This is a genomic window from Streptomyces sp. NPDC058145, from assembly GCF_042884245.1.
GTDB lineage: Bacteria > Actinomycetota > Actinomycetes > Streptomycetales > Streptomycetaceae > Streptomyces.
The window spans coordinates 90,496-513,771 of record NZ_JBHVUH010000005.1; the positions used below are offsets into that span (position 1 = coordinate 90,496).

Annotated in this window: 374 protein-coding genes, 5 tRNA genes, 3 pseudogenes and 2 riboswitches; of the genes and pseudogenes, 225 read left to right on the forward strand and 157 right to left on the reverse strand. The window is 71.8% G+C overall.

The window, feature by feature from the left end; translation table 11 throughout:
• The 5 genes from ACFVVO_RS12875 to ACFVVO_RS12895 form a co-directional block, all read left to right on the forward strand.
• On the forward strand, positions 1 to 2,555 hold a 2,555-nt coding region (locus ACFVVO_RS12875), incomplete at its 5' end, for a HEAT repeat domain-containing protein (RefSeq protein WP_390054293.1).
• 72 nt (positions 2,556 to 2,627) lie between these two features.
• The gene (locus ACFVVO_RS12880; protein WP_390054295.1) at positions 2,628 to 3,089 is read left to right on the forward strand and encodes a hypothetical protein; all 462 of its coding nucleotides are present in this window, start codon (positions 2,628 to 2,630) and stop codon (positions 3,087 to 3,089) included.
• 169 nt (positions 3,090 to 3,258) lie between these two features.
• Positions 3,259 to 4,086 (forward strand): GAF and ANTAR domain-containing protein, encoded by an 828-nt coding sequence (locus ACFVVO_RS12885; RefSeq protein WP_390054297.1) that lies wholly within the window; start codon positions 3,259 to 3,261, stop codon positions 4,084 to 4,086.
• Positions 4,083 to 4,283: a hypothetical protein gene (locus ACFVVO_RS12890; protein ID WP_390054299.1), complete on the forward strand. Its 201-nt coding sequence runs from the start codon at positions 4,083 to 4,085 to the stop codon at positions 4,281 to 4,283. The genes ACFVVO_RS12885 and ACFVVO_RS12890 overlap by 4 nt, the downstream gene beginning before the upstream one ends.
• Before the next feature lie 159 nt (positions 4,284 to 4,442).
• Positions 4,443 to 5,636 carry a GAF domain-containing protein gene (locus ACFVVO_RS12895; RefSeq protein WP_390054301.1) on the forward strand — a complete coding sequence of 398 codons (1,194 nt, stop codon included), beginning with the start codon at positions 4,443 to 4,445 and terminating at the stop codon, positions 5,634 to 5,636.
• Between the two features lie 395 nt (positions 5,637 to 6,031).
• Here the strand turns inward: ACFVVO_RS12895 and phoU are convergent, their stop codons facing one another.
• Entirely contained in the window at positions 6,032 to 6,721 is a 690-nt protein-coding gene (gene phoU, locus ACFVVO_RS12900) for a phosphate signaling complex protein PhoU (RefSeq protein ID WP_390054303.1), read from the reverse strand.
• Positions 6,722 to 6,956: 235 nt separating this feature from the next.
• Here phoU and ACFVVO_RS12905 point away from each other — a divergent pair, with 235 nt between their 5' ends.
• Entirely contained in the window at positions 6,957 to 8,258 is a 1,302-nt protein-coding gene (locus tag ACFVVO_RS12905; RefSeq protein WP_390054305.1) for a sensor histidine kinase, read from the forward strand.
• Positions 8,255 to 8,935 carry a response regulator transcription factor gene (locus ACFVVO_RS12910; protein WP_010358452.1) on the forward strand — a complete coding sequence of 227 codons (681 nt, stop codon included), beginning with the start codon at positions 8,255 to 8,257 and terminating at the stop codon, positions 8,933 to 8,935. The genes ACFVVO_RS12905 and ACFVVO_RS12910 overlap by 4 nt, the downstream gene beginning before the upstream one ends.
• A 72-nt stretch (positions 8,936 to 9,007) precedes the next feature.
• Here ACFVVO_RS12910 and ACFVVO_RS12915 read toward each other — a convergent pair whose 3' ends face one another.
• Complete coding sequence (locus tag ACFVVO_RS12915) at positions 9,008 to 9,712, reverse strand: DUF461 domain-containing protein (protein ID WP_390054306.1); 705 nt, start codon at positions 9,710 to 9,712, stop codon at positions 9,008 to 9,010.
• 636 nt (positions 9,713 to 10,348) lie between these two features.
• Here ACFVVO_RS12915 and ACFVVO_RS12920 point away from each other — a divergent pair.
• The 7 genes from ACFVVO_RS12920 (at position 10,349) to ACFVVO_RS12950 (ending at position 17,156) form a co-directional block, all read left to right on the forward strand.
• Positions 10,349 to 10,831, forward strand: a complete 483-nt coding sequence (locus tag ACFVVO_RS12920; protein ID WP_003953493.1) for a CarD family transcriptional regulator — start codon at positions 10,349 to 10,351, stop codon at positions 10,829 to 10,831.
• A gap of 306 nt (positions 10,832 to 11,137) precedes the next feature.
• Positions 11,138 to 11,890, forward strand: coding sequence for a 2-C-methyl-D-erythritol 4-phosphate cytidylyltransferase (gene ispD / locus ACFVVO_RS12925; protein WP_390054308.1), 753 nt, complete (start codon positions 11,138 to 11,140; stop codon positions 11,888 to 11,890).
• On the forward strand, positions 11,880 to 12,374 hold the full coding sequence (ispF, locus tag ACFVVO_RS12930) for a 2-C-methyl-D-erythritol 2,4-cyclodiphosphate synthase (RefSeq protein ID WP_390054310.1): 495 nt from the start codon (positions 11,880 to 11,882) through the stop codon (positions 12,372 to 12,374). Before ispD ends, ispF begins: the two co-directional genes overlap by 11 nt.
• 55 nt (positions 12,375 to 12,429) lie before the next feature.
• Positions 12,430 to 12,834: a PPOX class F420-dependent oxidoreductase gene (locus tag ACFVVO_RS12935; RefSeq protein ID WP_390054312.1), complete on the forward strand. Its 405-nt coding sequence runs from the start codon at positions 12,430 to 12,432 to the stop codon at positions 12,832 to 12,834.
• A gap of 44 nt (positions 12,835 to 12,878) precedes the next feature.
• Positions 12,879 to 14,279 carry a cysteine--tRNA ligase gene (gene cysS, locus ACFVVO_RS12940; protein ID WP_390054314.1) on the forward strand — a complete coding sequence of 467 codons (1,401 nt, stop codon included), beginning with the start codon at positions 12,879 to 12,881 and terminating at the stop codon, positions 14,277 to 14,279.
• 96 nt (positions 14,280 to 14,375) lie between these two features.
• Positions 14,376 to 15,317 (forward strand): 23S rRNA (guanosine(2251)-2'-O)-methyltransferase RlmB, encoded by a 942-nt coding sequence (gene rlmB, locus ACFVVO_RS12945; RefSeq protein WP_390054316.1) that lies wholly within the window; start codon positions 14,376 to 14,378, stop codon positions 15,315 to 15,317.
• Between the two features lie 153 nt (positions 15,318 to 15,470).
• Complete coding sequence (locus tag ACFVVO_RS12950; RefSeq protein WP_390054318.1) at positions 15,471 to 17,156, forward strand: DoxX family membrane protein; 1,686 nt, start codon at positions 15,471 to 15,473, stop codon at positions 17,154 to 17,156.
• A gap of 71 nt (positions 17,157 to 17,227) precedes the next feature.
• Here ACFVVO_RS12950 and ACFVVO_RS12955 read toward each other — a convergent pair whose 3' ends face one another.
• From ACFVVO_RS12955 to msiK, 3 genes are all read right to left on the reverse strand, one after another.
• Entirely contained in the window at positions 17,228 to 17,959 is a 732-nt protein-coding gene (locus ACFVVO_RS12955) for an NDP-sugar synthase (protein WP_390054319.1), read from the reverse strand.
• Positions 17,960 to 18,095: 136 nt separating this feature from the next.
• A complete protein-coding gene (locus ACFVVO_RS12960) occupies positions 18,096 to 18,557 on the reverse strand; it encodes a hypothetical protein (RefSeq protein ID WP_390054320.1) in 462 nt (153 codons plus the stop codon).
• 230 nt (positions 18,558 to 18,787) lie between these two features.
• Positions 18,788 to 19,927 (reverse strand): diacetylchitobiose ABC transporter ATP-binding protein MsiK, encoded by a 1,140-nt coding sequence (gene msiK, locus ACFVVO_RS12965; RefSeq protein WP_390054321.1) that lies wholly within the window; start codon positions 19,925 to 19,927, stop codon positions 18,788 to 18,790.
• Positions 19,928 to 20,147: 220 nt separating this feature from the next.
• Between msiK and ACFVVO_RS12970 the strand changes: the two genes are divergently transcribed.
• Positions 20,148 to 20,224: transfer RNA gene (locus tag ACFVVO_RS12970), tRNA-Thr, on the forward strand.
• Between the two features lie 53 nt (positions 20,225 to 20,277).
• On the opposite strand, the gene ACFVVO_RS12975 is transcribed toward ACFVVO_RS12970, so the two are convergent.
• A complete protein-coding gene (locus tag ACFVVO_RS12975; protein ID WP_390054322.1) occupies positions 20,278 to 21,918 on the reverse strand; it encodes an FAD-dependent oxidoreductase in 1,641 nt (546 codons plus the stop codon).
• Between the two features lie 201 nt (positions 21,919 to 22,119).
• On the opposite strand from ACFVVO_RS12975, the gene ACFVVO_RS12980 reads away from it, so the two are divergent.
• The 7 genes from ACFVVO_RS12980 to ACFVVO_RS13010 all read left to right on the forward strand — a co-directional run bounded on the left by ACFVVO_RS12980 (position 22,120) and on the right by ACFVVO_RS13010 (position 27,344).
• Positions 22,120 to 23,205 (forward strand): SchA/CurD-like domain-containing protein, encoded by a 1,086-nt coding sequence (locus ACFVVO_RS12980; RefSeq protein ID WP_390054323.1) that lies wholly within the window; start codon positions 22,120 to 22,122, stop codon positions 23,203 to 23,205.
• 89 nt (positions 23,206 to 23,294) lie between these two features.
• Complete coding sequence (locus ACFVVO_RS12985; protein ID WP_390054890.1) at positions 23,295 to 23,735, forward strand: cupin domain-containing protein; 441 nt, start codon at positions 23,295 to 23,297, stop codon at positions 23,733 to 23,735.
• On the forward strand, positions 23,732 to 24,991 hold the full coding sequence (locus ACFVVO_RS12990; RefSeq protein WP_390054324.1) for a beta-ketoacyl-[acyl-carrier-protein] synthase family protein: 1,260 nt from the start codon (positions 23,732 to 23,734) through the stop codon (positions 24,989 to 24,991). The genes ACFVVO_RS12985 and ACFVVO_RS12990 overlap by 4 nt, the downstream gene beginning before the upstream one ends.
• 7 nt (positions 24,992 to 24,998) lie before the next feature.
• Positions 24,999 to 26,243: a beta-ketoacyl synthase N-terminal-like domain-containing protein gene (locus tag ACFVVO_RS12995; RefSeq protein WP_390054325.1), complete on the forward strand. Its 1,245-nt coding sequence runs from the start codon at positions 24,999 to 25,001 to the stop codon at positions 26,241 to 26,243.
• Between the two features lie 21 nt (positions 26,244 to 26,264).
• Positions 26,265 to 26,519 (forward strand): acyl carrier protein, encoded by a 255-nt coding sequence (locus ACFVVO_RS13000; RefSeq protein WP_366913104.1) that lies wholly within the window; start codon positions 26,265 to 26,267, stop codon positions 26,517 to 26,519.
• A 1-nt stretch (position 26,520) separates the two neighbouring features.
• A complete protein-coding gene (locus tag ACFVVO_RS13005) occupies positions 26,521 to 27,000 on the forward strand; it encodes an SRPBCC family protein (protein WP_390054326.1) in 480 nt (159 codons plus the stop codon).
• Between the two features lie 20 nt (positions 27,001 to 27,020).
• Positions 27,021 to 27,344 (forward strand): TcmI family type II polyketide cyclase, encoded by a 324-nt coding sequence (locus ACFVVO_RS13010; protein ID WP_390054328.1) that lies wholly within the window; start codon positions 27,021 to 27,023, stop codon positions 27,342 to 27,344.
• Positions 27,345 to 27,435: 91 nt separating this feature from the next.
• On the opposite strand, the gene ACFVVO_RS13015 is transcribed toward ACFVVO_RS13010, so the two are convergent.
• Positions 27,436 to 28,464: a methyltransferase gene (locus tag ACFVVO_RS13015; RefSeq protein WP_390054330.1), complete on the reverse strand. Its 1,029-nt coding sequence runs from the start codon at positions 28,462 to 28,464 to the stop codon at positions 27,436 to 27,438.
• A 59-nt stretch (positions 28,465 to 28,523) separates the two neighbouring features.
• Positions 28,524 to 29,690, reverse strand: coding sequence for a nitrous oxide reductase family maturation protein NosD (locus ACFVVO_RS13020; RefSeq protein ID WP_390054331.1), 1,167 nt, complete (start codon positions 29,688 to 29,690; stop codon positions 28,524 to 28,526).
• A 277-nt stretch (positions 29,691 to 29,967) separates the two neighbouring features.
• On the opposite strand from ACFVVO_RS13020, the gene ACFVVO_RS13025 reads away from it, so the two are divergent.
• Genes ACFVVO_RS13025 through ACFVVO_RS13035 form a run of 3 tightly spaced genes read left to right on the forward strand, consistent with a single transcriptional unit; the run spans position 29,968 to position 32,575 of the window.
• Positions 29,968 to 30,633, forward strand: coding sequence for a rhomboid-like protein (locus ACFVVO_RS13025; protein ID WP_390054333.1), 666 nt, complete (start codon positions 29,968 to 29,970; stop codon positions 30,631 to 30,633).
• Between the two features lie 10 nt (positions 30,634 to 30,643).
• Positions 30,644 to 32,050 carry an NAD(P)/FAD-dependent oxidoreductase gene (locus tag ACFVVO_RS13030; protein ID WP_390054335.1) on the forward strand — a complete coding sequence of 469 codons (1,407 nt, stop codon included), beginning with the start codon at positions 30,644 to 30,646 and terminating at the stop codon, positions 32,048 to 32,050.
• A 42-nt stretch (positions 32,051 to 32,092) separates the two neighbouring features.
• The gene (locus ACFVVO_RS13035) at positions 32,093 to 32,575 is read left to right on the forward strand and encodes a GNAT family N-acetyltransferase (RefSeq protein ID WP_390054337.1); all 483 of its coding nucleotides are present in this window, start codon (positions 32,093 to 32,095) and stop codon (positions 32,573 to 32,575) included.
• Here ACFVVO_RS13035 and ACFVVO_RS13040 read toward each other — a convergent pair.
• Positions 32,564 to 34,078: a DHA2 family efflux MFS transporter permease subunit gene (locus tag ACFVVO_RS13040; protein WP_390054339.1), complete on the reverse strand. Its 1,515-nt coding sequence runs from the start codon at positions 34,076 to 34,078 to the stop codon at positions 32,564 to 32,566. The two genes, ACFVVO_RS13035 and ACFVVO_RS13040, sit on opposite strands and share 12 nt — an antisense overlap.
• Positions 34,079 to 34,195: 117 nt before the next feature.
• Between ACFVVO_RS13040 and ACFVVO_RS13045 the strand changes: the two genes are divergently transcribed.
• Positions 34,196 to 34,879, forward strand: coding sequence for a pentapeptide repeat-containing protein (locus tag ACFVVO_RS13045; RefSeq protein WP_390054341.1), 684 nt, complete (start codon positions 34,196 to 34,198; stop codon positions 34,877 to 34,879).
• Positions 34,880 to 34,883: 4 nt separating this feature from the next.
• Here the strand turns inward: ACFVVO_RS13045 and ACFVVO_RS13050 are convergent, their stop codons facing one another.
• Positions 34,884 to 35,384: a hypothetical protein gene (locus ACFVVO_RS13050; protein ID WP_390054892.1), complete on the reverse strand. Its 501-nt coding sequence runs from the start codon at positions 35,382 to 35,384 to the stop codon at positions 34,884 to 34,886.
• Between the two features lie 71 nt (positions 35,385 to 35,455).
• On the opposite strand from ACFVVO_RS13050, the gene ACFVVO_RS13055 reads away from it, so the two are divergent.
• Complete coding sequence (locus tag ACFVVO_RS13055; protein ID WP_390054343.1) at positions 35,456 to 36,847, forward strand: M1 family metallopeptidase; 1,392 nt, start codon at positions 35,456 to 35,458, stop codon at positions 36,845 to 36,847.
• Between the two features lie 36 nt (positions 36,848 to 36,883).
• On the opposite strand, the gene ACFVVO_RS13060 is transcribed toward ACFVVO_RS13055, so the two are convergent.
• The 3 genes from ACFVVO_RS13060 to ACFVVO_RS13070 form a co-directional block, all read right to left on the reverse strand.
• Positions 36,884 to 38,473 carry a M4 family metallopeptidase gene (locus tag ACFVVO_RS13060; RefSeq protein ID WP_390054894.1) on the reverse strand — a complete coding sequence of 530 codons (1,590 nt, stop codon included), beginning with the start codon at positions 38,471 to 38,473 and terminating at the stop codon, positions 36,884 to 36,886.
• Positions 38,474 to 38,773: 300 nt separating this feature from the next.
• The gene (locus ACFVVO_RS13065) at positions 38,774 to 39,718 is read right to left on the reverse strand and encodes a GNAT family N-acetyltransferase (protein ID WP_390054345.1); all 945 of its coding nucleotides are present in this window, start codon (positions 39,716 to 39,718) and stop codon (positions 38,774 to 38,776) included.
• 117 nt (positions 39,719 to 39,835) lie between these two features.
• Complete coding sequence (locus ACFVVO_RS13070) at positions 39,836 to 40,411, reverse strand: TerD family protein (protein ID WP_390054347.1); 576 nt, start codon at positions 40,409 to 40,411, stop codon at positions 39,836 to 39,838.
• 169 nt (positions 40,412 to 40,580) lie between these two features.
• Between ACFVVO_RS13070 and arfB the strand changes: the two genes are divergently transcribed.
• Positions 40,581 to 41,018 (forward strand): alternative ribosome rescue aminoacyl-tRNA hydrolase ArfB, encoded by a 438-nt coding sequence (gene arfB / locus ACFVVO_RS13075; RefSeq protein ID WP_390054349.1) that lies wholly within the window; start codon positions 40,581 to 40,583, stop codon positions 41,016 to 41,018.
• A 598-nt stretch (positions 41,019 to 41,616) separates the two neighbouring features.
• Here the strand turns inward: arfB and ACFVVO_RS13080 are convergent.
• Positions 41,617 to 42,189, reverse strand: coding sequence for a flavin reductase family protein (locus tag ACFVVO_RS13080; protein ID WP_390054351.1), 573 nt, complete (start codon positions 42,187 to 42,189; stop codon positions 41,617 to 41,619).
• Between the two features lie 342 nt (positions 42,190 to 42,531).
• On the opposite strand from ACFVVO_RS13080, the gene cdgB reads away from it, so the two are divergent.
• Together cdgB and ACFVVO_RS13090 are read left to right on the forward strand one after the other, a co-directional pair.
• Positions 42,532 to 44,190 carry a diguanylate cyclase CdgB gene (gene cdgB / locus ACFVVO_RS13085; RefSeq protein WP_390054353.1) on the forward strand — a complete coding sequence of 553 codons (1,659 nt, stop codon included), beginning with the start codon at positions 42,532 to 42,534 and terminating at the stop codon, positions 44,188 to 44,190.
• Positions 44,191 to 44,308: 118 nt separating this feature from the next.
• Positions 44,309 to 45,244: a carbohydrate-binding protein gene (locus ACFVVO_RS13090; RefSeq protein ID WP_390054354.1), complete on the forward strand. Its 936-nt coding sequence runs from the start codon at positions 44,309 to 44,311 to the stop codon at positions 45,242 to 45,244.
• Positions 45,245 to 45,730: 486 nt separating this feature from the next.
• Here the strand turns inward: ACFVVO_RS13090 and ACFVVO_RS13095 are convergent, their stop codons facing one another.
• The 3 genes from ACFVVO_RS13095 to ACFVVO_RS13105 all read right to left on the reverse strand — a co-directional run bounded on the left by ACFVVO_RS13095 (position 45,731) and on the right by ACFVVO_RS13105 (position 48,943).
• Positions 45,731 to 46,702 carry a 1-phosphofructokinase family hexose kinase gene (locus ACFVVO_RS13095; RefSeq protein ID WP_390054356.1) on the reverse strand — a complete coding sequence of 324 codons (972 nt, stop codon included), beginning with the start codon at positions 46,700 to 46,702 and terminating at the stop codon, positions 45,731 to 45,733.
• A 118-nt stretch (positions 46,703 to 46,820) separates the two neighbouring features.
• Positions 46,821 to 47,990: an N-acetylglucosamine-6-phosphate deacetylase gene (nagA, locus tag ACFVVO_RS13100; protein ID WP_390054358.1), complete on the reverse strand. Its 1,170-nt coding sequence runs from the start codon at positions 47,988 to 47,990 to the stop codon at positions 46,821 to 46,823.
• The gene (locus ACFVVO_RS13105; RefSeq protein ID WP_390054360.1) at positions 47,990 to 48,943 is read right to left on the reverse strand and encodes an ROK family protein; all 954 of its coding nucleotides are present in this window, start codon (positions 48,941 to 48,943) and stop codon (positions 47,990 to 47,992) included. Before ACFVVO_RS13105 ends, nagA begins: the two co-directional genes overlap by 1 nt.
• A gap of 139 nt (positions 48,944 to 49,082) precedes the next feature.
• Between ACFVVO_RS13105 and ACFVVO_RS13110 the strand changes: the two genes are divergently transcribed.
• The 3 genes from ACFVVO_RS13110 to otsB all read left to right on the forward strand — a co-directional run bounded on the left by ACFVVO_RS13110 (position 49,083) and on the right by otsB (position 51,489).
• The gene (locus ACFVVO_RS13110; protein WP_390054362.1) at positions 49,083 to 50,324 is read left to right on the forward strand and encodes an extracellular solute-binding protein; all 1,242 of its coding nucleotides are present in this window, start codon (positions 49,083 to 49,085) and stop codon (positions 50,322 to 50,324) included.
• A gap of 36 nt (positions 50,325 to 50,360) precedes the next feature.
• Positions 50,361 to 50,588: a DUF3263 domain-containing protein gene (locus tag ACFVVO_RS13115; RefSeq protein ID WP_390054364.1), complete on the forward strand. Its 228-nt coding sequence runs from the start codon at positions 50,361 to 50,363 to the stop codon at positions 50,586 to 50,588.
• 67 nt (positions 50,589 to 50,655) lie between these two features.
• Positions 50,656 to 51,489, forward strand: a complete 834-nt coding sequence (gene otsB / locus ACFVVO_RS13120; RefSeq protein ID WP_390054366.1) for a trehalose-phosphatase — start codon at positions 50,656 to 50,658, stop codon at positions 51,487 to 51,489.
• 18 nt (positions 51,490 to 51,507) lie between these two features.
• Here the strand turns inward: otsB and ACFVVO_RS13125 are convergent, their stop codons facing one another.
• A complete protein-coding gene (locus tag ACFVVO_RS13125) occupies positions 51,508 to 52,926 on the reverse strand; it encodes a trehalose-6-phosphate synthase (RefSeq protein ID WP_390054368.1) in 1,419 nt (472 codons plus the stop codon).
• 107 nt (positions 52,927 to 53,033) lie between these two features.
• Positions 53,034 to 54,005, reverse strand: coding sequence for a glucosyl-3-phosphoglycerate synthase (locus tag ACFVVO_RS13130; protein ID WP_390054370.1), 972 nt, complete (start codon positions 54,003 to 54,005; stop codon positions 53,034 to 53,036).
• Between the two features lie 161 nt (positions 54,006 to 54,166).
• Positions 54,167 to 54,308, forward strand: a riboswitch (SAM riboswitch).
• Positions 54,309 to 54,325: 17 nt separating this feature from the next.
• Between ACFVVO_RS13130 and thrC the strand changes: the two genes are divergently transcribed.
• The 5 genes from thrC (at position 54,326) to ACFVVO_RS13155 (ending at position 59,850) form a co-directional block, all read left to right on the forward strand.
• Positions 54,326 to 55,609, forward strand: a complete 1,284-nt coding sequence (gene thrC, locus ACFVVO_RS13135; protein ID WP_390054372.1) for a threonine synthase — start codon at positions 54,326 to 54,328, stop codon at positions 55,607 to 55,609.
• Positions 55,606 to 55,881, forward strand: a complete 276-nt coding sequence (locus ACFVVO_RS13140; protein ID WP_390054374.1) for a MoaD/ThiS family protein — start codon at positions 55,606 to 55,608, stop codon at positions 55,879 to 55,881. The genes thrC and ACFVVO_RS13140 overlap by 4 nt, the downstream gene beginning before the upstream one ends.
• Positions 55,882 to 56,324: 443 nt before the next feature.
• The gene (locus ACFVVO_RS13145) at positions 56,325 to 56,528 is read left to right on the forward strand and encodes a cold-shock protein (RefSeq protein ID WP_004929928.1); all 204 of its coding nucleotides are present in this window, start codon (positions 56,325 to 56,327) and stop codon (positions 56,526 to 56,528) included.
• A 375-nt stretch (positions 56,529 to 56,903) separates the two neighbouring features.
• Positions 56,904 to 58,526 (forward strand): chaperonin GroEL, encoded by a 1,623-nt coding sequence (gene groL, locus ACFVVO_RS13150; protein WP_390054375.1) that lies wholly within the window; start codon positions 56,904 to 56,906, stop codon positions 58,524 to 58,526.
• Between the two features lie 199 nt (positions 58,527 to 58,725).
• Complete coding sequence (locus ACFVVO_RS13155) at positions 58,726 to 59,850, forward strand: NADH:flavin oxidoreductase (RefSeq protein WP_390054376.1); 1,125 nt, start codon at positions 58,726 to 58,728, stop codon at positions 59,848 to 59,850.
• A gap of 35 nt (positions 59,851 to 59,885) precedes the next feature.
• Here ACFVVO_RS13155 and ACFVVO_RS13160 read toward each other — a convergent pair whose 3' ends face one another.
• The 3 genes from ACFVVO_RS13160 to ACFVVO_RS13170 form a co-directional block, all read right to left on the reverse strand.
• Entirely contained in the window at positions 59,886 to 60,461 is a 576-nt protein-coding gene (locus ACFVVO_RS13160) for a hypothetical protein (RefSeq protein ID WP_390054377.1), read from the reverse strand.
• Positions 60,462 to 60,572: 111 nt separating this feature from the next.
• The gene (gene murQ, locus ACFVVO_RS13165) at positions 60,573 to 61,496 is read right to left on the reverse strand and encodes an N-acetylmuramic acid 6-phosphate etherase (RefSeq protein WP_390054378.1); all 924 of its coding nucleotides are present in this window, start codon (positions 61,494 to 61,496) and stop codon (positions 60,573 to 60,575) included.
• 35 nt (positions 61,497 to 61,531) lie between these two features.
• Positions 61,532 to 62,437, reverse strand: coding sequence for a MurR/RpiR family transcriptional regulator (locus ACFVVO_RS13170; protein ID WP_390054380.1), 906 nt, complete (start codon positions 62,435 to 62,437; stop codon positions 61,532 to 61,534).
• A 55-nt stretch (positions 62,438 to 62,492) separates the two neighbouring features.
• On the opposite strand from ACFVVO_RS13170, the gene ACFVVO_RS13175 reads away from it, so the two are divergent.
• Positions 62,493 to 62,876, forward strand: coding sequence for a hypothetical protein (locus ACFVVO_RS13175; RefSeq protein WP_390054382.1), 384 nt, complete (start codon positions 62,493 to 62,495; stop codon positions 62,874 to 62,876).
• 7 nt (positions 62,877 to 62,883) lie between these two features.
• Entirely contained in the window at positions 62,884 to 63,162 is a 279-nt protein-coding gene (locus ACFVVO_RS13180; protein ID WP_390054384.1) for a DUF4031 domain-containing protein, read from the forward strand.
• Here the strand turns inward: ACFVVO_RS13180 and ACFVVO_RS13185 are convergent.
• Positions 63,144 to 64,220 (reverse strand): GNAT family N-acetyltransferase, encoded by a 1,077-nt coding sequence (locus ACFVVO_RS13185; protein ID WP_390054386.1) that lies wholly within the window; start codon positions 64,218 to 64,220, stop codon positions 63,144 to 63,146. The two genes, ACFVVO_RS13180 and ACFVVO_RS13185, sit on opposite strands and share 19 nt — an antisense overlap.
• A 168-nt stretch (positions 64,221 to 64,388) precedes the next feature.
• Between ACFVVO_RS13185 and ACFVVO_RS13190 the strand changes: the two genes are divergently transcribed.
• Positions 64,389 to 64,793 (forward strand): VOC family protein, encoded by a 405-nt coding sequence (locus ACFVVO_RS13190; protein ID WP_390054388.1) that lies wholly within the window; start codon positions 64,389 to 64,391, stop codon positions 64,791 to 64,793.
• A 40-nt stretch (positions 64,794 to 64,833) separates the two neighbouring features.
• On the opposite strand, the gene ACFVVO_RS13195 is transcribed toward ACFVVO_RS13190, so the two are convergent.
• Positions 64,834 to 65,484, reverse strand: a complete 651-nt coding sequence (locus tag ACFVVO_RS13195; protein ID WP_390054390.1) for a hypothetical protein — start codon at positions 65,482 to 65,484, stop codon at positions 64,834 to 64,836.
• 50 nt (positions 65,485 to 65,534) lie between these two features.
• Here ACFVVO_RS13195 and ACFVVO_RS13200 point away from each other — a divergent pair, with 50 nt between their 5' ends.
• The gene (locus tag ACFVVO_RS13200) at positions 65,535 to 66,212 is read left to right on the forward strand and encodes a maleylpyruvate isomerase family mycothiol-dependent enzyme (RefSeq protein ID WP_390054392.1); all 678 of its coding nucleotides are present in this window, start codon (positions 65,535 to 65,537) and stop codon (positions 66,210 to 66,212) included.
• A gap of 91 nt (positions 66,213 to 66,303) precedes the next feature.
• A complete protein-coding gene (locus ACFVVO_RS13205) occupies positions 66,304 to 67,014 on the forward strand; it encodes a copper homeostasis protein CutC (protein WP_390054394.1) in 711 nt (236 codons plus the stop codon).
• Here ACFVVO_RS13205 and ACFVVO_RS13210 read toward each other — a convergent pair.
• Both ACFVVO_RS13210 and ACFVVO_RS13215 read right to left on the reverse strand, forming a co-directional pair.
• Positions 67,011 to 67,688: a hypothetical protein gene (locus ACFVVO_RS13210; protein ID WP_390054395.1), complete on the reverse strand. Its 678-nt coding sequence runs from the start codon at positions 67,686 to 67,688 to the stop codon at positions 67,011 to 67,013. The two genes, ACFVVO_RS13205 and ACFVVO_RS13210, sit on opposite strands and share 4 nt — an antisense overlap.
• A gap of 278 nt (positions 67,689 to 67,966) precedes the next feature.
• Positions 67,967 to 70,045, reverse strand: a complete 2,079-nt coding sequence (locus ACFVVO_RS13215) for a HelD family protein (protein WP_390054397.1) — start codon at positions 70,043 to 70,045, stop codon at positions 67,967 to 67,969.
• Positions 70,046 to 70,352: 307 nt separating this feature from the next.
• Between ACFVVO_RS13215 and ACFVVO_RS13220 the strand changes: the two genes are divergently transcribed.
• Together ACFVVO_RS13220 and ACFVVO_RS13225 are read left to right on the forward strand one after the other, a co-directional pair.
• On the forward strand, positions 70,353 to 70,535 hold the full coding sequence (locus ACFVVO_RS13220) for a hypothetical protein (protein ID WP_390054399.1): 183 nt from the start codon (positions 70,353 to 70,355) through the stop codon (positions 70,533 to 70,535).
• A 75-nt stretch (positions 70,536 to 70,610) separates the two neighbouring features.
• Positions 70,611 to 71,903: a glycosyltransferase 87 family protein gene (locus tag ACFVVO_RS13225; RefSeq protein WP_390054400.1), complete on the forward strand. Its 1,293-nt coding sequence runs from the start codon at positions 70,611 to 70,613 to the stop codon at positions 71,901 to 71,903.
• Here the strand turns inward: ACFVVO_RS13225 and ACFVVO_RS13230 are convergent.
• A complete protein-coding gene (locus ACFVVO_RS13230) occupies positions 71,855 to 73,504 on the reverse strand; it encodes a DNA repair helicase XPB (RefSeq protein WP_390054402.1) in 1,650 nt (549 codons plus the stop codon). The genes ACFVVO_RS13225 and ACFVVO_RS13230 overlap by 49 nt on opposite strands.
• 149 nt (positions 73,505 to 73,653) lie before the next feature.
• Between ACFVVO_RS13230 and ACFVVO_RS13235 the strand changes: the two genes are divergently transcribed.
• Complete coding sequence (locus ACFVVO_RS13235; RefSeq protein ID WP_390054404.1) at positions 73,654 to 74,223, forward strand: hypothetical protein; 570 nt, start codon at positions 73,654 to 73,656, stop codon at positions 74,221 to 74,223.
• 212 nt (positions 74,224 to 74,435) lie between these two features.
• Here ACFVVO_RS13235 and ACFVVO_RS13240 read toward each other — a convergent pair whose 3' ends face one another.
• Positions 74,436 to 76,967: a helicase-associated domain-containing protein gene (locus ACFVVO_RS13240; protein WP_390054406.1), complete on the reverse strand. Its 2,532-nt coding sequence runs from the start codon at positions 76,965 to 76,967 to the stop codon at positions 74,436 to 74,438.
• 123 nt (positions 76,968 to 77,090) lie between these two features.
• Between ACFVVO_RS13240 and ACFVVO_RS13245 the strand changes: the two genes are divergently transcribed.
• Positions 77,091 to 78,125, forward strand: coding sequence for a hypothetical protein (locus ACFVVO_RS13245; protein WP_390054408.1), 1,035 nt, complete (start codon positions 77,091 to 77,093; stop codon positions 78,123 to 78,125).
• 216 nt (positions 78,126 to 78,341) lie between these two features.
• On the forward strand, positions 78,342 to 78,974 hold the full coding sequence (locus tag ACFVVO_RS13250) for an HAD family hydrolase (RefSeq protein WP_390054409.1): 633 nt from the start codon (positions 78,342 to 78,344) through the stop codon (positions 78,972 to 78,974).
• On the opposite strand, the gene ACFVVO_RS13255 is transcribed toward ACFVVO_RS13250, so the two are convergent.
• On the reverse strand, positions 78,935 to 79,201 hold the full coding sequence (locus ACFVVO_RS13255; RefSeq protein WP_390054410.1) for a hypothetical protein: 267 nt from the start codon (positions 79,199 to 79,201) through the stop codon (positions 78,935 to 78,937). The two genes, ACFVVO_RS13250 and ACFVVO_RS13255, sit on opposite strands and share 40 nt — an antisense overlap.
• Before the next feature lie 163 nt (positions 79,202 to 79,364).
• On the opposite strand from ACFVVO_RS13255, the gene ACFVVO_RS13260 reads away from it, so the two are divergent.
• Complete coding sequence (locus tag ACFVVO_RS13260) at positions 79,365 to 79,748, forward strand: cold-shock protein (protein WP_143630994.1); 384 nt, start codon at positions 79,365 to 79,367, stop codon at positions 79,746 to 79,748.
• Positions 79,749 to 79,797: 49 nt separating this feature from the next.
• Here ACFVVO_RS13260 and ACFVVO_RS13265 read toward each other — a convergent pair whose 3' ends face one another.
• The 4 genes from ACFVVO_RS13265 to ACFVVO_RS13280 all read right to left on the reverse strand — a co-directional run bounded on the left by ACFVVO_RS13265 (position 79,798) and on the right by ACFVVO_RS13280 (position 83,318).
• On the reverse strand, positions 79,798 to 80,643 hold the full coding sequence (locus tag ACFVVO_RS13265) for a 1,4-dihydroxy-6-naphthoate synthase (RefSeq protein ID WP_390054412.1): 846 nt from the start codon (positions 80,641 to 80,643) through the stop codon (positions 79,798 to 79,800).
• Complete coding sequence (locus tag ACFVVO_RS13270) at positions 80,633 to 81,382, reverse strand: futalosine hydrolase (protein ID WP_390054414.1); 750 nt, start codon at positions 81,380 to 81,382, stop codon at positions 80,633 to 80,635. Before ACFVVO_RS13270 ends, ACFVVO_RS13265 begins: the two co-directional genes overlap by 11 nt.
• Positions 81,352 to 81,852, reverse strand: a complete 501-nt coding sequence (locus ACFVVO_RS13275; RefSeq protein WP_390054415.1) for a DUF2771 domain-containing protein — start codon at positions 81,850 to 81,852, stop codon at positions 81,352 to 81,354. Before ACFVVO_RS13275 ends, ACFVVO_RS13270 begins: the two co-directional genes overlap by 31 nt.
• Before the next feature lie 62 nt (positions 81,853 to 81,914).
• The gene (locus ACFVVO_RS13280; protein ID WP_390054417.1) at positions 81,915 to 83,318 is read right to left on the reverse strand and encodes an MFS transporter; all 1,404 of its coding nucleotides are present in this window, start codon (positions 83,316 to 83,318) and stop codon (positions 81,915 to 81,917) included.
• Positions 83,319 to 83,723: 405 nt separating this feature from the next.
• On the opposite strand from ACFVVO_RS13280, the gene ACFVVO_RS13285 reads away from it, so the two are divergent.
• Both ACFVVO_RS13285 and ACFVVO_RS13290 read left to right on the forward strand, forming a co-directional pair.
• On the forward strand, positions 83,724 to 84,650 hold the full coding sequence (locus ACFVVO_RS13285; RefSeq protein ID WP_390054418.1) for a DUF3027 domain-containing protein: 927 nt from the start codon (positions 83,724 to 83,726) through the stop codon (positions 84,648 to 84,650).
• A 10-nt stretch (positions 84,651 to 84,660) separates the two neighbouring features.
• Complete coding sequence (locus ACFVVO_RS13290; RefSeq protein WP_390054420.1) at positions 84,661 to 85,131, forward strand: DUF3592 domain-containing protein; 471 nt, start codon at positions 84,661 to 84,663, stop codon at positions 85,129 to 85,131.
• A gap of 25 nt (positions 85,132 to 85,156) precedes the next feature.
• On the opposite strand, the gene ACFVVO_RS13295 is transcribed toward ACFVVO_RS13290, so the two are convergent.
• From ACFVVO_RS13295 to ACFVVO_RS13305, 3 genes are all read right to left on the reverse strand, one after another.
• On the reverse strand, positions 85,157 to 85,750 hold the full coding sequence (locus tag ACFVVO_RS13295; RefSeq protein WP_390054422.1) for a Uma2 family endonuclease: 594 nt from the start codon (positions 85,748 to 85,750) through the stop codon (positions 85,157 to 85,159).
• A gap of 49 nt (positions 85,751 to 85,799) precedes the next feature.
• Entirely contained in the window at positions 85,800 to 86,648 is an 849-nt protein-coding gene (locus tag ACFVVO_RS13300) for a helix-turn-helix domain-containing protein (RefSeq protein WP_390054424.1), read from the reverse strand.
• A gap of 155 nt (positions 86,649 to 86,803) precedes the next feature.
• Entirely contained in the window at positions 86,804 to 87,331 is a 528-nt protein-coding gene (locus ACFVVO_RS13305; RefSeq protein WP_390054425.1) for an ATP-binding protein, read from the reverse strand.
• Positions 87,332 to 87,457: 126 nt separating this feature from the next.
• Between ACFVVO_RS13305 and ACFVVO_RS13310 the strand changes: the two genes are divergently transcribed.
• The 5 genes from ACFVVO_RS13310 to ACFVVO_RS13330 all read left to right on the forward strand — a co-directional run bounded on the left by ACFVVO_RS13310 (position 87,458) and on the right by ACFVVO_RS13330 (position 93,897).
• The gene (locus ACFVVO_RS13310; protein WP_390054427.1) at positions 87,458 to 88,303 is read left to right on the forward strand and encodes a helix-turn-helix domain-containing protein; all 846 of its coding nucleotides are present in this window, start codon (positions 87,458 to 87,460) and stop codon (positions 88,301 to 88,303) included.
• Entirely contained in the window at positions 88,300 to 88,554 is a 255-nt protein-coding gene (locus tag ACFVVO_RS13315; protein WP_390054429.1) for a DUF397 domain-containing protein, read from the forward strand. The genes ACFVVO_RS13310 and ACFVVO_RS13315 overlap by 4 nt, the downstream gene beginning before the upstream one ends.
• 69 nt (positions 88,555 to 88,623) lie before the next feature.
• The gene (locus ACFVVO_RS13320; RefSeq protein ID WP_390054431.1) at positions 88,624 to 91,752 is read left to right on the forward strand and encodes a sacsin N-terminal ATP-binding-like domain-containing protein; all 3,129 of its coding nucleotides are present in this window, start codon (positions 88,624 to 88,626) and stop codon (positions 91,750 to 91,752) included.
• 146 nt (positions 91,753 to 91,898) lie between these two features.
• Entirely contained in the window at positions 91,899 to 92,843 is a 945-nt protein-coding gene (locus ACFVVO_RS13325) for a hypothetical protein (protein WP_390054432.1), read from the forward strand.
• 223 nt (positions 92,844 to 93,066) lie between these two features.
• The gene (locus ACFVVO_RS13330; protein WP_390054434.1) at positions 93,067 to 93,897 is read left to right on the forward strand and encodes a hypothetical protein; all 831 of its coding nucleotides are present in this window, start codon (positions 93,067 to 93,069) and stop codon (positions 93,895 to 93,897) included.
• Between the two features lie 3 nt (positions 93,898 to 93,900).
• Here the strand turns inward: ACFVVO_RS13330 and ACFVVO_RS13335 are convergent, their stop codons facing one another.
• Together ACFVVO_RS13335 and ACFVVO_RS13340 are read right to left on the reverse strand one after the other, a co-directional pair.
• The gene (locus ACFVVO_RS13335) at positions 93,901 to 96,297 is read right to left on the reverse strand and encodes an HAD-IC family P-type ATPase (protein WP_390054438.1); all 2,397 of its coding nucleotides are present in this window, start codon (positions 96,295 to 96,297) and stop codon (positions 93,901 to 93,903) included.
• Positions 96,298 to 96,399: 102 nt separating this feature from the next.
• On the reverse strand, positions 96,400 to 96,669 hold the full coding sequence (locus ACFVVO_RS13340; RefSeq protein WP_390054440.1) for a DUF2530 domain-containing protein: 270 nt from the start codon (positions 96,667 to 96,669) through the stop codon (positions 96,400 to 96,402).
• Between the two features lie 150 nt (positions 96,670 to 96,819).
• Here ACFVVO_RS13340 and ACFVVO_RS13345 point away from each other — a divergent pair, with 150 nt between their 5' ends.
• On the forward strand, positions 96,820 to 98,271 hold the full coding sequence (locus ACFVVO_RS13345) for an NCS2 family permease (RefSeq protein ID WP_390054442.1): 1,452 nt from the start codon (positions 96,820 to 96,822) through the stop codon (positions 98,269 to 98,271).
• Between the two features lie 10 nt (positions 98,272 to 98,281).
• Here ACFVVO_RS13345 and ACFVVO_RS13350 read toward each other — a convergent pair whose 3' ends face one another.
• On the reverse strand, positions 98,282 to 98,464 hold the full coding sequence (locus tag ACFVVO_RS13350; RefSeq protein ID WP_199210976.1) for a ribbon-helix-helix protein, CopG family: 183 nt from the start codon (positions 98,462 to 98,464) through the stop codon (positions 98,282 to 98,284).
• A gap of 155 nt (positions 98,465 to 98,619) precedes the next feature.
• On the opposite strand from ACFVVO_RS13350, the gene ACFVVO_RS13355 reads away from it, so the two are divergent.
• Positions 98,620 to 99,057 carry a MarR family transcriptional regulator gene (locus ACFVVO_RS13355; protein ID WP_359548596.1) on the forward strand — a complete coding sequence of 146 codons (438 nt, stop codon included), beginning with the start codon at positions 98,620 to 98,622 and terminating at the stop codon, positions 99,055 to 99,057.
• A 52-nt stretch (positions 99,058 to 99,109) separates the two neighbouring features.
• Positions 99,110 to 100,447: an MFS transporter gene (locus tag ACFVVO_RS13360; protein ID WP_390054444.1), complete on the forward strand. Its 1,338-nt coding sequence runs from the start codon at positions 99,110 to 99,112 to the stop codon at positions 100,445 to 100,447.
• 19 nt (positions 100,448 to 100,466) lie between these two features.
• Here ACFVVO_RS13360 and ACFVVO_RS13365 read toward each other — a convergent pair whose 3' ends face one another.
• Complete coding sequence (locus ACFVVO_RS13365) at positions 100,467 to 101,054, reverse strand: Uma2 family endonuclease (protein WP_390054446.1); 588 nt, start codon at positions 101,052 to 101,054, stop codon at positions 100,467 to 100,469.
• 104 nt (positions 101,055 to 101,158) lie between these two features.
• Between ACFVVO_RS13365 and thpR the strand changes: the two genes are divergently transcribed.
• Complete coding sequence (gene thpR / locus ACFVVO_RS13370; protein WP_390054448.1) at positions 101,159 to 101,731, forward strand: RNA 2',3'-cyclic phosphodiesterase; 573 nt, start codon at positions 101,159 to 101,161, stop codon at positions 101,729 to 101,731.
• A 250-nt stretch (positions 101,732 to 101,981) separates the two neighbouring features.
• Here thpR and ACFVVO_RS13375 read toward each other — a convergent pair whose 3' ends face one another.
• The 3 genes from ACFVVO_RS13375 to ACFVVO_RS13385 form a co-directional block, all read right to left on the reverse strand.
• Positions 101,982 to 102,974 (reverse strand): aldo/keto reductase, encoded by a 993-nt coding sequence (locus ACFVVO_RS13375; protein WP_390054450.1) that lies wholly within the window; start codon positions 102,972 to 102,974, stop codon positions 101,982 to 101,984.
• A 61-nt stretch (positions 102,975 to 103,035) separates the two neighbouring features.
• On the reverse strand, positions 103,036 to 103,629 hold the full coding sequence (locus ACFVVO_RS13380) for a Uma2 family endonuclease (RefSeq protein WP_390054452.1): 594 nt from the start codon (positions 103,627 to 103,629) through the stop codon (positions 103,036 to 103,038).
• Positions 103,630 to 103,717: 88 nt separating this feature from the next.
• Positions 103,718 to 104,401, reverse strand: coding sequence for a GDSL-type esterase/lipase family protein (locus ACFVVO_RS13385; protein WP_390054454.1), 684 nt, complete (start codon positions 104,399 to 104,401; stop codon positions 103,718 to 103,720).
• Between the two features lie 88 nt (positions 104,402 to 104,489).
• Between ACFVVO_RS13385 and ACFVVO_RS13390 the strand changes: the two genes are divergently transcribed.
• Positions 104,490 to 105,455 carry a WD40 repeat domain-containing protein gene (locus tag ACFVVO_RS13390; RefSeq protein ID WP_390054456.1) on the forward strand — a complete coding sequence of 322 codons (966 nt, stop codon included), beginning with the start codon at positions 104,490 to 104,492 and terminating at the stop codon, positions 105,453 to 105,455.
• 136 nt (positions 105,456 to 105,591) lie between these two features.
• Positions 105,592 to 107,103: a cellulase family glycosylhydrolase gene (locus tag ACFVVO_RS13395; RefSeq protein ID WP_390054458.1), complete on the forward strand. Its 1,512-nt coding sequence runs from the start codon at positions 105,592 to 105,594 to the stop codon at positions 107,101 to 107,103.
• Positions 107,104 to 107,208: 105 nt separating this feature from the next.
• On the opposite strand, the gene serC is transcribed toward ACFVVO_RS13395, so the two are convergent.
• Positions 107,209 to 108,327 (reverse strand): phosphoserine transaminase, encoded by a 1,119-nt coding sequence (serC, locus tag ACFVVO_RS13400; RefSeq protein ID WP_390054459.1) that lies wholly within the window; start codon positions 108,325 to 108,327, stop codon positions 107,209 to 107,211.
• 157 nt (positions 108,328 to 108,484) lie between these two features.
• Between serC and ACFVVO_RS13405 the strand changes: the two genes are divergently transcribed.
• Positions 108,485 to 111,331, forward strand: a complete 2,847-nt coding sequence (locus ACFVVO_RS13405) for an FAD-binding and (Fe-S)-binding domain-containing protein (protein ID WP_390054461.1) — start codon at positions 108,485 to 108,487, stop codon at positions 111,329 to 111,331.
• Between the two features lie 281 nt (positions 111,332 to 111,612).
• Positions 111,613 to 112,560, forward strand: coding sequence for a DMT family transporter (locus ACFVVO_RS13410; RefSeq protein WP_390054462.1), 948 nt, complete (start codon positions 111,613 to 111,615; stop codon positions 112,558 to 112,560).
• 27 nt (positions 112,561 to 112,587) lie between these two features.
• Here ACFVVO_RS13410 and ACFVVO_RS13415 read toward each other — a convergent pair whose 3' ends face one another.
• Complete coding sequence (locus ACFVVO_RS13415) at positions 112,588 to 113,328, reverse strand: class I SAM-dependent DNA methyltransferase (RefSeq protein WP_390054464.1); 741 nt, start codon at positions 113,326 to 113,328, stop codon at positions 112,588 to 112,590.
• Positions 113,329 to 113,447: 119 nt separating this feature from the next.
• Here ACFVVO_RS13415 and ACFVVO_RS13420 point away from each other — a divergent pair, with 119 nt between their 5' ends.
• The 10 genes from ACFVVO_RS13420 to ACFVVO_RS13465 all read left to right on the forward strand — a co-directional run bounded on the left by ACFVVO_RS13420 (position 113,448) and on the right by ACFVVO_RS13465 (position 125,414).
• Positions 113,448 to 114,242 (forward strand): TIGR03084 family metal-binding protein, encoded by a 795-nt coding sequence (locus tag ACFVVO_RS13420; protein ID WP_390054465.1) that lies wholly within the window; start codon positions 113,448 to 113,450, stop codon positions 114,240 to 114,242.
• The gene (locus tag ACFVVO_RS13425; protein WP_390054467.1) at positions 114,239 to 115,915 is read left to right on the forward strand and encodes an acyclic terpene utilization AtuA family protein; all 1,677 of its coding nucleotides are present in this window, start codon (positions 114,239 to 114,241) and stop codon (positions 115,913 to 115,915) included. The genes ACFVVO_RS13420 and ACFVVO_RS13425 overlap by 4 nt, the downstream gene beginning before the upstream one ends.
• Entirely contained in the window at positions 115,912 to 117,510 is a 1,599-nt protein-coding gene (locus ACFVVO_RS13430; protein ID WP_390054469.1) for an acyl-CoA carboxylase subunit beta, read from the forward strand. The genes ACFVVO_RS13425 and ACFVVO_RS13430 overlap by 4 nt, the downstream gene beginning before the upstream one ends.
• A gap of 5 nt (positions 117,511 to 117,515) precedes the next feature.
• Positions 117,516 to 119,372, forward strand: coding sequence for a biotin carboxylase N-terminal domain-containing protein (locus ACFVVO_RS13435; protein ID WP_390054470.1), 1,857 nt, complete (start codon positions 117,516 to 117,518; stop codon positions 119,370 to 119,372).
• Positions 119,369 to 120,559, forward strand: a complete 1,191-nt coding sequence (locus ACFVVO_RS13440; RefSeq protein ID WP_390054472.1) for an acyl-CoA dehydrogenase family protein — start codon at positions 119,369 to 119,371, stop codon at positions 120,557 to 120,559. The genes ACFVVO_RS13435 and ACFVVO_RS13440 overlap by 4 nt, the downstream gene beginning before the upstream one ends.
• A 28-nt stretch (positions 120,560 to 120,587) precedes the next feature.
• Entirely contained in the window at positions 120,588 to 122,156 is a 1,569-nt protein-coding gene (locus ACFVVO_RS13445) for a 4-coumarate--CoA ligase family protein (RefSeq protein WP_390054474.1), read from the forward strand.
• Positions 122,153 to 122,926, forward strand: a complete 774-nt coding sequence (locus tag ACFVVO_RS13450; RefSeq protein ID WP_390054476.1) for an enoyl-CoA hydratase family protein — start codon at positions 122,153 to 122,155, stop codon at positions 122,924 to 122,926. Before ACFVVO_RS13445 ends, ACFVVO_RS13450 begins: the two co-directional genes overlap by 4 nt.
• Entirely contained in the window at positions 122,914 to 123,519 is a 606-nt protein-coding gene (locus ACFVVO_RS13455; RefSeq protein WP_390054478.1) for a TetR/AcrR family transcriptional regulator, read from the forward strand. The genes ACFVVO_RS13450 and ACFVVO_RS13455 overlap by 13 nt, the downstream gene beginning before the upstream one ends.
• 33 nt (positions 123,520 to 123,552) lie before the next feature.
• Complete coding sequence (locus tag ACFVVO_RS13460; RefSeq protein WP_390054480.1) at positions 123,553 to 124,134, forward strand: hypothetical protein; 582 nt, start codon at positions 123,553 to 123,555, stop codon at positions 124,132 to 124,134.
• Positions 124,135 to 124,382: 248 nt separating this feature from the next.
• A complete protein-coding gene (locus ACFVVO_RS13465) occupies positions 124,383 to 125,414 on the forward strand; it encodes an isopenicillin N synthase family dioxygenase (RefSeq protein WP_390054481.1) in 1,032 nt (343 codons plus the stop codon).
• A 66-nt stretch (positions 125,415 to 125,480) separates the two neighbouring features.
• On the opposite strand, the gene ACFVVO_RS13470 is transcribed toward ACFVVO_RS13465, so the two are convergent.
• The gene (locus ACFVVO_RS13470) at positions 125,481 to 126,581 is read right to left on the reverse strand and encodes a citrate synthase 2 (RefSeq protein WP_390054483.1); all 1,101 of its coding nucleotides are present in this window, start codon (positions 126,579 to 126,581) and stop codon (positions 125,481 to 125,483) included.
• A 165-nt stretch (positions 126,582 to 126,746) separates the two neighbouring features.
• Between ACFVVO_RS13470 and pdxH the strand changes: the two genes are divergently transcribed.
• The 3 genes from pdxH (at position 126,747) to ACFVVO_RS13485 (ending at position 129,793) form a co-directional block, all read left to right on the forward strand.
• Positions 126,747 to 127,433, forward strand: coding sequence for a pyridoxamine 5'-phosphate oxidase (gene pdxH, locus ACFVVO_RS13475; protein ID WP_390054485.1), 687 nt, complete (start codon positions 126,747 to 126,749; stop codon positions 127,431 to 127,433).
• Positions 127,434 to 127,778: 345 nt separating this feature from the next.
• Positions 127,779 to 128,234: a GNAT family N-acetyltransferase gene (locus tag ACFVVO_RS13480; protein ID WP_390054487.1), complete on the forward strand. Its 456-nt coding sequence runs from the start codon at positions 127,779 to 127,781 to the stop codon at positions 128,232 to 128,234.
• Between the two features lie 113 nt (positions 128,235 to 128,347).
• Positions 128,348 to 129,793 carry a PAS domain-containing protein gene (locus ACFVVO_RS13485; RefSeq protein ID WP_390054489.1) on the forward strand — a complete coding sequence of 482 codons (1,446 nt, stop codon included), beginning with the start codon at positions 128,348 to 128,350 and terminating at the stop codon, positions 129,791 to 129,793.
• 15 nt (positions 129,794 to 129,808) lie between these two features.
• Here ACFVVO_RS13485 and ACFVVO_RS13490 read toward each other — a convergent pair whose 3' ends face one another.
• Positions 129,809 to 130,564 carry an SIS domain-containing protein gene (locus ACFVVO_RS13490; protein WP_390054491.1) on the reverse strand — a complete coding sequence of 252 codons (756 nt, stop codon included), beginning with the start codon at positions 130,562 to 130,564 and terminating at the stop codon, positions 129,809 to 129,811.
• A 236-nt stretch (positions 130,565 to 130,800) separates the two neighbouring features.
• Between ACFVVO_RS13490 and ACFVVO_RS13495 the strand changes: the two genes are divergently transcribed.
• Together ACFVVO_RS13495 and ACFVVO_RS13500 are read left to right on the forward strand one after the other, a co-directional pair.
• The gene (locus ACFVVO_RS13495; RefSeq protein ID WP_020940714.1) at positions 130,801 to 131,493 is read left to right on the forward strand and encodes a metal-dependent transcriptional regulator; all 693 of its coding nucleotides are present in this window, start codon (positions 130,801 to 130,803) and stop codon (positions 131,491 to 131,493) included.
• 303 nt (positions 131,494 to 131,796) lie between these two features.
• Positions 131,797 to 132,657: an alpha/beta fold hydrolase gene (locus ACFVVO_RS13500; protein ID WP_390054493.1), complete on the forward strand. Its 861-nt coding sequence runs from the start codon at positions 131,797 to 131,799 to the stop codon at positions 132,655 to 132,657.
• A 12-nt stretch (positions 132,658 to 132,669) separates the two neighbouring features.
• On the opposite strand, the gene ACFVVO_RS13505 is transcribed toward ACFVVO_RS13500, so the two are convergent.
• From ACFVVO_RS13505 to ACFVVO_RS13515, 3 genes are all read right to left on the reverse strand, one after another.
• On the reverse strand, positions 132,670 to 134,256 hold the full coding sequence (locus tag ACFVVO_RS13505; protein ID WP_390054495.1) for a transporter: 1,587 nt from the start codon (positions 134,254 to 134,256) through the stop codon (positions 132,670 to 132,672).
• 8 nt (positions 134,257 to 134,264) lie between these two features.
• Positions 134,265 to 135,041, reverse strand: a complete 777-nt coding sequence (locus tag ACFVVO_RS13510) for an ABC transporter ATP-binding protein (RefSeq protein WP_390054496.1) — start codon at positions 135,039 to 135,041, stop codon at positions 134,265 to 134,267.
• 62 nt (positions 135,042 to 135,103) lie between these two features.
• Entirely contained in the window at positions 135,104 to 135,757 is a 654-nt protein-coding gene (locus tag ACFVVO_RS13515; protein ID WP_390054497.1) for a bifunctional DNA primase/polymerase, read from the reverse strand.
• A gap of 276 nt (positions 135,758 to 136,033) precedes the next feature.
• Between ACFVVO_RS13515 and ACFVVO_RS13520 the strand changes: the two genes are divergently transcribed.
• Both ACFVVO_RS13520 and ACFVVO_RS13525 read left to right on the forward strand, forming a co-directional pair.
• Positions 136,034 to 137,419 carry a transcriptional regulator gene (locus tag ACFVVO_RS13520; RefSeq protein WP_390054498.1) on the forward strand — a complete coding sequence of 462 codons (1,386 nt, stop codon included), beginning with the start codon at positions 136,034 to 136,036 and terminating at the stop codon, positions 137,417 to 137,419.
• A gap of 292 nt (positions 137,420 to 137,711) precedes the next feature.
• Entirely contained in the window at positions 137,712 to 139,355 is a 1,644-nt protein-coding gene (locus ACFVVO_RS13525) for a hypothetical protein (RefSeq protein WP_390054500.1), read from the forward strand.
• Positions 139,356 to 139,385: 30 nt separating this feature from the next.
• On the opposite strand, the gene ACFVVO_RS13530 is transcribed toward ACFVVO_RS13525, so the two are convergent.
• Positions 139,386 to 140,714: an ABC transporter substrate-binding protein gene (locus tag ACFVVO_RS13530; protein ID WP_390054502.1), complete on the reverse strand. Its 1,329-nt coding sequence runs from the start codon at positions 140,712 to 140,714 to the stop codon at positions 139,386 to 139,388.
• A gap of 117 nt (positions 140,715 to 140,831) precedes the next feature.
• Here ACFVVO_RS13530 and ACFVVO_RS13535 point away from each other — a divergent pair, with 117 nt between their 5' ends.
• On the forward strand, positions 140,832 to 141,332 hold the full coding sequence (locus tag ACFVVO_RS13535) for a hypothetical protein (protein WP_390054504.1): 501 nt from the start codon (positions 140,832 to 140,834) through the stop codon (positions 141,330 to 141,332).
• A gap of 113 nt (positions 141,333 to 141,445) precedes the next feature.
• Positions 141,446 to 142,327, forward strand: a complete 882-nt coding sequence (gene purU, locus ACFVVO_RS13540; RefSeq protein ID WP_390054506.1) for a formyltetrahydrofolate deformylase — start codon at positions 141,446 to 141,448, stop codon at positions 142,325 to 142,327.
• 15 nt (positions 142,328 to 142,342) lie between these two features.
• Here the strand turns inward: purU and ACFVVO_RS13545 are convergent, their stop codons facing one another.
• Together ACFVVO_RS13545 and ACFVVO_RS13550 are read right to left on the reverse strand one after the other, a co-directional pair.
• Positions 142,343 to 143,623, reverse strand: coding sequence for a maleylpyruvate isomerase N-terminal domain-containing protein (locus ACFVVO_RS13545; protein WP_390054508.1), 1,281 nt, complete (start codon positions 143,621 to 143,623; stop codon positions 142,343 to 142,345).
• Complete coding sequence (locus ACFVVO_RS13550; protein ID WP_390054509.1) at positions 143,620 to 144,201, reverse strand: RNA polymerase sigma factor; 582 nt, start codon at positions 144,199 to 144,201, stop codon at positions 143,620 to 143,622. The genes ACFVVO_RS13545 and ACFVVO_RS13550 overlap by 4 nt, the downstream gene beginning before the upstream one ends.
• A gap of 333 nt (positions 144,202 to 144,534) precedes the next feature.
• On the opposite strand from ACFVVO_RS13550, the gene ACFVVO_RS13555 reads away from it, so the two are divergent.
• The 3 genes from ACFVVO_RS13555 (at position 144,535) to ACFVVO_RS13565 (ending at position 146,753) form a co-directional block, all read left to right on the forward strand.
• Entirely contained in the window at positions 144,535 to 144,915 is a 381-nt protein-coding gene (locus ACFVVO_RS13555) for an STAS domain-containing protein (protein ID WP_358930876.1), read from the forward strand.
• 179 nt (positions 144,916 to 145,094) lie between these two features.
• Positions 145,095 to 145,607 carry an EF-hand domain-containing protein gene (locus ACFVVO_RS13560; RefSeq protein ID WP_390054511.1) on the forward strand — a complete coding sequence of 171 codons (513 nt, stop codon included), beginning with the start codon at positions 145,095 to 145,097 and terminating at the stop codon, positions 145,605 to 145,607.
• A 558-nt stretch (positions 145,608 to 146,165) separates the two neighbouring features.
• Positions 146,166 to 146,753 (forward strand): ATP-binding protein, encoded by a 588-nt coding sequence (locus ACFVVO_RS13565; RefSeq protein ID WP_390054513.1) that lies wholly within the window; start codon positions 146,166 to 146,168, stop codon positions 146,751 to 146,753.
• Positions 146,754 to 147,067: 314 nt separating this feature from the next.
• Here ACFVVO_RS13565 and ACFVVO_RS13570 read toward each other — a convergent pair whose 3' ends face one another.
• Positions 147,068 to 148,063 (reverse strand): GlxA family transcriptional regulator, encoded by a 996-nt coding sequence (locus ACFVVO_RS13570; protein ID WP_390054515.1) that lies wholly within the window; start codon positions 148,061 to 148,063, stop codon positions 147,068 to 147,070.
• Positions 148,064 to 148,134: 71 nt separating this feature from the next.
• Between ACFVVO_RS13570 and ACFVVO_RS13575 the strand changes: the two genes are divergently transcribed.
• Together ACFVVO_RS13575 and ACFVVO_RS13580 are read left to right on the forward strand one after the other, a co-directional pair.
• A complete protein-coding gene (locus ACFVVO_RS13575; RefSeq protein WP_390054516.1) occupies positions 148,135 to 149,448 on the forward strand; it encodes an MFS transporter in 1,314 nt (437 codons plus the stop codon).
• A 61-nt stretch (positions 149,449 to 149,509) separates the two neighbouring features.
• Positions 149,510 to 150,421, forward strand: a complete 912-nt coding sequence (locus ACFVVO_RS13580; RefSeq protein ID WP_390054518.1) for a hypothetical protein — start codon at positions 149,510 to 149,512, stop codon at positions 150,419 to 150,421.
• Positions 150,422 to 150,456: 35 nt separating this feature from the next.
• Here ACFVVO_RS13580 and ACFVVO_RS13585 read toward each other — a convergent pair whose 3' ends face one another.
• Positions 150,457 to 151,650, reverse strand: coding sequence for a flavin-containing monooxygenase (locus ACFVVO_RS13585; protein ID WP_390054520.1), 1,194 nt, complete (start codon positions 151,648 to 151,650; stop codon positions 150,457 to 150,459).
• Positions 151,651 to 151,949: 299 nt separating this feature from the next.
• Between ACFVVO_RS13585 and ACFVVO_RS13590 the strand changes: the two genes are divergently transcribed.
• Positions 151,950 to 152,831, forward strand: a complete 882-nt coding sequence (locus ACFVVO_RS13590) for a GNAT family N-acetyltransferase (RefSeq protein ID WP_390054522.1) — start codon at positions 151,950 to 151,952, stop codon at positions 152,829 to 152,831.
• Between the two features lies 1 nt (position 152,832).
• Here ACFVVO_RS13590 and ACFVVO_RS13595 read toward each other — a convergent pair whose 3' ends face one another.
• The gene (locus ACFVVO_RS13595; protein ID WP_390054524.1) at positions 152,833 to 153,501 is read right to left on the reverse strand and encodes a pyridoxal 5'-phosphate synthase; all 669 of its coding nucleotides are present in this window, start codon (positions 153,499 to 153,501) and stop codon (positions 152,833 to 152,835) included.
• 107 nt (positions 153,502 to 153,608) lie between these two features.
• Positions 153,609 to 154,226, reverse strand: a complete 618-nt coding sequence (locus ACFVVO_RS13600; protein ID WP_390054526.1) for a LysE family translocator — start codon at positions 154,224 to 154,226, stop codon at positions 153,609 to 153,611.
• 82 nt (positions 154,227 to 154,308) lie between these two features.
• On the opposite strand from ACFVVO_RS13600, the gene ACFVVO_RS13605 reads away from it, so the two are divergent.
• The 3 genes from ACFVVO_RS13605 (at position 154,309) to ACFVVO_RS13615 (ending at position 159,321) form a co-directional block, all read left to right on the forward strand.
• Complete coding sequence (locus ACFVVO_RS13605) at positions 154,309 to 154,770, forward strand: Lrp/AsnC family transcriptional regulator (protein ID WP_390054528.1); 462 nt, start codon at positions 154,309 to 154,311, stop codon at positions 154,768 to 154,770.
• Positions 154,771 to 154,885: 115 nt separating this feature from the next.
• Positions 154,886 to 155,275: a CU044_2847 family protein gene (locus ACFVVO_RS13610; RefSeq protein WP_390054530.1), complete on the forward strand. Its 390-nt coding sequence runs from the start codon at positions 154,886 to 154,888 to the stop codon at positions 155,273 to 155,275.
• Positions 155,275 to 159,321 carry a trypsin-like peptidase domain-containing protein gene (locus tag ACFVVO_RS13615; protein WP_390054531.1) on the forward strand — a complete coding sequence of 1,349 codons (4,047 nt, stop codon included), beginning with the start codon at positions 155,275 to 155,277 and terminating at the stop codon, positions 159,319 to 159,321. Before ACFVVO_RS13610 ends, ACFVVO_RS13615 begins: the two co-directional genes overlap by 1 nt.
• Positions 159,322 to 159,369: 48 nt before the next feature.
• Here the strand turns inward: ACFVVO_RS13615 and ACFVVO_RS13620 are convergent, their stop codons facing one another.
• Positions 159,370 to 160,017: a TetR family transcriptional regulator gene (locus ACFVVO_RS13620; protein ID WP_390054533.1), complete on the reverse strand. Its 648-nt coding sequence runs from the start codon at positions 160,015 to 160,017 to the stop codon at positions 159,370 to 159,372.
• A gap of 122 nt (positions 160,018 to 160,139) precedes the next feature.
• Here ACFVVO_RS13620 and ACFVVO_RS13625 point away from each other — a divergent pair, with 122 nt between their 5' ends.
• The 3 genes from ACFVVO_RS13625 (at position 160,140) to ACFVVO_RS13635 (ending at position 164,064) form a co-directional block, all read left to right on the forward strand.
• Positions 160,140 to 160,874 (forward strand): VOC family protein, encoded by a 735-nt coding sequence (locus tag ACFVVO_RS13625; protein WP_390054535.1) that lies wholly within the window; start codon positions 160,140 to 160,142, stop codon positions 160,872 to 160,874.
• Between the two features lie 191 nt (positions 160,875 to 161,065).
• The gene (locus ACFVVO_RS13630; RefSeq protein WP_390054537.1) at positions 161,066 to 163,408 is read left to right on the forward strand and encodes a PQQ-binding-like beta-propeller repeat protein; all 2,343 of its coding nucleotides are present in this window, start codon (positions 161,066 to 161,068) and stop codon (positions 163,406 to 163,408) included.
• A gap of 80 nt (positions 163,409 to 163,488) precedes the next feature.
• On the forward strand, positions 163,489 to 164,064 hold the full coding sequence (locus ACFVVO_RS13635; RefSeq protein ID WP_390054538.1) for a hypothetical protein: 576 nt from the start codon (positions 163,489 to 163,491) through the stop codon (positions 164,062 to 164,064).
• Positions 164,065 to 164,746: 682 nt separating this feature from the next.
• Here the strand turns inward: ACFVVO_RS13635 and ACFVVO_RS13640 are convergent.
• The 4 genes and pseudogenes from ACFVVO_RS13640 to ACFVVO_RS13655 all read right to left on the reverse strand — a co-directional run.
• Positions 164,747 to 164,926 (reverse strand): annotated as a pseudogene (locus ACFVVO_RS13640) (DUF397 domain-containing protein); the annotation flags it as partial.
• A gap of 145 nt (positions 164,927 to 165,071) precedes the next feature.
• Positions 165,072 to 165,257, reverse strand: coding sequence for a sigma-like protein (locus ACFVVO_RS13645; protein WP_390054540.1), 186 nt, complete (start codon positions 165,255 to 165,257; stop codon positions 165,072 to 165,074).
• A 205-nt stretch (positions 165,258 to 165,462) separates the two neighbouring features.
• Positions 165,463 to 168,426, reverse strand: coding sequence for a BTAD domain-containing putative transcriptional regulator (locus ACFVVO_RS13650; RefSeq protein WP_390054542.1), 2,964 nt, complete (start codon positions 168,424 to 168,426; stop codon positions 165,463 to 165,465).
• Positions 168,427 to 168,611: 185 nt separating this feature from the next.
• On the reverse strand, positions 168,612 to 169,007 hold the full coding sequence (locus ACFVVO_RS13655; protein WP_390054544.1) for a nitroreductase family deazaflavin-dependent oxidoreductase: 396 nt from the start codon (positions 169,005 to 169,007) through the stop codon (positions 168,612 to 168,614).
• A gap of 229 nt (positions 169,008 to 169,236) precedes the next feature.
• On the opposite strand from ACFVVO_RS13655, the gene ACFVVO_RS13660 reads away from it, so the two are divergent.
• The 3 genes from ACFVVO_RS13660 to ACFVVO_RS13670 all read left to right on the forward strand — a co-directional run bounded on the left by ACFVVO_RS13660 (position 169,237) and on the right by ACFVVO_RS13670 (position 173,113).
• A complete protein-coding gene (locus ACFVVO_RS13660) occupies positions 169,237 to 169,677 on the forward strand; it encodes a hypothetical protein (protein WP_390054546.1) in 441 nt (146 codons plus the stop codon).
• 189 nt (positions 169,678 to 169,866) lie between these two features.
• On the forward strand, positions 169,867 to 172,479 hold the full coding sequence (locus ACFVVO_RS13665; RefSeq protein ID WP_390054548.1) for a bifunctional FO biosynthesis protein CofGH: 2,613 nt from the start codon (positions 169,867 to 169,869) through the stop codon (positions 172,477 to 172,479).
• 70 nt (positions 172,480 to 172,549) lie between these two features.
• Complete coding sequence (locus ACFVVO_RS13670; RefSeq protein WP_390054550.1) at positions 172,550 to 173,113, forward strand: hypothetical protein; 564 nt, start codon at positions 172,550 to 172,552, stop codon at positions 173,111 to 173,113.
• Here the strand turns inward: ACFVVO_RS13670 and ACFVVO_RS13675 are convergent.
• Complete coding sequence (locus ACFVVO_RS13675; RefSeq protein WP_390054552.1) at positions 173,106 to 173,642, reverse strand: DUF2165 domain-containing protein; 537 nt, start codon at positions 173,640 to 173,642, stop codon at positions 173,106 to 173,108. The two genes, ACFVVO_RS13670 and ACFVVO_RS13675, sit on opposite strands and share 8 nt — an antisense overlap.
• 257 nt (positions 173,643 to 173,899) lie before the next feature.
• Between ACFVVO_RS13675 and ACFVVO_RS13680 the strand changes: the two genes are divergently transcribed.
• A complete protein-coding gene (locus ACFVVO_RS13680; protein WP_390054554.1) occupies positions 173,900 to 175,015 on the forward strand; it encodes an ADP-ribosylglycohydrolase family protein in 1,116 nt (371 codons plus the stop codon).
• 16 nt (positions 175,016 to 175,031) lie between these two features.
• Here the strand turns inward: ACFVVO_RS13680 and ACFVVO_RS13685 are convergent, their stop codons facing one another.
• The 3 genes from ACFVVO_RS13685 to ACFVVO_RS13695 all read right to left on the reverse strand — a co-directional run bounded on the left by ACFVVO_RS13685 (position 175,032) and on the right by ACFVVO_RS13695 (position 181,610).
• On the reverse strand, positions 175,032 to 176,591 hold the full coding sequence (locus tag ACFVVO_RS13685; RefSeq protein WP_390054555.1) for a sodium:solute symporter family protein: 1,560 nt from the start codon (positions 176,589 to 176,591) through the stop codon (positions 175,032 to 175,034).
• A gap of 179 nt (positions 176,592 to 176,770) precedes the next feature.
• Positions 176,771 to 178,726, reverse strand: a complete 1,956-nt coding sequence (locus ACFVVO_RS13690; protein ID WP_390054557.1) for an MFS transporter — start codon at positions 178,724 to 178,726, stop codon at positions 176,771 to 176,773.
• A gap of 184 nt (positions 178,727 to 178,910) precedes the next feature.
• Entirely contained in the window at positions 178,911 to 181,610 is a 2,700-nt protein-coding gene (locus ACFVVO_RS13695; protein WP_390054559.1) for a D-alanyl-D-alanine carboxypeptidase, read from the reverse strand.
• 358 nt (positions 181,611 to 181,968) lie between these two features.
• Here ACFVVO_RS13695 and ACFVVO_RS13700 point away from each other — a divergent pair, with 358 nt between their 5' ends.
• From ACFVVO_RS13700 to ACFVVO_RS13710, 3 genes are all read left to right on the forward strand, one after another.
• On the forward strand, positions 181,969 to 182,724 hold the full coding sequence (locus tag ACFVVO_RS13700) for a GPP34 family phosphoprotein (protein WP_390054561.1): 756 nt from the start codon (positions 181,969 to 181,971) through the stop codon (positions 182,722 to 182,724).
• Between the two features lie 261 nt (positions 182,725 to 182,985).
• Positions 182,986 to 183,843: a helix-turn-helix domain-containing protein gene (locus tag ACFVVO_RS13705; protein ID WP_390054563.1), complete on the forward strand. Its 858-nt coding sequence runs from the start codon at positions 182,986 to 182,988 to the stop codon at positions 183,841 to 183,843.
• Positions 183,844 to 184,032: 189 nt separating this feature from the next.
• Positions 184,033 to 184,224 carry a DUF397 domain-containing protein gene (locus tag ACFVVO_RS13710; RefSeq protein WP_390054565.1) on the forward strand — a complete coding sequence of 64 codons (192 nt, stop codon included), beginning with the start codon at positions 184,033 to 184,035 and terminating at the stop codon, positions 184,222 to 184,224.
• A gap of 161 nt (positions 184,225 to 184,385) precedes the next feature.
• Here ACFVVO_RS13710 and ACFVVO_RS13715 read toward each other — a convergent pair whose 3' ends face one another.
• The 5 genes from ACFVVO_RS13715 to ACFVVO_RS13735 all read right to left on the reverse strand — a co-directional run bounded on the left by ACFVVO_RS13715 (position 184,386) and on the right by ACFVVO_RS13735 (position 192,264).
• Entirely contained in the window at positions 184,386 to 184,895 is a 510-nt protein-coding gene (locus ACFVVO_RS13715; protein WP_390054567.1) for a glutathione peroxidase, read from the reverse strand.
• Positions 184,896 to 184,950: 55 nt separating this feature from the next.
• A complete protein-coding gene (locus tag ACFVVO_RS13720; RefSeq protein ID WP_390054568.1) occupies positions 184,951 to 185,856 on the reverse strand; it encodes a slipin family protein in 906 nt (301 codons plus the stop codon).
• A gap of 149 nt (positions 185,857 to 186,005) precedes the next feature.
• Complete coding sequence (locus ACFVVO_RS13725) at positions 186,006 to 188,888, reverse strand: glycosyl hydrolase (protein WP_390054570.1); 2,883 nt, start codon at positions 188,886 to 188,888, stop codon at positions 186,006 to 186,008.
• Between the two features lie 297 nt (positions 188,889 to 189,185).
• Positions 189,186 to 191,519, reverse strand: a complete 2,334-nt coding sequence (locus ACFVVO_RS13730) for a heavy metal translocating P-type ATPase (RefSeq protein WP_390054572.1) — start codon at positions 191,517 to 191,519, stop codon at positions 189,186 to 189,188.
• 181 nt (positions 191,520 to 191,700) lie between these two features.
• Positions 191,701 to 192,264 (reverse strand): fasciclin domain-containing protein, encoded by a 564-nt coding sequence (locus ACFVVO_RS13735; protein WP_390054574.1) that lies wholly within the window; start codon positions 192,262 to 192,264, stop codon positions 191,701 to 191,703.
• 313 nt (positions 192,265 to 192,577) lie between these two features.
• On the opposite strand from ACFVVO_RS13735, the gene ACFVVO_RS13740 reads away from it, so the two are divergent.
• Positions 192,578 to 194,092: a DUF1254 domain-containing protein gene (locus ACFVVO_RS13740; protein WP_390054575.1), complete on the forward strand. Its 1,515-nt coding sequence runs from the start codon at positions 192,578 to 192,580 to the stop codon at positions 194,090 to 194,092.
• A gap of 117 nt (positions 194,093 to 194,209) precedes the next feature.
• On the opposite strand, the gene ACFVVO_RS13745 is transcribed toward ACFVVO_RS13740, so the two are convergent.
• The 4 genes from ACFVVO_RS13745 to ACFVVO_RS13760 form a co-directional block, all read right to left on the reverse strand.
• Entirely contained in the window at positions 194,210 to 194,755 is a 546-nt protein-coding gene (locus ACFVVO_RS13745) for a hypothetical protein (protein WP_390054577.1), read from the reverse strand.
• A 1-nt stretch (position 194,756) separates the two neighbouring features.
• On the reverse strand, positions 194,757 to 195,113 hold the full coding sequence (locus ACFVVO_RS13750; RefSeq protein ID WP_390054579.1) for a PadR family transcriptional regulator: 357 nt from the start codon (positions 195,111 to 195,113) through the stop codon (positions 194,757 to 194,759).
• A gap of 355 nt (positions 195,114 to 195,468) precedes the next feature.
• Positions 195,469 to 196,242 carry a calcium-binding protein gene (locus ACFVVO_RS13755; protein WP_390054580.1) on the reverse strand — a complete coding sequence of 258 codons (774 nt, stop codon included), beginning with the start codon at positions 196,240 to 196,242 and terminating at the stop codon, positions 195,469 to 195,471.
• Positions 196,243 to 196,569: 327 nt separating this feature from the next.
• Positions 196,570 to 196,758 carry a hypothetical protein gene (locus ACFVVO_RS13760; RefSeq protein ID WP_199209125.1) on the reverse strand — a complete coding sequence of 63 codons (189 nt, stop codon included), beginning with the start codon at positions 196,756 to 196,758 and terminating at the stop codon, positions 196,570 to 196,572.
• Positions 196,759 to 197,227: 469 nt separating this feature from the next.
• On the opposite strand from ACFVVO_RS13760, the gene ACFVVO_RS13765 reads away from it, so the two are divergent.
• Positions 197,228 to 197,986, forward strand: a complete 759-nt coding sequence (locus ACFVVO_RS13765; RefSeq protein WP_390054582.1) for a DUF899 family protein — start codon at positions 197,228 to 197,230, stop codon at positions 197,984 to 197,986.
• 267 nt (positions 197,987 to 198,253) lie between these two features.
• Here ACFVVO_RS13765 and ACFVVO_RS13770 read toward each other — a convergent pair.
• From ACFVVO_RS13770 to ACFVVO_RS13780, 3 genes are all read right to left on the reverse strand, one after another.
• Positions 198,254 to 198,329: transfer RNA gene (locus ACFVVO_RS13770), tRNA-Arg, on the reverse strand.
• A 45-nt stretch (positions 198,330 to 198,374) separates the two neighbouring features.
• Positions 198,375 to 200,000: an IclR family transcriptional regulator C-terminal domain-containing protein gene (locus ACFVVO_RS13775; RefSeq protein WP_390054584.1), complete on the reverse strand. Its 1,626-nt coding sequence runs from the start codon at positions 199,998 to 200,000 to the stop codon at positions 198,375 to 198,377.
• A gap of 255 nt (positions 200,001 to 200,255) precedes the next feature.
• Positions 200,256 to 201,533 (reverse strand): M6 family metalloprotease domain-containing protein, encoded by a 1,278-nt coding sequence (locus ACFVVO_RS13780; RefSeq protein ID WP_390054586.1) that lies wholly within the window; start codon positions 201,531 to 201,533, stop codon positions 200,256 to 200,258.
• 258 nt (positions 201,534 to 201,791) lie between these two features.
• Here ACFVVO_RS13780 and ACFVVO_RS13785 point away from each other — a divergent pair, with 258 nt between their 5' ends.
• Together ACFVVO_RS13785 and ACFVVO_RS13790 are read left to right on the forward strand one after the other, a co-directional pair.
• Positions 201,792 to 202,436, forward strand: a complete 645-nt coding sequence (locus tag ACFVVO_RS13785; RefSeq protein WP_390054587.1) for a TetR/AcrR family transcriptional regulator — start codon at positions 201,792 to 201,794, stop codon at positions 202,434 to 202,436.
• 209 nt (positions 202,437 to 202,645) lie between these two features.
• Positions 202,646 to 204,184, forward strand: a complete 1,539-nt coding sequence (locus ACFVVO_RS13790) for an MFS transporter (RefSeq protein WP_390054588.1) — start codon at positions 202,646 to 202,648, stop codon at positions 204,182 to 204,184.
• Positions 204,185 to 204,224: 40 nt separating this feature from the next.
• Here ACFVVO_RS13790 and ACFVVO_RS13795 read toward each other — a convergent pair whose 3' ends face one another.
• Positions 204,225 to 204,734 (reverse strand): MarR family winged helix-turn-helix transcriptional regulator, encoded by a 510-nt coding sequence (locus ACFVVO_RS13795; protein ID WP_390054590.1) that lies wholly within the window; start codon positions 204,732 to 204,734, stop codon positions 204,225 to 204,227.
• Between the two features lie 127 nt (positions 204,735 to 204,861).
• Here ACFVVO_RS13795 and ACFVVO_RS13800 point away from each other — a divergent pair, with 127 nt between their 5' ends.
• The gene (locus ACFVVO_RS13800; protein ID WP_390054592.1) at positions 204,862 to 205,674 is read left to right on the forward strand and encodes a dioxygenase; all 813 of its coding nucleotides are present in this window, start codon (positions 204,862 to 204,864) and stop codon (positions 205,672 to 205,674) included.
• A gap of 19 nt (positions 205,675 to 205,693) precedes the next feature.
• Here ACFVVO_RS13800 and ACFVVO_RS13805 read toward each other — a convergent pair whose 3' ends face one another.
• Entirely contained in the window at positions 205,694 to 206,248 is a 555-nt protein-coding gene (locus ACFVVO_RS13805; protein WP_390054594.1) for a GNAT family N-acetyltransferase, read from the reverse strand.
• Between the two features lie 207 nt (positions 206,249 to 206,455).
• Between ACFVVO_RS13805 and ACFVVO_RS13810 the strand changes: the two genes are divergently transcribed.
• Positions 206,456 to 207,454 (forward strand): RNA polymerase sigma factor RpoD/SigA, encoded by a 999-nt coding sequence (locus ACFVVO_RS13810; protein WP_390054595.1) that lies wholly within the window; start codon positions 206,456 to 206,458, stop codon positions 207,452 to 207,454.
• 473 nt (positions 207,455 to 207,927) lie between these two features.
• Positions 207,928 to 208,590: a TetR/AcrR family transcriptional regulator gene (locus ACFVVO_RS13815; protein WP_390054896.1), complete on the forward strand. Its 663-nt coding sequence runs from the start codon at positions 207,928 to 207,930 to the stop codon at positions 208,588 to 208,590.
• Positions 208,591 to 208,838: 248 nt separating this feature from the next.
• Here the strand turns inward: ACFVVO_RS13815 and ACFVVO_RS13820 are convergent, their stop codons facing one another.
• Positions 208,839 to 209,813, reverse strand: coding sequence for a helix-turn-helix transcriptional regulator (locus tag ACFVVO_RS13820; RefSeq protein ID WP_390054596.1), 975 nt, complete (start codon positions 209,811 to 209,813; stop codon positions 208,839 to 208,841).
• A gap of 62 nt (positions 209,814 to 209,875) precedes the next feature.
• Between ACFVVO_RS13820 and ACFVVO_RS13825 the strand changes: the two genes are divergently transcribed.
• The 5 genes from ACFVVO_RS13825 (at position 209,876) to ACFVVO_RS13845 (ending at position 216,056) form a co-directional block, all read left to right on the forward strand.
• The gene (locus tag ACFVVO_RS13825) at positions 209,876 to 211,399 is read left to right on the forward strand and encodes an MFS transporter (protein ID WP_390054598.1); all 1,524 of its coding nucleotides are present in this window, start codon (positions 209,876 to 209,878) and stop codon (positions 211,397 to 211,399) included.
• 190 nt (positions 211,400 to 211,589) lie between these two features.
• Positions 211,590 to 212,351, forward strand: coding sequence for a DeoR/GlpR family DNA-binding transcription regulator (locus tag ACFVVO_RS13830; protein WP_390054600.1), 762 nt, complete (start codon positions 211,590 to 211,592; stop codon positions 212,349 to 212,351).
• Positions 212,348 to 213,295 carry a 1-phosphofructokinase gene (gene pfkB / locus ACFVVO_RS13835; RefSeq protein WP_390054601.1) on the forward strand — a complete coding sequence of 316 codons (948 nt, stop codon included), beginning with the start codon at positions 212,348 to 212,350 and terminating at the stop codon, positions 213,293 to 213,295. Before ACFVVO_RS13830 ends, pfkB begins: the two co-directional genes overlap by 4 nt.
• A gap of 253 nt (positions 213,296 to 213,548) precedes the next feature.
• A complete protein-coding gene (locus ACFVVO_RS13840) occupies positions 213,549 to 215,663 on the forward strand; it encodes a fructose-specific PTS transporter subunit EIIC (RefSeq protein WP_390054603.1) in 2,115 nt (704 codons plus the stop codon).
• A gap of 111 nt (positions 215,664 to 215,774) precedes the next feature.
• Positions 215,775 to 216,056, forward strand: a complete 282-nt coding sequence (locus ACFVVO_RS13845) for a hypothetical protein (protein ID WP_390054604.1) — start codon at positions 215,775 to 215,777, stop codon at positions 216,054 to 216,056.
• Positions 216,057 to 216,110: 54 nt separating this feature from the next.
• Here ACFVVO_RS13845 and ACFVVO_RS13850 read toward each other — a convergent pair whose 3' ends face one another.
• From ACFVVO_RS13850 to ACFVVO_RS13865, 4 genes are all read right to left on the reverse strand, one after another.
• Positions 216,111 to 216,857, reverse strand: coding sequence for a DUF6227 family protein (locus tag ACFVVO_RS13850; protein ID WP_390054606.1), 747 nt, complete (start codon positions 216,855 to 216,857; stop codon positions 216,111 to 216,113).
• Between the two features lie 158 nt (positions 216,858 to 217,015).
• Entirely contained in the window at positions 217,016 to 218,236 is a 1,221-nt protein-coding gene (locus ACFVVO_RS13855; protein ID WP_390054608.1) for an Ig-like domain-containing protein, read from the reverse strand.
• 175 nt (positions 218,237 to 218,411) lie between these two features.
• Entirely contained in the window at positions 218,412 to 219,455 is a 1,044-nt protein-coding gene (locus ACFVVO_RS13860) for a P1 family peptidase (RefSeq protein ID WP_390054610.1), read from the reverse strand.
• A 64-nt stretch (positions 219,456 to 219,519) separates the two neighbouring features.
• Positions 219,520 to 220,758, reverse strand: coding sequence for a low temperature requirement protein A (locus ACFVVO_RS13865; protein WP_390054612.1), 1,239 nt, complete (start codon positions 220,756 to 220,758; stop codon positions 219,520 to 219,522).
• 91 nt (positions 220,759 to 220,849) lie between these two features.
• On the opposite strand from ACFVVO_RS13865, the gene ACFVVO_RS13870 reads away from it, so the two are divergent.
• Entirely contained in the window at positions 220,850 to 221,026 is a 177-nt protein-coding gene (locus ACFVVO_RS13870) for a hypothetical protein (RefSeq protein WP_390054614.1), read from the forward strand.
• 79 nt (positions 221,027 to 221,105) lie between these two features.
• On the opposite strand, the gene ACFVVO_RS13875 is transcribed toward ACFVVO_RS13870, so the two are convergent.
• From ACFVVO_RS13875 to ACFVVO_RS13900, 6 genes are all read right to left on the reverse strand, one after another.
• A complete protein-coding gene (locus tag ACFVVO_RS13875; RefSeq protein ID WP_390054898.1) occupies positions 221,106 to 221,531 on the reverse strand; it encodes an MscL family protein in 426 nt (141 codons plus the stop codon).
• Between the two features lie 189 nt (positions 221,532 to 221,720).
• A complete protein-coding gene (locus ACFVVO_RS13880; protein ID WP_390054616.1) occupies positions 221,721 to 222,326 on the reverse strand; it encodes a hypothetical protein in 606 nt (201 codons plus the stop codon).
• Between the two features lie 166 nt (positions 222,327 to 222,492).
• The gene (locus ACFVVO_RS13885) at positions 222,493 to 223,326 is read right to left on the reverse strand and encodes an S-methyl-5'-thioadenosine phosphorylase (RefSeq protein ID WP_390054617.1); all 834 of its coding nucleotides are present in this window, start codon (positions 223,324 to 223,326) and stop codon (positions 222,493 to 222,495) included.
• A gap of 100 nt (positions 223,327 to 223,426) precedes the next feature.
• Positions 223,427 to 223,732, reverse strand: coding sequence for an FmdB family zinc ribbon protein (locus ACFVVO_RS13890; protein ID WP_390054619.1), 306 nt, complete (start codon positions 223,730 to 223,732; stop codon positions 223,427 to 223,429).
• Between the two features lie 67 nt (positions 223,733 to 223,799).
• The gene (locus ACFVVO_RS13895; RefSeq protein ID WP_390054621.1) at positions 223,800 to 225,098 is read right to left on the reverse strand and encodes an MFS transporter; all 1,299 of its coding nucleotides are present in this window, start codon (positions 225,096 to 225,098) and stop codon (positions 223,800 to 223,802) included.
• Between the two features lie 279 nt (positions 225,099 to 225,377).
• Positions 225,378 to 226,889 (reverse strand): potassium/proton antiporter, encoded by a 1,512-nt coding sequence (locus ACFVVO_RS13900; RefSeq protein WP_390054900.1) that lies wholly within the window; start codon positions 226,887 to 226,889, stop codon positions 225,378 to 225,380.
• Positions 226,890 to 227,091: 202 nt separating this feature from the next.
• Between ACFVVO_RS13900 and ACFVVO_RS13905 the strand changes: the two genes are divergently transcribed.
• The gene (locus ACFVVO_RS13905) at positions 227,092 to 229,902 is read left to right on the forward strand and encodes a penicillin acylase family protein (protein ID WP_390054623.1); all 2,811 of its coding nucleotides are present in this window, start codon (positions 227,092 to 227,094) and stop codon (positions 229,900 to 229,902) included.
• Positions 229,903 to 229,970: 68 nt separating this feature from the next.
• Here ACFVVO_RS13905 and ACFVVO_RS13910 read toward each other — a convergent pair whose 3' ends face one another.
• Positions 229,971 to 230,591: a 5-formyltetrahydrofolate cyclo-ligase gene (locus ACFVVO_RS13910; protein WP_390054625.1), complete on the reverse strand. Its 621-nt coding sequence runs from the start codon at positions 230,589 to 230,591 to the stop codon at positions 229,971 to 229,973.
• Between the two features lie 95 nt (positions 230,592 to 230,686).
• On the opposite strand from ACFVVO_RS13910, the gene galU reads away from it, so the two are divergent.
• From galU to ACFVVO_RS13945, 7 genes are all read left to right on the forward strand, one after another.
• Positions 230,687 to 231,598, forward strand: a complete 912-nt coding sequence (gene galU, locus ACFVVO_RS13915) for a UTP--glucose-1-phosphate uridylyltransferase GalU (protein WP_390054626.1) — start codon at positions 230,687 to 230,689, stop codon at positions 231,596 to 231,598.
• Positions 231,595 to 232,917 carry a gephyrin-like molybdotransferase Glp gene (glp, locus tag ACFVVO_RS13920; RefSeq protein ID WP_390054628.1) on the forward strand — a complete coding sequence of 441 codons (1,323 nt, stop codon included), beginning with the start codon at positions 231,595 to 231,597 and terminating at the stop codon, positions 232,915 to 232,917. The genes galU and glp overlap by 4 nt, the downstream gene beginning before the upstream one ends.
• A gap of 115 nt (positions 232,918 to 233,032) precedes the next feature.
• Positions 233,033 to 233,545, forward strand: a complete 513-nt coding sequence (gene moaC, locus ACFVVO_RS13925; protein WP_390054630.1) for a cyclic pyranopterin monophosphate synthase MoaC — start codon at positions 233,033 to 233,035, stop codon at positions 233,543 to 233,545.
• Positions 233,542 to 234,057, forward strand: coding sequence for a molybdenum cofactor biosynthesis protein B (locus ACFVVO_RS13930; RefSeq protein ID WP_390054631.1), 516 nt, complete (start codon positions 233,542 to 233,544; stop codon positions 234,055 to 234,057). The genes moaC and ACFVVO_RS13930 overlap by 4 nt, the downstream gene beginning before the upstream one ends.
• Before the next feature lie 20 nt (positions 234,058 to 234,077).
• Positions 234,078 to 234,704 carry a GNAT family N-acetyltransferase gene (locus tag ACFVVO_RS13935; RefSeq protein ID WP_390054633.1) on the forward strand — a complete coding sequence of 209 codons (627 nt, stop codon included), beginning with the start codon at positions 234,078 to 234,080 and terminating at the stop codon, positions 234,702 to 234,704.
• A 185-nt stretch (positions 234,705 to 234,889) separates the two neighbouring features.
• Entirely contained in the window at positions 234,890 to 236,158 is a 1,269-nt protein-coding gene (glpR, locus tag ACFVVO_RS13940) for a gephyrin-like molybdotransferase receptor GlpR (RefSeq protein ID WP_390054635.1), read from the forward strand.
• A gap of 93 nt (positions 236,159 to 236,251) precedes the next feature.
• Positions 236,252 to 236,325 (forward strand) — tRNA-Ala (locus ACFVVO_RS13945).
• Positions 236,326 to 236,374: 49 nt separating this feature from the next.
• Here the strand turns inward: ACFVVO_RS13945 and ACFVVO_RS13950 are convergent.
• Positions 236,375 to 236,851 (reverse strand): GNAT family N-acetyltransferase, encoded by a 477-nt coding sequence (locus ACFVVO_RS13950; protein ID WP_390054637.1) that lies wholly within the window; start codon positions 236,849 to 236,851, stop codon positions 236,375 to 236,377.
• A gap of 67 nt (positions 236,852 to 236,918) precedes the next feature.
• On the opposite strand from ACFVVO_RS13950, the gene ACFVVO_RS13955 reads away from it, so the two are divergent.
• Positions 236,919 to 237,722 (forward strand): exodeoxyribonuclease III, encoded by an 804-nt coding sequence (locus ACFVVO_RS13955; RefSeq protein ID WP_390054639.1) that lies wholly within the window; start codon positions 236,919 to 236,921, stop codon positions 237,720 to 237,722.
• An 18-nt stretch (positions 237,723 to 237,740) separates the two neighbouring features.
• Here the strand turns inward: ACFVVO_RS13955 and ACFVVO_RS13960 are convergent, their stop codons facing one another.
• Positions 237,741 to 238,361, reverse strand: coding sequence for a MerR family transcriptional regulator (locus ACFVVO_RS13960; RefSeq protein WP_390054901.1), 621 nt, complete (start codon positions 238,359 to 238,361; stop codon positions 237,741 to 237,743).
• Positions 238,362 to 238,550: 189 nt separating this feature from the next.
• On the opposite strand from ACFVVO_RS13960, the gene ACFVVO_RS13965 reads away from it, so the two are divergent.
• The 4 genes from ACFVVO_RS13965 (at position 238,551) to ACFVVO_RS13980 (ending at position 242,274) form a co-directional block, all read left to right on the forward strand.
• On the forward strand, positions 238,551 to 240,110 hold the full coding sequence (locus ACFVVO_RS13965; RefSeq protein ID WP_390054641.1) for a flavin-containing monooxygenase: 1,560 nt from the start codon (positions 238,551 to 238,553) through the stop codon (positions 240,108 to 240,110).
• Positions 240,107 to 241,063, forward strand: a complete 957-nt coding sequence (locus tag ACFVVO_RS13970; RefSeq protein WP_390054642.1) for an alpha/beta fold hydrolase — start codon at positions 240,107 to 240,109, stop codon at positions 241,061 to 241,063. The genes ACFVVO_RS13965 and ACFVVO_RS13970 overlap by 4 nt, the downstream gene beginning before the upstream one ends.
• Entirely contained in the window at positions 241,060 to 241,944 is an 885-nt protein-coding gene (locus ACFVVO_RS13975) for an SDR family oxidoreductase (protein WP_390054644.1), read from the forward strand. The genes ACFVVO_RS13970 and ACFVVO_RS13975 overlap by 4 nt, the downstream gene beginning before the upstream one ends.
• 87 nt (positions 241,945 to 242,031) lie before the next feature.
• Entirely contained in the window at positions 242,032 to 242,274 is a 243-nt protein-coding gene (locus tag ACFVVO_RS13980) for a hypothetical protein (RefSeq protein WP_390054645.1), read from the forward strand.
• Positions 242,275 to 242,627: 353 nt separating this feature from the next.
• On the opposite strand, the gene ACFVVO_RS13985 is transcribed toward ACFVVO_RS13980, so the two are convergent.
• Positions 242,628 to 245,957, reverse strand: a complete 3,330-nt coding sequence (locus ACFVVO_RS13985) for a S41 family peptidase (protein WP_390054647.1) — start codon at positions 245,955 to 245,957, stop codon at positions 242,628 to 242,630.
• A gap of 220 nt (positions 245,958 to 246,177) precedes the next feature.
• Here ACFVVO_RS13985 and ACFVVO_RS13990 point away from each other — a divergent pair, with 220 nt between their 5' ends.
• From ACFVVO_RS13990 to ACFVVO_RS14020, 7 genes are all read left to right on the forward strand, one after another.
• Positions 246,178 to 246,777, forward strand: a complete 600-nt coding sequence (locus ACFVVO_RS13990) for a TetR/AcrR family transcriptional regulator (protein WP_390054648.1) — start codon at positions 246,178 to 246,180, stop codon at positions 246,775 to 246,777.
• 122 nt (positions 246,778 to 246,899) lie between these two features.
• Entirely contained in the window at positions 246,900 to 249,119 is a 2,220-nt protein-coding gene (locus ACFVVO_RS13995) for an MMPL family transporter (RefSeq protein WP_390054649.1), read from the forward strand.
• A gap of 151 nt (positions 249,120 to 249,270) precedes the next feature.
• Positions 249,271 to 249,783 carry a YbaK/EbsC family protein gene (locus ACFVVO_RS14000; protein ID WP_390054651.1) on the forward strand — a complete coding sequence of 171 codons (513 nt, stop codon included), beginning with the start codon at positions 249,271 to 249,273 and terminating at the stop codon, positions 249,781 to 249,783.
• Positions 249,780 to 250,625: an EamA family transporter gene (locus ACFVVO_RS14005; protein ID WP_390054652.1), complete on the forward strand. Its 846-nt coding sequence runs from the start codon at positions 249,780 to 249,782 to the stop codon at positions 250,623 to 250,625. Before ACFVVO_RS14000 ends, ACFVVO_RS14005 begins: the two co-directional genes overlap by 4 nt.
• A gap of 100 nt (positions 250,626 to 250,725) precedes the next feature.
• Positions 250,726 to 251,616: an NAD(P)-dependent oxidoreductase gene (locus ACFVVO_RS14010; RefSeq protein WP_390054654.1), complete on the forward strand. Its 891-nt coding sequence runs from the start codon at positions 250,726 to 250,728 to the stop codon at positions 251,614 to 251,616.
• Positions 251,617 to 251,671: 55 nt separating this feature from the next.
• On the forward strand, positions 251,672 to 252,097 hold the full coding sequence (locus ACFVVO_RS14015; RefSeq protein WP_390054655.1) for a PPOX class F420-dependent oxidoreductase: 426 nt from the start codon (positions 251,672 to 251,674) through the stop codon (positions 252,095 to 252,097).
• A 63-nt stretch (positions 252,098 to 252,160) separates the two neighbouring features.
• On the forward strand, positions 252,161 to 252,436 hold the full coding sequence (locus ACFVVO_RS14020) for a DUF1876 domain-containing protein (RefSeq protein ID WP_390054657.1): 276 nt from the start codon (positions 252,161 to 252,163) through the stop codon (positions 252,434 to 252,436).
• A gap of 222 nt (positions 252,437 to 252,658) precedes the next feature.
• On the opposite strand, the gene ACFVVO_RS14025 is transcribed toward ACFVVO_RS14020, so the two are convergent.
• The 6 genes from ACFVVO_RS14025 to ACFVVO_RS14050 all read right to left on the reverse strand — a co-directional run bounded on the left by ACFVVO_RS14025 (position 252,659) and on the right by ACFVVO_RS14050 (position 257,538).
• Positions 252,659 to 253,825: a serine hydrolase domain-containing protein gene (locus tag ACFVVO_RS14025; protein WP_390054903.1), complete on the reverse strand. Its 1,167-nt coding sequence runs from the start codon at positions 253,823 to 253,825 to the stop codon at positions 252,659 to 252,661.
• Positions 253,826 to 253,898: 73 nt separating this feature from the next.
• Positions 253,899 to 254,369, reverse strand: coding sequence for an organic hydroperoxide resistance protein (locus ACFVVO_RS14030; protein WP_390054658.1), 471 nt, complete (start codon positions 254,367 to 254,369; stop codon positions 253,899 to 253,901).
• Positions 254,370 to 254,497: 128 nt separating this feature from the next.
• Entirely contained in the window at positions 254,498 to 254,974 is a 477-nt protein-coding gene (locus tag ACFVVO_RS14035; RefSeq protein WP_390054660.1) for a MarR family winged helix-turn-helix transcriptional regulator, read from the reverse strand.
• A complete protein-coding gene (locus tag ACFVVO_RS14040; protein ID WP_390054661.1) occupies positions 254,971 to 255,735 on the reverse strand; it encodes an energy-coupling factor ABC transporter ATP-binding protein in 765 nt (254 codons plus the stop codon). Before ACFVVO_RS14040 ends, ACFVVO_RS14035 begins: the two co-directional genes overlap by 4 nt.
• On the reverse strand, positions 255,723 to 256,484 hold the full coding sequence (gene cbiQ, locus ACFVVO_RS14045) for a cobalt ECF transporter T component CbiQ (protein ID WP_390054662.1): 762 nt from the start codon (positions 256,482 to 256,484) through the stop codon (positions 255,723 to 255,725). Before cbiQ ends, ACFVVO_RS14040 begins: the two co-directional genes overlap by 13 nt.
• A 1-nt stretch (position 256,485) precedes the next feature.
• On the reverse strand, positions 256,486 to 257,538 hold the full coding sequence (locus ACFVVO_RS14050) for an energy-coupling factor ABC transporter permease (RefSeq protein ID WP_390054664.1): 1,053 nt from the start codon (positions 257,536 to 257,538) through the stop codon (positions 256,486 to 256,488).
• Positions 257,539 to 257,686: 148 nt separating this feature from the next.
• Between ACFVVO_RS14050 and ACFVVO_RS14055 the strand changes: the two genes are divergently transcribed.
• The gene (locus tag ACFVVO_RS14055; protein WP_390054665.1) at positions 257,687 to 258,025 is read left to right on the forward strand and encodes an SsgA family sporulation/cell division regulator; all 339 of its coding nucleotides are present in this window, start codon (positions 257,687 to 257,689) and stop codon (positions 258,023 to 258,025) included.
• 25 nt (positions 258,026 to 258,050) lie between these two features.
• Here ACFVVO_RS14055 and ACFVVO_RS14060 read toward each other — a convergent pair whose 3' ends face one another.
• From ACFVVO_RS14060 to ACFVVO_RS14075, 4 genes are all read right to left on the reverse strand, one after another.
• Positions 258,051 to 259,706: a penicillin-binding transpeptidase domain-containing protein gene (locus ACFVVO_RS14060; protein WP_390054667.1), complete on the reverse strand. Its 1,656-nt coding sequence runs from the start codon at positions 259,704 to 259,706 to the stop codon at positions 258,051 to 258,053.
• 93 nt (positions 259,707 to 259,799) lie between these two features.
• On the reverse strand, positions 259,800 to 261,431 hold the full coding sequence (locus ACFVVO_RS14065) for a penicillin-binding transpeptidase domain-containing protein (RefSeq protein WP_390054669.1): 1,632 nt from the start codon (positions 261,429 to 261,431) through the stop codon (positions 259,800 to 259,802).
• Positions 261,432 to 261,594: 163 nt separating this feature from the next.
• Positions 261,595 to 262,128 carry a chloramphenicol phosphotransferase CPT gene (gene cpt / locus ACFVVO_RS14070; RefSeq protein WP_390054671.1) on the reverse strand — a complete coding sequence of 178 codons (534 nt, stop codon included), beginning with the start codon at positions 262,126 to 262,128 and terminating at the stop codon, positions 261,595 to 261,597.
• Positions 262,129 to 262,263: 135 nt separating this feature from the next.
• Complete coding sequence (locus tag ACFVVO_RS14075; RefSeq protein WP_390054673.1) at positions 262,264 to 262,536, reverse strand: GntR family transcriptional regulator; 273 nt, start codon at positions 262,534 to 262,536, stop codon at positions 262,264 to 262,266.
• 160 nt (positions 262,537 to 262,696) lie between these two features.
• Between ACFVVO_RS14075 and ACFVVO_RS14080 the strand changes: the two genes are divergently transcribed.
• Together ACFVVO_RS14080 and ACFVVO_RS14085 are read left to right on the forward strand one after the other, a co-directional pair.
• Positions 262,697 to 263,026 carry a hypothetical protein gene (locus ACFVVO_RS14080; RefSeq protein ID WP_390054675.1) on the forward strand — a complete coding sequence of 110 codons (330 nt, stop codon included), beginning with the start codon at positions 262,697 to 262,699 and terminating at the stop codon, positions 263,024 to 263,026.
• Entirely contained in the window at positions 263,026 to 263,331 is a 306-nt protein-coding gene (locus tag ACFVVO_RS14085) for a hypothetical protein (RefSeq protein WP_390054676.1), read from the forward strand. Before ACFVVO_RS14080 ends, ACFVVO_RS14085 begins: the two co-directional genes overlap by 1 nt.
• 61 nt (positions 263,332 to 263,392) lie before the next feature.
• Here ACFVVO_RS14085 and ACFVVO_RS14090 read toward each other — a convergent pair whose 3' ends face one another.
• The gene (locus ACFVVO_RS14090; protein WP_390054678.1) at positions 263,393 to 265,141 is read right to left on the reverse strand and encodes a dolichyl-phosphate-mannose--protein mannosyltransferase; all 1,749 of its coding nucleotides are present in this window, start codon (positions 265,139 to 265,141) and stop codon (positions 263,393 to 263,395) included.
• A 106-nt stretch (positions 265,142 to 265,247) separates the two neighbouring features.
• On the opposite strand from ACFVVO_RS14090, the gene rsmI reads away from it, so the two are divergent.
• The 10 genes from rsmI to ACFVVO_RS14140 all read left to right on the forward strand — a co-directional run bounded on the left by rsmI (position 265,248) and on the right by ACFVVO_RS14140 (position 278,046).
• Positions 265,248 to 266,099: a 16S rRNA (cytidine(1402)-2'-O)-methyltransferase gene (gene rsmI / locus ACFVVO_RS14095; protein ID WP_390054679.1), complete on the forward strand. Its 852-nt coding sequence runs from the start codon at positions 265,248 to 265,250 to the stop codon at positions 266,097 to 266,099.
• Positions 266,100 to 266,511: 412 nt separating this feature from the next.
• Positions 266,512 to 266,916, forward strand: a complete 405-nt coding sequence (locus ACFVVO_RS14100) for a hypothetical protein (RefSeq protein ID WP_390054680.1) — start codon at positions 266,512 to 266,514, stop codon at positions 266,914 to 266,916.
• Positions 266,917 to 266,964: 48 nt separating this feature from the next.
• Positions 266,965 to 267,846: a TatD family hydrolase gene (locus ACFVVO_RS14105; protein ID WP_390054682.1), complete on the forward strand. Its 882-nt coding sequence runs from the start codon at positions 266,965 to 266,967 to the stop codon at positions 267,844 to 267,846.
• A 132-nt stretch (positions 267,847 to 267,978) separates the two neighbouring features.
• Entirely contained in the window at positions 267,979 to 269,349 is a 1,371-nt protein-coding gene (locus ACFVVO_RS14110; RefSeq protein WP_390054683.1) for a ubiquitin-like domain-containing protein, read from the forward strand.
• A gap of 49 nt (positions 269,350 to 269,398) precedes the next feature.
• A complete protein-coding gene (rsmA, locus tag ACFVVO_RS14115) occupies positions 269,399 to 270,304 on the forward strand; it encodes a 16S rRNA (adenine(1518)-N(6)/adenine(1519)-N(6))-dimethyltransferase RsmA (protein WP_390054685.1) in 906 nt (301 codons plus the stop codon).
• Positions 270,301 to 271,194: a 4-(cytidine 5'-diphospho)-2-C-methyl-D-erythritol kinase gene (locus tag ACFVVO_RS14120; protein WP_390054687.1), complete on the forward strand. Its 894-nt coding sequence runs from the start codon at positions 270,301 to 270,303 to the stop codon at positions 271,192 to 271,194. Before rsmA ends, ACFVVO_RS14120 begins: the two co-directional genes overlap by 4 nt.
• Before the next feature lie 91 nt (positions 271,195 to 271,285).
• Positions 271,286 to 273,094: an ABC-F family ATP-binding cassette domain-containing protein gene (locus tag ACFVVO_RS14125; RefSeq protein ID WP_390054689.1), complete on the forward strand. Its 1,809-nt coding sequence runs from the start codon at positions 271,286 to 271,288 to the stop codon at positions 273,092 to 273,094.
• Between the two features lie 269 nt (positions 273,095 to 273,363).
• Positions 273,364 to 275,139 carry a PQQ-binding-like beta-propeller repeat protein gene (locus ACFVVO_RS14130; protein ID WP_390054690.1) on the forward strand — a complete coding sequence of 592 codons (1,776 nt, stop codon included), beginning with the start codon at positions 273,364 to 273,366 and terminating at the stop codon, positions 275,137 to 275,139.
• A gap of 67 nt (positions 275,140 to 275,206) precedes the next feature.
• Positions 275,207 to 277,129, forward strand: coding sequence for a PQQ-binding-like beta-propeller repeat protein (locus ACFVVO_RS14135; RefSeq protein ID WP_390054692.1), 1,923 nt, complete (start codon positions 275,207 to 275,209; stop codon positions 277,127 to 277,129).
• A 230-nt stretch (positions 277,130 to 277,359) separates the two neighbouring features.
• Positions 277,360 to 278,046, forward strand: coding sequence for a LuxR C-terminal-related transcriptional regulator (locus ACFVVO_RS14140; protein WP_390054694.1), 687 nt, complete (start codon positions 277,360 to 277,362; stop codon positions 278,044 to 278,046).
• A 132-nt stretch (positions 278,047 to 278,178) separates the two neighbouring features.
• Here ACFVVO_RS14140 and ACFVVO_RS14145 read toward each other — a convergent pair whose 3' ends face one another.
• Positions 278,179 to 278,532 carry a hypothetical protein gene (locus tag ACFVVO_RS14145; protein WP_390054696.1) on the reverse strand — a complete coding sequence of 118 codons (354 nt, stop codon included), beginning with the start codon at positions 278,530 to 278,532 and terminating at the stop codon, positions 278,179 to 278,181.
• A gap of 21 nt (positions 278,533 to 278,553) precedes the next feature.
• Positions 278,554 to 280,245: a sodium:solute symporter family protein gene (locus tag ACFVVO_RS14150; RefSeq protein ID WP_390054698.1), complete on the reverse strand. Its 1,692-nt coding sequence runs from the start codon at positions 280,243 to 280,245 to the stop codon at positions 278,554 to 278,556.
• Positions 280,246 to 280,455: 210 nt separating this feature from the next.
• On the opposite strand from ACFVVO_RS14150, the gene galT reads away from it, so the two are divergent.
• The 8 genes from galT to ACFVVO_RS14190 all read left to right on the forward strand — a co-directional run bounded on the left by galT (position 280,456) and on the right by ACFVVO_RS14190 (position 288,370).
• Positions 280,456 to 281,517, forward strand: a complete 1,062-nt coding sequence (galT, locus tag ACFVVO_RS14155) for a galactose-1-phosphate uridylyltransferase (RefSeq protein WP_390054700.1) — start codon at positions 280,456 to 280,458, stop codon at positions 281,515 to 281,517.
• Positions 281,514 to 282,491, forward strand: coding sequence for a UDP-glucose 4-epimerase GalE (gene galE, locus ACFVVO_RS14160; protein ID WP_390054701.1), 978 nt, complete (start codon positions 281,514 to 281,516; stop codon positions 282,489 to 282,491). The genes galT and galE overlap by 4 nt, the downstream gene beginning before the upstream one ends.
• A complete protein-coding gene (gene galK / locus ACFVVO_RS14165) occupies positions 282,491 to 283,645 on the forward strand; it encodes a galactokinase (protein WP_390054703.1) in 1,155 nt (384 codons plus the stop codon). The genes galE and galK overlap by 1 nt, the downstream gene beginning before the upstream one ends.
• A gap of 70 nt (positions 283,646 to 283,715) precedes the next feature.
• Positions 283,716 to 284,396: an adenosylcobinamide amidohydrolase gene (locus tag ACFVVO_RS14170; RefSeq protein WP_390054705.1), complete on the forward strand. Its 681-nt coding sequence runs from the start codon at positions 283,716 to 283,718 to the stop codon at positions 284,394 to 284,396.
• 252 nt (positions 284,397 to 284,648) lie between these two features.
• Positions 284,649 to 285,095 (forward strand): hypothetical protein, encoded by a 447-nt coding sequence (locus ACFVVO_RS14175; RefSeq protein ID WP_390054707.1) that lies wholly within the window; start codon positions 284,649 to 284,651, stop codon positions 285,093 to 285,095.
• A gap of 5 nt (positions 285,096 to 285,100) precedes the next feature.
• The gene (locus ACFVVO_RS14180) at positions 285,101 to 287,272 is read left to right on the forward strand and encodes a hypothetical protein (protein ID WP_390054708.1); all 2,172 of its coding nucleotides are present in this window, start codon (positions 285,101 to 285,103) and stop codon (positions 287,270 to 287,272) included.
• A complete protein-coding gene (locus ACFVVO_RS14185) occupies positions 287,265 to 287,912 on the forward strand; it encodes a hypothetical protein (protein WP_390054710.1) in 648 nt (215 codons plus the stop codon). The genes ACFVVO_RS14180 and ACFVVO_RS14185 overlap by 8 nt, the downstream gene beginning before the upstream one ends.
• The gene (locus ACFVVO_RS14190; RefSeq protein ID WP_390054712.1) at positions 287,912 to 288,370 is read left to right on the forward strand and encodes a hypothetical protein; all 459 of its coding nucleotides are present in this window, start codon (positions 287,912 to 287,914) and stop codon (positions 288,368 to 288,370) included. The genes ACFVVO_RS14185 and ACFVVO_RS14190 overlap by 1 nt, the downstream gene beginning before the upstream one ends.
• Positions 288,371 to 288,377: 7 nt before the next feature.
• Here ACFVVO_RS14190 and ACFVVO_RS14195 read toward each other — a convergent pair whose 3' ends face one another.
• Positions 288,378 to 288,833: a GNAT family N-acetyltransferase gene (locus ACFVVO_RS14195; RefSeq protein ID WP_390054905.1), complete on the reverse strand. Its 456-nt coding sequence runs from the start codon at positions 288,831 to 288,833 to the stop codon at positions 288,378 to 288,380.
• Between the two features lie 263 nt (positions 288,834 to 289,096).
• On the opposite strand from ACFVVO_RS14195, the gene ACFVVO_RS14200 reads away from it, so the two are divergent.
• A complete protein-coding gene (locus ACFVVO_RS14200) occupies positions 289,097 to 289,864 on the forward strand; it encodes a LuxR C-terminal-related transcriptional regulator (protein WP_390054713.1) in 768 nt (255 codons plus the stop codon).
• Here the strand turns inward: ACFVVO_RS14200 and tamR are convergent.
• Positions 289,823 to 290,320 carry a MarR family transcriptional regulator TamR gene (tamR, locus tag ACFVVO_RS14205; RefSeq protein ID WP_358928808.1) on the reverse strand — a complete coding sequence of 166 codons (498 nt, stop codon included), beginning with the start codon at positions 290,318 to 290,320 and terminating at the stop codon, positions 289,823 to 289,825. The genes ACFVVO_RS14200 and tamR overlap by 42 nt on opposite strands.
• An 88-nt stretch (positions 290,321 to 290,408) precedes the next feature.
• On the opposite strand from tamR, the gene ACFVVO_RS14210 reads away from it, so the two are divergent.
• Entirely contained in the window at positions 290,409 to 291,224 is an 816-nt protein-coding gene (locus tag ACFVVO_RS14210) for a trans-aconitate 2-methyltransferase (protein WP_390054715.1), read from the forward strand.
• Between the two features lie 3 nt (positions 291,225 to 291,227).
• Positions 291,228 to 291,587: a VOC family protein gene (locus tag ACFVVO_RS14215; RefSeq protein ID WP_390054716.1), complete on the forward strand. Its 360-nt coding sequence runs from the start codon at positions 291,228 to 291,230 to the stop codon at positions 291,585 to 291,587.
• Here the strand turns inward: ACFVVO_RS14215 and ACFVVO_RS14220 are convergent.
• Positions 291,584 to 292,261: a TetR family transcriptional regulator gene (locus ACFVVO_RS14220; protein WP_390054717.1), complete on the reverse strand. Its 678-nt coding sequence runs from the start codon at positions 292,259 to 292,261 to the stop codon at positions 291,584 to 291,586. The two genes, ACFVVO_RS14215 and ACFVVO_RS14220, sit on opposite strands and share 4 nt — an antisense overlap.
• Positions 292,258 to 293,265, reverse strand: coding sequence for an acyl-CoA desaturase (locus ACFVVO_RS14225; protein WP_390054718.1), 1,008 nt, complete (start codon positions 293,263 to 293,265; stop codon positions 292,258 to 292,260). Before ACFVVO_RS14225 ends, ACFVVO_RS14220 begins: the two co-directional genes overlap by 4 nt.
• A 307-nt stretch (positions 293,266 to 293,572) precedes the next feature.
• Between ACFVVO_RS14225 and ppc the strand changes: the two genes are divergently transcribed.
• Positions 293,573 to 296,305: a phosphoenolpyruvate carboxylase gene (ppc, locus tag ACFVVO_RS14230; RefSeq protein WP_390054720.1), complete on the forward strand. Its 2,733-nt coding sequence runs from the start codon at positions 293,573 to 293,575 to the stop codon at positions 296,303 to 296,305.
• Between the two features lie 72 nt (positions 296,306 to 296,377).
• On the opposite strand, the gene ACFVVO_RS14235 is transcribed toward ppc, so the two are convergent.
• The 7 genes from ACFVVO_RS14235 to ACFVVO_RS14265 form a co-directional block, all read right to left on the reverse strand.
• Positions 296,378 to 297,079 (reverse strand): hypothetical protein, encoded by a 702-nt coding sequence (locus ACFVVO_RS14235; RefSeq protein ID WP_390054722.1) that lies wholly within the window; start codon positions 297,077 to 297,079, stop codon positions 296,378 to 296,380.
• Positions 297,080 to 297,215: 136 nt separating this feature from the next.
• Positions 297,216 to 297,719: a hypothetical protein gene (locus tag ACFVVO_RS14240; RefSeq protein ID WP_390054724.1), complete on the reverse strand. Its 504-nt coding sequence runs from the start codon at positions 297,717 to 297,719 to the stop codon at positions 297,216 to 297,218.
• A 52-nt stretch (positions 297,720 to 297,771) separates the two neighbouring features.
• On the reverse strand, positions 297,772 to 298,374 hold the full coding sequence (gene pth, locus ACFVVO_RS14245) for an aminoacyl-tRNA hydrolase (RefSeq protein ID WP_390054726.1): 603 nt from the start codon (positions 298,372 to 298,374) through the stop codon (positions 297,772 to 297,774).
• 70 nt (positions 298,375 to 298,444) lie between these two features.
• The gene (locus ACFVVO_RS14250; RefSeq protein ID WP_390054728.1) at positions 298,445 to 299,044 is read right to left on the reverse strand and encodes a 50S ribosomal protein L25/general stress protein Ctc; all 600 of its coding nucleotides are present in this window, start codon (positions 299,042 to 299,044) and stop codon (positions 298,445 to 298,447) included.
• 203 nt (positions 299,045 to 299,247) lie between these two features.
• Positions 299,248 to 300,228: a ribose-phosphate diphosphokinase gene (locus tag ACFVVO_RS14255; RefSeq protein WP_390054730.1), complete on the reverse strand. Its 981-nt coding sequence runs from the start codon at positions 300,226 to 300,228 to the stop codon at positions 299,248 to 299,250.
• Positions 300,229 to 300,369: 141 nt separating this feature from the next.
• Positions 300,370 to 301,818: a bifunctional UDP-N-acetylglucosamine diphosphorylase/glucosamine-1-phosphate N-acetyltransferase GlmU gene (glmU, locus tag ACFVVO_RS14260; protein ID WP_390054732.1), complete on the reverse strand. Its 1,449-nt coding sequence runs from the start codon at positions 301,816 to 301,818 to the stop codon at positions 300,370 to 300,372.
• A gap of 131 nt (positions 301,819 to 301,949) precedes the next feature.
• Positions 301,950 to 302,025: transfer RNA gene (locus ACFVVO_RS14265), tRNA-Gln, on the reverse strand.
• 368 nt (positions 302,026 to 302,393) lie between these two features.
• Between ACFVVO_RS14265 and ACFVVO_RS14270 the strand changes: the two genes are divergently transcribed.
• Positions 302,394 to 303,695, forward strand: coding sequence for a sensor histidine kinase (locus ACFVVO_RS14270; protein ID WP_390054733.1), 1,302 nt, complete (start codon positions 302,394 to 302,396; stop codon positions 303,693 to 303,695).
• 64 nt (positions 303,696 to 303,759) lie between these two features.
• On the opposite strand, the gene ACFVVO_RS14275 is transcribed toward ACFVVO_RS14270, so the two are convergent.
• Positions 303,760 to 304,254 (reverse strand): SUKH-3 domain-containing protein, encoded by a 495-nt coding sequence (locus tag ACFVVO_RS14275; RefSeq protein ID WP_390054735.1) that lies wholly within the window; start codon positions 304,252 to 304,254, stop codon positions 303,760 to 303,762.
• Positions 304,255 to 304,333: 79 nt separating this feature from the next.
• Positions 304,334 to 304,846, reverse strand: coding sequence for a YwqJ-related putative deaminase (locus ACFVVO_RS14280; RefSeq protein WP_390054737.1), 513 nt, complete (start codon positions 304,844 to 304,846; stop codon positions 304,334 to 304,336).
• A gap of 261 nt (positions 304,847 to 305,107) precedes the next feature.
• Between ACFVVO_RS14280 and ACFVVO_RS14285 the strand changes: the two genes are divergently transcribed.
• The 3 genes from ACFVVO_RS14285 (at position 305,108) to ACFVVO_RS14295 (ending at position 310,235) form a co-directional block, all read left to right on the forward strand.
• On the forward strand, positions 305,108 to 306,133 hold the full coding sequence (locus ACFVVO_RS14285; RefSeq protein WP_390054906.1) for an SMI1/KNR4 family protein: 1,026 nt from the start codon (positions 305,108 to 305,110) through the stop codon (positions 306,131 to 306,133).
• Positions 306,134 to 306,143: 10 nt separating this feature from the next.
• Positions 306,144 to 309,098, forward strand: coding sequence for an SUKH-4 family immunity protein (locus tag ACFVVO_RS14290; protein WP_390054739.1), 2,955 nt, complete (start codon positions 306,144 to 306,146; stop codon positions 309,096 to 309,098).
• A gap of 201 nt (positions 309,099 to 309,299) precedes the next feature.
• The gene (locus tag ACFVVO_RS14295; RefSeq protein ID WP_390054741.1) at positions 309,300 to 310,235 is read left to right on the forward strand and encodes a cellulose-binding protein; all 936 of its coding nucleotides are present in this window, start codon (positions 309,300 to 309,302) and stop codon (positions 310,233 to 310,235) included.
• A 30-nt stretch (positions 310,236 to 310,265) separates the two neighbouring features.
• Here the strand turns inward: ACFVVO_RS14295 and ACFVVO_RS14300 are convergent, their stop codons facing one another.
• Both ACFVVO_RS14300 and ACFVVO_RS14305 read right to left on the reverse strand, forming a co-directional pair.
• Positions 310,266 to 311,846 (reverse strand): cation acetate symporter, encoded by a 1,581-nt coding sequence (locus ACFVVO_RS14300; protein WP_390054908.1) that lies wholly within the window; start codon positions 311,844 to 311,846, stop codon positions 310,266 to 310,268.
• Positions 311,847 to 311,899: 53 nt separating this feature from the next.
• Positions 311,900 to 312,307 carry a DUF485 domain-containing protein gene (locus tag ACFVVO_RS14305; RefSeq protein ID WP_390054743.1) on the reverse strand — a complete coding sequence of 136 codons (408 nt, stop codon included), beginning with the start codon at positions 312,305 to 312,307 and terminating at the stop codon, positions 311,900 to 311,902.
• A gap of 604 nt (positions 312,308 to 312,911) precedes the next feature.
• Here ACFVVO_RS14305 and ACFVVO_RS14310 point away from each other — a divergent pair.
• The 5 genes from ACFVVO_RS14310 (at position 312,912) to ACFVVO_RS14330 (ending at position 321,855) form a co-directional block, all read left to right on the forward strand.
• Complete coding sequence (locus ACFVVO_RS14310) at positions 312,912 to 313,700, forward strand: ABC transporter ATP-binding protein (protein ID WP_390054745.1); 789 nt, start codon at positions 312,912 to 312,914, stop codon at positions 313,698 to 313,700.
• Positions 313,697 to 316,279 carry an ABC transporter permease gene (locus tag ACFVVO_RS14315; RefSeq protein ID WP_390054746.1) on the forward strand — a complete coding sequence of 861 codons (2,583 nt, stop codon included), beginning with the start codon at positions 313,697 to 313,699 and terminating at the stop codon, positions 316,277 to 316,279. The genes ACFVVO_RS14310 and ACFVVO_RS14315 overlap by 4 nt, the downstream gene beginning before the upstream one ends.
• Before the next feature lie 313 nt (positions 316,280 to 316,592).
• Complete coding sequence (gene mfd / locus ACFVVO_RS14320; protein ID WP_390054748.1) at positions 316,593 to 320,126, forward strand: transcription-repair coupling factor; 3,534 nt, start codon at positions 316,593 to 316,595, stop codon at positions 320,124 to 320,126.
• Between the two features lie 216 nt (positions 320,127 to 320,342).
• Entirely contained in the window at positions 320,343 to 321,062 is a 720-nt protein-coding gene (locus ACFVVO_RS14325) for an HNH endonuclease family protein (RefSeq protein WP_390054750.1), read from the forward strand.
• A 49-nt stretch (positions 321,063 to 321,111) separates the two neighbouring features.
• The gene (locus ACFVVO_RS14330; protein WP_390054751.1) at positions 321,112 to 321,855 is read left to right on the forward strand and encodes an N-acetyltransferase; all 744 of its coding nucleotides are present in this window, start codon (positions 321,112 to 321,114) and stop codon (positions 321,853 to 321,855) included.
• Positions 321,856 to 321,879: 24 nt separating this feature from the next.
• Here ACFVVO_RS14330 and ACFVVO_RS14335 read toward each other — a convergent pair whose 3' ends face one another.
• Together ACFVVO_RS14335 and ACFVVO_RS14340 are read right to left on the reverse strand one after the other, a co-directional pair.
• The gene (locus tag ACFVVO_RS14335) at positions 321,880 to 322,632 is read right to left on the reverse strand and encodes a hypothetical protein (RefSeq protein WP_390054752.1); all 753 of its coding nucleotides are present in this window, start codon (positions 322,630 to 322,632) and stop codon (positions 321,880 to 321,882) included.
• Between the two features lie 120 nt (positions 322,633 to 322,752).
• A complete protein-coding gene (locus ACFVVO_RS14340) occupies positions 322,753 to 323,454 on the reverse strand; it encodes a hypothetical protein (RefSeq protein ID WP_390054753.1) in 702 nt (233 codons plus the stop codon).
• 189 nt (positions 323,455 to 323,643) lie between these two features.
• On the opposite strand from ACFVVO_RS14340, the gene ACFVVO_RS14345 reads away from it, so the two are divergent.
• The 16 genes from ACFVVO_RS14345 to ACFVVO_RS14420 all read left to right on the forward strand — a co-directional run bounded on the left by ACFVVO_RS14345 (position 323,644) and on the right by ACFVVO_RS14420 (position 343,614).
• Positions 323,644 to 325,713 (forward strand): N-6 DNA methylase, encoded by a 2,070-nt coding sequence (locus ACFVVO_RS14345; protein WP_390054754.1) that lies wholly within the window; start codon positions 323,644 to 323,646, stop codon positions 325,711 to 325,713.
• A gap of 147 nt (positions 325,714 to 325,860) precedes the next feature.
• Positions 325,861 to 326,490, forward strand: coding sequence for a hypothetical protein (locus ACFVVO_RS14350; protein ID WP_390054755.1), 630 nt, complete (start codon positions 325,861 to 325,863; stop codon positions 326,488 to 326,490).
• Between the two features lie 38 nt (positions 326,491 to 326,528).
• Complete coding sequence (locus ACFVVO_RS14355) at positions 326,529 to 328,022, forward strand: protein kinase (RefSeq protein ID WP_390054910.1); 1,494 nt, start codon at positions 326,529 to 326,531, stop codon at positions 328,020 to 328,022.
• Positions 328,023 to 328,145: 123 nt separating this feature from the next.
• Entirely contained in the window at positions 328,146 to 328,973 is an 828-nt protein-coding gene (locus ACFVVO_RS14360; protein WP_390054756.1) for a glycoside hydrolase domain-containing protein, read from the forward strand.
• A 197-nt stretch (positions 328,974 to 329,170) separates the two neighbouring features.
• Positions 329,171 to 329,818, forward strand: a complete 648-nt coding sequence (locus ACFVVO_RS14365) for a SurA N-terminal domain-containing protein (RefSeq protein WP_390054757.1) — start codon at positions 329,171 to 329,173, stop codon at positions 329,816 to 329,818.
• A gap of 141 nt (positions 329,819 to 329,959) precedes the next feature.
• A complete protein-coding gene (locus ACFVVO_RS14370) occupies positions 329,960 to 330,928 on the forward strand; it encodes a nucleoside triphosphate pyrophosphohydrolase (protein WP_390054758.1) in 969 nt (322 codons plus the stop codon).
• Positions 330,929 to 331,010: 82 nt separating this feature from the next.
• Positions 331,011 to 332,885 (forward strand): sel1 repeat family protein, encoded by a 1,875-nt coding sequence (locus tag ACFVVO_RS14375; protein WP_390054759.1) that lies wholly within the window; start codon positions 331,011 to 331,013, stop codon positions 332,883 to 332,885.
• On the forward strand, positions 332,882 to 334,171 hold the full coding sequence (locus ACFVVO_RS14380; protein ID WP_390054761.1) for a cytochrome P450: 1,290 nt from the start codon (positions 332,882 to 332,884) through the stop codon (positions 334,169 to 334,171). Before ACFVVO_RS14375 ends, ACFVVO_RS14380 begins: the two co-directional genes overlap by 4 nt.
• A 148-nt stretch (positions 334,172 to 334,319) precedes the next feature.
• A complete protein-coding gene (locus ACFVVO_RS14385) occupies positions 334,320 to 335,351 on the forward strand; it encodes a transglycosylase family protein (protein WP_390054762.1) in 1,032 nt (343 codons plus the stop codon).
• 176 nt (positions 335,352 to 335,527) lie between these two features.
• A riboswitch (cyclic di-AMP (ydaO/yuaA leader) is annotated at positions 335,528 to 335,700 on the forward strand.
• Between the two features lie 4 nt (positions 335,701 to 335,704).
• Positions 335,705 to 336,397, forward strand: coding sequence for a transglycosylase family protein (locus ACFVVO_RS14390; RefSeq protein WP_390054764.1), 693 nt, complete (start codon positions 335,705 to 335,707; stop codon positions 336,395 to 336,397).
• 362 nt (positions 336,398 to 336,759) lie between these two features.
• The gene (gene eno / locus ACFVVO_RS14395) at positions 336,760 to 338,067 is read left to right on the forward strand and encodes a phosphopyruvate hydratase (protein WP_390054766.1); all 1,308 of its coding nucleotides are present in this window, start codon (positions 336,760 to 336,762) and stop codon (positions 338,065 to 338,067) included.
• Positions 338,068 to 338,189: 122 nt separating this feature from the next.
• Complete coding sequence (locus ACFVVO_RS14400) at positions 338,190 to 338,666, forward strand: septum formation initiator family protein (protein ID WP_390054768.1); 477 nt, start codon at positions 338,190 to 338,192, stop codon at positions 338,664 to 338,666.
• Between the two features lie 82 nt (positions 338,667 to 338,748).
• On the forward strand, positions 338,749 to 339,288 hold the full coding sequence (locus tag ACFVVO_RS14405; RefSeq protein WP_390054770.1) for a DUF501 domain-containing protein: 540 nt from the start codon (positions 338,749 to 338,751) through the stop codon (positions 339,286 to 339,288).
• Positions 339,285 to 340,241, forward strand: a complete 957-nt coding sequence (locus tag ACFVVO_RS14410; protein WP_390054772.1) for an exopolyphosphatase — start codon at positions 339,285 to 339,287, stop codon at positions 340,239 to 340,241. The genes ACFVVO_RS14405 and ACFVVO_RS14410 overlap by 4 nt, the downstream gene beginning before the upstream one ends.
• A gap of 490 nt (positions 340,242 to 340,731) precedes the next feature.
• The gene (locus ACFVVO_RS14415; RefSeq protein WP_390054773.1) at positions 340,732 to 342,114 is read left to right on the forward strand and encodes an NAD(P)/FAD-dependent oxidoreductase; all 1,383 of its coding nucleotides are present in this window, start codon (positions 340,732 to 340,734) and stop codon (positions 342,112 to 342,114) included.
• A 210-nt stretch (positions 342,115 to 342,324) separates the two neighbouring features.
• A complete protein-coding gene (locus ACFVVO_RS14420; protein ID WP_390054774.1) occupies positions 342,325 to 343,614 on the forward strand; it encodes a class I SAM-dependent methyltransferase in 1,290 nt (429 codons plus the stop codon).
• Positions 343,615 to 343,679: 65 nt separating this feature from the next.
• On the opposite strand, the gene ACFVVO_RS14425 is transcribed toward ACFVVO_RS14420, so the two are convergent.
• Positions 343,680 to 346,208: an ABC transporter permease gene (locus tag ACFVVO_RS14425; RefSeq protein WP_390054776.1), complete on the reverse strand. Its 2,529-nt coding sequence runs from the start codon at positions 346,206 to 346,208 to the stop codon at positions 343,680 to 343,682.
• Positions 346,208 to 346,978 (reverse strand): ABC transporter ATP-binding protein, encoded by a 771-nt coding sequence (locus ACFVVO_RS14430; protein WP_390054778.1) that lies wholly within the window; start codon positions 346,976 to 346,978, stop codon positions 346,208 to 346,210. Before ACFVVO_RS14430 ends, ACFVVO_RS14425 begins: the two co-directional genes overlap by 1 nt.
• Positions 346,979 to 347,369: 391 nt before the next feature.
• On the opposite strand from ACFVVO_RS14430, the gene ACFVVO_RS14435 reads away from it, so the two are divergent.
• The 3 genes from ACFVVO_RS14435 (at position 347,370) to ACFVVO_RS14445 (ending at position 349,778) form a co-directional block, all read left to right on the forward strand.
• A tRNA-Leu gene (locus ACFVVO_RS14435) sits at positions 347,370 to 347,456 on the forward strand.
• Between the two features lie 155 nt (positions 347,457 to 347,611).
• Entirely contained in the window at positions 347,612 to 348,787 is a 1,176-nt protein-coding gene (locus ACFVVO_RS14440; RefSeq protein WP_390054780.1) for a 4-hydroxybenzoate 3-monooxygenase, read from the forward strand.
• Positions 348,788 to 348,932: 145 nt separating this feature from the next.
• Positions 348,933 to 349,778 carry a Bax inhibitor-1/YccA family protein gene (locus ACFVVO_RS14445; protein WP_390054782.1) on the forward strand — a complete coding sequence of 282 codons (846 nt, stop codon included), beginning with the start codon at positions 348,933 to 348,935 and terminating at the stop codon, positions 349,776 to 349,778.
• A gap of 111 nt (positions 349,779 to 349,889) precedes the next feature.
• On the opposite strand, the gene ACFVVO_RS14450 is transcribed toward ACFVVO_RS14445, so the two are convergent.
• Positions 349,890 to 350,120, reverse strand: coding sequence for a DUF4287 domain-containing protein (locus ACFVVO_RS14450; protein WP_390054784.1), 231 nt, complete (start codon positions 350,118 to 350,120; stop codon positions 349,890 to 349,892).
• Between the two features lie 99 nt (positions 350,121 to 350,219).
• Between ACFVVO_RS14450 and ACFVVO_RS14455 the strand changes: the two genes are divergently transcribed.
• A complete protein-coding gene (locus ACFVVO_RS14455; protein WP_390054785.1) occupies positions 350,220 to 350,531 on the forward strand; it encodes a hypothetical protein in 312 nt (103 codons plus the stop codon).
• A gap of 25 nt (positions 350,532 to 350,556) precedes the next feature.
• On the opposite strand, the gene ACFVVO_RS14460 is transcribed toward ACFVVO_RS14455, so the two are convergent.
• The 3 genes from ACFVVO_RS14460 to ACFVVO_RS14470 form a co-directional block, all read right to left on the reverse strand.
• Positions 350,557 to 351,348 carry a hypothetical protein gene (locus ACFVVO_RS14460; protein WP_390054787.1) on the reverse strand — a complete coding sequence of 264 codons (792 nt, stop codon included), beginning with the start codon at positions 351,346 to 351,348 and terminating at the stop codon, positions 350,557 to 350,559.
• 273 nt (positions 351,349 to 351,621) lie between these two features.
• Positions 351,622 to 352,842 carry an acetyl-CoA C-acetyltransferase gene (locus ACFVVO_RS14465; protein WP_390054788.1) on the reverse strand — a complete coding sequence of 407 codons (1,221 nt, stop codon included), beginning with the start codon at positions 352,840 to 352,842 and terminating at the stop codon, positions 351,622 to 351,624.
• 228 nt (positions 352,843 to 353,070) lie between these two features.
• The gene (locus ACFVVO_RS14470) at positions 353,071 to 354,090 is read right to left on the reverse strand and encodes an SGNH/GDSL hydrolase family protein (RefSeq protein ID WP_390054790.1); all 1,020 of its coding nucleotides are present in this window, start codon (positions 354,088 to 354,090) and stop codon (positions 353,071 to 353,073) included.
• Between the two features lie 161 nt (positions 354,091 to 354,251).
• Between ACFVVO_RS14470 and ACFVVO_RS14475 the strand changes: the two genes are divergently transcribed.
• Complete coding sequence (locus ACFVVO_RS14475) at positions 354,252 to 355,643, forward strand: cystathionine beta-synthase (RefSeq protein WP_390054791.1); 1,392 nt, start codon at positions 354,252 to 354,254, stop codon at positions 355,641 to 355,643.
• A 441-nt stretch (positions 355,644 to 356,084) separates the two neighbouring features.
• Here ACFVVO_RS14475 and ACFVVO_RS14480 read toward each other — a convergent pair whose 3' ends face one another.
• On the reverse strand, positions 356,085 to 356,516 hold the full coding sequence (locus tag ACFVVO_RS14480; protein ID WP_390054793.1) for a hypothetical protein: 432 nt from the start codon (positions 356,514 to 356,516) through the stop codon (positions 356,085 to 356,087).
• Positions 356,517 to 356,691: 175 nt separating this feature from the next.
• Between ACFVVO_RS14480 and ACFVVO_RS14485 the strand changes: the two genes are divergently transcribed.
• The gene (locus ACFVVO_RS14485) at positions 356,692 to 357,555 is read left to right on the forward strand and encodes a MurR/RpiR family transcriptional regulator (RefSeq protein ID WP_390054795.1); all 864 of its coding nucleotides are present in this window, start codon (positions 356,692 to 356,694) and stop codon (positions 357,553 to 357,555) included.
• A 97-nt stretch (positions 357,556 to 357,652) separates the two neighbouring features.
• A complete protein-coding gene (locus tag ACFVVO_RS14490; RefSeq protein WP_390054797.1) occupies positions 357,653 to 358,237 on the forward strand; it encodes a hypothetical protein in 585 nt (194 codons plus the stop codon).
• Positions 358,238 to 358,449: 212 nt separating this feature from the next.
• On the opposite strand, the gene ACFVVO_RS14495 is transcribed toward ACFVVO_RS14490, so the two are convergent.
• From ACFVVO_RS14495 to ACFVVO_RS14515, 5 genes are all read right to left on the reverse strand, one after another.
• Complete coding sequence (locus ACFVVO_RS14495) at positions 358,450 to 358,824, reverse strand: hypothetical protein (RefSeq protein WP_199210808.1); 375 nt, start codon at positions 358,822 to 358,824, stop codon at positions 358,450 to 358,452.
• Between the two features lie 10 nt (positions 358,825 to 358,834).
• A complete protein-coding gene (locus ACFVVO_RS14500; RefSeq protein ID WP_390054798.1) occupies positions 358,835 to 359,335 on the reverse strand; it encodes a roadblock/LC7 domain-containing protein in 501 nt (166 codons plus the stop codon).
• 34 nt (positions 359,336 to 359,369) lie between these two features.
• Positions 359,370 to 360,188, reverse strand: coding sequence for a transcriptional regulator (locus tag ACFVVO_RS14505; protein WP_390054799.1), 819 nt, complete (start codon positions 360,186 to 360,188; stop codon positions 359,370 to 359,372).
• Positions 360,185 to 360,574, reverse strand: coding sequence for a hypothetical protein (locus ACFVVO_RS14510; RefSeq protein WP_199210805.1), 390 nt, complete (start codon positions 360,572 to 360,574; stop codon positions 360,185 to 360,187). The genes ACFVVO_RS14505 and ACFVVO_RS14510 overlap by 4 nt, the downstream gene beginning before the upstream one ends.
• A 179-nt stretch (positions 360,575 to 360,753) precedes the next feature.
• Positions 360,754 to 362,127: a diaminopimelate decarboxylase gene (locus ACFVVO_RS14515; protein WP_390054801.1), complete on the reverse strand. Its 1,374-nt coding sequence runs from the start codon at positions 362,125 to 362,127 to the stop codon at positions 360,754 to 360,756.
• A 138-nt stretch (positions 362,128 to 362,265) separates the two neighbouring features.
• Between ACFVVO_RS14515 and hutU the strand changes: the two genes are divergently transcribed.
• From hutU to hutI, 4 genes are all read left to right on the forward strand, one after another.
• Positions 362,266 to 363,930, forward strand: coding sequence for a urocanate hydratase (gene hutU / locus ACFVVO_RS14520; RefSeq protein ID WP_390054803.1), 1,665 nt, complete (start codon positions 362,266 to 362,268; stop codon positions 363,928 to 363,930).
• Positions 363,931 to 364,118: 188 nt separating this feature from the next.
• Positions 364,119 to 365,321 (forward strand): allantoate amidohydrolase, encoded by a 1,203-nt coding sequence (locus ACFVVO_RS14525; RefSeq protein ID WP_390054805.1) that lies wholly within the window; start codon positions 364,119 to 364,121, stop codon positions 365,319 to 365,321.
• Complete coding sequence (locus ACFVVO_RS14530; RefSeq protein ID WP_390054807.1) at positions 365,318 to 366,670, forward strand: formimidoylglutamate deiminase; 1,353 nt, start codon at positions 365,318 to 365,320, stop codon at positions 366,668 to 366,670. Before ACFVVO_RS14525 ends, ACFVVO_RS14530 begins: the two co-directional genes overlap by 4 nt.
• Positions 366,671 to 366,723: 53 nt before the next feature.
• Complete coding sequence (hutI, locus tag ACFVVO_RS14535; protein ID WP_390054809.1) at positions 366,724 to 367,899, forward strand: imidazolonepropionase; 1,176 nt, start codon at positions 366,724 to 366,726, stop codon at positions 367,897 to 367,899.
• A gap of 22 nt (positions 367,900 to 367,921) precedes the next feature.
• Here hutI and ACFVVO_RS14540 read toward each other — a convergent pair whose 3' ends face one another.
• The gene (locus ACFVVO_RS14540) at positions 367,922 to 369,460 is read right to left on the reverse strand and encodes an RICIN domain-containing protein (RefSeq protein ID WP_390054811.1); all 1,539 of its coding nucleotides are present in this window, start codon (positions 369,458 to 369,460) and stop codon (positions 367,922 to 367,924) included.
• Between the two features lie 274 nt (positions 369,461 to 369,734).
• Complete coding sequence (locus ACFVVO_RS14545) at positions 369,735 to 370,628, reverse strand: RNA polymerase sigma factor SigF (protein WP_390054813.1); 894 nt, start codon at positions 370,626 to 370,628, stop codon at positions 369,735 to 369,737.
• Positions 370,629 to 370,876: 248 nt separating this feature from the next.
• Between ACFVVO_RS14545 and ACFVVO_RS14550 the strand changes: the two genes are divergently transcribed.
• The 3 genes from ACFVVO_RS14550 to ACFVVO_RS14560 all read left to right on the forward strand — a co-directional run bounded on the left by ACFVVO_RS14550 (position 370,877) and on the right by ACFVVO_RS14560 (position 372,883).
• Positions 370,877 to 371,254: an STAS domain-containing protein gene (locus ACFVVO_RS14550; RefSeq protein WP_390054815.1), complete on the forward strand. Its 378-nt coding sequence runs from the start codon at positions 370,877 to 370,879 to the stop codon at positions 371,252 to 371,254.
• Positions 371,255 to 371,536: 282 nt separating this feature from the next.
• A complete protein-coding gene (locus tag ACFVVO_RS14555) occupies positions 371,537 to 372,097 on the forward strand; it encodes an ATP-binding protein (protein WP_390054817.1) in 561 nt (186 codons plus the stop codon).
• 426 nt (positions 372,098 to 372,523) lie between these two features.
• On the forward strand, positions 372,524 to 372,883 hold the full coding sequence (locus ACFVVO_RS14560) for a hypothetical protein (protein ID WP_390054818.1): 360 nt from the start codon (positions 372,524 to 372,526) through the stop codon (positions 372,881 to 372,883).
• An 85-nt stretch (positions 372,884 to 372,968) separates the two neighbouring features.
• Here the strand turns inward: ACFVVO_RS14560 and ACFVVO_RS14565 are convergent, their stop codons facing one another.
• Positions 372,969 to 374,507, reverse strand: a complete 1,539-nt coding sequence (locus ACFVVO_RS14565; RefSeq protein ID WP_390054820.1) for a peptide MFS transporter — start codon at positions 374,505 to 374,507, stop codon at positions 372,969 to 372,971.
• 491 nt (positions 374,508 to 374,998) lie between these two features.
• Here ACFVVO_RS14565 and ACFVVO_RS14570 point away from each other — a divergent pair, with 491 nt between their 5' ends.
• Both ACFVVO_RS14570 and ACFVVO_RS14575 read left to right on the forward strand, forming a co-directional pair.
• Positions 374,999 to 375,676, forward strand: a complete 678-nt coding sequence (locus tag ACFVVO_RS14570; RefSeq protein WP_143631351.1) for a response regulator transcription factor — start codon at positions 374,999 to 375,001, stop codon at positions 375,674 to 375,676.
• A 42-nt stretch (positions 375,677 to 375,718) separates the two neighbouring features.
• Positions 375,719 to 376,990 (forward strand): ATP-binding protein, encoded by a 1,272-nt coding sequence (locus tag ACFVVO_RS14575; RefSeq protein ID WP_390054822.1) that lies wholly within the window; start codon positions 375,719 to 375,721, stop codon positions 376,988 to 376,990.
• A gap of 44 nt (positions 376,991 to 377,034) precedes the next feature.
• Here the strand turns inward: ACFVVO_RS14575 and ACFVVO_RS14580 are convergent, their stop codons facing one another.
• On the reverse strand, positions 377,035 to 377,544 hold the full coding sequence (locus ACFVVO_RS14580) for a GtrA family protein (protein ID WP_390054824.1): 510 nt from the start codon (positions 377,542 to 377,544) through the stop codon (positions 377,035 to 377,037).
• 182 nt (positions 377,545 to 377,726) lie between these two features.
• Between ACFVVO_RS14580 and ACFVVO_RS14585 the strand changes: the two genes are divergently transcribed.
• A complete protein-coding gene (locus ACFVVO_RS14585; protein ID WP_390054826.1) occupies positions 377,727 to 378,887 on the forward strand; it encodes a 5-(carboxyamino)imidazole ribonucleotide synthase in 1,161 nt (386 codons plus the stop codon).
• Entirely contained in the window at positions 378,884 to 379,411 is a 528-nt protein-coding gene (gene purE / locus ACFVVO_RS14590; protein WP_390054828.1) for a 5-(carboxyamino)imidazole ribonucleotide mutase, read from the forward strand. The genes ACFVVO_RS14585 and purE overlap by 4 nt, the downstream gene beginning before the upstream one ends.
• Here purE and ACFVVO_RS14595 read toward each other — a convergent pair.
• A pseudogene (locus ACFVVO_RS14595) lies at positions 379,326 to 379,633 on the reverse strand (zinc ribbon domain-containing protein); the annotation flags it as partial. The gene purE and the pseudogene ACFVVO_RS14595 overlap by 86 nt on opposite strands.
• A gap of 362 nt (positions 379,634 to 379,995) precedes the next feature.
• Between ACFVVO_RS14595 and ACFVVO_RS14600 the strand changes: the two are divergent.
• Positions 379,996 to 381,183 carry a dipeptidase gene (locus ACFVVO_RS14600; protein ID WP_390054912.1) on the forward strand — a complete coding sequence of 396 codons (1,188 nt, stop codon included), beginning with the start codon at positions 379,996 to 379,998 and terminating at the stop codon, positions 381,181 to 381,183.
• Positions 381,184 to 381,419: 236 nt separating this feature from the next.
• Positions 381,420 to 381,623 (forward strand): annotated as a pseudogene (locus ACFVVO_RS14605) (membrane dipeptidase); the annotation flags it as partial.
• Positions 381,624 to 381,665: 42 nt separating this feature from the next.
• On the opposite strand, the gene ACFVVO_RS14610 reads toward ACFVVO_RS14605, so the two are convergent.
• Together ACFVVO_RS14610 and ACFVVO_RS14615 are read right to left on the reverse strand one after the other, a co-directional pair.
• Entirely contained in the window at positions 381,666 to 382,067 is a 402-nt protein-coding gene (locus tag ACFVVO_RS14610) for a VOC family protein (RefSeq protein WP_390054829.1), read from the reverse strand.
• A 27-nt stretch (positions 382,068 to 382,094) separates the two neighbouring features.
• Positions 382,095 to 382,451 carry a VOC family protein gene (locus ACFVVO_RS14615; RefSeq protein ID WP_390054831.1) on the reverse strand — a complete coding sequence of 119 codons (357 nt, stop codon included), beginning with the start codon at positions 382,449 to 382,451 and terminating at the stop codon, positions 382,095 to 382,097.
• A gap of 114 nt (positions 382,452 to 382,565) precedes the next feature.
• On the opposite strand from ACFVVO_RS14615, the gene ACFVVO_RS14620 reads away from it, so the two are divergent.
• Positions 382,566 to 383,099, forward strand: a complete 534-nt coding sequence (locus ACFVVO_RS14620) for a CGNR zinc finger domain-containing protein (RefSeq protein ID WP_390054833.1) — start codon at positions 382,566 to 382,568, stop codon at positions 383,097 to 383,099.
• Positions 383,100 to 383,190: 91 nt separating this feature from the next.
• Here the strand turns inward: ACFVVO_RS14620 and ACFVVO_RS14625 are convergent, their stop codons facing one another.
• A complete protein-coding gene (locus ACFVVO_RS14625) occupies positions 383,191 to 384,534 on the reverse strand; it encodes a UDP-glucose dehydrogenase family protein (protein ID WP_390054914.1) in 1,344 nt (447 codons plus the stop codon).
• Between the two features lie 180 nt (positions 384,535 to 384,714).
• Here ACFVVO_RS14625 and ACFVVO_RS14630 point away from each other — a divergent pair, with 180 nt between their 5' ends.
• From ACFVVO_RS14630 to ACFVVO_RS14640, 3 genes are all read left to right on the forward strand, one after another.
• Positions 384,715 to 385,872 (forward strand): acyl-CoA dehydrogenase family protein, encoded by a 1,158-nt coding sequence (locus ACFVVO_RS14630; RefSeq protein ID WP_390054835.1) that lies wholly within the window; start codon positions 384,715 to 384,717, stop codon positions 385,870 to 385,872.
• Between the two features lie 160 nt (positions 385,873 to 386,032).
• Positions 386,033 to 386,395, forward strand: coding sequence for a four-helix bundle copper-binding protein (locus ACFVVO_RS14635; protein WP_359551995.1), 363 nt, complete (start codon positions 386,033 to 386,035; stop codon positions 386,393 to 386,395).
• A gap of 71 nt (positions 386,396 to 386,466) precedes the next feature.
• Positions 386,467 to 387,315 (forward strand): class I SAM-dependent methyltransferase, encoded by an 849-nt coding sequence (locus ACFVVO_RS14640; RefSeq protein WP_390054837.1) that lies wholly within the window; start codon positions 386,467 to 386,469, stop codon positions 387,313 to 387,315.
• On the opposite strand, the gene ACFVVO_RS14645 is transcribed toward ACFVVO_RS14640, so the two are convergent.
• Positions 387,312 to 388,604: an LCP family protein gene (locus tag ACFVVO_RS14645; protein ID WP_390054838.1), complete on the reverse strand. Its 1,293-nt coding sequence runs from the start codon at positions 388,602 to 388,604 to the stop codon at positions 387,312 to 387,314. The genes ACFVVO_RS14640 and ACFVVO_RS14645 overlap by 4 nt on opposite strands.
• 119 nt (positions 388,605 to 388,723) lie before the next feature.
• On the opposite strand from ACFVVO_RS14645, the gene ACFVVO_RS14650 reads away from it, so the two are divergent.
• Positions 388,724 to 389,272, forward strand: coding sequence for an acyl-CoA thioesterase (locus tag ACFVVO_RS14650; protein ID WP_390054840.1), 549 nt, complete (start codon positions 388,724 to 388,726; stop codon positions 389,270 to 389,272).
• Between the two features lie 96 nt (positions 389,273 to 389,368).
• Here the strand turns inward: ACFVVO_RS14650 and ACFVVO_RS14655 are convergent, their stop codons facing one another.
• Positions 389,369 to 390,754, reverse strand: a complete 1,386-nt coding sequence (locus ACFVVO_RS14655) for an LCP family protein (RefSeq protein WP_390054916.1) — start codon at positions 390,752 to 390,754, stop codon at positions 389,369 to 389,371.
• Between the two features lie 295 nt (positions 390,755 to 391,049).
• On the opposite strand from ACFVVO_RS14655, the gene ACFVVO_RS14660 reads away from it, so the two are divergent.
• Positions 391,050 to 392,078: a glycosyltransferase family 2 protein gene (locus ACFVVO_RS14660; RefSeq protein ID WP_390054842.1), complete on the forward strand. Its 1,029-nt coding sequence runs from the start codon at positions 391,050 to 391,052 to the stop codon at positions 392,076 to 392,078.
• Between the two features lie 70 nt (positions 392,079 to 392,148).
• Here the strand turns inward: ACFVVO_RS14660 and ACFVVO_RS14665 are convergent, their stop codons facing one another.
• The 4 genes from ACFVVO_RS14665 to ACFVVO_RS14680 form a co-directional block, all read right to left on the reverse strand.
• On the reverse strand, positions 392,149 to 393,738 hold the full coding sequence (locus ACFVVO_RS14665) for an LCP family protein (protein ID WP_390054918.1): 1,590 nt from the start codon (positions 393,736 to 393,738) through the stop codon (positions 392,149 to 392,151).
• 193 nt (positions 393,739 to 393,931) lie between these two features.
• Entirely contained in the window at positions 393,932 to 395,701 is a 1,770-nt protein-coding gene (locus tag ACFVVO_RS14670; protein ID WP_390054844.1) for an LCP family protein, read from the reverse strand.
• 233 nt (positions 395,702 to 395,934) lie between these two features.
• Positions 395,935 to 397,113, reverse strand: coding sequence for an LCP family protein (locus tag ACFVVO_RS14675; protein ID WP_390054846.1), 1,179 nt, complete (start codon positions 397,111 to 397,113; stop codon positions 395,935 to 395,937).
• Between the two features lie 184 nt (positions 397,114 to 397,297).
• Positions 397,298 to 398,053, reverse strand: a complete 756-nt coding sequence (locus ACFVVO_RS14680; protein ID WP_390054848.1) for a TIGR03089 family protein — start codon at positions 398,051 to 398,053, stop codon at positions 397,298 to 397,300.
• Positions 398,054 to 398,181: 128 nt separating this feature from the next.
• Here ACFVVO_RS14680 and ACFVVO_RS14685 point away from each other — a divergent pair, with 128 nt between their 5' ends.
• Both ACFVVO_RS14685 and ACFVVO_RS14690 read left to right on the forward strand, forming a co-directional pair.
• Entirely contained in the window at positions 398,182 to 399,516 is a 1,335-nt protein-coding gene (locus ACFVVO_RS14685) for a peptidoglycan recognition protein (protein WP_390054850.1), read from the forward strand.
• Between the two features lie 169 nt (positions 399,517 to 399,685).
• The gene (locus ACFVVO_RS14690) at positions 399,686 to 400,768 is read left to right on the forward strand and encodes a sugar phosphate nucleotidyltransferase (RefSeq protein WP_390054852.1); all 1,083 of its coding nucleotides are present in this window, start codon (positions 399,686 to 399,688) and stop codon (positions 400,766 to 400,768) included.
• 282 nt (positions 400,769 to 401,050) lie between these two features.
• Here ACFVVO_RS14690 and ACFVVO_RS14695 read toward each other — a convergent pair whose 3' ends face one another.
• From ACFVVO_RS14695 to ACFVVO_RS14710, 4 genes are all read right to left on the reverse strand, one after another.
• The gene (locus ACFVVO_RS14695; protein ID WP_390054854.1) at positions 401,051 to 402,073 is read right to left on the reverse strand and encodes a DNA-3-methyladenine glycosylase family protein; all 1,023 of its coding nucleotides are present in this window, start codon (positions 402,071 to 402,073) and stop codon (positions 401,051 to 401,053) included.
• Positions 402,074 to 402,157: 84 nt separating this feature from the next.
• Positions 402,158 to 403,465, reverse strand: a complete 1,308-nt coding sequence (locus tag ACFVVO_RS14700) for a coenzyme F420-0:L-glutamate ligase (RefSeq protein WP_390054856.1) — start codon at positions 403,463 to 403,465, stop codon at positions 402,158 to 402,160.
• Positions 403,462 to 404,421 carry a 2-phospho-L-lactate transferase gene (cofD, locus tag ACFVVO_RS14705; protein WP_390054858.1) on the reverse strand — a complete coding sequence of 320 codons (960 nt, stop codon included), beginning with the start codon at positions 404,419 to 404,421 and terminating at the stop codon, positions 403,462 to 403,464. The genes ACFVVO_RS14700 and cofD overlap by 4 nt, the downstream gene beginning before the upstream one ends.
• 33 nt (positions 404,422 to 404,454) lie before the next feature.
• Positions 404,455 to 404,961 (reverse strand): cysteine dioxygenase, encoded by a 507-nt coding sequence (locus ACFVVO_RS14710; RefSeq protein WP_390054859.1) that lies wholly within the window; start codon positions 404,959 to 404,961, stop codon positions 404,455 to 404,457.
• Positions 404,962 to 405,629: 668 nt separating this feature from the next.
• On the opposite strand from ACFVVO_RS14710, the gene ACFVVO_RS14715 reads away from it, so the two are divergent.
• The 3 genes from ACFVVO_RS14715 to ACFVVO_RS14725 all read left to right on the forward strand — a co-directional run bounded on the left by ACFVVO_RS14715 (position 405,630) and on the right by ACFVVO_RS14725 (position 411,235).
• Positions 405,630 to 405,893: a WhiB family transcriptional regulator gene (locus tag ACFVVO_RS14715; RefSeq protein WP_003975777.1), complete on the forward strand. Its 264-nt coding sequence runs from the start codon at positions 405,630 to 405,632 to the stop codon at positions 405,891 to 405,893.
• Positions 405,894 to 406,106: 213 nt separating this feature from the next.
• Entirely contained in the window at positions 406,107 to 409,730 is a 3,624-nt protein-coding gene (locus ACFVVO_RS14720; protein WP_390054861.1) for a glycosyltransferase, read from the forward strand.
• Positions 409,727 to 411,235: a DUF5719 family protein gene (locus ACFVVO_RS14725; RefSeq protein ID WP_390054863.1), complete on the forward strand. Its 1,509-nt coding sequence runs from the start codon at positions 409,727 to 409,729 to the stop codon at positions 411,233 to 411,235. The genes ACFVVO_RS14720 and ACFVVO_RS14725 overlap by 4 nt, the downstream gene beginning before the upstream one ends.
• A gap of 298 nt (positions 411,236 to 411,533) precedes the next feature.
• On the opposite strand, the gene ACFVVO_RS14730 is transcribed toward ACFVVO_RS14725, so the two are convergent.
• Positions 411,534 to 411,986: a metallopeptidase family protein gene (locus ACFVVO_RS14730; protein ID WP_390054920.1), complete on the reverse strand. Its 453-nt coding sequence runs from the start codon at positions 411,984 to 411,986 to the stop codon at positions 411,534 to 411,536.
• A 365-nt stretch (positions 411,987 to 412,351) separates the two neighbouring features.
• On the opposite strand from ACFVVO_RS14730, the gene ACFVVO_RS14735 reads away from it, so the two are divergent.
• The 8 genes from ACFVVO_RS14735 to ACFVVO_RS14770 all read left to right on the forward strand — a co-directional run bounded on the left by ACFVVO_RS14735 (position 412,352) and on the right by ACFVVO_RS14770 (position 420,773).
• On the forward strand, positions 412,352 to 412,729 hold the full coding sequence (locus tag ACFVVO_RS14735; RefSeq protein WP_390054865.1) for a DUF3499 domain-containing protein: 378 nt from the start codon (positions 412,352 to 412,354) through the stop codon (positions 412,727 to 412,729).
• Positions 412,730 to 412,885: 156 nt separating this feature from the next.
• A complete protein-coding gene (locus ACFVVO_RS14740; RefSeq protein ID WP_390054867.1) occupies positions 412,886 to 414,250 on the forward strand; it encodes a phosphomannomutase/phosphoglucomutase in 1,365 nt (454 codons plus the stop codon).
• A 153-nt stretch (positions 414,251 to 414,403) separates the two neighbouring features.
• Positions 414,404 to 414,574 carry a Trm112 family protein gene (locus tag ACFVVO_RS14745; protein ID WP_007382472.1) on the forward strand — a complete coding sequence of 57 codons (171 nt, stop codon included), beginning with the start codon at positions 414,404 to 414,406 and terminating at the stop codon, positions 414,572 to 414,574.
• A gap of 112 nt (positions 414,575 to 414,686) precedes the next feature.
• A complete protein-coding gene (locus ACFVVO_RS14750; protein WP_390054869.1) occupies positions 414,687 to 415,814 on the forward strand; it encodes an SIS domain-containing protein in 1,128 nt (375 codons plus the stop codon).
• A gap of 135 nt (positions 415,815 to 415,949) precedes the next feature.
• Positions 415,950 to 417,101, forward strand: a complete 1,152-nt coding sequence (gene manA, locus ACFVVO_RS14755; RefSeq protein ID WP_390054871.1) for a mannose-6-phosphate isomerase, class I — start codon at positions 415,950 to 415,952, stop codon at positions 417,099 to 417,101.
• Positions 417,102 to 417,233: 132 nt separating this feature from the next.
• A complete protein-coding gene (locus ACFVVO_RS14760) occupies positions 417,234 to 418,214 on the forward strand; it encodes a cation diffusion facilitator family transporter (protein ID WP_390054873.1) in 981 nt (326 codons plus the stop codon).
• Between the two features lie 309 nt (positions 418,215 to 418,523).
• Entirely contained in the window at positions 418,524 to 419,981 is a 1,458-nt protein-coding gene (ahcY, locus tag ACFVVO_RS14765) for an adenosylhomocysteinase (protein ID WP_390054875.1), read from the forward strand.
• A gap of 177 nt (positions 419,982 to 420,158) precedes the next feature.
• A complete protein-coding gene (locus ACFVVO_RS14770) occupies positions 420,159 to 420,773 on the forward strand; it encodes a hypothetical protein (RefSeq protein WP_390054877.1) in 615 nt (204 codons plus the stop codon).
• Between the two features lie 15 nt (positions 420,774 to 420,788).
• Here the strand turns inward: ACFVVO_RS14770 and ACFVVO_RS14775 are convergent, their stop codons facing one another.
• Positions 420,789 to 421,799, reverse strand: coding sequence for an RDD family protein (locus ACFVVO_RS14775; RefSeq protein WP_390054879.1), 1,011 nt, complete (start codon positions 421,797 to 421,799; stop codon positions 420,789 to 420,791).
• A gap of 143 nt (positions 421,800 to 421,942) precedes the next feature.
• On the opposite strand from ACFVVO_RS14775, the gene ACFVVO_RS14780 reads away from it, so the two are divergent.
• Entirely contained in the window at positions 421,943 to 422,950 is a 1,008-nt protein-coding gene (locus tag ACFVVO_RS14780) for a stage II sporulation protein M (protein ID WP_390054881.1), read from the forward strand.
• The last annotated feature ends 326 nt before the right edge of the window (positions 422,951 to 423,276 follow it).

Consider the following 423,276-nt stretch of genomic DNA (forward strand, 5'->3'; position numbering starts at 1 on the left):
AGGCCGGTGTTCGGGGTTCGGCGGCGAACGCGCTCGGTCAGATCGGTAATCCTCAGGCGGTGCCCGCGTTGGTCACCGCTCTGGCGGGTGATGGGGGGGTCAGTGTTCGGGGTTCGGCGGCGAACGCGCTCGGTCAGATCGGTAATCCTCAGGCGGTGCCCGCGTTGATCACCGCTCTGGCGGGTGATGGGGAGGTCAGCGTCCGGGGTTCGGCGGCGAACGCGCTCGGTCAGATCGGCAACTCTCGGGCGGTGCCCGCGTTGATGACCGCCCTGGCGGGCGATGAGGAGGCCGGTGTCCGGGGGACGGCGGCCAACGCGCTCGGCCGGATCGGAGACCCCGGCGCCCTCGACGCGCTCATCACCGCTTTCACCGACCGCGACTCCAACGTACGAGGATCGGCGGCCAACGCACTCGGCCTCATCGGCCATCCTGCCGCGCTCGATGCGCTGAGCATCGCTCTCGCCGGGGACATCGACAGCTACAACAGGGGTTCGGCGGCCAACGCACTCGGCCGGATCGGAGACCCCGGCGCCCTCGACGCGCTGACCACCGCTCTCACCGACCGGGACGCCATCGTCCGGGGGTCGGCGGCCAACGCCCTGGGCCTCATCGGCCATCCTGCCGCGCTCGATGCGCTGGCCATCGCTCTCGCCGGGGACATCGACAGCTACAACAGGGGTTCGGCGGCCAACGCGCTCGGCCGGATCGGAGACCCCGGCGCCCTCGACGCGCTCATCACCGCTCTCACCGACCGGGACGCCATCGTCCGGGGGTCGGCGGCCAACGCACTCGGCCTCATCCGCCGCCCTGCCGCGCTCGATGCGCTGACCATCGCTCTCACCGGGGACATCGACAGCTACACCAGAGGGGCGGCCGCCCACGCCCTCGGCCGTATCAACGCGCCCGATGCCCTGGCCCCGCTCACCGCCGCGCTCATCCGCGACCCCGTCGACAAGGTGCGCGGTTCGGCCGCCAACGCCCTCGGGTACCTCGGCGATCCGGCCGCGGCGGACGTCCTGCGGGCCGTCATCGACAACCCCGAGGAGACGTACCTGACCCGGCGCGCCGCCGTGGGCTCGCTCCGCCACCTGGACACCGGGGACGAGGCGTGGATCACGAAGGTCGCCGACCGGCTCAGGTTCACCGCCGGCGACCGGCACGGACGCGCCCTGCGTGGGGCCATCGTCGACCTGATCGCCCGCCGGGAGATCACACCGGAGACGAAGGACTGGCTGGACGGGGTGATCCGCAGGGACAGGGACCCGTTGAACCGTACGGCGGCCCTCGAAGGGCTGGCCCGGGCCGGACAGGCGGACCCGGACCTGATCAGGTTCACCATCGCGCCCGAGAGCCCGCGGCCGGACAAGCGGCCCCGGGACAGCGACGCGGGCGTACTGGGCGTCGCGGCGGCCGCCGTCGTGCGGGCCGCGGCCGACCACTACGACTACACGAAGTCGCTGCTGCCCAGCGTCGTCCACCTGCTCGTGCAGAAGAACACCTTCCGGGCGACGGTCATCGCCCCACTCACCCAGCTGCGCCTGCTTCCCCTGCCCGTCGCGGAGCGGGTCTTCTCCCGCATCGTGGAGCTCGTGGGCGACGACCCGCCGGAGAACCCGCACCTGGCGGTGGCGCTGGACGCCGAACGGGAGTTCCTGGCCGAGCGCAGGCGCACGCAGGCCGATGTCGAGTCGTTCACCGGCAACCCCGCGGCGGTGCTCGCCGGGTTCCGAGAACAACGGAAGTCGAGGTTCGAAGTGACCGTGTCCGAGACCGGGGGCGACGAGTACCACGTCGCCCTGCTCACCGCCGTGCCCGTCGAGACCAAGGCGCTCTTCCACGCCCTCGACGAGCGCGGCATCACCGCGACCGAGATGCAGCGCGACGGGCGGTACTACGACGTCTTCGAGCTGGTCCCCGAAGGGCAGCCCCCCGTCCGGGTGGTCACCACGCAGGCCACCGACCAGGGCGGCCAGTCGGCGGCAGCGGTGACCCGCGACCTGCTCTCCGCGTTCCGGCCCGACCTGGTCTTCCTGGTCGGGGTGTGCGGCGGTTTCGGTGAGCGCGGGGTGTCGCCGTACGACGTGCTGCTGGCGCGGGAGGTCTTCGACTACGGCCCGGAGAAGGTGCGGCCGGACGGTGGCGGCCTGCGGCCGCAGGTGTACCGGACGGACGAACAGGTGCTGCGGCTCGTCACCCGGCTGGACGTCCGGGGCAGGCTGGACGCGTCGCTGGACGGCGGCGAGCTGCTGGTGAAGGACTTCGCGAGCGGTGAGAAGGTGATCGCCTGGCGGGATTCCGGACTGCGCGCCCAACTGCTCGACCTGTCCCCGGACATCGCCGGGGTGGAGACCGAGGCACACGGGGTGCTGCACGCGATCTGGGAGGCGTTCAAGGCGAAGGACTTCGTGGGCGGGGCGATGCTCAAGTGCGTCAGCGACCTCGGCGACGAGGAGATGTCCGTCGACAAGAAGGCCAAGCAGACCGAGGCGGCGCGGCGGGCGGCGCGGGTCGCGCTGGACGTGGCGGCGGCCTTCCGCCGCGCGGACGCCTGATGCTTGACCCGCTTCGGTGACGGTGGGGCCGGCGGTGATTCGGCCGCGCGGGTTCTGGAAACGTGTAGCGGCATGTTCCGAAGCATCGTGTGGGGGTGTGCCGCGGGGGCTGCCGGTACCACCGCGCTGAACGCCGTGACGTACGCGGACATGGCGCTGCGGGGGAGGCCTTCCAGCGGGACCCCGGAGACCGTGGTGGACAAGGTCAGCTCGGGCCTGGGGCATCCGGTTCCGGAGTCGGAGGGGCGGGAGAACCGGCTGACCGGCCTGGGGGCGCTGTCGGGCATCGCCGTGGGTGTCGCGGCCGGGGTGGCCGTGGCGCTGGCCCACCGGGCGGGTGCGCGCGTACCGGTGTGGCTGGGCGGCCCGCTCACCGGGGCCCTGGCGATGGCGGCGGCGGACGCGCCGATCGCCGGCCTCGGGGTGAGTGACCCCCGGACGTGGTCCGCGGCGGACTGGGCATCGGACCTGGTCCCGCACCTCGTCTACGGCCTGGTCACCTACGGGGTCGTGGCGGCGTCCGCGGACCGGTGATCCCCGCGGGCCGGCCTTCGGGCGGCTCCGGAAAGTGGTCGTCCCGATTTTCCGTGCTACTTCCCCCAGGCTGGGAACTCGGCCCCCGTAGCGCCCCGGGCAGCGACCCGGGGACGGGATGCTGAGGAATCATGTCTGCTGACCGCTTGGCCCGACGGGGGTGATGACCATGCCGCCCGAGCAGCCCGAGCAGCCGGACGGTGGTGGTACGCCGCCCGATGTGCGGGGCCGACTGCATGTCAGTGACGCGCTGGCCGCCGCCGCGCGCGAGGTGCGGAACGACCCGCAGCGGATGCCGGAGGCGCTGTGCGCGGCGTGCGCGCGGCTGCTGCCGGTGACCGGTGCCTCCGTGTCGATCTCCGGCGGACGCGGGATCCAGATGACCTGGTGCGCCAGTGACCGGGTCGCGGCACGGCTCGCCGAGCTGCAGTACACCCTGGGCGACGGGCCCTGCCATACCGCTCTGGAGCAGAGCGCGCCGGTGATCGCCGCCGATCTGACCGGAGGGCGTGACACCCGGCGCTGGCCGGTCTTCGCGCACGAGGCGGCCGGGATGGGTGTGCTCGCGGTGTTCTCGCTGCCCCTGGGGGTCAGCGGCGCCGCCGTCGGCACCCTCGATCTGTACTGCGACCAGGCGGGCGGGCTGTCCGAACCCGACCTGCGGACCGCGCTGTGGGTGCGCGACGCGGTCACGTACGCCCTGATGAGCATGCAGCCCGCCTACGACGGCGCCGATGACGAGGTGGAGGAAGCGGTGGCGTCCTGGGTGGAGGCCTCGGAGGCCGACCACACCGAGGTCCACCAGGCGGTGGGCATGGTGATGGTGCAGATCGACGCGGACCCCGAGCAGGCCCTGGACCGGATGCGTGCCCGCGCCTTCGCCGAAGGTCTTACGGTCAGCCAGGTGGCCCGGGACGTCCTGGCCCGCAGGCGCCGCTTCCAGTTGGAGCCGGACGACCGCGACGACGAGCAGGGAAGGGACGGTGACCGCTCATGAGCCGGGAACAGCGGGTCGCCCAGGCGCTCGTCGGGCCGGCCGGATCCATCGCCGACGACATCGACCCCGTCGTGCTCGTGGACCGGCTCGCGCAGCACTGTGTCGAGATCACCGTCGCCGACGCGGGCGGCATCATGGCCGTCACCGCCCACGGCGACCTCCCACACCCGGAGCTGACTCCCCACACGCGGAGTTGACGCGTCACACCTGGAGCCGACGCCTCACAGGCGGGACTGACGCTCCGCACGCGCCACGGATCTGCCGTCCCACGCGCACGCGATTACGCTGAGAAGTGTCGGGAAGTGCCCGGCAGCGAGACCCGCAGGTCCCGTGGCCCCCCAGCGCAGGGAGCGGCCATGCAGCAATTCTCCTGCGAGACCGTGGCCGACCTGGCGGTCCCCGGACTGGCCACCGGCAGGCTGACGGTACTCGCCGTGCAGGGCGTCGCCGACGCCACGACCGGTGCCACTCTCGCCGCCGCCCTCGCCGCGCCGGGCCCCGCCCAGCTCGTCGTCGACCTGACCGGGCTGTACCGGCTGGAGCCCGCCGGCGCCGAGATCCTGTACCGGTTCGCCGAGGAGTCGGCCGCCCGGGGCCGCCCACTGCGCCTGACCGGCTGCACCGCCCAGGCGGCCGCCGCGCTCGCCCGGACCGGGGCGGCCCACGAGCTGGACAGCGGGCCCGAGCTGTACGCGTCGGTGCCCGAAGCGCTCGCCGCGGTGATCGCCGCGGCCGCCGCGGCACCGGAGCCGCCGCCCGGGCCGTCGTTCGCGCGCACCGACGCGTTGGAACTGCGGCACCGCCTGCTCACGCACGCCCTGGAGGCCCGCGCGCAGGGCCTGCTCATGGAGCGCTACGGCCTTCCCGGTCCGGACATCGCCGACACGCTGCTGCGTACGGTGGCCGGGCGGCACGGGATGCGGACGGTCCGGCTGGCCGTGGCCCTGGTGCAGGCCGAGGCGCCGCGGCCCGGCGAGGCGTGGTTCCCCGGCCGCGGGCATCCCGCCGAGCCCGTCGTCGGCTTCCTGCCCCCGCCCGTCGGTCAGGCGCTGCCGCTGTCCGTGTTCCTCGACGCGCTCCGCGACACCGTCTGCGCGATCACACACACGCACATGGGCAACGTGCAGCTCCTGGACCCCAGCGACAACACCCTGTGGCTGGAGTCCCACTGCGGCTTCCCCGCCGAGTTCGTGCACTTCTTCGCGGTGGTCGACGGCACCACCACCCCGTGCGGCCACGCGGCCCGCAAGAGAGAACGGATCGTGGTGGACGACGTGGCCAGCGCCCCGGACTTCGACGAGCCCTCACGCGCCACGACGCTCGCCGCGCACATCCGCTCGGTGCAGTGCACGCCCATCCCCGGCCCCGCAGGCCGTGCGCAGGGCATGTTGTCCACCCACCACCCGCAGCCGGGACACGACTTCACCGGCGCCCAGTTGGCCGCTCTGGACAAGGTCGCCCGGGAGGCGGGGGTCTGGCTGGACTGGTACCGGACGACCACGGTCCTGGACGCGCTGGAGGATCTGCACCGCGGCGCACAGGGTCCCTGAACGCCGTCGCGTGGGCACCGTGAACGCCGAAGGGCCGGTGTGAAACGGGTTCACACCGGCCCTCGGGGTTCGTTCAGGGTCAGCCGCACTGGCAGGGAGCACCCGACTGGCACCCGCAGCCACAGCCCGACCCGCAGCCGCACGCGGCGACGAGCGGGAGGTGCCTGCTCTCGGTGGGCTGGTCGGACTCGCGCGCTTGCGTGGGATCGGGCGTGGTGCCGGGGGATTCGGCCATGGGTCCCCTCCTCAGAGGCTCGGCAAAATGCCTTCGCCCATTGCATGCCCGTTCCGCCGGGCGCATCAACGGCGCATCGAGGCGTCCGCCCGCCCGACCGGCCTCCCCGCGAGCCGGGCACGAACCGGCCGGGAGCCCGGCTCGATCCGGTCGCGAGGCCCTACGACCCCTCGACCTTGGTCACGGGCTGGATGTCCTGCTGCAGGTCGTCCGCGTGCTCGCCCGTCACGAGGTAGACGACCCGCTTGGCGACGGCCACCGCGTGGTCGGCGTACCGCTCGTAGTACCGGCCCAGCAGGGTGACGTCGACGGCGGTCTCGATGCCGTGCTGCCAGCGGTCGTCGATCAGGTGCTGGAAGAGGGTGCGGTGCAGCAGGTCCATCTCGTCGTCGTCCTGCTCGAGCTGCATCGCGAGGTCGACGTCCTTGGTGATGAGCACCTCGGCCGCCTTCGCCATCAGGCGCTGGGCGAGCTGGCCCATCTCCAGGATCGTGGCGTGCAGGTCGTACGGGACCGCGCGCTCGGGGAACCGCAGCCGGGCCAGCTTCGCCACGTGCTGGGCGAGGTCGCCGGAGCGCTCCAGGTCGGCCGACATGCGCAGCGAGGTGACGACGATCCGCAGATCGGTCGCCACAGGCTGCTGGCGGGCGAGCAGGGCTATGGCCCGGGCCTCCAGGTCGTGCTGGAGCTCGTCGACCTTCTTGTCGGCCTCGATGACGTTCTCGGCCAGCTTCAGATCGGTGTCGAGGATGGCGGTCGTGGCGCGCCCGATCGCCGACCCGACCAGCCGTGCCATCTCCACCAGGCTGTCGCCGATCGAGTCAAGTTCCTCGTGGTACGCGTCCCGCATCAGAGATTCCCTCTCGTACGTTCTTCCTTCGGGGTTCCGGGGGCCGTGACACCAGGCGCCCCGTGGCGTGACCGGCGGTATGAACCCCACGCTCCCACGTTCTGCCCCGTACGCGTCCGTTTCCGCCACCCCAAATGAACCAGTCCTGGCTCCAAGGTGAACTCTGGGCGACGAGTGTTCGAGGTCGCACCTTGACGGCTGTGGCCATGTCGTACGCCATGCCTAACCTTGTGGCATGGACGTGAACGCGGCGGTCGCCGCAGCGGCAGCGATCGCCGGGGTGCTCACCGGCGTCATCGCCATGCTGGCGTTCCGCTGGAGCGAACGCGACCAGAAGCGACCCACCAGGACTTCCTTGCACACCGATGCCGTACTCCCGCCCGGCGTGGACACCGTGCTGTCCGTGCTCCGCTCCTCGGCCGTCGTCCTCGACGAGGCCGACGCCGTCGTCAAGGCCAGCTCCGCCGCCTACGCCCTCGGGCTGGTCCGCGGCGGCAAGCTGTCGGTCGAGCCGATGCTGCAGATGGCCCGGGACACCAGACGCGACGGCGAGATACGCCAGGTCGAACTGGACCTGCCCCGGCGTGGCACGGGACGCGGTGAGGCGCTCGCCGTCTCCGCGCGCGTGGCCCCGCTCGGCTCCCGGCTGGTCCTGCTGCTGGTCGAGGACCTCACCGAGGCCCGGAGGATCGAGGCCGTAAGGCGCGACTTCGTGGCCAACGTGAGCCATGAGCTGAAGACACCCGTCGGCGCGCTCTCCCTGCTCTCCGAAGCCGTCATGGACGCCTCCGACGATCCCGAGGCGGTCCAGCGCTTCGCCGGCCGCATGCAGATCGAGGCGACCCGGCTGACCAACCTGGTCCAGGAGCTCATCGACCTGTCGCGGGTCCAGAACGACGACCCCCTCGAGGACGCCGAGCCGGTCCGGGTGGACGAACTGGTCGCCGAGGCCGTCGACCGCTGCCGCCACCAGGCGGGCGCCAAGCAGATCACCATGGCCTCGAATGTATGGGCGCCCGAAGGGCTCGATCAGGGTGGTGGGCGACGGGAGGGCGGCAGCGCCGACCTGCACGTCTGGGGCAACCGCGGCCAGCTCGCCGCCGCCCTCGGCAACCTGGTCGAGAACGCCGTGAACTACTCCCCGGCCCGCACCCGCGTCGGCATCGCCGCCCGAAGGATCAGCGCTCCGGGCGGCGACCTGATCGAGCTGGCCGTCACCGACCAGGGCATCGGCATCTCCGACAGGGACAAGGAGCGCATCTTCGAGCGCTTCTACCGCGTCGACCCGGCCCGCTCCCGGGCCACCGGAGGCACCGGTCTGGGTCTCGCGATCGTCAAGCACGTGGTCGCCTCGCACGGCGGGGAGGTCACGGTGTGGAGCGCCGAGAACCAGGGCTCCACCTTCACCCTCAGACTGCCGGAGGCGGGCGCGGCCCGCGACCGCGCACAGCAGCACCCCGACCTCGATGACGAGGCCGGCGGCGCCACCGACTCATCTCCTTACGAACCGCTTCCTGCCCCGGAGGTCCTTCCGTGACCCGAGTGCTCGTCGTCGAGGACGAGGAGTCCTTCTCCGACGCCCTGTCGTACATGCTCCGCAAGGAGGGCTTCGAGGTCGCCGTCGCGGCCACCGGCCCCGACGGACTCGACGAGTTCGAGCGCAACGGCGCCGACCTCGTCCTCCTCGACCTGATGCTGCCGGGTCTGCCCGGCACGGAGGTGTGCCGTCAGCTGCGCGGCCGCTCCAACGTCCCCGTGATCATGGTGACCGCGAAGGACAGCGAGATCGACAAGGTCGTGGGGCTCGAGATAGGAGCCGACGACTACGTCACCAAGCCCTTCTCCTCCCGCGAGCTGGTCGCCCGCATCCGCGCGGTGCTGCGCCGCCGCGGCGAGCCGGAGGAGGTCACCCCGGCCGCCCTGGAGGCGGGCCCGGTCCGCATGGACGTCGACCGCCACGTGGTGACGGTCTCCGGCTCCAAGGTCGACCTCCCGCTGAAGGAGTTCGACCTGCTGGAGATGCTGCTGCGCAACGCGGGCCGCGTCCTGACCCGCATGCAGCTCATCGACCGGGTCTGGGGCGCCGACTACGTGGGCGACACCAAGACCCTCGACGTCCACGTCAAGCGCCTGCGCGCCAAGATCGAGCCCGACCCGGGTGCGCCGCGGTACCTGGTGACGGTGCGGGGGCTGGGCTACAAGTTCGAGCCGTAGGCCTGACGGCGGGCAACGTACGACGAAGGGCGGCACCCCGTGCGGGGTGCCGCCCTTCGCGTGTACGGCTGCTCAGTTCCCGGCGGCCGACTGCGACGCGGAGTCGCTCGGGGTGGCGCCGGTGGCGTCGGCGCCGGAGGCGTCCCCGCCCGAGACGGTCGCGGCGCCCGAGGCGGTCGCCGAGGCGCTCGCCGTGCCGTTCTTGCCCGGCTTGCCCTTGCCGGAGGCGGTCGCGCCCGGAGCCGCGGAGGCCGAGGCGGACGGGACCTCGCTCGGGCCCCAGCCGCTGAAGTAGCTGGTGGCCGGCACCACGAAGGCGCGCAGGCTCACGTCACCGGTCTTGTCGAAGGTGAAGGTGACCTTCTGGGCGTTGCCGTCCCGGACCGCCTCGCGGCTGCTCTCCAGCACCGCGGAGGCGTTGTCCTTGCCGCCGAGGATCAGCGAGCCCTGCGGCGGGATCGTCAGGCTCTGTCCCTTGGCGGGGTGCAGCGTGGCGGTCTTGCCGGTGCCGGGGACGGCGATCGACTGCAGGGTCTGAGCGGTCCTGCCGGTGTTGAAGATGGTCGCGGACACGACGGCCGGCCCGGTCGACGTCAGGTCGGGCTGTGTGATGACCGTGGCGTTCTGGACCCTGATGCTTCCGACGCTGGTCGCCGCGTTGTCCGGCTTGATCTGCAGGGTCTGGGCGTCGTTGCCGGAGCCGCACGCGGCGAGCGAGGCGACCGAGAAGGCGATGGCGGCGGCGCCGAGGGCGCCGCGTCGAAGGCTGCTGCTCACGGCGGCGGCATCTCCTTGAACGCAGGGGCGGCTCCGTATAAAGCCGCCCTAAGTGTCTGTCAGCGGCCTCAGGTTACCGAGCCGTTCCCGCGCGCCCGCACCCGACCCTCCCCCAAGCGCCCCGCTTCCCTCCGGGTGGGGGTACCTCGGGGGCCACAAGTGACTCACCGGTCACATTGCCGGAGCGGTCGTCCGCATTCGTATAACGCGCCCGCAACGCCGCGGTCCGCATCCCGGCAACACGGTGCGCGAAATTTCCGTGAAGGAATGCGCGACCACCCCGGATATTGATCACCCACCGTCCTTCCGGGGCCTTGTGATCAATTCCGGATTCGTCTCGGACCCGACCTCCGCCGCCGAACGGAGTAGCGGAAGTCGTACGCTTGGGAGCGGACATATCGGGATGTTCAACCTTCTGGAGGCGGCTCGGCGCGTGTGTGGCACATGTGTCGCGCCTCGCCCGAAGAGCCCCTCCGACCTGCGAATTCCCGCCGCCTTCCGGCTCGGCCGACCGCCTCGCAGCACGTTCCGGTTGCTGTTGTCAAGCCCCGAGATATGCCCTGACCTGCGAAAACGCCATTCAGAACACGCCGTATCCGTGTTACTCTGGATAGCCACGGAAGGGGTACCTGTCACATGACGTTCAAGGTTGGCGACACCGTGGTCTATCCCCATCACGGGGCCGCGCTGATCGAGGCCATCGAAACTCGTCAGATCAAAGGCGTGGACAAGACCTACTTGGTGCTGAAGGTCGCCCAGGGTGACCTCACGGTGCGTGTGCCAGCGGACAATGCGGAGTTCGTCGGCGTGCGTGATGTGGTCGGTCAGGACGGGCTCGACCGGGTCTTCGAGGTACTGCGCGCGCCGTACGCCGAGGAGCCCACGAACTGGTCCCGTCGCTACAAGGCAAACCTGGAGAAGCTCGCCTCCGGCGATGTCATCAAGGTCGCGGAAGTCGTGCGTGACCTGTGGCGTCGCGAGCGCGAGCGTGGACTCTCGGCCGGTGAGAAGCGCATGCTCGCCAAGGCCCGCCAGATCCTGGTGAGCGAACTCGCCCTCGCGGAGAACACCAACGAGGACAAGGCCGAGGCCCTGCTCGACGAGGTGCTCGCCTCCTGACGCGTGACAGGCGGCATGCGCTGCCGTCAGCACGCTCAGCACACTGAAAATGCCGCGGTGCCCGATGACACTGAACCTGTCGCCGGGCGCTGCGGCATGTTCGTTCCCGGACATACCGGCCGCCATGCCGGCCGGGCCGCCGCGAGCGCCTGCCGTTCATCTCGGGGGAGAGCCCCCGATACTTGGTGTGCCGGGCCCGGGCAGATGGCTCGACCAGGGTCACGGAAGGGTCCGGTCGAGCGGTCGTGCCCGGCACTCTCCAGGCCATACCCACCTAGGTCGAGCACACAAACCTGACAGGAACCGATGTCTGACGATTCGCGCCCCTCACCCGCGCAGATTCCCGTCGCCGCCGTGATTCCCGCCGCCGGCCGCGGCGTACGCCTCGGCCCGGGCGCCCCCAAGGCGCTCCGCACGCTGAACGGCACGCCCATGCTGATCCACGCGGTGCGCGCCCTCGCCGCGTCCCGCCATGTCTCGCTGGTGATCGTCGTCGCGCCGCCCGACGGCGCCGCCGAGGTCAAGTCACTGCTCGACGCGCACGCCCTGCCCGACCGCACCGACTTCCTCGTCGTGCCCGGCGGGGACAGCCGCCAGGAGTCGGTCCGGCTCGGCCTCGCCGCCCTGCCGCCCGAGTACGGCGTCGTCCTCGTCCACGACGCGGCCCGCCCGCTGGTACCGGTCGACACCGTGGACGCGGTCATCGAGGCCGTGCGCGACGGAGCGCCCGCCGTCGTCCCCGCGCTGCCGCTGGCCGACACCGTCAAGGAGGTCGAGCCCGCGGCCGTCCCCGGCGACCCCGAGCCGGTCGTGGCCACGCCCGAGCGGTCCCGGCTGCGCGCCGTGCAGACGCCCCAGGGCTTCGACCGGGAGACCCTGGTCCGCGCCCACGAGACGGTCACCGAGGACGTCACCGACGACGCGAGCATGGTCGAGCAGCTCGGCCTGCGGGTCGTCACCGTCCCCGGCCACGAGGAGGCCTTCAAGGTCACCCGCCCGCTCGACCTCGTCCTCGCCGAGGCGGTCCTGGCCCGCAGGAGGCTGAACGATGGCTTCTGACGCTCCCGTGCTGCCGCAGGTCGGCATCGGCACCGACATCCATGCCTTCGAGGACGGCCGCGAGCTGTGGTGCGCCGGCCTGAAGTGGGAGGGCGAGGGGCCGGGCCTGGCCGGGCACTCCGACGCCGACGTCGTCGCCCACGCCGCCTGCAACGCGCTCTTCTCCGCGGCCGGTCTCGGCGACCTCGGGCAGCACTTCGGCACCGGCCGCCCCGAGTGGTCCGGTTCCTCCGGCGTCACCCTGCTCACCGAGGCCGCCCGGATCGTCCGCGAGGCGGGGTTCACCATCGGCAACGTCGCCGTCCAGGTCGTCGGGCCCCGCCCGAAGATCGGCAAGCGGCGGGACGAGGCGCAGAAGATCCTCTCCGAGGCGGCCGGGGCGCCGGTGTCGGTGTCCGGCGCGACGACGGACGGGCTCGGCTTCCCCGGACGCGAGGAGGGCCTGATGGCGGTCGCCACCGCGCTCGTGGTGCGGGTGCGCTGAGGGCGTGCGAGGGTACCCGCACAGTCATCGCCGACTCGAGGTTGTGGAGGTACCCATGCCCGCCGCCCTGTCCGACCGGCTCAAGTCCCTGCTCGACGGACCCGTCTTCATCGTGGTCGGCACGATCCAGCCCGACGGCAGCCCGCAACTGTCCCCGGTGTGGGTGAAGCGGGACGGCGACCAGATCCTGTTCTCCACCACCGTCGACCGCCGCAAGAAGAAGAACATGGACCGCGACCCCCGGGTGAGCGTGGTCGTCCAGGACCCCGAGATGCCCTACCTCTACGGGGAGATCCGGGGCACCGCGGAGTTCACCACCGACGGTGCCGACGACCTCATCGACGAGCTGTCGGTGAAGTACACCGGCAAGAAGTACGCCGAGTTCAATCCGGCCTCGGTCGACGACGCCGATCGGGTGGTCGTCCGGATCACGCCCGAGAAGGTCGTGGGCATGTTCTAGCCAACCGGCACGAGGCACCACTCCGGGCCCACTACCCTGGAGTGGTGACCATTCGCCTGTACGACACCAGCGCCCGGCAGATCCGTGACTTCAACCCGCTCAAGCCGGGTTGTGTCTCGATCTACCTCTGTGGCGCCACCGTGCAGGCGGCCCCGCACATCGGGCACATCCGCTCGGGCCTGAACTTCGACATCATGCGCCGCTGGTTCGAGTACCGCGGCTACGAGGTGACGTTCGTCCGCAACGTCACCGACATCGACGACAAGATCATCATCAAGGCGCGCGAGCAGAACCGGCCCTGGTGGTCCATCGGGTACGAGAACGAGCGCGCCTTCAACGACGGCTACGCCGCCCTCGGCTGCCTGCCGCCCACCTATGAACCCCGGGCCACCGGCCACGTGCCCGAGATGGTCGAGATGATGCGCGGCCTCATCGAGCGCGGGCACGCCTACGAGGCCGACGGCAACGTCTACTTCGACGTTCGGTCCTTCCCGCGCTACCTGGAGCTGTCCCGGCAGGAGCTGGACAACCTGCTCCAGCCGTCCGCCGAGGGCGAGACCGGCAAGCGGGACCCGCGCGACTTCGCCATGTGGAAGGCGGCCAAGCCGGGGGAGCCGACGTGGCCCACCCCGTGGGGCCCCGGCCGGCCCGGCTGGCACCTCGAGTGCTCCGCCATGGCCCACAAGTACCTGGGCAGCGCCTTCGACATCCACGGCGGCGGCCTGGACCTGATCTTCCCGCACCACGAGAACGAGATCGCCCAGGCCAAGGCCTACGGCGACGACTTCGCCCAGTACTGGGTGCACAACGCCTGGGTCACCATGGCCGGCGACAAGATGTCCAAGTCGCTCGGCAACAGCGTCCTGGTCTCCGAGATGGTCAGGCAGTGGCGCCCCGTCGTCCTGCGCTACTACCTCGGCACCCCGCACTACCGGTCGATGATCGAGTACAGCGAGGAGGCGCTGCGCGAGGCCGAGTCGGCGTTCGCGCGCATCGAGGGCTTCGTGCAGCGCGTGGTCGAACTGGCCGGGGGAGTGGTCGAGCCCGCCGCCGAGGTCCCGCCCGCGTTCGCCGACGCCATGGACGACGACCTGGGCGTCCCGCAGGCCCTCGCCGTGGTGCACACCACAGTCCGGCAGGGCAACAGCGCGCTGGCCGCCGACGACAAGGAGGCCGCCGTCGCCCGGCTCGCCGAGGTGCGGGCCATGCTCCGCGTCCTCGGCCTCGACCCGCTCGACCCGTTCTGGGCCGGCGAGAGCGACCGGGGCGAGGACCTCCACGGCGTCGTCGACAGCCTCGTACGCCTCGTCCTCGAGCAGCGCGAGTCCGCTCGCGCCCGCAAGGACTGGGCCACCGCCGACGCCATCCGGGACCAGCTCAACCAGTCCGGACTGGTCATCGAGGACAGCCCGCAGGGCCCGCGCTGGAGCCTCGGCCCGCGCTGAACCCGCGGGCGATCCGGTGATCGATTGTGCCGTCCGGCCCTCCGGGCGGCACACTGCATAGACGTACGAACACTTCCGTCAGAGAACAGGTAGGTCATGGCCGCGAACAACCGCCGCATGTCCGGCAAGAAGGGCGCGCAGGTCGGCAGTGGCGGCCAGCGGCGCAAGGGCCTGGAGGGCAGGGGCCCGACCCCGCCCGCCGAGATGCGCAAGGGCCACAAGAAGAACCGCGTCGCCAACGCGAAGGCGAAGCAGGCCGTGCGCCGCCCCGTGGCCCGGGGCCGCGGCGGCAAGTCCGCGTCCGAGCTGGTCGTCGGCCGCAACCCGGTCGTCGAGGCGCTGCGCGAGGGCGTGCCCGCGTCCACGCTCTACGTGCAGCAGTTCATCGACAACGACGAGCGCGTCCGCGAAGCCCTCCAGCTCGCCGGCGAGCGCGGCGGGATCAACCTCATGGAGGCCCCGCGCCCGGAGCTGGACCGTATGACCAACGGCCTGAACCACCAGGGTCTGGTCCTGCAGGTCCCGCCGTACGAGTACGCGCACTCCGAGGACCTCACCGAGGCGGCCTACGACGCGGGCGAGGACCCGCTGATCGTCGCCCTCGACGGCGTCACCGACCCGCGCAACCTCGGCGCTGTCGTCCGTTCCGTCTCCGCCTTCGGCGGCCACGGCGTGCTCGTCCCCGAGCGCCGCTCGGCCGGTATGACCGCCGGCGCCTGGAAGACCTCCGCCGGTGCGGCCGCCCGCACCCCGGTCGCCCGCGCCACCAACCTCACCCGCGCTCTGGAGGCCTACAAGAAGGCCGGCATCACGGTCGTCGGCCTCGCCGCCGACGGCGAGATGGAGATCGGTGACCTGGAGGCGCTGGGGGGACCGGTGGTCATCGTGGTCGGCTCCGAGGGCAAGGGCCTGTCCCGCCTGGTCGGCGAGACCTGCGACTTCCGGGTGCGCATCCCGATGCCGGGCGGCGCGGAGTCGCTGAACGCCGGCGTGGCGGCGGGCATCGTGCTGTACGAGGCGGCGAGCCGCCGGAGCTGACGTGACGTCACGCGGACGGGGCTGAACACCCGTCCGCAACTTCACCCACACGGGGGAATTCCGGTGCCCATGGGGTGTTCGGGACACCTTTGACGGGGTCCGGACACATCGACCTCGTCACGGCAGTGTCCTAACTCCACGTCACTCGGTTAGATGAGTGTGGACACCAGAACACCCCGCACACCCACGGGGGACCGCTCGTCGGGGTACGACGAAGCTCCCGCGCTGAGCATGGTGAAGGTGCCGAGCGATCCGGCGCAGGTCATCGTCACCCACGCCAGCTTCCGCGTGCAGCTGGGCGCGTCGTCGAGGCGCAGCCAATCCCCGCGGATCGCCCGGCACCCGAGTGCCGCCCAGGACACCGCCCACATGCCGTCCATGGGCGCGGCGGGCGGGGCGGCCGGCCGCCGCCGGCCCGTCGTGTGGAGCGGCAGGTCCGCCCCCGACGACACCGGCGCCCACCGGCTGCTCCAGGCCGTGCGGGGCAGCAGCGTCCGCCACGCCGAGGAGACCGGCCGCGGGGCCGGCGCCACCCAGGTCATCCGGCGCGTCGGCGGCGGCGGGTACCCCGGCGCCTACGGCGGCCTCGACGGGACCGTGGAGACCCCCGTCGTCGGCCACCAGCGCACCTCCTCCGACGACGGCACCCGGCTGCTGCCGCCCCTGCGCGGCGGCGGCAGCGTCTACGACGAACCGGGCTACGCCGAGTCGGCGTACGGCGACCCCGGCTACGACGAACCGCCTTACGGCGTCGACGAGTTCGACGACTACGAGGAGTCCACCGAGGCGGCCGGCGACCGCCCCCGCCGCGGCAGGCGCCACGGTGACGACCCGGCCCGGCACGCCTACTACCCGGGCCGCCGGATGAACCTCGGCGTCGTCCTGCTCCCGCTGCGCATCTTCCTCGGCTTCATCTCCATCTACGCCGGCATGGGCAAGCTGTGCGACCCCGTCTACTTCGACGGCGGCAAGCGCGGCTCCATGGTCACCTGGCTCAACACCCTGCACCCGTGGGAAGTCGCCGAGCCGCTGCGCCAGTTCGCCCTGCACCACCCCATCGGCTCCGGTCTGGTCATCGCCTTCCTGCAGGTGGTCGTCGGTGTCCTGACCATCGCCGGCTGCTGGCAGCGTGTCGCGGCCGTCGTCGGCGCCCTGCTCTCCGCCGCGCTGATCGTCACCGTGAGCTGGAAGACGGTCCCGGCCTACGACGCGCCCGACATCATCTACCTGGCCGCCTGGTCCCCGCTGATCCTCGCCGGCGCCCCGGTCTACTCGGTCGACGGCCGCCTCGCCGGCGGCGCCTGGCGCAGGCTCGGGCCCCGCTCCGACATCTGGGAGCTGCGCCGCTACGTCCTGCGCCGCGGCGCCCTCGTCACCGCCGTCACCGTCGGCCTCACCCTGCTCGTCGGCTCCCTGCTGGGCGGCGCGGTGCGCGACTCCAGCCGGGTGGTCGTCCCCGGCCCCGGCGAGGCCCCCCGCAACAACGTGCCCGGCTCCCCGCTCCCGAAGAAGCCCGGCCAGGGCCGGCGGACGTCCCCGCCGGCCTCCAGGGCGCCCAGCGGCAGCGCCACCACCGGCCCGTCCGGTGCGGCGACGACACCCGGCGCGAGCCGCAGGAGCGCCGGCACCACCACCACGACGCCCAGCCAGACCCAGGGCACCACGGGCCGGGTCCCGCCCCGCCCGACCTCCCCGACCGGCGGCGCGCCGAGCACCACGGCGGGCCCGACCGGCACCGGCGGCAGCTCGACGGGCGGCAGCGGCTCGACCGGCGGCACCGGTTCGGGCGGCAGCACCTCCTCCGGCCAGCCCGGCCTGGTGGGCGGCCTGCTCGGCTAGTGCCGACGCCGAAGGGCCCGTACCACTGAGGTACGGGCCCTTCGGCGTGTTCGGCGTACGGGGGGGGTGGGTTACCGCCCCAGAGCCGCCAGTTCCTTGGCCGCCTCGGCGAGGTCCTTGGCGGTGTCGATGGCCCGCCAGTAGGCGCCCTGCGGGATCGGGAAGCCCGCCAGCTGCTGTTCCCGGGCCAGCCGCGGGAACGTCGTCCGCTCGTGGTCGCCCCGCTCGGGCAGCAGACCGGCGAACTCGGGCGAGAACACGTAGACACCCGCGTTGATCTCGAACGTCGACGGCGGGGCCTCGATGAAGTCGGTGATGTGCCCGAAGCCGTCGGTCCGCACCGCGCCCCAGGGGAGCCGCGGCCTGGCCAGCGCCAGCGTGGCGACGGCGTCCCGCTCGGTGTGGAAGTCGGCCATGTCCCGCAGGGAGAAGCGGGTCCAGATGTCGCCGTTGGTGGCGTACCAGGGCCGGTCGGGGTGGGGCAGACGCGCGGCCGCGTACTTCAGGCCGCCGCCGCGGCCGAGGGGCTCCGTCTCGACGACGGTGGTGACGGACACCGGCAGATCGGCCGAGTCCAGCCACTTCTGCAGGACCTCGGCGAGGTGGCCGCAGGAGACCACCACGTCCGTCACGCCCTCCTCGGCGAGCCAGGCCAGCTGATGGCCGATGATCGGAGTGCCCGTGCCCGGGATCTCGACCATCGGCTTGGGCCGGTCGTCGGTGTAGGGGCGCAGCCGTGAGCCCTGGCCACCGGCCAGGACGACGGCTTGAGTGGGGCGCGACGCCGCGTTCGGATGGGTCATGCCCCGAACTGTACGTGGCGCCCCGGCCGGGGTTCGGACCGCGACCTGCTCACGGGCAGCACCCGCTCACGGCCAGCGCCCGCTCACAGGGAGCACCGGCTCCGGGTGGAGCCGGTGCCCGCCTCCCGGTCGCCGCTCAGCCCTGCGCGGTCAGCACCCCGGAGGCGAAGGACGTGTCACAGACCGGGCGGGCGTACGACTGCGCGCGCGAGGGGCCGTAGATGCGCACGGCGGCCTTGCCCAGGGCGCGGGCGATGGAGCCGCAGTGCCTGGCCAGTGACGGGTGCCCGTTCACCGCCTGCTGGAGGTGGGTCAGGACCACGCCAGGGTTCTTGTCCTGCAGCTCGGTCATCAGCTGGTCACGGAGCACGTCCTGCGGGGCGCGGGAGACGGCCTTGGAGGAGACGGACGCCGAGGAGACGTCCGAGGCCATGAGTACCGAGCTGGATGAGCTCCCCGTCCAGTTGACCCGGGTGACCGCGAGGGTTCCGGAGAGCACCAGGAAGACGGGCAGGACGAGGGCGAGAGTGCGGCCGATCCGGCGGGCAGGGCCGCCCCGGTGGCCGCGTCGCGTCTGAGGGATGGTGGAGTGCTTCACGCGTGTGAGGGTAGCGCCCGGTAATGATTTGGCGACATTTAGTCACCCCTATGGGGGATGAAGTGCCGCCACTTTCTGGGTAAGGGGTTGACGCCTATCGCCCGAAATGATCGCTCTGCCGGGGTATATCTCCGCAACGGAAGAGGCCCCGCGGCAGTTCGCGGGGCCTCTTCCGTCAACCTGACCGGTTCATCCCGGATTCACCCGGGGTTCCGCGGCCGGGGCGCGGCTCAGTCGGAGAGACGCTCGCCCGTGGAGGTCGAGAACACGTGGGTCTCGCCCGGACGCGGCACGACGTGCAGCGTGGCGCCCTTCTCCGGCACCTGGCGGCCGTTGACCCGGACCACCAGGTCCTTGAGCTCGCCGCTGACCTCGGCGGTGCCGTAGACGTAGCCGTCGGCGCCCAGCTCCTCGACGACGTTCACGGAGACGGCGAGACCGGCCGGGGCGTCCTCGGAGTCCTTGGACAGCGAGGTGGCGGCGGCGCCGCCGCCCAGCTCGACCACGTCGAAGTGCTCGGGCCGGACACCGACGGTGACCGTGCGGTCGCCCTTGTCGGAGGCGGCCTTCAGCGCGTCCCGGTTCACCGGCACCACGCTGTTGCCGAACTTCACACCGCCGTCGGTGATCGGCACCTCGACCAGGTTCATGGCCGGGGAGCCGATGAAGCCGGCGACGAAGAGGTTCGCGGGCTTGTCGTACATGTTGCGCGGCGAGTCGACCTGCTGGAGCAGACCGTCCTTGAGCACGGCCACCCGGTCGCCCATCGTCATGGCCTCGACCTGGTCGTGGGTGACGTAGACGGTGGTGATGCCGAGGCGGCGCTGCAGCGAGGCGATCTGCGTACGGGTGGACACGCGGAGCTTGGCGTCCAGGTTGGACAGCGGCTCGTCCATGAGGAAGACCTGCGGCTCACGCACGATGGCGCGGCCCATGGCGACACGCTGGCGCTGACCGCCGGAGAGCGCCTTCGGCTTGCGGTCCAGGTACTCCGTGAGGTCGAGGATCTTCGCGGCCTCCTCGACCTTCTGCCGGATCTCCGCCTTGTTGACGCCGGCGATCTTGAGCGCGAAGCCCATGTTGTCGGCGACCGACATGTGCGGGTAGAGGGCGTAGTTCTGGAACACCATGGCGATGTCCCGGTCCTTGGGCGGCAGGTGCGTGACGTCGCGGTCACCGATGCGGATCGCGCCGCCGTTGACGTCCTCCAGGCCCGCCAGCATGCGCAGGGAGGTGGACTTGCCGCAGCCCGACGGGCCGACCAGGACGAGGAACTCGCCGTCCTCGATCGCGATGTCGAGACCGTCGACGGCGGGCTTGGTGGAACCCGGGTAGATCCGGGTCGCCTTGTCGAACGTGACAGTGGCCATGGTGAATGGGCCCCCTTCTACCGGCAGGAACGTGCCGGACGATCCGTTGTAGGAAGGTGGTTGGTGTAGTCCACCGAAGTGAACTGGCTCAGGACCGTACCTGGCCAGCACGCCGTCTGTCAGTACCCGGACCCCTGTGAACTTCGCGGAAATTCTCTCCGGGGCCCGGCCGGGACCTGGGTACACTGCACAGGCACGGACGCGCCACGCGCGCGTGCAGGCCTCCTTAGCTCAGCTGGTCAGAGCGCCGCTCTTGTAAAGCGAAGGTCGTCGGTTCGAATCCGACAGGGGGCTCCACACGACAGGGCCACTCGCGCGACGGCGCGGGTGGCCCTGTCCGCCGTCTCGGGTCAGCCGGTTCGCAGCAGCGCCCCGAGCACCTCGCGCAGCACGCCCTCCGGGTCCGGTACGGCGCCCGTCGCGCGCCAGGCCACGAAGCCGTCCGGGCGGACGAGGACCGCGCCGTCGGCGGTGACGCCGTGCAGCTCGGCCCAGTCGGCGGCGTCGTCCTCGTAGGTCAGGTCCGCGTCCGCGCCCGGGCCGATGCGGTAGGCGTCCAGGCGCACGCCGTCCGCCTCGGCGATCCTGCGGGCCGCCGTGTGCCAGCCCGCGTCGTCCGGGGCGTCGCTGAGGAGGACGAGGGAGCGCTCGTAGAGGTCCAGGGTGGACAGCCGGCGGTTGGCGCGGCGCAGCCAGAGGTGCGGGGCGCGGGTGCCGGGACGGCCGGTGAGGTCGAGGGCGTCGGGGACGATCGGCCGGTCGGGATCGGCGCCGAGGACGGCACCGTGGGGGTAGTGGTAGCCGAGGACGACGTTGAGGATGCCGCCGCGCTTGCCGCCGCCGACGCCGGGGGCGGGGGCGAAGCCGGGGTGGCTGTGCTCGACGGAGCGGGCGGAGGCGCGGGCGCTGGTGGCGATCGCGACCGGGCGGCGCTCGGTGTCGTAGGTGGCGAGGAGGGCGGGGTCCGCCCAGCCGTCGAGGACGGCGGCGAGTTTCCAGGCGAGGTTGTGGGCGTCCTGGATGCCGGTGTTGGAGCCGAAGGCGCCGGTGGGCGACATCTCGTGGGCGGAGTCGCCGGCGAGGAAGACGCGGCCGCGGGAGTAGCGGTCGGCCACTCGTTCGGCGGCGCGCCAGGACGCCTTTCCGGTGATTTCGACGTCGAGGCCGGGGACGCCGACGGCCCGGCGGATGTGGCGCTGGAGGCGTTCCTCGGTGAACTCCTCGAGGGTCTCCCCGTGCTCGGGGTGCCAGGGGGCGTGGAAGACCCAGTGCTCCTTGTTGTCGACGGGGAGCAGGGCGCCGTCGGCCTCGGGGTCGGTGAGGTAGCAGCAGATGAAGCGGCGGTCGCCGACGGTGTCGGCCAGCCGGGTGGAGCGGAAGGTGACGCTGACGTTGGCGAAGAGGTCGCCGGGGCCGCTCTGGCCGATGCCGAGGGCGCCCCGGACCGGGCTGCGGGGGCCGTCGGCGGCGACGAGGTAGTCCGCCCGCACGGTGTAGCGCTCCTCGGTGCCGCGGTCGAGGATCACGGCCGTCACCCCGTCGGCGTCCTGTTCGAAGGACTCCATCTGGTGGAAGTAGCGCAGGTCGCCGCCGAGTTCGCGGGCGCTGTCGACGAGGACGGGTTCGAGGTCGTTCTGGCTGCACAGGCACCAGCCGGAGGGGCTGAACCTGGCGAGTCCGCCGCCGGGGTCGATGTGCTTGAAGAGCCATTCGCCGGCGTCACCCACAAGGGTGGGCGTCTGCAGGATGCCGTGGTTGTCGGCGAGGAGTGAGGCCGCCGCCTTGATGTCCGGTTCGATGCCGGCCACCCGGAGGAGCTCCATCGTGCGGACGTTGTTGCCGCGTCCGCGTGGGTGGATGGAGGTGCCGGAGTGCCGCTCGACGAGCATGTGCCGGACACCGAGACGGCCCAGGAAGACGGACGTGGACAGGCCCACCAGGGAGCCGCCCACGATGAGGACGGGGACCCGGTGGTCGGCTTTCTGATGCATCGAAGCCTCCAGAGGCAAGGGGGGCGCGGGTGTGGGGGGCCTGTGTGTCTTCTTGCCCGGTGGCGGTGGCTCCGCGTGCCCAATCACCCGCGTGGTTCATACGAGTCGCGGGCGTGAGGGGTCCGGCACAGGATCAAGGAACGCTGCCGTCGCGTCAGTCGCGCGGCATCGACTCTGCCCCGCGAAGGAGATGTGTACAGGATGACCACGACGTCTGAACGTCCTTCAGCAACGCCGGACCGTGAGGTGTCGAAGCGTGTCTCGCAGTCCGTCTTCGACGGCTCGCGGCTCCGGGTGGTGCTGCTGGTCGATGTCCACGACGGTGCGCAGCAGCAGTTCCTGGAGGCCTACGAGCAGCTGTGCAACCAGGTCGCGTCGGTGCCGGGCCATGTGAGCGACCAGCTCTGCCAGTCCATCGAGAACCCGTCCCAGTGGCTCATCACGAGCGAGTGGGAGAGTGCGCCGCCGTTCCTCACATGGGTGAACAGCGAGGAACACGTGCGGATGGTGGAGCCGCTGCACAGCTGTGTCCGTGACACCCGGTCGCTGCGGTTCCACGTGGTCCGCGAGACCGGTGGCGCCGCGCCGCAGGCCGAGCCGGGACAGCGCCGGCTGCAGGCTCACCCGCGCATCGGTGACGGTCTGATCCGGCACGCGCTGACCTTCACCGTCAAGCCCGGCAGCGAGGAGAAGGTCGCGGAGCTCCTCTCGGACTACGCCTCGCCCGAGGCCCGGGTGGACGACACCACGCGGCTGTGCCGGACCTCGCTGTTCATGCACGGCAACCGGGTGGTGCGGGCCATCGAGGTGCGGGGCGACCTGCTCGCGGCGCTGCGGCACGTGGCCCGGCAGCCCGAGGTGCGGGCCGTGGAGGAGGCGATCAACCCGTATCTGGAGCAGGACCGGGATCTCGACGACCAGGAGTCGGCCCGGATGTTCTTCACCCGTGCGGCGCTGCCGGCCGTGCACCACGTGAGCGCGGGCGACCACCAGGAGGGGCTGCGCCAGGCCCTGTACTACGCGGCGCGGCCGGGCCGCGGGATGCGGCTGGCGGAGCTGCTCGCGCAGGCCGACTCGGAGTCCGCGGACGACCCGGCGAGCCCGGTGCTGCGCAGCACGGTGTTCCAGCGGGACGACGTGGTGGTGCGGCTGGTCGACGTGCGTCCCGAGCAGGGTGCCGAGGCGGTGCCGCTGCGGGCGCGGGTGGCGGCCGAGGTGCGTGAGCTGCTGGACGCCGAGGCCACGCGCATGGACCTGATCACCGACCGCCGTTCGCCCGAAGCCTGATCCGGCGCTGCGGCTCCTTCCAGCACCGAGCGCCGTACGCGGCACAGACACCGGAGGATACGTTGTCCATCAAACCCCGTCCGAAAATCGTGGACCTCAGTGAGGTCGAGCCCAACGTCCGGCGAGGTGGCGACCTGCGCGCCATGCTCACCCCTGCCACGGTCGGCTCCACCAGCGGCTTCATGGGCGTGGCCATCGTGCAGCCCGGTGACCGCATCGGCGAGCACTACCACCCGTACTCGGAGGAGTTCGTCTACGTCGTCTGCGGTCAGCTGGAGGTGGACCTGGACGACGAGCCGCACACGCTGCGGCCCGAGCAGGGCCTGATGATCCCGGCACACATGCGGCACCGGTTCCGCAACGTCGGGAACGTGGAGGCGCGGATCGTCTTCCACCTGGGTCCGCTGGCGCCGCGTCCGCAGCTCGGTCATGTCGACACCGAGGAGACGGAGATCATCGGCGCCGCCGCGGTGCTCACGGAGCCGGCCGCGGCGGGTGCCGCCCACGACCGAGGTCAGGTCCGGTCATGACCCGGCGCGTGGCGGTCACTGGCATAGGCATCGTGGCTCCGGGTGGTATCGGCGTACCTGCTTTCTGGGATCTGCTTGCCAACGGCCGGACCGCGACGCGGGGCATCACCTTCTTCGATCCCTCAGGGCTGCGGTCGCGGATAGCGGCCGAGTGCGACTTCGACCCGGCGGCGCACGGCCTGGACGAGGAGCAGGCCGCGCGCGCGGACCGGTACATCCAGTTCGCCCTGGCCGCCGGGCAGGAGGCGGTCCGGGACTCGGGTCTCGACCTGTCCGCGGAGGACCCGTGGCGCGTGGGTGTCTCGGTGGGCACCGCGGTCGGCGGCACGACCCGGCTGGAGCACGACTACGTCCTGGTCAGCCACCGCGGTGAGCGCTGGGACGTCGACCACCGGGAGGCGGAGCCGTATCTGCACCGGGCGTTCTCACCGAGCACGGTCGCCTCCGCGGTGGCGGAGCGTTTCGGGGCCCAGGGTCCGGTGCAGACCGTCTCCACCGGCTGCACCTCCGGCCTGGACGCCGTCGGATACGCCTTCCACACGGTCGAGGAGGGCCGGGCCGACATCTGCATAGCCGGGGCGTCGGACTCGCCGATCTCCCCGATCACCATGGCCTGCTTCGACGCGATCAAGGCCACCTCCCCGAACAACGACGACCCCGCGCACGCCTCCCGGCCCTTCGACAACAACCGTGACGGGTTCGTCATGGGCGAGGGCGGCGCGGTGCTCGTCCTGGAGGAGCTGGAGCACGCCCGGGCCCGCGGCGCGCACGTCTACTGCGAGCTCGGCGGCTACGCCACCTTCGGCAACGCCTACCACATGACCGGCCTGACCAGCGAGGGTCTGGAGATGGCCCGGGCGATCGACACGGCCCTCGACCACGCCCGGCTGGACCCCACGGCGATCGACTACGTCAACGCCCACGGCTCCGGCACCCGGCAGAACGACCGCCACGAGACGGCGGCCGTGAAGCGGGCGCTCGGCCACCACGCCTACGACACCCCCATGAGCTCCATCAAGTCGATGGTGGGGCACTCCCTCGGGGCGATCGGGGCGATCGAGGTGGTCGCGTGTGTGCTGGCCCTCGCCAAACAGGTCGTACCCCCGACCGCGAACTACGAGATCCCCGACCCCGAGTGCGACCTGGACTACGTCCCGCGCGTCGCCCGCGACCGGAAGCTGAGCAGCGTCCTGTCCGTGGGCAGCGGGTTCGGCGGCTTCCAGTCCGCGGTGGTCCTGACCCGTTCCAGGGAGTGAGGACACGATGAGTGCTCCGCATGAACGGCGCGCGGCCGTCACCGGCATCGGGGTGGTCGCGCCCAACGGAACCAGCACCGACACGTTCTGGAAGGCCACCCAGGAAGGCCTCAGCGTCCTCGACCGGGTCACCCGCGAGGGCTGTGAGCACCTTCCGCTGAAGGTGGCCGGCGAGGTCCGCGGCTTTGAACCGGCGGCGACCATCGACGAGCGGTTCCTCGTCCAGACCGACCGGTTCACGCACTTCGCCCTGGCCGCCGCCGACTTCGCGCTGGAGGACGCCCGGCTGGGGCAGGCCGACATCTCCGCGGAGCCGTACTCCATCGGGGTGGTCACCGCGGCCGGTTCCGGCGGCGGTGCGTTCGGCCAGCGCGAGCTGCAGCAGCTCTGGGGCAAGGGCAGCCGGTTCGTCGGCCCGTACCAGTCCATCGCCTGGTTCTACGCCGCGAGCACCGGCCAGATCTCCATCCGCCGGAAGTTCAAGGGCCCCTGCTCGGTCGTCGCCTCCGACGAGGCGGGCGGTCTGGACGCCCTCGCGCACGCCGCCCGGGCGGTGCGGCGCGGCACCGACGTGATCGTGGCCGGTTCCACCGAGGCGCCGCTGGCGCCGTACTCGATGGTCTGCCAGCTCGGTTACGAGGAACTGAGCACCGACCCCGACCCGTCCCGCGCCTACCGCCCGTTCACGGACGCCGCCTGCGGCTTCGTGCCGGCCGAGGGCGGCGCCATGCTCGTGGTGGAGGCGGAGACGTCGGCCCGCGAGCGCGGTGCGGACGTGCGGGCCTACGTCGCGGGCCACGCGGCGACCTTCACCGGTGCCTCCCGCTGGGACCGGTCCCGGGACGGTCTGGCGCAGGCCATCAGGCAGGCGCTGGACGAGGCCGGCTGTGCTCCCGAGGAGGTCGACGTCGTCTTCGCCGACGCCCTCGGGGTGCCGCAGGCGGACCGGGCCGAGGCCCTCGCGCTCGCCGACGCCCTCGGCGCGCACGGCACCCGGGTACCGGTCACCGCGCCGAAGACCGGCATCGGCCGGGGCTACTGCGCGGCACCGGTGCTGGACACCGCGGCGGCGGTGCTCGCGATGGAGCACGGCCTGATCCCACCCACCCCCAACGTCGCCGACGTCTGCCACGACCTCGACCTCGTGACCGGCCGCGCCCGCGTCGCCGAGCTGCGTACGGCGCTGGTGCTCAGCCGCGGACTCATGGGGTCGAACTCGGCGCTCGTGCTCCGGCACGGCGCCGCGCAGTGAGGACAGCAAAGGAGGAGAGCAATGCCTCAGATCACCGTGGAAGAACTCGCCGCGCTGATGAAGAAGGCTGCCGGGGTCACCGTCAGCCCGCAGCAGCTCCAGGACATGCCGGACACCGGCTTCGACGTCCTCGGCATCGACTCGCTCGGCCTGCTCGGCATCGTCGGCGAGCTGGAGAACGCGCACGGCACCCCGATGCCGGTCGACGCGGAGCGCTGCAAGACACCCCAGCAGTTCCTCAACCTCGTCAACAGCACCTTGATGGCAGGAGCCTGAGATGGCAGGACACACGCAGAACGAGATCACCATCGCCGCGCCGCTCGACCTGGTCTGGGACATGACCAACGACCTGGAGAAGTGGCCGCACCTGTTCAGCGAGTACGCGTCCGTCGAGATCCTCTCCCAGGAGGGGAGGAAGACGACGTTCCGGCTGACCATGCACCCGGACGACAACGGCACCGTCTGGAGCTGGGTCTCCGAGCGCGAGCCCGACCGTAAGGCCCGCACCGTGAAGGCCCGCCGGGTCGAGACCGGCCCCTTCGCCCACATGGACATCCTCTGGCAGTACGAGGAAGTCCCGGCCGGTACCCGGATGGTCTGGACGCAGGACTTCGCGATGAAGCCGGACGCCCCGGTCGACGACGACTGGATGACCGACAACATCAACAAGAACTCAAAGGTCCAGATGGCCCTCATCCGGGAGAAGATCGAGAAGGCGGCCGCCGGACGGCGTCCCGCCCCGGCCCTCGCCGACTAGCCGGAGGAAGGACCGAGCCCATGCACCAGGCACTGATCGTCGCGCGCATGGCCCCGGGCTCCGCTCCGGACATCGCCAAGGTGTTCGCGGAGTCCGACCGGGGAGAGCTGCCCCACCTCGTCGGTGTGGTGCGGCGCAGCCTCTTCCAGTTCGGCGATGTGTACATGCACCTCGTCGAGTCCGAGCGCGATCCCGGGCCCGCCATCGCCAAGGTGACCGGCCACCCCGAGTTCCGTGACATCAGCGAGCGCCTGACGGCGTACGTCAGCGCGTACGACCCGGAGACCTGGCGGTCCCCCAAGGACGCCATGGCACAGCGCTTCTACGTCTGGGAGCGCGACTGAGCCGTACGGCAGCACCCCCGGACGGCCACCGGCCGCCGGGCCCGCAGCGTCGCGGGCCCGGCGGCCGGTGGCCTGTGCAGTCGCGTCCGCGTCACGCGGGCACGTGGCAGTCGAACGCGTGCAGATACGGGTTGACCGGACGGATGTCGCCCACCTTCAGGCCCGCCGAGGTCAGTCGGCTCACCATGGAGTCGGTGGTGTGCTTGGCCCCGCCGACGTTGAGGAGCAGCAGCAGGTCCATGGCGGTGCTGAAGCGCATCGAGGGGCTGTCGTCCACCAGGTTCTCGATGACGACGACCCGGGTGCCCGGACCGCCCGCCTCGACGACGTTGCGCAGCGTGCGGGACGTGCTCTCGTCGTCCCACTCCAGGATGTTCTTGATGACGTAGACGTCGGCCTGGACCGGGATCGCGTCCCGGACGTCACCGGGCACGATCCGCGCGCGGTCGGCGAGGTCGCCGCCCTCACGCAGCCGCGGCAGGGCGTTCTCCACCACCCGGGGCAGGTCGAGCAGGCTGCCGCGCATCGCCGGGTACTTGTCCAGCAGACAGGCCACCACATGCCCCTGGCCGCCGCCGACGTCCGCGACCGACTTGGCCCCGGACAGGTCGAGCAGGGCCGCTACCTCGCGCGCGGACTGCTCGCTGGAGCGGGTCATGGCGCGGTTGAAGACGTCCGCGGACTCCGGGGCGTCCTCGTTGAGGTAGGTGAAGAACTCCTTGCCGTACAGGCCCTCCACGACGTTGTCGCCGGTGCGCACGGCCTCGTCCAGCTTGGGCCAGGCGTCCCAGGTCCACGGTTCGGTGCACCACAGGGCGATGGCGCGCAGGCTGTTGGGGTCGTCCTCGCGCAGCAGCCGGGACATGCCGGTGTGCGCGAAGGTGCCGTCCGGCCGCTCGGCGAAGACGTCGTAGCAGGACAGCGCCCGCAGCAGCCGGCGCAGCGGCTTCGGTTCGGTCTTGACCGCGGCGGCGAGGTCCTCGGCGGTCATCGGGGTGTCGCCGAGGGCGTCGGCGACACCCAGCCGGGCGGCGGCCCGGACGGCGGCGGCACAGGCCGCGCCGAACACGAGTTCGCGCAGCCGCATGGGAGGCGGTGGTGCTGTTTCAGCGGACGTCATCTGCCGTCCTCTCTCTTTCCTTGGCCTTCGTCGGTCCAGCAGTGGCAGCGCCCGTGCGGTCAGCACAGGCCCGCGGGCTTGGAAGCCCGGCAGGAGTTGCGCTCGAAGGAGTTGGTCCTGCCGGTCTCGGTGCTCACCAGGTCGGCGGGGGAGTTGTCGGCGAGCACGTTGCCGTCGACGCGGTTGTCGGTGCCGGCCACGCCCACGAAGCTCTTGAACAGCACGATGCCGCCGGACAGCGGGGACTTGCCGGAGTTGCCGGTGACCCAGTTGCGGGACACCCGGGCCTGCTCGGTGCCGGTCAGGACGATGCCGGAGCCCTTCAGGGCGGGCAGCCGCTCGGTCTTCGGGCAGGACCTGTTGTTCGCGACGACCTGGTTGGCCGTGACGTCCAGGTGACCGGCCTTGGGCTTGTTCTCGTCACCGACCACGAACACCCCGGCGCAGTTGCCGGAGACGTAGTTCCGGGCGACGGTCAGGTTCCGCAGCCGGCGCACGGTGACGCCGATCCGGTTGCCCTCCAGCCAGTTGTGCGACACCAGGGTCTGCCTGGCGTCGTAGGCGCCGGCCTCCTCCTGGATGGTGTTGGCGAGGAACACGCCCGCGTCACCGTTGCCGTGCGCGTAGTTGTCCCGCAGCAGGCTGCGCACCGACCGTTCCGCGGCGATGCCCCACACGCCGTTGTTCGCGGCGTTCACCCCGCGCACGGTCAGGCCGTCGGTCGCCATGCCGAACACCCCGGTGCGGCTGAACCTGGTGACCTTCAGGTCGGCGACGGTGACGCCCTTGACGTCCTTGGTCTTGGTGCCCAGCACACAGATGCCGTTGCCGCCCTCGGCGCAGCTCTTCACGAACTTCTTGGCGGGCTTCTTGGAGGCCTTCTTCGCAGCCTTCTTCGTGGCCTTCTTCGTGGCCTTCTTCGTGGCCTTCTTGGCGCTCGCCCTGGCGGGCTTCTTGGTGGCCTTCTTGGCGGCGGGCTCGATGACCGTCCCGGAACCCACGCCCCGCAGGGTCACGTGGGGGGTGCGGATCGTCACGCTCTCGTGGTAGGTGCCGGCGAGCACGAGAACGGTGTCGCCGGCCTTGGCGGCGTCGACCGCCTTCTGGATCGACTCGCCGGGGCGGACCACCAGGGTCGAGTGGGCGGCCACCGCAGGGGCCGCGCCCAGGCCGGTGCCGAGGAGGGCAACGGTGCACGCGAGATACGCGATGTGACATCTCTTCATATCGCGTACGGTATGGCTGGTTTATCCTTCTATGGTCGGATAGGCCATCCGGCGGCGTGTCAGGATCGGCGCGGGCGGCGGACCGGAACCGGGAGGGCCGGCCGAGGGCCCGGGACCGGTGGTGACCCGTTCGGCCCTGCCGGGCACCGCCCGCGCGATGTCACCCGGACGGCGCATCCCGCGATGAGGCGGGGACGGCCCTGCGCCGGGCCCGGCGCAGGGCCGGTGGCCGGACTCGTCAGGCGCCCCTGACCCCCTCGCGACCATACTGTCGGTTGTGAACCGGGTCATCCGCGCGCCGCGAGGGCTCCGGGCGGTCGCGGCCTATGTGCGCAGCGCCCCGGGCACCTACGTCTGGCTCACGATCCTGTTCTTCACCACCGTCGCCCTGCACCACATGTCACCGGCGTTCGAGCAGGACTTCCTGCGGCAGCGCTCGACCAACATCCACGAGCTGTCGCATAACCCCGTGCGGGTGCTGATCACCAGCGCGATGTGGATCGACAGCGGGCACTGGCTGCCGTACGCCGTGCTGTACACCGTCTTCCACGCCCAGGCCGAGCGCCGGCTCGGCACCCTGCGCTGGCTCGCGGTGTGCGTCGCCGCGCACGTGCTCGCCACGCTGATCAGCGAGCTGGCCCTGCTCCAGGCGATCCACGACCACCACGCCCCGCTCTCCGCCGTCAACTCCCTCGACATCGGCGTGAGTTACGCGCTGGCCGGGGTGATGGCGGTGCTCACCTACCGGTTCGCGGCGCCCTGGCGGTACCTGTACCTCGCCTTCCTGCTCGCCTTCTACGCCGTGCCGCTGGTCGCGAGCCGTACCTTCACCGACTTCGGGCACTTCCTGTCCGTCCTGGTCGGTCTCGCGTGTCGTCCGCTGGTCGGGGGCCGCGGAAAAGCATGGAATCCGAAGGAGACACTGGCCGCTCCCAGGGGTTAACGTCCCGGCCATGAGCAGCTCGGCAACCAGTGTCGTCAACGGTGGGATCTCCTTCTGGTACGCGGACGACGGCCTCCCCGCGGTGCGGGAGCCGCTGTCCGGGGACGCCTCGGCGGACGTCGTCATCGTGGGCGGTGGCTACACGGGACTGTGGACCGCGTACTACCTGAAGAAGGCCGCCCCCTTCCTGCGGATCACCGTCCTGGAGCAGAAGTTCTGCGGATACGGTGCCTCCGGCCGCAACGGCGGCTGGCTCTACAACGGGATCGCGGGCCGCGACCGGTACGCGAAGCTGCACGGCCACGAGGCCGCCGTACGTCTGCAACGGGCGATGAACGACACCGTGGCCGAGGTGGTCGCCGTCACCGAGGCGGAGGGCATCGACGCCGGTGTGCACCAGGGCGGGGTGATGGAAGTGGCGACCACCCCGGCCCAGTTGGCACGGCTGCGGGCCTTCCACGAGCACGAGCTGTCGTACGGCGAGAAGGACCGCGAGCTGTACGGGGCCCGGCAGACCGCCGAGCGGATCAGGGTGGCCGGCGCGGTGGGCTCGAGCTGGACCCCGCACGGCGCCCGGTTGCACCCGGTGAAGCTGGTCAAGGGGCTCGCGACGGCCGTGGAGGCGCTGGGTGTGGTCATTCACGAGTCGACCCCGGTCACCGAGATCCGGCCCAAGCACGCCGTGACCCCGTACGGCACGGTCCGCGCGCCCTACGTGCTGCGCTGCACGGAGGGCTTCACCGCCTCGCTCAGGGGTCAGCGGCGGACCTGGCTGCCGATGAACTCCTCGATGATCGCCACCGAGCGGCTCACCGACGAGCAGTGGGCGGCGATCGGCTGGGACGGCCGGGAGACGCTGGGCGACATGGCACACGCCTACATGTACGCGCAGCGCACCGCCGACGGCCGGATCGCGCTGGGCGGGCGCGGGGTGCCGTACCGCTTCGGCTCGCGCACCGACAACGACGGCCGCACCCAGGCCGAGACGGTCGAGGCCCTGCGGGAGATCCTGACCCGCTTCTTCCCGGCCCTCGCGGGCGTGCGCGTCGAGCACGCCTGGTCCGGTGTGCTCGGCGTGCCGCGCGACTGGTGCGCCACGGTCACCCTCGACCGGGCCACCGGGCTCGGCTGGGCGGGCGGCTACGTCGGCTCGGGCGTCGCCACCGCCAACCTGGCCGCCCGCACCCTGCGCGACCTCGTGCGGCAGGACTCGGGCCAGGCCGGCCGCACCGGGCTGACGGACCTGCCCTGGGTGAACCACAAGGTCCGCAAGTGGGAGCCGGAACCCTTCCGCTGGCTCGGCGTGAACGGCATGTACGCCACCTACCGCGCCGCCGACCGGCGCGAACTGCTCCGCCCGGGCACCGGTTCCTCCCGGCTGGCACGGGTGGCCGACCGGGTGGCGGGCCGTAACTGACCGGCGTGACCGGGCCGGACCCGCCCGGTTAGCCTCACCCACATGATTCGCTCCGCGACCCCCGCCGACGTCCCCGTCATCCACGCCCTGATCCGTGAACTGGCCGAGTACGAGAAGGCCCCGCAGGAGGCGCGGGCGACCGAGGAGCAGTTGCGTGAGGCGCTGTTCGGGGAGCGTCCGGCGGCGTTCGCGCACATCGCCGTGGACGAGGGGACCGGGGAGAGCGTCGGCTTCGCGCTGTGGTTCCTGAACTTCTCCACCTGGCGCGGTGTGCACGGCATCTACCTGGAGGATCTGTACGTCCGGCCCTCCGCCCGGGGCGGCGGGCACGGCCGGGCGCTGCTGACCGAGCTGGCGCGCATCTGCGCACAACGCGGTTACGAGCGCCTGGAGTGGTCGGTGCTCGACTGGAACCGGCCCGCGATCGGCTTCTACGAGGCGCTCGGCGCGCGCCCGCAGGACGAGTGGACGGTGTACCGGCTCACCGACGGGGCGCTGGCGGAACTGGCCGGCTCAGCCCACTGACTCCGGCACCGGTGTCTCGGCCGGTGCCCCGTGGCCCGGGGCCCGGGCGGTCACCATCAGCCCCGCCACCAGGCCGGCCAGCAGCATCACGCCCGCCGCCCACCAGATCGCGACCGTGTAGCCGTGCACCACGCCCGCCGGGACGACCGCGGCCTTGGACGCGGGGCCGCGCAGGTGGGCGGTGATGTAGGCGGCGCTGCTGGTGGTGGCGATGGTGTTGAGCAGGGCCGTGCCGATCGAGCCGCCCACCTGCTGGGAGGTGTTGACGGTCGCCGAGGTGACGCCGGCGTCGCGCGGGGCCACACCGGCGGTGGCGGTGGCGAACACCGGCATGAACGTCAGGCCCATGCCGAGGCCCATCAGGATCAGCGCGGGCAGGATCTCGCCGGTGTAGGAGGAGCCGACGGTCATCCGGGTCAGGAGCAGCAGCCCGGACGCGGCCAGCAGCATGCCGGGCACCATGAGCAGGCGCGGGGCCACCCGCTGCAGCAGCCGGGCCGAGATCTGGGTGGAGCCGATGATGATCGCGGCGGTCAGCGGCAGGAAGGCGAGGCCCGCCCGGACCGGCGAGTAGCCGAGGATGACCTGCAGGTAGTAGGTCATGAACAGGAACAGCCCGAACATGCCGATCACCGCGAGCATCATGGTCAGGAAGCAGCCCCCGCGGTTGCGGTCCCTGACGATGTGCAGCGGGAGCAGCGGGCTCGGCGCCCGGGTCTGCCACCAGACGAACACCGCGAGCAGCGCCGCGCCGGACGCGAACAGGGCGAGCACCAGCGGGTCGGTCCAGCCGCGCGGCTCGGCCTCGGCGAAGCCGTAGACGATCGCGACGAGTCCGCCGCAGCCGAGCAGCGCGCCGGGCACGTCGAGTCGGGCCTCGCGGTGGCCTGGGCGGTCGTGCAGCAGGGCGAAGGCGCCGAGCACCGCGACGACGGCGATGGGCACGTTGACGTACAGGCACCAGCGCCAGTTCAGGTACTCGGTGAGCAGGCCGCCGACGATGAACCCGATGGCCGAGCCGCTGCCGGCCAGGGCGCCGTAGATGCCGAAGGCCTTGCCCCGCTCGTGCGGGACGGTGAACGTCGTGGTCAGCAGGCTCAGCGCGGAGGGCGCGAGCAGGGCGGCGAAGACGCCCTGCAGGGCGCGGGCGCCGAACAGCATGCCGGAGCTGCTGGCCGCGCCACCGAGCGCGGAGGCGGCCGCGAAGCCTATGAGCCCGATGACGAAGGTGCGTTTGCGGCCCACGAGGTCGGCGATCCGGCCGCCCAGCAGCAGGAGTCCGCCGAAGGCCAGCGTGTAGGCCGTGATCACCCACTGCCGGTTGGCGTCGGACATGTGCAGGTCGTGCTGGGCCGAGGGCAGCGCGATGTTCACGATCGTCGCGTCCAGGACCACCATCAGCTGGGCGAGGGCGATGACGACCAGGCCCCACCAGCGGTGGGGATCGGCTTGTGCGGCGCCGGCGGACGCCGGCGGATCCTCACCCTTTCGGCCGATATCCATCTGGTCAGAACACCATGAATCGGTGGGTACCGCATCCGGGTGTGCCGGGGCTCCGTTGCGCGGGACCGGTTCCCGCAGGTCAGCTCGACTGTCAGTGGCACGGTGCAGCATGGGGGCATGGCGAGGAGAGCGACGGGCGCGGACGGCACACGGGTGAAGGGAGCGCGGCGGCCGGAGGTGCGGCTGCCGCCCCTGGAGCCCTGGAACGGCGGGGAACTGGAGCCGGACGGCGACTACGACGGTCTCGAGTTCCGGGCGGCGGACCTGGCCCGGCAGGACGGCGCCGGCGCCCGCTTCATGGACTGCGCGCTGACGGACTGCGCGGTGGACGAGGCGGTACTGCGCCGCGCGCGTGTGCTGGACTCGGTCCTGCGCGGCCTGCGGGGCGTCGGCACGGACCTCGCCGAGGCCACGTTCCGGGACGTGGAGCTGCTCGACCCCCGGCTGGGCGGCACCCAGTTGCACGGCGCCGTGCTGGAGCGGGTCGTGATCCGTGGCGGCAAGATCGACTTCCTCAACCTCCGCGAGGCCCGGCTCAGGGACGTGGTCTTCGACTCCTGCGTCCTGGTCGAGCCGGACTTCGCCGGGGCCCGCCTGGAGCGGGTGGAGTTCACCGGCTGCGCCCTGAAGGAGGCCGACTTCGGCGGCGCGACCCTGAAGGACGTCGACCTGCGCGGGGCCGCCCCGCTGGAGATCGTCCGGGGCCTGGACCGGCTGGCGGGGGCGGTGATCAGCACGGGGCAGCTGCTGGACCTGGCTCCGGTGCTGGCGGGTGAGCTGGGGATCAGGGTGGAGGACTGAGGGCTCAGACCACGCGGGGGAAGCGGGCCTGCAGCGTCCAGATCGCCGGGTTCTCCGACAGGTCCTCGTGCAGATCGCTCAGGTCGGCGATCAGGTCGTGCAGGAAGTCGCGCGACTCCCGGCGCAGTTCGGTGTGGGAGAAGGACAGTGGGGCCTCCTCGGCCGGCATCCAGTCGGCCTCGATGTCCACCCAGCCGAAACGGCGCTCGAAGAGCATCCGGTCGGTGGACTCGGTGAAGTCCAGCTCCGCCTGCTGCGGCCGGGAGGCACGCGAGCCCATCGGGTCCCGGTCCAGCCGCTCCGCGATGTCGCACAGCGCCCACGCGAAGTCCAGCACCGGCACCCATCCCCAGGCTGTGGACAGCTCGCGGTCCGATTTCGTGTCCGCGAGATAGACGTCCCCGCAGAACAGGTCGTGCCGCAGCGCGTGGACGTCCGCGTGGCGGTAGTCGGTCTGCGGCGGGTCCGGGAAGCGGTTGGAGAGGGCGTAGCCGATGTCGAGCACGCAGGAGATGGTGTCACGCCCCGCCACGGCACCCCCGCTCCGGTGTACGCCGCCGCCGTAGGATCGCTGACATGTCCAGATCCGCACGCCTTGTCCCGGCCGTCGCGGCCCTCCTCGCGCTCGCGCTCACCGGCACCGCGTGCGACGGCGGCGTCCGCGGCACTCCGGGCGGCTCGGGCGTGCACGACCCCTACTTCCCGAAGGCGGGCAACGGCGGCTACGACGTCACCCACTACGCCCTGACCCTCGACTACACACCGGACACCCGCCGGCTCGCCGGCAAAGCCGTGATCACCGCCCGCGCCACCCAGGACCTGACCGCCTTCGACCTGGACCTCGACGGACTGGACGTCGGCTCGGTCACCGTCGAGGGCAAGGACGCCCGCTGGAACCGCGCCGGCCGGGAACTCACCGTCCGCCCCCATGACGACCTGCGCGACGGCGAGACCTTCACCGCCACCGTCCGCTACTCCGGCACCCCGCGGACCCTCACCGACCCCGACGGCTCCAAGGAGGGCTGGCTGCCCACCGCCGACGGCGCGCTCGGCCTCGGCGAGCCGGTCGGCTCGATGGCCTGGTTCCCCGGCAACCACCATCCCTCGGACAAGGCGGCGTACGACATCACGGTCACCGTCCCCGAGGGGCTGCAGGCCGTCTCCAACGGGGAGCTGACCGGCCAGACCAGCAAGGACGGCCGGACGGCGTACTCCTGGCACACCGCCCAGCCGATGGCGAGCTACGTGGCCACCGTCGCCGTCGGCCACTACGACATCCGCCGCACCACCGGGCCGCACGGCCTGCCCGTCCTCACCGCCGTCGACCCCGGCCAGGCGAAGGCGAGCAAGGACGTCCTGGCGAAGATCCCGGAGATCCTCGACTGGGAGGAGTACAACTTCGGGCCGTACCCCTTCTCCTCCGCCGGCGCGATCGTCGACCGCCCGGGGGACGTCCAGTACGCCCTGGAGACCCAGACCCGCCCCGTCTTCCCCGGCGCCCCCGACACCGGCACGCTCGTCCACGAGCTCGCCCACCAGTGGTACGGCGACTCGGTCACCCCGCGGAGCTGGCGGGACATGTGGCTCAACGAGGGCTTCGCGACGTACGCGGAGTGGCTGTACCGGGAGGACCACGGCGGCAAGAGCGCCCAGCAGACCTTCACCGACCTGTACGACGGCGACGACGACGCCATCTGGGACTTTCCGCCGGCCAGGCCGGCCGGCGCCGCGCACATCTCCGACACCCCGGTCTACGAGCGCGGCGCGATGGTGCTGCAGAAGATCCGCCGGAAGGTCGGCGACGACACCTTCTACGACATCCTCCGGGGCTGGGCCGCCGCCCACCGCCACGGCACCGCCGACACCGCCCGGTTCACCGCGTACGTGGAGGAGAAGGCCCCGGACAAGGACTTCGGCGAGATCTGGAAGGACTGGCTCTACGGAGACGGCAAACCGGACCGCCCGTGACGGACGGTCCGGCTGCCGGAAACTCGCTTGGCGGGACTAGTTGACGTTGACCGCCTTCCAGGCCGCCGCCACCGCGTTGTACTCCGCGCTGCCCGAGCCGTACAGGGCGGCCGCGGCCTGCAGGGTGCCGGTGCGGGCGCCCGCGTAGGTGGTGGTCGAGGTGAAGTACGTGCTCAGGGCCTTGTACCAGATCTGGATCGCCTTGTCCCGGCCGATGCCGGTGACCGTGGAGCCGTCGTACGTCGGGGAGTTGTAGGACACCCCGTTGACCGTCTTCGCGCCGCTGCCCTCGGACAGCAGGTAGAAGAAGTGGTTGGCGACACCGGACGAGTAGTGCACGTCCAGGCGGCCGACGGACTTCGACCAGTAGTCGGCGGAGCCGCCGTCCTTGCTGGGCTTGTCCATGTAGCGCAGCGGGGTGCCGTTGCCGTTGATGTCGATCTTCTCGCCGATGAGGTAGTCACCGGTGTCGGAGGAGTTGTTCGCGAAGAACTCCACCGCGGTGCCGAAGATGTCGCTGGTGGCCTCGTTCAGACCGCCGGACTCGCCCCGGTAGTTGAGCTTCGCCGTGGCCGCGGTCAGACCGTGGCTCATCTCGTGGCCGGCCACGTCGAGCGAGGTCAGCGGGTCGGCGTTGTTGGTGCCGTCGCCGTACGTCATGCAGAAGCAGCTGTCGTCCCAGAAGGCGTTGACGTAGGCGTTGCCGTAGTGGACGCGGGAGTAGGCGGCCCTGCCGTCGCCCGCGATGCCGTTGCGGTTGAACGCGGACTTGTAGAAGTCCCAGGTGACGGCGGCGCCGTAGGCGGCGTCCACGGCGGCGGTCTGGCGGTTGGAGACGGTGCCGTTGCCCCAGACATCGTCGGCGTCGTGGAAGAGGGCGCCGGTGCCGCTGGTGCCGCCGTTCAGGTCGTAGGTCTTGTGGCCGCCGCGGCCGCCGTCGATCAGGTCGTAGCCGCCGGAGGCGGAGGCGGTGGTGCCGATGGTGACCGTGCCGCTGTACTGGCTGGTGCCCGTGCCGGTGTCGACCGCCTCGTAGGAGTAGATCTTCTTGCCGGTCCGCGCGTCGGTGACCACGTGCAGTTCGCTCGGGGTGCCGTCGTGCTGGACGCCCTTGACGACGGACTCGTAGGCGAGGACCGGCTTGGCGCCGGCCGCCCAGACCACCTTGCGGGAGGACGAAGCGGTGGCCTTGGCGGTGTCCGCGGCCTTGACGGCGGTCTTCTTCGCGCTCGTGGCGGAGACGGCGGCCGTGGTGGTCGGCACGGATATGCGGGCCTTGGCCGCCTTGCTGACGCCCTCGAGCGAGCCGTTCTTCGCCACATGGGTGACCAGGTCGCCGCCGAGCACGGGAAGACCCGCGTACGTCCGCTCGTAGCGGGTGTGGACGGTGCCGTTCGCGTCCTTGACCACGTCCCGGACGACCAGCTTCTCCTTGGCGCCCAGCCCGAGCTCGCGGGCCGCGGCACCGGCGTGCCGCTGGGCCGTCTCGATGGCGGCGGCGTGGGCCGGGGCGCTGAGGGGGACGGCTGTGGCACCGGGGGTGTGCGTGGGGGCGGCGGTGGCGGAACCGTTCTGCAGCGCGAGGACGACCATCGCCGCCGAGCCGGCCAGTGCGGCGGCGCGCATGGCGGTCCTGCGGGAGGAGCGGGGGTGCTGTGTCACTCGATCTCCTTATGGCTGGCCTCCGGTGGGGCCGGAGACACAGTTGGGGCACAGGGGACGTACAAGCTGCGGCGGGTGCGGAGAGAGTGACACTGGAAAGGCCCTGTTTGACAGAGCGCCGACAAGACTTTACGTGTTCGTATCCGAATTCCGTATCCCGGGAACCGCTATCCGGACGGGTGTCGAGTACTCAACTCGCCACTTGTCAAGCGGACTTGAGCCCTCTGGCGTCACACCTCGCGGGCCGGCCGGTCCACCGCGCCCTCAGCCCTCCCACTCGTCCAGCAGCCGGGCGAGGGCGGGCGGCCAGACCGGCTCCGGCTCCTCGGCCAGTTCCCGCCTGCTCCACCAGCGCCAGGTGAGGATGCCGTCGGCGGCGTGCGCGGCGGCCAGATCGGGGCCGGCCGGTTCGCGGTGCGGCCCGTGGGTGACGTAGACGTGCTCGTGCTGGTGGACGGGGACGCCCGTGTGCGTGAAGTCGTGTTCCCAGGTGCACAGCAGCGGGCCCGGGCGCAGGTCGGTCCAGCCGGTCTCCTCGGCCAGTTCCCGCAGGGCGCCCTCGCGCGGGGTCTCGCCCGGCTCCAGCCCGCCGCCGGGCAGCGCCCAGTGGACGCCGACCTCGACGTTGTCGTACCGGAAGAGCAGCACCGCGCCGTCGGGGTCCACGACGGCGACCCGGGCGGCCTGCCGGGGTGTCCGCAGCACCTTGCGCAGCACGGCGCAGGGGCGGCCGAGGGCGTGGTCGGGGCGGTGGTCGACGACCTCGTAGCCGAGGGCGGTCCAGAAGGCCAGCGCGCCGGGGTTGTTGTCGAGGACGGCGAGGCGCACGGCCCGGCGGCCGGCGGCCCGGAAGCGCTCCTCGACCGCCGCGGCGACCCGGCGGCCGTATCCCTTGCCCCGTTCGGCCGCGTTCACCATCAGCAGCCCGATCCACGGATCGGGGTCGGCCGGGTCGGGGTGGCGGGCCAGTGTGATCACGACCGCGACCAGGCGCCCCTCGGACCGGGCCAGCAGCACCTCGGCGTCCGGCTGGACCAGCTCGTCGGCCAGCGCCGCCGCCACCTGATCGCCCCGGATGTCGTCCGGGTCGGGGAAGTCGCCGCTGAGCGCGTGGAACGCACCGTTGGAGGCGTAGAGCGCCGTCAGTTCGGTGAGCAGCGGGGCCGGGAGGTCATGATCGGCGGTGAGGGCGAGGGGTTCGAGGATCACCCGGGCAACGTATCGCGCGGGGTGACGGCGCCTCCGCCGGATTTCCGGGTGTCCGTGGGCAGCGGCAGGAGAGCCCCCTGCCCGCAGGCCGGGGGCTTCCGCTCGACGCGGCGTGCGTCAGACGTTCACACCGAAGTCCTGGGCGATGCCCACCAGGCCCGAGGCGTAGCCCTGGCCCACCGCGCGGAACTTCCACTCCGCGCCGTTGCGGTACAGCTCGCCGAAGACCATGGCCGTCTCGGTGGCGGCGTCCTCGGAGAGGTCGTAGCGGGCGATCTCGGCGCCGCCGGCCTGGTTGATGATGCGGATGTAGGCGTTGCGGACCTGGCCGAAGTTCTGGCCGCGGTTCTCGGCGTCGTAGATGGAGACCGGGAAGACGATCTTGTCGACGTCGGCCGGGAGCGCCGCCAGGTTGACGTTGATCGCCTCGTCGTCGCCCGCGCCCTCACCGGTGCGGTTGTCACCGGTGTGGACGATGGAGCTGTCCGGCGTCTGCTTGTTGTTGAAGAAGACGAAGTGGGCGTCCGAGTAGACCTTGCCCTGCGTGTTGACCGCGATGGCGGAGGCGTCCAGGTCGAAGTCCGTGCCGGTGGTGGTGCGGACGTCCCAGCCGAGGCCCACGGTGACGGCGGTCAGGCCCGGAGCCTCCTTGGTGAGCGAGACGTTGCCACCCTTGGACAGGCTTACAGCCATGATTGGGAGTCCCTTCCCTAGATATTCGTGCGCATCTGCCGACGAAGCTACCGTCACCGGGGAGAACGTCGAGGGGGGTCCCGGTGGTTCCGGATCCCTTTACCTTTTTTACCCATGTGGCCGTCACCCGGCGAAAACCGGGTGACGTGGGACGGGTCGGGCCGGGAACATGGGAGGCATGTCCGGTCCCCATGTCATCCGCGGTTCGGTCTCGCTGCCCGAGGCCGAGCTGATGTGGCGTTTCTCGAGGTCCTCCGGGCCGGGCGGGCAACACGTCAACACCAGTGACTCGCAGGTCGAGCTGCGTTTCGACCTGGCGCGCACCGAGGCGCTGCCGCCGGTGTGGAAGGAGCGGGCGCTGCGCCGGCTGGCCGGGCGGCTGGTGGACGGGGTGGTCGTCGTACGGTCCTCCGAGCACCGCTCCCAGTGGCGCAACCGCGAGGCCGCCGCCGTACGCCTGGCCGCCCTCCTCGCCGAGGCCACCGCGCCCCCGCCCAAGCCCCGCCGCCCCACCCGCATCCCCCGCGGCATCAACGAGCGCCGGCTGCGCGAGAAGAAGCAGCGCTCGGACAGGAAGCGCGGCCGCTCCGGGCGGGACTGGACCTGAGAGCAGAACCTCATACGGCCAGGGTCCGCCGGGTAGGGGGTGGTGATCCGTGCAGGGGACGCTCGGGATACCTCCTGGCCCGCACCACGCGTATCAAGGTGATCAGGCACCACAGGAAGGCCGCGCCGGAGGTGAACAGGCTTGCTGTGATCGAGTTGGCATTGGGGGTCGCCGCCGCCGCGAACGCCACCAGGGTGTTGCTCTGACGGAGTCGTCGGAGCCGTCTGCCCGCGAACACGTGCAGTGGCTCGTTTCCCGTCGTGGTGGAAGCCGTCTTTGGGTGTATCCCGCCATCATCAACGTGCCTCCCCCGGGCCGTCGTGTTACTGGCGGCCTATGAGAACAATCCCGCAAATGAGCTCTGAGGTAGGGGAGTTGTGCGGATTCGCATATCCCGGATTCCGGAGTTCCGCTCTTCGGCTTCACGTATCTGTCATCGATTTCCCCCGCGGTCGCGACACGACGGAAGCGCAGCCCGGCCGATCGGTCACCGGGCAGTTCGGGGAAACGGGCAGTCGGCCGGTTGCTCCCGCGTAGCCGAGTCTCGGCACTCACCCGTTCGGCGTTCCGACGGTTGGAAGTGAATGTGGTCGGCGGGTCAGCCCAACTGCCGGTAGCGACCGCGGAAGTACATCAGTGGGCCGCCCTCCGCGCCCGGTGCCCGTGCGGTCAGTACCCGGCCGATGACGAGGGTGTGGTCGCCGGCCCTCACCCGCTGCTCGGTGCGGCACTCCAGGGTGGCCAGCGAGCCGCCGACCAGCGGGGCGCCGCTGACCTCACCGCGCACCCGCGGCAGGTCCTGGAAGAGCAGCCGGTCGCTGATGCGGCCCTTCATGGCGAAGCGCCCGGCGACGTGGCGCTGGCCCTCGGCGAGCACCGAGACCGCCCACAGCGGCTGTTCGTCGAGCAGGTCGTCCATGCGCGAGCCCTCGCGCAGGCTGACCATCACCAGCGGCGGGTCCAGCGAGACGGACATGAAGGCGGTGGCGGTCATGCCGACGTCCTCGCCGCCCGGCGCGTCCGGGTCGTCGGGGTCCAGCGGTGGTTCCTGCGCGGTCACCAGGACCACGCCCGCGGCCAGCCGGGACATGGCGGCCCGGAACTCGTCGTTGCTCACCCCCTCAGCATGCCCGGTGACTGCTGCGGCGGTGGGGGAGGAGGTGTTCAGCACGCCGTGAACGCTAATCTCCGCCCCGGACGGGCCGCATCGGGCCCTGGGCCGAGCCGGGTCCTAGGACCGGGGACCATGAGGTGACGGTTCGTGCATCATGTGCACACAACGACAAAGCTTGCGTTCAGTAAACGCACAAGGAAAACGCAGAAACTCCACTCAATTGTTCACGTTCCCCTGTGACTTGAGTCACAAGGGACAGATATTGTTGACCCTGTGTACCGAGTGGGCAGCGCGCTGTGATTCAGTGGCTGGAGACCACTGAGAGACGACGGGACGCACTGTAAGGAAGCGCCGACGACAACCCTTGATTCGCTGCGAGGTCTCGGGGGGAGGGCGAGCATGGAGACCGAGTCGGAGCCGTATGTCCGCCTTGCGTCCCTGCGACAGCTGCACCAGGTCATGGCCGACATGAACACGGCACGCAGCCTGGCGGACACACTGCAGACGGTCGCCGACGGCGCGGTCAGCGCTCTCGGGTACGAGCTGGCGTGCGTGAACCTCGTGCGCCCCGACGGGGATCTCGTCATCGCCGCCTTCTCCGGCAACTCCGCCGCCGAGGCCCTGATCACCGGCCGGGTCGGCTCCCGCGACTCCTGGGAGCGGCGGCTGGGCATGGGCGAACAGTGGGGCGACCTCGTGTTCATACCCCACACCGAGGGCTGGGTGCTGGACGACGACGACGTCCCGCAGTGGTACACCGACGGTCCCGCCCCGCGCTTCGAGGACGAGTGGCACCCTTCTGACCGCCTCTTCGCCCCGATGTACGCGCCCGGGGCGCAGGGCGGCGGCTCCTCCGGCGAGCTGCTCGGCGTCATATCCGTCGACCGGCCGCGCAACGGCCGTCACCCCGGCGCCTGGGGCCGCGAGGCCCTGCAGATGTACGCCTTCCAGGCCGCCATCGCGATCAGCAACGCGCGTCTGCGTTCCAACATGCAGCGCGCCCTGGTCCGCCTCGAGCGCGAGCAGCAGGCGCTCAGGGCCAGCGAGGAGAGCTTCCGGCAGGCCTTCGAGTACGCGCCCTCCGGCATGGCGATCGCCGAGATGGGCGGCGATCAGCACGGCCGCATCCTGCGCACCAACGACGCCCTGTGCCGGCTGCTCGGCCGTCCCGCCTCCGCGATGCGCCGCTACTCCTTCTCCGACCTGGTCCACCCCGAGGACATCGGCACGCTGCTCCGGACGTCCGCCGAGGGCGGCCGGGCCGAGCTCCGCCTGGGCCGCCGCGACGGCAGCTACGTCTGGGTGAGCCTGCGCAACAGCGTGGTCGCCGACGCCGCCGACGGGCCCCGCTTCCTGCTGACCCACGTCGAGGACATCGAGGAGCGCAAGCGCCGCGAGCTGCAGCTCGCCCACCGCGCCTCCCACGACTCCCTCACCGGGCTGCCGAACTCCGCCGAGCTGCGTTCCCGGCTCTCCGCGCGCCTGTGCCACCGCCCGTCCCACGCCGGCGCCCTGGAGTCCCTGGACGCGGCCTACGGCCACCCCGCCTTCGACGCCCCGCCCGGGCACGGCTTCGACTTCGCCCAGGGTGTGGAGGCGTTCGACGGCTACGACCACCACGTCCACACCGTCGCCCCCGAGGACGGCCACGACGACGGCGCCAAGGGCCTCGCGGTCCTCTTCTGCGATCTGGACGGCTTCAAGTCGATCAACGACAGGTTCGGCCACAACGCGGGCGACACGGTGCTCATCGAGGTCGCCCGGCGGCTGACCCGCGGGGTGCGCGACGGCGACACGGTCGCCCGGCTCGGCGGCGACGAGTTCGTGATCCTCGCCGACGGCCTCGGCAAGGCCGACGCCCAGGACCTCGCCGTACGCCTGCGCAACGAGATCATCCAGCCCATCCGCGCCGAGGACCGGGCCGTCCGGGTGGGCGCGAGCTTCGGCATCGGCTGGGCGCACTGCGGCATGACGGCGGACGAAGTGTTGAAGTCCGCCGACGAACGGATGTACGTAGAGAAACGATCTCGTCCCAAACAGCACCGGCGTGCGGGATGAATCGCAGGTCAGCGAGCTGATGCGATACGAGTCACCCGTTTGGCTCAGTCGGAGCGGGTAGGCTCGCCATTCCACACCCGTATCGCAATCACCCGCACCTGTTGAGGAGTACCAAGGGATGACGCCCGGCGACAACGGCGCGAGCACGCCCGAGGACGACGACCCGTTCGGCTACCTGTACGCCGACGGCCAGGCCCGAGGAGCCCAGCCGCCGTCGGGTGGTGGCTACGGCTATCCGAACTCGGTCAGCAGAGTGCGTGCGGTCGGCGAGCGCCAGTACGCCCAGCCGCAGGCGCCCTATGGCCAGCAGCAGTCCACGGTCCCGCAGCAGGGTGCCTACGGGCAGCCGAACGCCCACTACCAGGCCCCGGAGACGCTGCCCGGCGGCGCATCGACGGGCAGGCAGTCCATGCCGCCCGCCGGCGGTGGCGGCGGGCGCCGCGGCCCGAACACCAAGGGCCTGCTGATCGGCGCGATCGCGGTGGTCGCCGCCGTCGTCATCGGTATCGGTGTGGCGATGATCAACGGCAACACGGACGACAAGTCCGGCAACCAGGCGGACGCCTCCCCGGCCCAGTCCCAGAGCGGCAAGCCCAGCCCGTCGAACAGCGCCTCGGCACCGTCCGGCGAACTCCCGAAGACGGACGCCTCCGCCCTCCAGTTGGTCGGCGGCGCGACCAAGGCGACGGACCTACCGGGCGCGCGGGCGGCTGGTGGCACCTATGTGGGCGGTCTGAGCACAGTGGGCGCTTCGGTGACCTGGACCGTGGACATTCCCGAGGATGGCGCGTACACCCTCCTCGCGCGGTACAACAACCCTGGTGAGGACCAGTCGATGACCCTCACCGTCAATGGTCAGAAGTACGGTAGCGGGTTCAACTTTGCCAACTTCACGCATCAGTCCAACCCGAAGCTCGCCTGGACGGAGAGCTTCGCCTACCCGACCCTGAACAAGGGATCCAACTCGATCTCGCTCTCCTGCGTGCCCGGCGACAAGTGCGACGTCCTCCTGGACCAGCTCTGGCTGAAGAAGGGCAAGGTGGGACGGAACTGAGGCGTGCTGGCTTCACCCTTGACGTGGAGCCACGCGGTTGAATCGGGCCGCCGGAGAAGCAGGGTCCGGCGGCCATTGGGTTATGACTAAGCTATGCGCCCGACATCGACGCACATGGCGGCCACCCACCCTGTTTTCTGAGCCCACCGCACCTTGAACCAGTCGTTGTCGTGCGGGCCCCCGGACCAGCAGGTGTACGAGCCTCCGTTGTTCTCGCGAGTGCAGGGGGCGTCAGTGGTGGTGCACGGAACATTCACGCGCGGATCGCTGATCACGGCTATCACCGATGCTGAAGTGCTCGGCTTGGTGCGAATGGTGAAGGAGTGACCCTGCTTCATCGAGACACCTCCTTGATCTGCGGATGCAGGAGTGCCCAGCGAGACCACGAGTCCCAGTGAGGCCACGCAAAGCGGCATGAGTCGCTTTACGGTTGTCAGGTTGAGCATGCGTTCCCCCAGCGAGTTATGGATCTTGGTCGCTGGCAGCCTACCTTCGGCGGACTGACTCCGGTGAGTGGCTTCGCGCCAAGTTAGGCTGCGTCGACCACTCGGTCACTGCCACCCGCCCCCGCAGCTTCTCGTACGCCTCCCTATCGAACTCGCCCGCCCCGGGCGCCCGTACCGTCGCCGCCGACAGGGCCGCCGCGCGGGCCAGGCGGTCCGGCCAGGGGAGTCGCTCCACGAGCCCCGACAGCAGGGCCGCCACCGCCGAGTCGCCCGCGCCCGTCGGGTTGCCGTGGACGCGGGCGGGCGGGACCGCGCGCCAGCGGCCCTCGGGGGTGGCCGCGAGCAGGCCCTCCGGGCCGAGGGAGGCGACCACCGCGTGGGCGCCGCGCCTGCGGGCGTCCTGGGTGGCGCGCAACGGCTCGTGGGAGCCGGTGAGTTCGGCCAGTTCCTCGGAGTTCGGCTTGATGATGTCGGGGCGGGCCGCCACCCCGCGGCGCAGCGGCTCCCCGCCGGCGTCCAGCAGCACGGGGACACCGTGGGCGCGGGCCGCGCGTATCAGCCCCGCGTACGCGCCCACCGGCACGCCCGGCGGAAGGCTGCCGGAGAGGGCCACCGCCGTGGCCCGGCAGAGCAGTTCCGCGTACCGGTCCTGGAAGGCGCCCCACTCGGCCGGGGCTATCTGCGGGCCCGGCTCGTTGAGCTGGGTGGTGTCGCCGGTCCGCTCGTCCACGACGGCGACCGTGCGCCGGGTGGCCCCGCCGATCGGCACCAGCGCGTCCGTCACCCGGGGTGTGTCCGCGAGGTGTTCGCGCAGCACCCGGCCGGTGGCGCCGCCCGCGAAGCCGGTGGCCGTCACCTCGTGGCCGAGGGCGGCCAGGACCCGGGCCACGTTCACGCCCTTGCCGCCGGGCCGTTCGAGGACCTGGGAGACCCGGTGCGAGGTGTGCGGCCGCAGGGACCGTACGCGGTAGGTGATGTCGAGAGCGGTGTTCAGCGTGACCGTGAGGATCACCAGGTCCGACCTCCCTCGAAGTCCGTCGCGCCATCGGTTTGCGGGGACCCGATCATGCCAAAGAGACGGCGGCCGGCCCAGTCTCGGGTCGGTCGCCGTCTCTCGACGCCGGGACGGATCAGGGCAGTTGGGGCGTGACGACCCATTCCCCCTGGCGCAGCACGCCCTTGAGGTCGAAGTCCGCGTCCAGCAGCACCAGGTCGGCGTTCTTGCCGGGCTCCAGAGAGCCGATGCGGTCGGACAGGCCCAGCAGCCGGGCCGGGGTGACGGACAGGGCGGTGACGGCGTCCCGCACCGGCAGCCCGTCGACCGTCACCGCCCGCTTGAACGCGCGGTCCAGGGTCAGCGTGGAGCCGGCGATCGAACCGCCGTGCACCAGCCGGGCCACGCCCTCGCTGACCTCGACCTCCAGCGGGCCGAGCATGTAGCGGCCGTCGCCGATGCCGGCCGCGTCCATCGCGTCGGTGATGAACGCCACCCGGTCGGCGCCCGCGTGATGGAACGCCAGCTTCAGCGCGGCGGGGTGCAGATGGGTGCCGTCGTTGATCAGTTCGACGGTGACCCGCTCGTCCTCCAGCAGGGCGGCGATCGGGCCGGGGGAGCGGTGGCCCAGGGTGGGCATGGCGTTGAAGAGGTGGGTGGCGACCGTGGCGCCCGCGTCGATGGCCGCGACGGTCTGCTCGTAGGTGGCGTCCGTGTGCCCGACCGCCGCGATCACCCCGTGCTCGGCGAGCAGCCGTACCGAGTCGATGCCGCCCGGCAGCTCCGTCGCCAGCGTGACCATCCTCGCCCGGCCGCGCCCGGCGTCGATCAGCTTGCGCACCTCGGCCGGCTCCGGGTCGCGCAGCAGTTCCTCGGAGTGCGCGCCCTTGCGGCACGGCGAGATGAACGGCCCCTCGAAGTGGATGCCCGCGATGTCACCCTGCTCGGCCAGCTCGCTCAGCAGCCCGGCCTGCCGGACCAGCAGGTCCATCTCGTCGGTGACGGTGGAGGCGACCAGCGTGGTGGTGCCGTGCCGCCGGTGGGTGCGGACGGCGGTGAGGATCTCCTCGGCCGTGCCGGAGAATGACGCCCCGCCGCCGCCGTGGTTGTGGATGTCCACGAAGCCCGGGACCAGCCAGTGACCGCTCACGTCGATCACCTCGGCACCGGCCGGGGCCGTGGTGCCCCCGGTGTCCGGCGCGCCGGCCGCGGTGATCCTCGTGCCCTCCACGGTCACGTGCCCGTCGTCCACCACCCCGGTGGGCAGCACCACCCGAGCACCTGCGAGTACCAAGCTGGGAGCCATCAGGCGGTTACCTCCGAGGGGTCGGTCGTGGGGTCGGTGGAGTCGAGGAGATCCCGGGCGAGAAGTCCCGCGCCCAGGCAGCCGGCGGTGTCGCCGAGGGCGGCGGGGACGATGGACGGCAGCTTCTGGAAGGTGACCCGGCGCCGGACGGCGTCCCGCAGCGGCTGGAACAACACTTCCCCCGCCTCGGCCAGACCGCCACCGATGATCAGCGTGCGCGGGTCCAGCAGGGTGAGCGCGGTGACCAGCCCGTCGGCCAGCGCGTCCACCGCCTCCTGCCACACCCGGACGGCGTTCGGGTCACCGGACGCGACGGCCTTGGCGCAGTCGGCCGCGTCCGCCTCCGGGTCCCCGCAGGCCGCGGCCCACGCCTCGCTGACGGCGGACGCGGAGGCGTACCGCTCCAGGCACCCGTGCTGCCCGCAGGGACACGGGGTGCCCCCGGGCCGTACGACGATGTGCCCGATCTCGCCGGCGAAGCCGTGCGCGCCCGCCTCCACCCGGCCGTCCACGCCGATGGCGCCGGCGATCCCGGTGCCCAGCGGCACGAACAGGAACCGGTCGGCGCCCTTGCCCGCGCCGATCCGTCCCTCGGCGAGCCCGCCGGTGCGCACGTCGTGGCCGAGCGCCACGGGGACGCCGAGCCGCTCGGCGAGCAGGGCGCGCAGCGGGACGTCCCGCCAGCCGAGGTTGGCGGCGTACACGGCGATTCCGTGCTCGTCGTCGACGATGCCAGGGACCGCGATGCCGGCCGCCGCGGCCGGCTCGCCGTAGGTCTCGACGCCGTACGCGCGCAGTTCGGCGGCGAAGTCGAGGATCGTCTCGACCACCGCGTCCGGCCCGCGCTCGCGTCCCGTCGCCCGGCGGGCGCGGTGCAGCAGCTCGCCGTCGTCTCCGACGAGGGCGGCCTTCATCCCGGTACCGCCCACGTCCAGGGCGATGACATGTCTCACGGGGGACAGTGTGGCCCCCTGACCCGCAAGAGGTCTAGTCCACTCACGTGGTGTAGACCTTATGCGTCCACATATTGAACGGTCAGACAGCAGGGTTGGGGCTTTGAGGGTGCGTCGGCGTACGGCAGGAACGATCGCGGTGGTGTCCGCACTGGGCATGACGGCGGTTCTCGGCGGCTGCGGGAGCACGGACTCCTCCGACGTGACCCTCAGACTCGTCGCGGCCGACTACGGCGACTCGACGGCGAACGGCTCCAAGAAGTACTGGGACGAGCTGGCCAAGGAGTACGAGGCCGAGCACGGAGTGAAGGTCGAGGTCAGCGTCTACTCCTGGAACGACGTCGACCGCAAGGTCAAGGAGATGGTCGACGCCGGGCACGCCCCCGACCTGGCCCAGATCGGCGCCTACGCCGACTACGCGGCCGCGGGCAAGCTGTACCAGGCCTCCGACCTGCTCTCCATCCGCACCCAGGCCGACTTCCTCGCCCCGCTCTCCGACGCCGGCCAGTGGAAACACGTGCAGTACGGCATCCCCTTCGCGGCCTCCACCCGGGTGCTCTTCTACAACAAGACCCTGTTCAGCCAGGCCGGCATCACCCCGCCCACCACCTGGGACGAGCTGGCGGCCGACGCCCGCGCGCTCAAGGACAAGGGCGTGAAGTACCCCTACGCGCTGCCGCTCGGCCCCGAGGAGGCCCAGGCCGAGACCATGCAGTGGCTGCTGGGCGGCGGCGACGGCTACACCGACGACATCGGTGCCTACAGCATCGACTCCGCGAAGAACATCGAGACCTTCACCTGGCTCAAGGACGACCTGGTCGGCAAGGGCCTGACCGGCCCGGTCGCCCCCGGCAGGCTGGACCGCGCGGACGCCTTCACCGCCTTCGCCGACGGCCAGGTCGGCATGCTCAACGGCCACCCCACACTGATCCAGCAGGCGGCCAAGAAGGGCGTCAAGTTCGGCACGGTCCCGATGCCGGGCCGCACCGGCCGGGCCAAGGCCTCCATGGGCGTCGCCGACTGGATGATGGGCTTCAAGCAGAACGGGCACGCCCCCGAGATCGGCGACTTCCTCGACTTCGTCTACGAGAAGAAGAACGTCCTCTCCTTCTCCCGCGAGTACGGGCTGCTGCCGGTCACCGACTCCGCGTCCAGCGCCATGTCCGACTCGGACGCGGCCGGCGACAAGGTCCTGCGCCCCTTCCTCGACGAACTTCCGCTCTCCCAGCTCTACCCGGTCGGCAAGACCTCGTGGGCCTCGGTCAGCGCGGCCGTGAAGAAGAACATCGGCCAGGCGGTCACCCCCGGCGGCAGCCCCGCCGACGTGCTGTCCCGGCTGCAGTCGACGGCGTCGGCGGCGGACAGCGCCGACGTGAACTGAGACCGGCTGTCGGTGACAGGCTCTAGGGTTGCCCCCATGGAGGAACTGGGCAGCCGCGAACAGGCCGTCCTCGCGCTGGAACGCCGGGGCTTCGCCGGCCCCGGCGCGAAGGAACGGGCCATCCGCGAGGAGCTGGGCCTCGCCCCGGTGCGCTACTACCAGCTCCTCAACGCCCTCCTGGACGACGCGCGGGCGCTCGCCCTGGACCCGGTCACGGTCAACCGCCTGCGCCGGGTACGGGAGGCCCGCCGCGCGGAGCGCTGAAGGCGCGACGCGGACCGGGGGAAACGCTCCAGGAGTGACCCGGGCCCGCGCCGGATACTGTCCCTGTATGGACCTCCTGCCGACCCCGGCGACCCAGGCCGGCCGCGACGGACTGCACGTGCTGCTGGCCAAGCCCCGCGCGGCGGTGATCGGCCTCGATTTCGACGGCACCCTCGCCCCGATCGTCCCCGACCCCGAGCAGGCCCGCGCCCACCCCGACGCCGTTCCCGCGCTCGCCGCGCTCGCCCCCGAGGTGGCCTCCGTCGCCGTGGTCACCGGGCGGCCCGCCGAGGTCGCGGTGCGGTACGGCGGCTTCGCGGACGTGCCCGGGCTTGCGCACCTCACCGTCCTCGGCCACTACGGCGCCGAGCGCTGGGACGCCGCGACCGGCGAGGTCACCGCGCCCCCGCCGCACCCCGGTGTGGCCGCGGTCCGCGCCGAACTGCCCGGGCTGCTGGAGCGCGTCGGCGCCGGGCACGGCACCTGGACCGAGGACAAGGGCCGGGCCGTCGCCGTGCACACCCGCCGCGCCGACGACCCCCAGGCCGCCTTCGAGGCCCTGCGCGGGCCCCTCACCGAACTCGCCGCCCGGCACGGCCTGATCGTCGAACCCGGCCGGCTGGTCCTGGAACTGCGCCCGCCCGGCATGGACAAGGGCGTCGCCCTCCTCGACCACGTCCGCCGCACCGCCGCCGGGTCCGTCCTCTACGCGGGTGACGACCTGGGCGACCTGCCCGCCTTCGCGGCCGTCGAGGAACTCCGCTCCGAGGGCATCCCCGGCCTGCTGGTCTGCAGCGGCAGCACCGAGGTCACGGAACTGGCCGAACGGGCGGACCTGGTGGTCGACGGCCCGGAGGGCGTCGTCGCGCTCCTGCGCGCGCTGGCGGCGCGCCTCGGCTGACGCGGCGCCGCCGGCCCCTCAGCCGGTCAGCGCGCCCAGCTGGTCCAGGAACCACTGCGCCGGCGGCAACGCGGTGGCGGCGGCGGCCAGCCGCTTGGACCGCTCCGCCCGCTCGCCCTGGGGCAGGCTCAGCGCGGCGTGCAACGCGTCCGCCGTCCCCACCACGTCGTACGGATTGACGACGATCGCGTCCTCACCCAGCTCCTCGTACGCCCCGGCCTCCCGCGACAGCACCAGCGCGCACCCCTCGTCGGAGACGACCGGCACCTCCTTGGCGACCAGGTTCATGCCGTCCCGGATCGGGTTGACCAGGGCCACGTCCGCGAGCCGGTAGGCGGCCAGGGAGCGGGCGAAGTCGTCCTTGACGTGCAGCACCACCGGCGTCCAGCCGGGCGTCCCGTAATGGGAGTTGATCTCGTCCGCGACCCGCCGCACCTCGGCCGTGTAGTCGCGGTAGACCGCGAGGTCCTGCCGCGAGGGGTAGGCGAACGCGATGTGCACCACCCGCTCGCGCCACTCGGGGTGGTCCTCCAGCAACTGCCGGTACGCCAGCAGTCCGCGCACGATGTTCTTGGACAGCTCGGTGCGGTCCACCCGGACGACGGTCCGGCGCCCCTCGCCGATCTCCGCGCGCAGGGCCGCCATCCGCTCGTCCACGTCCGGCCGGTGCGCCCGCTCGCGCAGGAAGTCCGCGTCCGCGCCGAGCCCGTGCACCCCGATCCTGGTCCCGGACGGGATGCCGGGGCCGAGCACCGCGTGGCAGCAGTCCGTGAACGCGTCCGCCCAGCGCTTGGTCAGGAACGCCGCCCGGTCCGCGCCGAGGATGCCGGTCAGCAGCTCGGCGGCGATGTCGTCGGGCAGCAGCCGGAAGTAGTCCGGCGGGGCCCACGGAGTGTGCGAGAAGTGGCCGATGCGCAGGTCGGGACGGAGCTGCCGGAGCATCCGCGGGGCGAGGGCCAGGTGGTAGTCCTGGATGAGCACCGCGGCTCCCTCGGCCGCCTCCTGCGCCAGCGCCTCGGCGAACGCCCGGTTGTACGCCTGGTACGAGGCCCACTGGCGACGGAACTCCGCGTCGAGGATCGGCTCCAGCGGGGTCTGGTACAGCATGTGGTGGACGAACCAGAGCACCGAGTTGGCGATGCCGTTGTAGGCGTCGGCGAACACGGTCGCGTCGATGTCGAGCATCCGCACCCGTTGCCCGCCGGTGTCCTCGGCCGGCAGCAGACCGCCGCCCGCCCGCCGTACCGCCTCCCGGTCGCCGTCGCCGAGCGCGGCGCAGACCCACACGGCGTCGGTGTCCGGCCCGATGGCCGACAACCCCGAGACCAGCCCGCCCCCGCCCCGTTTGGCGCTCAGCGAGCCGTCCTCGAGCACCGCGTACGAAACCGGGCCGCGGTTGGACGCGACCAGCACCTCAGCACCCTGCGTGGAAGCCATGATTCTCAACCTAGCCCGGCCCGGAAACGCTCAAACGTGCGCTCCGCCCCGGAAGAGGGCTGTATACGGCCGTTCTTCCTCGTTCACCGCACAGCTCACCGGGCCGCTCAGGCCACCTTGCGGTGCGCGTACTCCGCGATCTCCACCATCGGCGGCCGCTCCTCGGTGTCCACCGAGTAGGTGCGCGGCTCGAACCCGTCCTCGCCCCGCTCGAACTGGGTGAGCGAGGGCCGTACGAGGTGGCCGCGGGCCAGCCGGAGCTGGGCGGTGCGGTAGATCGCCGCCGCCATCCGGCCCAGCGCCTGCCCGTCCTGGTGCCGGTGCCTGCGCACCCCCACGTCCACCTGGGCCAGCGCGTCCAGGCCCACCAGGTGCAGCGCGTCCACCAGCATCCCCAGCTCCACGCCGTAGCCCACCGGGAACGGAAGCTGCTCCAGCAGCGAGCGGCGGGCCGCGTACTCCCCGCCCAGCGGCTGCACGAAGCCGGCGAGCTGCGGCCAGTGCATGTTCAGCAGCGGGCGGGCCATCAACTCGGTGACCCGGCCGCCCTGTCCGGCGGCGGTCGTGCCGGAGGCGCGCCCGTCGGGCACGGTGAGCGGGCGGTCGTACATCGCCTTGACCAGGTCGACGTCCGGGTCGGTGAGCAGCGGGCCGACGATGCCGAGGACGAAGTCGGAGGAGAACTCCCTCAGGTCGGCGTCGATGAAGCAGACGATGTCCCCGCTCGTCACCAGCAGCGAGCGCCACAGCACCTCGCCCTTGCCGGGGACCGCCGGTATGCGCGGCAGGACGCTGTCGCGGTGCACCACCCGGGCACCGGCCGCGGCGGCGACCTCCGCGGTGCGGTCGGTGGAGCCGGAGTCGACGACGACGATCTCGTCGACCAGCGGAGCCTGCCGCATGAGGTCGTGACGGATGACGGTGACGATCTCGCCGACCGTCTCCTCCTCGTTGAGCGCGGGCAGGACGACGGAGACGGACTGCCCGGTGCGCTGCTTGGCGGCCAGGACTCCGTGCAGCGGGCGGTCGGCCACGGACCAGGAGCGGGTGGCCAGCCAGCGCTCGACTTCTTCCAGCACGGTCTGCGGCTCCTCACTGTCGTGATCACATTTGGTGCGTGGGGGTGATGCATCTCGCGGTTCGGACGACTATCTCAACTGTCCCGGCCTTCGGTTACAGTCTTGAACAACGCCGATGACCATCGCATGTCGGGGGTCGCCCGGCGTTCACAACTGCATACCGCTCATCCAGAGGGGCAGAGGGACACGGCCCGATGAAGCCCCGGCAACCCCCCTGAGCCGCACTCGTTTCGCGCGAGGCTCCCGGCCAGGGAAGGTGCCAAATCCGTCTCACGGCGAGATGCGTCGTGAGGAAGATGAGGAGAAAGGGCCTCGCCTCCATGGCTGTGCAGACAGTTGCAAGCACCAGTAATCCCGCCGTCGATCTCGGCCCCGCCGCTGCCCTGAGCTGTCGCGAGTGTGGCCACCGGGTACCCCTCGGACCGGTCTTCGCGTGCGAGGAGTGTTTCGGCCCGCTGGAGATCGCCTACGACTTCTCCGCCTACGACACCGAAGAGCTGCGCCGGCGCATCGAGGCGGGCCCCGCGAACATCTGGCGCTACGCGCCCCTGCTGCCCGTCCCCGCCGACGTGGCCGAGAAGCCGAACCTCAACCCCGGCTGGACCAAGCTCGTCAAGGCCGACAACCTGGCCCACGAGCTGGGCGTCACCGGCGGGCTGTACGTGAAGGACGACTCAGGCAACCCGACGCACTCCTTCAAGGACCGCGTCGTCGCCCAGGCCCTGGAGGCCGCGCGCGCCTTCGGCTTCACCACCCTGTCCTGCTCCTCCACCGGCAACCTCGCCGGTGCCGTCGGCGCCGCCGCCGCCCGGGCCGGCCTCCGCTCCTGCGTGTTCATCCCGCACGACCTGGAGCAGGGCAAGGTCGTCATGGCCGCGGTCTACGGCGGCGAACTCGTCGGCATCGAGGGCAACTACGACGACGTGAACCGTTTCTGCTCCGAGCTGATCGGCGACCCGGCCGGCGAGGGCTGGGGCTTCGTCAACGTCAACCTGCGGCCGTACTACGCCGAGGGCTCCAAGACGCTGGCGTACGAGATCTGCGAGCAGCTCGGCTGGCGGCTGCCGGACCAGATCGTGGTCCCGATCGCCTCCGGCTCCCAGCTCACGAAGATCGACAAGGGCCTGCAGGAGCTGATCAGGCTCGGCCTGGTCGAGGACAGGCCGTACAAGATCTTCGGCGCCCAGGCCGAGGGCTGCTCGCCGGTGTCGACCGCGTACAAGGCGGGCCACGACGTCGTACGGCCGCAGAAGCCGAACACCATCGCCAAGTCCCTCGCCATCGGCAACCCGGCCGACGGGCCGTACGTCCTGGACATCGCGCGCCGCACCGGCGGAGCGGTGGAGGACGTGACGGACGAGGAGGTCGTGGACGCGATCAAGCTGCTGGCCCGGACCGAGGGCATCTTCGCGGAGACGGCGGGCGGGGTGACCGTCGGCGTCACCCGCAAGCTGCTCAAGGAGGGCGTGCTGGACCCGGCGAAGACCACGGTCGTCCTCAACACCGGCGACGGCCTCAAGACCCTCGACGCGGTGGCCGGCACCGGCCTCACCGCCACCATCCGCCCGAACCTGGGCTCCTTCCGAGAGGCTGGCCTCGCATGAGCGTGACCGTTCGCATCCCCACCATCCTGCGCACCTACACCGGCGGGCAGGCCGAGGTCGCCGCCGACGGCGCGAACCTCGCCGAGGTCATCGAGAGCCTGGAGAAGAACCACACCGGGATCGCCGCGCGGGTGCTGGACGACCAGGGCAAGCTGCGCCGCTTCGTCAACGTGTACGTCAACGACGACGATGTCCGTTTCGAGCAGGGCCTGGAGACCGCGACTCCGGACGGCGCCGGTGTCTCCATCATTCCGGCCGTCGCCGGCGGCTGACAGAATGACCGATCATTACCTTCGGTAACGTCGGTTACCGATTGTTCATTGAATGGCCTCCCCCGCGAGAGAAACGGAGGGGGCCATTCTGTGTGATTGAGCGCGGTAGAGTTGGGGAACACGCTCCCGGACCGTGGGTCAGGAGCCTTGGATTCACCGCGGTGCACCCGACAAGAAATAGCCAAAGTGCGGGTACTTTCCGCGGCTTTTGCGCATTTTATGGGGCCCGACTTGCCCTGAATTCAGGCGAATTCACGCTACATTCCGGACCGTTCGCGTCCATATTTCTCGTCCGATTGACCTGTTGCAGACGGCAGTTGGGCAGATACATTCAGCGGCGGTCGACGCGTTCCGGCGCACGCCCCCGGCCAATGGGGGGTGAGGTCTGACCCGGGTCCGCGAAGTGCGGATCTGTGCAAGGGCCAGTAATAGGGGAGTTAGGCATGGCTCAGGGCACCGTCAAGTGGTTCAACGCGGAGAAGGGGTACGGCTTCATCGCGGTCGACGGTGGTGCGGACGTATTCGTCCACTACAGCGCCATTCAGATGGACGGCTACCGCACCCTGGAAGAGGGCCAGCGGGTGGAGTTCGAGATCTCGCAGGGCCAGAAGGGCCCGCAGGCCGACATGGTTCGCCTCAGCGCCTGAACGTTTTTTGTACGAAGGGCCCGCACCTCGCACAGGGTGCGGGCCCTTCGCCGCGCCCGGCCCCCTGTTCGCGGGTGGCTGACGGGGGCGCCCGTACCCCGGGAGGCGCTCGCCAGGTGCTGGACGGCGCGCTGCCCACCCGTCACCCGGCCACCACCCCGCAACGAGCCCGCTACGCGGGCGCAGCCTTGCACTCGGGCATGCCGAGTGCTAATCATTGCGTTAGCACTCTGAAGGTGAGAGTGACAGTGAGGACCGGGTCGGTGAGGCCCGCAGGCCAAGTGGGGCAAGGAACCACGCGGCCGGCGAGCCGTCCGTCGCGGGCGCGGGCGCGGTCCGAAGGAATCACCCCCAGTCCTGGAGGGACCACTTCACATGGCCAAGATCATCGCGTTCGACGAGGAGGCGCGGCGCGGCCTCGAGCGCGGCATGAACCAGCTCGCGGACGCCGTCAAGGTGACGCTCGGCCCCAAGGGCCGCAACGTCGTCCTCGAGAAGAAGTGGGGCGCCCCCACGATCACCAACGATGGCGTCTCCATCGCCAAGGAGATCGAGCTCGAGGACCCGTACGAGAAGATCGGCGCCGAGCTGGTCAAGGAAGTCGCCAAGAAGACGGACGACGTCGCCGGTGACGGTACGACCACCGCGACCGTGCTCGCCCAGGCCCTGGTCAAGGAAGGCCTGCGCAACGTCGCCGCCGGTGCCAACCCGATGGCCCTGAAGCGCGGTATCGAGAAGGCCGTCGAGGCCGTCTCCACCGCCCTGCTGGAGCAGGCGAAGGACGTCGAGACCAAGGAGCAGATCGCCTCCACCGCGTCCATCTCCGCCGCCGACACCCAGATCGGCGAGCTGATCGCCGAGGCCATGGACAAGGTCGGCAAGGAAGGCGTCATCACCGTCGAGGAGAGCAACACCTTCGGCCTCGAGCTCGAGCTCACCGAGGGCATGCGCTTCGACAAGGGCTACATCTCCGCCTACTTCGCGACCGACATGGAGCGCATGGAGGCGTCGCTCGAGGACCCGTACATCCTCATCGCCAACTCCAAGATCGGCTCCGTCAAGGACCTGCTCCCGCTGCTGGAGAAGGTCATGCAGTCGGGCAAGCCGCTGCTGATCATCGCCGAGGACGTCGAGGGCGAGGCCCTGTCGACCCTGGTGGTCAACAAGATCCGCGGCACCTTCAAGTCCGTCGCCGTCAAGGCCCCGGGCTTCGGTGACCGCCGCAAGGCCATGCTCGGCGACATCGCCATCCTCACGGGCGGCGAGGTCATCTCCGAGGAGGTCGGCCTCAAGCTGGAGAACGCGACCCTGGACCTCCTGGGCCGCGCCCGCAAGGTCGTCGTCACCAAGGACGAGACCACCATCGTGGACGGTGCCGGCTCCTCGGAGCAGGTGCAGGGCCGCGTCAACCAGATCCGCGCCGAGATCGAGAACAGCGACTCGGACTACGACCGCGAGAAGCTGCAGGAGCGCCTGGCGAAGCTCGCCGGCGGTGTCGCGGTCATCAAGGCCGGTGCCGCCACCGAGGTGGAGCTCAAGGAGCGCAAGCACCGCATCGAGGACGCCGTCCGCAACGCGAAGGCCGCCGTGGAGGAGGGCATCGTCGCCGGTGGTGGCGTGGCCCTGCTGCAGGCCTCCCAGGTCTTCGAGAAGCTGGAGCTCCAGGGTGACGAGGCGACCGGCGCCCAGGCCGTGAAGCTCGCGCTCGAGGCCCCGCTGAAGCAGATCGCCATCAACGCCGGCCTCGAGGGCGGTGTCGTGGTGGAGAAGGTGCGCAACCTGACCCCGGGTCACGGCCTGAACGCCGCGACCGGCGAGTACGTCGACCTGGTCGCCGAGGGCATCATCGACCCGGCGAAGGTGACCCGTTCCGCGCTGCAGAACGCCGCCTCCATCGCCGCGCTGTTCCTCACCACCGAGGCCGTCATCGCCGACAAGCCGGAGAAGGCCGCCGCGGCCGCTCCGGGCGGCATGCCGGGCGGTGACATGGACTTCTGATCCCACGCGGATCGGCCTGTCCTTTCCGAGGGCGGCACCCCCTGTCCATGGCAGGGGGTGCCGCCCTCGGGCGTGTCCGGGATCACAGCGCTCGCGGGCCGCGAGTGGAATGCGCGACAGCCCCTGGGAGGTTGCTTAAGGAGCTGCAACAATGCGTGCGCACATACCAATCGGTCTACCGTCCCCGAGGAGTCCCCACGTGACCGTCACGCCGCCCCCCGCCTCCCGCGCGGCCCAGATCCTCTCCCGCCCGATCACCCTGGGCGGCCTCACCGTCCCCAACCGCATCGTGATGGCGCCGATGACCCGGATGTTCTCCCCGGGCGGCGTCCCCGGCGAGGACGTGGTGTCCTACTACGCCCGGCGCGCCGCCGCCGGCGTCGGCCTGATCGTCACCGAGGGCACCTACGTCGGCCACGAGTCGGCCGGCGGCAGCAGCCGCGTGCCCCGGTTCCACGGCGAGGAGCAGCTGGCCGGCTGGGCGAAGGTCGTCGAGGCGGTGCACCAGGCGGGCGGCACCATCGTGCCGCAGCTCTGGCACATCGGCACGGTCCGCAAGCAGGGCCAGAACCCCAACCCGGACGCCCCCTCCCACGGCCCCTCCGGACTGCGGGTGGACGGCACCGAGGACGCCACCGCCATGACCCAGGACGACATCGACGCCGTCATCGGCGCCTTCGCCGAGGCCGCGGCCGACGCCGAGCGCATCGGCTTCGACGGCGTGGAGCTGCACGGCGCCCACGGCTACCTGCTCGACCAGTTCCTGTGGGACGGCACCAACCGCCGCACCGACGCCTACGGCGGCGACCCGGTCGCCCGCACCACCTTCGCCGCGCAGATCGTGGCGGCCGTCCGCGCCGCGGTCTCCCCGGACTTCCCGGTCATCTTCCGCTTCTCGCAGTGGAAGCAGGAGGCCTACGACGCCCGTCTCGCCGAGACCCCCGAGGAGCTGGAGGCGATCCTCGCCCCGCTGGTCGCCGCAGGCGTCGACGTCTTCCACGCCTCCACCCGCCGCTACTGGCTCCCCGAGTTCGAGGGCTCCGACCTGAACCTCGCCGGCTGGACGAAGAAGCTCACCGGCAAGCCGGTCATCAGCGTCGGCTCGGTCGGCCTCGACGGCGACTTCATCAACGCCTTCCAGGGCGAGGGCTCCCCGGTCAAGAGCATCGACAACCTGTTGGATCGCCTGGAGGCCGACGAGTTCGACATGGTCGCCGTCGGCCGCGCCCTGCTCCAGGACCCCGAGTGGGCGGCCAAGGTGCTCGGCGACCGCTTCGACGAGCTGAAGCCGTACGACGCGGCGGCGCTGCAGACCCTCATCTGACGTATGGACGGGGGGCGTCCACGGGCCGAGGGCGGCTACAGATTGCCCATCGGCTCGATGTCGACCTGGACGGGCGTCCCCCACACCCGCAGCACCTCGTAGTCGGTGAACTCGTGCACCAGCCGGTACGCCATCGCCGGCCGGGACCCGCGCCGCTGGGCGGCGAGATACGCCTCGGCCTCCTGCCGGTCCCGCCGGGGCGTCCCGCAGAGCTGCCACTCCCGCCCGTTCCACGCCTCCGGCAGCCACCGCTGCTGTGGCTGGGGACGGTCGGCGCGCACGCCGTAACGCGAGGGCGCGCCGGCGGGCGCCTCCCCGGCCTGCGCCCGGCCCCCGCTCTGGTACTCCGAGCGCCGGGCGGCCCGTCTGCGGGTCTCGCACAGCAGGCACAGATCGGGCGCGCTCTTGTCGACGGGCCCGTGCGGATGCTCGGGACACCGGGTGCTGGGCGCGCCCGCCTCCACGGTCTCGTCCAGCAGGACGAGGGCGCGCCGCAGGTCGGCCTTGACCTCGTGCAGCCGGGCGTCCGGGGTGTCGGCGGAGAGGGTCTCCCCGTGCTCCCCGAGCAGCCTGAGGGCACGTCCGAGGGCGGTGAGCTGGGCGTGGTTCATGTCGGTCCGCGCAGTCCTTCGGCTTCTCCGGGTCCAGGGTGGTGCCGGCCGGGGCCGGCAGTTCGACGGTAACGCCCCGAGGGCAGCGGCACGCCCTCCGCGGGGCGCCGGTCAGGTCGTCGTCGCCCCCAGCGCCGCGCGCAGATGGCCGGCGGAGTCCGCCAGGCGGCGGGCGGCCGTGGGGCCGTCGACACCGGCGAGGACGATCAGGATCGCGTTCTTCACCTCGCCGCCCGCCTCGGTGAGCGCCCGCTCGATCTCCTCGTCGGGGGCCCCGGTGGCCAGGGACACGATGCGCCGGGAGCGGGCCCGCAGCTTGGCGTTGGAGGCACGGACGTCGACCATCAGGTTCCCGTACGTCTTCCCCAGCCGGATCATCGTGATCGTCGACAGCATGTTGAGCACCAGTTTCTGGGCCGTGCCGGCCTTCAACCGGGTGGACCCGGTGAGCAGTTCGGGCCCGACGACGACCTCGATGCCGTGCTCGGCGGCCGCCGCGAGCGCGCTGTGCTCGTTGCAGGACAGGCCTACGGTCAGGGCCCCGACCGCGCGGGCGTGCTCGACGGCACCGACGGCGTACGGGGTGCGGCCGGAGGCGGAGATGCCGACCACCGTGTCCTCGGGCCCGATCTTCAGCGCGTCCAGGTCCTCGCGGGCCAGTTCCGCCGAGTCCTCGGCGCCCTCGACCGAGGTGACCATCGCCTCGGGGCCGCCCGCGATCAGGCCGGCGACCTGACCGGGCTCGGTGTTGAAGGTCGGCGGGCACTCGGAGGCGTCGAGGACGCCGAGCCGCCCGGCGGTGCCCGCGCCGGCGTAGACCAGGCGCCCGCCGCGGGCCATGCGCTCGGCCACGGCGTCGATCGCGGCGGCGATCTGCGGCAGGCGCGCGGCGACGGCGGCGGGCACGCCCGCGTCCTCGCCGTTCATGAGGCGCGCGATGTCGAGGGTGGGCAGCCGGTCGATCTCGGCGAGTTCCGGCCGGAAGGCTTCGGTGGTGAGGGACTCCAGCTGGTTGCGCAGGTCATGGGAGGTCATGGGGGGTGGCTCTCTCCGATTCGCGTGCTTTCAACTCACCTGGGGGTGGATCGGTGCCGGTGCGCCAGCGCCTCGTAGGACGCGGCCAGCGCGGGCGCCGCACTCTCGTACGTCCGCTGTGCCACCCCGACGAACAGGCAGTCCACCACCAGCAGCTGACTCGTCCGGGAGGACATCGCGGCGGGCCGCAGCTCCGTCTCCCGCGACGTGGACGTCGTCAGCACGTGGTCGGCGTACTGCGTCACCGGCGAGTCGGGCCTGCCGGTGATGGCGACGGTGGTCGCCCCGCGGTCGAACGCGACCCGGAGCGGCTCGATGACGTCGCCGGTGGAACCCGAGTGGGTGATGGCGATCGCCACGTCACCCGAACGCAGCTGCACCGCGTTGGTCACGGCGAGATGCGGATCGCTGTGCGCGTGGGCTATGAGCCCTATCCGCAGCAGCTTCTGGGTGAGGTCCTGGGCGACGAGACCGGAGGCGCCGATCCCGTACACATCGGTGCGGCGGGCGCCCGCGAGCGCGGTGACGGCCGCGCCGAGCTGCGCGGTGTCGAGTCCGGCGGCGGTGTCGGCGAGGGTCTGCTGCTCCTCGTAGGCGAGCTTGGTCACGACGTCGGCGATGGGATCGTCCACCGCGATGTCCGTCGTGATCGCGGGCGCGCGGCCCGACTGCTGCTGGGCGGCGAGGCCGGCGAGGGCGAGGCGCAGATCGCGGTAGCCGGGATAGCCGAGCAGGCGGGCGGTGCGGACGACCGTCGCCTCGCTGGTGCCGGTCAGCTCGGCGAGGCCGGTGACCGTGAGGGCGGCGCAGCCGGCCGGGTCGCCCGCGACGGCCTCGGCGACGCGCTGCATGGAACGGGTCATGGAGGGGGCGAGGGTGCGCACCTTCGCGGCGAGAGATCCGCCCGGACTGCCGAAAATTTCCTTCACGTCCTGGGTCACCAATGAAAGATATTTTCGGTTCGGTCGCGCGGTCAAGAGTGCGCACAATGGGACCATGGAGTCACTTACCCCGCTCGAGCAGGCGCTGCACGCGGCCCGCGCGCTCGTGCTCGCCGACCTGGTCGCGGGCCGGGTCGCCGAGGCCGACGTGGTCTCACTGGTGGAGGACTCCGTCGCCGAACGGCGCTGGTGGGTCGAGCAGTGGCCGGACGGCGTGCCCTTCCTGCCCGGGCTGGTCGCGCAGGACGTCCAGGACGCGCTGCTGGAGCGGTACGGCCGCTGGCCGTTGTGCCCGGTGTGCGGCTCGGGCGATCCGCACGCCCTGGACGTGGAGCCGGAACTGGGGCCCGACCCGCACTGGGTGTGCCACAAGGCGGGCGTCCAGGTCGCCTCGGTGGGGTCGCTGGGGCGGGCCATGGGTGGGACGCAGTCCTCGTGAGGCGCCCGTGACCGTCTACATCGACCCGCCGGCCTGGCCGGGCCACGGCCGCATGTGGTCGCACCTGGTCAGCGACGCGTCCTACGACGAACTGCACCTGTTCGCCGCCGGGTTGGGCGTGCCCCGGCGGGCCTTCGAGCGCGACCACTACGACCTTCCGTCGCACCGGTACGCGGACGCGGTGGCCGCCGGGGCGGCGGAGGTCAGCAGCCGCGAGGTGGTGCGACTGCTGCGTGCCTCCGGGCTGCGCCGGCCCAAGGGGCTCGCTCAGCGCCGCAGTTCGTAGGCCAGCTCCGTGCCGCTGCCGTCCTCCTCGCTCACCCGGGCGAAGCCGGCCCGGGCCAGCACGGCCTGGGAGGCGGTGTTCTCCCGCTCGACGGTCGCGAACAGGGAACCGACGTCGTCCCGGGCCAGCGCCCAGTCCGCCAGCGCGCGCACGGCCTCGGTGACGTAGCCCTGCCCGCGGGCGCCCTCCACCAGGTCGTAGCCGATCTCCACCCGGCCGTCCTCGTCCGGCGCGCTGTGGAAGCCGATGCCGCCGACCGCGCGGCCGTCCTCCTTCCGTACGAGGGCGAAGACCCCGAACTCCGGCCGGTGCACGCCGCCTTCGTACGCCTTCACCAGGAAGCCGGCGGCCTCCCGCGTGCCCTCGTAGGGGCCGCCCTCGATCCAGTCCAGACCTCCGTCGCCGCCCAGCCGGAGATCCCGTGCGACGGCCGGCCGCAGCCCGACCAGATCGAGCCGCTCGGCGGGGAGGACGAGGTTGTTGCGCCAGCGCCACTCGGTGACCGGCGCGCGCCCCGGCAGCTCACCCCGGCCGGTCGCCCAGAGCAGGGTCGGCCAGGCCGTGGGACCGGGCTGCACATGCGGGAAGAGCCAGCCGAGCACGGCCTCGGCGAGACCCTCCTCCGGCACGTACTCGATGCCGAGTCCCTGGGCGACGTCATGCGTGTGCAGTACCACCTCGGCGACACCCATCGCGGCGAAGCCCTCGCGGTCGGCGCTGCGGAAGGGGTAGGGGTGGAAGGCGCGGACGTGCGGCGGGGTGGTGCGCACGGCGGCGGCGAGCAGCACACCGCCCGCCCGCACGACCTCCAGCAGCCCGGCGTTGTCGGTGCCGTCGTCGAGCTTGATGTAGAACGGGACATAGGCGTCCTGCGGCTGCCCGGCCAACTGCCCCGCGTAGGCGATCAGATCACTCGCGATGTGCTCAACGGTCTCCTGGCAGCTCCACTCCAGCCCGGCGCCCCGCACCCCCTCCCAGTCCCGCCCCACGACAGGCCCCAGCACCGCCAGGCACCCCTCGACGGCCTTCATCACGTCATCCCCGTTTATAGGTCGCATGGGGCGAACCCTAGGGGGGCGCTCCGCGGGGGGCGACAGTATTTCCGGTTGTGTGGTGACGAAGTGGGTGGTGCTGTCTAGGATCACGGCCACGGCATCGCGTGTCGGTCACCGGCTGGGTGAGGCATGGAGGTGCCTGTGAGATTGCCCTGCGGAGGCATTCCACACATGTCAGTCGAGTTGAATCACACCATCGTCCATGCCCGGGACAACCGGGAGTCGGCCGAGTTTCTGGCACACATCCTGGGTCTCGAGGTCGGAACCGAGTGGGGCCCGTTCATTCCCCTGGCCACCAGCAACGGGGTCACCCTTGACTTTGCCACCATTCCGGCGGAGTCGATCGTCATGCAGCACTACGCGTTCCTCGTCTCCGACGAGGATTTCGAGGCGGCCTTCGCGCGTATCCGACAAGCCGCGATCACGTTCTATGCCGATCCGCATCTGAAGCAGCCGGGAGAGATCAACCACCATCACGGTGGGCGCGGCCTGTACTTCATGGATCCGGCCGGGCACGGCATGGAGATCATTACGCGCCCCTACGGCGATCACGAGCAGACACCGTCGGAGCAGTGAGCCATCGGCAGGTCAGGGAGCGCCCTGACCTGCCACGCCCTCACCCGCCGGTCGACAGCAGATCCAGTTCGCTCGTGAGGTTGTAGCGAGCCGTGCGTTCCCAAAGCTCCCGGCCGTACGGGGTGTGGAACAGGCTTGGCAGATCCAGGAGTTGGCGCAGGATCGCGGCTCGGCCCGCGCGGAAGGCGTCGTTGGGGATGAAGTGGTATTCCTCGCGGACCTCGGCCGTGTAGTGGGCGTACGCCGACGGGGATGAGGCGAGGATCGCCAGGTCGGCGTCGCAGAGGACCTGGCCGTCGGGGTCGTCGTCCGCGGGGTCGTGGGTGATGGTGAGGCGAACCAGGCGGGCGACCTCGGCCGTCCTCGGTGCCGGTACGCCCGCCTCGGGCAGGGCGCGTTCGGCCAGGGCCGCGGAGCGTTCCTCGTTCTCGGAGCGGTCGGGCAGGTAGACCGCGTCGTGGAACCAGGCGGCCAGCCGGACCGCGTACGGGTCGGCCGCGTACTTCTCCAGCACGTCGATGTGGTCCAGGACCGCCGTGAGGTGGGTCAGCGTGTGGTAGTGGCGCTGTGGCTCCTGCCAGCGGCCCAGGAGGTTGTCGGCGTAGGGGGTGGGATCGGGGCCGCCGCCGGGGCCGCGGGCTCCTTCCAGGGCGCGGGCGAATCGGGCACGCAGGGCGTCGAGGTCGGCCATACCCCCATTCTTCCGTGACGTGTGCCGATCGGCCCCCTAGCGTGACCTCCATGACGACTCCTGCGGATGTGCACGACATACGGGACCCCGAGCTGCCCGGTCGGCTGCTGAGTGCCGAGAGGGACGTGTTGATACCGCTGTTGCGGGCGCGGGCGGACGCGGACTTCGCGTTGCCGACCGTCGCGTGTCCGGGGTGGACGGTGCGGGACGTGCTGGCCCACTGTTCGGCCGCGTTGACGCGGGTGGTGGAGAGCCGGTTCGAGAAGGGCGTGTTCTCGCCCGAGTCCAACGACCGGGACGTCGCCGAACGCGCCCAGTGGACGAACGCCCAGGTCGTGGACGAGCTGGAGCGCGGGTTGACCGGGGCGGGACCGGTGATCGCCAAGGCCGGCGGGGCGCTGGACGTGATCGCGCTCGGGGAGTGGGTGCACGCCGGGGACGTGCGGGAGGTCCTGGGCGAGCCCGGGGCGTACGCGGGCGCCGGGCTGCCTGACGCGCTGACGCTGCTGGCCCACGTCACGCGTGAGAAGGAGCACCTGTCGCTGCACGCCGACCTCGACGACATGGACGAGCCGCTGCGGCTGGGCGCCGTGGCCGGGGACGCCCCGCCCGCCCGGTACATCGGCGACGGGCCCACCCTCGTACGGCTGTACTCCGGGCGGCCGGTGTCCGGGGCGGACTACGAACTGGCGGGGGCGCGGGAGGAGGAGCTGAACATCTTCGGATGAAGGGCCTCCCCGGATCGGCGTAGTCTTGGATTGGACTAGACCTGTAGCCGTCGATGAACCGCCGACGCATACCGCCGATGAATGGGGTGCCATGAGCAAGCGTGCAGTCCTGGAGGTGATCGCCCTCGACATCGAGGACGCGGTCGCCGCCCAGGCCGGAGGCGCGGACCGCCTGGAGCTGGTCACCGAGATGGCGGCCGACGGACTCACCCCGCCGGCCGCCACCGTCGCCGGGATCCGGGCCGCCGTCGACCTCGACCTGCGCGTGATGCTGCGACTGGCGGACGGGTTCGCGGCCGGTGACGTGGACCGGCTGGTCCGGGCCGCGCACGAGATGCGGGAGGCGGGTGCCGACCAGTTCGTGCTCGGCTTCCTCGACGCGGCGGGCGGGGTGGACCTGGTCGCCGTGGAGCGGCTGGTGGCCGCGCTGGACGGCTGCCGCTGGACCTTCCACCGGGCGATCGACCGTACCGCCGACCGCGACGCCCTGCGCCGCCGGATGGCCGACCTGCCCGGCCTGGACACGTATCTGACGGCCGGAGCCGCGGCGGGCGTGGACGAGGGGCTGCCGACGCTGGTCGCCGAGGCGGCGCTCGGCGGGAAGCCCGGCTACGAGCAGCAGATCATGGTGGGCGGCGGACTGCGCCTCGACCATGTGCCGCGGCTCCGGGCCGCCGGGATCGACGCGTTCCACATCGGCGGAGCGGCCCGCCCCGACGGATGGCTCGGGCCCGTCTCGGCGGCGGCGGTCGAGCAGTGGCGGTCGGTGCTCGACGAGGACGTGGCCCTGGTCCGCTCCTAGGGCGTCCCGCTCTTCAGCGGGCGCAGGCAGAAGGATGTGCCGTCGTCGCTGTACCGCGAGTAGGCGGCGTAGTCCCCGGCCGCGCAGGAGCCGCTCTTCGGGTCGATGACGCGGTACTGGGCGTCCGGTGAGCCGCAGTCCACGGGCTTCAGCTCCTGTGCGGGCCAGGAGGCCTCGTTGCGCGCGCACGAGCCGGCCTTCAGGGTCGCGCCGACGCTCCCGAAACCCGCGTCGTCGCTGCCGCTGTCGCTCGGTCCTGCCACTAGGCCGATGACGATGAGGGCCGTGACGGCGAGGACCAGCAGGCCCAGTACGGCGAGCGGGATGAGGGCGAGGATGCCGGCCGGGCGCCGGAACACCGGCCGGCCCGGGTCCAGCGGCGGCCGCCAACCGGGCGTGACCGGCGCCGGGATCCGCCGGATGCCGGACAGGGCGCTGAGGTTGGCCAGCAGGGTGACGGGCGTGATGAACACCGACAGCGGGCCCCACCAGCCCAGGATCAGGGTGTCCGCCTGCATGTCCCGGAAGACGGCCAGCGCGCAGGTGTGGCAGAACACGCCCTGGCGGCGCAGGAACCGCATGATCACCAGCATGCCCTGGTGGCCGCGGACCGTCACCGGCGCCGCGGGAGCCGCCCCGCACACCTGGCACCCCGCCGCCGGCCCTCCGCCCATGTACGGTCCCGGCGCCTGCGGGTACGGCCCAGGCGCCTGCTGATACGCCCCAGGAACGGGCTGATACGCCCCCGGCGCCGGCTGAGGCTGCGCGTACTGCCCGGCAGGCTGCGCGTGCGGCCAGGACGGATGACCGTATGGCCCGGAAGGCTGCCCGTACGGCCCCGGCCCCGGCGGATAGGGCCCCGGCGCCTGCTGGTGGGCGGGGTGCGACGGCGCTGGGGTGCTCAACTGGGCGCCTTCCGGGGGGAGGTGACGGAGCCGGACGGCACAGGAGCCTAGTCGGCGAGCTGCCCGGGCAGCGGGGCGGTGTGCGTCACGGTCAGGCCGGACACCGCACGGGTCAGGGCCACGTACAGGCGGCGCAGTCCGGTCCGTTCGTCCGGTTCGCCGTCCACCACCGCCTGCGGTTCGTCCAGTACGACGTAGTCGTACTCCAGGCCCTTGGCGAGGGAGGCCGGTACCAGGGTGAGCCGGGTCTCGCGGGTGGTCTCCTCACCCGGGGCGAGATGGGTGATCCCGGCCGTGGCCAGCGCCTCGGCGAGGACCGGGATGCGGGCGTCCGCGGCGATCAGGCCCGTCGAGCCCTCGTGCCGCAGCAACTCCTCGCAGGCGGAGACCACTTCGGCCGGTCCGGCGATCGTGCGGACCTCGAAGAAGCCCGGATTCTCCCGGACCGAGGCGACCGGGGTGAGGCCCGGAGCGATGTGCGGGAGCAGCCGGGAGGCGTACGTGATGACGTCCGTGGGGACGCGGAAACCGGCCGTCAGCTCCTCGATGACCCCCTCGCGCTTGCCGAGATGGGCCAGCGCCTCGTCCCAGCTCCGGGTCGCCCATGGCGTGGTGCCCTGCGCCAGGTCGCCGAGGACGGTCGCGCTGCCGGTGGTGCAGCGGCGCCCGACGGCCCGGTACTGCATGGGGGACAGGTCCTGCGCCTCGTCCAGGACGACATGGCCCAGCGAGTGCGTGCGCTGGATCAGGTCGGTCGCCTCGTCGATCAGCACCGCGTCCGCCGCCGACCACTTCGCCGCCTTCACGCCGCGCACCGGCTTGGCCCACAGGATCGTCTTCTGCTCGTCCTCGTCCAGGATCCCCTCGGCGTGCTCGGCGAGGAACTCGGCGTCGCTCAGCAGCCGCAGGACGAGCTTCGCCGGTTCCACGGCCGGCCAGACCGCCTTCACGGCCGCCTTGACCGCGCTGTTGCGGGCGACCGCGTCCTGCACCCGGTCGTCCGGCGCCTCCCCGGCCCGCTCCATCTGCACCAGCACCGCGTGCGCGATCCGCTGCGGCAGGGCCTCGCGCGCGGCGCCGTAGCGGATGTCCCGGTCCAGCAACTCGCGGACCAGCTCCTCCAGTTCGTACGCCGGGACCCGCCAGCGCCGCGAGCCGCGCACCACCATGACCGGCTCGGTGGGCATGCTCACATGGGAGTACAGGGCCCGGCGCAGTACCTCGGCCAGCCGGGCGTCGCCCTTGACCACGGCGGCCGCCGCGTCGTCCGTGCCGCGCACCTCCACCTGCGCGACCAGGTCGTCGACGGTCGCCTGCTGCACGGCCAGCTCGCCGAGTGCCGGCAGGACCTGCTCGATGTAGTGCAGGAAGGAACGGTTCGGTCCGATGACCAGCGTGCCGGTGCGCGCGAGCCGCTCCCGGTGGGCGTAGAGGAGATAGGCGACCCGGTGCAGGCCGACGGCCGTCTTCCCGGTGCCCGGGCCTCCCTGCACACAGACGGTCCCGCCGAGCCCGCTGCGGACGATCTCGTCCTGCTCGGGCTGGATGGTGGCCACGATGTCGCGCATAGGGCCGACGCGCGGCCGCTCGATCTCCTGCTGGAGCAGTTTGCTGGTGGTGGCCGCCTCGGCCGGGTCGGACAGGTGCTCGTCCTCGTACGCGGTGAGGTCGCCGCCGGTGTAGCCGAAGCGGCGGCGCAGCGCGATGTCCAGCGGGTTCTTCTTGGACGCGCGGTAGAACGGCTGCGAGACCGGGGCACGCCAGTCGATGACCATCGGGTCGCCGTCGGCGTCGTGCACATGCCGCCGCCCGATGTAGAACTGCTCGCCCTCCGCGCCCTCGGCCTGCGAGGCCCCCGGGGCGTGCAGATAGTCGAGCCGGCCGAAGAACAGCGGGGTGCCGCTGAGGTCGGCCAGTGCCTTGATGCGCTCGTCGATCTGTTGGGCGAGCACCGCGGCGTTGACCCAGTTCGCGGTGACGTCGCTGATGTCCAGCGCCTCGACGTCCTCGCGCATGGCGCGCAGGGCCGACCGGGACGAGGCCAAGTGGGAGCGCTCTCGGGCCAGCGGGTCGCCGAGGGAGCCGTCGAGTGGGCCGGCGAGCTGTTCGTGGGCGGGCGTGGACAAGGGAGTGCCTCCGGATGGGCCTGCTGCGTGGCTACGACGAATGCCGTCGGTTTCGGGCCGGCGACGATGCCGTCCGGTTTCCGGCCGGGCGGCGGCACTCCGAGAGGGAGGCGGGCAAGAGCGGAGATTTTAGGTGAGGGCGGGGGGATGGGGCCAATGGATTTTGCCTTCTCCGAATTCTGCTCCCCTAGGGGACGGGGTCCGCCCGGTGTAAGGGAGCGCTCCACCCGGAGGGCTATGCGCGAGCCCCGGGAATTGGACCCGGAGACCGATTCCGGACACGCGCCCGAAGTTCCACCATGGAGACATGAGCGCAGCGACCTTCTCTTCATCCCCTGTCCGGCCACCGTCCGGCGCCACGGCCATGGACGGCCCCCATCACCACCTCCTCGGCAACGCCCTGCGCGCCGTCAAGGTGTTCGTGGAGGCCGCGTTCGGGGTCGTGATCCTCGGCGAGTACGGCGAGGAGGCGGGCATACGTCATAAGTGACGGCATAGGGTCACCTTCGTGCGGAAACGGACGGTGAAGCCTCTCCTCCCTGCCCTGCCACCTCGTCTCCCCTCGTTGATCCCCCCGCTTCTCCTGGCGGTCTCCCTCTGCTCCTTCGCCGCCCTGTGCCTGCTGCAAGGCGCCCCGATGGCCGATCTGCTGGTCTACCGGGCCGAGGGCGCCGCCGCTTTCCACGGCGGCGACCTGTACGGCTTCGCGGCCACCCGCTGGCGGCTGCCGGCCACCTACCCGCCCTTCGCGGCGGCGCTGTTCATCCCGACGGCCTGGATGCCGGTACCGGCCCTGAAGGCGGCGTTCCTCGCGGGCAACGCGCTCCTGCTCGCCGGGCTCGTCTCCCTCTCCGCCCGACTCGCCTCCAAGCCCCCACCCCTGCCACCACGCCGTTCCCCGCCACGACACCGGCTCCCGCCACGACACCGGCTCCCGCCACGACACCGGCCCCCGCCACGACACCGGCCCCCGCCACCACACAGGCCCCTGCTTCCGCCCGGCCCGCTGACGCCGGCCTTCCCGCACCGGTCCCCGCTGCCGCCGTCCCTCCTCTGCACGGCCACCGCACTGGCCCTCTGGCTCGAACCGGTCTTCCAGACCTTCCTCTTCGGCCAGATCAACCTCGCCGTCACCTGCCTGGTCCTGTGGGACCTGACCCGCCCCCCGGGCGCCCGGGGAAAAGGCCTGGTCCTCGGCCTGGCGACCGGCGTCAAACTCACCCCGGCGATCTTCATCGCCTACCTGCTGCTGAGGGGCCGTATCCGCGAGGCGGCCACGGCGACGGTGGCCTTCACCGCCACCGTCCTGCTCGGCACCCTGCTGCTCCCCGCCGCGAGCGCCGAGTACTGGACGCGGCGGCTGTACGAGACCGGCCGGGTGGGCAAGGTGTGGATCGTGGACAACCAGTCCCTGCAAGGGCTGATCGCCCGCGCGCTGCACGACCCGGCGCCGGGGCCCTGCTGGGTCCTCCCGGCGGTGGCCCTGGGCGCGGCGGGCCTGTTCCTGGCGGCCCGCGCCCGGCAGGACAGCCACGGCATCCTGCTGACAGCGTTCACGGCCCTGCTGATCTCCCCGATCAGCTGGTCCCACCACTGGGTGTGGTGCGTGCCGCTGCTCGCGGTGCTGCTGGCCGACGGCCGCCCGCGGCTCGCGGCCGCGACGGCGGCCGTCTTCACCGCCCGCACGTTCTGGCTGGTCCCCCACCAGGGCGACGGCGACCTGCGCCTGCCCTGGTGGCAGCAGCCACTGGCCTCGCCGTACCCGCTGCTGGGGCTCGCGCTACTGGCGGGCGCGGCGCTGACCATCGCTCAGCCGGTGCCCTCGGCCAGGATGTCGTCGGCGTCCACGATCCGGTAGGAGTAGCCCTGTTCCGCCAGGAACCGCTGGCGGTGGGCGGCGAAGTCCTGGTCGAGGGTGTCCCGGGCGACGACCGAGTAGAAGTGGGCCTGGTGGCCGTCGGCCTTGGGACGCAGGACGCGGCCGAGGCGCTGGGCCTCCTCCTGGCGGGAGCCGAAGGTGCCGGACACCTGGACGGCGACCGTGGCCTCGGGCAGGTCGATGGAGAAGTTGGCGACCTTGGAGACGACCAGCACGCTGATCTCGCCCTCACGGAAGGCGTCGAAGAGCTTCTCGCGCTGGGCGTTGGAGGTCTCGCCCTTGATGACCGGGGCGTCCAGGTGCTCGCCCAGCTCGTCGAGCTGGTCGATGTACTGGCCGATGACGAGGATCTGCTGCCCGGCGAACCGGCGCACGATCGCCTCCGTGACCTTCCGCTTGGTCGCGGTGGTGGCGCAGAAGCGGTACTTCTCCTCCGTCTCGGCGGTCGCGTACGCCAGCCGCTCGGAGTCGGTCAGGTTGACGCGGACCTCGACGCAGTCGGCCGGCGCGATGTAGCCCTGCGCCTCGATCTCCTTCCAGGGCGCGTCGAACCGCTTGGGCCCGATGAGCGAGAACACGTCCGACTCGCGTCCGTCCTCGCGCACCAGGGTCGCGGTGAGCCCCAGTCGCCGCCGCGCCTGGAGATCGGCGGTGAACTTGAAGACGGGGGCGGGCAGCAGGTGCACCTCGTCGTAGACGATGAGCCCCCAGTCCCGGGAGTCGAAGAGCTCCAGGTGCGGGTAGACGCCCTTCCGCCGGGTCGTCAGCACCTGGTAGGTGGCGATGGTGACCGGGCGGATCTCCTTCTTCGTCCCGCTGTACTCGCCGATCTCGTCCTCGGTCAGCGTGGTCCGCTTCACCAGCTCGTGTTTCCACTGCCGGGCCGAGACGGTGTTGGTGACCAGGATCAGGGTGGTGGACTTCGCCTGCGCCATCGATCCGGCGCCGACCAGCGTCTTCCCGGCGCCGCAGGGCAGCACGACCACACCGCTGCCGCCGTGCCAGAAGTTCTCCACGGCCTGCTTCTGGTACGGGCGCAGCGCCCAGTTGTCCTCCAGCAGCTCGATCGGGTGCGCCTCACCGTCCACGTACCCGGCGAGGTCCTCGGCCGGCCAGCCCAGCTTCAGCAGCGTCTGCTTGATCTGCCCGCGCTCGGAGGGGTGCACGATGACGCTGTCCGGGTCGATGCGGGCGCCGACCAGCGGGGCGATCCGCTTGGACTTCAGCACCTCCTCCAGCACCGGCCGGTCGGTGGTGGTGAGCACGAGTCCGTGCGCGGGGTCCTTGGAGAGGGTGAGCCGGCCGTACCGGTCCATCGTCTCGGCGATGTCCACGAGCAGCGCGTGCGGCACCGGGTAGCGGCTGTACTGCACCAGCGCGTCCACGACCTGCTCGGCGTCGTGCCCCGCGGCCCGCGCGTTCCACAGGCCGAGCGGGGTGACCCGGTACGTGTGGATGTGCTCGGGGGCCCGCTCCAGCTCGGCGAAGGGCGCGATGACCCGACGGCACTCGTCGGCCCGCTCGTGGTCGACTTCCAGGAGCAGGGTTTTGTCCGACTGGACGATAAGCGGTCCGTTCACCTACGCACTTCCCTTCCGCACGGCCAAACGTCCAGTGTGCCCTACCGGCGGATGATCGCGGCGGGGCCGCCTGCAACCCCCGGCGGTCGCCGCGGGTCTTCACGTGCGGGTGCGGCGCGGGGGCGCGGCTCGCGGAGGAGGTCGGGGCGATGTCGGTGGGCAGGTGGGGGACCGGTCTGGCGGCCACGGGGGTGCTGGTGGCGGCCGGGGTGTGGGCGATGGGGCCGGGCGCCGACGGCGCCCACGGCCGGGCGGGCGTCGACGAGCACCTGTGGAGCGAGGTGCGGCCGGTGATCGAGGCCCGGCTGGTGGCCGATTCCCGGGGCGGCGGGTACGGGGAGGCGGTGCCTGGGCTCCGGGCGGGGTGGTTCTGCCGGGCGCAGGCGCGGGACCTCGAAGAGCGCGACGGCCTGGTACGGGCGGGCGTGAGCACGCTGTGCCTGGAGTACGGGGTGCGGGCGGGCGCGCTGCTGGAGTGCGGCGGCGCCCAGGGCCCCCAGGTGCTGCGGCTGCGGCGGGACACGGGCGCGGACGGCGGCTTCCGCGTGGTGTCGGCGCAGCGCCCGCCGGACGGCGCGGGATACGGGCAGTGGGTGGACGCCCACTTCGACCACGACGCGGACGCGGACACCGGCGACGCGGTGCCGACCGACGCCCTGGAGGCCACCGCCCGCGACCACTTCGGTCTGCCCGCGAGTGCTCCCGTACGGGGCTGCTGACCAGCTCGGCGCCGCCCGTGGGTGGGCGCCCTCCTCGACAGTCAGGCCGACGCGGGCCTCCGGCGCCGGCGCGGATACCGGCGCCGGCTCCGATTCCGGCTCTGGCGACTCGGTGCGGGTCCGGTGCCGACCGGTGTCCTGGAGGCCGCCGCCCCCACCACTTCCACCTGCCCGCGAGTGCTCCCGCCCGGGGCCGCTGACCGGTCCGCGGGTTAGTCCTCCAGTTCGGCGACCCCCGTGATGCGGTGCAGCGGATACGTCCGTACCTCGTCGGCCGTGTGGTCGTAAGCCGTGACGAAGCCGCCCTCGACCCGGATCGGGGCGATCACCCGCTGGCTGGCGCTGCCCTCCGCGTTGACGTAGCCGATCCACAGGGCCCCGCCGGTCAGCACGGCGGCCTGCACGGTGGCCAGGGTGTCGGCGGAGCCGGTGCGCGGCAGCTCGCCCCGGGCCGGAGCGGCGCCGGTGGCCTTGCGCGGCGCGGTGGCGGCCAGGTCGCCCGCCCGGATCGCCCGGATCGCCGCCGTGAGCAGCGTGGCGTCGGGCGGCGGCGGGCCGTCCGGCACCGGCTCGGGCGCGGTGCGCGGCGGAGTGCGGTGGGCATGGGCGCGGGCGATGAGCACGTCCCCCTCGGCGGACTCCGCCGCCGGCGCGTACCCCATCGCGCGCAGCCCCTCCAGCAGCGTGGCCGGGTCCGCCTGGGTGGCGAGGACGGTCGGCGCCAGCCGGCGCAGCCGCAGGGCGGCCGACCGCTTGTCGGCGACGATCTCGTTCAGCAGGGCGTCGTCGTCGCAGCGCACGTACGCGGAGGCCGCACCCACCCGCAGATGGCCGTGTCTGCGGGCCACGTCGTCGATCAGGTAGGCCAGCGGCTGCGGGACCGGCGTACGGGAGTGCGCGGTGAGGAAGGCGTGCAGGTCGGTGGCGGCCCGCCCGGCGTCGAGTGCGCGGCGGACCGAGGCCGGGGTGAAGCGGTAGACGGTCGCCCCGCCCTTGGACTCGACGTCCGCGAGGACCCCGAGTGTCTCGGCGAGCGGCCGCCGCAGCGGGCCCGGGGCCACCGCCGTCAGGTCGGCCTGGAGCAGCACGTGGTCCAGGGGCTCGGGCAGCAGCGGCGCGAGGAGCCGGGCGGCGGCGCCGGCGGCGACGGCCTGCTCGGCGGCGGTCAGCGGCTCGGCCGGGGCGGCCGGGCGGTGGTGGACGGGCAGCTTGTCACCAGGACCGGCGGACTCCGTCCCGGCCGCCGCCTGCTCGGCCGCGGTCGCGCCCAGCAGCGCCCGGCCGTGCGCGGAGAGCGCCCCGCGCCCGGTGATCCCGAGCAGTTCGGCCTCCGACAGGGTCCAGCGGGCGAGGCGGGAGCGCAGATCCTCCTCGTCGTCCGGCCGGGCACCGCGCAGCGGCCGCTCCCAGCGCAGCCGGGCCAGGATCGCCTGGGCCGCCGGTGCCGCGCCGGCCGGGAGCCCGGCCAGCAGGGTCAGCACCCGGTGCCGTACCTCGGGCGCGGCGGACCGGTCGAGCCCCGGGCCCAGCGTGGACAACGTTCGGTCCTTGGCGTCCCGTCCGCCGATCAGCCCCGGCGTCCGGGTGGCCGTCAGCCAGGCCCGGGCCAGCAGGGCCCAGCGTTCGGCGGGGGGCTGTTCCAGCCACTCGTCGTGGGCGGGCGTCGCCGCGTACCGCTCGTCGGCCTCGCCGTCGGAGGCGAGCAGCCCGGCCGCGTAGGCCAGCTCGATCCAGAAGGCGGCGACCGGTTCGGACACGTCGAGGGCGACGGCGGTCCGCTTCAGGTCCCGCACGCTGAGACCGCCGGCCCGCAGCACGGCGGGCCCGCCCTCGTCCCAGTCCTTCAGCAGCTCCTCGACGGTGGCCAGCGCGGTGTAGGCCTGCGCGGCCGCGGTGGCGTCCACCACCTGCGCACCGTGCGTGGCGGCCGGCTCCACGGCGGGCGGCCGCGGCTCGGGCGCGCGGTGGGCGCGGCCCTCGCGCAGATGCAGCGCCACCTCGCGGGGCAGCACCACGGTGCCGGGCGCGGTCGGCAGCAGCAGGCCGCGGTCCAGCAGCCAGCGCAGATGGGCCGCCGGTTCCGGGGTGACCTGCCCGTAGGGCGGCCCCCACACCAGCCGGGACAGCACCTCCCGGGAGGCGTCCGGCGCCTGGGCGAGCAGCTTGGCCATCTTCCTGCGGTCGCTGAACAGGGCGGTCAGCGCGGTCACCGCGGAGACCGAGTCGTGCGTGGAGGGCAGTCCGGCGCAGGCGACGATCTCCTGGATCCGTCCCGGCGACATGCCCGAGGTGGCCTCCTGCACACTCGGGCCGAGACCGGTGGGGGAGGGGTGCTGCGCGGAGGGCGCGAGCACCTCCTGCGCGGTGCGCACCAGCCGCAGTCGGTCGTCGTCGCCCCACACCAGCGCCTGTTCACGCAGGACGGCGACGGCGCGGGGCAGCGCGGCGGCCACGGCCGCGTCTCCCGCGTCCCCCGCCATCAGGCCGAGCAGCGTCCCGTACGAGGCCGGATCAGGGGCCACCGCCAGCGCCTCCGCCGTCTGCAGGGCGAGCCGGTCCAGCCGTTCCAGCGCCCGCAGCACCGAGGCGCGGGTGCCGGCGCGGGTGGCCAGCTGGGTGAGGTCGGTGGGGACGGGGGTGATGAGATCGGGGCGGCTGCGCAGCAGCGCGGCCAGCGAGGCGTCGTCCCTCATGCGGAGCGATTCGGCGAGGGAACGGGGGGCTGAATTGGCCTCGGGGCTCATCTGACCCACGTTAGCGGGTACCGTGCCGAACGCCGGGCGGGCTGTTCGATGCCGGTCTGCGCTACCTTCCTCAACGGGTTTCATCGGCAAGGGGTTTCATCGGCGTCGCCCCGGAGGGGTTCCGTGGGGATCGAGAGCGATCAGGTCGTCTACGAGTATCTGAGCCGCGTCGGGGACGTCGCTCAGCAACGGCAGCTGCCGTCGTCCACCCGGATGCGGCTGGTGTCGCACCTGCGCGACGAGATCGACCGGCACCGCGCCAGGACGGCGGTGGACAGTCCGGCCGCCGTGCGCCGCATCCTGGACCGGCTCGGCACGCCGGACGAGGTGGTCGAGGCCGCGGGCGGCACCGCGGCGGTCCCGCAGCCGCCGGTCACCGCCGTGCCCGTGCAGCGCGAGCCGGAGCCGGAGGAGCGGCCCAAGGGGCTGCGCCGGGTCGTGCCGCGCCCGCGCCCCGCCGAACCGGAGCGGCCCGCCCCGCGCGCGGGAGCCTCACCGCCACACCTGGCCGCCGCGCACGAACTCGGGGACAGCGCGACGCGGCCCGACTGGATGGGGGTGCCCCCGGTCGAGCGCATTCGAAACTGGTGGCGGGTGGAGGACAGTCCGTTCGGCACGGCGGCCGGTGACGCCATCCCGGGCTTCGTGGGCGGTGTGGAGATCCCCGACCTGCTCAAACGCCCTCCGAAGGACCTCGAAGAGGCGGAACGACCCGCCTCGGAGGAGCCGACAAAGGCGAAGGAGGCGAAAGAGGCGAAGGAGCGGGCCGAACTGGTCCCGGCCCCCGCGCGCCGTCGCCTTCCGTTTCCCCGCCCGGCCGCCGGCTGGACCAACCCGCTCCTGCTGCTGGCCGCCGCCGCGCTGGTCGCTGGCGCCGTGCTCGGCAACTGGTTCGCGCTGCTCCTCGGCTGGCTGATCGCCTACGGCTCCCGGCGCCTGACCCCGGCCGAGACCAAGTGGGCGGTACTGGTCCTGCCCGGCTCGGCGGCGGTGGCGGGCCTGGTCTGGCTGTGGGGGAGGAACACCGGCCGCTGGGGCGACCCCATCGCCCAGGGCCACCTGAACGACGCCCTCACCCAGACCTGGCCCTGGGTGGTCCGAGGCGCGGCGGTGGCCTCAGCCCTGTACCTGGTCTGGCGCTCCCAGCGAACCCGCTGAGACCAGAAACCACGCACCCGCACCCCCACCCGCAAAATCGGTCCCGCGCTCGCCGACGGCGAGAGGCCCCCAAGGCCCCCACAGGGGCCACCCGCACTCGACCACGGAACCCGCACGGGCGGTGCGGGTGCGAACGCCGAACCCGGCCGAAGGCCCCGGGTGCCCCCCACGCACCCGCACCAGAAAGGCCGCGCACGCCCAGGCACAATGGCCCCCATGACCCTCACCGTCGGCTTCGACCTGGACATGACCCTCATCGACTCCCGCCCCGGCATCCGCGCCTGCTACCTCGCGCTGTCGGAGCGGACGGGCACGTACATCGACGCCGAGCTCGCGGTGACCCGGCTGGGACCGCCCCTCGCGGAGGAGCTCGTCAACTGGTTCCCGGCGGAGCACGTCGCGGAGATGGCCGACCTGTACCGGGCGATGTATCCGACGACCGCGATCACGACGACCCCCGCCATGGCCGGGGCGCGGCAGGCGATGGAGGCGGTGCGGGCGGCCGGCGGCCGGACGATGGTGGTCACGGCGAAGTACGAGCCGAACGCCAAGCTGCACCTCGCCCACCTGGGCCTGGAACCGGACGTGGTGATCGGCGACCTGTGGGCCGAGCAGAAGGCGCGGGCCCTGCGCGAGCACGGCGCGCGTGTGTACGTCGGCGACCACGTGGGTGATGTCCGCGGCGCCCGTACGGCGGGCGCGCTGTCCGTGGCCGTGGCCACCGGCCCCTGCGACGGCGACGAACTGCGCGCCGCCGGGGCGGACGTCGTGCTCGACGACCTCGCCGCGTTCCCGGCCTGGCTGGCCGGCTACCGCGAGGCGCCCGGCGCCGCCGCCTCCCTGGCCTGACGCCGCCCGGCGGCGACGGAGCGCAGTATCCCCGCGCCGGCGATCAGGAAGCCGACGGCCATGAGCATGCTCAGGCCGAACATGAACGTCGGCAAGGGCTTGGTGCCGAGGAGCAGTGGGGCCACGGTGACGAGAGTGGCCAGTGCCCCGATGAAGAACACGATGACACCGGCGCGGATCAGTCGGTCACCGGGTCCGGCGGAATTCGGTTGGGTTTTGTCACGCACCGGACCAGGGTAGTTCCCAGCGCGAGAGAACAACCGGGGGACGTCTTGTCACCCGCCCGAAGACCATTAGCCTTGGTAGCGGCGGGTCACGGTCGACCCGCTCTCTGCTGTCAGAAGCCGTTTCCGAGCAGTTTTCCCGACAAGTACGAGGACGAGGACAGACGTGCCCACCGGCAAAGTCAAGTGGTTCAACAGTGAGAAGGGCTTCGGCTTTCTCTCCCGCGACGACGGCGGTGACGTCTTCGTCCATTCCTCGGTCCTTCCCGCCGGAGTGGATGCGCTCAAGCCGGGACAGCGCGTGGAGTTCGGTGTCGTCGCCGGTCAGCGCGGCGACCAGGCGCTCTCGGTGACCGTGCTCGACCCGGCGCCCTCGGTCGCGGCGGCCCAGCGCAAGAAGCCCGACGAGCTGGCCTCGATCGTGCAGGACCTGACGACCCTCCTCGAGAACATCACGCCGGGCCTGGAGCGGGGCCGCTACCCGGAGAAGACCTCCGGCAAGAAGATCGCCGGCCTGCTGCGCGCGGTCGCCGACCAGCTCGACGTCTGACCCCGGACCCAGGGCCTGCCGAGCAGACCCTGGTCCCACGGGACACGACCTAGGGAAAGGCGAGCGCGTCCGGACCGAGGGGCGGTACGAGCCCCTCGGCCGCCGCACGGGTGAGCAGCCCGCGCACCGCCGCGTAGCCGTCCTCGCCGAGAGCGGCGGTGAACTCGTTCACGTACAGCCCGATGTGCTGGTCCGCGACGGCCGGGTCCATCTCCTGGGCATGCTCCATCACGTACGGCCTGGACGCCTCCGGGTCGTCCCAGGCGGCCTGTACGGAGGCGCGCACGGACTCGGCGAGCCGGTCCAGCGTGTCCGCGCCCAGCGACCGCTTGGCGATGATCGCGCCCAGTGGGATCGGCAGGCCGGTCGTGTGCTCCCAGTGCTCGCCCATGTCGGCGAGCTTGTGCAGCCCGTAGTTCTGGTAGGTGAAGCGCGCCTCGTGGATGACGAGCCCCGCGTCGACCTTGCCGTCCCGTACGGCCGGCATGATCTCGTGGAACGGCATGACGACGATCTCGCCGACACCGCCGGACAGGGTGTCCGCGGCCCACAGCCGGAACAGCAGGTAGGCGGTGGACTTCTCGCTCGGCACCGCGACCGTACGGCCCGTCAGGTCCGCCCCCGCCTCGCGGGTCAGCACCAGCGGACCGCAGCCCCGGCCCAGCGCCCCGCCGCACGGCAGCAGCGCGTACTCCTCGAGGACGTACGGCAGCACCGCGTACGACACCTTCAGCACGTCGAACTCGCCGCGCTCGGCCATGCCGTTGGTGATGTCGATGTCGGCGAAGGTCACGTCCAGCGCGGGCGCGCCGGGGACGCGGCCGTGCGCGAGGGCGTCGAAGACGAAGGTGTCGTTCGGGCAGGGCGAGTACGCGATCTGCAGCTCAGCGGTCATGCGGGTTCCAACTCTCCAGTACGGGCGTGAGCTTCCCGAAGCCCTCGGTGAGGGCGGCGAGGGCTTCGCCGATGCGCCAGGCGGCGCGGTCGCGCGGGCCGACGGGGTTGGACACCGCGCGGATCTCCAGCACGGGCACGCCGTGCGCGGCGGCCGCCTCGGCCACGCCGAACCCCTCCATGCCCTCGGCGAGCGCCCGGGGATGACGGGCGCGCAACTCGGCGGCGCGGGCGGCGGTGCCGGTCACGGTGGAGACGGTGAGGACGGTGCCGGCGCGCGCTCCGGTGGCCTGGGAAATTCCTCGTACGAGTGATTCCGGCGGCCGGTGGGTGACGGTTCCGAAGCCGAGTTCGGTGACCGGGAGGAAGCCGTCGGCGGTCTGGGCGCCCAGATCGGCCACCGTGATCTCGGCGGCGACGACGAGTGAGCCGAGCGGCGCCTCGGGCAGGAAGCCCCCGCCGATCCCGGCGGACACGACGAGGTCGTAGGGCGTGCCGGCGAGTGCGGCCGCGGTGAGCGCGGTGGCCGTGGAGGCGGCGGCGAGGGCCGGTCCGACGCCGGCGGCCAGCAGGCCGTGGCCGCCCGGGACCCGGACGAGTCCGGCGCCCGGCAGCCGTACCGCGACCGCCTGGCCGGGGAACGCGCCCGCCACCGCGTCCCGTTCGGCCGGGACGGCGGTGGCGACGAGGACGCGTGCGGAAGGCGTGGTCAGCCCGCCTTCTTCACCTTGAAGGACCACAGGCCCTTGGGCGGGTTGCTGCCCATCTGGACGGACACGGTGTTGGTGTCGCCCTGGGTGCCGTACTGCTGGTTGAAGAACGCGTTGTACGGGAGGGTGCGGGTGGTCAGGTGGCTGGACTCGGAGAACGGGTTGCCGTTCACCAGGATCGTCCAGCCGGCGTCCGCGATCTTGGGGTCGACGCCGAAGCGGACCTCCTGGTCCTGGCTCACCTCGATGGACTTGATGTCCTTGGCGTTCTTCGCGCACTTCGCCACCGACTTGGCGTCCAGCGCCTTGCCGTCGTTGTAGCAGAGCGCCTCCGAGTTGACCGAGTTCCGGCCGACGGTGACGGTCGCGACGGGCGTCGGCTTGTCGCAGGCCGACAGGACGAGCAGTCCGGCGGTAACGGCGCCGGCGGCGGCGACGGCGCGGCGGCGTCGCACAGCACGTGTTACATCAGCGGCTTCGCCGCGGGGCAGCGTGGTCATGGCCGAAGGCTATCGGGCACCCGTGGCCGTCCGCCCACGTGGGGTACGGCGTGCCCGGTTCGTTACGCCACTCGCGCCCTGGTCCGGCCGCCGTGCCGGGCCGAGGCGAGCAGCCCGCGCAGTGTGCTCAGCCAGCCGACGGCCACGAACGCGGCGGCGACGGTGAGGCCCAGGGTGCCGTTGAGCGGCATCACGATGCCGACCGCGCCGCCGAACACCCACGCCATCTGCAGCAGCGTCTCGGACCGGGCGAACGCCGAGGTGCGCACCTGCTCCGGCACGTCCCGCTGGATCAGCGCGTCCAGCGACAGCTTGGCCAGCGCCTGGGCGAACCCGGCGACGGCGGCGAGGCAGGCCACGAGGAACGCCCCGAAGAACACGGCGGCCACGATGGCCGTGCCGAGCGCCACCGCGACGACCGTCACGATGATGATCTCGGGCGCCTTCGACTTCAGCCAGGCGCCCACCGCCGTGCCGAGCGCGTTTCCCGCCCCGGCCGAGACGCCGACTATCCCCAGCGAGACCGCCGCGCTCTCACCGGTCAGCGGGTGCTCGCGCAGCAGGAAGGCGAGGAAGAAGATCAGGAAGCCGGACAGGCAGCGCAGCGCGGCGTTGGCGGCGAGGGCGTGCGTGACGGCGGGCCCCACGGTCCGCAGCCCCGGCCGCTTGGCCTGCTGCTTGCGCCGCGGCCCGTGCAGATGCTGTTCGTCGGCCGCGAGCAGCGCCACGTCCTCGCCCTTGGCGGAGTCGACCTTGGGCGGCAGGGAGAAGGACAGAAACGTCCCTGCGACGAAGATCACGAACGCCCCGTACAGCGGCCAGGGATCGCCGAGGGCGTGCAGGCCCGCCCCGATCGGCGCGGCCACCCCGGTGGCCAGCAGCCCGGCCAGGGTGACCCGGGAGTTCGCCTTCACCAGGGAGAAGGCGGGTGGCAGCAGCCGGGGCACGACCGCGCTGCGGACCACTCCGTAGGCCTTGGACGCGACGAGCACCCCCAGCGCCGCGGGATACAGCTCCAGACTTCCGCTCGCCACGGCCCCCGAGATGATCAGCGCCAGCAGCGCCCGGGCCAGCATCGCCCCGGCCATCGCGGCCCGCCGCCCGTGCGGCAGCCGGTCCAGCAGGGGCCCGATGACGGGCGCCAGCACGGTGAACGGGGCCATGGTGATGGCCAGGTAGAGCGCGACACGCCCGCGGGCCTCGTCGGTCGGCACCGAGAAGAACACGGTCGAGGCGAGCGCGACCGTGATCATGACGTCCCCGGCGCCGTTCACCGCGTGCAGTTCGATCAGCTTGCCAAGACCCGACTCGCCCGCGCCGTGCGCGTGCGTGACCTTCCGGATGCCGCGCGCGGTGCCGGTCACCGGGAAGTGCAGGGCACGGCCCACCGCGCGGACGGCACCGCCGACCCGGCCCGAACCGCCACCCCGAACGCTGCCCCTGTCCGTGGCTGCCACGTCGTTCATAGTGCCCCGAGACCCCGCCCGATAGTGCGGTTTGAATTCAAGCGAGTCGGCCGACCTCTTGGTGGCGGGCCGGCGCGGGCCGACTCGCCACCCGATCACCCCATGACGGACACCAGCTCCCGGACTGGTCGATTTTCGGCCAACCGGGCCGTTCGACGGGGCCGGTTCTCGGCCAACCGGCACGCGTGACCGCTCGGGAATCATCGCCGGGCAGCGGCGGACTGTCCCCGACCACCGGCGACCGGGTAGCGTGCGTATCTCAGCCATAACGCAGAATGGATGGCAGAGGTGCGCCCGAGCGCGATCGGATGCGGACGTCGATGCGGCCCCCTGGTCCGCTCCGTCCCCCCAACCGCCGGAGGCAGCCGCACTCATTGCAGACGGCGTAGGAGAGAAGCGATACCTGTGAGCGCAGCGACAACGCGAAGCCGCACCCCCGACCGTCTGTGCGCCGAGGCCATCGACCTCGCCCGCACCGCCGCCGAGGAGGCTGCCGCACCCGGAGTGGTGGGCGAGCACGTCGGGCTGGTGTCGGAGGGCGACCGTGTTGTCACGCACTTCTTCGAGTGCAAGGAGATGGGCTACCGAGGCTGGCGCTGGGCCGCGACGGTCGCCCGAGCCTCCCGTGCCAAGATCGTGACCTTGGACGAGGTGGTCCTGCTCCCCGGCGCCGACGCCCTCCTGGCCCCCGAGTGGGTGCCGTGGAGCGAGCGCCTGCGCCCCGGCGACCTCGGCCCCGGCGACCTGCTCCCCACCGACCAGGAGGACCTGCGCCTGGAGCCCGGCTACACGGGCGAGGAGGAGCCTCTGCCGAACTCGGTCGTGTCCGGGCAGATGGCCGAACTGGCGGAGGCCGAGGACGCGGAGGTCTCTCCCGGCGCCCCGGCCGTTCAGCCCACGACGCCCGTCCGCGGCTCGATCGCCTCGGTGGCGGAAGAGCTGGGCATGCGGCGCGCGAGGGTCCTCTCCCGTTACGGCCTGCATGTCGCGGCCGACCGCTGGGAGGAGTCGTTCGGCCCCACGACCCCGATGGCTCAGGCTGCCCCCGCCACCTGCATGACCTGCGGGTTCCTCACCCCGATCGGCGGCTCGCTCGGCCAGGCCTTCGGTGTCTGCGCGAACGAGTTCTCCCCGGCCGACGGCCGTGTGGTCTCCCTGTCCTACGGCTGCGGCGCCCACTCCGAGGCGGCCGTCATGCCGAAGACCCCGCAGCCGCCCCCGCCGGTCGTCGACGAGACCCGGATCGACGTCTTCCCGCTCCGCCCGGCCCGCGACTCGGGCTCGGTCCCGGAGTCCGGCGACGCGGAGACCGCGGAACTGGGCCACTCCTGAGGGCGGCGTCGTGCGGGTGGGGGTGCGCGGGCGTGCCGTCCGGTGGATCACGTTCGGGGCGATCGCGTTCGGTTCGCTGTTCCTGATCGTCGGGCTGATCCTCACCGGCGTGTCGGTGTCGTTCCTGTCGGACGCGAAGCATGCCCGGGGCACGGTGGTCGCGCTGGAGTGGCGCGAGGACCACACCGGCGGGTCCCGCCGGAAGCGGGCGCACGACGATCCCGTGGCGTACCCGGTGGTCGCGTTCACTTCGGCGGACGGCGTGCGGCGGACGTTCCGGAGCTCCTTCGGCTCCAATCCGCCGTCGTACGAGAAGGGCGAGCACGTCGAAGTCCTCTACGACGCCGATTCCCCCGGCGACGCGCGGATCAAGGGCTTCGCCTCGCTGTGGCTGCTGCCGCTGATCTTCGGCGGTATCGGCCTGGTGATCGCGGGGGTAGGCACGACCGTCGCCCTGGTGACGCGGCGACGCTCCCGCTGAGTATCCGCCGCGGGCCCGGTGCGGGTCAGTCGCCGTAGAGCGGCAGGTTCTCCGACGAGATGGTCCAGTCGCCGATGGTGACGTCCTCGCCGTAGACGAAGTCCTTGCGGGTCGCGTAGCGCGGCCCGTCGGGGGTGGAGTGGATGTCGGTGAGGACGGTGCCGGTGCCGGTGCGGGGGTCGAAGATCGCGTAGACGGGGATGCCGAGAAGCGGGTAGTCCCGCATCTTGCCGACCCAGTCGTTGTCCGGGTTGGAACGCGACGCGATCTCGATCGCGGCGATCAGCGCGCGCGGGTCGAACGACCCGCCACCTTCCATGTCCGCCTCGGCGATCACCATGACGTCGGGGCGCCGCATGATGCCTTCCGGCTCGTCCTCCACGTCCGGTTCACCGGTGTGGGCCACGATCTCCTCGGGCATCACCTTCTCCAGGCGTTTCCGAAGACGCAGCACGGTGAGTTCGTGCGGCCTGCCGGGCGCCATCATGTCGTGGACGATCCCTTCCTTGGTGATCTCGAACTTGCCGGGGATGGTGTCGTCCATCGACTCGATGAGGTCCCGCATGGCCCGGTAGACGTGGTCGGCACCCCGTCGCTCGCTGTCCGGTGCGATGGTCATGGCGCTCGCTCCTCGTCTGTGCCCAGGGGCAAGGATCGTCGCTTTCATGCTAGGCGGCCTCCGGGGGACCTGGGCGGCAGGTGGAGCAGAGTCCTGGGGTCGGGGAGCGGTAGGCGCGGTCGCAGCCCTCGCAGTTCTGGAGCGGGTGCCGGACCGCCGGCGGGGGTGCCGGGGCGCGGAACGGGGGCGGTGGCGGCAACTGGGCCGCCAGGCGATGGGCCAGCAGGGCCGCCGGGCGGCACAGGGGCTCGTTGGGCAGGCCCGTGGTCAGCGCGTGCCGTACGGCCGCCGGTGTCGCGTCCCGTTCCAGCCAGGCGGCGACTCCCGGCGCCAGATGGGCGGTGTCCTGGGCCGACAGCAGCAGGCGGGAGTCGTGGCGGCGGAGGTCCGCGAGCAGGTCCGTGGCCCGCTGCACGAGGGCGGGGGAGGGCTGGGCCGGACGCGGTACGGGCGGCAGCGCCCTGCTCGCGGCCTTCTTCTTCCGGGGCGGCGGCGCCGAGGGGGCGTCCTCGCCACCTCCCGGCTGGTTGCAGGAGACCGTGCGCGTGACGATACGGCCGTCGGACCCGCGTTTCCGCTCGCGCCGCAGATAGCCGTGGGCCTCCAACTCCCGCAGCGCGGCAGCGATCCGGACCGCGCCCTCGGGGAAGCGGGCGGTCAGGGTCCGGATGTCGACGCGGGACCCCGCGGGCAGCGACTGGATGTGCACCCCGAGCCCGATCGCGAGACCGGAGAGCTCCGGGTGCTGGGCCAGGTGGTTGCCGACCACCGTGAAGCGGGCGGAGTGGCGGGTGTTGTCGTGGATCAGCCCGCCGGCGGCCGACCGCCGGTTCGGGTGGTTCTTGGCGACAACTCGGGACTGGGCGCGCACGGGCGCGCTACCGTTCTGGGTATCCATCGGGAAGGGTTTGCTTCCTAGGTGGTCAGGCCCTCGATCGGGATCGCTAGTCCCGGCCGGGGGCCGTATTTTTTGCCGGTTTGCCAATGTGCTGGGCTTGCTGAGCAGAGCGTAGAGCGATCAACAGGGCGCCACGCCAGCCGTGTTGCCGATGTTCACTCTGGCGAGTGAGCGTGCGCCCTCGTGGGCGGGAGGGGTGGGGTTTGGCGGGGTTCTTTCTGCCTCGTGGTCCTTTGGGAAAGAGCGTCACTCGCACCGCAGCACGAGATCCCGGGTCGCGGTGGCAGAGCGATCTCCGCCCACACCGTCTTGCGGGGCGTGAGGCCCGGAGTGACGCCCCAGCGGTCGGCCAGCGCGTCGACCAGCAGTAATCCGCGCCCCGAGTCGCCGTCCGGGTCGGCATTCCCGACGCGGGGGAGCCGGTCGCCGCGGGTGTCGGTCACCTCGATCCGCAGGACGTCCGCGACGACGTAGAGCGTGAGCCGGAAGTCCCGGCCCGTCACCCGCCCGTGCGTGGCCGCGTTCGCCGCCAGCTCGGCCACGATCAGCGCCGCCGGATCCGACGGCACCTCCCAGGAGATGAGTTGCTCCGTGGCGAGCAGCCGGGCCAGACGGGCGCCGCGCGGCGTGGGGGAGAGCCGCACGCTGAAGTTCGGGACACGGGTGGAGATTCGCTGATTCACGTCACTCAGCGTGGCGGCGTGTGCCTACCGTGAACAGTGACGATGTCGGTACGTAGGGTCACTGTCCGGCGCTTGTCCGGTGGTGTCCGGTCTGTCGGGACGGCGGGGACGGGAAGGGGGCGCGCCATGGGCGAGGAAGAGGAACCGGGCTGGGAGGTCGACCCGGACGACGACTGGGGAGTCGCCGTCATCACCACGGTGGGACGGCAGCTCAGGCTGCGCCGCGAGGCGGTGGGCATGCGGGCGGCCGAGTTCGGCAGGGTCGTGGGCTACGGCGAGGACATGGTCTACAAGATCGAGAGCGGCAGGCGGATCCCGCGCCCGGAGTTCCTGGACAAGGCGGACGCGGTGCTGAGCGCGGGTGGGCTGCTGGCGGCGATGAAGGAGGACGTGGCCAAGGTCCGGTATCCGAAGCGGGTGCGGGAGCTGGCGCAGCTCGAGGCGAAGGCGGTCGAGCTTCAGCTCTACGACCCCTTGAACGTCCATGGGCTGTTGCAGACGCCGGAGTATGCGCGAGCTCTGCTGGAGATGCGGCGGCCTGCTTACACCGAGGATGTGGTGGAGCGAGGAGTCGCCGCGAGGGTGGCGAGAAAGTCCGTGTTCGAGCGGGACCCAGCACCGGAGATCAGCTTCATCCAGGACGAATGGACGCTGCGGCGGCCTCTCGGGGGCAGGGAGGTGCTGCTTCGGCAGCTCGAACACCTGCTGATGGTCGGGCAGTTACGGAATGTCGAGATCCAGGTCATGCCGATGGACCGCGAGGAGCATGCGGGAGTGGCGGGAGGGATCGAGGTTCTGAAGTTCGAGAACGGTTCGGCAGTAGGACGCTCCCCCGTGGTGGCCAACGGCCGACCGGTCGACGAGCCGAGGCAGCTCCGTATCCTTGAGCTGCGGTACGGCATCATTCGCGCGCAGGCGCTCACACCACGTGAGTCGACGACCTTCATCGAGAAACTGCTGGGGGCAACATGATCCGCACTACCGATCTGGCGTGGTTCAAGAGCAGCTACAGCAGCAGTAGCGAAGCCGACTCCTGCGTCGAAGTGGCCCTGGACTGGTTCAAGAGCAGCTACAGCAGTAGCAGCGAGGGCGACTCCTGCCTCGAAGTGGCTCCCACCCCCTCCACCATCCACATACGCGACTCCAAACAGGACGCCGGCCCCCTGCTGACCGTCACCCCCGCCACCTGGGCGACCTTCGTCGCCTACGCCTCCCACCGCTGACGCCGGGGCCGGACGGCCACCCGCTCACGGGGCTGTACCTTCGTCCTCACGCAGACGAGGAGAGTGAACGTGAGCAAGTACGTGCGGCCGGCGACCGAGGGCGCCGACCCCTTCGGCACCGCCCGTCTTCGCCGCGGTGTCCTCGACGCCTGGGCCACCAGCCCTGCCCGGTTCCGCGAGGACGCCAACGCCGAGGAGGACCTGGTCCTCGGCGGCTACCGGGACCGGCTCGTCATCGAGCTGGCCCAGAACGCCGCCGACGCCGCCGCCCGGGCGAAGGTGCCGGGACGGCTGCGTCTCACTCTCCGCGACGGAGTACTGGTCGCCGCGAACACCGGCGCCGGCCTGGACGCGACCGGTGTCGAGTCGCTGTCCACCCTGCGCGCGTCCGCCAAGCGGGACGCCGATGACACCCACGGTGCCGTCGGCCGGTTCGGCGTGGGCTTCGCCGCCGTACTGTCCGTCACCGACGAGCCGGCGATCGTCGGCCGGCACGGCGGGGTCCGCTGGGCGCTGGCCGAGGCGCGGGAGCTGGCCGCCGACACCGCCCGGCACAGCCCCGGACTCGGGGACGAGGTCCGGCGCCGGGACGGGCACGTGCCGCTGCTGCGGCTCCCGTTCGCCGCCGAGGGCTCCGCCCCCGACCCGTACGACACCGCCGTCATCCTGCCCCTGCGCGACGCGGCCGCCGCCGACCTCGCCGAACGTCTCCTCGACGCCGTGGACGACGCCCTGCTCCTCGCCCTGCCCGGGCTCGAGGAGGTCGTGGTCGAGGTCGACGGCGATGCCCCGCGCACCCTGCGCCGCCGTACCGAGGACGCCGTCACCGTCGTGGAGGACTCACGCGACGGCGTCACCCGCTGGCGCACCGTCGCCTCGCACGGGCCGCTCACCGCCGAGCTGCTCGCCGACCGGCCGGTGGAGGAGCGCCTGCGCCCGCACTGGTCGGTGACCTGGGCCGTACCGGCGGACGAGCAGGGCCGCCCGGTCCGGCCGCGCACGGCGGCGGTCGTGCACGCCCCCACCCCCAGTGACGAACCCCTCGGCGTCCCCGCGCTGCTCATCGCGTCCTTCCCGCTGGACACCACCCGCCGGCACGCGGCGCCCGGTCCGCTGACCGACTTCCTGGTGCGGCGGGCGGCGGACGCCTATGCCGAACTGCTCGCCGAGTGGCGTCCGGTGACCGACGGTGCCGTCGATCTCGTACCCGGGCCGCTGGGCAAGGGCGAGCTGGACGGCGCGCTGCGCCAGGCGATCCTGGAGCGGCTGCCGCGTACCGCCTTCCTGCCCCCGGCCGCCGACCACAAGGAGGACGACGACCTCCCCGAGGCGCTGCGGCCGAGGGACGCCGAGCTCGTGGAGGGCGCCGGGACGGACACCGTGCGGGTCCTCGCCGAGGTGCTGCCCACCCTGCTGCCCGCCGGGCTCGAGCGCCGCGTGGAGCTGCGCACCCTCGGGGTCGCCCGGCTGCCCCTCGCCGACGCCGTCGACCGGCTCGCCGGGCTGGAGAAGGACCCCGACTGGTGGTGGCGGCTCTACGACAGCCTCGCCGGGGTCGACCCCGACCGGCTCTCCGGGCTGCCGGTGCCGCTGTCCGACGGACGCACCACCATCGGCCCCCGGCAGGTGCTGCTGCCCAGCCCCGACGCCGCCGCCCTGGACCCGGACGTGCTCGGCCGGCTCGGGCTGAAGGTCGCCCACGAGGACGCCGTCCACCCGCTGCTGGAGAAGCTGGGCGCGCTGCCCGCGACCCCGCGCGCGGTGCTGACCACGCCGCAGGTGCGGGCCGCGGTGGCGGCCTCGCTGGACGACGGGGGCGGGGTGCTGTGGGAGGAGGACGCGCCGGACGCGGAGGAACTGGCCGACACCGTCCTCGCCCTCGTCCGTGACGCCGCCCTCGAACCCGGTGACGAACCCTGGCTGGGCGCACTCGCGCTGCCCGACGAGGAGGGCGAACTCGCCCCGGCCGGCGAACTGGTGCTGCCCGGCAGCCCGTTCGCCCGCGTGATTCGTGAGGACGAACTCGCGGCCGTCGACCGTGACTTGGCCGACAAGTGGGGCGAGCAGCCGCTCACCGCCTGCGGGGTGCTCGCGAACTTCGCGCTCGTCCGCGCCACGGACGTCGTCCTCGACCCGGACGAACTGGAACCCCGCGAGGGCGACTTCGCCGAGCCGGACGACGCGGGTCTGCTGGACGTCGTGGACGTGTGGTGCGAGGACATCCTCGACCGCTTCCCGGACACGCCCGTGCCGCCGGTCGCCACCGAACTGGTCGCCGTCCGCGACCTCGACCTGGTGGACGACGACAAGTGGCCGCAGGCGCTCGCGCTGCTCGCCCAGCCGCCGCTGCGCGACGCCCTCACCCAGCCGGTGCGCGTCCTGCTGCCCGACGGCACCCACGAGGTCGTACGCCCGTACACCGCGTGGTGGCTGCGCGGGCACCCGGTGCTCGACGGCCGCCGCCCGGCGGGCCTGCTCGCGGCCGGCGGCGACCCACTCCTGCACGGCCTGTACGACGAGGCCGACGCGACCGGCTTCGAGGACGAGCAGGTGCTGCGCGCGCTGGGCGTACGGACCTCCGTCGCCGCCCTGCTGGACGAGCCCGGCGGCGCCGCCGAACTGCTGGACCGCCTGTCCGACCCCGAGCGGCCCATGAGCCCGGCCCAACTGCACGGCCTGTACGGCGCGCTGGCCGAGCTGGACCCGGAGCGGGTGACCCTGCCGGACGAGCTGCGGGCGGTCGTGGACGGCCGGGTCGAGGTGGTGGACGCGGCCGACGCGGTGGTCGTGGACTCCCCGGACCTGCTCCCCTTCACCTCCGGCGTCCCGCTGCTGCCGGTCCGACCGGCCCGGGCCGCCGAACTGGCCGAACTGTTCCAGGTGCGGCGGCTGAGCGAGTCCGTCACCGGGTCGGTCGACTCCGAGGGCACCGAGCACGACGTACCGGACGCGGTGCGGGTGCTGCTCGGGCCGCGCACGCCCGGCACCTATGTGGAGCACGAGGAACTGGTCGTGGACGGCGTCGAGATCGACTGGCGTCTCACCGACGACGGCACGCTGCACGCGGCCACCCTGGAGGGCGTCGCGGCGGGCCTCGCCTGGGCGGCCGGCCAGTGGCCCCGCCGCTTCGAGGTGGCGGCTCTGCTGGAGGACCCGTCCAGGACGGGGGAGCTGGCCCGTGACCGCTGGTTCGACTGAGGTTCACCGCTGATTTCGTAAGCCGTTCGCAAAACCTTCAACTTTCCTACAACCGTTCCCCTGGGTGGCGGGTCTGATCAGCGAGTCGACTGACTCCACGATCATTTGGGCACCTCCGTGCCCACCCTCTCCACACAGGGGAACGCATGCGCATACGTGCCACCGTGGCCGCCGTCACCGGCGCCCTGGCCCTCTCCGCCTTCGTCGTGCCGGCCGCCCAGGCCGCCGACGGCTCCTCTTACAGCCCCGCCGACCTGGTGAAGGACGCCCGCGCGCTCCACGCCGCCTCCGGCACGTCGGCGTTCAGCTCCTCGGCCGCCGCGGCCACCGACGAGCCCTACACGCTGAACCTGAGCTTCTCCGGCGTGAAGATCAACAACGGCAAGCCGATCGTCGTCGGCACCACCAACCGCGTCTCCGTGCCGGTCACCTACACGGTCACGCACGGCGCGGACGTCGACATCCACGCCGATGACTTCTTCATGGACGTGGACATCTACCGCGGGGCGTTCGACGACCCGAACGCTCGGTTCCAGGTCGGCGACAACTGGCCGTCCTGCACCGACACGTCGGCGACCGTGGCCTCCTGCAAGGCCACCATCGACATCTACCCGCAGGACCCGGACTTCGGGCTGATCAACGCGGACGCCACCACCTGGAAGGCCGAGGGCTACGCCTACGCCTTCAACGGCCAGGACCCGAGCTCCACCGACTTCGACCCCAGCAAGGTCGGCTTCGTGGCTCAGGACGGCCTCGGCACCACCAAGCTGCAGCGCTACTCCAAGCTCACCGTCAACGCCTCCCCGGAGCCGGTCACCAAGGGCAAGACCATCACGGTCACCGGCAAGCTCTCCCGGGCCAACTGGGAGGACCACCTGTACCACGGCTACACCGGCCAGTCGGTGAAGCTGCAGTACCGCAAGAAGAGCTCCAGCACCTACACCACGCTGAAGACCATCACCACCAACTCCACCGGCAACCTGAAGACCACGACCACGGCCACGGCCGACGGTTACTACCGCTTCTCGTTCGCGGGCACCTCGACCACCCCGGCGGTCAACGCCGCGGGCGACTACGTCGACGTGCGGTAAACAGCACCGCTCACCGCTCCGGCCCCGGAAACCCGCCGTTTCCGGGGCCGGAAGCTTTCCTCTCACTTGTGCCAAGGGGCCGCCCCACCTGGGTAACGGGACGGCAATCGGAGCCCAAAATCTGGCCGGAAGACGCTCTCGCCCTACAACCAGCGCCCTGTGTCGCGGATCTGATCGCGTGAGTCGACCGACTCCGATCACTTCTCCCTCCAAGGGAACGCACATGCGTATACGTGCCACCGTGGCCGCCGTCTCCGGCGCCCTGGCCCTCTCCGCCCTCGTCGTTCCGGCCGCGCACGCGGCCACGTCGAGCGGCACGCCGTACACCCTCGACGCCGGCTTCTCCAGCGTCACGATCGCCAAAGCGATCAAGGTCGGCACCACCAACGAGGTCAGCACCAAGTACACCTACACGCTGACCCACGGCGCCGACGTCGACATCACCGCGGAGGACTTCTACACCGACGCGTTCCTCTACCGCGGCTCTTTCGACGACCCGAGCGCCGAGCTGTACGGCGACAACGGGGCGACCTGCACCGCCACCTCGGCGACCACCGCCACCTGCACCGGCACGATCGACATCCACCCGGCCGACGGCGACCTGACGAACGCGGGCGCCGGCACCTGGACCGTGGCCGCCGAGGCCATCGCCTTCAACGGCCAGGACCCGAACAACCCGGACATGAGCAAGGTCGGTTACAAGGACCAGGACGGCCTCGGCACCACCCTGGTGCAGCGCTACTCCAAGCTCACCGTCGACGCCTCACCGGAGCCGGTCTACAAGGGCAAGTCCCTCACGGTCACGGGCAAGCTCTCCCGCGCCAACTGGGAGGACCACCTGTACCACGGGTACACCAACCAGCCGGTCAAGCTCCAGTTCCGCAAGGCCGGCACGAGTACGTACACCACCGTCAAGACGGTCTACTCCGACTCGGTGGGCAACCTGAAGACCACCACCACGGCCTCCTACGACGGCTACTGGCGCTTCAGCTTCGCGGGCACCTCGACCACCCCGGCGGTCACCGCCGCGGGTGACTACGTCGACGTGAAGTAAGCCTCAGGCCGGAAAGCGGCGGCCGACCCATTTCCACAGGAGTTCCAGGGCGGCCGCCGCCACCGCCGCGATGGCCACCGCCGTCCACGGCATGGTGACGCCCACCAGTTTGAGGGCGAAGAAGTCCTGCAGGGCCGGTACGACGAGGACCAGCAGGAAGGCCGCACCCATCGCGGCCACCAGGGCGATCCGCCACCAGGTGTACGGGCGGGCGATGATCGCCAGGACCCACATGGAGATCAGGAACAGCGTCAGGGTGGCCGCGCTTGTCTCCGCCTCCAGGGAGCCCGGGCCGGTGTAGTAGTGCCGGGCCAGCAGGTACGTCGCGAAGGTCGCCGCTCCCGCCAGCACCCCGCCGGGCACCGCGTACCGCATGACCCTGCGGACGAAGTGGGGGTGGGCCCGCTCCTGGTTGGGGGCCAGGGCCAGGAAGAAGGCCGGGACGCCGATGGTGAGGGTGGACAGCAGGGTCAGGTGACGCGGCAGGAACGGGTACTCCACCTGCCAGCACACCACCAGCAGCGCCAGCAGCACCGAGTACACCGTCTTGACCAGGAACAGCGTCGCCACGCGCGTGATGTTGCCGATCACCCGGCGGCCCTCGGCGACCACCGAGGGCAGCGTGGCGAAGCTGTTGTTCAGCAGCACGATCTGCGCCACCGCCCGGGTCGCCTCCGAGCCCGAGCCCATGGAGACGCCGATGTCCGCGTCCTTCAGGGCCAGCACGTCGTTCACGCCGTCCCCGGTCATCGCGACCGTGTGCCCGCCCGACTGAAGCGCGCCGACCATGTCCCGCTTCTGCTGCGGGGTGACCCGGCCGAACACGGTCCCCTCGTCCAGTGCCGTCGCCATGCCCTGCGGGTCGGCCGGCAGCCGGCGCGCGTCCACCGCCGTACCGGACAGTCCCAGCTTGGCCGCGACCGCGCCGACGGACACCGCGTTGTCACCGGAGATGACCTTCGCGTGGACCCGCTGGTCGGCGAAGTAGCGCAGGGTGTCGCCGGCATCGGGGCGCAGCCGCTGCTCCAGCACGACCAGCGCGGTCGGGCGGGCGTCGTGGGCCGGCTCGGGGTCGTCCAGGTCGCGGCTGGCACGGGCCAGCAGCAGGACCCGCAGCCCCTGTTCGTTCAGGCGCTCCGTCTCGGACAGGGCGGGGTCGTCCCGGGTGAGCAGTACGTCGGGGGCTCCCAGCAGCCAGGTGCTGGCCTCGCCGTCGCCCTCGCTGAACGCGGCGCCGCTGTACTTGCGGGCGGAGGAGAAGGGCAGCGACTCGACGCAGCGCCACTCCTCGCTGTCCGGATAGGCGTCGATGATCGCCTGGAGGGAGGCGTTGGGGTGCGGGTCGGACTCGCCGAGGGCGCCGAGCACCTTGCGCACATACGGCACGTCGGCCCCGTTCAGCGCCCGCAGCTCGGTGACGTCCATGCCGCCCTCGGTCAGCGTGCCGGTCTTGTCCAGGCAGACGGTGTCCACGCGGGCCAGGCCCTCGATGGCGGGCAGCTCCTGCACCAGGCACTCCTTGCGCCCGAGCCGGATGACCCCGATGGCGAAGGCCACGGAGGTGAGCAGCACCAGCCCCTCCGGGACCATCGGGACGATGCCGCCGACCGTGCGGGCGACCGCGTCCTTGAGGTTGTCGTTCTTCACCACCAACTGGGTGATGACCAGGCCGATCGCTGCCGGGACCATCATCCAGGTCACGTACTTCAGGATCGTGGAGATGCCGGAGCGCAGCTCGGAGTGGACGAGGGTGAACCGGGACGCCTCCGCGGCGAGCTGTGCGGCATACGCCTCCCGGCCCACCTTGGTCGCCCGGAACGCGCCACCGCCGGCCACGACGAAGCTGCCGGACATGACCTGGTCGCCGGGTCGTTTGAGCACGGGGTCGGCCTCACCGGTGAGCAGCGACTCGTCGATCTCGAGGCCGTCGGCCTCCGCGCACACCCCGTCCACGACGATCTTGTCGCCGGGGCCCGTCTCCACGAGGTCGTCGAGGACGATCTCGTTCGTGGCCACTTCGACGGCGGCCCCGTCGCGCCGGACGGTGGGCCGGGCCTCGCCGATCACGGCGAGCGAGTCCAGGGTCTGCTTGGCCCGCCACTCCTGCACGATCCCGATACCGGTGTTGGCGAGGATCACGAAGCCGAAGAGGCTGTCCTGGATCGGCGCGACGAACAGCATGAGCAGCCACAGCACACCGATGATCGCGTTGAACCGGGTGAAGACGTTCGCGCGGACGATCTCGCCCAGGGAGCGGCTGCTGCGTACCGGGACGTCGTTGACCTGTCCCCGTGCGACGCGCTCGGCGACCTCGGCCCGGGTCAGGCCGGCCGACCGGGCCACTGGCAGAGCCACTGGGTGCACCGGGTCGAGTTCGGCCCCCGCGTCGATGTGCGTCATGCATTCGACGGTACGTGCGGATTTGCGGCTTCACCTGCCGAGTGGGGGGAAGATCCGACCTGGGGAGGAGGGACGTCCTGCGCTGGTTGGAGAGGCCGGCCGCTACCTGCCGGTGGTGGCCGCCTTCAGCGCCGCGTCCCGCTTGATCGCCGCGTCCCGCCTGCGGACGTACCAGATGCCGATCAGGCCAAGACCGCCGCCGGCCAGACAGGTCCACACCCACCACAGGTGGCCGTGGGCGTCGAACCAGCCGTAGAAGGGGAGCTGGACCAGGAAGAGGACGAACCACACGATCGTGCCGCCGGTGATGGTGGCGACCACGGGCCCCTCCAGGGGCTCCGGCGCCTCGTGCTTCGGGGTCCACTTCGTCATGGGGGACAGCTTACGAGGCGGTCAGGTCTACGCGCGGAGATGGCGATTTACCGCTCATACGTTCATACTGAAACCGTTTGTCTTTGGCCGCTTCTGTTCGTATGAAACTCCAACGGGGCTCGGGGGAACCCCGCTGGTGATGAGGTCCTCATGTCCACCTCGGCACCTGCCAAGGTCCCCGCCCCCGAGCAGCCGGGCGGCACGCCCGCCTACGGCGCTCTCGACCGCTACTTCCGGATCTCCGAGCGCGGCAGCACGCTCGGCCGCGAGATCCGGGGTGGTCTCGCCACCTTCTTCGCGATGGCGTACATCATCGTGCTGAACCCGATCATCCTCGGCAGCGCGAAGGACATGTACGGGCACCACCTGGACAACGGCCAGCTGGTGACCGCGACCGCGCTGACGGCCGCGTTCACCACGCTGCTGATGGGCGTCATCGGCAACGTGCCGATCGCGCTCGCCGCCGGCCTCGGTGTGAACTCCGTCGTCGCGCTCCAGCTCGCCCCCCGGATGTCCTGGCCGGACGCCATGGGCATGGTCGTGCTGGCCGGCTTCGTGGTCATGCTGCTGGTCGCGACCGGCCTGCGCGAGCGCGTGATGAACGCCGTGCCGTTCGGTCTGCGCAAGGCGATCGCGATCGGTATCGGCCTGTTCATCATGCTGATCGGCCTGGTCGACTCCGGCTTCGTCACCCGTATGCCGGACGCCGCGCAGACCACCGTCCCGCTGCAGCTCGGCGTCGGCGGCCACCTCAACGGCTGGCCGGTGCTGATCTTCGTCCTGGGCGCGCTGCTCACCTTCGCGCTGATCGTCCGCAAGGTGCCGGGCGCGATCCTGATCTCCATCGTCGGGATGACCGTCCTCGCGCTGATCATCAACTCGGTCGCCCATGTCTCCGCCTGGGGCCTGACGGTCCCGAAGTGGCCCGGCAACCCGGTGGCCACGCCCGACTTCGGCCTGGTCGGCCAGTTCAGCCTCTTCGGCGGCTTCTCCAAGGTCGGCGTGCTGACCGGCGTCCTCTTCGTCTTCACGGTCCTGCTGTCGTGCTTCTTCGACGCGATGGGCACGATCATGGGCATCGGCGACGAGGCCAAGCTGACCGACGCCCAGGGCTACATGCCGGGCATCAACAAGGTCCTCTTCGTCGACGGCATCGCGGTCGCGGCGGGCGGCGCCAGCTCCTCCTCGGCCACCACCGCGTTCGTGGAGTCCACGGCGGGTGTCGGCGAGGGCGCGCGCACGGGTTTCGCGAACGTCGTCACGGGCGCCCTCTTCGCGGTGGCCCTCTTCCTCACTCCGGTCGCCACCATGGTCCCGTCCCAGGCGGCCACGCCGGCCCTGGTCGCGGTGGGCTTCCTGATCCTCTCGAACTCCGTCAAGGAGATCGACTGGGCGGACTACACCATCGCCATCCCGGCCTTCGTGACCATGATGATGATGCCGTTCACCTACTCGATCACCAACGGCATCGGCATGGGCTTCATCACCTTCGTGGTGCTGCGCCTGGCCGCCGGGCGGGCCCGCGAGGTCCCGGTCGCGATGTACGTCGTCGCCGCGGTGTTCGCCTTCTACTACCTGATGCCGGCCCTGGGTCTCAGCTGAGGCGCGGGCGTCAGGTGACGCCGTAGAACTTCTCCGTCTCCTCGACGGCGGTCTGGAACCGTTCGTCGAAGTCGTCCCGAATGAGCGTGCGGACCACATAGTCCTGCACGCTCATTCCTCTTCTCGCCGCGTGATGCCGGAGCCGTTCGAGCAGCTCCCCGTCTATCCGCAGGCTGAGCACAGTGGTCCCCATGCGTATGAGGGTCGCCACATCCGGCCGTCCCATGCGTCACTTTCCGCATTCGTCTCACTCTTACGGGTGATCAATAGGCCGAGTGGCGGGCGTCACGGGCAGCCGGCCCCCTCCCCGGTGGTCCTTAGCGAGGGTAATGAGTTACGCTAATGAACATGCCGGACCTCAACCATGGCGACGACGCCGCCGCCGTGAACTCCCTGCGCTCCGCCGTGATGCGGCTGTCCCGTCGGCTCAAGCACCAACGGGTCGACGAGTCGCTGAGCCCCACCGAGATGTCGGTGCTGGGCACCCTTTCCCGTTGTGGCACCGCCACCCCGGGCGAACTCGCCCGCAAGGAACACGTGCAGCCGCCGTCGATGACCCGCATCGTCGCGCTGCTGGAGGCCAAGGGGCTGGTCCGGCTCGAGCCGCACCCCGAGGACCGTCGCCAGAAGGTCGTCACCAGGACCGAGCAGGCCGAGGCGATGCTCGAGGAGAGCCGCCGCAAGCGCAACGCGTTCCTGGCCGGCCTGGTCGACGCCCTCGACGAGGACGAGTGGGCCAAACTCCGCGCCGCCGCCCCGGTGCTGGAGAAGCTCGCGCATCTGTAGCTCGCGCGTCCGTGAAGCAGCCATAGCAGTCACCGCAAGGAGGCGAACTCGTTTGAGTACGGGATCCGGAGCAGCTTCCGCCCCCGCACCGATCACTACTACCCCCACCGCCCGCAGGACCTCGATGTTCAGCTCGCTGAGGGTCCGGAACTACCGCCTGTTCTTCGCCGGCCAGGTCGTCTCCAACACGGGCACCTGGATGCAGCGCATCGCCCAGGACTGGCTGGTGCTCAGCCTCACCGGTTCCTCCGCTGCCGTCGGCATCACCACGGCCCTGCAGTTCCTGCCCATGCTGCTGTTCGGCCTGTACGGCGGCGTCCTGGTCGACCGGCTGCCCAAGCGGCCCACCCTCCTGGTCACCCAGGCGGCCATGGCCATGACCGGCCTCGCGCTCGCCTTCCTGACCCTCTCCGGTCACGTCCAGGTCTGGCACGTCTACGTCGCCGCCTTCGCCGTCGGACTCGCCACGGTGGTCGACAACCCCGCCCGGCAGTCCTTCGTCTCCGAGATGGTCGGCCCCGGCCAGCTCCAGAACGCGGTCAGTCTGAACTCCGCCAACTTCCAGTCCGCCCGGCTGGTCGGACCCGCCGTCGCCGGCCTCATGATCACCGGTGTCGGCACCGGCTGGGCGTTCCTCGCCAACGGCCTGTCCTTCGCCGCGCCCATCGCCGGTCTGCTGCTGATGCGCTCCCGCGAGCTGCACGTCGTCGAGCGCGCGCCGCGCGGCAAGGGCCAACTGCGGGAGGGCCTGCGCTACGTCGCCGGGCGCCCGGAGCTCATCTGGCCGATCGTCCTCGTCGGCTTCATCGGCACCTTCGGCTTCAACTTCCCGGTGTGGCTGTCGGCCTACGCCGACGACGTCTTCCACTCCGGCGCCGGCGCCTACAGCCTCTTCAACACCCTGATGGCCGTCGGCTCCCTCGGCGGCGCCCTGCTGGCCGCCCGCCGCGGCACGGCCCGGCTGCGGCTGCTGATCGCCGCCGCGCTGGCCTTCGGCACGCTGGAGACGCTGGCCGCGCTGGCCCCGTCCTACTGGCTGTTCGCGCTGCTCATGGTCCCGATCGGGGTCTTCGGTCTGACGGTCAACGTCACCGCGAACACGGCGGTCCAGATGGCCACCGATCCGGCCATGCGCGGGCGGGTGATGGCCCTGTTCATGATGGTCTTCATGGGCGGTACGCCGCTGGGCGCACCGGTCGTCGGCTGGATCACGGACACCTACGGCGCCCGGGTCGGCTTCGCCCTCGGCGGTGTGATCTCGGCCGTGGCCGCCGCCACGATCGGCCTGATCCTGGCCCGCATCGGCGGGCTGCGCCTGTCGGTGGTCTGGCACCGCGGCCACCCGCAGGTGCGGTTCGTGCCACGGGAGCAGCTGGCACCGGCGGCCTGACGCCCGGGAGGAGCGGGACTCAGTCGCGGGGGAACTCGTCGGTCTTGAGGACGAGGCCGAGGGGGGTGTCCGTGAGGTCCAGCTCCTCCCCGAAGTCCGCCTTCACTTCGCGAGCGTACTTACCGCCCCTGGGGTGGGTGAGGACACGGCACTCACCCCGGTAGGGGTCGGCGATGACGTAGACGGGAACCTCGGCCTCGGCGTAGGCGGCCTTCTTGGGCCCGTAGTCGTTGGCGGCGGTGCCCCGGGAGATGACCTCGGCGACGAACTCGACGTCACCGCAGTGCCAGCGGCCGTCCTCGGTCCTCGCGGCGCCCTCCGTCATCACCGTGACGTCGGTCGCGAACCCGTTGAGGTGACCCGGGTAGTCGATGCGCACATCGGACTTCACGCGCTTGCGCGGGTACTTGGCACGCAACTGCTCGACGATGTCCAGGATGATCTCCCAGTGGCTGTCCCGCTGCGGCGACATGAAGACGGTCCCCTCGACGATCTCGACCTTGTATCCCTCGGGGACGGGCATCTTCTCGAGCCGCTCGAACATCTCGTCGAGCGTGATCGTGTTGTCGCTCTCGGCCATCGCGATCCTGTCTTCGAGGACGGTCATCGTGGCGCTCCTCCCCGGCTGCCTCACGAGCGAACGCAGCCGCGCGGTACAACGATACGCACGGTCATCCGGACACGCCGGGGCGTGCGCGGGAGACTGGCGGCATGAGACTCTTCGCCGCCCTGCTGCCCCCGGACGACGTCGCCGACGCGCTCGCCCGGGAGGTGGCCGCGCTGCGGAAGCTGCCCGGTGCCGACGGGCTGCGCTGGACCGGGCGTCCCGGCTGGCACTTCACGCTCGCCTTCTACGGCGAGGTCGACGAGGAGCTGGTACCGGAGCTGCGGGACCGTCTGGAGCGCGCGGCGGGCCGTACGCCGGCCTTTCCGCTGGCGCTGAGCGGCGGAGGCCAGTTCGGGCGCGGTAAGGCGCTTTGGACGGGCGCTGACGGCGATCTGCGCGCCCTGGGACTGCTGGCCGGACGCGCGGAGGCGGCGGCGCGCAGGAGCGGCATCGAGATGGGGGAGCACCGCCGCTACCAGGCGCACCTGACGGTGGCCCGCAGCCGGTCGACGGTGGACGTACGCCCGTACGTGACGGCACTGCACGACTTCGGCAGCCGTACCTGGACGGTGGACGATCTGGTCCTCGTGCGCAGCCACCTGCCGAAGTCCGGCGTGCCCGGCGAGCAGCCCCGCTACGAGCCGGTCGCCCGCTGGGCACTCGGCGCGGCCGGTTAACCTCGATACGTGGACCCGAAGACCCGTAACCAGATCATGGCCGTCGCGCTCGTGCTGATGTTCGCCGTCGTCGCCCTGGCGGCCGCGCTCGGCAGGTGACGCCCGGGCGCGGCCGCGGAGGGGCTGTCCGGCGGATCGGGCCGGTTCCAGGTGACGGTGTCCTGTCAGTGCTGGTGAGCGGGGCGTGCCACGCCCCGTGATTCCGGCATGGTCCGCCGGCCAGGCCCTGAGCGATCGGTGGTGGCGTGGCTCACCAGGCGAAGGCCTCCGGGGACGGCCCCGGGCCCGGGAAGACCTCGTCGAGGCCGGTCAGCAGTTCCTCGCTCAGCTCCAGCTCCACGGCCCTGATCGCCGACTCGAGCTGCTCGGCGGTGCGCGGTCCGACGATCGGGCCGGTGACGCCGGGCCGGCTCAGCAGCCAGGCCAGGGCGGCCTCGCCGGGCTCCAGGCCGTGCTTGTCGAGCAGGTCCTCGTAGGACTGGATCTGTGCGCGGGCGGTGGGGTCGGCGAGGGTGTCGGCGGCCCGCCCGGAGGCGCGGCGCCCGCCCTGCACCTCCTTCTTGATGACTCCGCCCAGCAGACCGCCGTGCAGCGGCGACCAGGGGATGACCCCGAGGCCGTACTCCTGCGCGGCCGGGATGACCTCCATCTCGGCGCGGCGCTCGGCGAGGTTGTACAGGCACTGCTCGCTGACGAGCCCGATGGTGCCGCCCCGCCGGGCGGCGATCTCGTTGGCCTGGGCGATCTTGTAGCCCGGGAAGTTGGAGGAGCCGGCGTAGAGGATCTTGCCCTGCTGGACCAGCACGTCGATCGCCTGCCAGATCTCCTCGAAGGGAGTGTTCCGGTCGACGTGGTGGAACTGGTAGAGGTCGATGTAATCGGTCCGCAGCCGCTTCAGGCTGGCGTCCACGGCGCGCCGGATGTTGACCGCGGAGAGCTTGTCGTGGTTGGGCCAGGCGGCGCCCTCGGCGCCCATGTTGCCGTACACCTTGGTGGCGAGAACGACCTTGTCCCGGCGCTCGCCGCCCTTGGCGAACCAGTTGCCGATGATCAATTCCGTACGGCCCTTGTTCTCGCCCCAGCCGTAGACGTTGGCCGTGTCGAAGAAGTTGATGCCCGCGTCCAGCGCCGCGTCCATGATCGCGTGGCTGTCAGCCTCGTCGGTCTGCGGGCCGAAGTTCATGGTGCCGAGGACGAGTCGGCTGACCTTGAGTCCCGTGCGTCCTAGCTGCGTGTACTTCATGGTGTCCTAGCCAACGGCTTGGAGTGCGCTCGAAGCAAGGGGAGCCGGCCGGCCGGGGCCTTCAGTCGCGGGGGAAGGCGTCCGTCTTCAGGACGAGGTCGACCACCGTGCCGGTCAGGTCGATGTCGGTGCCGAAGTCCATTTTCCTGGGCTCGGCGTAGTCGCCGTCCTTGGGGTCGGTGAATACGAGGCAACGCCCCTGGTAGGGATCGGCGATGACGAAGACGGGGACCTCTGCGACCGCGTACGCGGTCCTCTTGGGGCCGTAGTCGTTGGCGGCGGTGCCCGTTGAGATGACCTCGGCGACGAACTCGACGTCCTGGTGACGCCAGTGGCCCGTGTCGTCCTTCTTCGCCGAGTCCTTGAGCAGGGCGATGTCCGGGCAGAAGCCGTTCTCGTGGCCCGGGAAGTCGATCCGGACGTCCGAGAACACCTTGACCTCCCTCCCGAACCTGTCCTCGAGAGCCCAGAGGAACGCGCGAATGATCAGCCAATGAGTGTCCCGCTGCGGCGTCATGAAGACGTTGCCCCCGACGATCTCGACCCTAAATCCTTCGGGGACGGGCATCCGCTCGAGGCGCTCGAACCAGTCGTCCAAACGCTGGGTGTTTGCGTCGGCGTCGGCCATCGCGATCCTGTCTTCGAGGACGGTCATCGTGGCGCTCCTCCCCGGCTGCCCCATGGACAGGTGCAGCCGCGCGGTTCAACGATACGCACGGTGACGGGGAAACGACGGAATCAGGTCAACCTGTTCCAGTCGCGTACGCCTGTCCGATTCCCCAGGCCTCCCACATCGCACCGGCGAAGGCCTCCGCGATCCGGTGCTCGCCGCTCGCGTTGGGGTGCGTCCCGTCGTAGGTGTCCGCGTGGACGTCGTACGCCTTGGGCGGCGAGGCCAGCAGCAGTGGGGAGCGGGGCTCGTCCAGGTCGGCCACCGTCTTGGCGAGCAGCACGTTGAACCGATCGACCTGGGTCGCGAAGACCTCGTCCGCCTGGGCGCGGATGTTAGGGATCACCGGCAGCATCACCATGCGAATACCCGGCCGGGTCTCCCGGGCGCCCGCGACGAACGCCCGTACGTTCTCCGCCGTCTGCTCGGCGTTGGTGTAGAAGCCGAGGTCGATCAGGCCCAGGGAGACCAGCAGCACGTCGGCCCGGTGCTTTTGCACCGCCCCGCCTATCAGCGGCGCCATGTGCAGCCAGCCCTCGCCCCAGCCGGCCAGATGGGCCCGGGGGAACTCCGGCTCCGCGTACGCGTACGACACCGGCGCCTCGGCCACCTTGTCGTACAGCTCCTCGCGCGGGCCCACGAGGGTGAACGGGCCGCCGTGCGAATCCCGCAGATGCTGCCACAGACGGTAACGCCACGTGTGTTCGCCCGCGCTCCCGATCGTCATCGAGTCCCCCACGGGCATGAACCTGAGCACTCGCTCATGATGGACGATCACCGCGGCCGGTGGGATGTGAGGCCCGACACGTCCACCGGACCCATGGAGCGAATGGCAGGCTTGGGGCATGCGTCGACCGTTCGCCCTGCTTGCCGGGGCCCTGCTCGCGGGTGCCTGCGCGCTGCCCGCCTCCGCCGCCGACGGTGATCAGGGATTCACCATCAAGGACCCGAGGATCACCGAGTCCAGCGGCCTGGCCGCCTCCCGGCTGCACCCCGGCATCTACTGGACGCACAACGACAGCGACGACGGGCCGTACATCTACGCCGTGGACAGCGCGACCGGCAACACCGTCGCGACGGTGACCCTGCGCGGTATCGGCTCCCCGCGCGATGTGGAGTCCATCTCCATCGGCCCGCACAACGAGATCTACGTCGGCGACATCGGGGACAACTTCGACGGCAGATGGCCGTACGTCTGGATCTACCGGCTGCCCGAGCCGAAGGTGCTGAAAGACCAGACGGTCACGGCCAAGCAGTACGTGGTCAAGTACTCCGACGGGCCGCGCGACGCCGAGTCGCTGCTCGTCCACCCGGAGACGGGGCGCGTGTACATCATCGACAAGAAGGAGGACGGCGGGCACCTGTTCGAGGGACCCTCGACGCTCTCCACCTCCGGGGCGAACATCTTCCGGCCCGTCGCCGCGGTCGACCTGTGGGCCACCGACGCCGCCTTCTCCCCGGACGGCCGGCAACTGGCGGTGCGCGGGTACTTCGGCGGCATCTACTACGACTGGAACGGCGGGCGGATCAAGCGCGCGGGCCGGCTCGACGTGCCCCTGCAGGGGCAGGGCGAGTCCCTGACGTACTCCACCGACGGGACCAGGCTGATGTACGGCAGCGAGGGTGCCGGCAGCTCGGTCCAGGCGCAGGACGCGCCGGGGGACCACTCCGCGAAGTCCCCTGCCGGAAACGGTGGTTCGGCGTCCGACGGGGCCGGTGGCAGCGCCGGGCGCCTCAAGGTCGGGGCCGCCGTCGTCGCCGTGGGCGCGGCCGTCCTCCTCGGGCTGCGGCTGCTGCGCCGGCGCGGCTGAGCGCCGCCCCCGCGGCGGAGTCCGACCGCCGGCCATCTTGACGTGGTCATGGCGTCCCAGTTTCCTGGAGGTGCGCGGTACATGGGAGCGCTCCCATCTGTTCCGGGGCCGCGCCTCCCGAGAGGAACCGAGGCCCATGTTCCGCAGCTTGCGAAGAGCGCTGTGTGCTGCCGCCGCCGCGCTCCTGCTGCCCCTGGCGGGCGCACACCAGGCGCACGCGGCCGCCGCCCCCGGAGCCGGCTACTGGCACACCAGCGGCCGGCAGATCCTGGACACGGCCGGACAGCCGGTGCGCATCGCGGGGATCAACTGGTTCGGGTTCGAGACCGGCAACCACGTGGTGCACGGCCTCTGGTCGCGCGACTACAAGAGCATGATCGACCAGATGAGGTCGCTGGGCTACAACACCATCCGGCTGCCCTACAGCGACGACGTCCTCAAGTCCGGCACGATGCCCGAGAGCGTCGACTTCTCCGGCGGCAAGAACGCCGATCTGCAGGGCCTCACCTCGCTCCAGGTCATGGACCGGATCGTGTCCTACGCCGGCCAGGACGGCCTGAAGGTCATCCTCGACCGCCACCGGCCCGACTCCGGCGGCCAGTCGGCCCTCTGGTACACCGCGTCCGTGCCCGAGTCGACCTGGATCGCCAACCTGAAGGCGCTGGCGGCCCGTTACAAGGGTCAGGACACGGTCATCGGCATCGACCTGCACAACGAGCCGCACGACCCCGCCTGCTGGGGCTGCGGCGACCAGGCCACCGACTGGCGGCTCGCGGCCGAGCGGGGCGGCGACGCGGTGCTCTCCGTCAACCCCGATCTGCTGGTCTTCGTCGAGGGCGTGCAGACGTACAACGGCGTGTCCGGCTGGTGGGGCGGCAACCTGATGGGCGTCGCTCAGTACCCGGTCCGCCTCGACGTGGCGAACCGCGTCGTGTACTCCGCCCACGACTACGCCACCAGCGTGGCCCAGCAGAGCTGGTTCAACGATCCGTCCTTCCCCGCCAACATGCCCGGGGTCTGGGACAAGTACTGGGGCTACATCTTCAAGCAGAACATCGCGCCGGTGTGGGTGGGCGAGTTCGGCACCACCCTGCAGTCGGCCGTGGACCAGAAGTGGCTGGCCGCGCTGGTGAGTTACCTGCGGCCGACGTCGACGTACGGCGCGGACGCGTTCCAGTGGACCTTCTGGTCGTGGAACCCCAACTCCGGTGACACGGGCGGCATCCTCAAGGACGACTGGTCGACCGTGGACACGGTGAAGGACGGGTATCTGGCGAGCGTGAAGGCGCCGTTGTTCCCGGGCACCGGGGGCGGGAGCGGTGGAGACGGTGGCGGTGGCGGCGATTCCGCCGCCTGCGGCGCCTCCTACGCCGTCAGCAGCGACTGGGGGAGCGGCTTCAACGCCCAGGTGACGGTGACGAACACCGGGACCGCCGCCCTCAAGTCCTGGAAGGTGACGTGGACGTGGAGCGGTTCACAGCAGATCACGTCCATGTGGAACGCCACGTACACGCAGAGCGCGACCGGTGTCACGGCTGTGAACGCCGCTCACAACGGCAGTGTGCCGGCGGCCGGTTCCACGAGCTTCGGCTTCGGCGGCGCGCCCGGTGGCGGGGCGGTGCCGTCGCTGACCTGCACGGCGACGTGAACGATCCGGCCCGTACGGCGGCATGAGAGCGGCCGGTACGACGGCATGAGAAAAGGGCGCCCGGTGCGACAGCCGCCGGGCGCCCTCCCGCTCGTACCCGGAGGGTCAGAGCTTCTCGATCACGTAGTCCACGCACTTCGTCAGCGCCTCGACGTCCGCCGGGTCGATCGCCGGGAACATCGCGATCCGAAGCTGGTTGCGGCCGAGCTTGCGGTACGGCTCGGTGTCCACGATGCCGTTGGCGCGCAGCACCTTGGCGACGGCGGCCGCGTCAATCTCGTCGGAGAAGTCGATGGTGCCGATGACCTGCGAGCGCTTGGCCGGGTCGGTGACGAACGGGGTGGCGTACTTGGACTCCTCCGCCCAGCCGTACAGGCGGGTCGAGGAGTCCTTGGTGCGGGCCGTGGACCAGTCCAGGCCGCCCTGGCCGTTGATCCACTCGAGCTGCTCGTTCAGCAGGAAGAGGGTGGCGAGGGCCGGGGTGTTGTACGTCTGGTTCTTGCGGGAGTTGTCGATCGCCGTCGGCAGGCTGAAGAACTCCGGGACGTGCCGGCCGGAGGCGTGGACGCGCTCGGCGCGCTCGATGGCGGCCGGGGAGAAGACGCCGATCCACAGGCCGCCGTCGGAGGCGAAGGACTTCTGCGGGGCGAAGTAGTAGACGTCCGTCTCGGCGACGTCGACCGGGAGACCGCCCGCGCCGGAGGTGGCGTCCACCAGGACGAGCGCGCCCTCGTCGGCGCCGGCCACGCGCTTGATCGGCATGGCGACACCGGTGGAGGTCTCGTTGTGGGTGAACGCGTAGACGTCGACACCCGCCTCCGCGTGCGCCTCGGGGTGGGTGCCGGGGTCGGCGGCGACGACGGTGGGGTCGGCCAGCCAGGGGGCGAGCTTGGCGGCCTTGGCGAACTTCGAGGAGAACTCACCGAAGTTGAGGTGCTGGGACTTGTTCTCGATCAGTCCGTGGGTGGCGATGTCCCAGAAGGCGGTGGAGCCGCCGTTGCCGAGGACCACCTCGTAGCCCTCGGGGAGGGAGAACAGCTCGGAGATGCCCTCACGGACCTTGCCGACCAGGTTCTTCACGGGCGCCTGGCGGTGGGAGGTACCCAGGAGGGACGTGCCAGTGGCGGCGAGGGCGTCCAGCGCCTCGGTCCGCACCTTGGAGGGGCCAGCGCCGAAGCGTCCGTCGGCGGGCTTGATGTCAGCGGGGATCTGGATGTCGGCCACGCTTCGGAGGGTATCCGCTGCGCGAAACGGCACGGAAACCGTGTCCGTCCGATGAGACGAGTCCGCCGGGTCATGGACTTGTGCGGTTGTACGACGAAACGGGTGCGGCTGTGGAAAAGTTTCGGTGACTGTAAGTGATCGCATGCATCCTGGACCCATGACGGATCTCTCGGGTCTTGCGGCGGAGCTTCGCGGGGCCGTCCGGGGCGAGGTCGGCTTCGACATCACCTCCCGGGCGCTCGTGACGATGGACGCGTCCAACTACCGGCGCGTGCCGGCGGGGGTGGTGGCCCCGCGGGACGCCGCCGACGTCGCGGCCGTGCTGGAGGTGTGCCGGGCACGCGGGGTCCCGGTGGTGGCGCGCGGCGGGGGCACCTCGATCGCGGGGCAGGCGACCGGCACGGGCGTGGTGCTGGACTTCACCCGGCACATGAACGGGCTGCTGGAGCTGGACCCGGGCACGCGCACGGCCGTGGTCCAGCCGGGGCTCGTCCTCGACCGCCTCCAGGAGGCCGCCGCTCCGCACGGACTGCGGTTCGGCCCCGACCCCGCCACGCACAGCCGGTGCACGCTCGGCGGGATGATCGGCAACAACTCGTGCGGCTCCCACTCCGTCGCCTGGGGCACCACGGCGGACAGTGTGCGGGAGCTGTCCGTCATCACCGCGCGCGGGCAGCGGCTGCGGCTCGGGCGGGACTGGGCCGGGGCGCCGGAGGGGCTGCGCGAACTGGTGGCGGGCGAGCTGGGCCGGCTGCGCACCGGCTTCCCCGAGCTGCCCCGCCGTATCTCCGGGTACGCGCTCGACGCCCTGCTGCCCGAGAAGGGCGCCGATGTCGCCCGCTCCTTCTGCGGCTCCGAGGGCACCCTCGGCATCCTGACGGAGGCGGCCGTACGGCTGGTGGAGGTTCCGCGCGCGCGTGCGCTGGCGGTGCTGGGGTACGGCGACGAGAGCGCGGCCGCCGAGGCCGCGGCGGGACTGCTCCCGTTCGGGCCGCTGACCGTGGAGGGCATGGCGGCCGACCTGGTGCCCTCGCCGGCCGGGCTGCCCAGGGGGGACGCATGGTTGTTCGTGGAGACCGGCGGCGGGACGGCGGCCGAGGCACGCGCGCGGGCTGAGGCGATCGTCCGCGCGGCGGACGTCGTCGACTCCCTCGTGGTCACCGACCCGGCGGCGCAGCGGGCCCTGTGGCGCGTCCGCGAGGACGCGAGCGGTACGGCGACCCGGATGCCTGGGGGCACCTCCCGGACGAAGTCTGGGGGAGGGGGGGAGGCCTGGCCCGGCTGGGAGGACTGCGCGGTGCCGCCGGACCGGCTCGGCGCCTATCTCCGGGACTTCCGGGCCCTGCTGTCCTCCCACGGCCTGCGCGGCACTCCGTACGGCCACTTCGGTGACGGCTGCATCCACGTCCGTATCGACTTCGACCTGCTCACCGAGGCGGGCGTAAGCCGCTTCCGGCGCTTCTCCGGCGAACTCGCCGACCTGGTGGTGGCCCACGGCGGCTCCCTGTCCGGGGAGCACGGCGACGGCCAGGCCCGCGCGGAGCTGCTGCCGCGGATGTACGGCGAGGAGATGGTGCGGCTCTTCGAGCGGGCCAAGGCGGTCTGGGACCCCGACGACCTGCTCAACCCCGGGATGCTGGTCCGCCCGGCCCCGCTGGACACGAACCTCCGCTTCTCCGTGCTGCCCCGCCGCCCGGTGGACGTCGCCTTCGGCTATCCGGCCGACGGCGGCGACTTCCGGGCCGCCGTCCGCCGCTGCGTCGGCGTCGCCAAGTGCCGTACGACCACGGCGTCCGGGCCCGCCGTGATGTGCCCCTCGTTCCGGGCGACGGGCGAGGAGGAGCACTCCACCCGGGGCCGGGCCCGGCTGCTGCACGAGATGCTCGCGGGCGAACTGGTCACGGACGGCTGGCGCTCCACCGAGGTCCGGGACGCGCTGGACCTGTGCCTGTCCTGCAAGGGCTGCCGCTCGGACTGCCCGGTCGGCGTCGACATGGCCACCTACAAGGCGGAGTTCCTGCACCACCACTACCGGGGCCGGCGCCGACCGGCCGCCCACTACACCATGGGCCGGCTGCCGGTGTGGCTGCGCTGGGCGGCCCTGACCGGCACCGCGCGGCTGCTCAACCGGCTCGCCTCGCTGCGCCTGCCGGCCCGGATCGGCAAGCGGCTGGCCGGAATCGCCCCGGAGCGGGACATCCCCAGGCTGGCGCCGCGGACGTTCAGCCGCTGGTGGCGGCGGCGCGAGCGGCGGAGTACGGGGGACCTGGTCGTGCTCTGGCCCGACACCTTCACCGAGCATCTCTCGCCCTCGGTCGGACAGGCGGCCGTGCGGGTGCTGGAGGCCGCCGGGCTCAGGGTGGTGCTGCCACCGTCCCGGCCGGCCGGCGGCGGGGTCTGCTGCGGCCTGACCTACGTCTCCACCGGCCAGCTCGACCGGGCGCGCACGGTGCTGCGCCGCACCCTGGACCTGATGGAACCGGTGCTGAGCAGGGGCACTCCCGTCGTCGTCCTGGAACCGAGCTGCGCCGCGGCCCTCCGCGCCGACCTGCCGGAACTGCTGCCCGACGACCCGCGCGCAGCCCGGCTGTCGTCGGCGGTCCTCACCTTCGCCGAGACGCTGCGGCGGCACGCCCCCGACTGGACCCCGCCCGCCGTCGGCCGCCCCGTCGCCGGGCAGACCCACTGTCATCAGCACGCGGTCCTCGGTGACGGCGCCGACCGCGCGCTGCGCGAGTCCGCGGGCCTGACCGGCGAGCTGAGCGGCGGCTGCTGCGGCCTCGCGGGCAACTTCGGCTTCGAGAAGGGCCACTTCGAGGTCTCCCGGGCCTGTGCGGAGGAACAGCTCCTGCCGTCGATGCGGGCGGCCGCAGAGGGGACGGTGATCCTGGCGGACGGCTTCTCGTGCCGGACCCAGCTGGAGCAGCTGGCCGGGGTGCGGGGGCGGCATCTGGCGGAGGTGCTGGCGGACGCGCTGGACGCCGGGACGGGAGCCGCGAAGTGACGGCGGAGACGGAACACGGCCGTGTGGCGGTCCTCGATCCACGGTCACGGTCCAGTCGTAGGAGCCGGCTGCACGCACAGGCGCTTTCCGGCCGGTCGGAGCACGATGGGAAGGCGAGGCGGCTCATCCGCGTGTCCCGCCGTCGGGTCCCGCGCACGCGGCGTCCCAGCATCCGGGACAGCCTCATAGCGGCTTCACACTCCTGACCAAGTCCATTACCCTGGACTTGGTAGTATACCAAGATGAACATGATCTGATCCCAGCCAGCCCCAGGACCGCCCGTGAGCACCTCCAGCCACACCGTCCCCTCGACGCAGCATGCGCCGGCATCCCCCGAGGGCGCACCGCGTCGGTCCGGTTCGTTCGGCTCGCTCGGGCCGGTCGGTCTGGTGCTGGCCGGCGGGATCTCGGTGCAGTTCGGCGGAGCGCTCGCGGTGACCCTGATGCCGAGGGCCGGCGCGCTCGGTGTCGTCACCCTGCGGCTCCTCGCGGCTGCCGTGGTGCTGCTGGTGGTCTGCCGGCCCCGGCTGCGCGGTCACTCGCGCACCGACTGGGGCACCGTGATCGTCTTCGGTATCGCCATGGGCGCGATGAACGGCCTCTTCTACGAGGCGGTCGCCCGCATCCCGCTGGGCCCCGCGGTCACCCTGGAGGTCCTCGGACCGCTGGCCCTGTCCGTACTGGCGTCCCGCCGGGCGATCAACGCGCTGTGGGCGGCCCTCGCCCTGGCGGGGGTCTTCCTCCTGGGCGGCGGAGGCTTCAGCGACCTGGACCCCACAGGTGTCGCTTTCGCTCTGGGCGCCGGCGCGATGTGGGCGGCCTACATAATCTTCAGCGCCCGCACGGGCCGCCGTTTCCCGCAGGCGGACGGCCTGGCGCTGGCGATGGCGGTGGCCGCCCTGCTCTTCCTCCCCCTCGGCATCGCCGAGGCCGGTAGTCGCCTGCTGAACCCCACCACCGTCGCCCTCGGCTCGGCGGTGGCGCTGCTCTCCTCGGTACTGCCCTACACCCTCGAACTCCTGGCGCTGCGCCGCCTGCCCGCCCACACCTTCGCCATCCTCATGAGCCTGGAGCCGGCCATCGCGGCCACGGCGGGCTTCCTGGTGCTGGGCCAGGCGCTCTCCGCCACGGAGGCCGCCGCCATCGCCCTGGTGATCGCGGCGACCATCGGTGCGGTGCGGTCCCAGATCGGGCGCGGCAAGGTCCCGGCCCCGGCCCCCGAGGCCTGACCGTCGCGCGGCCCGTGCGCCCGGAGTTCAGCCGGCCGGCTTCTCCCACACCGACACATGCTGCCGGCTGTCACTCGTGAAGGGCTCCCGCGTCCAGCCGTCCCACCGCGAGTGCGGCCGCAGCCCCGCGAGGCGGGCCATCAGGTCCAGCTCCGCGGGCCACACGTAGCGGAACGGAATCGAGAAGTAGGTCGCCCGGCCGTCCGCGACCCGCACATGGTGCGAGCTGACGGACTGCGTCGCCACGTCGTACAGATCGAAGCCCAGCCGTCCCTCGTTCACGCGGAACGGCACCGCGCTCTGTCCGGGCGGCAGCCGGCGCAGGTCCGGCACCCCGACCTCGATGACGAAGCGGCCGCCGGGCTCCAGATGGTCGGCCGCGTTGCGGAAGCAGTCCACCTGGGCGTCCTGGGAGGTGAGGTTCATGATCGTGTTGAAGACCAGGTAGGCGACCCGGAAGGTGCCGTCCACCTTCGTCGTCGCGAAGTCCCCGACCGTGACCCCGACCGCGTCACCGCCCGGCTTGGCCCGCAGCCGGTCCACCATCGCCCGGGACAGGTCGACGCCGTGCACCTCGACCCCGCGCCGCGCGAGCGGCAGCGCGACGCGCCCGGTCCCGACCCCGAGTTCCAGCGCCCGCCCGTCACCGGCCAGCTCCGCGAGCACCCCGACCGCGGGTCCCACGACCCCGTCCTCGAACATCTCCGCCACCGACTCGTCGTACGAAGCCGCGACAGACTCCCCGAAGTACCCGTCCTCATCGACCATGTCCCGACGGTATGGGGAGAGCACCGGGCGCCGCGCGGCCTTTTCGGCGGGCACGCGTCCCGCGGAAATTAATGCAAGCATGCTTGATTGTTTCTGGGCCCGCTGCCATGCTCCCCCTCATGGCCGACCCGACGCCCGTCATCGACGACCTGTGTGCCGAAAGCGACGAACTCGACCTGTTGGTCGCGGACTTGAGTCCGGAGCAGTGGGCCCGGCCCACTCCCGCACCCGGCTGGACCGTCGCTCACCAGATCGCGCACCTCGCCTGGACCGACCGCTCGGCCCTGCTGGCCGTCACCGACGCAGGGGCCTTCCAGGCGCTGGTCGAGAAGGCGCTGGCGGCCCCCGACTCGTTCGTGGACGAGGGTGCGGAGGAAGGCGCCCGGCTGCCGTGCGCCGAGCTGCTGGCGGTGTGGCGTGCCGGACGGGACGCCCTGCAGCGGGCCGTGCGTGCCGCACCGGCCGGAAGCCGGTTCCCCTGGTACGGGCCACCCATGTCGGCCGCCTCCATGGCCACCGCCCGCCTCATGGAGACCTGGGCCCATGGGCTGGACATCGCCGACGCCCTCGGTGTGGTCCGCCCACCCACCGACCGGCTCAGGCATGTGGCACGGCTCGGCGTGCGGACCCGCGACTTCGCCTACATGGTGCACGGACTCACGCCGCCCGCCGACGAGTTCCGTGTCGAGCTCCGGGCGCCGTCCGGTGACCTGTGGGTGTACGGGCCGGAAGACGCCTCCCAGCGTGTCACCGGGCCCGCGCCGGACTTCTGCCTGCTCGTCACCCAGCGGGCCCACCGCACCGACCTCGCACTGCGCGCCGAGGGCCCGGACGCCGACCGCTGGCTCGGCATCGCCCAGGCCTTCGCGGGCCCGCCCGGCACCGGCCGCCCGCCGCAGGAGGGCACCCGGTGAACGCGTTGCGCATCGGCAACTTCTCCGGCTTCTACGGCGACCGCTTCGACGCGCTGCGCGAGATGCTCACCGGCGGCGAGGTCGACGTGCTCACCGGTGACTACCTCGCCGAACTCACCATGCTCATCCTCGGCCGCGACCGTCTGAAGGACCCCTCCGCCGGGTACGCCCGCACCTTCCTGCGCCAGTTGGAGGACTGCCTCGGCCTCGCCCACGAGCGCGGAGTGCGGATCGTCACCAACGCGGGTGGGCTGAATCCGGCCGGACTCGCCGAGCGGGTCCGGGAGTTGAGCGAGCGGCTCGGCATACCGGTGCGGGTCGCCCATGTCGAGGGGGACGATCTCGGCGCCGCCCACCCCGGAACCCTCGCCGCCCACGCCTACCTGGGCGGCTTCGGGATCGCCGAGTGCCTGCGGGCGGGCGCGGACGTCGTCGTCACCGGGCGGGTGACGGACGCGGCGCTGGTCACCGGGCCCGCCGCCGCCCACTTCGGCTGGCAGCCGGGGGAGTACGACCGGCTCGCCGGTGCCGTCGTCGCCGGGCATGTGCTGGAGTGCGGGACGCAGGCCACCGGCGGCAACTACGCGTTCTTCGGGGAGGGAGACGTACGCCGTCCCGGCTTCCCGCTCGCCGAGATCCACGCCGACGGCAGCAGTGTCGTCACCAAGCATCCCGGCACCGGCGGCCTCGTCGACGTCGGCACGGTCACCGCCCAACTGCTGTACGAGACGGCCGGCGGCCGGTACGCCGGGCCGGACGTCACCGCCCGGCTGGACACCGTACGGCTGAGCCAGGACGGGCCGGACCGGGTGCGGATCGAGGGGGTGCGCGGGGAGGCGCCGCCGCCGACGCTCAAGGTCGGGCTCAACCGGCTCGGCGGCTTCCGCAACGAGGTCGTCTTCGTCCTCACCGGACTCGACATCGAGGCCAAGGCCGCCCTCGTGCGCGAGCAGCTCACGAACGCGCTCGCCAAGTCGCCGCCCCAGGAGGTCCGCTGGGACCTGGTGCGCACCGACCGCGCCGACGCGGACACCGAGGAGACGGCGAGCGCCCTGCTGCGCCTGGTCGTCCGGGACCCGGATCAGCGGCTCGTGGGACGCGCCCTGAGCGGGGCCGCCGTGGAGCTGGCCCTGGCCAGCTACCCCGGCTTCCATGTGCTCGCCCCACCGGGGAAGGGCGCACCCTATGGCGTCTTCGAGGATGTGTACGTGCCCCATGGTGCCGTCGACCATGTGGCCGTCCTCAACGACGGCCGCCGTATCCCTGTGGCACCGGCTGGGGACACGGCCGCACTGGACGCCGTACCGGAACCCGCGCTGCCCGAACCGCCGCCGCCCGGACCGGTCCGCCGGGCGCCCCTCGGTCTGGTCGCCGGAGCCCGCAGCGGAGACAAGGGCGGGAACGCCAACGTGGGGGTGTGGGCGCGGTCGGACGAGGCCTGGCGGTGGCTCGTCCACGAGCTGACCGCCGACCGGTTCCGGGAGCTGATTCCCGAGAGCCGGAACCTGCCCGTCACCCGGCACGTGCTGCCCAACCTGCGCGCCCTCAACTTCGTCGTGACCGGCATCCTCGGCGCCGGCGTCGCCGCGCAGGCCCGCTTCGACCCGCAGGCCAAGGCCCTCGGCGAATGGCTGCGCTCCCGCCACCTGGACATCCCGGAGGCCCTGCTGTGACCGTCCTGCCCTCCGCCCTCGACATCGACGGCCCCGACTACCTGGCCAACCGCGAGGCCATGCTCGCCAAGCTCGCCGACCTGGAGGCCGAGCACGCCAAGGCGCTCGCGGGCGGCGGCGAGAAGTACGTCGAGCGGCACCGCAAGCGCGGCAAACTGCTCGCCCGCGAGCGCATCGAACTGCTCCTCGACCCGGACACCCCGTTCCTCGAACTGTCCCCGCTCGCCGCCTGGGGCAGCGACTACACGGTGGGCGCCTCGCTGGTCACCGGCATCGGCCTGGTCGAGGGCGTGGAGTGCCTGATCACCGCCAACGACCCGACCGTGCGCGGCGGCGCCAGCAATCCATGGAGCCTGAGGAAGGCGCTGCGCGCCAACGACATCGCGCTCGCCAACCGGCTGCCCTGCATCAGCCTGGTGGAGTCCGGCGGCGCCGACCTGCCGTCCCAGAAGGAGATCTTCATCCCCGGAGGCGCCATCTTCCGGGACCTCACCAGGCTCTCGGCGGCCGGCATCCCGACCGTCGCCGTCGTCTTCGGCAACTCCACCGCCGGCGGCGCCTACGTCCCCGGCATGTCCGACCACGTGATCATGGTCAAGGAACGCGCCAAGGTGTTCCTCGGCGGTCCGCCGCTGGTGAAGATGGCGACCGGCGAGGAGAGCGACGACGAGTCCCTCGGTGGCGCCGAGATGCACGCGCGCGTGTCGGGGCTCGCCGACCACTTCGCCGTCGACGAACGGGACGCGCTCCGGCAGGCCCGCCGGGTCGTCGCCCGCCTCAACCACCGCAAGGCCCATCCGGATCCCCCCTTCGCACAACCACCCAAATACGACAACGAGGAACTGCTGGGCATCGTTCCCGGCGACCTGAAGATCCCCTTCGACCCCCGCGAGGTCATCGCCCGGCTCGTCGACGGCTCCGACTTCGACGAGTTCAAGCCGCTGTACGGGACGAGCCTGACGACCGGCTGGGCCGCGCTGCACGGCTACCCGGTCGGCATCCTGGCCAACGCCCAGGGCGTGCTGTTCAGCGCGGAGTCGCAGAAGGCCGCCCAGTTCATCCAGCTCGCCAACCAGCGCGACATCCCGCTGCTGTTCCTGCACAACACCACGGGCTACATGGTCGGCAGGGAGTACGAGCAGGGCGGCATCATCAAACACGGCGCCATGATGATCAACGCCGTCAGCAACAGCCGCGTGCCCCATCTGTCCGTCCTCATGGGCGCGTCGTACGGCGCCGGGCACTACGGCATGTGCGGCCGCGCCTACGACCCGCGCTTCCTGTTCGCCTGGCCCAGCGCCAAGTCGGCCGTCATGGGCCCCCAGCAGCTCGCGGGCGTGCTCTCCATCGTCGCCCGGCAGTCGGCGGCGGCGAAGGGCCGGCCGTACGACGACGACGCGGACGCCGCCCTGCGCACCATGGTGGAGCAGCAGATCGAGTCCGAGTCGCTGCCGATGTTCCTGTCCGGGCGGCTGTACGACGACGGCGTCATCGACCCGCGCGACACCCGCACCGTTCTCGGCCTGTGCCTGTCCGCCATCCACACCGCCCCCTTCGAGGGCGCGCGCGGCGGCTTCGGCGTCTTCCGGATGTGAGGCTCATGATTTTGACTCTGCTGGTCGCCAACCGGGGCGAGATCGCCTGCCGGATCTTCCGCACCTGCGGTGAACTGGGCATCCGCACGGTCGCGGTGCACTCGGACGCGGACGAGAACGCGCTCCACGCGCGCGAGGCCGACACCGCCGTACGGCTGCCGGGCGCGACGCCCGCCGAGACCTATCTGCGCGGCGACCTGATCGTGAAGGCGGCCCTCGCGGCCGGTGCCGACGCCGTCCACCCCGGCTACGGCTTTCTCTCCGAGAACCCCGGGTTCGCCCGGGCCGTCCTCGACGCCGGACTCGTCTGGATCGGCCCGCCCCCGGAGGCGATCGAGGCGATGGCGTCCAAGACGCGCGCCAAGGAGCTGATGGGCGTCGCGCCCCTCGGCGAGGTCACGGAGGCCGATCTGCCGGTGCTGGTGAAGGCCGCCGCGGGCGGCGGCGGGCGCGGGATGCGGATCGTGCGCCGCCTCGAGGACCTGCCGGACGCGCTGGAGGGCGCGCGCGCCGAGGCCGCGAGCGCCTTCGGCGACGGTGAGGTCTTCGCCGAGCCCTACCTCGAACGCGGCCGCCACATCGAGGTGCAGATCCTCGCCGACACCCACGGCACGGTGTGGACGCTCGGCACCCGCGACTGCTCCCTCCAGCGCCGCCACCAGAAGGTGATCGAGGAGGCGCCGGCGCCCGGCCTGACCGCGGGACTCCAGGAGGAGCTGCACACGCTCGCCGTACGCGCCGCGCGCGCGGTGTCCTACGTCGGCGCCGGCACCGTGGAGTTCCTGGTCGCCGACGGCCGGGCGCACTTCCTGGAGATGAACACCCGCCTCCAGGTCGAACACCCCGTCACCGAGGCGGTGTTCGGCGTCGACCTGGTGGCGGAGCAGATCCGTGTCGCGGAGGGCCACCCGCTGGCGAGCGAGCCGCCACGCGCGCGCGGCCACGCCGTCGAGGTACGCCTGTACGCCGAGGACCCCGCCCGCGACTGGGCCCCCCAGACCGGCACCCTGCACCGCCTCGCCGTACCCGCCGGGGTCCGCCTGGACACCGGCTACACCGACGGCGACACCATCGGCGTCCACTACGACCCGATGCTCGCCAAGGTCGTCGCCCACGCCCCCACCCGCGCGGAGGCGATCCGCAGGCTCGCGGGCGCCTTGGAACGGGCCGCGCTGCACGGCCCGGTCACCAACCGGGACCTGCTGCTGAACTCCCTGCGCCACCCCGAGTTCACCGCCGGCCGCATGGACACCGGCTTCTACGACCGCCACCTCGCCGCCCTCACCACCCCGGCCCCCGACCCGCACGCGCCCCTCGCCGCCGCCCTCGCCGACGCCCACGGCCGCTCCCGCTTCGGCGGCTGGCGCAACGTGCCCTCGCAGCCGCAGGCCAAGCGGTACGAGATGGCCGGCGAGGAGCACGAGGTCCACTACCGGCACACCCGGCAGGGCCCCACCGCCGACGGGGTCCGGGTGGTGCACGCCGACGCGCGTCTGGTCGTACTCGAAGTGGACGGCGTCCAGCGCCGGTTCGAGGTGTCGCGGTACGGCACGGACCGGGTGTACGTGAACTCCACCGCGCTCACCGTCCTGCCCCGCTTCCCCGACCCGGCGGCCCAGATCGCGCCGGGCTCCCTGCTCGCGCCGATGCCGGGCACGGTCGTCCGCGTCGCCGACGGGCTGACCGAGGGCGCGACGGTGCGGGCCGGCCAGCCGCTGATCTGGCTGGAGGCGATGAAGATGCAGCACCAGATCTCGGCGCCCGTCACGGGCACGCTCACCGCCCTGCACGCCACGACGGGCCGGCAGGTGGAGCCAGGAACGCTGCTGGCGGTCGTACACGAACTCCAGGAGACACCATGAGCACTCTCATCGAGTCCGAAGAGCACAAGGCCCTGCGCGCCGCGGTGGCGGCACTCGGCAAGCGCTACGGCCGCGACTACATCGCCCGGACCATCGCCGAGGGCCGCCACCCCACCGAACTCTGGGCGGAAGCCGGCAAACTCGGCTACCTCGGCGTCAACCTCCCCGAGGAGCACGGAGGTGGAGGCGGCGGCATCACCGAACTCTCCATCGTCCTGGAGGAGCTGGGCGCGGCCGGCTCCCCGCTCCTCATGCTCGTCGTCTCCCCGGCCATCTGCGGAACGGTGATCTCCCGCTTCGGCACGGAGGAGCAGAAACGGACCTGGCTCCCCGGGCTCGCCGACGGCAGCCGTCTCATGGCCTTCGGCATCACCGAGCCCGACGCCGGCTCCAACTCCCACCGCATCACCACCACGGCCCGCAAGGACGGCGCCGACTGGCTCCTCACCGGCCGCAAGGTCTTCATCTCCGGCGTCGACATGGCGGACGCGGTGCTGATCGTCGGCCGCACCGAGGACGCCCGCACCGGACGCCTCAAGCCCTGCCTGTTCATCGTCCCGCGGGACGCCGACGGCTTCCATCGGCACCCCATCGACATGGAACTCAACGCCGCCGAGAAGCAGTTCGAACTCGTCCTGGACGACGTACGGCTGCCCGCGGACGCGCTCGTGGGTGGGGGCCCCTCCCACGCTTTCGGCAGTGGGGGAGAGGACGCCGGCCTGCTCCAGCTCTTCGCCGGGCTCAACCCCGAGCGGATCATGACGGCCGCGTTCGCGATCGGCATGGGCCGGTACGCGCTCGCCAGGGCGGTCGAGTACGCCCGCGAGCGCACCGTCTGGAAGGCCCCCATCGGCGCCCACCAGGCCATCGCGCACCCCCTCGCGCAGGCCCACATCGACCTGGAACTGGCCCGGCTCATGATGCAGAAGGCGGCCCACCTCTACGACGCAGGGGACGACATCGGCGCGGGCGAGGCCGCCAACATGGCCAAGTACGCGGCCGCCGAGGCCTGCGTGAAGGCCGTCGACCAGTCCGTGCACACCCTCGGCGGCAACGGCCTCACGCGCGAGTTCGGCCTCGCCTCACTGATAACGGCCTCACGCGTGTCTCGTATCGCACCGGTGAGCCGGGAGATGATTCTCAACTACGTCTCCCACCAGACCCTGGGCCTGCCCAAGTCGTACTAGGCCGCAGCGGCGGCCGCTTGGAGGAACCGTGTTCCGCAGCGAGTACGCAGACGTCCCGCCCGTAGAACTCCCCATCCACGACGTCGTTCTGGGCCCCGCCGCCGGCTACGGCGACCACCCGGCCCTCATCGACGGCACGGACGGCACCACCCTCACGTACGAGCAAGTGGACCGGTTCCACCGGCGGCTCGCCGCCGCCCTCGCCGACGCCGGCGTCCGCAAGGGCGACGTCCTCGCCCTGCACAGCCCCAACACGATCGCCTTCCCGACCGCCTTCTACGCGGCCACGCGCGCGGGCGCCTCCGTCACCACGGTGCACCCGCTCGCCACCCCCGAGGAGTTCGCCAAACAGCTCGCGGACTGCGCCGCCCGCTGGATCGTCACCGTCTCCCCGCTGCTGGGGACCGCCCGCCGCGCCGCCGAACTCGCGGGCGGTGTACGGGAGATATTCGTCTGCGACAGCGCACCCGGGCACCGCTCGCTCATCGACATGCTCGCCACCACCGCCCCCGAGCCGGAGATCGACTTCGACCCGGCCGAGGACATCGCCGCCCTGCCGTACTCCTCAGGCACCACCGGAGTCCCCAAGGGCGTGATGCTCACCCACCGGCAGATCGCCACCAACCTCGCCCAGCTCGAAGCCCCCGTCCCGGCCGGACCCGGCGACCGCATCCTCGCCGTGCTGCCGTTCTTCCACATCTACGGCCTCACCGCCCTGATGAACGCCCCCCTGCGCAAGGGCGCCACCGTCGTCGTCCTGCCCCGCTTCGACCTCGAGACCTTCCTCGCCGCCATCGAGACCCACCGCATCACCGGCCTGTACGTCGCCCCGCCGATCGTCCTCGCCCTCGCCAAGCACCCGGCGGTCGCCCGCTACGACCTCTCCTCCCTCAAGCACGTCATCAGCGCCGCCGCCCCCCTCGACGCGCAACTCGCCGCCTCCTGCGCCGAACGCCTCGGCCTGCCCCCGATCGGCCAGGCCTACGGCATGACCGAACTGTCGCCCGGCACCCACGTCGTCCCGCTCGACGCCCTGCACCACGCGCCCGCCGGCACCGTCGGCCGGCTCATCGCCGGAACCGAGATGCGCGTGGTCTCCCTCGACGACCCCGGCAAGGACCTCGGCACCGGCGAACCCGGCGAGATCCTGATCCGCGGCCCGCAGGTGATGAAGGGCTACCTCGGCCGCCCCGACGCCACCGCCGCCATGATCGACACCGACGGCTGGCTGCACACCGGGGACGTCGGCCACGTCGACGACGACGGCTGGCTCTTCGTCGTCGACCGAGTGAAGGAACTCATCAAGTACAAGGGCTTCCAGGTCGCCCCGGCCGAACTGGAGGCCCTGCTGCTCACCCACCCCGGCATCGCCGACGCAGCCGTCATCGGCGCCCACAACGACGACGGCAACGAGATCCCGCACGCCTTCGTCGTCCGCCAGGCCGCCGCCGGAGACCTGAGCGAGAACGAGATCATGCTGCACGTCGCCGAACGCGTCGCCCCCTACAAGCGCGTCCGCCGCGTCACCTTCATCGACACCGTGCCCCGCGCGGCCTCCGGGAAGATCCTCCGCCGACAGCTCCGGGAGCACCTTTGAGCACCCTCGTCTCACGCACGCGCGCGCGTGCCGTCGAAACCCTCAGCCTCGACGCCACCGACACCCGCAACGCACTCTCCGCCGCCCTCGTGGACGCCCTCTCCGGCGCGCTCACCGACTGCGCCAAGGACCCCGACGTACGCGCCGTCGTCCTCACCCACACCGGCACCACCTTCTGCGCCGGGGCCGACCTGCGCGACCCTCCCCCACTCTCGGCTTCGCTCGAGCGGGGGGACCCCCATCCCCCGAACACCCTGGTGGGCCTGCTGCGGCAGATAGTGGAGCTGCCCAAGCCCGTCGTCGCCCGGGTCACCGGACACGTCCGGGCCGGCGGCCTCGGCCTGCTCGCCGCCTGCGACATCACCGCCGCCGCCACCACCGCCACCTTCGCCTTCACCGAGGTCCGCATCGGCGTCGCCCCGGCGGTGATCTCCCTGCCCGTGATGCCACGCGCCGACCCGCGCGCCCTGGCCCGCTACTACCTCACCGGCGAACGCTTCGACCCCGCCGAAGCCGTACGCCTCGGCCTGCTCACCGTGACCGCCGACGACGTCGACGAAGCCCTCACCCCCGTCCTGGACGGCCTGCGCCGCTCCTCGCCCCAGGCCCTGGCCGAGACGAAACGGCTGCTCACAGCTAGGGTGCTGGAGACCTTCGACCGGGACGCGACCGCCCTGACCGCGCTCTCGGCCCGGCTGTTCTCCTCGCCCGAGGCCCGGGAGGGGATGACGGCCTTCCTGGAAAGACGGGATGCGGCATGGGTGGTGTGAGTACCGCGGAACGCGACCGCGTACCCAAACAGGACCGCAGCCGGGCCACCCGGCAGCGGCTCCTGGAGGCCGCCGTGGCCTGCCTCGCCGAACGCGGCTGGGCGGGCTCCACGGTCGCCGTCGTCGCCGAACGCGCCGGTGTCTCCCGCGGCGCCGCCCAGCACCACTTCCCGACCCGCGAGGACCTGTTCACGGCCGCCGTCGAGTACGTCGCCGAGCAACGCTCCACCGCCCTGCGCGAACTCTTCCCGGACGGCCCCGCCGACCGTCGCGCCGTCGTCTCCGCCGTCGTCGGCCTCTACACCGGCCCCCTCTTCCGCGCCGCCCTGCACCTGTGGGTCGCGGCGAGCGACGAGGAACAACTCCGCGCGCGCGTGACCGAACTGGAGGCCCGCGTCGGCCGCGAGTCCCACCGCATCGCCGTCGAACTCCTCGGCGCCGACGAGGCCCGCCCCGGCGTCCGGGAAACCGTCCAGGGCCTGCTCGACATGGCCCGCGGCCTCGGCCTCGCCAACCTCCTCACCGACGACACCGCCCGCCGCGAGCGCGTGGTCGCCCAGTGGGCGGCACTCGTGGACACGGCCCTGGACTGAGCCGCTGTCAGTGGCCGAAGCTACGGTTCCGGCATGGGTGACCACTTCCAGATCGTCGTCGACCTCGACGCGACCCCGCAGGACGCACCGCGACTGGCACGGCTGCTGACCGAATGGCTGGTCGCCGAGGGCATCGTGCGAGCCGAGCGCACCGACTGCGTTCTGGGACAGCCGCTCGGGCATCCGCCCGGCCCGGACTGGCACCGGGCGGTCGCGCCGGCCGACGCGGACGACGAACCGTACGACGGCCTGGCCGTGCACACCGGGCGCACCGTCTTCACCGGCGGCCAGGGAGACGCCGAATGCCCCCGCTGCCCCCGCTGCGCCACCACCGTCCGCCTCCACACCGACGAGTGGGACCGGATCGACGCGGCATGGGCACCCTTCGGCCGGGCCATCGACCTCTGGGCCACGACGGGCACCGCCGACGTCCGCTGCCCCGCCTGCGCCGCCGCCGTGCCGATCGCCGACTGGACCTGGGGCGACGACGACTACGCCCTCGGCCACCTGGGCCTCGAATTCTGGAACTGGCCCGAGTTCACCGATGACTTCAGCGCGCTGATGGCCGAGAGACTGGACGGGCACCGCACGGCCCACATCCAGGGCAAGCTCTGACCCGCCCGCCGCGGCCGGGCGGAGTGAGCCGGGCCACAGGCGTATCCCGCGAGCCGCAGTACCCTTGCACGCATGCTTCCGATGCTCGTCCGACGCCGCCACGTGGACTACGTGCGCGTCACGAGCATGGGCTGTCGGCGCTTCTCCGCCTGACCCAGCCCCCTCTGCGCTTCCTCCCTCTTCCGGCACCCGGGGGCCGCCACACCCCCGGCGGCCGCCCGCGCCCCGTACACCCAGCGGACGCACCCATGACGACGCACAGCGCGACGAACCCGTCGTACGCCCAGCTCCCCATCATCGACCTCTCGGCCGCCGGCCGCGGCCCCCAGGCCCGCGCCCTGCTCCACGCCCAGCTGCACAGCGCCGCCCACGACGTCGGCTTCTTCCAGCTCGTCGGACACGGCGTGACCCCAGCGGAGACCGACGCGCTGCTCACCGCCATGCGCGCCTTCTTCGACCTCCCCGAAGCCGACCGGCTCGCCCTCGACAACGTGGGCTCCCCGCACTTCCGCGGCTACACCCGCACCGGCGACGAACGCACCGCCGGCGCCCGCGACTGGCGCGACCAGCTCGACATAGGCGCCGAACGCCCCGCCCACGTCCCCGGCCCCGGCGAACCGCCGTACTGGTGGCTGCAGGGCCCCAACCAGTGGCCGGCCGCCCTCCCCGAACTGCGCACCGCGGCCCTCGCCTGGATCGACCGGCTGAGCACCGTCGCCCAGCGCCTGCTGCGCGAACTGCTGACCGCCATAGGCGCCCCCGCCGACTTCTACGACCCCGTCTTCGGCGAGCACGCCCACCCGCACCTCAAGCTCGTCCGCTACCCCGGCAGCGCCGGCGACGGCACCGACCAGGGCGTCGGCGCCCACAAGGACTACGGCTTCCTCACCCTGCTCCTGCAGGACACCGTCGGCGGCCTCCAGGTCCAGCGCGCGGACGGCCGCTTCCACGACGTGCCGCCGATCGAGGGCGCCTTCGTCGTCAACCTGGGCGAACTCCTCGAGGTCGCGACCAACGGCTACCTGCTCGCCACCAACCACCGCGTGGTGAGCCCGCCCGGAGCGACGGAACGCTTCTCCGTCCCGTTCTTCTACAACCCCCGCCTGGACGCCAGGGTCGAGCCGCTGCCCTTCCCGCACGCCCCCACGGCCCCCGGCATCACCACCGACCCGGCCAACCCGCTGTACGCCGAGTACGGCTACAACGAACTCAAGGGCAAGCTCAGGGCCCACCCGCTGGCGGCGGAGCGGCACCACGGAGACCTGCTGACCCCGGCGTGACCCGCGCCGCGAGGGGCGCGGGCGACCGCACCGACGTGCGACCGCCCGCGCCCCTCACCGGCTCCCTCAGCGAGCGATGTCCGCGTATCCGTCGATGTCCTGCGGGCTGCGCGACGCCGGCCCCACATACTTCGCCGACGGCCGCACCAGCCGCCCCGTCCGCTTCTGCTCCAGGATGTGCGCCGACCACCCGGCCGTCCGCGCACACGTGAACATCGACGTGAACATGTGCGCCGGAACCTCCGCGAAGTCCAGCATGATCGCCGCCCAGAACTCCACGTTGGTCGCCAGCACCCGGTCCGGCCGCCGGTTGTGCAGCTCCTCCAGCGCGGCCTTCTCCAGCGCCTCGGCGATCTCGAACCTCGGCGCCCCCAGCTCCCGCGCGGTACGCCGCAGCACCCGCGCGCGCGGGTCCTCGGCCCGGTACACCCGGTGCCCGAAACCCATCAGCCGCTCACCGCGGTCCAGGGCCTGCTTGACGTACGCCTCCGCGTCCCCGGTCCGTTCGATCTCCTCGATCATCCCGAGCACCCGCGAGGGCGCACCGCCGTGCAGCGGACCGGACATCGCACCGACCGCACCCGACAGCGCGGCCGCGACGTCCGCACCCGTGGAGGCGATGACCCGGGCGGTGAAGGTGGACGCGTTCATGCCGTGCTCGGCGGCCGAGGTCCAGTAGGCGTCCACGGCGGCCACGTGCTTCGGGTCCGGCTCGCCCCGCCAGCGGATCATGAACCGCTCGACCACCGAACCCGCCTTGTCGATCTCCCGCTGCGGCACCATCGGCAGCCCCTGCCCGCGCGCCGACTGCGCGACGTACGACAGCGCCATCACGGCGGCCCGCGCCAGGTCCGCACGGGCCTGCGCCACGTCGATGTCCAGCAGCGGCTTCAGACCCCAGACGGGGGCCAGCATGGCGAGCGCCGACTGCACGTCCACCCGGATGTCACCGGAGTGCACCGGGATCGGGAACGGCTCGGCCGGCGGCAGGCCGGGATTGAAGGCGCCGTCGACCAGCAGACCCCACACGTTCCCGAAGGAGACGTGCCCGACCAGCTCCTCGATGTCGACGCCCCGATACCGCAGGGCACCGCCTTCCTTGTCGGGTTCGGCGATCTCCGTCTCGAACGCGACGACCCCTTCGAGTCCGGGTACGAAATCGGACATCAGGCGGCTCCTCGTGAATGTCGGCGGCGGTCACCCCGGTGATGCCCCGATCGTCCGGTGGTCACCCAAACCGCGGCGGAACCTGCACCATAACCCCGAGTGCCACAGTTGTGGAGCCCACGCGACACTGAGTGCCACGCGCGTTCGATACGGCAGGATGACGGCGTGACCGACCGCGAACCCACCCCCGACCCGCTGCTGGACCCCGCCGCCATGCGCAAGCAGTACCGGGCCGCGGGCCTCGACGAGAAGGACCTCCCGGGGCACCCGATGGACCAGTTCACCGGCTGGTTCGAGGACGCCGCGCGGGCGGCCCTGCACGGCTCGCTCTACGAGCCCAACGCGATGGTCGTCTCCACCGCGGACGCGGCGGGCCGCCCCAGCTCCCGCACGGTCCTGATGAAGCACTTCGACACCGACGGCTTCGTCTTCTACACCAACTACGACTCCCGCAAGGCCCGCGAACTCGGCGCCAGCCCCTACGTCTCGCTGCTCTTCCCCTGGCACCCGATCGCCCGCCAGGTCATCGTCACCGGCGTCGCCCGCCGCACCGGCCGGGAGGAGACCGCCGCCTACTTCCACACCCGCCCGCGCGGCTCCCGGCTGGGCGCCTGGGCCAGCGCGCAGTCCTCCGTGATCGCGTCCCGCGCCGAACTGGAAGCGGCCTACGCCGAGCTGGACGCGCGCCACCCGGAGGACGAGGAGATCCCGGTCCCACCGCACTGGGGCGGCTTCCGGATCGCCCCGGAGACGGTCGAGTTCTGGCAGGGCCGCGAGAACCGGCTCCACGACCGCCTGCGCTACACCTGCCGCTCCGACGGCTCCTGGACCCTGGAACGCCTGAGCCCCTGAGCCCACGCGGAGCCCGGGAACGCAGACGACCCGCGAGCTGAGGTCCTCAAAGAGGAGCCGGCCGGACGTGCCGGCAGCCCGCGGGTCGGGTGACTGCGTTGAATTCGGGCCGGCTGCGTGTTTCTCGAACACACTGGTCCGGCACCGCACTGAATGTGGTGACGGGCCGCTAGCCCGCAGCCACCTCGCGCGTCCGGGTCTCAATCATGTACCGGATCACCTCCCTTCGACGTGAGTCACAGCCTAAGAAGCGATCCGAGGATGCTCAAGGGATTTTCCGCGGACCTCGGCCGGCGGGCCGAATGCGGTGGACGGGCCGCGAGGGATGCCCCTAGCTTGCCGAGCATGGGCGATCTTCGAATTCGGGCCGTGGACGGCGACGGCATGCTCGAGCAGTGGCGGTACGCGCACAACGTGGTGGTGCCGCCCGCTGCCCTGTCCCTCGCGGGCGCGCGGGCGCGACTCGGGCGGTATCGGCTGGTGAACGCCTATCTCGGTGAGGAGCTGGTCGGGTGTTCCACCGTTCGGCCGCCGACCGGGGACGAAGCGGTGGCGACCGTGATCGCGCGGGTGCTGCCCGGGTTCCGGCGGCGTGGGTTCGGTGCGGTGATCTACGAGGACGGGCTGGCGCACGCGCGTGGGCTGGGGGCGGAGACCGTCGAGACGTGCGTGCTGGCGGTGAACGAGGACGGGCTGCGGTTCGCCGGGCGGCGCGGGTTCGTGGAGGTCGACCGGTACGTGCTCGACGGAGAGGACGAGGAGTGGGTGGACCTGCGGCTCACGGCGTCGGCCGGGCAATGATTGCGGCAATCTTGCGGGAACAGGATGTGGGCTGCATCACGTTCGAGTTGAATGAAGGCCAATGAGCGAACCGAGCGCCGTGCGTGCGCGGACGCAGCGTCCAGGGGGTCCAGGTGAGTGCTTCCCGGCGGAGTGGGACCACCGACGAGCTGGGGCCCGACGAGCCCGAGCGGGGCGGCCCGCACGGGCCGGACGGTGCCGACTGCCCTGACGAGCCCGGCGGCTCCGATCTGCTCGCCGCGCTGCTGGACGGCATGGACGCGGCCCTGTGCGCCTTCGACGCCGACGGGGTGGTGACGCACTGGAACCGCGAGGCGGAGCGCATCCTCGGCTGGACGGTGGCCGAGGCGGTCGGACGGCACGGGTTCGCCGGCTGGGCGGTGCGCAGCGCGGACGCCGAGGAGGTCCAGGAGCGGCTGATGTCGGCCATGCACGCGCCCGGCCGGCAGGTGCACGAGTTCGCGCTGGTGACCAAGGACGGCGGGCGGGTGCTCGTGCGGACCCAGTCCGCCGCCGTGCGCGGGCCGGACGGGAAGCCGGCGGGGGTGTACTGCGCCTTCAGCGAGGTGCACGCGCAGATCGATCTGGAGCGGTCGATCGCGCTGAGCGAGGCGCTGTTCGAGGACGCGTCCTGGGGTGTGGTCCTCGTGGACGCCGATCTGCGGCCGGCCGTCGTCAACGGGCACGCGGCGCGGGCCCTGGGCATCGGGCGGACGTCGGCGCTCGGGCGGCCGCTGGGCGAACTGCTCGCGCAGGGGGTGGAGGAGCTGGAGAGCGCCCTCACCCATGTGCTGGCCGAGGGCGCGCCGCCCGCGCCCGCCGAGATGTGGGTGACGGTGCGCGGGCCCGAGGGCGGGCGGCGGCGCTGCTGGCGCAGCGGGTTCGTGCGGCTGGCCTCGCCGCTCGCGGAGGAGCCGGTGCCGCTCGGCGTGGGCTGGCTCTTCCAGGACGTCACCGAGGCCAAGCAGGGCGAGCAGGAGGCGTCTCTGCTTCGCTTCCGCACCAACCAGTCGCACCGGGCCGCCCGGGCCGCCGCGGAGTGCGAGGACCCGGCGGAGGCGGCCACCGTCCATCTGGACTTCGCGCTCGCCGGTTTCGCCGACCACGCGCTGCTCGACCGCCTCGCCGGCGCCCCGCGCGCGGAGGGCGACGAATCGGCTCCGGTACGGCTGGTGCGGCTCGCCGCGTCGCCCGCCGGGGCGCCCGGCCCGAGCCTGGTCACGGGCGCGGCCGGGCTGCCGCTGCGCTACGAGGAGGGGCATCCGGCGCTGCAGTGCGTCGAGCGGGCGGGCACCGTGCGCGCGGACGCGGGGTCGGTGCCGGCCGAGCGGGCGCGGGACTGGGCGCTGGCCCGGCAGTGGCCCGAGGACGCGGCGCACGCGCTGTGCGCGGTGCTGCGCAGCCGGGGCCGGACGCTGGGCGTGGTCACCTTCCTGCGCGGGGCCGCCCGGAGCCGCTTCGAGCGGTCGGACGCGGCCTACGCGGAGGACGTGGCGGCGCGGGTGGGGGCGGCGCTGGATCTCGCGGACGCGGTGCGGACGCCCCGGGCGGGGGAGTAGGCCGGTGTCCCGGTGTCAGTGCCGGTAGAAGATGCGGTCGCCGTACTCCGTCATGACCCGGGCGTTCCAGTCGTGGCCGCCGTCGACGTTGCCGGAGCGCAGCAGCGGGGGTTCGATGCCGCGGTCGGCGAGGGTGGCCGCGGCGGTGGCGACGACGGCCTGCATCAGGGCGGTGGTGACCACGGTCGAGGCCGGGGCGAAGGGCGCCGGGATGGTGTCGAGGGTGAGCTCCGCGTCACCGACCGTGATCTTCGAGTCCAGGACGATGTCGCAGTGGTCCTTCAGGAAGGTGCCGGAGCTGTGCCGGGAGGTGGTCTCCGAGGCGTACGCGACCGAGGTGACGCCGATGACCCGCACGCCGCGGGCGCGGGCGCCCGTGGCCATCTCCACGGGCAGGGCGTTGCGGCCGGAGAGGGAGATGACCACGAGTGCGTCGCCGGCGCGGAGGGGGGACGTGTCCAGGACGGCGCTCGCGAGTCCGTCGACGCGTTCCAGGGCGGAGCCGAGGGTGGCCGGGGTGACGTCGACGCCGACTGCTCCGGGGACGGTGAGCAGGTTCATGAGCGCGAGTCCGCCGGCCCGGTAGACGACGTCCTGGGCGGCCAGCGAGGAGTGGCCGGCGCCGAAGGCGAACAGGCGGCCGCCGGACGCCACGGTGTCGGCGAGCAGGGTGGCCGCGGCGGTGATGGCCTCGGACTCCTCCTCGCGGACTCGTTGCAGCAGGCCGATGGCGGCGTCGAAGAACAGGTCGGCGGGTGTGCCGTCGCTCATGCGGTGCCCCTTCGCAGCGTCTGTGTCGCGGATCACCGTGCGGTCTGGACCAGTGCGGTGTCAATACGGCGGGTGTTCCTGGGGGTACTGGTGTCCGATGGGTGCCGGCGTCGGCCCCGGGTGGGGGCTGTTCGTTTGGTTGGTGCGGCACGGTTGTCGGTGGTATCCGGCAGAATTGAAGTCAGGGCCAGCGCACGCGCCGGGCAGGTTCCGGCAGAGGTAATCGAGGGGCACGTATGTCCGGACTGATCGACACCACGGAGATGTATCTCCGCACCATCCTCGAGCTCGAAGAGGAAGGCGTCGTCCCCATGCGCGCCCGCATCGCGGAGCGGCTTGACCAGAGCGGGCCGACGGTGAGCCAGACCGTCGCCCGCATGGAGCGCGACGGGCTGGTGTCCGTGGCCAGCGACCGGCATCTGGAGCTCACGGACGAGGGGCGCCGGCTGGCCACGCGCGTGATGCGCAAGCACCGGCTGGCGGAGTGTCTCCTGGTCGACGTGATCGGCCTGGAGTGGGAGCAGGTGCACGCGGAGGCGTGCCGCTGGGAGCACGTGATGAGCGAGGCCGTGGAGCGCCGGGTGCTCGAGCTGCTGCGGCACCCCACCGAGTCGCCGTACGGCAACCCGATCCCGGGCCTGGAGGAGCTGGGCGAGAAGGACGGGGCCGACCCGTTCCTGGACGAGGGCATGGTGTCGCTGGCCGACCTGGACGCGGGGACGGACGGCAAGACGGTCGTGGTCCGGCGTATCGGCGAGCCGATCCAGACGGACGCGCAGCTCATGTACACGCTGCGCCGTGCGGGCGTTCAGCCCGGTTCGGTGGTGAGCGTGACGGAGTCGGCGGGCGGTGTGCTCGTCGGCAGCGGCGGTGAGGCGGCCGAGCTGGAGGCGGACGTCGCCTCACACGTGTTCGTCGCCAAGCGCTGACATGGGAGGGCCCCGGCGCCTGTCGGCGCCGGGGCCTGTCCTCCCCTGTTGCTGACCCGGAGCCCCGAGCTCCCAGGGTCATTCCCCTCGGACCGCTTTTCCCCGAGTGGTCCGCCTCCCGCCAGAAAGATCCCCTCGGCGGCGGCGATCATTCCTCGGGAGGCGTCACTCGAATGAGGGGTGTTGCTAGCAGAGGCAGTATTTTCGAATAGGCATTCGATAGTCTGCGGCGGCAGGAACGACGGACGGCGAGAACGGCAGTACACCGGTACGAGGCAGGCGGAGCTGGGGGGTACCAGGCCGATGGCACGACGTATCGACGTGATGGGAACGGGCGGGGTGCGCCTGGCCGCCTGGGAGTATGCCGACGCTCCGAAACCGGAGGCGGAGCCGGGCGCCCCGAGCGTGCTGTTACTGCACGGCCTGATGGGCCGCGCCTCGCACTGGGCGTCCACCGCCCGCTGGCTCGCCGAGCGCCACCGCGCGGTCGCCCTCGACCAGCGCGGCCACGGCCGCAGCGACAAGCCCCCGCAGGCCGCGTACGGCCGGGAGGCCTACGTCGACGACGCCGAGGCGGCCCTGGAACAGCTCGGTCTCGGCCCCGCCGTCCTCATCGGCCACGCCATGGGTGCCCTGACCGCCTGGCAGCTCGCCGCCAGGCGCCCGGACCTGGTGCGCGGCCTGGTCGTCTGCGACATGCGGGCCTCCGCGCTCGGCGCGGCCTCGCAGCGGGAGTGGGCCGAATGGTTCCGCTCCTGGCCCGTCCCCTTCGCCACCCTCGCCGACGTCCGCAAGTGGTTCGGCGAGGACGATCCCTGGGTGGAGCGGCCCAATCCCTCGCGCGGCGAGTTCTACGCCGAGGTGATGCACGAGTCCGCCGACGGCTGGCGCCCCGTCTTCGAACCCGACCAGATGCTCCGCACCCGGGAGAGCTGGGTGTACGACGCCCACTGGGAGGAGCTGGCCCAGGTGCGCTGCCCCACGCTCGTCGTGCGCGGTCTTGACGGGGAGCTGGGGCGCGCCGAGGCGCAGGAGATGGTGCGGGTGCTGCCGCTCGGCGAGTACGCGGAGGTCGCCGATGCCGGCCACCTCGTCCACTACGACCAGCCGGTGGCCTGGCGGGCCGCGGTAGAACCCTTCCTCAAGCGCCTCGCGGCGGGCTGACCCTCCCTCACGTCACCCCTTGCTCACCGCCGTCAGGATCTCCGGCAGGCGGGCCGCCGTGCGCGGCGCGGCCAGCCTCAGGCCCCCGAGGGTGATCCCCGCCCCGTACGCCGCCCCCAGCGGCAGCAGCACCCAGGTCCACGCGTCCCCGCCCGCGCTGACGTTCAGCCAGATCGTCGCCGCGATGACGGGGGAGCAGAGGAGGGCGGAGGCGACCATGCCGCCGAAGACGGAGATCCAGGCGAGCCCGACCTGCCCGGGCGCCACGTTCTTGTGGCCCTCCTGCGGGATGGAGTACGGGAAGCCGGCCGAGGTCCAGGCGCCGGTCGCCAGCATGGCCCCGAGCAGGGCCAGGGACAGGCCCAGCACCTCGGGCAGCCGGTCCCAGGCGCCCAGCAGCGCGGTGGTCAGCACGGTGACGAGCACGGCGTACGGCAGGGTGATCACCAGCAGGGCAAGTGCCCGCCCGCGCAGCTCGGCGTAGGCGTCGCGCGGCGAGGAGATCGTCATGGCCACCATCCAGAACGCGGAGGTGTCCTGCCCGAACTGGTTGTACATCTGGATGCCGAGCATCCCGGCGGCGAAGCACGCGAAGTAGACCGAACCGGTGCCCTGGACGGCGTTGAGGACCGGCACGATCAGCCCGATGGCGAGCGAGGTCACCCACGCCGACTTGGTCTTCGGGTCGCGCCAGACGTAGCGCAGGGTGCGCTCCATGACCGTGCCCGTGCGCCCGCCGGGCAGCAGCCGGCCGAGCCCGCCCGAGGAGGCGCGGTCCCCGGCGCCGGCGTCCGGGTCCTGCAGGGTGGACCCGTCCGGCGCGGTCATCAGCCGGTTCAGGCTCCGCGCCCACAGGGCGACCAGCAGCGCCAACGCAGCCAGCGAGAGCAGCAGTTGACCACCCGCCACACCGTACGACCCCTCGCTCGCCGAGCGCACCGCGCCCACCGCGGAGGCCGGCGGCACCCAGGCCAGCACGTCCGCGACCGGGCGCAGCGGCCCGAGTCCAGCCGAACCCAGGTGCTGCGCGCCGAAGTTGACGAGCTGAGCCCCGACGGCGATCACCAGCCCGCTGAGTACGGCGAGATCGCGACCCTTCCTGCTGGTCAGCAGCCGTACGTTGGCGGCGGCGACGGCCCGTGCGAGCGCCACGCAGACCAGCAGCGCGACGGCGACGGCGATCACCGCGGCGACGTACCCGGCGGTCCCGTGCGCCACCGACAGCGCGCATCCGGCCAGGACCAGCAGCGTGAACAGCGGCCCGATCCCGACCAGTGAGGCGGCCAGCAGGGCCCGCACCAGGGGACCCGGCCGCAGCGGCAGCATCACCAGCCTGGTGGGGTCCAGGGTCTCGTCACCGCCGGGGAAGAACAGCGGCATCACGGCCCAGCCCAGGGCCAGCACGGCGGTGCCGGGCACGGCGACGGCCTCGGCGTGCGCGTGCCCGCGCAGCGCGAGCAGGCCCAGCAGTTGCAGCAGGGCGAACAGCAGCGCGACGACGGCCGAGGCGGCGAACGCGGCGCGCCGGCCCGCCGACTGCCGCAGCCCGTTGCGCAGCAGCGACAGCTTCAGCCGTACGACGACGGAGGTCGTGCTCATGGTGGTCGTCATCGGGCCGCCCCACCGCCCAGCCAGTCCAGATGGGACGCGGAGTCCCGGCCGCGCGCCCCCACCAGCTCCAGGAAGGCCGCCTGCAGCGTGGGGTGTTCCCCGCGCACCTCGGCCAGCGTTCCGGTGGCGCGGATGCGGCCCGCCGCCATGACGGCCACCCAGTCGCACAGCGACTCGACCAGCTCCATGACGTGGGAGGAGAACACGACGGTGGCGCCGGAGGCCGTGTACCGCTCGAGTACGCCCCGGATCGTCTGCGCGGACACCGGGTCGACGCCCTCGAACGGCTCGTCGAGGAAGACGACCTCGGGATTGTGGAGGAGAGCGGCCGCGAGGCCGATCTTCTTGCGCATGCCGGTCGAGTAGTCGACGACGAGCTTGTGCTGCGCCCCGGCGAGATCGAGCACGTCCAGCAGTTGCGCGGCCCGCTTGTCGGCCTCGGCGCCGGGCAGTCCCCGCAGCCGCCCCGAGTACCCGAGCAGTTCGCGCCCCGACAGCCGCTCGAACAGCCGCAGCCCCTCGGGCAGTACGCCGATCCGCGCCTTGACGGCCACCGGGTCGCGCCACACGTCGTGCCCGACGACCTCGACGGACCCCTGATCGGGTCGCAGCAGCCCGGTCACCATGGACAGGGTGGTGGTCTTCCCGGCGCCGTTCGGCCCGACCAGCCCGATGAACTTCCCGGCGGGCAGGTCGAGATCGATGCCCCCGACGGCCACCTGCTGCCCGAATCGCTTCCAGAGCCCCCGTACACACACCGCAGCTTCGGTCATGCACGAAGGCTACGGCGGCCGGTCCCCCCAGGTATGCGGGACCGTGCCCGCCGTGCGGATCGTCAGCGGTCCCGGCCGCACGCGTAGGCCAGCGGCGGGATCAGCTCCTCGGCGTCCGGCAGCCACCGGTTCGCGGGGGTCGGGCGGCAGGCCCACTGCACGGCACCCCGGGAGCCGAACCTGGTCGGGGGAGCGGCGACGTAGTTCCCCTCACCCAGGGCCACCAGATCCAGTGAGGCCGGCGACCAGCCCAGCTTCCGTACCAGGTCGGGGACCTTGGCGGTCGCCCCCGGCAGCACGAAGAACTGCATCCGCCGGTCCGGGGTCAGCGTCACCGGCCCGAGGGTCAGCTCCATCCGCTCCATCCGGGCCAGCGCCAGGAACCCGGCGCTCTCCGGGACGGACACCGCGTCGAAGGTGAGCCCCGTGGGCAGCAGGATCGACGCCGCCGGCTGCTTCTGCCACATCCGCCGGGCCCCGGTCGCGCTGCCGGTCGCCTGAGCCGCCCAGTCGGGGCGCGCGGGGTGCGCACCCGGCGCGGGGCAGGAGGCATCGCCGCACGAGCAGCGCTGCACCCCGTCGACGGGTTCCAGCCAGGTGCCCGGGAACACGTCCCAGTGCCGCTCCTCGGCGTAGCGTACGGCGGTCTCCAGCAGCGACTGCCCGCGCTGCTGCGGAATCTGGGCGGCTTTGGTGCCCGCGATCGTCTCTTCCACGCCCCACTCAACTCCCGCGCTCACCTCGGGTTACGGCCGGAGCGCGCGCGGGGGAGGAGCATCCTTTTCGCATTTGGGGCGCATGGGTGCACGGGTGGGGGCGCGCGGGAGGAACCGGGGCGGGATCTGGGTAGCCAGGGAGGGGGGTGGCATCTGCCGTTACCCCGGCAAACCGCACATGTCACGCATTGACGGTATGTCAGCTGGGCAGTGATCTTCTCGGCCGGAACCCTCCGGCCGGATCTTCACGCTCCAGGGGTTCGCAGGGGGTAGCGCATGGCCGCAAGGCCTCTCGTGGCGAGGCAGCCGAACGAACGGCTGCAGGCACTCATCCAGGAAGCGGGGTGTTCCAACGCAGGGCTGGCCCGACGGGTCAACATGTGCGGCGCCGAGCACGGTCTCGACCTGCGTTACGACAAGACGTCCGTGGCCCGCTGGCTGCGCGGCCAGCAGCCGCGGGGCCGGGCCCCGGCGATCATCGCCGAGGCGCTCGGGCGCAAGCTCGGCCGTACGGTCACGATCGACGAGATCGGCATGGCCAACGGCAAGAACCTCGCCTCGGGGGTGGGTCTCCAGTTCTCGCCGACGGTACTGGGGGCCATCGAGCAGGTCTGCGAGCTGTGGCGCAGCGACGTGGGCCGGCGGGACTTCCTGTCCGGCTCCTCCGTCGCCGCCTCCGCGCTGGTCGAGCCCAGCCGCGACTGGCTGATCTCGACGCCGGACGCCCAGGTGTCCCGGCAGGCGGGCCCGCGCGTGGGCCTGTCCGACGTGGCGGCCGTACGGTCCATGACCCAGGCGCTGACGGACCTCGACCACCAGTACGGCAGCGGGCATGTGCGCCCGGTGGTCGTGCACTACCTCAACAGCGTCGTCTCCGGGCTGCTCGCCGGGTCGTACCGGGAGGCGGTGGGGAGGGAGCTCTTCGCGACCGTGGCCCGCCTCACCGAGCTGGCCGGCTACATGGCGGTCGACACCGGCCAGCCCGGCCTCGCCCAGCGCTACTACATCCAGTCGCTGCGGCTGGCCCAGGCGGCCGGCGACCGCGGCTACGGCGGATACGTCCTCGCCGCCTCCATGAGCCACCTGGCCGCGCAGCTCGGCAACCCGCGCGAGATCTCCCAGCTCGCCCGCGCGGCACAGGAGGGGGCGCGCGGGCGGGTGACCCCGCGCGCGGAGGCGATGTTCCACGCGGCCGAGGCGCGCGGGCACGCCCTGCTCGGTGACGTGCGCGCGGCACAGGCGGCGGCGGGCCGGGCGGTCGGTTCGATGGAGCGGGCGGACGCGGCCTCCGGGGACGACCCGGCGTGGATCGCGCACTTCGACGAGGCCTATCTGGCCGACGAGCTGGCGCACTGCCACCGTGACCTCGGCCAGGCCGAGGCGGCGGCCCGGTACGCCGAGCAGTCGCTGGCCGGCCACCCCGAGACCCGGGCCAGGCGCCGCGCCATCGGCTATGTGCTGCTCGCCACGGCCCAGGTGCAGCAGCGCGAGATCGAGCAGGCCTGCGGCACCGGCCTGAAGGCGGTGGAACTGCTGGAGACGCTCCGCTCCAACCGGGGCGCCGAGTACCTGGAGGATCTGCAGCAGCGCCTGGAACCCTTCCGGGACGAGGCGGTGGTCAGGGAGTTCGGCGCCCGCCTCGACCTCCAGCCGGCCGCCTGAACGCACCGGCCCTCCCGTTTGGATCACGTCGGGCTCGCGGGCCCTGGCACCGCCGGACCCCGCTGCCTGATCCGACCTGATCCCAACGGGAGAACCTGGCCCCGCGGTCACGTGAACGCACGGCGAACGGCAGCAGGACGCACGATGGTTGCCATATACAGCGTGCCCCGGGGCGGTTTTGTTACCGCTGTCACAGGGAAGAAGATCGTGCCCTGAGCTGCGTGGCACCCGGCTCCGGGGACCCGGTAGCGTGAGCCGACGATTCCGAAGGTCCCCCAACGTAGGAGTCCCGGTGACGCAGAGTGGACAGGGCGAGGAGCCCTCGGCGCGGCCCGCGCACGAAGGCATCGTGCTGCCCTCCGACGGAGGCGAGCCCCTGCTGCCGGGCATGACGGGCCCCTCCGCCCCGGCCCCCGCGGCGCCCGCGGGCGGCCAGGCCTGGGGCGGCGCCTGGGGCCCCGACCGGCAGCAGCCGCAGCATCAGCAGGACCAGGGCTGGCCGCCGGCGGCCGCCCAGCAGTGGGGCACCCCGGAACAGCAGCAGCCCGCCGCCGGCGGCCCCGGCCCGCTGCCCCCCGAGGGCGCACCCGCCCCGTCGTACAACGACCAGGCGTACGGCCGGACCCCGGGCTACGGCCCGGACGGCGCGCAGCCCCAGTACGACGGCAACCGGCCCGCCTACGGAGAGAACCCGCAGTCCCCGTACGGCGAGAACCCGCAGTCCCCGTACGGCGCGGCCCCGCAGCCCGGCTACGGCACGCCCGACGCCTACCAGCAGTACCCGGCGCAGCCCGCCCCCTCGGCGCCCCTGCCGCCCGCCGCGCCGGACGCGTACCCGGCGCAGGGCGCCCCGCTGCCCCCGGCCGCCGACGGCGCGACCCAGTACATACCGCCGGTCCGGGCGGCGCACGCGGACGAGGGTGCCACCCAGTACATACCGCCCGTCCAGGGCTCTCCCGCCGACCAGGGCGCCACCCAGTACATCCCGCCGGTCACGCCGGGCGCGCTGCCGCCCGAGTCGGCCGGGGAGGAGACCCGGTACCTCGGGCGGGCCCAGCAGTCCCCCGCGCCGGCCGCCCACTCCGACGCGGACGCCACGCAGTACATCCCGCCCTACGCCGCCCAGGCGCACGGCGGGGAGCGGCAGCCGCCCGCCGAGTTCGACAACCTCTTCCGCAGTGGGCCGGGCGGTCCCGGCCCGGCCGGGACCACGCAGCAGATGCCGCGCGTCCAGCAGCCGAACGCCTACCCCGGCCCGGCGCAGCCCTCGTACGAGCCGCCCCTGGACGACGACCACGGGCGCCGGGGCCGCTCGCGAGTGCCCCTGATCGCCGCCGTCGGCGTCGGCATCGTGGTGCTCGGCGTGGGCGCCGGCGCGCTGCTCAGCAGCGGGGGAGGGGACAAGGGCACCGACGACAAGACCGTCGCCGCCTCCGCCCCGGCCACCCAGGGCTCGCCCTCGGCGGCCGAGTCCGCCGACCCGGCCGAGCAGCAGGCCATCGATCTGGACAAGCTGCTCGCCGACAGCGGCAGCAGCCGGGCCTCGGTGATCCAGGCGGTGGCGAACGTCAAGCGGTGCAACAACCTCGGCCAGGCCGCCACCGACCTGCGCAACGCCGCCAAGCAGCGCGGCGGCCTGGTCACCCGGCTGGGCCAGTTGTCGGTCGACAAGCTGCCGGCCAACGCCGAGCTGACCGCCGCCCTCACCAGGGCCTGGCAGGCCTCGGCCGCCGCCGACAACCACTACGCGGCCTGGGCCGACCAGGTCGGCGGCCGGAAGGGCTGCCACAAGGGCCAGGCCCGGGGCACCGGCCAGACCCAGGCCGGCAACCGGGAGAGCGGCACCGCGAGCGCCCAGAAGGTCAGGGCGGCGGCGCTGTGGAACACCATCGCGAAGAAGTACGGCCTGACCCAGCGCCAGCCGACCCAGCTGTGAGGGGGCCGGGGCGCCGGGCCGCGGGCCGGGTCAGACGAGGTCCGCTTCCTGGAGCGTGCTCGTCATGTCGGTGATCCCGTCGAATCCCGAGCCCGCGGTCTTCTTCGCCTCGACCAGCTTGCCGTCCTGGACCACCTGAAGGGTCACGTCGGCGTTGACCAGCCGGGGCAGGCCGAGACCGGCGAGCTTGCCCTCGTACGGCCAGCGCAGGGTCGGGGTGAGGCCGCCGGTGTACACCTTCAGGCCCTTGTCGAGGGTGTGCCGCACGCTGTCGGCGCTCACCTCGCCGTCACCGATCCGCTCCAGCACGGCCTTCAGCACGGTGTACGCGATCCAGGTGGTCTGCACCCCGGCGTCCGCGGGATCGATGCGGTTGTCGCCGAAGGCCTCCTTGTTGATCACCTTCTTCATCGGGTCCCACCGCGGGTCGGACGTCACCGGGTACCAGCCGGTGATGTACGCCCCCTCGTAGGGGCTCGACGCACCGCCCGTCGCGTTGATCACGCTCTGGTCGACGCTCCCCAGCACGGTCGCCGTGCGCACCGCCGGGAAGGCGTCGCGGGCCCGCCGGAAGGAGTCCATGAAGGTGCCGGTGCGGTCCCCGAGCGCCGGCACCACACAGCCCTTCCTCGTCACGTCCTTCGTCGCGGACCGCAGCGCCTGCTCGGCCTTGGAGTCGTACTCGGTGGCGTTCTCGGCGGCGAGCTGGTCGCCGGTCGCCGCGTGGCCGCCCTCCTTAAGACCCGAGTCGAGCAGGGTGGGCAGCTGGTCGCCGGCGATGCTGTCCGGGCGCACCAGGGCGACGGGGCCGCACGCCGCGGCCAGCGCCCTGCCGAGGCCGGCCAGCAGGGCGGGCTGGCCCCCGTTGACGGGGTACGACATCTGGCCGGTGAACTCGTCGTTGCTGATGCCGTAGCCGCCGATGTAGGGGATGCCGGCGCTCTCCAGCGGGGCGAGGTAGGAGTCGACGTACTGGCTGTAGGAGCCGACGACGGCGACCACGTCCTCGGCGGCCGCGCGCCGGGCGCACTTCGCCGCGCCCACGCTGTCGTTGTGGTCGTTGCAGGTCAGGATCTCGAGCTTGTGGCCGTTGACGCCGCCGTGGCTGTTGATCCACTTGCCGTAGGCGCGGGCCATCGCGGGCATGCCCGGCTTGTTGGTGGCGTCCGTGTTCTGCGGCGCCCACGTCATCACCTTGATCGGGTCATCCCCGGAGCCCCCCGTGGCACCGGGGATGACCCCGCATCCGGCGGTGAGCGACGCGACTGCGGCCAGTGCGCCCGCGGAGAGCAGGGCCGCTCTGACGGGCCGGGTGGAGGAGAGGGGGAAGGTGCTGCGGAAGCGTCGCCTGCCGGTCATGGACACACACGATTCCCTCACACCACTAACCCGAGAGTGACCCTCGGTCAATGAATGGTGACACCCCGGTGAATTCGGGGGGCCGGTGCGACTGGTCTGATGGGGAACGTACGATCGATGACCGTGCAAGGTTCGGAGAACTCTTCCCGTCGCGGCCGTCGCTCCTCCACCATGGGCGGCATGCCACTGAACGACATGCCGTGGTGGCGCTGGCGCAGCAATGTGCGCTCCGCGCTGCACATGCTCTCCGACCCGGGGTTCCAGCAGGACGTCTGGCTGGCCGGCGTCGACGGATACGGCGACGTCACCGACGCCGTGTACCGGCTGGTGGAGGACACCTGGCTGGACAACTGGTCGGCGGAGAAGTACGTCGGCACGATATTCCGCGACTCCCAGGAGGCGGCGCTGGTCGACACGGCCGTGCTCCGGGTGCTGCGGATCGTGCACCAGGTCGGCCCGGACGCGCCGGTCTCCGCCTACCTCGACCACCACGCGTGGCCGGAGGCGGTGCGGGCGGCACGGGACGCGCACCTGCGTCTCGCGGCCAGTGACGGCGACGACCCGGACACGGCCCCGCGCAGCCTTGAGGTCCTGCGGATCATGACGAGGACCGCGTAGGCGGCGGCGGGTCCTCCGCGGGGCCGCTTCCGGTGCCGCGGGCCGCTCCCGCCCCGTCCCGCCCTGCGGGACGACCGCCCGCGGCGGATGGCCGGTGTGGGAACCTGTGGTGCATGAACGAGCAGCCCGCCCGCGCCGCCGACCCGGCCGACCAGTACGTCCTCACCCTCTCCTGCCCGGACAAGCAGGGCATCGTGCACGCCGTGTCGAGCTACCTGTTCATGACCGGCTGCAACATCGAGGACAGCCAGCAGTTCGGCGACCACGACACGGGCCTGTTCTTCATGCGCGTCCACTTCTCGGCCGAGGCTCCGGTGACCGTGGAGAAGCTGCGGGCGAGCTTCGCGGCGATCGGCGACTCCTTCCACATGGACTGGCAGATCAACCGGGCCGACGAGAAGATGCGCATCGTGCTGATGGTCAGCAAGTTCGGGCACTGCCTGAACGACCTGCTGTTCCGGGCGCGGATCGGGGCGCTGCCGGTGGAGATCGCGGCCGTGGTCTCCAACCACACCGACTTCGAGGAGCTGGTGGGCTCCTACAACGTCCCCTTCCACCACATCCCGGTGACGAAGGAGACCAAGGCCGAGGGCGAGGCGCGGCTGCTGGAGATCGTGCGCGAGGAGCACGTCGAACTGGTCGTCCTCGCCCGCTACATGCAGGTCCTCTCCGACGACCTGTGCAAGCAGCTCAGCGGCCGGATCATCAACATCCACCACTCGTTCCTGCCGAGCTTCAAGGGCGCGAAGCCGTACCACCAGGCGCACGCGCGGGGCGTCAAGGTGATCGGCGCCACCGCTCACTACGTCACCGCCGACCTCGACGAGGGCCCGATCATCGAGCAGGAGGTCGAGCGGGTGGGCCACGGCGTCACCCCGGAGGGCCTGGTCGCCGTCGGCCGCGACGTGGAGTGCCAGGCGCTGGCGCGCGCGGTGAAGTGGCACGCGGAGCGCCGGATCCTGCTCAACGGACGCCGGACGGTGGTGTTCGCCTAGGGCCGGGCCGTACGCTCACAGCCGGCTCAGCCCCGCCGCGGCGAACAGGACGTCCCGGATCGCCTCGCGGTCGCCCACCTGCCCCGCCGCGGCCTCCTCCGGGGGCACATGGCCCGCGGCCAGGCGGCAGAACTCCACGCCGTCCAGGGCGACATGGGCCACCTCGAAGTCGGCGGAGCCCACCGCGCCGGGCGAGTCCAGCGGGATCAGCCACTCCCCGCCGGCCGCGCCCTCGATCTCCAGCCGGAGGCTGCGACCCGGCTCCCCGGCCGTGACCAGACGCGGCGGCCGGCCCGTCGCGGACAGCCCTGCCCGCCGCCGCTCGGCCAGCGCCACCGGCAGCATCCGGGCCGCCAGGTCGATCATCCGGTGCAGATGCCGCGGCGCGGGCGGTTCGTAGGGGTAGTCCACCGCCTCCGCGATGTCCTCCGCGTGCACCCAGCACTCGAAGGCCCGGTCCAGCATCGCGTCGTGCAACGGCAGCCCGAAGTCGCCGTACGGCACCGTGAGTCCGCCGGCGCCGCCGCCCGTGAAGGACACCGTCCGCACCAGCCGGTGGCTCTGCTCCCGCCAGGGCGCCCGCACGGACCGCGTCGGCGGGAAGTGCGACGTCCGCCAGAACGCGTCGGTGCGCGCGGCCGGTCCCGCCGCGGCCGGTCCCGCCGCGGCCTGTTCGCCGCCGACGGCCTCCGTGAGCGGATCGTCCAGACCGAGCGCCACCGCGACCAGCCCGTCCACCGACAGCAGATGGGCGATCACCCCGGCCACGGTGGTACGGCGGCTCGTCGCCTCGTCGGCCTCGAACCACCGCAACCGCACCGGCGCGTGCCACTCGGCGTCCCCGAAGTCCTGCAGCAGCGCGTCCAGCCGCGCGGTCTCGGCGTCGTACGGGGCCGCCCACCGGGGCACCGGGATGCGTGGCGGACGGCGGTCCAGGCAGCTCTCCAGGACGCGGGTGCGCAGGGCCGGGTCCAGGTCGAGGCTCTCCGGCTGGTGCAGCAGACCGACCGCCTCGCGCAGCCGCCGCGCCTCGTCCGCGCAGGCCCCGCAGTCGCCGAGGTGCTCCTCCACGGCCGCCGTCTCCGCCGCCGAGCAGGCCGCCAGGGCCCAGGCGCCGAGGAGCGACTTCAGGACGTCGTGCGACAGGTCGAGCGGCACGGGCGCGGGTTCCCCAGGATCGGCGAGGTCGGGCAGAGGCAGCCCGCTGTCCTCGACGGAGGCGCGGGGCGGCGGAATACGGGGCTCGCGGTCGCCGTGGGGCCCGTCGTGCGCCGCGAAGCCCTCGGGGCCGTTCACACCGCACCTCCGTATCCCCGCGGGGTGCCGGCGTCGTGGGCGGTGGACAGCAGCTGGAGGCCGAGGCGGAGCCGGCGGCGGGCCTCGTCCTCGGTGACGCCGAGGTCGACGGCGGCCTGCCGGTAGTCGCGCCGCTGGACGTAGGCCAGTTCGAGCGCGGCGCGCAGCGGGGCGGGCATGGAGTGGACGATGTAGTCGGCGCGGGCGGCGACCGAGGCGCGGCGCACCTTGCTCTCCAGGCTCTCCAGCTCCTCCACGGAGCCGCTCCCGCCCGGGGTGAGCGCGGCGGACTCGGTGGCGCGCAGCCGCTGCACGGCCAGCCGGTGGGTCACCTGGGCCACCCAGGAGCGCAGCGGGCCCTGCTTGGGGTCGTAGGAGTCGGGGTGTTCCCAGACGTGGGCGAAGACCTCGCGGGTGACCCCGTCGGCGGCCCGCTCGTCGCCGAGGACCCGGTGGGCGAGGCTGTGCACGAGGGAGGCGAAGCGGTCGTACAGCTCGCCGAGGGCCGCGGCCTCGCCGCGTGCGAGCCGCTGCTGCATCTTGTGGTCCCAGCGGGGCGGTACGTCCTTCTGCGCCATGTCGCCCCTCCCCTCGCTCTCGTCCGACAGGTCCAGCGTGTCTGCACCGTCATCTCGAATGTAGTCGGCACGTCCGACAACGCACGCCCCTTTGTGTCAATGTGCGCCCCCCGAGACGTCGCAGGTGATAGTGCCCCCTTCACACATTCTTCACTCAGTCGGCGTCCAAGTACGATCGAACAGGATCGATAGTGACTGAAACCAGCCCCTTGTCGACCGTGCACGGTTTGCGACCCGAAGTTTCAGGGAACGGCCGCTGGGCAGCCGCGCGGATAGAAACGTAGGAACTGCTTCCGTTTCCGGGCGGTTCCGCGAACCGGCGAGCGGAGGGGCGTGGCCGTGACATTCAAGGTGACCGGCGTCGAACAGGACGGGTGGGCCGTGCTCCAGGTCGGCGGTGAACTGGACCTGATGACCTCGCCGGTACTGCGCCAGCGGGTGCACGACGTGGTCGCCGAGGGCCACCACAGCCTGGTCCTGGACCTCTCGGAGGTCTTCTTCTGCGACTCCAGCGGCGTCGGCGTGCTCATCGCCGCCCGCCGGCTGATCCGCTCCTGCCAGGGCCGGCTGCGGCTGATCCTGCCGGACCGGGGCGCGGAGGACGGCTCGCACGTCAACCGGGTCCTCGGCGCGCTCGGCGTCCGCCGCCTCTTCGACGTCCGCCCCGACGTCGAGTCCGCCGTCACCGACGAGGCCGACCCGCTGTCCGCCTGAGCCCGCCGACAGGCCGGACCTGTCGGCCTGAGCACATCACGCGGCCGCCGCCACAGGGTTGTCGCGAAATTCCCCCGGTCTTGGCACAACGGCCGTTTTCCCGTCACCTGTCCGCCGCCCGCGACGTACGCTCCCAGCCGGATCAACCTCCACGTCGACATAAGGCGGCCCGAACAGACATGGTCAGCACCGAGTACGAGCGCAGGATCGCCGCCCGGTTCGCCGGCTTCGACCAGGACGGCAACGGCTACATCGACCGCGAGGACTTCAGCGCGGCGGCCAAGGCCCTGCTCGCCGAGTTCGCCGTACCCGCCCGCTCCGACCGGGGGCAGGCGCTCTACGCCGGAGCGGAGGCGTTCTGGCAGGGCATGGCGGGCATCGCCGACCGGGACGGCGACCAGCGCATCACGCGCGAGGAGTTCGTCACCGGCGCGGTCAAGCGCCTGCGTGACAACCCCGACCGCTTCGCCGAGATCGCCCGCCCCTTCCTGCACGCGGCCCTGGCCGTCGCGGACCCGGACGCGGACGGCCGCGCCACCGTCCGCGACACCGTCCGCGTGCTGCGCGTCCTGCGCGTCCCGGAGGACCTCGCCCTGGCGGCCGCCAACGCCCTCGACGCCGACGGCGACGGCAGGGTCGGCGAGTCGGAGATCGTCCCGGCCTTCGCGCGGTACTTCACCGTTCCCGAGTAGGGGTTGCCGTGCAACACGCCAGGGCGTGCATCCAGTTCGGGCGACCCTTGGCCCACGATGTCGCGGATCGTGGCGTACCGACATCACAGAGCGTTGATATCGGCTTGTGTCCTTGACGTGACTCGTCACGTCCCGGAGTCAGGCGTCCCCTCGGGTACCTTGTGTGGGATGCGAGTGGCCGCGAGCACGAGCCGAGCCGTTGGCGCGCCCGGGTCGTCCCCGGACCGCGCGGTGTGCGCCGCTGCTCGCGGGGCGGTACGGACCCAAGTCCCCGTCCGTTTCCCCGCCTGTTCGACTCCCCGGCAAGCGCGTCGCACAGTATGCCGTACGCGTACTCCTTCGCGCTGGAATATGCCCGAAGCGCTTGTTGGGGTGACTGTACGTCAACCATGCTGTCTCGTAAGGGAATCACGTTCCGTGACCCTTGCTCTGGCCGTTGTCCTGGCCATGCAGAAAATGGCTACGATCGTGGCCCTCGTCGTGGTGCGCGTCGCGGTTTGTGTCGCGGCGTTCGTGTGGCGCGGGGCCATGTGTCCGCCGGTTCGGATGGTGTGAGCGGTGCAGGTGCTTCAAGTGCAGCTGGAGATCCGGCCCGATCCCGCGGAGGTGGGGCGGGCCAGGAGATGGGCCCGTTCGCGGCTCTCCGGGCTCGGTATAGGGGCCGACGAGCCGTTGGCCGAGACGCTGGTCCTGCTGGTCTCCGAGTTGGTGACCAACGCCGTGGTGCACACCGGCCGGCCGGCCGTGCTGCGGCTCTCCCTGCCGGGCAGGGCGCCGGGAACGGCAGCCGACACGGCGGCGGGCACGGGAGCCGACACGGCGGCGGGCACGGGAGCCGACACGGCGGCGGACGCCGCCGGCCCGGCAGGCGCCACGGGTCCGGTCGCCTCGGCCACCGTACGGCTCGAGGTGACCGACACCAGCTCCCGCGCGCCCGTCCCGCGCTGCGCCGGCGGTGACGCCACCGGCGGCCGGGGCCTGGCGCTCGTCGACTGCCTGGCCGACCGCTGGGGCTGGCACTCCGAGGGCTCCGGCAAGAGCATCTGGTGCGAACTGGACCGCTGCTCAAAGTCCCGGGAGGGCGCGGCACTGGCGTACGGGGGCGGTCTGTCCGCGTACGAGGATTTCGCCTTCGAGGCGGTGTAGGCGTCCGGCGCCTCGGTGCGCCCCGGATGCATCCGTGCGCGGTCACCGCGAACCCGGCATAAACGGCCAATCGTCCCGACCGTGTTGACGGCACGTCACCGAGTGAACACGCTGGTGGACGACGATTCGCCGTGAGGGGACGGCGAGGGCCCGGGAGACGGCGGGGTCCTCGCCGAGCGCGGGTCGCACCGGACGGCGGCGCGAGGCCGAAGGCGGGGGCGCGCCGCCGGCCGGAGAGGGGCCGCCGGTCCCGGCTCACGGCACGGCGCGGGAACCGCCCGCGCCGCCATCCTTGTCCACAGGCTGTGGACAACTCATCGCACCGACCCGGTGCGGAAGGTCCGCCGGTACGCGGTCGGCGTCACCCCGAGCGCCTGCTGCAGGTGCTGGCGCATCGACTGGGCCGTGCCGAAGCCGGCGTCCCGGGCGACCTGGTCGACCGACAGCTCGCTGGACTCCAGCAGATGCCGTGCGCGTTCCACGCGCTGCCGGGTGAGCCACTGGCCCGGGCTGACGCCCACCTCCTCGCGGAACCGGCGGGTGAAGGTGCGCACCGACATGGACTCCTGCGCGGCCATGTCGCGGAGCTGGATCGGCTCGTGCAGCCGGCCGAGCGCCCAGGCACGGGCCGCGGTGGTCGTGGCGAGCTGCGGATCGGGCACGGGGCGCTCGATGTACTGGGCCTGGCCGCCGTCGCGGTGCGGCGGTACGACCGTGCGGCGGGCCACCTCGTTGGCGACGGCCGTGCCGTGGTCGCGGCGCACCATGTGCAGGCACAGGTCGATCCCGGCGGCCACCCCGGCCGAGGTCAGCACGTCGCCGTCGTCGATGAACAGCACGTCCGCGTCGACGTCGATCTTCGGGAACAGCCGCTGGAACCGCTCGGCGTCGGCCCAGTGCGTGGTCGCCGGCCGGCCGTCGAGGAGTCCGGCGGCGGCGAGGACGTACACGCCGGTGCAGATGGAGGCGAGGCGGGTGCCGGGACGGATGCGGGCGAGCGCGGCGGCCAGCTCGTCGGTCAGCCTGCCTTCGTCGTAGAGCGGACCGAGTTCGTACGACGCCGGGACGATCACCGTGTCGGCCGTCTCCAGCGCCTCGGGGCCGTGCACGACGTGCACCGCGAAGTCGGCGTCCGTGTCGACCGGGCCGGGCGGCCGGACCGAGCACGTCACCACCTCGTACAGGGGCCGGCCCGCGGCGTCCCTGGGGCGGCCGAAGATCCGGTGCGGGATGCCGAGCTCAAAGGGGAGCAGGCCGTCCAGGGCCAGGACGACGATGCGGTGCGGGCGGAACTCCTCGCCAACGGTCATGGCCCGATCCTAGCGAACACTGTCCTCCGGGCCACTCGTTGTGCGGGACCGGTTCGAGGACGCTCTATGACGTGACTCAGACAACCGAAGCCGCCGCTCCACACCAGGCCCCGCCCGCCCGGCGCCGCCGGGTGCACCGCGCCTGGTACGTCGCCGCCGTCACGTTCGTCACGATCATCGGCGCGGCGGCCTTCCGTTCCCTGCCCGGTCTCCTCATCGACCCGCTGCACCAGGAGTTCGGCTGGTCGCGCGGCACGATCGGCGCGGCCGTCTCGGTCAACCTGGCGCTCTACGGGCTCACCGCGCCCTTCGCCGCCGCGCTGATGGACCGCTTCGGCATCCGCCGGGTGGTGGCCGTCGCGCTCACCGTGATCGCGATCGGCGCCGGCCTGACCGTCTGGATGACGGCGCCCTGGCAGCTCATGCTGTGCTGGGGCCTGCTGGTCGGCCTCGGCAGCGGATCGATGGCGCTGGCGTTCGCCGCCACCGTCACCAACCGCTGGTTCACCGAGCGGCGCGGCCTGGTCAGCGGCATCCTCACCGCGGCCTCCGCGTCCGGCCAGCTCATCTTCCTGCCGGTGCTGTCCTGGACGGTGGAGAACCACGGCTGGCACCCGGCGGCCGTCACCGTGGCACTGGCCGCCCTCGCCGTGGTCCCGTTCGTGTGGATCCTGCTGCGCGACCACCCGGCCGACGTGGGCCTGAAGCCGTACGGCGCCGAGGAGTTCGTACCGAAGCCGCCCCCGGTCACCGGCGCCGCCCGCCGCACGCTCGGCGTCCTCGCCTCCGCCGCCCGCACGGGCCCGTTCTGGCTGCTGGCCGGCACCTTCGCGATCTGCGGCGCCTCCACCAACGGCCTGATCCAGACGCACTTCGTGCCCGCCGCGCACGACCACGGCATGCCGGTCACGGCGGCGGCCTCGCTGCTGGCGGTCATCGGCGTGTTCGACGTCGTCGGCACGATCGCCTCCGGCTGGTTCACCGACCGCTTCGAACCGCGCCGGCTGCTCGCCGTCTACTACGCCCTGCGCGGTGTCTCGCTGCTGTTCCTGCCGATGCTGCTGGGCCCGTCGGTGCACCCCCCGATGGTCTTCTTCATCGTCTTCTACGGCCTCGACTGGGTGGCCACCGTCCCGCCCACCCTGGCCCTGTGCCGGGAGCAGTACGGCGAGGACAGCGCCATCGTCTTCGGCTGGGTGCTCGCCTCCCACCAGGTCGGCGCGGCCCTGGTCGCCTTCCTCGGCGGAGTCGCCCGTGACGTCTTCGGCTCCTACAACATGGTCTGGTACGCCTCCGGCACCCTGTGCGCGGTGGCGGCCCTGATGGCCCTGGTCATCCGCCGCCACCCGGCGATCCCGGTACCTGCCCTCGCCCAGCCGGTCTAGGGAGATCGTCGAGGGCAAGGGCGGTGGTGAGGGCCGCACGGGGGCTTCGTAGGCTGCGCCCATGGGGTGGGGAGAGACACCGGGAAGACCCGGCGGGAACGTGTACTGGTCGGCCGCCGACCTGGGCGCGGCGGCCGCGATGGGCGGGGCGCAGCTTCCGGCGGCGGGGCTGCTGTGGTGGATCGTCGTCAGCACGGCCCACGACGACTACGGAGCGGGCTCCGTCGACGCCCTCGGGGCACTCTGCGTGCTCCTCTTCGCGCCGCTGCTGCTGCCGCTGCTCGGCATGGCGCTGACCTTCGTCCTCACCCTGCCCGCGGTGGTCCTCGCCCGCCTGGCCGGCCGTCGCCCCGGCGGCCCGTCCTGGCTCTGGCACCTGGTGACGCCGCCCGCCCCGGCCCTCTTCTGGGGCGGTGTGACGGTACCGCTGTGGTCCCTCACCACGTCCGTCCCGGTCCTGACGGCCCTGGGCGTCCTGCCCACCCTCTGGGTCGGGTGCGCGCGCAGGCGCGCCTGGCGGCAGTGGGGCGTGTGGTGGCGCGCGGCGGTCGGGTCGGCGGTCCTCTTCTTCGTGGCTCTGGGCGGCGGGTTCCTCGCCACCGAGACGGGCGTCATCGAGCAGTACGAGCCCCCGGAGTTGACCACCGCCCGGCTCGCCGGGGTCTGGCACGGCGACGGCGGGGCGGAGCTGCGGCTGAGCCCCGACGGGCGGGCGACCGCGGTGCGGCTGCCGGCCGAGCCCCCGGACTACGACTGGCTCGCCCACGAGTACGTCAAGTGCGCGGGCGGCGGCACCTGGAAGCCGCACCACCGGGACGACCTGGGCCGGAACGGCATCCTGCTGAGGCTCGACGGCGACTGCGGTGAGGACACCGAGTGGTCCTTCGGCGGCACCGAGGAGGACCCGGAGCTGTACGTCCTGTTCGGCGATCCGGACGCGGGCCGGCTGTGGATCCTGAAGCGGACCGGGTGACCTGAGTCGACGTCAGAGGAGCCCGAGCGGTGAGGTCACCGCCGGGCGCCCGCCGCGAGCGTCCTGGCCACCGCCCTGGCGACCCGCTCCGCGTCGATCGCCAGCTCACGGAACATGCCGCTGATCGGATTGGTGAACCCGGTGAAGTACAGGCCGGGGGCCCCGTCCGGCGTGCGGGGCCCGTGCACCACGGGTCTGCCGCGTCCGTCCAGTACGCCCAGGTGCCCGACCAGCCCGTCCAGCGCCCGTTCGTACCCGGTGGCCGCGATCACGGTGTCCGGCGTGAGACGGCCGCCGTCGGCGAGGACCACCTTCCCGTCCTCGAACCCCTCGACGGCGGCGACGATCTCCACCTTGCCGTCGCGCACCGCGTCGACGATCCCGACGTCCTGCACGGGGATGGCCCCCTCGCGCACCCTGCTGTACAGCCCGCTGTCCGGGCGCGGCAGCCCGTGGGCGGAGAGATCCGGGGTGATGAACCTGCCCAGGGCCCGCGCGAGCCGGTCCACGAGCGGCACCGGCAGCCGCCGGACCAGCACGCCCGTGTACTGGGCGGCCCATCCGGCCGTCGAGCGGCGCACGATGTGCGGGGCGGTGCGCACGGCCAGGCGCACCCGCGCGGCGCCGCCCTCCACCAGGTCGACGGCGATCTCGGCACCGGTGTTGCCGATGCCCACGACCAGCACGTCCCGGTCCGCGTACGGCCGCGCGTCGCGGTACTGCCCGGCGTGCAGGAACTCCCCGCCGTAGCCGTCCAGGCCCGGCCAGTCGGGCACCCGCGGGGTGTGGTTGTGGCCGGTGGCGACGACCACCGCGCTGCCGGTCAGCTCCCGCCCGCCGGAGGCGTGCAGCACCCAGCCGTCGCCGTCCCCGGCGCGCTCGACGCGGAACACCTCCACGCCGGTGACGATCTCCAGCTCATGGTGCTCGGCGTACTTCTCCAGGTACCGGACCACGTTGTCCCGGGACACCCAGCGCCCGAACCTGCGGGGCATCGCCAGGCCCGGCAGGGCCGACAGGCGCCGGGTGGTGTGCAGGTGCAAGCGGTCGTAGTGCCGCCGCCAGGAGGATCCCACCCGGTCCGACTTCTCCAGCACCACGGCCCGCACCCCCCGCGCCCGCAGCGCGTACGCGGCGGCCAGTCCGCCGGGGCCGGCGCCTATGACGTAGACGGGACGGTCGGCGGGGGGCGCGGAGAGGCGCGCGGAGGAGGGACGGGAGTCGGCCATGAGCGCGAGCGTAATCACACACCCGGTTGATGGGTCTCGGTCAAGACCGGAATTGGTTGCGGATTGATCACGTGTGTAGGGAAAGTGGGTGGGATCGGTGGCCGAGAGGCGCCCCGACGGTCCGGCCCGCTGCTCAGCCCTTCGTCTTCCTCCGGTACCCGGAGATCCTGGCGACCCGTTCGACGAACTCGCCCCCGGTGATTCACGGCGTGGCCACGGCCCGGGCTTCCGTCGCGGGTCGCGGCCCGCAACGGGAAAACCGCTGTTCCCGCCGGACGGCCGAGCCGGAACATGGGCGCATGCGCCCTGACGACTGGCACCTGACCGACGACCCGGACGAGTTCATGGCCCGCGCGGGCGGCTTCCTGCGCTCCCGTCCGGCCCTGCACACGGTCCCGCTGACGGTGCTGGACGCACTGCGCAGCCGGGGGCGGAACCTGTACAGCGACGAGACCCCGCTGTTCGGCCTGCTGCGGGACGAAGCCGACGGCATCCGCGCCACGTTCCTCCACACGCCCCCCTTCCCGCTCCACCTCACCCCGCTCGGCCCGGAGGGCACCGAGGCGCTGGCGACCCGACTGGCCGACGTCGGCCACCTCACCGGTGTCTCCGGCGAACGTGACACGGCGGCGGCCTTCGCCGCGTCCTGGCAGCGGCGAACCGGCACGACAACCCGGCTCGCGCAGCGCCAACGGCTCTACGAACTTGTCGAGTTGAGCACTCCGCAGCCTCCCCCCGAAGGCCGGGCCCGGGTGGCCGGCCCGGCGGACCGGGACCTGCTGAGGCGCTGGTACGACGAGTTCAAGGACGCGGTCGGGCAGAGCGCCGGTCAGGGAGCGGGCCCCTGGGCCGACGCCCGCATCGCCCACGGCGGCCTCACCCTCTGGGAGACCCCCGACGGCACGCCCGTCTCCATGGCCGGTGCGACCCCGGAGACGGCGGGCCAGGTCCGGGTGGCCCCGGTGTACACACCGGCACACCTGCGCGGCCACGGCTACGCGGGCGCGGTGACGGCGGAGGTGAGCCGCACCGCCGTGACGGCCGGGGTGGCCCACGTACTCCTCTTCACCGACCTCGCCAACCCCACCAGCAACGGCCTCTACCAGCGGATCGGATACCGGGGGGTGGCGGACTTCGCGGTGTGGGGGTTCGGGGGCCGAATCCGCCACGGGGCGGGGTGAGTCACGGCCACAGGAGGTTCTTGCTCCAGCCGAATTCCGTGCGCCGGTATTCGAGGCGCACGTGGCGGCGGTCGGGGTCGCCCTGGAAGAACTCCACCGTCTCCGGGCGCAGTCGGTACAGGGTCCAGGTGGGGGAGGGCTCGGACGGGTTCTCCCGGGCCCGTTCCCAGGCCGCTTCCGACACCTGCCGCAGCTCCTCCAGTGAGGACAGTTCCTCGCTCTGCCGGCCGGTCAGGGCTGCCGCCAGCGCGCCTGTCGAGCGTGCGTGCAGGTCGGCCAGGCTCTCGTGCGACGGGGCCGACGCCACCGTGCCGCGCACCCGCACCTGGCGGCCCAGCGCCGGCCAGTAGAAGGCCAGGGCCGCGTAGGGGCGGGCGGTCAGGGCGCGGCCCTTACGGCTCGTCGAGTGGCTCGCGAAGGACCAGCCGTCCGCGTCGGCGCCGTGCATCATGACGATCCGTACGTCAGGCCTGCCCTCCTCGTCCGTCGTCGCCAGCGACATCGTGTGCGGCTCCGGCTGGCCGGCCTCCACCGTCTCCGCGAACCAGCTCGTGAACAGGGGCAGTGGCGTCGGGGGAGCCGTGTCCGGGTCGAAGGGGCGCAGCTCGGTGGCCCCGGGGGCCCAGACCCGCAGGGACCGCAGCATGTCGTGGAGATCCTTTTGTGCCATGGGGTGAGTATGGCCCGGGCGGCGGCCCGTACCCCCCGGACGCTCCCCGGCCCCGGCCCGGCGTCACCGGGGCCACCGGGGCGCGCTCGCCGAGGAGCCGCCGGCCCTCAGAGCGTCGCCAGCCGCTCCACCAGCAGCAGCGCGCCGATGCCGAGCATCGCCGCGCCCGAGGTACGGGTGACCGCGCGGGCCGCCGCCGGGCGGGCGTCCAGGAGGACGCGGGCGAGCGCGCCGACGGCGAGATAGACGGCCGCGCAGCACGCCATGTGGAGCAGGCCCAGCGTCGCCGTCTGCGCGGGTACGGGCAGCCGGTCGCCGGTGAGGGTGAGGAACTGGGGGAGTACGGACAGGTAGAGCAGCAGGCCCTTGGGGTTGAGGCCGCTGATCGTGGCACCCCGCAGGAAGAGCCTTCCGTCGGCCGGCGGGCCGGCGTCCGCGTCCGGTACGGCCGGGCGGCGCAGCACGCCCCAGCCCAGCCAGAGCAGATAGGCCGCGCCCACCACGGTCAGGGCCGTCAGCAACCGGGGTGAGCCCGCCACCAGGACCGCGAGGCCCGCCGTCGCCAGGACCGTGTGCAGGGCGTACCCGCAGACCAGACCCGCCACCGCGCGCGGTACCCGGCCGCCGCGCAGGGCGGTCGCGATCACGTACGCCCAGTCGGCGCCCGGCACGCACACCAGCAGCAGGTCGACGGCGAGGAAGGAGAAGAGCAGTCCCGGTTCCATACCGGCGACATTAGGCGTGAATGGCCCGAAAGTGTTCCTGTTGTTTGCCCTGTATCGGGGGTTGGGAGGGAGAATCTTGCTCATGGACGACGTGGACCGGAAAATCCTTGCCGAGCTTCAGCAGGACGGGCGGCTGACCGTGACCGAGCTGGCCGCCCGGGTGCGCCTGAGCGTCTCGCCCTGCCACCGGCGGCTGCGCGAGCTGGAGCGCTCCGGCGCCATCCAGGGCTACCGGGCGGTGGTGGACGCGGGCGCGCTCGGGCTGAACTTCGAGGCGCTGGTCTTCGTCTCCATGCGGCAGGAGGACCGCGACACCGTCGCCGAGTTCGAGCGGGCGGTCGGCGAGCTGGAACATGTCCTGGACGCCCAGCGGCTGTTCGGCGAGCCCGACTACCTGCTCCGGGTGGCCACCGCCGACCTCGCCGCCTTCCAGCGGCTGTACGACGAGCGCCTGGCGACCCTGCCCGGGGTGCAGCGGCTCACCTCGACGCTGGTGATGAAGCACGTGGTGCGGGACCGGCCGCTGCCCGCGACGCGGGGTTAGAGCGGGGGCCCAACAGGCTTACGGACAGAAGCTGTTCGTTCTGTTGGGCGGCGATGCTCCTGTGGTACACCGGAAACCGGAGACGATCGCGGGAACCGGTGAACGGGGTGCGGAGATGACGGGGGTCTACATTCCGGTGGCGGTGGGTGACGTCGAGTTCCTGGTGGAGGCCACCCCGGTGCGGCTGCCCGGGGACGAGCCGACGGCCGGGGGACTGGGCAACCTCTCGGAGCGCGTCCGGGATGCCTTCGGGCAGGCGCAGTCGGCCATCGTGGAGATCGCGGCGTCCACGGCGACCGCCCTGGGACAGGCCGGCCAGGCGGTCCGGCCAGACACCATGGAGGTGGAGTTCGGGATCAAGTTCTCCGCCAAGGGCGACATCATCGTGGCCGGGGCGAGCGGGGAGATGACGCTCAAGGTGAAGCTCACGTACGACCGCAGGGGAGTACAGCCGGCCGGCGACGACGACAGTAGTGACGGCGAGGCCGACGACGAGGCGTCGTGATGCCCGCTCCGTCCGGTGTCCCCGGCTACCTGGCGAGCGTGCTGCACGGCTCCGGCGACACCCCGGTCGGCACCTGCTTCCAGCTCACCCCCGGTGTCCTCGCCACCGCCTGGCACGTCCTCGGCGACCAGGGCCTCGGCACCCCGGGTGACGAGGTGCGCTTCGCCCCGCTGACGGGCGGCCCGGCCGCCGTGGCCGTCGTCGAGCGGGTGGACCCGCCGAACGACCTGGCCGTCCTGCGCACCTCCAGCCCGCTGCCCTCCTCGGTGACCGCGGTGGCGTCCACCGGGCAGCTGACGCAGGGCACGGACGTGATCGTCGCCGGCTACGCCGCCAGGGCCGAGCACGAGGGCGCGCACGCGTACCGGTATCTGACGGTGGGCGGGCAGTGGGGCGGCCCGGCCGAGCGGTGGGACGACGGAGTCCGGATGGGCCGGCTCAGCACCAAGGACCTGCTGCTCGGGATGAGCGGCGCCCCGGTGCGGCGCCGCTCGGACGACGCGGTCGTAGGCGTGGTCACGGCCCGCTACAACAGCCCCGACGGCTGGCTGCGCGACTCGGTGTGGACGGGCCGGACGGAAGACCTCGCCGCGCTCGCACCCCGGGCGCTGTCCTGGTTCTCGCCGCACCTGCGCACCCACGGGCAGCTCCGCCACGCCTTGGCCGAGCAGGGGCGGTCCCTGACCGAGGTGGACTTCGTCAGCCCCGGCACCGGCAGCAGGTCCGCTCCGTCCAGCCTGCTCGACGTGCTCGAGGCGGGGTACGAGCGCGGCGGCTACGCGGAGCCGCGACGCGGGGTGCTGCTGGAGGGCGTGGCCGGCGCCGGCAAGACCCGCACCTGCTTCGAGGTGGCGGAGCGGGCCGAACAGCAGGAGCACTGGCTGGTCCTGCACGCGGTGCCCGGGGCCGCCGTGACCGCCGACGGCCTGGTGCAGGCGGTCCTGGAGCATGCCCGGCTCGCGGACGCGGTCCGGGTGCTGCTCGTCATGGACTACCTGGACGGCTACTCCCGGCTTCGGTTCTCGGACCTGGCCCAGGACCTGCAGGACCGCGACCCGGAGGGACGGGTGGCCTGCCTGGCCTCGGCCCGGCCCGGTGCGCTGGAGGGCCGGGAAGCGCAGGCGGTCTTCACCCGGGTGCCGCTGGAGGACGGCGAGAAGTACCGCAGGGAGGTGGCCGCCGCGATCTTCCAGAAGGTCGCCCCCGTGGCGTGGGAAAAGTGGGGCGAGGACCGACTGGTGGCCGCCTGCAGCGACCGGCCCGTCCTGGCCCTGCTGATCGCGCGGGCCCTGGAGGGGCCGTTGGGGGCCGGAAAGGAGGCCCCCGACCTGTCCGGTCTACGCCGCGGAGAGCTGTTCGACTGGCTCCGGCGGCGGCTCGAAAGGGACTTCGTCGACGTCCCGGCCGGTGCGGACCGGGGAGCCGCGCTGTCCCGGCCGCACACCTGGCTGCTGGCATCCGCCGTGTCCCTGCTGGCCTGCCCACGGGATCGCCCGTCGGTGGAGTCGGCCGTGGACGGGGCGGTCGACCGCCGCGCCGACGACTTCGCCTACCGCGGCTTCGACGTGGTCGCCAAGCTGCGCCGCCAGGGCTGGCTGGTCGGGAGCGGCGACAGGCTCGAACTCGTCCACGACATCGTCGCGGACGGCCTCCTCGACGCCACGCTGATCCCCGGCGACACCGTCCGGAGCCGCACCGCCGAAGAACTCCTCGACGCGCTCCTCGACGACGGCCCGGTCTTCACCCAGGCCGTGCGGCACCTCACCCGCTGGACCACCGACCAGGAGCCGAACCGGCGGAGCGGCATCGAGGCCGCGTGCACCGGCTGGCTGATCCGGCGGGAGAGTGACATCGCCGACCTGCTGGCCGCCGGCGCCCTCGGTGAGACGGCGTTCGACATGATGGCCCGCACGCCGTGGCAGGCGGGGATGCTGCGACGCTGGGACGAGCTCGTCGTCCCGTGGCTGGACCGGATCGGGGAGGAACGCCCCGAGGCCCTGCCCGCCGTACTCGCCCAGGCGGCGCAGGCGATCACCGACCGACTGCCGGAACAACTGCTCGGCAGCGTGCTGGCCTGTCTGGAGTCCCATCCGCTCGCACCGGAGACGGGCACCTTGCTGCAGGCCCTGCTGCAGGGGAGGCGACTGCCACCGGAGCGGCTGGAACCGGTCGTCGACCGCGCTCTGGCCTGGGTGCGGCAGCACCGGGGCGAGCGGCGTGCCCTCCAACTGCTGGGCGCCGCGCTGGGCCGCCGGGAGTTGACGCCCCAGGCCGCCCGGCCGGCCGTGGCCGAGGCATGGAAATGGGTACGCCGCAATCCCGTGCACCCGGCCGGTTCCATGGTGCTCGGCCCGCTGCTCGAGCGCGACGACCTCGGTCCGCTCGGCAACAAGGTGCTCGACGTCGCGATGACCTGGGTCGTCCGGCAGAACGGCAACCCGGGCGTCTCCTTCGTCCTGCCGCCCCTGCTGAAGCGCCCGGACCTCGGGGCGCACCGGGACCGTGCGGTGGGCCTCGCACTGGCCTGGCTGCGCGGCCATCACTCCCGCGGGCAGGCCTCCTTCGTGCTGCGCCCGCTGCTGCGCATGGACCTCACCGAGAGCGAGGCCGACCAGGCCGTCCGATACGCCCGCAGGTGGCTTTCGGGCGACCGCGACGAATCGCCCGCCTTCGTCGTCGTCGCTCTGCTGCGCTGGGACAGGTCCGCGGCCGGGCGGATCCGGAAGCTGCTCGAGGAGCAGCCGGTGACCGAGCGGCGCCAGCGCCTGCTGCTCGACCTCCTGCGCGGGAACCTGCCCCAGCCCCTCTTCCGGGACGTCGTCGACGCGTGCCTCGGCTGGCTGCGGACGTACGGAACGGGCCCGGACTGCGAGCTGCTGCACCTGGTGCTGGGCAAGCTCTCCCCGCGGGACGAGGCCTGGGAGGAGGCGTCCGGCCGTGCCGTGCGCTGGTTGAAGTTGCACAGCGGTTCCCCCGACGCCAGCTACCTGCTCGACGATCTCCTCACCGCCCGGCCCGGAGACGCGGACCTCACCCGGCGAGCTCTCGACTGGCTGGCCCTGCCCAGCTCCGCGCCCCGGGCCAGCTACGTCCTCAGACCTCTGCTGTGGCACCTCGGCGACCTCGCCGGGGACCAGGCCGAGTGGGTGGTGGACCGCGCGCTGAGCTGGCTGGAGGATCACGCCGCGTACGACGAGGCGGGCTTCGTCGTCGAGCCGCTGCTTCACCTGCGGTCCCTCGATCAGGGCCGGGCCGACGCGACGGTGCGGGCGGCCGGCAGCTGGCTGCGGGCCCATGTCGCGAGCGCCAACACGGACCGGGTGCTCCAGCCCCTTCTGGCCCGGGAGGGCGTGCCGCCCGCGCTGCGCACCGAGGCCGAGCTCCTCGCCGTGGTCCGGCTCGAGCGGCATCCGAACGCCGGCGGCAGCAGGGCTCTGCTCTCGACACTGATCGCCAAACCCGGCCCCGGCCCGGAGTGCGCCACCGCGCTGCTGCCCCACCTGCTGAAGCGGACCGCCGAAGGCGGCCCCGCGACGGCCCTCTTCATCAGCCTGTTGCACGCCGTACCGGCCGGCACCGAGCAGCGGGCGGCATTGATCGAGCACACACTGGGCTGGCTCGCCCGGCGCACCCCACTCAACGACGACGCCACCAAGGTGCTCACGCATCTGCTGGGCGGACCCGATCTCACCGACGAGCAACTGGCCCGCGCCGCCGGGTCGTACCTGGCCGGCCCGGACCGGGCGCTCAGCCTCGCCGGGCTGCTGCACCACACCCGGCCGACCCCCTGGCGGACCGCGGTCGTCGGCCGCGCGCTCGACTGGCTGTCCGGCAACGTCACCCGGACCGTCGCGAGCGAGGTGCTCCTCGGGCTGCTGCGCGACCCCGACCCGGCCGTGCGTCACGCGGCTGAGGTGCGCCGGTGGGCGAGGGAGTGGCTGGTGGTCAACGGCCCCGTGGACTACAGGTGGGCGGCCGTCACCGAAGCCCTGGAGGAGAGCCGGCCCTGGCCCGGGGAAAAAGCAGGCGGTGGCCCACTCGGGTGAGCCACCGCCTGCCAGACAGGACCTGGAATCCGGATAAAGGTACGTCCGCTATTTGCTCGGCTTCTTGCCGGTCACACCCAGGTGGACCAACAGCGCCAGAGTGGGCTTGAGTTCGGCCTGTTTGACGCCCCAGGAGGAGAAGCCCTTCTGGTGCGCGGCCACCGAGGCGAGCATCGTGACCAGCGAACCCGCGATCGCCGCCGGATTCACGTCCTTGTCCACCCGGCCCTTGGCCTGCAGTTCGGTGATCGACTCCGCGAGGGAGCCGTTCACCGAGTTCAGGATCTTCATGCGGATCTTGTAGAATCGTTTGTCCCCCTCGGCCGCGCCGAGGTCGATCACGCGCAGGATGGCGTCGTTGCGCCGCCAGAACTCCAGGAAGCCGTCGACGAGTTCCTGCGCGGTCTGCCAGCCGGACTTGCCGGCCCAGGAGCGTCCCTCGAGCAGTTCCGTCAACCCGGCGCCCTCGGTCGCCATTTGCTCGGCGACCTCCAGGACGGCCCCTTCGACGTCCGGGAAGTACTGGTAGAAGGTCGCGGGCGAGGTGCCCGCCTTCCGGGCGACATCGATGACCTTGACGTCCCGGTAGGGGGAGGAGCTGAGCATCTCGCTGAGGCAGTCGAGCAGCTTCTGCCGGGTCGCCTGCCCACGCCGACCGGCCACGCGGCCGTCGACGGTACGCACTTGTCCTGTCATGTCGTCAGCTTACCGACGGGTGATCGGAGCGCGATTCGGCCGACTGCAAATGGGGTGCACGGGGGAAACGGGCAGGGTGTGGCTGGTCTGCGGGCTGCGCGCGACCCCGCTACTTTGACGACATGGCCGAAAACAGGGCATCCGCGAACGAAGAGGCGTACCCCGAGGGCGTCCCCTGCTGGGTGGACGCGGAGCTGCCCGACGTCGAGGCGGGCAAGCGGTTCTACGGCGAGCTCTTCGGGTGGGACTTCGAGGAGTCGTACGGCTCCTCGGTGTGGGCCCTGCTGGACGGCGAGCGCGTCGCCTCGCTGGCCCCCAAGACCGACGGCCGCATGCCCACGGTGTGGACGGTGTCCTTCGCGACCACGGACGCCCGGGCCCTCGGCCGGCGGATCATCGCGGCCGGCGGGCAGGTGGTGATGGCCCCGTTCCCGGTGGGCGACCTCGGCACCGCCGCCCTGGCCACCGACCGCGAGGGCGCGGTGTTCGCCCTGTGGCAGCCCGGCACCCACTCCGGCTTCGGCCGGCGCCGCGAGCCGAACACGTTTGTCTGGGTCGAGCTGTACACCCGGGACACGGCCGCCGCCAACACCTTCTACGGCGACCTCTTCCACGAGGCCCTGTTCGGCACCGGGACCGAGCCCGACTTCGGCCGCGCGGAGGTCACCGAGGTCTTCCCGGCCGAGATGCCCCCGCACTTCCTGGTCCACTTCCGCGTCACCGCCCTCGACGACGCCCTCGGCGCCGTGCGGCGGCTCGGCGGCCGGGTGCAGAAGCCGCCCTTCGACACGTCGTACGGACGAGTGGCCGTCGTCACCGACAATCAGGGGGCGTCGTTCGCCCTGCTGGAGCGGTGAGGCAGAGCGCCGCGACGATGAAATGACCTTATTCGGCATGAGACACCCCGATTCGTCGCCGGGTTCGCAACCGGCCGCCCGGCCAGGAAGAATCAGGGTGCGTGCCGCCATGGCGGTGCGGTGGTGAGACGCTGCACTTCGGTCGCGTACATATGTGGGTGGCGCGGCTCGTACGGGGAGGTGGCAGGCAAGTGGTGGATCAGCTGACACAGCACGATCCGCGTCGGATCGGGCCGTTCGAGGTGCTGGGCCGGCTGGGCGCCGGCGGCATGGGGCTGGTCTATCTGGCACGCTCGGCATCGGGCCGGCGCGTGGCGATCAAGACGGTCCGCACCGAGCTGGCCGAGGACCAGCTCTTCCGTGTCCGCTTCACCCGCGAGGTGGAGGCGGCCCGCGCGGTCTCCGGCTTCTACACGGCGGCCGTGGTGGACGCCGACCCCCGTGCCGCCGTGCCCTGGCTCGCGACCGCCTACGTTCCCGCGCCCTCCCTCGAGGAGATAGTGAACGAGTGCGGCCCGCTCCCGGCGCAGGCGGTGCGCTGGCTGGCGGCGGGCGTGGCCGAGGCCCTGCAGTCCATCCACGGCGCGGGCCTGGTCCACCGTGACCTGAAGCCGTCCAACGTCCTCGTCGTCGAGGACGGCCCCAGGGTGATCGACTTCGGCATCGCCTCCGGTGTTTCGAACACCCGTCTGACGATGACGAACGTCGCCGTGGGCACCCCCGCCTACATGTCCCCCGAGCAGGCCAAGGACTCCCGCAGCGTCACCGGCGCCAGCGACGTCTTCTCGCTCGGTTCGATGCTGGTCTTCGCCGCCACCGGCCATCCGCCCTTCCACGGCGCCAACCCGGTCGAGACGGTGTTCATGCTGCTCCGCGAGGGCCCGGACCTCGCCGGCCTGCCGGACGAGCTGCGCCCGCTGATCGAGTCCTGCATGCAGATGGAGGCCACCGGCCGGCCCAACCCCGCCGACCTCCAGGCCCAGCTCGCCCCGCACCTGTTCGGCTCCGGCTCCGACGACAGCGGCACCGCCTCCGCCTGGCTGCCCGAGAAGGCGGTCGGCCTCATCGAGACCCGCCGCGGCGGCCGCCCCACCGCCAAGCCGGCCCCCACCGCCCCCGGCCCGCGCAGCGGCGGCCGGGCGGCCGTGCCCCCGCCGCCGTCCTACGACCCCGCGGTCCCCGCCGCCGCGCAGACCGGCGCCCCCGACACCGGACCGGTCCGGCTGGCCGGCGCGGCGGTGCCCATCGGCCCCGGCCCGCGCGTCGCCGACGCCCGCGCCGCCGCCGTCAAGGCGCCCCCGCCGGAAGCCGGCCTGGTCGCCGGCTGGTCCCGGCCCCGCCACGGCGTCGCCGGCGCCGATCCCGCCGCACCGCCCGTCCCGGCCGCGCCCCCGGAGACGGCGAACGGCTGGCGCCCCTGGCGCTTCCGCATGTCCAACGACGTCTGGGGCACCCCCTCGGTCGACGGCGAGCTGGTCTACGTCACCTCCTTCGAGGTGCACGCGCTGGACGTGGCCACCGGCCGCCGCCGCTTCAAGACGCGGGACGTGGCCTGGTCCATGGCGGTCGCGGACGGCCGGATCCACGCCTCCGACGGACCCACCCTGTTCGCGCTGGACGCCCGCGAGGGCGGCGACCTGTGGCGGCTGAACACGGACGCCTGGGTGTACTCCCTGCAGGCCGACCACGGCACGGTCGTCACCGGCACCCGGGGCGGCGGCGTCCAGGCCTGGGAGGCGGCGAACGGCCAGAAGCTGTGGGAGATCAGCGGCTGCCAGACCGACTTCGAGTCCCCCGAGGCCGGCCCCGCCGTCCACGACGGCACCGTCTACGTCTGGCAGGACGCCCGGCTGCGCGCCCTGGAGGCCCGCACCGGCGAGGAGCGCTGGTCGTACCCGATCGGCGACGCGGCCTCCTGCGGCGGCGTACCGGTCCGCATCACCCCGGCCCCCGACGGCTACGTGTACGTCTCCGCCGGCACCCGGGTCCTCGCGATCGAGGTGGCGAGCGGTCTGGTGCGCTGGCACTTCGAGGCCCCCGCGGTCTTCCTCTGCCCGCCCGCCTTCGCACCCGGCCCCGCCGTCACCGGCGGCGGCATCTACCTCGCCGACTACCTCGGCACGGTCTACGCCCTTGACGCCACCGACGGCCGCGACCGCTGGCGCATCGCGACCGAGGCCCGCTCCTCCGTCGAGCCGGTCCTGGTGGCGGCCGGCCATGTGCACGTGGGCAGCGGCAAGGGCCTGTACACCCTCGACGCCGTCACCGGCACCCCCAAGTGGCGCTTCCAGTCCGGCGGGGACGTCGTGGGCACCCCCGTGGTCGCCGAGGGCCGCATCCACTTCGGCTCCACCGACCACCTCCTGTACACCCTCAAGTCCGACGACGGCCGCCTGCGCTGGAAGCTCGCCACCGGCGGCGAGATCACCGGCTCCCCGGTCGTCAGGGACGGTGTGGTGTACGCGTGCAGCAAGGACCGGTGCGTGTACGCGCTGGACGCGGAGAAGGGGACGGGGACGGCCCGGACCACGTGACGTGCGTGGTGGCCCCGCCGGGCACGGGACGGCCGCCCTGCGGTGACATGGCCGTGACAGTCGGCCGATAGGTTGACGGTATGCAACGACGGGGTCACACACTCAGGCTCACGGCGGTGTCGGCGCTGGTGGTGCTGGCGCTGACCGGCTTCTCGACCGGGCGGCACGGACACGGTCACAGCCACTCGGGCGGCGGAGGCGGCTGCAGCAGCTCCAGCCAGGACCACGACTCGTCGTCGAGCGTCGGGAAGACGGGCTCCGGCCACTACCACGACTACGACGACGACTACTACGGCGACGACACCGGCGGAAGCACGTCCGGCAGCGGCGGCGGAACCTACGACACGCCCACCCCGACGCCGTCCCTGAAGGCCGCGAAGGCGAAGCTGGTGAGCTGCGCGACGGAGAAGGCCCAGTACGCGACCATCGAGGTCACCAACCCCAACGCCGTCGAGGGCGACTTCACCGTGCGGGTCGAGTTCGACGACAAGCAGGGCACGGCCGTCGCCGACAACACCACGACGGTCACCGTCCCGGCCGACGGCACGGCCCGCGCCGAGGTGAAACTCGTCGACAGCTACGGACACCCCGACGACGGGCTCATCTTCGAGGTCCACCACTGCAAGGCGAACCCGGTGGCGGAGCCGGCGGGCTGACCTCACCGGGTCCGCAACCGCATGTGCGGCGGACTCGCGCCTGATCGGCGACGAGTCGCGCGCCCGCCGGGAGGCTGCCACGGAACGGGAGTGAGCCCGGGGGCCCGGATGCCGGACCCGGGCCCCCGGACCGCAGGTTGTCCCGTGTTCCCGTGTCCCCTCGGCCCCGTGTCCCCTTGTCCCCTGTCCTCAGTGGACCGGACGCCGCCTCCCCCGGCGGGCCAGGCCCTCTTCGAAGTGGTCGGAGTGGCTGGGTACTTGAGCCGGCGGCGTCCGGGTTCGTTGCCGTCGGGCCGCCCGCTTCCCGGCAAGTGTCGTGCTTCCGCGAGGCGAGTCAAGGGCGCTCCCGTTCCGCTTCGCTCCACTCCCGCGTCGCCTTCGGCGATGGCCCTACGGGCCACCCTTCGATATGCCAGAGGGCAGCCGCTGAGCGGTGACTCACGACGCGCCGGGGCTCGCGGAGCTGCTCGGCCCGGAGCCGCGTGAGCAGGTCAGGGTTGCGGTCGGGCTCGGCCCAGGCACCGCGCCGAAGTTGTGTCCAGCCGTCGGCCCGCAGGGCACGCGTGAGTCCGCGTGGGGGCCAGCCGGCCGCGATGGCCCGTGCGGTGAGGAGGACGCCGCTGTCCGCCAAGGCCCTCAAGTTCGCTCGCTCCACCCGGCCAAGATCGCAGACTTGGCCGACCTACCACTCGCCCTGTGGACAACCGCGTGATCTGTCCTTCAGAGAGCTGAGGAATGCGGTCCGGACGAGCGGACGGAAGAGGAGTACGGGGGCGTCGTCCTGGGTCCGTTTCGAGTCGCGGACGGGGATCAGGTCGGGGTGGAGAGCGGCGACCTCGACGCACTCGCCGCCGCTGCCGTTGCCGTAGCTGCTTACGCCGGGCGTATGTCCGAGTGGATCGGGCGGTTCCCGCCAAGGATTGGCGGAGTCCCGACTCCGGGCGCACCTCGGCCGCGACGGCTCCCCCTCCGCGCCGCCGCGGCCGTTCCCCCGCCGGGAGTTAGGTCTACTTGCCGGTCAGGTCCAGGGCCGGCGGAACCGGGGCGTGGCTGTCCAGCGTGGTGACGGAGTCCTCGCCGGGGACAGGGGCGTGGCTGTCCATGGTGGTGAGCTCGGCGTCCTTGCTCGGCGGGGCCGGCGCGTGGCTGTCCAGAGTCGTGATGTCCTCGTCGCTCTGCTTGATGTCGCTCATGGTTGGCAACTCCCCTGGAATTTCTAGGACTGCGATGGAGAACGCTCGCTCGGCAACTCCCCCGTAGTCGCCGGGCGAGCGTTCCTGGGGCCGATCACCTTATCCGTGGGGCCCACGCCGAGCCGCCTGCCCCCCGACGCGACGGCTTCGACGTACTGAGGTTGGCAGTCGGCCATAAACGTTTGCTGAACGCTCCGGTGCCGTGTCAGGCCGCCGCGACGGGATCGAGGAGATGCCGCAGCTCAGCCGCCTCGGCAGCGCCCGACAACTCGTGGATACTGAGCGCCTCTTGCCAGCAGGCCCGCGCGCGGTCGACCTGCCCCAGACCGTCCAGGGACCGGCCCAGGAGCGTCAGTACGTTGGCGCGCATCCAGTCACCGCCGATGCAGCCGGTGCTGAGGGCCTGCTCGGCGTGCTGGGCTGCCGGTGCCGACCTGCGGCAGGTCAGGTGCACCTGGGCGATCCGGAAGTGGGTGGTCCCTTCCCAGAGCCGCTGCCGGTTCTCGATGAAGATGCTCAGCGCCTCGGCGAATTGTTCCAGAGCCTCGGTCGTCCGACCGGCGTGGCTCAGGGCGATGCCCAGGGCGTACCTCGCGTTGGCGAGCCGTACCGTCAGGCCCAGTTCGTCGTAGATGGCGATGCCCTGCTGAACGAGTTCGATGCCTGCCAGTGCGCGGTCCATGGAGACGAGGACGCGCGAGAGGTTGCACAGTGCACTGGCCTCCCCGGGACGGTTGCGGTCCGCACGGAAGGCCTCTATGGCCTTGAGCAGATGAGCCTCGCCGACGGCATGCTCGTTCTTGCAGATGGCGATGATGCCCAACTCGTTGGGCGCGTTCCCGCAAGTCCAGGGATCGTCCGCGGCCTCACCGAAAGCCAGAGCCTCCTGGGCCAGCTCGGTGGCCTCCTCGAAGAGCCCGGCCTTGATGAGCACCTGGGTGAGGGTGACCCGGGCACGGCCCGCCGCGTGTGCGTCGCCCAGGGCGTCGGCGGCGTCGCGTGCCGCCCGGGTCGCGGCCTCGTAGGCGAGTGAACTGGCCCCGGACTCCGCCAGATCCTTGGAGGCCAGCAGGAGATCGACCCCCCGCCTCAGTGTCCCTGCCTCAAGGGACTGCTGAACGCATGCGAGAAGGCTCGCGGCCTCGGCGTGCAGCCAGTCCAGTGCCTTCCCGTCGTCGCTGAAGTGCTGGCCCGCCCGGCTGGTCACCTCGAGGTGATCAACAGTGCGATCACCCGGCCGCTCTATGGCGTAAACCCGTGCCGCCGTAGCCAGATAGAAGTCCAGCAGCCGCGACATCGCCGCCGCCCGCCCGCTCGGCGGCTGCTCGTCCCGCTCCGCGCAGGCGCGGGCGTAGAGGCGGACCAGGTCGTGGAAGCGGTAGCGGCCGGGGGCCGCGGACTCCACGAGCGACGTGTCGACCAGGGACTCCAGCAGGTCCTCCGTCTCCTCCAGCGGGAGGTCGAGGACCGCTGCCGCCGCCGCCAGCGACATGTCCGGGCCGTCGGCGAGGCCCAGCAGGCGGAACGCCCGGGCCTGGGCCGGCTCCAGCTGGCCGTAGCCCAGCTCGAACGTGGCCTTGACCGCCAGGTCGCCCGCCTGGAGCTCGTCCAGACGGCGCCGCTCGTCCGCGAGCTTCGCGGCGAGTACCGAGACCGTCCAGGTGCGGCGCGCCGCCAGGCGGGACGCGGCGATGCGGATCGCCAGGGGCAGGAAGCCGCACGCCGCGACCACGTCCAGCGCGGCCTTCCGCTCCGCCGCCACCCGCTCATCGCCGACGATCTTCGTGAAGAGGGCCAGGGCCTCGTCGGGGGACATGACGTCCAGGTCCACGAGATGGGCACCGGCCAGATCCACCATCCGCACCCGGGAGGTGACGAGGGCCGCGCAGCCCTCCGTGCCCGGCAGCAGGGGCCGCACCTGGGCCGCGTCCTTCGCGTTGTCCAGCAGGACCAGGACACGGCGGCCGTCGAGCACCGAGCGGTACAGGGCCGCCCGCTCCTCCATGCTGTCCGGGATCGCCGAGTCCGCCGTGCCCAGGGCCCGCAGGAAGGAGCCCAGCACCGTCTCCGGTTCCGCGGCGCGCGGGCCGGCGCCCTGCAGGTCCACGTACAACTGGCCGTCGGGGAAGGCGGAGCGCGCCCGGTGGGCCACGTGCACCGCCAGCGTCGTCTTGCCCACGCCGCCGATCCCGGCCAGTGCCGAGACGGCCATCACGCTGCCCTCCGCCTCGGACGCGGAGGCCAGTACCTCGCTCAGCTCGTCCACGAAGGACGCGCGGCCGGTGAAGTCCGGAACCGAAGCGGGGAGTTGTGCCGGCCGGACCGCCACCACCGCGGGCTCCGCGACCGGGGCGGACGGCTCGGCCAGGGCCGGGTCCGCGTGGAGGATGCGCTGCTGGAGTTCCCGCAGGCCCGGGCGCGGTTCGACGCCCAGTTCCTCGTCGAGCAGCCGGCGGGTGTCCGCGTACACCGCGAGGGCCTCCGCCTGGCGGCCGCTGCGGTACAGGGCCAGCATCAGGAGCTCGCGCAGGCGCTCACGCAGCGGGTGCGCCGCCGTGAGGGCGGTCAGTTCCGAGACCGCCTCGGCGTGGCAGCCCTGCTCCAGGTCCATGTCCAGCCGGGACTCCAGGAGCTGCAGCCGCCACTCCTCCAGGCGTACCCGCTGCGCCTCCGCGTACGGTCCGGGGACACCGGCCAGCGGCTCGCCGTCCCACAGGGCCAGGGCGCGGCCCAGTGCCTCCCGCGCATGCCTCAGGTCCCCGGTACCGCGCGCCTTGTCCGCCTCCGTCGCGAGCTCCTGCGCCACCGCCAGATCCAGCGCGCCCTCGCCGAGGCCCCGCACCGCGTAACCGCCCGACTCGCTCACCAGGACGCCGGGGCCGAGGACCTTGCGCAGGCGGGAGGCGTACGTGCGTACCGCCGCCAGCGCCTGGGACGGTGGCTCGGTGCTCCAGAGCGCGTCGATCAGTTCCGCCGCCGTCGCCGTACGGCCCTCGCGCAGCAGCAGGGCGGCCAGCAGGGCGCGCTGCTGAGGTGAGCCGGTGTTCAGCGTCTCCGCGCCGCGCCAGGCCCGCACCGGACCGAGTACCCCGAAGCGCGTCGCCTCCGGTTCCGCGACGGCCGCGGAGCCGGGACGCCGCTGCTCAGGCACTCGCGGCCCACCGTCCATGCGTCCGACCCCCTAGGACCTGTCATCCCGAACAACCCCGTCAGTTTGCCTTGTTCGGGGCGGTTGCGTCAGCAGCGGGAGACGCCGATCACAGACCGGTACGCCTGGGTCCACATGGTCTGCACACAGTCTCCTCAGATGGAGGACCGTTCCTTTGGTTGACCGTGCGGCCGGGGTGGGCTCGCTCAGTCCGCCAGGTCCACCCGTACCGTCAGCAGATCCGTGCCGAACGCCCGTACCGCCGCACTGTTGAGGCGGGGCAGGGAGCGCAGCCGGGCCACGGCGTCGTCGTCGGGCAGCAGATGGGCCGTGCCGTGGTGCCAGCGGCCGGCGACGCGGACGCGGACCCGCGGGTCGGCCTGGATGTTGCGCACGTACTGCGACTTGTAGCCGAACTCCGAGACGATCCAGAAGGACTCCCCGACCCGGCGCCCGCCCACCGGCGTCCGCCGGGCCTCACCGCTCCTGCGGCCGGTGGTCTCCAGGAGGGTCTGGAAGGGCAGGCGCCGGTTGAGCGGATTGGCGAGATGTCGCTGGAACCGGGTGACGACGCGCTGCTTGAGGTCCGCACGGTCTGACATGTCCATGGATCTTCCGCTCTCTCGGGCCCCTCGAGGCCGCCCGCACGGATGCTGTGCCGGCCCCGTGCGGGCCCTGTGACACCTGGACTTTCCCGCGTATGTCGCCCGTCAGCCTCCCCCGCGGCCATGAACCATCGCAACGGGGGACCTCAGCGCCGCCGCGGACGACCGGTACTCGGCCGCGCACAAGGGCAATGTCGACCGCGACATCCAGCAGGACTGAGCACCCGTGAACATGTGCACCGCACTGACCCGTCTGGCCGCGGCCGGGGTCCTCGTCCTGACCGGCTGCGGTTCCTCGGGGGGAGCCGACGAGTACGGCACGCAGAAGCGTGCCGTCACGGTGGACGCCGGGGACGAGTTCACCCTGAAGGTGCCCGCGAACCCCGCGCTCGGGCAGAACCGGTACCCGGCCGAACCCCGGCCGGACGGGCACGTGGTGAAGTACCGGGGCAAGCGGGAAGAGGAGGAGGGCGGCGGCGGCCTCATCGGCGGCGACGGCACCCAGTTCTTCGACTTCACCGCACGCGAGCCCGGCAGGGCCACGGGACGGCGAAGCCGGCGATCCGGACGGCGGTCGCGGGCGTCGAGTGCGCGTTTTCGGCGTGGGCCGGCAGGGCGGGAACGGCGGCGGTCAGCGCGAAGGCGGCGGTCCGCACGTCCGCGATGACGGCGTTGGTCCGGATGAACGGCTTCGGCCCCCGGACCTCGCCCGGCGTGGTCCGCCCGGCGTTGCCCGGCGCGGACGGCCGGTCGACGGCCGGATCAAGTAGCGCCGGGAAATACGGGGTTGGCGAACGCGCTCCGGGCACGGGCAGCGGGCCCGGCGCGTTGATCACCCCGAACGTATGCTCAAGGGATGACGACTTCCGCGACCTCCGGAACCGGCCCCACCGAGAACTCCATGCGTCGCGCCCTCAAACGTGCCCGGGACGGTGTCGCCCTCGATGTCGCCGAGGCGGCGGTGCTGCTCCAGGCGCGCGGTGAGGCGCTCACCGGTCTCGCCGCGTCCGCCGCCCGGGTGCGTGACGCGGGCCTCGAGGCGGCCGGCCGCCCCGGCGTCATCACCTACTCGAAGAGCGTCTTCATCCCCCTCACCCGGCTGTGCCGCGACAAGTGCCACTACTGCACCTTCGTCACCGTCCCCGGCAAACTGCGCCGCGCGGGCCACGGGATGTTCATGTCCCCCGACGAGGTGCTGGACATCGCCCGCAAGGGCGCCGCCCTCGGCTGCAAGGAAGCCCTCATCACCCTCGGCGACAAGCCCGAGGACCGCTGGCCCGAGGCGCGCGAGTGGCTGGACGCGCACGGCTACGACGACACCATCGCCTACGTACGGGCCGTCTCCATCCGCATCCTGGAGGAGACCGGCCTGCTGCCCCACCTCAACCCGGGCGTCATGACCTGGACGGACTTCCAGCGCCTGAAGCCCGTAGCCCCCTCGATGGGCATGATGCTGGAGACGACGGCCACCCGGCTCTGGTCCGAGCCCGGCGGCCCGCACTTCGGCTCCCCGGACAAGGAACCGGCCGTACGGCTCAGGGTGCTGGAGGACGCGGGGCGTTCCTCCGTCCCCTTCACCTCCGGCCTGCTGATCGGCATCGGCGAGACCTACGAGGAGCGCGCCGAGTCCCTCTTCGCGCTGCGCAAGGTCTCCCGGGCCTACCACGGCATCCAGGAACTGATCATCCAGAACTTCCGCGCCAAGCCGGACACGGCGATGCGCGGCATGCCGGACGCCGAACTCGACGACCTGGTCGCCACGGTGGCGGTGGCCCGGCACATCATGGGCCCCTCGGCCAGTCTGCAGGCCCCGCCCAACCTCGTCGATGGGGGCACCTCCCAGACGGAGTCCGGGGGAGAGTACGAGCGGCTGATCGGCGCCGGCATCGACGACTGGGGCGGGGTGTCGCCCGTGACCATCGACCACGTCAACCCCGAGCGTCCCTGGCCGCAGATCGAGGAACTCGCCGCGAGGTCCCGGGCCGCGGGCTTCGAACTGCGTGAGCGCCTCTGCGTCTACCCGGAGTTCGTCCGCCGCGGCGAACCCTGGCTGGACCCGCGGCTGCGCCCGCACGTCGGTGCGCTCGCCGACCCGGAGACCGGACTCGCACGGCCGGCCGCGGTGGTCGAGGGGCGCCCCTGGCAGGAGCCGGAGGAGGCGTTCACCGCCACCGGCCGCACGGACCTGCACACCGCCATCGACACCGAGGGCCGTACCGCCGACCGGCGTGCCGACTTCGACGAGGTGTACGGCGACTGGCAGGCGCTGCGCGAGGCGGCCGCGCCCGGCATGGCACCGGAGCGCATCGACACCGACGTACGGCAGGCGCTGCGTACGGCGGCCGACGACCCGACCCGCCTGTCCGACGCCGAGGCCCTGGCCCTGCTCCACGCGGACGGCCCGGCGCTGGACGCGCTGTGCCGGGTGGCCGACGACGTGCGCAGGTCGGCGGTGGGCGACGACGTCACGTACATCGTCACCCGCAACATCAACTTCACCAACGTCTGCTACACCGGCTGCCGCTTCTGCGCGTTCGCCCAGCGCCGCACCGACGCCGACGCCTACACGCTCTCCCTGGAGCAGGTCGCCGACCGGGCCCAGCAGGCGTGGGACGTGGGCGCGGTGGAGGTGTGCATGCAGGGCGGCATCCACCCGGACCTGCCGGGCACGGCCTACTTCGACATCGCGAAGGCGGTGAAGGAGCGCGTCCCCGGGATGCACGTCCACGCGTTCTCGCCGATGGAGGTGGTCAACGGCGCCACCCGGACGGGCATGCCGATCCGCGAGTGGCTGGCCGCCGCCAAGGAGGCGGGCCTGGACTCCATCCCCGGCACGGCGGCGGAGATCCTGGACGACGAGGTCCGCTGGGTGCTCACCAAGGGCAAGCTGCCCACGGCCACCTGGACCGAGGTGATCACGACGGCTCACGAGCTGGGCATCCGGTCCTCCTCCACGATGATGTACGGCCACGTGGACCAGCCCCGCCACTGGCTCGGCCATCTGCGCACCCTGGCCGGGATCCAGCGCGAGACGGGCGGTTTCACGGAGTTCGTCACCCTGCCGTTCATCCACACGAACGCGCCCGTGTACCTGGCGGGCATCGCCCGGCCAGGCCCCTCCACCCGGGACAACCGGGCGGTGACCGCGATGGCGCGGCTGCTGCTGCACCCGTGGATCCCCAACATCCAGACGAGCTGGGTGAAACTGGGCGCCGAGGGCGCCGCGGAGATGCTCCGCTCCGGCGCGAACGACCTGGGCGGCACGCTCATGGAGGAGACGATCTCCCGCATGGCGGGCTCCTCCTACGGCTCGTACAAGTCGGTCCGCGACCTGATCGCCGTGGCGGAGGCGGCCGGGCGCCCGGCGAAGCCGCGCACGACCCTGTACGGCGAGGTGCCCGCGGAGCGGCGGCGGGCGGCCGAGGCCTCCGACGGCCACCTGCCCGACCTGCTGCCGGTCCTGGACTGAGAGCGGACTGAGTACGATGATCCGACCCCGGTTCCGACAAGGGGATCCATAGCGGAGGAGATGCGTACCCGTGGCTGCCCGACTGCCCTCGTGGGCCTGGGTCTCCGGTCTGACGGTGGCGGCGACCGCGGCCGTCGTCGCCCTTGGCGTGCAGGCCGAGCACGGGCCGCATCCCACGGCCGCGGCGGCCGGGCCCAGCGCGTCGGCGTCGCCGCGCCCGCACGTGTCCGCGGACCCGAAGCCGTCGGCCCCGCCCGCCCTGCCGGACGGGTCCGGGTCGGGCCGCCGGATCGTCTACTCCGTCGGCGAGAAGCGGGTGTGGCTGGTCGACGCGACCGGCCTCGCGGCCCGTACGTTCACGGTGTGGCCGGGCACGGTGAGCCCGCAGCCCGGCCGCTACTCGGTCACCCTGCGCACCCAGTCCCTCAAGGGCTCGGACGGTGTCGAGATCGAGCACGTGATGTACTTCACCAAGGTGGAGGGCGTGAACATAGCCTTCTCCAACGCCCTCGACGGTTCCTCGCCCCCGCCGGCCAACGGCCAGAAGCTGGGCGGCATACGCATGCACAAGCAGGACGGCGCCGCCCTGTGGTCCTTCGGGGACACGGGCGCCAAGGTGACCGTCGTCAGCTAGCGTCGCCCCGCCGTCCGCCCGGCAGAAGATTCACGATCAGCGCGACCCCGCTGAGCACGAGTACCCGGGTCGCCGCGTCCAGTCCGTTCCAGGTCTTGGACTGCCACATGGCGAACCACTCCCCGCCGATGGCGATGAACCCGGCGCCGAAGAGCAGCACGAGCATCAGCAGCCCGTAGGCGGAGAACCGCCGGGCCCGGTCGTGGTCCCGGCGCGCCCACAGGTACGTGCCCGCTATCAGGACCAGCGCCGCCACCGTCTCCCACGCGATGATCGCCACATAGGCGGTGTCCTGGAGTGCCGTGCTGGTGATCGCCCGCCACATCAGGTTGTCGTCCTTGAACGTCGTGTCCATCGCCAGCACATGCCGTACGAACTGCTGGTTGGTCCCGAAGTCGGTGATGTTCCCCAGTGCGACGAGTGCGATGTAGAGGGCGACGACGCCGGTGAGGACACCGGCGGCCAGGTGAGCACCGGTACCGGAGGTACGCGTGGTTGCGGTGGCTGCTGTGGTGGGGGTGGTGGTCATGGCTGGATTCTCCCCGTCGCGAGACGAGTTCTCCCCTGCGCATCGCGCCAGAATCCCACCTGGTTCAGGCCGAGTTCATGTCCCTCGACCCGTCAGTGCGCCCGGGTCCACGCGGCCCGCCCGCCCTGGACGGGGTGGAGGCGCTCACAGGTGTACGGGAATGACCGGGCGGGACCGATTCGCCCCAGTGAACCGACCGTCCGCGGTCGATTACAGTGCTGGGCGTCGTACGTACGGACGGTGCCGAGGAGGCCTGCATGGAGGCGACGTCCGGTGCCGTCTGGGGCCGCGCCGAGCAGCAGGACTTCCGCAGCCGGGTGCGCGGCGCCCTGCTCGGCGTGGCCGTCGGCGACGCGCTCGGCGGGCCCGCCGACGCGCTCGACCTGGACGAGATCCGTGCCGCGTACGGCGGGGAGGGACTGCTCGACCTCGCCTTCGGGCACGGCCGGCGCGGCACGGTCACCCACCACACCCAGCTCACCCTCTTCACGGTGGACGGGCTCATACGGGCCCAGGTGCGCCGCGACACCGGTGCCTGGCATCCGCCGACCGATCTGCACCGGGCCTATCTGCGCTGGGCGGCCACCCAGCGGGACTGGGGACCGGACGAGCGCCGCAAGGACGACGGCTGGCTGGCCCGCGAGGAGTGGCTGTACGCCCGCCGGGACCCGACCCGGTCCCTGCTCCTGGGCCTCGGCGACGAGACCATGGGCACCCTGGACGCCCCCAAGAACCCCGGCGAGCTGGGCCCGGAGGCCGTCGCCCGCTCGGCGCCCTTCGGCCTCCTCGTCGGCTGGGAGCCCCAGCTCGTGGCGCAGCTTGCCGTGGAGTGCGCGGCCCAGACCCACGGCCACCCCATCGCCTACCTGTCGGCGGGCGCGTACGCCGTCATCATGCACGGCCTCGCCCGCGGCGAGAGCCTGGACGCCGCCGTGCAGCGGGCCCTCGCACTGCTCGCCGCCCGCCCCGGCCACCAGCCCGTCGCCGACGCCCTCCAGCACGCGCTCGGCGCGGTACGGCAGGGCCTGCCCGGCCCGGGCCGGGTGGAGGAGCTGGCCGGCGACGGCACCGCCGACGGGCTGCTGGCCGCCTCCGTCTACTGCGCCCTGGTGGGGGAGGACGTACGCCACGGCCTGTGCCTGGCGGTCAACCAGAGCGGGCCCTCGGCCGCGGCGGGCGCCCTGACCGGCGGCCTGCTCGGCGCCCTCCACGGCGAGACGGCCCTCCCGCCGGCCTGGCTCGCCGAGCTGGAGGGCCGCCCCACCGTCCTGGAACTGGCCGACGACTTCGCGATGGAGATGACCCAGGGCCCCGCCCTGCACGGCCCCGCCGGGTCCTCACCGGGCTGGCTGGCCCGCTACCCCCGGGCCTGAACCGTCCCGGCGACCGCTACGGCGCTCCCACCACGTCGTCCCCGGCGCTCGCGGGCACCGGCACGGCCATCGCCGCGTCCCCGTCCGTGTTGACCTTCTCGATGACCGCCAGCCGCTCCGGGGTGTCCTCCGGCTTCAGGTGGCCGATCAGGATGTACAGCACCAGGGAGACCGCGAGCGGGATGGAGACCTGGTACTGCAGCGGGACTCCGCCGTCGACCTTCCAGTTGATCGGGTAGTTCACCAGCCAGAAGGCCAGCAGGCCCGCCGCCCAGCTGGTGAGCGCCGCCGTCGGGCCGGAGCGGCGGAACGGGCGGAGCAGACCCAGCATCATCGGGATCGCGATCGGCCCCATCAGACCCGCCACCCACTTGATGACGACCGTGATGATGTCCTTGAAGGCGGGGGAGTTGACCTGGGTCGCCACCGCCATGGACAGGCCGAGGAAGACGACGGTCGTCACCCGGGCCGCGATCAGCCCCGACCGCTCGCCCCACGCCCGTGCCCGCGACGACAGCACCGGCGCCACGTCCCGGGTGAACACGGCCGCGATCGCGTTGGCGTCGGAGGAGCACATGGCCATGGTGTGGGAGAAGAAGCCGACGATGACCAGGCCCAGCAGCCCGTGCGGCAGGAGCTGCTCGGTCATCAGGCCGTACGAGTCGGAGCCGTCCGGCTTCTGCGCGTGGACCAGCAGCGGGGACACCCACATGGGGAAGAACAGCACCACCGGCCACACCAGCCAGAGCGCCGCCGACAGCCGCGCCGACCGCGTGGCCTCCCGCGCGCTGCCCGTCGCCATGTAGCGCTGGGCCTGGTTGAGCATGCCGCCGTTGTACTCGAAGAGCTTGATGAACAGGAAGGCGAGCAGGAACACCGTGCCGTACGGTCCGACCAGCGGCTTGCCGTGGCCGTGCAGCGCGGGCTCGTCCCAGGCGCCGAAGAAGCCGATGCCCTTGTCGTGCAGCTTCAGCACGACCGCGACGAACATCGAGACGCCGGCCACCAACTGGATGACGAACTGGCCGAGTTCGGTCAGCGCGTCCGCCCACAGGCCGCCGATCGTGCAGTAGACGGCGGTGATCGCGCCGGTGATGAGGATGCCCTGGTTCAGCGACACCCCGGTGAACACCGACAACAGGGTCGCGATCGCGGCCCACTTGGCGCCCACGTCCACGATCTTCAGCAGCATGCCCGACCAGGCGAGCGCCTGCTGGGTGGAGAGGTTGTAGCGGTTCTTCAGGTATTCCAGCGGCGATGCCACATGGAGCCGGGACCGCAGCCGGTTGATGCGCGGCGCGAACAGCCTGGCGCCGATGGCGATGCCGAGCGCGATCGGGAAGGACCAGGTGACGAAGGAGGTGACGCCGTAGGTGTAGGCGATGCCCGCGTATCCCGTGAACATCACCGCGCTGTAGCCCGACATGTGGTGCGAGATGCCGGAGAGCCACCAGGGCATCTTGCCGCCGGCCGTGAAGAAGTCGGAGACGTTGTCCACACGCTTGTGCGACCAGACGCCGATGGCGACCATCACTCCGAAGTAGCCGATCAGCACGGCCCAGTCGAGACCGTTCATGTGTCCCCTTCCAGAGTTCGCGGGCCAGGGTCAGGCATGTGAACTCTGGTTTCGGAGGTGTACGCACGGCAAGGAAGAGGAACGTCAAGAGACAGTAAAATTGTTCGTTCTGGTGATCGGAGTTCATGTGTGTGAACAGCGGAGTGAGAGTGAGGGCCCCCGGCCGGGGGCCCGGGGACCTACTTCAGCTCGTCGGGGCAGGGAGTGCCGCGCGGCAACTGGTACGGCGCGGCCAGGTGGTACGTCCCGGCCTTCGGCGCGAGCAGCACCGTCCACCGGTCGCCCTTCGCGTCCTCCGCCGTCTCCGTCAGACACCCGTTGACGTTCTCGTACGTCCTCGGCGTGCCCTCGTCCCGGCGCTTCGAGGCGTCCGTCTCCTGCGGCGGCTTCAGGCTCTTGCCCTCGCCGTCGACGACGCTCAGCCACGGCGAGTACGGGATCCGTATGAGGATCCGCCCGGGCTTGCGCACCTGAAGGGTCATCTCGCCCTGCTCGGCCCGGTCCACCACGGCGTTCGGCTCGGCGAGCGGCGCCGGGTCGGTCACCTTGAAGAGCTGCCAGTTGGCGTCGCCCCAGATCTGCCGCAGATACGGCATCCCGCGCCGCAGCAGCGTCCGCTCGCGCTCGCCGCCGCCGTTGCCGTCCGGGTTGTCCTTCGGCAGCACCACGAAGTGCACGGCCCACCGCTGGAGCCAATCGTGGTAGTTCGCCGAGTTGAGGGTGTCGTCGTAGAAGAGCGGGTTGCGCTCCATGTCGGCCTGCCGGTTCCAGCCGCGCGCCAGGTTGACGTACGGCGCGAGCGCGGACGCCTCCCGGTGCGAGCGCGCCGGGACCACCTCGACGCGGCCCTTCTCGGCGCCGACGTTCTGCAACTGGTTGACCAGCGGGGCCAGCTCACGGGCCCAGGACGCGGTCGGGGTCGTGTGCACGATGTCGTCGATCGACTTGAAGCCGATCCAGCCGGCGAAGCCGAGGAACGCCAGCACGGTCACGTACCACTTGCGTGAGCGCGGCACGGTGTAGGGGAGTGCGGCGACCAGCGTCACACCCGCGAACAGCATCGGCAGCCGGGAGATGTTCGAGCCGATCTGCGAGCTGATCAGCCACACCAGCACCACGCCCAGGCTGTAGACGCCCGCCGTCAGCCGGACCGTGATCCACTCCTTGGGCACCAGGAACAGGCACAGCAGCCCGTACAGCAGCGGCATCACCACCGAGCCGAACGTCATCGGCTGGGTGCCGGAGAACGGGAACAGCCACGCCGAGACGGCGACCACCGCCGACGGCGCGAGCCCCAGCGCCCACGCGCCGGGCCGCCGCTTCTGCAGGAACAGCGCGGCCGCGACCAGGCCCACGAACAGCCCCGCGACCGGAGACGACATCGTGGCGAGCGCGGCCAGCGGGGCGGCCACCAGTGCCTTCGCCCAGCGTTTGTAGCGCCACCGGTGGGGCCAGCAGAAGACGGCGGCGACCGAGCCGAGCGCGAACATGGTGCCGAGCCCGAAGGTCACCCGCCCGGACACCGCGTTGCAGACGAACGCGAGGACCCCGGCGAGCGAGGCCCACAGCGGGTTCCTCACCACCCGGCTGCGCAGCAGGACCAGCGTCAGCAGGCCCGCCGAGACAGTCCCGGCGAGCATCATCGTGGTGCGGACGCCGAGCACCGACATCAGATACGGCGACACCACGCTGTACGACACCGGGTGCATGCCGCCGTACCAGGCCAGGTTGTACGCCGAGTCCGGGTGCCGGCCGACGAACTCCGCCCAGGCGTCCTGGGCCGCGAGGTCGCCGCCACTGTTCGCGAACGTGAAGAACCAGATGATGTGCAGGGCGCCCGAGAGGACGGTGACGGACAGCACGGGGTGCCGCAGGAACCGCTGCCGGAGGGGCTCGACGGCGAGGCGCAGACGGATGAGCAGCAGGCTCTGCCGCGCCGGGGCAGGACCACCCGCGCGGTCGCCGTGGTGACGGGCCACGCGGTCGTCGCGGTGACCGTCGGCGCGGTCCTCGTGACGGCTGTCCGCGTGGCCGGCGTGATGACCGTCCGTGTCAGTCGTGGACGGACGTATTCGCGGGCCGGATCCCGGGTCCGGATCGGCGTCGTCGGAGCGTGTCCGCTCGGTTGTGGCCACCTGAAGGCACTCCCCGTGTCCCGTCTTCTGTTCTCGGCCGTGTCCCTCGTGTTCCCGGCCGTTTCCCGTTCAGTTCGCGGTCTCGTTCCCCGACCGTCGGCCTGCCCCGTTTCGTGACGCTAGCACGCACCCCGCCGAGGGGCTCCGTCGACGGGGTGCGTGCCAGGTCGGGCCCGGGGCCGACTCAGCCGAGGCGGGTCAGCTTGTCCGTGAAGCCGGGCTCGGCCAGGTCCTTCTGCAGGGCCACCGGCACCTTCACCGCACCGGCACCGCCGTCACCCACGGTGAGCGTGCCGACCTTGGTACCGGCCGTCGCGGTGTGCGGCACGACGTCGGAGGCGAAGGACAGCTTCACCTGCAGGCCCGACCAGCCGGCCGCGGCGACGTCCTTCGTGGCCACCACGGGCGTACGGCCGCCGAGCCCGTCGTCCACGTACCCGACGACGTCGCCCTTCTTCAGCACCGTCGCCGACTTCAGCGCGCCCTGCCCGGAGCGGATCAGCTTGTCGGCCGCGTCCAGCGCCCCGCTGAGGATGGTGTTGTCCGAGCCGCCGGCGGGCTGGCGGACCACCGCGCCGACGATGGTCCGCGTCTCACCGCCGACCTCCTGCTTGGCCGCGAAGACCAGGTTGCCGAGGGCGGAGGTGGTGGTGCCGGTCTTGATGCCGACTACGTGGTTGTGGCCGACCAGGTGGTTCCAGTTGGAGTGGTTGACGCCCTTGTGGTCGTCGTACGACATCATCGCCGCGACCTCGCGGAACGCGGGCTCCTCCATCGCGGCCTTGGCCAGCTTCACCTGGTCCACGGCCGTGCTCACCGTCGAGTTGGTCAGACCCGAGGGGTCGGTGTACGTGGTGTCGGCCATGCCGAGACCCTTGGCGGTGGAGTTCATCTTCGCCACGAACGCCTTCTCGGAACCGACGTCCCAGCGCGCGAGCAGCCGGGCCACGTTGTTCGCGGAGGCGATGAGGATGCTCTCCAGGGCTTCGCGCTGGGAGATGCTGTCGCCGGCCGTGACGTCGACCGTGGACTCCTGGCCCGCCTTCGACTGGTCCTGGGCCGCCTGGTCGATCTTGATCTTCGGGCCGTCGGCGCCGCTCTTCAGCGGGTGGTCGCGCAGGATGATGTACGCCGTCATGACCTTGGCGACGCTCGCGATCGGCACGGGCTTCTGGGTGCCCGAGGAGCCGAACGTACCGATGCCCTGGACGTCCAGCGCGGCCTGGCCCTGGGCCGGCCACGGGATGTCCGTCTTGCCGCCGTCGAAGGTGTAGGAGTCCTTCGCGGTGAGGTCCAGGGTGGGCTGCGGGAGCGGGCGCATCGCCTGTACGACCGCGAAGACGATCGCCAGGAGGATGGCCAGCGGCGTCCAGATCTTGACCCGGCGGACCAGCGTGCGGACCGGGGTCTCCGGCGGTGGGGGCGTGTTCGTCAGCTCCGCCAGCAGGTCCAGCGGGGGCTTCGGCGGGAGCGGCTGCTGGGTGGTGCGCTCGGGGCCGACCTGTGGGAGGGCGCTGGTGGGCGCGGTGAGGTCGGAGTTGCGCAGCGGAACGAACTGGCTGGTGCGCTCCGCTTCGGGGGTGGGGGGCTTGGTCTCGCCCTTGGGCTCGGTCTTGGCCTTGGTCTCGCCCTTGGGCTCGGGCTTCGGCTCGGGCTTCGGCTTGGCCGAGCCGAGCTTGAGCATGGTGGTGGGCTGGTCGACCTCGGGCTTCTTCGGGCGTACGGCCTTGAAGGCGGTGGTGGGCTGGTCGATGCCCTTCGCCTCGGCTTCGCCCTCGGCGGTCGCGGTCTTCCCACCCGCACCACCCGTGCGGCTCTCGCCCTCGGCCGCGGGTGGCTCCTGCGGGGCGTCCTCGCCGTCCTTCGGCTCGCCGGCGGTGCCACGCGCCCCCGCGGCGGCCTTCGCCGCCCTGGCGGCGGCCGCGGCGGCCTTCGCGCCGGCGACCTTGGCCGCCTTCGGGTCGGTGGCCGCGGCGGCCTTCGCTCCGGTGTCCGTGTTCGTGGGAGCCGTGTCCGGGCCCTTGGCGGCCTTCGCGCCGTCGCCGGCGTCCGCCTTCGCGCCCGACCCCGTACCGGCCATCTGACCGGCGTTGCGGCCCGCGTCGGTGCCGGGCTCCGCGTCCGCGTCGGCGTTCGCCGAGGCCGCGTCCGTGCCGGCGCCTGTGGCGGCCTTCGCGTCGTCGCCCTTGGCGGCCTTGGAGGCGGTGTTGGCGTCCGCCTTCGCGTCCGAGCCGGTGCCGGCCTTCTGGTCGGTGTTGCGGCCCGCGTCGGTGCCGGGCTCCGTGTCCGTGTCGGTGTGCGCCGAAGCGGCGCCCGTGCGGGTGCTTGTGGCGGCCTTGGCGGCGGTGTTGGCGTCCGCCTTCGCGTCCGAGCCCGTACCGGCCTTCTGACCGGTGTTGCGGCCCGCGTCGGTGCCGGGCTCCGTGTCCGTGTCGGTGTGCGCCGAAGCGGCGCCCGTGCCGGCGCCTGTTACGGCCTTCGCGTCGGTGGTGGTCTCCGCGTCCGCGTTCGCCTTCGAGTCGGCGTCCGAGCCCGTGCCGGTCTTCGCGCCCGCCCCGGCAGCCGTCTTGGCCCCGGTGCCGGCCTCGGACTTCGTCTCCGCCTCCGCGTCGGACTTCGCGTCGGCGTCCCTCGCGGCCGACGCCTCGTCCTCGGTGGCGTCGTTGTCCGCGTCAGGCCCCAGCCCGGTCTCCGTGTCCTCGTCCGCCGGCGAGGCGCCCTCGCCCTGCGCGGTCCCGGTGTCCTCCGAGCCGGACTCCGTCTCCGGGTTCTTGGCCGAGCGGATCCAGGCCGAGACCGCCTCGCGGAGATCGGAGTCCTGGTCCTCCTCGGGTTTCCGAGGCTCGGACTCCTCCGAGTCGTCGGCGGTCTTTGCGTCCCGCACCGAAAGGATCTTCGTCGCCGTGTCAACGGCGCCCGAGGAATCCTTTTCTCGGGACACCGCAAGACGCGGATCGCGTGCCTCGGGAACCGAACCCGCGCTCCCCGGCGTCGGTTCCGCCGACGACTCGCGCTGCTTCGACCTGTCGGGGGACTCGCCCGCCACCGATGCCTCCTCCATGCGCCGCACGCACACTCGCGCGCCCTGTCCGAACCATGTACCAGTGTCCTGTGTGAGGACTTGGCCCCTGCGGTAGACGAGAACGACATACCTGCCGGTTCCCTCACGAACCGGTCACGTGCTCTCGACAGACCAATGTGAGAGGGGTCACCCTGTCATTCATCCACGCGGGGAGGCATGGATGGGCAGGAGCCGCAGAACAATTCCGGAGGAGCTTCTGCTGCTGGCACTGGACCCGGCCACGGGTACCACTGCACAGCCGCAGTCGCTCGACCTCGGTCTGGCCGGAGCACAGCTAGTGGAGCTGGCGCTGGCCGGACGGATAGCCCCAGACGGGGATCGTATCGCCGTGGTGGTGCCACGGCCGACTGGAGATCCGACTTTGGACTGCGCGTTGGAGTTGCTGCGAAGGCGTGGCGCTCCCGTGCGTGCGGTCCACTGGATCGGCGGGCCGCGATTGGGGCTCCGCCAGATCTATCTATCGCACTTGGAGCGGTGCGGCATGGTCGCCGCCGTACCGGGCCAGATGTGCGGGGTGTTGCCGACGACGCGCTACCAGGCGACGGACACCACCATGAGCCGGGAGATCCGAGCCCGGCTGGACAACGCGATCCGCACCGGCGTACCGCCGGACCCGCGGACCGCGGCGCTCGCCGCGCTCGCGCACGCGGTCGGGCTCGGCAAGCACCTGTATCCGGGGAACGAGGGACGATCCTCCCGCTCCCGGCTACGGGACCTGATCCGGCACGACCCCATGGGCGGGCTGGTGGCGCATGCCGTGATGGACGTGCAGAACGGCGCGGTGGCCCAGCCGAGGCGCGGTCCGGCCACGGCCGCACGCCCGGCGGGGCCCGGAGCCAGGGGCGCGGCGGAACCCGCGCGCGGGGTTCCGATGCAGCCGCACCGCGGGTCCATGGCGCGCGCCGTGACCCACTGAGCCGCACCGCCGGTCCCCACGACACCGGTACGCAGTCCCCGAACCCGTTACGGGAGCCGCTGGTTCGAGCGGGGCGATGAGATCCGTGTGGTCTCACCGCCCCGCTCGGCCGTGTCCGGAGCGTCGAACCGCGCCCGAACCGGTGCGTACGCGCTGCATATCCACGGTTTCCCAGCGGTGGAAAGCACCTTGGTGGCAGTCTGCTCAACAGCAGATACGCAAAGTGGTCAGTACAGGCAGGCAGCCGGAGGTGCACGTCCCGTGGCGTCCAATGTCAATCCCACCGTCAGGCGGCGCCGGCTGGGCCAGGAGCTGCGCAGGCTCCGCGAGCTCAAGGGCATGACGGCCGAAGAGGTGGCGGAGCGGCTGCTCGTGTCGCAGTCGAAGATCAGCCGGCTGGAGAACGGCCGCAGAAGCATCAGTCAGCGCGATGTCCGCGATCTGTGCGGGGTGTACGAGGTCGAGGACCAGCGGATCGTCGACTCGCTGATGGAGATGGCCCGTGACTCCCGCCAGCAGGGCTGGTGGCACACGTTCGGGGACATCCCGTACAGCGTGTACATCGGCCTGGAGACCGACGCCGAGTCGCTGCGGGTGTACGAACCCCAGCTCGTCACCGGCCTGTTGCAGACCCGCGCCTACGCGGAGGCCCTGGTGCAGGGCGCGTTGCCGGAGACGTCGACGGCCGAGATCGACAAGCGCGTGCAGGTCCGCATGCGGCGACAGGAACGTATCACCGCCGAGGGCAACGCCCTGCGGCTGTGGGTGGTGCTGGACGAGGCGGCGCTGCGCCGGGTCGTCGGCAGCCGGCTGGTGATGCGCGAACAGCTGGAGCACCTGGTCGAGATGTCCCAGCTGCCGCACGTCACCGTGCAGGTGCTGCCCTTCGAGGTGGGCGCGCATCCGGGGCTCAACGGCCAGTACGCGATCCTGGAGTTCACCGACGCGGCCGACTCGAGCGTGGTCTACCTCGAGGGCGTCACCAGCGACCTGTACCTGGAGAAGGCGCCGGACGTGCAGAAGTACGCCGTGATGTACGAACATCTGCGGGCACAGTCCCTCAATGTGGAACAGTCCCGGCAACTCATCGCGAAGGTGGCCAAGGAGTACGCCGACTGAGCCATGCTTCACAGAAGCGCGGGATCGTACACCATTGGTCCACTCCAGCGTAAGACTCACCTGGAATATGCCATCCGCTTGAGTGAACGACTACTCCGCAGGCGGCAGTTGCCCGGTAGCGTCGATCACGCCAATCAGAAGACAAGGTTGGCGTGAACCGCACTACAGCAACTGGCAACAGGAGTGGACATGGCACTGATTCAGGGCGCTTCGGAGACGTGGATGAAGTCTTCCTATTCCGCGGGCAACGGCGCCTGCGTCGAGGTCAAGTCGCCCACCACCGCGGAACTCGCCGTACGCGACTCCAAGGTCACCGACGGCCCGATCCTGGCCTTCCCCGCCGAGGCGTGGAACGACTTCGTCGCCTCGGTCAAGGCATAGGGGGCTCTCTCTGCCCCTCGCGCATAGGCGTCGCTCGACGACAACTGCACAAGCGTCACTCACGGAGCCCTCTCGACCAGTCGCCGTCCTTGCCGAGAGGGCTCTACGCACCTGAGTGGCGCGCCCATCCAGTCCTTCTTCCGGTCCTTTTCTCGGAAGAACTACTGGCCCAGCTGTCCCTCGATGGCCGCGACGACCTCAGCCGCCTCCGGCTCGGTCTGCGGCGAGAACCGGGCGACGACCTGGCCGTCCCGGCCGATCAGGAACTTCTCGAAGTTCCAGCGGACGTCGCCGCTGTGCCCCTCGCCGTCCGCGAAACCGACGAGGCGCTCGTACAGCGCGTGCCGCCCCTCCCCGTTCACCTCGACCTTCTCGGTCAGCGGGAAGGTCACCCCGTACGTGGCCGAGCAGAACTCGGCGATCTCCTCGGCGGTGCCGGGCTCCTGCCCGAGGAACTGGTTGCAGGGGACGCCGAGCACGGTGAAGCCCTGCTCGGCGTACCGCTCCTGCAGCCGCTCCAGACCCGTGTACTGCGGGGTCAGCCCGCACTTGGAGGCCACGTTCACGATGAGCACGGCCTGGCCGGCGTAGCCCGGCAGATTGGCGGAGCCGCCCTGGAGGGCTCCGATCTCGATGTCCAGCACGGAACCGTTGTGGTCGGTAGCAGTCATGCCCGGATGCTAGAGCCTGTCCCGCGCCGCTCCGCCACCGGCCGGCCCGGGCGGCTCAGCCCTGCTCCACACCCTCCGACGCCTGCTGCTTCCCCTCGGGTGCCTGCTGCCTCTCCTCGGACGCCTGCTGCTCCTCTTCCGGCGCCTGCTGTTCCGGAACGACGCGCCGCTCCTGCCCCTTCTCCCCGATCTCCACGTCGATCTTCTTTACGGCCCGGTCGAAGTACCGCAGCAGCTCCACCGGGAACGGCATGACGAGCGTGGAGTTCTTCTCGGCGGCCACCTCGACGACCGTCTGCAGCAGACGCAGCTGCATGGCCTCCGGGGTGTCGGACATGATCCGTGAGGCGTTGGCGAGCTGCTGCGCGGCCTGGAACTCACCGTCGGCGGTGATGACCCGGGCCCGCCGCTCACGCTCGGCCTCGGCCTGCCGCGACATGGACCGCTTCAGCGACTCGGGGAGCTGCACGTCCTTGATCTCGACCCGGTCGATGTGGATGCCCCACCCGGCGGCCGGACTGTCGATCATCAGCGCCAGCCCCTCGTGCAACCGTTCCCGGTCACTGAGCAGATCGTCCAGATCGCTCTTGCCGATGATGGACCGCAGGGAGGACTGGGCGACCTGCCCGACGGCGAAGACGTAGTCCTGCACCTCGACGGTGGCACGCACCGGATCCGTCACCCGGAAGTACACGACGGCGTCGACCTTCACCGACACGTTGTCCCGTGTGATGCCCTCCTGGGTGGGCACCGGCATGGTCGCGACCTGCACGTTCACCTTGCGCATCCGGTCGGCGAACGGAATGAGGAAGGTGACGCCCGGCTGTCGGTGCGCCGGCAGGGCCTTGCCCAACCTGAACACCACACCACGCTCCACCTGGTTGACGACGCGCATACCGCTCTTCAGCACGATCAGCAGCAGAGCGGCCACCACGACCACTGCGACGGCGGTGCCTTCCATGGCACTCCAATCCTCACTCCCGGCAGAGACACCGGGTAGGACACCGGCCCGGCCGCAAAGGGTGCGGCCACCCGCGTCATGAAACCGTCAAGAATGCGGGCGAACGCCGGCGGTGGCGGGCGAACCCACCACCGCCGGCGCGCGGTTCGTCAGCTGTAGGGCAGTCGCAGGACCGATCGTTCTCCGGTGCCGAGGGTGGTGGGGGTGTTGCCGAGGGCGTTCCAGATCTTGACCTGTACGGTTCCGTTCTTCAGGTCGCAGGGGGTGCCGGTGGTGGAGGTGGTGCCGGTCTTGTCGGTGTAGTGCTCCCAGCCGGTGACGGGGTCGGTGGCGAAGTACTGGTAGGTCTCCACGCGGTCCCATGCGCCGTTGCCGGTGCAGTCGTAGGACACCTGTGCCTGGAGCGCGTTGCCGACGACGTCCTTGGCGTCGACGGCGAGGTCGAACCGGGTCTTGCCGTCGGCGTACTTGAGGTCGAGCCCGGAGGCGGTGAAGGTGACCGGCTTGTAGGGGGTGCCGTCGTGGTTGGCGCCGTCGGCCGACGCCACGGTCACGGAGCCCGCCGCACCCGCGGTACCGGCCAGCGTCCCGTCGCCGCTCGGGTACAGCGTGGGCGACGAACCGGTCCCACCGGTGGGCGAAGGCGTCGGGGTCGGCGTCGGAGTGGGGTCTGTGCCGCCCGGTGCGCTGCCGCCGCTCCACGTGTGGGCGCCGGCCGTGACCGTCTTCCCGGCGGGCACCTGCACGGTGGTGCCGTCGGAGAAGTGCACGGTGCTGTCCGTGGCCGTGGTGTTGGCGGCGACGTAGGTGCGTTCGCCGTTCTTGACGAAGACGGCGCTCAGCGGGGAGTCGGCGGTGACCCCGGTGTCCACGGTGCCGAGCGCGGCGAGGTTGCGGATCCAGTGGAAGGTGTGGGCCTTGCTCTCGCCCTCCTCGGAGGTGAGGGAGCCGTGGGCGCGGAAGTCGGCCAGAGCCGCGTCGCCGTCGCCCAGGGCCCGGTACTCGTACCAGATGTCGGGCCAGATCCCCGGCTGGGTCTTGCCGGCCTGGTCCAGCATCTCCTGGTAGTTCGTCCTGACGTAGGCGGGGTTGTCACCCAGGTAGAGGTGTCCGCCGGTCACCGGCAGCAGGTTGATGCCCTGGATCTGCTCGGGGGCGCTGGAGAACCAGGTCGAGTAGGCGCCGCCGTTGCTCCACACCATGCCGACCTCCTTGTGCTGGAAGCCCTCCGGATAGACCTGGTCGTGGACGTCGAACCAGTAGTCCTCGATGGCGGCGGCCTGGGTGGTGTACATGTAGATGCCGGCGTCCCGGACGGCCTTGTTCCCGGTGGCGCTGCCCCACTGGATGAGGGCGTTGTCGAAGTTCATCCCCTCGGAAGAAGACTCCTGGTTGTTGCCCGCGGCGAACGAGCCGTGGCCGGAGGCCCAGTCATGGCCGGCGTAGATGTCGAAGTCCCGCAGGAACGGGAAGCGCTTGTCTGCGCGGTCGTAGTTGTCGGCGTCCCGGATGAGCAGGTCGACCATCCCGCCGTAGTGATCGGCGTCGGCCCAGGTGGGGTCGAACTTGGCGACGGTCGCGGCGGCGGCGACGTAGTAGCCGTAGTGGAAGTGGTGGTCGTTCAGCTCCTGGTCGGACCCGTAGGAGGCCGGGTAGCCGATCAGCGTGCCCCACTTGTCGTCGTAGTAGAACAGGTGGCCCGTCTTGTTCGGCGAGGCCGTGAACCAGTCCGTGAGCTTGGACTTGATGGCCGACAGAGCGGCGTCGCGCACCTCGGTGTCGCCGGTCTGGTCGGCGATCTCCGCCAGGCGCGCGGCACGCCCGAGCCCCTTGCCGGTCCAGTAGGTGTCGTCGCTCACCTGACGGGTCGGGTCGGCCTTCTCGGCGTTCAGGTAGTCCCGCAGGGTCGCGGCGTCGGCGCCGGAACTGTCGGCGACCGCCGGTATCTCGGGCAGCACCCCGTGGAAGTCCATCGTCGTGGTGAAGGACGTGACGCCGGTGAGGACCTTGAGCGGGCCGCGGGAGGAGACGTAGGTCTGCGGCAACGGGTCGCCGTCGGACAGATGGCGCCACTGGTGCGGCAGCAGGGCCGCTACCGTCCCGGTCGCCGATCCCTCGAGGACGTCGGTGGTGTAGCGGTACGTGGTGGTGACGGTGCTCTTCGCCTCGTCGTACCGGTAGGACACGGCCGTGCCGGTGACCGGATCGTGGGCGTACTCGGCGTACGCGTCCGCGAGCGCGGTGCGGTCGGCGGCCGGAGTGGACGGCGTCGTCGGCAGCACGGCCACCGAGAAGTAGTCCTTGCCCGCGAGCGAGGAGGTGAAGGTGGAGCCGCTGACCGACCAGGTGGCGCCGGCCGGGGCGAAGGCGACGTAGTCGTGCCCGTTGACCGAGTAGCCGAGCGTCGAGCCGGAGTGGGACCACACGTCCACCGTCGCGTCCGAGGCGGCCTTGATCCGCGCGTCACCGCCCTTCGCGCGGAAGTAGGCGAAGGGCAGGCCTGAGCCGATCGTCGCCCGCAGGGTGTGCGCGCCGTCGCTGAGGTACGGGCTGACGGTCCAGTCGCTCCAGTCGTCGACCTTCACCTCGGGGGCGGCCAGACCGGAGACGCCGGCGACGAAGTCCTCCTTGTACTCGAAGTGGTACTCGCCGACGCCCTTGCCGCTGCCGGAGATCGTCGGCTTCGTGCTGTAGGAGACGCCCAGCCCCTCCGGCCCGGCCCGGAAGCCGAGCGGCTGGGCGAACAGGGGCTCCCCGTAAGCGCAGTTGGTCCGCTTCCAGAGGATCGACGACCACCAGTCGTTGGTGGGGACGGCGCCGGCCGGGGCGTTGGCGGTCACCCAGTGACGCGGGTTGGTGGACAGGTCCGCGCAGCCGGAGGGCAGCGGTCCGGGCGCCGTGGTGGTGTAACTGCCCGCACCCACGGTGTCGGCGCCGGCTTTCGCGGAGTCGAGTACCGTCAGGACCGCCCCGAGGAGGGCGGCGAGAGCCACGAACACCGCGGCCCGCCGCCAGGGCGAGGACCACGACACCGCTCTTAACGGCTGAACACTGTCTCTTGACATGGGAGCACCCTTCAGCACGGGGCGAGGCGTACGGACGGCCCGAGCCGACAGGTACGGCGGGCCGTTGAGCAGGTGACGAGCCGACCTTTCATACGCAGGCCGTTGTGACGGAGAGCCCGGAACCCAGTGCCTTGAGAGCGCTCTCAAGCACGGAAGGCTAGGGTCGCCCTGAGACACCGTCAATACAAAGCGCAATGATTGTTCGACCGGCCGTCACCTGGTGATCGTCCTGTGCCGCTCCGGATCCGGCCGTACGGTCACCGGTCACGGGGCCAGGGAGAAGTAGTTCTCCTCTTCCTGGGTGAAGTGCAGGCGCAGCACGGTGTTGAGGCCGTAGAGGCAGGAGCGCAGGTCGTCGAGTTGCCCGGGGGCCAGGCCGCCGTCGGCGTGGGCGAGTTGCAGATGGGTGGCGATGCGGCGGGAGAGGCGCTCGATCTCCGTGTGGGCGCGGCTCATGGTGGCGGTGGCCTCGGGCCCGCCGAGCGTGGGGGCGAGGGCGGGGTAGAGCTGGTGTTCCTCGGCGTACTCGTGCGGGAGCAGCCGTTCGGTGAGCAGCCGGTGGGTCTCCTCGACGGCCCCCAGGGCCTCGGGGCCGGGATCGGCGGAGAGGCGGTCGGCCGCGCCGCGGACGGATTCGAGGACGTCCTGGAGGTCGTCGTGCTCGGCGGCGAAGCGGTGGATGAGGGTTTCGGCGGCGGGCGTCAGGGGCGGTCGCGCGGCCTGGTCGACACGCAGGGCGCGCAGGGCGTTGAGGATGACGGCGACGTCGATGACCTCCTGCAGCAGGGCACCGGCGGCGGGCGGGAGCAGGCCGGCGGCGGCCGCGGCCATGGCGGCCAGTGACATCAGCATGCCGCCGAGGGCGCTCTGGACGGCGATGCGCCGGGCGCGCTGGGCGATGCCGACGGCGTCGGCGAGGCGGTCGACGCGATCCGTGGTCAGGACGATGTCGGCGGCTTCGGAGGAGGCCGTGGAGCCACGGGCGCCCATGGCGACGCCGATGTCGGCGGCGGCGAGGGCGGGGGCGTCGTTGATGCCGTCCCCGACCATCACGGTGACGGCGCGCTCGCGTTCGGCGCGTACGACGGCGACCTTGTCGGCCGGGCCGAGTTCGGCGCGTACGTCGTCCAGGCCCAGGACGGCGGCGGCCTCGTGGGCGGGTGCGGCGCGGTCGCCGGTGAGCATCAGCAGCCGTTCGATGCCCGCTGCCCGCAGATGGCGCAGGGTCCTGGGCGCGTCGGGGCGCAGGGGGTCGCGCAGGAGCAGCGCACCGGCCGGCTGCCCGTCGACGGTGAGCCAGGCGACGGCGGCGCCGTCGAGGAGGGCACGGTTGTCCACCGCCTCCGCCCAGGACGGCCGTGTGTCCGCCGGGCTGAGCCGGCCGATGGACACCCGGTGCCCGTCGACGGTGCCGGTCGCGCCCCGGCCGGGCTCCTCGGTGACGTCGGCGGGAACCGACAGCCCCAGCTTGCGTTCCCGGGCCGTGTCGACGATGGCCTGGGCGAGGACGTGAGGCGAGTACTGGTCGACGGAGGCCGCCAGACGAAGGACTTCGGTGGGCCTGGAGTCGGAGGCGGCGGTGACGTCGAGGACGCGGGGACGGCCGCGGGTGAGGGTGCCGGTCTTGTCGAGCAGGAGGGTGCGGGCGCGGCCGAGGTTCTCCAGCGCGCCGCCGTCGCGCACGACGACGCCGAGGCGGGAGGCGCGGGAGAGGCCGGAGACCACGGCGACCGGGGCGGCCAGCAGCAGCGGGCAGGGGGTGGCGACCACCAGGACCGCGACGGCACGCACGGCGGATCCGCTGACCAGCCAGGCCAGTCCCGCCACCAGCAGGGAGAGGGGCAGGAACCAGGCCGCGTAGCGGTCGGCCAGCCGGACGACGGGCGCGGACTCGGCCCCGGCCTGCTGGGCCAGGCGCACGATCCCGGCGTAGGTGCTGTCCTGCTCGGTGGCGGTGGCCCGCAGCTCGAAGGCGCCTCCCGCGTTGACCACGCCGCTGCGCACCTTCTCGCCCCGCGCGCGCTCGACCTGGAGTGACTCGCCGGTGAGGACGGACTCGTCGAATACGGCGGTGACGTCCTCCAGACGGCCGTCGACCGGGACCACCTCGCCCGGACCGACGACGAGGAGGTCACCGACGGCGATCTCGGCCGGCGGCACCGGGACCACACCGGCGTCGGTGCGCCGACGGGCGGAGCGCGGTGCGTGCTCCAGCAGGGCACGCAGGTCGTGGGAGGCGCGCCGCTGGGCCGCGGCCTCCAGGGTGCGGCCGGTGGCGAGCATCAGCGCGATCAGGGCGCCGGCCAGGTACTCGTGGACGGCCAGGGTGCCACCGAGCGCGAGGACGGCGATGAGGTCCACGCCCGCACGTCCGTGCCGCAGGGAGGCGAGCACCCATCCCACCGCGGGCACGACGGCCGACAGGGTCCCGAGCCCCCAGAAGAGGTCGGCGAGGCCGGCCGCACCGGCCAGCCAGGCGAGGCCGCCGGCGGTCAGGGCCGCCGCGGTGACGGCCAGGAGAACGGGTTCGATCCGTGGCGAGGCGACCACCGCGGCCAGGCGGTGCGGCCGTCCAGTGCGGGTGGGGTGGTGATTCATGGCGTACCTCGGTCCGTCCGGCGCGGCGACCATCGGGTCGGCCCCGATCCATCACACCGCGCCACCGGCCACCGCCGGCAGGGGCTGTCCGGCCCTGAGGCAGGGCCGGACAGCCGGTGTCCGCACGCGCGAAGGCCCGCCCCTCCACCGGACGGGCGGCCCTTCGCGCATGCGGACAGCGTCAGGACGGAGGCTGGAGAACCTGGTCGATGACGTAGATGGTGGCGTTCGCGGCCTTGATGTTGCCGCAGACGATGTTCGCCTTGCCGTTGACCTTGAAGTCGGTGCCGGAGCCCGACGTGGTCAGCTTGCCGCCTTCCACCGTGGTGAAGGAGCCGTTGGCGAGTTCGTTCGGGGTGATCTGCTTGTCCACGACGTGGTAGGTCAGCACCTTCTTGAGCTGCCCCTCATTGCTGAGGAGCGAGGCGAGCTGCGACGCGGTGACGTTCTTGAAGGCCTGGTCGTTGGGGGCGAAGATGGTGACGTCGGGCTTGCCGTTCAGGGTGTCGGTCAACTTCGCCCTGACCGCGGCCGAGACGAGCTGGCTGAGCTGCGGATACGCGGACGCGGCGTTCACGACCTTGTCCTTGGCCGTGTCGACCTTCTGCGAGAGCGCCGAACAGCCGGAACCGAACGTCCCCGACGGGCTGGGAGACGCGTCCCGTGCGTGACTCTGCGACGCGGGAATTCCGAGCGCGAGCGGCAGGGCGACCAGCGCTGCCGCGCCGGCCTTTGCTTTACGCATGCGGGTGAACCTCATCGCAACCTTCCTCCCATGGAGGCGTGAGCACTGCAGAGGCTTGGACTGCGGACGTCCTCGCTTCCGCGGGCGGGGGTGGGGCGGCTGCCACGCCGCGGCCTTCGGCCTTCATCACCCGGCCACTCAGCGAGCGTATCCAGCAGGTGTTGGTGACCGCATCTCGAAGCTGAGGCGGCCGGGACTCCTCCGGCTGCGTCGACCGGCGACGCGGGGGAGGATGGTCGCTGGGGAGGAGGGGGCACGCGGCCGGGGGGCCGGAGACCTTGCCCTCGACGCTGTTGAGCGAAGTGATGCCGATATGTCCGCACCATCACACAGCCCCGCCTGGCGGCGGATTCCCGAGGACGTGGCCGGTGCGGCCGTCACGGTGGCACGGGCCGCCGGGCACGCGGCCCTGCACCCGAAGTCCGTGATCGATCGCGCGCGTCATCTGCCGGACATCGTGCCCGTGTTGGGTCAGGCGGTGAAGCCGATACTGACCGGCCACATGGGCGACTGGCGTGGCGAGTACGCCTACACGCTCGGTGAGCAGGCGTTCGTCTACGGCTTTCCGTACATCTACAACGCCCGGTTGAGGCACGACTGGGTGACGCAGCCGCGCAGCCCCGCGACGGTTCCGTACGCGCCCGTCAACCATTTCTGGCATGCCGAGCGGTTGCTGGACGCGACCTACCGCGACGGTGGATGTCCCAACAACGACACCCTGTACTCGGCGGCCTGGGTGGACCTCCGGAGCGAGCCGGTCATCCTCTCCCATCCAGCCATGGCCGATCGGTACTTTACCTTCGAACTGGTGGGCATCACGTCCGACAACTTCGACTGCGTCGGCCAGCGCACCACCGGCTCCGACGCGGGCGACTTCGCCCTCGTCGGCCCGGGTTGGAAGGGAAAGCTTCCTACCGGGGTGCGGCGCCTGAAGAAGGCACCCAGCCCCTGGGTCCTCGTCCTCGGCCGCACCCTGGTCAGCGGCCCGGACGACGTGCCCCGCGTCCGGGAACTCCAGGAGCGGTACCGGCTCACTCCGCTCAGCCTGTTCGGCAAGCCGGACGCGAAGGTTCCCGAGAGCCGTGACGTCCTGACGCCGATCCCGGCGGAGGAGGACCCCCTGGGGCCGTGGAAGACCCTGAACGCGATGCTGGCCGAGAATCCCCCACCGGCACATCACCACGTCCTTCTGCAGCAGTTCGCCCAGATCGGCATAGGCCCCGGCCTCGACGTCGAGGCCCAGCCCGACGCGGTCAGACGAAGCCTGATCCGGGCCGCCGCCGTCGGCGTGCCCCTGCTCAGGCAGCAGATTCTCAGCGGCGACTGGGCCCACCTCGTCAACGGCTGGCGCTACCCTCCCCCGCACATGGGACGATTCGGCGACGACTTCCTCAAACGCGCCGCCGACCAGTCGCTGTTGGGCGTCGCCGCCAACGACCCCGCGGAAGCGGTCTACTTGCTCAACTTCGAGGACGAGGACGGCGACAAGCTGGACTCCGAGGGCCGGTACGAACTGCACTTCCCCAGCGGCGCCACACCGCCGGTCGAAGCCTTCTGGTCGCTGACCGCCTACGGGGAGGACATGAATCTGATCTCCAACCCGGCCGATCGCCACTCGGTGGGCGACCGCAGCGCCGGCCTGCGGTGGGACGCGGACGGCGGACTGACCATCCACCTGCAGAGTGAGCCGCCCGACCAGGGCGGGGAAGCCAACTGGCTGCCCACCGCGAAGGAAGGCACCTGGTTCGTGGCCCTGCGCATGTACCGGCCCCGCCCGGAGGTGATCGACGCGACCTGGGAGTGTCCACCCCTGACCCGCGTCGCCTGACGTTCCGGCGCCGCGCCGATACCGGAAGCGGATGCGTACGAAGCCGTCGGCAGCGTGCCTTCAGTCCTCGCGCTGGTGGTGATGTAACGCCGCAGAAGGCGCCGTCGTCCGATGCCTTCAGCCGGCCTGACGGTTCCGGCGGTGCGGCAGTGCCCGCCAGAGACGGCCGCAGACGACGGTGCCGACGATCAGCAGCACGTAGACCAGCGGCGTCCACGCGCCACCGGTGCGGCTGGCATGGCCCTGGTGGAACACGAAGGTGACGGAGCTCTGCAGCCAGACGACGCCGCTCCAGGTGAATGTGCCATCGGTGTGCGCGCCCGTGGCCGCGATCGCCTGCTGGTAGGCGTTCTCCGCCTCGCCCAGGAAGAAGTTGAGCAACAGCGGCGTGGTGAGGAGGAAAAGGGCGGCGGCGATCCAGGAGTGCCGTGGCCCCTCGCCGAGTTCGGCGGTCAGATACTCCTCCGCGAGTTCGCGACTGTCACCGAGACGGCGTACCGCCTCCGTGGCGCCGACCTCAACGGCGGCCTCCAGCAGGTTAGCGCGGACCTCGCGGCGCCGGGCGACCCGGCTCCCGGAGGGGAGGTCGTACAGGCGTTGGTCGAGCGACCAGACGAGGCGCTCGATGCGGAGCCGGTCGAGCCAGGTGACGGTGTGCAGCATGTCAGGAGCCCTTCTGCGGCGCGGTGGGCAGGGGACGGGACAGGACGGAGTCGACACTGTGGACGTGCCGGGCCCAGGCGGCGGCACCAGCCGCCAGGGCATCGCGCCCGGCATCGGTCAGCCGGTAGTACTTGCGTGCGGGACCGCTGGAGGAGGCGACGAGCCGGGTGGCCAGCCGCCCCTCTCGCTCGAGCCGGGCCAGCGCCGGATACACCGTGCCCTCGAGGACGTCGGTGAAGCCGACAGCCTGCAGGCGCTGGGCCACCTCGTATCCGTACGACTCCCGTTCGGCCAGCAGGTGCAGCAGCAGCAGCGAGAGGACACCTTTGAGTAGCTGCGGGTCATGGCTAGAGGTCACAGCATCTAGAGTGTTGCTAGTACTATGCAATGTCAAGTAGTGCGATTGAGGTCGGCGGCGAATCTCCCACCGTTCGACCATTGCCGGATCACGCGAGTGAACGGCTTCCGTACGCCACCAGTTGTGGGCCGGCGAGGTCGCGCGAGCGGTGTGGGCGCATCCGGCCGGGCTCAGCGCGACGCAGGCTGCGGTCCAACCTGTGCGCCGGTGCCATTGCCGGACGCTGCCGTATGGCAGCTGGGTGACGCCCCGGCCAAGCAGCTGACGGCCCCGAGACGGCCCCAGCACAGCATCAAGCCCCCACCCGACGGAGAACCCGTTGGTGGGGGCTTGATGCTGTGCGTGATACCTCTGTCTACCGTACGTCTACGTAGTCCCCGGCGGTCTTGACCGTCGCGGTCGTGCTGGTGCCGGAGAAGTAGTAGCGCCAGTAGCCGTCGCCGGCAGCTGTCGCGGTGGTCTTCAGGTTGCCGGTGCTGTTGGTGTACACGGTTTTGACCGTCGTGTAGGTGTCTGTTCCCGCTTTGCGGAACTGCAGCTTGACCGGCTGATTGGTGTAGCCACGGTAGTCGTGGGTCTCCCAGTTGGCGCGGGTCAGTTTGCCGGTGACGGTGATGGTCTTGCCCTTGGCGACCGGCTCCGGCGAAGCGTTGACGCTGAGCTTCGAGTAGCGCTGGATGTTCGTGTACTTGTAGGCATCCAGGGAGATGCCGCCGTTGCCCTTGTCGAAGGCGTCGACGCCGACCTTCCACTGCCCGGCCCAAGAGTTCTTCTGCAGGTCGCGGGGGTTGAGGGTGAAGGGGACGACGCAGGTCTTCGTCGCGGCGTCGACGGCTGTGCACGTCGGACGGCCGAACGGCACCGTCATGTCCGTGTCTTCTTCCTTGGGGCCGCCGTGCCACACGAACACGCGGGCCGTTTCGATGCCGTCCGGATCGGTGGCGGTCACCGAAGCCGAGAAGGTGACCGTGTTGGAGATGCCGACCACGATGGGCTTGCCACCGTTGACCGTGACGCTGGTGATCGTTGTGTCGCCGCCCCACGACTCGTCGGCCTGAGCCGTTGGAGCGCTTGCGACGGCGAGTGCCAGGGCGCCGGACAGAGCGGCACCTATGGCGATTGAGCGCATGTAGTCCCCAGGAAAATCAGGCCTGCCGGCCGAGCCCCCGCCGCAGGCACCACGATGGATAGCGGGAGCGTACTGCGTTCACGCCAACTTGGCTGATTGTCCACCTGCACATCAGTCACCACACCCAGCGCGACCAACATCGCGGAGGACCGGACCACCTGCACGACGCCCCGGGGCACACCGCGAAGCGCAAGCTCACAAGGGCCAGGCCTCCAGGGAGGCAGGTCCCGAGACGCGAGAAATTGGCGGGCGACGCGTTCGGATGCCTTCCATCGAGCTGGAGTCGTAGCGCCCCGCAGCGCGTGGCTGCGGGGCGCCTAGTGGGGTTCAGTCGACCATCTGCCCGTCGAACATACCGCCACTGCAGGTGTTGGTCGCCCAATTGACGGTTCCGCCGCCCTGCTCGCACTCACCCGGGGTGAGGCTGGCGGCGGTGGCAGTGGCGGCGCCTGTGAGGCCGAGTCCGGCGAGGGCTGCCGTGGCGATGACGGCGGCGAGGATTCGTCGAATGCGCATTTGGTTCGCCTTTCACGGATTGCCTCGGTTGGGACACTACTCAGCCAATTGTTCATCCATGTGGGCGACACGTCATGTTGGGCCGTTCGGATGACATTGCCGTCGGGTGCGTGGTCGGTGACGCGACCCGTCAGACAGGCCCTAGTGGGCGGTGCTGCGCGTGGTCACCTCGCGGTCCCGTTCTTAGGAGATCGCTGTTCCACCGCCGGACTCGTACGGCAGGTCCCTCTGCATGGATCAGATATGGGTGGTGCTCATCGGCTCCGTAGCAGCCGGCATCGTCGCCCTCGGCTATGTCTGTATCGGGATTATCGGCGGCCGGAGTCAGACCGCAGGCCAAGCCGACGTTGCGCACGGCCAACGGGCCCTCTCCATCGTCAGGACCGTGTACTCCGGCGAGGTCGTGGTCAGCAGGGCCTGCCTCGGGCTCCACCGATGAGTTCTTGTCTGCGGTCGGGTCAGTACGGGCATGACTGCTGTGAACAAACCACCGGTCGCCTCCCGCCGGGAGTGGCTGACCGCCGTCGACACCCTGCGCGCCCGGGAGAAGGCGCACACCCGGGAGAGCGATGCGATCGCCGCCGCGCGGCGACGGCTGCCCATGACCGAGGTGGACCCATCAACTCCGCTCGTCGGAGGCAACGGAGAGGTCCCCCTGATCGACGTCTTCGACGGCCGCACCCAACTGTTCGTCTCGTATCACATGTGGCACGACGGCCGCCCCGCAGCCGACCAGTGTGAGGGTTGCACCTTCTTCACCGGCCAGGTCCGCGAACTGTCCTATCTGCACCAGCGTGACGTCACCTTCGCCGTCTTCTGCCAGGGCCCGTTCGACGAGTCCGAACGCTACCGCCGCTTCATGGGCTGGGACATGCCCTGGTACTCCGTACCCGCCGAGTCACGCGAACCGCTCCTCGCCGGCCGCCACTTCGGAATGAAAGCGAGCTACCTCCGCGACGGAGAACGCGTCTACGAGACGTACTGGACCACCGGCCGCGGCGTCGAACCCATGGCGCCCTCCTACGGCATCCTCGACATGACCGTCCACGGACGGCAGGAAACCTGGGAGGACTCCCCGCCAGGCTGGCCGCAGCCGTACGAAACCCTCGGTCAGCAGTTCCGCAAGGACGGACGGCCGACCGCGCAATGGGCACGGATCACCGCAGGCCACGACGACGACCTCCACAGCGGACAGCCCATCACGGACGGCTCAGGCTGCTGCTCCTGAACTGGAACCCGACGGCGGTCCCGGCCGTCCAAGGCCTCCAGGAGCCGGGATCGCGAAGACCTCGGCCATGCGCTCGCTTTCTCGGGCACTCCAGATCAGCATCACCATGTATGTCTGTACGCACGTCGTGCAGGACACCCAGCGCGAGGCCATGAGCCACATGGACCGGCTTCTGCGGAGGCGCCCTGGTCGTCAGAGACCACCCGCGTTGATGTCAGATGTGGATGTCAAAGGCCCCGGACCATGATCGGTCCGGGGCCTTTCGGCTGGTGCCCCCGGCAGGATTCGAACCTGCGACACCCGCTTTAGGAGAGCGGTGCTCTATCCCCTGAGCTACGAAGGCGCTGTACTCGGTCCACAGGGTACCGGATCAGGGTGGGGTGGTGGATCAGGACGGGGGGACGTGGGTGAAGCGGGAGGCGGTGTGGAGGTCTGTCTGGATGTGGTCGGCGGTGGAGCGGAGGGCGGGGAGCAGGTCCGTCACGCAGTCCCGGAGGGTGCGGCGGGCCGCGTGTGTGGCCACGTTCACCGCGGCGACCGCCCGGCCGGTCCGGTCGCGTACCGGTACGGCGATGGAGCGCAGCCCCGACTCCAGTTCCTCGTCGGCGAGGGCGTAGCCCTGGGCGCGGATCTCGGCGAGGGCGGGGGGCAGGGGGCCTTCGGCGTCGGCGAGCAGGACGCGGCCCAGGGAGGTTCCGGCGGCCGGGAGGCGTGCGCCGACCGCGATGTCCACGGTCAGTACCCGGCTCGCGCCCGCGCCGGCCGCGTACTGGATCTCCGTCCCCGTGCCGGGTGCCAGGACCGCCAGTGCCGTCGGCTCGTGGAGCTGGTCGGCGAGGGCCCTGAGGTGGGGCGCGGCGAGGCGGGGGAGTGTGGTGCGGGACAGCGGCGGGAAGCCCAGGTCCAGGACGCGCGGGGTGAGGGTGAAGGTGCGGGGGTCGGGTCCGGTGGTCACCAGGCCCAGGTGCTCGTAGGTGATCAGCGCCCGCCGGGCCGTGGCCCGGGCCAGGCCGGTCGCCCGGGCCACCTCGGTCAGCGGCAGCGCCGAGCGGCCCTCGCCGAACACGGTCAGCACGGTCAGGCCTCGGGCCAGGGACTCGATGAACTCGCGGCCCAGCTCGTGCTTGGACGCCGTCGTCCAGGCCGCCAGGCCCGAGGGCGCCCGGCCTGGCTCCGGCGGGGGCGTCTGGCGCAGGTCGGCCTCCATGGCCGCCACCGCCTTGCGCAGGCGGGGCAGCAGGGTGCTGCGCAGGGCGGCCGCTGTGTGCCGGCTGGTGTGGCTGACCACGCTCGCCACGCACGCCACCCGGCCGGTCGCCTGCTCCCGCACCGGCACGGACACCGCGACCAGGCCCGGCTCGATCAACTGGTCGTCCAGCGCCCAGCCGTTCCGGCGGGCCTGTGCCACCCTCGTCTCGAAGTCCGTCAAGTCCTGGGAGGAGGAGACGGGTTGAGGGGGCACGGCGGGGAAGGACGCGTTCGCCGGGTCGCCGGACAGCCGGGTGTGCCAGCGCGCCCACTCCGCCTGGCCCCACTCGGCCGCGAACAGCGCTCCCGGTGCGGTGCGTTCGGCCGGGAGCAGGTCGCCGATGCGGAAGCTCACGGACATCGCGCGGCGGCGGGTGGCCTGGTGGATGAAGCGGACGCCGTCGAGATCGGCGACCGCGAGGGACACCGACTCGTCCAGTTCGTCGGCGAGGGCGTCCGCGCGGGCGTCGAGCAGGGCGGGCAGGCGCAGCGCGGCCAGGTAGGCGTTGCCCAGCTCCATCACACGAGGGGTGAGGACGACGTCCCGGCCGTCGGGGCGGACGTATCCCATGCGGGCCAGGGTGGCGGTGATCCGGTCCACCGTGGACCGGGCCAGTCCGGTGGCCCGTTCCAGCGCGCTGGGGCTGAGCGTCCCGCCCGCCTCGGTCAGTTGCCGCAGCACGGCGATCCCGCGCATCAGCGGCGCGACCGCCTCGGCCGGCAGGCCGGGCACGGCATCCTGGTCCAGGGCGGTTCTCGGGAGCATCGGCTCGGTTCTCCGGTCCGGTACGGCGGCGTGCGGGAACGCCTACGGTAGACCGCCCGGCGCGGCGCCCGGCCAACGCCGTGACGCGGCCGCTTCCCGCCGCCTGCTGTCGCCGAGTGCCCCGCGCCGCTTCTCGCCCTCCGCTGCCGCGCGCAGTGCCCCGCACCGCTCCCGCCCCAGTTGTCGCCGAGTGCCCCGCGCCGCTCCCCTCCCGCTACCGCCCAGTGCCCCCCACCGCTCCCCGCCCCGCCCCCGCTACCGCCGAGTGACCCGCACCTTGAACTCCCCGTCGTTCCCCGTCGCCTTCACCTCGACCGTGATCCCATGGCCCGGGTCCTTGAAGGACTCGCCGGTGGTGAACGGGGCGTCGGAGAGTTCCGTCTGGACGTTGGGGCTGCGGGTGCAGCCGCCGCTGTTGCGGTGGGCGTCGTAGACCGTGATCGGTCCGCGCCCGGTGTCCACGGTGGCGTCGACCTTGTAGATGAGGATGCCCGGCTCGCACACCGCCTCGTCGTTGCCCCCCGGCGCGCGCAGCTCAAGGGCGTAGGCGCTGCGCCGGTCTATCGGTATCAGGACCAGCTTCCCGCCGCCCGGCCGGTACAGCGGCGTCAGGGTGTAGTCGGTGCGGCCGGGGCGGGCCGCGCAGCCGACCTGGGTGCCGTCCAGCCAGCCCAGTTTCCACTTGTGCCAGCCGAGGAGGTCGTTGTTGACCCCCCAGTCCTCGCTCATGATGTCCCAGTGCCCCACCGCCGAGCCGCCCTCCTGGGTGTAGAGGTCGGGCAGCCCGAAGGTGTGGCCGTTCTCGTGCGGGAGTACCCGGTAGCCGGTGCGGCCGTAGGAGCCGGAGCCGTCGTCCTGGCGGGAGTAGACGAAGGACGCGTTGCCGACGACGACGCCGTCGGCGACCGGGGCGTCGGAGTTGCCGGCGAAGGTCACGGACAGCACCGTGTCCAGGGCGGAGGGGCCGGCGTTGGGGGTGACCAGCACGTTCAGCAGGTCGTACGAGCGGAAGTCCACGTCGGGGTCGGCGGCGGCCACCATGTCCTGCACGAGCTGGCGGTAGCCGGGGTCGAAGGGCGCGCCGCGCTCTATGCCGTACGCCTTGAACGGTTTCGGCATCCGCAGCCAGCCGGATATCGGGGTCTCGGGGCGGTAGTCGAGCCGGCCGTACGACGCCGTGCGGAACCATTCCTGGGTCTGCGGGAAGAACTCGTGGAAGCGGTCGAGCGCGCTGCCCCGCCCGGGGGCGTCGGAGAAGTCGATCATCAGGGTCAGGGCGCGGACCGTACCGGTGGAGCGGGAGTAGCCGACCGGGGTGGGGACGCCCTCCGTCATCTGCACGTCCATGCCGCCGCGGATCATGCAGGGGGAGAGAGCGGAGGAGCGGACCAGGCCGGTCGGCCCGGCGGTGGTGGACGCCGTCAGCTGCCCGGTCCCGGCCGAGGTGCTGACCGCGAAGGTCAGGACGGTCACCGAGGCCAGGGCGGCCGCCCGGCGCGGGCGTATGCGGGGGCGGGGCGACGGCGGCTGCATGCATGGACCTCCCGCTCCGCGGCAGCCGCAGGTCTGACGACTGCACCGTTGTGATCACCCTGTGTCGACGGGCCGGAGGGCGCGCGCTGGAGCAGCCGATCGTGGGAATCCCGGTAGCGGGAGGTGTGAGCCAGGTCACGGGGAAGTTTTAGGCGAGGGGGAAATAACCGGGGACGCGTTCCCCGTTTAGACCTGTGTCCGCGCGAAACGGGGACCATTTCCCCGGATCGCCAGAGTCACCCAGACCAGGAGTACGCCGTGCAGACCTCCCTCCCCGCACCGCGCAAGGTGTCCCGGCCCCGCGCCGACGCCCTGCGCAACCGGGAGCGGATCGTCACCGCCGCCCGGGAGATGTTCGTCGAACACGGCCCCGATGTGCCGTTCGACGAGATCGCCCGCCGGGCCGGTGTCGGCAATGCCACGGTGTACCGCAACTTCCCGGACCGCGACGCCCTCGTCCGCGAGGTCGTCTGCTCGGTCCTCGACCGGACCGTACGGGTCGCCGAACAGGCGCTGTCCGAGAGCGGCGACGCGTTCGAGGCGCTGGAGCGCTTCGTGCACGCCGCCGCGGACGAGCGGATCAGCGCCCTGTGCCCGATGGTCACCAGCACGTTCGACCAGCACCACCCCGACCTCGAGGCCGCCCGGGAGCGCGTCGAGCGCATCGTCGAGGACCTCATGGACCGGGCCAAGGAGGCCGGGCTGCTCCGCACCGACGTGGGTGTCGGTGACCTGATGGTCGCCGTCGCCCAGCTCAGCCGGCCGCCGGCCGGCACGGACTGCTGCAGCGTCGACCGCTTCGCACACCGTCATCTTCAGCTGTTCCTGGACGGTCTGCGGGCTCCGGGCCGCTCCGTCCTGCCGGGCACGGCCGTGACCATGGAGGACCTCCGCAAAGCCTGACCGATCAGCCCGACCGATCAGCCCGACCGATCAGCCCGACCGATGAGTTCGGGGCCCCGTACCGGTCCCGACCACAGCACCCAGAGCGCTCACGGCGCTGCCGGCCGCACCACGCCGGAAACCGAGCTTCCGGCCGTCGCCGTCGCTGTCGACGCGCCGCCCGATACCTACGTCTTTTGCCGTCACGAAGTCCCGAAGTGGGTACCTCCATGTCCGAAACAGCCCTCAAGGCTCCCGGCGCCACCGCACCGAGCGGTGACGCCAACCGCTGGAAAGCGCTCGTCTTCATCGCGCTCGCCCAGCTGATGGTCGTCCTCGACGCCACCATCGTGAACATCGCCCTGCCCTCCGCCCAGACCGACCTCGGCATATCCGACGGCAACCGGCAGTGGGTCGTCACCGCCTACGCCCTCGCCTTCGGCGGCCTGCTGCTCTTCGGCGGCCGCGTCGCCGACCTGTGGGGCCGCAAGCGCGCCTTCGTGCTGGGCCTGGGCGGCTTCGCCGCCGCCTCCGCGCTCGGCGGTGCCGCCACCACCGGCACGATGATGTTCGGCGCCCGCGCCCTGCAGGGTGTCTTCGGCGCCCTGCTCGCCCCGGCCGCGCTCTCCCTGCTCGCCGTGATGTTCACCGACGCCAAGGAGCGCGCCAAGGCGTTCGGCATCTACGGTGCGATCGCCGGTGGCGGCGGCGCCGTCGGCCTGATCCTCGGCGGCTTCCTCACCGAGTACCTGGACTGGCGCTGGACCTTCTTCGTGAACGTCCCGTTCGCCATCGTCGCCGCGCTCGGCGCCTGGTTCGTCATCCGTGAGCCGGAGGGCGGCCGCAACCGCTCCCCGCTCGACATCCCCGGCGTGATCCTCTCCAGCCTCGGCCTGTTCGCGCTCGTCTACGGCTTCACCCGCGCCGAGTCCGACGGCTGGGGCGACACCGTGACCGTCGCGATGTTCGTCGCGTCCGCGGTACTGCTCGCCACCTTCGTGCTGGTCGAGTCCCGGGTCAAGGCCCCGCTGCTGCCCCTGCGTGTGGTCACCGACCGCAACCGCGGTGGCATCTACCTCTCCCTCGGCCTCGCGATCATCGGCATGTTCGGCCTGTTCCTCTTCCTGACCTACTACCTGCAGGTCGTGAAGGGCTACTCGCCGGTCAAGACCGGTTTCGCGTTCCTGCCGATGGTCGCGGGCATGATCACCGGCTCCACCCAGATCGGCACCCGGCTGATGACCCGCGTCCCGGCCCGGCTGCTGATGGGCCCCGGCTTCCTCGTCGCCGGGTTCGGCATGCTGCTGCTGACGCAGATGGAGATCGGCTCGTCGTACGCGACGCTGCTGCTGCCCGCGATGGTGCTGCTCGGTCTCGGCATGGGTACGGCGTTCATGCCGGCCATGTCCCTGGCCACCTCGGGCGTCGAGCCCCGGGACGCGGGTGTCGCCTCCGCGATGGTCAACACCTCGCAGCAGGTGGGTGGCGCGATCGGCACCGCTCTGCTGAACACCATCGCCGCGTCCGCGAAGACCTCGTACATCAAGGACCACATCGCCGGTGCGGCCACCAAGCCGCAGCAGCAGCTGGTGGGCCTGCAGGGCATGGTGCACGGCTACAGCACGGCGATCGGGTTCGCCGTCGGCATCCTGGCCCTCGCCGCGCTGATCGCCTTCACCTTCGTCAACGCCGGCCGCCCGGGCTCCACCCCGGTCGCCTCCGGCGAGGGCGTCGAGGACGAGGTGCCGGTGCCGGTGGTGGCCCACTGACCGGCCGTACGGTGACCCACCGGGCGCCCCGCGCGGTGATCTAGCGGAGCCAGGGAAGGTCCGCACCCGCTTCGTCGGGCTGGAGGCCCTCGGCGACGATCTCCATGATCTCGCCGAGGGCCTTCTGCTGTTGCGGGGTCAGCCGCTCGAACAGTGCCTGGCGTACGGCGGCCACATGGCCCGGCGCGGTGCGGCCCAGCACCTCGGCGCCCTCGTCGGTGAGCACGGCGAACTGGCCGCGCTTGTCGGAGGGGCAGTCCTCGCGGCGGACCCAGCCGCTCTTCTCCAGCCGGGCGATCGCGTGGGACAGCCGGGAGCGCGTGATCTTGGACCTCATCGCCAGCTCGGTCATCCGCAGCCGGCGGCGCGGTGCCTCGGCCAGGCCGACGAGGAGGCCGTAGTAGATGTGCGGCATGCCCGCGTCGCGCTGGAGCTGCCGGTCGAGGTGGTCCTCGAGCAGGGTGGTGGCGTGCAGATAGGCGCGCCAGACGCGCTGCTCCTCGTCGGTGAGCCAGCGGTGCCGGCCGGCGGAGTCCGTTGCCGTGTTCATGTGTCCCACTGTACGAGGCATCTCCTTGAAACTTGAACAAGTCGGGCGTACGCTTAAGCGGAAAGCTTGAGACTTAAAGCACCTTGAGGGTGTGTCTCACAGGGACCGAGCACCGGGAGCCGCTGTCATGTCCGCCGCACCGCAGGAGACGTCCGCTGCCGGGCGGGAGCGCATGCCCGCCCTCTACCTCAGCCACGGCGCCCCGCCGCTCGCCGACGATCCCGTCTGGCCTGGCCAGCTCGCCGCCTGGTCGGCCGGTCTGCCGCGCCCCAGGGCGATCCTCATGGTCTCCGCCCACTGGGAGGAGGCCCCGCTCGCACTAGGCGCCGTAGAGACCGTCCCCCTCGTCTACGACTTCTGGGGCTTCCCCGAGCACTACTACCGGGTCCGGTACGCCGCTCCCGGCGCGCCCGAGCTGGCCGAATCCGTCCGCAAGCTGCTGCGCGCCCCCGGCATCCCGGTCCAGGACATCCCCGACCGCGGCCTCGACCACGGCGCCTACGTGCCGCTCGTCGAGATGTTCCCGGCCGCCGACATCCCCGTCCTGCAGATCTCCATGCCGACCCTCGACCCGGTCCGGCTGATGGACATCGGCCGCAAGCTCGCCCCGCTGCGCGACGAGGGCGTGCTGATCGTCGGCTCCGGCTTCTTCACCCACAACCTCGCCGCCCTGCGGCACACCGGGGCCGGCGTGCCGACCTGGTCCGCCGAGTTCGACGACTGGGGCCGCCGGGCCCTGGAGGCCCGCGACTGGGACACCCTGCTGGACTTCCTCCGGAAGGCCCCGGCCGGTCGCTACGCCCACCCGCGCACCGAGCACTTCGCCCCGCTCTTCGTGACCATGGGCGCGGCCGAGGCGGGCGGCGAACTCGACGCGCAGAAGTCGGTGATCGACGGGTTCTGGATGGGGCTGGCGAAGCGGTCGCTGCAGTTCGGGTGAGTGGGTATCCGGGCGGTGTCTACCCGAGGGGGGCCCGCCCGAGGTCCTTCTCGTACCAGGCCACGTCCCAGTAGCGGCCGAACTTGCGGCCCACCTCCCGGTAGGTGCCGACGTGCCGGAAGCCGAAGCGGGCGTGCAGCCGCCGTGAGGCCTCGTTCGGCTGCGCGATGCCCGCGTAGGCGCGGTGCAGGTCCTCAGCGGCCAGCGCCCTGAAGAGGGCGTCGTAGAGCAGGGTGCCGATGCCGCGGCGGCTGGGGGTGCTACCTCTGAGGGAGCCCGGGGCGACGTACACGGTGGTCTCCACCGAGGTGGAGTACGCGGGCTTCGCACGGTAAGGGCTGGATGTGGCGTACCCCAGAATCTCCTGTGAGTCCGCCGCCGTGGCAACCATCAGGCGGTACGGGCCGTCTACCGGGTGGGAGAGCAGCCAAGGGCGGCGCTCTTCCGCGGTGAAGATGGCCGTGTCGAATGTGATCGCCGTCTCGCGCACATAGTGGTTGTAGATCTCCGTGAGGACCTCGAGATCCCCCTCGACCCCCGGCCTGACCTGCACCTCTGCGTGTGTCGACGGCATTGCGCCTCCCCGTGTGGCCGACAGGGTACTGCATGATCAGAAAAATTGAGGGTCGGGTTGGGAATTCTGTCCGGATTCCAGTCGTTGTTTCCCTCGGATGCGGGGCACTCGAGGAGAGTCCCAAGGAGTCAGATCCGCAAGACGAATCCGTTCGATGCCAAGCGTTCGAAGGACCACCCGCCAGCCCACCATCGCAAGGGAGCACGCATGGCAACCCGTGCCGTCGCCCGTCGTAAGTCCGCCACCGGCGAGACGGCCGACTCGGCAGGCAGTGTTCGCGCCCACGCCGGCGAGATCGCCGATCGCGACCTGGTCGGCATGTACCTCGACGAGATCGCGCGTACGCCGCTGCTCGACGCCGCCAAGGAGGTCGAGCTGTCCCAGACCATCGAGGCGGGTGTGTTCGCGCGGCAGGTCCTCGACGGCGACGAGGAGTCGAAGTCGGACGCCACCCGCGAGGAACTGCAGGCCCTGGTAGACGCCGGTGAGCGGGCCAAGGACGTCTTCATCCGCTCCAACCTCCGCCTGGTCGTGGCGGTGGCCCGGCGCTACCCGCGCAGCGGTCTGCCGCTGCTGGACCTGATCCAGGAGGGCAACGCCGGTCTGGTGCGCGCCGTCGAGAAGTTCGACTACCGCAAGGGCTTCAAGTTCTCGACGTACGCCACCTGGTGGATCCGTCAGGCCATCACCCGCTCGATAGCCGACCAGTCCCGCACGATCCGGCTCCCCGTCCACCTGGTGGAGGAGCTGGGCCGCATCCGCCGTGTCCAGCGCGAGTTCAACCGCGAGCACGGGCGCGAGCCGGAGCCCGCGGAGATCGCCGCCGAGCTGGGTTCGACGCCGGAGCGCGTGACCGACGTGCTCGACTGGTCCCGTGACCCGGTCTCCCTGAACATGCCGGTGGACGACGAGGGCGAGACCCAGTTCGGCGACCTGCTGGAGGACACCTCGGCGGTCTCCCCCGAGCAGTCGGTCCTCACGCTCCTGCGCAGCGAGGAGCTGGACGACCTGATCGGCCGCCTGGACCAGCGCACGGCCTCCATCATCAAGATGCGGTACGGCATCGAGGACGGCCGCGAGCGCACGCTGACCGAGGTCGGCAAGGAGCACGGCCTGACCCGCGAACGCATCCGGCAGATCGAGAAGCACGCGTTGCTCGAACTGAAGAAGCTCGCCCGTGGCACCGGCTTCGACGCGGCGGCCTGACCGGTCGGCGTACGACCGCGCACACCCGGTGGCGAAAGACGGCGCAAACATGGCGCGGTACCGTCGCTTCAACTCCGGGGCCCGAGGGAAAAACCATTGCGGGCCCAGGAGTTGGACTTGAACCAAGGGCCGCACTCCCAGCCGTAGCACCCACCCCCACATGCGGCACGACGAGCACTCGCCAGGTACTCGCCGAGTGAGCCACGTTCCGACGCCATCCCCCCCGGCGTCGGAACGTTCCAGAGCCGGGCCCCGGCGCCTACCCCCCCCGGCGCCGGGGCCCGGCCACATGCTGGAACGGCGGGCCACCCCGTACCTGAACCCCGGGGTGGCCCGCTCGAATGGCAGATTCTGCCACACCGGCATAGCCTGCCGAGGTGAGCACCCCCAGCACCACCGGCAACACCGCCCACCAGCCTGTTTCCGCCACCGCCCCGATGTCCCTGACCGAACGCCGCAAGGCCGAGACCCGTATGGAGATCGCCCGCGCGGCGGCCGCGCTCTTCGTGCGCCAGGGCCTGCGCGCCACGCGCGCGGAGGACATCGCCCAGGCCGCGGGCATCGCCCCGCGCACCTTCTACCGCTACTTCGCCTCCAAGGAAGAGGCGGTGGCGCCGCTGTACGCGGCGGGCGCCGAGCTCTGCATCCAGGCGGTCCGCGACGCCCCGCCCGGCCTCTCCGTACCGGAGGCGCTGCGCCACGCGGTCGAGCACACCCTCAGCCCCGGCGTGGGAGTCTCGGCCGCCTCCTGGGAATGGGTCCGCACCCTGATCCGCCTGGCCGACGCGAGCCCCGCCCTCGGGAAGGTGTGGGCGGAGGTCTGCCGGACGTCCGAGGGCGCGCTCGCGGAGACCCTGGCGGAACGGCTGTCGTCCGCGGAGCCCACGGAGCCCACGGAGCCCACGGAATCCGCGGAATCCGTCGAGGACGACGTTGCCCGGCCGCCGGCGATCCCGCCGCACCTCCGTCTCACGGCGGCGGTGGCCGGCGCGGCGATCCGCGTGGCCGTCGAGTCCTGGGCCACCACCACCTCCCCACCCACTGGCCCCAACGGCCCCGCAACCCTGGCCCTCCAAAACCTGACAGCCCTGGAGAACTACGCCTGGCCCGAGACCCGTTCACCGTCCGATTCCTGACCGCGGCCAACGATCCCGACCGCAGCCGTGAACGGCCGCGCGCCCTGGCTGCGGGAACCCCGCAAGCGCGGGCAAGCGCAACACCCCCCGCCCGGCCCCAGCGCCGAGTACCGAAGAACCCCGCCCAGTCCCAACGCCGGGTACCGAAGAACCCCGCCCAGTCCCAACGCCGGGTACCGAAGAACCCCGCCCGGCCCCAACGCCGGGGCAGCCAAAAACCTTGCGCACAGACCCCCCCGCCAGAACCACTACCCTCCGCCCACCCCCGCCCGACTCAACCGGCCCCCCAACTCCCGCACGCACGAGACGAGTTCATCCGGCTCCCGAACCACAAACTCACACCCCACCATCGCCAGCCGCACAGCCAGCCACTCCACCGGCTCCCCACTCGTCCCCCGTAGCACGCACCCCCCGCCGCCATCCGCCTCCGGCACCCCGACCCACTCCGGCGTCCGCGCGGCCACCTCCTCCACCGTCCCGGCGAACCGCACTTCGAACGCGTACGTGTCCTGCCCCCGCCGCCGGATCGACCTCCGCAGATACTCCGCCGCATCCCCCTCCGGCAACTCCCGCGGAGTGAACCGGACGCCGGTCGCGAAGGGCTCCCGTACCCGGTCCACCCGGAACGTCCGCCAGTCCTCCCGCCCCAGGTCGTACGCGACGAGGTACCACCGCCGCCCCGTCGAGACCAGCCGGTGCGGCTCCGTCAGCCGCCGCGACTCACCGCCCTCCTTGTCGCGGTAGGCGAACCGCAGCCGCTCCCGCCCCGCCACCGTGGACGCCATCACGGTCAGCGTCTCCGGCGCGATGCTCGCCCCGTCCCCACTGGTCAGCGGCGTCGTCGCGGCCTGCAGCGTTGACACCCGGTGGCGCAGCCGGGCCGGCAGCACCTGTTCCAGCTTCGCCAGCGCCCGCACCGAGGCCTCGTCCACCCCCTCGACCGCGTGCCCGGCCCCGGCCCGCAGCCCGACCGCGATCGCCACCGCCTCCTCGTCGTCCAGCACCAGCGGCGGCATGGCCTTTCCCGCGACCAGCCGGTACCCGCCGTCGGAGCCCTTGCTGGCCTGCACCGGATAGCCCAGCTCCCGCAGCCGGTCGATGTCCCGCCGCACGGTGCGGCGGGAGACGCGCAGCCGGTCGGCCAGCTCGCCCCCCGGCCACTCGCGCGGCGTCTGCAGGAGGGACAGGAGCTGGAGGAGCCGGGCCGGGGTGTCCGTCGTCATGCTTAGGAGAATGCCGCATATCTAGGACACGATCTGACCTATTGCGGTTCTAGCTTGGACGCATGATCTCCACGGAACAGACCCTCGGTGCCCGGCGGGACCCGGCCGGGCCGGCCGACCGCCGCCGCTGGTTCGCGCTCGCGATCGTGATGACGGCGGCCTTCATGGACCTCGTCGACGTCACGATCGTCAACATCGCGATCCCCTCGATCCAGAAGGACGCGGGCGCCTCGCTCGGCCAGATCCAGTGGATAACGGCGGGCTACGCCCTGGCCTTCGCGGCGGGCCTGATCACCGGCGGCCGGCTCGGCGACATCCACGGCCGCAGGCGGCTGTTCCTGGTCGGCATCGGCGGCTTCACCCTGGCCTCCGCCCTGTGCGGCTTCGCCGCCAACCCGGAGATGCTGGTCGCCTCCCGCATCCTGCAGGGCGGCATGGCGGCCCTGATGGTCCCGCAGGTCCTGTCGATCGTGCACGCCACCTTCCCCGCCCATGAACGCGGCAAGGTCTTCGGCCTGTTCGGAGCGATCGTCGGCCTCGGCGCGGTCTCCGGCCCGCTGCTCGGCGCCCTGCTGACGGAGTGGAACCTGTTCGGACTTCAGTGGCGGCCGATCTTCCTGATCAACCTGCCGGTCGGCATCGCCGCCTTCCTCCTCGGCCGCCGCTTCATCACCGAGTCCCGGGCGCCGAAGGCACTGAAGCTGGACCTCGTCGGCGTCGCCCTGGTGACGCTCGGCCTGCTGATGCTGCTCTATCCGCTGACCCGCGGCCGCGAGCTGGGCTGGCCGCTGTGGGGCTACGTGTGCATGGTCGGCGCGCTCGGCGTATTCGCGGCGCTGGTGGCCTACGAGCGGCGCAAGGCGGCCCGCGACGGCTCGCCCCTGATCGAGCTGTCCCTGTTCCGGGTGAAGAGCTTCGCCGCCGGCATCGCCGTACAGACCGTCTTCGGTGTCACGCTCGGCATCTTCTTCCTGGTCTGGACGCTGTACATGCAGATCGGCCTGGGCTGGAGCCCGCTGCGGGCGGGCCTGACCGGTGTGCCGTTCTCACTCGCGGTGTCCACGGCGGCGGGGATGTCCGTGCAGAAGCTGGTCCCGCGGTTCGGCCGGAAGGTGCTGCGGGCGGGCGCGCTGCTGATGGCGATGGGCGTGCTCCTCTACATCTGGGAGTCGCACCGCTACGGCCTCTCCATCGCCTCCTGGCAGATGGCGCTGCCGCTGGTAGTGATGGGCGCGGGCATGGGACTCATCGTCGCCCCGCTGACGGACGCGGTGCTCTCGGAGGTGCCGCGTGAGCACGCCGGGTCGGCCTCCGGCCTGATCAACACCGTGCAGCAGATGGGCAACGCCCTCGGTCTGGGCCTGGTGTCGGTGCTCTTCTTCGGGGTGATCGGCGACCGGCTGACCCCCGCCCAGGTGGGCCCCGCCTTCGTGAACGGCTTCCAGCACGCCCTGTGGTGGGTCGCCGGCATCCTGGGCGCGATCTTCCTGCTGATGTCCGCCCTGCCGAAGCGTCCGGCGCAGCACGTGGAGGGCGCCACCGCCGACGCCCCGGTGGTGGAGAAGGAGCCCGAGCTGGTGGCCTGAGCGGGGGCGGCGAGGAAGGGCCCGGCACCGAGCAGGTGCCGGGCCCTCCGCCCTTCACCGGCCTGTGGCCGGACGGAACCGGAAGTCCGTTCATGCCCGATTGCCGCCCGAACTTGTTTACTTTCCGGAATTCCGGGCGTAGCCTCGCAGTGAAACCACACGTTCGGGCATGAGGTGGAGGTAAACGGGCATGTACGCACCGGAACGACAGCAGGAGATCCTCCGCCTCGCCCGCGACGGCGGCCGGGTGGACGTGCTGTCGCTGGCCGAGGAGTTCCAGGTGACGGCGGAGACGATCCGCCGCGATCTGAAGGCCCTCGACCGGGCCGGCCTCGTCCGCCGAGTGCACGGCGGAGCCATCCCCGTCGGTCGCCTCGACTTCGAGCCGGACCTCACCGAGCGCGAGTCGACCGCCGCCGACGAGAAGGACCGCATCGCCAAGGCGGCCCTCGCCGAGCTGCCCGCCGAGGGCACGCTGATCCTCGACGCCGGCACGACGGTGGCACGGCTGGCCGCGGCGATCCCGCTGGAGTCCGCCCTCACCGTCGTCACGCACAGCCTGCCCATCGCCGCCCGCCTCGCCGACCACCCCGGCATCCAGCTCCACCTGATCGGCGGGCGGGTACGGCACCGTACGCGGGCCGCCGTGGACGCCTGGGCGCTGCGCGCGTACGGCGAGATCCGCGCCGACGTGGCGTTCGTCGCCGCCAACGGCTTCTCCGCCGAGCACGGCCTGACCACCCCCGACCTCGCCGAGGCCGCGGTCAAGCGCGCGGCCGTCGCCGCCGCGCGCCGCGTGGTCCTCCTCGCCGACTCCGCCAAGCACGGCCAGGAGCACTTCGCCCGCTTCGGCGCCCTGAGCGACGTGGACCTGCTGATCACCGACAGCGGGCTGAGCCAAGAAGACGCCGCTGCCATCGAGCGCGGCGGCACGGAAGTGGTGCGCGCATGATCCTCACCGTCACCCCCAACCCGTCCCTCGACCGCACCTACGAGGTTCCCTCCCTGGAGCGCGGTGAGATCATCCGCGCCACCGGTGAGCGCATGGACCCCGGCGGCAAGGGTGTGAACGTCTCGCGCGCCGTGGCGGCCGCCGGACGGCGCACGGTCGCCGTCCTGCCCCTGGGCGGTGCGCCGGGCGCGTTGGTCGCCGAGCTGCTCGACGCGCAGGGCATCGAGGTCGCGCCGGTCCCGGTCGCCGGGGCCACCCGTTCCAACATCGCGCTGGCGGAGGCGGACGGGGTGCTGACGAAGATCAACGCACCCGGGCCGGACCTGTCGCCCGCCGAGCAGGAACTGCTCCTGGACACCGTCCGCGAGCAGTCGCGCGCCGCCGACTGGATCGCGTGCTGCGGCAGCCTGCCCCGGGGGCTCGCACCCTCCTGGTACGCCGATGTCGTCACCCGGGCGCACGCCGGGGGCGCCCGCATCGCCCTGGACACCTCGGGGCGTGCGCTGCAGGAGGCGTTGCGCGCCCGGCCCGACGTGGTGAAGCCCAACGCCGAGGAGCTCGCGGAAGCCGTCGCACGCCCCCTGACGACCGTGGGCGACGCCCTGAAGGCGGCCGAGGAGCTGCGCGGGATGGGCGCGGGCGCCGTACTCGCGAGCCTGGGCGCCGACGGACAGCTGCTGGTGGACGGCACGGGCGCCTGGTTCGGCAGCGCGCGGGTGCGCACCGTCCGCAGCAACGTGGGAGCCGGTGACTCCTCCCTCGCCGGTTTCCTGATCGCCGGCGGCAGCGGCCCTCGGGCCCTCGCCTCCGCCGTCGCCCACGGCGCCGCCGCCGTGCAGCTCCCGGGCAGCGTGATGCCGGCCCCCGTCGACCTGGACCCGACGGCGGTCACGGTCACGGCCGACATCCCCGTCGACCGCGAGCTCGGGGAGCCGGTGTCATGACCGCCATGGCGCTGCGCGGCACCCGCCCCGGCGGCAGGCATCTGGGCGGCCGCCCAAGGCCTCCTCGCCCGGACGTCCCCACCCCGCCCGAGCCCGAACGGCAGGGCGCCCTGGCGCCCGTCGCGACAGGCCCCAGGAGGCAGGGGCCGCCCGGCCCCGACTCCATCCGCCCCGAAGCCTCCCCCGACCGCACCCCCGTCCCCACCCCCGCCCGCCCCACTCCCCGGGCGGTACGCGCGCATTGGAGCCCGCGATGAGCGACATGATCACCGCGGACCTGGTCGACCTCGACCTGTCCGCCGACACCAAGGAAGCGGCGGCGCGCGCACTCGCCGAGCGCATGGTGGCCCTCGGCCGGGTGACCGACCTCGACGGCTTCCTCGCCGACGTGGCCGCCCGTGAGGCGCAGATGCCCACCGGCCTCGACGGCGGCATCGGCATCCCGCACTGCCGCAGCACCCATGTCACCGAGCCGACGCTCGCCTTCGGCCGCAGCGCCGCCGGCATCGACTTCGGCGCGCCGGACGGCCCCGCCGACCTGATCTTCCTCATAGCCGCCCCGGCCGGCGCCGACGACGCCCATCTGACGATCCTGTCGTCGCTGGCCCGGCAGCTGATGAACGCCGAGTTCACCGACGCGCTGCGATCCGTGGGCGCCGGCGGCACGGCGGCGGCGCTCATCCGCGGGGAGGAGGCGCCGGCCGACGGCGCCCCCGAGAACACCGCCGCGGTGTCGGGGGCGGCCTCCGCCGACGCCGCGGCGGGCAGTACGCCGGAGCCGTCGGACGCCGGCGGACCGGCCCCGGCGGCCACCGCGGAATCCGGCTCGGGCCCCGCCGCCGACGCCGATTCCGTCCCGCACGAGCGGCCCTTCCGCATCGTCGCCGTCACCTCCTGCCCGACCGGCATCGCCCACACCTACATGGCGGCCGAGTCGCTGGAGAACGCGGGCCGCGAGGCCGGCGCCGAGGTGGTCGTGGAGACCCAGGGCTCGGCCGGCTTCACCCGGCTGGACCCGGAGGCGATCGCGGCTGCGGACGGCGTGATCTTCGCGCACGACGTCCCCGTACGCGACAAGGGCCGCTTCGCGGGCAAGCCAACCGTCGACGTCGGCGTGAAGGCGGGCATCAACCGGCCCGGCGAACTCATCACCGAGGTGCGGGAGAAGGCCGCGCGCGGCGAGGTCACCGCGGCCGCCTCCGCGAGCACACCGGTCGAGCGGACCGGTGACTCGCGCGAGGGCTACGGCACCAAGCTCCGCAAGTGGCTGATGAGCGGCGTCAGCTACATGGTCCCGTTCGTCGCCGCGGGCGGTCTGCTGATCGCCCTCGGCTTCGCGATCGGCGGCTACAAGATCAACAAGGCGCCCTCGGTGATGGACCACTTCATGTGGACCCAGGCCGACAGCTGGGGCGCCCTGCTGTTCCAGATCGGCGGCGTGGCCTTCGCCTTCCTCGTCCCGGTCCTGGCCGGCTACATCGCCTACGGCATGGCGGACCGCCCCGGTCTGGTCCCCGGCTTCGTCGGCGGCTCCATCGCGCTGACGATCAACGCGGGCTTCCTCGGCGGACTCGCGGCCGGTCTGATCGCCGGCGGTGTGGTGATGGCGATCCAGCGGATCAGCATCCCGGCGGCGCTGCGCGGCATCATGCCGGTGGTGGTGATCCCGCTGATCTCCTCGGCCATCGTCGGGTTCCTGATGTTCGTCGTGATCGGCAAGCCCATCGCCTCCGCGCAGAAGGGCATGACCGACTGGCTGAACGGCCTCACCGGCACCAACGCCATCCTGCTCGGCGGTCTGCTCGGCCTGATGATGTGCTTCGACCTGGGCGGTCCGGTGAACAAGGTGGCCTACACCTTCGCCACCGCCGGCATCGCGGTCGCCGCCCCGAGCGACTCCGCGATGAAGATCATGGCCGCGGTGATGGCCGCCGGCATGGTCCCGCCGCTGGCGATGGCCCTGGCCACGACCGTGCGCGGCAAGCTCTTCACCCAGACCGAGCGCGAGAACGGCAAGGCCGCCTGGGTACTGGGCGCCTCCTTCATCTCCGAGGGCGCGATCCCGTTCGCCGCGGCGGACCCGCTGCGGGTCATCCCCTCCGCCATGGTGGGCGGCGCGCTCACCGGCGCCCTGTCGATGACCTTCGGAGCCACCCTGCGCGCCCCGCACGGCGGCATCTTCGTGGTCCCGCTGATCGGCAACCCGTTCCTCTACCTGATAGCCATCGCGGCCGGCGTCTGCGTCACCGCGGCCCTGGTCGTCGTCCTCAAGGGCATGCGCCGGCCGGTCCCCGGGACCACGTCCGACGACCCCGCCACCGGTCCCGCCGCGGCGGCGCGGGAGACGAAGCAGGCGGTCGCCGCCTGACGGGGAGCCGCGCCTCTTGTCCCTTTGGTGCGCTGTGAGTTGTTCACGGCACCTGCGAGATACGTCACGGTCCGGGACGGAAGTCCCGGACCGTGGTGTCTACTGGGGGGCATGCCTGAGCACGCCTCGACACTCCAGCTGACCGGCGTGGCCGTCCTCACCGCCGCGGGCGTCGTCTGGGCCGTCATCGTGATGCGCCTGCTGCGCCGCTTCCGTGACGGGGCCGCCGCCGAACGGCGTCGGGCGGCCGCTCTCCCCGTGCTTCCGGTTGCCCCGGTCCTCCCCGCGCTGCCGGACCAGCCGCAGGCCGGGCCCTCGAGGGAGTCCGTCGAGCTGACCCCGGAGGAACAGGACGCCTTCGCCGGCCTCGTACGGCAACTCGGCGGCCGCTGACGGCCGCGGGCGAGGCCGGACCTCCGGACCTCGGACCTGTCGGGCCCGCGGGCCTCAGACCTGTCGTGCCGCCCGTCGCTCCATGGCGTCCCGGGCCGCGTCCTGGCTCATGTAAACCTCGCACATGTGCCGCCCGTCGGGGGTCGCCGTGTGCTCCACCTCCCACAGGGAGACCTCGCCGCCGTCCGGCAGCAGGAACGCGTGCTCGTACAGCGCGAAGCTCAGCCCCGCCCGTGCGGCCCGCCCGGGCCGTCCGAAGGCCTGGGTGATCTGGTGCGCGGACGCCGTCGCCAGCAGGGCCGCCACCTCCGCTCCCGGCCGGTCGGGGTTCTCCGCGCGGCGCAGCAGCCGGCGCGCGTGGTCCGCCGTGTCGTCCGGGGCGTACACATGCCGGGGCTCGGGTATCGCGGAGAGCTGCGTCACAACGGGCAGTTCGAAGTCCGGCGCGTCCGGCGGCAGCGCGAGCCGGCCGGTGGCGGTGTGCAGCTCCTCCTCGTCGACGTACACCTCGTGCTGCGCCTCACCGCCCGGCGCGGTGTTGTGCACCAGCTCCCACAGGGTCACCGCCGAGCCGTCGGCGAGCAGCCAGGTGTGCCGGTAGGTCTCCCGGTGCAGTCCCGCGCTGTGGTGGGCGGAGTGCAGGGAGCTGTCGTGCGCCAGGGCGCACTCGAGCAGCCGGAGCACCTCGTCGGGCAGCTCGAAGGAGTTCAGGGCACGGCCGAGGAGTCGCGCGAGGTGCTCCTCCGGAGACTCGGGCGACTCGGCTGGTTCGTACGCTGCCGTCTCGTACGGAACGCTCAAGGTTTCTCCCGGCGTTGCTGCATGTCACCTAGTGGGTGCATACCGTAGCCCCTCGGTCGGACATCATGTCCCCCGATCCGAGAAAACGTATGCGGGGAAAACGCGAGGGCCGCGCGAAGAGTTCCCGCGCGGCCCCACGTACTGTCAAAACCCGCCGGTCATCCGGCACTTCCCGCGGTCCAGTCGCTCCACGACAGGTTCCAGCCGTTGAGGCCGTTGTCCGGCGCCACCGTCTTGTCGGGGGAGTTCTTCACGATCACGACGTCCCCGACGAGCGAGTTGTCGTAGAACCACTTGGCCGTGGTGTCGCCCTGCGCACCCTGCACGTCCGCGAGACCCACGCAGCCGTGGCTGGTGCCCTCACGGCCGAACGGCGGGTTGCCCCTGTTGTACCAGTAGTTGCCGTGGATGAACGTGCCCGACGAGGTCAGCCGCATCGCGTGCGGGACGTCCGAGATGTCGTACTCCCCGCCGAAGCCGACCGTCGAGCCGTTCATCCGGGTCTGCACGAACTTCTCGGAGATCACCATCTGCCCGTTGTACGTGGTGTGCTGCGGGCTGCCCGCGGAGATCGGCAGCGTCTTGACCGTCCGGCCGTCCCGCACCACCGTCATGGTCTGGCTGTTGACGTCCACCGTGGAGACCTGCGAGCGCCCGACGGTGAAGGTCACCGTCTTCTTCTGCACACCGTAGACGCCACTGGCGCCCCGCACCCCGTCCAGGTCGATCTTCATCGTGACCTTGGAGCCGGCCTTCCAGTACTCCTGCGGCCGGAAGTCCAGCCGGCGGTCCCCGAACCAGTGCCCCACGACCTGCTGGCCGCTGCTGGAGGCGACCGTGATGTGCGACCGCACGGCCTTCCGGTCGGTGATCGACTTGTCGAAGGTGAAGGACACCGGCATGCCCGCTCCGACCGTGGTGCCGTTGTCCGGCGTGTAGGTGCCGATGAAGCTGTTCGCCGAGGAGACGGTGGTGAAGATGGAGTTGGCCGCCGCGGTGCGCCCGTTCCCGTCCTTGGCGGTCGCCGCTATCCGGTACTTCGTGCCGCGCTCCAGCTGCCGCTGCGGCTTCCAGGTGTGGCCGTCCGCCGAGATCGCCCCCGGGACCGCCTGGCCGGACCCCGACACGGTCATCTTCACGTCGGTCAGCCGGCCGTCGCTGACCTTGACGCCGGTGGCGTTGATGGACGCGCCGGTCGAGCCGTCCTTGGCCGAGATCACGACATCGGCGGTGGAAGTCGTGGCCGAGCCCTTGCCGTTCCTGCCGTCCTCGCCGGTGGCGCTGGCGTCGCCGCCGCAGGCCGTCAGGGTGAGGGCGCCGACCATCAGGGCGGCACAGGCCCCCAGTACGCGCCGCGTTGCGATGTCCGGCGTTGTCACGGGCTGCTCCCAGTTCGTGTGATGTGCTTGATCCGCTCCAGTGCGTGGGAAAAGAGCCCTCCGGCGCCGGTGAGGTTCCCGCCGGTGCCCGTTGACGTCGTCTGGTGACAGAACCGCGACAATCCGCATCCGGGAGTCACGCTCCCGGGCCCCGCTGCCGGTAGGGCCGCGCCCGTTACGCGCCCGGCGCCCCCCGCCCGCCGTACAACTCCCCGTACGACGGCCACACTCCACCCGGTCCCGAGAACGGCTCGGCGGCGCGCACGGCCCGGACGATCGCGCGCGTCACCAGGTCCGCACCGGCCGCGAGGACGTCGTTCAGCTCCAGCGGATGCCCGCCGCCGAGCGGGCGGGCGCCCGTCGCCAGCGCGAACACCGTGTCACCGTCGTGCAGCAGGTGCACCGGCCGCACGGCGCGCGCGATGCCGTCGTGCGCCGTGCCCGCCAGCTTCTGCGCCTGCGCCTTGCCGAGGTCCGCGTCGGTCGCGACCACCGCGAGTGTCGTGTTGAGCGGCGGGGGAGCGTTCCGCGCCGCCACCTCCTCCAGGCGCCGGCGCGCGGCCTCGTGCACCCGCGCCTCCGGGTACTCCACACGCCCCTGGAACAACTCCCCGTAGAGAGCCCCCGTTCCGGGGTCCGCCACGGACCCCACGGAGTTCACGACCACCAGCGCGGCCACGGTCACCCCTGACTCCAGGACCGTGCTCGCCGTGCCCACCCCGCCCCTCAGCCCGCCCGCCGCGGCACCCGTACCGGCCCCGACGGACCCCTCCGGCACCGAGGCACCCGGGGCGCTCGCCGCGGCGGCCTCCACCGCCGCGCGTCCCGTCGCCGCGTCCGGGCGGGCGCGGAAGTTCCCGCCCCGGCCCAGGTCGAAGACGCACGCGGCGGGGACCACCGGCACCACGTGCGCCGGATCCGCCCCCACCGGAACCCCGCGGCACCGCTCCTCCAGCCAGGCCATCACCCCGGACGCCGCGTCGAGCCCGTAGGCGCTGCCGCCGGTCAGCACGACGGCGTCCACCCGCTGCACCACGTTGCGTGGGTCGAGGGCGTCGGTCTCCTTGGTACCGGGGCCGCCGCCGCGCACGTCCACAGCGGCGACGGCACCCCCCTCGGGCGCGAGCACGACCGTGGTGCCGGTGAGCCAGCCGTCCCCGGTGCGGGTGGCGTGCCCCACCCGCAGCCCGGCGACATCCGTCAGAGCGTCGACTGTCATGCGGGCCAGTGTGGCCCAACCGGCCCGGGTGGGAAGAGGACGGCGAGACCCGGGTGAGGGGCGGTCAGTCGGCCGGGGCGGTGGCGCCCGAGCGCCGCGCGCGGGAGGCCCGGCGCGCCGTCAGGGTCACCCCGGTCGCCACCGAGGCCGCCGACACCAGCCCCGCCGCGGGCACCGCCCACTCGCCCAGGAAGGTGCAGCAGATCACCAGCAGCGCCGCGACCGGAAGCACCAGTTGCCGGCTGATGCCGGACTTGAAGTGCCGCGAGTGCAGCGCCCACACCGTCAGCAGGTACAGCGCCGTCGGCAGGGTCACGGCCGCCGAGGCGGACAGCGTCGAGACGTGGGCCGTGCCGACCGTCTGCTCCACCGCCACCTCCAGACCGGCGCCGATCGCGGCGGCCGAGGCGAAGATCAGATAGTGGCCGTAGCCCCACAGGAACGCCTGTCTGTTGGAACGCAGATGGCCGTGGATGGGCACCACGAAGTAGATCCACCACGCGGAGAAGACGATCAGCAGGCCGCCCGCCGCGATGGGCAGCAGCTCACCCAGCGCGTCGTGCTCGTCCACGGCCGACTTCACGGCGACCGTGGCCGCCGCGATCGTCTCGCCGAGCACGATGATCGTGAACAGGCCGTACCGCTCGGCGATGTGATGCGCGTGCCAGGACGTCTCGTGGTCCTTCTCCGCGTAGACCGGCACGCTCAGCTCCGCGACGGCCATCACCAGGAACACCCAGGGCCGGGCCGGTTCGGGCAGCAGCACAAGACCGAGCCAGCCGACCAGGCACAGGAGGACACCGCCGGCGTATCTGAGCGCCGTGGTCCGTTCCGCTCCCTCGGCCGATCCGGCCGCCCTGAGCCACTGCGCGGCCATCGCCAGCCGCATGATCACATAGCCGAGCCAGACCACCAGGTAGTCGTGGCGCTCGAACGCCGGGGCGACGCCCGCTGCCAGCACCAGCACACCGGCGATCTGCACCAGGGTGACGACCCGGTAGAGCGCGTCGTCGTTGTCGTACGCCGAGGCGAACCATGTGAAGTTCATCCACGCCCACCAGATGGCGAAGAAGACCATCGCGTAGTTCAGGATCCCGTCGGCCACGTGCCCCGCGGTCCCCGTGTGCACGAGCTGGGCGCCCGCCTGGGCGATGGCCACGACGAAACACAGATCGAAGAAGAGCTCCAGTGGAGAGGAGACCCGGTGGGCCTCGTCGCGCCCGCGCGCGGTGAGCCGCCGCAGGAGTCCCCGGGACTGCTGTGCGCCCGGCGAGGCGGGCGGCGGAGCGGAACTCGACGTCATGTCTCCCAGGACAGCAGAAAACAGGGACGAAATCTTGTGAACGGATTCACGAGCCCGACGGGGCGGTGGGCCGGGGCCGTACGCTGGAGGCATGAGCACCGCCCCCGAGCCCGAGCAGCGCGACCCGAAGGCCGCGCTGATCTTCGACGATCCGCTGAACCGGCAGAGTTCGGACGACACCGACCGCGGGTGGGGCGAGCGCCCGGACGGCGACAGCGCCGCCGACCTGAGGCGCTTCCTCGACGAGAAGCCGCCCCACCACATCTGAACCGCGGGACGGAGCGGCGCCACCGCCCGGGCCTCCGGACGGAGCCCGGCCGACGCCCGAGCCGTCCGGCGCGGTGCCGCTAGCGCTCGTCGTGGCTCGCCGCGCGCTGCGCGACCAGCGTGTCGCGGATCTCCTTGAGGACCGCCAGCTCGGTCACCTCGATGACCTCGTGCGTGCCCTCGCGCGCCTTCTTTCGGGCCTCCTGCCGCGCCAGGTACTTCGTCATCGGAAGGACCATCAGGAAGTAGACCACCGCGGCCGTGATCACGAAGCTGAGCGTGGCTCCGGCGACCGAGCCCCACATGATCGGCACACCGCTCTTCACCGACCCGTCCGCGTTCACCACGCACGGGTCCTTCAGGCAGGAGCTGTAGTGATCCAGGTTCTTCGTGCCGATCGCCCCGACCAGCGGGCTGATGAGCCCCTTCACCACCGAGTTGACGATGTTCGTGAAGGCGGCGCCGATCACCACCGCGACTGCCAGGTCGACGACGTTCCCGCGCATCAGGAAGGCCTTGAAGCCCTGCCAGACGGTGGATTCCTTCTTCTCGATCACCTCGGGGGCACTCCTCACGTGCACAGGACGCGGAACGAAACGCTCCGCAACCTACGGCACGGTGGGGTCCCCGTGTCCAATTCCGCAGCTTGTCCCAATGTCGGGAGAACAGACTGAAGGCGTAGTGGGCCGCGTGGCTCAGCACAGCGTCACCGCCAGCCGTGCCGTGGCGCTCGCGCCGACGAGCCCCGCCGCGACGGCTCGCGGCACCGACAGCACGACCAGGGCCCCGCTCTCGGCCGCCCCCGCCAGGGGCTCGGGTACCTTCGTCACCCGCGCGCCGCGCACGAGCACCCGGGCGGCGCCCCCGGCCGACGCGTCCTCGGCGGCGACGACGTCGACCCGGTCACCGGGCCGCAGCAGCCGCACGGTGGCGGCGTCCGCGATCCGCACCGGCGCCGTCACCAGGTCCGCCGCCCGAGGGGCTCGCACGGGACGCGTGACCGGATGCCCGCGGTCCGGGTCGGCCCGGAGCGGCTCGCCCGCGGTACGGGGACCTGCCGCCACCAGCGCGGCCGCGGTCACGACGAGGCCGGCCGTGAGGGCCCGCCCGCGTCGCCGTACCAGCCGCTCCAGCGCGCACCGCCCGCCGCGCACCCGCACCGGGGCGAAGGGCGGCACCTCACAGGTCGCCGGCGCGTCGGTGCCCAGCGGGAGGGGCAGCCGGACGACCGGCGGGGCGGGGGAGCGCGGGCGTGGGGAAGAGGGCGTGGAAGGAGCGGGGTACGACGAGGCCAGAGCCATGGGAATCACCGCCGGCGACGAGGGAATTCGGCTTGCGGTGCCACGATGACGCCTCGAGCCGGACCCCGCCGGCGCCGGTGGACGGCCGAGGAATTGTGGACAACTCGCCCACCCGAAGGGGTGATTGCCCAGAGGTGTCCCAGCCCGCCGGGCCCCGCCCCTCAGCTCACGGCAGGTCGAAGCCCGGGTTCATCCCGCCCAGCGCGTTCACGCACAGGCAGTCCCGCGCCCCGGTCTCCGGCAGCGCCGCCACCGCGTCGAACAGCACTTCCCGCAGCCGGTCCACGTTGGCCGCGAACACCTCGAGCACCTCCTCGTGCGAGACGCCCTCGCCGCTCTCCGCGCCCGCGTCCAGGTCGGTGACCAGGGTCAGCGACGTGTAGCAGAGCTCCAGTTCACGGGCGAGCGCCGCCTCGGGATGGCCGGTCATGCCCACCACCGACCAGCCCTGCGCCTGGTGCCACAGCGACTCGGCGCGGGTCGAGAAGCGCGGCCCCTCGACCACGACCAGCGTGCCGCCGTCCACCGGCTCCCAGTCCCGGCCGCGCGCCGCCTTGAGCGCGGCGGCCCGCCCGGTGGGGCAGTACGGATCGGCCATGGACACGTGCACCACGTCGGGCACCGTGCCGTCGGGCAGCGGCAGCCCGTCGAAGAAGGTCTGCGTCCTGGACTTCGTACGGTCGACGAACTGGTCCGGCACGAGCAGGGTGCCCGGTCCGTACTCGGGGCGCAGCCCGCCCACCGCGCAGGGGCCGAGCACCTGGCGGACGCCGACCGAGCGCAGCGCCCAGAGGTTGGCCCGGTAGTTGATGCGGTGCGGCGGCAGATGGTGGCCGCGGCCGTGCCGGGGCAGGAAGGCGACCCGCCGGCCGGCCAGCTCACCGAGGAAGAGGGAGTCGCTGGGCTGCCCGTAGGGGGTGTCCACCTGGACCTCGGTCACGTCCTCGAGGAACGAGTAGAAGCCCGAGCCGCCGATTACGCCGATCGCTGCGTTCGCCATGACGAGCAGATTAGCGGCCCGGGATGGGGCGGCGGAGCCGGTGCCGGGGTACACCGAAGGCCCCGCCGTCGCAGGACGGCAGGGCCCGGGGAGCGGGAGCTCAGGCCGCGGAGGTGCTGGTGGACCCGGACGACGACGTCGTCGAGGGCGACGAGGACGCCGACGAGGACGACTTCGCGTCGGACGAGGAGCCGGCCGGCTTCGACGCCGGGCTGCTGCTCGACGAGGAGCCGCGGGAATCGTTGCGGTAGAAGCCGGAGCCCTTGAAGACGATGCCGACGGCGGAGAACACCTTCTTCAGGCGGCCACCGCAGCCGGGGCACTCGGTCAGGGCGTCGTCGGTGAACTTCTGCACCGCCTCGAGGCCCTCGCCGCACTCGGTGCACTGGTACTGGTAGGTCGGCACTGTCTTCCTCCTGGCACTCTCACTCGATGAGTGCTAACGACGGTCCATAGTGACGTATTCCCGGGGATCAGTCCACCGTGACGGGGACGCGGTGACCGACGCCACGTGCGACCGTGCGGCTCTGCGGCCGGGTGGTCAGCCGTGAACGCAGGGCCACCAGGGTGACCAGCGCGAGCACCGTACCGGCCATCGGCACCAGGAATCCGGCACCGCCCCACAGCCGGTCCTCCAGTTGCCCGGCGACCGTGACCGCCGCCGCCTGGCCGAGCGCGACGGCCCCGGTCAGCCAGGTGAACGCCTCGGTCCGGGCCTCGGCCGGGACCAGGCCCTCCACCAGCGTGTAGCCGGTGATCAGGGCCGGTGCGATGCACATGCCGACCAGCAGGCCGAGGCCGGCCAGCAGCGGCACCGAGTGCGCCGTCCACAGCGCCGACGCGGTCAGCGCGAGCCCGGTGTAGCCGAGGACCAGGCGGCGCTGCGGCGCGGCCTTCCAGGCGATCGCGCCGCAGACGACGCCGGAGAGCATGTTGCCCGCGGCGAAGACGCCGTAAAGGACGCCGTTCAGGCCGGGCTCGCCGATCGACTCGGTGAACGCGGCCAGCGACACCTGCATGCCGCCGAAGACCGCCCCGATGCCCAGGAACGTCACGACCAGCACACGTACGCCGGGGACGCGCAGAGCGGAGTCGTGCCGCACGCGCGCGTGCCCGCTCTCGGCGCTCACCGGCGGCTGCGTGCTCCTGCTCGCGGCGAACAGCAGGCCGCCGACGAGGGTCAGCGCGGCCTCGGTCACCAGGCCCGCGGACGGGGTGACGGCGGTGCACAGCGCGGTCGCCAGCAGGGGACCGAAGACGAAGGTCAGCTCGTCCGTGACGGACTCGAAGGCCGCCGCGGTGGTCATCAGCGGCGAGCCCTGGAGCTTCACGCCCCAGCGCGCGCGCACCATGGGGCCGACCTGCGGGACCGAGGCGCCGGTCGGCACGGCCGCCACGAACAGTGCCCACAGGGGTGCGTGCGCCAGCGCGAGCGCCGTCAGGGTCAGGCCCGACAGCGAGTGCACCAGGACACCGGGGACGAGCACGGCGCGCTGCCCGTAGCGGTCGGCGAGGCGGCCGCTGTAGGGGGCGAACAGCGCCATGGAGACGCCGGTGGCGGCCGCGGCGGCGCCGGCGGCGCCGTACGAGCCGGTGGTGTGCTGTACCAGCAGCACGATGGAGATGGTGAGCATCGCGAACGGCTGGCGCGCCGCGAAGCCGGGGAGCAGGAACGTCCAGGCGCCGCGGGTGCGCAGCAGCTGTCCGTATCCGGGGCGGGGCGGCGCCGGCGAGGTCTTCTCCGGGTCGGAGGTGGTGACCGTGGATCCCACGGCCGTGCCTTTCTGCCGCCTGGTAGCGCGGGTCCCGTGCGGGTCCGGGCGCCGAGAGCTGTCCTCTTGCGCGGAACTGCGGTAGATACCGGTGCCCACGATGAGTGGGGACGACCCGGCCGCCATACGGTCGCGCCAGCTCTGCGTCAGGCAGAGTTGGTTCGATCAGGGTGCGCCTTCATCGTACAGGGATCACCGGATCGCGGACCTGTGAAAACGAGCACCACCAGGGGGTGCCACCTGGGATTACGGGCGGTGTGAACGGTACGAAACCCCCGCTTAACGGGAGCCGCCCGCCCCGGCCCCGTCCGTGCCCAGCCAGTCCGCCAGCTTGCCGCCCTGCGCGACCGCGCGCAGACGCCGTTCCGCCGCGTCGCGCACGGGGTCGGTGGCGACCACGAGAAGCTCGTCCCCGTGTCGCAGCACCGTCGTGGGCAGCGGGACAAACGATTTCCCCTCGCGGACGACGAGAGTGACGGCGGCGCCGGGCGGCATCCGCAGCTCGTTGACCTCGACGCCGTGCATCCGGGAGCCCTCGGTGATCGCGAGGGACAGCAGATGGCCGCGCAGCCGCTCCAGGGGTGCCGACTCGATGCCGAGGTCGGAGGGTTCGCCCTGCTCGCCCAGGCGCAGCGTGCGCGCCAGCCAGGGCAGGGTCGGGCCCTGGAGGAGGGTGTAGACGACGACCAGTACGAAGACGATGTTGAAGATGCGGCGGCTGCCCCCGACGCCCGTCACCATCGGAATGGTCGCCAGGATGATGGGCACGGCGCCGCGCAGCCCCGCCCACGACATCAGTGCCTGTTCCGACCACGGAACCCGGAACGGGGCCAGGCTGAGCACCACGCTCAGCGGCCGGGCCACCATGGTCAGTACCAGCCCGATGATCAGCGCCGGCCAGACGTCGTCGCCCAGCTCGTGCGGAGTGACGAGCAGGCCGAGCAGGACGAACATGCCGATCTGGGCGATCCAGCCGAGCCCCTCGGCGAAGCCGCGTGTGGCGGGCCAGTGCGGGAGCCGCGCGTTGCCCAGCATCATCGAGGCCAGGTAGACGGCGAGGAAGCCACTGCCGTGGGCCAGCGCCCCGGCCGCGTACGCCGTGACGGCGATGGCCATGACGGCGATCGGGTAGAGGCCGGAGGCGGGCAGCGCGACGTGCCGCAGGCCCCAGGAGCCGAACCAGCCCACCGCGAGGCCCATGGCGGCGCCGATGGCCAGCTCCAGCGCGATCTCGCCCAGCAGGACGTACCAGTGCTCGAACGGGCCGGTCGCGGCGAAGGCGACGACCAGGATGACCACCGGGGCGTCGTTGAAGCCGGACTCCGCCTCCAGCGTGCCCGTCACGCGCGCGGGCAGCGGGATGCGCCGCAGCACCGAGAAGACCGCCGCCGCGTCCGTCGACGACACCACCGCGCCGATGATCAGCGCCGTCCGCCAGTCCAGCCCCACCAGATAGTGCGCGCCCGCCGCCGTGACCCCGACGCTGATCCCGACCCCCACCAGGGCCAGCACGGAGGCCGACGCCAGAACCGGCCGGATCTCCTTCCACTTCGTGCCGAGACCGCCCTCGGCGAGGATCACGACCAGGGCCGCGTACCCGATGACCTGGGTCAGCGCGGCGCTGTTGAAGCCCACGTGACCGAGGCCGTCCTGGCCCATGACGACGCCGATGCCCAGGTAGACGAGCAGGCTGGGGAGCCCGCTGCGCGAGGAGATCCGGACGGCCGCGACGGCGACGAGGAGGACGACGGAGCAGACGAGCAGGAGCTGGTTGAGGTGGTGAACGTTCAGCGGCGGTTCCTCCCCTTGGTTCTCCGGTTACTTCGTTACCTTACCTAACTCTTGACGCTTTCTTGACGCTTGCCGAGGCAAGATCGAACGCCCGTGCGTGCCGGTTCCCGACTCCGCGTCAAGCGCGATCGGGCCCTGCGCCTATGGTTGCTCCAGCACTCCAGGACCGCCTGCCGCTCGCGTTAGGACAGCAAGGACAGCGATGCCCCCCAACACCACCGCCACAACGGGTGACACCGCCACGACGGGTGTCGCGCCCAGCACGACCGGGAGGAAGAAGGGGCGCAAAGCCCGGCTCCTCGTGCTGGTGCTCGTCCTGGCCATCATCGGCGGCATCGCCTACGGGGGGTACTGGTCGATCAGCACGGTCCGGGCCTCCTTCCCGCAGACCAAGGGCTCGATCACGCTCGACGGCCTGTCGGGCCCCGTGGACGTCGAACGCGACGGCAACGGCATCCCGCAGGTCTACGCCTCCTCCGACGAGGACCTGTTCATGGCGCAGGGCTACGTCCAGGCGCAGGACCGGTTCTACGAGATGGACGTGCGCCGGCACCTGACCTCCGGGCGCCTGTCGGAGATGTTCGGCAAGAGCCAGGTCAAGAACGACGAGTTCCTGCGCACGCTCGGCTGGGACCGGGTCGCCAAGCAGGAGTACGACACCAAGCTGTCGCCCTCCACGAAGAAGTACCTCCAGGCCTACGCCAAGGGCGTCAACGCCTACCTCAAGGGCAAGGACGGCGCGGAGATCTCCCTCGAGTACGCCGCCCTGGGCTTCACCAACGACTACAAGCCGGCCGAGTGGACCCCGGTCGACTCCGTCTCCTGGCTGAAGGCCATGGCCTGGGACCTGCGCGGCAACATGCAGGACGAGATCGACCGCGCCCTGATGACCAGCCGCCTGGCCCCGCAGAAGATCGCGGACCTCTACCCGGAGTACCCCTACAGCCGCAACAAGCCGATCGTGCAGGAGGGGCAGTACAGCGAGCTGTCCAGAACCTTCCAGCAGAGCGGCGCCGCGAGCGGCTCGCAGGGCACGACCGGTTCCCAGGGCACGACGGGTACGGGCACGGGCACGGCGGGCGTGACCGGCACCCGGAGCACGGCCGGCTCGGCCCTCACCAGCCAGCTCGCGGGCCTCTACAAGGTCCTCGACGACGTTCCCGCCGCCGTCGGCGTGAACGGCCAGGGCATCGGCTCCAACTCCTGGGTGGTCTCCGGGAAGTACACCATCACCAAGAAGCCGCTGCTGGCCAACGACCCGCACCTGTCGGCGTCGCTGCCGTCCGTCTGGTACCAGATGGGCCTGCACTGCCGGAGCGTCTCCGCCAAGTGCCAGTACGACGTCACCGGCTACACGTTCGCCGGCATGCCCGGTGTGGTCATCGGCCACAACGCGGACATCGCCTGGGGCATGACCAACTCCGGTGTCGACGTCAGCGACCTGTACCTGGAGAAGCTCTCCGGCGTGGGCTACCAGTACGACGGCCAGGTGCGGCCCTTCAAGACCCGCGAGGAGACCATCAAGGTCGCCGGCGGGGACGCGAAGAAGATCGTCGTACGCCAGACCGCCGACGGCATGCCCCTGCTGTCCGACCGTGACGACGAACTCGTCCAGGTCGGCCGACGGGCCACCGTCAACACCGCGGCCCCCGACCGCGGCGACGGCTACGGCATCGCCCTGCGGTGGACCGCGCTCGACCCGGGCACCTCGATGGACGCCGTGTTCGCCCTCGACAGGGCGGCCGGATGGAGCGACTTCCGGGCGGCGGCCGCCCTGTTCGACGTGCCCTCGCAGAACCTGATCTACGCCGACACCAAGAACCACATCGGCTACACGCTGCCCGGGAAGATCCCCACCCGCTCCTCGGCCGCCGACGGCTCCGTCCCGGTGCCGGGCTGGGACGCCAAGTACCGCTGGACCGGCTTCGTCAAGGATGACGAGCTGCCCTACGAGTACGACCCCGAGCGCGGCTACATCGTCACCGCCAACCAGGCCGTGGTCGACAAGGACAAGTACCCCTACACGCTGACCACCGACTGGGGCTACGGGACCCGCAGCCAGCGCATCACCGACCTGATCGAGTCCAAGATCAAGGACGGCGGCAGGATCTCCACCGACGACATGCGGCAGATGCAGATGGACAACAGCAGCGAGATCGCCAAGCTGCTGGTGCCCAAGCTGCTGAAGATCAACCTGGACGACAAGGCCGTCCGCGACGCCCAGAAGCTGCTCGAGGGCTGGGACTACACCCAGGACGCCGACTCCGCCGCGGCCGCGTACTTCAACGCCGTCTGGCGCAACGTCCTCAAGCTCGCCTTCGGCAACAAGCTCCCCAAGGAGCTGCGCGTCAAGGGGCAGTGCCTGTGGGTCGACAAGACCGGCAGCACCGGGCCGGTCGACGACGACGGCAAGGTGCGCGAGTGCGGTGAGCGCGACGCCGACCAGGCGCAGCCGGACGGCGGCGACCGCTGGTTCGAGGTCGTGCGCAAGCTGATGGACAAGCCGGACAGCGACTGGTGGAAGACGCCCGAGCGGGGCACGCGCCCCGCGGCGACCGACCGCGACTCGCTGTTGGCCCGGGCCATGATCGACGCCCGCTGGGAGCTGACCTCCAAGCTCGGCAAGGACATCGACACCTGGAGCTGGGGCCGGCTGCACCGCCTGTTCCTGAAGAACCAGACGCTCGGCACCGCGGGCCCCAAGGCCCTGCAGTACGTCCTCAACCGCGGCCCCTGGAAGCTCAGCGGCGGCGAGGCCACCGTCAACGCCTCGGGCTGGAACGCCGCCGGCGGCTACAACGTCGTGTGGGTGCCGTCCATGCGGATGGTGGTCAACCTCGCCGACCTCGACAAGTCCAAGTGGATCAACCTGACCGGCGCCTCCGGGCACGCCTTCAGCGCCCACTACACGGACCAGACGGGCAAGTGGGCCAAGGGTGAACTCCTGCCCTGGTCCTTCTCCCACACGGCGGTCGGCAAGAGCACGAGCGACACCCTCGTCCTCAGGCCGTGAGCCCCTGACGCACGAACGCCGGAGGCCCTCCACGCGCGCGTGGAGGGCCTCCGGCGTTCGTGGCCCGCTCAGGCGTCCGTGAAGCGGCGCACGCCCGACGGCGTCGCCACGGCGTGCACCGGCCGGTCGTGGGCCTGCGCCGGGACCCGGTCGACGACCTCCGTGTCGTACAGCAGCACCACGAGCGCGGGCCCCGCGCCCGCGCGCTCCAGCCGCGCGAGCACCCGGTCGTACGATCCTCCGCCGCGTCCCAGGCGCATCCCGCGCGCGTCGACCGCGAGCCCGGGCAGCAGGACGGCGTCCGCGCCGGTCACGGCGGCCGGGCCGAGACGCTCGCCGGAGGGCTCGAACAGGGCCATTTTTCCGCCATGTTGAATCCGCGCGAGGGAGTCCGGGCCGGTGTACTCTCCCCAGTCCAGATCGTTGTCGGGCAGGAGGACGGGGAGCAGGACACGTACGCCTCGCGCGCGCAGGGCGTCCAGCAGGGCGAGCGTGCCGGGCTCCGTGCCGACGGAGACGTAGGCCGCCACCGTGCGCGCATCCGCCAGTTCGGGCAGCTCCAGAGCGCGCCCCGCCAGCGCTTCGCCCGCCGCCCGGACGACATCCTCCGTCAACCTGTTCCTCGCCGCGAGGAACTCCCGCCGCAACGTTCGCTTGTCAGGCTCGGCCGTGCGTCCGTCGTGTTCCACTGGTCGTTTCGCACTCCTTTCTCAATGTGCTCATATGAGGGCCAAGTAACCGGAGCCACAGATTCCTTACAAAGGCACCGGATAAGGTTGCGGGCATGACTCAGTCGCACCCCAGGATCAGCAAGGCTGTCATCCCCGCAGCAGGCCTCGGCACCCGGTTCCTGCCGGCCACCAAGGCCACTCCCAAGGAGATGCTGCCGGTCGTGGACAAGCCGGCGATCCAGTACGTGGTCGAGGAGGCCGTGTCGGCGGGGCTCGACGACGTCCTCATGATCACCGGACGCAACAAGCGCCCCCTCGAGGACCACTTCGACCGCAACTACGAGCTCGAATCGGCGCTCCAGAAGAAGGGCGACGCCGCGCGGCTCGCGAAGGTGCAGGAGTCCAGCGACCTGGCCACCATGCACTACGTGCGCCAGGGCGACCCCAGGGGCCTCGGCCACGCCGTGCTGTGCGCGGCCCCGCACGTCGGCCAGGAGCCCTTCGCCGTGCTCCTCGGCGACGACCTGATCGACCCCCGCGACCCGCTGCTCCAGCGCATGATCGAGATCCAGGAGCAGCACGGCGGCAGCGTGATCGCCCTCATGGAGGTCGCGCCGGAGCAGATCCACCTCTACGGCTGCGCGGCGGTGGAGGGCACCCCCGACAGCGACGTGGTCAAGGTGACCGGGCTGGTCGAGAAGCCGGACCCGGCCGACGCCCCCTCCAACTACGCGGTCATCGGTCGTTACGTGCTCGACCCGCACGTCTTCGACATACTCCGCAAGACCGAGCCCGGCCGCGGCGGCGAGATCCAGCTCACCGACGCCCTCCAGCAGCTCACCGAGGACGAGAAGGTCGGCGGCCCGGTGCACGGCGTCGTCTTCGAGGGCCGCCGCTACGACACCGGCGACCGTGGCGACTACCTGCGTGCCATTGTCAGACTGGCGTGCGAACGTGAGGATCTGGGCCCGGACTTCCGGACCTGGCTCCGCAGTTACGTAGCCGAGGAGATGCAGCAACGTTGAGCAGCGCCGCGACCCGCCCCGCCGGCCCGGACGACCTGTGGTCGGTGGACGACCACCTGGAGGACGTCCTCAGCAGCGTCCGCCCCCTCGAACCCATCGAGCTGCAACTGCTCGACGCCCAGGGCTGCGTCCTGGTCGAGGACATCACGGTGCCGGTCTCCCTGCCGCCGTTCGACAACAGCTCCATGGACGGGTACGCGGTACGGGTCGCGGACGTCGCGGGCGCCAGTGAGGAGTTCCCGGCCGTCCTCGAGGTCGTCGGCGACGTCGCGGCGGGCGCGGGTGAGCCGGTGCGGGTCGGACCCGGCCAGGCCGCCCGCATCATGACCGGCGCACCGCTGCCGCCCGGCGCCGAGGCCGTCGTACCCGTGGAATGGACCGACGGCGGGCTCGGCGAGGGGCCCGTCACCGGGATGCGGGCGCAGAGCCTGGCACCGGAGGGCGCCGAGGGGCAGGTGCGCGTGCACCGCCCCGCCGAGGCACGCGCGCACGTGCGGGCCAAGGGCAGCGACGTGAAGGCCGGCGACCTGGCCCTGGAGGCCGGGACGGTCCTCGGCCCGCCGCAGCTCGCGCTGCTCGCCGCGGTCGGCCGGGGCACGGTGCGGGTGCGCCCGCGCCCGCGCGTGGTCGTGCTGTCCACGGGCAGCGAACTCGTCCAGCCCGGAGAGGCACTGGCGAACGGCCAGATCTACGACTCCAACAGCTTCGCCCTCACCGCGGCCGCCCGGGACGCGGGCGCCATCGCCTACCGGGTCGGCGCCGTCGCCGACGACGCCGACACCCTCCGGTCCGCCATCGAGGACCAGCTCGTCCGCGCCGACCTGATGGTCACCACGGGCGGGGTGAGCGTCGGGGCGTACGACGTCGTCAAGGAGGCGCTGTCCTACGCCGGGGACGAGGACGAGCCGGGCAGCGGGGTGGAGTTCCGCAAACTCGCCATGCAGCCCGGCAAGCCCCAGGGCTTCGGCTCCATCGGCCCCGACCACACCCCCCTGCTGGCCCTGCCCGGCAACCCCGTCTCGTCGTACGTCTCCTTCGAGCTGTTCGCCCGTCCCGTCATCCGTACCCTGATGGGCCTGGAGGACGTCCACCGGCCCCGCACCCGCGCCACCCTGGCGGCGGACGGGCCGCTGCGCTCGCCCAGGGGACGGCGGCAGTTCCTGCGCGGCAGCTACGCCGACGGCACGGTGCGCCCCGTGGGCGGCGCCGGCTCCCATCTGGTCGCGGCGCTGGCGCAGGCCGACGCGCTGATCGTCGTCCCCGAGGACGTGGAGTCCGTCGAGCCGGGCACCGAGGTGGAGGTCGTGCTGCTCGGCTGAGCGCCCCCCCGGGGGGTCCTGGCCCGGTGCCCGGTCCGGCTTGGCGGTACCGTGTCGCGCACAGCAGGCCCGTGCACCGCACCGCGACGGGCCCGGACCAGGAGCGCCACACAGCATGACTGAGCATTCCCGGGGGGACACCCCCGGAGCCGCCGCACAGGACCGACTGACGCACATCGACGCGGCGGGCGCGGCCCGCATGGTCGACGTGTCCGGCAAGGACGTGACCGCCCGCACCGCGCGCGCGAGCGGCCGGGTCCTGGTGTCACCCCGGGTGGTCGAGCTGCTGCGCGGTGAGGGCGTCCCCAAGGGCGACGCCCTGGCCACCGCGCGCATCGCGGGCATCATGGGAGCCAAGCGCACCCCGGACCTGATCCCGCTGTGCCACCCGTTGTCGGTGTCCGGTGTGAAACTGGACCTGTCGGTAACGGACGACGCCGTGCGGATCGAGGCCACCGTCAGGACGACGGACCGCACGGGCGTCGAGATGGAGGCCCTCACCGCGGTGACGGTCGCCGCGCTCACCGTGATCGACATGGTCAAGGCGGTCGACAAGGGAGCGGTCATCACGGACGTACGGGTCGAGGAGAAGACGGGCGGCAAGTCGGGCGACTGGAGCCGGGCATGAGCGCCGGGCCGTACCGCGCGCTGGTCGTCACCGCCTCCAACCGGGCCGCCGCCGGGGTCTACGAGGACAAGGGCGGCCCCCTGATCGCCGAGGGCCTCGCGAGCCTCGGGTTCGCCGTCGACGGGCCGCGGGTCGTGCCCGACGGGGACCCCGTGGCGGCGGCGCTGCGGGAGGCCGTGGCGGCCGGTTACGACGTGGTCGTCACCACCGGCGGCACCGGCATCTCGCCCACCGACCGCACTCCCGAGGCGACCCGGCAGGTGATCGACCGCGAGGTGCCGGGCATCGCCGAGGCGATCCGGGCGTTCGGACGGGCGAAGGTGCCCACCGCCGCGCTCTCCCGCGGACTGGCCGGGGTGGCGGAGGGGACGCTGATCGTCAATCTGCCGGGCTCCAGCGGCGGGGTGCGGGACGGTCTCGCCGTCCTGGAGCCGCTGCTGGTCCACGCCGTCGACCAGATCCGCGGCGGTGACCACCCCAGACCCGGTGCCGGCAGTGGGGGTGCGAGCTGAACAGCCCGTCCTGGCCCGTCGTGCTGGCGGACGGCGATGTCGTCCTCCGGCCGATAAAGCTGCGCGACCAGCGGGTCTGGCGCGAGGTCAACCGGCGCAACCGCGACTGGCTGCGCCCCTGGGAGGCGACCATCCCGCCGCCCACGCCCAGCGGGCCGATCACCCACCGGCCGACCTACCGGCAGATGGTCCGGCACCTCAGGTCCGAGGCCAACGCGGGCCGGATGCTGCCGTTCGTCATCGAGTACCAGGGGCAGCTCGTCGGGCAGTTGACGGTCGCCGGGATCACCTGGGGCTCGATGTGCTCCGGTCACGTCGGCTACTGGGTGGACGAGGCGGTGGCCGGGCGCGGGGTGATGCCGACGGCGGTCGCGCTCGCGGTCGACCACTGTTTCCGCACCGTCGGACTGCACCGCGTCGAGGTCTGCATTCGCCCCGAGAACCGGCCCAGCCGCCGGGTCGTGGAGAAACTCGGATTCCGCGAGGAGGGGCTGCGGCCGCGTTATCTGCACATCGACGGAGCGTGGCGCGACCACCTCGTCTACGCGCTCACGGCGGAAGAGGTGCCCGACGGTTTGCTCGCGCGCCGGCAGCGGGCACGATCCGAGCGGGGACGGCGGGAGAACACGCCGCGGAATCCCGCGTGACCCTGAAATTGAATATATGTTCGAAATTGATCGCCCGATGACCGCCTCGGGGCATTCAATTCGCGACTTCCCGCGGTCCACTGATCGCATCGGTCGCAAAAAAAGCTCGAAATATCAGCCAGATCGTGCGACACACCGGCCCAATTGGCGGATGGCCTCACGCAAACCCCTCTACCGTGTGAGACGTGAGCAGCAGCGGCCTCATCTACGCAGTCATCGTCGGGGCCTGGGCCGCCTACTTGGTGCCGATGTGGCTCCGTAGGCAGGACGAGCTGAACGAGGCCCGTCCGACGGAACGCTTCAGCACCGCCATCCGGCTGCTGTCCGGACGGGCGGGTATGGAGCGCCGGTACGCCAAGGACCTGCGGGCGCGCTCCACCCAGGAGGGGGAGCCGGACGCCGGTGACCCGGACGCCGTCACCGACTCGGTGGACGTCCGGTCCTTCGCCATGCCTCCGACCCGCCGTCAGGTACGCGCCGACGTCGAACCCGAGCAGGCGGGCCGGGCCGAACCGGCGCGCGACCAGTTGGGCACCCCGGCGCCCAAGTCGCCCCCCGCCACGCCCAAATCCTCGCCCGCGCCGAAGTCCGCGTCCACGACCGGCTCCGTGTCCGTGCCCGCGCAGGCCCGGGTGCCCGCCCCGCGGAACACGGCCTCGGCCGAGGCGGCCGCAGCGCGCGCCCGGCGCTCGAAGGTGCTCGCGCGCCGTCGGCGCACCACCGTGATGCTGTTCATCGCCTTCACCGCCGGCGCCATCGTCGCCGCCGTCGGCGGTCTCGCCTTCCTCTGGGCGCCCGGCGTGCCCGCCCTCATGCTCAGCGGGTACATCGGGTACCTGCGCACGCAGGAGCGCCGCCGCTTCGCCTACCACATGGACCGCCGCCGCGCCGAGGACGCCGCCCGCAGCCTGCGCGAGCGCCAGCCGCGCCGGCGCGTGCCCCTGGACGCGGACCCGGTCGCCGCCGAACCGGACGAGGAGCCGGCGACCGGAACCGGCACCGGCATGTCCGCGCTCGCCGCCGACCGCCGTGCCCTCGTCGAGCAGACCGACCACGCCGAATGGGTCGACCAGCAGCGCGAGCGGCAGCGCCGGCCCGGCCACGGGGACAGCTGGGACCCGGTACCGGTTCCGCTGCCCACGTACGTGACCGCACCGGTCGCGCCCCGGGCCACCTCCGACGTCGACCTCGGCGCGCCCGACACCTGGAGCTCGGCGCGCTCGGGCCCGCTGGTGCCGGAGCAGGACGGCCACGCGCCGGACGCCGAGGCGGACCGGTCGGCCGCCGAGCGCGAGCCGGCCGACGGCCGCGGCGACTCCGTCCCGGCCGCCCGGTCCCGCTCGCGCGGGGCGGCCTCCGGCACGGCTTCCGCACGCCGGGCGCGCGAACGCGGACGCACCCCGCTCTTCGACCAGTACGAGGACGGCGACCGCCCGCGCGCGGCCAACGAGTGACAGCCGTGATCCCCCTGGAAGGCCGCCCCTGACCAGTCAGGGAACGGATTTCCAAGCACCCCGACGGGGATGCTAGAGTTTCACTCGTTGCAAGGGCCTGTGGCGCAGTCCGGTAGCGCACCTCGTTCGCATCGAGGGGGCCAGGGGTTCAAATCCCCTCAGGTCCACGCATCATGAAGCCCCAGTCGGCGAAAGCCGACTGGGGCTTCGTCGTGTTCACAGCCGCTTCGCGTAGCAGAGGCTCTCCTCGTAGTGGCGGTAGTAGCCGAACTTGGTGCAGGGCTCGTAACCGCTCGACGCGTACAGGGCGATGGCCTCCGGCTGCTTGGTGCCGGTCTCCAGGACCATGCGGACGCGGCCGGCCATGCGGGCGTCCTCCTCCAGGGCCGCGAGAATGCGGCGGGCGAGGCCCAGGCCGCGCATCCCGTCAACGACGAACATGCGCTTGAGCTCGGCGTCGCCGTCCTCATTGCCCTCGCCGTTGCTGTCCTGGCTGCGCCAGCCGCCGGTGGCGACCGGCCGGTCGCGCTCGTCGTACGCGATCAGGTACGCGCCCCTGGGTGGGTCGAAGTCGGCGGCGTCGAGCACCGTGGCGTCGCCGCCGTCGCCGTAGCGCAGGTGGTACTCCTCCTGGACCACGTCGTTGAGCTTGACGGCGTCGGGGTGGTCGAAACGAACACGGCGTATATTCATTCTGGGCATCGTACTTCTATGCATAGGGAGAAACTGACCTCGACCAGTGTGCCGGTATCGTGCCCGGGTGCTGACTGTGACCTCGGTGAATGTGAACGGACTGCGGGCCGCCGCCAAGAAGGGCTTCGTGGAGTGGCTGGCCCAGACCTCCGCGGACGTCGTCTGCCTGCAGGAGGTGCGCGCCGAGCCGCACCAGTTGCCGGAGGGGGTCCGGCAGCCCGACGGCTGGCACGTCGTGCACGCCCCGGCCGCCACCAAGGGGCGCGCGGGTGTCTCGCTGTACACGCGCCGCGAACCCGACCGCGTCCGCATCGGCTTCGGCTCGGCGGAGTTCGACGGCAGCGGGCGCTACGTGGAGGCCGACCTGCCCGGCGTCACCGTCGCCTCCCTCTACCTCCCCTCCGGCGAGGTCGGCACCGAGCGCCAGGACGAGAAGTTCCGCTTCATGGACGAGTTCCTGGTCCACCTCGGGGGGCTGCGCGAGCGGGCCGCCGCCGACGGACGCCATGTGGTGGTCTGCGGCGACTGGAACATCGCCCACCAGCGGGCCGACCTCAAGAACTGGCGCGGCAACACCAAGAACTCCGGCTTCCTCCCCGAGGAGCGGGACTGGCTCACCCGCGTCCTCACCGCCGGGGACGGCGGCTACGTGGACGTCGTACGCGCCCTGCACCCGGACGCGGAGGGCCCGTACACGTGGTGGTCGTACCGGGGGCGGGCCTTCGACAACGACACGGGATGGAGAATCGACCTCCACGCGGCCACGCGGGGGCTCGCGGACCGGGCGGTCAAGGGGTTCGTCGAGCGCGCGGCGACGCACGCCGAGCGGTGGAGCGACCACGCGCCGGTGACCGTCGTGTACGACCTCTGAGAGCCCCTGGCGGCCCGCTCAGCCCCGCTTGCTGATCCGCCGGTCCAGGGCCAGGGAGAGTTCCGCCTCCACGACGCTGCGGGCCAGGGGGCGCAGGCGATGGAGGTCCTCCTCGGGAGCGTGGCGGAGGATCATGTCGGTGAAGAGGGTGGCGAGGGCGTCGGCGTGTTCGCGGACGCGTTTGCCGGCCGCCAGGACCTCCGCCAGGGGTATGCCCTCGCGGACCAGGGCGGAGGAGACGTCCAGCAGGCGGCGGCTGATGTGGACGATCTCGTCGCCGTCGGTGCCCAGATAGCCCAGGTCCATGGCGGCGGCCAGGTTCTCCGGGGTGACCTCGCCCTCGAAGCGGGCGGCGAGTTCCTCAGGGGTGAGGCGGACCGGCTCCTCCTCGGTGGGGGTGCCGACGCCGAGGAGGTCGGCGACGTCGCGGCCCTGGTCGAGGGCCTCCGCGAGTTCCGCGATGCCGGTGAGGGTGTGGCCGCGCTCCAGGAGCGCCGCGATGGTGCGCAGGCGGGCCAGGTGGTGGTCGTCGTACCAGGCGATGCGGCCCTCCCGGCGGGGTGGCGGGATCAGCTTGCGTTCGCGGTAGAAGCGCAGGGTGCGCACGGTGATGCCGGCCAGACGGGCCAGTTCCTCCATGCGGTACTCGCGTGCCCCGCCGCCCTGCTCGACCTCGTGTCCGCCGTCGTCCGTCACGGTCGCAGCCTATGTTGTACCGCCGGTAACTTTCCCTTTCGCACCCCCTGCCGCTCGGTACGCGCCTGCTCTACAGTCCCATTGCGCCAGTGTTCACTGGCAGAGTCCAAGGCGATGCGTGGAGGCTTCGGGATGGCCGAGCACGAGCATGTACGGGTGGCGGTGATCGGGTCCGGGTTCGGCGGACTGGGGGCCGCGGTGCGGCTGCGCCGCGAGGGGATCACCGACTTCGTCGTCCTGGAGCGGGCCGACAGCGTCGGCGGCACCTGGCGGGACAACAGCTACCCCGGGTGCGCCTGTGACGTGCCCTCCCATCTGTACTCCTTCTCCTTCGCGCCCAACCCCGACTGGCCGCGCACCTTCTCCGGCCAGGAGCACATCCGCGCCTATCTGGAGCACGTCACCGACGTCTTCGGGCTGCGCCCGCACATCCGCTTCGGCGCCGAGGTGAAGCTGATGCGCTGGGACAGCGAGCGGCTGCGCTGGGAGATCGAGACCGCGCGGGGCACGCTCACCGCCGACGTGGTCGTCTCCGCCACCGGCCCGCTGTCCGACCCGAAGGTCCCCCGGATCCCGGGGCTCGAGTCCTTCCCCGGCAAGGTGTTCCACTCGGCCCGCTGGGACCACGACTACGACCTGCGCGGCAAGCGTGTCGCCATGGTCGGCACCGGGGCCTCCGCCATCCAGATCGTGCCCGCCATCCAGCGCCAGGCCGGCCGGCTCACCCTCTTCCAGCGCACCCCGCCCTGGGTGATGCCGCGCATGGACCGTGCCATCAGCGCGGCCGAACGCCGGCTGCACCAGGCGCTGCCGTTCACCACCCGGCTCAGGCGCGGCCTGCTGTGGGGCATCCGGGAGCTCCAGGTGCAGGCGTTCACCAAGCACCCCGACGAGCTCGGCCTGGTCGAGCAGCTCGCCAAGCGCAACATGGCCCGCGCCGTCAAGGACCCGGCGCTGCGCGCCAAGCTCACCCCCGACTACCGCATCGGCTGCAAGCGGATCCTGCTGTCCAGCGAGTACTACCCGGCGCTGGCCCGGCCCAACGTGGACGTCGTCGCGAGCGGGCTCAGCGAGATCCGCGGCTCCACCGTCGTCGCGGCCGACGGCAGCGAGGCGGAGGTCGACGCGATCATCTTCGGCACGGGCTTCCACGTCACGGACATGCCCATCGCCGAGCGTGTGGTCGGAGCCGAGGGTGTCACGCTCGCCGAGACCTGGAAGAGCGGCATGCAGGCGCTGCGCGGTGCCTCGGCCGCCGGGTTCCCGAACTGGATGACGATCATCGGGCCCAACACCGGCCTCGGCAACTCCTCGATGATCCTCATGATCGAGTCCCAGCTCAACTACATGGCGGACTACCTGCGTCAGCTCGACGTGCTGGGGGTCCCCCCAGGCCCTCAAGGCACTGGGGGAGGCCGTACCGCCCTCGACGCGCGGCCCGCCGCCGTCGACGCCTGGAACCACAAGGTCCAGGAGCGCATGAAGCGGACCGTGTGGAACACCGGTGGCTGCACGAGCTGGTACCTCGACCCGAGCGGCCGCAACACCACCATCTGGCCCGGTACGACGGCGGAGTTCCGGCGCGCGACCCGGCGGGTGGACCTGGCGGAGTACGAGGTCGTCCGGCAGTCCGGCGCCCGGACCGCCGACGCCGGTCCGGTGGCGGGGCAGCAGAGCGAGGCCGCCGTATGAGCCGGATCACCGCGGTGGCCTCCGGCCCGTACGCCCCGCCGGTGCCGTCCCGCACCCTCACCGTCGTCTCCGCCGACGGCGCCCGGCTGCACGCCGAGGTGCACGGCCCCGAGGACGCGCCGCCCGTCGTCCTCTCCCACGGCTGGACCTGTTCGACCGCGTTCTGGGCGGCGCAGATCCGGGAGTTGGCGGCCGACCACCGGGTGATCGCCTACGACCAGCGGGGGCACGGGCGCAGTCCGGCGAGCCACGCATGCACCACCGAGGCGCTGGCGGACGACCTGGAGGCGGTGCTCGCCCAGACCCTCGCGCCCAAGGAGAAGGCGCTGGTCGTCGGCCATTCCATGGGCGGGATGACGGTCATGGCCGCCTCCGCGCGCCCCCGTTTCCGCGAACACGCCGCGGCCGTCCTGCTGTGCAGCACCGGCAGCTCCCGGCTGGTCGCCGAGGCGCGCGTGGTGCCGCTGCGCGCCGGGCGGGCACGCACCTGGCTCACCGGGCGCGTGCTCAGCTCGCGCGCCCCGCTCGGGCCGGTCACGCCTCTGGCGATGCGCGTCCTCAAGTACGGCACCATGGGCGCCGGTTCGGCCCCGCACATGGTGGAGGCGTGCGCGCGGATCGTGCACGCCTGCCCGCGCACCGTGCGCCACGCCTGGGCGGGCATGCTCGCGGCGCTCGACCTCGACCACGGGGTACGGGAGTTGCGCGTGCCCACCGCGGTGCTGCACGGCGCCGCCGACCGGCTGACGCCCGTCGCGCACGCCCACGCGCTGGTCGCCGCGCTGCCCCGGTGTCTGGGTCTCACCGAGCTGCCCGGCGTCGGCCACATGTCTCCCGTGGAGGCCCCGGAGCAGGTGACCGGGAGCATCCGGGAGCTCGTCACCACCTACGTCACGGGGGACGCCCCCGTCTCCCGTTCCACCGTCGTGCAGCAGGTCAAGGAGGGCGCATGAGCAGGGTCAGCCTCGAGGGACAGGTCGCCGTCGTCACCGGAGCGGCGCGCGGCGTCGGCGAGTTGCTCGCCCGCAAGCTCTCCGCACGCGGCGCCAGGGTCGCGCTGGTCGGTCTGGAGGAGGACGCGCTCAAGGAGGTCTCCGGACGGCTGCACAGCGAGAGCGGGCACTGGCACGCCGACGTCACCGACCACGAGGCGATGAGCCGGGTGGCGCAGGAGGTGAAGGCACGCTTCGGCAAGGTCGACATCGTCGTCGCCAACGCCGGTGTGGCGACCGGGGGGCCCTTCATCGACTCCGACCCGGAGGCCTGGCGGCGGGTGATCGAGGTGAACCTGATCGGTTCGGCGGTCACGGCCCGCGCGTTCCTGCCGGTGCTGGTCGAGAGCCGGGGCTATCTGCTGCAGATCGCCTCGCTCGCCGCGATCACCCCGGCGCCGATGATGTCGGCGTACTGCGCCTCCAAGTCGGGGGTGGAGGCGTACGCGCACAGTCTGCGGGCCGAGGTCGGCTACCAGGGTGTCCGGGTGGGCGTCGGGTACCTGTCCTGGACCGACACCGACATGGTGCGCGGCGCCGACCAGGACGACGTGATGCGGGAACTCAGGCAACGGCTGCCGTGGCCGTCGAACAAGACCTACCCGCTGGGCCCGGCGGTGGACCGGATCGTCGCCGGCATCGAGCGGCGCTCGGCACATGTGTACGGGCAGTGGTGGCTGCGCGGCATGCAGGGTGTGCGCGGCTATCTGCCGGCGCTCATCGGAACCGTCGGCCAGCGCGAGATGCGGCGGTTCGCGCCCCGCCTTCAGGGGATGCGTTCCGGACTCGTCGGCGCAGGTGGGGAGGCCGACGAGGCGGCCCGCGCTACGCAGCGTAACTGATCGACATGCGCAGCGTGTTGGCCCGTGTGAATCTGGTCGAGGCCCCAGCGGGGGCCGACCCCCCACCCACTTCGGGAGTGAACCCACATGGGTATGAAGGACCAGTTCAGCGAGAAGACCAACGACCGGCAGGACCAGGCCCGCGAGAAGGCCGGTCAGGCCCGGGAGAAGGCCGGTCAGGGTCAGCGCGGCCCGCAGCAGGGTCAGCACGGGCAGCAGCAGGGTCAGCGAGGCCACCAGCAGCCTGAGCGGGGCCGCCAGAACATGCGCGACACCGAGGGCTCGGAGCGGGAGATGGACGACCGCTTCGACGCCGACTACGACGCGTAACGCTGCGCTTGGCTTCGGCCGGTTAGGCAGCTTGGGGTGCCCTCCGATTCTTTCGGGGGGCACCCTGCTGTTTGGGGTGCGGGGCGGTGCGTTGTGGGGTGGGGGTGGTGGGGTGCGTTGTCGGGTGCGGGTGCGTGGGGGCTTGTCGCGCAGTTCCCCGCGCCCCTGGAAGATTTCGCCGTTCCCCGTGCTGCTGGAAGATCTCGCAGTTCCCCGTGCTGCTGAGGAGTCGTGGCGTTCCCGCGCCCTGGAAGATTGCGCGGTTCCCCGCGCCCCTTGGGTGACGGCGCCGTTCCCTGTGCCGCTGAGCGATTGCGCAGTTCCCTGCCCCCTGGAAGCGGGCCGAGTGTGGCCTAGGTGCCGGGTCTCGGGGGGAGTTGGGGGCGGGGGGTGTTGGGGACGTCGGTGTAGTCGGGGGGTTGGGCCGCGGGGTTGGTCTGGAGGAGTTCCAGGGCCAGTTGGACCGCGTCGTCGAGTTGGGCGTGCCGGCCTTCGGCCCAGTCCAGCGGGGTGCGCAGGATCTCCAGGTCCGGGGTCACGCCGTGGTTCTCCACGGACCAGCCGTAGGCGTCGAACCAGGCGGCGTTCATCGGGACCGTGATCACCGTTCCGTCGCCCAGCCGGTGCCGTCCGGTCATGCCGACCACGCCGCCCCAGGTGCGCTGGCCGACGACCGGACCCAGCTTGAGCAGTTTGAAGGCGGCGGTGATCATGTCGCCGTCGGAGGAGGTCGCCTCGTCGGCGAGGGCCACGATCGGGCCCCGGGGCGCGTTCGAGGTGTACGACACCGGCTGCGCGTTGCGGGTCAGGTCCCAGCCGAGGATCGTGCGGCTGAGGGTCTCGATGACGAGTTCGCTGATGTGCCCGCCCGCGTTGCCGCGCACGTCCACGATCAGCGCCGGCCGGGACACCTCCATGCGCAGGTCCCGGTTGAACTGGGCCCAGCCGGAGCCGCCCATGTCGGGGATGTGCAGATAACCGCAGCGGCCGCCGCTCAACTCCCTGACGACCTCACGGCGTTTGGCCACCCAGTCCTGGTAGCGCAGCGGCCGCTCGTCGATGAGCGGCACGATGGCGACCCGCCGGGCCCGCCCCGGCTCGCCCGGCGGCGGGGTGAACGTCAGCTCCGTCGTCGTACCGCCCGAGCCCGCGAGCAGCGGATACGGCCCGGTCACCGGATCGACGGGGCGGCCGTCCACGTGGGTCAGTACGGCGCCCTCGCGGATGCCCGTGCCGGCCAGCGGCGAGCGCGCCTTGGAGTCGGAGGAGTCGCCGGGCAGGACGCGCTTGACGGCCCAACCGCCCTCCCGCTCGACCAGGTTGGCGCCGAGCAGGCCCTGCCAGCGCTGGTAGTGGGGCGGTCCCTCGTTGCGGCGGGCGGCGGTGACGTAGGCGTGCGAGGTACCCAGCTCGCCGAGGACCTCGCGCAGCAGGTCGGCGAAGTCGTCGGGGGAGGCGACCTGCTCGACCAGGGGCCGGTACTGGTCGAGCACCCCGTCCCAGTCGATGCCGCACATTCCGGGGTCCCAGAAGTAGGCGCGGATGAGACGGCCGGCCTCGTCGTAGGCCTGGCGCCACTCGGCGGGCGGATCGGCGTGGTGCACGATGCGGCGCAGGTCGATCCAGACGGTCGTGTCGCCGTCGCCGGGCTCGGTCGACGGCACCGCCCGCAGGTCGCCCTCGTCGACGACCATCAGCCGGGTCGCGTCCCCGCTCACCGCGAACCAGTCCAGGTGGTCGACCAGTTCGGACTTCTTGGCCTTGGCGATGTTGAAGTACTCGAGCGTCGGCCGGCCGCTGATGTCGGCCGGGTTGGCGAAGGTCTCGCCGAGCGCCCCGGAGATGGGCCAGCGCAGCCAGACCAGGCCCCCGCCGGCCACCGGGTACAGCGCGGAGTACTTGGAGGCGACGACCGGGAACGGGGTCACCCGGTTCTCCAGGCCCTCCACCTCCACGATCACCGCGCCGCCCTCCCCGCCGCCCTCGTCCTCGAGCGGGTCGAGCCCCCCGGCGGCCGGGCGGCCCTCGGGGTTCAGGGCGAACGGGGAGGGGGTCGCCGAGGAGAGCGGGACCAGGTACGGGCGGCAGCCCAGCGGGAAGGACAGGTCGCCGGTGTGGACGTCGTACACCGGGTCGAAGCCGCGCCAGGACAGGAAGGCGAGGTAGCGGCCGTCGCGGGTGAAGACGGGGTTCTCGTCCTCGAAGCGGCCGTTGGTGACGTCCACGATGTGCCGGTCCTTGATGCGGGCCAGCTTGATCTGCCGCAGCGAGCGGCCGATCCCTGGGTGGGACCAGGTGATCCAGGAGCCGTCGGGGGAGAAGGCGAGGTCGCGGACGGGCCCGTTGGCGGACCGGATCAGCTCGGTGACCCGGCCGTCCGGGACCGCTGCGGCCCCGCCGCCGGAGTCCCCGGAGTCCCCGGAGCCCGCCGAGTCCTCGTCGGCGGACCCCTCGATCCCCTCGGCCCCCTCCTCATTCACGACGTCGATCAGCAGCAGCCGTCCGTCGTGGGAGGCGACAGCCAGCCGTTCGCCCAGCGGGTCGGACACCATCTCCAGGACCCTCCCCAGCTCGCCCCGGCCAAGCCGGCGCGTGGCGCGGTCGCCGGAGGCGCGGGGGAGCCGGGCGATCTCCACGGCGTCCTCGCCCTCGGCGTCCGTCACGTACGCCACCTGCCCGGTGGGGCCGAGCATCTCCGGCAGCCGGACCCGGACCCCCGGCGTGTCCGTGATCGTGCGGGACGGGCCGTCCCGGTGCGTGAGCCAGTACAGGCTGCCCCGGACGACTACCGCGCTGGCCCGCCCGGTCTCGTCCACCGAGATGCCGTCCACGTGCTGCGCGGCCGGCACCTGGTGCCGGCGGCGCCCCGCGCGCGGGCCGCCGAGCCGGATGTCGAGCCTGCGCGGCATGGCGTTCGGGGCGAAGTCCTCCACGAGCCACAGCTCGCCCGCGCACTGGTAGACCACCCGGGTGCCGTCGCTCGACGCGTGCCGGGCGTAGAAGGCGTCGTGGTCGGAGTGACGGCGCAGGTCGGAGCCGTCGTACGCGCAGGAGTAGAGGTTGCCGACGCCCTCGTGGTCGGAGAGGAAGGCGATCCGGCCGCCGACGAACATGGGGGAGTGCAGATGCCCGCCGATGTCCGGCAGCAGCCGCTGCCCGTGCAGCCAGAGCCGGCCCATGGCGCCGCCCCGGTACCGCTTCCAGGAGGCCGGTTCGTGCGGCGGGGTGCCGGTGAGCAGCAGGCTCCTGCGCTCGCCGTCGATGTCGGCGACCTGGATGTCGGAGACCGGGCCCCAGGGAAGTCTGCGGCCCGGCGCGCCGTCCGCGGTCAGCTTGTAGGCCCAGGTGAAGTAGGAGAAGGGCTCGCCGTGGGAGGTGACGGCGAGGATGTCGCCGTCCGGGGTCCAGCCGCACACCTGCGTGTCGGCACTGCCCCAGTACGTGAGCTGCCGTGCCGGTCCGCCGTCGACGGCGACGAGGTGGATCTCGGGCACGAGGCTGCGCCAGGTGGCGCAGGCGATCCGGCGGCCGTCGGGCGAGAAGCGGGGGTGTCCGGTCTTGGCGCGGTCCACGGTCAGCCGCCAGGCCCGGCCCGGGGAGTCCAGGGGGGCCAGCCAGAGGTCGTCCTCGGCCACGAAGCACAGCAGGTCGCCGTTGAGGTGGGGCAGGCGCAGATAGCTCACCTCCCCATGCTTTTCCGGGGGAGGGGGCCCAGCAACCGGAGCGGACCGGGGCGCGGCGGGGAGCGGAACCGGAGCCGGCCTGGCACCACTTACGGAAATCCGACAGGCGTGACCCAGCACACGAACGAAACCGTTTCGTTTCGCTTGCGGGCGGGGTACATTCGTCGTGTACGAAACCGTGTCGTTCCAAGCGGGCAGCCGCATCGGGAAGGTGAGAGACATGACTGAGGCCGCCACCGCGCGTCGCAGTCGGATCACGCCCGAACGCGAGGCCGAGTTGTACGAGGCCGTGCTCGACCTGCTCCGCGAAGTCGGTTACGACGCCCTCACCATGGACGCCGTGGCCGCCCGTACCCGGTCCAGCAAGGCCACGCTCTACCGCCAGTGGGGCGGCAAGGCCGAACTGGTCGTGAAGGCCATCCGGCACGGCAAGCCCGACCGGATCGGTGAGATCGACACGGGCTCGCTCCGGGGCGACCTGCACGCGCTGGTGCTGCTCGAGGACGACTGCACCATCGAGCAGAACTCGGCGCTCATGCGGGGCGTCGCCATGGCGATGCACAACAACCCGGATCTGCGCGAGGCCTTCCGGGCCCAGCTCGTGGAGCCGGAGATCTCCGGCTTCCACCAGGTGATCCAGCGTGCGATCGACCGGGGCGAGGTCCGCCCGGACTGTCCCGCGCTCGACTTCCTGCTGCACATGATGGTCGGCGGCTTCGCCACCCGGGCGCTGCTCGACGACCAGCCGCCCACCCGGGCCTTCCTCACCTCGTACATCGACGCCGTGGTCCTCCCCGCCCTCGGCGTCACCACCTCCTGATCACGCTGATCATCCCCTGATCGCTCTCCCCAGCAAGCCCACCATCTGACGTCACCGCTCACGTCGTCGGGCTGATCGCCCCTGCCCAGCTGAACCCACGACCTGACCGGGAGTACGCCCTCGTGGCCACGTTCCTCTACAAACTCGGCCGGCTCGCCTTCAGGCGACGGCACTTCGTCGCCCTCGTATGGGTCGCGCTGCTCACCCTCGCCGGGGTGGGCGCCGCCTCCGCGCCGCCTGCCGGCAGCACCTCCTTCTCCATCCCCGGTACGGAGGCCCAGAAGGCCTTCGACCTGCTGGAACAGCGTTACCCCGGGATGAGCGCCGACGGCGCCACCGCGCGGGTCGTCTTCAAGGCGCCGGACGGCGAGAAGATGACGGACAAGGCGAACAAGGCCACCGTCCACAAGACGGTGAAGGAGCTGCGGAGCGGCTCCGAGGTCGCTTCCGTCGCCGACCCGTACGCCGGGCACGCCGTCAGCAAGGACGGCACCATCGCCTACGCGTCGGTGAAGTACAAGGTCTCCGGCATGGAGCTGGAGGACTCGGCCAAGGACGCCCTGAAGGACTCCGCGCGGGACGCGCGGGACGCCGGGCTGGCGGTCGAGATCGGCGGTGACGCGCTGACCGCGACCCCCGAGACCGGCTCCAGCGAGGTCATCGGCATCGCGATCGCCGCGGTCGTCCTCGTGATCACCTTCGGCTCGCTGCTCGCGGCCGGATTCCCGCTGCTGACCGCGATCATCGGCGTCGGCATCGGCGTCTCCACGATCGCCGCGCTGGCCAGTGCCCTGGACCTGGGCTCGACCACCTCCACCCTGGCCTCGATGATCGGTCTCGCCGTCGGCATCGACTACGCGCTGTTCATCGTCTCCCGCTACCGCGCCGAACTGGCCGAGGGCCGCGAGCGCGAGGAGGCGGCCGGCCGGGCCGTCGGTACGGCGGGCTCGGCGGTGGTCTTCGCCGGCCTGACCGTCGTCATCGCCCTCGTCGGCCTCTCCGTGGTCAACATCCCGATGCTGACCAAGATGGGCGTCGCCGCCGCGGGCACGGTCGCCATCGCGGTCCTCATCGCGCTCACCCTGATCCCGGCGCTGCTCGGCTACGCGGGCCGCCGGATCAAGCCGGCCGGCGAGAAGAGCAAGCTGCTCGGCGGGGGCCGGGCGCCGAAGAAGCCGGGCCGCCCGAACATGGGCACGCGCTGGGCGAGCTTCGTCGTACGGCGCCCGGTCGCCGTGCTGCTGCTCGGTGTGATCGGCCTCGGCGCGGCGGCCATCCCGGCCGCCTCCCTGGAACTGGGCCTGCCCGACGACGGCTCCCAGCCGGTCTCCACCACCCAGCGCCGCGCCTACGACCTCCTCTCCGAAGGCTTCGGCCCCGGCTTCAACGGCCCCCTGATGGTCGTGGTCGACGCCAAGGACAGCGACCACCCCAAGGCGGCCTTCACCAAGGTCGGCGACGAGATCAAGGGCCTGAAGGACGTCGTCACGGTCACCCCGGCCACGCCCAACAAGTCGGGCGACACCGCGACGATCACCGTCATCCCGGACTCCAAGCCGTCGTCGGCCACCACCGAGGACCTGGTGCACGCCATCCGTGACAAGGGCGCGGACATCACCTCCGCGACCGACGCGAAGGTGCTGGTCACCGGCTCCACGGCGATGAACATCGACGTCTCGCAGAAGCTGAACGACGCCCTGCTGCCGTACCTCGCGCTCGTGGTCGGCCTGGCGTTCCTGCTGCTGATCGTGGTCTTCCGCTCGATCCTCGTCCCGCTGAAGGCGGCCCTCGGCTTCCTGCTCAGCGTGATGGCCGCCCTCGGCGCCGTGGTCGCGGTGTTCCAGTGGGGCTGGCTGTCGGGCCTGATGAACGTGGAGGAGACCGGGCCGGTCATGTCGATGATGCCGATCTTCATGGTCGGCGTGGTCTTCGGACTCGCCATGGACTACGAGGTGTTCCTCGTGACCCGGATGCGCGAGGCGTACGTCCACGGGGAGAAGGCCGGCCAGGCCGTCGTCACCGGCTTCAGGTACGGGGCGCGCGTGGTCACGGCCGCCGCCGTCATCATGATCGCCGTCTTCTCCGGCTTCATCGGCTCCAGCGAGTCGATGGTGAAGATGATCGGCTTCGGTCTCGCCGTCGCCGTCTTCTTCGACGCGTTCATCGTCCGCATGGCCATCGTCCCGGCGGTGCTCGCGCTGCTCGGCAAGCGGGCCTGGTGGCTGCCGAAGTGGCTGGACCGGGCGCTGCCCAACGTGGACGTCGAGGGCGACGGACTGCGGACCGACGCGGAACGCCGGAACACCGACCCCGACGAGGAGAAGGCGCTGGTACGCGCCTGACGTACCGCTTGTGAGGAAGACCAGCCGGTGAGGGTTCCGTGGGGACGGGGCTGCCCTCACCGGCTTCTTCCCGTCCGCCGCGGTGGGCAGGCGCACCGGCCGGCGGCAACCCGTTCGCGTGCACCGTACAGGCACCGCTAGCGTGCCGGTCATGACGACAGCCGCCACTGACGCCGAAGAATCCGGGGCTCACCCCCGTTTCGCCGAGGCCCTGCGCACCCTCGGCCTCCACGAGGTGCTCGCCCGTGCCCGCCGCTTCCCGGAGGGCACCCGTACCGCCGCCGAGGCCGCCGCGGCGGTGGGGTGCGAGCTGAGCCAGATCTGCAAGTCGCTGATCTTCGCGGCGGACGGGGTGCCGGTCCTGGTGCTGATGGACGGGGCCTCGCGCGTGGACGTGGAACGGGTGCGCGACGAACTGGGGGTCCGAAAGGCCACCCGGGCCGAGGCCGGCCTGGTCCGCGAGACCACCGGGTACGCCATCGGCGGCGTACCGCCCTTCGGGCACCGCACCCGCACCCGGGTCCTCGCCGACCGCTCGCTGCTCGCGCACGAGGTGGTGTGGGCGGCGGCCGGGAACCCGCACACCGTCTTCCCGATCGAGCCGAAGGCACTCGTCGCCCACGCGGGCGCCGACCTGGTGGACGTGCGCGAGCAGGTCGCGTGACGCCCCTGGTCACCGCGGCGGTGCTGCTCGCCGCGGTCACGCACGCGAGCTGGAACGCCATCGCGCACCGGATCACCGACAAGCTGGTCGGGTTCACCCTGATCTCCGGCGGCGGCCTGCTGATCGGGCTCGTCATGGCACTGTTCGTGCCGCTCCCGGCCGGGCCCGCCTGGCCGTACCTGCTCGTCTCGGCGGCCGTGCACATCGCCTACTACGCCCTGCTGATGACCTCCTTCCGGCTCGGCGACTTCGGGCAGGCCTACCCGATCGCCCGCGGCACCGCGCCACTCGTGGTGACCGTGCTGGCGGCGGTGTTCGCGCACGAGGTGCCCGGAACGTGGGCGGCGACCGGGATCGCCGTGTCCTGCGTCGGGCTCACCGGCGTCAGCCTGTGGGGACTGCGCGGTCACCGGCCCGACTGGGCCGCGATCGGCGCCGCCCTGGCGACCGGCCTGACGATCGCCGCGTACACGGTGATCGACGGCCTGGGCGTACGCGCCTCCGGGACGCCCCTCGGCTACATCGCCTGGCTGATGGCCGTCCAGGGGCTCGCCATCCCGGCGTACATGTACGCGCGCGTGCGGGGCGACACCGTCCGGCAGCTCCGCCCGTACGCGGCCCTCGGCCTGTCCGGCGCCGCGCTGTCCGTGTCCGCGTACGCCCTGGTGCTGTGGGCGCAGACCCGGGCGGAGCTGGCACCCGTCGCGGCCCTGCGCGAGTCCTCGATCATCGTCGGCGCGGCCATCGGCGCGGTGTTCTTCAAGGAACGGTTCGGCGCGCCCCGGATCGCGGCGGCGGGCCTGCTCGTCGTGGGCATCGGACTGATGCTGCACGCCGGATAGGGCGGAAAGAAACGGTCCGAAGTGGTGACCCGTGGAAGATGACGTGGGACCACGAGGACAAGAACCCCGAGGACACGAACCGTACGACAGGGAGCCGTCCATGACCGACAAGCCGAGCGTCGCCGTTCTGGGCACCGGCATCATGGGTGCCGCGATGGCCCGCAACATCGCCCGCGCCGGACTCGGCGTCCGGGCCTGGAACCGCACCAGGGAGAAGGCCGAGCCGCTGGCCTCCGACGGGATCCGGGTCACCGGCACGCCCGCCGAGGCCGTCGAGGGCGCCGACGTCGTCCTGACCATGCTCTACGACGGCAACACCGCCCTGGACGTCATGCGCGAGGCGGCGCCGGCGCTGCGCTCAGGCGCCGTCTGGGCGCAGTGCACCACCGCCGGCACCGAACTCGTGGCCGACCTCGCCGGATTCGCCGGGGAGCACGGGCTGGTGTTCTACGACGCCCCCGTCCTCGGCACCCGCCAGCCCGCCGAGGCCGGTCAGCTCACCGTGCTGGCCGCCGGGCCACAGGAGGGCCGGGAAACGCTCGCGCCCGTCCTCGACGCGGTCGGCGTCCGGACCGTGTGGACCGGCGACGACGGGGCCGCGGGCAGCGCCAGCCGGCTGAAGCTGGTCGCCAACAGCTGGGTCCTCGCGGTCACCGCGGCGGCCGGTGAGGCGCTGGCCCTCGCCAAGGCGCTCGACGTGGACCCGCATGACTTCTTCGACCTCATCGAGGGCGGGCCGCTCGACATGGGGTACCTGCGTGCCAAGTCCGGCCTGGTGCTGGACGGGAAGCTGACGCCCGCCTCCTTCGCCGTGGGCACCGCGGAGAAGGACGCCCGTCTCATCGTCGAGGCCGGTGAGCAGGGCGGAGTACGGCTCGACGTCGCCGCCGCGACCGCCGAGCGGTTCGCCCGCGCCGCCGCCCAGGGCCACGCCGACGAGGACATGGCCGCCGCCTACTTCGCCAGCTTCGACGAGAAGCCGGCGGGCTGAGAACCGGATTCAGCGCCGAGACCGAGCGAGACCGAGCGAGACCGAGGAGAGCACCGTGTCGAAACCCCCGCTGCCGCCCGAGGCCCAGGAACTGCTGCGCCGCCCCAACCCCTGTGTCATGGCCACCGTGCGCTCCGACGGGGCGCCCGTCACCACGGCCACCTGGTACCTGTGGCAGGAGGACGGCCGGGTGCTGGTCAACCTGGACGAGGGCCGGGTCCGGCTGAGCCACCTGCGCCGCGATCCGCGCATCAGCCTCACCGTCCTCGCCGACGGCGACTGGTACACCCATGTCACGCTGATCGGGCGGGTCGCCGAGCTGCGGGACGACGAGGGCCTGGCCGACATCGACCGGCTGTCCGAGCACTACACCGGCAAGCCCTACCCGGAGCGGTCCCGGCCCCGGGTCAGCGCGTACGTCGAGGTCGAGCGCTGGCACGGCTGGGGTGAGTTCAGGGACAGCGACCAGGCCTCCACGTGACGTTCCGCCCGTGCGGGAGCACCCTGGAACCAGCGGGAATCACTGGTTCCGGAGGTGGCCGACATGATGAACACCACGGTGGGATGGCACGTCGAGCTGGAGTTCAAGGAAGACGATACGCACACCCGGGCGGCCGCTCTGGTGCGCCTGCCCGACGGCAGTGAGGTACGGGCGCACGGGCACGCCAGCCGGCACAACATCGACTCCAACCAGCCCCGGGTGGGCGAGGAGATAGCGGGCGCCCGCGCTCTGAACGAACTGGCGATGCAGTTGCTGACCAAGGCACACGGCGAGATCGACGCGGAGTCCGGGCGGACCTCGCACCCGATCCACGTGTGACGCGGGCGGCCGGTTAACCGAGCGCCGGGCCTGTCCGACAATTCCCGCCCGCCCCGCGACGCCTGGCACGCACGCTCGCCGCGTTGCCGCAGCGCCCGCGTGGCTCGTCCCCCACTCCCGGCTTCGCCCGAGCGGGGGACCCCCGTCGAGGGCGTCCGGCGCCTTGCGATCGCACGCACCGGACGCCGCGGGGCCCGCCCTCCGGGCGGACGACGGCAATTGTCAGACAGGCCCAATGCTCGTACGCACCGCCCGGACCAGCGCCTGCGCCCTCGGGTCCGCCGTCACGCTCTTGCGGAAGCCGTTGGTGACGTAACCGAAGGCGACGCCGGTCTCCGGGTCGGCGAAGGCGAGGGCGCCGCCGCGGCCCGGGTGGCCGAAGGAGCCGGGCGACAGCAGCGGCGAGGCGCTGCTGTGCAGCATGTGGCCGAGGCCGAACCGGGTGCCCACCACGAGGACCCGGTCCGGTCCGGCCGACCGCTCGGCGCGGGCGAGTTCCACGGTCGCCGGGGTGAACAGCCGGGTGCCGCCGTCCAGCTCGCCGATGAGCGAGGCGTAGAAGCGGGCCAGGCCGTCGGCGGTGGCGATGCCGTTGGAGGCGGGCAGGGCCGCCGCGCGGTAGGCGGGCGCGTTCTCGTCCGGCAGCGGGGTGATCGCGGCGAAGGCGCGGCGGGTGAGGGACGCGGGGTCGGCGTAGGCCTCGGACACAGCCCGCTTGGGACGGGTCCGCAGCGTGCCGGACGCCTGCGGTGCCTCCACGGGACCGACCCGGCCCACGCGCGCCTGCTCCGCCTCCGGCAGTCCGAGCCACAGCTGCGCGCCGGTGGGCGCGGCGATCTCCTCCGCGATCCAGGTGCCGACCGGCCGCCCGGTGATCCGCCGGACCAGCTCGCCGGTGAGCCAGCTGTAGGTCTGTGCGTGGTAGCCGTGGTCGGTGCCCGGCTCCCACACCGGGGCCTGGGCGGCGACGGCCGCCGCGCCGAGGTCGGGGTCGGCCGCCTCCTCGGGGGTCAGCGGACGGTCCAGCACCGGTACCCCGGCCCGGTGCGCGAGCAGGTGCCAGACCAGGGTGCGCTCCTTGCCGGCCGCCTTGTACTCCGGCCAGTACTCGCCGACCGGAGCGTCCAGGTCCAGCTCGCCGCGCTGGTGCAGCAGCAGGAGCGCGGCGGCGGCGACGCCCTTGGTCGCCGAGCGCACGACCTGCGCGGTGCCGGGCACCCAGGGGGCGGTGCCGTCCACGTCCCTGATGCCGCCCCGGAGGTCGACGACCTGGTGGCCGTCCCGGTACACGGCGACGGCCGCGCCCCGCTCCCCGAACAGCTCGAAGTTGGCGGCGAACGCCTGCCTGACCGGCTCGAAACCCTCGGCCACAGTGCCGTGCACGTCCACGTCCGCCATCCCTCCCGATCGCCTGCGACAGTGGGTGCAACGGGGTCCGCGGGCCTGCGATTCCTCGGCGGTATCAGCCCAGCAGAATCGTTACATCGATGTTGCCGCGGGTGGCGTTCGAGTACGGGCATACGTCGTGCGCCGCGTCCACCAGCTCCGTCGCGACCTCCCGGTCCAGCACGGGCAGGGAGACGCTGAGGGCGACCGCGAGGCCGTAGCCGCGGTGTTTGTTGGGACCGATGCCGACCTTCGCGGCCACCGTGGAGCCGGTCAGGTCGTAGCCGGCCCGGTTGCCGACCAGGATCAGCGCGTTGTGGAAGCAGGAGCTGTAACCGGCCGCGAAAAGCTGCTCCGGGTTGGTGCCGTCGCCGTTCCCGCCCAGCTCCGAGGGCATCGCCACCTTGAGCTGGATATGGCCGTCCTGACTGGTGACGTACCCGTCGCGGCCGCCGTGGGCGGTGGCCTCGGCGACGTACATGATCTTCGTCGGGCGGGTGTCGGGTGCGGTGTCGACAGCAGCGTCGACCGCGGTGGTGTCGGTCATGATCGGCCTCCCCCGGAACAAGTGGCGCACAAGTACATCGCGCACAAGGTACCGGCCGGTAGGTCGGTGGCCGTCGGCAGGGGTCGCAACCGCGGGTAACCCTCGGGACGGCCGGGACCGCCCCGGAATCAGCGCCGGTCGGCCGCCGCGTCCACGCGCTCGGTCAGCCTCCACAGCGCCGCGCGCAGCAGTGCGGTCTCCTCGGCACCGAGCCCCGTGGCGGTGAGCAGGGCGCCGGGCACGCGCGCCGCGCGCTCCCGGAGCTGCTCCCCCCGCTCGGTGCACGCCACGAGCACCGAGCGCTCGTCGCCGGCCGCGCGCTCCCGGTGCACCAGACCGGCCGCCGCCAGCCGCTTCAGCAGCGGGGAGACGGTGCCGTAGTCCAGGCGCAGGGCGCCCGCCAGTTCCTTCACGCTGGTCTCGCCGCGCTCCCACAGGACCAGCAGCACGAGGTACTGGGGGTAGGTGAGCCCGAGGTCGTCGAGGAGCGGGCGGTACGCGGCGGTCACGGCCCGCTGCGCGGCGTAGAGCGCGAAGCACAACTGGTCGTCCAGCAGCAGCGACCCGGCGGCCTCGTTGTCGTCTTGGTCGTCTTGACGCGTCACGCGCCCATTGTCACGGACCTCGGGTCGAAGCCGAACGGCAGCTCCAGACGGTGCGCCCGCATCAGCGCGTCGTCGGAGAGCAGTTCGCCGGTCGGGCCGTCCGCCGCGATCACGCCCTCGCTGAGGACCAGCGAGCGCGGGCACAGCTCCAGGGCGTACGGAAGGTCGTGCGTGACCATCAGGACGGTGACGTCCAACGAGCGCAGGATGTCGGCGAGTTCCCGCCGGGAGGCCGGATCCAGGTTGGACGACGGCTCGTCCAGGACCAGGATCTCCGGCTCCATCGCGAGCACCGTCGCGACCGCGACCCGGCGGCGCTGCCCGAACGACAGATGGTGCGGCGGCCGGTCGGCGAAGTCCCCCATCCCGACCCGGTCCAGGGCCGTGCGCACCCGCTCCTCCAGCGCGGCGCCCCTGATCCCGGCGGCCGCCGGGCCGAACGCCACGTCCTCCCGCACCGTCGGCATGAAGAGCTGGTCGTCCGGGTCCTGGAAGACGATGCCGACCTTCTGCCGGATCTCGGCCATGTGCCGCTTGCCGACCGGCATCCCGGCCACGGTCACCGTGCCGGTGCCGCCGCCCAGGATGCCGTTCAGGTGCAGCACGAGGGTGGTCTTGCCGGCGCCGTTCGGGCCGAGCAGAGCGACCCGTTCGCCGCGCGCGACGGAGAAGTCCACGCCGAACAGGGCCTGGTGGCCGTCGGGGTAGGCGAAGGCGAGGCCGGAGACCTCCAGCGAGGCAGGTGTAGTCACAGGATCCATCCCAGCAGGCAGACGACGAGGGCGGCGCAGGGGAGGGTGAGGGCGTGACGCCACTCGGCCCGGGACGCGGTCACCTCGTCGATGACCGGCATCGAGCCGGCGTACCCCCGGCTGACCATGGCCAGGTGCACCCGCTCCCCGCGCTCGTAGGAGCGGATGAACAGCGCGCCCGCCGACTTGGCGAGCACCCCCCAGTGCCGCACGCCCCGTGCCTCGAAGCCCCGCGACTCACGGGCGATCCGCATCCGGCGCATCTCGTCGGTGATGACGTCGCCGTAGCGGATCATGAACGAGGCGATCTGCACGAGCAGCGGCGGCAGCTTCAGCCGCTGCAGCCCGAGCAGCAGTTCGCGCAGCTCGGTGGTGGCGGCGAGCAGCACGGAGGCGGCGACGCCGAGGGTGCCCTTGGCGAGCACGTTCCAGGCGCCCCACAGCCCGTTGACGCTCAGCGACAGGCCGAGCACCTGCACCCGCTCGCCCTCCGCCACGAACGGCATGAGCACCGCGAAGGCCACGAACGGCACCTCGATCAGCAGCCGCTTCAGCAGGAAACCGGCGGGCACGCGCGCCAGGCGCGCGACGAGGGCGAGCAGCACGGCGTAGACCGCGAACGCCCACATCGCCTCCCGCGGGGTCGAGACGACGACGACCACGAACGCGAAGGCGGCCGCCAGTTTGGTGTGCGGCGGCAGGGCGTGCACGGGCGAGTGCCCGTGCCGGTAGAGCCGGTGCGCGTGTCCCGCTCCCACGTCAGGCGCCCGTGCTCGCGGTGGAGGCGGGGGAGACGTCCGTGCCGCGGCGCCTGCGCACCGCCCAGAACACCGTGCTGCCGGCGACGACGGTGACGCCGACGCCGATCACGCCCGCGAGGCCGCCGGACAGCCGGGCGTCGGAGACGTCCTTGACGCCGTAGTGGGCGAGCGGGGAGTCGGACGAGGCGTGCTTGCCGGCCTTCTTGTCGATGCCCTGGTCGTGCGCGACCTTCTCCAGGCCGTCGGGGTTCGCGGAGGCGTAGAAGCTCACGAACCCGGCGAGGACCAGCGAGGTGACCAGACCGGTCAGCCACAGGGTGCGCCGGGAGGCGCGCGCCGCCACGGGGGCGGCCGGCGCGGGGGCGTCCACCAGCTCGCCGTTCACCCGCAGTCGCAGACGCTGCCGCAGCCCGCGCGCGCCGTGCACCAGGTCCGGGCGCACGGCGACCACGGCGCCCACGGTGAGGGCGGTGATCACGGCCTCGCCGAGTCCGATCAGCACATGGACGCCGATCATCGCGGTCGCCACCTTGCCGATGGAGATGTCGGTGGTGCCGCCGACCGCGTACATGAGCGTGAAGGCGACGGCGGCGGCCGGCACCGAGACCAGCGCGGCGACGAAGGAGGCGACGGTGACCGAGCGCCGCTTGCGGGGCAGCAGGGCCAGCAGCCCGCGGAAGACGGCGTAGGACACGACCGTGGTGACGATCGCCATGTCGGTGATGTTCACGCCGAGCGCGGTGAGCCCGCCGTCCGCGAACAGCACCCCCTGCATGAGCAGCACCACCGACACGCACAGCACCCCCGTGAAGGGGCCGACGAGTATCGCGGCGAGCGCACCGCCCAGCAGATGGCCGCTTGTTCCGGCCGCCACGGGGAAGTTGAGCATCTGTACGGCGAAGATGAACGCGGCCACCAGACCGGCCAGCGGAGCGGTGCGCTCGTCGAGTTCGCGGCGGGCACCCCGCAGGCTCACCGCGATGGCGCCGGCGGCGACCACCCCGGTGACGGCGGAGACAGGGGCGTTGATGAATCCGTCAGGTACGTGCACCGTTTGATTTTAGGGCCTTGTTGCGAAGGGTTTGCAAGAGAGACGTCGTTTCCGTCTCGCGGAGGTGCAAATCGGAAAATATGGGACATTAGAGAAGAGGCGGAGGCGCAGCTTCCGCTGAGGTGACTGAGCGTGAGAGGGCGGTCCGATGTCTGTAGTCGAACAGTACGCGCGCGCCCATATCGTCACGGACGAGGAGGATCCGGGGGCCGTACCCGTCGTGCTGCGCTATGACCCCGACAGTGATCCGCGATCGGTGCACATCGATCTGCCCGGCACGCATGAATGGACCTGCTCCCGCGCCCTGCTGGAACGGGGACTGACCGCGCCCGCGGCGAGCGGTGACGTACGGGTGTGGCCGTGCGGACGTGTCCAGGCCGTCGTCGAGTTCCACTCCGACCGGGGTGTCTCGGTGGTGCAGTTCGAGTCGAAGGCACTGATCAGCTTCCTGCGCCGGACCCACACGGCCGAGCCGGTGGTGAGCTGAGCCGGGCCGGTGGTGGCAGGGGGGCTCAGCTCCCCTGCTTCAGCAGCGTCGCGACGATCGGCCCCGCCGTGTCACCACCGTGACCGCCCGCCTGGACCACACCGGCGGCCGCGAGGTCGCCCCGGTAGGCGGTGAACCAGCCGTTGGGCTTCTTCTGCCCGTCGACCTCCGCCGAGCCGGTCTTCGCGCCGTAGTCCGGGCCGAGCCCGGACATGGCCTCGGCGGCGGTGCCGTAGGCGGCCGTGTATCGCATCAGCTCGCGTAGCTGCGACAGCGTCTTGCCCGACAGGGCGCGGGACGCGGTGGCCAGCTTGCGGTGGTCGACGGACGGGGAGACCAGGTAGGGCTGGTGGAAGCCGCCCGACTGCACCGTCGCGGCGACCGAGGCCATGTTCAGCGGGTTCATGCGCACCCCGCCCTGCCCGATCAGCGACGCCGCCATCTGCGCCGCCGACTGCACCGGCACCGCGCCGTCGAAGGTCGGCACGCCGATCGCCCAGTTGTTCATGGACAGGCCGAAGACCTGCTGGGCCTGCTTGGTCAGGTCGTCGTTCTCCAGCTTCTTCGCCTGGCTGATGAAGGCGGTGTTGCAGGAGCGGGCGAAGCTCGCCTTGAACGTGCCGCCCTTGATCTCGAAGTCGTCGTCGTTGTGGAACTTCCAGCCGCCGTAGGTGAACGTCTTCGGGCACGGGTGCTTCTTGTCCACCGAGGCCAGGCCCTTGTCGATCAGCAGCGACGAGGTGATGACCTTCATCGTGGAGCCGGGCGCCAGGGAGCCCTGGAAGGCGGTGTTGAAGCCGTGCCCGCTGTTGGCGACCGCGAGGATCTCTCCGGTCGAGGGCCGCACGACCACCACCGAGGCGTGGTCCCGCTTGCCGACCTGCTGCTCGGCCGACGCCTGCAGGGCCGGGCTGAGCGTCGTGTGCACCGTCCCCGGAGTGCCCTTGCTCAGCTCCAGCAGCGTCTTGTCGGACAGCTTGGCCGCCTTGGCCGCCTTGCCGCGCACCACGCGCAGCTCCACGCCCGCCTTGCCGCCCGCCGTCTTGCCGTACTTCTGGCGCAGCCCGTCCAGCACGGTGCCCAGCGAGGGGTACTTCGCGGCCGTCAGCTCCCCGCCGTCGCGGTCCAGCGCCGTCACCGGCGGGGTGCCGGACTCGCCGGTGACGAGTTGGTCGCCGTCCTCCAGGTCCGGGTGGACGACCGAGGAGTGCCAGTCGACCAGCGGTTCGCCGTCGCTCTTCCGCCGCACGACCGTGAGCGAGCTGTCGTAGCCGAGCGGCTTGCCGGTGCTCTTGTACGAGACCGTCGCCTTGACGGAGAACGGCACCTTGGCGTCGGCGGCCTTGCCGGCGGTGAGCGTGACGCCCTTCAGGCGGGCGTCCTTGGTGGCGCCGGTGAGCAGCTCCGCCGCGGCGGACGGGTCGTCGGTGGCGGCCGCCGCCTCGGTCACCCTGCCGTGCTGCCAGGCGGTGAGGAAACGGGTGGAGGCCGTGCGCACCTCGGCGGCGCTGAGCGGGCCGGTCTTGACGGTCGGGCCGGACGGCCGCTCGTCGGCAGCCGCCCCGCCGCCGTACAGCGCGTAGGCACCGAGTCCGGCACCGCCGACGACCACGGCGATCATCCCGCCGAGCATCACCGGTCTGTTCTTCCGCCGCTCGGCGACGCGCCTTCTCTTGCCCACAGCCTCAGTTCCTCCGCGCCTTCCCCAGCGTCCCACGGCCCGCACACCCCAACGACGCCGACCAGCCTAAAGTCCCCGGCTGCGTGGGTGACGTCAGCCTGCGGTCCGTAGCACGCTTGCGACAATCGGCCCGGCCGCGTCGACGCCGTGACCGCCGTCCTGGACCATCGAGGCGGCGGCCACGTCATCGCGGTACCCGGCGAACCAACTGTCAGACTTCGCCTGCCCGTCGGACTCGGCCGAACCCGTCTTCGCGCCGATGTTCCCGCCGAGCCCGGACATGATGGTGGCAGCGGTGCCGCTGGTCGCGGTGCGGTTCATCATCGCGCGCAGTTGCTGGACGGTGCTCTGCGCCAGCCCGCGCGCGCGGGCCGGCTCGCGGTGGTCCAGGGCCAGCGGCACGATCACCGGCTGCCGGAAGGCGCCGGTCATCGCGGTCGCCGTGACGGAGGCCATGTTCAGCGGGCTCATCTGCACCTGGCCCTGGCCGATCAGATTGGCCGCGCTGTCCGGTCCGCCGGAGGCGGGCACCCGGCCGTCGAAGGACGGCACGCCGATCTTCCAGTCGTTCCGCCCGAGCCCGAACCGGTCCTGCGCCTCCTTGGTGAGGGCGTCCACCCCGAGGCCGTCGGCGAACTTCACGAACGCCGTGTTGCAGGAGCGGGCGAAGCTCTCCGAGAGGGTGGCGTTCTCGTTCGGGGCCAGATTCTTGAGGTTGTGGAACGTCTGGCTCTGCCAGACGGCGGTCGGCGGGCAGGGAGCCTTGCCGTTCGCACTGGTCAGGCCGGTGTCGATGAGGGTCGCCGCACTGATGATCTTCATGGTGGAGCCGGGCGGGCGCTCGCCGAGCAGGGCCGCGTCGAAGCCGTCCTCACGATGGTTGGCGACGGCCAGGATCTCGCCGGTGCTGGGCTTCACGGCCACGACGGACGCGTCCGGGTACTTCCGCACGGCCGTCTCCGCCGCCGCCTGCGCGCTCGCGCTGAGCGTGGTGCGGAGCCTGCCCGGCCTGCCCTTGGCGAGGGTGAGCAGGGTGGTGTCGGCCGGGCTCTCCTCGCCGGTGCCCTGGTGGCGTATCACCAGCTCCACGCCGGGCCGGCCGTCCGTCGTGTCGCCGTACCGCTTGCGCAGCTCGTCCAGAACCGGGCCGAGCGAGGGGTACTTCTCCTTCGACAGCACCTGCCCGTCGCGGTCCACGGCCTCGATCTCGGGCGCCGAGGACTCGCCGGTCGCGAGGGTGTCGCCCTTGCGCAGCCGCGGGTGCACGACGGAGGGCTGCCAGTCGACCAGGGCGCGGTGCGAGGTCTCGCCGCGCACCACGGTCAACGTGCTCTCGTAGCTCAGCGGTTGCGACTTCCCGCCATATGACACCGTGGCCCTGACCGTGAACGGTACTCTCGCGCCGGTGGCCGCGCCGGGCTTGATGTGCACCTTGGTGAGGTGCGCGTCGCCTCGATACGCCGTCAGCAAGTCCCTGGCCGACTCGGGGAAGTTGGTGTACGAGGCGGCCGTGGCGGCGTCCCCCTTCTCCCAGGCGGCGAAGAACCTCCCCGTGGTGTCCTTCACTTCGTCCCGGCTGGGCGGCCCCGTCCGGACGGCGGCCGCGCCCCCCGTCCCCCCGTCGCCGTTCAGCGCGGACAGGATGTTGTAGGCGCCGTAGCCGGCACCGCCCAGCATCACCGCGCACACGCCACCTATGACCCCGGCCTTCACTCCGCTGCGCATCAGGCGCTTCCTCTCCCCGTCACCCCGTGGGGACCTGCCGCGCCCGGAGTTTCCTGAACGCGTTCAAAAGCAGGTCGCAGCGGAACTGTAAGCGGTTGCGGGGCTGTTGTGACCGGAGTTGCCGATTGTTGTCCGAACAGAGACGTCGCAGCCGTCCGGTCCCTCACTCGGCATGGGCGGCGATGGCCCGCGCGCACTCCATCGACTCGGCGTGCACGGTGTCCACTTCGAGGTCGTAGGTCACCCCGTGATGCACAAGCTCAGCCTGGGAGGCGGCCATCCCCACGACCCGGTCACCCCGGGCGACCTCACGCCCCGTGGCAACGGCGGCATCACACCGGACCCCGACCCACAACACCCCCAGCCCGTCCAGCGCCTTCCGCCACCGCGCCTGCGACTCCGCCCCGCCGATGAACACCTCGTCCACGACGACCCGCGCACCCGCGCGGACCATCGCGGCGACCCCCTCGATCCACGCCGCCTCCAGCGCCCGGAACTCAGCCCCGACGACCACCTCGCCGTCCGGCCCGAACTCGATCCCCTCGTCCCCGGCCCGCATGGACGCCGGCAACGACTCGACGAACGTGTCCGTCCCGAACGCCAGCCACGCCCCGGGCAACACCGCCTGCAGACACCGGACGATCCCGGACTTCCCCGAGCTGGAACCACCGTTGAGCACGATCACCTGAGTAGTCACCGCGCCACCGTAGGGGTCTGGGGTGACTCGGGAAACGGGATATCGGGCGCACGGGGTGGCTGCCCGCGCCCCGAGGCCAAGAGGCCGAATTGTCGACGATCTCGGCGATCTGCACGAACTCGATGGTCTGCGCCGTCAGCCCGCGGTCGGAGGCTGCTCCACGACGAAGGAGCCCTTGCCTCGTACGGTGACGATGAGCCCTCGCTCGCGGAGCTCCTGTGCGGTGCGTCGCGCGGTGAGCCGGGCCACCCCGTACTCCTCCGCGAGGTGGTTCTCGGAGGGGATCGGCCTGTCCGGCGCCAGCTTCCCGGTCTCGATCTGCTTGGCGATGACATCGGCGAGCTGGACGTAGAGCGGCCTCGCGCTCATCGGGTCCAGAGTCGGCTTCGGCTCCTCTGTATCGCTCATACGTCCAACGTACGCATGGCAACACCTGCACGTTCGGATGGATCCCTCTGTACTTGTATGTAGAGGACTGCATTGCGCTGTACCTTCTGAACCGTAGAGACCCCGGCGAGGTGGCTAGACCTCCCGGGGCATGGCCAACGCTTACTACAGGAGCGTCGACATGCACGACCTTATCCGCCGCCTCGCCCAGTGGCTGGCCCTTCTCCTCGGCCCCGGCACCGGGTCCCACCGAGCCGGCGCCCCCCGCCCGCACCGACCCCTGCCCGGGCGCCCCACCGACTCCCTCTGCCTCCCCGTTCACCGCTCGCCGTACTGCCTGCACCTCCCCCTGGACGGCTCCGAGTCCCGGCTCGTCCGCCCCTACCTCACGGCCCACGAGCAGGAACGGGCACGTCAACGGCAGCACCGCCGCACCCTCGTCCTCGCCGCCGACTTCGGCATCGATCTCGACCAGCATGTGATCGGCGCGGAGAGGACGGTGGCGGCCTGATGGACGCCCGCACCACGCTCAGGCTGCTTCCCTGGTCGTCCCCGGAGGGCAAGCCCTGTTTCCTCGCCGACGCGAGCGAGGGCGGCTACCTCTCACGGCTGGCCGACGAGACGGAGGATCTGCAACTGTCCGAAGGCCTGGAGGTGCTGGTCGCGGCCCGGAAGCTGCTCGGTGACCCCCTGTCCCCGAACGTCGAGGTCCGCTACTCAGCGATCCGACTCTCGGAGTGCCTGGCCGACGCACTACGCGTCGCCGAGTCCCGCGGCCGCCGCCTCCCCGCATCGGACGGCACGCACGACGACTGATGGTCAGTGACGGCCACGGGGGCACGGCGTGACGCCGTGCCCCCGGAGTTCATCCGCGTGGCTACACCCACGTATCCAGCCACATCCGCGACCGCCAGTCGTCGATCGGGATCGCCGTCCCTGTGTAGAGCGGCCAGAAGTAGATGAAGTTCCAGGCGATCAGCAGGACCAGCACGCCCGCCGCCGAGGCGCCGATCAGGCGGCGGGTGTCCGTTGAGCCCGGGGGGCCGATGATGGCGCCGATGAGCATGGCCAGGGCCAGGCAGAGGAAGGGGAGGAAGACGACCGCGTAGAAGAGGAAGATCGTCCGCTCCTGGTACATGAACCAGGGCAGGTAACCGGCCGCGATGCCGCAGGCGATCGCGCCGGCCCGCCAGTCGCGGCGGAACGCCCAGCGCCAGAGGACGTACAGGAGGGCGACGATGCCCGCCCACCACAGGACGGGCGTGCCGATGGCCAGTACCTCGCGGGCGCACTTCCCGCCCGCGTCGGCCGGGCAGCCGTCGGCGCCGGGGGAGGGGGACTCGTAGAAGTACGAGACCGGGCGGCCCAGGACCAGCCAGCTCCACGGGTTGGACTGGTAGGTGTGGGGCGTCGACAGGCCGACGTGGAACTTGTAGACCTCGTGCTCGTAGTGCCACAGGCTGCGCAGCCAGTCCGGCAGGAAGGTGAAGTGGCCGCCCCTGCCGTCGGCCGCCGCCCAGTTGCGGAAGTAGCCGCCGGTGCCGTCGGACGGGGAGAGGATCCAGCCGAGCCAGGAGAGCAGGTAGACGCCGACGGCGGTGGTGGACATCGTCACCCACGAGATGAGCGACTCGACCACGAACGTGGCGGAGAGCCGGCGGTCGGCGCCGGCCACCTTGCGCGCGCCGACGTCCCACAGGACGGTCAGCACGATGAACGCGGCCAGGATGTACAGGCCGTTCCACTTCGTGCCGATCGCGAGTCCCATGAACAGGGCCGCCGCCCAGCGCCAGGGGCGCAGCCCCAGCCAGGTGGTCCTCGCGATGTACGCGTCTGGCCGGACCCGGCCGTCCGCGTCGACCGGGAGCGCGGCGGCCAGTCGCGCGCGGGACCTGTCCCGGTCGACGACCAGGCAGCCGAACGCGGCCACCACGAAGAACATCAGCACGCCGTCCAGCAGCGACGTACGGCTCATCACGAAGTGCAGGCCGTCCACCGCCATCAGCGCGCCCGCCAGGCAGCCGAGGAACGTCGAGCGGAACATCCGGCGCCCGATCCGGCACAGCAGCAGCACGGAGAGCGTCCCCAGCAGGGCCGTCATGAACCGCCAGCCGAACGGGTCGAACCCGAACACCAGCTCGCCCAGGCCGATGACGTACTTGCCGACCGGCGGGTGCACGACATACGCCGCGTCCGTGGGGATCGCGAGATGCCCGTGCGTCTGCAGTACCGCGGCGTTGGCGTTCTTGTCCCAGTTGACCTCGAACCCGCGGTGGACGAGCGCCCAGGCGTCCTTGGCGTAGTACGTCTCGTCGAATATCACCGCACGCGGGCTGCCCAGGTGCCAGAACCGCATCAGGCCCGCCATCAGCGTCACCAGCAGCGGACCGCCCCAGCCGGACCAGCGGGTGAGCCGCTCGGCCAGGACCGGCGGCACGCCCAGCACCTGCCAAAGGCGCGGGCTCGGCTCGTTGTACGGCGGAACCAGCCGGTCACGCACGTCGACCGCGGGCGCGTCCCCCGCCGGTGCGTACCCGAATCGGCGCAGCCGCTGCTGCCACGTCGGCCGCTGGTCGTGCGGTGCCTGGCCCGGCCGGAGGTCCATGGAGGACGCGGTACTGGTCACCGCGCCATCGTAGGGAAACGTTCTGTGTGAGTCCCGTGCATGGCGGTACCGGTCGGGACACGGTCGCCTTCCCGCCCGCCCCGCGGTCCCTGCGAGGATGGGGGACGTGACTGGAATCCTTGTCCTCGCAGGTACCCCCATCGGCGACATCGCGGACGCGCCGCCCCGGCTGGCCGAGGAGCTGGCCGGCGCCGACCTCGTCGCGGCCGAGGACACGAGGCGGCTGCGCCGGCTCACCCAGGCGCTGGGCGTCACGCCCAAGGGCCGCGTCGTGTCGTACTTCGAGGGCAACGAGGCCGCCCGCACGCCCGAGCTGGTCCAGGAACTGCTCGGCGGCGCGCGCGTGCTGCTGGTGACGGACGCGGGCATGCCGTCGGTCTCCGACCCGGGATACCGGCTGGTCGCCGCCGCGGTGGAGGAGGACATCAAGGTCACCGCCGTACCGGGGCCGTCCGCCGTGCTCACCGCCCTCGCCCTGTCCGGGCTGCCCGTGGACCGGTTCTGCTTCGAGGGCTTCCTGCCGCGCAAGGCGGGCGAGCGGCTGTCCCGGCTGCGCGATGTGGCCGGTGAGCGGCGCACGCTCGTCTACTTCGAGGCCCCGCACCGGCTCGACGACACCCTCGCCGCGATGGCCGAGGTGTTCGGCGCGGACCGGCGGGCCGCCGTCTGCCGCGAGCTGACCAAGACGTACGAGGAGGTGCGGCGCGGCCCGCTCGCCGAGCTGGCCGAGTGGGCCGCCGAGGGTGTCCGCGGGGAGATCACCGTCGTCGTGGAGGGCGCCCCCGAGACCGGCCCCGAGGAACTCGACGCCGGGGAACTGGTCCGCCGGGTACGCATCCGTGAGGAGGCCGGGGAACGGCGCAAGGAGGCGATCGCGGCGGTGGCGGTGGAGGCCGGGCTGCCCAAGAGGGTGGTGTTCGACGCGGTGGTCGCGGCGAAGAAGGAGGGGGCCGTCTAGGGGAGGGGGCGGCCGGCGCGGGCCGGCCGCCCGGTGGTAGTCCGTTCGGTGGTAGTCCGTCCGGCGGCGGTCCATTCGGCGGTAGTCGGCCCGGCCGTAGTCCGTCCGGCGGTCGGGCCGGTGGTGGTCCAGGGGTCGGCCAGGGGCGCACTCGCCCTCTGAGCAGGTCTCTTCTCCGCTGAGCGTGCGCCCCAACGCGGGGCAAAGGGGCGGCACGCAAGGCAAAGCCCGAAGCGCCCGTCCGGGCCCGTTTCGGCAAGGAAAATCCAAAACGCCTCCAACACTCGACAGGCCTGATGCGTTCGCGCCGGTGAGGGCGTCCACTGGTCGCAGGGACGCACCCGTCCCGCACCCCGGGATCGCAGGGGGAACCCTCGCCGGGGTGCTTGTCCAGCGGACAACCGGAGCTGGCATGAGTGAGATCGCAGGACGGACAGGCCTTCGCGGCACCGCCACCGCCGTCGTTCACGAGTCGTACGCCTTCGCCTGTATGAGGTGCGGGTTCGGCTGGGAGCAGTCGTACGAGATAGAGCACCACCTGGACGGCGACGGCCAGGAGTACGTGATGTACGTGGCCGAGGGCCGGGTCGTGCCGTCCCCGCTGAGCCGCCCCGCCTGCCACAACTGCGACGGCCATGTCGTGCGGATCATGCGCGCCGGGCAGGTCTCGTCGGTGCGCGGCGTGGCCGAGGGGCGCCACCACCGGGTGCCGCCGGCGGGTCCCGTCGAGGCGCCCCAGGTGCCGGGGCAGACCGCCGAGCCGCACCACTGGCACCTGTCCGATCTCCTCCACCCCTTCCAGCGCAGGGCGAGCTGAGCCGACGGCGCCGACCGCCCGGGCATGCCCCTTTCGTAGGATCGGGGCATGCCTTCGAACGCCGACAAGAACGCGGCACCGCCGCTCCCGCCGCCGCTGCGGGTGCCCGTGGCCGACTCCCACACCCACCTCGACATGCAGTCGGGCACGGTCGAGGAGGGCCTCGCCAAGGCCGCGTCGGTGGGTGTGACGGCGGTCGTCCAGGTCGGCTGCGACATCAAGGGCTCCCAGTGGGCCGCGGAGACCGCCGCGACCCACGACAGCGTCCACGCCACCGTCGCACTGCACCCCAACGAGGCCCCGCGCATCGTCCACGGCGACCCTGGGGGAGGCTGGTCGCGGCAGGGCGCCCGTGAGCCCGGCGGTGACGCCGCGCTGAACGATGCGCTCGCCGAGATCGACCGGCTCGCCGCGCTGCCCCAGGTCAAGGGTGTCGGTGAGACGGGGCTCGACCACTTCCGCACCGGGCCGGAGGGCAAGGAGGCGCAGGAGCGGTCCTTCCGCGCCCACATCGAGATCGCCAAGCGGCACGGCAAGGCCCTCGTCATCCACGACCGCGACGCCCACGCCGACGTCCTGCGCGTGCTGCGGGAGGAGGGCGCCCCCGAGCGCACCGTCTTCCACTGCTACTCCGGTGACGCCGAGATGGCGGAGATCTGCGCCCGCGAGGGCTACTTCATGTCGTTCGCCGGCAACGTCACCTTCAAGAACGCCCAGAACCTGCGCGACGCCCTCGCCGTCGCCCCGCTGGAACTGGTCCTCGTGGAGACCGACGCCCCCTTCCTGACCCCGGCGCCGTACCGGGGCCGGCCCAACGCGCCCTATCTCGTCCCCGTCACGGTGCGCGCGATGGCCGCCGTGCGCGGCATCGACGAGGACGCGCTGGCTACGGCCCTGGGTGCGAACACCGCTCGCGCGTTCGGCTACTGATCACCCGGATACCCTCGTGTGCGTTCGGGAGTGCAACAGTATGTAGTCGCGTCGCTTTGGAGAGTGACGAACGCTCCGCTAGGTTCTGGGGGCCCGAACCGGACCCCTCTGGCCCCCCTGGAGCGTGTCGGCGTGAGCAAGCCGCAGCACGAGACGTACGGCCCCTACGGCCATGACGCTTCCGTCCACACGGCGGAGACGCTGCCGTCCGGCGTGTACAAGGACACCTACCGGCCCGCCTACGAGGCCGAGGCGTACTTCGTCGCCGAGCCGCCGCCGTCCCGGACACCGACCGTGCCCGTGACGGTGAGCGACGAGCCCGGGCCGGTGCGCCCGGAGTCCGAGGCGCCCGCGACGGGCGGCCGGCGGGCCGCCCGCCGGCGTCGGGGGCGTTTCGGTGAGCGCCCGGACTCCGCCGTGCGCCGGCTGCTGCCGCAGGCACTGGTCGTCGCGTTCCTCGCCGGCGGCACCACCGCCTTCGTCGCCGAGGACAAGGCGGTCGAGCTGAGCGTCGACGGCCGGCAGCGCACCCTGCACACGTTCGCCGACGACGTCTCCGGGCTGCTCGACGAGGAGGGCCTGCGGGTGGGCGGGCACGACATGATCGCGCCCGCCCCCGGCACGGCACTCGCCAGCGGCGACGAGGTCGCGGTGCGCTACGGGCGCCCGGTACGGCTCAAGCTGGACGGCCAGGAGCGCCAGGTGTGGACGACGTCCCCCACCGTGGACGGGGCGCTGCGCGAGCTGGGGGTGCGTGCCGAGGGCGCGTACCTGTCGTCATCGCGCTCCCGGAGCATCGGACGCGCCGGACTCGCCCTGGACGTGCGCACCGAGCGCACCGTCACGGTCATGGCGGACGGCCGCGCCCGCACCATCCGCACCAACGCGGCCACCGTCCGCGAGGCCGTCGAGGAGGCCGGCATCGCCCTGCGCGGCCAGGACACCACCTCGGTCCCGCCGGAGAGCTTCCCGCGCGACGGGCAGACGGTGACCGTGCTGCGGGTGCACGGCTTCCGCGAGGTCCGCGAGGAGCGGATCCCGTTCCACGTGAAGCGGGTGAAGGACCGCTCCCTCTTCCGGGGCACCGAGGTCGTCGAACGGCCCGGTCGGCCCGGACTGCGGCAGGTCACCTACTACCTGCGCACCGTCAACGGCGTCCGGGAGAAGCCGCACCGGGAGTCCTCGGAGGTGGTGCGCAGGCCCCGTACCCAGGTGGTGAAGGTGGGCACCAAACCCCGCCCGACCTCCGGCCGGGGCGCCGACGGCCTGAACTGGCGCGCCCTCGCCGCCTGCGAGTCCGGCGGCCGGCCCAACGCGGTCGACCCCTCGGGCACGTACGGCGGGCTCTACCAGTTCGACACGAGCACCTGGCGCAGCCTCGGCGGCAACGGGCGCCCGCAGGACGCGTCGGTGGAGGAGCAGACGAACCGCGCGAAGAAGCTGTACGTGCGCCGCGGCGCCGGCCCCTGGCCGCACTGCGGCCCACGGCTGCACCACCGGTGAGGACGGGGAGCGGGGCGAGGGGGTCCCGGCAGCCCCGTACCCTTGTCCCGTGACCAGCCCCACCTCCGACTCCCTCCTCGGCCCCTCCGACATCCGCGAGCTCGCGGCCGCGCTCGGTGTCCGTCCCACCAAGCAGCGCGGCCAGAACTTCGTGATCGACGCCAACACGGTCCGCCGTATCGTCCGCACCGCCGGGGTCCGCCCCGACGACGTGGTCGTCGAGGTGGGCCCGGGGCTCGGCTCCCTCACCCTCGCGCTGCTGGAGGTCGCGGACCGGGTCACCGCCGTCGAGATCGACGACGTGCTGGCAGGGGCCCTTCCCGCGACCATCGCCGCCCGCATGCCGGAGCGCGCCGACCGGTTCGCCCTCGTCCACTCCGACGCCATGCACGTCACCGAGCTGCCCGGCCGCGCCCCGACGGCCCTGGTGGCGAACCTGCCGTACAACGTGGCCGTCCCCGTGCTGCTGCACATGCTCGACACCTTCCCCGGCATCGAGCGGACGCTGGTGATGGTGCAGGCCGAGGTCGCCGACCGGCTGGCCGCCGCGCCCGGCTCCAAGGTGTACGGCGTGCCCTCCGTGAAGGCCAACTGGTACGCCGAGGTCAAGCGGGCCGGGGCCATCGGGCGCAACGTCTTCTGGCCCGCGCCGAACGTCGACAGCGGACTGGTGTCGCTGGTCCGGCGGACCGAGCCGATCAGGACGACGGCGTCCAAGAAGGAAGTCTTCGCGGTCGTCGACGCGGCGTTCGCGCAGCGCCGCAAGACCCTGCGGGCCGCACTCGCCGGCTGGGCGGGCTCCGCGGCGGCCGCCGAGGCCGCCCTGGTCGCGGCCGGGGTCTCGCCGCAGGCGCGGGGAGAGTCGCTGACGGTGGAGGAGTTCGCGCGGATCGCCGAGGCCGCGCCGGCGCGGGGAACGGCCTCCGCGGCCCCGAACGAGGAGTCCGGCAGGTGAGCGTCACCGTCCGCGTCCCCGCGAAGGTCAACGTCCAGCTCGGGGTCGGCGCCGCCCGCCCCGACGGATTCCACGACCTCGCCAACGTCTTCCTCGCGGTCGGCCTGTACGACGAGGTCACCGTCACCCCGGCCGACGAGCTCCGCGTCACCTGCGAGGGGCCGGACGCGGACCAGGTCCCGCTGGACCGCACCAACCTCGCCGCGCGCGCGGCGATCGCGCTCGCCGGGCGCCGGGGCATCGAGCCGGCCGTGCACATCCACATCGCCAAGGACATCCCGGTCGCCGGCGGCATGGCGGGCGGCAGCGCGGACGGCGCGGGCGCGCTGCTCGCCTGCGACACGCTGTGGGGCACCGGCGCCTCACGCGCCGAGCTGCTCGCCGTCTGCGCCGAGCTGGGCAGCGACGTGCCGTTCAGCCTGGTCGGGGGCGCCGCCCTCGGCACCGGGCGCGGCGAACGGCTGACCGTCCTGGAGACCGGCGGCACCTTCCACTGGGTGTTCGCGATGGCCGAGCGGGGGCTGTCGACGCCGGCGGTGTTCCGCGAGTTCGACCGGCTCGCGGAGGGGCGGGAGATCCCGGAGCCGGTGGCCTCGCCGGAGCTGCTCGAGGCGCTGGCCAAGGGCGACACCGAGGCGCTGGCCGCCTCCCTCACCAACGACCTCCAGCCGGCCGCCCTGTCCCTCTTCCCCGAGCTGGCCGACACCCTGGAGGCAGGACGCGGGGCCGGCGCGCTCGCCACCCTGGTCTCCGGCTCGGGTCCGACGACGGCGTTCCTCACCCGCGACGCCGCCTCCGCGGAAAAGGCCGCCGAGGCACTGCGCGCTTCCGGAACCTGCCGGACGGTACGGACGGCGGCGGGGCCGGTACCCGGGGCGACGGTGCTCTGAGGAAATCGGCGCCCCCGGCCGCAGGCCCTAGGCTAGAAGGCTGACAGGCGGCGCAGCCGCGTGTCGTGACAGTCCCGCGCACAGGAGTGAAATGGCCGTCAACCTGGTCAATGTCGAGAACGTCAGCAAGGTGTACGGCACCCGTGCCCTGCTGGACGGCGTCTCGCTCGGTGTGTCCGAAGGGGACCGGATCGGGGTCGTCGGGCGCAACGGCGACGGCAAGACCACCCTCATCCGGATGCTGGCCAAGGTGGAGGAGAGCGACTCCGGACGCGTGACCCACTCTGGTGGGCTGCGGCTCGGGGTGCTCACCCAGTACGACTCCCTCGACCCGGCCGCCACCGTCCGCCACGAGGTCATCGGCGACATGGCCGACCACGAGTGGGCCGGCAACGCCAAGGTGCGGGACGTGCTGACCGGGCTGTTCGGCGGGCTCGACCTGCCGGGCTTCCCGAAGGGGCTGGACACCGTCATCGGACCGCTCTCCGGTGGCGAGCGGCGCCGTATCGCGCTCGCCAAGCTGCTCATCGAGGAACAGGACCTCCTCGTCCTCGACGAGCCCACCAACCACCTCGACGTCGAGGGCATCGCCTGGCTCGCCCAGCACCTGCGCGACCGGCGCTCGGCGCTGGTGTGCGTCACCCACGACCGGTGGTTCCTGGACCAGGTCTGCACGCGCATGTGGGACGTGCAGCGCGGCGACGTGTACGAGTACGAGGGCGGCTACTCCGACTACGTCTTCGCGCGCGCGGAGCGGGAGCGGATCGCCGCCACCGAGGAGGTCAAGCGGCAGAACCTGATCCGCAAGGAGCTGGCCTGGCTGCGGCGCGGAGCGCCCGCCCGCACCTCCAAGCCGCGCTTCCGCGTGGAGGCCGCCAACGAGCTGATCGCGGACGTGCCGCCGCCCCGGGACAGCAGCGAGCTGATGAAGTTCGCCTCCTCGCGGCTGGGCAGGACCGTCTTCGACCTCGAGGACATCACCGTGCAGGCCGGCCCGAAGGTGCTGCTCAAGCACGTCACCTGGCATCTCGGCCCCGGCGACCGCATCGGCCTGGTCGGCGTCAACGGCGCCGGCAAGACCTCGCTGCTGCGGGCCATGACCGAGGCCGCGCGCACCGAGGGCGAGACCCAGCCGGCCGCCGGACGCATCACCGTCGGCCGTACTGTCAAGCTCGCCTACCTCTCCCAGGAGGTCGCCGAACTCGACCCCACCTGGCGGGTTTTGGAGGCCGTGCAGCGGGTCCGCGAGCGCGTCGACCTGGGCAAGGGGCGCGAGATGACGGCGGGGCAGCTCTGCGAGACGTTCGGCTTCGGCAAGGAGAAGCAGTGGACGCCGGTCGGGGACCTGTCGGGCGGTGAGCGGCGGCGCCTGCAGTTGCTGCGCCTGCTCATGGACGAGCCCAACGTCCTCTTCCTTGACGAGCCCACCAACGACCTCGACATCGAGACCCTCACCCAGCTCGAGGACGTCCTCGACGGCTGGCCCGGCTCGATGATCGTCATCTCCCACGACCGGTTCTTCGTCGAGCGCACCACGGACCGGGTGTTCGCGCTCCTCGGCGACGGCGCCCTGCGGATGCTGCCGCGCGGCATCGACGAGTACCTGGAACGGCGCCTGCGTATGGAGGAGGCGGTCGCCACCCAGGCCGCCGCGGCGGCGCCCAAGCCGGCCACGCAGGAGAAGAGCGCCGCCGACCAGCGTGCCGCCAAGAAGGAACTCCAGAAGATCGAGCGCCAGTTGGACAAGGTCTCCGAGAAGGAGTCCAAGCTGCACGCGCGGATCGCCGAGCATGCCACCGACTTCGCCAAGGTCGCCGAACTGGACGCCCAGTTGCGCGACCTGGCGGGCGAGCGCGAGGAACTGGAGCTGCGCTGGCTGGAACTGGCTGAGGACGCGTAACCCGCAGGCAGGCGCACCTCTTCGGCGCGCGCGGCGTGAAAGCGCCGCGCGCGCCGCTGTTGCGTGCGCCGCGTGAAGAGGGCGTGAAGGCGCGTAACGGCGGCATCACGGCCCGGTTCTCCCTTGGGAACAGGCGTGGATCCAGGCCCCTGCGCTGTCGGTGCCGGGTGATAGAAAGAGCCGTCTGAGAACCGTATGAGTACGACCTGGGTCCGTGAGCGAACCTCGGGGCGTGGCTAAAAATCAGTGAACGAGGGGGAAGAGCGCTGATGACTCAGCCGCCCGACCAACCGCCGCAGGGCGGCTTCGGAGCACCGCAGGACCAGCCGCCGCAGGGTGGTGGATTCGGGGCGCCGCCCCCGCCGCCGGCCCAGCCGCCGCAGGCACCGGCCCAGCCTCCTCAGCCCCAGCCCGGCTACGGCTACCCCCAGCAGCCCGGCCCCTACGCCCAGCCGGGCCCCTACGGCGCGCCCGCGCCCGGCGCCCCCGGCCCCTACGGGCAGCCCCAGCAGCCCGGCCCGTACGCCCCGCAGCCCGGCTACGGCTACCCGCAGCAGCCGCCCCAGTACCCCGGTGCCCCCGGCGGTGCCCCCTACGGCGGGCCGCAGCCGCCTGCGAACAAGAGGAAGACCGCGCTGATCATCGGCGCCGCGGCGGCCGCGCTGCTGGTCATAGGCGGCACCGTCTACGCCGTCACCAGCGGCGGTGACGACGACGGCAAGAAGAAGCCGGTCGCCCAGCAGAGCGACGACGGCAAGAAGTCCGCCTCCGACGCCCCGGTCAACCCCGGCGACGGCAGCGGCGACGGCGGCGCGGACCCCGAGAACCTCAACGAGGGCCGCAAGCCCGGCGAGGCGAAGGTGCTCTGGTACAAGACGGCACCCGACGCCCCCGGCTCCGGCGCCGACGCGCCCGGCATGTGGATCACCGGCAAGACCGCGGTGAAGGCGGCGTACAAGCAGCTCTTCGCCTACAACGTCGGGGACGGCAACCCCACCTGGGGCCCGATCACCTTCCCGCAGAAGATCTGCTCGGTCACCCCGCAGAAGTCGGCCGACGACAAGATCGTCGTGGCCTACATGAGCGGCGTCAGCGACCGCGCCAAGTGCAACCAGCTCCAGCAGGTCGACCTGGCGACCGGCAAGAAGGGCTGGAGCACCGAGGTGGGCGACGGCGCGCTGTTCGACAGCGCGATCAGCGTCGAACTCAGCGTCAGCGGCAAGACGCTGATGGTGGGCCGCTCGCAGTCGGGCACGGCGTACGACCTCGACAGCGGCAAGAAGCTGTACGACAAGAAGAAGTACGGCGACGCCTGCTTCCCGACCGCGTTCGCGGGCGGCACGGACCGGCTGGTCCAGGTGGCCTCCTGCAACGCCGGCGGCGGCAACGCGCACGAGGAGATCCAGGAACTCGACCCGGCCACCGGCAAGGTCAGGTGGACGCAGCCGGTCAAGAAGGGCTGGCGGGTCGCGCGGACCTACTCGCTGGATCCGCTCGTGGTCTATCTGACCAACGAGAGCAAGAAGGCCTGGAACATCTCCACCTTCGGCAAGGACGGCAAGTTCCGCTCCGAGGTCAAGGTGAACGAGAAGTTCGCCCCGCAGTGCGGGTGGGCGATCCTGGAACGCGATCTGCAGGGCTGCCAGGGCGTGGCCGTCGACTCCGACACGCTCTACCTGCCCACCAGCGCCACCAGCGGCGCCAACGAGATCGTCGCCATCGGCCTGGCCGACGGCAAGGAGAAGTGGCGCGTGAAGTCACCGGCGGACGAGTCGATGTCCCCGCTGACGGCGGAGAACGGAAAGCTCATCGCCTACGTGGACCCGTCGTACGACGCGGGCGGCCAGATCGTGTCCGTGCCCACCACCGGCGGTTCGCACACGACGACCAAGCTGCTGCAGAACCCGGCGGGCACGGCCCAGATCGAGAACGGCTTCTTCGACGGTGCCGTCAGCTGGACCGACGGGCGCTTCTACATCTCCACCACCCGGCTGTCCGGCAACGACGACTCGAAGGAGAAGCTGATGATGGCCTTCGGCAAGTGAGTCCCGGCCCTTCTCCCACCGTCCCCTCGCCGCCAGGCCCCGACAGCTTCACCGAGGTACCCCCGTCATGACCCAGCCGCCCCCTCCGCCGCCGAACCAGCCCCCGCAGCAGGGTGGTTTCGGTCCGCCCCAGGACCAGCCGCCCACCAACCCGGAGGCTCCGGCCACCCCGGAGACCCCCGCCGCCCCGCAGGGCCCCGCCACCCCGCCGGCGCCCCAGACGCCGCCCAGCCTGCAGAAGGGCCCGCAGCCCGGCTACGGCTACCCGCAGCAGCCCGCGGCAGCCCAGGCCCCGCAGCCGCCCCAGCCCCAGCCGGGTTACGGCTACCCGCAGGCCCCGCAGCCGGGTTACGGCTTCCCCCAGGCACCCCAGCCCCAGGCTCCGCAGCCGCCCCAGCCGCAGCCCGGCTACGGCTACCCCGGCGCGCAGCCGAACCCGTACGCGCAGCCGACCCAGCCCATGGGGCCGTACGCCCAGCAGCCGGGTTACGGCTACCCGGGCGGACCCACCGTGCCGATGCCGGCGCAGCCCGGGCAGCCGGGCGGCGGCCGGAACAGCACCGCCCTCGTCATCATCGTCGCGGCGGTCGTCGCCATCGCGCTGATCGTCGGCGGCGGCATCTGGTACGCCAAGTCCTCCGGCGGCGACGGCAAGAAGGACGAGACCGCGAGCTCCAGCGGCGGCAAGGGCGGCACGGACGGCAAGGACGACACCACCGGCGGCACGTCCTCCGGCAGCGAGGAGAAGGTGCCGTCGGACCCCGCGTCCAAGGTGCTCTTCCAGGTCGACATGCCCCAGACGAAGGACACCGTCGTCACCTCGGGCTCCTGGCTGACCGACTCGGTGTACGCCAAGAGCGGCGTCGCGGAGATCGTCGGCTACAACCCCGCCGCGGGCACCAAGATGTGGACCATCAAGCTGCCCGGCCCGGTGTGCACGGCCAGCAAGCAGGTCACCGAGGACAACAAGACCGCGGTCGTCTTCCAGCCGAAGATGCCCAAGAAGGGCTCCACCGAGGGCTGCAGCCAGGTCGCCGCCATCGACCTCGACAAGGGCACCGAGCTCTGGACCAAGACGGTCAAGAACGGTGACTACACGGCCAACCTGCAGAACGTGACGGTCTCTCAGCACACCGTCGCGGTCGGCAGCAGCAACGGCGGCGCCGCGTTCGACATCGGCACCGGAAAGGTTCTCTGGCAGCCCAAGCCGGAGGACTCCTGCGAGGACGCCGGGTACGGCGGCGGCCCCAAGCTGGTCGCGGTGCGCAAGTGCGGCAGCTACGGAGAGCGCCAGCTCCACATCCAGAACATCGACCCGACGTCCGGGAAGGTCATCTCCGACTACAAGATGACCGCGGGTATCGAGTACGCCGGCATCGTCTCCACCGACCCGCTGGTGGTGGCCGCCGACGTCGGTGACAGCGCCGACGACGGCAGCGGCATCTCGGACTACTTCTCCATCGACAACAAGACCGGCAAGCTGCTCACCCGGATCTCCGCACCCTCCGACACCTACGCCGGCCGCTGCGACAGCATCACCCGCGTCGAGGACTGCCGGGAGGTCGTCGCCGGCGACGGCAGGCTGTACGTGCCGACCGAGGAGCACGACGGCAACGGCGACTACAGCAAGACCAACGAGATCGTCGCCTTCGACCTGGCCACCGGCAAGCAGACCGGCCAGCGCGCCGAGGCCGGCGACGGCTACACGCTCTCCCCGCTGCGCATGGACGGCGGCAACCTGATCGCCTACAAGCACCCGCCGTACAACAAGGGCGGCCAGATCGTCACCCTCGGCGGCCCGTCCTTCAAGGCGACCACGCTGCTGGAGAACCCGTCCACCGAGAGCGTGCGGCGGGCCGAGACCACGATGCTGCCGGAGTACGCGGAGATCCTCTACGGGAAGGGCCGGCTCTACATGTCGGCCGTGTACGCGCACAAGTCCACGTACGGCAAGGAGTACCTGCTGCTCGCGTTCGGCGCGGGCGGCTGACCGTCCGCCCCGGCGCGCACACGGGCGCCGGGGCGAATGCGAGGGATTACCAGGGAGTGCCCCGGATTTCACTATCCGGGGCACTTCTCCTTCATAGGGGCAGCGCGACGTCGAACAAGCGTGTAGCTTCCGGGGGCATGAAGGGCGGGGTGCCGGGGGGCCCTCTGTCGTGGTGGACCGGTGGGCGTCCCTGGTGGGGCATCCATGGGGGAGGGCTGGGGGGTTGCTCAATGGGAGTGCGGCTCATGGTCGTCGACGACCATCGCCTGCTCGCGGAGGCACTGGCGTCGGCACTGAAGCTGCGCGGGCACCGGGTGCTCGCGGCGGCGGCGCCGGCCGCGGGCGCGGCGGACCTGGTGATCTCGCGGGCGCCCGAGGTGTGTCTGCTGGGCACGGCGGCGCCGGCCGAGCCGGGGGCCTTCGACCCGGTGGCGAAGATCAAGCGGGAGCGGCCGCAGGTGGCGGTCCTGGTGCTGGGCCCGGTGCCGTCACCGCGGGGCATCGCGGCCGCGTTCGCGGCGGGGGCCTCCGGGTACGTACGGCACGACGAGCGCATCGAGGGCGTCGAGCGGGCGATCATGAAGGCGCGAGCGGGCGAGGCGGCGGTGGCGCCGCAGCTCCTGCAAGGGGCCTTCGGTGAGCTGCTGAACCCGGCGGCCCAGCCGGACGACGAGGGGCAGCGGCTGCTGGCGATGCTGACGCCGCGCGAGGTCGAGGTACTGCTGCGGGTCGCCGACGGCGAGGACACCCGGGTGATCGCGGCCGGCATGGGCATCGCACCGAGCACCGCGCGCACGCATGTCCAGCGGGTGCTGATGAAGCTGGGCGTGGGCTCCCGCCTGGAAGCGGCGGCCCTGGCCGCCCGCACCGGCCTGCTGGACCGGGCCGGTTCGTATACGAGTGCCGGCCCCGCCTAGGCACCTGGTGCGGGGGCTGGGTGCGCCGACAGCGCGGGCAGGCCGCCCGCCAGGGGCGCGGGGCTGTGTCGATATGCGGCCCGGCCGCGTGGGCGCGACCAGCCCCCACGCGACCGCGGACGGGTACGGCGACTACGCCGACTCCTTCTCCTCCGGCAACCCCTCCGGAGGAATCGGCGGCGGAGTGGGCCGCAGCTTCAGCCAGGCCAGGAAGAAGATGCCCAGCAGCAGCATGCCGATTCCGGTCCACAGGTTGATGTTGACGCCCTGGGCCTTGTCGATGGCGGACTGCGAATCGGTGATGCCGACGATCGTGACGATGACGCCGTAGAGGACGAACAGACCGCCGATGATGCGGCGCAGGTCGAAGATGCGGGCGGCGGTCGCCGACTTGGTCTCGAGGTCGGCGACGTCACGCGAGAGGTCGTCCTCGGTGTAGTGGTGGTGCCGGCCGGGGTGGTCGGGCTGTCCAGGCTGTTCGGTCATGATTTCCTCGGTCCTCCCGCGTCAGAACGAGAACGGGATGTAGCAGGCGGCGGCGATCACTACCGCGCCCCAGCCCAGCAGGGCCGGCTTGCGGTACCAGGCGTCGTCGCCGGGGGCGGGCGGCTCGGCCATGCCGGGGGAGCGGGTGCCGTAGACCAGGCCCTGCAGCTCCTGCGCCGGCTTCGGCTTGGTGAACAGGGACACGGCGAACATGACGATCGCACCGGCGACGAAACCGGCGATCGCGGAGACGAAGTTCGCGCCCTGGTCGGAGGGAAGGGAGATGATGCCCTTCTTGTAGAAGACGAAGTAGTTGACCATCGCGGTCACGGTGCCGGCGAGCAGCCCCCAGAAGCCGGACTTGGCGGACGCGCGCTTCCAGAACATGCCGACGATGAAGACGACGAACATCGGCACGTTGAAGAAGGAGAACAGCGTCTGCAGGTACGACATGATGTTGGAGAAGGAGGACGCCAGGAACGCCGTGCCGATGGAGGCACAGACACCGATGACGGTGATCAGGCGGCCGAAGCGGACGTAGTAGCCGTCCTCACGGCCCGGCACCACGTACTTCTCCCAGATGTCGGTGGTGAACACCGTGTTGAACGACGACACGTTCGCCGCCATGCCCGCCATGAAGGCGGCCAGCAGACCGGTGACCGCGATGCCGAGCACGCCGTTGGGCAGCAGCTCCTGCATCAGATAGGGGATGGCGTCGTTGTACTGGTAGCCGGAGCCCGAGGTGCCGAAGTTCGGGATGAGCGCGGCGGCGACCAGGCCGGGGATCATCACCAGGAAGACGATGAAGATCTTCGGATAGGCGGCGATCAGCGGCGTCCGCTGCCCAGCCGAGAGGTTCTTCGCGGACAGGGCGCGCTGCACCTCGGCGAAGTTGGTGGTCCAGTAGCCGAAGGAGAGCACGAAGCCGAGGCCGAGCACGATGGTCAGCCAGTTGGCGCCCAGCGGGTTGGTGCTGCCGATGCCGGTGCCGCCCCAGGCGGTGGTGAAGTTCTGCCCGTGCGTGGCGGTGAGCTTGTCGGTCAGGCCGCCCCAGCCGCCGACCTTCTTCAGGCCGAGGACGGTGATCGGGATGAGGGCTGCCAGGATCACGAAGAACTGGAGCACCTCGTTGTAGATCGCCGAGGACAGACCGCCGAGCGTGATGTACGCGAGCACGAAGGCGCCGGCGACCACGATGGCGACCCACTGCGGCCAGCCGAGCAGGGCCTCCACCACGATCGCGAGGGCGTAGAGGTTGACGCCCGCGATCAGGATGGCGGCGAAGGCGAACAGGATCGAACTGAGCAGGTGGGCGGCCCTGTCGAAGCGCAGCAGCAGGAACTCGGGGACCGAGCGGACCTTGCTGCCGTAGTAGAAGGGCATCATCACCAGGCCCAGGAAGACCATGGCGGGGATGGCGCCGATCCAGTACCAGTGCACGGTGTACGCGCCGTACTGGGCGCTGTTGGCGGCCATGCCCAGGATCTCGGTGGCCGCCAGGTTCGCCGAGATGAAGGCGAGGCCGGTGATCCAGGCGGGCAGCGAGCGTCCGGAAAGGAAGAAGTCGAGGCTGGTCTTGACGGACCGGCGGGCCGCGAAGCCGATGCCGAGAACGACGATGAAGTAGATCGCCAGGATCGTGTAGTCCAGCCAATTGGTGGGGAGCTGTAGCTCCGCCGCCAGATAGGTGGGGGCGTATGTGGGGGTTTGCATGAGAACTCGCTTCGTCGCGCGAACTGATCCAGAGCGGAACCTACGCCTCTGTGTTCAGCAATTGAACACTTCCGGTGGTGTTCTTTGTTTGATTGTGATCGTACGAGCTGTTGTCGGGTTGTGATCTGTTATGTTGGATTGTGTTGAGTGATTGAGTGCGGGCCCCCGGCCGTCACCCTGATCCTTGGCCCGGACGGAAGGTGAGTTGTTGTGAAGAAGACCTCGACCCGGCTGGCCGACGGCCGTGAGCTGATCTACTACGACCTCCGGGACGACATCGTGCGGGACGCCGCCGACCGCCGCCCGCTGGACGCCACGGTCACCACCTCCGAGATCCGCCGCGACCCGCTGCTCGGCGACTCGGTCGCCGTCGCCTCGCACCGCCAGGGCCGCACCTACCACCCGCCGGCCGACCAGTGCCCCCTGTGCCCGACCCGGGGCGAGCGGCTCAGCGAGATCCCCGACTCCTCCTACGACGTGGTCGTCTTCGAGAACCGCTTCCCCTCGCTCGCCGGCGATTCCGGCCGCTGCGAGGTGGTCTGCTTCACCTCCGACCACGACGCCTCCTTCGCCGGCCTCACCGAGGACCAGGCGGGGCTGGTCCTGGACGCCTGGACGGACCGCACCTCCGAGCTGTCGCATCTGCCCTCCGTAGAGCAGGTGTTCTGTTTCGAGAACCGGGGTGCCGAGATCGGCGTGACCCTGCAGCACCCGCACGGACAGGTCTACGCCTACCCCTTCACCACGCCCCGCACCGCGCTGATGCTCCGCTCGCTCGCCGCCCACAAGGAGGCAACCGGCGGACAGAACCTGTTCGACGACGTCCTGGCCCGGGAACTCGCCGGAGAACGGGTCGTCCTTGAGGGTGAACACTGGGCGGCCTTCGTGCCTCACGCGGCGCACTGGCCCTACGAGGTCCACCTGTATCCCAAGCGGCGCGTGCCCGATCTGCTCGCGCTGGACGAGGAGGCGCGCACAGAGTTCCCCCAGATCTATCTGGAACTCTTGAAGCGCTTCGACCGTATCTTCGGCGAGGGTGAGACTCCGACGCCGTACATCGCGGCCTGGCACCAGGCCCCGTTCGGCGCGCTGGAGGAGTTCGACGGCGTGACGCGGGACGACTTCGCGCTGCACCTCGAGCTTTTCACCATCCGCCGCACTTCCGGCAAGCTGAAGTTTCTCGCGGGTTCGGAGTCCGGCATGAACGTGTTCATCAACGACGTGCCGCCGGAAACCGCGGCCGAGCGACTGCGAGAGGTAGCGAGTTCATGAAGTACCTGGTGACGGGTGGGGCGGGGTACGTCGGCAGTGTCGTGGCCCAGCACCTGCTGGAGGCCGGCCACGAGGTCACCGTCCTCGACAACCTCTCCACCGGCTTCCGCGCGGGCGTGCCCGCCGGGGCCGCGTTCGTCGAGGGCGACATCCGGGACGCCGCGAAGTGGCTCGACCCCTCCTACGAGGGCGTGCTGCACTTCGCCGCGTTCTCGCAGGTCGGCGAGTCGGTGGTGAAGCCGGAGAAGTACTGGGACAACAACGTCGCCGGCAGCCTGGCCCTGCTCGGCGCGATGCGCGAGGCGGGCGTCCGCAAGCTGGTCTTCTCCTCCACGGCGGCCACCTACGGCGAACCGGAGCAGATCCCGATCGTGGAGACCGCCCCGACGAGGCCGACCAACCCCTACGGGGCCACCAAGCTCGCCGTCGACCACATGATCACCAGCGAGGCGAACGCCCACGGCCTGGCCGCGGTGTCCCTGCGCTACTTCAACGTGGCCGGCGCCTACGGCACGTCTTCCGATGTCATGTCCGGCGAACGCCACGACCCCGAGTCGCACCTGATCCCGCTGGTGCTCCAGGTCGCCCAGGGCCGCCGCGACGCGATCTCCGTCTACGGCGACGACTACCCGACCCCGGACGGCACCTGCGTCCGCGACTACATCCACGTCGCCGACCTCGCCGAGGCCCATCTGCTGGCCCTCGACACCGCCCGGCCGGGCGAACACCTGATCTGCAACCTCGGCAACGGCAGCGGCTTCTCCGTCCGCGAGGTCGTCGAGACCGTCCGCAAGGTCACCGGACACCCGATCCCCGAGGTCGTCGCGCCGCGCCGCGGCGGCGACCCGGCGGTCCTGGTGGCCTCGGCGGACACGGCCCGCGAGAAGCTGGGCTGGAACCCGTCCCGCGCGGACCTCGCGGGGATCGTCGCGGACGCGTGGGAGTTCGCACAGCACATCTCGAGGGAGCGGTAGTGGGGGCAGAGCAGGTCACCGGGCGTTTCACCGAGCTGTACGGCGCCGCCCCGGAAGGGGTGTGGGCGGCGCCCGGCCGGGTCAACCTCATCGGCGAGCACACCGACTACAACGACGGCTTCGTGATGCCGTTCGCCCTGCCGCACCAGGCCACGGCCGCGGTCTCCCGCCGCACCGACGGCGCGCTGCGCCTGCACTCGGCGGACATAGGGGGCGAGGCCGTCGAACTGACGCTGGACGCGCTCGCACCGCAGAGCGACCAGGACTGGACGGCGTACCCGGCGGGTGTCGTCTGGGCGCTGCGCGAGGCCGGCCACCCGGTCACGGGCGCCGACATCCACCTCGCCTCCACGGTCCCCACCGGCGCCGGCCTGTCCTCCTCCGCCGCCCTCGAGGTCGTCGTCGCCCTGGCCCTGAACGACCTGTACGACCTCGGCCTCCAGCGCTGGCAACTGGCCCGCCTGTGCCAGCGCGCCGAGAACGTCTACGTCGGCGCGCCCACCGGGATCATGGACCAGACGGCCTCGGCCTGCTGCGAGCGGGGCCACGCCCTGTTCCTCGACACCCGCGACCTGTCCCAGCGGCCGATCCCCTTCGATCTGGCCGCCGAGGGCCTGCGCCTGCTGGTGGTCGACACCCAGGTCAAGCACGCCCACAGCGGCGGCGAGTACGGCAAGCGCCGGGCCGGCTGCGAGAAGGGCGCCGCCCTGCTCGGCGTCGACGCCCTGCGCGACATCCCCTACGCCGACCTGGACGCGGCCCTCGTCCTCCTCGGTGACGACGAGGAGGTGATCCGCCTGGTCCGGCACGTGGTGACCGAGGACGAGCGGGTCGAGCGGACCGTCGCCCTGCTGCGCTCCGGCGAGACCCGCGCCATCGGCCCGGTCCTCACCGAGGGCCACGCCTCCCTGCGCGACGACTTCCGCATCTCCTGCCCGGAGCTGGACCTGGTCGTCGACACGGCCCTGACCGCGGGCGCCCTGGGCGCCCGGATGACCGGCGGCGGCTTCGGCGGCTCGGCGATCGTCCTGGCGGAGGCGGCGGACGTGGACACGGTGACGAAGGCGGTGCGGGAGGCCTTCGCCACGGCCGGCTTCACGGCCCCGCGAGTCTTCGAGGCGGTGCCTTCGCCGGGGGCGCGCCGGCTGGGCTGACGACCGGGCGGGGCGGCGGAACCGGCCCGGATACGATCGGCCGGTTCTCACCCCAAGGAGCGAAGAACCGGTGACCGCCGTCCTCCCCCCGTCCACCACGACCACCGGACCGCACACCGTGCGGCTGCTGACCCGCTTCGAGGGCGGTGAGCGGCTGCACGCGCTGCTGTGGCGGCCGGGCCCGGGGTGGCGGATGATCAGCAGCGCCGTGCTCGGCGGCGGCATCGGGGAGCGCGGCTGGGTCCTCAACGCCCAAGTGGCGCACGGCTACCGGCGTACCGACCCGGACCGGCACCTCGCCGAACTGGCCGCCGGGGCGGGTGCGGCCGGACCGGGCGTCGGGCTGATGACGGCGGCCGACGTCTCCCGCCACGGCCGCGCGGAGGACGGCGGGGCGGAGGCGGTCGTCACGGCGGGCATCAGCGTGCGCGGCTGGGCCGCGACCCCGGCGGAGGGCACCGCGCTGCCCGCGCAGCCGGGCACCATCAACATCATCGCCGTCCTCCCCGTGGCGCTGACCGACGCCGCCCTGGTCAACGCGGTCGCGACCGCCACCGAAGCCAAGGTCCAGGCACTGCTCGACGCCGGCCACGACTGCTCCGGCACCCCCACGGACGCCATCTGCGTGGCCTCCCGCACCCCCGCCCCCGGCGAGGACCTCCACCCCTTCGCCGGCCCCCGCTCCCTGTGGGGCGCCCGCCTGGCCCGGGCTGTGCACCTGGCGGTGGGCGAGGCCGTGACACCCGGGTGACGCCGGCGGCGGCCGCTGGACCTGCACTGGCGCTCATGCTGGAGCCGGGAGGACCCATGGCCGACCGACACCACCGACCTGTCCCGGCACAGCGCCAAGGGCATGTGATTGCCGCAGGTGCCGTAGCGGCTGTCTTTCGGCCACTGCCACTCGGCATTGAAGTGCACGGCCATGCGACGCACTTGGGCCCCGGTAATGTGCACGGTTGTCACACCATCTGGCAGTGCGTTGGAAAAATCGGGGAGACCACACATGGCGTGGGAGGAGTGGGAGCAGCTGAAGGCCCAGGCGGCCGATCGGCATTCCGCAGGGATGCAGCTCAATCAGTATCCGGCTGATCAGGGCGGCGGCAGCACGCGGGGAGATCTTGTGGCGAAGCACCAGGATCTCGAGGCTGTCGGCAAGGCGGCGCATGACCTGTTCGACGACTTCACTACCTACAGCGGGCATGCCCGTGCCGCCTCCGAGGCGGCATCGGGTGGGCTCAAGGGTGACGGATTCGCCCTGGGCGGCGCGCTGGAGCATGTGACGCAGCGCTGGAGCGAGCAGACCAAAACGCTTCTGGACGCATGCGCCCACATCTCCAACCACCTGCGATACACCAGGAACCAGCACGCGGCCGACGAGTCCTACATCGCCGGTGCGGTCAGCAGTATCGCCACGCTCGACGAGGGCTTCGACGACAGGAAGGGTCACTGAAGTCGATGGACCTCGACACGCTGCGTCACGGTAATTTCGCCAAGCTCGGTGAAGCGGTCACCGACTGGGAGCAGATGACAAAGAAACTCGCCGGCCTGCAGAAGGCCGCCGAGAACAACCTCAAGGCCAAGGCCGACAAAGCCGATTGGGTGGGGATGAACGCCACCGTCAGCCGCGAGTTCATCACCAGGACAGCCGCGGAGTTTGCCGACGCGCACACCCAGGCCGACTCCATCACCAAGATCCTCAGCGACACACGCGGGGAACTCATCGGCTATCGCAGCCAGCTGAACGATGCGATCAGGCGAGCCGCTGAGCAGAACCTGACTGTCGTCGATACGGGTGACGGCACTTTCTCCGTCACGGCAAACACCCGGCCCGACTGGGCGTCCGACCCCAGAGGCAAGACCGGCGTGACGGACCAGAAGGTGGTGGACGCCTTCTGCAAGGAGATCGAGGGCATCCTGACCAAGGCGACGCAGAGCGACGCCAGTGCCGCGGAGGCACTGAAGCTTCTGGTCGACCAGGCCAAGTACGGTTTTGCCGACGCCTCCTACGCGGACCGGGATCAGGCGGCCAAAGCCGTCGAAGCTGCCAAGAAGCTGGCGGAGATGGCCAAGAAGCCGGCCGACATGTCCCTTGATGACATCGAGTCCTTCAACCGCACGATGGCGAAGTACCACGATGACCCACTGTTCGCGGAGAAGTTCGCGACAGGCCTGGGTGCCAAGGGAACACTGCAGTTCTGGACCGCGATGAGCTTTGCCCACGCCGGCGCCAGGGGCTCAGAGCTCAACACGATGAAGGAACTGCAGTCCAACCTGGGCCTCACCCTGGCTACTGCGTCGTTCTCGGACTCGGATGCCATGCGGCGCTGGAAGAAGGAGCTCATCGACGAGCGAAACACGAATTTCCGCGCCGCGAACTCGTTCAGTCCCATTGGCGGTCTCGGCTCTCAGGTCATCAGCAGTCTCATGCGCAAGGGTCAGTTCGACACCGAGTTCCTGGATGACTACCGCAAGGAGCTGTTCAAGGAGGACAAGGGAGCTGGGGACTCGAACACCGACGATCGGTGGGTCAAAGGCTACGACGCTCTGGACCTCGTCTTCGGCGACGGCAACGGCAGGGACCCGCTGGAGGGACTCTTCGAAGGCCTCTCCCGCAACCCCGAGGCAGCGGAGCACGCCTTCGAGTCCAAGGCCGACCTGGACCACATGCTCGGCACCACGGTGTACACGGACCGGGGCGATTCCTTGGGGCGGGCTCTGGAGAGTGCTGTCACCGGGGTCGCGGCCGGCGACACCTCCGCCTCGGCTCCGCCGCACAGCAAGGCCCAGGTCAAGATCATGGCGAACATCATGCAGGCGGTGGCCAACCCCGACGGGGGCGCGAACCTGGTGAGCAAGGGGCTGGGCGAGAGCTTCGGGGACATGGCCGCGGCCTACATGCCGGAGATCAGCTGCGCCTTCAAGGGACCGGAGGGCGAGACCGTCTTCCTCACGAACAGTGAGTCCCCCGGGGGGCTCAACGTCACGGACGTCACGCGCTTCCTCTCGGCCACCTCCGCGGATCCCGCCGGACGTGCCGGGATCATCTACGGGGAGAGCATCTACACCGGAAGCCTCCTGGAGGAGCACCTGTCGCACCCCGGTCACTTCGACGGCGACCAGAAACAGGTTCTCAACGACATCGGCAGAAACGCCGGAATCATCGAGGGGATCGTCGGGCATTCGGCGGCGAACTCGGAAGTCGGTCAGTCCATCCAGGGCGAGAAGGACTACAACGACGCCTTGAAGGCCAAGGGGGACTTCGCCAAGAACTGGGTCAACATCGCCTTCACCGGCCTCAAGGTCCCCGAACATCTGGGCGGCGAGCTCATGGGGTCTGTGGTGGGCGGTGGGGCCGGAGCCGTCGCCGGCGCGGCCATCGACCGCCTGATCGACGGGCAGCAGGCGAGCGGTGCCGAGGACCGGGGGCTGTACTACTCCAGCAAGGACCTGTTTGCGATGCGGGACTCGGTCGGTCAGCAGACGATCTGGTCGGTCGACGACGCCCTGGCCCGCCATCACGTGAATCTGCCGAAGGACGGGATCGACGACTCGGTGGGGCAGGCCGTCAACGACGGTTGGAAAGACGCCGACTACTACCTGAACCGTTCGAAGGTGAAGTATGGCTGAGAGAGGTTCTGGCCGCTGGTGGAAGATGCACTCCATAAGAGGGTTCTTCGCGGCCGCGGTGATTGTCGTGCTGGTGTGCGGCGGTCTCTTCGTGTTCTTCGTGAAGGGGCTGTACCTGCTCCCGGACAAGGTGTGCGAAGGCTCGGTCCAGCGGGATGTTGTAATCCGGACCCTTCCGCGGGCGCGGGCGGCGGACGAATGGTCGGATCACCGCGGCAGGGGGACCGACTTCATGTTCGGCTGTCGTGTCTCCACCAGCGGTGACTCGATCCTGTCGGGGAGCGTGAATCTTCGGGAGTCGCCGAAGGACGACTGGGAGCGGGGCTACGGCAGTGACGCGGGTACCCGCGTCGTGCAGACCTCGGCGGGCCGCGTGGCGGGGCTGGCGCAGCTCGACGACGACGGCGGCGTCGCCTCCGTGTACGTGCCCTGCGAGCCGAAGGACGCGGAGGAGGCGTCCGGGCCCTTTGCCTTGGTGACGGAGGCCGGTGTGACCGGGAAGAGCAGGGCCTCGGGAGCGGCCCGGCGCCAGGACCTGACCGACTTCGCCTATCAACTCACCCGACACGCCTACGCGCTGGCCGGGTGCAAGGGGCCGAGCGACTTCCCCGAGCGGCTGCCGCGCTACGGCGACCACTGATGGACGACGACGAGATCCGGTCCCGCTTCGACGGGCGGGGGCAGGTCGAGATCAGTGGTGGGGCGTCCGTGCAGGAGCGGGCCGAGCCGATCGCGTACGCGCTGGGCTACGAGCTGATCCGCACCGAGCGGACCCGGGGCTGCGGCCGAGTGTTCGGCCTTACGGCTCCTGTCACCGTGCATCTGTTCTTCCGGCGCGACGACGATCCCCGGGCCCGGCGTCGGGCCGAGCGGACCATCGAGCGGTTGCGGGCCGGTGGGCCGGTGCTGGCGGACGACGAACCGCCGCCTGCTCCGCCACCTCCGCCCGGTCCGCCGCCGCCCCTCGTCCACCGGCCGCCCGCGCCCCGGCCCCGGCGCTCGATGGAGCCGCAGCCGCCTCCGCCGGCGGGGCCGCCCCGGCCGCGGATCCCGCCCCGCCCGGCGTATCCGACTCCGCCTCCGCCGCCCCCGCGGTGACCCGGCGTCAGGCGAGCCGTTTCGTCAGGGTGTACTCCGTGAGGCCCGGGGGATAGTCGGGGATCACGCACACCACGTCGTAGCCCTGTTTCTTGTAGAAGTCCGGGGCCTGGAAGTCCCAGGTCTCCAGGCGGGCGGTGGCGCAGGCGCGGTCGGTGCGGGCGATGTGTTCGGCGCGGGCCAGCAGTCGGGAGCCGAGGCCCGCGCCGCGGTGGCGGGCGTCGACCCACAGGTAGGTGACGTGCAGCCAGGTCGCCCAGGTGTGGCCGACCAGGCCGCCGGCCAGTTCCCCCGACTCGTCCAGCGCCCACACGTGCAGCGGGACGTCGCGCTCGCCGGGCGTTCCGCGCAGGGCCGCCAGCACCGGGGACGCCGCCGTGTTGGTGTCCCTCAGCCGGGAGCGGAGCAGATCACGTCGGCCTCTGTCGACTTCCGCCTCAATACGAAACATGCGGCACACCATAAACGTGCCGGACGGCCAGTTCTGCAAATCGACTTCCGCCGCGTGCCCGCATCCGTACTCTGTGGAGCAGCGCCGGTGGGGGCCGGTGCTGATCAGGGGGCGAGACAGACGGGTACGGCGCCCGTGGTGGGGGTAGCAGTGTCCGCAACGGCGGCGGCCGTGCGGTCGGCGTTTCTCACCGTGGGTGTCGTGTCCGCGTGGGTCGTCGTTCTCCGGACCTTGGTTATCCCCTGCTCCGCGCGGAGCCTGGGGAAGGGGGCTTCGTGGTTCGCATCCGAGTGCTGGTCGTCGACGACCACCGTATCTTCGCCGAGTCGCTCGCGGCCGCGCTGGCCGCCGAGCCCGACGTCGACGTCTTCGCCGCGGGCAGCGGCCCGGCCGCGCTGCGCTGTCTGGAGCGCGCGGCCGCCGAGGGCCGCCGTTACGACGTCCTCCTCGTGGACGCCGACCTGGGCGGCAGTCTGCCCGGCGTCCGCCCGGCCGTGCCCGTGCACGACGGCGACGAGGAGGGGCTGGTCGACGGGATCTCGCTGGTCGCGGGTGTCCGCTCGGCGCAGCCGTGGGTGCGGACGGTGGTCCTCGCCGAGAAGGACGATCCCCGGCGGGCCGCCCTCGCCCTGCAGGCCGGCGCCTCCGGCTGGGTCGCCAAGGACTGCTCGCTGTCCCGGCTGCTGACGGTGATCCGGGGTGTGCTGCGCGACGAGACGCATCTGCCGCCGGCCCTGCTCACCGGCGTCCTCAAGGAGCTGACGGCCGCCCGCAAGCACCGCACCGAGAGCGAGCGGCTGGTGGAGTCGCTGACCCCGAGGGAGCGGGAAGTGCTGCGGTGCATGGTCGCGGGACTCGGCCGCAAGGCCGTGGCCGAGCGGCTGTTCCTCTCCCCGCACACCGTGCGCACGCACATGCAGAACGTCCTCGGCAAGCTGGGCGTCCACTCGACGCTCGCCGCCGTCGCCCTCGCCCGCAGGGCGGGAGTGGGGCCGGCCGACCTAACCGGGGATGTTGTCGAACGGGGCGGTCAACTGGCGTAGCAGGCTGGCGAGTTCGGCGCGCTGGGCGCGGGAGAGTTCGGCGAGGATCGCCCGCTCCTGCTCCAGCAGGCCCGCCAGTGCCTGGTCCGCGCGGTCCCGGCCGGTGTCGGTCAGCCGGACCAGCACGCCCCGCCGGTCGCTCGGATCGGGCAGCCGCTCCACCAGGCCCTTCTTGGCGAGCCGGTCGATCCGGTTGGTCATCGTGCCCGAGGTGACCAGGGTCTGCGTCAGCAGTTGCCCGGGAGAGAGCTGGTAGGGGGTTCCCGCGCGCCGCAGCGCGGTCAGCACGTCGAACTCCCAGGGTTCGAGCTGATGTTCGGCAAAGGCGAGCCGGCGTGCGCGGTCCAGGTGCCGGGCCAGTCGGCTCACCCGGCTGAGTACCTCGAGCGGCTCCACGTCGAGGTCCGGGCGCTCCCGGCGCCACGCTGCGACCAGCCGATCGACCTCGTCCTCCATGGAGATCAGTGTAGTGGTTGTGTCGACATGAAGTCTCTTGATGTCGAGTCTCTTGACATCGAGACAATATTCTCGGAAGAGTGACGACATGACGACACCCACCTGGGACCCCGCCCAGTACCTCCGCCACGCCGGTCACCGCGCCCGCCCCTTCACCGACCTCCTCGCCCGCGTCCCGGACCTCCCCTCCCACCGGCCCCGCATCGCCGACCTCGGCTGCGGCCCCGGCAACGCCACCACCCTGCTCGCCGGACGCTGGCCCACCGCCCACATCACCGGCTACGACAACTCGCCCGAGATGCTCGACAAGGCGCACGTCGACCACGAGGGCCCCACCGCCGGCGGCGGACGGCTCGACTTCGCCCACGCCGACGCCCGCACCTGGACGCCCGGGGAGCCGTACGACCTGATCGTCTCCAACGCCACCCTGCACTGGGTGCCGGGCCACGCCGACCGCTTCGCCGACTGGATCGCGGGCCTGACGCCGGGCGGAGCCTTCGCCTTCCAGGTCCCCGACAACATCGACGCCCCGCTGCACGCCCTGATGCGCGAACTCGCCGCCGGCCCCCGATGGAAGCCCCTCCTCGGCGACGTCCTGCGCCCCGAGGACTCCGTGCACACCCCCGCCGTCTACCTGGACCGCCTCGCCCGCCTCGGCTGCGCGACCGATGTGTGGCAGACGACGTACCTCCACGTCCTGACCGGTGAGGACCCCGTCCTCGACTGGGTCAAGGGCACCGGCCTGCGCCCCGCCCTGACCGCACTCGCCGACGACCCCGAGGCCCGCGACGCCTTCGTCAGCGAGTACCGCGACCTGCTCCGCGCGGCCTACCCGAGCGCGCCGTACGGCACCGTCCTGCCGTTCCGCCGGCTGTTCGCGGTCGCCATGAAGAAGGGGGAGTGAGACATGCTCGTCGCACTCGACCACGTCCAGCTCGCCATCCCGCCCGGCTCCGAGGACACCGTTCGGGCCTACTACGTCGACGTCCTCGGCATGACGGAGACCCCCAAGCCGCCGGTGCTCGCCGCGCGCGGCGGCTGCTGGTTCCGGGCGGGGCCGGTCCACCTCCATCTGGGCGCCGAGCAGGATTTCCGGCCCGCCAGGCGGGCCCACCCGGGGCTGCGGGTCACGGGCATCGAGGCGTACGCGGCCCGGCTCACCGCCCACGGAGCCCCGGTCACCTGGGACGACGCCCTCCCGGGCCACCGGCGCTTCTACTCCGAGGACCCGGTGGGCAACCGGCTCGAGTTCCTGGAACCCCGCTAGGCCTTCCGGTGCCCGATAAGCCGCGGCTTCTGCTCCAGGCCGTCCAGTCCGTGCCAGGCCAGGTTCACCAGGTGCGCCGCGACCTCCGCCTTCTTCGGCCGGCGCACGTCCAGCCACCACTGGCCGGTCAGCGCGACCATGCCGACCAGCGCCTGGGCGTACAGCGGGGCCAGCTTCGGGTCGAAGCCGCGGGACTTGAACTCGCGGCCCAGGATGTCCTCCACCTGGGTGGCGATGTCCGAAATGAGGGAGGCGAAGGACCCCGTCGACTGGGGGATGGGGGAGTCACGGACCAGGATGCGGAAGCCGTCCGTGTACTCCTCGATGTAGTCCAGGAGGGCGAAGGCCGCCTGCTCGCACAGCTCACGCGGATGCCCGGCGGTCAGCGAGCTGGTCACCATGTCCAGCAGCCGCCGCATCTCGCGGTCGACCACCACGGCGTACAGCCCCTCCTTGCCGCCGAAGTGCTCGTACACCACCGGCTTGGACACCCCGGCCTTCGCCGCGATCTCCTCCACCGACGTGCCCTCGAAGCCCTTCGCCGCGAAAAGGGTGCGACCGATCTCCAGCAGCTGCTGGCGGCGCTCGGCGCCGGTCATACGGGTCCGGCGGGTCCGCCGCTGCTTGTCGTTGCTCGGAGTGCTGCTGGAGTCGGTCGCCACGGCGTCAATCATGCCGCCTCGGCTGCTTCCTTCCGGTGCCGGGAGTCGCCTTCACCGGTGTTGCGCCGCGAATCGATACGCGAGCGTGACGGCCAGCGCACGTCGTACGCCCAGCCGAGCAGTTCGAACCAGCGGATGATCCGCGCGGAGGAGTCGATCTGGCCGCGCATCACCCCGTGCCGCGCCGAGGTCGGGTCGGCGTGGTGCAGGTTGTGCCAGGACTCACCGCACGACAGGACCGCAAGCCACCACACGTTGCCCGAACGGTCCCGCGACTTGAACGGCCGCTTGCCCACCGCGTGACAGATCGAGTTGATCGACCACGTAACGTGATGCAGCAGCGCCACCCGGACGAGTGACCCCCAGAAGAGCGCGGTGCACGCGCCCCACCAGGACATCGTCACCAGACCACCGATCAGCGGCGGCAGCAGCAGCGACACGGCCGTCCACAGCACGAACTGGCGGGAGATCGCCCGGATCGCCCCGTCCTTGACCAGATCCGGCGCGTACTTCTCCTGCGGGGTCTGCTCCTCGTCGAACATCCAGGCGATGTGCGCCCACCACAGGCCCTTGATCAACGCCGGGACCGTCTCCCCGAACCGCCACGGCGAGTGCGGGTCACCCTCCGCGTCGGAGAACTTGTGGTGCCTGCGGTGGTCGGCCACCCAGCGCACCAGCGGTCCCTCGACCGCCATCGACCCCATGATCGCCAGCGCGATCCGCAGAGGCCGCTTCGCCTTGAACGAGCCATGGGTGAAGTACCGGTGGAAACCGATCGTGATGCCGTGGCACCCAAGGAAGTAGAAGAACACCAGCAGGCCCACATCGAGCCAGCTCACCCCCCAGCCCCAGGCCAGCGGCACGGCCGCCACCAGTGCCAGGAACGGCACCGTGATGAACAGGAGCAGCGTGATCTGCTCGATCGAACGCTTCTGCTCGCCGCCCAGCGTGGCGGAGGAGATGGAGGTGTCGTTGGCCTTGAGGGCTTCGTCGATCACATCGGACCTTGAGGTCATGCGCGTCCCCTGTGGGGTCTAGGGTCGAGGCAGATGCCGGGCCGCCGGAACCGGCGGGAGATGGAGCGACCCTTCCCTACGGTTCCGTAACCTACGGCGTCGTAAGTATGTCAGCGTGCCGTCCGGCGGCAAGAGCCCGAGAGCCTGCGCGTCCGAGTGGACACCTATCCTTGAAGTCGGTCGGACAGCGCGGTCCGCTCTGATTCCTTTCCCGGACCCCTCGGCCCGTATGCGGCACCCGCCGCGCGGAGGACGGACGTCCGGGTTCCCTCCAGAACGAGCTTCAACACTGCAAGGAGCCGCACCTGTGAGCAGTGCCGACGACCAGACCACCACGAGCAGCAGCGAGCTGCGCGCCGACATCCGCCGGCTGGGTGACCTCCTGGGCGAGACCCTCGTACGTCAGGAAGGCCCCGAACTCCTCGACCTGGTCGAAAAGGTCCGCCGCCTCACCCGGGAGGACGGCGAAGCCGCCGCCGAGCTGCTGCGCGGTACCGAACTGCAGACCGCCGCCAAGCTGGTCCGCGCCTTCTCCACCTACTTCCACCTCGCCAACGTCACCGAGCAGGTCCACCGCGGCCGTGAGCTGCGCGCCCGCCGCGCCGCCGAGGGCGGCCTCCTCACCCGCACCGCGGACCGCCTCAAGGACGCCGACCCCGAACACCTGCGGCAGAGCGTCGAGCACCTCAACGTCCGCCCCGTGTTCACCGCACACCCCACCGAGGCCGCGCGCCGGTCCGTCCTCAACAAGCTCCGGCGCGTCGCCGCGCTCCTGGACACCCCCGTCCTCGACTCCGACCGCCGCCGCCACGACATCCGCCTCGCCGAGAACATCGACCTCGTCTGGCAGACCGACGAACTGCGCGTCGTCCGCCCCGAACCCGCCGACGAGGCCCGCAACGCCATCTACTACCTCGACGAACTGCACGCCGACGCCGTCGGCGACGTCCTCGAGGACCTCACCGCCGAACTCGAGCGGGTCGGCGTCAAGCTGCCCGACACCACCCGCCCCCTCACCTTCGGCACCTGGATCGGCGGCGACCGCGACGGCAACCCCAACGTCACCCCCCAGGTGACCTGGGACGTCCTCATCCTCCAGCACGAGCACGGCATCAACGACGCCCTGGAGATGATCGACGAACTGCGCGGCCTGCTCTCCAACTCCATCCGCTACGCCGGAGCCACCGAGGAACTGCTGGAGTCCCTGCACAGCGACCTCGAACAGCTGCCCGAGATCAGCCCCCGCTACAAGCGCCTCAACGCCGAGGAGCCCTACCGGCTCAAGGCCACCTGCATCCGGCAGAAGCTGGAGAACACCAAGCAGCGCCTCGCCAAGGGCACCCCCCACCAGGACGGCCGCGACTACCTCGGCACCGGCGAACTCCTCGCCGACCTCCGCATCATCCAGACCTCCCTGCGCGAGCACCGCGGCGCCCTCTTCGCCGACGGCCGCCTCGCCCGCACCATGCGCACCCTCGCCGCCTTCGGCCTCCAGCTCGCCACCATGGACGTCCGCGAACACGCCGACGCCCACCACCACGCCCTCGGCCAGCTCTTCGACCGCCTCGGCGAGGAGTCCTGGCGCTACGCCGACATGCCCCGCGACTACCGGGCCAGGCTCCTCGCCAAGGAACTGCGCTCCCGCAGGCCCCTCGCCCCCACCCCGGCCCCCGTCGACGCCGCCGGCGCCAAGACCCTCGGCGTCTTCGAGACCGTGAAGAAGGCCCTGGAGGTCTTCGGACCCGAGGTCATCGAGTCCTACATCATCTCCATGTGCCAGGGCGCCGACGACGTCTTCGCCGCCGCCGTCCTCGCCCGCGAGGCAGGCCTCGTCGACCTGCACGCCGGCTGGGCCAAGATCGGCATCGTGCCGCTGCTGGAGACGACCGACGAACTGCGCGCCGCCGACACCATCCTCGAGGACATGCTCTCCGACCCGTCCTACCGGCGCCTGGTCGCGCTGCGCGGCGACGTCCAGGAGGTCATGCTCGGCTACTCCGACTCCTCGAAGTTCGGCGGCATCACCACCAGCCAGTGGGAGATCCACCGCGCCCAGCGCCGGCTGCGCGACGTCGCCCACCGCTACGGCGTGCGGCTGCGCCTCTTCCACGGCCGCGGCGGCACCGTCGGCCGCGGCGGCGGCCCCTCCCACGACGCCATCCTCGCCCAGCCCTGGGGCACCCTCGAAGGCGAGATCAAGGTCACCGAACAGGGCGAGGTCATCTCCGACAAGTACCTCATCCCCTCCCTCGCCCGCGAGAACCTCGAACTGACCGTCGCGGCCACCCTGCAGGCCTCCGCCCTGCACACCGCGCCCCGCCAGTCCGACGAGGCCCTCGCCCGCTGGGACGCCGCCATGGACGTCGTCTCCGACGCCGCCCACGCCGCCTACCGCGAACTCGTCGAGGACCCCGACCTGCCGACGTACTTCCTCGCCTCCACGCCGGTCGACCAGCTCGCCGACCTGCACCTGGGCTCGCGGCCCTCCCGCCGCCCCGGCTCGGGCGTCTCGCTCGACGGACTGCGCGCCATCCCGTGGGTCTTCGGCTGGACCCAGTCCCGGCAGATCGTCCCCGGCTGGTTCGGCGTCGGCTCCGGCCTCAAGGCCCTGCGCGAGGCCGGCCTGGACACCGTCCTGGACGAGATGCACGAGCAGTGGCACTTCTTCCGCAACTTCGTCTCCAACGTCGAGATGACCCTCGCCAAGACCGACCTGCGGATCGCCCAGCACTACGTCGACACCCTCGTCCCCGACGAGCTCAAGCATGTGTTCGACACCATCAAGGCCGAACACGAACTCACCGTCCGCGAGGTCCTCAAGATCACCGGCGAGGACGAACTCCTCGACGCCGCCCCCGTCCTCAAGCAGACCTTCGCCATCCGCGACGCCTACCTCGACCCCATCTCCTACCTCCAGGTCACCCTGCTCAGGCGCCAGCGCGACGCGGCCGCCGCGGGCGCCACGGCCGACCCGCTGCTCGCCCGCGCCCTGCTCCTCACCGTCAACGGCGTGGCGGCGGGCCTGCGCAACACCGGCTGACAGCCCCCACCGCACACACGGGTGCCCCCGCGGTCGCACGACCACGGGGGCACCCGTCCGTATCAGCCGGCCTCAGCCGCGCCGCACCAGCCGGCGCCGGGCCACCAGATAGCCACCCGCGCCGACCAGCGCCGCCGCACCCGCCGACAGCAGGCCCACCGGAGCACCGTTGCCCGTCTCCGCCAGGTCGCCACCGGCACCCTGAGCGGACGGCGACGAGGACACCGCCGGAGACGGCGAGCCGGACGCCGGCGCACCCGGCACCGAGCCGGACGAGGACGACGGCGACGCGGCGGACGAGGAACCCGGCACCGAAGCGGACGGCGACGCCGAACCGGACGGCACGCCCGCGCCCCCCTCGGAGCCCGCGCAGTCCGTCCAGAACACCTTGTGCTTCGCCGCCCCCTTCTCGCCCTCGAAGTTCCAGAACAGCTTGTAGTGACCGTCCGGCAGCGACAGATCCTCCGTACGGCCATGACCGCCGGCGTCCAGCGTGAGCGCACCGGACTTCACCGTCCCGCCCTTCACGGACGCCGTCGGCGCCCAGGCCTCGATGTGCCAGTCGACCCGCTGCACGCCGTCGAAACCGAAGGCGTCCAGGTAGAACGTGCATACGTGCGGCTCGTTGCGGCGCAACTCCTCGCCGGTCCGGGCATCGTGGATCTTGACGGTGCCGTTGTCGCCGGGAGCGGTGGCGTGCGCGGCGGTGGGGACGGCGAGCAGCGCCGCCGAGGCGACGGCGGTCAGTGCGCCGACGCGAGTGAGGGTGGGCATAGGGCAATCCATCTACGCGACAGGGACGGGAAGATGTGGAGGGGGCGGTTCAGCTTCCGGCCCGGCCGGGCGCCCGGTCAATCACGAACGGACAACACACAGGCCCCCTACATACGTGAAGAACGCCCCAACCCCGTCACAGCATCACGAACGCCGCCGTCAGCAGCGCCGCACCCGTCCCCGCCAGCGCCCACGCCACCCGGGTCAGCCGCATCCCGCCCGCCACCACGACCGACGCCAGCAGCAGCGCCCCGCCGAACGGCACCCACGCGTACAGCACACCCGCGGGACCCGACCGCACCACGTCGGCCGACCCCGGCTTCACCACCACGTCGTACGTCAGCCCCTTGCGCACCGCGACCGTCCGCGCGATCTCCACGCGCGCGCGTGCCCTGCCCCCCGCGGCGGCCGGCGTGAAAGGACCGGAGCAGGCATCCCCCGCGCAGTCCGCCACCCGGATCGTGCCCCGCTCACGCCCCTTGGTCAGCATCACGTGCTGCGCGGTCCCCCAGGAACCCCACACCCCGGCGAACAGGATCAGCGCGGCGATGGCACCCATCGCCGCGACCCGCCCGAACCGCAACGCGGTCACGGAGGCCTGGCGGGCAGTGGTGGCTGAGGCGGGCATGGCGGGGATCATTGGCCATCCCCCTACTGCCGGTCAACTCCGGTCGGAGCCAAGACCGGACAAGTCAGGAGTTGTACGCGCTCTGCGCCCGCTCGAGCCCCTCCGTCACCAGGCACTCCACCGAATCCGCCGCCCGGTCCACGAAGTAGTCCAGCTCCTTGCGCTCCGACGACGAGAAGTCCTTCAGCACGAAATCCGCCACCTGCATCCGCCCCGGCGGCCGGCCGATCCCGAACCGCACCCGGTGGTAGTCCGCGCTCATCGCCTTCGTCATCGACTTCAGACCGTTGTGCCCGTTGTCCCCGCCGCCCAGCTTCAGCCGCAGCACCCCGTAGTCGATGTCCAGCTCGTCGTGCACCGCCACGACGTTCGCCAACGGCACCTTGTAGAAGTCCCTGAGCGCGTTCACCGGACCACCCGACAGATTCATGAACGACATCGGCTTCGCCAGGACCACCCGGCGGCCGGCCGGCCCCACCGGACCGATCCGCCCCTCCAGCACCTGCGCCTGCGCCTTGCCCGCCCGCTTGAACTTCCCCCCGATCCGCCCGGCGAGCAGGTCCACCACCATGAAACCGGCGTTGTGCCGGTGCATGGCGTACTCCGGCCCGGGATTACCGAGCCCCACGATCAGCCAGGGGGCACCTGCGGGAGTGCTCACGTCCATGTCTCCTTGATACGCGCCAGCCGCCGTCCCCCTCGGGGAACAGCGGCTGACGAAACGACGACTACGAGGATCAGGCCTCGGCGACCTCTTCGGTGCCCGCGGTCTCCTCGCCCTCCGCGGCCTCCTCGGCCTGCGCGGCCAGGACCTGCAGGACGACCGTGTCCTCCTCGACGGCCAGCGTGGTGCCGGCCGGGAGCGGGACGTCCTTGGCGAGGATGGAGGCGCCGGCCTCCAGGCCCTCGACGGAGACGGTGACCGACTCGGGGATGTGCGTGGCCTCGGTCTCGACGGGCAGCGCGTTCAGCACGTGCTCCAGCAAGTTGCCGCCCGGCGCCAGCTCGCCCTCGGTGTGGACGAAGATCTCGACCGTGACCTTCTCGCCGCGCTTGACCAGCTGCAGGTCGACGTGCTCCAGGAAGCCCTTGATCGGGTCGCGCTGCACGGCCTTCGGGATCGCCAGCTCGTTGGTCTTGCCGTCGATGTCCAGCGAGATCAGGACGTTCGGCGTACGCAGCGCCAGCAGCAGCTCGTGGCCCGGCAGGGTCAGGTGCAGCGGCTCGGAACCGTGGCCGTACAGAACAGCCGGAACCTTGTTGTCACGACGGACACGACGGGCGGCACCCTTGCCGAACTCGGTGCGCGTCGCGGCGGTGAGCTTCACCTCGGACATGTTGATCACTCCTCGAAACAGAGACTGACGTGGTCACCCGGCCACGAACGGCCTGCTACGAAGAGCGCGTCGATAACGGATCGCCGTACCCCGTGAAAACGGGAACGGCCTCCCTCGCCGAGCAACTGCGGCAGTCTACTCGGCAGGGGAGGCCGCATCCAAAAGGATCTTCAGCTAGCCCGCCGCGGCGGACTGCAGAAACCTCACTGCTCGTCGAAGAGGCTGGTCACCGACCCGTCCTCGAAGACCTCACGCACCGCACTCGCGATCGTCGGAGCGATCGACAGAACCTTGATCTTGTCCAGATCCCCCGCCAGCTCACCCGGCGTCGGCAGCGTGTTGGTGAACACGAACTCACTCACCCGCGAGTTCTTCAGCCGGTCCGCCGCGGGACCGGAGAGCACACCGTGCGTCGCCGTCACGATGACGTCCTCCGCACCGTGCGCGAACAGCGCGTCCGCCGCGGCACAGATCGTGCCACCGGTGTCGATCATGTCGTCCACCAGGACGCAGATGCGGCCCTTCACATCACCGACGACCTCGTGCACCGTGACCTGGTTGGCCACGTCCTTGTCCCGCCGCTTGTGCACGATGGCGAGAGGCGCGCCCAGCCGGTCGCACCAACGGTCCGCCACCCGCACCCGGCCCGCGTCCGGCGACACCACCGTCAGCTTCTCCCGGTCCACCTTGCCGCCCACGTAGTCCGCCAGCAGCGGCAGCGCGAACAGGTGGTCCACCGGACCGTCGAAGAAGCCCTGGATCTGGTCCGTGTGCAGATCCACGGTCAGAATCCGGTCCGCACCCGCGGTCTTCATCAGATCCGCGATCAGACGCGCCGAGATCGGTTCACGGCCCCGGTGCTTCTTGTCCTGCCGCGCGTAACCGTAGAACGGCACGATCACCGTGATGGAACGGGCCGACGCGCGCTTCAACGCGTCGATCATGATGAGCTGCTCCATGATCCACTTGTTGATCGGCGCCGTGTGGCTCTGGATCAGGAAGCAGTCGGCGCCACGCGCCGACTCCTGGTAACGCACATAGATCTCGCCGTTGGCGAAGTCGAAGGCCTTCGTCGGGACAACCCCGATACCCAGCTGCTGGGCGACCTCCTCGGCAAGCTCGGGGTGGGCGCGGCCGGAGAAGAACATCATCTTCTTCTCGCCGGTCGTCTTGATCCCGGTCACAGCACAGTCTCCTCAGAGGTCTCTCAAAGCCAGCCGGCTGCTCAAGCCACCACTCGGCTGGGCGCGAAAAGCCGAATCAGCTGGTAGGGGTGCGGTTGTCCACTTATCACGGTACGCCGTCTTCGACGCACTCGTTTCCCGTCAGTCCTCGTCAGGGCCCTGCCGGGACGCCGCCTCGGCCGCCTTCGCGGCCGCGCTCCCGGGACGCTTCCGAGCCACCCAACCCTCGATATTCCGCTGCTGACCACGGGCCACGGCCAGCGAACCGGGCGGCACATCCTTCGTGATCACGGACCCCGCAGCGGTGTAAGCACCGTCCCCGACCGTGACAGGAGCCACAAACATGTTGTCCGACCCCGTCTTGCAGTGCGACCCGACGGTCGTGTGGTGCTTGCTCTCCCCGTCGTAGTTCACGAACACACTCGCCGCACCGATGTTCGAAAAGTCGCCGATCGTCGCGTCACCGACGTACGACAGATGCGGAACCTTCGTCCCCTCACCGATCGACGAGTTCTTCGTCTCCACATACGTACCGATCTTGGCCTTCGCCCCAAGACGCGTACCGGGCCGCAGATACGCGTACGGCCCGACGGACGCCCCCGCACCGATCCGCGCACCGTCCGACACCGTGTTGTCCACCCGCGCCCCCGCGCCCACCCGGGTGTCGTTCAGCCGGCTGTTCGGACCCACCTCGGCACCCTCACCGATCAGCGTCGCACCCGACAGCAGCGTGTTCGGATACACCACCGAGTCCCGCTCGAACGTCACCGTCACGTCCACCCACGTCGACGCCGGATCCACGACCGTCACACCGTCCAGCATCGCCCGCGTCAGCAGACGGTCGTTCAGGATGCGACGGGCCTCCGCGAGCTGCACCCGGTTGTTGATCCCCGCGATCTCCCGGTGATCACCGGCCACCGACGCACCGACCCGGTGCCCCGCCTCGCGCAGGATCCCGAGCACGTCCGTCAGGTACTCCTCGCCCTGACTGTTGTCCGTCCGCACCTTCTTCAGCGCGTCCGCCAGCAGCCGCCCGTCGAACGCGAACACCCCGCTGTTGATCTCCCGGATCGACCGCTGCGCTTCCGAGGCGTCCTTGTGCTCCACGATCGCCGTCACGGCACCCGACGCCTCGTCGCGCACGATCCGGCCGTAACCGGTGGCGTCCGGAACCTCCGCGGTCAGGACCGTCACGGCGTTGCCGTCGGCGGCGTGAGTCTCCGCGAGCCGCCGCAACGTGTCCGCGGTCAGCAGCGGAGTGTCCCCGCACACCACGACCACGGTCCCGTCGACCGGCCCGCCCAGCTCCTCGAGGCCCATCCGCACCGCGTGCCCGGTGCCGTTCTGCCGCTCCTGCACGGCCGTGCGGACGCCGGGGTCGATCTCGCCCAGGTGCGCGGTGACCTGCTCACGGGCGTGCCCCACGACGACGACCAGGTTCGCCGGATCCAACTCACGGGCGGCGGCCAGCACATGGCCCACGAGGGAGCGGCCGCAGATCTGGTGCAGGACCTTCGGTGTGGCCGACTTCATACGGGTGCCCTCACCCGCTGCGAGAACGACGACGGCTGCCGGGCGAATGGCGCTCACGGGGTTGCCCTTCGGCTCTGGATGGGTGGGGGTGACAGCCGCAGGATACCGGGGTGGGTTGTGGCGGATATGAGTGCGGGCCCTGACGGTGCTGTCACCGGTCAGGACCCGAACCTGGATCTTGTGTGCTGTGGCTCCCCCGCAAGGATTCGAACCTTGTCCTGCTGGTACCAAAAACCAGTGTGCTGCCAGTTACACCACGGGGGACAGCGTCTCAGACCATACCCGAGACGTGCCTGCGTAAGGGCCACCGATCCGCTCCGCCGGCCGTCAATCCGGTTGCGCGGGTGGGCACTCCCGGCTCCCCGGATCCGCCGGAGGCTCTCCACTTTCGCCGTGACGCGACCGCTCGCTTCCGCAACGTTTCGAAGTCGTCGTACCTGGTGGCCTTGCCGGGTGAATGTGTCATACGCATACCGTTCGGGCGGAATGATCGCCTCCGGGGTCGAACGGGTGGGGTTCAGCTGTTCGAGGGATTCCGGCGGGTTCAGGTGTCATTCGATTACGGGGTGTGGTGTGCGGCGGTAGGTGAAAGTCACCGGAAATGGCACCACCGCCGCCCGTAGGCTGGAGGCATGACCACGACGGGGGAAGCGGACACCAGGGCCCTGACCGGCCCGTGGTGGTGGGCCAGGTGGCGCAGTGCGGTGCTCGACGGGAGTCTCGCGCTGGTGTCGGCCGTGGAGTGCGGTGCGGAGGGGATCCCGTTCGCCCGGGACGCGGGTGTCCCGGTGTCGGTGGGGATCGTGTTCGGGTTGATCGCCGGCTCGGTGCTGCTGGTGCGCAGGAAATGGCCGATCGCCGTCGTGCTGGTCGCGATCGCGATCACGCCGGCCCAGATGGGCTTCCTGATGGGCATCATCGGGCTGTACACGCTGGCGGCGTGCGAGCTGCCGCGGCGGATCATCGTGGCGCTGGCGGGGATGTCGCTGGTGGGCACGATGATCGTGACGTTCGTGCGGGTGCGGCAGGACATGGCGCGGGGCGATCTGACGCTGGGCGACTGGTTCGTGCCGTTCGCCTCGATCACGACGTCGCTGGGGCTGACGGCTCCGCCGGTGCTGCTCGGTCTGTACGTGGGTGCGCGGCGCCGGTTGATGGAGAGCCTGCGGGAGCGGGCGGACTCGCTGGAGCGGGAGCTTCAGTTGCTCGCGGAGCGGGCGGAGGAGCGGGCCGAGTGGGCGCGTAACGAGGAGCGGACGCGGATCGCCCGGGAGATGCACGACGTGGTCGCGCACCGGGTGAGTCTGATGGTGGTGCACGCCGCGGCGTTGCAGGTGGTGGCGCGGAAGGACCCGGAGAAGGCGGTGAGGAACGCCGCGTTGGTGGGGGACATGGGGCGGCAGGCGCTGACGGAGCTGCGGGAGATGCTCGGGGTGCTGCGGGCCGGGGAGGGCGCGGGGCGGCGGGCGGCGGCGGTGCCGTTGGCGGCGGTGGGGGTGGCCGTGGCGCGGGCGGCTTCGGGGGCGGCCGAGGAGGAGGGGCCGTGTCTGTCGGAGCTGGAGGAGCTGGTGGGGCAGTCGGCCGCGGCGGGGATGGTGGTCGATCTGTCGGTGGAGGGGGAGGTGCGGTCGTATGCGGCGGAGGTGGAGCAGACGGCGTACCGGGTGGTGCAGGAGGCGCTGACGAACGTGCACAAGCACGCGGGGGGCGCGAAGACGTATGTGCGGCTCGCGCATCGGGGCGGGGAGATCGCGATGCAGGTGGAGAACGGGCCGCCGCCGGAGGCGGGGTCCGCGTCGGCGGCGGGGTTGCCGTCGGGTGGCAACGGTCTGGTGGGGATGCGGGAGCGGGTGCTGGCGCTGGGCGGGGTGTTCGTGTCGGGGCCGACGGATGTGGGGGGTTTCCGGGTGTCGGCGGTGATTCCGGCGGTGTGAGGGGCGCGGCCGCTGCGGCGTGAGTGGCGCGGCCGTCGTCGGGCGGCCCGGGTGTCGGGCGGTGTCAGGCGGTGGTGAGGCGGGCGGGTTCGGCGCCGGCGACGAGGGCCGACAGGGCCTGGTCGATGTCGGGGCCGAGGTACCAGTCGCCGGTGTGGTCGAGGGCGTAGACGCGGCCTTCGGCGTCGATGGCGAGGAGGGCGGAGGTGTCGGTCTCCTCGCCGAGGGGGCTGACCTCGGTGCCGAGGGCGCGGCCGAGGTCGCCGAGGGTGCGGGCGAGGTGGAGGCCGTGCAGGGGGTCGAGGTGCAGGGTCGCGGGGGCGACCCGGCGGCCGGGGCCGGTGGGGGCGATGCGCAGTCCGCCGAACTCGGCCCAGGCTTCGACGGCCGCGGGGAAGACGGTGTGCTGGTGCCCGGCGGGTGAGGTGTGCTCGCGCAGGGTGTCGGCCCAGAACTCCGCTTGCCTTATGTCCCAGCGCCCGGGTTGCCAGCCGGCGGCGCGGAGGGCGGCGTCGACGGGGACGGGGAAGCGGGTGGTGGAGGTGCGGTCGGGGTGCATCTGCCCTTCGATCGTCGTGCGTGCTGTGCGGGTGGTGCGGGGCGTTCTCGTGGTTCTCTCCGTGCGGGGTTCGGGGGGTTCAGTCGCCGGCGGTGGGGTCGACGACGCGGACGCCGAAGTGGGCGCTCAGGGCGGTGCAGGCGCGGCAGGGGGTGGCGAAGCTCCCGTGGAGGGGGTCGCCGTCCTCGCGTATACGGCGGGTGGTGAGCTTGGCCTGTTTGAGGACTTTGCGGGCTTCGCCGTTGGTCATGGGCTTGCGGGCGGCGCGTTTGCTGCGGGCGGCGTCGGCGGCGGTGATGTGCCGGGAGATGAGGATGGTCTCGGCGCAACGGCCGGTGAAGCGGTCGCGCTGTGCGCTGGTGAGGGTGTCGAGGAAGTCCTGTACGAGGGGGTGCAGGGCCGGGGGCTGGTCGCTGCGGGCGGCGGTGCCGGTGAGGGTGGTGCCGCGGACGGAGAGGGCGGCGGCGATGGTGGGGAGGATGCCGTCGCGGCGGTGGAGGAGGGTGGGGGCGGGGGGTGTGGGAGTGCCGCTCCAGCCGATGCGCGGGTCGCCGGCCCGCACATCGGTACCTCCGGTCTGCATCGCGTTCATGTGCGTTTCCCTCCCCGGGAGTGCCCCGAAGGACACAGAGTGCCAAATGCCATGGCTGCTGCGGAAGCTGGGGCGGCGCGACACGCCCGGGTCGGGTGGTGCCGTCACGTTGGGGTGACGCCTGGTCACGGAAGTGGGGGCGGGATGTGGCGGGGTGGGGCGGCGGGCCGGTGACCGGTGTGCGCGTACCGCTTAGGCTGTCGGCATCCGCGATCGACACCGCCGTTCAGGCCAGAGAGAACGCCGCAGGGGGCAACTGCCATGACGACAGGTCGGCTCGGGCTGGGGGCACCGCCCAGCCGCCAGGCCGGGGGACAAGCCGCGCCGCCGAACGCGGCTTATGCCGGGCAGGTCGTGCACTTCCCGGATCCGGTTCGGGCGGCACGTCACCCGAGAGGGGTACGGGTCGATGAGCATGGTTACCCGGATTTCTCGGCGTACGCGCGCGCGGCGGCGGAGATCGCCGATCCGCCGGAGGGTTTCGGGGTCGACGAGCTTCGGCTGACGGATTACGTGTCGGCGAACGCTGCGTTGGCGGCGACGGGGCACGAGTTGTGGGACACGGTGCCGGATGTGGCGACCCCGCACGGCTGGACGTGGCATCACGTGGTCGGTTCGCGGCGGCTTGAGTTGGTTCCGGTCGACGTGAAGGCGCTGCTGCGGCATCACGGCGGCGTGGCGACGATCCGGGTGGATCACGGCAAGCGCGGTACGCGGCCGTTGCAGGAGACACGTCCGGCGCACTTCGGGCTGCCGAAGTCGGGTGTGGCGGTGACGGAGTCGCAGGTGCAGGGCGTCGAGGAGGAGCTGGGGTATCGCCTTCCGGGTGCGTACCGGTCGTTCTTGAAGGCGGCGGGTGGCTGTGCGCCGATGGGCGCGGCGCTGGACGCCGAGCTGGGGCTGTTGCTGGACCAGCCGTTCTTCACGGTGCGGGACGAGGCCGCGGTCAATGACCTGGTGTACGTCAACAAGTGTCTGCGCGACCACCTGACGAAGGACTACCTGGGCGTCGGTTTCGTGCAGGGTGGTCTGCTCACGGTGAAGGTGCGCGGTGAGCGGGTCGGTTCGGTGTGGTTCTGCGCGTACGACGACGCGCGGGACGTGGACTCGTCGTGGTCGCCCGCGGAGCGGGTGGAGCGGTTGCTGCTGCCGTGCGGTGACGACTTCGACGCGTTCCTGTCGCGGTTGGCGGGCAATCCGCCGGAGTTGGAGACGGTGGCGAGTCTGATGGTGGACGGCGGTTTCGCGCGTGCCGTTCCGGTGTCTTCCGTGCCGGTGGGGGAGTGAGCTGCGAGCGATGGTGACCTTTGCGCAGGCGCAGGAGCGCGCCGAGGAGTGGATCAACGGGGACGTGCCCGCGTACCAGCATCGTGAGGTGCGGGTGCGGGAGTTCGAGCTGGGCTTCGTGGTGTGGGGCGAGGACCGTGCGGAGGGGCCGCGTTCGGACGCGGGCGGGCAGCGTCTCGTCATCGCCCGGGACAGCGGTGAGGCGACGTTGTGGCCGGCGCTGCCGGTGGGCGAGGTGATCCGCCGGTACGAGGAGGAGTACGGGCGGGTCGACGAGGTGCGGGACGCGGTGCCGGCGCAGGCTCCGGCCCGGGTGGATCTGAATCAGACGTCGTTCCTGCTGAGTCCGCCGGAGTGGTTGCAGGAGGCGGCGGACAAGCTGGGTATTCCGGATCGCCGGTCGGGGGAGTCGTCCGGGACCGCGGCTGCCGCCGCGGATTCCGGTGCTGTCGCCGCCGGTTCGGGTGCGGTCGGCGGGGCCCTTGCCGAGACGCAGGCCGGGGTGCCGGCGGCGGAGCCCTCGGACGCGGTTCCGGGGACGCCGGCCGGTGCGGGCGCGGCGGGTGGTTCCGGGAGCGGTGCGTCGTGGCCGGCTGCCGGGGCGGGTGCCACGCCGGGCGCGGGTGTGCCTGGTGCGCCGAGTGCGCCTGTCGGTGGGCCCGTCGCGCCGAGTGCGCCCGGCGTGCCGAGTGCGCCGAAGGCGCCCGCGGGTGCCACGCCGTGGGCGGGTACGGACACCAACGCGGACTCCGGCGAGGATCGTTCGGTGCCGTTGCCGGCGACCGTGTTCGCGCCGCCGCTGAGCGACCCGGGCGGCGATGTGCCGCGGCCGCCGGCCGCCGCGTCGGATGCCAAGACGGCGCTGATGTCCGGGGGCAGTGCGCTGCCGCCGACGGCGGTCGCGCCGGCGCTGGGCGCCCCGGACCAGCAGGGAGCGCGGAACGTTCCACCGGGTGCGCCCGGTACTCCGCCGCCCGCTGTCCCCGCCGCACCGGGGGCCGGGCCGGGCGCCATGCCTCCGCCGCCTCCGGGCATGTCGTCGTACGGCCATCCGCAGCAGCCGGCGCCGGGTACGCCCCCGCCGGTCCCCGGGCCGGGCGCTACGCCTCCGCCGCCTCCGGGCATGTCGTCGTACGGCCATCCGCAGCAGCCGGCGCCGGGTACGCCCCCGCCGGTCCCCGGGCCGGGCGCCATGCCTCCGCCGCCTCCGGGTGTGCCGACGTACGGCTATCCACAGGCGCCGGGCGCGGTGCCGGACGCGCCGCAGCCGCCGGCCGGTCCGGAGCGGCCGCTCCCGCCGAACGCCGGGGACATCGCGGACGCGGCGACGAGCAAGGCGGCGCCGCCGCCGCGCAAGCCGCGCGCCGGGCTGGGCACGCCGCCTCCGCCGCCGGGTGCTCCGGGTATGCCGGGCGCGCGTCCGGGGAGCACGCCCGCGCCGCCCGCGCCGGGTGCTCCGGGCGCGCCCGCGGGCGGGTATGTGCCGACGCAGCTCGTGTCGGCGCTCGGACCGGAGGGCCCCGGTGCTCCGGGCGCTCCGCAGCCGCCCGGTGCACCGGGTGTTCCCGGGGGTACGCCGCCGGGCGACGCCCCGCACGCGGCCACGGTGCTGGCCACCCCGGGCATGCCGATGCCTCCTGCCCCCGGTGCCCCCCAGCCTCCGGGCGCCCCTGGTGTTCCCGGCGCGCCCGCTGCCCCGGGCGCTCCTGGCGCTGGGCGTGGTGCGGTGCACCATGCGGAGACCATGCTGGCGGCGCCGCCCGTGGGCGGCCCGGGAGCGCCTCCGCCGCCGCCCGCGGCCGGCCCGCCAGGCATGCCGCCGGGTGCCCCGGGTGTTCCGGGGCCGATGGGTGCCCCGCAGCCGATGCCGCCGGGTGTTCCGGGGCCGATGGGTGCCCCGCAGCCGATGCCGCCAGGGCCGGGTGCGATGCCGCCGCCGGGTGGTCCGCTGCCGGGGCAGCCTCCGGCGTACGGCTATCCGCAGCAGGGTCAGCCGACGGTGGGTCCGGGGTATCAGGCGGTGCTGCGCTACCGCGCGCAGGACGGTTCGGAGCAGCAGTTGATCCGGCGTTCGGCGCCGGGTACGCCGCATCCGGAGTGGCAGATCTTCCATGAGCTGCGGTCGATGAACGTGCCGCCGGACCAGGTGCTGGAGCTGCACACGGAGCTGGAGTCGTGCGAGCTGCCGGGGGCGTACTGCGCGCGGATGATCCGGGAGCAGTGGCCGCAGGCGCGGATCACGAGCATCGCGCCGTACGGCACGGACCACGCGAGCCGGCAGCAGGGCATGCACCAGTTGCTGGCGCACCAGGGTGAGCTGCACCAGGTCGCCGACGGCCCGGCCCGGCCGGCGCCGGTACGGGCGCCGCTGCCGCCGGTGCAGCCGGCGCCGCCGGTCCCGCCGGAGGGGATCGGGCAGGAGCTGGCGGCGGTGTTCGGGCCGGGGGTCTTCCGGTTCGAGCAGCAGGCGGTGTCGCGGCAGGGTGTGCCGCCGGTCGTGGCGCACACACTGGTGGTGGCCGGGCTTCCGGTCGACCTGGGTCCGTTCTTCTGGGCGCAGGCCCAGCCGGGCCGCCCGGTGCCGACGCTGGCGGAGCTGGCGGCGGAGCGCGGGGTGCAGCCGGCTCCGGACGCGGGGTCGTACCTGGTGATGGGTACGGACTTCGGCCGGGCGATCTGCGTGCAGTACGGGACGGCGAACATCGTGGCCGTTCCGGTGGAGGCCGGGCCGGGTGGTGCTCCGGTGCCGCCGCAGTTCGTGAACACGGGTCTGCCGGAGTTCGCGCGGTGCCTGGCGCTGCTGGGGCGGATGTGGCGGCTTCGGCACGGGCTGAACCAGGAGCAGGCGGGCCGCTGGACGGTGGACTTCCAGGCGCAGTTGGCCGCTCTGGACCCGGCGGCGCTGGGTTCCCCGGAGAGCTGGTGGTCGGTGCTGCTGGAGCAGATGTGGGACGGGCTGCTGTAGCCCGCGCCCGCTGAGGTCCGCTCCTCTCATGCCCTTCACGCGTGTGCGTGGAGGGCATGAGTGTTCTCGCGCGCGGTGTCGCGTGAGATTTCGACCGTGACATCTCTGCGGAGTGTCGTGTTACGCACACTTACGTCCTGTCTAGGAAGATATGCGCGAAATCATTATGTCGTGTATGTCCGGCGGAGAGGGGCTCCCAGGGTGAGCAGCGCATCGACGACGCCGTACGGCTGCGAGACCGTCCGGGGGCGCGGCTACCGCCCCGATCAGGTCGACACGTATCTGGAGGCGCTGTCGCAGGACCGGGACGCCGCGTGGGAGCGCGCCGCGCGGCTGACCGTGCTCGCCAAGGACATGGAGGCGGAGGCGGCGCGGCTGCGCGAGACGGTCGAGGAACTGGTGCCGCAGACGTACGAGTCGCTGGGGGAACGGGCGGCGCATCTGTACCAGTTGGCGCTGCGGGAGGCGGCGGAGGTTCGCGAGGGTGCGCGGCGGGCGGCGCAGGAGGAGATCGCCGAGGCCGAGGCGCACGCCCTGGACGTGCACCAGGCGGCGCGGGAGGCGGCGGACGTGGTGCGCGCCGAGGCCGTGGAGCACGCCCGCCGGCTCGTCCTCGCGGCGCGCGCGGAGGCCGACGAGCTGCGGATCGGCGCGCGGCGCGGGGTGAAGGAACGGCGCGGGGAGGCGCTCGCCGCACTGCGTGAGGTACGCGAGCGCATCGACGGACTCACCGCCGAGCAGGCCGGGAAGCAGGCGGAGCGGCTGGCGGCGGTGGAGCGCGAGGAGGCCGAGCGGCTGGTCGCGCTGGAGGCCTGCCAGGCCGAGCGGATCGCCGGCGCGGAGGCCCGGGTCGCCGAGGCGGAGCGGGCGCTCGGCGAGGCCGAGGAGGCCGCGCGCCGCTGCGAGGAGCAGGCGCGGGTGCGTGCCGTCGAGATCGTCGACGAGGCGCACACGGAGGAGAAGCGCATCGCCCAGGAGACCGAGCGGGTGCTGCGCGAGCACAGCGAGATGTGGGACGAGGTCCAGACGCACATGGACTCCGTGCGCAACAGCCTCATCACCCTGACGGGCAGGGTGGAGCAGGAGCAGGGGGTGTCGTCCGGGTCGGGACCACGTGAGCCGGAGGACACCCCCTGACGCGGCGGCGGTGCGCCGCGCCGCGTCGGCTCAGCCGCCCCTGCGGACCGCGCCCGCCAGGATCCAGCCCTCCACCGCCTCGTACTGGCGCCGCTGTTCCTCCGCCTTGCGGTGGCCGGAGACGACCGTGCCCAGCCAGCCGAAGAAGAAGCCGGCCGGGATGGAGACGATGCCGGTCGTGGTGAACGGGAACCAGTTGAAGTCGGCGTCGGGAAAGGCCGAGACGGGCGAGCCGGAGACGAGGTTGGTGCCCGGCATGAGCAGCAGCACGGCCAGCGAGCCGCCGAGCAGGGTGCCCATGAGTCCGGTGCGGGTGTAGCGGCGCCAGAAGAGGCTGTAGACGAGGGCGGGCGCGAGCGCGGAGGCGCCGAGGCAGAAGGAGAGCGTCACCAGCGGCTGCAGGCTGTGGTGCTGCACCAGGGTGGCCAGCAGGATCGTGGGCACTCCGATGGCGAGCGCGGAGAGGCGGGCCAGGGCCATCTCCCGGCGGGCCGGCATCTCCTGCACCCGGGCGGCGAACACGTCGTGGGCGAGGGAGTTGGCGCAGGCGAGGATCATCCCGGCGACCGAGGCGAGCAGGGTCAGGAAGAGCGCTGTCGTGACCAGGGTGAACAGGAAGCTCTCGGTCGTGGACACGTCCACGCCGAACGCCGCCCGCGAGCCCAGCAGATAGGCGGTGTTGCCCTGCTTGTCGGCCGCCGCGATCACCGAGCGGCCGACCAGGGCCGTGGCGCCGAACCCGACCACCGTGATGACCAGCACGAACAGTGCCACGAGCGACACCGCCCAGGACAGCGAGCGGCGCACCTGGCGGGCGCTGGAGGCGGTGTACATGCGCATGGTGATGTGGGGCAGGCAGGCGCCGCCGAGGACGATGGTCAGCTCGGAGGTGATCATGTCCAGGCGGGCGTTCGAGTGCCCGGCGAACTGCAGCCCGGAGTGCAGGAAGGCCGGACCGGCGCCGCTCTGCCGCGCCGCGGCGTGGAACAGGGCGCCCGGGTCCCAGTCGAAGCGGTGCAGGATCAGTACGGCGACGACGGCGCCGGAGCCGACCAGCATCACGATCTTCAGGATCTGGATGAGCGCGGTGCCCTTCATGCCGCCGATCGCCGCGTAGGCGATCATCAGCGCACCGAGCCCCACGACGCAGCCGGTCTTCAGCGTCTCGTTGGAGAAGCCCAGGATGAACGCGATGAGCTGTCCGGTGCCGGCGAGCTGCACCAGCATCAGCGGCAGCAGCGAGGCGATCGTCACCACGCAGGCCGTGATCCGCACGGCGCGGCGCGGCATCCGGCGGGCCAGCGCGTCGCCCATGGTGAACCGGCCCGCGTTGCGCAGCGGTTCGGCCAGCAGGAACATCAGCAGCAGCAGCGACAGGGCTGTGCTGAGGGCGAGTACGACACCGTCGTAGCCGCACAGGGCGATCACTCCGCCGGTGCCGAGGACGGTGGCCGCGGAGATGTAGTCCCCGGCGATGGCCAGGCCGTTGCGCAGCGGGGACAGGGTGCCGTAGCCGGTGTAGAACTCGTCGAGGTCGTCGCCGTCCGGGCCGGTCATCACGCACAGCAGCAGGGTGAGGGTGGCCACGGCGGAGAAGGCGACCAGCGACATGGCCTGGCCGGAGCCGCTGAAGCCGGATACGTCCGGCGGGAGGGCGCGGGCGGTCACCGGATCGCTCCCCGCCGCGCGTCCAGTTCGGCCTCCTTGCGGATGCGGTCGGCGAGCGGGTCGACATGGCGGCGCGCGGTGTGCTCGTACAGGGCGATCGCCAGCCAGGTGACCGGGAGTTGGAGCAGGGCGAGCAGCAGGCCGGCCGGGATGCCGTCGGCGAGGTCCCGCGTCATGACGTCCGGGGCGTACGCGGACAGCACGAGGAACAGCGTGAAGTAGCCGAGCGCGGTGAGGGTCGCGGTGCGCCGCTGCCAGCGGTAGGCGCCGCGCAGCACGCGCAGGTCGCTGTGGTGCCCGAGGGGTTCGCGGCTGAGGCCGCGGTGCGGGCGGGGCGGTTCGGGGGGTACCGGCTGCCAGGGGTAGGTCGGGTACGGCGGGGAGTGCGGCGGGTCGTAGGACATCCCGGGGCTCCTTGCGTGGCTCGGGTCCGTGGCGGCGGACCGCAGGGAGGTAGGGGTTGGGGAAACGGAGTCACGCACGCTACTCGCGGGTTCACGGCCGCGTGGGCTTTTCACCGAACTGGCCGGTCGGTATGCGCTTACTGCACCGAACCGTGTCCCGCCCGTGTTGTTACCCCCGTTAACCAGGGCGTCCGCGATGGGGCACCCTCACCCCCGCCGGTGTGAAGCCGCCCCGGAGGCCTGTGACTTGCGGCTGACGCGACGGGAGGGTGGAGCCTTTCGGGGCCGGAGGGTGGAGCGGACCCCGAGGGGGTCTCCACCCGACGGTGGACGACCCCTAGGGGTATCTCCGTACTGCGGGTCGGGGAGGGTTCGTCCCGCCGGAGGACGAGGAAGGCCCCCTGTCGTCCTTAACCTGGCTTTACGCCGCCGGGGGGTGGCTGACCGAACCGGCGGGGGTGGGGTTTTCCCCCGCACAACAGGGGGCTTCGCACCAGCGCGCGGCACGCCCGCCGCACGCCAGACTCAGCGGCGTACCCGGAAGCGGCGCACCGGAACACCGGGGCGCCCCCACCGACCTGTCGACCGACATAGGAGACGTACCGTGACATCGGCTGTGACCATTCCCAGGCACGGGGGCACTGGAGGGCCTACGGCCGTTGCCGCGCGGGCCAGGCAGGTCGTCAAGGCGTACGGGTCCGGGGAGACCCGCGTCGTCGCACTGGACCACGTCGACGTGGACATCGCCCGCGGCCGGTTCACCGCGATCATGGGCCCCTCGGGGTCCGGCAAGTCCACCCTCATGCACTGCCTCGCCGGCCTGGACACGGTGACGAGCGGTCAGATCTACCTGGACGAGACCGAGATCACCGGCCTGAAGGACAAGAAGCTCACGAAGCTGCGCCGGGACCGCATCGGGTTCATCTTCCAGGCGTTCAACCTGCTGCCCACGCTGAACGCGCTCGAGAACATCACGCTCCCCATGGACATCGCCGGCCGCAAGCCGGACCGGGCCTGGCTGGACCGGGTCGTGGAGACCGTCGGGCTGGCCGACCGGCTCAAGCACCGGCCCACCCAGCTCTCCGGCGGCCAGCAGCAGCGCGTCGCCGTGGCCCGCGCGCTCGCCGCCCGCCCGGAGATCATCTTCGGCGACGAGCCGACCGGAAACCTCGACTCGCGGGCGGGCGCCGAGGTGCTGGGCTTCCTGCGCCGCTCCGTGACCGAACTCGGGCAGACCATCGTGATGGTCACCCACGACCCCGTCGCCGCCTCCTACGCCGACCGCGTGCTCTACCTCGCCGACGGCCGGATCGTCGACGAGATGCACCAGCCGACGGCCGAGCAGGTCCTGGACCGCATGAAGGACTTCGACGCCCGGGGGCGCACGTCATGACGGTGCTGAAGACCTCGATGCGCAACTTCTTCGCCCACAAGGGCCGGATGGCGCTGTCGGCGATCGCGGTGCTGCTGTCGGTGGCCTTCGTCTCCGGGACGCTGGTGTTCACGGACACGATGAACACGACGTTCGACAACCTGTTCCAGGCGACCTCGTCGGACGTGCAGGTCAGCGCCAAGGGCTCGTCCGACACGGGCGAGACCACCTCGGGTACCGGCAAGCCTCCGGTGATGCCGGCCTCCGTGGTCGGCGAGGTGCGCGGGGCCCAGGGCGTCGCGAAGGCCGAGGGGACGGTGTTCTCCACCTCGGTCACCGTCGTCGACCACGACCTGGACAAGCTCTCCCCGACCAGCGGTGCCCCGACCATCGTCGGAAGCTGGAACGGCAACGACGCCCGCACCATGAAGATCACGTCCGGTACGGCGCCCAAGGGCCCCGGCCAGGTCATGGTCGACGCGGACACCGTCGACAAGCACCACCTGAAGCTCGGCGACGAGATCGGCATCATCACCGCCGTCGGCACCCACCACGCGCGCGTGTCCGGCATCGCCACCTTCACCGTCACCAATCCCGGCGCGGCCATCTTCTACCTGGACACGAAGACCGCCCAGCAGACCCTGGTCGGCCGGACCGGCGTGTACACCAACGTCAACGTCACCGCCGACAAGGGCGTCAGCGACGCTCGGCTGAAGCGGAACGTCACCGCCGCGCTCGGCCACGGCTACCGGGTGCAGACCGCCAAGGAGGTCGCCGACGCCAACCAGAAGAGCGTCCAGAGCTTCCTGAACGTCATGAAGTACGCGATGCTCGGCTTCGCCGGGATCGCCTTCCTCGTCGGCATCTTTCTGATCATCAACACCTTCTCGATGCTGGTCGCCCAGCGCACCCGCGAGATCGGCCTGATGCGGGCCATCGGCTCCTCGCGCGGCCAGGTCAACCGGTCCGTGCTGATCGAGGCGCTGCTGCTCGGCGTGATCGGGTCCGTGCTCGGTGTCGGCGCCGGCGTCGGCATCGCGGTCGGCCTGATGAAGCTGATGGGTCAGATGGGCATGCACCTGTCCACCGACGACCTGACCGTCGCCTGGACCACCCCCGCTCTCGGCCTGCTGCTCGGTGTGGTCGTCACCGTCCTGTCCGCCTACCTGCCCGCCCGGCGCGCCGGCAAGGTCTCCCCGATGGCGGCGCTGCGCGACGCGAGCGCCCCGGCCGACGCCAGGGCCGGGATCGTGCGGGCCGTCATCGGCCTGGTCCTGACCGGCGCGGGCGCCGCGAGCCTCTACGCGGCCGCCTCCGCCGACGAGGCCAAGGGCGGCTCCGGCTTGCTGGGCCTCGGCGTGGTGCTCACCCTGATCGGCTTCGTCGTCATCGGCCCGCTGCTGGCCGGCGGTCTGGTCCGGGTTCTTGGCGCGGTCATGCTGCGGATCTTCGGCCCGGTCGGCCGGATGGCCGAGCGCAACGCGCTGCGCAATCCGCGCCGCACCGGTGCCACCGGCGCCGCCCTGATGATCGGCCTGGCCCTGGTGGCCTGTCTGTCGGTCGTCGGCTCCTCCATGGTGGCCTCGGCCACGGACCAGCTCGACAAGACCGTCGGCACGGACTTCATCATCCAGAACGACAACCAGGGCGGGCTCGTCAACCCGCAGTCCGTTCGCGCCGTGAAGAACACGCCGGGCCTGGAACGGGTCACCGAGTACAAGCTCCTGGACGCGACGCTGACCACCCCGGACGGCAAGGTCTCCAAGAAGGAGACGATCAACGCGGCCGACCCGACCTACGCGCAGGACCTGCGCACCAAGACGGTCGTCGGCACGCTCGCCGACGCCTACAAGCCCGACTCGATGTCCGTCTTCGAGGGGTTCGCCAAGAAGCACGGCATCAAGCTCGGTTCCACGGTCTCCGTCGACTTCAAGGACGGTTCGACGGCCAGGCTGAGGGTCCGCGCGATCACCAGCGACGAGGCCGTGGTCGACAAGGGCGCCATGTACGCGTCCATTTCGACGGTCGCGAAGTACGTGCCCGCCGACCGGATGCCGCTGGACATGCTGGTGTTCGCCACCGCCAAGGACGGGCAGCAGGACGCGGCCTACAAGGCGCTGAAGTCGGCCCTGCACAAGGACCCGAGCCTGACGGTCCGCGACCAGACCGACTACAAGCAGGCGCTGAAGGACCAGATCGGCCAGCTGCTCAACATGATCTACGGCCTGCTGGCGCTCGCGATCATCGTCGCCGTCCTCGGTGTGGTGAACACCCTGGCCCTGTCGGTGGTCGAGCGGACCCGGGAGATCGGCCTGATGCGGGCCATCGGCCTCTCCCGCCGGCAACTGCGCCGCATGATCCGTCTGGAGTCCGTGGTGATCGCGGTCTTCGGCGCCCTGCTCGGCCTCGGCCTGGGCATGGGCTGGGGCGCGACCGCCCAGAAGCTGCTGGCGCTGGAGGGCCTGAAGGTCCTGGAGATCCCCTGGCCGACGATCATCACGGTCTTCGTCGCCTCGGCCTTCGTGGGCCTGTTCGCCGCCCTGATCCCGGCGTTCCGGGCGGGCCGGATGAACGTACTGAACGCGATCGCGACCGAGTAGCCACCCCGTACGGGGGACACGGGGGCCCGGGGGGCCCGGCGCCGAGAAGTCACGGGGGACTTCTCGGCGCCGGGCGTTGTCATGCGGGGAGCGTCGCCACGTCGTACTTCTGGATCCAGCTGTCCCTGGTGATGACTAAGTGGACTAGGTGCTGGGCTAGCCCTGTTTCCACGGTAGCGCCGCCTCCCTCCACCGGGTCAGCGGGTTCACTCCACCGGGTGACAGGAGCCCGGGCGACGTACCCTGGGAACCCCCGGCCCGCCCCGCGTGTCGGGTGGTTCGCGTTGCCCATACCCGGACGGAAAGCCTCTCCATGAGCCTGCACGGTCTGCTCGACGCCGTAGTCAAGGACCCCGCCCTCGCCGAAGCGATCGAGGCGGCGGCGGACGGCAACCGCATGCACGTCGACCTGGTCGGCCCCCCTGCGGCGCGCCCCTTCGCGGTCGCCGCCCTGGCCCGCGAGGCCGGCCGGCCGGTGCTGGCGGTCACCGCCACCGGACGGGAGGCCGAGGACCTGGCGGCCGCCCTGCGCACCCTGCTGCCCCCGCAGACGGTGGCGGAGTACCCCTCCTGGGAGACGCTGCCCCACGAGCGGCTCAGCCCGCGCAGCGACACCGTCGGCCGCCGCCTCGCCGTACTGCGCCGCCTCGCCCACCCCAGCACCGACGACCCCGAGACCGGCCCGGTCTCCGTCGTCGTCGCCCCCGTGCGCTCCGTGCTCCAGCCGCAGGTCAAAGGCCTCGGCGACCTGGAGCCGGTGTCCCTGAGAACGGGCCGGAGCGCCGACCTGAACGAGGTCGTCGAAGCTCTCGCGGCCGCCGCCTACGCGCGCGTGGAGCTGGTGGAGAAGCGTGGCGAGTTCGCCGTGCGCGGCGGCATCCTGGACGTGTTCCCGCCCACCGAGGAACACCCCCTGCGCGTCGAGTTCTGGGGCGACGACGTCGAGGAGATCCGCTACTTCAAGGTCGCCGACCAGCGCTCCCTCGAGGTCGCCGAGCACGGTCTGTGGGCCCCGCCCTGCCGCGAGCTGCTGCTCACCGAGGACGTGCGCACGCGCGCGCGTACCCTCGCCGAGGAGCACCCGGAGCTGGGCGAACTGCTGAACAAGATCGCCGAGGGCATCGCGGTCGAGGGCATGGAGTCCCTCGCCCCCGTCCTGGTCGACGACATGGAGCTGCTGCTCGACGTGCTCCCCGGCGGCGCGATGGCCGTGGTCTGCGACCCGGAGCGGGTCCGCACCCGCGCCGCCGACCTCGTCGCCACCTCCCAGGAGTTCCTGCAGGCATCCTGGGCCGCCACGGCGGGCGGCGGAGAGGCGCCCATCGACGTCGGCGCGGCCTCCCTGTGGTCCATCGCCGACGTCCGCGACCGCGCGCGCGAGCTGAACATGATGTGGTGGTCGGTGTCGCCGTTCGCGGCCGATGAGCAACTCGACGCGGACACCCTCAAGCTCGGCATGCACGCCACCGAGACCTACCGCGGCGACACCGCCCGGGCCCTCGCCGACACCAAGGGCTGGCTCGCCGACGGCTGGCGCACCGTCTTCGTCACCGAGGGCCACGGCCCGGCCGCCCGCACCGTCGAGGTGCTCGGCGGGGAGGGCATCGCCGCCCGCCTGGACGCCGACCTCGGCGAGCTGAGCCCCTCCGTGGTGCACGTCTCCTGCGGCTGCATCGACTACGGCTTCGTGGACCCGGCGCTGAAGCTGGCCGTCCTCACCGAGACCGACCTCTCCGGCCAGAAGGCCTCCGGTCGCGACGGCGCCCGGATGCCGGCCCGCCGCCGCAAGACCATCGACCCGCTCACCCTGGAGACGGGCGACTACATCGTCCACGAGCAGCACGGCGTCGGCCGCTACATCGAGATGGTGCAGCGCACCGTGCAGGGCGCCACCCGCGAGTACCTGGTCGTGGAGTACGCCCCCGCCAAGCGCGGCCAGCCCGGCGACCGCCTCTACATCCCCACCGACCAGCTCGAGCAGATCACCAAGTACGTCGGCGGCGAGGCCCCCACCCTGCACCGCCTCGGCGGCGCCGACTGGACCAAGACCAAGGCGCGCGCGAAGAAGGCCGTCAAGGAGATCGCCGCCGACCTGATCAAGCTCTACAGCGCCCGCATGGCCGCCCCCGGCCACGCCTTCGGCGCCGACTCGCCGTGGCAGCGCGAGCTGGAGGACGCCTTCCCCTACGCGGAGACCCCCGACCAGCTCACCACCATCGCCGAGGTCAAGGAGGACATGGAGAAGTCGGTCCCCATGGACCGCCTGATCTGCGGCGACGTCGGCTACGGCAAGACCGAGATCGCGGTGCGGGCCGCCTTCAAGGCCGTACAGGACGGCAAGCAGGTCGCCGTGCTCGTCCCCACCACCCTGCTGGTGCAGCAGCACTTCGGGACGTTCTCCGAGCGGTACGCGCAGTTCCCGGTGAGCGTGAAGGCCCTCTCCCGCTTCCAGTCCGACACCGAGGCCAAGGCCGTCCTGGAGGGCCTGAAGGAAGGCTCGGTGGACCTCGTCATCGGCACCCACCGCCTGTTCTCCTCCGAGACCAAGTTCAAGGACCTCGGCCTGGTCATCGTGGACGAGGAGCAGCGCTTCGGCGTCGAGCACAAGGAGCAGCTGAAGAAGCTCCGCGCCAACGTCGACGTCCTGACCATGTCCGCCACCCCGATCCCGCGCACCCTGGAGATGGCGGTCACCGGCATCCGGGAGATGTCCACCATCACCACCCCGCCCGAGGAGCGGCACCCCGTCCTCACCTTCGTCGGACCGTACGAGGAGAAGCAGATCGGCGCCGCCGTCCGCCGTGAACTGCTGCGCGAGGGCCAGGTCTTCTACATCCACAACCGGGTCGAGTCCATCGACCGGGCGGCGGCGCGCCTGCGCGAGATCGTCCCCGAGGCGCGGATCGCCACGGCCCACGGCCAGATGTCGGAGTCCGCGCTGGAACAGGTGGTCGTCGACTTCTGGGAGAAGAAGTTCGACGTGCTGGTGTCGACCACGATCGTCGAGTCCGGCATCGACATCTCCAACGCCAACACCCTCATCGTGGAGCGCGGCGACAACTTCGGCCTGTCCCAGCTCCACCAGCTTCGCGGCCGCGTCGGCCGAGGGCGGGAGCGGGGCTACGCCTACTTCCTGTACCCGCCGGAGAAGCCGCTGACGGAGACCGCGCACGAGCGCCTGGCCACCATCGCCCAGCACACCGAGATGGGCGCGGGCATGTACGTCGCCATGAAGGACCTGGAGATCCGCGGCGCCGGAAACCTCCTCGGCGGCGAGCAGTCCGGGCACATCGCGGGCGTCGGCTTCGACCTGTACATCCGTATGGTCGGCGAGGCCGTCGCCGACTACCGGCGGCAGCTCGAGACCGGCGAGATCGAGGAGGAGCCGCCGCTCGAGGTCAAGATCGAGCTGCCCGTCGACGCGCACGTCCCGCACGACTACGCCCCCGGCGAGCGGCTGCGCCTGCAGGCGTACCGCGCCATCGCCTCCGCCAACTCGGAGAAGGACGTCAAGGCCGTCCGCGAGGAACTCACCGACCGCTACGGCAAGCTGCCCGAGCCGGTGGAGAACCTGCTGCTGGTGGCCGGGTTGCGGATGCTCGCGCGGGCGTGCGACGTCGGCGAGATCGTGCTGCAGGGCAACAACATCCGCTTCGCGCCGGTGGAGCTGCGCGAGTCGCAGGAGCTGCGGCTCAAGCGGCTGTACCCGGGCACGGTCATCAAGCCGGCCGCGCACCAGGTCCTCGTCCCGCGGCCGAAGACCGCGAAGGTCGGCGGCAAGCCGCTCATCGGCCGCGAACTGCTGGGCTGGGTCGGTGAGTTCCTGGCCTCGGTCCTGGGGTCGTAGGAACCAGCGGTGCGGGGCGGGAGGGCGAAACCTCCCGCCCCGCCGCCATGGTGCGGCGGCCGATGACGGAGCGTCGAATTACGCGGCAATCACCCCGATTGCGGCCGAATAGCCCCTTTGAGCCCCGTCTGCTGTGCGTCGAACGCCCGTTACGGTGGACGCGGACACGATCCGCCCGCGCATCAGGGCGGACAGGGCGAGCGAGGGGGACGCACCGTGACGCGTCTGAGGGGCGGGGCGGTCGCCGCGGCGGTCGTCATGGCGGTCTCCGTGGCCGGCTGCAAGAGCGATCGGATCGGCGGGTCCTCCGGTCCCGAGGAGAAGGCGCGCGGGGGAGCGGCCCTGGCCGCCGCCGACTCGCTGACCGTCAAGGGGCGCGCCCCCAAGACCGGCTACTCCCGCGAGCGTTTCGGCTCCGCCTGGGCCGACACCGACTCCAACTCCTGCGACACGCGCGACGACATCCTCAAACGCGACCTGGAACAGGTGAAGTTCACCGACGGGGACTGCAAGGTCTCCTACGGCCTGCTGAAGCCCGACCCCTACTCCGGCAAGGACATCACCTACCGGCGCGGCCGCAGCCAGGTCGACATCGACCACCTCGTCGCCCTCTCGGACGCCTGGCAGAAGGGCGCCAAGTACTGGGAGCCCGGCAAGCGCATAGCCCTGGCCAACGACCCGCTCAACCTCCTCGCGGTCGACGCGAGCACCAACCGCGGCAAGGGCGACGGCGACACGGCCACCTGGCTGCCGCCCGAAAAGGGCTACCGCTGCGTCTACGTCGCCGCCCAGGTGGCGGTGAAGAAGAAGTACGGCCTGTGGGTCACCGCCGCCGAGCAGGCCGCGATGAAGAAGGTGCTCGCCACCTGCCCGGACCAGAAGCTCCCCACGGGCGGCAATCCCACGAACGCCCCGGAGCGCTTCAGGGCCCGGTGAGCGGCAATCCGGTTTCCCGGGACGATCCGCACCACCTACGGTGACCCGCATGGACGTGAGGGTAAGCAGCCTCGCCGAGCGGCCCGACCGGCTCCCGGCGGTGTTCGAGATGGCCGACACCTGGCCCGAGTTCGTGACCAACGACCCCGTGGGCAATGCCCACTACGGCCGCATCCCCACCGAGCTGCCCGAGTACGCGCTGTTCGCCGAGGACGAGCGCGGTGAGATCGTCGCCCACGCCTTCAGCGTCCCCTTCTCCCTGGCCGCCGAGGGCCGGGGCACCCTGCCCGCCCGCGGCTGGGACCAGATCCTGCTGTGGGCCTTCGCCGACCTGCGCCGCGGCACCCGCCCCGACACGGTCAGCGCGATCTCCGTCGTCATCGCCCCGCACGCCCAGGGGCACGGCCTGTCCGCCGTCATGCTCTCGGCGATGCGGGACAACGCCCGCGCCCGCGGCTTCGGCGAGGTCGTCGCCCCCGTCCGCCCCAGCGCCAAGCACCGCGAACCGCGCACCCCGATCACCGAGTACGCCTACCGGGTCCGCCCCGACGGTCTGCCGGAGGACCCGTGGCTGCGCGTGCACGCCCGCGCCGGTGCCACCATCGACTCCGTCGCCACGGCCTCCATGACCGTCGGCGCCTCCCTCGAGGAGTGGCGCCGCTGGACGGGGCTGCCGTTCGACGCCCGGGGGTACGTCGAGGTGCCCGGCGCACTGGTCCCGGTCCACTGCGAACCGGAGCGCGGGTACGCCGTCTACGTCGAACCCAACGTGTGGATGCGGCACCCGCTGTGACCCGCGCCGGGCCCCCGCCCGGACTCAGCCGCCCAGGGCGTCCAGGTCGATGACCTTCCCGGCGGGCTTCCGCGCCGGTACGGGCTTGTCGTAGTCGCTGAAGGACAGGTGCACCGGCTCCTTGGCGCCGGACGCGCTGTCGACCTGGAGCAGGTACGGCTTGCCCTCGGTCGCGACGTACAGCGTGTAGCGGTCCTTGCCGTCCTTCTCGTGCAGCACGATCGCCGGGGTGCCGCCGACGGTGGTGGTCTTCCCGCGGGTGGCGTCCGAGCTGACGTCACCCGCGTCGGCCAGCACAGAGTTCAGATCACAGAAGCCCGCGATGTCCTTGGCGTCCTGGCCCTTCACCGCCATCTTGGCCCACTTCCCGGCCAGCATCGCCACGGCCGCGTCGGTGTCGGCCTTGGACTCGCCCTTGCTCTGGGCGCGCAGGAACGCCTCGTCGTACTTCATGTAGACGGTGCTCCCGGTCTTGATCAGGTCGGCCTTGCCCTGGCCGCCCATGCTCATCGTGCCGGCGCACTCGCCCTTCTTGTCCAGGGCCATGTCGAGCCCGATGGTGCCCGTGCTCTCGTCGTCGGCGACATCACCCTTCATCCGCAACGACGAGGCCCCGGTGGTGGCCTTCAGCGCACGGTCGGCGATCTCGCCGCCGCTCAGCCCGGCGAACGGGCCCTTCGGCTTGCTGTCCGCCTTGTCCTGCCCCGGCAGGCAGCCGGTGACTCCCGCGGTGGCCGCGGCGATGAGGCAGAGGGCGGCAAGTGCGGTTCGGCGCATGACAATTCCTTGCTGAGAGAAGTGGAGTGAGACGTGGTGACGAGTGGAGCGGTGCGTGGCGCGATGCCTGGTGCGGTGCGGTGGCGCGACGGTGGTGCGGTGCGGTGGTGAACTGGGCGGTCAGGCCGTCTTCTTCCAGTTCCCGCAGCCGGTCGTCTTGAAGTAGGCGTCGCCGGCACCGATGGTGACGACGGCCGTGCCCTTCACGTTGTTGTTGGCGATGATCGAGTCGAGCCCGTGCTCGGCGTCCTTGGTGCGCTCCCAGTAGCAGGAGTCGTCGCTGTTGCCGGCCGACTTGTAGGTGCCCGGCGCGATGTCGGTGCCGACCTTGAACATGCCGCCGTCGCCGTCCATGGAGGAGGCGGGCGAGCCCTTCGCCTTCGCGGCGACGGCCTCCCAGTCCGCGCAGCCGTTCGACTTGAACAGCTTGTCGCCGGCCTGGATGGTGACGTAACTCGCGCCCGAGACGTTGTCGTTGGCCAGGATGGAGTCCATCTCGCCCGAGGCGTCCTTGGCCCGCTCCCAGTAGCACATGCCGTCGGTGTTGCCGGTGGTGCGGTAGGTGCCGGGCTTGATGTCGGAGCCGACCTGGAACTCGCCGTCTCCTCCGAAGGCGGCCTTCTTCTTCTGCGCCGCCTTGCCGCCCGCGTCCTTCCCGGCGCCCGTGTCCTGCTTCGAGCCGGGCCGGTGCGCGGCGGACGCCGAGGTGCCCTTGCCGCTGCCGGAACCGCCGTCCTTGCTGTCGTCGGCGTTGGCGGACACGGCGGCGATGACGGCGACCCCCACGACGGCGCCCAGCGCGATCTTGCCCTTCATACCCATGTCGGAACCCCTCCCCGATGCGGCGACCGCCCCCTCCGGCTGGCCGCTCGTTCGCTGGGTCAATAAGACCAGAGCCTGTGAACCGAGTCAACACGGTTCACGGATTCTGATCGGTACACGTCCGTGAATGCGGGGATCTTGTGTACGCCGGTATGCTCGGCGCACAACGGGACGAGGGGAGCGGGACCGGTGCAGGACAACGCGACAGAGGTGACCGCCGCCGGTATCGCGCGGCTCGCCGGAGTGGGCCGAGCCGCCGTCAGCAACTGGCGCCGCCGGCACGCCGACTTCCCCAAACCGGTCGGCGGCACCGAGACCAGCCCGTCCTTCGCACTCGCCGAGGTGGAGGAATGGCTGCGCGAGCAGGGCAAGCTCGCCGAGGTCCCGTTGCGCGAACGCGTCTGGCAGCAGCTCGCCGGGCACCCCGAGGGCCCGGTCACCGCGCTGGTGCACGCGGGCTGCGCGCTGCTGCTCATCCATGAACGGCCCACTGTCTGGCTGGACGTGAGCGCCGGCTCCGACGAGCGTCTGGCCGCGATGCTGCCGGGCGCGCTGGAGCAGGTGCTGGGTGTGAACACACCGCTTCCCGTGAACACCGGCACACCCGCTCACACCTCGCCCCCCGCTCACACCCCCGCGCTGCGCACCCCGACCGGCCCCCAGCTCCTTCTCTCCGCCCCCCTCCTGCGCGGTGCCGCCGAACTGGCCGCCGAGACGGGGGCGCGGCACACCTTCGAGTTCCTGCTGGGCCGCCATCTGGACGCCAGCCCGCGCCAGTACACGCTCACCCCGGCCGAACTGGCCCGGCTGATGGCCGACCTCGCGGGCCCCGCCCGTACCGTCCTCGACCCGGCCTGCGGCACCGGCGCCCTGCTGCGCGCCGTCGACACCCGCCCCGACCAGGAGCTGTACGCCCAGGACGGCGCCCCCGACCTCGCCGCCCTCACCGCACTGCGCCTCAGGCTGCAGTCCCGCGCCACCGTGCACGCCGCCGCCGGCGACACCCTGCGCGCCGACGCCCATCCGGAGCTGCGCGCCGACGCCGTGCTGTGCCACCCGCCGTTCAACGAGCGCAACTGGGGCCACGACGAACTCGCCTACGACGCCCGCTGGGAGTACGGCTTCCCCGCGCGCACCGAGTCCGAGCTGGCCTGGGTGCAGCACGCGCTGGCCCGGCTGGCCGACGGCGGCACCGCCGTGCTGCTCATGCCGCCGGCCGCCGCCTCCCGCCGCTCCGGGCGCCGGATCCGCGCCGACCTGCTGCGCCGGGGCGCGCTGCGCGCCGTCGTCGCGCTGCCGGTCGGGGCGGCGCCGCCGTACAACATCCCGCTCCACGTGTGGGTGCTGCGCCGGCCCGACCGGACGCCCGCGGCGCCCGAGGTGCTGCTCGCCGACACCGGGCGGTTCGCCGGTGAGGCACGCGGCGGCCCCGACTGGCAGGCGGTGCGGGAGGCCGTGCTCGACGCCTGGCGCGCCTTCGACCGCGCCGGGCGGCTGGCGGAGCGGCCGGGGCTGGCCCGGTCCGTGCCGGTCATCGAACTCCTCGACGACGACGTCGACCTGGCCCCCGCCCGCCATCTGCCGCCCGCGGCGGCCGCCGACGGCGCGGAGCAGCTCACGGCGGTGCGCGAGCGCCTCGGCGAGACGCTGCGGCTGACCGCCGACCTCACCCCGCCCCCCGTCGACCCGGCGCCCCCCGCGCGCTGGCCGCTCACCACCGTCGGTGAACTCGCGCGCGGGGGCACGCTGGTGCTGCGCAGCGGCGGAACCGGCGGCCGCGCGCGCGTGCCCGTCCTCACCGACCACGACGTGCTCGCCGGAACGGCGCCCTCCGGGACGCTGCCGGAGAGCGACGAGGAAGCCGTGGTGACGGAACCGGGCGACGTCGTCGTGCCGGTGCTCGGCGGCGGCACGGTGGCGCGCGTGATCGGCGAGGCGACGCGGGGCGCCGCCCTGGGCCGCAACCTGGTGCTGCTGCGGCCCGATCCGGCGGCGCTCGACCCGTGGTTCCTCGCCGGCTTCCTGCGCGGTACGGCCAACCACCGCCAGGCCAGCAGCTATGCCTCCACGGCCACCCGCCTGGACGTGCGCCGCCTCCAACTGCCCCGGCTCCCGTTCGACGAACAGCGGCGCTACGGCGCGCGGTTCCGTGCCCTCGACGAGTTCGAGCGGGCCGTGCGGCACGCGACCCGGCTCGGGGAGCAGTTGGTGCGCGGGATGTACGACGGGCTCACGGACGGCACCGTCGCGCCGGATTGACGGTGCTCCCGGACAACGGTTCGGTACAACCCGGACCGCTTGTCCGTGCCGGGCCATATGCTCGAAGCGACCATCGCACGAGTGGCGTCAGCCCGGCGGAGCACACCGGGCGGACAGGTACGCCCATTTCAGGCATCAGGAGCAGCCATGCAAGGCCACGGCTACGCACAGCCGGTGAAGCAGCCGCCGCACAACGCGTGGCTGGTCCTCCTGCGCGTGCTGCTGGTGGCGTTCGGTGTCCTCAGCGCCGGCTTCCTCGCCTGGGCCATGCTGCTGCGGCTGGCCGCCGTCACGCGCAGGTCGCTGGACTGGGGCCTGTTCGTGGCCGCGCTGGCGGCCGACGTCCTCGCCATCGTCCTGGTGGGCAGCGAGTCCGGCGACGAGGTCCACACCCCCGGCGGCTACCTGGGCATGACGCTGCTGCTGGGCGGCCTGGTGGTCATCACCGTGTACTACCTGGTGGCGGAGATCCGTCACTACCAGCGGCTGCGTCAGGCGTACGGGAGCGGGGCGGTGTCCGGTTACGGATATCCGGGGCCGGCGGTGCCGTTCCTCGCGACGACCTCGCCGCAGACCCCGGTGCCCGCGCGGCCCCCGGCGCAGCACACGCCCGTGCCGCAGCCCCCGCCGGTCGCCCCGCCGCCGCAGCGCCCGGCGCCCGCCCGCATCGACCAGGTGCGCGCCGAACTGGACGAACTGAGCGACTACCTGCGCAAGCACGACGGCCACCACGACGGCGACGGCATGCGGGACGCCGGCCACGAGGGCGGACGGTGAGCGTGGCGGCGGGACGTGTCGTCGCCGGCCGCTACGAACTGTCCACGCTCATCGGCCAGGGCGGCATGGGTCAGGTGTGGACGGCGTACGACCAGCGGCTGGACCGGCGGGTGGCGGTGAAGCTGCTGCGCCCGGACAAGGTGGCCGGGCAGGAGGCGGACGAACTGCGCCGCCGCTTCGTGCGCGAGTGCCGGGTGACCGCGCAGGTCGACCACCCGGGCCTGGTCACGGTGCACGACGCGGGCAGCGAGGGCGAGGAGCTGTTCCTCGTCATGCAGTACGTCGACGGCGCCGACCTCTCCGACCATCTCGCCGAGCACGACCCGTACCCGTGGCAGTGGGCGGTGGCGGTGGCCGCGCAGCTGTGCGCCGTGCTGAGCGCGGTGCACGCCGTGCCGATCGTGCACCGTGACCTCAAACCGCGGAACGTCATGGTGAAGCAGGACGGTACGGTCACCGTCCTCGACCTGGGCGTGGCCTCCGTCATGGACACCGACACCACCCGCCTCACCCACACCGGCTCCCCGATCGGCTCGCCCGCCTACATGGCGCCCGAGCAGGCCATGGGCGGCGCGGTCGGCCCGTACACCGACCTGTACGCGCTCGGCGTGCTGATGCACGAACTGCTGAGCGGCGACGTGCCGTTCGCCGGCTCCACCGCGCTCGGCGTGCTGCACCGGCACCTGTACGAGCCGCCGCTGCCGGTGCGCCGCATCCGCCCCGAGGTCCCCGAAGCGCTGGAGTCGCTCGTCCTGCGCCTGCTGGCCAAGGACCCGCAGCACCGGCCGGACTCCGCGCAGGAGGTGTACGAGCACCTGGCGCTGCTGCTGCCCGCGCGCGGCATGCCCACCGGGGCGCCGCTGGACCCGACGCGCCCCTTCCTGCGGCCGCACGCCCCCTGGCCGGACCGCGCGCGCACGCCCGCGCCGCAGCCCGCCCCCGTCGCGCCCGCGCCGCCCGCCGCCGGGAAGCCCGACGTCGCCGCCGCCGTCGACGAGGTCAAGCGCCTGCTCGGGGAGGGCCGCATCACCCAGGCCGTGGACATACTCGGCGCGATCCTGCCCGCCGCGGCCGAACAGCACGGCGAGCGCTCCCCGGTGGTGCGCACCCTGCGCAAGCAGTACGCGGCCACCCTCCTCGACGACGGCCAGTACCGGCGCGCACTGCCCGAACTGCGCCGCCTCGCCGACGAGCGCGCCGCCGAGGCCGGGCAGGCCGACCCGCAGTCCCTGCGCTTCCGCTACGAGGCGGCCCAGTGCCTGGAGCAGCTCGGCGAACCGGCGGCGGCACTCGCCGAGTACCGCGCGCTGCTGCCGTACTACGAGAACCAGTACGTCTCCGGCGACCCGCAGCTCGCCCACGACGTGCGCCGCCGCATCGGCCACCTGCTGCTCGCCCTCGGCGACCGGCCGGCCGCCCACGACACGCTGGCGCGGCTGCTGGTGGACGTCGAGCGCTTCCGCGGCGCCGGTGACCCGCTGGCCGCGGAGATCCGCCGGACCCTGCAGTGGCTGGGACAGGTGCGCGGGTAGTTTTTGCCGTTGCCTGGGAGATTCTTGTGCTCTACAAGGGGTTGAGTTTCCCGAACGCATGATCGGCGCGGGATAGGTTGCGGTTCGTTTTCGCCACGCACTTTTGAGCAGGGGTGGGGTTTCATGGCAGGCCATCGGCAGTCGAAGAGACGCAGGTACGTCACGTGGGCCGTGGCGGGTACTGCCGTCGTCGCCGGAGGGGGCATCGCCGCGCAGACCTCGATGGCGGCCACCTCCTGGCCCGCGCAGAAGACGTTCACCGGGCGCGCCTTCGACACCTGCACCGCGCCCTCCAAGGCGACGATGAAGGCCTGGCACACCGGCTTCTACGGCGCGGCCGCCGTCTACGTGGGCGGCAAGAACCGCGGCTGCGCCCAGCCCAACCTGACGTCCTCCTGGGTGACGTACGTCAGCGGCCTCGGCTGGAAGCTCGTCCCGATCTACGTCGGCGCCCAGCCGCCCTGCCAGACCAGCTCCAACCCGGAGAAGCTCACCGCGTCCACCGCGGCCTCCCTCGGCACCAGCGACGCCAACGACGCCGTGGCCAAGGCCGCCGCGCTCGGCATGAAGGCCGGCAGCGCGATCTACCTGGACATGGAGCCGTACGACGTCACCAACAAGTCGTGCAACGACGCCGTGCTCACCTACGTCCGCGCCTTCGACAAGGAACTGCGCGTCAAGACGTACCGCGCCGGCTACTACGGCTTCACCAGCTCCAGCGCCAAGGCCATCGCCACCGCGAGCGACAAGACCGACCTGCCGGGCAACCTCTGGTACGCGCTGTGGGACAAGAAGAACACCACGACCTCGGACTGGCCTTGGGGTTCGACCCAGTTCACCAACCACAGCCGCGCCCACCAGTACATGGTCAACAGCAAGGAGTCGCACGGCGGTGTCACGCTCACCGTCGACCGTGACGCGTGGGACGCGCCGGTGGCCATCACCGGCTGACCCGTACCCCGGGCCGGGGAGGCGCGGCGGTGCCCGAAGCGCGTGCGAATCGTTGGTCGAATGGGTTGGCCGCAGGCTGCCCACTGCCTAACATCGATCACCGCAAGACTTTGTGCGCCCGCCCGTCGCCCGACCACCACCCCCGGCGGAGGCGCTGGCGCGCCGCAGTGTCATTGCAATCTCCCTTGGAGGTCTCCTTGCACCGCCGCCGTCGCACCGCGCTCCTCCTCTCCGCCGCGATCGCCGCCGCGGCACCCGTCCTCACCGCCTGCGGAAGCGAAGCGCACCCGGGCGCCGCCGCGGTCGTGGGAGGGCAGCGGATCACCGTCGGCCAGCTCGAGGGCCGGGTCAACGAGGTACGCCGGGCGCAGCGGGCCGTGGTGCAGGACGAGACCCAGTACCAGCAGGTCCTCGCCTCCACCGGCAGCCTGACCCGCGACACCCTGCACAACATGGTCCTGGACCAGGTGCTGCACCGCGCCGCGCGGGACGAGGGGATCGCGGTCACCCGCAGAGAGGTCTCCCGGATGCGGGCCGGCCTGGAGCAGCAGGCGGGCGGCGCCAAGGGCCTGGAGACCGCCTGGCTGCAGAAGTACGGCATCGCGCCCGGCCGCCTGGACGACAACCTCCGGCTCCAGCTCGAGGCGCAGAAGCTCGCCGCGAAGCTCGGCACCGACACCACGCAGCCCGCCTTCTGGAAGGCCCTGTCCCGGGCCTCCCAGGAACTCCACGTCGATCTCAACCCGCGCTACGGCGCCTGGGACGTGCAGAAGAGCAGCCGCGTGGACGCCAAGACGCCCTGGGTGCGGGAGGCCACGGCGACGGGGGCGCGGCAGCCGGCGTAGCGGGCGGCCGGCGGTCCTGTGCCGGTGCCGGAACGGTACGGCAGGGGTCGGCGGGGGCCGGTCGGTCATACGATCACACGTTGTCCCCGGCCCTGTGGACAACCGATCCCCTCCCTCTTCCCCGTGGGTTACGTTCGGATGGTGAACGCAACCAGCCCCGAAGCCGCCCCCGGCCGCATCGTCCTGCTCACCACCAGCCACCGTGTCGCGCCCGGCCTGCTGTCCTGGCCCGCCTGGCAGGCGCTGCGCGCCGCCGACGCCGTGCTGTGCGCGGACGGCGCCCATCCGCAGCTGCCCTATCTGCGGGAGGCCGGGATATCCGTGGCGGAGGCGTCGCCCACCGCGCAGGAGCTGGTCGACGCCTGCGCGGGCGGGCGGACGGTGGTGGTCGTGGCCATGGGGGAGGGAGAGCCCGCCCTCACCGACGGCCTCGCCCGCCTCGCCGGTTCCGGGCGGTTCCGGATGCCCGAGCTGGAGCTGCTGCCCGCCTCCTACGACCTGCCCGGCGCCCGCCTCCTCGACCTCGTCCAGGTCATGGACCGCATCCGTGTCGAATGCCCCTGGTCGTCCCGGCAGACCCACCTGGGCCTGGCGAAGTACGGGATCGAGGAGGCGTACGAACTGGTCGAGGCGATCGAGGCCGGCGACCGGGAGGAGCTGCGCGAGGAGCTGGGTGACGTCCTCCTCCAGGTCGTCTTCCACTCCCGCATCGCCGAGGAGGACCCGGAGGCGCCGTTCTCCGTCGACGACGTGGCCGGCGGCATCGTCGCCAAGCTGATCCACCGCCACCCGCACGTCTTCGGCGACGAGACGGCCGAGACCCCGGAGGACGTCAAGGAGCACTGGCTGCGCACCAAGGCCGAGGAGAAGCGGCGCACCTCGGTCACCGAGGGCGTCCCCCTCGGCCAGCCCGGCCTCGCCCTCGCCGCCAAGCTCGCCTCCCGCACCCGCACGGCGGGCCTGGAGGTGCCGCTGCCCGAGGGTGACGGCATCGGCTACGAGCTGCTGGCCCTGGCGGTCCGCGCGGAGGCGGACGGCGTGGACCCGGAGGCGGCACTGCGGGCGGCGGCGCGGGTGTACCGGGACGCGATACGGGCGGCGGAGCACTGACACCTCTGCCAAGCGCCTCGGTGACGGCGCCTCAGGTCAGTACCGTTGCCCCAGGGCACGCGCGGACGGCCAGGGGGCTTGAGTGGAGCAGCAGTTGGAGGAGCTGGCGGTCGAGGGGGCGGAAGTGCTCATCGACTCGCTGTGGTCACGGCCTGCGAACACCAGGTGCGTGAACATGTTCGCGGAGTGGTTCGAGCGCCATGAGCGTCGCCAGTACGCCGATCTCGTCCGCGGGTTCAACGCCAACAGTGCCAGGTCCGACACGCGTTGGGCGGCCCACGACCGGTGGAGCCGACGCGTCGGGGCGGTGCTTGCGCGGGGCGACGAACAGGCCGTTGTCGAACTGGTCGGCATAGTCGCTCAGTTCAGGATGCCCAAGGGGAAGGCGCGGCCCGCGGCCGCCGCTGTGCCGGTCCCCGCCCCCGCCGCGCCCGTCCAGGCAGGCGCGGCGGGCGATCACGTCGACTTCCGCGAGGGCACCTTCAACGCCCCCGTCATCGGGGTCCAGCACACCTATGGGCACCCCGGCGGTGCCTCCCTCCCCGACCCCGGCACGTGGCCCACGGTCGGTACGGCCGACCCCGTCGCCCTGGGCGTCCACCGGGCCCAGCGCCTCGGCACGGGGAACGAGCTGCCCCCGTACGTCGGCCGGGACGCGGACCACCGGCTGGTCCGGCTGCTGCACGCGGGCGGTCTCGTCGTGGTGACCGGCGAGCCGCTGTCCGGCAAGAGCCGCACCGCGTGGCAGGCGGTCCGCAACGCCCTGCCGGAGAACACGCGCGTGTACGCGCCCTCACCGGGGGCGGACCTGCGCGCGCTGCCCGGTGTGCTGCGCGAGCGCCGGGGCTCCTACCTCCTGTGGCTGGACGACCTGGACGGCCATCTGGGCGAACTCGGGCTGGACGTGGGGCTGCCGGCCCAGCTCGCCGCCCTCCGGGTGCCGGTCGTCGCGACGATGAACGACGAGGCCTACGACGCGCACCGGTTCGGCGGCGGACGGGCCGCCCGGGTGCTGAGCCGGGTGGAGACGGTCGAACTCGCCCGGGAGTGGAGCCCGCGCGAAACGGCCGCGCTGGAGGCGGTGGACGATCCCCGGCTGGCCGGGGCCCGGGAGGGACGCGGCCGGCTCACGGTGACGGAGTACCTGGCGGTCGGCCCGGAGCTGTGGGACGAGTGGCGGCGGGCGCGCAGGGCCGGCGCGCACCCCGCGGGTCACTTCCTGGTCCGCGCCGCCGCCGACGCCGCGCGGTGCGGTCTCGCCGGGCCGCTCTCGGCGCGCGTGCTGGGCGGCCTGGTGGCCGCGTACTTCGCGGATGTGCCCCAGGAGCACTGGCCGGAGCAGGAGTGGGAGTCGCGGGAGGAGGCCCTGGCCTGGGCGGTCGGACCGCGGTTGGGGGTGACCGGCCTGCTGGTTCCGGACACCGAGGACGCCGACGCCCATGAGGCCTACGGATCACTGCGGGCGGACCTCGATGCCGACGAGGAGTACACGGACGTACCGGTGTACGTGTGGCTCGAGGTGATGAGCGCCGCCGAGACAGCGGGGTCCGACGCCGTCGATGCCGTGGCCCGGGAGGCGAACCGGGAGCTGTCCGGCCGGGCGGAGGAGGGCGACGGCGGAGCCATGGTCGTGCTCGGCGTCATGGCGCAGATCAGGGAGGACAGGGACGGCTGCCTCACCTGGTTCGAGAAGGCGGTGGCCGCCGGCCTGCCGAACGAGCAGCTGGTGCGCGATGTGAACGGCGCGCTGGGCGACATGCTTGTCGAGGACGAACAGTACGAGAAGGCGCTCCCGTATCTCAGGGAGGCGGCCGAGCACGGTGACGCCAACGCCGCGTACACCTTCGCCCGAGCGCTGCGCCGGTGGGCCGACCACTGGATCCAGCGGGCCGCCGCCGACGGTCACGCGGCGGCCAAGGCGGAGCTGGCGTCCGCGACCGATACCGTCGAGGAGTGACCGACCAGCCCGCCCCGCCCAGCACCGCCCCGGAACTGTTCACCTGGGAGTTCGCCGCCGACCCCTACCCCGCCTACGCCTGGCTGCGCGAGCACGAGCCCGTGCGCCGGACGCGGCTGCCCAGCGGGGTCGAGGCCTGGCTGGTCACCCGGTACGCCGACGCCCGGCAGGCCCTCGCCGACCAGCGGCTGAGCAAGAACCCCGCGCACCACGACGAGCCCGCGCACGCCAAGGGCAAGACCGGTATCCCGGGCGAGCGCAAGGCCGAGCTGATGACGCACCTGCTGAACATCGACCCGCCGGACCACAGCAGGCTGCGCAGACTGGTCAGCAAGGCGTTCACGCCGCGCCGGGTCGCCGAGTTCGCGCCCCGGGTGCAGGAGCTGACCGACGACCTCATCGACCGGTTCGTCAGGACGGGCTCCGCCGACCTCATCCACGAGTTCGCCTTCCCACTGCCCATCTACGCCATCTGCGACCTGCTCGGCGTCCCGCGCGAGGACCAGGACGACTTCCGCGACTGGGCCGGGATGATGATCAGGCACGGTGGAGGACCGCGCGGCGGGGTCGCCCGGTCGGTGAAGAAGATGCGCGGCTACCTCGCCGAACTGATCCACCGCAAGCGCGCGGCACTGCCGGCCGAGCCCACCCCGGGGGAGGACCTGATCTCCGGTCTCATCCGCGCCTCCGACCACGGTGAACACCTCACCGAGAACGAGGCCGCCGCGATGGCCTTCATCCTTCTGTTCGCCGGCTTCGAGACGACCGTCAACCTCATCGGCAACGGCACCTACGCCCTGCTCACCCACCCCGAGCAGCGCCACCGGCTGCAGGACTCCCTCGCCCGCGGCGAACAGGGCCTGCTCGAGACCGGCGTCGAGGAACTGCTGCGCTACGACGGCCCGGTCGAGCTGGCCACCTGGCGGTTCGCCACCCAGCCGCTCACCCTCGGCGGGCAGGACGTCGCGGCCGGCGACCCGGTGCTCGTCGTCCTCGCGGCCGCCGACCGGGACCCGGAGCGGTTCGCCGACCCGGACGTCCTCGATCTCGCCCGCGGCGACAACCAGCACCTCGGCTACGGCCACGGCATCCACTACTGCCTCGGTGCCCCGCTCGCCCGCCTGGAGGGCCGGACCGCGCTCGCCACGCTCCTCACCCGCCTCCCCGACCTGCGGCTCGCGGCCGATCCGGCGGACCTGCGCTGGCGCGGCGGGCTCATCATGCGCGGGCTGCGCACCCTGCCCGTGGAGTTCACCCCGGCCGCGGAAAAGGCCGTACAACCGTAAACATGACGGGCGTTCAACTCTGTGATCTTCACGTGATCTGTGCGGCATGAACTTGTGACAAGTGATCGTATGCCTATACCTTCACCCATCAGCGCGGCCCGAGCATTGGGCACCGCGCTGGTCCCGCTGTCGCACGAAAGGCTTCCGCATGCTCTCCGGGAACGGTCGTCACCGTCGCCCCCGTCAGGCTCCGGCTCTTCTCGTCGCGGCCGGAGTGACCGGCTCCGCCATCGCCATCCCGCTCCTCGGTGCCGCGAGCGCCAACGCGGCCGACGGCACCACCTGGGACAAGGTCGCCGAGTGCGAGAGCGGCGGCTCCTGGAGCGCCGACACGGGCAACGGGTACTACGGCGGGCTGCAGATCTCCCAGGACGACTGGGGCGCCTACGGCGGCACCAAGTACGCCGCCACCGCCGACCAGGCCAGCCGTTCGCAGCAGATCGCCGTCGCCGAGAAGATCCTCGCCGACAAGGGCACCACGCCCTGGACCACCTGTGCCCTGCTCTCCGGTCTGACCGCCGACTCCGGGTCCCTGGACGTCGACACGGGCGTCGGAGGCTCCGGGAAGTCCGACTCGGACCACGGCGAGTCCGGCGACTCCTCCGGCTCCACGGACTCGTCCGGTTCCGCCGGTGATTCCGACTCGTCCGGCCTGCCGGATTCCTCCTCTTCGTCCGACTCCTCCTCGGACGCGACCGGCAAGTCGTCCTCGGACGTGGGCAAGGAGGCCGGTTCCAAGGGATCGGACAAGAGCGCAGACACCCCCAAGTCCGACAAATCCGCATCGCCGCGCGCCGAGGAGTCACAGGGGAGCGAGTCCCCGGCCACGGATCCCGTTGTGGAGGACTCGGACAATTCGTGGCAGACCGGCGGTTCTTGGAGCCTCGTCGACACGGGAGCGCTCGGCAGTGGCGGACGTCACCGCGGCGGTAACGCGGACGAAAGCGTGACAAACGGTCAGAATGCCACCTCGTCGGGCAAGCATGCCTCCCGCGGGACGGACACCTACACCGTCCGCGAGGGCGACACCCTCGCCTCCATCGCCGACTCCCTTGACGTGGACGGCGGATGGCATGAGCTGTACGCCCTGAACGAGAAGGCCATCGGCTCCGACCCGAACCAGGTCGTCGCCGGTCAGACCCTGGAAGTCGGTAGCGAAACGGGCCAAAAGCAGCGGTAGTTGACGCCCGTATTGGCTACTGATGTCCGTTTCGGTGAAAGTGTGGGATGAGTCTCAGAAGCCCTGATCGTCTTTGAAATTCCCTCGATCGCGTGTCTACGGTCGTGACCGCTCGTCACCACGAGCCCCGGCTGTCGCAACGCCGAATCCTGCCAGCGGCCGCCCGGGAACAGTCGTCGCGTAAAGCGCCGTAGGCAGGAGCGGGGGACCCAAGGTAAGTGCCGGAACCAGCGGTCGCGCTGGAACCGGCTAGGGGTGGAGCCGCGGCCCGTGAAAGCGGGCCTGCGACCGGGCAACTCAACCGGCCCGAACCCGACAGCTCACCTCGCAGGCGTCGGTGAGGGGATCCATCCATGCTGTTTTCCAGCAAGGGCAAGCACCGCCGTCCGTCCAAGGCCACCCGTGCCATCGCGCTCGCCGGTGTCACCGGCGCCGCCGTCGCCGCCCCGCTGATGGCGGCCGGCAACGCCTCCGCCGCCACCACCTCCGAGTGGGACGCGGTCGCCCAGTGCGAGTCCGGTGGCAACTGGTCCATCAACACCGGCAACGGCTACTACGGCGGTCTGCAGTTCTCCGCCTCCACCTGGGCCGCCTACGGCGGCACGCAGTACGCCGGGCAGGCCAACCAGGCCTCCAAGGCCCAGCAGATAGCCGTCGCCGAGAAGGTCCTCGCGGCCCAGGGCAAGGGCGCCTGGCCGGTGTGCGGCAAGGGCCTGTCGAGCACCCCCTACAGCGGCTCCGCCCCGAGCAGCTCTTCCAAGAGCACCTCCTCGGGCAGCACCGCCACCCGCTCCACCGACCCGCAGGCCGCCTCCCGCTCCAGCGAGCGCCCGGCCGCGAGTGCGAAGAAGACCGTCACCACCCCGACCGGCAAGAAGGTCAAGAAGGGCGACGGCGAGTACAAGGTGGTCAAGGGCGACACCCTCGGCACCATCGCCGACAAGCACAAGGTCGAGGGCGGCTGGCAGCAGCTCTTCAAGCTGAACAAGGACATCGTCGAGGACGCCGACCTCATCTACCCGGGCCAGCAGCTGCACCTGAAGTGACACCTGGCTCCGACCGGAACCACAGTGCCCTCACAAGGCCGTCCCCCAAGCTGAAGGCCTCGTGAGGGCCATTCGCCCCGTCCCCCACGGGCTCCCCGCCCCGGTGCGTGTTCCCCCGTACGCACCGGGGCGGGGCTGTGTTTTTCCCGGCCCTTCCCCTTCTTGTTCGCGGGACCTCACCCGAATTGTTCGCGGGACCTCGCCCGAACCCCTTTGTTCCGGGCAGGAACAATGGGTACGGTCTCCCTGTCCACGGGACGGTCGGTCGGTGGCCGACGCCCCTTGGACGGTTAGGCTCTAGTCGCAGGGCAGGGCCGTAAGGCACCCCGCCCCGCACTTCCAGCGTCACATCCAAGAAGGAGATGCTCGTGCCGTCCATCGACGTCGTCGTAGCCCGGGAAATCCTGGACTCCCGAGGCAACCCCACGGTCGAGGTCGAGGTCGGCCTCGACGACGGCAGCACGGGTCGTGCCGCCGTTCCGTCCGGTGCCTCCACCGGTGCCTTCGAGGCCATCGAGCTCCGTGACGGCGACCCCAACCGCTACCAGGGCAAGGGCGTCGAGAAGGCCGTCCTCGCCGTCATCGAGCAGATCGGCCCGGAGCTGGTCGGCTACGACGCCACCGAGCAGCGCCTGATCGACCAGGCCATGTTCGACCTGGACGCCACGGACAACAAGGGCTCGCTCGGCGCCAACGCCATCCTCGGCGTCTCCCTCGCCGTCGCGCACGCCGCCTCCGAGGCCAGTGACCTGCCGCTGTTCCGCTACCTGGGCGGCCCGAACGCGCACCTGCTGCCGGTGCCGATGATGAACATCCTGAACGGCGGCTCGCACGCCGACTCCAACGTGGACATCCAGGAGTTCATGATCGCCCCGATCGGCGCGGAGTCCTTCTCCGAGGCCCTGCGCTGGGGCACCGAGGTCTACCACACGCTGAAGAAGGTCCTGAAGAGCAAGGGCCTGTCCACCGGCCTCGGTGACGAGGGCGGTTTCGCCCCGAACCTCGGCTCCAACCGCGAGGCCCTCGACCTCATCCTCGAGGCCGTCAAGGAAGCCGGCTACGCGCCCGGCGAGCAGATCGCCCTCGCGCTCGACGTCGCCGCCTCCGAGTTCTACAAGGACGGCAAGTACCTCTTCGAGGGCAAGGAGCGCTCCGCCGCCGAGATGACGGAGTACTACGAGGAGCTCGTCGCGGCCTACCCGCTCGTCTCCATCGAGGACCCGCTGTTCGAGGACGACTGGGCCGGCTGGAAGATCATCACCGACAAGCTCGGCGACAAGGTCCAGCTCGTCGGCGACGACCTGTTCGTCACCAACCCCGAGCGCCTCGCCCGCGGCATCGACGAGGGCGCCGCCAACGCCCTGCTGGTCAAGGTCAACCAGATCGGCTCGCTCACCGAGACCCTGGACGCCGTCGAGCTGGCCCAGCGCAACGGCTTCAAGTGCATGATGTCCCACCGCTCCGGTGAGACCGAGGACGTCACCATCGCCGACCTGGCCGTCGCCACCAACTGCGGCCAGATCAAGACCGGCGCCCCGGCCCGCTCCGAGCGCGTCGCCAAGTACAACCAGTTGCTGCGCATCGAGGAGATCCTCGACGACGCCGCGGTGTACGCCGGCCGCAGCGCGTTCCCGCGCTTCCGCGGCCACACCGACGTCTCCAAGGGCTGACCTCCACCGGGCCGATCCGAACGGGACGGCCCGGATATCAGCCAGTCGTACGTACGTCCCCGTACCCGGTCCCGTACCGTGTGCGGGGACGTACGCACGTGGAAGGGGAGGCGGAGAGCCAGATGGCCGTCAGGGACCGGGACCGTTTCTCCACCGCCACCAGGCTGCGCGCACTCGGCGAGCAGACCGCGGCCAAGGTCTACCGCTCCCAGACCAAACGGCAGGCCCGCCGCTCCCGGCTCACCGGCCGCGCGGCCCTGCTGGCACTGGTGCTGTGCTCGCTGATCGTCGCCCTCGCCTACCCGATGAGGCAGTACGTCTCCCAGCGCGCCGAGATCTCGGACCTCCAGCGGGAGCGGGAGCAGGCCCGGCAGCGCGTCGAACAGCTGCGTGACGTCAAGGCGCGCTGGCAGGACGACGCCTACGCCGAGCAGCAGATCCGGCGCCGGCTGCACTATGTGATGCCCGGGGAGACCGGCTACGTCGTCGTCGACCCGGGCGGGGCCAAGCAGTCCCGCGCCGATCTCGGGGCCGCCCGCCGGCCCTGGTACGCGAACGTCTGGGACGGGGTCGACAAGGCCGACGCCTCCGACCAGTGACCCGCCCCCGGCCGGCCACCGGCCGCCACCAGTAACCGGCCCGCGAGCCGGCCACCGACAGAAAGCCACCCGGAAAGCAGTCATGGAAACGCCTCCGCCGCCCACTCCGCGCACCGAGCCCACCGACGCGGACGTCGAGGCCTTCAAGCAGCAGCTGGGCCGCCCGCCGCGGGGCCTGCGGGCCATCGCGCACCGCTGCCCCTGCGGCCGGCCGGACGTCGTGGAGACGGCGCCCCGGCTGCCCGACGGCACGCCCTTCCCGACGACGTACTACCTGACGTGCCCGCGCGCCAACTCGGCGATCGGCACGCTGGAGGCGGGCGGCGTCATGAAGGAGATGACCGAACGGCTGGGTACCGACCCGGAGCTGGCCGCGGCCTACCGGGCCGCCCACGAGGACTACATCCGGCGCCGGGACGAGATCGAGGTGCTGGCGGGCTTTCCGAGCGCCGGCGGCATGCCGGACCGGGTGAAGTGCCTGCACGTGCTGGTGGCCCACTCGCTGGCCGCCGGACCGGGCGTGAACCCCCTCGGCGACGAGGCGATCGCGATGCTCCCCGAGTGGTGGAGCAAGGGACCGTGCGTGACGCCGTGCGGGCCGGCCGGGGAGGACGAGAAGTGACCCGCGTGGCCGCCGTCGACTGCGGTACGAACTCCATCCGCCTGCTGGTCGCCGACGCCGATCCCGTGACCGGTGAACTCGTCGAGCTGGACCGGCGAATGACGATCGTGCGGCTCGGGCAGGGCGTCGACCGCACCGGCCGGCTCGCCCCCGAGGCGCTGGAGCGGACCTTCGCCGCCTGCCGCGAGTACGCCGAGGTCATCAAGGAGCACGGCGCGGAGAGGATCCGCTTCGTGGCCACCTCCGCCTCCCGGGACGCCGAGAACCGGGACGACTTCGTGCGCGGTGTCGTGGACATCCTCGGCGTCGAGCCCGAGGTCATCACCGGCGAGCAGGAGGCCGAGTTCTCCTTCACCGGCGCGACCAACGAGCTCAGGGGCCGCGACGACCTGCCCCGCCCCTACCTCGTCGTGGACATCGGCGGCGGCTCCACCGAGTTCGTCGTCGGCGACGACCACGTACGGGCCGCGCGGTCGGTGGACGTCGGGTGCGTGCGGATGACCGAACGGCACCTGGTGCACGAGGGCAAGGTCACCGATCCGCCCACCGAGGAGCGGATCGCGGCCATAAGGGCGGACGTAGAGGCCGCCCTCGACCTCGCCGAGCGGACGGTCCCGCTGCGTGAGGCGCGCACCCTGGTCGGCCTCGCCGGCTCGGTCACCACCGTGTCGGCGATCGCCCAGGAACTGCCCGAGTACGACTCCGCGCGCATCCACCACTCCCGCGTCACCCGGGAGCGCGTCCGCGAGATCACGGACGAACTGCTGCGCTCCACGCACGCCGAGCGCGCGGCGATCCCCTCCATGCACCCGGGCCGGGTCGACGTGATCGGCGCGGGCGCCCTCCTGCTGCTCGCGATCATGGAGCGGACCGGGGCCGAGGAGGTCGTCGTCAGCGAGCACGACATCCTCGACGGCATCGCCTTCAGCGCGGCACGGATCGTGACGCCGTAACGCGGTACCGGTGCCGTCGGCGCCCCCGGTCGGAACTCTTCTTCCGGGGGCTTCTTTCCACCCTGACGCTACTGATGAGTAGCCTCTGTTGAGCAGCTCGGATAACGTGTGAGCGAGCCGTTCGGCGCCTCCGGCGACACCCCGTCGGGAAAGTTCGTGAACTTCTTCACAAGGAATTCCGTCCCGTTCGGCCGGGAAACAGGGCCGGTTGGCCCTTCCGGGGGTTCATCTGCCGTTTGAACATGTTCAGATGGTGGGTGCACGAGGGGCCCGGGGGAGACGCTCCGAGGATGTTTCCGGTCCCTCACGGAGGTCCTGAATCGGCAGAGAGGCAGCTCACGCGCCCTTGACAACGGGTCAGACCGCCCCGCGGTTCCGACTCCGCGACATGACCTGCGTCACGCGGGCCGCGCAGTTTAGCACAGGGCCTGCAGGAGCTTGTGAAGGGGCGCACGAGCAGCCCCCCTGAGCCGGGTGGATACTCGATGCCATGAGCACCACGGAGCGTCCCAGGATCCTCGTAGTAGGCGGTGGGTACGTAGGCCTGTACGCAGCTCGGCGCATCCTCAAGAAGATGCGCTACGGCGAGGCGACCGTCACGGTCGTCGACCCCCGGTCGTACATGACCTACCAGCCCTTCCTCCCCGAAGCCGCCGCCGGCAGCATCTCCCCTCGCCACGTCGTCGTCCCGCTGCGACGCGTGCTGCCGAAGGCGGAGGTCCTCACCGGCCGGGTCACCACCATCGACCAGGACCGCAAGGTCGCCACGATCTCCCCGCTCGTGGGCGAGGCGTACGAGCTGCCCTTCGACTACCTGGTCATCGCGATGGGCGCGGTCTCCCGCACCTTCCCGATCCCCGGCCTCGCCGAGCAGGGCATCGGCATGAAGGGCATCGAGGAGTCCATCGGCCTGCGCAACCACGTCCTGGAGCAGCTGGACAAGGCCGACTCCACGACCGACGAGGAGATCCGCCGCAAGGCGCTCACCTTCGTCTTCATCGGCGGTGGCTTCGCGGGCGCGGAGACCATCGGCGAGGTCGAGGACATGGCCCGGGACGCGGCCAAGTACTACAAGAACGTCTCCCGCGAGGACATGCGGTTCGTCCTCGTCGACGCCGCCGACAAGATCCTCCCCGAGGTCGGCCCCAAGCTCGGCCAGTACGGCAAGGAGCACCTGGAGAGCCGCGGCGTGGAGATCTACCTCTCCACCTCCATGGACTCGTGCGTGGACGGCCACGTCGTGCTGAAGAACGGCCTCGAGGTCGACTCCAACACGATCGTCTGGACCGCCGGCGTCAAGCCGAACCCGGCCCTCGCCCGCTTCGGCCTGCCCCTCGGCCCGCGCGGCCACGTCGACTGCGAGCCCACGCTCCAGGTCAAGGGCACCGACTACATCTGGGCCGCCGGTGACAACGCCCAGGTCCCGGACCTCGTCGGCCGCAAGGCGGGCAACGAGAACGCCTGGTGCCCGCCGAACGCCCAGCACGCGCTGCGCCAGGCCCGTGCCCTCGGCGACAACGTGATCTCCGGTCTGCGGGGCTTCCCGCAGAAGGAGTACGAGCACGCCAACAAGGGTGCGGTGGCCGGTCTCGGCCTGCACAAGGGCGTGGCGATGATCGTCATGGGCAAGGTGAAGATCAAGCTCAAGGGCCGCCTCGCCTGGTACATGCACCGTGGCTACCACGGCATGGCGATGCCGACCTGGAACCGCAAGATCCGCGTCTTCGCCGACTGGACCCTCGGCATGTTCCTCAAGCGCGAGGTCGTCTCCCTGGGCGCCATGGAGAACCCGCGCGAGGAGTTCTACGAGGCCGCCAAGCCGGCCCCGGTCGCCGCCGCCAGCAAGACCGGCGAGAAGGCCAAGGCCTCCTGACCCTCGTTCCACCACCGGTCGCCGAACCGGTGCCGTAGTTACCCGAGAGACCTCCTGCCATCCGTGGTGCGGGAGGTCTTTCGGCGTTCCGGCGGGCCGTGGAGAGGGGGAGTTTGCCCAGCTGTAACTCCTTTGCGGGACTGCGCCGGAGGCCGCACGGTGTTTACGTGGTAACGGACATCCGGGATCGTCGTCTTGGAGGTGTGCGCCATGGCCGAAGCCGCGTCGCGGCTGAGGAGTGTTGCCGAGCAGTTGCTGGGAGTGCCGCTACCGCTGCGGATCCGTGCCTGGGACGGTTCGCAGGCCGGCCCGCCAGGTGCCCCGGCCGTCGTCGTCCGCAACCGCCGGGCCCTGCGCCGGCTGCTGTTCAAGCCCGGCGAGTTGGGCCTGGCCCGGGCCTGGGTCGCCGGGGACCTGGACATCGAGGGCGACCTCTACGGAGTCCTCGAGGTCGTGGCGGGGCTGGTGTGGGAACGCGACGAGGACGCGCGCGGCCTCGCCGAGGCGCTGCGCGACCCCGAGGTGCGGGCCGCCGGGCGCGAGCTGCTGCGGCTCGCCGGGCCGCCGATCCCGCCCGCCCCGCCGCGCGAGGAGGTCCGCAGACGCCGTCACCTGCACACACGGCACAGCGACCGGCGGGCCATCAGCCACCACTACGACGTCGGCAACGACTTCTACGAACTCGTCCTCGGCCCCTCGATGGTCTACTCGTGCGCCTACTGGCAGGACGGCGGCACCCTGGAGTCCGCCCAGCGGGACAAGCTCGAACTCGTCTGCGCCAAGCTCGGCCTGACGGAGGGGCGGCGGCTGCTGGACGTCGGCTGCGGCTGGGGCTCGATGGCCATCCACGCGGCCCGTGAGCACGGCGTGCGCGTCGTCGGCGTCACCCTCTCCCAGGAACAGGCGGCGTACGCCCGTAAACGCGTCGCGGACGAGGGGCTGACCGACCGCGTGGAGATCCGCGTCCAGGACTACCGGGACGTCACGGACGGCCCCTACGACGCGATCTCCTCCATCGGCATGGCCGAACACGTCGGTACCGAGCGCTACCTGGAGTACGCGAGCGCCTTGTACGCCCTGCTGAAGCCCGGCGGACGACTGCTCAACCACCAGATCGCCCGCCGCCCGCAGCGCGACGAATCCTCGTACGAGGTCGACGCCTTCATCGACTCCTACGTCTTCCCCGACGGCGAACTCGCCCCGATCGGCACCACCGTCACCCAGCTCGAGCGGGCCGGCTTCGAGGTCCGGGACGTGGAGTCGATCCGCGAGCACTACGCCCGCACCCTGCGCGAGTGGGTCACCCGGCTGGAGGCCGGCCGGGACCGCGCGATGCGCCTCACCAGCCCCGGCCGGACCCGCGTCTGGCTTCTGTACATGGCCGCCTGCGCGCTCGCCTTCGAGCGCAACCGCATCGGCGTCAACCAGGTCCTGGCCGTCCGCACCCCCGACCGGGGCGCCTCCGGGCTCCCGCTGCGCACCCGCACCTGGAACACCTGACACGCCGGGACACGACGAGGGGCCCCGTTCCGTCACGCGGAACGGGGCCCCGGTCGTCCGTGCGGCTACTCGGCCTTGATGGCCGCCAGCATGTTCAGCCGCGCCGCGCGCCGGGCCGGCCACAGGGCGGCCAGCACCCCGACCACCCCCGCCAGCAGCAGGAAGAGCGCCATCCGGCCCCAGGGCAGGACCAGTTCGTACGTCGGCATCTTCGTGCCCAGCAGCTCACCGGCCGCCCAGCCGAAGAACACGCCGAGGCCGATGCCGAGCACCCCGCCGAACAGGGAGATCACCAGCGACTCCAGGCGGACCATCCGCTTGACCGACCTGCGGTCCAGGCCGATCGCGCGCAGCATGCCGATCTCCTGGGAGCGCTCGAAGACCGACATGGCCAGGGTGTTGATGACGCCGAGGACCGCGACGATCACCGCCATGCCGAGCAGGCCGTAGACCATGTTCAGCATCAGCGTGAACATCTTGGCGATGTCGTTGGAGATGTCCTTCTTGTCCTGGACCCGGATCGCCGGGTTGGAGCCGAGGGCCTTCTCCAGCCCGTCCTTCGCGCCGTCGGACGCGCCGCCCTCGGTCCTGACCATCACCTGCATGTCGGCCGGGTCGGTCAGATGCGGGGTGAGGACCTTGTTGTCGAGCATGATCCCGTTGAGCATGTCGTTGCCCTCGTAGATCCCGGCCACCGTGAGACCGCGCGCCGCGCCGTCCTCGAAGTGCGCGGTGAACCGGGAGCCGACCCGCCAGCCGTGCCTTTCGGCCCGGTCCTTGTCCACGACGATCCGTGAGCCGCCCACGGTGAAGGAGCCGTCGTCCACCTTCAAATCCGTCAGCTTGCCGATCGCCGAGCCGTCGACGCCGGTCAGGTACTCCGTCTCGCCGCCGATCCGGGACGCGCCGTTGCGCAGCGGGCTGCTGGCGGTGACACCGTCGGCGCCGGCGAGCCTGCGCGCCACGTCCGGGGAGAGCGGGCCGCGGTTGGCCATCGACACGACGTAGTCCGCGCGGATCGCCGAGCTGGCCATCCGGTCGATCGACGTCTGCAGGCTGCCCGCCATCACCGTCATGCCGGTGATCAGCGTCAGGCCGATCATCAGCGCGGACGCCGTGGCCGCCGTACGGCGCGGGTTGCGCACCGAGTTCTGGCGGGCCAGCTTGCCCGACACCCCGAACACGCGCAGCACGGGCGCGGCGGCCGCGATCAGCGGGCGGGACAGCAGCGGGGTCAGGATGAACACGCCGATGATGAGCAGGACCGCGCCGAGACCCATCAGGCCCTGGGCGGACGCGGCGTCCATCGTCGTGGCCGCGAGGACCACCGCGACGCCGGCCGCCGAGAACAGCGCGCCGAGCGTGTTGCGCAGTACCAGCGACTTGGTGGTCGCCTTGGCGTGCACGCTGCTCATCGCCGCCACCGGCGGGATCCTCGCCGCGCGGCGGCCCGGCAGCCAGGCGGCCAGCACGGTGATGACGATGCCGACGGCGAGGGCGGTCAGCACGGTGCCCGGCGTGATCACCAGCGGCCCGTCGGGCACGCTCGCGCCGAACGAGCCCAGCAGTGACCGCAGGCCCGCGCCGATGCCGACACCGGCGGCCAGACCGGTCACCCCGGCGACCGTGCCGACCACCAGCGCCTCGATCAGCACCGAGCGGGTGACCTGCCGGCGGGAGGCGCCGACCGCCCGCAGCAGGGCCAGTTCCCTGGTGCGCTGGGCGACCAGCATGGTGAAGGTGTTGGCGATGATGAACGTGCCGACGAACAGGGCGATGCCGGCGAACACCAGCAGGCCCTGCTTCAGACCGCTCATCGAGGCGGAGATCATCTCGGCCTGGTCGTCGGCGAGCCGCTTGCCGGTGGTGGTCTCCACCAGGTGCGACGGCAGCGTCTTGTCCAGTGCCGTCTTGAGCGCGCTCTGGCCGGTTCCCGCCGCCGCCTTCACATCGATCTCGTCGTACGTGCCCTTCTTGCCGAACAGGGCCTGCGCGGTGGGCGTGTCGAACAGGGCGAGGCTGCCGCCGGCGGCCACGTTGCCGTCGTCGGTGCTGAAGATGCCGCTGATGCGCGGGGTGAGGACGGGTCCGTCCACCGAGAGCCGGACGGTGTCGCCGACCTTGTAGCCGGCCCGCTCGGCGGTTCTGGCGTCGATCAGCACCTCACCCCGGCCGCTGGGCGCGTGTCCGGCGGCCAGGGGGTAGCGGGCGTCCTTGGTGCCCCAGTAGTTGCCGCCCTCGGACTGCCAGCCGTCGCCGAGCAGCTTGCCGTCCTTGCCGGCGATCGCGGTGAAGCCGGTGACGACACCGGTCGCGGAGGCGGCGCCGGGCGCCTTGGCGGCCCGGTCGAGCAGGGCCTGGGTCAGCTCGGGGGTCTTGCCGACCTGGTCGCCCTCGGAGTCCTGGTACTCGGGCCGTACGGCGACGTCGACCTGGTCGAAGCCCTTGGCGGAGCTCTTCTGGTAGGCGTCCGAGATGGTGTTGGTGAAGACGAGGGTCCCGGACACGAACGCCACGCCGAGCATGACGGCGAGCACGGTCATCAGGAGCCGGGCCTTGTGCGCGGAGACGTTGCGCAGGGCGGTGCGGAACATCAGCTGGTACGGCCCTTCGCGTCGAACTGCTTCATGAGGTCGAGGACGGAGTCGGCGGTGGGGCCGTGGATCTCGTCGACGATCCGGCCGTCGGCGAGGAGGACCACGCGGTCCGCGTACGCCGCCGCCACCGGGTCGTGGGTCACCATGACCACCGTCTGGCCCAGCTCGCGCACCGAGTTGCGCAGGAAGCCCAGCACCTCGGCGCCCGAGCGCGAGTCGAGGTTTCCGGTCGGCTCGTCACCGAAGATGATCTCCGGCTTGGAGGCGAGCGCACGGGCGACGGCCACGCGCTGTTGCTGACCGCCGGAGAGCTGCGAGGGCCGGTGGCCGAGCCGTCCGGACAGCCCGACCATCTGGATGACCTGGTCGAGCCACGCCTTGTCGGCCTTCCGGCCCGCGATGTCCATCGGCAGGGTGATGTTCTCCAGCGCGGTCAGCGTCGGCAGCAGGTTGTAGGCCTGGAAGATGAAGCCGATCTTGTCCCGGCGGAGCTTGGTGAGCTGCTTGTCCTTCAGGGAGCCCAGCTCGGTCTCGCCGATCCGCACGGATCCCGAGGAGAAGGTGTCCAGACCCGCCACGCAGTGCATCAGCGTGGACTTGCCGGAACCGGACGGCCCCATGATGGCGGTGAACTCCGCCTGCCGGAAGTCGACCGAGACCTGGTCCAGGGCGACCACCCGGGTCTCGCCCTGCCCGTAGATCTTCGACAGCTCGGTGGCGCGTGCGGCCACGGCCGTGGTCCGGCCGGCGGTGGGTGTGGTGGTCACGGGAGGGTGCTCCTGTCGGGACGACGTCTGTTTCGGGACTTGATCCATCGTCCCGGCCGCCGGCGCGCGTGTAGTCAGCCGCTGTTCCGGTTCCGGGGGGCGACTCCGGTCGGACGGAGCGGGCCCGTGTCATACCTGGGGAGGACGGGAGACCCTGACCCGCGCGGTGGCCAGAACAGGACGAGCGCCCTCGTTCGGTAGGTGAAATTCCGTCATTCCGCGTACGTGCGAACCCACGCCCCGTCACGCTGGTGGCAAGTGCGGATGGCGAGTTCCGTGTGCTGATGCACCCTCAGACATCAATAAAATAAGACAACATCGGGCCATCGCTTCGTCTGGTCGAGGGATGCGCCCCGATAGGCTCGGAGCCTCGCAGCGGTGCCCATGGCCTGCCCGGATGGTGGAATGCAGACACGGCGAGCTTAAACCTCGCTGCCCCTTCGCGGGCGTGCCGGTTCAAGTCCGGCTCCGGGCACCAACCCCCTCTTTTCCGGCCCGCTCTCTTGCTTCCCACGCGTTCTGCCCCATGACCGTTGACAGTGGTGTGTGTGCGGCCGGAGACTCACGTCCCAAGAGAGTGAAAGAAACTTCACCACGCGAACGCGAGTGGGGCAGAGAAGTAGGGAGCGACCGATGCGTACCACCGTCGGGATCATCGGAGCCGGACCGGCCGGGCTGCTACTGGCGCGGCTGCTGCACCGCGCGGGCATCGACTCGGTCGTCCTGGAGAGCCGCGACCGCGCCTACGTCGAGCAGCGGCAGCGGGCCGGAATCCTGGAGCAGGGCACCGTGGACGTGCTGCGGGAGGCCGGCGCCGGTGAGCGGATGGACCGCGAGGGGTTGCGGCACGACGGGATCGAACTCCGCTTCGACCGGCGCCGGCACCGCGTCGACTTCCCCGGCCTCACCGGCGGGCGGTCCGTGACGGTCTACGCCCAGACGGAGGTGTGCAAGGACCTCATCGCCCTCCAACTGGCCGAAGGGGGCCCGCTGCTTTTCGAGGCGGATGCGCTGGCCGTCGAGGGCGCGGACGGCGACCGGCCCCGGGTGCCGTTCCGTTACCAGGGGCGCGAGGACGTCCTGGAGTGCGACTACGTCGTCGGGTGCGACGGCTTCTGGGGCGTGGCCCGCAAGGCCTTCCCCGCCGCTGCCTCGCAGGTGTTCGAGCGGACCTACCCCTACGCCTGGCTCGGCATCCTCGCCGACGTCGCGCCCTCGCACGACGAACTCGTCTACGCCCGGCACGACCGCGGCTTCGCCCTGCTGTCCATGCGCTCGCCCTCCGTCTCCCGCCTCTACCTCCAGGTGCCCGCCGGCACCGAGGCCGGCCAGTGGAGCGACGAGGAGATCTGGGCCGAACTGGACCGGCGCCTGGAGACCGACGACGGCTGGTGGCTGGAGCGCGGTCCGATCACCCAGAAGTCGGTCACCCCCATGCGATCCTTCGTGCACGAGCCGATGCGCCACGGCCGGCTCTTCCTGGCCGGTGACGCCGCCCACATCGTGCCGCCGACCGGGGCCAAGGGGCTGAACCTCGCCGTCGGTGACGTCGTGACGTTCGCCCGGGCGCTCGCCCACGAGCGGCGGACCGGGTCGCCGGAACTCCTCGACGCCTACTCCGCCACCTGTCTGCGCCGGATCTGGCAGGCCGAGCGGTTCTCGTACGACATGACGACCATGCTGCACGGCGCCCCCGACGCGACCGCCTTCGACGCCCGCCTCCAGCGGGCCCGGCTGGAACGCGTCAGCTCCTCCCGCGCGGCCGAGACCGATCTGGCCGAGGCCTACACCGGCTTCCCGCTGGAGTGAGAGGTTCCACAGGGGGAATCAGGGGTTCGCGTGGCGTGTTGGGCAACACCGCAGGGGAAAGATCCCTCTCAAGTAGTACGGCCGTTCTTTTGCCAATCCATTACCCTTGAGCCAAGGCTGCGCACGGTGGCCATGGAGGAGTGAAATGAGGAGCAGTAACCCGGTCTTCTCGCGACGGGGGTTCAGCCGCGACAACGGCTACGCCGGCTTCAACACCGCAGCGCAGGCCGGGTACGCACAGGGCAACCCGTACGCGCAGAACCCCTACGCCCAGCAGGACCTCCGGCACGGCGCCCCGCCGCAGGCCCCGGCCGCCACCGGCCGGATGACGATGGACGACGTCGTCATGCGCTCGGCCCTCACGCTCGGCACGGTCGCCGTCGGTGCCGCCCTCGCCTGGATCCTGCTGCCGGTCTCCGCGACCAGCTACGGCCTGGCCTTCGGCGCCGCCATCATCGCGATGGTCCTGGCGCTGGTGCAGAGCTTCAAGCGCACGCCGTCACCCGCGCTGATCCTGGGCTACGCGGCCTTCGAGGGCGTCTTCCTGGGCGTCATCAGCGAGATGTACAACAGCCGCTGGAGCGGTGCGCCCTTCCAGGCGGTGCTCGGCACCATGGCCGTCTCGGCCGCGACCCTGCTCGTCTACAAGGCCGGCTGGGTCCGCGTCACGGCCCGCTACGCCCGCATCGGCATGGCCATCGCCATGGCCTTCATCCTGGTGATGGTGGTCAACCTGCTGCTGGTCGCGTTCGGTGTCGCCGAGGACGGCGGCCTGCGCAGCTTCGGTCCGCTCGGCGCGATCGTCGGCATCATCGCCATCGTGCTCGGCGCCTTCTTCCTCACCCTCGACTTCAAGCAGATCGAGGACGGCATCGCCTACGGCGCCCCGCGCAGCGAGTCCTGGCTCGCCGCGTTCGGCCTCACCCTCACCCTGGTGTGGATCTACGTGGAGATGCTGCGGCTGGTGGCGATCTTCAGCAGCAACGACTAGTGCGACCGGCCCCCGACCGGCCGCCGCTCGTGTGAAGTCGTGGGAAAGGGCCCCGGATCCGTCGAAGGCGGATCGCAGGGGCCCTTTGCCGTGGCCGGGTCGCCGCGCGTGCTAGAGCAGCTTGCGGGCGGCCCTCCTCAGGTCGTACTCATGAATGATGGCCTTGGCGTGGCCGTACGCGAGGTCGTACTCGTGCCGGAGCCAGCTGACCTTCTCCTCGAAGCGGAACAGGGCGGGGCCTTCATCGACGGTGCGCAGCCAGTCGGAGACTTCACGACCGGTGCAATGGGGGATGCGGGCGAGCAGGTTGCGGTGGGTCTCCTCGGAGAAGAGTTGGGACATCGGCGCCTCCGGACGCAAAGGGGATGTAAGCCGGTCCTTCACGTCACCGTGCCTGAGCGTCCGCGTATTGGCAACAGCGCGGCGCGTTACGCTCAGCCCGTGGTTGATACGACGCCCTTGACCCGAGCAGTGGATCACTTCGCCGACCGGTTGCGGGCGGCTCCGCAGAGTCGGCTCCAGCGGGGAGCCGCGGCGGAGGCGCTGGCCCTGGCCAACGAGTTGGCCCAGTGGGCGCAGCGTGTGGAGGAGCCGGCCGCCGAGCCCCGGGAGATGCCGGACGCGGGAATGTTCGCCGCCGCCGACCAAATCCTGGTGGCCGCGCACGACTTGGCGGTGGTGCTGCGCACCGACGACGAGGTCGGCGAGGCGGTCGGGCTGGTGGAGGAGGCACGGAAGCGGGCGGGCGTCTGAGACACCGCCACGGCTTCCGGGGCCGTCACAGGGACGCGATGACCCGGTCCGCCAGGATGTAGACCATGTCCCCGCCGCACGCGAAGGTCAGCGTGTAGGCGCCGGAGATGCCCGAGCCGCCGAGCAGGTACGGCGTGTCGCCCGCCCGCACGGCCGCGGCCAGCCGCTCCGCCGTCTCCCGGTGGCCGGGGGTCATGCACAGGGTGGTGCCGTCGGCGAAGACGTAGACGTCCAGGGTGCCCAGGGGGCCGGGCCGGACGTCGGACAGCTCGACCTGGTCGGCGGCGAGCTGTTCCAGGGTGGTCACCGTGCGCTCGTGGTCGTTCACCACAGGCGACTGCACCGGCACGAAGTCCGGGTGCGAGGGGTGACGGCGGCGGGCCGCGGCCAGCTCGGAGGACTCGCCCGCGGAGAACTCGTCGGTCTCCGTGGCCGGCTCGGCGACCGGCTCCAGCGAGTCCAGGCCCGCGAAATCGGCCTGCCGGGGCAGGAACAGGTCGTTCTCGGTGAGGTTCAGCAGGGACGGCGCGTCGGAGGCGTCACGGGCCTCCTGCGCGGCCCAGAACGCGCGGGCCTCGGCCAGTTCCCGCTCCCGCTCCTCGGCCAGCGCCTCCGCCACGGCCGCGCGTATCTCGTCCGCGTCGGCGGTGCGGGCCGCGGGCAGCAGCGCGCGCCTGGCGGAGGCCTGGTTCTCGGCGAGCTGCGCCTGCAGCTGGGTGAGCTGGCGGCGCAGCTTCAGAACGGTCCGCAGGACGGCGACGCCCACGGCGCCCGTGGCGGCCGTGGTGAGCAGCAGGGCGAAAGGCATGGCGCTCACTGACGTACTCCCAGGTTCAAAGTCGACCCCCGACTTCCTACATCAGCTTGAAGGGCGGACTAACCAGCTGTCAGTGCGTAACGTCACGAAACGGACAGGATTTTGGTGACGTCGTTTCCCGACTCACGGCGCTGACCTGCAAGGACACCCCCACGAGGGACGTAGGTCACATCCTGAGGGAGATTGGATCACAAAACGGCCCAGAACCCGGGGCTTTCCCGGGTTCTGGGCCACTGCCTGACGTAGGGTGTCTCGCCCGCTACCGAGGGTGTGTCAGCTCAGGCGCTCGATGACCATCGCCATGCCCTGGCCGCCGCCGACGCACATCGTCTCCAGGCCGAACTGCTTGTCGTGGAACTGGAGCGAGTTGATCAGCGTGCCGGTGATGCGCGCGCCGGTCATGCCGAAGGGGTGGCCGACGGCGATCGCGCCGCCGTTGACGTTCACCTTGTCCAGGTCGATGCCGAGGTCGCGGTAGGAGGGGATCACCTGGGCGGCGAAGGCCTCGTTGATCTCGACCAGGTCGATGTCCTCGACGGTCAGGCCCGCGCGGCGCAGGGCCTGCTGGGACGCCTCGACCGGGCCGAGGCCCATGATCTCCGGGGAGAGGCCGGAGACGCCGGTGGAGACGATGCGGGCGAGCGGGGTGAGACCGAGCTCGCGCGCCTTCGTGTCGGACATGATGACGACCGCGGCGGCGCCGTCGTTGAGCGGGCAGCAGTTGGCGGCCGTGACGAGCCCGTCCGGGCGGAACACCGGCTTGAGGCCCTGCACGCCCTCCAGGGTGACGCCGGCGCGCGGGCCGTCGTCCTTGGCGACGACCGTGCCGTCCGGCAGGGTCACCGGGGTGATCTCGCGCTCCCAGAAGCCGTTCTTGATGGCCTCTTCGGCCAGGTTCTGCGAGCGGACGCCGAACTCGTCCATGTCCTGGCGGGTCACGCCCTTCCAGCGGGCGAGGTTCTCCGCGGTCTGGCCCATCGAGATGTAGGCGTCCGGGACCAGGCCGTCCTCACGTGGGTCGTGCCAGGTGGTGCCCTCCTGCGCGGCCACGGCGGCGGTACGGGCCTCGGCCTCGGCGAAGAGCGGGTTGTGCGTGTCCGGCAGGCTGTCGGAGTTGCCCTTGGTGAAGCGGGACACCATCTCGACGCCGGCCGAGATGAAGACGTCGCCCTCGCCGGCCTTGATGGCGTGCAGGGCCATGCGGCTGGTCTGCAGCGAGGAGGAGCAGTAGCGGGTGACCGTGCAGCCGGGCAGGTGGTCCATGCCCATCTGCACGGCCACGATGCGGCCGAGGTTGTTGCCCTGCTCGCCGCCCGGCAGACCACAGCCGAGCATCAGGTCGTCGATGTCCCTGGGGTCCAGCTCGGGAACCTTGGCCAGTGCCGCCTGGATGATCGTGGCGGTCAGGTCGTCCGGGCGCAGGTCCTTGAGGGAGCCCTTGAAGGCGCGGCCGATGGGGGAGCGGGCGGTCGAGACGATGACGGCTTCGGGCATCACGGCTCCAGAGGACGGAGTTGGGCAGGGCCGGTTGGGAAGTTACCCGGCCGTATGGTTCAGGTCACCGGAATCGCGGTGTGACACTGGCCGCAATTTACTAAGCGCTTGCTTTGGCCCCGGCGGTTCGCGGGGGATCGTACGGGCGGGTGGCGGGTGGCGGGTGGCGGTCCCGTGGGCTCCGCCCCGGACCCCCGTGTCTGCCCACCCGCCCACCGTCTCGGGTGTTCATACCGCTGGGCGGGCCGGTTCGGCCTCGCTCACACGGCGCCGACGGCGGCGCTTGAGGAGGGCCCAGGGGCCGCGGGGGCCCGTGGGCATGGCCGCCGTGACCTCGGTGCCCGCCTCCGAGGCGGCCTCCGCGGCCGCCCGGGCCACCGGCAGGAAGGCCTCGCGCCGGGACGCGTCCGGGCGTTCCTCCTCGGCCGGCCACAGGCCGAGAGCCGCGCAGACCGTGGGCAGGACCGCCATCGCCGCGGTCGCGTAGCCCTCCGCCGAGGGGTGGTAGTTGTCGGGGCCGAACAGCTCCCGGGGATTCGCCTCGAACTCCGGGCCCAGCAGGTCGCCCAGCGACACCGTCCGCCCGCCCTGCTCCACCGCCCCGATCGTCTGCGCCGCCGCCAGTTGCCGCGAGGTCCGGCGGGCCAGCCACCGCAGCGGCTGCTGCACCGGCTCGATGGTGCCCAGGTCGGGACACGTGCCGACGACCACCTCCGCGCCGGCCGTGCGCAGCCGGCGCACCGCCGCCGACAGATGCCGTACCGAACGCGTCGGCGGCATCCGGTGGGTCACGTCGTTCGCGCCGATCATGATCACGCAGATGTCCGGGACGGGACCGGCGGCCGACAGGATCAGCGCCACCTGCCGGTCCAGGTCGTCCGACTGAGCGCCCGGCAACGCCACGTTCCGCAGCTCCACCGGCCGTTCCGCCACCGCGGCCAGCCCCGACGCCAGCAGCGCCCCCGGCGTCTGGCCCGACCGGTGCACGCCCTGCCCCGCGGCCGTGGAGTCGCCGAGCAGGGCCAGCCGCAGCGGCGGTTCACCGGGGATGTCGTACGCGTGGCCGTACACCCCGTCGGCCACCGGCACCCGGCCCGCACCGCCGTTGCCCACATGGCGCCGGGCCAGCCGCACCTCCGCCAGCAGCAGGCCGACCGCCGCCGCCCCGACGAGCCCCACCCCGCCGCCGCCGTACGCCGCTCCGGCCGCGATGCGCCGGGCCACTCTCGCCCTCGACATGCTCGTCATGCGTCGCCGCCACCTCCTCGTAGCCGTACACCCACTCCTTGCCCCGTACAGACCGTGTGCCAATCTCGACGGGGAGTGAACGCCCGACCGAGGCCACTTCGGGGCCGTAGGCTGGCGGAACCACTACGACAGATGTTTTTTGCAAGCAACCGGAGACAACGGTGCGATTCCACGACTCGATGATCAGCCTCGTCGGCAACACCCCGCTGGTGCGGCTCAACAACGTGACCAAGGGCATCCAGGCGACCGTCCTGGCCAAGGTGGAGTACTTCAACCCGGGCGGTTCCGTGAAGGACCGCATCGCCCTGCGCATGATCGAGGCCGCCGAGGAGAGCGGGGAGCTCAAGCCGGGCGGCACGATCGTCGAGCCGACCAGCGGCAACACCGGCGTGGGCCTGGCCATCGTGGCCCAGCAGAAGGGCTACAAGTGCATCTTCGTCTGCCCTGACAAGGTGTCCACCGACAAGATCAACGTGCTGCGGGCCTACGGCGCCGAGGTCGTGGTCTGCCCGACCGCCGTGGACCCCGAGCACCCGGACTCGTACTACAACGTCTCCGACCGCCTCGTCCGCGAGACCCCGGGCGCCTGGAAGCCCGACCAGTACTCCAACCCCAACAACCCGCTCTCGCACTATCACTCGACCGGCCCCGAGCTGTGGGAGCAGACCGAGGGGAAGATCACCCACTTCGTGGCGGGCGTCGGCACCGGCGGCACCATCTCCGGCACCGGCCGCTATCTGAAGGACGCCTCCGACGGCGCGGTCAAGGTCATCGGCGCCGACCCCGAGGGTTCCGTATACTCCGGCGGCTCCGGCCGGCCGTACCTGATCGAGGGGGTCGGCGAGGACTTCTGGCCGACCGCGTACGACCGGACCGTGGCCGACGAGATCGTGGCCGTCTCCGACAAGGACGCCTTCCAGATGACCCGCCGCCTGGCCAAGGAGGAGGGCCTGCTGGTCGGCGGCTCCTGCGGCATGGCCGTCGTCGCCGCGCTGCGCGTCGCCGAACGGCTCGGGCCGGACGACGTCGTGGTCGTCCTCCTCCCGGACAGCGGCCGCGGCTACCTCTCGAAGATCTTCAACGACGAGTGGATGGCCGACTACGGCTTCCTCGAGGACGAGGGCCCCAGTGCCCGCGTCGGCGACGTCCTGCAGGACAAGGTGGCCGGCACCATCCCGTCCCTGGTGCACATGCACCCCGAGGAGACCGTGGGCGAGGCAATCGAGGTGCTGCGCGAGTACGGCGTCTCGCAGATGCCGGTCGTCAAGCCGGGCGCCGGTCACCCGGACGTGATGGCCGCCGAGGTCGTCGGCTCGGTGGTGGAACGTGAGCTGCTGGACGCCCTGTTCTCCCAGCGGGCCTCGCTGGAGGACCCGCTGGAGAAGCACATGAGCGCCCCGCTGCCCCAGGTCGGCTCCGGCGAGCCGGTCGGCGACCTGATGTCGGTCCTGGGCTCCGCGGACGCCGCGATCGTCCTGGTCGAGGGCAAGCCGACCGGAGTGGTCAGCCGGCAGGACCTGCTGGCCTTCCTGGCCAAGGGCGGCAACAAGTAGCCGAATCCGCGGTGAACCGCCGGTAACGGCGGCGAACCGGGGGTGACTTGGGCCGGTCGAGCCGCTCCGCAACTGGTACGAGCGTGTCACGTGCGCGCAGCACCCGCTTAACACGGGTCCGGCACATTGGTGGGTGTCGGCAGGGCGATGGGGGTACCTCCCAGGCGTTGAGCACTGGGGGAGGCTCCCCGCCCCGGCCGGCGCCGTGCGGCGCCAAGGACCTCCGGAGCGGCTCCCGGACCTCCATGGACGCCCAGGACGCGCAAGCCCGGTCCTGACCCGGCCCGCGTCCCGCGCGGGGACCGCCGTCGTCCCGCCCCCCGGAAACGGGGGTGCGGCGGTCCCCGCGCACAACTCTTCCCTGCGGCCTCGCGTCTTCCACTGGCCTCAGCTCTTCCACGAGCCTCGGTTCTTCCCCGGGCCTCGGCTTTTCCCCGGGCCTCAGTCGTCCCGGGCGGGCCGGCCGGAATCGCGCCGGCCGGTGAGCAGCTCCCGGTTGAGGCGCGCCGCCTGAGCCGCGTTCACACCGACGATCCCGAGCCAGGTGGCCACGATCCCGGTCATCCCGGCGAGGGCGCCGGAGATCGCGGACAGCGGGACGGCCAGCACCAGCGACACGATCGCGAGGCCGTAGCGGTCCGCCCACGAGCCGGCCGACCTGGGCCGCCGGGGGCCACGCGCGTCGGCCATCCGCTGCTCGGCCAGGTGCCGTCGTACCCGGCGGTCCACCGTGTCGTCGATCCGCTGCTCGACCTTCTCCAGGAAGGAGTCCACGAGCGCGGAGTCGTACTCCTCGCCCAGCTCCCCGCGCGCCCGTACGGTGGCGTCCAGGTCCTTCTTGAGATCCGTGTCCCGCGAGTCCAGTGCGCTCATGCGCTTCACGGTAAGGAGCGCCGGTGCCCCGCGCACTGGGGTAAACCCCCCTCTTCGGCGCCGGGGGCCCGGGTCGGCCGGATCACGAGACGGGCCTTGCCCGGCTGTATAGGCTCATGCAGAGTTCTAGATGTCTGAATAGGCCATGGGTTCACATCCGGAGGGGGAGCACAGCATGAGCGTCGACCGGAGCACGGGCGTGACGGACACCCCGGCGACCCGTCTGCAGGCGCTCTTCGAGGGGCACCGGCTCACGCCGACCCAGCGCCGTATCGCGCACAGCATGGTGCGGCGGGCCGCCGACGTCCCCTTCCTGTCCAGCGTGGAGCTGGCCGAACTGGCCGGGGTCAGCCAGCCCTCGGTGACCCGGTTCGCGGTCGCCCTCGGCTTCGACGGCTACCCCGCCCTGCGCAGGCATCTGCGCGAGGTCGTGCCCGCCGAGCAGGCCGCCGCCGGGTCCGGCTCGTACAACGAGTACCAGCAGGCCGTAGAGGCCGAGATCGAGAACCTGAGGCACCTCGCGGAGCTGCTCGCCGACCCCCGGCCGGTGCAGAAGGCCGGCCGGATCCTGGCGGCCTCGCGTCCGCTGCCGGTGCTCGGGCTGCGCGCCGCCGCTTCCCAGGCGTACGGCTTCGCGTACTTCGCCGCCAAGGTCCACCCGGACGTCCGGCTGCTCAACGAGGGCGGCACGATGATCCAGGACCGTATCGACGCGGCCGTCCGCGCGGGCGCCACGGCCCTGCTGTGCTTCGCGCTGCCGCGGCATCCGCGCGAGGTGGTCGACACCCTCGCCTACGCCAGGGAGGCGGGCCTGACGGTAGTCACGGTCGCCGACTCCGCGTTCGCGCCCGTCGCTCGCCACTCCGACCTGCTGCTGCCCGCCGCGGTCGGCACCGGGCTCGCCTTCGACACCGCGTGCGCGCCGATGCTGCTCGGGCGGGTGCTGCTGGAGGCGCTGTGCGACGATCTGCCGGACGCGCAGGCCAGGTTGGAGCAGTTCGACGCGCACGCGGCCGCCCGGGGGCTGTTCGTGGAGTGACCCGACGCGCTCTCAGACTCGTCTCACGTTCAGCCGTTAGCCTCGTGCCAGGACCCAGGGGCTGGGTGGACACGCAGACGTGACACGGGAGGCCGACGTGGCGCGCGGAGGGCAGGGACTGGCCCGGGTGGCCGTCGTCGTAAGGGCGGGTGCCGCACCGCTGTGGTGGTTCGGGGTGATGGCCGCCGGTATCGGAGTACTGCCGCCCGGGGTGACCGGGCGCCGGATCGGGGTGTCGGCGGGGGCCGCGCTGTTCCTCGTCGCCCCGGCCGTCGTGGCACTGGTGCGCGGGAAGCGGTACGCCGCCCTCGCCCGCGGGGCCGCCCGGGCGGGCAAGTACGACGTGCTGCAGGACCGGGCGGTGACCGTGCGCAACTGGCGCCGGGGACACCGGTGGTGGCTGCTGCTGGCGTTCGCGGTGGCGCTCGGCAGCTCGTTCGCGCTGCCCGCGGCCGGGGGCATGCTGCTGGCCGGGGCCGGCACCGGGCTCAGGCTGAAGGCCGCGCGGCTGGGGCGCCGGGAGGGGGCCTGGGAGACGCTGCTGTGGGTGCGGGTCGACTGGCTCGACCGGCGGGGCGGCGGCCCGGCGGGCAAGGCCGTGAAGGGCGTGCGCGCCACGGGCGTCGCGGCCGGCGACGCGACCCCGGGCGGGTCCCGCCGCCGTACCGCGGCACCGGTGTGACCTCGAGCGGCCCGGAGGTCTCAGGCCGCTCGTGTGGATCATGCCGGGCTCGCGGGCCCTGGTGCCGCCCCTCGCCGCGTTGTCGTCGGTTGCCATGGCTCCGCCATGGCGCCCTCCTCCGCCTTGCGAGGCTGCCTCACTGCCCGAAAGGCGTGGGAGTGCCCCGACACCAGACCCCGCTCCCTGATCCGGCGTGATCCGAACGAAAGACCCTAGACCTCCAGCTCCTCCTCGATCCTCTTGAGCTGGTGCCGGGCCATCGCCAGGTTGGCCCGGTTCTGCTCCAGGACGAGGTAGAGGAACAGGCCGTTCCCGCCGCGGCCCTTGAGCAGGCGGATCAGGTGGTACTGGTCCGTCAGCGTGATCAGGATGTCGTCGATCTCGGCCTTGAGGCCCAGCATCTCCATCGTGCGCATCTTGGCGCGGATCACGTCCGTGTTGCCCGCGGCGGCCACGTTGAGGTCGAAGGTCTTGCCGCCGCCCATCGTGCCCAGCGCCATGCCGCTGGTGTAGTCGACGAGTGCGACGCCGGTGGCGCCCTCGATGGAGGTCAGGGCCTCTTTCAGGGCGGTCTCGGTGTTGGCCATGGTGGTCCTCTCAGTTGTCGGTTGCGGTGCGCGCTTCGGTGGCCGTGGTGCGTGGCGCGCGCGCGGTGCGAGTACGTGCGGGTGTGGTTCTGGTGGGCCGTGCGGCGGGCGCCGCGGCCCGGGCGGCGGCCTCGGCGGCGTCGAGCAGCTCCCCGATGCGGGCGCCGGACCGGCGGCCCTCCAGGTGGAGCCGGCCGACGTTCACCCGGTCCTGGGTGAGCAGGGTCAGCACGGCGGTGCGGCCGGCCGCGTAGGTGGCGACGTAGCCGTGTTCGCCGCGTACCAGCAGCTCCCGGAAGCCGCCGTTGCCGGTGGCGTCGGCGACCCGTACGGCCACGCCGAGGGCGGCCGCGGTGAGCGCCGCCAGGCCCTCCGGGTCGACGCCGGGTGTGTCGTGGGCGACGACGAGTCCGTCGACGCCGGCCGCGAGGGCGCCGGTGAGCTGCGGGACGCGGGTACGCAGTCGGCGCAGCTCGTCCAGCACGGTCTCCAGGTCCTGTTCGGGCACCATCAGCTCTCTCCTCTCGGCGGCGGGGTGGTGCCGTTCAAAGCGCCTCCAGCGCATCCCTGAGCCTCTTCAGCAGCGCGATGTCGGGGTCGGTGACCGTGAGCGGGGGAGCCGGCGGGAGCGGCGGCGGGTCCGGTGCCGTGGGCGCCGGCCGGACGAGTCCGGCCGCCACGAGCCGCCGTACGTCCACCAACGTGTGGAATGCCTGTCTGCCCAGGTCACGGGCGATCTCCGGGGCCGTGCGGACGCCGTCCACCCGGTTCAGGACGGCCCGCCGGCGCGGTGTGACGTGCGTCCCGGCGGCCGGGTCGGCGCGGATCAGCGGGGCGCTGTCGGCCGCCGGGTCCGGCCACAGCCGGTGCAGCAGCAGCCGGCGGCGCAGCGTCTCGCGTTCCAGCGCGATGACCGGGACCGAGGGCAGCGGGCCGATGCGGGGCGTGCCGTCGTACCGGAACCGGCCAGGAGTGCTGCTCGGCGCGAGGGCGAAGTACCCGGCGTCGTACAGCGCGTCCAGGTGGCACAGTTCCAGCGCGCCCGAGGGCAGCAGCCCGGCGTCGAGCAGCAGCCGGGCGGCGTCCGCCGTGCCGCCGGCCCGCTCTGCCGCCCGCTGCCACGCGGCCGCCGCGAGGGTGCCGTGGGCGGTGAGCAACACGTTCAGTCCGGGGGCGAGGGGGCTCTCGGCGTGCACGACACGGCCCCGGGCGAGGTACAGGGTGCCGTGTTCGCGGACGAGCACGCCCGTGGCCTGCTCCTCGGCGAGCCGTCTGAGCATCGGCGACAGCGCGCCCGCGGTCCGGTCGGCCGCGGCCGATCTGTCCCGCACCGGCAGCGGCGGAGGTGTGCCGACCATGGTCATCCCAGCACCAGCCGGTCGGCCATCTCGCCGAGCCGGATGCGGGCGAGGGCCAGGTTGCCCTCCTCGCGACCCAGCCACAGGTGGAGGAAGACGCTGCTGTCGAAGGACGTGACCACGAACCGCAGCAGGTGGTAGCTGTCGCGGTTGCTGATGATCACGTCCTCGACGGGCGGGCGTCCGTCCTCGGCGTCCCCGGCCGTGAAGGCGCCGTGCTCGGCGGCCAGCCTGGCCAGTTCGGCGGCTTCGGCGGCGGTGGTCTCGTGGTCACCGCCGGGGGCTTCCCCGACGGATCCCAGGGCCAGTCCGCTCGTCCAGTCCACCAGCGCGGCTCCCCGGGCACCGGGCAGCCGCATCGCATCCAGTAGGCACTCGTCGATTCCGGGCACGCCGGTTCCCCTCCCCGCCTGTACTCCGGTTGAGTGACAGAGACACTACGCAACGTGTGCGTGGCGAGTGAGGGCTTTGGCATTTTCCGTTGGAACGTGCGTCCGGCGTACTAAGGTGGGTCAACTGACGGCCGTTTCCCGCCAGTTGATCCATTTGTTCGATGAGGCGCGGGGGCGTGTCAACGGCTCCCGGATGCGCGCAGGGTGGTGAGCGCGGACGCGTGCGCCCCTCCGGACTCGGCCACGACCTCCGCCACCGTCTGCGGCTCCCGCACGGTCGCGAAGGCGACGCCCCCGGAACCGTCCGGCGCGAAACCGTAGATCCCGGGCCGGGCCAGGGAGTTGTAGGCGTAGTGGTGCGCGAAGTAGTACGCGCCCGTGTCCAGCGCCGCCGCGTAGTCGCCCTGCTCCAGCAGGGGCAGGGCGCGCCCCTCGGCGAGCAGGTCGCCCGAGAAGCACGCCGGGCCCGCCACGTCCTGCGTCACCTCGGGGCCCGGCTTCGGCCGGCCCTTGGCGTCGTACGCGGCGATCCGCAGCGGCCAGGCCCCCGGCGCGTACACCGTTCGCGTGGCCACCTGCACGCCCGCGTGCGTCACCGCGATCCGCCGCCCGCCGGAGCTCTTCGTGTACTCCACCCGTGCCACCACCGTGCCGTGCTTGGCCAGCAGTGACCGCCCGAACTCGGTGACGATCCCGTACCGCCCGTCGAACAGCCCCGGCACTTCCTCCTTGAGCGTGCGCGCGTACTGGGCGTACGTCGGCGTGGTCGCCTCCGCCTCGAAGTTGACCGGCAGCCCGCCGCCGATGTCGAGCGTGTCGATCTGCCGCCGCCCGATCCGCGCGTTGATCTCCTCGGCCAGCGCGTACGTCTCCGCCACGCCCCGCGCCAGCAGCGACAGCGGGATGCCCTGGGAGCCGGTGTGGGCGTGCAGCCGGGTCAGCCACGGCCGGTCCGCGTACGCCCGGACGACCCACTCACGGGCCCCCTCGTCGCGCAGCGCCACCCCGAACTTCGAGGTCTCGGTCGCGGTCGAGGTCGCCCCGATGGTGCCGCCGCCGATCTGCGGGTTGACCCGGATGCCGAGCGGCGACCGGGTGGTCGCCGGTCCGACCAGCGCGTCGAGCCGGTCCAGCTCCTGCGGGTTGTCCGCGTTCACGGCGACGCCCAGCGCCAGCGCCTCGCGCAGCTCGGCCGGCGTCTTGGCGGGGGAGTCGAGCACCGTGTTCTCCGGCGGCAGTCCAGCCGCCCGCGCCAGCGCCAGCTCGCCCGGGCTCGCCACCTCGGCGCCGATGCCCTCCTCGTGCAGCAGCCGCAGCACCGGCACCAGCGGGCTCGCCTTCACCGCGAAGGCGTGCAGCACCGGTGTCCCCGGCGCCGCGACCGCGTCGAAGGCCGCCCGCAGCGCGGCCGCCGTCTCCCGGATGCCGGTGACGTCCAGCAGTCCCACCACGGCCGCGTCCGGCCCCAGCAGCCCCCGCTCCACGGCGCCGCGTACCCCCTCGTCGCGCCGGGCGGCCCGCTCCCGGGCCTCGCCGTCGGTGTCGTGGTCCACGACCTCTCCCTCCTGTCGGCCTTCGTGTACTTCCAGCCAAACACCCGGTGCGCGCGGGTGTGGGCGCGGGGAGGTGTTGACTAGTTCTATTCAGAAGGTCAGGATGTGAATAGACGTAGTAACAGAAGGAGGCAGACGATGTCGGGACCCCGCCCCGTACGAGCACCGCGCGGCACGGAACTGAGCACCCTGGGATGGCAGCAGGAAGCCGCCCTGCGGATGCTGCAGAACAACCTCGACCCCGAGGTCGCCGAGCACCCCGACAAGCTCGTCGTCTACGGCGGCACGGGCAAGGCCGCCCGTGACTGGCGCTCCTTCGACGCCATGGTGCGCACGCTGCGGACGCTCAAGCAGGACGAGACCATGCTGGTCCAGTCCGGCCGCCCGGTCGGCGTGATGCAGACCCACGAGTGGGCCCCGCGCGTCCTCATCGCCAACTCCAACCTCGTCGGCGACTGGGCCAACTGGGAGGAGTTCCGCCGCCTGGAGGCCCTCGGCCTGACCATGTACGGCCAGATGACCGCCGGCTCCTGGATCTACATCGGCACCCAGGGCATCCTCCAGGGCACCTACGAGACCTTCGCCGCCGTCGCCGCGAAGAGGTTCGGCGGCACCCTCGCCGGAACCATCACCCTCACCGCCGGCCTCGGCGGCATGGGCGGCGCCCAGCCCCTCGCCGTGACCATGAACGACGGCGTCGCCATCTGCGTCGACTGCGACCCGCGCGCCATCGAGCGCCGCATCGAGCACCGGTACCTGGACGTGAGGGCCGACTCCCTCGACCACGCGCTCCAGCTGGCCACCGAGGCCCGCGACGCCCGCCGCCCGCTGTCCATCGGCGTCCTCGGCAACGCGGCCGAGCTGGTCCCGCAGTTGCTGGCGATGAACGCGCCGATCGACATCGTCACCGACCAGACCTCCGCCCACGACCCGCTGGCGTACCTGCCGGTGGGCGTCGCCTTCGAGGACATGGCCGACGCCGCCGCGAAGGACCCGGCCGGCTTCACCACGCGTGCCCGTGAGTCCATGGCGAAGCACGTGGAGGCCATGGTCGGCTTCATGGACGCCGGTGCCGAGGTCTTCGACTACGGCAACTCCATCCGCGGCGAGGCCCAGCTCGCCGGGTACGACCGCGCGTTCGCCTTCCCCGGCTTCGTCCCCGCCTACATCCGGCCCCTGTTCTGCGAGGGCAAGGGCCCGTTCCGCTGGGCGGCCCTGTCCGGCGACCCCGCCGACATCGCCAAGACCGACAAGGCGCTCCTCGACCTCTTCCCGGAGAACGAGTCCCTGGCCCGCTGGATCAAGATGGCCGGCGAGCGCGTCCACTTCCAGGGCCTGCCCGCGCGCATCTGCTGGCTCGGCTACGGAGAGCGCGACAAGGCCGGCGAGCGCTTCAACGACATGGTGGCCTCCGGCGAGCTGGCCGCTCCGCTGGCCATCGGCCGCGACCACCTCGACTGCGGCTCCGTCGCCTCCCCGTACCGCGAGACCGAGGCCATGCTCGACGGCTCCGACGCGATCGCCGACTGGCCGCTGCTGAACGCCATGGTCAACGTGGCGTCCGGCGCGTCGTGGGTGTCCCTCCACCATGGTGGCGGCGTGGGCATGGGGCGCTCCATCCACGCCGGCCAGGTGACGGTGGCCGACGGCACGAAGCTGGGCGGGGAGAAGATCCGGCGGGTGCTCACCAACGACCCCGGTATGGGTGTCATCCGGCACGTGGACGCCGGCTACGACATCGCGGAGTCCGTCGCGGACGAGCGGGGGGTCCGGGTGCCGATGCGTGAGGGTGACGAGGCGTGAGTTCGGAAGCAGGCGGGCACGGCCGGTCTCCGGTGGGGGCTGATGTCCCGTCACCGGGTGCGGCTGCGGCTGTGCCCACCCGCCCCCAGTCTCGGCTTCGCTCGACCGGGGGGACCCCCCTCGCCCTGCGGAGCGATTGCCCACAGCCTGGCGGGCCCGCCGCTCGTCGGGCGCCCTCCTTCCAGGAGATGTGGGCGGAGCTGCTGCCCATCGGCCGGCACCCCGACTCCGGTGGGTACCGGCGGTACGCCTGGAGCGGGGCCGATGGGGAGTGCCGGGCCTGGTTCGAGGAGCAGGCCGGGACGCGCGGGCTGGCCTACGAGGTGGACCGGAACGGGAACCAGTGGGCCTGGCTGGGCGACCCGGCCGCCGGGGACGCCGTCGTCACCGGATCGCACCTGGACTCGGTGCCCGACGGGGGTGCCTTCGACGGCCCCCTCGGCGTCGTGTCCTCCTTCGCGGCCCTCGACGAACTGCGCGCCAGGGGAGCGCGGTTCACCAAGCCCCTCGCCATCGTCAACTTCGGCGACGAGGAGGGCGCCCGGTTCGGTCTCGCCTGTGTCGGCTCCCGGCTCACCGCCGGACAGCTGACCCTCGAGCAGGCCCACCGCCTCACCGACGCGGACGGTGTCACCCTCCCCCGGGCCATGGAGGCCGCCGGCTACGACCCCGGGGCCATCGGGGCCGACCCGGAACGGCTGGACCGGATCGGCGCCTTCGTGGAACTCCACGTCGAACAGGGCCGTGCGCTGGACCTGTCCGGCGACCGGGTCGGCATCGCCAGCGCCATCTGGCCGCACGGCCGCTGGCGCTTCGACTTCCGCGGCGAGGCCAACCACGCGGGCACCACCCGCCTGGTGGACCGGCGCGACCCGATGCTGTCGTACGCCGAGACGGTGCTCGCCGCCCGCCGCGAGGCCGAACTCGCAGGTGCCGTCGCCACGTTCGGCAAGATCTCCGTCGAGCCGAACGGCGTCAACGCCATCCCCTCCCTGGTGCGCGGCTGGCTCGACTCCCGCGCCGCCGACCAGGCGACCCTGGACACCGTCGTCGGCGGCATCGAGAAGGCCGCGCGCGAGTACGCCGACGCCCACGGCATCGACCTGGACGTGGTCCGGGAGTCCTTCACCCCGGTGGTCGGGTTCGACCACGCGCTGCGCGACGAACTCGGCCGCGTCCTCGGGAACGACACCGGCATCCAGGTGCCCGTCCTGGGTACCGGCGCCGGACACGACGCCGGAATCCTCTCCGGGCGCATCCCGACCGCCATGCTGTTCGTGCGCAACCCCACCGGCGTCTCGCACTCCCCGGCCGAGTCCGCGGCCGAGGACGACTGCCTGGCCGGGGTGCGCGCGCTCGCCGACGTACTGGAAGGGCTGGCCTGCACGTGACCGACGCGACCTACTGGCTGGAGCACGCCTGGCTCGCCACCCATGTCGAGCCCGGAGTGGTGGTGGCGGCCGCGGACGGCCGGATCACCGCCGTCCGCACCGGCGTGCCCACCCCGCCGCCCGGCGCCGAGGTGCTGCGCGGCCTGACCCTGCCCGGCCTGGCGAACGCCCACTCGCACGCCTTCCACCGTGCGCTGCGCGGCACGGTCCAGGTCGGCAGCGGCACCTTCTGGACCTGGCGCGAGGTGATGTACTCCGTCGCCGACCGGCTGACCCCGGAGACCTACCACGCCCTCGCCCGCGCGGTGTACGCCGAGATGGCCCTGGCCGGCATCACCTGCGTCGGCGAGTTCCACTACGTGCACCACGCGCCCGGCGGCACCCCCTACGCCGAGCCCAACGCCATGGGCGAGGCGCTGATCGCGGCCGCCGCCGACGCCGGTATCCGCATCACCCTCCTGGACACCGCCTACCTTTCCGCCGGCATCCTGAACAAGCACAGTGGCGAGCCGCCCGACGCCCATCAACTGCGCTTCTCCGACGGCAGCGCGGAGGCCTGGGCCGAACGCTGTTCAGTTCTCAAGGAACGGGATCACGCGCGGATCGGGGCGGCGATCCACTCCGTACGGGCCGTGCCCGCGGACCAGATGGCGACCGTGGCGCGCTGGGCGGAGGAGCGGCGGGCCCCACTGCATGTGCACCTGTCGGAGCAGACGGCCGAGAACGCGGCCTGCCAGGCCGCGCACGGCCGCACCCCCACCCAACTGCTCGCCGACCACGGCGTCCTCGGGCCGCGCACCACCGGTGTGCACAACACCCACCTCACCGGCGAGGACATCGCGCTGCTCGGCGGCTCGCGCACCGGCACCTGCATGTGCCCCACCACCGAACGCGACCTGGCGGACGGCATCGGCCCGGCCGTCGCCCTGCAACGGGCGGGCTCCCCGCTCTCCCTGGGCTCCGACAGCCACGCGGTCATCGACCTGTTCGAAGAGGCACGCGCCATGGAGCTGAACGAGCGGCTGCGCACCCGCACCCGGGGCCACTGGACGGCCGCGGCACTGCTGCGCGCCGCCACCGCCGACGGCCACGCGGCCCTCGGCTGGCAGGACGCCGGCACCATCGAGGCGGGCGCGCTCGCCGACCTGACGACGGTCGCGCTCGACTCGGTCAGGACGGCCGGGCCGCTGCCCCGACTGGGCGCCGAGACGGCCGTATTCGCGGCGACCGCGGCAGACGTGCGGCACACGGTCGTGGGCGGCCGTCAGGTCGTACGGGACGGGGTCCACGCCCTCGTGCCGGACGTACCGAAAGCGCTCGCGGACGCGATCGAAGCCCTGCGCGGCTGACGCCCGCGCGGCCGAAGCCCGCCGACCCCCGACCGGCCACCCACGAGGACACCATGAGCAGCAGCACCGTCATCACCAACATCGCCACGCTGGTCACCAACGACCCCTCCCTCGGTGACGGCTCGTCCCTCGGTCTGATCCAGGACGCGGCCGTCGTCATCGACGGCGACCGCATCACGTGGACCGGTGAATCCAGGAAAGCACCCGCCACTGACAACCGGGTCGACGCGGGCGGCCGGGCGGTGCTGCCGGGCTTCGTGGACTCCCACTCCCACCTGGTCTTCGCCGGTGACCGCACCCAGGAGTTCAACGCCCGGATGTCGGGCCGCTCCTACACGGCGGGCGGCATCCGCACCACGGTCGCGGCCACCCGCGCCGCCACCGACGCGGAGCTGGAGGCGAACCTCACCCGCTACCTACGGGAAGCGCTCCGCCAGGGCACCACCACCTTCGAGACGAAGTCGGGCTACGGCCTCACCGTCGAGGACGAGGCCCGCGCCCTGCGCATCGCGGCCCGGCACACCGACGAGGTGACGTTCCTCGGCGCCCACATCGTCTCCCCCGAACACGCCGACGACCCGGCGGCCTACGTCGCCCTGGTCACCGGCGAGATGCTGGACGCCTGCGCGCCGCACGCCCGCTGGATCGACGTCTTCTGCGAGAAGGGCGCCTTCGACGGCGACCAGGCCCGCGCGATCCTCACCGCGGGCCGGGACAGGGGCCTGCACCCCCGGATCCACGCCAACCAGCTCTCCTACGGCCCCGGTGTCCAGCTCGCCGTCGAGCTGGACGCGGCCAGCGCCGACCACTGCACCCACCTCACCGACGCGGACGTCGACGCCCTCGCCCACAGCGACACGGTCGCCACCCTGCTGCCCGGCGCCGAGTTCTCCACCCGCGCCGAGTGGCCCGACGCCCGCCGGCTGCTGGACGCGGGCGTCACCGTGGCCCTGTCGACGGACTGCAACCCGGGCTCGTCGTTCACCTCCTCGGTCCCCTTCTGCGTCGCGCTCGCGGTGCGGGACATGGGGATGACCCCGGACGAGGCGGTCTGGTCGGCCACGGCCGGCGGCGCGGCGGCCCTGCGCCGCACGGACATCGGCCGCCTCACCCCGGGGTCCCGCGCCGACCTGCTGCTGCTCGACGCCCCGAGCCATGTGCACCTGGCCTACCGGCCGGGCGTGCCGCTGGTCGCCGGCGTCTGGCGGCGCGGCGTGCGCGAGGTCTGATCCGGGCGTCCGCGCCGACCGGTCAGGCGGCCCCGGCCCGCCACCGCTGCGCCGGCTCGCCGGCCAGCGGCTGCAGTACGACCCCGTCGCCGCCGTCCGGTGTCACCGCGGTGCCGGTGTCGATCGCCGGGCGGATGGTGCCGTCGCCGTCGACGCCGAAACGGAGGTTCCGGCCGTTGCGGCCGTAGACCGAGTCGCACTCCCAGATGCCCACGCCCCGGTCGGTAGAGCCGCGGCTGTCCAGGCAGAAGTCGGAGTCGGCGGCCGAGCGCAGGACGCCCGGACCGGCGTCGACCCGCCAGCGCTGGGTGGCGGAGGAGTCGCAGGGCGCCATGACGACGTCGTTGCCCTTCCACAGCTCGCCGTCCCGGATGTCCAGGCAGCGGCCCGTGGCCAGGTTCACCACCTGGGCGAAGGCGCTGCCCGGCGGCGCGGGCGCCGGGGACGGGGGCGGGGTGCCGCGGCTGGGCGGCGGCGAGGTGGCCGGGCGGTGCGAAGTCCTGCTCGGCGACGGCGACGGCGACCCGGCAGTGCGCGAGGGCGTCGGGGCGGCCGACGGGGACAGCGAGACCGTGGCCGTCACCGTCACCGGCGGGGGAGTGGGCGTCACCGCCGACGTGTGCCGGTCGGAGGCCTCGGACGGGGAGAGCAGGAAGACCAGCAGGGGGGCCAGGGCCACGCTCAGCGCCGCCGACGCCAGCAGGTAGCGGCGGCCGGGTGGCCGGTTCTGGAGGGCGGCACGCGGGCCGGGCGCGGCAGCCGGGCCGGCGGGACGGAGGTACGACGTCCCGTGCCAGGGGAGCAGGCCCTCCGCCAGGGTCTGCCGCGGGGCGTCCCGCAGCGCGGTCAGCTCCTCGACGGCGGCCGTGCAGTGCGGGCAGTGAACCCGGTGGGCATCCAGGTCGGCGCTGCGGCGGGGGCCGTCGGGCCGTACCGCCTCCTCGATCAGACGGCGGAAGTCGGCGCAGCGCGGGTCGTCCGAGCCGGCCAGGCGGTGCCGCAGGCAGGCCTGGGCCAGCGCCTGCACCGCCTGCGGTGTGTCATGGGTCACGTCCACACGGCTCAGACCGAGACAGGCGGCGGTGCGCTCCACGGGCTCCGCCTCGAGCACCCCGTACCAGATCAGGCCCTGGGCGCGGGACGGGAGCGTCTGGAACGCCGGGAGGAGCGGTGGTGTGGGCCCGTCGGGCGGGCCGCCGGTGTTCAGGACCAGCAACAGACCCGCGTCGACACCCGCGGAGCGTTCGTCGGCCGCCCAGGCGGCCGCCAGCCGGGCGGTGAGCAGCAGGAGCTGGTGGCGCAGGGGCACGTTCGGCTCCCGGCCGCGAGCCGTCTCGCGGGCCGCCGCGGTGAAGGTCTCCGCCGCCAGCCGACGGGCCGCCGACTCGCTCGCGGCACACAGCCGGGCGTAGGCGAGGACCGCGGGGTGGTGCCGACGGCGCAGTTCCCGAAGGGCCGGGTAGGCCGACGGGGACGGGGTGCGCAGCAGCGCCGTCAGCCGCGCGTCCGGCGCTTCGGCGAGTCCCGTGTCCGCCTCGGCCCCGTCGCCGCCCTGAGCCATCGCGTGCCCTCCGTCCCCCGAACTATCCGGCGTACCGGCCGGTTTGGGGGCTCATGGTGGTGGAGCGGCGCGGTTCGGGAAAGACGTTTCCCTAGGTAACCCCGGTAACGGTTCGCGCATGACGCAGGCGCACAGACCGCTGAGACCGACCCATGAGCCGGCCTGCATGAGGTCTGGGGCGCCGGGTACCCGCCATTCGGGGTGATCCGTTCCGGAAACGGCGAAGCGGCCCGGCGCCGTGGGCCGGGCCGCCTGGCACGCGGCACCAAAGGGATCACTCCTCGACGGTCAGCCCCTTGCGCAGCCGCACCAGCGTCCGCGCCAGCAGCCGGGAGACGTGCATCTGGGAGATGCCCAGCTCCTCGCCGATCTCCGACTGGGTCATGCCCGCGACGAAGCGCAGTGAAAGGATCTTCCGGTCCCTGGAGGGGAGTTCGGCGATCAGGGGCTTCAGCGACTCGACGTACTCGATGCCTTCCAGCCCGTGGTCCTCGTACCCGATGCGGTCCGCGAGCGCGCCCTCGGAGTCGTCCTCCTCGGGCTGGGCGTCCAGGGACGAGGCGGTGTAGGCGTTGGAGGCGGCCATGCCCTCGACGACCTCGTCGTTGGAGATGCCGAGCCGCTCGGCGAGTTCCGCCACCGTGGGGGCGCGGTCCAGCTTCTGCGCCAGTTCGTCCCCGGCCTTGGCCAGGTCCAGCCGCAGTTCCTGGAGTCGGCGCGGCACCCGCACGGACCACGAGGTGTCGCGGAAGAAGCGCTTGATCTCACCGATGATGGTCGGCATCGCGAACGTGGGGAACTCCACACCGCGGGAGAGCTCGAAGCGGTCGATCGCCTTGATCAGGCCGATGGTGCCGACCTGGATGATGTCCTCCATCGGCTCGCTGCGGGAGCGGAAGCGGGAGGCGGCGAACTTGACCAGCGCGAGGTTCAGCTCGACGAGCGTGTTGCGTACGTACGAGTAGTCGGGCGTCCCCTCCTCGAGCGACTCGAGGCGCTCGAAGAGCGTCCGGGACAACGCCCTGGCGTCGACCGGGCCGACCTCGTCGAAGGGCGGGATCTCCGGGAGTCCCTCGATCGCATCGAGGGGATTGATGGGATGATCCAGTTCCGGTGGGGGTGTCGACGCCGCGATCGGGGTATGCGATTCGTCGAGCCGGGGTGACATGGGTGTCCTCCATCGTTCTCGGCATATGGCTGCCGAAGCCAAAAAGCGTGCACTGCGGTGTGCGGCGCCTCCGAAGCCGGCTTGTAGGGCTGTGTGTCCTTACTAGCCCTACCCGCTTCACCGAGCAGGTCGCAAGTGCGTTCTGTGTTGATATGTCCGATTGTGGGAGGTTGTTCGGGTGTCGGAGTGCGATTGAAAGGCGTAATGTTCGAGGGCATCAGCGGCCACGACCTCGGGAGAGAGACGGCATGGACCACGGGACGGTCGGCAGCGCACAGTCGGGCCGGCTTCTGGTGGAGGTGCGGGAAGAGGACCCCAGCGCCGTAGTTACACCTGCGGGTGAACTGGACCACCACACCGCCGATCTTCTACGCGAGCCCCTCGACGAGCTTCTGGAGAAGGGGCTCTCGCGGCTCGTGGTGGACTGCTCACGGCTTGAGTTCTGCGACTCCACGGGATTGAACGTTCTGCTCGGAGCGCGGCTGAAGGCGGAGGCCGCCGGCGGCGGAGTGCACCTGGCGGGCATGCTCCCGGTGGTGGCACGCGTGTTCGAGATCACCGGGGCCGAGGCGGTCTTCACCGTCCACGACTCCGTAGAGGCCGCACTGGCCGACGACTCCGACTGACCCCGTGCTCCCGCCGTTCCCGGACGGCCGATGTCTGTACGGGGCACCGGTCATGTCCAAACGGGGGGTGTTCCGCCGGATCCGTCGGGCAGGAGTCATCCTGAAAGCCGTCGACCGCGAGCACGCCGAGCCGTCGGGGAACCGGTGAACGGCCTGGGTGTCACGTACGTGCGAAGGGCGGACGACGGAGGAGTCGTGGGCGGACTGTGTACGGACCGCCCGGCACCGACCGGTGCCGGAATGTTGAACTGTGAACTGGTGGATCGGTGAGGTGAAGCGCTGATGAGCACCACCCGGCCTTACTCGCCGGGCGACCGCGGCCCGGAGCCCAGCGGCGCTTCCGGGGCGTCCGAAGGGGGTGCGCCGGAGCCGGGCGCGCCCACGGGGGCAGCCGCGCCGTCCGTGCCGTCCGAGGGCGCGCCCCCGGGACGGGGGAGGCAGGTACGCACGCTGCGCCTGGACGGCGAGAGCGGCGTCGTCCCGCTCGCCCGTGACTTCACCCGCCAGGCGTTGCACGCCTGGGGCTGGCTGCCCGCGGCCGGCGCCGATCAGCGTGCCGCCGCCGAGGACGTGCTGCTCGTGGTGTCCGAGCTGGTCACCAACGCCTGTCTGCACGCCGAGGGCCCGGACGAGCTGCTCCTCGCCTGCGACAACAAGGTGATCCGGCTGGAGGTCTCCGACCGGGGCACCGGCCAGCCGGCCCCCCGCACCCCGCACCGCGCCGGCCGCCCCGGCGGCCACGGCATGTTCATCGTGCAGCGGCTCTGCCTGGACTGGGGCGTCCTGCGCGTCCCCGGCCGCGACGGCAAGACCGTGTGGGCGGAGCTGGGCGCACCGGCGTAACCCGCCGAAACGCGCCCACACCACCGCCCGCCCCGCCGGCGTCACCCGCCCGAGCGGGCCCGCGTTCCGCGTCGGCGCACCGGCACGGACACCGAGCGAGCCCGCTCGCCGCACCATCTCGCCGCGCACGCGCACGGGCGCACCCGCTCACGAACACCCCCGAGGCATCCATGCCCCCTCGGGCTGCCGCGCATCGCGGGGCACTCCTCCGCGCCCCGCGCCGTCCTTCCGTACGGCCCCGGGCGCAGGGGCTCCCTACCTCAGATCTTGCTCAGAACTCCAGGCGATTTGCCTCCAAGATCAAATACGGCATAGCGTCCCCGTCGTTCGTGCAAGCAAAGCGAACAGGCACGCTGCCCGCCGGGCGAATCCGCAGTTGAGCGATTGACCATCGCCTGCGATGCCCGGCGGAGGAAAGAGGAGCAAATGATCTGGGGGAAGAGGGTGGCGGGCGGCGCGCTCGCCGCCGTCCTCATGGCGACGGGGACCGGCCTGGCCGCCGCGGGCACCGCGGAGGCGGCCGGAGCCAAGTACAAGTGCACGGCTGTGGTCCACCTCGACCTGGGCAGGCCCAAGGCCACGTCCTCGTGCAAGAAGTCCGCGTCGGGCAAGAAGGTGACCCGGCACCGGGTGAAGCTGGTCTGCGACGTCGTCCGCGGCCGGGGCACCCCGCACGAGATCCCGTGGTACGTGTGGGGGCCCTGGGTGAAGCCGGGTCAGAAGTCCACCGTGATGTGCGGCTTCAGCAGCTTCACCCGGTCCTGGTCGGTCGAGACGAGGTCCTGACCCCCTGATCCCGGGACCCGGACAACGACGGAGGGCCGCCGCACATCGTGTGCGGCGGCCCTCCGCCCTTGCGCAGGGGGGTGCGTCAGCGCACGTCACCCATCAGCGTCTTGACCTTACGGCGGTACATCCACACCGCGAATCCGGCGAGCGCCACGAGGGTCGCCTCCCCGAGGACCGCGCCCGTGCCGCCGAGGTCGACCCCGGCGATGGCCGGGTTGGACAGCAGGCTGGTGATGGAGTCGCCCGCGGTGACCGCGAGGAACCACACGCCCATCATCTGGCTGGCGTACTTGGCCGGGGCCATCTTCGTCGTCACCGACAGACCCACCGGCGACAGGCACAGCTCACCGACGGTCTGGATGAAGTAGATGCCGACCAGCCACATCGGGCTGACCGCGGTGCCGTTGGCGGCCAGGCCCAGCGGGATCAGGAAGAAGAAGAACGACACGCCGATCAGGACCAGACCCATCGAGAACTTCACGATGGTGCTGGGCTCCTTGTCCTTGCGGTTCAGCCACATCCAGACCCAGGCGAAGACCGGGGCCAGCGCCATGATGAACAGCGGGTTCAGCGACTGGTACCAGGAGGACGGGAAGTCGAAGCCCAGCAGCGAGCCGGCCGCCTTGCCCTCACCGAACGCCTGGACGGTGGACGCGCCCTGGTCGTAGATCATCCAGAACACGGCGGCCGCGACGAAGAACCAGATGTAGCCGGTCATCTTCGACTGCTCGGTGGACGACAGCTCCTTGTCCCGCTTGATGCGCATCAGCACACCGGCCGGGATGATCAGACCGATGACGGTCAGCGGGATCATCGCCCAGTTCAGGGTGAAGTGGCCGGTGACGCCCACGACGCCGTAGAACACGGCCGCGATGATGAGCCAGGTCAGGCCCTTGCGCAGCCAGGAGGTCCGCTCCTCGGTGCTCAGCGGCTTCGGGACGACGCTGCTCTGCGGGTTCAGGTGGCGGGTGCCGAGCAGGAACGCGGCCAGGCCGATCGCCATGCCGACCGCGGCCATGCCGAAGCCGAGGTGCCAGTTGACCTCCTGGCCGACGGTGCCGATGGCCAGCGGGGCGAAGAAGGCGCCCGCGTTGATACCCATGTAGAAGATCGTGAAGCCACCGTCACGGCGCGGGTCGTCCGGGCCGTTGTACAGGTGCCCCACCATCGTGGAGATGTTGGCCTTGAGCAGACCCGAACCGGCCGCGACCAGCGCCAGACCGGCGAAGAACGGCGCCTGACCGCCGGGCAGGGCCAGCACGAGGTGGCCGGACATGATCGTCACAGCCGCGATGGCCACCGTCTTGCGCGGGCCCCAGACACGGTCGCCGAGCCAGCCACCGGGCATGGCGAGGAGGTACACCATCGCCGAGTAGACGGACACGATCACCGTGGTGGTGGCCACGTCCATGGCCAGGCCGCCGCCCATGCTGCCCTTGCCGGCACCGGGGCCGCCGGAGAGCAGGTAGACGGTGAGCAGGGCCTTCATGCCGTAGTAGGAGAAACGCTCCCACATCTCGGTCATGAAGAGAGTGGCCAGTCCGCGGGGGTGGCCGAAGAAGGTCTTCTCGGACCCGGGGGTGCCCGGGCGGACCGAGTCCTTCGTCAGGCTGGACGCCATGGTCGTTCCTTGCTGGTCGGGACGCGCGGTGCAGCGTTGCGCGCCCGGTGGGGGGTGGGCCGGCACCGGCGAGGTCGGCCGTCCACCCCACGCCCAGGGGGGAGTCCGCTCCGGATCGCGGAGCGGCGGACGGCGACCACCGGGATCCACGCCCCGCACGCGTCACTGCGTCCGGAGCCCGGCCAGAGGTCGTTCATCTCAGGGCTGATCTTCGTCAGCCCGCACACAAAAGAGACCTTCAGCGACAACTGCCCGCCAAAGGTCCCCGGTGTGCTACGGGCGTTCACGTCACTGTACGTCAGGACACTGCCTGATATGGAAGGACTTGAGACACGGATCACAGGTGTCGGGGGAACCGCGGGAGCTGATTCGAAGGTCTCCTCTACGATCGCATCCCCCAGGCAATGGTTCGTACCACCGGTCCGGGAAGGTAAGAATCCCGGGAGGCGATCACACCCCGGCACCGAGCGCGGGCGGTCTACCATCACCTCATGACCCGTGTACTGCTCGCCGAGGACGACGCGTCCATCTCGGAGCCGCTGGCCCGCGCACTGCGCCGGGAAGGTTACGAGGTCGAGGTGCGCGAGGACGGACCCACCGCGCTCGACGCCGGAATCCAGGGCGGTGTCGATCTGGTCGTGCTCGACCTGGGCCTGCCCGGCATGGACGGCCTGGAGGTCGCCCGCCGGCTGCGTGCCGACGGGCAGTCCGTGCCGATCCTCATCCTGACCGCGCGCGCCGACGAGGTGGACACCGTCGTCGGCCTGGACGCGGGCGCCGACGACTACGTCACCAAGCCCTTCCGGCTCGCCGAACTGCTCGCCCGGGTACGGGCCCTGCTGCGGCGCGGCGCCGCCGAGCCCCAGCAGCCGCCGGCCACGCACGGGGTGCGCATCGACGTCGAGTCGCACCGCGCCTGGATGGGCGAGGAGGAACTCCAGCTCACCGCGAAGGAGTTCGACCTCCTGCGGGTGCTGGTGCGGGACGCCGGGCGCGTGGTCACCCGGGACCAGCTCATGCGCGAGGTCTGGGACACCACCTGGTGGTCGTCCACCAAGACCCTCGACATGCACATCTCCTGGCTGCGCAAGAAGCTCGGCGACGACGCGGCGAACCCGCGCTACATCGCCACCGTGCGCGGAGTCGGCTTCCGCTTCGAAAAGAGCTGAGCCCCCCACCAGGGGCCCGGCACCGCTTCAGGTAACCAGGACATGCGCCGACGTCTCATCCAGTCCACCCTCGCCGTCGTCCTCGTCGTGATCGCCGTCTTCGGGGTCTCCCTGGTGATCGTGGAGACGCGGACCATCACCAGCAGCGCCCAGGAGCGGGTCGAGTCCGAGGCGGTGCGGCTGGCGAGCATCGTGGACAGCCGCATCCTCGCGGAGGAGAACGTCAACTCCGAGGTCCTGCGCAACCCGGTCAGCAAGGACCAGTACGCGGTCATCAGCGTGCCCGGCCGGGCGCCGATCGAGATCGGCAGCAAGCCAGAGGGCGACGTCATCCACGCCACCCAGAGGGGCGAGGAAGGCGAGACGGTCACGGTGCAGGAGCCGCGCTCCGCGGTCACCCGCGAGGTCGGCCGCACCCTGCTGATCATCGGGCTGGTCGCGCTGCTCGCGGTGGTCGCCGCCGTGCTGCTCGCCGTCCGTCAGGCCAACCGCCTCGCCTCCCCGCTGACCGACCTCGCCGAGACCGCCGAACGCCTCGGCTCCGGCGACCCGCGCCCGCGGCACAAGCGGTACGGCGTCCCCGAGCTGGACCGGGTCGCCGATGTGCTGGACTCCTCCGCCGAGCGGATCGGGCGCATGCTGACCGCCGAGCGCCGGCTGGCCGCCGACGCCTCCCACCAGCTCCGTACGCCGCTGACCGCGCTGTCCATGCGGCTGGAGGAGATCACCCTCACCGACGACCCGGACACGGTGAAGGACGAGGCGACGATCGCGCTGACCCAGGTCGAGCGGCTGACGGACGTGGTGCAGCGGCTGCTGACCAACGCGCGCGACCCCCGCACCGGCTCCGCCGTCACCTTCGACCTCGACGAGGTCATCCAGCAGCAGCTCGCCGAGTGGCGGCCCGCCTACCGCAGCGCCGGCCGGGCCGTCGTCTCCTCCGGCAAGCGGCATCTGCACGCCGTCGGCACCCCCGGCGCGGTCGCGCAGGTGCTGGCCGCACTGATCGAGAACTCCCTCATGCACGGTGGCGGGACCGTCGCCCTGCGCACCCGGGTCACCGGCAACCAGGCGGTCGTGGAGGTCACCGACGAGGGACCCGGCGTCCCGGCCGACCTCGGCGCGCGGATCTTCGAGCGCACCATCAGCGGCCGCAACTCCACGGGCATCGGACTGGCCGTGGCCCGCGACCTCGCGGAGGCCGACGGGGGCCGCCTGGAGCTGCTCCAGGCCAAGCCGCCGGTGTTCGGCCTGTTCCTGTCCCGCACGCCGCCGTCCCGCAAACCGGAAGAGACCGGGCCCATGGTCCGCTAGCGGGACCCACTGCGGAACCGGCTACGACAACGCCGCGGAACCGGCTACGGAACGCGCTGCCTGGGCTCGGACGCGGGCCCCTTCGACTGCCGCGCCAGGATCGACTCCGCGCCCGCCACCGCCTCCCGGGCGGGCATGGCACGGAAGACCCAGCTGCGGTACGACCAGAAGCGGAACAGGGTGGCGACGCCGATGCCCACGAACTTGAAGACGTTGCTCTGCAGCGGGCTGTCCCAGCCGAAGCCGTAGGTCGCCAGGTACAGCAGACCGTTCTCGATCACCAGACCGATCGCGCTGAACAGCAGGAACAGCGTGAGTTCCCGGGTGCGGCCGCTCTTGTCGCGGTCCCGGTACGTCCAGTAACGGAACCCCACGTAGTTGAAGACGATCGCGACGACGGTCGCGATGATGCTGGCACGCACCACCGGCAGGTCGGAGACATGCCGGACCAGGTTGAACACGCCCAGATTGACGAGGACACCGGCACCGCCGACGGCACCGAACTTGGCCAACTCGCGTACGAGCCGTTGCAGCCCCGAGGAACGTAGTTCCATGGCTGTGCAGCTCCCGTCCGTAGGTTTCGTCAGCCAAGCCATGCTATCCAGGCCGCACCCCCGGCGCCTGCGGACGAGGCCACAGCTTGGGAACGGGTCGGAAAGAGACGCGAAAGCCCAGGGTAAGAGGGGGTGCGAGGCCGGTAAGCCGGGCGGGTCGGCGTGGCCGATACGCTAGGGGGGTGACGTTCCCGGTAGTCGGCATGGTCGGCGGGGGGCAGCTCGCGCGTATGACGCACGAAGCCGGCATCCCGTTGGGCATCAGGTTCAAGCTCCTCAGTGACACCCCTCAGGATTCCGCGGCGCAGGTCGTGAACGATGTCGTCGTCGGCGACTATCGCGATCTGGACACGCTGCGTGAGTTCGCGCGCGGGTGCGACGTGATCACCTTCGATCACGAACATGTACCCACCGAGCACCTCAGGGCCTTGGAGGCGGACGGCATCCCCGTGCGCCCGGGGCCCGACGCGCTCGTGCACGCCCAGGACAAGGGCGTGATGCGGGCGAGGCTCGACGCGATCGGCATCCCGTGCCCGCGGCACCGCATCGTGAGCGATCCGCAGGACGTGGCCGCCTTCGCACGCGAAGGCCTCGCCGAGGGCGCCGGGGGCGACGGCTTCCCCGTCGTCCTGAAGACCGTCCGCGGCGGTTACGACGGCAAGGGCGTGTGGGTCGTCGACTCCGTCGAGGAGGCCGCCGACCCGTTCCGCGCGGGCGTGCCCGTCCTCGCCGAGGAGAAGGTCGACTACGTCCGCGAGCTCGCCGCCAACGTCGTACGCTCCCCGCACGGCCAGGCCGTCGCCTACCCGGTGGTCGAGTCGCGGCAGGTGAACGGCGTCTGCGACACCGTGATCGCGCCCGCCCCCGACCTCGACGAGGACCTCGCGCTGCGGGCCGAGGAGATGGCCCTGACCATCGCCAAGGAACTCGGCGTACTCGGCCACCTCGCCGTCGAGCTGTTCCAGACCCGCGACGGCCGCATCCTCGTCAACGAACTCGCGATGCGCCCGCACAACTCCGGCCACTGGACCCAGGACGGCGCGGTCACCAGCCAGTTCGCCAACCACGTCCGCGCGGTCCTCGACCTCCCGCTCGGCGACCCGCGCCCGCGCGCCCCGTGGACCGTCATGGTCAACGTCCTGGGCGGCGACTACCCGGACATGTACTCCGCGTACTTGCACTGCATGGCCCGCGACCCCAAGCTCAAGATCCACATGTATGGCAAGGACGTGAAGCCCGGCCGCAAGGTCGGACACGTCAACACCTACGGCGACGACCTGGACGACGTGCTGGAGCGCGCCCGTCACGCTGCCGGCTACCTGAGAGGCACCATCACCGAATGAGCCCCGTTGTTGGCATCGTCATGGGGTCGGACTCCGACTGGCCCGTCATGGAGGCCGCCGCCAAGGCGCTGGACGAGTTCGAGATCGCCTACGAGGTCGACGTCGTCTCCGCGCACCGCATGCCGCGCGAGATGATCACGTACGGCGAGCAGGCGGCCGAGCGCGGCCTGAAGGCGATCATCGCCGGCGCCGGCGGTGCCGCCCACCTGCCCGGCATGCTCGCCTCCGTCACCCCGCTGCCGGTCATCGGCGTCCCCGTCCCGCTGAAGTACCTCGACGGCATGGACTCCCTGCTGTCGATCGTGCAGATGCCGGCCGGAGTCCCGGTCGCCACCGTCTCCGTCGCCGGTGCCCGCAACGCCGGTCTGCTCGCCGCCCGCATGCTCGCCGCGCACGACGAGGATCTGATGCAGAGGATGCGCGACTTCCAGCAGGACCTCAACGACCAGGCCACCGAGAAGGGCAAGCGGCTGCGGACCAAGGTCGAGGGCGCGGGCAGCGGCGGCTTCGGCTTCGGGAATTGACTGCTCCCCCGTGACCGCGGGGGGATTCCTGGCTCACGTCGCTCGATCGCTCAGCCGGCATCACGCGGGCGGAGTTCTTGTCCCTGGGGACAGGGCTCCGCACGTGGTGCAGGTACAGGTACGTTCCGAAAGAGGAAGCGCGTGCTTGGTTCTCGCTCCGCACGGCGCGCACTCCATGGTGGTGTGCGCGGGATGCACGAGTCGGACGTCCCGACCTGCCGAAGTCGCGGATGATCCGTTGTCGCGGAACGGAACTGCCCTCCCGCAGCCGGGGATTGCCTGCCCTGGCTGCTGTGAGCATGCGGTCGAGGCGGGCCGGGCCGCACGGGCCCAACCGATGCGGTCGCCCTCGGATCCCCCATGGCCGCGCCCCCTTTGGAACGCAGCCGGCTTCCCGACCGCCGGATGAGACCGTACGTACGGTGACCGTACGCCTGTGCCTCTTTCCCCCGACCACTCCCCGAAGAGGTGGATGCGTGAACAAGCGTTCGCATCGACCGTGCTGTCCTGAGAAGCTGTCCGGGCGCTTCTCTCCGATGGCCCCGTGTGGACGCGCGGTGGCCCAGTAAGGAACAGGTATGCCCATGACATCAGTGGACGAGGCCCGCGAGCTGCTGCGCGAGTTCCCGGTCGTCGACGGCCACAACGACCTGCCGTGGGCCCTGCGTGCCCAGGTCAACTACGACCTGGACGCCCGGGACATCGCCGCGGACCAGAAGGCCCACCTGCACACCGACCTCCCCAGGCTGCGCGCCGGCGGGGTCGGCGCCCAGTACTGGTCGGTGTTCGTGCCCTCGGACCGGCCCGGCGCGGTACCGGCCACACTCGAGCAGATCGACTGCGTACGGCAGCTGATCGACCGCTACCCGGCCGACCTGGCCCCCGCCCTGACCGCGGCGGACATGGAGGCGGCGCGGCAGGGCGGCCGTATCGCCTCCCTGATGGGTGCCGAGGGCGGCCACTCCATCGCGAACTCGCTCGGCACCCTGCGTGGTCTGTACGCGCTCGGCGTGCGCTACATGACGCTCACCCACAACGACAACAACGACTGGGCGGACTCCGCGACCGACGAGCCCAACGTCGGCGGTCTGTCGGCGTTCGGCCACGAGGTCGTGCGCGAGATGAACCGGCTCGGCATGCTCGTCGACCTCTCCCACGTGGCGGCGACGACCATGCGCGACGCGCTGGACACCTCCACCGCGCCGGTGATCTTCTCGCACTCCTCCTCCCGGGCCGTCTGCGACCACCCGCGCAACATCCCGGACGACGTCCTGGAGCGGCTGCCCGCCAACGGCGGCATGGCGATGGTGACGTTCGTGCCGAAGTTCGTGCTCCAGGCGGCGGTCGACTGGACGGCGGCGGCCGACGCGAACCTGCGCGCCCACGGCTTCCACCACCTCGACACCACCGCCGAGGCCATGAAGGTGCACCGCGCCTTCGAGGAGAGCACCCCGCGCCCGGTCGCCACGGTGTCCACGGTCGCCGACCACCTCGACCACATGCGCGAGGTCGCGGGCATCGACCATCTCGGCATCGGCGGCGACTACGACGGCACGGCGTTCACCCCGGACGGCCTGGACGACGTCTCCGGCTACCCGAACCTGCTCGCCGAACTGCTCGACCGCGGCTGGTCCCGCCCCGACCTGGCGAAGCTGACCTGGCAGAACGCGGTACGAGTGCTGGGCGCCGCGGAGGACGTCGCCCGGGACCTCGGGGCCACCCGCACCCCGTCCAACGCCACGATCGAGTCCCTGGACGGCACGGGGGCCTGACGGCCACCCGGGGCGGCAGGCCTGCCTGGCGGGTCGGCGCGTCCGGGGTTCCGCCTGTCCGGCGGTCCCGCGCGCCCGGCGGTCCGCAGTGCGCGGCGGTCCGGCGGGCGCGGCGGTCTGCCACCGTCAGGCCGCCCGACCTGTTCGGCGGTCCCGCCGTCCCGGCGCTCGGGGTGTCCGGCCGTCCGGGGTGTCCGGCGAGTGCGCCGGTGTCCGGTCGCACGGCGGGCCCGTCGGCCGCCCACCCCCGCGGCCTCGCCGACACCTCCCGCTACCCCCAGCTGATCGCCGAGCTGCTCCGCCGCGGCTGGGCCGAATCCGAGCTGGCCCTGCCGACCTGGCGCAACGTCCAGCGGGTGCTGCGCAGGGCGGACTTCACCGCCAAGACCGCACAGCACCGCCGGGGCCCGTCGACCGCGAGCATCACGGAGCTGGACGGCCAGGGCCTTTCCAAACGAAAGACCCCGGGCCCCCAGCGGCCCTCAGCCGAGCCCCTCCGGCCGCTCGATCCGGCACAGGCAGAACGGATGCCCGGCCGGATCGGCGTACACCTGGAAGTCCTTCTTCTCCCGGTCCTCCAGGTCCAGCGGGCGGGCCCCCAGTGCGAGGACCTTCTCGTGGGCCGCGTCGATCTCCGCCCAGGTCGGCCCCGCGTCGAAGTCCAGATGGAACTGCTGCGAGTCCTGGTCGGCGCGCGGCCAGCGGGGCGCAGTGAACCCCTCGGCCCGCTGGAAGGAGAGCCGCGGCCCGTCGGGGACCCGCAGGACGACCCAGTCGTCGTCCTCGGCCTCCGGGGTGCCTCCCGCCACCGCCGCGTAGAACGCGGCCAGCGCGTGCGGGTCGGGGCAGTCGAGCACCACGGTGCGCAGACGGGCGACGGCCATGGGTCCTCCCGGTGTCAGTAGGCGGTGTCAGCAGGCGCAGAGGCAGAACGGGTGCCCGGCCGGGTCCGCGTAAACGCGGAAGCCGCTCCCGCCCTGCTCGGCCAGCGGCTTCGCGCCCAGCGCCAGCACCCCTTTCTCCGCCTCGTCCAGGTCCTCCACCACCAGGTCCAGATGCAACTGCTGCGAGGCGTCCGCCGACGGCCAGCGCGGCGGGACGTGTCCGGGGGCCCGCTGGAAGGCGAGCGCCTGCCCGCCCGGCACCTTCAGGTCCACCCACTCCGCCTCCCCCTCGGGGGTGCCGCCCAGTACCTCGGCGTAGAAACCGGCGAGCGCGTGCGGGTCCGGGCAGTCCAGGACGACCACACCCAGCTTGGCGAGAGCCATGACTTCCTCCACGACGTCCGAGTTACCGTTGAAGCCGGTTATCCGGTAACGGTTACCGCATGCTCCCGCATGGCGGGTAACGTCGCAACCGGATTGCGGAGGTGAGAGGCGGACATGACCGAGCGATCACCCGCCCCGGAAGGTCTGACGCTGATCGAGTCCCTGGTGAACACACTCGACATCGAGAGCGGCCGGGACACCCTCGACACGGCCGACGGCCGGCGGCTCTTCGGGCTCACCGAGGACGAACTGCCCGGCGCCCGCACCCTGCGTGAGTCCCTGCGGGCCGCCCTGCTGGCCCACGCCGGCCACCCGCCGCACCGCGAGGTCACCCCGCTCGGCGAGCTGCTGGCCGACGCCCCCCTGCACATCACCGTCAACCCGGCCGACGGCTCCGCGGCCCTCGCCCCGGCCGACACCGGCCCGCTGCTCTCCCGGGTCGCCGCGGCCGTGGCCCAGGCCCTGGTCGCGGGCACCTGGACCCGGCTGAAGGCCTGCGCCGCCGGCACCTGCCACTGGGCGTACTACGACCGCAGCCCCGCCGGCCGCGGCCGCTGGTGCTCCATGCAGGTGTGCGGAGCGCGCGCCAAGATGCGCCGCTACCGGGCGAAGGAGCCGTACTCCACGGAAAGTTCGACGGCCACATAGCCGCCCCGTGGGGCAGAATGCGGGAAGACGCCGGTTCGGCCGACTGAGCCTCGGCCGAACCGGCGTCCCCGGAAAGTACTTGGAACCGGCGCTACGCGGTCGGACGGCCCATCGCCCGGTACGTCCACCCGGCCCGCCGCCACCGCTCCGGGTCCAGCGCGTTGCGCCCGTCCAGGATCAGCCGGGCCGCCGTCACCTCGCCCAGCGCCGCCGGGTCCAGCTCGCGGAACTCCCGCCACTCCGTCAGATGCAGCACCACGTCGGCCCCCCGGACCGCCTCCAGGGCGGAGTCGGCGTAACCCAGCGTCGGGAAGACCTTGCGGGCGTTCGCCATGCCCTTCGGGTCGTACACGGTCACCTGACCGCCCTGCAGATGGATCTGCCCGGCCACGTTCAGGGCCGGCGAGTCCCGCACGTCGTCCGAGTCGGGCTTGAAAGCGGCACCCAGCACCGCGACCCGCTTGCCCAGGAACGAGCCGCCCCCGAGCGCCTCCCGGGCCATCTCCACCATCTGGCCGCGCCGGCGCATGTTGATGGAGTCGATCTCCCGCAGGAAGGTCAGTGCCTGGTCCGCGCCCAGCTCACCGGCCCGCGCCATGAACGCCCGGATGTCCTTCGGCAGACAGCCACCGCCGAACCCGATCCCGGCACGCAGGAACTTCCGCCCGATCCGGTCGTCGTACCCGATGGCCTCCGCGAGCTGCGCCACGTCACCGCCGCCCGCCTCACAGACCTCCGCCATCGCGTTGATGAACGAGATCTTCGTCGCGAGGAACGAGTTCGCCGCGGTCTTCACCAGCTCGGCCGTCGGGAAGTCCGTCACCACGAACGGGGCGCCATCGCCGACCGGCGTCGCGTACACCTCGCGCAGCAGCTTCTCCGCCCGCTCGCTGCGCACCCCGACCACGATCCGGTCCGGGTGCAGCGTGTCCTGCACCGCGAAGCCCTCACGCAGGAACTCCGGGTTCCAGGCCAGCTCCGCGTCCGCGCCGGCGGGCGCGTGCTCCGCCAGATAGTCGGCCAGCCGATCCGCCGAACCCACCGGCACGGTCGACTTGCCGACCACCAGCGCCGGGCCGCGCAGATGCGGGGCGAGCGAGGCGATGGCCGCGTCGACGTACGACATGTCGGCCGCGTAGTCGCCGTGCCGCTGCGGGGTGTTCACACACACGAAGTGCACATCGCCGAACTCGGCCACCTCGGCCCAGTCCGTGGTGAACCGCAGTCGCTCCGAGGACCCCTCGAAGCCCTTCACGTGCCTGCGCAGCAGCTCCTCGAGCCCCGGCTCGTACATCGGGGTCTCGCCGCGCTCCAGCATGGCGATCTTCTCGGGCACGACGTCGAGCCCGAGTACCTCGAAGCCCAGCTCGGCCATGGCCGCGGCGTGCGTGGCGCCGAGATAGCCGGTGCCGATCACGGTGATCTTCAGGCTCATGGGTGCGCTCCAGCTCGGGGACTCGGTCATGCGGTGCCTGAGCATAGTCGGGCCGCCCACCGGGCATTTTCCCCGCTGTCGCCAAGGTCACGTAGGCGGGTTCCGGGCGGCCCACTAAAATTTGAGTTACTTAACGGTAATTAGCGTCAGTATCACTGCGTCTTTGGAGCGTGAGAGTCCGTGGCCGGAACGGCTGACTTCGACCTGTACCGCCCGTCCGAGGAGCATGACATGCTCCGGGACGCCGTCCGTTCGCTGGTCGAGGCAAAGATCGCGCCGTTCGCCGCGGCGGTCGACGAGGAGGCCCGCTTCCCGCAGGAGGCCCTCGACGCGCTCGTGGCGAACGACCTCGCCGCCGTGCACGTCCCCGAGGAGTACGGCGGCGCCGGCGCCGACGCGCTCGCCACGGTCATCGTGATCGAGGAGGTGGCCCGCGCCTGCGTCTCCTCCTCCCTGATCCCCGCGGTGAACAAGCTGGGCTCCCTGCCGGTGATCCTCTCCGGCGGCGAGGAGTTGAAGAAGAAGTACCTGACTGCGCTCGCCAAGGGCGACGCGATGTTCTCGTACTGCCTCTCCGAGCCGGAGGCGGGCTCGGACGCGGTCGGCATGAAGACCAGGGCGGTCCGCGACGGCGACCACTGGATCCTCAACGGCGTGAAGCGCTGGATCACCAATGCGGGCGTCTCCGAGTACTACACGGTGATGGCGGTCACGGACCCCACCAAGCGCTCGAAGGGCATCTCGGCGTTCGTCGTCGAGAAGTCGGACGAGGGTGTCTCCTTCGGCGCCCCGGAGAAGAAGCTCGGCATCAAGGGCTCCCCGACCCGCGAGGTCTACTTCGACAACGTCCGCATCCCCGCCGACCGCATGATCGGCGAGGAGGGCACCGGCTTCGCCACCGCCATGAAGACCCTGGACCACACCCGCATCACCATCGCCGCCCAGGCGCTCGGTGTCGCCCAGGGCGCCCTCGACTACGCCAAGGGCTACGTCCAGGAGCGCAAGCAGTTCGGCAAGCCGATCGCCGACTTCCAGGGCATCCAGTTCATGCTCGCCGACATGTCCATGAAGATCTCGGCGGCCCGCGCCCTCACGTACCAGGCCGCCGCCGCCTCCGAGCGCGGCGACGCCGACCTCACCTACCTCGGCGCCGCCGCCAAGTGCTTCGCCTCGGACACGGCGATGGAGGTCACCACCGACGCCGTCCAGCTCCTCGGCGGCTACGGCTACACCCGGGACTACCCGGTGGAGCGCATGATGCGCGACGCGAAGATCACCCAGATCTACGAAGGCACCAACCAGGTCCAGCGCATCGTCATGGCGCGCAACCTGCCGTAGCCGGTCTCGGATCCACGGTCTCCGGAAGGCGCCCCGCGGGGCGCCTTCCGTCTGTCTCGGGGCGCCTTACGACCGGTCGGTCACATGCGGGCGGGGGTGGGTGGGCGTAGGACGGAAGCACACGGGCCCGATCCGGGCCCCAGCCTTCCCAGGAGGAGCCATGACCCAGCCCGGAACCATGACCCCGATGAGCAAGGAGATGCAGGACTGCGTCGAGGCCTGCATGACGGCGCACACCATGTGCGAGGAGACCATGAGCTCCTGCATGCACATGGGCGGCCAGCCCCAGATGCAGATCATGCGCGCGCTCATGGACTGCTCCGAGATGACCCGCATGTGCTCCGACATGATGATGCGCCGCTCGCCCATGGCCCAGGAGATGTGCGCGATGTGCGCCAAGGCCTGCGACATGTGCGTCGAGGCGTGTATGTCCATGCCGGACGACCAGCAGCTCATGCGCTGCGCGGAGGCGTGTCGCCGCTGCGCGGAGATGTGCCGGACGATGGCGGGCGCCCGGATGTGACCTCACGCGCCCGCGTGTGATCAAGGGCACCTCCGTGGTGCCCTTGATCCGTTGTGCGGCAGGCTGGGCGCATGACCGAGACGGATGCGACGGCGGCCTTCGACGCCGCCGAACGGGCCATGTGGGCGGGGCGGACCGAGGCGTACGCCAGGAGCTTCGGGCGGCTGTGCGCTCACACCGTGCCCGCCCTGCTGGACGCCGCCGGCATCGCTGCGGGGACCCGGGTGCTCGACGTAGGCACCGGGACCGGTACGGCCGCGCTGGCGGCGGCGGAGCGGGGCGCGCTGGTGCGGGCCGTGGACGCCGATGCCGGGATGGTCGCCGAGGCGCGCCGGCGCGGAGTGGCCGCCGAGGTGGCGGTGCTGCCCGAACTGCCTTTCCCGGACGGTGAGTTCGACGCGGTGATCGGCAACTTCGTGCTCAACCACGTGGGTCGTCCGCGCACCGCCCTCGCCGAGCTGCGGCGGGTGCTGCGGCCTGGGGGTACCTCCCACGCTTTCGGCAGTGGGGGAGGGCGGATCGCGGTGACGCTGTGGGGCGCCCGGCGCGGGGGCGGGCAGGAGCTGCTGGGCGCCGCGTGCGCGGCGGGTGGCGCCGTACCGCCGTCGTACCTGCCCCGCCTCGCCCCGGACGAGGACTTCGAGCGGACCCCCCAGGGCCTGGCCGGACTGCTCACGGAGGCCGGCTTCGGCGGCGCCGGGGTGGAGGAACTGGAGTGGGACCACCGGGCGACCGTCGAGGAGTGGTGGGGCGGGGTGGCCGGCGGAGTCGGCAACGTCGGTCTGGTCGTGACCTCGCAGAACGCGGAGACCACCGGCCGCATCCGGCGTGAGTACGAGCGGCTGTGCGCCCGGTACGACGATGGGGAAGGGCTGCTCGCCCTTCCCCATGTCGCACTGCTGGCCTTCGGGACCGCCTAGTTGCCGGAGACGGTCACCGTCTCGTCGTTCTTCAGCTCGTCCACGAGGGTCTTCACCTTCGCCTTGTCCCAGACGAGGTTGCCGCCCGAGGAGCCGGAGATCGGCATGTTCATGGACTTGCCGTCACCGCTGCTGACGCCCTTCATCGCCCAGAACATCGACGCCAGGTCCCACAGGCTCATGTCCTTGTCGACGGTGAGGGAGTCCAGGCCGGCGCCCATGGTCGGGTAGAACTTGAACGGGTTGAGGACCGTCGACGGGGTGGCGACCTGGTGGGCCAGCGCGGACAGGAACTTCTGCTGGTTCTTGGTGCGCTGCAGGTCGCTCGCCGCGAAGGCGTGCCGGGTGCGGACGAAGGCCAGGGCCTGCTCGCCGTTCAGGGTCTGCTTGCCGGCCTTGAAGTCGGCGCCCGACCACTTGTCCTTGAAGCCCTGGTCGAGGTTCATCTCGACACCGCCCACCGCGTCCACGATCTTGGCGAAGCCGCCGAAGCCGATCTCCACGTAGTGGTCGATGTGCAGGCCGGTGTTGAACTCGACCGTGCGGACCAGCAGTGTCGGGCCGTCCTCGGCATAGGCCGCGTTCAGCTTCGTGTGGCGGCCCCGGTTCGGGTAGACCTTCCCGGACGTCGACCCCTTGTAGGAGGGGATCGCCACGTCGGAGTCGCGCGGCAGCGAGATCAGGGTGTCGCCGTTGCCGCCGACGTGCAGGATCATCATCGAGTCGGTGCGCTGGCCCTGCGCCGAGCCGGTGTGCAGCTTCTTCTTGTCCTCGGCCGTCATGCCCTTGCGGCTGTCGGAACCGACGATCAGGTAGTTGGTGCCCTCGCCGGTTTCGGGCCGGTCGATGACCTGGGAGAGGTCGACGTCCCGGTTCAGCTTGGAGTCGGCCCAGAAGTAGGTCGCCACGGACGTGACGATGAGCACAGTCACGAGGGTCAGGGCCGTCAGCTTGATCCGCCGCCGCCAGTTCGGGGCGGGACGGCCTCTGCCATAGGGCTCGTCGGGGCCGTGGGGGCCGCCTCCGCCGTAGACCTGGCCGGTGTTGTAGCCGTTGTCGTAGTCGTCGTATCCCTGGCCGTCGACGTACGACGGCTGCTGCGGGACCCCGGCGCCGTAGGGCGGCGCCGACGGGCCGGGCGTGCCGTACGGGCGCTGGCCGGGCGGCACCGCCGGGCCGCGCTGCACCTGACGCATGACGCGGGCGCCTTCCGGCTGCGCGCCGCCGCTGCCGCGTCCGTAGCGCGGGCCTCGGTTGTCGTCGGACCATCCCTGGGGCCAGTCATTCATGCGCCCCAGTGTGCAGGTCCCGGACGTGTGTCTTACAAGGCCTGTCGGAAAATAAGGGCGGCGCTGTTGCGAAGCTGACACAAATTCCGCGAATGTCACTTCGTCATAAGGTAGGGGTCATGACAGATCAGACCCCGGACGCGGATCCGGACATCCCGGGCAAGCCCATATCCGCTTCCCGCACCACGCTCAGCCACATCATGACCCACAACGACACCAACCTGCTGGGGACGGTGCACGGCGGGGTGATCATGAAGCTGGTCGACGACGCCGCCGGCGCCGTGGCGGGCCGGCACTCCGGCGGTCCCGCCGTCACCGCGTCCATGGACGAGATGGTGTTCCTCGAGCCGGTCCGCGTGGGCGATCTGGTGCATGTGAAGTCCCAGGTCAACTGGACCGGCCGGACCTCGATGGAGATCGGCGTGCGGGTGCTCGCCGAACGCTGGAACGAGTCCGCCCCGGCCACCCAGGTCGGCTCGGCCTACCTGGTCTTCGCGGCCGTGGACGCCGACGGCAAGCCGCGCCGGGTGCCGCAGGTGCTCCCGGAGACCGACCGCGACCGCCGCCGCAACCAGGAGGCGCAGATCCGCCGCACCCACCGCCTGGCCCGCCGACGCGCGATCCGCGAGCTGCGCGAGAAGCGGGCGGCGGAGGGCTTCGAGGACTGACCCGGCGCGGCGGGCCCGGCGTCGGCCCGGCGATCGGCGGTCCACGGCCCCCGCACCGGTGAGCCGTTCACCGCTCCCGCGCCGGTCGTGCGCCGGTCAGGCGCCCTGTGCGCACACCACCTCGTTGCCGCGCACCACGCTCTGCTCCGGCCTCGCCGGGTCCCCGGTCCGCACCTTGCGCACCTTGCGGGCGTCCAGGAAGTCGGACCCGGTGGTCACCTTCATCAGCGGCCCCTGCCCGCGCACCGCGCGCAGTTCGCCGCCGGGCAGGGCCGCGGCCAGGGAGCGGGCCGAGCGGTCCCAGCGGGGGTCGTAGGAGATCACCGTGCGCGAGACGTCGTGGGCGGCCGCGGTGACCGGCCGGCGGGTGGCGGCGAAGCCGGCCGCGGCGAGCGCCGCGTCGAGCCGCTTGGCGACCCCTTCGGTGCGGGTGCCGTTCTCCACCTGGACCCGGATCTGCCGCGGGTCGACCTCCACCGGGACCGGTCCGGCGGCGGGCCGCGGCCGTTCCGCGCTGAGCGGCTTGTCCTCGCGCAGCGCCGCGAAGAGCCGGCCGGACGCCGCGTCGTCCCACTTCAGGGTCGAGCCCAGCCCCCTGACCTGGTAGTTCATCTGCCCGATGGGCACGGTGGTGAACTCGGAGGAGGACGGCGAGAAGTTCCGCATCGCCCGGCCCAGGTCGAGCAGCTCGTCGGTGCCGAAGCCCACGTCGGCGCGGACCGAGCCGAGCACCGCCCGGGTCACGTCCCGGAACCGCATGGGGTTCAGCAGCACCCCGGAGGAGGTGGCCCGGTCGATCAGCGCGGCCAGGAAGTGCTGCTGCCGCTTCATCCGGCCCAGGTCGCTCGCCCCGTCGACGTGCCGGGCGCGCACGTACTGCAGCGCCTGCCCGCCCATGAGGGTGTGGGTGCCGGGCGCGAGGTCGAGCCCGGTGTACGAGTCCTTCAGTGGTGTAGCTGTGCAGACCCGGACGCCGCCGAGCACGTCCACGGTCCTCATGAAGCTGGTGAAGTCGACCTCCAGATAGTGGTCGATCTTCACACGGGTCATGTTCTCCACGGTGGTGATGGTCAGCTGGGGGCCGCCCTCGGCGTAGGCCGCGTTCAGCCGGGCGGGGTGCGCGGCGCGCTGCCGGCCGGTGGCCGTGTCGGTGTGTGCGGGCACCTCGGCGTAGGAGTCGCGGGGCAGGCTCACCACGCTCGCCCGCTCCCGATCCTCCGAGATGTGCACGATCATCATCGTGTCGGTGCAGTGGCAGGGCTGGCCGCCGAGGTGGTACGCCCGCCGCTCCCGGTCGCCGATCTTGTCGCGGCCGTCGGTGCCGACCAGCAGGACGTTCATGCCGTGCCCCGCCCTGGGCCGGTTCTTCATGTCCTTGAAGGCGTCGACCCGGGTGATGCCGGCGTCCAGACTGGTGACGACCGCGTGGCCGATCCCTGCCGAGGCGAGGACGACCACGGACAGCGTGGTCACCGCGCGCATCGCCCAGCGCGGACGCCTGGGCCGCATCGTCTGCCCGGTCGGCCGGCCAGACCTGGGCGGCCTGGGCGGCCTGGGCACGCGGGGGGACGGCTGCGGCCGGCGTTGCGGCCTGGGGGCGTCTCCCACGCGCTTGGCGGCGGGGGAGGGGGACCGTGGCGGGCTGGGCAAAGGGAACCTCCGGACGACGGTCGTACGTGGGATCCGTGAGCACGGTAGGCCGATACGATCCTCAGCCCGCCGATCGGTCCCGGCGGCGCGCACCGGTGTCCCCCGTTCGCGGTAACGTGAGCCCCCTATGAACACCAAGCCCGACGTGCGGCACCCCGCCGTGTCTGTGATCATGCCCGTCCTCAACGAGGAGCGGCATCTGCGCGGGGCCGTCCAAGCGATCCTCGCGCAGGAGTACGCCGGCGAGCTGGAGGTCGTGATCGCCCTCGGTCCGTCCACGGACCGCACGGACGAGATCGCCGCCGAGCTGGTCGCGGAACATCCCCGCGTACACACCGTCCCGAACCCGACCGGCCGCACCCCCGCCGCGCTGAACGCGGCGATCAAGGCCTCCCGGCATCCGATCGTGGTCCGCGTCGACGGCCACGGCATGCTCTCGCCGAACTACATCGCCACCGCCGTCCGGCTCCTGGACGAGACCGGCGCGCAGAACGTCGGCGGTGTCATGCACGCCGAGGGCGAGAACGACTGGGAGCACGCGGTCGCCGCCGCCATGACCTCGAAGATCGGTGTCGGCAACGCGGCCTTCCACACCGGTGGCCAGGCGGGCCCCGCCGAGACGGTCTACCTCGGGGTGTTCCGCCGCGAGGCCCTGGAGCAGCAGGGCGGCTACAACGAGGAGTTCATCCGCGCCCAGGACTGGGAGCTGAACTTCCGCATCCGTGAGGCGGGCGGCCTGATCTGGTTCTCGCCGGAGCTGAGGGTGTCGTACCGGCCGCGGCCCAGCGTGAAGGCGCTGGCCAAGCAGTACAAGGACTACGGCCGCTGGCGCCATGTCGTGGCCCGGTACCACGAGGGCTCGATCAACCTGCGCTACCTCGCCCCGCCGACGGCGGTGTGCGCGATCGCCGCGGGTCTCGTGGTGGGCGCCGCCCTCACCCCGTGGGGCCTGGTGATACCCGGCGGCTATCTGGCGGCGATCCTGGCGGGCTCGGTCCCGGCGGGCAGGGGGCTGCCCCTCAAGGCCCGGCTGCGGATCCCGGTGGCCCTGGCGACCATGCACATGACGTGGGGCTGGGGCTTCCTGACCAGCCCCAGGTCTCTGGCGAAGCGGGTGATCGCCTCACGGCGCCCGGCGGTGCTCGAACCCCGCTGACGACGGAACACGAACGCGAAGAGGGCCCCACCTGTCCGAGGCGGGGCCCTCTTCTCATGCGCTCACCGCGCTACCACTGGTAGGGCTTGTAGACGTCCATGCACTTGGAGGTGTCCGAGCCGTTGATGGCGTCGGAGTTGCTCGGCAGGTCACCGGCCTCAGGAGCCGACTTCTTCGGATAGACGGCGCCCGTGCGCCAGTCCGCGCCCACGACGACGGTGACCCCGGACACGTCGGTCGACCGCTTCACCTGGCTCGCCGGGATGCCCAGCGCCTTGGCCACGGCCTGTGCGTCGCCCTGCAGGTCGGCGCTCGGGTAGCGCACGACGGTCTGGTCCGCCGAGACCGCCGCCGAGGTGTCGGTGCCCGCCCTGCCGTACCCGTGCTGCACGAGGACCTGGCCGATCGCGCGCGCCCGGCCCTGCACCGCGGCCTCGGTCGAGGACTGGGTGGCGTTCTGTACGAGCACCCCGAGCTGGGCCGCGTCCATCGAAGGGGCCTTGGCCGGCTCTGCCTTGCCCTTCTTCTTCGCTTCCTTGCCGTTCTTGTCGAAGGGCACGTCGTCGCGGAGCATCTGCCACATCTTGTCCGCGCCGGCCTTCTCCGGCACCACGTGCTGGCCGTTCAGCGGGTCCTCGGCGTTGGGCATCGTCACCGACGTGATGCGGTTGGACGGCACCGACTTCAGCTCCATGCCGAGGTCGTAGAGCTTCTTGACGGTGCCGATCTCCTCCGACACCGTCAGCGACTTGGTGGCCGCCTCGGCCAGGTCCGTCAGCCGGCCGGTGTCGGTGAAGATGCTCTGCTGCCTCAGCGTCCGGACCATCGAGTTGAGGTACATGTGCTGGGCGCGGGCCCGCATCAGGTCGCTGCCCCAGGCGTGCCGCGTGCGCAGCCACTGCAGGGCCTGCACGCCCTTGATCTTCTTCCGGCCGGCCTTCAACTTCAGCCCCGAGCCGCCCCGCTGACTGGGCGTCGAGCGGTCCCAGACATTCTGGTTCACACAGACCTCGACGCCGCCGATGGCGCCCGCCATCCGCACCACGCCCGCGAAGTCGATCGTCATCCAGTGGTCGATGTAGACCCCGGTGAGGTTCTCCCAGGTGGCCAGCGTGCAGCCGGCGCCGCCCCGGGCCAGCGAGGAGTTGATGATGTCGTTGGTCGCCGGGTACGACTTGCCGGTCTTCGGGTCCTCGCACTTGGGGATGTCGACGCGGGTGTCCCGGGGGATGCTGACCATCGCGGCGCTCTTGCGGTCCGCGGAGAGGTGGATGAGCATCTGCACGTCGCCGCGCGGCGGGTTGCCCCGCTCGTCCTTGCTGCCGCCGAGCGCCACGTTCGCGTCGGAGTTACGGCTGTCGGAGCCGATCAGCAGGATGTTCAGCGGTGTCTGGCCTGCCGCGTTCGGGCGGGTCCGCTGCGCCTTGGAGTCGTCGGCGCTGGTGCGCCGGCCCTTCTGGATGTTGCCGTTCAGATGCTCGTAGTACAGATAGCCGGCACCCGCGGTGCCGAGTATCACCACGGTCAGCACGATCGCCGACCAGCGCAGCGCGCGCCGCCGGCGTGGTCGCCGGTCCGTCTTGGGGCCGCCACCTCGATGCCCGCCACCACGCCGTCCGGACTCCTCCGGCGCGCCCGCCGTCCGCGGCGTGAGCGACATCGTGTCCTCGACCGCGGGAGGCTCCCCCCGCACACCGCTCTGCGACAACTCCCTGCCCTCCCCCACTTGCGCCATGCAACGGGTCCGTCCCGCGTCGGGTTAGACGCACGACGGACCCGATGGGTTACCTGTGAACCGCGCTGAACTATGAACTGCCTGAACTATGAACGGTTTGAACCACAGACGTCCTGAACTATGAAGCGCACTGCACCTTGTCCGCCGTGGACTTGCCGTCCACCTCCGGCGCCTTCGTCGGAGCGGTCAGTGAGACGCCCGCGCCCTTGAAGTCCTTGCCCAGGGTCAGCGTCATCGCCGGCAGCCCCTGCGAGTTGGTCACGCTCTTGCCCGGCTTCAGGGCCGAGCCGGACAGGCCCATGACGGCGGCCAGCCGGCGTGCCTGGGCCGCCTGGCCGGGCGCGTACTCGAGCGTGGTCCTGCTCAGTTCGGCGGGGGCGTTGCCCCCGTTCTCCGACTTGAGCACGCCCGCGTCGTTCTGCAGCCAGTTGAGCTCGGCCTGCGCGCTGCCCTGCGGGGCACCGCCGTTGAGGATCCGCACCCGCACCTCGGAGGGGTCGGACTTGGTGCCCTTCAGCCGGGCGGCCGCCTCGTCCTTGGCCTTCGCCTTGGCCGCCTTCCGCTTCTCCTTCACGTCGGTGAAGGAGACGTCGTTCTTGATGGCGTCGAAGACAGCGGGTCCCTTGTCCTGGTTGACGATCACCGTCTTGTGGACGAGGCCGTCGGCCGGATTGTCGACGACGGGCACCGTCATGAACGAGATGTTCTTCGGCGGCACCTTCTTCAGCTCCAGTGCCACGTCCTTGAGCGTGCTCACCGAGCCGATGCCCTGGTCGACGGTCAGCGCCTTGGTGGCCGCCTCCGCCAGCTTCACCAGCTTCGTCGGGCTGGTGAGGGTGTCGCTGGAGGACATCTTGCGCATCAGCGAGGCCATGAACTGCTGCTGCACCTTGATGCGGTCCAGGTCGCCCTGGTTGCCCCAGCTGTGCCGGGTGCGGACGAACGCCAGCGCCTGCTCGCCCGCGATCTTCGAGGCGCCGGCGGGCAGGTCGAGATGCGAATCCTTGTCCTTCACGGCGTGCTTGAGGCACACGTCGACTCCGCCCACCGCCGTGGTCAGCGTCTTCACCGCGTTGAAGTCGACCATCATGAAGTGGTCCGGCGCGATCCCGGTGACCGCCTTCACCGTGTTCATGGTGCAGCCCGGGTCCCGGCCGTCCTGTCCCAGGCTGGTGTTGAACCGGACGCCGCTGGTGCCGGCGATGACCTTCTTGCTGCCGTCGGGCTGGATGGTCTCGCAGTCCGGGACGTCCACGATCAGGTCGCGCGGGATGCTCAGCGCGGTGGCGTTCGTCCGGTCCTTGGCCACGTGCAGCAGGATGTTGGTGTCCGCGTGGCCGACGCTGCCCTTGTCGCCGTACCCCTCGTTGCCCTTACCGGTCCGCTTGTCGGTGCCGATGATCAGGATGTTGAAGGCGTCGTCCTTGCTGAAGCCGTCCTTGGCCGCGCTGACGTCCGTCGTGGTGACGTTGCCCTCGAGGTGCTTGAGGTAGAGATAGCCGGCCGTACCGACGGCGACGAGCACGAACGCCGTGCCGCCCGCGGTCCAGGCCAGCACCTTCTTGGCCGTCGACTTCTTCTTCACCGGCCGCCGGTTGCGCCGCCCCTGCGGCGGCTCGGGCTCGGGCTCGGCGCCACGGCGCCGGCGCGGGGCCGGCACGTCCGCGCCGCGCGCCTGCCGCATCTCGCGCGTCCCACCCGCCGCCGAGTCGCCACGCCCACGCGCCGCGCCACCGGAGGCCCGGGAGCCCGGTCTGCGCGGGCCGGGGACCGCCGACTGCGGAGCGGAAGGGCTCAGTCGCAGTTCGTATTCGCCGGTGTTCGGATTGAGTACCCACTGGTCTGCGGGGTCGATGTTGTCCGCCCGCCCACGGCCTTGCGCGTCCACGGTTGTCCGAATCCTCCGTCGGGGCCACGCGGCGCCTTCCCCCTCAAAGGCGCTCGGGTCTCGGTGAAACAGTGCACGACCCCAGGTCGGACCTCGCGGCCGGGTGCACCGGATCGCTCACACTATCCGCCCAGTTCAGCGTCGAGCGACGGCCGTGACAAATTCCACCTTCCTACAACCGGGCAATCCCCCTCATATTTCTGAACAAAAGTTTGTAGGCCCGGCCGCGCGCCTTACTCACAGGTGTGCTCGTCGGCGGTGTTCCCGCGGAAGGTCGGGGTGGGGGAGGGGGCATTCTTACGGTTTTCTTCCCCGCCGCCGCCGGGAACCTGCCGCGAAACGGCCTTCACCGCGACCGGCTGGTCCGCCCGCAGCCGCGCGAACAGCTTCTCGGCCTCCGGCTCCACCAGTTGATCGCGATTGGCGTCGTAGACGTACGACTTCCGCGGCACCGTCAGGAACTGGACACGTTCGGTGGGGATGTCGCGCAGCCCCCGCACCAACTGGTACAAACCGCGCAGACTTGCCAGTTCCGGATCGGTGGTGAGCGAGGAGGTCGCCGCGTCCAACAGCGGGTAGAGCTTCACCGGGTTCAGCAGCACACCGTTGCTCTGCACCTTGTTCACGAGCGCGCCGAGGAACTGCTGCTGCCGGTCGATCCGGTCGGTGTCGCTGCCGTTGCCGAGCGACTTGCGGGCCCGTACGTAACCGAGCGCCTGCTCTCCGTCGAGCGTCACCCTCCCGGCCGGCAGCCTGAGTTTGGCTGCCTTGTCGTCGATGGGCTCCCGCAGACACACCCGCACCCCGTCGACGGCGTCCACCATCTCCTTGAACCCGCTGAAGTCGACCACCATGTGATGGTCGACGCGGATGTCCGTCAGCTTCTCGACGGTGCGGATGGTGCAGGCCGAGCCACCCACCTGGAAGGCCCGGTTGAACATCGCGAACACCGGCTCGCTGCGGCTGCCGTCCGCCCTGCGGCAGCCGGGGATGTCCACCATCAGGTCCCGCGGCAGCGAGACGGCGGTGGCGCTGCGCCGGTCGGCGGCGAGGTGCAGCAGGATCGTGGTGTCGGACCGCTCGCTGCCCACATCCCGCCCGTACTCCTGGTTGCCCTGCCCGGCCCGCGTGTCGGAGCCGATCAGCAGGATGTTCTGCGCACCCCGCACCAGCGAGGTGGGCCGCTCCCGCTCGTACCGGGCGAGTTCGGCGGCGGCCGCCTCGTCGGCGGTGATGTTGCCGTTGAGCTTGGCGTAGACGACCCAGCCGATCCCCGACGAGGCCATCAGGAACGCGGTCACCCCCAGCGCCGTACTCCACACCCAGCGCCGCCGGTGCCGCCGCGCCAGTCCCTCCCCGCCGGCCGAGGACCCGAGGCCGGGGCCGAGGGACTTGCCTGCGCTGTCGGGCACGTCCGGTCACACCCCTCCATGGCGTACGAGCGTCACGTGCTGCTCCTACGACGATGGCGGGAAGGGACCGGCAGAGCCGCCCTTTGCTACTCCATTCGGGTGACGGCGATGGGGCCGGGCCGGCGCGGGCGCGCTGCCCGGTGGGGGCTCGGTGGCGGCCGCGGTGCCGGTGTGCCCGTCGGGCTCAGTGGCGGGCCGCGGTCACCCGTTCACTCTCGATCCGCTTCGCCAGGCCCTCCCCGTCCAGCAGGTCCAGGTTCCGGCACAGCACCACGGATCCGCCGACGGCCAGCGGCGCGTAGAGCCCCGCGCTGAGCCCGTCCCACGTGTCGTACGGCAGCCCCGACAGCAGCCGCGACCCGGGGCCCGTCAGATCCAGCGACGGCGCCTCGGACAGCGCCCGCTCGACCACCTCGGCCCCGCTGAACTCCGCCCCCGCGACGATCAGCGCGGGCTCCTCGGGGTCCACCGGGGTGAACGGCGCGAAGCGGTCTCCCTGGCTCGGCGCCTCCACGGCGTAGTCGACGAACCCGTCCGGCGTCTGCGGGAACCGCCCGCCGAGCGGCCGCAGCGCGAGCGCTACCCGCTCGCCGCGGCAGGCGCGGGCCGCCTCCAGGGTGTCGGGTCCGCTCACGACGACATCGGCGGAGGCCGGGGCGCCGGCCATGTCCGCGACCGCTCCCACCGACGAGCAGGCGAGCAGCCACACCGCCGTCTGCCAGTGGGCGGGCAGCAGCAGCGCGACCCGGTCACCGGGGCCGACGGACAGGTCGCCCTGCAGGAGGTTCGCGGTCTTGGCCACCCAATTGGCGAAGGTGGCCACGGAGAGTTCCACGCGTTCGCCCGTGGCGTCGTCGTAGAAGGTCACCAGGGGGCGTCCGGCGTCCGCGGCGAGCGCGGAACGCAGCAGGTCGGCAGGGGTGCGATCGGTGGCATTCACCCGCGCAAGACTACGCCGGGGCGGTCCCGCGCACCGAGTGCCGGAGCCACCGGTTCGGCGCAACGGCCGCCGACGCACCGTCAGTTCCCCGATGGCGGCCCACGCCGACCGTGTCCAGGATCAAGGGCATGCGTGGATTCCTCAGCTCCCCGGTCGGTGCCACCTCGATCGGCGTCACCTGCGCGGCCGCCCTCGTCCTCCCGGCGGCCCTGCCCGCGACCGCCGCGTCCCCGCGCGCGGGGCGACCGGCCGAGGCCGCGGTCCCGGGCAGCACCCAGTCGCTGCCGCTGGCCCCGCTCGACCAGGAACGCACCCCCGGAACCGCCCCCGAGCAGGGCCTGTACCGCACCGACGTACGGCACTTCTCGCTCGTCGGCGTGATCTGGGACGACCCGGACACCGCCCTGCGCGGCGCGGTGCAGGTACGGACCCGGTCGGCGGCGTCCGGTGCGTGGTCCGGGTGGCAGGACGTCGAGACGCACAACGAGGACCACGGCGCCGACCCGGCCACCGCCGAACGCTCCTCCGGCCGGGTGCGCGGGGCCACCGCGCCGCTGTGGGTGGGCGACTCGGACGGCGTGGACGTACGGGTGCGCGCCGACTCCGTGCCGGGCCGGGCCGCCGCTGACCGGGGCCGGGGCGGCGACCCGCACCCGCCCCTGCCGTCCGGGCTGCGCCTGGAACTCGTCGACCCCGGCGGCGGGACGACGGCCCAGGGGCCGCAGGCGGACAGCCCCCGCGCCCTCCCCGCACTGAACCGGCGCGACACCGAGCGGGAGATGGACCGCCTGCGGGCCGAGGGCGATCTGGACACCGCGGACGACGCAGCGGACGACGGCGTGCCCCGGGCCAAGCCGTACATCGGGCCACGCCCGGGGATCGTGACGCGCCGGGGCTGGGGCGCGGACGAGTCACTGCGCGGGCGCGGGTTCGTGTACACGAAGAAGATCAAGGCCGCCTTCGTGCACCACACGTCCACGGGCAACAACTACTCCTGCTCCCAGGCCCCGTCCGTCATCCGCGGCATCTACCGCTACCACGTCAAGAGCATGGGCTGGCGGGACATCGGCTACAACTTCCTCGTCGACAAGTGCGGGACCATCTACGAGGGCCGGGCCGGGGGAGTGACGAAGGCGGTCCTGGGCGCCCACACCCTCGGGTTCAACAGCAACAGCATGGGCATCGCCGTCATCGGCAGCTACGGCTCGAGCAAGCCGGCCGGCGCCGCGGTGAAGGCCGTCGCCAAGCTCACCGCGTGGAAGCTCGGCCTCTACGGTGTCAATCCGCGCGGAAAGACATATCTGACATCGGGTGGTGGCAATCTCTACCCGAAGGGGAAGAGCGTACGACTGAACGTGATCTCCGGACACAGGGACGGATTCGCCACCGCCTGCCCGGGCAAGCGGCTCTACGCCAAGCTCGGCTCGGCCCGTTCCAGCGCGGCGCGGTACCAGGGCCGCTGAGGCCAAGGACGCGCGCACCGTCGTCGGGGGAAACGCGCAATGGAGGGAATCCGGGCGCCGATCCCGCCGGACACCGCGCGGCCATCGGGGGCGTCGCCGGCCGGTCTGCATACACTGACCGGCCGAAACGAGAAGTTCGGCCGGTCCCGGCAGGAAGCAGAGACGACAGGTGACAGAAGCGATCCTCCTGGTCGGCGGCAAAGGCACCCGGCTGCGTCCGCTCACGGTGCACACGCCCAAGCCCATGGTCCCGGCGGCGGGGGTGCCGTTCCTCACGCACCAGCTGGCGAGAGCGAGAGCGGCGGGTGTGGAGCACATCGTCCTCGCCACGAGCTATCTCGCCGAGGTCTTCGAGCCCTACTTCGGCGACGGCGCCGCGCTGGGCCTGCACATCGAGTACGTCACCGAGGAGGAGCCCCTCGGCACGGGCGGCGCCATCCGCAACGTGGCCTCGCGTCTGCACTCCGGGCCCGACGCCCCGGTACTGATCTTCAACGGCGACATCCTGACCGGCCTGGACATCCGGGCCCTGATCGGCACCCACGAGTCGACGGGCGCGGACGTCTCCCTGCACCTGACGAAGGTGACGGACCCGCGCGCCTACGGCCTGGTCCCCACCGACGAGACCGGCCGCGTGCTCGCCTTCCTGGAGAAGCCGCAGACGCCGGAGGAGATCGTCACCGACCAGATCAACGCGGGGGCGTACGTCTTCCGCCGCTCGGTGATCGACACCATCCCGGCGGGCCGTCCGGTCTCCGTCGAACGCGAGACCTTCCCGGACCTGCTGTCCGCCGGGGCCCACCTGCAGGGCATGGTGGACTCCACGTACTGGCTCGACCTCGGCACCCCCGCGGCCTTCGTACGCGGCTCCGCGGACCTGGTCCTCGGCCGGGCCCCCTCCCCGGCCGTCCCCGGCCGCTGCGGCGACCGGCTGGTCCTGCCCACGGCCGTCGTCGCCCCGAACGCCAAGCTGACCGGGGGCACAGTGGTCGGCGAGGGCGCGTTCGTCGCGGAGGGCGCCCGGGTCTCCGGCTCGACGATCCTGCCCGGCGCGGTCATCGAGCCCGGCGCCGTCATCACCGACTCCCTCATCGGCAGCCGCGCCCGGGTGGGCGAGCGCTCCGTCCTCACCGGCACGGTCGTCGGCGACGGCGCGGTGGTCGGCCCGGACAACGAACTCCGCGAAGGCGTCCGCGTCTGGTGCGACGCCCACATCCCCCCAGCCGCCCTCCGCTTTTCCTCGGACCAGTAACAACCCCGGCCCAGCACGGCCACACCCAGCACCCGCCCGGCGGCGGGCATGCGTGCCGGAGCGGCGGCGCCCACTCAGCATCGGCTGACGTGCCCGCGTAGTTGCGGATGCGTGCCTCCCCCAGTGCCTTGAGGGCCTGGCGGACGCCAGGGCGGCACGGGCGGGCGATGGGGGTGCCACGCCCCAGCGAAGCCGAGAGCGGGGGAGGCCCCCCGGCAAGCGCGGGCAAGCGAAACACCCCCCGCCCGGCACCAACGCCGAGCACCTGACAAGACCCCAGCCCTACAGCAATCCGATATCAACGCGAGGCATCTTCGGCGCCCGCCGCCCCGGCACCTGCCCACTCAGCAGAATCAACCGAGCCGCCCGATGCCGCTGCCCCGCGTACGGCTCCAGCAGCCGCAGCATCTCCGCGTCATCCGCATCCCGGTTCCGGGCCAGCGCCCACCCCACGATCCCCGGCAGATGCAGATCCCCGACGGTCACCGCGTCCGCCGCCCCATGACTGCGCTGCACCACCTCCGCCGACGTCCACGGCCCGATCCCCGGCACGACCTCCAGCCGCGCCCGAGCTTCGACCGCCGGCATCCCCACCGCCTGCTCGAGCCGCGCAGCGACCCGCACGGCCCGCAGGATCGTCGAGGCCCGCTTGTCGTCGACCCCGGCCCGGTGCCACTCCCAGGAGGGAATCAGCGCCCACGTCCGCGCCGCAGGCATCACCCACATCGGCCGTTCGAACACCCCCGCGGGGCCGGGCGCCGGTTCCCCGAACCTCCGCACCAGCAACCGCCACGCCCGATACGCCTCGTCGGTCGTGACCTTCTGCTCCAGTACCGACGGAATCAGCGACTCCAGCACCAGCCCGGTCCGCGTCAGCCGCAGCCCCGGCCGGCGGTGCCGCGCCAGCGCCACCACCCGGTGCCGGGGCTCGAACGCGTCCGGATCATCGGCGGCACCCAGCAACCGGGGCAACCGCTCCAGCAGCCACTGCGCACCCGGTCCCCAGGCCTCACCGAGCACCTCACCGCCGTACGCGCGCACCCGCAGCGTGCCCGGTCCGAGGGGCGTCAGGGTGGCCCGCCACACGGACCCGTCCGGTGTGGTCCGGAACGTCGGGTCACCGGGCCCGCGCCGCAGCGGACCCAGCACCAGCCCGAGATCGAGCGGCCCCTCCGGCACCCAGCGCCGCACCCGGGCCGGCCCCGCGGCCTGCCGGGGTATCCCGGCAGCGGCACCGGCGGGCACACCGACATGGCCGCCGCGCACGGTCGTACGCGTGGGACGCGGAGCGAATCGTCCTGCCACTGGTGGGTTCCTAGGGTGTGCCGGGGCTGTCCTGAGAGACTAGGCGGTCGCGGGGGACGCCGGACGCGACTGCGCCCACAGGACTCACCGCACCTCGATGAACGCCACCGCGTCCCGCTCCGGCCGCGGCCGCGGCTCCTCGGCCGGATGGCCCACCGCCACCGCCCCCATGGGGTCCCAGTCCGCGGGCAGCCCCAGCACCTCGCGCACCGTGTCCCGGCAGAACATCGTCGACGACACCCAGGCCGAGCCCAGCCGCTCCCCGGCCAGCGCGACCAGGAGGTTCTGCACGCCCGCGCCCGTCGCGACCACGAACATCTCCCGCTCGGCACCGTCCCGCCGCGCGTCCCCGTAGGTGTGCGAGCCGTCCATGACGAGGCACGGCACGACCAGGTACGGGGCATTGCGGAGCACGTCCCCGCGCCGGACCCGCTTGGCGATGGACTCCTCGCTCTTGCCGTCCCGGCGCAGGTCGGCGATCCAGGCGTCCCGCATCGCGTCGAGCAGCCGCACCCGCGACTCCCCGGACTCCAGCAGCACGAACCGCCAGGGCGTGGTGTGGTGCGGGGCGGGCGCGGTGACCGCCGCGGCCACCGCGCGCCGGACCGCGCCGGGGTCCACGGGCTCGTCGGTGAAGGCCCGCACGGTACGGCGCTGGGTCACGGCCTCCCGCACGGCCTCGGACGTGCCGAGCCGGAACATGTCGTCCCGCGCGGTACGCACCAGCGCCCGCGCCCCCTCGCCGTCCTCGCCGTCCAAGACGTCGGGCAGCCCGCGCACCACGGCGACCGGGAGTCCGGCGGCCTTGCCCTTGACCAGGTCACCGGCGGCGGCCAGTTCGTCGGCGGTGGCGACGACGGTGGCGCTGAGCGGGTTGCCGTGCGCGTCCGTGCCCCCGCGCAGATCGTCCAGCACGCGCACTCCGGCGGCGCCGATCGCGACGTCCGTGAGTCCCGAGCGCCAGGGCCGGCCGAAGGTGTCGGTGACGACGACACCGACCCGGACGCCGAGGGTGTCGCGCAGCCCGTCGCGGATCGCGCGCGCGGACGCGTCCGGGTCCTCGGGGAGCAACAGCACGGTGCCGGAGGGGGTGTTGGAGGCGTCGACCCCGGCGGCCGCCATGACCAGGCCCTGGCGGTTCTCGACGATGCGCAGGGGGCCGCGCCGGGCCACCACCCGCACGGTCTCCGCGTCGATCGCGGACTCGCGGTCGTCCGCCCGGACGACGCGTCCCTCCGCCTTGGACACGATCTTGGACGTGACGAGCAGCACGTCCCCGTCGGCCAGCCCGGGTTCGGCGGCGGCGATCAGCTTGGCCAGGTCGTCGCCCGGCTGCACCTCGGCGATTCCGGACGGGGCCCAGACCCGGTACTCGGGGCGCTGGCCGCTCACGCTCCCCGCACCTCCTCGGCCAGTGCCAGCGCCTCCCGCGCCATCTGCGCGGCCGCTTCCACGTCGGTCATCATCAGCGGCACGGCCCGGCAGCGGATCCCGTCCGCCTCCACCCGCTCCACCACGCCCGCGTCGACAGTGTCGACCAGCCAGCCGTCCAGCAGCCCCGAGCCGTAGTGCTCGGCGACCGCGGCGGCCGTCGACTCCACACCGACCGCGGCGAGCACCTTGTCGGCCATCCCGCGCACCGGCGCGTCCCCGACGATGGGGGACAGGCCCACCACGGGCACGCCGGCTTCCGCGATCGCCTCACGGATGCCGGGCACGGCCAGGATGGTGCCGATGGACACGACCGGGTTGGACGGCGGGAAGAGGATGACGTCCGCCTCCGCGATGGCCTCCAGGACCCCCGGCGCCGGCCTGGACTGCTCGGCGCCGACCGGCACGACCGCCTCGGCCGCGACCGAGGCGCGCAGCCGCACCCAGTACTCCTGGAAGTGGATCGCCTTGCGTTCGCCGTCGATCTCCACGGCCACGTGGGTCTCCACGCGGTCGTCGGTCATCGGGATCAGCCGCACACCCGGCTTCCATCGGTCGCAGAGCGCCTCGGTGACCGCGCTCAGCGGAAAGCCGGCGCCCAGCATCTGCGTCCGCACGATGTGCGTGGCGAAGTCCCGGTCGCCGAGCCCGAACCACTCCGGGCCGACCCCGTAGGCCGCCAGCTCCTCCTTGAGGTGGAAGGTCTCGTCCGTCCGCCCCCAGCCCTGCTCCTCGTTGATGCCGCCGCCCAGCGTGTACATCACCGTGTCGAGGTCCGGGCAGACCTTCAGCCCGAAGAGGTGGATGTCGTCGCCGGTGTTGCCGATCACCGTGACATCCGCGTCCGGCACGGCCCGCTTCAGACCGCGCAGGAACCGGGCACCACCGATGCCGCCTGCCAGAACCACAATGCGCATGGGCCGATTCTCGCAGGCGGATACGACATCGTGTCAGGCAGTCACCGGACGCGGCTCGGTCCGCGCCTCGCAGTGCGGGGAACTGTGCATCGGCATCTCGGTCAGGCCCGGGTGGTAGACGTGCAGGCTCACCGCGGGCTCCAGCGCGTCGTTCACCACCTCGTGCACATAACCCGGCGCGAACACCCGCTGGGCGCCGGCCGCCAGCGCGCGCGTGCCCCGCTCGGTGCGCTCGGTCAGCGACCCCTCCAGGACGGTGAGGACACCGGAGGAACGTCCGTGGTCGTGCGGCCCGCTGCCCTGCCCGGGCACCCAGGACAGCAGCCAGACCTCGTAGCCGGGGCCGGTGCGGAGCCGGTGGTACCAGCGGGTGGTGGCGTCGTAGCGGACGAGGTGCGCCCACTGGGAGCGGTCGGCGGCGATGGCGCGGGCGAGGCCCACGAACTCGGCGACGGTGGCGGGGTGCTCGCGCGGCGGCTGGAGCAGGTGCGGGACTTCGAGGATGTCGCCGGCGATCTGGAGGTCGTTGTCGCTGTTCATCGGGTGAGGGGGTTCCTCGGCGAAGAGTGGGGGCTGGGTGTCGCTCTGCGTCCGCCCGGGTCACGGGCGAGGAGAGGTGTCCCGGATGAGGGTCAGGGACAGGGAAACGCGGCCGAGCCGGGATGGACTCGGGAGCAGCCGGAGCGCGATGGGCTCAACAGCTGGGACAGCAACAACAGCTACAGCGCGCGCGTGCGGCACCGAGGGACCCGGCGGTGCGGGTCGATACGGGTGCCAAGTTCGCGAGCATGCCCACTAGGACACCGGCTCACACCCGGACTGTCAACTCGGCGCCCGGAAAGTGCGACATGGTTCACCTCATCCGGTTCATCTGTCAGGTGAAAGGTTTGTTCACCCGGATCCCGGGACACATGGCGCACAACCGAGCGCTCGAGCCTCGCCGGAACGAGATCGAACGCGGGGGCGTCCTTCTTCGTACAGGGGACTGTGCGGGGTCCGCGCCCCTCCGGGCCTCTTTCTGTGTGTGAGAGTTTATGACGATTTGAACACTTTCCGCATGGCCTTGGTTCCGCAGAGTGAATAACGGGCTCAATAGCAGATCTCGGCTTGACTCGCCCGGAGCAGCACACTTGTAATTTCACTCGTGTCGTTCAGCCGAAATCGGTAGCGGCTACGCACGGGGACGTGAAGACAGACGAGGGGCGCACATGACCGAGCTGGTGCAGCAACTGCTGGTCGACGACGCGGACGAGGAACTCGGCTGGCAGGAGCGCGCACTGTGCGCCCAGACCGACCCCGAGTCCTTCTTCCCCGAGAAGGGCGGCTCGACCAGAGAGGCGAAGAAGGTCTGCCTCGCCTGCGAGGTGCGCTCCGAATGCCTCGAGTACGCCCTCGCCAACGACGAGCGCTTCGGCATCTGGGGCGGTCTGTCCGAGCGTGAGCGCCGCCGGCTGAAGAAGGCCGCCGTCTGACCGGCGCCCGGTCACCCTCCGGCCGCCGCACCGCCGAGCGGCCGGGCGGCACCCTCGCACACGTCACGAACGGCCCGTCGCCCGTGGGTTATCCACAGGCGGCGGGCCGTCGTCATGGTCAGCCGATAGTGTGGTTGCTCGTCCGAGACGCCCCGCTGTCCCCTCGGGGCACAGGCGTCCACCGCAGTCCATCGAACCGGGGCCCGTACCTCGATGTCCGTGCACAGCCAAACGGCAGCTCAAGACCCGGCTGCCCACCCTGAGTTCCCGCGTCATGTGGTGACCGCGGTCCTCGTCTCCCACGACGGCGCCCGCTGGCTGCCCGACGCGCTGGCCGGGCTGCTCGGCCAGGAGCGCCCCGTCCAGAACGCGGTGGCGGCCGACACCGGCAGCGCGGACGACTCCGCCCAGCTGGTCACCGAGGCCCTCGGCGACGACCGGGTGCTGCACCTGGCCCGGCGCACCGGCTTCGGCCAGGCGGTGGAGGAGGCGAGCCGCATCGCCCCCCTCCTCACCCCCGACGAGCTGCCGTACCTCAGGCGTCCCAGCGGCTGGGACCCGGTCACGCGTTCGTGGCGCGACGACGCCTACGACCTGCCCGAACTGCCGCACGGCGAGCCCGTCCAGTGGCTCTGGCTGCTGCACGACGACTGCGCCCCCGAACCCGACGCCCTCGCCCAGCTGCTCCGAGTCGTCGACAACGAACTCGAACTCGGCCGCGACGACGTGGCGATCGTCGGCCCCAAGCTGCGCGGCTGGTACGACCGCAGGCAGCTGCTGGAGGTCGGCGTCTCCATCGCCAACTCCGGCCGCCGCTGGACCGGCCTGGACCGCCGGGAGCAGGACCAGGGCCAGCACGACCACGTCCGCACCGTGCTGTCCGTCTCCACCGCCGGCATGCTCATCCGCCGCGACGTCTTCGAACAGCTCGGCGGATTCGACCGCCGGCTGCCCCTGATGCGCGACGACGTCGACCTGTGCTGGCGGGCCCACACGGCCGGCCACCGGGTCCTCGTCGCCCCCGAGGCGGTCGTACGACACGCCGAGGCGGCCTCCCGCGAGCGCCGCACCGTCGACTGCGTGGGCCGCACCGCCGCCTCCCCGCACAAGGTCGACAAGGCCGGCGCCATCCACACCCTGCTCGTCAACACCCCCACGGCCGCGCTGCCCTGGGTGCTGCTGCGCCTCGTCCTCGGCACCCTGCTGCGGACCGTCGCCTACCTCGTCGGAAAGGTCCCCGGGCAGGCCGTCGACGAGATCCGCGGTCTGCTGGGAACCCTGCTGCGGCCCGAGCGGATCCTCGCCGGCCGACGCGACCGCGGGCCCTCCCGGATCGACAAGGCCGAGCTGCGCCGGCTCTTCCCGCCCCCCGGCGCGACCATCCGCGCCACCCTGGAACAGGTCGCGGGCAACTTCTCCCGCCGCTCCGACAGCGAGACCCCCTCGGCCGGCCGGCACGGCGGTGCCGTGGAGTCCGGGCCCGGCGGCGATGATGCCGACTTCCTGGAGATCGAGCAGTTCGCCCGGCTGAAGCGGATCGGCCGCAAGCCCGGCCCGGTGCTCTTCCTGGCCCTGCTCCTGGTCTCCCTCGTCGCCTGCCGCGCCCTGCTCGGCAGCGGCGCCCTCGCGGGCGGCGCCCTGCTGCCCGCCCCGGCGAGCGCCGGTGACCTCTGGTCCCGCTACCTGGACGCCTGGCACCCGGTGGGCGCCGGCGGCACCGCCGCCGCACCGCCCTACCTGGCCATCGTCGCGACCCTCGCCTCGATCCTGTTCGGCTCCACCGGGCTCGCCGTCACCGTGCTGCTGGTCTGCTCGGTTCCGCTGGCCGGCCTCACCGCCTACTTCGCCTCCCGGCCCCTCGTCACCTCCCGCCTGCTGCGTGCCTGGGCCGCGATCGCCTACGCCTTCCTGCCCGCGGCCACCGGAGCCCTGGCCGGCGGCCGTATCGGCACCGCCGTCCTCGCCGTGCTGCTGCCGCTCATCGCGCGTGCGGGCATCGCCGCGAGCGGCCTCACCCATGCCTCCGGCGCGCGCGGCAGCTGGCGCGCCACGTGGGCGTACGCGCTGCTGCTGACCGTCACCACCGCGTTCACCCCGATCGTCTGGCCCATCGCGCTGATCCTCGGCATCGGCGTGCTGGTCCTGCGCCGCGGCGACCTCGTCGCCCACGGCCTGCGCTTCCTCGCCCAGCTCGGCACCCCGCTGCTGGTCCTCGCCCCCTGGTCGCTGACCCTGCTCCCGACCGGCTTCTTCACGGAAGCGGGCCTGGAGTACGGCGCCTCCAGCGCCTCCGCGCTCGATCTGCTCGGTGCCGGCCCCGGCGGCCCCGGCACCGTCGACGGCCTGATGCTCATCGGCGTCGTCCTCGCCGCCCTCGCCGCGCTGCTGCGCTCCGAGCGTCAGTTGGGCATCCGGACCGCGTGGGCGGTCGCCCTGGTGGGCCTCGTCTTCGCCGTCCTGTCCAACCACTCCACCTGGGCCGGACCGGCCACCCTCGTCTACGGCATCGCCCTGCTGGCCGCCGCCGCGCTCGGCGCCGACGGGGCACGCGCGCGCGTGGCCGAGCAGAGCTTCGGCTGGCGCCAGCCCGTCGCGGCCCTGATCGCCTTCGCCTCGGCCGCGGGCCCGCTGCTCGTCGCCGCCGGCTGGATGATCGGCGGTGCCGACGGCCCGGTGGAGCGCCGCGACCCGGTGCAGGTCCCCGCGTTCGTCGCCGAGGACGCCACCACCCGCGACCAGGCCCGCACCCTGGTCCTGGACAGCGACTCCACCGCACGCGTGCGCTACAGCCTGGTCCGCGGCTCCGGTGCCCGCATGGGAGACGCCGAACTCGCCGCCACCGACGGGGAGAACGCCAGACTCGACAAGGTCGTCGCCAACCTGGTCGCCGGCTCCGGCGCCGACCAGGCGGGCCAGCTCGGCGGCTTCGCCGTGCGCTACGTCCTCGTCCACAAGGGCGCACCCCGCGAGATCTCCCGCGTCCTGGACGCCACGCCCGGCCTGAGCCGGCTCAGCCAGCAGGACGGCAGCGCCCTGTGGCGCGTCGACCAGCAGGTCTCCCGCGCCACCATCGTGACCGCGGGCGGCACCGGCACCGCCCGGTCCGTCGCCGCCGGGCCGGTGGAGATCCACACCACCGTCCCCTCCGGCTCCGGCGGCCGTGTCCTGCGCCTGGCCGACGCCGCCTCCGACGGCTGGACGGCCACCCTGGACGGCAAGCCGCTCACCCGGACCACGGTCGACGGCTGGGCGCAGGGCTTCCAGCTGCCCTCCACCGGCGGCCGGCTGGACGTCGTGCACGACGACCCGATCACCCACACCGCCTGGCTGTGGGCCCAGGGCGCGCTCGCCGTCGTCCTGGTCGTCCTCGCCCTGCCCGGCCGCCGCCGCGACATCGACGACGACCTGCCCGAGGAGCAGCCGCTGCCCGCCCAGGCCACCGCCGGCGAGGGCCGCCGCGCCCGCCGGCTGCGCGCCCAGGCCGAGGAGGAGGCCCTCCCGGAGCAGCCCGCCCCCGGCGACGTGCCGCCACCTCCGCAGGAAGCCCCGGCGGCCGTTCCCCAGCAGCCGGCCTACGGCGACTGGGACTACGCGGGCAGCGATTACGCCGGTTACGGCACCGGCCAGTACCAGGAGGCCGGGCAGTACCCGGCCGAGGGCTACGACCAGCAGGCGTACCAGCCCGATCCCTACCAGAACGGCCAGTACGACCCCTACGCCTACGGCGGAACGGCCGAGCAGCAGGCGTACGACCAGCAGGCGTACCAGCAGGGTTACGACCCGGCCCAGCAGCAGTACGGCACCGGCAGCGAGCGCCCCGACGGGAGCCAGCAGTGAACCGCACCACCCTGTCCCTGATCGCCTGCACGACCGCGCTCGCGGCCGTCACCGCCTTCGCCGCGCTCGACACCCCGTCCGCGTCCGGCGCGGCCCCGGCCAAGGCGGCCGCCGAACTGCCCGTGGAGCGCACCAGCCTGCTGTGCCCCGCGCCGAGTTCCTCCGACATCGCCGACACCTCGTACACGTCGTTCACGCCCGCCACGAAGGGCACGGCGAGCGGCGGCAAGGCCCAACTCCAGGCGGCCACCGAACAGTCGGCGGACGGCACGAGCGGATCCAAGAAGGGCGAAAACGCCAAGGACAAGCCCGCCAAGCCGCTCCTCACGCCGAAGAACCCCGGCACCCCGGCCACCGGTGACACCTCGGGCGCCGACACTCCCGCACAGGTCGGCACCGCCGACGGCAAGTACGCGCCCGGCTGGACCGTGCAGGAGACCACCGAGGTCGTCGCGGGCACGGGCCGCGGACTGCAGGGCGTCAACTGCACCGCCCCGGACACCGAGTTCTGGTTCCCGGGCGCCGACACGGCCACCGACCGCACCGACTACGTGCACCTCACCAACCCCGAGGACTCGGCCGCCGTCGTCGACATCGAGCTGTACGGCAAGGGCGGCGCGATCAAGTCCTCGGTCACGGACGGCTTCACGATCCCGCCGCACGGGAGCGAGCCGATCCTGCTCTCCACGCTCACCGACGAACGGCAGACCGATCTGACCGTGCATGTCAGCGTGCGCAGCGGCCGGGTCGGCGCGGCGGTACAGGCCCTGGACGACAAGGTGGGCGGCGACTGGCTGGCCGCGGCGGACGATCCGTCCGGCAGCCTGGTCCTGCCCGGCATCCCCAAGGACGCCACCGACGTCCGCCTGATCGCCTTCACCCCCGGCGACGCCGACGCGGACCTCAAGGTCCGCCTGGCCTCGCCCGACGGCCTGATCACCCCGGCCGGGAACGAGACCCTGCACGTCAAGGCCGGGATGACGACCGCGACCGACCTCGGCGACGTCACCCGTGGCGAGGCGGGCTCCCTGGTGCTCACGCCCACCGACCAGTCCGTACCCGTGGTGGCGGCCCTGCGTGTGGTCCGGGGCAAGGGAGCCAAGCAGGAGACGGCCTTCATCCCCGCCACGGCCCCCGTCGGCAAGCGGGCGACCTCGGCCGACAACCGCGGCAAGACCTCGACCCTCTCCCTGACCGCGCCCACGGCCACCACCACGGTCAGGGTCACGGCCTCGGCGGGCAGCGAGGGCGGCACCCCGGTGACCAAGACCTTCACGATCAAGTCCGGCACCACGCAGGACATTCCGGCCCTCGTCCCGTCCGGTCTGAAGGGCACCTACGCCCTGACGGTGGAACCCGTCTCCGGAGGCCCCCTCTACGCCGCCCGCACCCTCACGTCCACAACGGCCGGCGTCCCCGCCTTCACCATCCAGACCCTCCCCACCGACCGAGGCCTGGTCTCAGTCCCCCAGACAGACGAGGACCTGTCCCTCCTGCAGAAGTGACCCCGGGCACCGAGCCCGGGTAGTTGAGGCGGCCCAGCCCGCGTCGCCGCGGGCATGCCGTGGCCGGGGACGGCGCCCACCCAGCACACGTGTGACGTGACTGCGTAGCTGCGGGCACCGGGCCTGCGTGCCTCCCCCGCTCGAGCGAAGCCGAAAGAGTGGGGGAGGCACCCCGCAAGCGCGGGCAAGCGAACACCGCCCCCGCCCAGCCACGACACAGGGCAACCAGTCATCCCCGGCTCAGCCGGCGCCCACCTCCGGGCACCCCGCAAACCCCGCGCCGGCAAGCAGCCCCGCCCTAATCCTCCCCGTACCGAGGATCAACCGTCTCCGGAGTCAGCCCCAGCAACTCCGCCACCTGCTCCACCACAACCTCATGCACCAACGCGGCCCGCTCATCCCGCCCCTTGGTCCGGATCTCCACCGGCCGCCGGTACACCACGACCCGGGCCCGCCGCCCCTCCCGCGCGGGAATGATCCCGCCCAACGGCACAGCCTCGTCGCCCCAGACGTCCGTGCCCCGCCCCTCCAGCCGAGGTACCTCGAGCACCAGGAAATCCATGTCGGCCAACTGCGGCCACCGCCGCTCGAGACGCTCCACCGAGTCCTGCACCAGGTCCGCGAACACCTCGGCCCTGCTGGCCGCCAGCGGCACCTGCGGCGGCGCGATCGGCCCACGCATGCCCCGCCCGTGACGATCACGGCGACGGGGCTGGGGGCCGGTGGGGCGGGGCGGTACACGGTTGTCCATCACCGCAGAAGCCTAGTCCCCGCCCGCTCCGCCCGCCCGACCCCACGCGGCAACCGGCCACCGGCACTCCGTGCCCCCGGGCACGACGCAACACGTGTCACAGGACGTGTCACAGGTTGACCATTCCAGCCAAGGTCCGGCTCGTTTCCGTAACCCTTCAAGACCGGTAACTCAAGGCAATTGACGGTGTTTGTGCAGACTCGTGACCGAAGGCCGCCCCGCCCGGAACCCCGCCCGACCCCGTCCCCGCAGGTCAGCAAGGCCTGTTGGGAGGTGCCTGTGGGGCGTCTCACAGTTCGACACGGTGGCGTGACCTGGAGGAGAGTCGTCGCGGCCCGTTCAAGAGTGCGGTACCGTCCATCGTCGTGAGCCCTGTACGTCGCTGTTCGCGCACCGCCTGCGGCCGACCCGCCGTCGCGACGCTGACGTACGTCTACGCCGACTCGACCGCGGTCCTCGGCCCGCTCGCCACCTACGCCGAACCCCACTGCTACGACCTGTGCGCCGAGCACTCCGAGCGCCTCACCGCGCCCCGCGGCTGGGAGGTCGTCCGTCTCCTCGACGGCTCCGCGCCCGCGCGGCCCAGCGGGGACGACCTGGAAGCCCTCGCCAACGCCGTACGCGAGGCGGCCCGTCCCCAGCAGCGGGCGGCCGGGGCGGGCGGCGGCGGAGCCCGCACCCCGGACCCCATGGAAGTCGCCCGCCGCGGGCATCTGCGCATCCTGCGCTCACCGGACAACTGAGTCCGCGCGGAGAACCGATCCCGCACCCACCCGACGCGCGAGTCGACTTGCTCGCCACTTGCCGTCCACTTGTCCGTCCGCCGGGTGTCCGCACACCTGCCTCTCACCCCCGACGGGTAGTTTGTGGGCACCCATAGGACTTCAGGAGGGTTGGCCGTGGCTGCTGATCTGTCGCAGATCGTGAAGGCGTACGACGTACGCGGAGTGGTCCCGGACCAGTGGGACGAGCCGCTGGCCGGCCTCTTCGGCGCCGCCTTCGCCGAGGTGACGGACGCGACGGCCATCGTCGTCGGTCACGACATGCGCCCCTCGTCCCCCGGCCTCTCCCGCGCCTTCGCGCGCGGCGCCGCCGACCGCGGGGTGGACGTCACCGAGATCGGCCTGTGCTCGACGGACCAGTTGTACTACGCCTCGGGCGCGCTGGACCTCCCGGGCGCGATGTTCACGGCCTCCCACAACCCGGCGCAGTACAACGGCATCAAGATGTGCCGCGCGGGCGCCGCCCCGGTCGGTCAGGACACGGGCCTTGCGCAGATCCGCGAACTCGTCGAGCGGTGGCTGGAGTCGGGCGCTCCGGAACCGGCCGCCGAGCCGGGAACCCTCACCACGCGCGAGACGTTGGAGGATTACGCGGCCCACCTCCGCTCCCTCGTCGACCTCACCGCCGTGCGCCCCCTGAAGGTCGTCGTCGACGCCGGCAACGGCATGGGCGGCCACACGGTCCCCACGGTCTTCGCCGGCCTGCCCCTGACCCTCGTGCCGATGTACTTCGAACTGGACGGCACCTTCCCGAACCACGAGGCCAACCCCCTCGACCCGGCCAACATCGTGGACCTGCAGAAGCGGGTCCCGGCGGAGGGCGCCGACCTGGGCATCGCCTTCGACGGCGACGCCGACCGCTGCTTCGTCGTGGACGAGACCGGCGACCCCGTATCCCCGTCCGCGATCACCGCCCTGGTCGCGGCACGCGAGCTGGCCCGAACCGGCGGCAACGGCACCGTCATCCACAACCTGATCACGTCCCGTACCGTCCCGGAGGTGGTGAGGGAGAACGGCGGCACCCCGGTCCGCACCCGCGTCGGCCACTCCTTCATCAAGGCCGAGATGGCCCGCTCCGGCGCGATCTTCGGCGGCGAGCACTCCGCCCACTACTACTTCAAGGACTTCTGGAACGCCGACACGGGCATGCTGGCCGCCCTCCACGTCCTCGCGGCCCTCGGCGGTCAGGACGGCCCCCTGTCCGCCCTGACCGCCCAGTACGACCGCTACGCGGGCTCCGGCGAGATCAACTCCACCGTCGCCGACCAGGCCGCGCGCCTCGCCGCGATCCGCGCCGCCTACGAGGGCCGCCCGGGCGTCACCCTCGACGGCCTCGACGGCCTCACGGTCTCCGCCGCCGACTGGTGGTTCAACGTCCGCCCGTCCAACACGGAGCCGCTGCTGCGCCTGAACGCGGAGGCGAAGGACGAGGCGACGATGACCAGGATCCGCGACGAGGCCCTGGCGATCATCAGGGCCTGAGTCACCCGCCCGCCCCCACACCGGGGCGGGCAAACCGGGGTCCAGCGGGCAGCGCGCCTCCTGCCGCACCCGCAGGCCCGGCCCGACCCCGCCACCAGCGGTACGCTGACCAGCACATCGGCAATAGAACCTCCGCCCCGAAGGGACACCCTCATGCCGCTCGAAGCCGGCCTTCTGGAGATCCTCGCCTGCCCCGCCTGTCACGCCCCCCTCAAGGAGCAGGACACCGAGCTGATCTGCACCGGTCAGGACTGCGGCCTGGCGTATCCGGTCCGCGACGGCATCCCGGTCCTGCTCGTCGACGAGGCCCGCCGCCCCGCGTAACAGCGGCGCTCCCGCCCCGCGTGCACCGCGGCGTCACCGCCGCGCACCGACGAGGCGCCCACCCGCGTTCGAACCCCCGCACAGGACCCCGGCGATCGGAGGCTGCCGCCCCATGCTCGACGAATCGCTGCTCGACAGTCCGGAGGGCCTCGCCGACGCCGATCGCCGCGGCCTTCTCCGCGGCGCGGCGGAGGCCGGCGCCCGCGTACGCACCGCCGTCCGGCACGCCGCCGAGGCCGGTGTGGCCGACCTCAAGCCCGACGGCCGCCCCCGCGCCGTGCTGATCGCGGGCCCCGGAGCCGCCGCCACCCACACCGCCGACCTGCTCGGCACCCTGGCCGGCCCCGGCAGCCCTGTCATCCGGCTGGCCCCCACCGGCGTCGCTCCCGCCGCCGGCGCCCTGCGCTGGGAGATCCCGGGCTGGGTCGGCTCCGTCGACCTGCTGCTCATCGCCACCCCGGACGGCACCGAACCCAGCCTCTCCCTGCTCGCCGAGCAGGCCTACCGCCGAGGCTGCTCCGTCGTCGCCGTCGCCCCGGCCCACACCCCGCTCGCCGAGGCGATCGCCGCCGCGCACGGAATGTTCGTACCGATGGCGACGGCGCCCTACGACCAGGAGGAACCCCTCGCCGCGTCTTCCCCGGGCGTCTTCTGGGCCCTGTTCACCCCACTACTGGCGCTGCTGGACCGCATCGGTCTGCTCAGCGCGGCGCCGGACGCCCTGGAGAAGGTCGCCGACCGCCTGGACCACATCGCCGAGCGCTGCGGCCCGGCCATCGCGGCCTACAGCAACCCGGCCAAGACCCTCGCCGCCGAACTCGCCGACGCGCTCCCCGTCGTGTGGACGGAGGGCCCCGCGACCGGCCCCGCCGGCCGCCGTTTCGTCGCCGCCCTCGCTGAACTCGCCGGCCGCCCCGCCCTCGTCGCCGAACTCCCCGAGGCGCTCGCCGCGCACAGCGCCCTGCTGGCCGGCCCGCTCGCGGCCAGCGCCGACCCGGACGACTTCTTCCGCGACCGCGCGGAGGAGCCGCCCGCGATGCACGCGCGCGTGGTGCTGATCCGCCACCGCCCGATCGGCGGCCTCACCGCCCTCCCCGCCGCCCGCGACCTGGCGCTCAGCCACGACACTCCGATCAGCGAACTCGAACCGGAGGAGGGCGACGAACTGGAGACCCTCGCGGAACTGATCGCCGTCACGGATTTCGCCGCCGTTTACCTGGCGCTCGCTTCCGGGGCCTGATCTTGCTCAGGGCGTCGCACCCGGGCCCGCCCGGGCCGACCGGCCGCCCCACCACCGGGAACACCGACCGGCACCGGCACACCGCCCGGCACCGGCGCCGGCCGAGCAGCGTACGTACGGAGACAGAGAAACCACATGGACCGCCTCGACAACACCGTCCGCCCCTACGCCTGGGGTTCCACCACCGCCATCCCGCACCTCCTCGGCGTCGAGCCGAGCGGCGAGCCGCAGGCGGAGATGTGGATGGGCGCCCACCCGGGCGCTCCCTCACGCACCGCGCGCGGGACGCTCGTCGAGGTGATCGACGCCGGCCCGGAGCGCGAACTGGGCGCCGCGGCGGTCGCGAAGTTCGGCCCGCGACTGCCGTTCCTGCTCAAGCTCCTCGCCGCCGGCGCGCCCCTCTCCCTCCAGGTGCACCCCGACCTGGAGCAGGCCGGGGAGGGCTTCGCCGACGAGGAGCGGCGCGGCATCCCGGTCGACGCCCCGCACCGCAACTACAAGGACGCCAACCACAAGCCCGAACTGATCTGCGCGCTCACCGAGTTCGACGGCCTGTGCGGGTTCCGCGCCCCGGCCGAGGCGGCCGGCCTGCTCGACGGGCTTGGTGTCGACTCCCTGAAGCCGTACGTCGACCTGCTGCGCGCGCACCCCGAGGACGCGGCCCTGCGGGAGGTCCTCACCGCCGTCCTCACCGCAGACCCACGGGAAATGGCGCACACGGTCGCCGAGGCCACCGCCGCCTGCACCCGCCTCGGCGGCGACTACGCCCCCTACGCCGGCCTCGCCCACCACTACCCGGGCGACCCCGGCGTCATCGCGGCCATGCTCCTGAACCACGTCCGCCTGCAGCCCGGTGAGGCGCTGTTCCTCGGTGCCGGCATCCCGCACGCCTACCTCGACGGTCTCGGCGTCGAGATCATGGCCAACTCCGACAACGTCCTGCGCTGTGGCCTGACCCCCAAGCACGTCGACGTCCCCGAACTGCTGCGCATCGTCCGCTTCGAGGCGGGCGACCCGGGCGTGCTGCGTCCCGAGGCCTCCCCGGACGGCGAGGAGGTCTACGAGACCCCGATCGACGAGTTCCGCCTCTCCCGGTACGTCCTGTCCGAGGGCGGCACCGCCCACGACCTCACCCTCGACACCCCGCAGATCCTGCTCTGCACGGCCGGGTCCGTCCGGGCCGGTGAGTACGAGCTGGCCCCCGGCCAGTCGGTCTTCGTCCCGGCGGGGGAGAAGACCGAGGTGTCCGGTGCGGGCACGGTCTTCCGCGCCACTGTGATCGTATGACCGGGACTGTGGACACCTGACGCGCCGCCACCCGGACGGGCTGCAACAATGGCCCACCGGCAAAGCACGGGCAAAGACGGGTACACGCCTGGACGGCGTAGACGGACGAGGGCGAAGGGACAACGCGGACACATGAGCGCGTCAGGCGGTACCAGGGCGATCGTGGCGGCACTCGGCGCCAATCTCGCGATCGCGGCATCGAAGTTCGTGGCGTTCGCGTTCAGCGGCTCGTCGTCGATGCTCGCCGAGGGTGTCCACTCGGTCGCCGACTCCGGCAACCAGTTCCTGCTGCTGATCGGCGGCAAGAAGGCACAGCGCGAGGCAACCCCCCAGCACCCCTTCGGCTACGGCCGCGAGCGCTACATCTACGCGTTCCTCGTCTCGATCGTCCTCTTCTCCATCGGCGGCATGTTCGCCATCTACGAGGGCTACGAGAAGATCACCCACCCCCACCAGGTCGAGCACTGGTACTGGCCGGTGGGGGTCCTGCTCTTCGCGATCATCGCCGAGGGCTTCTCCTTCCGCACGGCGATAAAGGAGTCCAACGAACTGCGCGGCAAGCTGTCCTGGTCGCAGTTCATCCGCCGCGCCAAGGCCCCCGAACTGCCCGTCGTCCTCCTCGAGGACTTCGGCGCGCTCATCGGTCTCGTCCTCGCCCTCGGCGGCGTCGGGCTGGCCCTGCTCACCGGCGACGGCGTCTGGGACGGCATCGGCACCGTCTGCATCGGTGTCCTGCTGGTCTGCATCGCACTCGTGCTCGCCGCCGAGACCAAGTCGCTGCTGCTCGGCGAGGCCGCGGGCATCGAGGAGGTCAAGAAGGTCGAGGCCGCGATCGTCGACGGCGACACCGTCACCGGCGTCATCCACATGCGCACGCTCCACCTCGGCCCCGAGGAACTGCTGATCGCCGCCAAGATCGCCGTTCAGCACGACGACACGGCCACCGAGGTCGCCAATGCCATCAACGCCGCCGAGGCCCGCATCCGGGCCGCCGTCCCCATCGCCCGCGTGATCTACCTGGAACCCGACATCTACAGCGAGGCCGAGGCCGCCAAGGGCCCGAACCCGGAGGCGACCCCGGGCGGCCCCACCCCGCACCCGGCCGGCCACTGAATTCCGCCACGGCGACAGGGCCCGCCCACCTCGGCAAGGGCCCCGTCCACCCCCCGAACGACGTGAACTCTTCGGAGGCGGACTGGGGGCTCCCCCGTCTCCCGGTGTAGCTTGGGACGGAGCCAGACGTCGCTGCTGATGGCGGTCGGGCGGTCCCGCAGCGGACCGGCCGAGGGAGAGAGGGCCTCCGACGGACTGCGCTGCGCGCACGTGGGCATGCCTGTGCCCTCTTCTCGGGCACCCGTGTGTCCGCCGCCGCGCAGACCAGCCGTACCCACCCTCGACCCAACCCCCGAGGAGCAGCTCGCAATGACGACTGTCGACAACCGACAGGACTTCAAGGTCGCCGACCTCTCCCTGGCCGAGTTCGGCCGCAAGGAGATCACCCTCGCCGAGCACGAGATGCCGGGCCTGATGGCGATCCGCAAGGAATACGCCGAGGCCCAGCCCCTCGCCGGCGCCCGCGTCACCGGCTCCCTGCACATGACCGTGCAGACCGCCGTCCTCATCGAGACCCTGGTCGCCCTCGGCGCCCGGGTCCGCTGGGCATCCTGCAACATCTTCTCCACCCAGGACCACGCGGCCGCCGCCATCGCCGTCGGCCCGAACGGCACGCCGGACAACCCGCAGGGCGTCCCGGTCTTCGCCTGGAAGGGCGAGACCCTGGAGGAGTACTGGTGGTGCACCGAGCAGGCGCTGACCTGGCCTGACAGCGCCACCGGCGGCCCGAACATGATCCTCGACGACGGTGGCGACGCCACCCTCCTCGTCCACAAGGGCGTCGAGTACGAGAAGGACGGCAAGGTCCCCGGCCTGGAGACCGCCGAGTCCGACGAGCACCGCGTCATCCTCCAGGTGCTGCACCGCACCCTGGGTGAGAACCCCCAGAAGTGGACCCAGCTCGCCTCGGAGATCCGCGGCGTCACCGAGGAGACCACCACCGGCGTCCACCGCCTGTACGAGATGCAGCGCGACGGCGTCCTCCTCTTCCCGGCGATCAACGTCAACGACGCCGTCACCAAGTCGAAGTTCGACAACAAGTACGGCTGCCGCCACTCCCTGGTCGACGGCATCAACCGAGCCACCGACGTCCTCATCGGCGGCAAGACCGCCGTGGTCTGCGGCTACGGCGACGTGGGCAAGGGCTGCGCGGAGTCCCTGCGCGGCCAGGGCGCCCGCGTGATCATCACCGAGATCGACCCGATCTGCGCCCTGCAGGCGGCGATGGACGGCTTCCAGGTCACCACCCTGGACGAGGTCGTCGAGACCGCCGACATCTTCGTCACCACCACCGGCAACAAGGACATCATCCTCGCGTCGGACATGGCGAAGATGAAGCACCAGGCGATCGTCGGCAACATCGGCCACTTCGACAACGAGATCGACATGGCCGGCCTCGCCCAGATCTCGGGCATCGTCAAGGACGAGGTCAAGCCGCAGGTCCACACCTGGAAGTTCCCCGACGGCAAGGTCATCATCCTGCTGTCCGAGGGCCGCCTGCTGAACCTGGGCAACGCCACCGGTCACCCGTCGTTCGTGATGTCCAACTCCTTCGCGGACCAGACCCTGGCCCAGATCGAGCTGTTCACCAAGCCCGACGAGTACCCGACCGGCGTCTACGTGCTGCCCAAGCACCTCGACGAGAAGGTCGCCCGCCTCCACCTGGACGCGCTCGGCGTGAAGCTCACCAAGCTGCGCCCCGAGCAGGCCTCGTACATCGGCGTGGAGGTCGACGGCCCGTACAAGTCGGACCACTACCGCTACTGAGTCCGCGGTCCCGCCCGCCGGGGAGCACACCGGTGCACCGCCGCGCTCCCCGGCAGCAGGTCCGCAGATCCGCGAAGGCAGGCCCCCGCACCCCCGTGCCGGGGGCCTGCCCCTTTGGCCTCCGACCGGACCAGCAGCCGTAGCCGGACCGCCGGCCCGTCAATACCCAGGACCCCCATGCCACGCGGCCGATATTCGCTCCACGATCCGCACGATCACACCCCCTTCGCGGAAGAGCACTTCCAGTGCGCGCCCGGCCCCTCCGGCTGGCGCTACGTCTCCCAGCTGACCACCCCCGCCGGCGACCACCGCGGCTCGGTCGACCTCGCCCTGGACGACCTCGGCCGCCCCATCCGCCTCGAACTGCACTCGGGAGGCTGGCAGGTGCGAGGCGCCGCCCTCGACGGCGTCACCTGGGTTCGCACCGATGCCACCGGAACTCATGCCACCGAAGGCAATGTGCGCGCCCACACCTTCACCGGCACGTCCCCCGCGTTCCTCGTCGCCACCGCCCGTCTCCTGCGCCTCACCCCCTCCTCGGACGCGACCCGCGTGCGCCTCGTGGCCTTCACCGACCCGGTCCTCGCCCCCCGCACCCTGGACCAGTCCTGGACCTTGGTGAACAGCGAAGCACACGCCACTGACAACGGCCCCCTGACCGTGGACGAATACCAGGTCACAGCCCTGGACACGGGCGAACGGCACACCGTGCACATCGCCGGAGACGTGGTCCTGTCCGCGCCCGGGATCGAGCTGGAGGACCTCCAGTCACCGCCGTCCGGATTCGACTGAGCGGCAGCGGGCTTCTCAGGCCGGCGGCGCGAAGCCGGTGGCGGGGCGCCCGGCCGGCGCCTCGTCCGGGCGCACCGGGGCGGAGGGCGCGGAGGGCGGCACGGGTACCTGCGTCCGAGGGGCGGCCGGGGACTGATAGGTGTTCGGCGCAGGCGGCTGCGACAACGGCGGAAGGTAGCTCCCCGGCGCACCGCCGCCGACTGCTGAGGCGCCCGCAGGCTCTGCGGGCGCTCCGGAGACGAACGAAGAGGACGAGCCCGCCGCCGCGACGGATCCGGCCCCGCCGAACGCCTGCCGGGCCTCGCGGGACTGCCGTTCCTGGACCACGGCGGCCAGAAAAGCCGCCGGGTGCTCGCCGTGCGGCACAGGAGCCCCCGTGCGAGCCGCGACGTCAGCCGCGAGCCGCTGAGCCATCTCCCAGGACACCTGGGGATCCAGCTGCTGCATCCGCGTCAGGTACTGCCGGACCGCGAGCCACAGCCCGTCCGGTACGGCCGACAGATCCAGCTCGGCGAACCGCCCCGCGAGCCACGGTGGCGGCGGAGGCACCTGACCGGTCTGCCCGGCGGGAATCCGCTCGCGCACGACCAGGGTGCCCGCGAACACATCGCCGAGCCGCCGCCCCCGCGCCGACACCAGCGAGGCGATACAGGCCACCACCCCGAACGTCATCAGGATCTCGACCACACCGATGGCGCCCCGCACCAACGCGTGCCGGAACCGGAGGGGGCCACCGTCGTCCCGCACCACACGCAGCCCGAACACCAGCTTCCCCAGCGAACGGCCGTGGCTGAGCGTCTCCACCGCGATCGGCCCACCGACCAGCACCAGCAGGAAGGTGGCGATCGACAGCGCGACCTGAGCGGCCTCGTCGAGAGACGACGTCGCGGCAACCAGCGCCAGCGTCGCGCCCATGTACACGAGCACGGCCACGACCAGATCGAGCAGCACCGCCAACGCCCTGCTCGGCAACTTCGCGGGCCGCAATTCGAGCGACACCGCCTCGCCGGTCACCAGCTCACTCACGCCCGTCGTCCTTCCCCTGGCCTGCCCCGTGAACCGCAAGTCTGCCAAGCTGAGCGCGCATCGCGCCGCAGTACGACAAGCTGACGGCAACAAGAGCATCCACGACGAGCAGTGGACGACCAGCCGAGGAGCAGGCAGACCCCATGGACCTGGACGTCTTCGTCTCCGCACACCGCGCCGAGTGGGACCGCCTCGACGCCCTGCTCCGCCGCCGGCGCCACCTCAACGGAACCGAGGCGGACGAGCTCGTCGCCCTCTACCAGCGCACCGCCACCCACCTCTCCCTCATCCAGTCCAGCGCTCCCGACCCCCAGCTGACGGGCCGGCTCAGCCAGCTGGTGGCACGCGCGCGCAGCGCCGTGACCGGCACCCGCCGCGCATCATGGCGGGACGTCACGCGGTTCCTGGGGCAGGGATTCCCCGCCGCGGTCTATCGCGCGCGTCGCTGGTGGGTGCCCACCGCGCTCGTCTCCACAGCCGTCGCGATCCTTCTGGGTTGGTGGATAGGCACCCACCCGGAGGTGCAGTCGACCATCGCTGCCCCCAGCCAGCTGCGTGAGCTGACCCGCCCCGGCGGCGAGTACGAGACCTACTACTCGAGCCATCCCGCGGCGTCCTTCGCCGCTCAGGTCTGGACGAACAACGCCCAGGCAGCGGCGATGTGCCTGGTCCTGGGAATCTTCCTGGGCCTGCCCGTCCTCTTCATCCTCTTCGAGAACATGCTCAATCTGGGCGTCGGCTTCGGTCTGATGTCGTCCGCCGGCCGCCTCGACACGTTCCTCGGTCTGATCCTTCCGCACGGCCTGCTCGAACTGACCGCGGTCTTCGTCGCAGCCGGCACCGGTCTGCGCCTCGGCTGGACCCTCGTCGACCCGGGCCCGCGCAGTCGCCGCGTCGCGCTTGCCGAGGAGGGCCGGGCGGCGGTCGGCATGGCCATCGGCCTCGCTCTCGTCCTCTTCGTCTCCGGCGCGATCGAAGGCTTCGTCACCCCGTCCGGCCTGCCCACCTGGGCCCGTATCGGCATTGGGATCGCGGCCGAGCTGGCATTCCTGGCGTACGTCTTCGTCCTGGGCGGCCGCGCGGTGCGGGCCGGCGAGACGGGCGACATCGAGGCGGCCGAACGCAGCTCCACCGTGCCCACGGCCGCCTGATGTGCGTCCACGGTCTCTGAGCTGCTAGTCTCTCCTTCGCCCCGCAAGAGCCGTTGACACGGACGGAGCGGGGAGGTAGATTCAAACAGTTGCCTAGAACTGGACAGGTTCGGGGCTGATCGTTTAGAATCTACTTGCTTCCCAAGAGTCGCAGACGCGATCGAGAGAAGCGCCTCTTCCGAATTACTCAGAAATGAGCAGCCGGTCAGACCGGCCGAGAACTTCTGATAAAGTCGGAACCGCCGGAAAGGGAAACGCGAGAGCGGGAACCTGGAAAGCACCGAGGAAATCGGGTCGAGAAAAGATCTGATAGAGTCGGAAACGCA

Excerpts from the sequence above, each read along its gene's own strand:
- ACFVVO_RS13530 (WP_390054502.1), bottom strand. The coding sequence starts at position 140,714 with ATGACCGGCAGGCGACGCTTCCGCAGCACCTTCCCCCTCTCCTCCACC.
- ACFVVO_RS14760 (WP_390054873.1), top strand. The coding sequence starts at position 417,234 with ATGAGCGCGTCAGGCGGTACCAGGGCGATCGTGGCGGCACTCGGCGCC.
- ACFVVO_RS13780 (WP_390054586.1), bottom strand. The coding sequence starts at position 201,533 with ATGCAGCCGCCGTCGCCCCGCCCCCGCATACGCCCGCGCCGGGCGGCC.
- ACFVVO_RS12950 (WP_390054318.1), top strand. The coding sequence starts at position 15,471 with ATGAGTGTGGACACCAGAACACCCCGCACACCCACGGGGGACCGCTCG.
- ACFVVO_RS13760 (WP_199209125.1), bottom strand. The coding sequence starts at position 196,758 with ATGCGCATTCGACGAATCCTCGCCGCCGTCATCGCCACGGCAGCCCTC.
- ACFVVO_RS12995 (WP_390054325.1), top strand. The coding sequence starts at position 24,999 with ATGAGTGCTCCGCATGAACGGCGCGCGGCCGTCACCGGCATCGGGGTG.
- ACFVVO_RS13355 (WP_359548596.1), top strand. The coding sequence starts at position 98,620 with ATGCCGGACCTCAACCATGGCGACGACGCCGCCGCCGTGAACTCCCTG.
- tamR (WP_358928808.1), bottom strand. The coding sequence starts at position 290,320 with ATGGAGGACGAGGTCGATCGGCTGGTCGCAGCGTGGCGCCGGGAGCGC.
- ACFVVO_RS14655 (WP_390054916.1), bottom strand. The coding sequence starts at position 390,754 with ATGCGCGCGGTGACCACGCTGTCCGTGGTCGTCCTCGCCTCGGCAGGG.
- galU (WP_390054626.1), top strand. The coding sequence starts at position 230,687 with ATGACTCAGTCGCACCCCAGGATCAGCAAGGCTGTCATCCCCGCAGCA.
- ACFVVO_RS13840 (WP_390054603.1), top strand. The coding sequence starts at position 213,549 with ATGAGCGACATGATCACCGCGGACCTGGTCGACCTCGACCTGTCCGCC.
- thrC (WP_390054372.1), top strand. The coding sequence starts at position 54,326 with ATGGCTGTGCAGACAGTTGCAAGCACCAGTAATCCCGCCGTCGATCTC.
- ACFVVO_RS13710 (WP_390054565.1), top strand. The coding sequence starts at position 184,033 with ATGGCACTGATTCAGGGCGCTTCGGAGACGTGGATGAAGTCTTCCTAT.
- ACFVVO_RS14150 (WP_390054698.1), bottom strand. The coding sequence starts at position 280,245 with ATGCAAACCCCCACATACGCCCCCACCTATCTGGCGGCGGAGCTACAG.
- ACFVVO_RS13315 (WP_390054429.1), top strand. The coding sequence starts at position 88,300 with ATGATCCGCACTACCGATCTGGCGTGGTTCAAGAGCAGCTACAGCAGC.
- ACFVVO_RS13960 (WP_390054901.1), bottom strand. The coding sequence starts at position 238,361 with ATGGAGGAACTGGCCCGTCTGGCCGGCATCACCGTGCGCACCCTGCGC.
- ACFVVO_RS13115 (WP_390054364.1), top strand. The coding sequence starts at position 50,361 with ATGGAGGAACTGGGCAGCCGCGAACAGGCCGTCCTCGCGCTGGAACGC.
- ACFVVO_RS14240 (WP_390054724.1), bottom strand. The coding sequence starts at position 297,719 with ATGATCCCCGCCATGCCCGCCTCAGCCACCACTGCCCGCCAGGCCTCC.
- ACFVVO_RS13055 (WP_390054343.1), top strand. The coding sequence starts at position 35,456 with ATGTCCAGATCCGCACGCCTTGTCCCGGCCGTCGCGGCCCTCCTCGCG.
- ACFVVO_RS14305 (WP_390054743.1), bottom strand. The coding sequence starts at position 312,307 with ATGTCCTACGACCCGCCGCACTCCCCGCCGTACCCGACCTACCCCTGG.
- ACFVVO_RS14610 (WP_390054829.1), bottom strand. The coding sequence starts at position 382,067 with ATGGCCGTCGCCCGTCTGCGCACCGTGGTGCTCGACTGCCCCGACCCG.
- ACFVVO_RS13620 (WP_390054533.1), bottom strand. The coding sequence starts at position 160,017 with ATGACAGGACAAGTGCGTACCGTCGACGGCCGCGTGGCCGGTCGGCGT.
- ACFVVO_RS14385 (WP_390054762.1), top strand. The coding sequence starts at position 334,320 with ATGCTCTCCGGGAACGGTCGTCACCGTCGCCCCCGTCAGGCTCCGGCT.
- ACFVVO_RS14055 (WP_390054665.1), top strand. The coding sequence starts at position 257,687 with ATGTCTGTAGTCGAACAGTACGCGCGCGCCCATATCGTCACGGACGAG.
- ACFVVO_RS14190 (WP_390054712.1), top strand. The coding sequence starts at position 287,912 with ATGGACGACGACGAGATCCGGTCCCGCTTCGACGGGCGGGGGCAGGTC.
- ACFVVO_RS13520 (WP_390054498.1), top strand. The coding sequence starts at position 136,034 with ATGGCCGCAAGGCCTCTCGTGGCGAGGCAGCCGAACGAACGGCTGCAG.
- ACFVVO_RS13610 (WP_390054530.1), top strand. The coding sequence starts at position 154,886 with ATGACGGGGGTCTACATTCCGGTGGCGGTGGGTGACGTCGAGTTCCTG.
- ACFVVO_RS13480 (WP_390054487.1), top strand. The coding sequence starts at position 127,779 with ATGGGCGATCTTCGAATTCGGGCCGTGGACGGCGACGGCATGCTCGAG.
- ACFVVO_RS13395 (WP_390054458.1), top strand. The coding sequence starts at position 105,592 with ATGTTCCGCAGCTTGCGAAGAGCGCTGTGTGCTGCCGCCGCCGCGCTC.
- ACFVVO_RS13810 (WP_390054595.1), top strand. The coding sequence starts at position 206,456 with ATGGCAACCCGTGCCGTCGCCCGTCGTAAGTCCGCCACCGGCGAGACG.
- ACFVVO_RS13930 (WP_390054631.1), top strand. The coding sequence starts at position 233,542 with ATGAGCGCCGGGCCGTACCGCGCGCTGGTCGTCACCGCCTCCAACCGG.
- ACFVVO_RS13765 (WP_390054582.1), top strand. The coding sequence starts at position 197,228 with ATGACTGCTGTGAACAAACCACCGGTCGCCTCCCGCCGGGAGTGGCTG.
- ACFVVO_RS13645 (WP_390054540.1), bottom strand. The coding sequence starts at position 165,257 with ATGAGCGACATCAAGCAGAGCGACGAGGACATCACGACTCTGGACAGC.
- ACFVVO_RS14540 (WP_390054811.1), bottom strand. The coding sequence starts at position 369,460 with ATGGCTCAGGGCGGCGACGGGGCCGAGGCGGACACGGGACTCGCCGAA.
- ACFVVO_RS13020 (WP_390054331.1), bottom strand. The coding sequence starts at position 29,690 with ATGAAGAGATGTCACATCGCGTATCTCGCGTGCACCGTTGCCCTCCTC.
- ACFVVO_RS14470 (WP_390054790.1), bottom strand. The coding sequence starts at position 354,090 with ATGACGAGCATGTCGAGGGCGAGAGTGGCCCGGCGCATCGCGGCCGGA.
- ACFVVO_RS14140 (WP_390054694.1), top strand. The coding sequence starts at position 277,360 with ATGGGAGTGCGGCTCATGGTCGTCGACGACCATCGCCTGCTCGCGGAG.
- ACFVVO_RS14440 (WP_390054780.1), top strand. The coding sequence starts at position 347,612 with ATGCGTACCACCGTCGGGATCATCGGAGCCGGACCGGCCGGGCTGCTA.
- ACFVVO_RS13560 (WP_390054511.1), top strand. The coding sequence starts at position 145,095 with ATGGTCAGCACCGAGTACGAGCGCAGGATCGCCGCCCGGTTCGCCGGC.
- ACFVVO_RS13795 (WP_390054590.1), bottom strand. The coding sequence starts at position 204,734 with ATGAACACGGCAACGGACTCCGCCGGCCGGCACCGCTGGCTCACCGAC.
- ACFVVO_RS14445 (WP_390054782.1), top strand. The coding sequence starts at position 348,933 with ATGAGGAGCAGTAACCCGGTCTTCTCGCGACGGGGGTTCAGCCGCGAC.
- ACFVVO_RS12905 (WP_390054305.1), top strand. The coding sequence starts at position 6,957 with ATGGACGTGAACGCGGCGGTCGCCGCAGCGGCAGCGATCGCCGGGGTG.
- ACFVVO_RS13210 (WP_390054395.1), bottom strand. The coding sequence starts at position 67,688 with ATGGGCGGAGGGCCGGCGGCGGGGTGCCAGGTGTGCGGGGCGGCTCCC.
- ACFVVO_RS14575 (WP_390054822.1), top strand. The coding sequence starts at position 375,719 with ATGCGCCGACGTCTCATCCAGTCCACCCTCGCCGTCGTCCTCGTCGTG.
- ACFVVO_RS14330 (WP_390054751.1), top strand. The coding sequence starts at position 321,112 with ATGGACGTGAGGGTAAGCAGCCTCGCCGAGCGGCCCGACCGGCTCCCG.
- ACFVVO_RS14710 (WP_390054859.1), bottom strand. The coding sequence starts at position 404,961 with ATGAACAGCGACAACGACCTCCAGATCGCCGGCGACATCCTCGAAGTC.
- ACFVVO_RS13665 (WP_390054548.1), top strand. The coding sequence starts at position 169,867 with ATGACGACTTCCGCGACCTCCGGAACCGGCCCCACCGAGAACTCCATG.
- ACFVVO_RS14225 (WP_390054718.1), bottom strand. The coding sequence starts at position 293,265 with ATGACCTCAAGGTCCGATGTGATCGACGAAGCCCTCAAGGCCAACGAC.
- pfkB (WP_390054601.1), top strand. The coding sequence starts at position 212,348 with ATGATCCTCACCGTCACCCCCAACCCGTCCCTCGACCGCACCTACGAG.
- ACFVVO_RS13325 (WP_390054432.1), top strand. The coding sequence starts at position 91,899 with ATGCGCATACGTGCCACCGTGGCCGCCGTCACCGGCGCCCTGGCCCTC.
- ACFVVO_RS14780 (WP_390054881.1), top strand. The coding sequence starts at position 421,943 with ATGGACCTGGACGTCTTCGTCTCCGCACACCGCGCCGAGTGGGACCGC.
- arfB (WP_390054349.1), top strand. The coding sequence starts at position 40,581 with ATGGGAGGCATGTCCGGTCCCCATGTCATCCGCGGTTCGGTCTCGCTG.
- ACFVVO_RS14645 (WP_390054838.1), bottom strand. The coding sequence starts at position 388,604 with ATGAATGACTGGCCCCAGGGATGGTCCGACGACAACCGAGGCCCGCGC.
- ACFVVO_RS14685 (WP_390054850.1), top strand. The coding sequence starts at position 398,182 with ATGCGTGGATTCCTCAGCTCCCCGGTCGGTGCCACCTCGATCGGCGTC.
- ACFVVO_RS13465 (WP_390054481.1), top strand. The coding sequence starts at position 124,383 with ATGACGACGCACAGCGCGACGAACCCGTCGTACGCCCAGCTCCCCATC.
- ACFVVO_RS13605 (WP_390054528.1), top strand. The coding sequence starts at position 154,309 with ATGGACGACGTGGACCGGAAAATCCTTGCCGAGCTTCAGCAGGACGGG.
- nagA (WP_390054358.1), bottom strand. The coding sequence starts at position 47,990 with ATGGCTCCCAGCTTGGTACTCGCAGGTGCTCGGGTGGTGCTGCCCACC.
- ACFVVO_RS14485 (WP_390054795.1), top strand. The coding sequence starts at position 356,692 with ATGAGCGTCGACCGGAGCACGGGCGTGACGGACACCCCGGCGACCCGT.
- ACFVVO_RS13600 (WP_390054526.1), bottom strand. The coding sequence starts at position 154,226 with ATGGAACCGGGACTGCTCTTCTCCTTCCTCGCCGTCGACCTGCTGCTG.
- ACFVVO_RS13820 (WP_390054596.1), bottom strand. The coding sequence starts at position 209,813 with ATGACGACGGACACCCCGGCCCGGCTCCTCCAGCTCCTGTCCCTCCTG.
- ACFVVO_RS14545 (WP_390054813.1), bottom strand. The coding sequence starts at position 370,628 with ATGTCACCCCGGCTCGACGAATCGCATACCCCGATCGCGGCGTCGACA.
- ACFVVO_RS13755 (WP_390054580.1), bottom strand. The coding sequence starts at position 196,242 with ATGCGCTCAATCGCCATAGGTGCCGCTCTGTCCGGCGCCCTGGCACTC.
- ACFVVO_RS14720 (WP_390054861.1), top strand. The coding sequence starts at position 406,107 with ATGTCCGTGCACAGCCAAACGGCAGCTCAAGACCCGGCTGCCCACCCT.
- ACFVVO_RS13235 (WP_390054404.1), top strand. The coding sequence starts at position 73,654 with ATGTCGGTGGGCAGGTGGGGGACCGGTCTGGCGGCCACGGGGGTGCTG.
- ACFVVO_RS13825 (WP_390054598.1), top strand. The coding sequence starts at position 209,876 with ATGATCTCCACGGAACAGACCCTCGGTGCCCGGCGGGACCCGGCCGGG.
- ACFVVO_RS13420 (WP_390054465.1), top strand. The coding sequence starts at position 113,448 with ATGGCCGACCCGACGCCCGTCATCGACGACCTGTGTGCCGAAAGCGAC.
- ACFVVO_RS13580 (WP_390054518.1), top strand. The coding sequence starts at position 149,510 with ATGGGGTGGGGAGAGACACCGGGAAGACCCGGCGGGAACGTGTACTGG.
- ACFVVO_RS14480 (WP_390054793.1), bottom strand. The coding sequence starts at position 356,516 with ATGAGCGCACTGGACTCGCGGGACACGGATCTCAAGAAGGACCTGGAC.
- ACFVVO_RS13470 (WP_390054483.1), bottom strand. The coding sequence starts at position 126,581 with ATGTCCGATTTCGTACCCGGACTCGAAGGGGTCGTCGCGTTCGAGACG.
- ACFVVO_RS13590 (WP_390054522.1), top strand. The coding sequence starts at position 151,950 with ATGCGCCCTGACGACTGGCACCTGACCGACGACCCGGACGAGTTCATG.
- ACFVVO_RS14270 (WP_390054733.1), top strand. The coding sequence starts at position 302,394 with ATGACCACGACGGGGGAAGCGGACACCAGGGCCCTGACCGGCCCGTGG.
- ACFVVO_RS14640 (WP_390054837.1), top strand. The coding sequence starts at position 386,467 with ATGACCGAGACGGATGCGACGGCGGCCTTCGACGCCGCCGAACGGGCC.
- ACFVVO_RS13845 (WP_390054604.1), top strand. The coding sequence starts at position 215,775 with ATGCCTGAGCACGCCTCGACACTCCAGCTGACCGGCGTGGCCGTCCTC.
- ACFVVO_RS13035 (WP_390054337.1), top strand. The coding sequence starts at position 32,093 with ATGATTCGCTCCGCGACCCCCGCCGACGTCCCCGTCATCCACGCCCTG.
- ACFVVO_RS13090 (WP_390054354.1), top strand. The coding sequence starts at position 44,309 with ATGACGCCCGGCGACAACGGCGCGAGCACGCCCGAGGACGACGACCCG.
- ACFVVO_RS14180 (WP_390054708.1), top strand. The coding sequence starts at position 285,101 with ATGGACCTCGACACGCTGCGTCACGGTAATTTCGCCAAGCTCGGTGAA.
- ACFVVO_RS14770 (WP_390054877.1), top strand. The coding sequence starts at position 420,159 with ATGCCACGCGGCCGATATTCGCTCCACGATCCGCACGATCACACCCCC.
- ACFVVO_RS13980 (WP_390054645.1), top strand. The coding sequence starts at position 242,032 with ATGGGTATGAAGGACCAGTTCAGCGAGAAGACCAACGACCGGCAGGAC.
- ACFVVO_RS14560 (WP_390054818.1), top strand. The coding sequence starts at position 372,524 with ATGATCTGGGGGAAGAGGGTGGCGGGCGGCGCGCTCGCCGCCGTCCTC.
- ACFVVO_RS14620 (WP_390054833.1), top strand. The coding sequence starts at position 382,566 with ATGACCGAGCGATCACCCGCCCCGGAAGGTCTGACGCTGATCGAGTCC.
- ACFVVO_RS13745 (WP_390054577.1), bottom strand. The coding sequence starts at position 194,755 with ATGCTGCACACCGTCACCTGGCTCGACCGGCTCCGCATCGAGCGCCTC.
- ACFVVO_RS14750 (WP_390054869.1), top strand. The coding sequence starts at position 414,687 with ATGCTCGACGAATCGCTGCTCGACAGTCCGGAGGGCCTCGCCGACGCC.
- ACFVVO_RS13350 (WP_199210976.1), bottom strand. The coding sequence starts at position 98,464 with ATGGGGACCACTGTGCTCAGCCTGCGGATAGACGGGGAGCTGCTCGAA.
- ACFVVO_RS13295 (WP_390054422.1), bottom strand. The coding sequence starts at position 85,750 with ATGACCATCGCACCGGACAGCGAGCGACGGGGTGCCGACCACGTCTAC.
- ACFVVO_RS13685 (WP_390054555.1), bottom strand. The coding sequence starts at position 176,591 with ATGAACGGTCTCGACTGGGCCGTGCTGATCGGCTACTTCGGAGTGATG.
- rlmB (WP_390054316.1), top strand. The coding sequence starts at position 14,376 with ATGGCCGCGAACAACCGCCGCATGTCCGGCAAGAAGGGCGCGCAGGTC.
- ACFVVO_RS13505 (WP_390054495.1), bottom strand. The coding sequence starts at position 134,256 with ATGAGCACGACCTCCGTCGTCGTACGGCTGAAGCTGTCGCTGCTGCGC.
- ACFVVO_RS12935 (WP_390054312.1), top strand. The coding sequence starts at position 12,430 with ATGCCCGCCGCCCTGTCCGACCGGCTCAAGTCCCTGCTCGACGGACCC.
- ACFVVO_RS14400 (WP_390054768.1), top strand. The coding sequence starts at position 338,190 with ATGGCCGTCAGGGACCGGGACCGTTTCTCCACCGCCACCAGGCTGCGC.
- cofD (WP_390054858.1), bottom strand. The coding sequence starts at position 404,421 with ATGCGCATTGTGGTTCTGGCAGGCGGCATCGGTGGTGCCCGGTTCCTG.
- ACFVVO_RS13570 (WP_390054515.1), bottom strand. The coding sequence starts at position 148,063 with ATGACCGTTGGCGAGGAGTTCCGCCCGCACCGCATCGTCGTCCTGGCC.
- ACFVVO_RS13700 (WP_390054561.1), top strand. The coding sequence starts at position 181,969 with ATGGGCAGGAGCCGCAGAACAATTCCGGAGGAGCTTCTGCTGCTGGCA.
- ACFVVO_RS13240 (WP_390054406.1), bottom strand. The coding sequence starts at position 76,967 with ATGAGCCCCGAGGCCAATTCAGCCCCCCGTTCCCTCGCCGAATCGCTC.
- ACFVVO_RS13195 (WP_390054390.1), bottom strand. The coding sequence starts at position 65,484 with ATGGCCGACCTCGACGCCCTGCGTGCCCGATTCGCCCGCGCCCTGGAA.
- groL (WP_390054375.1), top strand. The coding sequence starts at position 56,904 with ATGGCCAAGATCATCGCGTTCGACGAGGAGGCGCGGCGCGGCCTCGAG.
- ACFVVO_RS14525 (WP_390054805.1), top strand. The coding sequence starts at position 364,119 with ATGTGGGCGGAGCTGCTGCCCATCGGCCGGCACCCCGACTCCGGTGGG.
- ACFVVO_RS14030 (WP_390054658.1), bottom strand. The coding sequence starts at position 254,369 with ATGACCGACACCACCGCGGTCGACGCTGCTGTCGACACCGCACCCGAC.
- ACFVVO_RS14300 (WP_390054908.1), bottom strand. The coding sequence starts at position 311,846 with ATGTCGCTGGTCGCCTTCTCCGCCGTGGCCACCCTCACCCTGCTGCTG.
- ACFVVO_RS13375 (WP_390054450.1), bottom strand. The coding sequence starts at position 102,974 with ATGAAGTACACGCAGCTAGGACGCACGGGACTCAAGGTCAGCCGACTC.
- ACFVVO_RS14495 (WP_199210808.1), bottom strand. The coding sequence starts at position 358,824 with ATGGCCAACACCGAGACCGCCCTGAAAGAGGCCCTGACCTCCATCGAG.
- ACFVVO_RS12890 (WP_390054299.1), top strand. The coding sequence starts at position 4,083 with ATGAGCCGGGAACAGCGGGTCGCCCAGGCGCTCGTCGGGCCGGCCGGA.
- ACFVVO_RS13185 (WP_390054386.1), bottom strand. The coding sequence starts at position 64,220 with ATGCGACCTATAAACGGGGATGACGTGATGAAGGCCGTCGAGGGGTGC.
- ACFVVO_RS13125 (WP_390054368.1), bottom strand. The coding sequence starts at position 52,926 with ATGGCTTCCACGCAGGGTGCTGAGGTGCTGGTCGCGTCCAACCGCGGC.
- ACFVVO_RS14135 (WP_390054692.1), top strand. The coding sequence starts at position 275,207 with ATGACCCAGCCGCCCCCTCCGCCGCCGAACCAGCCCCCGCAGCAGGGT.
- eno (WP_390054766.1), top strand. The coding sequence starts at position 336,760 with ATGCTCGTGCCGTCCATCGACGTCGTCGTAGCCCGGGAAATCCTGGAC.
- ACFVVO_RS14085 (WP_390054676.1), top strand. The coding sequence starts at position 263,026 with ATGGACGCCCGCACCACGCTCAGGCTGCTTCCCTGGTCGTCCCCGGAG.
- ACFVVO_RS13200 (WP_390054392.1), top strand. The coding sequence starts at position 65,535 with ATGACGACTCCTGCGGATGTGCACGACATACGGGACCCCGAGCTGCCC.
- ACFVVO_RS13595 (WP_390054524.1), bottom strand. The coding sequence starts at position 153,501 with ATGGCACAAAAGGATCTCCACGACATGCTGCGGTCCCTGCGGGTCTGG.
- ACFVVO_RS14195 (WP_390054905.1), bottom strand. The coding sequence starts at position 288,833 with ATGGTGTGCCGCATGTTTCGTATTGAGGCGGAAGTCGACAGAGGCCGA.
- ACFVVO_RS14285 (WP_390054906.1), top strand. The coding sequence starts at position 305,108 with ATGACGACAGGTCGGCTCGGGCTGGGGGCACCGCCCAGCCGCCAGGCC.
- ACFVVO_RS13205 (WP_390054394.1), top strand. The coding sequence starts at position 66,304 with ATGAGCAAGCGTGCAGTCCTGGAGGTGATCGCCCTCGACATCGAGGAC.
- ACFVVO_RS13340 (WP_390054440.1), bottom strand. The coding sequence starts at position 96,669 with ATGACGAAGTGGACCCCGAAGCACGAGGCGCCGGAGCCCCTGGAGGGG.
- ACFVVO_RS14010 (WP_390054654.1), top strand. The coding sequence starts at position 250,726 with ATGACCGACAAGCCGAGCGTCGCCGTTCTGGGCACCGGCATCATGGGT.
- ACFVVO_RS13160 (WP_390054377.1), bottom strand. The coding sequence starts at position 60,461 with ATGAACCACGCCCAGCTCACCGCCCTCGGACGTGCCCTCAGGCTGCTC.
- ACFVVO_RS13720 (WP_390054568.1), bottom strand. The coding sequence starts at position 185,856 with ATGGAAGGCACCGCCGTCGCAGTGGTCGTGGTGGCCGCTCTGCTGCTG.
- ACFVVO_RS14405 (WP_390054770.1), top strand. The coding sequence starts at position 338,749 with ATGGAAACGCCTCCGCCGCCCACTCCGCGCACCGAGCCCACCGACGCG.
- ACFVVO_RS14465 (WP_390054788.1), bottom strand. The coding sequence starts at position 352,842 with ATGCCCGAAGCCGTCATCGTCTCGACCGCCCGCTCCCCCATCGGCCGC.
- ACFVVO_RS14040 (WP_390054661.1), bottom strand. The coding sequence starts at position 255,735 with ATGGATCCTGTGACTACACCTGCCTCGCTGGAGGTCTCCGGCCTCGCC.
- ACFVVO_RS13675 (WP_390054552.1), bottom strand. The coding sequence starts at position 173,642 with ATGACCACCACCCCCACCACAGCAGCCACCGCAACCACGCGTACCTCC.
- ACFVVO_RS14250 (WP_390054728.1), bottom strand. The coding sequence starts at position 299,044 with ATGTCCGAGGTGAAGCTCACCGCCGCGACGCGCACCGAGTTCGGCAAG.
- ACFVVO_RS14665 (WP_390054918.1), bottom strand. The coding sequence starts at position 393,738 with ATGTCGCTCACGCCGCGGACGGCGGGCGCGCCGGAGGAGTCCGGACGG.
- ACFVVO_RS13300 (WP_390054424.1), bottom strand. The coding sequence starts at position 86,648 with ATGGATACCCAGAACGGTAGCGCGCCCGTGCGCGCCCAGTCCCGAGTT.
- ACFVVO_RS13040 (WP_390054339.1), bottom strand. The coding sequence starts at position 34,078 with ATGGATATCGGCCGAAAGGGTGAGGATCCGCCGGCGTCCGCCGGCGCC.
- thpR (WP_390054448.1), top strand. The coding sequence starts at position 101,159 with ATGAGACTCTTCGCCGCCCTGCTGCCCCCGGACGACGTCGCCGACGCG.
- ACFVVO_RS14550 (WP_390054815.1), top strand. The coding sequence starts at position 370,877 with ATGGACCACGGGACGGTCGGCAGCGCACAGTCGGGCCGGCTTCTGGTG.
- ACFVVO_RS14650 (WP_390054840.1), top strand. The coding sequence starts at position 388,724 with ATGACAGATCAGACCCCGGACGCGGATCCGGACATCCCGGGCAAGCCC.
- hutI (WP_390054809.1), top strand. The coding sequence starts at position 366,724 with ATGAGCAGCAGCACCGTCATCACCAACATCGCCACGCTGGTCACCAAC.
- ACFVVO_RS13790 (WP_390054588.1), top strand. The coding sequence starts at position 202,646 with ATGTCCGAAACAGCCCTCAAGGCTCCCGGCGCCACCGCACCGAGCGGT.
- ACFVVO_RS13005 (WP_390054326.1), top strand. The coding sequence starts at position 26,521 with ATGGCAGGACACACGCAGAACGAGATCACCATCGCCGCGCCGCTCGAC.
- ACFVVO_RS13905 (WP_390054623.1), top strand. The coding sequence starts at position 227,092 with ATGCCCCCCAACACCACCGCCACAACGGGTGACACCGCCACGACGGGT.
- galE (WP_390054701.1), top strand. The coding sequence starts at position 281,514 with ATGAAGTACCTGGTGACGGGTGGGGCGGGGTACGTCGGCAGTGTCGTG.
- ACFVVO_RS14075 (WP_390054673.1), bottom strand. The coding sequence starts at position 262,536 with ATGAGCGATACAGAGGAGCCGAAGCCGACTCTGGACCCGATGAGCGCG.
- ACFVVO_RS13070 (WP_390054347.1), bottom strand. The coding sequence starts at position 40,411 with ATGGCTGTAAGCCTGTCCAAGGGTGGCAACGTCTCGCTCACCAAGGAG.
- ACFVVO_RS14065 (WP_390054669.1), bottom strand. The coding sequence starts at position 261,431 with ATGCGCAGCGGAGTGAAGGCCGGGGTCATAGGTGGCGTGTGCGCGGTG.
- ACFVVO_RS13435 (WP_390054470.1), top strand. The coding sequence starts at position 117,516 with ATGATTTTGACTCTGCTGGTCGCCAACCGGGGCGAGATCGCCTGCCGG.
- ACFVVO_RS14290 (WP_390054739.1), top strand. The coding sequence starts at position 306,144 with ATGGTGACCTTTGCGCAGGCGCAGGAGCGCGCCGAGGAGTGGATCAAC.
- ACFVVO_RS14340 (WP_390054753.1), bottom strand. The coding sequence starts at position 323,454 with ATGGGTATGAAGGGCAAGATCGCGCTGGGCGCCGTCGTGGGGGTCGCC.
- ACFVVO_RS13060 (WP_390054894.1), bottom strand. The coding sequence starts at position 38,473 with ATGCGCGCCGCCGCACTGGCCGGCTCGGCGGCGATGGTCGTCCTCGCG.
- ACFVVO_RS14450 (WP_390054784.1), bottom strand. The coding sequence starts at position 350,120 with ATGTCCCAACTCTTCTCCGAGGAGACCCACCGCAACCTGCTCGCCCGC.
- ACFVVO_RS13140 (WP_390054374.1), top strand. The coding sequence starts at position 55,606 with ATGAGCGTGACCGTTCGCATCCCCACCATCCTGCGCACCTACACCGGC.
- ACFVVO_RS13735 (WP_390054574.1), bottom strand. The coding sequence starts at position 192,264 with ATGCGTAAAGCAAAGGCCGGCGCGGCAGCGCTGGTCGCCCTGCCGCTC.
- mfd (WP_390054748.1), top strand. The coding sequence starts at position 316,593 with ATGAGCCTGCACGGTCTGCTCGACGCCGTAGTCAAGGACCCCGCCCTC.
- ACFVVO_RS13730 (WP_390054572.1), bottom strand. The coding sequence starts at position 191,519 with ATGAATCACCACCCCACCCGCACTGGACGGCCGCACCGCCTGGCCGCG.
- ACFVVO_RS14125 (WP_390054689.1), top strand. The coding sequence starts at position 271,286 with ATGGCCGTCAACCTGGTCAATGTCGAGAACGTCAGCAAGGTGTACGGC.
- ACFVVO_RS14175 (WP_390054707.1), top strand. The coding sequence starts at position 284,649 with ATGGCGTGGGAGGAGTGGGAGCAGCTGAAGGCCCAGGCGGCCGATCGG.
- otsB (WP_390054366.1), top strand. The coding sequence starts at position 50,656 with ATGGACCTCCTGCCGACCCCGGCGACCCAGGCCGGCCGCGACGGACTG.
- ACFVVO_RS14390 (WP_390054764.1), top strand. The coding sequence starts at position 335,705 with ATGCTGTTTTCCAGCAAGGGCAAGCACCGCCGTCCGTCCAAGGCCACC.
- ACFVVO_RS13330 (WP_390054434.1), top strand. The coding sequence starts at position 93,067 with ATGCGTATACGTGCCACCGTGGCCGCCGTCTCCGGCGCCCTGGCCCTC.
- ACFVVO_RS13875 (WP_390054898.1), bottom strand. The coding sequence starts at position 221,531 with ATGCGCGGGAACGTCGTCGACCTGGCAGTCGCGGTGGTGATCGGCGCC.
- ACFVVO_RS14615 (WP_390054831.1), bottom strand. The coding sequence starts at position 382,451 with ATGGCTCTCGCCAAGCTGGGTGTGGTCGTCCTGGACTGCCCGGACCCG.
- ACFVVO_RS13190 (WP_390054388.1), top strand. The coding sequence starts at position 64,389 with ATGTCAGTCGAGTTGAATCACACCATCGTCCATGCCCGGGACAACCGG.
- ACFVVO_RS13440 (WP_390054472.1), top strand. The coding sequence starts at position 119,369 with ATGAGCACTCTCATCGAGTCCGAAGAGCACAAGGCCCTGCGCGCCGCG.
- ahcY (WP_390054875.1), top strand. The coding sequence starts at position 418,524 with ATGACGACTGTCGACAACCGACAGGACTTCAAGGTCGCCGACCTCTCC.
- ACFVVO_RS13280 (WP_390054417.1), bottom strand. The coding sequence starts at position 83,318 with ATGAACGACGTGGCAGCCACGGACAGGGGCAGCGTTCGGGGTGGCGGT.
- ACFVVO_RS14215 (WP_390054716.1), top strand. The coding sequence starts at position 291,228 with ATGCTCGTCGCACTCGACCACGTCCAGCTCGCCATCCCGCCCGGCTCC.
- ACFVVO_RS14220 (WP_390054717.1), bottom strand. The coding sequence starts at position 292,261 with ATGATTGACGCCGTGGCGACCGACTCCAGCAGCACTCCGAGCAACGAC.
- ACFVVO_RS13680 (WP_390054554.1), top strand. The coding sequence starts at position 173,900 with ATGGAGGCGACGTCCGGTGCCGTCTGGGGCCGCGCCGAGCAGCAGGAC.
- ACFVVO_RS13870 (WP_390054614.1), top strand. The coding sequence starts at position 220,850 with ATGAGCACCGCCCCCGAGCCCGAGCAGCGCGACCCGAAGGCCGCGCTG.
- ACFVVO_RS12975 (WP_390054322.1), bottom strand. The coding sequence starts at position 21,918 with ATGCATCAGAAAGCCGACCACCGGGTCCCCGTCCTCATCGTGGGCGGC.
- ACFVVO_RS13535 (WP_390054504.1), top strand. The coding sequence starts at position 140,832 with ATGACCGTGCAAGGTTCGGAGAACTCTTCCCGTCGCGGCCGTCGCTCC.
- purE (WP_390054828.1), top strand. The coding sequence starts at position 378,884 with ATGAGCCCCGTTGTTGGCATCGTCATGGGGTCGGACTCCGACTGGCCC.
- ACFVVO_RS14420 (WP_390054774.1), top strand. The coding sequence starts at position 342,325 with ATGGCCGAAGCCGCGTCGCGGCTGAGGAGTGTTGCCGAGCAGTTGCTG.
- pth (WP_390054726.1), bottom strand. The coding sequence starts at position 298,374 with ATGGACGTGAGCACTCCCGCAGGTGCCCCCTGGCTGATCGTGGGGCTC.
- ACFVVO_RS13830 (WP_390054600.1), top strand. The coding sequence starts at position 211,590 with ATGTACGCACCGGAACGACAGCAGGAGATCCTCCGCCTCGCCCGCGAC.
- ACFVVO_RS14000 (WP_390054651.1), top strand. The coding sequence starts at position 249,271 with ATGACGACAGCCGCCACTGACGCCGAAGAATCCGGGGCTCACCCCCGT.
- moaC (WP_390054630.1), top strand. The coding sequence starts at position 233,033 with ATGACTGAGCATTCCCGGGGGGACACCCCCGGAGCCGCCGCACAGGAC.
- ACFVVO_RS13335 (WP_390054438.1), bottom strand. The coding sequence starts at position 96,297 with ATGACGCACATCGACGCGGGGGCCGAACTCGACCCGGTGCACCCAGTG.
- ACFVVO_RS12990 (WP_390054324.1), top strand. The coding sequence starts at position 23,732 with ATGACCCGGCGCGTGGCGGTCACTGGCATAGGCATCGTGGCTCCGGGT.
- ACFVVO_RS13970 (WP_390054642.1), top strand. The coding sequence starts at position 240,107 with ATGAGCCGGATCACCGCGGTGGCCTCCGGCCCGTACGCCCCGCCGGTG.
- ACFVVO_RS13175 (WP_390054382.1), top strand. The coding sequence starts at position 62,493 with ATGGAGTCACTTACCCCGCTCGAGCAGGCGCTGCACGCGGCCCGCGCG.
- ACFVVO_RS13455 (WP_390054478.1), top strand. The coding sequence starts at position 122,914 with ATGGGTGGTGTGAGTACCGCGGAACGCGACCGCGTACCCAAACAGGAC.
- ACFVVO_RS13490 (WP_390054491.1), bottom strand. The coding sequence starts at position 130,564 with ATGAGCGACGGCACACCCGCCGACCTGTTCTTCGACGCCGCCATCGGC.
- ACFVVO_RS13275 (WP_390054415.1), bottom strand. The coding sequence starts at position 81,852 with ATGACCACGCTGCCCCGCGGCGAAGCCGCTGATGTAACACGTGCTGTG.
- ispD (WP_390054308.1), top strand. The coding sequence starts at position 11,138 with ATGTCTGACGATTCGCGCCCCTCACCCGCGCAGATTCCCGTCGCCGCC.
- ACFVVO_RS13975 (WP_390054644.1), top strand. The coding sequence starts at position 241,060 with ATGAGCAGGGTCAGCCTCGAGGGACAGGTCGCCGTCGTCACCGGAGCG.
- ACFVVO_RS14130 (WP_390054690.1), top strand. The coding sequence starts at position 273,364 with ATGACTCAGCCGCCCGACCAACCGCCGCAGGGCGGCTTCGGAGCACCG.
- cdgB (WP_390054353.1), top strand. The coding sequence starts at position 42,532 with ATGGAGACCGAGTCGGAGCCGTATGTCCGCCTTGCGTCCCTGCGACAG.
- ACFVVO_RS13010 (WP_390054328.1), top strand. The coding sequence starts at position 27,021 with ATGCACCAGGCACTGATCGTCGCGCGCATGGCCCCGGGCTCCGCTCCG.
- ACFVVO_RS13715 (WP_390054567.1), bottom strand. The coding sequence starts at position 184,895 with ATGACTGCTACCGACCACAACGGTTCCGTGCTGGACATCGAGATCGGA.
- ACFVVO_RS13000 (WP_366913104.1), top strand. The coding sequence starts at position 26,265 with ATGCCTCAGATCACCGTGGAAGAACTCGCCGCGCTGATGAAGAAGGCT.
- ACFVVO_RS13740 (WP_390054575.1), top strand. The coding sequence starts at position 192,578 with ATGTCCGCACCATCACACAGCCCCGCCTGGCGGCGGATTCCCGAGGAC.
- ACFVVO_RS13495 (WP_020940714.1), top strand. The coding sequence starts at position 130,801 with ATGTCCGGACTGATCGACACCACGGAGATGTATCTCCGCACCATCCTC.
- ACFVVO_RS14730 (WP_390054920.1), bottom strand. The coding sequence starts at position 411,986 with ATGGACAACCGTGTACCGCCCCGCCCCACCGGCCCCCAGCCCCGTCGC.
- ACFVVO_RS13415 (WP_390054464.1), bottom strand. The coding sequence starts at position 113,328 with ATGGTCGATGAGGACGGGTACTTCGGGGAGTCTGTCGCGGCTTCGTAC.
- ACFVVO_RS13250 (WP_390054409.1), top strand. The coding sequence starts at position 78,342 with ATGACCCTCACCGTCGGCTTCGACCTGGACATGACCCTCATCGACTCC.
- ACFVVO_RS14360 (WP_390054756.1), top strand. The coding sequence starts at position 328,146 with ATGGCAGGCCATCGGCAGTCGAAGAGACGCAGGTACGTCACGTGGGCC.
- ACFVVO_RS14210 (WP_390054715.1), top strand. The coding sequence starts at position 290,409 with ATGACGACACCCACCTGGGACCCCGCCCAGTACCTCCGCCACGCCGGT.
- ACFVVO_RS14080 (WP_390054675.1), top strand. The coding sequence starts at position 262,697 with ATGCACGACCTTATCCGCCGCCTCGCCCAGTGGCTGGCCCTTCTCCTC.
- ACFVVO_RS13510 (WP_390054496.1), bottom strand. The coding sequence starts at position 135,041 with ATGACCGAAGCTGCGGTGTGTGTACGGGGGCTCTGGAAGCGATTCGGG.
- ACFVVO_RS13265 (WP_390054412.1), bottom strand. The coding sequence starts at position 80,643 with ATGACCGCTGAGCTGCAGATCGCGTACTCGCCCTGCCCGAACGACACC.
- ACFVVO_RS13800 (WP_390054592.1), top strand. The coding sequence starts at position 204,862 with ATGTCCGCCGCACCGCAGGAGACGTCCGCTGCCGGGCGGGAGCGCATG.
- ACFVVO_RS12895 (WP_390054301.1), top strand. The coding sequence starts at position 4,443 with ATGCAGCAATTCTCCTGCGAGACCGTGGCCGACCTGGCGGTCCCCGGA.
- ACFVVO_RS13345 (WP_390054442.1), top strand. The coding sequence starts at position 96,820 with ATGTCCACCTCGGCACCTGCCAAGGTCCCCGCCCCCGAGCAGCCGGGC.
- ACFVVO_RS13145 (WP_004929928.1), top strand. The coding sequence starts at position 56,325 with ATGGCTCAGGGCACCGTCAAGTGGTTCAACGCGGAGAAGGGGTACGGC.
- ACFVVO_RS13500 (WP_390054493.1), top strand. The coding sequence starts at position 131,797 with ATGGCACGACGTATCGACGTGATGGGAACGGGCGGGGTGCGCCTGGCC.
- ACFVVO_RS13775 (WP_390054584.1), bottom strand. The coding sequence starts at position 200,000 with ATGCTCCCGAGAACCGCCCTGGACCAGGATGCCGTGCCCGGCCTGCCG.
- ACFVVO_RS14580 (WP_390054824.1), bottom strand. The coding sequence starts at position 377,544 with ATGGAACTACGTTCCTCGGGGCTGCAACGGCTCGTACGCGAGTTGGCC.
- ACFVVO_RS13865 (WP_390054612.1), bottom strand. The coding sequence starts at position 220,758 with ATGACGTCGAGTTCCGCTCCGCCGCCCGCCTCGCCGGGCGCACAGCAG.
- ACFVVO_RS13310 (WP_390054427.1), top strand. The coding sequence starts at position 87,458 with ATGGGCGAGGAAGAGGAACCGGGCTGGGAGGTCGACCCGGACGACGAC.
- ACFVVO_RS14020 (WP_390054657.1), top strand. The coding sequence starts at position 252,161 with ATGATGAACACCACGGTGGGATGGCACGTCGAGCTGGAGTTCAAGGAA.
- ACFVVO_RS13625 (WP_390054535.1), top strand. The coding sequence starts at position 160,140 with ATGGCCGAAAACAGGGCATCCGCGAACGAAGAGGCGTACCCCGAGGGC.
- ACFVVO_RS14275 (WP_390054735.1), bottom strand. The coding sequence starts at position 304,254 with ATGCACCCCGACCGCACCTCCACCACCCGCTTCCCCGTCCCCGTCGAC.
- ispF (WP_390054310.1), top strand. The coding sequence starts at position 11,880 with ATGGCTTCTGACGCTCCCGTGCTGCCGCAGGTCGGCATCGGCACCGAC.
- ACFVVO_RS14100 (WP_390054680.1), top strand. The coding sequence starts at position 266,512 with ATGAGTGAGATCGCAGGACGGACAGGCCTTCGCGGCACCGCCACCGCC.
- ACFVVO_RS13390 (WP_390054456.1), top strand. The coding sequence starts at position 104,490 with ATGCGTCGACCGTTCGCCCTGCTTGCCGGGGCCCTGCTCGCGGGTGCC.
- ACFVVO_RS14335 (WP_390054752.1), bottom strand. The coding sequence starts at position 322,632 with ATGCGCCGAACCGCACTTGCCGCCCTCTGCCTCATCGCCGCGGCCACC.
- ACFVVO_RS13885 (WP_390054617.1), bottom strand. The coding sequence starts at position 223,326 with ATGGCGAACGCAGCGATCGGCGTAATCGGCGGCTCGGGCTTCTACTCG.
- ACFVVO_RS12885 (WP_390054297.1), top strand. The coding sequence starts at position 3,259 with ATGCCGCCCGAGCAGCCCGAGCAGCCGGACGGTGGTGGTACGCCGCCC.
- ACFVVO_RS14565 (WP_390054820.1), bottom strand. The coding sequence starts at position 374,507 with ATGGCGTCCAGCCTGACGAAGGACTCGGTCCGCCCGGGCACCCCCGGG.
- manA (WP_390054871.1), top strand. The coding sequence starts at position 415,950 with ATGGACCGCCTCGACAACACCGTCCGCCCCTACGCCTGGGGTTCCACC.
- ACFVVO_RS13650 (WP_390054542.1), bottom strand. The coding sequence starts at position 168,426 with ATGGACGGTGGGCCGCGAGTGCCTGAGCAGCGGCGTCCCGGCTCCGCG.
- ACFVVO_RS13860 (WP_390054610.1), bottom strand. The coding sequence starts at position 219,455 with ATGACAGTCGACGCTCTGACGGATGTCGCCGGGCTGCGGGTGGGGCAC.
- purU (WP_390054506.1), top strand. The coding sequence starts at position 141,446 with ATGAACGAGCAGCCCGCCCGCGCCGCCGACCCGGCCGACCAGTACGTC.
- ACFVVO_RS13045 (WP_390054341.1), top strand. The coding sequence starts at position 34,196 with ATGGCGAGGAGAGCGACGGGCGCGGACGGCACACGGGTGAAGGGAGCG.
- ACFVVO_RS13585 (WP_390054520.1), bottom strand. The coding sequence starts at position 151,650 with ATGGCCGACTCCCGTCCCTCCTCCGCGCGCCTCTCCGCGCCCCCCGCC.
- ACFVVO_RS13635 (WP_390054538.1), top strand. The coding sequence starts at position 163,489 with ATGCAACGACGGGGTCACACACTCAGGCTCACGGCGGTGTCGGCGCTG.
- ACFVVO_RS13815 (WP_390054896.1), top strand. The coding sequence starts at position 207,928 with ATGGAGATCGCCCGCGCGGCGGCCGCGCTCTTCGTGCGCCAGGGCCTG.
- ACFVVO_RS14350 (WP_390054755.1), top strand. The coding sequence starts at position 325,861 with ATGCAAGGCCACGGCTACGCACAGCCGGTGAAGCAGCCGCCGCACAAC.
- ACFVVO_RS13380 (WP_390054452.1), bottom strand. The coding sequence starts at position 103,629 with ATGACCGTCCTCGAAGACAGGATCGCGATGGCCGACGCCGACGCAAAC.
- ACFVVO_RS13990 (WP_390054648.1), top strand. The coding sequence starts at position 246,178 with ATGACTGAGGCCGCCACCGCGCGTCGCAGTCGGATCACGCCCGAACGC.
- ACFVVO_RS14505 (WP_390054799.1), bottom strand. The coding sequence starts at position 360,188 with ATGACCATGGTCGGCACACCTCCGCCGCTGCCGGTGCGGGACAGATCG.
- ACFVVO_RS13880 (WP_390054616.1), bottom strand. The coding sequence starts at position 222,326 with ATGGCTCTGGCCTCGTCGTACCCCGCTCCTTCCACGCCCTCTTCCCCA.
- ACFVVO_RS13460 (WP_390054480.1), top strand. The coding sequence starts at position 123,553 with ATGGGTGACCACTTCCAGATCGTCGTCGACCTCGACGCGACCCCGCAG.
- phoU (WP_390054303.1), bottom strand. The coding sequence starts at position 6,721 with ATGCGGGACGCGTACCACGAGGAACTTGACTCGATCGGCGACAGCCTG.
- ACFVVO_RS12980 (WP_390054323.1), top strand. The coding sequence starts at position 22,120 with ATGACCACGACGTCTGAACGTCCTTCAGCAACGCCGGACCGTGAGGTG.
- ACFVVO_RS14185 (WP_390054710.1), top strand. The coding sequence starts at position 287,265 with ATGGCTGAGAGAGGTTCTGGCCGCTGGTGGAAGATGCACTCCATAAGA.
- ACFVVO_RS14145 (WP_390054696.1), bottom strand. The coding sequence starts at position 278,532 with ATGACCGAACAGCCTGGACAGCCCGACCACCCCGGCCGGCACCACCAC.
- ACFVVO_RS13615 (WP_390054531.1), top strand. The coding sequence starts at position 155,275 with ATGCCCGCTCCGTCCGGTGTCCCCGGCTACCTGGCGAGCGTGCTGCAC.
- hutU (WP_390054803.1), top strand. The coding sequence starts at position 362,266 with ATGTCGGGACCCCGCCCCGTACGAGCACCGCGCGGCACGGAACTGAGC.
- ACFVVO_RS14625 (WP_390054914.1), bottom strand. The coding sequence starts at position 384,534 with ATGAGCCTGAAGATCACCGTGATCGGCACCGGCTATCTCGGCGCCACG.
- ACFVVO_RS14715 (WP_003975777.1), top strand. The coding sequence starts at position 405,630 with ATGACCGAGCTGGTGCAGCAACTGCTGGTCGACGACGCGGACGAGGAA.
- ACFVVO_RS14500 (WP_390054798.1), bottom strand. The coding sequence starts at position 359,335 with ATGGTGCCCGAACAGGACCTGGAGACCGTGCTGGACGAGCTGCGCCGA.
- ACFVVO_RS14555 (WP_390054817.1), top strand. The coding sequence starts at position 371,537 with ATGAGCACCACCCGGCCTTACTCGCCGGGCGACCGCGGCCCGGAGCCC.
- ACFVVO_RS13965 (WP_390054641.1), top strand. The coding sequence starts at position 238,551 with ATGGCCGAGCACGAGCATGTACGGGTGGCGGTGATCGGGTCCGGGTTC.
- ACFVVO_RS13365 (WP_390054446.1), bottom strand. The coding sequence starts at position 101,054 with ATGACCGTCCTCGAAGACAGGATCGCGATGGCCGAGAGCGACAACACG.
- msiK (WP_390054321.1), bottom strand. The coding sequence starts at position 19,927 with ATGGCCACTGTCACGTTCGACAAGGCGACCCGGATCTACCCGGGTTCC.
- ACFVVO_RS14105 (WP_390054682.1), top strand. The coding sequence starts at position 266,965 with ATGCCTTCGAACGCCGACAAGAACGCGGCACCGCCGCTCCCGCCGCCG.
- ACFVVO_RS14660 (WP_390054842.1), top strand. The coding sequence starts at position 391,050 with ATGAACACCAAGCCCGACGTGCGGCACCCCGCCGTGTCTGTGATCATG.
- ACFVVO_RS13030 (WP_390054335.1), top strand. The coding sequence starts at position 30,644 with ATGAGCAGCTCGGCAACCAGTGTCGTCAACGGTGGGATCTCCTTCTGG.
- ACFVVO_RS13655 (WP_390054544.1), bottom strand. The coding sequence starts at position 169,007 with ATGTCAGACCGTGCGGACCTCAAGCAGCGCGTCGTCACCCGGTTCCAG.
- ACFVVO_RS13805 (WP_390054594.1), bottom strand. The coding sequence starts at position 206,248 with ATGCCGTCGACACACGCAGAGGTGCAGGTCAGGCCGGGGGTCGAGGGG.
- ACFVVO_RS13220 (WP_390054399.1), top strand. The coding sequence starts at position 70,353 with ATGAGCGCAGCGACCTTCTCTTCATCCCCTGTCCGGCCACCGTCCGGC.
- ACFVVO_RS14235 (WP_390054722.1), bottom strand. The coding sequence starts at position 297,079 with ATGCCCACCCTCACTCGCGTCGGCGCACTGACCGCCGTCGCCTCGGCG.
- ACFVVO_RS13550 (WP_390054509.1), bottom strand. The coding sequence starts at position 144,201 with ATGGCGCAGAAGGACGTACCGCCCCGCTGGGACCACAAGATGCAGCAG.
- murQ (WP_390054378.1), bottom strand. The coding sequence starts at position 61,496 with ATGACCTCCCATGACCTGCGCAACCAGCTGGAGTCCCTCACCACCGAA.
- ACFVVO_RS14280 (WP_390054737.1), bottom strand. The coding sequence starts at position 304,846 with ATGAACGCGATGCAGACCGGAGGTACCGATGTGCGGGCCGGCGACCCG.
- ACFVVO_RS14415 (WP_390054773.1), top strand. The coding sequence starts at position 340,732 with ATGAGCACCACGGAGCGTCCCAGGATCCTCGTAGTAGGCGGTGGGTAC.
- ACFVVO_RS13015 (WP_390054330.1), bottom strand. The coding sequence starts at position 28,464 with ATGACGTCCGCTGAAACAGCACCACCGCCTCCCATGCGGCTGCGCGAA.
- ACFVVO_RS13405 (WP_390054461.1), top strand. The coding sequence starts at position 108,485 with ATGACGGATCTCTCGGGTCTTGCGGCGGAGCTTCGCGGGGCCGTCCGG.
- ACFVVO_RS14745 (WP_007382472.1), top strand. The coding sequence starts at position 414,404 with ATGCCGCTCGAAGCCGGCCTTCTGGAGATCCTCGCCTGCCCCGCCTGT.
- ACFVVO_RS14570 (WP_143631351.1), top strand. The coding sequence starts at position 374,999 with ATGACCCGTGTACTGCTCGCCGAGGACGACGCGTCCATCTCGGAGCCG.
- ACFVVO_RS14425 (WP_390054776.1), bottom strand. The coding sequence starts at position 346,208 with ATGTTCCGCACCGCCCTGCGCAACGTCTCCGCGCACAAGGCCCGGCTC.
- ACFVVO_RS12955 (WP_390054319.1), bottom strand. The coding sequence starts at position 17,959 with ATGACCCATCCGAACGCGGCGTCGCGCCCCACTCAAGCCGTCGTCCTG.
- ACFVVO_RS14315 (WP_390054746.1), top strand. The coding sequence starts at position 313,697 with ATGACGGTGCTGAAGACCTCGATGCGCAACTTCTTCGCCCACAAGGGC.
- ACFVVO_RS14635 (WP_359551995.1), top strand. The coding sequence starts at position 386,033 with ATGACCCAGCCCGGAACCATGACCCCGATGAGCAAGGAGATGCAGGAC.
- ACFVVO_RS12880 (WP_390054295.1), top strand. The coding sequence starts at position 2,628 with ATGTTCCGAAGCATCGTGTGGGGGTGTGCCGCGGGGGCTGCCGGTACC.
- ACFVVO_RS13950 (WP_390054637.1), bottom strand. The coding sequence starts at position 236,851 with ATGAATATACGCCGTGTTCGTTTCGACCACCCCGACGCCGTCAAGCTC.
- ACFVVO_RS12920 (WP_003953493.1), top strand. The coding sequence starts at position 10,349 with ATGACGTTCAAGGTTGGCGACACCGTGGTCTATCCCCATCACGGGGCC.
- ACFVVO_RS14600 (WP_390054912.1), top strand. The coding sequence starts at position 379,996 with ATGACATCAGTGGACGAGGCCCGCGAGCTGCTGCGCGAGTTCCCGGTC.